The sequence below is a fragment of the Motiliproteus coralliicola genome (assembly GCF_003345655.1).
Taxonomy (GTDB): Bacteria; Pseudomonadota; Gammaproteobacteria; order Pseudomonadales; family Balneatricaceae; genus Motiliproteus; species Motiliproteus coralliicola.
This window is the reverse complement of record NZ_QQOH01000002.1, coordinates 517,303-842,155: the sequence shown is the minus strand read 5'-3', so window position 1 is coordinate 842,155 and position 324,853 is coordinate 517,303. Positions and strand designations below refer to the sequence as shown.

At 56.1% G+C, this 324,853-nt stretch carries 297 protein-coding genes, 7 tRNA genes and 1 pseudogene (1 of these 305 cut by a window edge); 110 read left to right on the top strand and 195 right to left on the bottom strand.

The features are described from left to right. Positions 1-476: 476 nt before the first annotated feature. The 8 genes from der to ndk form a co-directional block, all read right to left on the bottom strand. The gene (der, locus tag DV711_RS10750; RefSeq protein ID WP_114695651.1) at positions 477-1,901 is read right to left on the bottom strand and encodes a ribosome biogenesis GTPase Der; all 1,425 of its coding nucleotides are present in this window, start codon (positions 1,899-1,901) and stop codon (positions 477-479) included. A gap of 70 nt (positions 1,902-1,971) precedes the next feature. After that, complete coding sequence (gene bamB, locus DV711_RS10745) at positions 1,972-3,123, bottom strand: outer membrane protein assembly factor BamB (RefSeq protein WP_114695650.1); 1,152 nt, start codon at positions 3,121-3,123, stop codon at positions 1,972-1,974. Positions 3,124-3,125: 2 nt separating this feature from the next. Next, the gene (locus DV711_RS10740) at positions 3,126-3,782 is read right to left on the bottom strand and encodes a YfgM family protein (protein ID WP_114695649.1); all 657 of its coding nucleotides are present in this window, start codon (positions 3,780-3,782) and stop codon (positions 3,126-3,128) included. Between the two features lie 30 nt (positions 3,783-3,812). Beyond that, positions 3,813-5,051, bottom strand: a complete 1,239-nt coding sequence (gene hisS / locus DV711_RS10735; protein WP_243633795.1) for a histidine--tRNA ligase — start codon at positions 5,049-5,051, stop codon at positions 3,813-3,815. A 57-nt stretch (positions 5,052-5,108) separates the two neighbouring features. Continuing rightward, entirely contained in the window at positions 5,109-6,140 is a 1,032-nt protein-coding gene (locus DV711_RS10730) for a RodZ domain-containing protein (RefSeq protein ID WP_114695647.1), read from the bottom strand. Beyond that, positions 6,140-7,027, bottom strand: a complete 888-nt coding sequence (gene pilW / locus DV711_RS10725; RefSeq protein WP_114695646.1) for a type IV pilus biogenesis/stability protein PilW — start codon at positions 7,025-7,027, stop codon at positions 6,140-6,142. The genes DV711_RS10730 and pilW overlap by 1 nt, the downstream gene beginning before the upstream one ends. Beyond that, complete coding sequence (rlmN, locus tag DV711_RS10720) at positions 6,918-8,045, bottom strand: dual-specificity RNA methyltransferase RlmN (RefSeq protein WP_114695645.1); 1,128 nt, start codon at positions 8,043-8,045, stop codon at positions 6,918-6,920. Before rlmN ends, pilW begins: the two co-directional genes overlap by 110 nt. Before the next feature lie 60 nt (positions 8,046-8,105). Continuing rightward, positions 8,106-8,513 carry a nucleoside-diphosphate kinase gene (ndk, locus tag DV711_RS10715; RefSeq protein WP_114695644.1) on the bottom strand — a complete coding sequence of 136 codons (408 nt, stop codon included), beginning with the start codon at positions 8,511-8,513 and terminating at the stop codon, positions 8,106-8,108. Positions 8,514-8,696: 183 nt separating this feature from the next. On the opposite strand from ndk, the gene DV711_RS10710 reads away from it, so the two are divergent. Next, complete coding sequence (locus DV711_RS10710) at positions 8,697-9,032, top strand: hypothetical protein (protein WP_114695643.1); 336 nt, start codon at positions 8,697-8,699, stop codon at positions 9,030-9,032. Between the two features lie 84 nt (positions 9,033-9,116). Here DV711_RS10710 and DV711_RS10705 read toward each other — a convergent pair whose 3' ends face one another. From DV711_RS10705 to gyrA, 10 genes are all read right to left on the bottom strand, one after another. Then, positions 9,117-9,395, bottom strand: coding sequence for a ComEA family DNA-binding protein (locus DV711_RS10705; protein WP_207802602.1), 279 nt, complete (start codon positions 9,393-9,395; stop codon positions 9,117-9,119). 108 nt (positions 9,396-9,503) lie between these two features. Continuing rightward, positions 9,504-10,214 carry an orotidine-5'-phosphate decarboxylase gene (pyrF, locus tag DV711_RS10700; protein ID WP_114695641.1) on the bottom strand — a complete coding sequence of 237 codons (711 nt, stop codon included), beginning with the start codon at positions 10,212-10,214 and terminating at the stop codon, positions 9,504-9,506. Positions 10,215-10,250: 36 nt separating this feature from the next. Then, entirely contained in the window at positions 10,251-11,429 is a 1,179-nt protein-coding gene (gene lapB / locus DV711_RS10695) for a lipopolysaccharide assembly protein LapB (protein WP_114695640.1), read from the bottom strand. Between the two features lie 2 nt (positions 11,430-11,431). Further along, the gene (locus tag DV711_RS10690) at positions 11,432-11,737 is read right to left on the bottom strand and encodes a LapA family protein (RefSeq protein ID WP_114695639.1); all 306 of its coding nucleotides are present in this window, start codon (positions 11,735-11,737) and stop codon (positions 11,432-11,434) included. A gap of 25 nt (positions 11,738-11,762) precedes the next feature. Continuing rightward, positions 11,763-12,059 carry an integration host factor subunit beta gene (gene ihfB, locus DV711_RS10685; protein ID WP_114695638.1) on the bottom strand — a complete coding sequence of 99 codons (297 nt, stop codon included), beginning with the start codon at positions 12,057-12,059 and terminating at the stop codon, positions 11,763-11,765. A gap of 259 nt (positions 12,060-12,318) precedes the next feature. Beyond that, positions 12,319-13,014, bottom strand: a complete 696-nt coding sequence (gene cmk, locus DV711_RS10680; RefSeq protein ID WP_114695637.1) for a (d)CMP kinase — start codon at positions 13,012-13,014, stop codon at positions 12,319-12,321. Between the two features lie 2 nt (positions 13,015-13,016). Then, the gene (locus tag DV711_RS10675; RefSeq protein WP_114695636.1) at positions 13,017-15,224 is read right to left on the bottom strand and encodes a bifunctional prephenate dehydrogenase/3-phosphoshikimate 1-carboxyvinyltransferase; all 2,208 of its coding nucleotides are present in this window, start codon (positions 15,222-15,224) and stop codon (positions 13,017-13,019) included. Further along, entirely contained in the window at positions 15,221-16,324 is a 1,104-nt protein-coding gene (hisC, locus tag DV711_RS10670; RefSeq protein WP_114695635.1) for a histidinol-phosphate transaminase, read from the bottom strand. Before hisC ends, DV711_RS10675 begins: the two co-directional genes overlap by 4 nt. 64 nt (positions 16,325-16,388) lie before the next feature. After that, a complete protein-coding gene (pheA, locus tag DV711_RS10665; RefSeq protein ID WP_114695634.1) occupies positions 16,389-17,495 on the bottom strand; it encodes a prephenate dehydratase in 1,107 nt (368 codons plus the stop codon). Continuing rightward, positions 17,488-20,124, bottom strand: coding sequence for a DNA gyrase subunit A (gene gyrA, locus DV711_RS10660; RefSeq protein ID WP_114695633.1), 2,637 nt, complete (start codon positions 20,122-20,124; stop codon positions 17,488-17,490). The genes pheA and gyrA overlap by 8 nt, the downstream gene beginning before the upstream one ends. A gap of 256 nt (positions 20,125-20,380) precedes the next feature. On the opposite strand from gyrA, the gene ubiG reads away from it, so the two are divergent. From ubiG to DV711_RS10645, 3 genes are all read left to right on the top strand, one after another. Then, positions 20,381-21,106 (top strand): bifunctional 2-polyprenyl-6-hydroxyphenol methylase/3-demethylubiquinol 3-O-methyltransferase UbiG, encoded by a 726-nt coding sequence (ubiG, locus tag DV711_RS10655; RefSeq protein ID WP_114695632.1) that lies wholly within the window; start codon positions 20,381-20,383, stop codon positions 21,104-21,106. Continuing rightward, complete coding sequence (locus DV711_RS10650) at positions 21,103-21,768, top strand: HAD-IA family hydrolase (RefSeq protein ID WP_114695631.1); 666 nt, start codon at positions 21,103-21,105, stop codon at positions 21,766-21,768. Before ubiG ends, DV711_RS10650 begins: the two co-directional genes overlap by 4 nt. 74 nt (positions 21,769-21,842) lie before the next feature. Next, positions 21,843-22,586 (top strand): YciK family oxidoreductase, encoded by a 744-nt coding sequence (locus tag DV711_RS10645; protein ID WP_114695630.1) that lies wholly within the window; start codon positions 21,843-21,845, stop codon positions 22,584-22,586. A gap of 26 nt (positions 22,587-22,612) precedes the next feature. Here the strand turns inward: DV711_RS10645 and rluB are convergent, their stop codons facing one another. The 30 genes and pseudogenes from rluB to DV711_RS10500 form a co-directional block, all read right to left on the bottom strand. Next, the gene (gene rluB, locus DV711_RS10640) at positions 22,613-23,470 is read right to left on the bottom strand and encodes a 23S rRNA pseudouridine(2605) synthase RluB (RefSeq protein ID WP_114695629.1); all 858 of its coding nucleotides are present in this window, start codon (positions 23,468-23,470) and stop codon (positions 22,613-22,615) included. A 167-nt stretch (positions 23,471-23,637) separates the two neighbouring features. Further along, positions 23,638-24,039, bottom strand: a complete 402-nt coding sequence (locus DV711_RS10635; RefSeq protein WP_114695628.1) for an H-NS histone family protein — start codon at positions 24,037-24,039, stop codon at positions 23,638-23,640. A gap of 128 nt (positions 24,040-24,167) precedes the next feature. Then, on the bottom strand, positions 24,168-25,184 hold the full coding sequence (locus DV711_RS10630; protein ID WP_114695627.1) for an MraY family glycosyltransferase: 1,017 nt from the start codon (positions 25,182-25,184) through the stop codon (positions 24,168-24,170). 2 nt (positions 25,185-25,186) lie between these two features. After that, entirely contained in the window at positions 25,187-26,158 is a 972-nt protein-coding gene (locus DV711_RS10625; protein WP_114695714.1) for a UDP-glucose 4-epimerase family protein, read from the bottom strand. A gap of 8 nt (positions 26,159-26,166) precedes the next feature. Next, complete coding sequence (locus DV711_RS10620) at positions 26,167-27,387, bottom strand: glycosyltransferase family 4 protein (protein WP_114695626.1); 1,221 nt, start codon at positions 27,385-27,387, stop codon at positions 26,167-26,169. Between the two features lie 36 nt (positions 27,388-27,423). After that, positions 27,424-28,896, bottom strand: a complete 1,473-nt coding sequence (locus tag DV711_RS10615) for a heparinase II/III family protein (RefSeq protein WP_207802601.1) — start codon at positions 28,894-28,896, stop codon at positions 27,424-27,426. Between the two features lie 286 nt (positions 28,897-29,182). After that, positions 29,183-31,303, bottom strand: a complete 2,121-nt coding sequence (locus DV711_RS10610) for a bi-domain-containing oxidoreductase (protein ID WP_114695624.1) — start codon at positions 31,301-31,303, stop codon at positions 29,183-29,185. Between the two features lie 64 nt (positions 31,304-31,367). Then, a complete protein-coding gene (asnB, locus tag DV711_RS10605; protein ID WP_114695623.1) occupies positions 31,368-33,305 on the bottom strand; it encodes an asparagine synthase (glutamine-hydrolyzing) in 1,938 nt (645 codons plus the stop codon). Positions 33,306-33,338: 33 nt separating this feature from the next. Next, a complete protein-coding gene (locus DV711_RS10600) occupies positions 33,339-34,469 on the bottom strand; it encodes a glycosyltransferase family 4 protein (protein WP_165840077.1) in 1,131 nt (376 codons plus the stop codon). 34 nt (positions 34,470-34,503) lie between these two features. Next, positions 34,504-35,319, bottom strand: coding sequence for a class I SAM-dependent methyltransferase (locus tag DV711_RS10595; protein WP_207802600.1), 816 nt, complete (start codon positions 35,317-35,319; stop codon positions 34,504-34,506). 42 nt (positions 35,320-35,361) lie between these two features. Then, on the bottom strand, positions 35,362-37,203 hold the full coding sequence (gene asnB, locus DV711_RS10590) for an asparagine synthase (glutamine-hydrolyzing) (protein ID WP_114695620.1): 1,842 nt from the start codon (positions 37,201-37,203) through the stop codon (positions 35,362-35,364). Positions 37,204-37,240: 37 nt separating this feature from the next. After that, the gene (locus tag DV711_RS10585; protein ID WP_114695619.1) at positions 37,241-38,362 is read right to left on the bottom strand and encodes a glycosyltransferase family 4 protein; all 1,122 of its coding nucleotides are present in this window, start codon (positions 38,360-38,362) and stop codon (positions 37,241-37,243) included. Further along, the gene (locus DV711_RS10580) at positions 38,355-39,149 is read right to left on the bottom strand and encodes a CDP-alcohol phosphatidyltransferase family protein (protein WP_165840076.1); all 795 of its coding nucleotides are present in this window, start codon (positions 39,147-39,149) and stop codon (positions 38,355-38,357) included. The genes DV711_RS10585 and DV711_RS10580 overlap by 8 nt, the downstream gene beginning before the upstream one ends. A 4-nt stretch (positions 39,150-39,153) precedes the next feature. Beyond that, the gene (locus DV711_RS19340; RefSeq protein ID WP_133297441.1) at positions 39,154-40,506 is read right to left on the bottom strand and encodes a nucleoside/nucleotide kinase family protein; all 1,353 of its coding nucleotides are present in this window, start codon (positions 40,504-40,506) and stop codon (positions 39,154-39,156) included. Further along, a complete protein-coding gene (locus tag DV711_RS10575) occupies positions 40,503-41,576 on the bottom strand; it encodes a hypothetical protein (protein WP_114695617.1) in 1,074 nt (357 codons plus the stop codon). The genes DV711_RS19340 and DV711_RS10575 overlap by 4 nt, the downstream gene beginning before the upstream one ends. Then, positions 41,573-42,382, bottom strand: coding sequence for a class I SAM-dependent methyltransferase (locus DV711_RS10570; RefSeq protein ID WP_114695616.1), 810 nt, complete (start codon positions 42,380-42,382; stop codon positions 41,573-41,575). Before DV711_RS10570 ends, DV711_RS10575 begins: the two co-directional genes overlap by 4 nt. Before the next feature lie 7 nt (positions 42,383-42,389). Beyond that, a complete protein-coding gene (locus DV711_RS10565; protein ID WP_114695615.1) occupies positions 42,390-43,730 on the bottom strand; it encodes an MATE family efflux transporter in 1,341 nt (446 codons plus the stop codon). Continuing rightward, positions 43,727-44,713 carry a glucosamine inositolphosphorylceramide transferase family protein gene (locus DV711_RS10560; RefSeq protein ID WP_207802599.1) on the bottom strand — a complete coding sequence of 329 codons (987 nt, stop codon included), beginning with the start codon at positions 44,711-44,713 and terminating at the stop codon, positions 43,727-43,729. Before DV711_RS10560 ends, DV711_RS10565 begins: the two co-directional genes overlap by 4 nt. Beyond that, a complete protein-coding gene (locus DV711_RS10555; RefSeq protein WP_114695613.1) occupies positions 44,694-45,848 on the bottom strand; it encodes a phosphonoacetaldehyde reductase in 1,155 nt (384 codons plus the stop codon). Before DV711_RS10555 ends, DV711_RS10560 begins: the two co-directional genes overlap by 20 nt. Further along, positions 45,841-46,956, bottom strand: a complete 1,116-nt coding sequence (gene aepY, locus DV711_RS10550) for a phosphonopyruvate decarboxylase (protein WP_114695612.1) — start codon at positions 46,954-46,956, stop codon at positions 45,841-45,843. Before aepY ends, DV711_RS10555 begins: the two co-directional genes overlap by 8 nt. An 8-nt stretch (positions 46,957-46,964) precedes the next feature. After that, positions 46,965-48,269, bottom strand: coding sequence for a phosphoenolpyruvate mutase (gene aepX / locus DV711_RS10545; RefSeq protein WP_114695611.1), 1,305 nt, complete (start codon positions 48,267-48,269; stop codon positions 46,965-46,967). 23 nt (positions 48,270-48,292) lie between these two features. Continuing rightward, entirely contained in the window at positions 48,293-49,315 is a 1,023-nt protein-coding gene (locus tag DV711_RS10540) for an NAD-dependent epimerase (protein WP_114695610.1), read from the bottom strand. Positions 49,316-49,357: 42 nt separating this feature from the next. Continuing rightward, complete coding sequence (tviB, locus tag DV711_RS10535; RefSeq protein WP_114695609.1) at positions 49,358-50,632, bottom strand: Vi polysaccharide biosynthesis UDP-N-acetylglucosamine C-6 dehydrogenase TviB; 1,275 nt, start codon at positions 50,630-50,632, stop codon at positions 49,358-49,360. A 34-nt stretch (positions 50,633-50,666) separates the two neighbouring features. After that, positions 50,667-52,586, bottom strand: coding sequence for a polysaccharide biosynthesis protein (locus DV711_RS10530; RefSeq protein ID WP_114695608.1), 1,920 nt, complete (start codon positions 52,584-52,586; stop codon positions 50,667-50,669). Then, positions 52,583-53,932: a UDP-glucose dehydrogenase family protein gene (locus DV711_RS10525; protein ID WP_114695607.1), complete on the bottom strand. Its 1,350-nt coding sequence runs from the start codon at positions 53,930-53,932 to the stop codon at positions 52,583-52,585. The genes DV711_RS10530 and DV711_RS10525 overlap by 4 nt, the downstream gene beginning before the upstream one ends. A gap of 205 nt (positions 53,933-54,137) precedes the next feature. Further along, positions 54,138-54,233 (bottom strand): annotated as a pseudogene (locus DV711_RS19800) (hypothetical protein); the annotation flags it as partial. Positions 54,234-54,281: 48 nt separating this feature from the next. Beyond that, a complete protein-coding gene (wecB, locus tag DV711_RS10515; RefSeq protein ID WP_114695605.1) occupies positions 54,282-55,430 on the bottom strand; it encodes a non-hydrolyzing UDP-N-acetylglucosamine 2-epimerase in 1,149 nt (382 codons plus the stop codon). Between the two features lie 235 nt (positions 55,431-55,665). Then, positions 55,666-56,064: a hypothetical protein gene (locus tag DV711_RS10510; RefSeq protein WP_114695604.1), complete on the bottom strand. Its 399-nt coding sequence runs from the start codon at positions 56,062-56,064 to the stop codon at positions 55,666-55,668. 281 nt (positions 56,065-56,345) lie between these two features. Beyond that, positions 56,346-57,548: an enoyl-ACP reductase FabV gene (fabV, locus tag DV711_RS10505; protein WP_114695603.1), complete on the bottom strand. Its 1,203-nt coding sequence runs from the start codon at positions 57,546-57,548 to the stop codon at positions 56,346-56,348. Positions 57,549-57,662: 114 nt separating this feature from the next. Continuing rightward, positions 57,663-59,141 (bottom strand): cobyric acid synthase, encoded by a 1,479-nt coding sequence (locus DV711_RS10500; RefSeq protein ID WP_114695602.1) that lies wholly within the window; start codon positions 59,139-59,141, stop codon positions 57,663-57,665. Between the two features lie 112 nt (positions 59,142-59,253). On the opposite strand from DV711_RS10500, the gene cbiB reads away from it, so the two are divergent. Further along, positions 59,254-60,198: an adenosylcobinamide-phosphate synthase CbiB gene (gene cbiB, locus DV711_RS10495; protein WP_341537588.1), complete on the top strand. Its 945-nt coding sequence runs from the start codon at positions 59,254-59,256 to the stop codon at positions 60,196-60,198. A 24-nt stretch (positions 60,199-60,222) separates the two neighbouring features. Here cbiB and DV711_RS10490 read toward each other — a convergent pair whose 3' ends face one another. The 14 genes from DV711_RS10490 to zapE form a co-directional block, all read right to left on the bottom strand. Then, positions 60,223-63,351, bottom strand: coding sequence for an efflux RND transporter permease subunit (locus DV711_RS10490; protein ID WP_243633787.1), 3,129 nt, complete (start codon positions 63,349-63,351; stop codon positions 60,223-60,225). Positions 63,352-63,354: 3 nt separating this feature from the next. After that, on the bottom strand, positions 63,355-64,614 hold the full coding sequence (locus DV711_RS10485; protein WP_114695600.1) for an efflux RND transporter periplasmic adaptor subunit: 1,260 nt from the start codon (positions 64,612-64,614) through the stop codon (positions 63,355-63,357). Position 64,615: 1 nt separating this feature from the next. After that, complete coding sequence (locus DV711_RS10480; protein WP_165840075.1) at positions 64,616-66,016, bottom strand: efflux transporter outer membrane subunit; 1,401 nt, start codon at positions 66,014-66,016, stop codon at positions 64,616-64,618. 227 nt (positions 66,017-66,243) lie between these two features. Further along, complete coding sequence (locus tag DV711_RS10475) at positions 66,244-66,735, bottom strand: DUF1499 domain-containing protein (protein ID WP_243633786.1); 492 nt, start codon at positions 66,733-66,735, stop codon at positions 66,244-66,246. A 7-nt stretch (positions 66,736-66,742) separates the two neighbouring features. After that, positions 66,743-67,102, bottom strand: coding sequence for a TfoX/Sxy family protein (locus DV711_RS10470; RefSeq protein ID WP_114695711.1), 360 nt, complete (start codon positions 67,100-67,102; stop codon positions 66,743-66,745). Between the two features lie 193 nt (positions 67,103-67,295). Next, positions 67,296-67,703 carry a ClpXP protease specificity-enhancing factor gene (locus DV711_RS10465; protein ID WP_114695598.1) on the bottom strand — a complete coding sequence of 136 codons (408 nt, stop codon included), beginning with the start codon at positions 67,701-67,703 and terminating at the stop codon, positions 67,296-67,298. A 122-nt stretch (positions 67,704-67,825) separates the two neighbouring features. Next, entirely contained in the window at positions 67,826-68,449 is a 624-nt protein-coding gene (gene sspA, locus DV711_RS10460) for a stringent starvation protein SspA (protein WP_114695597.1), read from the bottom strand. A 111-nt stretch (positions 68,450-68,560) separates the two neighbouring features. Further along, the gene (locus DV711_RS10455; RefSeq protein WP_114695596.1) at positions 68,561-69,292 is read right to left on the bottom strand and encodes a cytochrome c1; all 732 of its coding nucleotides are present in this window, start codon (positions 69,290-69,292) and stop codon (positions 68,561-68,563) included. Then, a complete protein-coding gene (locus DV711_RS10450) occupies positions 69,292-70,551 on the bottom strand; it encodes a cytochrome b (RefSeq protein ID WP_114695595.1) in 1,260 nt (419 codons plus the stop codon). The genes DV711_RS10455 and DV711_RS10450 overlap by 1 nt, the downstream gene beginning before the upstream one ends. Next, positions 70,551-71,153, bottom strand: a complete 603-nt coding sequence (petA, locus tag DV711_RS10445; RefSeq protein ID WP_114695594.1) for a ubiquinol-cytochrome c reductase iron-sulfur subunit — start codon at positions 71,151-71,153, stop codon at positions 70,551-70,553. The genes DV711_RS10450 and petA overlap by 1 nt, the downstream gene beginning before the upstream one ends. 494 nt (positions 71,154-71,647) lie before the next feature. After that, positions 71,648-72,040, bottom strand: coding sequence for a 30S ribosomal protein S9 (gene rpsI / locus DV711_RS10440; RefSeq protein WP_114695593.1), 393 nt, complete (start codon positions 72,038-72,040; stop codon positions 71,648-71,650). A gap of 13 nt (positions 72,041-72,053) precedes the next feature. Beyond that, a complete protein-coding gene (gene rplM / locus DV711_RS10435; protein ID WP_114695592.1) occupies positions 72,054-72,482 on the bottom strand; it encodes a 50S ribosomal protein L13 in 429 nt (142 codons plus the stop codon). A gap of 263 nt (positions 72,483-72,745) precedes the next feature. Further along, complete coding sequence (locus DV711_RS10430; protein WP_114695591.1) at positions 72,746-73,297, bottom strand: bacteriohemerythrin; 552 nt, start codon at positions 73,295-73,297, stop codon at positions 72,746-72,748. A 170-nt stretch (positions 73,298-73,467) separates the two neighbouring features. Further along, positions 73,468-74,583, bottom strand: a complete 1,116-nt coding sequence (gene zapE, locus DV711_RS10425; protein ID WP_165840074.1) for a cell division protein ZapE — start codon at positions 74,581-74,583, stop codon at positions 73,468-73,470. 290 nt (positions 74,584-74,873) lie between these two features. Here zapE and DV711_RS10420 point away from each other — a divergent pair, with 290 nt between their 5' ends. The 3 genes from DV711_RS10420 (at position 74,874) to DV711_RS10410 (ending at position 77,190) form a co-directional block, all read left to right on the top strand. Next, on the top strand, positions 74,874-75,233 hold the full coding sequence (locus DV711_RS10420) for a CidA/LrgA family protein (protein ID WP_114695590.1): 360 nt from the start codon (positions 74,874-74,876) through the stop codon (positions 75,231-75,233). After that, positions 75,233-75,949: an LrgB family protein gene (locus DV711_RS10415; protein WP_114695589.1), complete on the top strand. Its 717-nt coding sequence runs from the start codon at positions 75,233-75,235 to the stop codon at positions 75,947-75,949. The genes DV711_RS10420 and DV711_RS10415 overlap by 1 nt, the downstream gene beginning before the upstream one ends. A gap of 218 nt (positions 75,950-76,167) precedes the next feature. Continuing rightward, positions 76,168-77,190 carry a GGDEF domain-containing protein gene (locus DV711_RS10410; protein ID WP_114695588.1) on the top strand — a complete coding sequence of 341 codons (1,023 nt, stop codon included), beginning with the start codon at positions 76,168-76,170 and terminating at the stop codon, positions 77,188-77,190. A 58-nt stretch (positions 77,191-77,248) separates the two neighbouring features. On the opposite strand, the gene DV711_RS19620 is transcribed toward DV711_RS10410, so the two are convergent. Together DV711_RS19620 and DV711_RS10400 are read right to left on the bottom strand one after the other, a co-directional pair. Next, positions 77,249-78,226 carry a PaaI family thioesterase gene (locus tag DV711_RS19620; RefSeq protein WP_243633785.1) on the bottom strand — a complete coding sequence of 326 codons (978 nt, stop codon included), beginning with the start codon at positions 78,224-78,226 and terminating at the stop codon, positions 77,249-77,251. 118 nt (positions 78,227-78,344) lie between these two features. Then, entirely contained in the window at positions 78,345-78,896 is a 552-nt protein-coding gene (locus DV711_RS10400; protein ID WP_114695587.1) for a HugZ family pyridoxamine 5'-phosphate oxidase, read from the bottom strand. A gap of 130 nt (positions 78,897-79,026) precedes the next feature. Between DV711_RS10400 and DV711_RS10395 the strand changes: the two genes are divergently transcribed. The 5 genes from DV711_RS10395 to DV711_RS10375 all read left to right on the top strand — a co-directional run bounded on the left by DV711_RS10395 (position 79,027) and on the right by DV711_RS10375 (position 85,484). Then, a complete protein-coding gene (locus DV711_RS10395; RefSeq protein WP_114695586.1) occupies positions 79,027-79,455 on the top strand; it encodes a hypothetical protein in 429 nt (142 codons plus the stop codon). A gap of 102 nt (positions 79,456-79,557) precedes the next feature. Continuing rightward, complete coding sequence (gene kdsA / locus DV711_RS10390; RefSeq protein ID WP_114695585.1) at positions 79,558-80,403, top strand: 3-deoxy-8-phosphooctulonate synthase; 846 nt, start codon at positions 79,558-79,560, stop codon at positions 80,401-80,403. A 77-nt stretch (positions 80,404-80,480) separates the two neighbouring features. Then, positions 80,481-82,535: an SUMF1/EgtB/PvdO family nonheme iron enzyme gene (locus DV711_RS10385; protein ID WP_114695584.1), complete on the top strand. Its 2,055-nt coding sequence runs from the start codon at positions 80,481-80,483 to the stop codon at positions 82,533-82,535. A 148-nt stretch (positions 82,536-82,683) separates the two neighbouring features. Further along, positions 82,684-83,664, top strand: a complete 981-nt coding sequence (locus DV711_RS10380) for a malate dehydrogenase (RefSeq protein ID WP_114695583.1) — start codon at positions 82,684-82,686, stop codon at positions 83,662-83,664. A 758-nt stretch (positions 83,665-84,422) separates the two neighbouring features. After that, positions 84,423-85,484, top strand: a complete 1,062-nt coding sequence (locus DV711_RS10375; RefSeq protein ID WP_165840073.1) for an ankyrin repeat domain-containing protein — start codon at positions 84,423-84,425, stop codon at positions 85,482-85,484. Positions 85,485-85,529: 45 nt separating this feature from the next. On the opposite strand, the gene DV711_RS10370 is transcribed toward DV711_RS10375, so the two are convergent. The 4 genes from DV711_RS10370 to pdxB all read right to left on the bottom strand — a co-directional run bounded on the left by DV711_RS10370 (position 85,530) and on the right by pdxB (position 89,266). After that, entirely contained in the window at positions 85,530-86,087 is a 558-nt protein-coding gene (locus tag DV711_RS10370) for a hypothetical protein (RefSeq protein WP_133297439.1), read from the bottom strand. Between the two features lie 14 nt (positions 86,088-86,101). Continuing rightward, a complete protein-coding gene (locus DV711_RS10365; protein ID WP_114695580.1) occupies positions 86,102-87,211 on the bottom strand; it encodes an ATP-NAD kinase family protein in 1,110 nt (369 codons plus the stop codon). A 25-nt stretch (positions 87,212-87,236) separates the two neighbouring features. Continuing rightward, the gene (locus DV711_RS10360; protein ID WP_114695579.1) at positions 87,237-88,001 is read right to left on the bottom strand and encodes a flagellar brake protein; all 765 of its coding nucleotides are present in this window, start codon (positions 87,999-88,001) and stop codon (positions 87,237-87,239) included. 77 nt (positions 88,002-88,078) lie between these two features. Next, positions 88,079-89,266 carry a 4-phosphoerythronate dehydrogenase PdxB gene (pdxB, locus tag DV711_RS10355; RefSeq protein ID WP_243633784.1) on the bottom strand — a complete coding sequence of 396 codons (1,188 nt, stop codon included), beginning with the start codon at positions 89,264-89,266 and terminating at the stop codon, positions 88,079-88,081. Positions 89,267-89,490: 224 nt separating this feature from the next. Between pdxB and trpB the strand changes: the two genes are divergently transcribed. Then, positions 89,491-90,693: a tryptophan synthase subunit beta gene (trpB, locus tag DV711_RS10350; protein WP_114695578.1), complete on the top strand. Its 1,203-nt coding sequence runs from the start codon at positions 89,491-89,493 to the stop codon at positions 90,691-90,693. A gap of 126 nt (positions 90,694-90,819) precedes the next feature. Here trpB and DV711_RS10345 read toward each other — a convergent pair whose 3' ends face one another. The 11 genes from DV711_RS10345 to DV711_RS10295 all read right to left on the bottom strand — a co-directional run bounded on the left by DV711_RS10345 (position 90,820) and on the right by DV711_RS10295 (position 101,953). Continuing rightward, positions 90,820-91,815: a lytic transglycosylase domain-containing protein gene (locus DV711_RS10345; RefSeq protein ID WP_207802598.1), complete on the bottom strand. Its 996-nt coding sequence runs from the start codon at positions 91,813-91,815 to the stop codon at positions 90,820-90,822. Positions 91,816-91,885: 70 nt separating this feature from the next. After that, entirely contained in the window at positions 91,886-92,941 is a 1,056-nt protein-coding gene (locus DV711_RS10340) for an AgmX/PglI C-terminal domain-containing protein (RefSeq protein WP_114695577.1), read from the bottom strand. A gap of 2 nt (positions 92,942-92,943) precedes the next feature. Next, entirely contained in the window at positions 92,944-93,474 is a 531-nt protein-coding gene (locus DV711_RS10335; RefSeq protein WP_114695576.1) for an ExbD/TolR family protein, read from the bottom strand. Then, a complete protein-coding gene (locus DV711_RS10330; RefSeq protein ID WP_114695575.1) occupies positions 93,474-93,986 on the bottom strand; it encodes a biopolymer transporter ExbD in 513 nt (170 codons plus the stop codon). Before DV711_RS10330 ends, DV711_RS10335 begins: the two co-directional genes overlap by 1 nt. A gap of 23 nt (positions 93,987-94,009) precedes the next feature. Continuing rightward, complete coding sequence (locus tag DV711_RS10325) at positions 94,010-94,663, bottom strand: MotA/TolQ/ExbB proton channel family protein (RefSeq protein WP_114695574.1); 654 nt, start codon at positions 94,661-94,663, stop codon at positions 94,010-94,012. Positions 94,664-94,793: 130 nt separating this feature from the next. Continuing rightward, a complete protein-coding gene (locus DV711_RS10320; protein WP_114695573.1) occupies positions 94,794-95,102 on the bottom strand; it encodes a hypothetical protein in 309 nt (102 codons plus the stop codon). Continuing rightward, positions 95,099-95,749 (bottom strand): tetratricopeptide repeat protein, encoded by a 651-nt coding sequence (locus DV711_RS10315; protein WP_165840072.1) that lies wholly within the window; start codon positions 95,747-95,749, stop codon positions 95,099-95,101. Before DV711_RS10315 ends, DV711_RS10320 begins: the two co-directional genes overlap by 4 nt. Beyond that, the gene (locus DV711_RS10310; RefSeq protein ID WP_165840071.1) at positions 95,721-98,603 is read right to left on the bottom strand and encodes a tetratricopeptide repeat protein; all 2,883 of its coding nucleotides are present in this window, start codon (positions 98,601-98,603) and stop codon (positions 95,721-95,723) included. The genes DV711_RS10315 and DV711_RS10310 overlap by 29 nt, the downstream gene beginning before the upstream one ends. Positions 98,604-98,619: 16 nt before the next feature. Further along, the gene (locus DV711_RS10305; RefSeq protein WP_133297437.1) at positions 98,620-100,623 is read right to left on the bottom strand and encodes a tetratricopeptide repeat protein; all 2,004 of its coding nucleotides are present in this window, start codon (positions 100,621-100,623) and stop codon (positions 98,620-98,622) included. A 5-nt stretch (positions 100,624-100,628) separates the two neighbouring features. Continuing rightward, complete coding sequence (locus tag DV711_RS10300) at positions 100,629-101,231, bottom strand: hypothetical protein (RefSeq protein WP_114695569.1); 603 nt, start codon at positions 101,229-101,231, stop codon at positions 100,629-100,631. Positions 101,232-101,758: 527 nt separating this feature from the next. Beyond that, positions 101,759-101,953: a hypothetical protein gene (locus tag DV711_RS10295; protein ID WP_114695568.1), complete on the bottom strand. Its 195-nt coding sequence runs from the start codon at positions 101,951-101,953 to the stop codon at positions 101,759-101,761. Between the two features lie 262 nt (positions 101,954-102,215). Between DV711_RS10295 and DV711_RS10290 the strand changes: the two genes are divergently transcribed. Together DV711_RS10290 and DV711_RS10285 are read left to right on the top strand one after the other, a co-directional pair. Beyond that, a complete protein-coding gene (locus DV711_RS10290) occupies positions 102,216-102,884 on the top strand; it encodes a class I SAM-dependent methyltransferase (RefSeq protein WP_114695567.1) in 669 nt (222 codons plus the stop codon). 24 nt (positions 102,885-102,908) lie between these two features. Beyond that, entirely contained in the window at positions 102,909-103,631 is a 723-nt protein-coding gene (locus DV711_RS10285) for an alanyl-tRNA editing protein (RefSeq protein WP_114695566.1), read from the top strand. A gap of 15 nt (positions 103,632-103,646) precedes the next feature. On the opposite strand, the gene DV711_RS10280 is transcribed toward DV711_RS10285, so the two are convergent. Next, positions 103,647-104,126, bottom strand: coding sequence for an Lrp/AsnC family transcriptional regulator (locus DV711_RS10280; protein ID WP_114695565.1), 480 nt, complete (start codon positions 104,124-104,126; stop codon positions 103,647-103,649). A gap of 207 nt (positions 104,127-104,333) precedes the next feature. On the opposite strand from DV711_RS10280, the gene aceE reads away from it, so the two are divergent. Beyond that, positions 104,334-107,021 (top strand): pyruvate dehydrogenase (acetyl-transferring), homodimeric type, encoded by a 2,688-nt coding sequence (aceE, locus tag DV711_RS10275; RefSeq protein WP_114695564.1) that lies wholly within the window; start codon positions 104,334-104,336, stop codon positions 107,019-107,021. 79 nt (positions 107,022-107,100) lie between these two features. On the opposite strand, the gene DV711_RS10270 is transcribed toward aceE, so the two are convergent. From DV711_RS10270 to ahpC, 3 genes are all read right to left on the bottom strand, one after another. After that, entirely contained in the window at positions 107,101-107,502 is a 402-nt protein-coding gene (locus DV711_RS10270; protein ID WP_114695563.1) for a CBS domain-containing protein, read from the bottom strand. Between the two features lie 80 nt (positions 107,503-107,582). After that, positions 107,583-109,205, bottom strand: a complete 1,623-nt coding sequence (gene ahpF, locus DV711_RS10265; RefSeq protein WP_114695562.1) for an alkyl hydroperoxide reductase subunit F — start codon at positions 109,203-109,205, stop codon at positions 107,583-107,585. 150 nt (positions 109,206-109,355) lie between these two features. Further along, positions 109,356-109,913 (bottom strand): alkyl hydroperoxide reductase subunit C, encoded by a 558-nt coding sequence (gene ahpC / locus DV711_RS10260; protein WP_481318821.1) that lies wholly within the window; start codon positions 109,911-109,913, stop codon positions 109,356-109,358. Between the two features lie 235 nt (positions 109,914-110,148). Here ahpC and DV711_RS10255 point away from each other — a divergent pair, with 235 nt between their 5' ends. Beyond that, positions 110,149-112,788, top strand: coding sequence for a tetratricopeptide repeat protein (locus DV711_RS10255; RefSeq protein WP_114695560.1), 2,640 nt, complete (start codon positions 110,149-110,151; stop codon positions 112,786-112,788). Between the two features lie 30 nt (positions 112,789-112,818). Here DV711_RS10255 and DV711_RS10250 read toward each other — a convergent pair whose 3' ends face one another. Next, positions 112,819-113,673: a LysR substrate-binding domain-containing protein gene (locus DV711_RS10250; RefSeq protein ID WP_114695559.1), complete on the bottom strand. Its 855-nt coding sequence runs from the start codon at positions 113,671-113,673 to the stop codon at positions 112,819-112,821. A 138-nt stretch (positions 113,674-113,811) separates the two neighbouring features. On the opposite strand from DV711_RS10250, the gene DV711_RS10245 reads away from it, so the two are divergent. From DV711_RS10245 to DV711_RS10225, 5 genes are all read left to right on the top strand, one after another. Beyond that, on the top strand, positions 113,812-115,053 hold the full coding sequence (locus DV711_RS10245) for a YbfB/YjiJ family MFS transporter (RefSeq protein WP_114695558.1): 1,242 nt from the start codon (positions 113,812-113,814) through the stop codon (positions 115,051-115,053). 209 nt (positions 115,054-115,262) lie between these two features. Further along, on the top strand, positions 115,263-115,688 hold the full coding sequence (gene hisI / locus DV711_RS10240; protein WP_114695557.1) for a phosphoribosyl-AMP cyclohydrolase: 426 nt from the start codon (positions 115,263-115,265) through the stop codon (positions 115,686-115,688). After that, complete coding sequence (locus tag DV711_RS10235) at positions 115,685-117,034, top strand: dihydroorotase (RefSeq protein WP_114695556.1); 1,350 nt, start codon at positions 115,685-115,687, stop codon at positions 117,032-117,034. Before hisI ends, DV711_RS10235 begins: the two co-directional genes overlap by 4 nt. A gap of 13 nt (positions 117,035-117,047) precedes the next feature. Next, on the top strand, positions 117,048-117,965 hold the full coding sequence (gene folE2 / locus DV711_RS10230) for a GTP cyclohydrolase FolE2 (protein WP_114695555.1): 918 nt from the start codon (positions 117,048-117,050) through the stop codon (positions 117,963-117,965). Between the two features lie 3 nt (positions 117,966-117,968). Then, the gene (locus DV711_RS10225) at positions 117,969-118,532 is read left to right on the top strand and encodes an LbetaH domain-containing protein (protein ID WP_114695554.1); all 564 of its coding nucleotides are present in this window, start codon (positions 117,969-117,971) and stop codon (positions 118,530-118,532) included. Positions 118,533-118,586: 54 nt separating this feature from the next. On the opposite strand, the gene DV711_RS10220 is transcribed toward DV711_RS10225, so the two are convergent. Continuing rightward, positions 118,587-119,492, bottom strand: a complete 906-nt coding sequence (locus DV711_RS10220; RefSeq protein WP_114695553.1) for a LysR family transcriptional regulator — start codon at positions 119,490-119,492, stop codon at positions 118,587-118,589. 176 nt (positions 119,493-119,668) lie between these two features. Here DV711_RS10220 and dld point away from each other — a divergent pair, with 176 nt between their 5' ends. Continuing rightward, on the top strand, positions 119,669-121,354 hold the full coding sequence (dld, locus tag DV711_RS10215; RefSeq protein WP_114695552.1) for a D-lactate dehydrogenase: 1,686 nt from the start codon (positions 119,669-119,671) through the stop codon (positions 121,352-121,354). Between the two features lie 117 nt (positions 121,355-121,471). Here the strand turns inward: dld and acnA are convergent, their stop codons facing one another. After that, entirely contained in the window at positions 121,472-124,189 is a 2,718-nt protein-coding gene (acnA, locus tag DV711_RS10210; protein ID WP_114695551.1) for an aconitate hydratase AcnA, read from the bottom strand. Positions 124,190-125,404: 1,215 nt separating this feature from the next. On the opposite strand from acnA, the gene DV711_RS10205 reads away from it, so the two are divergent. Both DV711_RS10205 and DV711_RS10200 read left to right on the top strand, forming a co-directional pair. After that, a complete protein-coding gene (locus tag DV711_RS10205; protein WP_114695550.1) occupies positions 125,405-128,200 on the top strand; it encodes a bifunctional aconitate hydratase 2/2-methylisocitrate dehydratase in 2,796 nt (931 codons plus the stop codon). 317 nt (positions 128,201-128,517) lie between these two features. Then, the gene (locus DV711_RS10200) at positions 128,518-129,261 is read left to right on the top strand and encodes a DUF1826 domain-containing protein (protein ID WP_243633782.1); all 744 of its coding nucleotides are present in this window, start codon (positions 128,518-128,520) and stop codon (positions 129,259-129,261) included. 24 nt (positions 129,262-129,285) lie between these two features. Here the strand turns inward: DV711_RS10200 and DV711_RS10195 are convergent, their stop codons facing one another. After that, complete coding sequence (locus DV711_RS10195; protein ID WP_165840070.1) at positions 129,286-130,185, bottom strand: LysR family transcriptional regulator; 900 nt, start codon at positions 130,183-130,185, stop codon at positions 129,286-129,288. Between the two features lie 108 nt (positions 130,186-130,293). Here DV711_RS10195 and DV711_RS10190 point away from each other — a divergent pair, with 108 nt between their 5' ends. Together DV711_RS10190 and DV711_RS10185 are read left to right on the top strand one after the other, a co-directional pair. Further along, on the top strand, positions 130,294-130,578 hold the full coding sequence (locus tag DV711_RS10190; protein WP_114695548.1) for a DUF2218 domain-containing protein: 285 nt from the start codon (positions 130,294-130,296) through the stop codon (positions 130,576-130,578). Between the two features lie 39 nt (positions 130,579-130,617). Beyond that, positions 130,618-131,481, top strand: coding sequence for an SDR family oxidoreductase (locus DV711_RS10185; protein ID WP_114695547.1), 864 nt, complete (start codon positions 130,618-130,620; stop codon positions 131,479-131,481). Between the two features lie 70 nt (positions 131,482-131,551). On the opposite strand, the gene DV711_RS10180 is transcribed toward DV711_RS10185, so the two are convergent. Next, on the bottom strand, positions 131,552-132,559 hold the full coding sequence (locus DV711_RS10180; protein ID WP_114695546.1) for a nucleoside recognition domain-containing protein: 1,008 nt from the start codon (positions 132,557-132,559) through the stop codon (positions 131,552-131,554). A 172-nt stretch (positions 132,560-132,731) separates the two neighbouring features. Between DV711_RS10180 and DV711_RS10175 the strand changes: the two genes are divergently transcribed. The 3 genes from DV711_RS10175 (at position 132,732) to DV711_RS10165 (ending at position 134,806) form a co-directional block, all read left to right on the top strand. After that, a complete protein-coding gene (locus DV711_RS10175; protein WP_114695545.1) occupies positions 132,732-133,196 on the top strand; it encodes an Lrp/AsnC family transcriptional regulator in 465 nt (154 codons plus the stop codon). 135 nt (positions 133,197-133,331) lie between these two features. Then, positions 133,332-133,868, top strand: a complete 537-nt coding sequence (locus DV711_RS19680) for a pilus assembly FimT family protein (protein ID WP_114695544.1) — start codon at positions 133,332-133,334, stop codon at positions 133,866-133,868. A 383-nt stretch (positions 133,869-134,251) separates the two neighbouring features. Then, positions 134,252-134,806 (top strand): PEP-CTERM sorting domain-containing protein, encoded by a 555-nt coding sequence (locus DV711_RS10165; protein ID WP_165840069.1) that lies wholly within the window; start codon positions 134,252-134,254, stop codon positions 134,804-134,806. A 515-nt stretch (positions 134,807-135,321) separates the two neighbouring features. Here DV711_RS10165 and DV711_RS10160 read toward each other — a convergent pair. From DV711_RS10160 to DV711_RS10125, 8 genes are all read right to left on the bottom strand, one after another. Then, complete coding sequence (locus tag DV711_RS10160; RefSeq protein ID WP_114695542.1) at positions 135,322-136,380, bottom strand: formate dehydrogenase subunit gamma; 1,059 nt, start codon at positions 136,378-136,380, stop codon at positions 135,322-135,324. A 186-nt stretch (positions 136,381-136,566) separates the two neighbouring features. Then, positions 136,567-137,166 carry a formate dehydrogenase FDH3 subunit beta gene (gene fdh3B / locus DV711_RS10155; RefSeq protein WP_114695541.1) on the bottom strand — a complete coding sequence of 200 codons (600 nt, stop codon included), beginning with the start codon at positions 137,164-137,166 and terminating at the stop codon, positions 136,567-136,569. 15 nt (positions 137,167-137,181) lie between these two features. Next, positions 137,182-140,070 carry a formate dehydrogenase subunit alpha gene (locus DV711_RS10150; RefSeq protein WP_114695540.1) on the bottom strand — a complete coding sequence of 963 codons (2,889 nt, stop codon included), beginning with the start codon at positions 140,068-140,070 and terminating at the stop codon, positions 137,182-137,184. A 55-nt stretch (positions 140,071-140,125) separates the two neighbouring features. Next, entirely contained in the window at positions 140,126-140,356 is a 231-nt protein-coding gene (locus tag DV711_RS10145) for a twin-arginine translocation signal domain-containing protein (protein WP_114695539.1), read from the bottom strand. A 108-nt stretch (positions 140,357-140,464) separates the two neighbouring features. Next, the gene (locus DV711_RS10140) at positions 140,465-141,112 is read right to left on the bottom strand and encodes a TorD/DmsD family molecular chaperone (RefSeq protein WP_207802597.1); all 648 of its coding nucleotides are present in this window, start codon (positions 141,110-141,112) and stop codon (positions 140,465-140,467) included. Beyond that, a complete protein-coding gene (locus DV711_RS10135) occupies positions 141,112-143,082 on the bottom strand; it encodes a 4Fe-4S binding protein (protein ID WP_114695538.1) in 1,971 nt (656 codons plus the stop codon). Before DV711_RS10135 ends, DV711_RS10140 begins: the two co-directional genes overlap by 1 nt. A 194-nt stretch (positions 143,083-143,276) precedes the next feature. Beyond that, the gene (locus DV711_RS10130; RefSeq protein WP_165840068.1) at positions 143,277-143,858 is read right to left on the bottom strand and encodes a DUF3306 domain-containing protein; all 582 of its coding nucleotides are present in this window, start codon (positions 143,856-143,858) and stop codon (positions 143,277-143,279) included. Beyond that, positions 143,851-144,465: a DUF3305 domain-containing protein gene (locus tag DV711_RS10125; protein ID WP_207802596.1), complete on the bottom strand. Its 615-nt coding sequence runs from the start codon at positions 144,463-144,465 to the stop codon at positions 143,851-143,853. The genes DV711_RS10130 and DV711_RS10125 overlap by 8 nt, the downstream gene beginning before the upstream one ends. 397 nt (positions 144,466-144,862) lie before the next feature. Between DV711_RS10125 and fdhD the strand changes: the two genes are divergently transcribed. Next, entirely contained in the window at positions 144,863-145,741 is an 879-nt protein-coding gene (fdhD, locus tag DV711_RS10120; RefSeq protein WP_114695536.1) for a formate dehydrogenase accessory sulfurtransferase FdhD, read from the top strand. Next, positions 145,738-146,676, top strand: a complete 939-nt coding sequence (locus tag DV711_RS10115; protein WP_207802595.1) for a helix-turn-helix transcriptional regulator — start codon at positions 145,738-145,740, stop codon at positions 146,674-146,676. Before fdhD ends, DV711_RS10115 begins: the two co-directional genes overlap by 4 nt. Here the strand turns inward: DV711_RS10115 and DV711_RS10110 are convergent. Then, a complete protein-coding gene (locus DV711_RS10110) occupies positions 146,642-147,598 on the bottom strand; it encodes a DMT family transporter (protein WP_114695535.1) in 957 nt (318 codons plus the stop codon). The two genes, DV711_RS10115 and DV711_RS10110, sit on opposite strands and share 35 nt — an antisense overlap. Positions 147,599-147,732: 134 nt before the next feature. Between DV711_RS10110 and DV711_RS10105 the strand changes: the two genes are divergently transcribed. Then, positions 147,733-148,638, top strand: coding sequence for a LysR family transcriptional regulator (locus DV711_RS10105; RefSeq protein ID WP_114695534.1), 906 nt, complete (start codon positions 147,733-147,735; stop codon positions 148,636-148,638). Positions 148,639-148,802: 164 nt separating this feature from the next. Next, positions 148,803-149,405, top strand: coding sequence for a nitroreductase family protein (locus DV711_RS10100; RefSeq protein ID WP_114695533.1), 603 nt, complete (start codon positions 148,803-148,805; stop codon positions 149,403-149,405). A gap of 79 nt (positions 149,406-149,484) precedes the next feature. Here DV711_RS10100 and DV711_RS10095 read toward each other — a convergent pair whose 3' ends face one another. The 4 genes from DV711_RS10095 to DV711_RS10080 all read right to left on the bottom strand — a co-directional run bounded on the left by DV711_RS10095 (position 149,485) and on the right by DV711_RS10080 (position 151,953). After that, entirely contained in the window at positions 149,485-149,823 is a 339-nt protein-coding gene (locus DV711_RS10095) for a DUF2956 domain-containing protein (RefSeq protein WP_114695532.1), read from the bottom strand. A 112-nt stretch (positions 149,824-149,935) separates the two neighbouring features. Further along, positions 149,936-150,562, bottom strand: a complete 627-nt coding sequence (locus DV711_RS10090; protein WP_114695531.1) for a class I SAM-dependent methyltransferase — start codon at positions 150,560-150,562, stop codon at positions 149,936-149,938. Between the two features lie 278 nt (positions 150,563-150,840). Continuing rightward, complete coding sequence (locus tag DV711_RS10085) at positions 150,841-151,371, bottom strand: cytochrome b (RefSeq protein WP_114695530.1); 531 nt, start codon at positions 151,369-151,371, stop codon at positions 150,841-150,843. A 15-nt stretch (positions 151,372-151,386) separates the two neighbouring features. Further along, complete coding sequence (locus tag DV711_RS10080) at positions 151,387-151,953, bottom strand: NADPH-dependent FMN reductase (protein ID WP_207802594.1); 567 nt, start codon at positions 151,951-151,953, stop codon at positions 151,387-151,389. Between the two features lie 155 nt (positions 151,954-152,108). Between DV711_RS10080 and DV711_RS10075 the strand changes: the two genes are divergently transcribed. The 3 genes from DV711_RS10075 (at position 152,109) to DV711_RS10065 (ending at position 155,553) form a co-directional block, all read left to right on the top strand. Then, positions 152,109-153,044 (top strand): LysR family transcriptional regulator, encoded by a 936-nt coding sequence (locus DV711_RS10075; RefSeq protein WP_114695701.1) that lies wholly within the window; start codon positions 152,109-152,111, stop codon positions 153,042-153,044. Beyond that, positions 153,041-153,697 (top strand): DsbA family protein, encoded by a 657-nt coding sequence (locus DV711_RS10070; RefSeq protein WP_114695529.1) that lies wholly within the window; start codon positions 153,041-153,043, stop codon positions 153,695-153,697. Before DV711_RS10075 ends, DV711_RS10070 begins: the two co-directional genes overlap by 4 nt. 695 nt (positions 153,698-154,392) lie before the next feature. Next, complete coding sequence (locus DV711_RS10065) at positions 154,393-155,553, top strand: hypothetical protein (RefSeq protein WP_114695528.1); 1,161 nt, start codon at positions 154,393-154,395, stop codon at positions 155,551-155,553. Between the two features lie 80 nt (positions 155,554-155,633). Here the strand turns inward: DV711_RS10065 and DV711_RS10060 are convergent, their stop codons facing one another. The 3 genes from DV711_RS10060 to DV711_RS10050 form a co-directional block, all read right to left on the bottom strand. Continuing rightward, positions 155,634-155,840 carry a 2-hydroxymuconate tautomerase family protein gene (locus DV711_RS10060; protein ID WP_114695527.1) on the bottom strand — a complete coding sequence of 69 codons (207 nt, stop codon included), beginning with the start codon at positions 155,838-155,840 and terminating at the stop codon, positions 155,634-155,636. Between the two features lie 197 nt (positions 155,841-156,037). Further along, the gene (locus DV711_RS10055) at positions 156,038-156,433 is read right to left on the bottom strand and encodes a nuclear transport factor 2 family protein (RefSeq protein ID WP_114695526.1); all 396 of its coding nucleotides are present in this window, start codon (positions 156,431-156,433) and stop codon (positions 156,038-156,040) included. An 88-nt stretch (positions 156,434-156,521) separates the two neighbouring features. After that, a complete protein-coding gene (locus DV711_RS10050; RefSeq protein ID WP_114695525.1) occupies positions 156,522-157,130 on the bottom strand; it encodes a glutathione S-transferase family protein in 609 nt (202 codons plus the stop codon). A gap of 204 nt (positions 157,131-157,334) precedes the next feature. Between DV711_RS10050 and DV711_RS10045 the strand changes: the two genes are divergently transcribed. Next, complete coding sequence (locus tag DV711_RS10045; RefSeq protein ID WP_114695524.1) at positions 157,335-158,216, top strand: LysR family transcriptional regulator; 882 nt, start codon at positions 157,335-157,337, stop codon at positions 158,214-158,216. Between the two features lie 150 nt (positions 158,217-158,366). Here DV711_RS10045 and tehB read toward each other — a convergent pair whose 3' ends face one another. The 5 genes from tehB to DV711_RS10020 form a co-directional block, all read right to left on the bottom strand. Further along, complete coding sequence (tehB, locus tag DV711_RS10040) at positions 158,367-158,933, bottom strand: tellurite resistance methyltransferase TehB (RefSeq protein ID WP_114695523.1); 567 nt, start codon at positions 158,931-158,933, stop codon at positions 158,367-158,369. Between the two features lie 222 nt (positions 158,934-159,155). Next, the gene (locus tag DV711_RS10035; RefSeq protein ID WP_114695700.1) at positions 159,156-159,392 is read right to left on the bottom strand and encodes an Imm32 family immunity protein; all 237 of its coding nucleotides are present in this window, start codon (positions 159,390-159,392) and stop codon (positions 159,156-159,158) included. 468 nt (positions 159,393-159,860) lie between these two features. Next, positions 159,861-161,492, bottom strand: a complete 1,632-nt coding sequence (locus DV711_RS10030; protein WP_114695522.1) for a TIGR04141 family sporadically distributed protein — start codon at positions 161,490-161,492, stop codon at positions 159,861-159,863. A gap of 96 nt (positions 161,493-161,588) precedes the next feature. Further along, a complete protein-coding gene (locus DV711_RS10025) occupies positions 161,589-162,170 on the bottom strand; it encodes a hypothetical protein (RefSeq protein WP_114695521.1) in 582 nt (193 codons plus the stop codon). A 71-nt stretch (positions 162,171-162,241) separates the two neighbouring features. Beyond that, positions 162,242-163,159 (bottom strand): hypothetical protein, encoded by a 918-nt coding sequence (locus tag DV711_RS10020; protein WP_114695520.1) that lies wholly within the window; start codon positions 163,157-163,159, stop codon positions 162,242-162,244. A gap of 84 nt (positions 163,160-163,243) precedes the next feature. Between DV711_RS10020 and DV711_RS19335 the strand changes: the two genes are divergently transcribed. Further along, entirely contained in the window at positions 163,244-163,474 is a 231-nt protein-coding gene (locus tag DV711_RS19335; RefSeq protein ID WP_133297436.1) for a hypothetical protein, read from the top strand. Between the two features lie 19 nt (positions 163,475-163,493). Here DV711_RS19335 and DV711_RS10015 read toward each other — a convergent pair whose 3' ends face one another. Beyond that, positions 163,494-164,783 carry a GGDEF domain-containing protein gene (locus DV711_RS10015; RefSeq protein ID WP_114695519.1) on the bottom strand — a complete coding sequence of 430 codons (1,290 nt, stop codon included), beginning with the start codon at positions 164,781-164,783 and terminating at the stop codon, positions 163,494-163,496. 254 nt (positions 164,784-165,037) lie between these two features. Next, the gene (gene hutC / locus DV711_RS10010; protein ID WP_114695518.1) at positions 165,038-165,739 is read right to left on the bottom strand and encodes a histidine utilization repressor; all 702 of its coding nucleotides are present in this window, start codon (positions 165,737-165,739) and stop codon (positions 165,038-165,040) included. Between the two features lie 216 nt (positions 165,740-165,955). Between hutC and hutI the strand changes: the two genes are divergently transcribed. From hutI to hutH, 4 genes are all read left to right on the top strand, one after another. Next, the gene (gene hutI / locus DV711_RS10005; protein WP_114695699.1) at positions 165,956-167,257 is read left to right on the top strand and encodes an imidazolonepropionase; all 1,302 of its coding nucleotides are present in this window, start codon (positions 165,956-165,958) and stop codon (positions 167,255-167,257) included. A 12-nt stretch (positions 167,258-167,269) separates the two neighbouring features. Beyond that, positions 167,270-168,271 carry a formimidoylglutamase gene (gene hutG / locus DV711_RS10000; RefSeq protein ID WP_114695517.1) on the top strand — a complete coding sequence of 334 codons (1,002 nt, stop codon included), beginning with the start codon at positions 167,270-167,272 and terminating at the stop codon, positions 168,269-168,271. 78 nt (positions 168,272-168,349) lie between these two features. Continuing rightward, positions 168,350-170,077, top strand: a complete 1,728-nt coding sequence (hutU, locus tag DV711_RS09995; RefSeq protein ID WP_114695516.1) for a urocanate hydratase — start codon at positions 168,350-168,352, stop codon at positions 170,075-170,077. Further along, a complete protein-coding gene (gene hutH, locus DV711_RS09990; protein ID WP_114695515.1) occupies positions 170,077-171,609 on the top strand; it encodes a histidine ammonia-lyase in 1,533 nt (510 codons plus the stop codon). Before hutU ends, hutH begins: the two co-directional genes overlap by 1 nt. Before the next feature lie 69 nt (positions 171,610-171,678). Here the strand turns inward: hutH and DV711_RS09985 are convergent, their stop codons facing one another. Beyond that, positions 171,679-172,152, bottom strand: a complete 474-nt coding sequence (locus DV711_RS09985) for a c-type cytochrome (protein ID WP_114695514.1) — start codon at positions 172,150-172,152, stop codon at positions 171,679-171,681. Positions 172,153-172,353: 201 nt separating this feature from the next. Between DV711_RS09985 and DV711_RS09980 the strand changes: the two genes are divergently transcribed. Together DV711_RS09980 and DV711_RS09975 are read left to right on the top strand one after the other, a co-directional pair. Further along, positions 172,354-172,986, top strand: coding sequence for a hypothetical protein (locus tag DV711_RS09980; protein ID WP_114695513.1), 633 nt, complete (start codon positions 172,354-172,356; stop codon positions 172,984-172,986). A 20-nt stretch (positions 172,987-173,006) separates the two neighbouring features. Beyond that, positions 173,007-174,011, top strand: a complete 1,005-nt coding sequence (locus DV711_RS09975; RefSeq protein ID WP_165840067.1) for an ImmA/IrrE family metallo-endopeptidase — start codon at positions 173,007-173,009, stop codon at positions 174,009-174,011. 68 nt (positions 174,012-174,079) lie between these two features. Here the strand turns inward: DV711_RS09975 and DV711_RS09970 are convergent, their stop codons facing one another. Beyond that, positions 174,080-176,005 (bottom strand): methyl-accepting chemotaxis protein, encoded by a 1,926-nt coding sequence (locus DV711_RS09970; protein ID WP_114695511.1) that lies wholly within the window; start codon positions 176,003-176,005, stop codon positions 174,080-174,082. A gap of 334 nt (positions 176,006-176,339) precedes the next feature. On the opposite strand from DV711_RS09970, the gene DV711_RS09965 reads away from it, so the two are divergent. The 6 genes from DV711_RS09965 (at position 176,340) to guaD (ending at position 184,640) form a co-directional block, all read left to right on the top strand. Beyond that, on the top strand, positions 176,340-177,614 hold the full coding sequence (locus DV711_RS09965) for a malic enzyme-like NAD(P)-binding protein (RefSeq protein WP_114695510.1): 1,275 nt from the start codon (positions 176,340-176,342) through the stop codon (positions 177,612-177,614). 108 nt (positions 177,615-177,722) lie between these two features. Beyond that, positions 177,723-178,163, top strand: coding sequence for a YtoQ family protein (locus DV711_RS09960; protein ID WP_114695698.1), 441 nt, complete (start codon positions 177,723-177,725; stop codon positions 178,161-178,163). 276 nt (positions 178,164-178,439) lie between these two features. Beyond that, positions 178,440-179,945: a xanthine dehydrogenase small subunit gene (gene xdhA / locus DV711_RS09955; RefSeq protein ID WP_114695509.1), complete on the top strand. Its 1,506-nt coding sequence runs from the start codon at positions 178,440-178,442 to the stop codon at positions 179,943-179,945. Next, entirely contained in the window at positions 179,938-182,388 is a 2,451-nt protein-coding gene (gene xdhB, locus DV711_RS09950; protein ID WP_114695508.1) for a xanthine dehydrogenase molybdopterin binding subunit, read from the top strand. The genes xdhA and xdhB overlap by 8 nt, the downstream gene beginning before the upstream one ends. Positions 182,389-182,427: 39 nt before the next feature. Then, positions 182,428-183,270 (top strand): xanthine dehydrogenase accessory protein XdhC, encoded by an 843-nt coding sequence (xdhC, locus tag DV711_RS09945; protein ID WP_114695507.1) that lies wholly within the window; start codon positions 182,428-182,430, stop codon positions 183,268-183,270. Between the two features lie 50 nt (positions 183,271-183,320). After that, the gene (gene guaD / locus DV711_RS09940) at positions 183,321-184,640 is read left to right on the top strand and encodes a guanine deaminase (RefSeq protein ID WP_114695506.1); all 1,320 of its coding nucleotides are present in this window, start codon (positions 183,321-183,323) and stop codon (positions 184,638-184,640) included. A gap of 6 nt (positions 184,641-184,646) precedes the next feature. Here the strand turns inward: guaD and DV711_RS09935 are convergent, their stop codons facing one another. Beyond that, positions 184,647-185,378, bottom strand: coding sequence for a GntR family transcriptional regulator (locus DV711_RS09935; RefSeq protein WP_114695505.1), 732 nt, complete (start codon positions 185,376-185,378; stop codon positions 184,647-184,649). A 335-nt stretch (positions 185,379-185,713) separates the two neighbouring features. Here DV711_RS09935 and DV711_RS09930 point away from each other — a divergent pair, with 335 nt between their 5' ends. Both DV711_RS09930 and DV711_RS09925 read left to right on the top strand, forming a co-directional pair. After that, a complete protein-coding gene (locus DV711_RS09930; RefSeq protein WP_114695504.1) occupies positions 185,714-187,063 on the top strand; it encodes an NCS2 family permease in 1,350 nt (449 codons plus the stop codon). A gap of 65 nt (positions 187,064-187,128) precedes the next feature. Next, positions 187,129-187,749 carry a LysE family translocator gene (locus DV711_RS09925; RefSeq protein WP_114695503.1) on the top strand — a complete coding sequence of 207 codons (621 nt, stop codon included), beginning with the start codon at positions 187,129-187,131 and terminating at the stop codon, positions 187,747-187,749. Between the two features lie 93 nt (positions 187,750-187,842). Here the strand turns inward: DV711_RS09925 and uraH are convergent, their stop codons facing one another. Beyond that, positions 187,843-188,199 carry a hydroxyisourate hydrolase gene (gene uraH / locus DV711_RS09920; RefSeq protein WP_114695502.1) on the bottom strand — a complete coding sequence of 119 codons (357 nt, stop codon included), beginning with the start codon at positions 188,197-188,199 and terminating at the stop codon, positions 187,843-187,845. Between the two features lie 315 nt (positions 188,200-188,514). Here uraH and puuE point away from each other — a divergent pair, with 315 nt between their 5' ends. From puuE to DV711_RS09885, 7 genes are all read left to right on the top strand, one after another. Next, a complete protein-coding gene (gene puuE, locus DV711_RS09915; protein ID WP_114695501.1) occupies positions 188,515-189,441 on the top strand; it encodes an allantoinase PuuE in 927 nt (308 codons plus the stop codon). 20 nt (positions 189,442-189,461) lie between these two features. After that, positions 189,462-189,995, top strand: coding sequence for a 2-oxo-4-hydroxy-4-carboxy-5-ureidoimidazoline decarboxylase (gene uraD / locus DV711_RS09910; protein ID WP_114695500.1), 534 nt, complete (start codon positions 189,462-189,464; stop codon positions 189,993-189,995). A gap of 46 nt (positions 189,996-190,041) precedes the next feature. Beyond that, a complete protein-coding gene (alc, locus tag DV711_RS09905; RefSeq protein ID WP_114695499.1) occupies positions 190,042-191,055 on the top strand; it encodes an allantoicase in 1,014 nt (337 codons plus the stop codon). 21 nt (positions 191,056-191,076) lie between these two features. Further along, complete coding sequence (locus DV711_RS09900; protein WP_114695498.1) at positions 191,077-191,598, top strand: ureidoglycolate lyase; 522 nt, start codon at positions 191,077-191,079, stop codon at positions 191,596-191,598. A gap of 86 nt (positions 191,599-191,684) precedes the next feature. Beyond that, positions 191,685-192,878: a urate hydroxylase PuuD gene (locus DV711_RS09895; protein ID WP_114695497.1), complete on the top strand. Its 1,194-nt coding sequence runs from the start codon at positions 191,685-191,687 to the stop codon at positions 192,876-192,878. A gap of 190 nt (positions 192,879-193,068) precedes the next feature. Next, positions 193,069-193,863, top strand: coding sequence for an outer membrane protein OmpK (locus tag DV711_RS09890; protein ID WP_207802592.1), 795 nt, complete (start codon positions 193,069-193,071; stop codon positions 193,861-193,863). 117 nt (positions 193,864-193,980) lie between these two features. Next, the gene (locus DV711_RS09885; protein WP_114695496.1) at positions 193,981-194,595 is read left to right on the top strand and encodes a TetR/AcrR family transcriptional regulator; all 615 of its coding nucleotides are present in this window, start codon (positions 193,981-193,983) and stop codon (positions 194,593-194,595) included. 155 nt (positions 194,596-194,750) lie between these two features. Here the strand turns inward: DV711_RS09885 and DV711_RS09880 are convergent, their stop codons facing one another. Further along, positions 194,751-195,188, bottom strand: a complete 438-nt coding sequence (locus tag DV711_RS09880; RefSeq protein WP_114695495.1) for a GlcG/HbpS family heme-binding protein — start codon at positions 195,186-195,188, stop codon at positions 194,751-194,753. Between the two features lie 192 nt (positions 195,189-195,380). Between DV711_RS09880 and DV711_RS19795 the strand changes: the two genes are divergently transcribed. The 8 genes from DV711_RS19795 (at position 195,381) to DV711_RS19475 (ending at position 202,808) form a co-directional block, all read left to right on the top strand. After that, positions 195,381-196,253 (top strand): HAD hydrolase-like protein, encoded by an 873-nt coding sequence (locus tag DV711_RS19795; RefSeq protein WP_114695494.1) that lies wholly within the window; start codon positions 195,381-195,383, stop codon positions 196,251-196,253. A gap of 56 nt (positions 196,254-196,309) precedes the next feature. After that, the gene (locus DV711_RS09870) at positions 196,310-197,011 is read left to right on the top strand and encodes a substrate-binding periplasmic protein (protein WP_165840065.1); all 702 of its coding nucleotides are present in this window, start codon (positions 196,310-196,312) and stop codon (positions 197,009-197,011) included. Positions 197,012-197,309: 298 nt separating this feature from the next. Then, a complete protein-coding gene (bhcA, locus tag DV711_RS09865; RefSeq protein ID WP_114695492.1) occupies positions 197,310-198,515 on the top strand; it encodes an L-aspartate--glyoxylate aminotransferase BhcA in 1,206 nt (401 codons plus the stop codon). 19 nt (positions 198,516-198,534) lie between these two features. After that, positions 198,535-199,509 (top strand): beta-hydroxyaspartate dehydratase BhcB, encoded by a 975-nt coding sequence (bhcB, locus tag DV711_RS09860; protein ID WP_114695491.1) that lies wholly within the window; start codon positions 198,535-198,537, stop codon positions 199,507-199,509. Positions 199,510-199,570: 61 nt separating this feature from the next. Next, positions 199,571-200,740 carry a 3-hydroxy-D-aspartate aldolase BhcC gene (gene bhcC, locus DV711_RS09855; RefSeq protein ID WP_114695490.1) on the top strand — a complete coding sequence of 390 codons (1,170 nt, stop codon included), beginning with the start codon at positions 199,571-199,573 and terminating at the stop codon, positions 200,738-200,740. Between the two features lie 86 nt (positions 200,741-200,826). Next, positions 200,827-201,846 carry an iminosuccinate reductase BhcD gene (gene bhcD, locus DV711_RS09850; protein ID WP_207802591.1) on the top strand — a complete coding sequence of 340 codons (1,020 nt, stop codon included), beginning with the start codon at positions 200,827-200,829 and terminating at the stop codon, positions 201,844-201,846. Positions 201,847-201,964: 118 nt separating this feature from the next. Next, entirely contained in the window at positions 201,965-202,603 is a 639-nt protein-coding gene (locus tag DV711_RS09845) for a helix-turn-helix domain-containing protein (RefSeq protein WP_114695489.1), read from the top strand. A gap of 37 nt (positions 202,604-202,640) precedes the next feature. Beyond that, complete coding sequence (locus DV711_RS19475) at positions 202,641-202,808, top strand: hypothetical protein (RefSeq protein WP_165840064.1); 168 nt, start codon at positions 202,641-202,643, stop codon at positions 202,806-202,808. Between the two features lie 770 nt (positions 202,809-203,578). Here DV711_RS19475 and DV711_RS09835 read toward each other — a convergent pair. From DV711_RS09835 to DV711_RS09825, 3 genes are all read right to left on the bottom strand, one after another. Continuing rightward, the gene (locus tag DV711_RS09835; protein ID WP_114695487.1) at positions 203,579-204,409 is read right to left on the bottom strand and encodes an HNH endonuclease; all 831 of its coding nucleotides are present in this window, start codon (positions 204,407-204,409) and stop codon (positions 203,579-203,581) included. Between the two features lie 100 nt (positions 204,410-204,509). Then, a complete protein-coding gene (locus DV711_RS09830; protein WP_114695486.1) occupies positions 204,510-204,830 on the bottom strand; it encodes a hypothetical protein in 321 nt (106 codons plus the stop codon). A gap of 570 nt (positions 204,831-205,400) precedes the next feature. Next, on the bottom strand, positions 205,401-206,315 hold the full coding sequence (locus tag DV711_RS09825; RefSeq protein WP_114695485.1) for a LysR substrate-binding domain-containing protein: 915 nt from the start codon (positions 206,313-206,315) through the stop codon (positions 205,401-205,403). A 153-nt stretch (positions 206,316-206,468) separates the two neighbouring features. Between DV711_RS09825 and DV711_RS09820 the strand changes: the two genes are divergently transcribed. From DV711_RS09820 to DV711_RS09810, 3 genes are all read left to right on the top strand, one after another. After that, positions 206,469-207,155, top strand: a complete 687-nt coding sequence (locus DV711_RS09820; RefSeq protein WP_114695484.1) for a pirin family protein — start codon at positions 206,469-206,471, stop codon at positions 207,153-207,155. Positions 207,156-207,184: 29 nt separating this feature from the next. Then, positions 207,185-208,192, top strand: a complete 1,008-nt coding sequence (locus tag DV711_RS09815) for a glutathione S-transferase family protein (protein WP_114695483.1) — start codon at positions 207,185-207,187, stop codon at positions 208,190-208,192. Between the two features lie 89 nt (positions 208,193-208,281). Further along, positions 208,282-209,193 carry a LysR substrate-binding domain-containing protein gene (locus tag DV711_RS09810; RefSeq protein WP_114695482.1) on the top strand — a complete coding sequence of 304 codons (912 nt, stop codon included), beginning with the start codon at positions 208,282-208,284 and terminating at the stop codon, positions 209,191-209,193. A 98-nt stretch (positions 209,194-209,291) separates the two neighbouring features. Here DV711_RS09810 and DV711_RS09805 read toward each other — a convergent pair whose 3' ends face one another. The 13 genes from DV711_RS09805 to DV711_RS09745 all read right to left on the bottom strand — a co-directional run bounded on the left by DV711_RS09805 (position 209,292) and on the right by DV711_RS09745 (position 222,885). After that, complete coding sequence (locus DV711_RS09805; RefSeq protein ID WP_114695481.1) at positions 209,292-210,296, bottom strand: TRAP transporter substrate-binding protein; 1,005 nt, start codon at positions 210,294-210,296, stop codon at positions 209,292-209,294. Between the two features lie 442 nt (positions 210,297-210,738). Next, positions 210,739-211,446: a cysteate racemase gene (cuyB, locus tag DV711_RS09800; protein ID WP_114695480.1), complete on the bottom strand. Its 708-nt coding sequence runs from the start codon at positions 211,444-211,446 to the stop codon at positions 210,739-210,741. Positions 211,447-211,451: 5 nt separating this feature from the next. Further along, positions 211,452-212,699 (bottom strand): DegT/DnrJ/EryC1/StrS family aminotransferase, encoded by a 1,248-nt coding sequence (locus DV711_RS09795; RefSeq protein ID WP_243633780.1) that lies wholly within the window; start codon positions 212,697-212,699, stop codon positions 211,452-211,454. Further along, positions 212,692-214,005 (bottom strand): histidinol dehydrogenase, encoded by a 1,314-nt coding sequence (gene hisD, locus DV711_RS09790; protein WP_114695479.1) that lies wholly within the window; start codon positions 214,003-214,005, stop codon positions 212,692-212,694. The genes DV711_RS09795 and hisD overlap by 8 nt, the downstream gene beginning before the upstream one ends. A 47-nt stretch (positions 214,006-214,052) precedes the next feature. Then, positions 214,053-215,066 carry a D-cysteate sulfo-lyase gene (cuyA, locus tag DV711_RS09785; RefSeq protein WP_114695478.1) on the bottom strand — a complete coding sequence of 338 codons (1,014 nt, stop codon included), beginning with the start codon at positions 215,064-215,066 and terminating at the stop codon, positions 214,053-214,055. Positions 215,067-215,422: 356 nt separating this feature from the next. After that, the gene (metA, locus tag DV711_RS09780) at positions 215,423-216,337 is read right to left on the bottom strand and encodes a homoserine O-acetyltransferase MetA (protein ID WP_114695477.1); all 915 of its coding nucleotides are present in this window, start codon (positions 216,335-216,337) and stop codon (positions 215,423-215,425) included. Between the two features lie 356 nt (positions 216,338-216,693). Continuing rightward, positions 216,694-216,781 (bottom strand) — tRNA-Ser (locus DV711_RS09775). Between the two features lie 240 nt (positions 216,782-217,021). Continuing rightward, positions 217,022-218,233 (bottom strand): cell division protein FtsZ, encoded by a 1,212-nt coding sequence (ftsZ, locus tag DV711_RS09770; protein WP_114695476.1) that lies wholly within the window; start codon positions 218,231-218,233, stop codon positions 217,022-217,024. A 114-nt stretch (positions 218,234-218,347) separates the two neighbouring features. After that, positions 218,348-219,610: a cell division protein FtsA gene (ftsA, locus tag DV711_RS09765; RefSeq protein WP_114695475.1), complete on the bottom strand. Its 1,263-nt coding sequence runs from the start codon at positions 219,608-219,610 to the stop codon at positions 218,348-218,350. Positions 219,611-219,890: 280 nt separating this feature from the next. Beyond that, positions 219,891-220,439 carry a cupin domain-containing protein gene (locus DV711_RS09760; RefSeq protein ID WP_243633779.1) on the bottom strand — a complete coding sequence of 183 codons (549 nt, stop codon included), beginning with the start codon at positions 220,437-220,439 and terminating at the stop codon, positions 219,891-219,893. A gap of 346 nt (positions 220,440-220,785) precedes the next feature. After that, positions 220,786-221,028, bottom strand: a complete 243-nt coding sequence (locus DV711_RS09755; protein WP_114695474.1) for a DUF3820 family protein — start codon at positions 221,026-221,028, stop codon at positions 220,786-220,788. 10 nt (positions 221,029-221,038) lie between these two features. Further along, on the bottom strand, positions 221,039-222,550 hold the full coding sequence (locus tag DV711_RS09750) for a DNA recombination protein RmuC (RefSeq protein ID WP_114695473.1): 1,512 nt from the start codon (positions 222,548-222,550) through the stop codon (positions 221,039-221,041). Continuing rightward, entirely contained in the window at positions 222,535-222,885 is a 351-nt protein-coding gene (locus DV711_RS09745; protein ID WP_114695472.1) for a hypothetical protein, read from the bottom strand. Before DV711_RS09745 ends, DV711_RS09750 begins: the two co-directional genes overlap by 16 nt. Before the next feature lie 206 nt (positions 222,886-223,091). Between DV711_RS09745 and DV711_RS09740 the strand changes: the two genes are divergently transcribed. Then, a complete protein-coding gene (locus tag DV711_RS09740; RefSeq protein ID WP_243633778.1) occupies positions 223,092-223,619 on the top strand; it encodes a disulfide bond formation protein B in 528 nt (175 codons plus the stop codon). Between the two features lie 199 nt (positions 223,620-223,818). Next, on the top strand, positions 223,819-224,667 hold the full coding sequence (locus DV711_RS09735; RefSeq protein ID WP_114695471.1) for a mechanosensitive ion channel family protein: 849 nt from the start codon (positions 223,819-223,821) through the stop codon (positions 224,665-224,667). Here the strand turns inward: DV711_RS09735 and DV711_RS09730 are convergent, their stop codons facing one another. The 8 genes from DV711_RS09730 to DV711_RS09695 all read right to left on the bottom strand — a co-directional run bounded on the left by DV711_RS09730 (position 224,668) and on the right by DV711_RS09695 (position 233,254). Further along, entirely contained in the window at positions 224,668-225,894 is a 1,227-nt protein-coding gene (locus DV711_RS09730) for a GGDEF domain-containing protein (protein WP_114695470.1), read from the bottom strand. A gap of 169 nt (positions 225,895-226,063) precedes the next feature. Beyond that, positions 226,064-228,856: a heavy metal translocating P-type ATPase gene (locus DV711_RS09725; protein ID WP_114695469.1), complete on the bottom strand. Its 2,793-nt coding sequence runs from the start codon at positions 228,854-228,856 to the stop codon at positions 226,064-226,066. Positions 228,857-228,988: 132 nt separating this feature from the next. Then, entirely contained in the window at positions 228,989-229,456 is a 468-nt protein-coding gene (locus tag DV711_RS09720) for a YiiD C-terminal domain-containing protein (RefSeq protein WP_114695468.1), read from the bottom strand. Positions 229,457-229,491: 35 nt separating this feature from the next. Beyond that, positions 229,492-230,055 carry a nitroreductase family protein gene (locus DV711_RS09715; RefSeq protein ID WP_114695467.1) on the bottom strand — a complete coding sequence of 188 codons (564 nt, stop codon included), beginning with the start codon at positions 230,053-230,055 and terminating at the stop codon, positions 229,492-229,494. Between the two features lie 57 nt (positions 230,056-230,112). Further along, positions 230,113-230,940, bottom strand: coding sequence for an NADPH-dependent 7-cyano-7-deazaguanine reductase QueF (gene queF / locus DV711_RS09710; RefSeq protein ID WP_114695466.1), 828 nt, complete (start codon positions 230,938-230,940; stop codon positions 230,113-230,115). Further along, positions 230,937-231,710: an ABC transporter permease gene (locus DV711_RS09705; RefSeq protein WP_114695465.1), complete on the bottom strand. Its 774-nt coding sequence runs from the start codon at positions 231,708-231,710 to the stop codon at positions 230,937-230,939. The genes queF and DV711_RS09705 overlap by 4 nt, the downstream gene beginning before the upstream one ends. Next, on the bottom strand, positions 231,710-232,633 hold the full coding sequence (locus DV711_RS09700) for an ABC transporter ATP-binding protein (protein ID WP_114695464.1): 924 nt from the start codon (positions 232,631-232,633) through the stop codon (positions 231,710-231,712). The genes DV711_RS09705 and DV711_RS09700 overlap by 1 nt, the downstream gene beginning before the upstream one ends. Positions 232,634-232,738: 105 nt before the next feature. Then, on the bottom strand, positions 232,739-233,254 hold the full coding sequence (locus DV711_RS09695) for a bacteriohemerythrin (protein WP_165840063.1): 516 nt from the start codon (positions 233,252-233,254) through the stop codon (positions 232,739-232,741). A gap of 80 nt (positions 233,255-233,334) precedes the next feature. Here DV711_RS09695 and DV711_RS09690 point away from each other — a divergent pair, with 80 nt between their 5' ends. Beyond that, positions 233,335-233,649: a PA2817 family protein gene (locus DV711_RS09690; protein ID WP_114695462.1), complete on the top strand. Its 315-nt coding sequence runs from the start codon at positions 233,335-233,337 to the stop codon at positions 233,647-233,649. 42 nt (positions 233,650-233,691) lie between these two features. Here the strand turns inward: DV711_RS09690 and DV711_RS09685 are convergent, their stop codons facing one another. The 5 genes from DV711_RS09685 to DV711_RS09665 form a co-directional block, all read right to left on the bottom strand. Beyond that, positions 233,692-237,966, bottom strand: coding sequence for a LamG domain-containing protein (locus DV711_RS09685; protein WP_165840062.1), 4,275 nt, complete (start codon positions 237,964-237,966; stop codon positions 233,692-233,694). Between the two features lie 246 nt (positions 237,967-238,212). Further along, positions 238,213-238,288 (bottom strand) — tRNA-Gly (locus DV711_RS09680). A 2-nt stretch (positions 238,289-238,290) separates the two neighbouring features. After that, positions 238,291-238,366: transfer RNA gene (locus DV711_RS09675), tRNA-Glu, on the bottom strand. Positions 238,367-238,381: 15 nt separating this feature from the next. Beyond that, positions 238,382-238,457: transfer RNA gene (locus tag DV711_RS09670), tRNA-Gly, on the bottom strand. Between the two features lie 2 nt (positions 238,458-238,459). Beyond that, positions 238,460-238,535, bottom strand: a tRNA-Glu gene (locus DV711_RS09665). Between the two features lie 368 nt (positions 238,536-238,903). Here DV711_RS09665 and DV711_RS09660 point away from each other — a divergent pair. Continuing rightward, complete coding sequence (locus DV711_RS09660; RefSeq protein ID WP_114695460.1) at positions 238,904-239,674, top strand: hypothetical protein; 771 nt, start codon at positions 238,904-238,906, stop codon at positions 239,672-239,674. A gap of 206 nt (positions 239,675-239,880) precedes the next feature. On the opposite strand, the gene DV711_RS09655 is transcribed toward DV711_RS09660, so the two are convergent. The 11 genes from DV711_RS09655 to DV711_RS09605 all read right to left on the bottom strand — a co-directional run bounded on the left by DV711_RS09655 (position 239,881) and on the right by DV711_RS09605 (position 248,909). Continuing rightward, positions 239,881-239,957: transfer RNA gene (locus tag DV711_RS09655), tRNA-Pro, on the bottom strand. A 74-nt stretch (positions 239,958-240,031) separates the two neighbouring features. Further along, positions 240,032-240,108 (bottom strand) — tRNA-Pro (locus tag DV711_RS09650). A gap of 265 nt (positions 240,109-240,373) precedes the next feature. Continuing rightward, positions 240,374-240,730 (bottom strand): MerR family transcriptional regulator, encoded by a 357-nt coding sequence (locus DV711_RS09645; protein WP_114695459.1) that lies wholly within the window; start codon positions 240,728-240,730, stop codon positions 240,374-240,376. Next, the gene (ihfA, locus tag DV711_RS09640) at positions 240,711-241,013 is read right to left on the bottom strand and encodes an integration host factor subunit alpha (RefSeq protein ID WP_114695458.1); all 303 of its coding nucleotides are present in this window, start codon (positions 241,011-241,013) and stop codon (positions 240,711-240,713) included. Before ihfA ends, DV711_RS09645 begins: the two co-directional genes overlap by 20 nt. 34 nt (positions 241,014-241,047) lie before the next feature. Continuing rightward, on the bottom strand, positions 241,048-243,426 hold the full coding sequence (pheT, locus tag DV711_RS09635) for a phenylalanine--tRNA ligase subunit beta (protein ID WP_114695457.1): 2,379 nt from the start codon (positions 243,424-243,426) through the stop codon (positions 241,048-241,050). A 77-nt stretch (positions 243,427-243,503) separates the two neighbouring features. Continuing rightward, the gene (gene pheS / locus DV711_RS09630) at positions 243,504-244,520 is read right to left on the bottom strand and encodes a phenylalanine--tRNA ligase subunit alpha (protein WP_114695456.1); all 1,017 of its coding nucleotides are present in this window, start codon (positions 244,518-244,520) and stop codon (positions 243,504-243,506) included. 219 nt (positions 244,521-244,739) lie between these two features. Beyond that, positions 244,740-245,096: a 50S ribosomal protein L20 gene (rplT, locus tag DV711_RS09625; protein ID WP_114695455.1), complete on the bottom strand. Its 357-nt coding sequence runs from the start codon at positions 245,094-245,096 to the stop codon at positions 244,740-244,742. A gap of 36 nt (positions 245,097-245,132) precedes the next feature. Beyond that, a complete protein-coding gene (rpmI, locus tag DV711_RS09620; RefSeq protein WP_114695454.1) occupies positions 245,133-245,327 on the bottom strand; it encodes a 50S ribosomal protein L35 in 195 nt (64 codons plus the stop codon). A gap of 134 nt (positions 245,328-245,461) precedes the next feature. Further along, positions 245,462-245,962 carry a translation initiation factor IF-3 gene (infC, locus tag DV711_RS09615; protein ID WP_207802613.1) on the bottom strand — a complete coding sequence of 167 codons (501 nt, stop codon included), beginning with the start codon at positions 245,960-245,962 and terminating at the stop codon, positions 245,462-245,464. 42 nt (positions 245,963-246,004) lie between these two features. Further along, complete coding sequence (gene thrS, locus DV711_RS09610; protein WP_114695452.1) at positions 246,005-247,930, bottom strand: threonine--tRNA ligase; 1,926 nt, start codon at positions 247,928-247,930, stop codon at positions 246,005-246,007. A gap of 196 nt (positions 247,931-248,126) precedes the next feature. Then, complete coding sequence (locus DV711_RS09605) at positions 248,127-248,909, bottom strand: FadR/GntR family transcriptional regulator (protein WP_114695451.1); 783 nt, start codon at positions 248,907-248,909, stop codon at positions 248,127-248,129. 151 nt (positions 248,910-249,060) lie between these two features. Here DV711_RS09605 and DV711_RS09600 point away from each other — a divergent pair, with 151 nt between their 5' ends. The 6 genes from DV711_RS09600 (at position 249,061) to DV711_RS09575 (ending at position 255,761) form a co-directional block, all read left to right on the top strand. Next, positions 249,061-249,876, top strand: coding sequence for a (Fe-S)-binding protein (locus DV711_RS09600; RefSeq protein ID WP_114695450.1), 816 nt, complete (start codon positions 249,061-249,063; stop codon positions 249,874-249,876). Between the two features lie 2 nt (positions 249,877-249,878). After that, on the top strand, positions 249,879-251,309 hold the full coding sequence (locus tag DV711_RS09595) for a LutB/LldF family L-lactate oxidation iron-sulfur protein (RefSeq protein WP_114695449.1): 1,431 nt from the start codon (positions 249,879-249,881) through the stop codon (positions 251,307-251,309). Continuing rightward, positions 251,306-251,980 (top strand): LutC/YkgG family protein, encoded by a 675-nt coding sequence (locus DV711_RS09590; RefSeq protein WP_114695448.1) that lies wholly within the window; start codon positions 251,306-251,308, stop codon positions 251,978-251,980. The genes DV711_RS09595 and DV711_RS09590 overlap by 4 nt, the downstream gene beginning before the upstream one ends. A gap of 88 nt (positions 251,981-252,068) precedes the next feature. Further along, complete coding sequence (locus DV711_RS09585) at positions 252,069-252,776, top strand: 16S rRNA (uracil(1498)-N(3))-methyltransferase (protein ID WP_114695447.1); 708 nt, start codon at positions 252,069-252,071, stop codon at positions 252,774-252,776. Between the two features lie 217 nt (positions 252,777-252,993). Beyond that, positions 252,994-254,016, top strand: a complete 1,023-nt coding sequence (locus DV711_RS09580; protein ID WP_114695446.1) for a Fe(3+) ABC transporter substrate-binding protein — start codon at positions 252,994-252,996, stop codon at positions 254,014-254,016. Between the two features lie 62 nt (positions 254,017-254,078). Next, positions 254,079-255,761, top strand: coding sequence for an ABC transporter permease (locus DV711_RS09575; protein ID WP_114695445.1), 1,683 nt, complete (start codon positions 254,079-254,081; stop codon positions 255,759-255,761). Between the two features lie 25 nt (positions 255,762-255,786). Here DV711_RS09575 and DV711_RS09570 read toward each other — a convergent pair whose 3' ends face one another. After that, positions 255,787-256,839, bottom strand: coding sequence for an ABC transporter ATP-binding protein (locus DV711_RS09570; protein ID WP_114695444.1), 1,053 nt, complete (start codon positions 256,837-256,839; stop codon positions 255,787-255,789). Positions 256,840-256,978: 139 nt separating this feature from the next. Continuing rightward, positions 256,979-257,536 (bottom strand): 1,6-anhydro-N-acetylmuramyl-L-alanine amidase AmpD, encoded by a 558-nt coding sequence (ampD, locus tag DV711_RS09565; protein WP_114695443.1) that lies wholly within the window; start codon positions 257,534-257,536, stop codon positions 256,979-256,981. Positions 257,537-257,694: 158 nt separating this feature from the next. Here ampD and nadC point away from each other — a divergent pair, with 158 nt between their 5' ends. Then, positions 257,695-258,537 (top strand): carboxylating nicotinate-nucleotide diphosphorylase, encoded by an 843-nt coding sequence (gene nadC, locus DV711_RS09560; RefSeq protein ID WP_114695442.1) that lies wholly within the window; start codon positions 257,695-257,697, stop codon positions 258,535-258,537. 73 nt (positions 258,538-258,610) lie between these two features. Here the strand turns inward: nadC and DV711_RS09555 are convergent, their stop codons facing one another. Continuing rightward, on the bottom strand, positions 258,611-258,985 hold the full coding sequence (locus DV711_RS09555; RefSeq protein ID WP_133297435.1) for a hypothetical protein: 375 nt from the start codon (positions 258,983-258,985) through the stop codon (positions 258,611-258,613). Between the two features lie 132 nt (positions 258,986-259,117). Further along, positions 259,118-259,546 (bottom strand): pilin, encoded by a 429-nt coding sequence (locus DV711_RS09550; protein ID WP_114695440.1) that lies wholly within the window; start codon positions 259,544-259,546, stop codon positions 259,118-259,120. A gap of 233 nt (positions 259,547-259,779) precedes the next feature. Here DV711_RS09550 and pilB point away from each other — a divergent pair, with 233 nt between their 5' ends. From pilB to yacG, 5 genes are all read left to right on the top strand, one after another. Further along, on the top strand, positions 259,780-261,501 hold the full coding sequence (gene pilB / locus DV711_RS09545) for a type IV-A pilus assembly ATPase PilB (protein WP_114695439.1): 1,722 nt from the start codon (positions 259,780-259,782) through the stop codon (positions 261,499-261,501). A gap of 107 nt (positions 261,502-261,608) precedes the next feature. Further along, complete coding sequence (locus tag DV711_RS09540; RefSeq protein WP_114695438.1) at positions 261,609-262,829, top strand: type II secretion system F family protein; 1,221 nt, start codon at positions 261,609-261,611, stop codon at positions 262,827-262,829. An 8-nt stretch (positions 262,830-262,837) separates the two neighbouring features. After that, positions 262,838-263,713: a prepilin peptidase gene (locus DV711_RS09535; protein ID WP_114695437.1), complete on the top strand. Its 876-nt coding sequence runs from the start codon at positions 262,838-262,840 to the stop codon at positions 263,711-263,713. A gap of 11 nt (positions 263,714-263,724) precedes the next feature. Beyond that, positions 263,725-264,342, top strand: a complete 618-nt coding sequence (gene coaE / locus DV711_RS09530; protein ID WP_114695436.1) for a dephospho-CoA kinase — start codon at positions 263,725-263,727, stop codon at positions 264,340-264,342. Positions 264,343-264,355: 13 nt separating this feature from the next. Further along, complete coding sequence (gene yacG, locus DV711_RS09525) at positions 264,356-264,583, top strand: DNA gyrase inhibitor YacG (RefSeq protein WP_114695435.1); 228 nt, start codon at positions 264,356-264,358, stop codon at positions 264,581-264,583. Positions 264,584-264,639: 56 nt separating this feature from the next. On the opposite strand, the gene DV711_RS09520 is transcribed toward yacG, so the two are convergent. The 19 genes from DV711_RS09520 to mraZ form a co-directional block, all read right to left on the bottom strand. After that, positions 264,640-265,590 (bottom strand): Nudix family hydrolase, encoded by a 951-nt coding sequence (locus DV711_RS09520; RefSeq protein WP_114695434.1) that lies wholly within the window; start codon positions 265,588-265,590, stop codon positions 264,640-264,642. 15 nt (positions 265,591-265,605) lie between these two features. After that, the gene (gene argJ / locus DV711_RS09515) at positions 265,606-266,820 is read right to left on the bottom strand and encodes a bifunctional glutamate N-acetyltransferase/amino-acid acetyltransferase ArgJ (RefSeq protein ID WP_114695433.1); all 1,215 of its coding nucleotides are present in this window, start codon (positions 266,818-266,820) and stop codon (positions 265,606-265,608) included. A gap of 88 nt (positions 266,821-266,908) precedes the next feature. Further along, complete coding sequence (secA, locus tag DV711_RS09510) at positions 266,909-269,647, bottom strand: preprotein translocase subunit SecA (RefSeq protein ID WP_114695432.1); 2,739 nt, start codon at positions 269,645-269,647, stop codon at positions 266,909-266,911. A 241-nt stretch (positions 269,648-269,888) separates the two neighbouring features. Then, positions 269,889-270,800 carry a UDP-3-O-acyl-N-acetylglucosamine deacetylase gene (lpxC, locus tag DV711_RS09505; RefSeq protein ID WP_114695431.1) on the bottom strand — a complete coding sequence of 304 codons (912 nt, stop codon included), beginning with the start codon at positions 270,798-270,800 and terminating at the stop codon, positions 269,889-269,891. 71 nt (positions 270,801-270,871) lie between these two features. Next, positions 270,872-272,053 (bottom strand): cell division protein FtsZ, encoded by a 1,182-nt coding sequence (gene ftsZ, locus DV711_RS09500; protein WP_114695430.1) that lies wholly within the window; start codon positions 272,051-272,053, stop codon positions 270,872-270,874. A gap of 102 nt (positions 272,054-272,155) precedes the next feature. Beyond that, positions 272,156-273,397 carry a cell division protein FtsA gene (ftsA, locus tag DV711_RS09495; RefSeq protein WP_424398989.1) on the bottom strand — a complete coding sequence of 414 codons (1,242 nt, stop codon included), beginning with the start codon at positions 273,395-273,397 and terminating at the stop codon, positions 272,156-272,158. A gap of 84 nt (positions 273,398-273,481) precedes the next feature. Then, positions 273,482-274,285, bottom strand: coding sequence for a cell division protein FtsQ/DivIB (locus tag DV711_RS09490; protein WP_114695428.1), 804 nt, complete (start codon positions 274,283-274,285; stop codon positions 273,482-273,484). Then, on the bottom strand, positions 274,285-275,238 hold the full coding sequence (locus tag DV711_RS09485) for a D-alanine--D-alanine ligase (protein WP_114695427.1): 954 nt from the start codon (positions 275,236-275,238) through the stop codon (positions 274,285-274,287). Before DV711_RS09485 ends, DV711_RS09490 begins: the two co-directional genes overlap by 1 nt. Next, positions 275,238-276,731 carry a UDP-N-acetylmuramate--L-alanine ligase gene (gene murC / locus DV711_RS09480; RefSeq protein ID WP_114695426.1) on the bottom strand — a complete coding sequence of 498 codons (1,494 nt, stop codon included), beginning with the start codon at positions 276,729-276,731 and terminating at the stop codon, positions 275,238-275,240. Before murC ends, DV711_RS09485 begins: the two co-directional genes overlap by 1 nt. Then, entirely contained in the window at positions 276,724-277,821 is a 1,098-nt protein-coding gene (murG, locus tag DV711_RS09475; RefSeq protein ID WP_114695425.1) for an undecaprenyldiphospho-muramoylpentapeptide beta-N-acetylglucosaminyltransferase, read from the bottom strand. The genes murC and murG overlap by 8 nt, the downstream gene beginning before the upstream one ends. Beyond that, on the bottom strand, positions 277,818-279,047 hold the full coding sequence (gene ftsW, locus DV711_RS09470; protein ID WP_114695424.1) for a putative lipid II flippase FtsW: 1,230 nt from the start codon (positions 279,045-279,047) through the stop codon (positions 277,818-277,820). The genes murG and ftsW overlap by 4 nt, the downstream gene beginning before the upstream one ends. Then, complete coding sequence (gene murD / locus DV711_RS09465) at positions 279,044-280,429, bottom strand: UDP-N-acetylmuramoyl-L-alanine--D-glutamate ligase (RefSeq protein WP_114695423.1); 1,386 nt, start codon at positions 280,427-280,429, stop codon at positions 279,044-279,046. Before murD ends, ftsW begins: the two co-directional genes overlap by 4 nt. Positions 280,430-280,489: 60 nt before the next feature. Further along, positions 280,490-281,572 (bottom strand): phospho-N-acetylmuramoyl-pentapeptide-transferase, encoded by a 1,083-nt coding sequence (gene mraY / locus DV711_RS09460; protein WP_114695422.1) that lies wholly within the window; start codon positions 281,570-281,572, stop codon positions 280,490-280,492. Between the two features lie 7 nt (positions 281,573-281,579). Beyond that, positions 281,580-282,974 carry a UDP-N-acetylmuramoyl-tripeptide--D-alanyl-D-alanine ligase gene (locus DV711_RS09455; protein ID WP_114695421.1) on the bottom strand — a complete coding sequence of 465 codons (1,395 nt, stop codon included), beginning with the start codon at positions 282,972-282,974 and terminating at the stop codon, positions 281,580-281,582. Continuing rightward, positions 282,964-284,466 carry a UDP-N-acetylmuramoyl-L-alanyl-D-glutamate--2,6-diaminopimelate ligase gene (locus DV711_RS09450; protein WP_114695420.1) on the bottom strand — a complete coding sequence of 501 codons (1,503 nt, stop codon included), beginning with the start codon at positions 284,464-284,466 and terminating at the stop codon, positions 282,964-282,966. The genes DV711_RS09455 and DV711_RS09450 overlap by 11 nt, the downstream gene beginning before the upstream one ends. After that, entirely contained in the window at positions 284,463-286,175 is a 1,713-nt protein-coding gene (locus tag DV711_RS09445) for a peptidoglycan D,D-transpeptidase FtsI family protein (RefSeq protein ID WP_114695419.1), read from the bottom strand. Before DV711_RS09445 ends, DV711_RS09450 begins: the two co-directional genes overlap by 4 nt. 9 nt (positions 286,176-286,184) lie before the next feature. Continuing rightward, on the bottom strand, positions 286,185-286,511 hold the full coding sequence (gene ftsL, locus DV711_RS09440; protein ID WP_114695418.1) for a cell division protein FtsL: 327 nt from the start codon (positions 286,509-286,511) through the stop codon (positions 286,185-286,187). Between the two features lie 2 nt (positions 286,512-286,513). Continuing rightward, complete coding sequence (rsmH, locus tag DV711_RS09435; protein WP_243633792.1) at positions 286,514-287,452, bottom strand: 16S rRNA (cytosine(1402)-N(4))-methyltransferase RsmH; 939 nt, start codon at positions 287,450-287,452, stop codon at positions 286,514-286,516. A 5-nt stretch (positions 287,453-287,457) separates the two neighbouring features. Beyond that, positions 287,458-287,913: a division/cell wall cluster transcriptional repressor MraZ gene (mraZ, locus tag DV711_RS09430; RefSeq protein ID WP_114695417.1), complete on the bottom strand. Its 456-nt coding sequence runs from the start codon at positions 287,911-287,913 to the stop codon at positions 287,458-287,460. 351 nt (positions 287,914-288,264) lie between these two features. Here mraZ and DV711_RS09425 point away from each other — a divergent pair, with 351 nt between their 5' ends. Together DV711_RS09425 and DV711_RS09420 are read left to right on the top strand one after the other, a co-directional pair. Continuing rightward, a complete protein-coding gene (locus DV711_RS09425; protein ID WP_114695416.1) occupies positions 288,265-289,437 on the top strand; it encodes a cupin domain-containing protein in 1,173 nt (390 codons plus the stop codon). 142 nt (positions 289,438-289,579) lie between these two features. After that, on the top strand, positions 289,580-291,220 hold the full coding sequence (locus DV711_RS09420; RefSeq protein ID WP_114695415.1) for a methyl-accepting chemotaxis protein: 1,641 nt from the start codon (positions 289,580-289,582) through the stop codon (positions 291,218-291,220). An 85-nt stretch (positions 291,221-291,305) separates the two neighbouring features. Here the strand turns inward: DV711_RS09420 and DV711_RS09415 are convergent, their stop codons facing one another. Beyond that, on the bottom strand, positions 291,306-291,518 hold the full coding sequence (locus DV711_RS09415; protein ID WP_114695414.1) for a hypothetical protein: 213 nt from the start codon (positions 291,516-291,518) through the stop codon (positions 291,306-291,308). A gap of 199 nt (positions 291,519-291,717) precedes the next feature. On the opposite strand from DV711_RS09415, the gene DV711_RS09410 reads away from it, so the two are divergent. Beyond that, complete coding sequence (locus DV711_RS09410; protein WP_114695413.1) at positions 291,718-292,059, top strand: hypothetical protein; 342 nt, start codon at positions 291,718-291,720, stop codon at positions 292,057-292,059. On the opposite strand, the gene DV711_RS09405 is transcribed toward DV711_RS09410, so the two are convergent. Beyond that, positions 292,046-293,209 (bottom strand): tRNA-queuosine alpha-mannosyltransferase domain-containing protein, encoded by a 1,164-nt coding sequence (locus DV711_RS09405; protein ID WP_165840061.1) that lies wholly within the window; start codon positions 293,207-293,209, stop codon positions 292,046-292,048. The genes DV711_RS09410 and DV711_RS09405 overlap by 14 nt on opposite strands. Positions 293,210-293,381: 172 nt before the next feature. On the opposite strand from DV711_RS09405, the gene DV711_RS09400 reads away from it, so the two are divergent. The 4 genes from DV711_RS09400 (at position 293,382) to DV711_RS09385 (ending at position 298,259) form a co-directional block, all read left to right on the top strand. Next, on the top strand, positions 293,382-293,729 hold the full coding sequence (locus DV711_RS09400) for a DUF3135 domain-containing protein (protein ID WP_114695411.1): 348 nt from the start codon (positions 293,382-293,384) through the stop codon (positions 293,727-293,729). 158 nt (positions 293,730-293,887) lie between these two features. Continuing rightward, positions 293,888-296,221, top strand: coding sequence for an efflux RND transporter permease subunit (locus tag DV711_RS09395; RefSeq protein ID WP_114695410.1), 2,334 nt, complete (start codon positions 293,888-293,890; stop codon positions 296,219-296,221). A 1-nt stretch (position 296,222) separates the two neighbouring features. Continuing rightward, a complete protein-coding gene (locus DV711_RS09390; protein WP_114695409.1) occupies positions 296,223-297,017 on the top strand; it encodes an outer membrane lipoprotein-sorting protein in 795 nt (264 codons plus the stop codon). After that, the gene (locus DV711_RS09385) at positions 297,018-298,259 is read left to right on the top strand and encodes a hypothetical protein (RefSeq protein ID WP_207802589.1); all 1,242 of its coding nucleotides are present in this window, start codon (positions 297,018-297,020) and stop codon (positions 298,257-298,259) included. A 67-nt stretch (positions 298,260-298,326) separates the two neighbouring features. Here DV711_RS09385 and DV711_RS09380 read toward each other — a convergent pair whose 3' ends face one another. After that, positions 298,327-298,983, bottom strand: a complete 657-nt coding sequence (locus DV711_RS09380) for a DUF2959 domain-containing protein (RefSeq protein ID WP_114695408.1) — start codon at positions 298,981-298,983, stop codon at positions 298,327-298,329. A 186-nt stretch (positions 298,984-299,169) separates the two neighbouring features. On the opposite strand from DV711_RS09380, the gene DV711_RS19470 reads away from it, so the two are divergent. Beyond that, positions 299,170-299,376: a hypothetical protein gene (locus DV711_RS19470; protein WP_165840029.1), complete on the top strand. Its 207-nt coding sequence runs from the start codon at positions 299,170-299,172 to the stop codon at positions 299,374-299,376. A 7-nt stretch (positions 299,377-299,383) separates the two neighbouring features. Next, positions 299,384-300,814: a tetratricopeptide repeat protein gene (locus tag DV711_RS09375; RefSeq protein ID WP_165840060.1), complete on the top strand. Its 1,431-nt coding sequence runs from the start codon at positions 299,384-299,386 to the stop codon at positions 300,812-300,814. 17 nt (positions 300,815-300,831) lie between these two features. On the opposite strand, the gene DV711_RS09370 is transcribed toward DV711_RS09375, so the two are convergent. Both DV711_RS09370 and DV711_RS09365 read right to left on the bottom strand, forming a co-directional pair. Beyond that, complete coding sequence (locus tag DV711_RS09370; protein ID WP_114695406.1) at positions 300,832-301,194, bottom strand: hypothetical protein; 363 nt, start codon at positions 301,192-301,194, stop codon at positions 300,832-300,834. Between the two features lie 52 nt (positions 301,195-301,246). Continuing rightward, the gene (locus DV711_RS09365) at positions 301,247-302,251 is read right to left on the bottom strand and encodes a DUF3179 domain-containing protein (RefSeq protein WP_243633777.1); all 1,005 of its coding nucleotides are present in this window, start codon (positions 302,249-302,251) and stop codon (positions 301,247-301,249) included. A gap of 140 nt (positions 302,252-302,391) precedes the next feature. On the opposite strand from DV711_RS09365, the gene DV711_RS09360 reads away from it, so the two are divergent. Then, positions 302,392-303,435 (top strand): DsbA family protein, encoded by a 1,044-nt coding sequence (locus tag DV711_RS09360; RefSeq protein ID WP_114695405.1) that lies wholly within the window; start codon positions 302,392-302,394, stop codon positions 303,433-303,435. 88 nt (positions 303,436-303,523) lie between these two features. On the opposite strand, the gene DV711_RS09355 is transcribed toward DV711_RS09360, so the two are convergent. Both DV711_RS09355 and DV711_RS09350 read right to left on the bottom strand, forming a co-directional pair. Continuing rightward, a complete protein-coding gene (locus tag DV711_RS09355; protein ID WP_165840059.1) occupies positions 303,524-304,912 on the bottom strand; it encodes a sensor histidine kinase in 1,389 nt (462 codons plus the stop codon). Continuing rightward, the gene (locus DV711_RS09350; protein ID WP_279386515.1) at positions 304,893-305,612 is read right to left on the bottom strand and encodes a winged helix-turn-helix domain-containing protein; all 720 of its coding nucleotides are present in this window, start codon (positions 305,610-305,612) and stop codon (positions 304,893-304,895) included. Before DV711_RS09350 ends, DV711_RS09355 begins: the two co-directional genes overlap by 20 nt. Before the next feature lie 105 nt (positions 305,613-305,717). Between DV711_RS09350 and DV711_RS09345 the strand changes: the two genes are divergently transcribed. Further along, positions 305,718-306,203, top strand: coding sequence for a GlcG/HbpS family heme-binding protein (locus DV711_RS09345; RefSeq protein ID WP_114695403.1), 486 nt, complete (start codon positions 305,718-305,720; stop codon positions 306,201-306,203). Between the two features lie 78 nt (positions 306,204-306,281). Here DV711_RS09345 and DV711_RS09340 read toward each other — a convergent pair whose 3' ends face one another. Both DV711_RS09340 and DV711_RS09335 read right to left on the bottom strand, forming a co-directional pair. After that, the gene (locus DV711_RS09340; RefSeq protein WP_114695402.1) at positions 306,282-306,776 is read right to left on the bottom strand and encodes a winged helix-turn-helix transcriptional regulator; all 495 of its coding nucleotides are present in this window, start codon (positions 306,774-306,776) and stop codon (positions 306,282-306,284) included. Positions 306,777-306,899: 123 nt separating this feature from the next. Continuing rightward, on the bottom strand, positions 306,900-307,712 hold the full coding sequence (locus DV711_RS09335) for a helix-turn-helix transcriptional regulator (protein WP_114695401.1): 813 nt from the start codon (positions 307,710-307,712) through the stop codon (positions 306,900-306,902). Positions 307,713-307,978: 266 nt separating this feature from the next. Here DV711_RS09335 and ansA point away from each other — a divergent pair, with 266 nt between their 5' ends. Beyond that, positions 307,979-309,019 (top strand): asparaginase, encoded by a 1,041-nt coding sequence (gene ansA / locus DV711_RS09330; protein WP_114695400.1) that lies wholly within the window; start codon positions 307,979-307,981, stop codon positions 309,017-309,019. Positions 309,020-309,097: 78 nt separating this feature from the next. Here ansA and DV711_RS09325 read toward each other — a convergent pair whose 3' ends face one another. Together DV711_RS09325 and DV711_RS09320 are read right to left on the bottom strand one after the other, a co-directional pair. Then, positions 309,098-309,541 carry a hypothetical protein gene (locus DV711_RS09325; RefSeq protein ID WP_114695399.1) on the bottom strand — a complete coding sequence of 148 codons (444 nt, stop codon included), beginning with the start codon at positions 309,539-309,541 and terminating at the stop codon, positions 309,098-309,100. A gap of 148 nt (positions 309,542-309,689) precedes the next feature. Beyond that, positions 309,690-310,697 (bottom strand): ChaN family lipoprotein, encoded by a 1,008-nt coding sequence (locus DV711_RS09320; protein ID WP_165840058.1) that lies wholly within the window; start codon positions 310,695-310,697, stop codon positions 309,690-309,692. A gap of 229 nt (positions 310,698-310,926) precedes the next feature. Here DV711_RS09320 and DV711_RS09315 point away from each other — a divergent pair, with 229 nt between their 5' ends. From DV711_RS09315 to DV711_RS09300, 4 genes are all read left to right on the top strand, one after another. Then, positions 310,927-311,415, top strand: a complete 489-nt coding sequence (locus DV711_RS09315; RefSeq protein WP_114695397.1) for a 2-thiouracil desulfurase family protein — start codon at positions 310,927-310,929, stop codon at positions 311,413-311,415. 167 nt (positions 311,416-311,582) lie between these two features. After that, positions 311,583-313,301: a proline--tRNA ligase gene (locus tag DV711_RS09310; RefSeq protein ID WP_114695396.1), complete on the top strand. Its 1,719-nt coding sequence runs from the start codon at positions 311,583-311,585 to the stop codon at positions 313,299-313,301. A gap of 105 nt (positions 313,302-313,406) precedes the next feature. Continuing rightward, entirely contained in the window at positions 313,407-314,129 is a 723-nt protein-coding gene (locus DV711_RS09305; protein ID WP_114695395.1) for an ABC transporter permease, read from the top strand. Positions 314,130-314,280: 151 nt separating this feature from the next. After that, positions 314,281-315,399, top strand: a complete 1,119-nt coding sequence (locus tag DV711_RS09300; RefSeq protein WP_114695394.1) for a beta-ketoacyl-ACP synthase III — start codon at positions 314,281-314,283, stop codon at positions 315,397-315,399. Between the two features lie 28 nt (positions 315,400-315,427). On the opposite strand, the gene DV711_RS09295 is transcribed toward DV711_RS09300, so the two are convergent. Further along, positions 315,428-316,057 (bottom strand): TetR/AcrR family transcriptional regulator, encoded by a 630-nt coding sequence (locus DV711_RS09295; RefSeq protein WP_114695393.1) that lies wholly within the window; start codon positions 316,055-316,057, stop codon positions 315,428-315,430. Positions 316,058-316,266: 209 nt separating this feature from the next. Between DV711_RS09295 and DV711_RS09290 the strand changes: the two genes are divergently transcribed. Both DV711_RS09290 and DV711_RS09285 read left to right on the top strand, forming a co-directional pair. Then, positions 316,267-317,058: a thioesterase family protein gene (locus DV711_RS09290; protein ID WP_114695392.1), complete on the top strand. Its 792-nt coding sequence runs from the start codon at positions 316,267-316,269 to the stop codon at positions 317,056-317,058. 249 nt (positions 317,059-317,307) lie between these two features. Then, positions 317,308-319,329, top strand: a complete 2,022-nt coding sequence (locus tag DV711_RS09285) for an oxidoreductase (protein ID WP_114695391.1) — start codon at positions 317,308-317,310, stop codon at positions 319,327-319,329. 252 nt (positions 319,330-319,581) lie between these two features. Here the strand turns inward: DV711_RS09285 and DV711_RS09280 are convergent, their stop codons facing one another. Next, entirely contained in the window at positions 319,582-320,238 is a 657-nt protein-coding gene (locus tag DV711_RS09280; RefSeq protein WP_133297434.1) for a hypothetical protein, read from the bottom strand. Positions 320,239-320,302: 64 nt separating this feature from the next. Beyond that, positions 320,303-320,719, bottom strand: coding sequence for a hypothetical protein (locus tag DV711_RS09275; RefSeq protein WP_114695389.1), 417 nt, complete (start codon positions 320,717-320,719; stop codon positions 320,303-320,305). A 489-nt stretch (positions 320,720-321,208) separates the two neighbouring features. On the opposite strand from DV711_RS09275, the gene DV711_RS09270 reads away from it, so the two are divergent. After that, positions 321,209-321,826, top strand: a complete 618-nt coding sequence (locus DV711_RS09270; protein ID WP_114695388.1) for a lytic transglycosylase domain-containing protein — start codon at positions 321,209-321,211, stop codon at positions 321,824-321,826. A 24-nt stretch (positions 321,827-321,850) separates the two neighbouring features. Here DV711_RS09270 and DV711_RS09265 read toward each other — a convergent pair whose 3' ends face one another. Then, entirely contained in the window at positions 321,851-322,126 is a 276-nt protein-coding gene (locus DV711_RS09265; RefSeq protein WP_114695387.1) for an acylphosphatase, read from the bottom strand. Positions 322,127-322,202: 76 nt separating this feature from the next. Beyond that, the gene (locus DV711_RS09260) at positions 322,203-323,489 is read right to left on the bottom strand and encodes a YihY family inner membrane protein (RefSeq protein ID WP_114695386.1); all 1,287 of its coding nucleotides are present in this window, start codon (positions 323,487-323,489) and stop codon (positions 322,203-322,205) included. A 96-nt stretch (positions 323,490-323,585) separates the two neighbouring features. On the opposite strand from DV711_RS09260, the gene arsC reads away from it, so the two are divergent. The 3 genes in view from arsC to DV711_RS09245 are tightly spaced (each overlapping or abutting the next) and all read left to right on the top strand, a layout consistent with a single transcriptional unit that may run on beyond the window. After that, the gene (arsC, locus tag DV711_RS09255) at positions 323,586-323,936 is read left to right on the top strand and encodes an arsenate reductase (glutaredoxin) (RefSeq protein ID WP_114695385.1); all 351 of its coding nucleotides are present in this window, start codon (positions 323,586-323,588) and stop codon (positions 323,934-323,936) included. Further along, on the top strand, positions 323,936-324,559 hold the full coding sequence (wrbA, locus tag DV711_RS09250) for an NAD(P)H:quinone oxidoreductase (RefSeq protein WP_114695384.1): 624 nt from the start codon (positions 323,936-323,938) through the stop codon (positions 324,557-324,559). Before arsC ends, wrbA begins: the two co-directional genes overlap by 1 nt. Continuing rightward, on the top strand, positions 324,559-324,853 hold the 5' portion of the coding sequence (locus DV711_RS09245) for a DUF2069 domain-containing protein (protein ID WP_114695383.1). 134 nt of this gene lie beyond the right edge of the window; the window shows 295 of its 429 coding nt (coding positions 1-295); its start codon is at positions 324,559-324,561; its stop codon lies off the right edge, out of view. The genes wrbA and DV711_RS09245 overlap by 1 nt, the downstream gene beginning before the upstream one ends.

Here is a 324,853-nt window from a genome sequence, read left to right as displayed (position 1 = left end):
AGTTGTTAGCCGAAGCCAACGAATTTTTGCTCAAAGTAAAACTGGAATAACTTAACTAAACGTAAGTACGTATAGTGTCGTATGAATTCACGAGTCACTTACTTTGATAAGTCTTTGTGATATTCCGAAGAATATCTGCTGTCCTATCCCAGCAAGTGCCCACACGAATTGCATGGTCGATTTGTTAAAGAGCGTTGCTTGGCGCCGTCCGGCTGCTCAAGCGAGGGTCGAAATTATACATCTCAAAACCCGTGAGTCAACGCTTATTTGCGATCTTTTTTCGTTGCGTTTTCCGAAAAAAAACATTCGAAAAACCGCTCGAAAAAAGGGCTCTCAGTAACACCGAAACATCACCTGGGAGGCCGACTCCGTTACCGCCTCAGCGACAACGTGGGGGCGCATTCTACAGACCTAAGAACTGCCGTCAACGACTTTTTAAAATTAATTTCAAAGTCGTTTTATCGCCCCAAATTCAGTTAGCTTTTTTTCTTCTTTTTCGACTTCTTTACGAACTGAGCCATACGCTCTTTCTTCTGAATCTGACGGCGTGTCAGTTCGTTCTTTTTACCTTCGAAGGGGTTCTTGCTCGACTTGAATTCGAACCTAACCGGAGTGCCTTTAATCTGCAGGTATTTGGTAAACCGGTTGATCAGGTAACGCTTGTACGCATCGGGCAACTGATCGGTCTGATTGCCATGAACGATAAACAACGGCGGGTTTGATCCCCCCTGGTGGGCGTATCGCAACTTAATTCGACGACCATGAACCAGCGGCGGTTGATGATCTGCCACCACATCTTCCAGCAACTTGGTCAGTTTACTGGTAGAAAACTTGGCCATCGCCGACCGGTAGGCCTCTTTCACCGAATCATAAAGGTTGCCGACGCCGGAGCCGTGTAATGCCGAGATAAAGTGGATATTGGCAAAATCCGCAAACACCAGGCGGCGGTCGATCTGCTTTTTCACATCCTCTTTATCATCTGGCCTCATACCGTCCCATTTGTTGATTGCGATAACCAACGCCCGTCCATCTTCCAGTGCAAAACCTAGCATATGCAGATCTTGTTCGGTCAGGCCTTCCTGGGCATCCATTACGGCGATAACAACATGAGCATCCTTGATCGCCTGCAAGGTCTTTACGATGGAGAACTTCTCCACGGCTTCCTTGATATTCTTGCGGCGGCGCACTCCGGCTGTATCGATCAGGGTATAGGGGACCTCTTCCTCACCCTCCTGCCGGGTATAGGGGATATAAATACTGTCCCGTGTAGTACCAGCCTGGTCGAACACCACCACCCGATCTTCGCCCAGCATCCGGTTGACCAAGGTAGACTTACCCACATTCGGCCGACCGATAACGGCGATTCGAATCCCTTTCTCATCCGCCTCTTCCGACAGCGCCTCTTCAGGCTCAGGGAACGCATCCAGCACCAGCTCGATCAGACTCTTCACACCACGACCATGGGATGCTGCAATTGGTAGCGGCTGGCTGAGACCCAACTCAAAGAAGTCGGCGATAGCCACGTCCGGATTTACCCCATCGGTTTTGTTGACCACCAGATGGTAGGGCTTATCGGTTAATCGAAGATGGTTGGCGATCATCTCATCGGCGGGATTTAACCCTGAACGCCCATCCACCAGAAAGATCACCGCATCGGCTTCATCGATGGCCAGCAGGGACTGCTCCGCCATGACATGGTCGATCCCCTCCTCATCACCGCTAATACCACCTGTATCGATCACCATGAAATCGCGCCCCAGCATCTTGCCCTGGCCATACTTACGGTCACGGGTTAACCCCGGATAGTCTGCCACCAGCGCATCACGGGAACGGGTCAACTGGTTAAACAGGGTCGATTTACCCACATTAGGGCGCCCGACCAGGGCGATCACAGGAACCATGTTCTTGTCCTAGATAAATAAAGAGAGGGCTTTAAGCCCCCTCAGATCAAATCGGTTACCGATCTAAAGATCAGTTCTTCTGGAGCTGTAGCGCCGAAAGTGTGCCGTCGTCACTAAGGGTATAGAGAACCCCTTCAACGCCTAATGGCGGTGACAACAACGCCGACGAATCTGCCCGGTGGCGTCCGACAAAGCGGCCATCAATTGGATCGAGCAGATGGATATAGCCTTCGTAGTCGCCAACGGCAACGAGGCCATCGAGAATCGTCGGCGAGCTGACCTGACGGAAGTATAGAGCCTCCTGCTTCCACAGCTCATCACCATTACGCTTACTGAAGGCGACCACCGTACCTTCGGCATCAACGGCAAATAGGTTCAACCCATTTTGAGCCAGCGAACGGAAGGTCGACAGCGGTGAGCTCCACAGACGGCGTCCCTCAGACTCACTGATCGCACTGATCCGCCCCTGATAGCTACCCGCAAAAATAAGCCCCTGATCTCGCAGCAACGAACCATCGATATCCACGATTCGCTCGAGCTCTGTTCGGCCTTCAGGAAGAGTTACCAGCGACTCCCATACCAGTTCACCGGTGGCCAGATCCAAGGCCGCCAATTTGCCACTGGAAAACCCCACATAGGCACGATTGGCTGTCAGCAACGGCGCAGAGTCGCCGCGCAATGTCAGCAGAGGCTCCTGGGCCGAATAGCTCCAGCGCAGCGCACCACTTTGGCTATCAAAGGCGGTGACCTGACCATCGATCGTTTGCACCAACGCCAGCCCTGCCGAGACCTGCACCGGGGCGGTTGCTTCGCTGTTCAGTTGCGCTCGCCAAGCTTCACTACCATCAAGCGCACTCAGCGCAACCAACTGGCCGTCGTAGGCACTGACCAATACACGGCCGTTACCGATACCGACACCACCACTGATCGGTAGCTCAAGTTCCTGCTTCCAAACCAGCTTGCCGCTGTCACGTTCCACCGCAACGACGGTTCCTTCATGGTCCACGGCAAAGATGCGGCTCGACAACAGCGCGGGCTGCAGTTGGTGGTATTTCTCACCCAGTCCGCTACCCACCTGGGTAGACCAGAGTTTCTTAAACTGGTACTCGGAGACGATCGACTCCAGCTCCGCCGGCTCGATCTCCTCTTCACTACTCCACAAACCGCAGCCACTAAGAAAAGCGACCAGCAGCAGGAGTCCAAGCGGGTTAAATCTGTTCATGGTTACTCACCTGCACCTGCAAGATCACCACTCTTCATCGCGATCAACGGACGAGCATTACTACTGTCGGCGGCTTGCGCCGACTGATATGCCTGACGCGCTTCGGCAGCACGACCCAGCGCGTTCAGCAGGTCACCTTTGAGCTCGAAGTAAGCAGCCTCAAAGCCTTTTTCCGGCGCTGATCCCAGCTGGGTCAGCGCGGCCTGGGCATCCCCTTCGGCCAACAACAATTGTGACATCCGCAACTTAGCCACCTGTGCAATAGGGGCCTCGGGCTTCTGCTCTACCAACCACTTCAGCTCGGCTTTGGCAGCGTCCAGCTTTCCTTGGTCCGCCTGGAGTTTGGCCAACCACAGCGCGGCATACTGGGCGTAGCCGGTGGACTGATAGTCCGATTTCAGCTGGTTTGCCATGTACTCGGCGCTTTTTCGATCCTCTTCAGAAAGAGTCTGGCCCGGCTGAACCAGCGCCTTCTCTACCATGGATTGGTACAGCACCGACGCGTTTTCAGCCGTTTGGCGCTGATGATCCTGCCATCCACGCCAACCGAATACGGCAATTACCGCAACCGCCACACCGATGACAGTAGAGCGACCATTCTCTTTCCACCAATTCTTGATCGCTTCGACCTGTTCCTCTTCGGTTCTCAGTTCAGCCACCCGGTGTCTCCTTAACTCGTTAACTCAGTGTTAGGCAGCGAATTCTTGCTGCAATTGTTCGATCAGGGTTTCTAATACCAACCCGTCAACAGGCTGGTCATTATTCCAGACCCGCAGCTGCGCTTCACCCTCAGATTCAGACAGCAGTACAACCCAAGGCGCTCCACTTTGACGCGCCTTGTTATTGATGTTCTTCAAGCCGCCGCAATGGGACATCAACCGCAATCCCGGCACAGCCGCTCTCAATTGCTCAGCCAGATGGATCAGCTTCGGCTGCATGCCCTTATGCTCGGCAGCCAGGTAGAGATCCAACGGACGACGAACCTGCTCGGGGACCAGCTCGAGAGTTTCCAGCAGCAATACCAGACGCTCCACGCCCATGGCGAAGCCGACACCCGGAGTTGGTCGACCACCAAGCTGTTTCACCAAGCCATCGTAACGACCGCCGGCACAAACAGTACCCTGCGCCCCCAGCCGATTGGTGACCCATTCAAAGACGGTCTTGCAGTAGTAATCCAGCCCGCGGACCAATCGCGGGTTGATTTCGTAGCTGACCCCAGCCAGATCCAACGCCTCACAAAGCTGTTCGAAATGGCGGCGAGAGTCCTCGTCTAGATAATCACTCAGCACCGGCGCATCAGCCAGAATCTGCTGGGTGGTTTCATCTTTGGAATCCAGCACCCGCAGCGGGTTGGACTCAACCCGACGCTGAGAGTCTTCGTCCAAGCGATCGAAATGCTGCTGCAGATAGGCGACCAACGCATCACGATACTCTGCGCGTGCTTCATTACTACCGAGCGAATTCAGTTGCAGATTCACATGCTCTGACAGGCCCAGTTGCTGCCATAGCCGAGCCGACATCAAAATCACCTCAGCATCAATATCGGCCCCAGCCATACCGAAGGTTTCGACCCCGATCTGGTGGAACTGACGGTAGCGCCCTTTCTGGGGCTTTTCGTAGCGGAACATCGGCCCCTTGTACCACAGCCGTCGAACCTGGTTGTAAAGCAACCCATTCTCTTCGCCTGCACGCACACAACCGGCGGTACCCTCAGGACGTAAGGTCAGACTTTCATCGTTACGGTCGTTAAAGGTGTACATCTCTTTTTCAACGATATCGGTTACTTCACCGATAGAGCGCTTAAAAAGCTCGGTTTTCTCAACGATCGGAAAGCGAATCTCGCTGTACGCGTACTGCCCCAGCACCTGCTCAACAGTACTTTCCAGATAACGCCAAACCGGAGTCTGATCCGGGAGAATATCGTTCATGCCACGGATGGCTTGAATTTTTGCCAAGGTAAAAATCCTAACTAAAAATGAAAATCTTTATTCGAGGGTCAAGCGGGCCACGCCCTTATTGCTGCTCTGTTCAACCGGCAACGGCAGCCCGCGGAACTCAGCCGTCTCGATCGAGGCACTCTGGCCCAGCAGCAGCTCGACAGGTAGGTTATCCAGTTTACGCTCCAGCACATTACCGGCCTGCATCAAACTGGCGAAGATGGTCTTGCCGTCAGCAGTTTTGATACTGACCCAGCACTCTGCATTAAATCGAACCAATAGCAATGGTTCCGAGCCCGCCTCACCGGCACTAGTAGCTGCCGTATCGGCAGGCTCGGTAGCCGAATCAGCTTGAGGTTCGGACCCTGTCTCCGAAGCCGAACCCTGAGACTGCTGTTCCATCTGACGTGCCAGGGCTGCGATCTCTTCATCGCTCAAGTAACGCGGCTCTTCCTCAGCGGCAGTCCCCTCCTCGACACCGTTCTCACCAACAGCAACCTCATCGCTGGAAGGATCAGCAGCTTGCAACGGCTCTGCGGGGCTTTCAGGCGCAGGCGCATCGACGCTTCCCCGGATCACCTGCGCTTCGTTGTCGGGTTGACTGGTGACCGCCTGCTCGGCGGCTGTACGATCAAGCATCGGCGCTTCGGTTTCAGCCCCCATCTGGGTTTGCCACCACCAGATACTGGTACCGATCAGTGCCAGCACGAAGATGATCACAGAGATCCGAAGCATCGGATCGCCCATCTGCGCCTGAGGTTTGACCCGGTTAATGCTGGTCACATTGCTTTGCGGCGCGCCACCGTGAAGGGCATTGAACTCTTCGACCAGTTGATCTGCATCGAGCCCCAGCAATTTGCTGTAGCCTCGCAGATACCCCCGTACAAAAGCCAAGCCCGGGAGTTTTTGTATATCTCCGTTTTCAAGCGCCTCAAGCTGCGTCTCGCTTAGCTTCAGCCGCTCTGACACATCCGCCAGACTTAGCTGCTGCTGTTCACGCGCTTGGCGTAGACGTTCACCCGGGTTAGGTTGGCCGAGCGATTCCTCGACCGAATCCTGAGAAGTGAGAGATTCAGCCACTACCGAGACTCCTTATAGCGCTGATATTCAACCGAATCGGGATACATATTCTTGAGCAACAGTGCATACGTGGCCGCCTTGGCCGGATCGCTGTTTTCGCGTGCCAACAAAATACCCAGATATAGGCTCTTGGCGCTGTGCTCGGTCTGGCGCAAACGGACCAGGGTCGAGAACTGCTCAAAGTACTGGTAAGACTGACCGTATTGCTGGCGCTCATACTCAATCGCACCCAACTCGATCAGCGCATTCGGTGAATTGGGATTCAATCGCAACACCTGGTGATAGGTCTGCTCTGCCTCGTCGATATCCCCGGCATAGGCATAACAGCTCGCCAGATTTTCCAGTGCACTAGTGCGCTGATCATAGAGCGGGGTATTGGCGGCTTTAGCCAGGTATTGACAGGCCTCGCTGTAGCGCTGTTCGGTCAGCAGAAAGATACCGTAATTGTTATTCACACTGGCATCGGAGGGTGAACTCTTCAGCGCCTGCCGGTAATAATCATCGGCTATCACGCTTTCACCCTGACGTTGAAAGACGTAGGCCATCAACATCAAGGAGTTAGCCGCCTTCGGATCGATATCCAACGCCTGTTTCAGGGGACGCTTGGCGTCTTCATACTGCTGCAAGCGAATGTATTCACGGGCGACGTTATTCCAGGCGTCTATCCGTTCGGGCATCGACTTTTGCTTGTAAGTGGAATTACTCTGGGTAGCACACCCTGACAGCACCAATACCGCGACCAATAGAGCGCCTGTTAGCTTCACGCAATTTCCTCGATTAAGACCCTTGAGCGGAGACTTCCTGTACAACCGGGATGTATTTTTCACTACGCCTTGTGCGGTCGTCAACCTGACCCACCAGTTGGCCGCAAGCTGCGTCGATATCATCACCACGGGTACTGCGAATCGTCGTTATGATCCGACCCTTGGTGGTGATCTCTTTGAAGCGCTCGACCGCCGCCGAACGTGAGCGACGATAACCCGAGTTAGGGAATGGGTTGAACGGTATCAGGTTCAGCTTGCAAGGGAACTCCCGCAGTAGATGAACCAACTCCCGCGCGTGCTCCGGCTGATCATTCACCCCATCGATCATGGTGTATTCGATCGTAATCACCCGCTTATCTGCACAATGGGACAGATACCGCTTGGTGGAAGCCAGAACCTCCTGAATCGGATAACGACGGTTTAACGGCACCAGTTCGTTGCGAAGCTCATCATTGGGGGCATGCAACGACAAGGCTAAAGAGACATCGGTGACTTCGCCAAGGCGGTCGATACCGGGAACCAAGCCGGCGGTACTCAGGGTCACGCGACGCTTGGAGAGCCCGTATGCATTGTCTTCCATCATCAAAGACATCGCATCGACCACCGGCTCAAAGTTCATCAACGGCTCACCCATACCCATCAGTACGACATTGGTGACCCGACGCTGATCCGACTTAAGCACCACCGGTCCGAACGATAGAATCGCCACCCGAAGCTGCCCGATAATCTCAGCTGCCGTCAAATTACGATTGAAGCCCTGCTTACCTGTGGAGCAGAAGCTGCAATCCAGCGAACAACCCACCTGGGAGGATACGCACAACGTGGCTCGATCCCCTTCTGGGATCAGTACCGTCTCGACCGAACTCCCCCCATCCAAACGCAACACCCATTTACGGGTGCCGTCCTTGGAGTAGTCGTGGTAGACCACTTCGGGCGCTCTAATCTCAGCCACCTCGGCCAGCTTGGTGCGCAAGGCCTTGCTGACGTTGGTCATCTCATCGAAGCTACCGACCCCGCCCTGGTGGATCCACTTGATCACCTGAGTGGCACGAAACTTCTTTTCGCCGATACTCTCGAAAAACTCTTCCATTTTGCTTTTCGACAGGCCCAGCAGATTTATCTTTTCAGCAGACTGACTCATATAACAACAGCTCAAAGGGGTAACAGGCGCGCAGAGCCTGGCTCTGCGCGCACAGCGGTATTAGCCGCCGAAGAAGTAGTTGACTTCACGCTCGGCTGAAGTCGGAGAGTCGGAACCGTGAACCGCATTGGCATCGATGGTGTCCGCAAAGTCAGCACGAATAGTGCCTTCAGCAGCTTCCTGCGGGTTAGTCGCGCCCATCAGCTCACGGTTTTTGGCGATGGCGTTTTCACCTTCCAAAACCTGAACAACCACCGGGCCAGAAGTCATGAACTTAACCAGGTCTTCAAAGAAAGGACGACCTTTGTGCTCGGCGTAGAAGCCCTCAGCCAGTTCACGGCTCAGGGTCAGCATCTTGGCTTCGACGATCTTCAGACCGTTGGTTTCAAAGCGGCTGATGATCTTACCGATAACGTTCTTAGCGACGGCGTCGGGCTTGATGATGGAAAGGGTACGTTCAATTGCCATGGATTTATCTCACCAATTGTTTGAGTAAAAAACGGTTAATTATAATTTGCTGCTTTAGTCGATAAAAGGGGCTGACCCTCTCATTAGCAACAAAAGTTACTGTTGCGATCACCAAAAGCGTCAGCTCTACGGCATTTTCGTGTCTAGACTGAAAGAGACATCGTTAGTACACAGGAGTTCAGCATGCCCAATAGCCCGATCAGTCAGATGCTTGAAGCCTGGGAAAAACACTTGGTAGAGCATCATCCGCAAGTCAGTTATGAAATCGACGTTTGCCGTGACGATGTGTTCAAGCTCGAAGCTTTGGCCGAGCTATACGGACTGCCCTTAGAGGACATCATCGCCAACCTGATCAGCAGCTCCCTGAAAGAAGTGGAGCAGAAGATGCCCTATAAAAAGGGTTCAAGGGTTATCCGGATTGAGGAGGGTGACCCGGTCTACGAAGACGTAGGGCAGACACCTCGCTACCTAGAGATCAAACGAAGACTGGAGCAACAAAGCCAGAAGCTGGCTGGATAATCTAACCGAGACACCACCCTCAGCACGACAAAAAACGGGGCCTTCAGCCCCGTTGCAATACTGACACAGCTTTAAGCCCGCACTCTATTTTGCCGCAGCTGGCAGTTCCACGGTCAAATGCTGGCGGTTTTTCTCCAGCAAAACAGTCCCGATCCCTTTGACTTCAACCAGCTGTTCAACCGAAGCAAAAGGACCGTTGTCCTGACGGTAGCGAACTATCTCCTGCGCTTTGGCCATTCCGATACCCTGCAACTGCTCAGCCAACTGCTCAGCAGTAGCACTATTCAGGTCCAAAGCGGCAGATGCGGGTAACGACAGCGCTAGCAGCAGCGCCAGCAGACAACACTTCAATCCTTGAAGCATAATCACTCTCCTTAGTGAGTATTGATGACGCATTTAAAGGCAGACATGCCTTTAAATGCCAAATCGCTGTCGAACGACAGCGACTGTCCTTCACTGGACGACCACAGTCTAGCCTAGCGGACGAATCTCCGCCAATGCCGACTCAAGCGCGGCTATCGGGTCCGCAGCCTGGGTTATCGGCCGCCCCATCACAAGGTAATCACTTCCGGCAGCAATCGCCTTTGCCGGTGTCATGATGCGCTGCTGATCACCCACATCCGCCCCCAAAGGCCGGATACCCGGCGTAACCAGCTTAAAGGATTCACCCAGCGCCCCTTTAAGCAGCCCAGCCTCCTGAGCCGAGCAGACGACACCATCCAGGCCACTCTGCTGAGTCAAGCGAGCCAAGTGTTCTACCTGCTCCAGCGGCTCGCGCTGAAGTCCGATCTGATGCAGATCCTGCGCCTGCATACTGGTCAGCACCGTCACGGCGATCAACAACGGTCGAGGGCCACTAATCTTCTCAAGCTCATTTCTGGCAGCCTCCATCATTTGCTGACCACCTGAGGCGTGCACATTGACCATCCAGACCCCCATCTCCGCAGCAGCCAGCACCGCCTTGGCCGTGGTATTGGGGATATCATGAAATTTCAGATCGAGAAAAACCTCAAAGCCTCTTGCCTGAAGCGCTTCAACAACTGCCGGCCCACTGCGGGTAAACAACTCCTTGCCCACCTTGACCCGACACAAAGCCGGATCCAAACGCGCAGCCATCTCCAGCGCCTGCTCCATGGACGGATAGTCCAGCGCAACAATGATGCTAGAACCTGATTGACTCATAACAACTCCAAAATAAAAAACCTAAACCGAGCTGAACTATTCGCCCTCGAGCCCTTGGATGGGACGAACCGAACCCCAGTGGCGACAACTCGGGCACAACCAATGCAACTCCCGTCCAGAGAAGCCGCACTGTCGACACCGGTAGACTGGGTTGGATTGCTGTAACTGACCGGTCAACCCCCTGAGAACCAATAAGCTGTCCCGAGCCTGATCCGGCACGTACGCCAACTGCAGATCGATCAATCGATTAAAACCTTTAACCGACGGTCTGCGCTTCAGCTGCTCGGCAATGTAAGTAGCCGCTTGATAATGCCCGTCTTCGGCCTGCTTCAGATCGGTAATGGCCAACAACGAAGTGGTCGCGGGTGACTGCTGATAACTCTGCTCCAGGGTCGACCTAAGCGCCTTGGGCTGATTCAAGTTCTGATAGCATTCAACCAACAACGGTACCGCTTCGGAAACAAACCCAGGATCCTGCTGTTCGACCTTGCGTAGACTACGAATGGCCGCCTTCCAGTTGCTCTGCAGCATCCTAGCTCGGGCCTGGATCAACAAAGCCCGAACACATCCCGGATCGTATTTTAGCGCCCGCACCAACCACTGCTGTGATTGATCAACCTGCTGCTGATTCAAATGCAACTGCGCCAGTTCACAACAATAATGCGCTTGTTGCTGATGAACATCTTCGTTATCGCGGCTCAGTAGCAGGCTTGTTTCCAGCGCCCTCTCCCAGTCGCTCTCTCGCTGGTACAGCTTGACCAACAACCTTAGGGCCTCATCGCGCATCTCTCCTGAGGCTCCGGAATCGATGATTTCCAATAGCAGCGATTCGGCTCGATCCTGCAAGCCGGCAGAAAAATAATCCTGCGCCAGAGCCAGCCGGGCCTGACAGGATTCTAGAGGGGTAAGATCCTCGAACGCCAGCACCTCCTGATGCAGCGAGATCGCTCGCTGTACCTCACCTCGACGCCGAAACAAGGTACCCAAGGCCAGACGCACGGGCACCGTACCACTGTCATGCTCGAGCGCCTTGATAAAGCTCTCGATAGCGGCATCCGTGTGATTATCAATTAGATGATTGAGGCCGGAGAAGTATTCGCTACCAAAGCTGGCCTGGTAGCGATCCAACCGATCCTTTGAGCGTTCCCGCCGGCCCAGCCACCAACCAATAGCAAGCGCCAGTACCAGCGGTATCAGCAGATAGTAATCAGCCATGACTAGCCGGGCTGATTCAGATGTACCGTCCGCAGCTTATCGAGTTCGCGCTCGTACTTGGTTGCCGAGCGACGCGCCTGACCCAGACGGGCCTTCAACGCCATCAGAGTGACTCCACCAACAATAAAGCTAACCACTACGCCCATGAAAAAGCTCAGCAGCAGCCAGCGCGCAATACTCGCTTCAGGGAACTGGAAGAAAACCAGATCCACAGCGATCTGTTGTTGGTTATTTACCGTTAGCAGCACACCGAGCAACAGCAACAGCAGCGCCGCAGCGGCGATAAGTATGGCTTTGATTACCCGCACAAGTTAAGCCTCTAGTTATTCCCCATCAGGGATATCGTTTCATGCTTTCGTTTACCTGCTCACGCAGATCCTTGCCGGGCTTGAAGTGAGGGACGTACTTGGCCCCCAACTCAACCGACTCACCTGTTTTCGGGTTACGACCTGTACGCGGAGCCCTAAAGTGCAACGAAAAACTACCAAATCCTCGAATCTCGATCCTCTCCCCCTGGGACAGGGACTCGGTCATATGATCGAGCATCGTCTTAACGGCCAGTTCTACATCTTTTACTGAGAGATGTTGATGCCTGTTTATCAGGCGTTCAATCAGTTCGGACTTTGTCATGGTCTTCCTCTAACAGAAAGCGGCTTTCTAATAACGCTTACTACCTGCTTAGACCCGGATCGGAAATTTTGACCAAAAAACCGGCCAACGTCCAACAGCTCTTAGTCTAAAGCAGGCCCTACTACCGTTATAACGCTCTCTTACTGTCAAACTGATCCAATTGATTTACAAAGGTTTAGTTTGACTATGCGTTAACAAACAAGAGTATAGACGCTGTTTGTGGTTTCAACCTGCTCCAGGGGAACAAAGTCGAAACTTATCAAGCCCTACCGATGCCCAACCGGTTTAACTGTTCAACAACCTGTTCCCGGACCTGCTCGATCGACAACTGGGTGCTGTCCAGCACGAGCGCATCTTCTGCCGGTTTTAAGGGTGCTACAGCCCGCCCCATATCCCGAGCATCCCGCGCCTTCACCTCTTCCAGAATGACCGGGAGACTAGCATCAAAGCCTTTTTCTATCAATTGCTTATAGCGACGCTGAGCCCTCTCTTCGGCACTAGCGGTGAGAAAAAACTTGGCTGCGGCACGCGGAAACACGACAGTTCCCATATCACGCCCATCGGCAACCAGGCCCGGTAAACTGGCAAAATCCCGCTGTCGCTGAAGCAAAGCGGTTCGGACCGCCGGAATCGCCGCAACCACCGACGCGGTAGCTCCGGCCTGCTCGGTACGGATCTGACGACTAACATCGTCGCCTTCCAGAATCACCTTGACCCCTTCTTCGGCATCACTGACCTCGAAGCGCAGATCCAGCGATTCCGCCGCTGCCGCCAATGCCGCCTCGTCATCCAGCGCAACTGAATGCTTCAGCGCCGCCTGACCCAGCACCCGGTAGAGCGCACCACTGTCGAGTAGCGCAAATCCCAACTCGGTGGCGATCAGCTTGGCCAGCGTACCCTTACCCGAGCCACTAGGCCCATCGATGGTAATAACGGGAACCTGCTGCTCGATCATGCTCAGCCTCCGATCCGCAGATTCAGACCGACCTGCTTGGCCAGCTCGACAAAGTTCGGGAAGGAGGTGGCTACATTGGCGCAGTCGTCGATCACAATCTCACCCTCGGCCCGCAGTCCAGCAACGGCAAACGCCATCGCTATCCGGTGATCACCGAGGCTGTTCACGCGACCGCCTTGCAGGCCGCCGCCCTGAATGATCGCCCCATCGGGGGTCCCTTCAACCTGAACCCCAAGGGCGCTCAAGCCGTCGACCATCGCCTGAATCCGATCACTCTCCTTGACCCGCAGCTCTTCAGCACCGGTCAAGATCGTGGTTCCTTCAGCACAGGCGGCCGCAATGAACAGCACCGGGAACTCGTCGATCGCCAGCGGCACCTGATCTTCCGGAATCTGAATCCCTTTCAACGGGGCGTAACGGATTCTGATATCAGCAACCGGCTCACCACCGACATCGCGCTCGTTGCTCAGGGTCAGGTCAGCGCCCATCTGGCGCAGAATGTTGATAACGCCGATCCGGGTCGGATTGATACCCACGTGCTCCAGTAGCAGGTCGGAACCCGGCGCGATCGAAGCGGCGACCATAAAGAACGCCGCTGATGAGATATCAGCCGGCACATCAATCTTGGCGGCGGTCATCTTGCCACCACCCTGGACTCGCGCAGTAGCTCCGTCACACTCAACCGGATAGCCAAAACCGGTCAGCATCCGCTCGGTATGGTCACGGGTTGGCGCCGGCTCGGTAGTCGACGTCTCGCCGTCACTGTACAGACCAGCCAGCAGCACGCAGGACTTAACCTGCGCACTGGCCATCGGCATCTGGTAGTCGATCCCTTTCAACGATTGTCCGCCAACGATCTTGATCGGCGGACAGCCTTCAGGACCAGTGACGATCCAGGCACCCATCTGCCGCAGCGGCTCAGCCACACGTTCCATTGGCCGTTTGCTCAGCGATTCATCACCGGTCAGCTCGGTGTCAAAATCCTGCCCCGCCAGCAATCCGGCAAACAGTCGCATCGCAGTTCCGGAGTTGCCCAGATATAGCGGCCCGGGCGGCTGCTTCAGCCCCTGCATGCCAACCCCGTGGATACGCACCCGCCCCTGGGTCGGGCCTTCGATCACCACGCCCATATCGCGGAACGCCTGCAAGGTTGCCAATGCGTCCTCACCTTCCAAGAACCCTTCCACATCGGTAACACCTTCAGCCAGCGCACCCAGCATGATGGATCGGTGAGACATCGACTTGTCGCCGGCCACTCGAATCTGACCCTGCACTTTTCCGCCGGGCTGTACTTTGAAAATCACGTTGTCGTTCATAGGTAAAGAGTATGCTGTTCCAGACAAAATTTTGGTGAAATGATCGCGGGCTGACTTAGCGCGGGTAAAGACACCCAGCATAGCCTCACCATCGGAGCGGGCCACCGCGTCGCGTAATTCGGCCAGCCCGTCGGTAAACTCGTCGAGCACCTTCAAGGTAGCGTCACGGTTGGCTAAGAAGATATCGTGCCACATGATCGGGTCACTGGCGGCAATACGGGTAAAGTCACGAAAGCCACCAGCGGCATAACGGAAGATATCGCGATTCTCTCGGTCGTTGGCCAGAGTATTTACCAGCGAGAACGCCAGTAGATGGGGAAGATGACTGGTCGCCGCCAACACCTCATCGTGCCGCGGCACATCCATATGGTGAACTTCGGCCCCCAAAGCTTCCCACAGTGAGTGAATCAGCTTCAGAGCATTGCGATCAGTCTGTGCCAGCGGGGTCAAAATCACCTTATGGCGTTCATACAGATCCGATTTGGCCGCCGTCACCCCACTTTTTTCAGAGCCGGCGATCGGATGACCAGGAACAAACAGGGGGGGAATTTCGCCAAAAACCTGTTCTGCCGCACGGACCACATTACCCTTGGCGCTACCGGCGTCGGTCAAGATCGTATCCGAGCGCAACCATGGACTGATCTGCGCCATCACCGACTCCATCACCTTGACCGGTACGGCCAGCATGATGACGTCTGCGCTGCGAACGGCCGCCTCTAGATCGGTGGCGGCCTCATCGATAATCCCTAACCGCAACCCCTTGTCCAAGGTATCCTGATTGCGGTTATAGCCGATAACCGTTCGACAGCAGCCTCGCTGCTTCAACCCCAGCGCGAAGGAGCCACCGATCAGGCCCAGGCCGATAACCAACAGCCTGTCTACCTGGGGATTCACGACTTCAGCACCTGGACCAAGGCATCCAGCAAGGCCTGGTTCTCGGTTTCCAAACCGATACTGATCCGCAGATGATTCGGCATCTCGTAGTTCGCCACCGGACGTACAATCACTCCCCGCTCAAGCAAGGACTGATAGATCGGCCCAGCCGGGCGCCCAAGGTCCAGCGAAATAAAGTTTCCTACCGACGGGATATACTCAAGCCCCAGCGCTTTGAACCCCTGCTCCAGCTGCGCCATGCCAAGGCGGTTAACCTCAACACTGCGAGCCAAATAATCGCTATCTTCCAGCACGGCGGCCGCAGCGGCCAACGCAAAGCTATTTACATTGAACGGCTGACGCACACGGTTGAGCAGATCCGCCACCTGTGGATTCGACAAGCCGTATCCAACCCGCAGCGAAGCCAAGCCATAGGCCTTGGAGAAGGTTCGAGTCACGATTAGGTTGGAATAGTCGCTAAGCAGCTCGACGCCGTTGGGGAACTCGGCTTCGTCAACATACTCAGTATAGGCTTCGTCCAACACCACCAACACCGTCGCCGGCACCTTGTCCAGAAACGCCCGCAACTGGGTTTCACTCAACCAGGTTCCGGTGGGATTGTTCGGGTTGGCGATAAAGATCAGTCGGGTCGCAGCGGTGATCGCTTCGGCCATCGCATCCAGGTCGTGCCCCCAGTTCTTCGCCGGTGTCACCACCGCCTTGGCCCCAACAGCCTGGGTTACGATGGGATAAACAGCGAACGCATGCTGAGAGAAAATCACTTCCGATTCGCGACTAAGAAAAGCCCGCGCGATCAGCTCCAACACATCGTTGGAGCCATTACCGAGGGTGATCTGATCCAGCTCGACGCCAAACTTATTCACCAGCGCCTGCTTGAGCACAAAACCGTTCCCGTCGGGATAACGGCAACCCTCATCGAATTCCGCCTGGATCGCCTGCTTGACCGAATCGCTCAGGCCCAGTGGATTTTCGTTGCTGGCCAATTTGACGATGTTGCTCAGCCCCAGCTCGCGCTCGAGCTCATCGACCGGCTTACCCGGGACGTAGGGATGCAGTTTTTGTACGCCGGCTGCGGCCAGCGCTAGATAATCGCAGCTCACGTTTGATTTCCTTCTTTAATTACTCGCTCAGTCGGTATGGTCTTTCTGGATCAGTACCGCCAGCTTAGAGCACCGCCTGCGGGTATGAGCCCAGCAGTTTCAGCTCCAGCGTATCGTCGGCCAGCTCTTTCATCACCGACTGGATCGGCTCATCGCTGAAGTGGCCTTCGCAATCCAGATAGAAGATATAGCCCCAGGTCGCGATTCCGGAGGGACGCGTTTCCAGCCGGGTCAGACTGATACCGTAACGATGGAATGGCTCCAGCAAGTGATAGAGCGCACCGGGCTTATTGCGGGCGGCGATCAACATCGAGGTTTTGTCTTTACCGCTCGGGCCACTCAGCTGATGACCGACTACCAGGAAGCGGGTGGTGTTGTCGGGCTGATCTTCGATCGTCTCGGCAACAATATTCAGGTTGTACAACTCGGCCGCCATATCACCGGCGATCGCTACCACATTGTCATCTTTCTCGTCGGCAGCACGGCGGGCTGCCTCGGCATTGGAGCTGACCGCAATCCGCTCAACCGCCGGGTAGCGGGCATCGAGCCAGCGACGACATTGAGCCAACGACTGCTGGTGGGAGTAGATCCGGGTAACGCCCTCAAGATCGACGCCCTCGGCGGCCAGCAGATGCTGATGGATACGCAGCTCGACCTCGCCACAGATCTTCAGATCCGACTGGCGGAACATATCCAGAGTGTGGTGAACCATCCCCTCGGTAGAGTTCTCAATCGGCACCACTCCATAGTGGGCAGCGCGGGATTCCACTTCGCGGAACACCTCATCGATCGAACCCAACGGGACGCTGATCACCGACGCCCCGAAGTGCTTCAGCGCGGCCTGCTGGGTAAAGGTGCCTTCCGGGCCGAGGAACGCGATATGCATCGGCTGCTCGAGCGCCAGGCAGGAGGACATCACCTGACGGAAGATTCGTGCAACCTCCTCATCGCCCAACGGCCCACCATTGCGCTCCATAATCCGACGCAGCACCTGGGCTTCCCGCTCAGGACGATAAAACACCGCATCGGCTTCGGTTTCCGAGTGCTCCTGCTTGGCATCAGCTACCCGTTGCGCACAACGGGCCCGCTCGCTGACCAGCTCCAGCACCTGCCGATCGATACTGTCGATCTCATCGCGAAGCTTGCCCAGCTCCTGTTCTAACTTAGTCATCGCTTTCACTCACAGCGTTGTCACCAGCCTCAGTCGCCCGATCCGCATCGGCCTCGAGCTGATCTGATTCAGCAGAGTCAAGAGCATCCGAGCCATCGTCTTCCGGCTCTTCAACCCGGGCGGTACCCACCAGTTTCTCATCGGCTGCCACTCGAATCAGGGTAACACCCTGAGTGTTGCGGCTCTGCACCGAAATCTCGTCGGTACGGGTACGGACCAGAGTGCCCTGGTCAGAGATCAGAATCACCTCATCTCCTTCGAACACCTGCTCGACTCCAACCAGATGACCGTTACGCTCGGACAGGGTCATCGCGATTACGCCCTTGCCGCCACGCCCTTTAGTCGGGAAATCATCGATCGGGGTCATCTTGCCGTAACCGTTAACACTGGCGGTCAAAATACGGCCACCTTCGGCCGGAATGATCAGCGCAATCACGCGATCTTCACCTTCAACCGTGATACCGCGCACGCCACGGGCCTGACGGCTCATCGGCCGGACCAGCTCCTCCTTGAAGCGAACCGCCTTGCCGGCATCGGAGAACAGCATCACTTCCTGGTCACCTTCGGTGATCGCCGCACCGATCAGGGTGTCGCCCTCATCCAGACCCAATGCAATCAGGCCGGAGCTACGGGGGCGGGAGAAGTTGATCAGCGGAGTCTTCTTGACCGTACCGCCCGCTGTCGCCATAAAGACGAAGCGGTCTTCGCTGTATTCATCGACCGGCAAGATGGTGGTGATCCGCTCACCCTCTTCCAACGGCAGAATATTCACGATTGGACGGCCTCGGGAGGTCCGACTGGCCGGCGGGATCTCGTAAACCTTAAGCCAATACACCTTGCCTCGGTTGGTAAAGCACAAAATGGTGTCGTGGGTGTTGGCAACCAGCAGGTGCTCGATGAAGTCTTCATCTTTAATCGCTGACGCCGACTTGCCCTTGCCACCACGCCGCTGGGCTTGGTAGGTATCCAACGGCTGGGTCTTGGCGTAACCACCGTGGGAGATAGTCACCACCATATCCTCTTCGGTGATCAGATCAGCGATGGTCAGATCCTGACGCGAGGCCATAATCTCGGTACGGCGCTCGTCACCGTACTCTTCAACGATCTTCTCAAGCTCTTCACGAATCACTTCCATCAGGCGCACGGTGCTGCCCAGGATCTCCAGCAGTTCGGCGATCTTTTCCAGCAGCTGCTTGTATTCGGCAATCAGCTTGTCCTGTTCCATTCCGGTCAGGCGGTGCAGCTTCAGATCCAGAATCGCCTGGGCCTGAGCCGGTGACAGGTGATAGTGACCATCAACAATCCCGAAGTGGCTCGGCAAATCATCCGGACGACAGGCATCGGAACCGGCGCGCTCCAGCATTTCGGTCACATTACCCGGCAGCCAAGGCGTCGCTATCAGCTTTTCTTTAGCTTCAGCCGAGGTGCTGGACTGCTTGATCAACTCGATAACCGGATCGATGTTGGCCAGCGCTACCGCTAGGCCTTCAAGGATGTGTCCACGCTCACGGGCCTTACGCAGCTCGAACAGGGTCCGGCGGGTCACTACTTCGCGACGATGGCGAACGAAGGCTTCAAGCAGTTCTTTCAGGTTCAGCGTCTTTGGCTGGCCATCGACCAGCGCCACCACGTTGATGCCGAACACGTTCTCCATCTGGGTGTGAGCGTAGAGGTTGTTGACCACCACCTCCGGCACTTCACCGCGACGCAGCTCGATCACGATCCGCATGCCGTCCTTGTCGGATTCGTCACGCAGCTCGGTAATGCCCTCGATCTTCTTGTCTTTGACCAGCTCGGCGATCTTCTCGATCAGGCGCGCCTTGTTGACCTGATACGGAATCTCGGTAACCACGATCGACGGCTTGCCATTCTTGGGATCCTCTTCGACGTGATACTTGGCCCGCATATAGATACGACCACGGCCGGTACGATAGGCCTGCAGGATACCGGCACGGCCGTTGATGATTCCAGCGGTCGGAAAATCCGGACCTGGGATGTATTCCATCAACTGATCCACATCCAGCTCAGGATTGTCGATCAATGCGATCGTACCGCGGACCACCTCACCCAAGTTATGGGGAGGGATATTGGTCGCCATACCCACCGCGATACCGGAGGAGCCGTTAACCAGCAGGTTCGGCACCCGGGTCGGCATCACCTCGGGGATCAGTTCGGTGCCGTCATAGTTGGGAACGTAATCGACGGTCTCTTTTTCCAGATCGGACAGGATCTCATGGGAGATCTTGGCCATCCGCACCTCGGTGTATCGCATCGCTGCGGCGGAATCGCCATCGATGGAACCGAAGTTGCCCTGGCCATCGACCAGCATGTAACGCATCGAGAACGGCTGCGCCATCCGGACGATGGTGTCGTAAACCGCTGAATCACCGTGTGGGTGGTATTTACCGATCACGTCACCGACCACACGGGCCGATTTCTTATAGGGCTTGTTCCAATCATTACCCAGCTCGTGCATCGCAAAAAGTACCCGGCGATGAACCGGCTTGAGGCCGTCGCGCACATCCGGCAGCGCTCGGCCGACGATGACGCTCATGGCGTAATCGAGGTAGGACTGTTTCAGTTCATCCTCGATATTGATCGGCTGGATCTCTTTGGCTAAATCACCCATATAACCCTGCAATTCCTCTGTTCAGCGACGCCGCTTTCGGCGGCGATGGTGACAAAACGCAAGCGTCTCAAAACCGGTCGGTCGGGACGCTGAAAAAACCGCAAAATCATATCACAAACCCAACCTCGGCGGGGCAGTAAATTAGCCTGCATTTTCAAGATCAAAGCTGTGCCGCCCTGCAGTCGGGTGGTAACATAGCCGCGACCTTCGGGTCGTCACCAATCAAGAGCCAACAGAGCAGAAATACGGACCCGCCATGAACACCGAGACGCCCAGCAGCAACCATAACGTCGACCAGGACGAAATCGCCAAATTCGAAGCCCTGGCCAGCCGCTGGTGGGACAAGCAGAGCGAGTTCAAACCGCTACACGACATCAACCCGCTGCGGGTCAACTTTGTCGACGAACGTGCTCCACTGGCGGAAAAAAAGGTACTGGATGTTGGCTGCGGCGGCGGCATACTGTCGGAATCGATGGCGATTCGCGGTGCCGATGTCAGCGGCATCGACATGGGCGAGACCCCGCTGAAAGTGGCCAAGCTCCACGGCCTGGAATCGGGCGTCAAGGTGAACTACCGTCAGATCACCGCCGAACAGCTGGCCGCCGAAGAGCCGGAAAGCTATGACGTCGTGACCTGCATGGAGATGCTCGAGCACGTTCCCGACCCCGCATCGGTGATTCGAGCCTGCGCCCAGCTCTGCAAGCCCGGCGGTCAAGTATTCTTCTCAACCCTGAACCGCAATCTGAAATCCTATCTGTTTGCCATCGTCGGCGCCGAGTATCTACTCAATCTGGTCCCGAAGGGCACACACGAACACGATAAATTTATCCGCCCAAGCGAGCTGGCCAATTGGTGCCGTCAGGCTGGACTTGAAATCGGCGAAACCAGCGGCATGACCTACAACCCGCTGACCCAGACCTATCGACTCGACCCCAATGATGTCGATGTCAATTACCTGCTGCAGACCCGCAAGCCGGCATGACCCCATTTCGCCCCGATGCGGTGCTGTTTGACCTGGATGGCACCCTGCTCGACAGCGCCCCCGACTTTTACCGGATTCTGAATCAGCTGCGCCACGAACAGCAGCTGGCATCGCTGGACTACGCTCAAGTACGCCAGCAGGTTTCCAATGGCGCAGCCGCCATGATTCAACAAGCATTTGGCGGCCTGCGAAACAGCAGCGAACTCGACCGGCTTCGGGAGCAGTTACTACAACACTACCAAGCCAACCCAGCCCAGGACTCGATCCTGTTTGACGGCATGACGGCGCTATTACAGACCCTGGAACAGGCGCAGATCCCCTGGGGAATCGTTACTAATAAGCCCGAGCGATTCTGCACCCCTATTTTGCAGCAGCTGTCACTGAACGATCGCTGCGGCGTGTTGATCTGCCCTGACCACGTCAGCTGCAGAAAGCCCGACCCTGAAGGACTCTACAAAGCCTGCTCAAAACTCAACAGCCGCCCCGAGCGCAGCCTCTATGTCGGTGACCATGTGCGAGATATTGAAGCAGGTCGAAATGCGGGTATGGCCACCGCAGGGGCACTCTACGGCTACCTGGACGAGACCGACCAACCAGAGCACTGGAATGCCGACCTGCTGATTGAGCACCCGGTCGAACTGATCAACTGGCTAAGACTCTAGGCCCCATCGACCTTTACCGGACTGCTAGACTTATAAGCCCGACAGGGACAAATCGACAGACAATGGAAACAAAGATGTTTGACTACCAAGCCCAGCCCAAATCCTTAGAGGGCCGCGTAATTTTGATCAGCGGTGCCGGTGACGGTATCGGTCGTGCCGCAGCGCTGAGCTATGCCGAACATGGTGCCACGGTGATTTTGGCCGGCAGAACCACCAAAAAACTCGAAGCGGTCTACGATGAGATCGAAAAGCAAGGCGGCCCCCAACCAGCGATCATCCCGATTAATCTGGATGGCGCTGCGCCGCACGACTATGACCAGCTCGCCGATACCATCGCTCAAGAGTTCGGCCGCCTGGACGGGCTGCTGAACAACGCCAGCATCCTGGGTGCCAGAACCCCTATTGAGAATTACGATCCAAGCATCTGGAACCAAGTCATGCAGATCAACGTTAACGCTCAGTTCTACCTGACCCAGGCGATGCTACCGCTACTGATGAAGTCAGATGACGCCTCCGTCGTCTTCACCAGCTCCGGGGTAGGCCGCAAAGGCAGAGCCTACTGGGGGGCGTACGCGGTTTCGAAATTTGCCACCGAAGGCTTGATGCAGACACTGGCGGACGAGCTGGAAGGGATCAGCAACATTCGAGTCAACGCCATCAACCCCGGCGCCACAAGAACCAACATGCGCGCCCACGCCTATCCCGCGGAAAATCCAAACGAGCTACCGACCCCGGAACAGATCATGCCGGCCTACCTGTACCTGATGGGACCCGACAGCAAGGAAACCAACGGAAAGTCGCTCGACGCACAAGGCTAACTCGGGCCAACAACTCTCCCAGGCAGTTATCGACGGGGGCCGCGTCGCCCCCGCTTGGGTTCGGCTGACTGCTGAGGCCTGGCCTTTCGCTGACGACGCTGATCAGCCTTGAGCTGCTCCAGCGTCTTCGGCGCCAGCTTCAAGCGAGGCAACTCCACCAGATCACAAAGATCGTTCAGCTCTTTCTGGCCCAGCTCAACCCATTGCCCAACCGCTACCTGCTTGGGCATAAAGATGCAGCCGTAGCGAACCCGCTTAAGTCGACTAACTTCGACATCCTGAGATTCCCACAAGCGGCGTACTTCACGGTTTCGCCCCTCCATCAGAGCAACGTGATACCACTGGTTACGGCCGGTGCCATCAAAATGCTGTACGTCGGTGAAGCGCGCCAAACCATCTTCCAGCAACACCCCTTCCTTGAGCCGCTTGATCATCTCATCGGTGACCTCGCCATGGATTCGAACAGCATATTCACGATCGACGCCACTGGACGGGTGCATCAATCGATTCGCCAGCTCACCATCGGTGGTGAACAGCAGCAAGCCGCTGGTGTTAATATCCAAGCGCCCCACTGAGATCCATCGACCGCCCTTCAACTTCGGCAACTTATCAAAAACCGTAGCGCGACCTTCCGGATCCTGCCGGGTGCATACCTCCCCCACCGGTTTGTTATAGAGAATCACGCGACACTGGGAATCTGCCTGCGGATTCAATTTCACGGCTCGCCCATCGACGCTGACACTCGCCTCCAGCGATACCCGATCTCCGAGGGAAGCCACCTTACCATCGACACTGACCCGCCCAGCCTCAATCCAGCGCTCCATCTCCCGACGCGAACCTATGCCGGCTCGGGCCAGTACTTTCTGAAGTTTTTCGTCGCTCATAGGATCGTTGCTCGCATATAAGGTGCAGAATGAAGGGGTAGAAAAGAGCGCGGCATCATACCAGCCCACCAAAGAGCTGCCAAACCCGACACCTCGAGTCTATAAGTGTACAACCGACAAAAAAAAGGTGCGCAGCGCGCACCTTTTTTGTTTAGAAACAGAAATCGTTAACCGATCAGGCAATCTTCCTTACTGCCACCATTATCGAAGAACTTTTGGAACACCTTAGGAGTGCGGCCACGACCAGTCCACTGATGAACATTACCTTCATCATCAGTAATCTGATATTTCGGCTTTACCGTACCCTTGGGTTTTGCAGCAGTTCCAGCTTCCAGCGCGCCAAGAAGATCGCTCAGATCCAAACCACTCTCAGCCATCTGCTTTTTAATCGCATCGATGCTGGCCTGCTTTTCAGCCAGCTTTTCTGCAACAGCGGCCTCTTCCTGCTTCCGCTCTTCAACAAGCTCCAACAGATTTTCTGAAAGCTTTTCCAATTCTGATACAGCCAGTTCTTTACATGCTTTACGCAGTGAAGTCTTACGTGTCAGAACATTAAGAACGTCAGTCATTATATAACCCCAGAAAGACTTAGATTTTCGAGCGCTCAAAATACTAATATTTTTATTTTGGCGCAAGCATTTGACAAATAATTAGCTTCAGATACAAGAATAGAGGTCAAATTGAAAAATATCAAAAACTATTCCTGAGTTTTGCCGAGCCCATATCGAAATACCAAATATACCAGCGGAAGCGAAGAAACAAGCACACAAAGAAAAGCCCATTGAGGCCAAATAACCGTCATAACCGCCCACGGATAAAGCCAGAATACATTAATACCAATGACAGAAAGCGTTACTTTCTTATGACTGCGCCACTGACGAGCCATTACCTGATACACATGCGAGCGATGCGCCTCATGCCAGCTCTGTCTTGAAGCCATACGCCATAGCAGCGTGCAGGTCGCATCAACCCAAAACACCCCCATCAAAATCATCCAGGTCCAAATATTCACACCGTCATTCAGTGCACTGACAATAGCGAATATCGCGATGACGAAACCCAAATACGCACTGCCAACATCGCCCATGAAAATCTTGGCCGGTGGCCAATTCCAAACTAGAAATGCGAAGCAGCAAACAGCCAGTAACGTTAACAGACCCGCTTCATCACTACGGCCACTTAGTAGCAAAACCAGCGCAGCGCCCAGTGCGACACAAACCGCCTGTGCCGAAGCTATGCCGTCAATTCCATCCATAAAGTTATAGAGGTTAATCGTCCAGACGATTAGCAGCGCATATACTCCGTAACCAACCCAACCCAAAGACACCTCCCCCCCCAGTACAGGTAAAGTTGGCAGCTTCTCCAGCATCGCCACACTCATCAAAGCCACAATCAGATGAGCACTAAATCGTGGCCAAACAGGCACATTAAAACAGTCGTCTAATAAGCCAACCAAGGCAATTAATCCACCTCCAATAAGAAGCAGCCAAGCCAAGGTCTGCAGCCCTCCACTCAGGGCATCATATTGATAAATTAATGCCAACGAAAAACTGAACCATATCGCTATGCCGCCCCCTCGGGGGGTCGGATGGACATGGGAACTACGCTCATTTGGAATATCAATCAGTAACAAGTTCGCTGCATAGCGCTTTAATGGCCAAACGATCATTAGCGCCAGCACGAATAGCAAAATAGCCAACAGATAAAAAGACAACTCTAAAGTTCCTTTTCCATACACTGCAAAGCCTGCTCCATCGAAACGGAAGGCTCCCACCCCAGCATTTTGGACGTCTTCTGGATATCGACTTCCAGATCACTGCATAACCGCCGCATAATCTGGCCTCGACCCAGAACTGCTGCGATAAACTCTAAGCAAGGCACAGGAATTCTCGGTAGCCAGATGGTGCGACCCAGACTTTTCGCAATACGCCGAATCAGGTTAGCAGTGGATATGGACTCGCCATCTGAAACAAGAAACACCTCATTGGCGGCTTTAGGGTGTGAAATACAGAGCTGGATCAGATCGACCAAGTTGAATACGTTGACCAGGCTTCGTCGGTTATCCGTTGCTCCAAAAGGCAGAGGGTAGCCCTGCTTGATCCAATTTCTCAGTGCCCAGAAATTAGCTGAAACACCTGGCCCATATACCAGAGGAGGTCGAATTACCACAACCTCCAACCCCGTGTTCTCAGCCACCGCAAATAGCGCCGACTCCGCTTCTGCCTTTGATATGCCGTATGCATCTTCAGGGGCTGGTATATCCGATGCAGTGTAAGGCTCCCCTGCCGTTTGTTCACCATTGACCTTGATGCTGCTTATGTAAATCAGACGTCTGACCCCATGCTGGGCAGCTCGCTCAGCCAGCCTCAACGTTGCCAAAGTATTGTCCCGACGAAAGCAAGCCAGCGGATCAGATGATGGATCAGCCAGCACATGCACCCTGGCTGCGGCATGAACTATGACATCGACACCATGAAAGACCTCTTCGCTCCAGGGTTCAGCCTCCCCAAGGTCTTTCATCTGCACCAACTTTAAGCCGGACATGGAGGAGTTAAACGGGGTTGAGAGATCACGTACACAAGCGACGACTTGATAGCCACTCTGACTTAACGATCTAACCAAATGCCTTCCGATAAAGCCCGAGGCTCCGGTCACCATGACTTGACTAGCCGCTGATTCGATTCCCATGCTCACGACTAAATCAGCTTCCCATCCGGTTCAGGCGAGCTTGATGCATCTAAGATTGCATCCACCCATTGCTCCATGATGCTACTTCGCCTGTAAATATTGCAAAATTCATCCCGACTGTAGTCCTGACCACCACCCTCTGTGGCTATCTCCTTCAAGCATTCCGCCGCTGTTGCGGTGTCGCAAGGATTGAAAACCCAACTCCCTGAAACATTTTGCTCAAGAAATTCTGCAGCATGCCCCCTAACGCCGGCCAAAATGGGTTTATGCAGAGCGGCATATTCGAAAATTTTCGATGGCAAAACCTTTTCAAACGCGGGTATGTCATTTAAATGCAAAAAGAGCACATCGGATCTGCGGTAATACTCCAACAATTCCGTGCGACTAACAGCCGGCTCTATCCGAACATTGCTGACTTCCAAGTTTTCACAGTGTTGCTGAAGTGCTTGCCGACGACCACCATCACCGACCACGACAAAGTGATATTCTGATCCTAAGGCTTTCGCCAGAGGAGGGATAATATGCTCAAGCCCTTGGCCTGCTCCAATATTTCCCGCATAAAGTACGGTTAGACCTGAAGAAGACTCTGCAAAGTCGTCATCGGTGGCCGTTTCGAACTTAGCCAAAAACTCTTCGTCGATACCATTGGTAAACTGATCATAGCGTTTGAGGGCATACTTGCTGCTGAAATAATCTACAAAACCCGCTGATATCAGATTGATTCTATCGGCACGTCGAATAGTGTAACTCTCCAACCGATCTAGAATAGGCAGCAATAGACGGAAAGCTTTCCTTTTAAAAAGATCATTGAGCGTATCAATAAAGATATCCCGCACATCCAAATAGAAGGGACAGCCAATTCTAGTGGCAATTCGCGCACCTAAAAATCCAGTCATCAAGCGAGATGTTGTAGCTATGACTAGATCGTAATGACGCCCTCTAAGGAACCGATTAGCCCCCAAATAGAAGGCGCCGAATGCCTTTGCCTGATCGAACATGCCGCTTTGATGAGGAGGTAGTTTCACGCGATGAATACTAACAATCCCGCGGATTTCATCCGCAGGAGCTTTAGTTGAGTAGCTCGCATACCGATTGGGTTGCGTGGTCAGAACATCTATCTGCGACCCCTTGGGTAAGCGTTTCTCTAGTTCCCGAACTAATGCCACTGTACGGAAAGATCCAGCTGACAAATCCGGCGGGTAGTAAAATGAAAGCAGCAAGATTTTCATAATGTTCTTAGTTTTCGCGGTTACAACAGTTCGAAATCAAGACTGCCACCTAAAGATTATCTCCGCCTGTCCATTATTATCTGCATCCACACACAAACACTGATTAGGTATAGATACTCCAAATTCTGGGTGGTACAGCCCTGATTCAAGATGAGGGCGTCCGCGTAAGACTTCTATCTCGACAACGATTTGATCGCATTCCTTGATAACTCCGAGGTTGCCATTCATCTCAACAATCCAGTCGGGGTGGAGATGATAACGCGCCTGCGCGCTATCCACATCGCCGTGAACAGTATCGGAAATCAATAAATCAGAAGCACTCAGTTGCCAACTACGCTGATGCTCCGGTTGTCCGGATAGATACATATAGCCGTTATGGGAACCCCGGACAGTTAACGCATCTACGGATTGTGAATTGGGAACATAAGCTAGCTCGAGTAGTTTTGGCTCCGCCCGACGCCCCACTCTAAAACCCGCCCAGACTTCCGATGAGTCTGAATTATCGACCAGCAGCGTATTATGGGCAGCTGTACCTCTCTGCCTCTCACGCTCCGAACCAATGCCATAGCAGGAAGTACCCGAGTTAACCAAAAGCCGACGCCCAAACAACGAGAGCTCAAAACTCAACGTATCTGCATGCCCATGAGCTGGAAGGTATGAGGGTCCTACAGGGGCAATATCCACCAACATAACGGCCGGCCCCAAAGTAGAGCGGAGATAACCGCTATCCTTCAGTAGAAGATATGGCGCCATAGCCGTTGGAACAATTTTGATATTCAGGCTCGCCGCATATTTTTCTAGAACCGCGATATCAGCAGCAACTTTTAATGCAGCATCATTAAAAAAACTAATCCTACCATCGGGATGAGTCATCACCCTCAGCCAACCGATCATCTTCGGTAGCAGTGCCACCCAGTTATTGACTGGCAAATCTTCCTCATAAATAGAAGACAAGTGGACAAGATCTAACAAATCTTCAATTACAATCGATTGATACATAGGACTCAGCTCAAAATGGCCGCCATCGGCTAGAATTTGTTCGTCAAGCTGTTCGCCCAAAATCCGCAAGCCTGTATTCAACCAGTGCTGAGCCTCTTCGCCCTCGAAAAAGACTCCGGCAAACACCAATGCCTTGGCGTTGGCCAGCAGATGATTTCCTAAAATGTGCCTTTCTAAACGGCCATGAAGCCAGCGCACCTGAATCGCCAGACTTTGCCTTTGCTGGAAGGACAGCGGGTTGCCAATCAAACTCCACTTTATCCAGTTAACGATCCGTAACGAAGTGGGGTAGGGTTCCCATCCTGTTCCTTGACCGGGTGGGTTGTCTTGGATCCAGTTCTCTAGCGTTAACTGATGCCACGCCTTTCTCTCGTTTGAGCCAACTGCATTAAGATCATCAAAGTAGTGCAAGTTGTAACGCCATAGCTTCGGCCAAGATGGCTGGTCCCAATCCGCATCTTGGATTTCATGGGTTACGTTTAGAAAAGTAAATTTCCCAGGAGAGATCATCGACGATCGACGCCAATAAACTGGAGCCCAAGCTCCTATCGGGCTTCTTAACTGGGGATGGGGACTGGTATCAATTCTCGGGCGGTACAGACGAAACCAGATTCGACCATAAATCTGAGCCGGTCGCAGATATCGCAGGGTACGGAGTAACCGCAAAATGTTCAAACAAAGGGCCCGCCATTAAATAATTGAAACAACTTTCTCATGTCCAGGGTGTAATGTGGATTATCAATGGCCTCGGTTACAATTAAGAAAAGCCATCCAATAGAAGATCATCATCACTCATTTATTGACTACGGAGCAGATCCGCAGCTTCAAGTGTTACCCTTGCCACCTCAAAAACCTCTTCAACGGGAATGGGCGCTGACTCACCATCATGGATCGACCTCAGGAAGGATTGGGCGCAAGGTGCTTGACCTTTATCTTGTTTCCATCGACTCATTCTAGAGAATCCCGGCCAACCAAAGCCCTTGAGTTTCCTGAAGTTGTCTAACTGTAATACACGACCGGCGACAAACACTTCTATCCGCTCCTTAGGGAAGCTTGAAGCACCGTTAGCCAAGTAATGGATCGTGCCGAAAGAGCCATCAGCAAAACCAAGAATGATGACCGCCTTATCTTCACTGACCGCTCCCTGCCCCCTTTCCATTCGCCTCGCCTGAACCGACACGATCTTAGCGCCAGCCAGGTACCTCATCAGATCGATAAAGTGGCAGGCTTCCCCGATGATTCGGCCCCCTCCTATCCCAGGGTCCTGGGTCCAGTGGTCAGCCGGAATCGCCCCCGCATTTACGGTCATTATGAAAGACTTAGGCTCACGGAGCGGTTCCAACAGCCCTTTCATTTTCTGCACCAAGGGGGCAAAGCGGCGATTGAAGCCCAACATCAGTTGCTGACCATCAGCATCCCGGTAAGCCTGCTCAACGATAGCAAGCTCTTCCCAATTGATAGCGAGGGGCTTTTCAACGAAAACGTGCTTGCCTGCTTCGAGGCACTCACGGACAATTTGGGCATGGGAATTGTGCCGAGTTACCACCACAACGGTGTTGATTTCAGGATCGGCCAGCATCCCTGCCACATCGGTAGAAGCGTTGGCAAAACCCGCTTTCTCACCGTTGAGCGCACCGCTGATTCCACTCTCGGTGACGAGGGTATGCAACTGGGCCCCGGCCCGCTGGAAGGCAGGGATCAACACCCGGGAGGCATAGTTTCCCGCACCGATAAAACCGACCACGGGTTTGGAAGCATCTATCTCCTTCGCCGATTGAAGGGGTATCAGCCGCGCATCGGTGTCTACCTCTTCAGAATACTGAAGCAGGATACCCAGCACGCTACGATCCTCGATCAGGGCCGCATAAGCTTCCGGCGCCTCGTCAAAAGCGAAACGATGGGTAATTAAGGGAGCGACATCTAGCCGCCCAGAGGCCATCATGTCCAGCACTGCCTCAAAGTTACGCTGCTCGGTCCAGCGCACGTACCCCAGCGGATAGTCCTGCCCCTGCTCCTCGTAGACCGGATCGTAACGCCCGGGTCCGTAGGAGCAGGAGACCTGAAAGCTCAGCTCTTTTTCGTAGAAATCTGCCCGGCTAAGTTCCAGGCCGGTAACGCCGACCAGTACGATGCGGCCACGTTTGCGGCACATCTGGGCGGCTTGAGACACTGGATCCGAGGATTTGGTCGAAGCGGTAATGATCACCCCGTCGATCCCCTGGTCACGACTAAACGCCAGCCCTGCCGCCACCGGATCCTCTCCGGCTGCTGGGTTGCAGGTTTCGGCGCCAAACTGCCTGGCCAGTTCCAGCCGCTGGCCATCAACATCGATCGCCAGCACACGGCAGCCCTGGGCTCGCAGCAACTGCACGGTCAGCAAGCCGATCAAGCCTGCTCCGGTCACAACGAAGGCCTCCCCCAAAGTGGGCTGGGCCAGGCGAATACCTTGCAAACCGATACTGGCCAGCACTGTAAAAGCGGCCGACTCATCGTCAACTTGGTCTGGAATTCGAGCGCAGAGGTTCTTCGGAACCACCACCAGATCTGCATGGGGGCCATTGGATATCACCCTGTCGCCGGAAGTAAAGCCGCTGACGCCCTCACCCAACGCCTCAACCCGGCCAACATTGCAATACCCCAGCGGCAAGGGTTGGTTGAGTTTACTGCGCACTGCATCCAGGGTTGTGGCCAGACCATCGGTCTTGACCTTATCGAGCACCATGCGGACTTTATCGGGCTGCTGGCGGGCCTTATCGATCAGGTTAGCCTTGCCGAACTCGACCAGCATTCGCTCGGTGCCCGCCGAGACCAGAGAGGTACGGGTACGAATCAACAATTTGCCTTTGGAGGCCTGAGGTGCCGGCGCCTCTACCAACTGTGTCTCCCCGGTACGAAGCTGTTGTAATAACTGTTTCATTTAATTCTCTGCTTTATCGAAAAGCGCTCCTTGTTCCGGCAAGCAAAGGCTAAAACCAAGCCAATTAAGCCACATCAGTCGAATCTTCAGAGGATCCGCCTGGGGCGATAAAAGCATTCCACCAAAGAACAAAATTATACAAGTACCATACTTGCGGCCCAGGCCTTTGTTCTAATAGTTCTTCAAAAAATTGGAAGTCGAAATAATCTGTTTTCTGGCAAAACACCCTCACATCGTCTTTTATCTGCTCCCCTAATCTGTCAAACAGCCATTCATAAACGGGAACAGCAAAGCCTTGTTTCTTACGGTGGATCAAATTGTCTGGAATCAACCCTGCAACAGCCAACTTAAGCACTCGTTTCAGCTGACCTCCTTCGGTCTTAACTTCCTCCGGTATGGACATGGCGAATTCAACAAATTCATGATCCAAGAATGGCACCCTCGCCTCCAGGCTCACTCCCATCGACATCTTGTCAACTCGCATCAGCAATAGCTCAGGCAACCTGAGATTGAGGTCTAAATAGGTCATCCAGTTGAGATCAGAACGGACCCTGGCGTGTCGCTCAAAGCGCTGGCGAATAGGCTCTATCACCTCCCAGGAGGTACGCCGTTGGAATTTATTCCTTAACCTAGGTGACAGCAGCTGCTGTTTTTCCTTTGCCGTGAAAGCTTCAGCGCCGCCCCAGAACACAGGCTGTCCGCTGACCGATCTACGCAGAGCCTCGTAGGCCAAATGACGGTCTGCTCCTAGCCATTCCAGACATTTCATCACTCCACGCTGCAGCCATCGGGTACCGGGAACATCCGCCCATTTTTGCAACGCCAGCTTAACCTTCCAACTACGGTACCCCCAATACAGCTCATCAGCACCTTCGCCAACATGGCAGACAGTGACACCGTTCTGGCGGGCTAACTGGGAAACAAAATAAACCGGGAAGCAGACCGGATCGGCAATCGGCTCATCCTGCAGATGCACCATGGTATCCAGAAAGTCCAATAAGTCTTGCTGGTTTAATAGGCGTTCATGATATTGGGCTCCGACTGAATCCGCAGCCTGTTTCGCATACACCAATTCATTTGTATAAGAGCGATATTTCCCTTCATAACCTATCGAGAAGGTTTTTATGGGGATATCACTACCCTCCGAAAACAAAGCCGCATTACTACTGGAGTCAATCCCCCCAGATAAGAAGACCCCCATCGGAACATCACTAACTTTGCGAATATTGACCGCTTGCCGCAGCTTTTGCAGTACCCGCTCAGCTAACCGCTGATCGTCGACCTCTTCAGCCTCAGGCACATTGTCCAATAACTCATAATAGCGATGATTATTTAAACGGCCGGCTTCAACATCCACTTCCAGGTAACAGCCCGCTTCAAGCTTGGATATCCCCTGGAACAAGGTCATTGGAGCAGGAGTGGTCAAAAAAGACAGGTAATGAAACAGGGCATCCTCATTTACCTTTCGTGGCTGCTCTGGGTCTTGCAGCAACGCCTTAATCTCAGAAGCGAAGGCCAGGCGCCCATTATGCTGGCTGAAATACAATGGCTTGACGCCAAATCTATCCCTTACGAGATACAGTCTCCGGCTTCGAGCGTCCCAAATCGCTATCGCAAACATGCCACGAAAGCGATGGATGCAATCGATACCCCAAGCCAGATAGGCATTGAGCAAGACTTCGGTATCAGAATGATCGGTACGCCAATCATCAACCCCCTCAGCCTTCAGCTGGTCTCGGAGGTCTGCATGGTTATAGATTTCACCATTGAAGCTAACAACCACCTCCTGGTTGGCAGAACTCATCGGTTGAGCGGCCGCATTGGACAGATCAATAACCGACAAACGCCGGTGACCTAACCCTACCCTAAGATCATCACTGAGCCAGGTTCCACCACCGTCCGGACCTCGGTGCATCATTGAATCACGCATCGACACGATCAATGCCTCGCTAACCCGAAAGCCTGACTCGCCAGAGACAACAACTCCCGCTATACCGCACACTAGTGCCGACCCTCCAGGCAACCCTGGCTGCTATCAACCGGCCTCATGTAGTTTCTCCAGCTGCGAGATATAGCATTCTGCCACCTGAGGCCAGCTCGGCATTGAAGCCACCCTCGCCCTACCACCAGTCCGGCAACGCTCAAGCCTTTCAGAATCAGAGAACAGCTGCTCGATTGTTGCGAGAATTGACTGAGGATCAACAGGGTCAAAGTAGGACGCGTTATCCGCGCAGACATCCCGGGCAAAATCACGATCTGACGTTAGGACAGGAACCCCATAGTACATCGCCTCAATATAGGTCCCTGAAAAAGACTCCAGCAACGTCGGCAAGATCATCCCATCGACAGCACGATATAAAGCAGGGACCCGCTGCATATTCACAGGCCCGATATTCACCACTATTTCATCTAACTGCTCAGCGGCCAATTGATTAAGCAACTGACGGCAAGCAGGCATCTCTTCAGCGCCTAGGGTCAACAAGATGCGAATCGATAACCGCTGCTCTCTGATCAGCCGTGCCAGCGGAAGGAAAACTTCAAGGTTCTTATGGGTATAGTAGCGGCTCAGACACAACAGGGTGCGCCCTTCGGTTAACCTTAAATAATCAAATTCAGAACCACATTGCCCTTCTACTCCAGCCTCTGAAGGCAGTGAAATCGCATTAGGAATTACCTCCAGCTGCTGAGATGGCAATCCAAACTGTTGCATTAAACGCCGTTTAGCGGTTTCTGTCTGCACTGCTACTTTCGACGCCCCGCCAATTGTATGGGAGACGTTTGCAATCATCAGATTTAGGATCAGCCGGTCTTTCCAGCCAATTTTTCCCCAGCTATGTCGATCAGGGTAAATGGCATAAGGCAGATGAAAAAGAACGAGCTGCGGCCCGTCAAAAGGCGTGGCTATATTGCCCATGCTAAAAAGTACGTCAGCCTCCAGTTCCCTGACCTTGGCCGGTATCCATATTTTATCGGCATAGGGGCGAAACCAGATGCGATTGAGCCAGGGCGGTACCGGGTGGATCCGCAAGTTTTCACTGGCCAGTGCTTCATAACCAGCCCCACTGGGCACCAAGGCGTCAATGGTGTGGTGTGAAGCCGCTCCTTCAGCACAGGCTCGCAAAAAGTTAAGTCCGACACTGCGCCCTCCTGCAGCACGCAGAGCCATCGCATTAACACAAATTCTCATCTGTCGATAGTAACTATCTGTTATAGAGGTTAATTCGGCTCATCATTGCCGCGTAATCTGACTCATTCAGATTACGCGAGGGCTGCCAATGGGAGGGTTTTCTGGCGATCAACAGCCAGCTATCCCGCCACCCTGGAAACAAACATGTGATCGCACGGAAAAAAGGTCTTGCCGGCGCAGGTAGTACTCTTAACATGTGGTGACAGCTACGCAGTTCTATCTTCTCCAATCCGAGGTAATCGCTAAGCAGGCTCAAATCGCCTTTAACATACTCGCGTATATGCCCACGCCAGGGCCCTTTATTCCAGTAGAACGAATCAAAGGCGGGAAGGTTGGTTTTTCCGGATAATACAGAAATGCGTTTCCTGAGATTGACGGCATTCGGCACCGTAATGAATAACAACCCGCCGTCCTTTACCAATGCCAGCAGGTCATTCAACAAATCCCTGGGCGAGTCATGCAAGTGCTCCAGTACATCATGGAGCATCACCATATCAAAACCACGGCACTCGGCGGAGCCAAGGATTGAGTAATCCATTACATACTCAATACCAATTTGTCTCGCAAAAGACAGGATCTTATCCCGGTTATCAGCCTCAAGATGCCAATCATCTGATAGATCGTCAAAAGCGGTACATTGATAGCCTAACCTTTGCAAGACCGCTGTTTTATCACAGGGCCCGGCCCCGAAATCCAAAATACGGCCTCCTGTGGGCAAGTACTTCCTAACGCTATTGGCAACATTGATATATGCCTCTTCAGACGCAGACATATATCCCCCGAAAGGAAAAACGGTTGCAAGCTGCTTAATTTCCTTATCAATTTCCATATCGTTCATCGTACTTTATTCACAATACAGTCTGCCATTGAGTCACCCAAACGCCTGCTTGCTGCTCCACTGTTGAAGATTATTTTTCCAGGAGACAAACGCAGCCAGCGCCCAGATAAAATTCCCTTTGGTAGAGCCTTTAATCAAAAAATCATCAACGAGTTCACAAATTTTGCCACGACTGAGCCACTCGTCATCTTCCCATTCATCCCGCAGCTGGTCTAAAAGCGGGAACATCGGCCCTCTTAGCCAATCATCTACTGGCACATTAAAGCCTTGCTTAGGTCTATCCCAAAGCTCATTCGGCAAATAGCGTTGCAATACATGCTTGAGCGGCGACTTGCCCATAAGATCCGGCACTGCGAACCTTGCCGAGAATTCAGCCAAGCGATGATCTAGCAAAGGTTCCCGGGCCTCAACTGACCATTGCATAGTGCTCAAGTCCGTCTTCGACAGCAACTGCTCAGGCAAATAAGAGCGAATATCTAACTCAGCCGCTCGCGTCGCGCCGAAGCTCGAGTTAAGTGTTCGAGAAAAGGGTTCCTGCGCTAAAGCTTGCCAGCTTTCACCCAACGGGCCGGAAACCATCGCCCTGAGATAACAGTATCTACTTTCGAAGTTCGGCTGCTGCAGGAACCCGCGTATCAATGCGTAGCGTTTAGCGGGTAAAAAACGCGCCAAAACGGCCATCGCTCTTGCTGCAAGAGGTCCTATTTGCTCCAGCCGTCGAAAACGCTCCATTACCTGATGCAATCGATAGCCTAGAAACAACTCATCGCCACCGTCACCGGTCAGGCAGACCTTAACCTGTTGCTCGCTCGCCAGCCGGGCGATGATAGATGTAGGCAGCATCGCAGGGTCGGTCAGTGGCTCATCCGAGAGTGGAAACACGCGTTCAGCCTCAGCCAACAATCCGCTGGGGCTCAATACCAACTCTTCATAGCGGCAGCCCAGGTGCCTTGCTATCTGCTTGGCGTAACGGCTCTCATCATAATCCGGATGATCAAAACCAAGCGTAAAGGCGGTGACCGGTTCTGATGATTGTTCCGCCATCAAGGCGGCAACCAAACTTGAATCTATCCCCCCTGATAAGAAAACCCCGACAGGAACATCGCTGGTCAACCTTAATCTCACCGAGTCATTAAGCAGCCGGTCAAGCTCATCAACACTGCTATCAGTCCAGGGGGTAGCCTTGGCTAAGCGTGTTGGCATGCGCCAGAAATTCTCAACATGGCAGTGACCATCGGCACGAAAAGTCAGGCAGCTGCCAGGAGCTACCTTTCGCACACCTTCGATCAAAGTATCCGAGCCACAGACCCACCCCATCTCGTAGAACTGCCCCAACGCCTGGCTATCCAATTGACAGTGCCCACGTAAAAGCTGTAACGGTTTGAGTCGACTGGCAAAGCTGAGCTGCTGGCTATCCCGGCTATAAAACAGGGGTTTTACCCCAAAGCGATCGCGCGCCAGTAGCAGCTCCTGCTTGTGCTGGTCAAAAAGCGCCAGAGCAAACATGCCTATAAAGCGACTAAAGCAGGACCTTCCCCAGTGCCGATAGGCATGCAAAATCACCTCGGTGTCGCTACTGCTGGAAAAAACGCAGCCTGAGCAAACCAGTTCTTCTCGCAGCTCTTGGTGGTTATAAATTTCACCATTAAAAACAAGAAGATTACCGTTTGCCAGATCCTTCATTGGCTGATGCCCACTCTGACTCAAGTCGATGATCGACAAGCGTCGATGAGCCATTGCCATGGAACCATTGAGGCACTGCTCGACTCCAGCGTCATCCGGCCCTCGATTGACCATCGCTTCGCGCGCATGAATCAATGCATCAAAGTTGACCGCTTCCCCGTCAAGACGCCATTGCCCGACAAGACCACACATCTACAAGCCCTCGACTAAAAGCAATACGTCCACGCGACTAGCCCCGGGATAAGAGGCGCTGATAGGTTTTAAGATAACGCGGCACCACCTCTTTCCAACTGAGTTCATTCAGATAACGTTGCTTCGCAGCAGCCCCCCAGCCATTTAACAATTGGCGATTTGTGGCCAGCCTTGCAACCACATCAACGGCCTCGGAATCTTCAGTAAAACAGTAGCCTGACACCTCATGAGCAATCGCCTCCGGTACTCCGCCTACCGAGGTTGATACCGCAGGCACCCCGAATAACGCAGCTTCCATTACCACACGAGGAAAACCTTCAGTTAACGTGGTCATCAACAGCAGGTCTATTTTTGGGTAAGTTTCTTCAAGGTTTTGCCATCCATGAAAAACCACCCGATCATGATAGGCGCTAGGAAATGAAGCCAGCAGCTGGCGTCGAATACTCTCATTCTGGTGGCCAAACAGATGAAAACGTAGAGATACTCCCCGCTGCAGTAGTCCAGCAATGATACGAAATGCCCTGGCTGGGTCTTTTAACGGGTCATCTAAGCGCCCGACAAAGCCAATATTCAACACCTCATCTGCGGGCCTTGGCTCGATTATCGCAACACTGTTTATCAGCCTTTCAGGTGCGAAATTAGGAATCATACTCAGCCGAGGCTTGATACTGCCGCCAGGGCGGTTCAGCGACCCAAGGGCTGCCTGTGATACAGCGATAACCTCGTCACATACTGACAGATAAAACCACTTTCGAAGGAGAATTTTCCAGCCAGTCCCCACCTCTACACGGAGATTCCAGATCAACTTCGTTCGACACAGCACACAAGGTAACAACCATAAAAGCAGCGTCTCATTGGTACAGTGAACGATATCGATACGTTCGCGACGCAGCAGGCCACAAGCGCGCCATAAATATCGGCAAATCCACAGCAGGTGACGCCCACCAGGGTACCCACGGCGGCCAAGTAGATGATGACGCGAAGCAAGCTGACGCTGCTTGTAGTAACGGTAGAATGGCGTGTCGCTCTGCAGTGCTACCGAGACCTCTATCGGGAGGGACTCGCGGCTTAAGTGTTCGACCAGGTCCAGAGTACTGACCTGAGAACCGCCGAAGGTTGCACTCGCTTCTGGAAAGAGAACTCGAAGAGGCTCAGACACGCCCTTTTAACGCCCCAATAAAGTCAGCCATTGAAGTGCCCACCCGATCCTGAAAAAACTCAGAATAGAATGACTTAGCCACCAGGGTATAACCCAATACTAAGATCAACACCCAGGCCCAGGCGACCACCTGATGTTCGCCAACCGACGCACCAACGATAAAGGCGACAAGAATAAGAGAAGCCCGAAAGAAGGTTTCAAACGGCACTCGCAGCAATCTCGACCAGAGCCCCATCTCCTTCCAAACCTTATCATCATAGCTTTGAGCTTCATCAACCTCGACGCTGTCCCATGATGCGCGGATGTTACGGTATATAACGCATTGCGCATACAAGCCGATGATTTTTTCAAGGTAGGCCATTGCGACACCTGCGGTAACAACCAATACCAAGGGCCAGCCCATCGTTTGGGCAACATAAAAAGACAGCCCTAGCATGATCGCCATGTCGTTGACGCCGCCAACAAAGTAGTCAAGGTAAGTGCCCCGCAGAGAACCTTTTCCGCTATAACGTGCTACTTCACCATCAACACAATCGAACAGGAAACCCAACCAGATCAACACAGCACCAGCAACGCCCCAACCGACTTGACCAAGCATCAGCAGGCCGCTGCCAGCGCAGCCCAGCAACATTCCCATTAAGGTCACCCAGTTTGGGCCTACCCCCAGGCGAACAAAAAACCAGGTAAAGTAGATCGAAAAGGGGCGTAATAAATACCATTCCATTAACGGATCAATTTTCTGCTTATAGGCAGGTTGGCAGACAGCTCTAAGCTCTTTGATGGTCAACGTATTAAGCCCCTTTCCAAACTTCAAAAATTTTTGCCAATGCCTGTTTCGCATTTTCATCCAGTGGTTGATCAGAACTCAGCTCTAAAACCTCAACCCCCTGCTTTGCAAGCTCTGCCCCAACTCGCCGGTATTCAGAAACATGATGCTCCGCTTGTTCAAGAGATATGCTTGGCTTACGCCGATGAATCGTTTCTGCGCTGGCGGTGGCAATAATAAGCAAGCCCGGCCGAGGGTAAAGCCGCCGATATAAAAAGTTATTAACTTTAAAAAACGGGCTTTGGTACTCTAAAAACTCATCGTAAACATAGCGATCAGTCAGAACAATGGTGCCACGTAAACGGTGAATCAAAGCGAGTCCATATTTTGCTAGATACTCAAGATACTGGTTAACAAGCAGAACAGCCAAGCCAACCTGCTTTATCACTCTACTCTTGGCAGCAGGCGGATGCGACTTACCTGGAATCACTTTAACTTCTGGTTGATCCGTTTTTCGAACATCCACCCCTCGTATTTTTCGCTCAAGCCAACGATGAAGCTTAGTTGTCGGTAAAAGCATGTTACGTGAGGCCCAATAAATGGAACGAATCTTAATCGGTAGGTTTTTATTTATCTCACGCTCTAGCGAGCTTTTTCCGGCGCCATCAATGCCGACCAAGCTAACAAGCGGACCACGACAGGTTACTATTTGAGGGGCACGTAACAGCAACGATGCCCACCATCTAAGCCTCGCCCCAAAAGAAACTTTCTCAAAAACTGTTCTAATCAGAGCATCTACACTGTGCGGAGGCACATTCGAGCCCTGTCGAAGGGAGCCTAATAACGCGTCGCAATCTCCAGACGAAATACCGTATCGACGCAAACAGCCATCAAGTTCTGAAAAGCCTTCATTAAGGGTAACCAGCTCGTCACGATAATGTTCTACAGATCGCCCTTTGAATAACACCGCCAGTAAAATAAAGAACAGCCGATCGGATGGCGACAGACACGCCACTCCTTCAGACAGTTCACCCCGCTGGCGCATTTGTTCGATTAGTCCCTGTGTTAAACGATAAGACCTGCCAAGATGAGAAAAATAGAGCTGCCAATGAGCATCAAGTAGGCATAGCCTTGCTATACGCTCTTCGTAGCTATGCAGCAAAACCTTATCAGCAGCACCTTTCTTCCACTCCTGAAAGAACCCCCCTCCAAGCTCGGAGGCCGAAAACGCCTGTGCAGTAGAGCACGGAGCAAATAAATCTAAATCCTTATCCGTTGTACCACCAAGAAATTCAGCAAGCCTTTCTTTAGTCGTCAGGACCAATACTCCAGGCTTTGACAAAAACCGCGCTGCAACTTGTTTGCGTAAAGGTGTCACTGAGTTCCTCCCAATAACCGCTTCAAACGGTCGACACCGTCACACCAATCCTTTGCGGTTTGCTCTAGGCAGCTATCCCAGCGGCCAGAGTTCATATACAGGCAATATTTTTCAACCAGAGCCAGTCGTAACGCCGTAATCAAAAAACTACGGTCAACCTCTCTGCCTAATAGCTGATAACTGAGGCGTTCTAGAAGTGTCCAGGGGGAGTTCGAAGGATAATCTATACCATGCACAGCGGGGTGTATCACGATATTCATAACGTCGTGTAGCTCACTACGCATGGAAGCGACTTCCCAATCAATCAGCCAAAACTGCTGGCGGTGATGAATAATATTCTCCGGTTTAAAGTCCCCGTGACTCAAACTCAGTACCACATTGTCTGCTTCCTTGCTCAAACTGCTGATGAGTTCGGAAAAGTATGGGTTGATACAAGCTTCGGGAAGCGTCTGTGCTAAGTTCTTAGCATAACTGCCTACGCTCACCTGTTGGTGATGAGCAGGCAGATTTCGACATTGGATTATCTGCAGCGCTGTCGAAAACCCTTCTTCCAACAACGAGGCCTCATTCCGGTAATCCAGCGGCCTGCCTGGCCTCAAATCTGAAGACACACGGACGCCGCCGCCCTCCAGATGATCGATTGTGTCATCGATATAATTAAGGCTTTCACAAAGGTAAGGAGCTAGAGGCTCCTTGTACAATTTCGAGACCCGCTTTCGAGCGAAGTCATACTCAATAATAGAATTACCGAAATAAACCAGGTCACCGTCCAACGCAATCCTAACCGTAGCAGGGGCGAACCACCTCGGAGCCCAGGAAACGGCTGCCAGCCACAGCTTCCATAGCCAGTAGTGCTGCCTCCCTGCACGGGAGAAATGCTCACATATGAAGCGACGACTTGAGCTGTCCAGGTGCTTTATCACCAGTCCCATCTGAGGGATAAAGACGCAATAATCTGGTTCACCTGTTTGCGCCAGCGGCCAATCAAGAGTTGCGCCAGCATCGTCTATTTTTCTTTTCCAGTAGTTGCTAAAGAGTGCGTTGGAATTAGGCTGGACTGTAACGATCACTTTTCGTCCCTGCTGCAAGCGGTTGAGGATCGTTGAGCGAGCAGCATGAAATGTGTGCTTCGCTGGTGCCCTGTCCGAAACGTTAACTTGGAAAAAACCAGCCAGAAAGGGTACAGAAGGTTTATGTAGGGTTTTCGCGAGCGCTGCGCCTCAATCAGCCAGCGGAGTAATGGATTAGGGTATTGAATGACTTCTTCAAGGATAAAGCCCTGAGCCACCAAAGCTTGCTGAATATTTTCCAGCCGATACAGCGGTGCCAACTTATCAATCGATACATCGCCGGTAAAGTAACCAAAATCCGATTGATAATGGCGATCCAGATAAGGCAATGACAGAATCAGATGGCCGCTAGGCTTCACCATCGAACATGCCTTTTTAAGGTATTCCATGCCATCTTCTGTGTAGTAGATGGCATCTAAGCAAACTACAAGATCAGCATCGGTACTGGCCTTATACTGATCAAAGCGGCAGCATTCAAACAACACTTTCCCGTCAGTAAAGTGCCGCGATTTCAGCTGAGCATGTGTTATCGCTGCGGCATCCCCATCAATTCCAAATACACTAGCGTTTACAAACCTTTTCTGGAGCCAAAAGGTGTACATTCCGTCACCACAGCCGAAATCGACAATGGAGTTGACCGACTCATTATCAAGTCGATCAACTAATGCCCTAAGGCTCCACAGCTTAACCGCAAAGCCAAAACCCAGATGCCCCAAAAACTTTCGCAGCATTCGCTTAAGCATCGCCTCTTCAAACAAGGCATCTTCTCGACCCAACCTAAGAAAATCGATCATCATTACTGCCATATAGTGATCACGCCAAAGTACTTACAAGAAGCAGCGTACAAGTCCCACAACAAACGGCGCTCACCCAAAGCCAGTGTTCCCCCCAAGCAGTTGCACCCCATTTCAAATAGATCTGCCAGGATTTAGCCAGTGCATGTAACACCCGGGTAAGACAAGTAGCCCAGACAGCGCCTAAAACACCGTAAGCGGGGATCAGCAGAAAATTCAGCCCAACATTGAAAGCGACCATCACGGCAACCAACTGAGCCTCACGAGACTGAGCTCCGCCAAGCTGAAGCATCCTTCCAGAGGTACCAAATAAAACATTGATGTATTCGCCTAGAAGCAATATCAGAAGTAACGATTCGGCCCGTATATAGGTCTCATCAAACAACGACAACAACGGCTTAGCGAAAACCACAAACAAGACAACGACGATGGAGGCGCCTAATGCTAGCAGTCGGTTACAGCGCTGATAGAAGCCAACAGCGTCTTCGACAGCGGCGGCGGCAAACGCGGATGAGAGTTTTGGGGTCAAATAGGCATCTACCAACAGCAGCATCAATGGTAGAGTCGCTGCGACAGTAAAAGCAACACTGTAATCAGCGACGTCACCGGCCCTCACCCAGCCAATCAACATCAATCGATCAACATTTCCCAACGCCACATAACAGAGCATCGACAGCAGCAGGGTAAAGCTATAGCGCCAAAATTCGCCCGGTGGGAGCTTGGCTGCCCAAGCATCCAACCAGCCATCAAGCTTCATTACCCACAGGCACCAAGCCGCCAAAAGCAAAACCACGACCCAGCTGAAGAATGCATAAAGGTTCAGCAGTGCATCTAGCGACTGCCCCTCTTTCCAGGCCAGTAAAGCCACACCAACCAGAAAAAGGCCATTAAAAAGAAGCTGTGAGGAGACCACGTAGGACGTTGACCTTCCAGAGGCCAGCAATAGATGACCAAATAGAAGAATCAGGGCTTGCGCAGGCAAGGTCCAAGCAACGATAAGCCAGTGTTTAGGTTGCAATTGAAAGTCGATAGCAAATCCCAGCTGCATCAATACTTGGTAGGTTCCGGCTATTATCACCGAGGCGGCCACCACTGCCGCAGGGGGGTAAAAGACCATTCCCCTTAAAGCTTGAGCATCTGTTTTTGTCGCCAACCTCGGATAGTACCCGACGACCCCTTTTGGCAGCCCAATCACCGCGACAATAGACAGCATTGAGGTCAACGACAGAAATACATTAAATAAACCGTAATCTGCATCTGAGAAAGTCCGTGCCAAAATGACTTTAGCTATTAACGCGGTTCCCTTGCCTAACGCGAGAGCAATAGCCGATACCAACGCCAGAGAGAGAGCCGTTCTCAACTACTTACCCTTGCTTGAATTCCTTTAGCCACCAAGCTTTCCCCATCATCAAGCGCTATATGCCATTTCTCACCATCAAAGCCATCGGTTGCGACCCAAGAAAAGTTCTCAGCATTGATCATGGCGATATGATGAGTACCCCATGACCTCCAAGCCACCTTCGAATCAGGGGTCATGAAAGCCTGGGGGGACTGAGAAACCCTGCCCCTTCCCTGCTTCAAGCCGCTCAGTTCGATTAGCGATAACGCCTCCCCGTAGAGTTTATTGTGGTACTGATGCTGGACAGGTAAAACCAAACGCCCGTCAACTTCAAGCGCCCCTCCACCAAGCCGCCAGGGCCGGGTGCGATACCAACGGTAAGGCAATATCCGGTTAGCCAGCCGGGTGAGGAGCGATCGGGAAAGCAAAGGGTTCGCAGCATGAGGCTCCCAAGAGATTAAATCCGTTGAGGTATAAAGCAGCAACTGACCTCCATGACTACCATCGGACACGAACAAATGCCAAGTCCCGTCTTCTCGCACCAATACCTTGTCAGATGGCAAGGGGGCGTCTTCCAATTTACCTTCGTGCAAAAGAGACCAGCCAAAAGGAAAGTGCCCCTTACTGGTTTCATAAATACGAAACAGCTTGGCGCTAGAATCGCCACCAAGATTAACATCAGGAATCAAAAGGATTCTGTCGTTATCAACGAACAGGAAAGGGAAAGAATACTCTGCTGAATCATTCGACCAAAGCTCGTCCAGATAGACCAATGCCTTTTTATCTAGACTCAGTTCGAATGCCCCCAGCGTCTTAAAGTAACAACCACTCTGTCTGTAACCTTCAACCTCGGCCAGAACATAAACATTTCCCTTGAGGGCGAGGGGAAATGGATCTGCAATAGTAACTACTGACTGATATCCAGCGAGACTGTCCAGATCAACTTGATACTTACCTTTAGGCCTGAATTCCAGGTCCAAATCTCTAACCATCCGATCCTTCATCAGACCATATCAATGCCAAAGCAGCTGGCGTTAACCGCAAAGGGTTATTCCCTAACCGCTCTACATTGACAGCTGATAGCACTTGAGTTGCAGCCAATTGCGAGCACACACCCAACTGATTGAGTGAAGTTTCCAGCCCCACCTTTTCCATCAGTCGATATAACTTACCACAAGCCTGCTCAGGCCCTTCGGCGCCAAGCAAGTAGCATAGGTCTTGTAAACGCTGGGCTACGCACTCTCTAGAAAGAGGGTCAGCGGGTTGAAACTGTTCAACCTGACTGTTGAGTATCAAGATTTTTCCTAGGCTCAGCGCGACCGCATGCCCATGCGGTATTCCATAATTGCTCGTTAACGGGTACGACAAAGCGTGAGCAGCAGTAGTCTTGGCAATATTTATTGCCCGGCCAGCCCAGTAGGCACCTTCCAGCATCCTTTCCCGATTCAGTTCACTAGGCTGGTTAACCGCTGATTCAAGCGATGACCACAGCAGTCTTATAGCTATCTTAGAGTAGCCTTGGCTCTCATCTGTTGCTCCAACTGCCCAATAGGCCTCTATTGCCTGCGACAACGCATCGAATCCACTGATCGCCGTCAACCTGGCTGATAGCCCCAAGGTGAGATTTGGATCAAGAATCACCTTATCTGGCAGTACATTGGGGTCGGCGAAAGAGTATTTCTGTTTTTGGTGATAAACAACTGCAAAATGAGTTGCTTCACTCCCGGTACCTGCAGTTGTTGGTACTGCCACCAGGCAGAGCCCCTGAGGCAAACTGCCATAAACATGGGATAGCAATGACTCTACAGGTCCTGGAATAACCAGAAGCGCTCGAATTAGCTTTGCCATGTCCAGCACACTTCCTCCGCCAATCGCAACTATCAAGTCGGGGGAAAAGTTACGAGCTTGCTCAGCCCCCTTGACTGCATCTTCAAGCCTAGGGTTCACAGCAAAGTCGCTAAAACGATCAAATATTATTCCCAAGTCGCCAAACAAAGAAGTGAGCGTCTGATGGGCGCCACAACTTCTAAAGGATGAGCGACCAGTCACCAACAGTACTCTGCGACTAGCCCGCTTAGTAATTATCCGGGATAGCTCTTCGGCTAAGCCCCCTTGCAGCACGTTTATTTCATCAGCCATCCAGAAATTCCATAAAGCTTTTTTTGTTTTGTTTGGGTGAAGATGTGGGACGCCCTAAGTCCGCTCTATGTCCAGCTGCGATTTGGATTTCTACAAAAAGGGCCTTTTGACGTGGCTGAGCCAACAGTGCTCTAAGCTGCGTTGGTGATGCTACTGACTCTGCTTGCTTGAAACCGACTGCCACGGCCAAAGCAGGCCAATTAACTCGGTCCGCTATCGTCGCTTGTCCGCCTACAGAGTCATGGCACCCATTATTTAGCAACACATGCAGGTAGTTTTCATTGGCCAACACAGCATTGCTAGCTATGCCTCCCAAATGCATTAGAGCTGCGCCATCGCCATCCAGGCAGCAAACCCTCTGCTCAGGTTTGAACATTGACACGGACAATGCAATCTGTGAGGCATGCCCCATCCCACCTACCGTTAGAAAGTCCTGTCCGGAGAGAACATCATGATGGCAACGATATTCATAGAGTTCGCGTGAAGCCATTCCTGTAGTAGCCACCACTGCGGTATCTCTTCCTAGCTGATGGACCACACACTGTATAGCCTCTTCACGGCTCATAAGATTAAAACTAGAGGCGGCAGATGCATCATCTAGCTCTGTGGTAAAACTCTCTTTCCTTACTAGCAGAGCGACCGGACAGCTGTTTTTTCGGGCTAACCGCAGCAACTGCTCTAGCTGTTTTTCAGCCAGCCCCTCTTCCAATACCTCAAAAGGGATTTCCATCGCATCCAGCAGGGCCTTCGTAACTCGGCCCTGCTTCTGGTGCTGAGGTTCATCTTTGATACCGGGCTCACCCCTCCAGCCAATAAGCAACAGCATTGGAATGCCATAAACTTCTGAATCGGCCAACGACAGTAGCGGGTTCACTGCGTTGCCCAATCCTGAATTTTGCATATAGACCAGCGGCAACCCAGAACTGGCCAAATGATGGCCAATGGCCAATCCTACAGCAGCCCCTTCGCTTACTGCAGTAACATGAGGTATCTGTTTCTGCGCACTGAGCTGCTGGCAGAGTGATTTGAGAAGTGAATCGGGAACACCTGTGGCAAAGCTGACCCCCTGCCGTATCAGTAACTCAATATAATGGCTTGTTTCAAGCATTGCTCCACCTAGTGAGTTCCTGGTATCAGCTCCAAAATATCATTAATAGGCATACAGTCGGTTTCAGCTTCGGCTGATCGCTGATTCGCTAAAATCGATTTGGCAACTTTGACCATTCCCGGATAGGCTGCCCGTAGCATATGATTGGCGTAGATGACCACATTCACACCAGCATCACTGAGCTGGGATTCAGTGATCTGATTGTAACTGGTAGGTACTACAACAAGTGGAACGTTGAAGCCCCATTTCCTGAAAGCCTTACAATAAGCCAATATCTCATCGGCATCTGGTTTTCGACTATGGATCATAATGGCATCGGCACCAGATTCTATATAGGCCCGGGTTCTGATCAACGCATCCTCCTGCCCCTTGTCTAGAATAAGGCTTTCGATACGCGCTACGATCATGAAGTCCTGAGTAATTTGAGCCAGCTTACCCGCTTTAATCTTGTCACAAAAAGATTCTATTGAGGCCTGCTGCTGCACGACATCGTTACCTAACAGGGAGTTTCTTTTCAATCCAATCTTATCTTCGATAATAACCGCCGATACCCCAAGGCGCTCTAGATTACGAACAGTAAAAGCGAAGTGCTCTGGCAAACCACCTGTGTCCGCATCGAATATCATCGGTTTGGTGGTTACCTCAAAAATCTCATTAACGGTCGCCAACCTAGCCGTCATATCAACAGCTTCAATATCTGGCTTTCCCTTGGCAGTTGAGTCGGTCAAGCTGCTTGACCACATGGCATCAAACTCTAGCAGCTTGTGCTCACAGTTAACCTGTGTACGTTCTACGATCAAGCCGGACAAACCATTATGAACCTCCATAACCCTGACAACGGATTTGGAATCAATCAACCTGCGTAGTCGTTTCATCCGAATATCGGGAGTAGTACCTATCTCCTTCAAGGCACCGTGCAGCTGGGTGGAAGAAATACCCTGGGTATAGGGGACTTCAACCAACTCACCGCCCCAACTTGATATCAGCTCTTCCACCCGTTGACGAGTTTTCGCCTGAACACCTACCTTCCAGTCATCACCGTGCACGACAAAATCCGGTTTTAATTGCTGCAGGTTTTTTGAGTAGTCGAGAGTAGCTTGAGGTATCACTTGAGCCACGCTACTGAAGTTCTCAATTACAGTTTTACGCTGCTCGTAAGTCAGGTATGGCAACCGTTTGTAGCTTGCTATGGCTGCATCTGTCAGCAGCCCCACTGTTACTTCACCTAAGGATGCAGCTACCTTTAAGATATTTATATGCCCAGGATGAACAAGGTCAGCACTCATCCCAACATAAACAGTCTTCTTTGACATTAGTACTTCTCGAGAGGTCGAATTTAAAGTTCACCTTCACCAGCTTGATAATGGCGCTGGTACCAATCGACGAAACGCCCCACACCATCTTCCACTGTCGTTTCGGGTTTATACTCAACCCAATCAACTAACGACTGTACATCGGCATAGGTATCGGGCACATCGCCCGGCTGCAGTGGAAGCAAGTTCATCTCAGCCTTCTTACCAAGGGCCGTTTCAATAGCTCCGATATAATCCAATAACTCAACCGGATTCTGGTTACCGATATTAAATACCCGCCAAGGAGCTTTACTGGTTGCCGGATCAGGCTTCATCCCCGTCCAATTAGGATCAGGTTCAGCAATTCGATCCAATGTACGAACGATCCCCTCGACAATATCATCGATATAGGTGAAATCACGGCGGTGCTTGCCGTAGTTGAAGACATTGATGGGCTCACCTGCCAGTATGGCTTTAGTGAACAGGAACAGAGCCATATCTGGACGCCCCCAAGGGCCATAAACAGTAAAAAAGCGCAGGCCTGTAGTCGGCAGGCCGAAAAGATGGCTGTAGGTATGGGCCATCAATTCATTAGATTTTTTTGATGCCGCATAAAGTGATAACGGGTGATCAATGTTGTCATGCTCGGAAAATGGCATCGATTCATTGGCGCCATAAACTGAGCTCGATGAGGCATAGACCAGGTTCTCCACTTGATGGTGGCGACAGCCTTCGAGGATATTCAGAAAGCCGACAATATTACTGTCGATATACGAACGAGGATTTTCAAGGCTGTAACGTACCCCCGCCTGAGCGGCCAGGTGAACAACTCGATCAAACCTTTCGTCGGCGAACAGCTTCTCCATACCGCTCTGATCGGCGACATCTATTTTGACAAATGAAAAGGCATCGTCACCAATCAGCCTATCCAAGCGGGCCTGCTTCAGACTGACATCGTAATAATCATTGAGGTTGTCCAGTCCAACGACTTGATCGCCGCGATCCAGTAAAACCCGGCTGACGTGGGAACCGATAAAGCCTGCGGCTCCGGTGACCAAAACTTTCATTCGACCTTCCTTTTCTCTGTGAATTTGGTAGACGACAGCAGATCAAAGTCGAGCGTCTACAGCCCCTGCTGGCAATAAATGTTTGATGTCAAAAAGAACCGAATCAGGCTTTCCTAAAGCTTGAATTGCTTCGACACCCAACTCTTGGAACTGCTGATGGGATACGGCCAGAATAACAGCATCATAACTGCCGTTATTCAAGCTTGAACTCAGCTCAATACCGTACTCCTGTCGCGCTTCCTCAGGATCAGCCCAAGGATCATAGACATCCACACTGGCATGATACTCACCCAACTCCTCGATCATATCGACAACCCGAGTGTTACGTAGGTCTGGACAGTTTTCTTTGAAGGTCAACCCCAATATCAGTACCCGGCTATCAACCACTTGGATCTTTTTCTGGGTCATCAGTTTGACCACGTGGGATACGACGTGAGCCCCCATACCATCATTGAGCCGGCGCCCCGCCAGAATAATCTCCGGATGATAGCCGATCGCCTGGGCCTTATGGGTCAGATAGTATGGATCGATGCTGATGCAGTGCCCGCCAACCAAGCCTGGTTTGAAGGGGAGGAAGTTCCACTTGGTTCCTGCAGCGGCCAAGACCTCACCGGTATCGATGCCCAGGCGATTGAAGATTATTGCCAACTCATTGACCAGCGCGATATTCAAATCCCGCTGAGTGTTCTCGATGACTTTGGCCGCCTCGGCAACTTTAAGGGAGCTGGCTCGATGGGTTCCGGCGGTAATGATTGAGCCATAGAGGGCATCGATCCGCTCGGCAGCTTCTTCGGTCGAACCTGAGGTCACCTTTAGGATAGTCTCCAGACGGTGGGTCTTGTCACCGGGATTGATCCGCTCTGGACTATAGCCCACGGTGAAGTCTTGGTTGAACGTAAGACCGGAAACCTGTTCCAGAATCGGAACGCACACCTCTTCAGTAGCGCCAGGATAAACTGTCGATTCGTAGATCACCGTATCGCCTGCACATAACATCGAGCCCACCGTCTCTGAGGCCTTGCGTAACGGGGTCAGATCCGGCTGTTTATGCACATCGATCGGTGTAGGAACCGTAACGATATAATGGTTACAGCTTTTTAGCGCTTCGACATCGCAACTGAACTCCAGCTGCGGCACCGATGCCAGCTCTTCCGGACTGACTTCAAGCGTATCGTCACGCCCATGACGCAATGCTTGGACCCGTTGCGGATTGATGTCAAAACCCAGGGTCGGGTATTGCCGAGCAAAGGCAACAGCCAGCGGAAGACCCACATACCCCAGACCGATAACGGCTATCCGTTGCTGATTTTGTTCCATAGCCTTTCTGTACGACCTCTCTTCCAATCCGTTTCTATTGTTCGTGCGCAGGGTGCACATGATCGAGCAAGTCCTGATTCTCACATTGAGGTTTGAACCCGTTAACCTGCTCAAACATCAGCTGACGCAGCCCCAAAACCTGCTGCTGTTCAACCAATTCCTGCACCCGCATCACCAGCCGATCAAGTTCAATTGCATCAGGTCCCGCTTCATTGGCCACCCAGATGCGCTCATGGTTACTGATACTGACATCATCCCCGATCAGTAACTCTTCATACAATTTCTCACCGGGTCTGAGACCAGTGTAGCGAATCTCAATCCCCAGCTCGCCCTCTGCCTGGACTCTGTAACCACTCAAGCGGATCATTCTACGAGCCAGATCATCAATTTTCACCGGTTCGCCCATATCCAGCACGTAAAGCTCGCCTCCCATCCCCATGGCTCCGGCCTGAATAACCAGTGACGCAGCTTCTGGAATGGTCATGAAATAGCGAGTAATCCGCCGGTCGGTAACCGTCAGCGGCCCACCTTGTTCAATCTGTTTCCTGAACAGCGGGATCACCGATCCAGAAGAGCCCAATACATTTCCGAAGCGAACTATCACAAAACGCGTACTCTGGTTCTTAGAGTGCTGCTGCAAGCCCTGCAGAACCATTTCCGCCAATCGTTTACTGGCCCCCATGATATTGGTGGGTCGGACCGCCTTATCGGTTGAAACCAGCACAAAGCGATTCACCCCAGCCGTCATCGCCGCATGGGCCAGTTCCCAGGTACCCAGCACATTATTACGAATTGCCGGGATCACATTCTGCTCGACGATGGGGACATGCTTGTAAGCTGCGGCGTGAAACACTACCTCTACGCCAAATTCCCGAAGCACACGTCCCATCCGCTCAGCATCCGTAACCGAGCCCAGAACCGGTACAAGCTCTACATCCAATCGATAATGCTTCTTGAGCTGCCGTAATTCCGCTTCGATCTGGTAAAGACCAAACTCATTCTGTTCCAGCAGTAATAAACGATCGGGGTGTTGCATCAGCAACTGACGGCATAGTTCCGAGCCGATAGACCCTCCGGCCCCCGATACCAACACCATTCGCCCTTTGACCGATTTCGCCAACAGCTCCGGGTCGGGCTCGACCGGCGCTCGCCCTAGCAAGTCCTCTAACTGTACTTCGTTCAATGAAGTCAGATCCGCTTTTCCAAGCACGATCTGACCCAACGACGGGATGGAGCGTACGATCACATCCACCTGTTCCAACCCCTGTAGAATGCGTCGGCGATCCGGAGCTGTCAGGCCTGGCATCGCCAACAGCACCTCCAACGATTCATACTCGCCAGACAACGTCTCGATCACATCGGCGCCTCCGAGTACCGGCAAATCGGCTATCTGCTGACCTTTTAGCGTCGGATTATCATCGATAAACCCCAACAGCCGAACATCAGAGCTTTGCGACAACGAGCTTGCCAATTGGTAACCCGCCTCACCGGCGCCGTAGATCAAGGCAAAATGATCCCCTTTCCGACGAAAGGTACCGGCAATAAACCAGCGAAACATCTGTCGACTGCCGCCAACCAGGATGCAGAGCACCATCCAGAAGATAAACGGCAAGGAGCGGGGCGAAAAAAGCTCCCAATGGAAAAAATTAGACAGGTAAAAGGGCAGCATCGACCAGGCGATCGCCACCAACGCATTGGCATAAGCAATCGTCGACATGGCACGATGTCCGATATACCGGATCACCGCTCGATACAGCCCCAAACGGATAAAAATCGGCACGGCAACCAGCGGGGCACAGACAAACAACCACCACTGCTTGCCGCCAGGAAGATAAAACTCCCCGAGCCGAAGTGAAAATGCTATCCACAGCGCCAGGACCACCAGAACGGTATCCATCAACGCGATCACTACCGCCTTCTGGTAGCGATGCAGGGAAAGCAGAGTCGAAATCATCCGCGCTTGAATCCACCCAGGCTCCGACCCCGCCCCATACCGTAATAGGTAAAGCCTTGATCAGACATCTGCTGCGGGTCGAACAGGTTTCGACCATCAAAGATCAGAGTCTCTGTTAAGCGCTGGTGTAACATATCAAAATCCGGTGTCCTGAAGCTGGACCACTCGGTGCAGATAACCAACCCGTCGGCCCCCTCAAGAGCCTCATCCTGAGAATCGCAGAGCGCCAGGTCCTCTCGATCACCGTAGATTCGACGGGTTTCCGCCATCGCTTCCGGATCATAAGCCCGGACTCGGGCACCGGCCTGCCACAACTTCTCCATCAGTACCCTGCTGGGTGCTTCGCGCATATCATCGGTATTGGGTTTAAACGCCAATCCCCAGAGCGCAAAGGTCCGTCCCTTCAGGTCGCCGTTAAAGTGATTACTAATCCGCTCAAACAACTTCGATTTTTGGCGCTGGTTTACCGCTTCCACAGCGCCAATCAGCTGCGCTTCATAGCCGACTTTCTGGGCCATCCGCTCTATCGCCTGAACGTCCTTGGGGAAGCAGGACCCTCCATAACCGCAGCCTGGGTAGATAAAGTGGTAACCAATGCGGGGATCCGAACCAATTCCCTGGCGCACCAATTCAATATCGGCGCCGAGGTGTTCGGCCAAGTTGGCCATCTCATTCATAAAGCTGATTTTAGTCGCCAGCATCGCGTTGGCGGCGTATTTGGTCATTTCAGCCGAGCGAGGATCCATAAATACCAGCTTGTCGCGCATCCGGTTAAACGGCGCATAGAGTTCGGTCATCTGCTTACGAACCCAGTCCGACTCGGTACCCACGATGATTCGGTCCGGCTTCATAAAGTCGGCAACCGCATTGCCCTCCTTCAAAAACTCCGGATTGGAAGCAACCTGATAGTCCAGCGCCATACCCCGTTGCTGAAGCGCTTCACCGATAGCATCACTCACCAAGTCGGCGGTACCCACCGGTACAGTCGACTTATTCAGTACGATCTTGGGTTGCTTCATCAGCTCACCAACCTGAGCAGCTACAGCCAGCACATAGCTCAGATCAGCGGAACCATCTTGATCCGGCGGTGTCCCCACCGCGATAAAGATGACCTCGGCATAATCCACCGCATCAGCAGCATCGGTAGTGAAGCGCAGCCGGCCGGCATCGACATTCTTACTGACCAACGACGACAAGCCCGGCTCATAGATCGGAATCTCACCACCATTGAGGCGGTCAATTTTCTCCTGATCGATATCCACACAGCAGACCCGATGGCCCGAATCCGCCAGGCAAGTACCGGTTACCAACCCAACATAGCCGGTACCAAAGATCGTTACATTCACTGATAAATTCCTAATCAATCATTTTGCCAGACTACTGGGCTGTCCTCGGTTAGCTCCCACAGCTAAAGGCTGCCAACACCCTACCAGCCAGTAATCGGTAACTTTAACTTAACCTGATGACAACTCTGTCCTGCGTACAGCGACGAATCACCAAAGCCCTCGGGTATCAACCACTACTTTGTTCGCTAGCTGAAAGCACTGGGACAACTCCAACGACATCGATGCCCCGTGAAGCCAGAACGGCCGCCGTAGGAAGGCCGATATACCCTAGCCCGATAACCGAAACTTTCTTAAACGCCATCACTCAATCCTTCCGTGTGTTGCGCAACATTTGCAAATAACCGATGCATCAATCGTCTTCATCAGCGGTCCAGTCCGCCGCTAAAACTGCGCGGATCCGCTCGCTGGCCTGCCCATCACCATAGGGGTTATGGGCCACACTCATCGCCTGATAAAGCGCCACATCATCCAGCAACTGGCTGACCCCTTCAACGATCCGCTCGCGGTCGGCTCCCACCAATCGTACTGTGCCGGCTTCCACCGCCTCCGGGCGCTCGGTGGTATCGCGCATCACCAGCACGGGTTTCCCTAACGAAGGTGCCTCCTCCTGAATCCCACCGGAATCGGTCAACAACAGATCGGCACGCTGCATCAAGTAAACAAACGGCAGGTAATCCTGCGGCTCTATCAAGTGGACCTTATCTGCCTGAGTCAGTATGCGCTTGACCGGCTCCTGCACATTCGGATTCAGGTGCACTGGATAGACAATCTGCAGATCATTTCGCCGAGACAACTCCAACAGCGCCTCGCAGATCTGTTCAAAACCTCCCCCAAAACTTTCGCGCCGATGGCCGGTAACCAGTAGCAATCGTCGTTGTGGGTCAAGAAAATCGAACTGCTGTGCAAAACGGGACGCCAGCGTCGGATCGGTGCCGATTTTGTCACGTACCCAGAGCAGGGCATCGATCACAGTATTACCGGTTACATGGATATGATCTTGCGGTACCGCTTCGTTAAGCAGATTCTGGCGAGCCTGCTCCGTCGGGGCAAAATGGTAGCGAGTCAGAGCGCCGGTAAGTTTGCGGTTCGCCTCCTCCGGCCAAGGAGAGTAGATATTGCCGGTACGCAGCCCTGCTTCGACATGGGCCACCTCAATCTGTTGGTAGAACGCTGCCAGGCTGGCAGCAAAGGTCGTGGTGGTGTCGCCATGAACCAACACCAACTCCGGCTTGAAATCCTTGAGGATAGGTTCGAGCTTATGAATCACCGCGCTGGTAATATCGGTCAGTGTTTGACCGGCTCGCATCAGGTTCAGGTCGTAGTCTGGCTCAATCTCAAACAGTGACAGGACCTGGTCCAGCATCTGCCGATGCTGCGCAGTCACGCAGACTCGAGCATCGAAGTTTTTCTGCCGTTGTAACGCCTTAACCACCGGCGCCATTTTGATCGCTTCCGGGCGAGTCCCGAACACCAGCAACAATCGTTTTGGAGCGCTCATTCCCTCGATTCCCTGACACAGAAAAGAGCGCATACTTTAGCAGCTGTCAGTGCCTGGATACACCGTTATTCAACCTCCGCTTAGCGCTCGGCCATCACAGTATGGTTCAAGTGAGGCGGGGGCACACTTTAAGAGTCGGGAGAGATCACTTGAGAGAGCAGCAACCCGGAAAGCACGGCCAACTCAATGCTATCCGGGCGAGCTTGGCGGTTACGACGAACGCGCTACCACAGAATCAGCCGTTACGCTCGGCCAGCGTGGAGATACACCAGGAGGTAAATGCCGCCTTATCTCGCGGGCTGGCACACTGCTGAGGATCCGGAGCACCTTCTAGCAAACGGTGTACGACCACTTCACCTTGCTGACAAAAGATGGAGTCCAACTCCTCTTCGCTCAGCGGAGCGACAAAATAATCCAGATCCAACGCCTCACCAGGAATCTGATCTCGATTAAACGAGCTCTGTTCAGACCCGTGCTGAAAGAGCTGTCCTTCGTGATATTCAACCCGGCACTGCCCCTCAATATCGGAAAAGCGGGGACGGTAGACTTCAATTGTACGGCCATGAATCTGCAGCCCGACCACTGTTGCAGCCTGCTGTTCTTGAGCATGTTGTAATGCTGCATGCAAGTTCATGAGCTAAACCCTCGTAGTTCTTATAGTTTTGTAGTTTGTTGTTTTTGGAAGCCCAACTACCTTAACAATCAACCCCAAAACAACCATTGGCGATTGGTCTAACTAACGCCAAACCCTGTGTATTCAGGGGCCTTCAGCCACATGAAAACGGCTCATGCTGCAGCGCCAAAATGAGCCACCTCTGTGTAGCTAAACTACAAAAAACCTCATCTAGCGCGCCCAAGAACGAAAAAAGCCCCGCCGGTCGCACCGGCGGGGCTTTCTAGCTAGCTCAGCTAATTTCAGAGCTGCTCGACATCAAACTCCGCAACCGGGCTGACATCGGCATCGTAGTCAACGCCTTCGATACCGAAGCCGAAAAGGCGCAGGAACTCGTCCTTGTAGCCGTCATAGTCGGTCAGATCGCGCAGATTTTCGGTCGTTACTTCGGCCCAGATATCACGACAAGCGTTCTGAACGTCATCACGAAGTTCCCAATCGTCCATCCGGATACGACCCGCCTCATCGGTCAGAGCCGCAGAGCCGTCCGCTTTGTAGAGCTGGGTGCTGAACAGGCGTTCGATCTGCTCCATGCAGCCTTCATGCAAGCCTTTGTCTTTCATGACCTTGAAGGCCATCGCGATGTACAGCGGCATTACGGGAATTGCCGAGCTAGCCTGGGTTACCACGCTCTTGAGCACGGCGATATTGGCCGAACCGCCCTGCTTGGCCAGTCGTGTATTGATCTCGGCGGCTGCACGATCCAGGTCTTTCTTAGCCTGACCCAATGCGCCTTCCCAGTAGATCGGCCAGGTCATATCGGTACCGATATAGCTGTAGGAGACCGACTTACAGCCAGGAGCCAGCACCCCAGCCTGATCCAGCGCGTCGATCCAGAGTTCCCAGTCCTGACCACCCATCACGGTCACCGTATCAGCGATCTCCTGCTCGGTAGCCGGCTCGACTTCGGTCTCGATAATCACGTCTTTATTGGTATCAACCGCGGAGGAGCGGTAGGTTTCACCGATTGGCTTCAGACAGGAGCGAACCAGTTCACCGGTATCAGGCAGCTTACGTACCGGCGAAGCCAGTGAATAGACCACCAGGTCTACCTGACCCATCTCCTCTTTGATCAGATCGACCGTTTTCTGCTTCGCTTCATGGGAGAAAGCATCACAGTTCAGACTCTTGGAGTACAGTCCGGCAGCTTTTGCCGCCTTATCGAATGCCGCTGAGTTGTACCAACCCGCAGTACCGGCCTTCTTTTCGGTGCCCGGCTTCTCGAAGAACACTCCGATGGTCGCCGCACCGGCACCAAAGGCTGCCTCGATCCGTGAACAGAGGCCGTAGCCGCTGGAAGAACCGATCACCAGCACACGCTTGGGTCCATTCTCGAGCTGACCCTTTGACTGGGTGTAAGCGATCTGTTGCTGAACATTGGCGTCACAGCCAACCGGATGGGTAGTGGTACAGATAAAACCGCGAATTTTGGGTTTGATGATCACGTGCGACTCACCTTGTTGATTTGCAAAATAGAGAGCAGAAGACGGATTATAACTGTTTGCGGCACTAAGTGGCGAGATCGATCTAGGCTGCCGCTAATACAGGCTTGATCCAACCTAGCGACCCAGAATCTTCTCAAGCTGCGCAAGATCGATCGCCTGCTCCAGCGCGTCGGCCAGCCGCTCAATTCCCTGTTGCTGCTCGGCGGCGATATCCAACGCCTTAGATTTCTTCAAACCGGCCCATTCCAGCAGCCCCTGTAGCGCAGCGGGATGATCAAACAGACCGTGAAGATAGGTTCCGATGATCTGATTATCGACCGAACAGACGCCGTCGGTTCGTGTAGCGCCTTCAGCATCCTTCAACGTCAACAACCCTTCCGACAGATCCGGCCCCTGGCTGACCCCGGCATGGATCTCGTAGCCACTAGCCCGATAACACTGTCCGTTCAACTGCAGCTCCCCCTCGACCCGGTGTAACTGCTTCTGTGCCTCCAGCTCGGTTTCAAATTCCAGCAACCCCAACCCTTGATAACTCTGAGCCGGCCCTTCCAACCCCTGCGGATCATCCAGCTGACGCCCCAGCATCTGAAAGCCGCCACAGATGCCGATCAGCTTACCGCCATAACGCAAATGGCGCTGGATCTCACTCTCCCAGCCCTGCTCGCGTAACCAGGTCAGATCCAGTCCGACGCTCTTGGAGCCGGGCAAGATAATCAGATCCGCCGCCGGAATCGCTTGGCCAGCTCGGACAAAACTGATTTCAACCTGCGGATGCAGCCGCAACGGATCGAAATCGGTGTGGTTGGAGATACGCGGCGGCACCGGCACCACCACTTTCAGGACCTGCTTCTCAGCATCCAGCTCGGAACTCCAGGCCAGCGCATCTTCGGCTTCCAGATAAAGCCCATGAAGATAGGGCAACACGGCCAGAACAGGCTTCCCGGTTCGCTGTTCCAACCAGTCGATACCGGACTGCAGCAATGACAGGTCACCACGGAAGCGGTTGATCACAAAACCTTCAACTCGGTCTTGCTCGGAAGGTGATAACAATTCCAGAGTACCGACCAGATGTGCGAACACGCCCCCTCGGTCGATATCCGCCACCAGAATGACCGGGCAATCCACCGCTTCGGCAAACCCCATATTGGCGATATCGCGGTCACGCAGATTGATCTCGGCCGGACTACCGGCCCCTTCGACGATCACGTATTCATACTGATCAAGCAATCGCTGGTGGGATTCCAGTACCGCCTTCATCGCCTCTGGCTTGAAGTCGTGATAGACCGTCGCCTTCATCTGTGCCACAGCCTGTCCCTGGATGATCACCTGGGCGCCGGTATCGCTGTTGGGCTTGAGCAACACCGGATTCATATCGGTATGCGGCTCCAACCCACAGGCTTTAGCCTGGGCAGCCTGCGCCCGACCGATTTCGCCGCCATCAATGGTGACCGCACTGTTAAGCGCCATATTTTGCGGTTTGAAGGGCGCGACTTTCAGTCCGCGACGAACCAACAAACGGCACAGCGCCGTGACCAGCGCAGACTTTCCGGCATCCGATGTGGTGCCCTGAACCATCAGGGTCGAGCGTTTCATACGAGTAGCAGGCTCCTGCAACAGGCTTGAACTGACCTAAACGGCCGTTATGATGAGCGCGCACTGTAGCAAAAAGCTAACCCCCTCTAAACACTGGAAACCGGATCGACTTTTGAACCACCTGTTTCTTGCCACCGCCATCCTTGGTGGCGCACTACTGCTGGATCTTCTTCTGGGAGAGCCTCGCCGTTTCCATCCGCTGATCGGCTTTGGCCGACTGGTCAATGGGGTCGAGCGCAAACTGAACGATTCGGCTCTCGTCCCTTGGGTTAGTCGGCTTCGGGGCTTGCTTGGAATTGCGCTGTTGGCATTACCCTTGCCACTGCTGCTGTTCTGGTTGCTACCCAAGCTGCCGTCAGGGCTAACCGTCGCCATCGAGCTGATCGGGCTGTACCTGTGTCTTGGCCGCCAGAGCCTGGCCCAACACGCCCGAAATATTGCCAAACCGCTATCGGTAGGTGATTTTGATCAAGCCCGCTTGCAAACCAGCTATATCGTCAGCCGCGATCCGGCCCGGCTCGACAGCCCCGGCATGAGCCGGGCCGCGATTGAGTCGGTACTGGAGAACGGCAACGATGCCTGCTTCGCCACCCTGTTCTGGTTTCTGATCGGCGGTTTGCCGCTGGCACTGCTGCATCGTCTGGCCAACACCCTGGATGCGATGTGGGGTTACCGTAACGCGCGTTATCGTGACTTCGGCTGGGCCGCCGCCCGTTTCGATGACCTGCTAGGCTGGCTACCGGCCCGGTTGACGGCACTGAGTTATGCCCTGTGTGGAAATTTTTCAGGAGGGATGCGCTGCTGGCGTCAGCAAGCCCCCCAACACGACAGCCCCAATGCCGGTCCCGTGATGGCAGCCGGGGCCGGAGCTCTGGGAATCAGACTGGGAGGGGCCGCCTGGTACGGCGATCAACTCAAACCGCGACCGGAATTCGGCTGTGACCAACCGGCCGACCCGGTCGGGATCGAGCGCAGCATCCTGCTGGTCAATCGTAGTTGCTGGCTCTGGATTGCTCTGCTGACAGTAACCTCTGTGCTGATCGCTTGGCTGGGCTAATCGAGGGCTGAGCCGGTTGCTTCGCTAGCCCTTGGCCTGTTCCCCTTGAGCGGTCAGGTCCGATGAAAGATAGTTTGATCCGACCAAACGACGGATATCCTCCAGCACCAGATAGTTAACCGGCACGATCAACAGCGTGATCAGGGTCGCAAACAGGATACCGAACCCTAAAGACACGGCCATCGGAATCAAGAATTGAGCCTGGGTGCTTTTCTCCATGATCAACGGCGTCAAGCCACAGAAGGTCGTCAATGACGTCAGCATCACCGCCCGGAAGCGAGCCGCACCGGCGCTCCTGACCGCTTCTTGCAATGGCATCCCTGCTCGCCGCATGCGGTTAACGTAATCCACCAGCACCAGCGAATCGTTGACCACCACCCCAGTCAGCGCCAGCATCCCCATCAGGCTCATGATCGTCAGCGGCATCACCATCAACCAGTGGCCCAGAACCGCCCCTACTAAACCGAATGGAATCACCGACATCACGATCAGCGGTTGGGCATAGGACTTGAACGGAATCGCCAGCAGCGCGAATACCACAAACAGCACCCCAGCTCCGCCCCAGATCAAGCCTTGGAAGGACTCGCGCTGCTCCTTGGCCTCACCTTCAAAGGTGTAACGTACCCCCGGATAGTCGAGCAGCAACTCATCGATAAAGACCTTCATATCGCGCTTGATCGCCTCGATATCGGCCAGCTCCTTATCCGCATCGGCCTTAACGCTACCCGTGCGCATTCGCTCAACCCGGTTGATCGATTCCGGACTGCGTCCCGGTGTCAGGGTCGCCACTTCGGTGAACGGAACCTCCACCCCATCACGGGTGCGGACCAGCAGCCGGTCAAGGGTTTCCAGCGATTCACGCTCGCTGACGGGATAACGGACCCAGACCTTAACCTCGTCCCGGCCCCGCAATAGCCGTTGAATCTCGAATCCGAAAAATGCCTGACGCACCTGGATCGCCAGATCGGTCAGATCCAGCCCCAACTGCTCCGCCGCCGGCTTCAACGCCAGCTGCAGCTCCTGCTTGCCCCCGAGCATAGTATCGGTGATATCAAACAGGTGCGGGTAGGTGGCCAGTTTGCTGCGCACCGCTTCCACCAACTCCTTAAGTTGATCCAGATCGTGGCCCTTGAAGCGGATATCGATCGGATCCCCACCCCGACCGATCTCGGCCCGGTAGGTCAAGGTTTCCGACCCGGTAATGGTTCCCACCTGCTTGCGCCAGGCCTGGACCAATTGAGAGCTGGTAACATCCAGGGTGCGCTCTTCCGGTGCCACAATTTCAAACTGCACTCGCCCCTTATGAGGGCCGCCGGTACCGCTGACCGACAGAATATGTTCGATCACACTCTCGCCGGTTTCCGGATCCCGGTACTCATTCTGTACCCACTGCGCCGCCTCGGTCAGCCGATCGACCTGGGCTTCGGTCACCGCAAACGGAGTGCCGGCCGGCATGGTCAGACTGGCGGTGGCGATCTCATGCTGGACCCTCGGGAAAAAGATAAACCGGGTCCAACCGCCAACAACCGTGGCGAAGACTATCAGCATAATCCCGAACATCGCCGCCCAGGCGATATAGCGGTGCTCCAATACCCAATTCAATACCGGGCTGTAAACCTTGGCGATAAAGCGTTCCAACCCCTTGGCGACACCCTGCTGGAAACGGCTGATCCAGCTGTCGTTGTTAACGGGTTTCATATGGCGCAGGTGGGCCGGCAGGATCAGCTTCGACTCCACTAGCGAAAACAGCAGCACCGGAATGACGATATAAGGGATTTGGGCGAAAATCTGGCCACGCTGCCCCTCCACCAGCATCAACGGCACGAACGCGGCCACCGTGGTCAGCACCCCGAAGGTCACCGGTACCGCCACCTCCTGGGTCCCTTCAATGGCCGAGCGCATCGCATCGCCGTTGCGGCAAAAATGGGTGTAGATATTCTCGCCGGTGACAATGGCATCATCGACCACGATCCCCAACACCAGAATAAAGGCGAACAGACTGATCATGTTCAGCGTCACCCCGATCTCCGGCATCATCAGGATCCCACCCATAAAACAGATCGGAATCCCGACACAGACCCAGAAAGCAACCTGGGGCCGCAGGAACAGCGCTAACAGTGCGATAACCAGCACCCCCCCCTGGATCGCACTCTTGTTCAGGGTCTGCAGGCGCGCCTTTACAATCTTGGAACGGTCACGCCAGTAGTTGATCGAGACCCCTTCGGGTAATCGCTCGCGCTGGGAGTCGATATAGCCCTTGACCTGATCGGCCAACACGATCGAGTTCTGATCACCGATCCGGTAAACGTCGATCGCCATGGCCGGCTGACCATCGAACCGCAGCTTGACCTGATCCTCTTCGAAGCCATCACGGATCCGGGCGATATCGCCCAGCTCGATACGGCTACCATCGATGCTCGAGACCACCACTATTTTCTCAAACTGATCGGCGGTATAGGCCTGGCCTTTGGTCCTCACCAGAATATCTGCGCCCTGGGTGCGGATATTACCCGCCGATAGGTCCAACGAGCCACGCCGCACAGTCTCGGCTACCTGGGCCAGCGTCAGGCCGTACTCGCGCAGTACCGCTTCGGGAAGCTCGATCGAGATTTCGTATTCACGCGGGCTATCGATTTTCACCTGGGTCACGCCCGGCAGGGCCGAGATATCATCCCGAACCCGCTCGGCCAACTGCCGCAGCTCCAGCTCGGAACGCTCGCCGTAGATCACCACGCTAAGCACCTCTCGGGTGGCCTGCACAAGTGTCACCGTGGGTCGCTCGGCGCCGTCAGGCAGGGTGTTGATCGCATCGACCCGGCTCTTGACGTCATCGAGCAGTACCCGCTCATCGTAGCCGGACTCGACTTCAACATGGATCGCCGCCGAACCCTCGGTGGAACGCGAGACCAGATCGGCAATCCCCTCCAGGTCCTGCACCGCTTCTTCGACCCGGATACTGATCCCCTCTTCCACTTCCACCGGTGAAGCTCCGGGATAGCTGACCCGAACAGTGATCAGGTCGAGTTCGATCTCGGGAAAAATCTCCAGCGGAATACGGTTGGCCAGCGAGTGCAGACCGGCACCGATAATCAGCACCATCAATAGATTGGCCGCGACCGGATTACGGGCGAACCAGGCGATCATGCCGTGCATGGGTTACTCCCGCTCCTTAGCCTGAGGATCGATAGTATCGACCGGGCTACTGGCGACCAGCGCCGCCGACTTTTCCGGCAACAATTCGCCGTCGATCCTAGGCTGTACCCGGACCCCAGACTGGGTCCCACCCAGCGGGGTCAAACTGAGCAACTCTCCCTGACTGAAGCCATCGGCCACCACCACCTCAGTTCGGTTCATCCACAGGGGCTCGATGCTACGCGGTTGCAGACGTCCCTGCTCGATCACCATGACTCGGTGATCCTGCGACATCGCCGCCCGCGGCAGTACAAAAACCGATTCAAGGCGCTGACCTTCGATCCTGGCTTCTACGAACTGACCGATTTTCAGCGGCGGGTTTCCCTGGGGCCCAAGGCTGTAGGGGTCTTCGACCTGCGCCACCACAAACAGTTGCCGCGAACGACTGTCGATCGCGCCCTCTACCCGGATAATCTGCCCCTGCCATTCGTAACGGTTACGCCCGATCTGGGTGCTCAGGATCACCTTGGGCAGTGCCGAACTGGTAAACTCGCCGCCGCGATACTGTTCCGGCAGATCGATAAATTCAAGCTGACGGTTGCTCAACGGCAAGCGGACTTCGACATAGTCGACCGCGAAGATCTCCCCTAAGGCGGTGCCACTGTTTACCACCTGGCCCAAATCTACCGACTTGGACAGTACCCGACCCGCATAGGGGGCTCGAATTCGGGTTCGCTCCAGATTGAGCTTGGCCGTCGATAGCTGTGCCTTGGCCGACGCGATCGCCGCCTTGGCCGCCGCCAACTGCGGCTTTCTCAATACCAGCTCAGAGGCCTTGCCCCGGCCCAGCCGCTGCCAGTCACGTACCGCCTGATCCGAGCGGGCTTGCTCCTCCTTGAGCTGTGCCTGTGCCTGGGCCAGCGCCGCTTCGGCGACCTCGACCGAGGCCAGGTAATCTCGCTCATCGATCTGCATCAGCAGGTCGCCGGTTTCAAAAAAGGCCCCCTCGCGGAACTGTTCCGACAAGGCCGTGACCGCACCGCCGACCTGGGCGACCAACTGGCTTTCGGTACGCGGTTTAACGGTGCCGTGGGATTCCAACTCGATCTGGTAGCTCTGCGGTTGCAGCCGGGTTGCATCCACTCTCTGTGCCTTCGGTGGCGGACTTGTTCGCGTAGCAGCCTCGGGCTTATGGGTCACGATATAGCGAGCCCCGGCAATGCTCAGGCCCAGCAGCAGCAGCGGCACGATCAGCTTGATCCAGAAACTGGTGCGCGTACTCATATCAGGGGGTTCCTTGAAGTGAAGTTAACTCGTTTTCAACGGCGAGCTCGACCTCGGCGGTCGATGTCTCAAAATCGCCGCCGAGCGCCAGGTAAAGATCGATTCGATTTTGCAGTTGTTGGTTCAGCGCCTGGGTGTAGCTGCTACGGGCTTCGAAGGCACTACGCTGGGCTTCGAGCAGGGTGATGTACTGCACCAGCCCGGCTCGATACTGTTCGGCAGCCAATTGCTCGGCCAGCTGGAATTCGACCACACTGATCTGTGATTGCTCGACGAACCGAGTTAACTGTCGCTCCTGCTGCAACGCCGTCTCCACCTCATCAAACGCCTTCAACACCGTATCGCGGTACAACGCTTCGCGTTGCTGAGCCTGAGCCAGCGCCTGCGCTTCCAACGCCTCCAGGCGTCCGCCGTCGAGCAGCGGTTGGCTCAAGCCGCCAAGCAGCGACCAGACCAGAGACTCTCCGCGTAACAACTGGTCGAGTTGATCGCTGCTTCGACCGTAACTGCCGGTCAGCGAAAAACTGGGAAAACGATCTTTGTGACGACGATCCAAACGCGCCCAGGAACTCTGCACCCTCAGCTCGGCGGCCCGGATATCGAAACGTCGCTGCAACAACTCTGAGGGTAACCCTGCCGGGATGGTTTCCGGCAACGGCGGCAGCTGCTGTGCCAATGCCTGGCGGTTAGCCGGGTAGCGTCCCAGCAGCAGCTCCAGCTGCCGCACCGAACTGCCAAGATTTTGCTGGCGGGTTGACAGACGACTCCGCTCGGCCGCCAGGTTAGCGCGGGCCAGATGGATATCCAGCGCAGCGACCAAACCGGCCTGGTAGCCCTCTTCCAAAACGTCCAAGCGATCGGCCAGCACCGACACCAGTTGCTGGCTCAACCCCACTTGCTGGCCGGCTTCGACGCTGTTGAACCAAGCTTTGGCGACGCCGGCGGCCAACGACAGGCGGGCCGAACGGTAATCCTGCAATAGGGCCTGACGGTCAATTTCTGCGGCGCGGGCACTGTCGGACAGTTTGTTCCACAGATCCAGCTCCCAGCCAAATGTCAGGGTCGCACTGAACTGACTACGATCATTCGACCCGGTACCGGAACGTCCTGCCTCCGCCCCGGCGCTGAGCGAAGGCTGACGCTCGGCACCGGCAATCCGGGCTTGAGCCTCCGCTTCAGCCAACAAGGCCCGAGTATTCTGTAACTGAGGATTTTGCTGCAGTGCTTGTTCGACCAGCTCGGCCAGCTTCGGCGCCTGCAACCGTTGGAGCCACCCCTGCGGCTGCCCCTCTAGCCGCTCAATCCGGGATAACCACTGTTCAGGTGGGTTCGGCGCCTGCAGCTCGCGATCTGGCAGCTCGACCCAACTCGAACAGCCCGCCAGCAGGCCAAGCAGCGCCACCGCCAAGCACTGCTGAAGAGGCTTGCGATGAGGGTTCGATATTCTATTCCTGAATGCTTGCACGCGGTTAGTCCACTCCCAACGACGGGTCCATGAAGCAGCGCTAATACTACTGCGTCCGTTTTACCGCTGCAGCTTTATTTACAACCATTTACGTAACACGAACGAGCCCTGTTCGGCGGCTCTACAGCCCTGTGAAAGCAACAAAACCACTCCCTGGGCTTCGATCAATCAGGCCGGGACAAGCCAGCGCGTAACGCCTCAACCCGACGGCGGTTAGCCCCGAGGTCGCTATAGCCCACCCGAGAAGCTGAGCGAATATGGATCAGACGCCGATCAGGGTCCAGTCGCAACTCCACATCATCAACAAATCCATACCAACGACTGTGGAACTCAAATCCCCGATAATCGGGCTGCTGCTTTAACGCCTTCCCACCCAGCCGCTCTAACTGCTGTGCCAGCTTGGCCAATGCCTGCTCCGCAGTTAATGCAGGAAAGAGCTTTGCAATGTCAAAAGCCTCGATCAGGTGCTGCGGGTCGGTACCGGGCTCACTGCTGACACAGTTGGGCCGGCTTCCACAGGGAGCCAAGCGCCCCTCCACCAAACCCGGCAACTTAGCCTGTTGGGATTGGCGAGCTTTGTAAAAGAAGCTGAGGTTCTGCAATACCAATAGCAGCAACGCCAGTATCAATATCGTATTGACCATCCGTTTCGACATATCTTGGTTAATCTGCTCGCGAGCGACGCTTCGCCGCTGCCGCTCTAATCGCCACCTCGTAAGCCTGGTTACCCCACAACCGCATCTGCGGTTGCTCTTCAATAACCGACTCCGGCGCCTGATAGTAGTTCAATGCACAGGGCTTACCGGCACGAAAATAACGAAACGGTTCCAACCCTTGCGCGTCATAGTCGACTCGAGTCCGATCATCGACTTTGAAATACAGATCCTGGCTATCAACCAAGGCGAACATCAGCCCATCCAAGAAGATGCCGTACCCGCCGAACATGCGCCGAGCCTCCACCGGCCCAAGCACCTGCATCAGATCCAGTAAATGAGCCACAAATTCATCGGTTACACGAGCCATCAGCTCCACCCCAATGCGCCTGTTCAGGCGATCCGTAACTAGGTTACTTCATAATAATTCTAGGTTATTTGCGCGCTGCGGTAGCCAGCCATCGCCACTGGCGTTATCGGACAATCTACCCCGACGCCGAGATCGAGATATAAAAACGGCCTGCTAATGCAGGCCGTGTTGATCTGTCAGAATCCCTACCCGGTTACTTCACCACTTTCAGTGACGGCCGGGAGCTTTTGGGTGTTTTGCTGTCGCTGGGCGGTGTTGGCGGCGAGCTAGGCGGCTCCGGTTGCGGTGCACCCGGCTCATGACCGAAGCTCATCCCCTGCCCCGTCTCTTTCGCGTAGATCGCCATCACCGCAACGACCGGAACATACACCTGCATCGGCACACCGCCGAAACGAGCACTAAAGCTGATCGCATCATTATCGATCAGCAGGTTCTGAACTGCCGTGACCGAAATATTCAGGACGATCTGCCCTTCACTGACATACTCCCTAGGCACATCCACCCCTTGGACACCGGCATCGACGACGATGTAAGGGGTGCTCTGGTTGTCCAGAATCCAATCGTTGAGTGCGCGGATAAGGTAGGGTCGGCTGGGGGTCATATTAGCGAGGCTCCTGTAACAATGAGCTTAGAATACACGGATGAGATCAGTAGCGTCAGTGGTAACTGTATAAAAAAAGGGGTGTTTCCACCCCTTTTTACGATTCCAGCTGTCGGAGCTGCTTAACGCATCTCACGCTCGGTTTCGGATAGACTCTGCTGGAAGGCTTCGCGCTCAAACAGGCGATCCATGTACTGCTCCAGCGGTTTGGCCTGTGCCGGCAGCTCGATACCCAGCATCGGCAGACGCCACAACAGCGGGGCCAGGCAGCAGTCAACCAGCGTGAACTCTTCGCTCATAAAGAACGGCTTCTCAGCAAAGATCGGTGCGATAGCCACCAGGCCGTCACGCAGCTCCACACGGGCATTGTCCACTTCGTCGGCATCGACGGAGTTGAGGATCACCTCGACCAGACGGCACCAATCCTTCTCGATCCGGTGCATGTACAAACGGCTCTCAGCACGAGCCACCGGATAAACCGGCAACAGCGGCGGATGCGGGAAGCGCTCGTCCAGGTACTCCATCATGATATTCGGCTCGTACAGAACCAGTTCACGGTCCACCAGAGTCGGCAGACTCTTGTACGGGTTGATATCAGCCAGCTCCTGAGGCGCGTTGTCCAGGTCAGTATCTTCGATATCGACCGCTACGCCCTTCTCCGCCAGTACGATGCGGACCCGATGGCTGTAGTGGTCAGCGCCATCAGAGAAAAAGGTCATCGAGGAACGTTTTGCCGTTACACCCATCTAGTTCACCTTGCCAAAAATTCACGATAGTAAAAACAGAAAAACGCGACCCACTCAATCAGCGGGCCGCGTGTGCTCGGAGGGCTGCTGCAAGCAGCAGCCGTTATCCGATCAGTGCTTCTCTCTCCAAGAGCCGCTCTTGACGTCGCGCCAGTATTCTTTCTTCAGCAGATATGCGAATACAAACAGGATCGCCAGGAAGATCAGCACTTTCATGCCAAGCTTGCCGCTGACCATCTTCGACGGCTCACCGATGTAGGACATGAAGTTGGTCAGGTCGTACATGGCTTTGTCGAACTCTTCCGGGGTCATGCTGCCCTGCTCGATCAGCTCGAACTCTTCACAGTTCTCGCCTTTACAGACCTGCACACCCTGCATGCCCTGCAGTACGTTAGGCATACCAACGTCCGGGAAGACCTTGTTGTTGACGCCCCACTGTTTGGACTCGTCAACGTAGAAGCTCTTCAGGTAGGTATATACCCAAGCATCACCACGCAGACGCGCTTCCAGGGTCAGATCGGGCGGCGGCGCACCGAACCAGTTGGCACCGTCTTCGGCACTCATGCCGATGGTCATGTGCTCACCGATCTTCTTGTCACCGACGATCAGGTTCTCTTCGACGTAGGCCTTGTCCATCTCCAGGTCATCAGCGGCACGCTCGTAACGCTGGTACTTGGCAGAGTGACAGCCCATGCAGTTTTCAACAAACAGCTTCATGCCGTTTTGCAGAGACTCTTTGTCATCCAGATTTGCTTCGAAGGGAAGCAGATCCACTTTTACGCCTGCCGCCATCGAGGTGACGGGCAGCAGCGCACATACAAATGCAATCAGTAGCTTTTTCATTAGCCTGTCACCCTTTCCGGTACCGGTTTGGTGGAGTCGATTTTGCTGTACCACGGCATCGCCAGGAAGAACACGAAGTACAGAGTGGTAGTGATCTGAGCAACCACAGTACGGCCCGGAGTGGACGGCAGTGCACCCAGAACACCCAGGATCACGAAGGATACTGCGAAGACCACCAGCATGATCTTGCAGATCATACCCTTGTAGCGAATCGACTTGACCGGGCTCTTGTCGAGCCAAGGCAGTACGAACAGGATCGCGATGGCAGCGCCCATCACAACAACACCCCAGAACTTCGCATCAACACCGAACAGCGGGTAGGTTACCGCACGCAGCATGGCGTAGAACGGTGTGAAGTACCAAACCGGGGCAATGTGATCCGGCGTCTTCAGCGCGTTAGCCGGCTCGAAGTTGGGCTTCTCGATGAAGTAGCCACCACCTTCGGGGAAGAAGAACACCACGATGCAGAACACGAACAGGAACACGACCACACCGACGATATCCTTAACGGAGTAGTACGGGTGGAACGGGATGCCGTCGACCGGAATACCTTTCTCGTCCTTGTTCTTCTTGATCTCGATACCGTCAGGGTTGTTGGAACCCACTTCGTGCAGCGCCAGGATATGCAGAACAACCAGAGCCAACAGCACGATCGGCAGTGCGATTACGTGTAGCGAGAAGAAGCGGTTCAGGGTGATGCCGGAGATCAGATAGTCACCACGGATCCACTGCTGCAGGTCTTCACCCACGTATGGGATCGCGCCGAACAGCGAGATGATAACCTGGGCACCCCAGTAAGACATCTGACCCCAAGGCAGCAGATAGCCCATGAAGGCTTCAGCCATCAGCGCCAGGTAGATCGCCATACCGAACAGCCAGATCAGCTCACGCGGGTTACGGTAGGAACCGTACATCAGGCCGCGGAACATGTGCAGGTAAACCACCACGAAGAATGCCGAAGCACCAGTGGAGTGCAGGTAACGCAGCAACCAACCGTACTCAACATCACGCATGATGTATTCGACCGAGGCAAAAGCGCCTTCAGCGGTCGGGGTGTAGCTCATGGTCAGCCAGATACCGGTAACGATCTGGTTTACCAGAACCAGCAGTGCCAGTGAGCCAAAGAAGTACCAGAAGTTAAAGTTCTTCGGGGCGTAGTATTTGCTCAGGTGGTCTTCCCACATCTGAGTGGCCGGGAAGCGGTCATCGACCCAGCGCATCAGGCCTTTTTCAGCCTTGCTTCGATTAGGATTTCCCATTATGCAGTCCCCTCAGGATCGATACCGATAACGATGACGTTGTCGCTCTCGTAGGAGTGCGGCGGGATCACCAGGTTGGTCGGGGCAGGTACGCCGGCGTATACGCGACCTGACAGGTCAAACTTGGAACCGTGACACGGGCAGAAGAAGCCACCCAACCAGTCAGCGCCACCCAGGTCTTCCGCACCAACTTCCGGGCGGTAGGTCGGCGAACAGCCAAGGTGAGTACAGATACCGGTCATCACCATGATCTCAGGCTTCAAAGAACGCTGAGCAGTCTTGGGGATGTAATCCGGCTGCTGCGGCTTCTCGGAATTCGGATCAGCGAGCGTATCGTTCAGTTTGTCCAGGTTCGCCAGCGACTCTTCGGTACGGCGGACGATCCAGACTGGCTTACCACGCCACTCTACGATCATCTGCTGACCCGGCTCCAGCTTGCTGATGTCGGCCTTCGCCGGAGCACCTGCTGCCTTCGCCTTCGCACTGGGATTCCAAGAAGCTACGAATGGCACCGCGGCCCCGACAGCACCCACCGCCCCTAATACGGACGTGGAGGCCAGCAGGAAACGACGGCGTCCATTGTTTTCGCCTTCATTACTCATCAAGGTCTCTCCCATTGATCAACCATTGTGCAGCGAAGCACTGCAGTCAGGCTGATTAGATTTCTAATCTGTTTTGTCGGTCACAAAATGGCCGGAATTTTAAAGAGATTGGCGCTTTCTGACAAGGTTAGCGTGGTCTTTTTTGCAGTGCGTTATACCAATGACCACTTCCTATCAACGACTTAACCAGAGCTGGTTAGCGGTTGATCGATCATCGACTCTGAGGCTGACGAATAAACCGATCAATGCCTGAGCGCAGTGACTAGATTGTTCCAAATAAACACCAACCCCAGCCGCAGCGCTTCAGAGCGCCCCCCCTTACAGCCATCACACCCTGTCAGCACAAAGCTCTCAGCAGATCTGCGACGAGCACACGCCTGCCTCTGAAGGCAACAGAATCACTCCATCACACCAAACCCCGAAAGCCTCATCAGCCACAAAAAAAAACGCCCGATCTGATGATCGGGCGTTTTCTGTAACCGTTGTCCGTGCGATTAACGCTTGGAGAACTGCGGCTTCTTACGGGCCTTACGCAGACCGACTTTCTTACGCTCAACTTCACGAGCGTCACGGGTAACGTAACCCGCCTTACGCAGAGCCGGACGCAGAGTCTCGTCGTACTCCATCAGTGCACGGGTAATGCCGTGACGGATTGCGCCAGCCTGACCGAAGCTACCACCACCGGCAACGGTGATGAACAGGTCAAACTTTTCAACGTTCTCGGTCAGTTCCAGCGGCTGCTTAACGATCATGCGAGCAACCTGACGACCGAAGTACTGCTCCAGAGAGCGGCCGTTAATTTCGATGTTACCAGTACCCGGCTTCAGGAAGACACGTGCAGTGGAGGTCTTACGACGACCGGTACCGTAGTATTGAGTAGTAGACATTTATCCGCCTTCCTTACAGTTTCAGTTCTTGAGGTTGCTGTGCTGCATGGGGATGCTCGCCGCCGGCGTAAACCTTCAGCTTGGAGAACATCGCACGACCCAGCGGGCCCTTGGGCAGCATACCCTTAACGGCGGACTCGATTACGCGCTGCGGCGCCTTATCGATCTGCTTCTCGAAAGAGATCGACTTCAGGCCACCGATGTAACCGGTGTGGTGGTGGTACATCTTGTCAGTGGCTTTCTTACCAGTGACGTGTACCTTCTCAGCGTTAACGACAACGATGTAGTCGCCGGTGTCAACGTGAGGAGTGTACTCGGGCTTGTGCTTGCCGCGCAGACGACGGGCGATCTCGGTGGCCAAACGACCCAGAGTCTTACCTTCTGCGTCAACAACAAACCACTCGCGCTTAACTTCAGCGGGCTTAGTGCTAACTGTATACATGAGTTTTGCCTTTTCTTCCCCGAACCTTAAAGATTCGGCGTTTCCTATAGTTATTGGTTGCCACACCGTAAACCACATTCTGACGATGGCTATCGGTCTGTTGTGACAACGTACTTACTGGTTAAAACCGCGGCGGGCAAAGCGGCCTGCCAAAAACGGACGGCGCATTATAGAGTAGTTGCCAAAAGAAGCAAACCCCGAAAACAATGCCGAAACGGCTTGTTAACGGGGTTAACGAACGAACAGCTGTTGCTGCAGAGCGATCAGCGCTGATTCAGGAACTGACCCAGATCTGCATCGGTCTTCTTGATGTGGTTGTTAAGCCAGTCGCGCAGATAGATTGCCAGCTCTTCGGCAGAGCTGGAGCCGTAATTGACCGCCACCTCGGCCACTTTATCGCGCATCTCCTGATGCTGACGCTTATGTTCAACACTGTCTGGATACTCGTGCGCGTCCATCTCTTTCTCTTCACGGGCGAAGTGCTCGTTGGTGTAATCAACCAGCTCTTTCAATGCCGCCTGCTCGAAGGCCTCACCTTTCTGATAGACCGCTGCGGTATAGAAGGCATCCAGCAATTCAAACAGCCGCTTGTGGTCATTGTCGATCTCGGCAATACCCACGCTCAGGCTGTCATCCCAACGGATCCGCTTGGATTCCGTTACTCGCTGCTGCAGGTAGGCGCAAGCGACAATCAGAATCACGCTGAACCAGGGCAGCGGATGTGCAAAGCCCATCAGCACAAAGCCGATCACAGCAAAAGTCACCAGCACAAGCATCGACAAGGCCAGCAGCGTGCTTTGCAGTTTCGGGGACATAGTCGGTTCTCCTAATCGCTCGAACAAAATTCAGACAGCCAAACAGCACCCGGTATCTCATAGGCATTACCAAGCACCACAGCCGAGTCTATCGCTTCCCAAATCGGAGGAATTTAATTTAAGTCAAAAACTGCCAGATATTAGGGCAACCGTCGAAAATCGACGACGGCCTAAGCTTTGTGCTCCCGCGACAGGTATTCGTGGGATTGCATCTCCAATAACCGGCTGGTGGTACGTTCAAACGGAAACTCCAGTTGGCCCCCGCCATAGATCTGCGCCAACGGCACCTCTGCCGACAGGATCAGCTTAACGCCGCAGTCGTAGAACTCATCAATCAGATTGATAAAACGACGTGCCTGGTCATCTTTATCACCCCCAAGCTGGGGCACATTGGAGATCAGCACCGCATGGTAGAGCTTGGCGATCTCAATGTAATCGTTCTGTGAGCGAGGTCCGTCGCAGAGCGCATCAAAGTCAAACCAGATCACATCTTCACAGCTTCGCCGGGAATGGATCGCCCGCCCGTTAATATCGATCAACAAGCCGTTAATCGCATCACGTACATCCGGTGCCAGGCTCTCGAAACTGCGATTGAGACTGGCGTCTGCTTCATCATCGAGCGGATAGTGGTACAACTCGGCCTGCTCTAACGCCCGCAGGCGGTAATCTACTCCTCCATCGACGTTGATCACATCGGTCCGCTCATTCAACAATGCGATGGCCGGCAGGAATCGAGCTCGCTGCAGGCCGTTCTCGTAGAGCAGATCAGGCACAATATTGGACGTCGCCACCAGGGCCACACCATGGCCGAACAGTTTCTCCATCAGCCCGCCAAGAATCATCGCATCGGTAATATCGGTGACGAAAAACTCATCGAAACAGATCACTTCGGCCTCGGAAGCAAACTTCCCAGCCACCAGATCCAACGGGTTCTTTTCCCCCTCAAGGGCGGTCAATTCCGAGTGAACACGCTGCATAAAGCGGTGAAAGTGTGTCCGCATCTTGGTCTGAAACGGCAGGCTGTCGTAAAACAGATCCATCAGGTAGGTCTTACCCCGACCAACACCACCCCAGAAGTAGAGTCCTTGAACCGGTGTTACATGAGACTTTTTGAAGCGCTGCCCCAGCCGCTGAATCAGCTTCGGTTTGGGCTGATTTCGCCGGGCCAGCAGATCATCGTACAGGCGCTGCAGATGCTTAACCGCCATCTCTTGGGCAGGGTCATACTGAAAATCGTCGCGTTCAAGATCCTGGCGGTAGCGCGCCAGCGGCGTCAGTGCGGTCATGGTTGCCTTACATGGTCGAAAAAATCGTCGGCCACTTTACCGATTGCCCCCAGCCTTGGCAATTCGCCCTTCGCTTAGCAAGCCAACAGGTTCGACACCATCGATATAGCTTAAAACTATATTCAAACAGCAGTTTTAAAACCGGCTACAGCCCCCGAGATACTTGAGCAGCTACGACTTTAGTTTAACGACAGTGTGATTCTCATCTCGATTGAATAATTTAGCTTGAATTGCACTTCGCCACTCTCTAGCATCGCTGCATTGGGTGTACACAAGGTGTTGTTTTTCTGATGATTCGAGGGTTCACACTGATCCTGCTGTTCTGGATTCTGGGGGAAAGCCTGCATTTTCTCAGCGGAATTCCGATCAGTGGTAATGTGCTGGGCATGCTATTGCTGTTTGGCTGGCTAATGATTCGACAGCAGGTCAGTCCCGAACTGGAGCGCAGTAGCCAGCTGCTGATCGCCCAACTCTCTCTATTACTGCTGCCCGGTGGCGTTGGTCTGTTCTTCCTTGGTGATCGTATGCAGGGCCAATGGCTGCCGGTACTAGCAGCAATCGTGATCGGCACCCTACTGTCGATGCTGTTTTGCGTCTGGTTAATGAAGCGATTGAGCCATAAGGTCGACACACCGAAAGAGGCCGGCTGATGGAGCAAATCTCGGGGCTGATTAACCATCTGAGCCAGACGCCACTGCTACCGGTTGCGTTGACCCTGATCGCCTTTCAACTGGGCGTGGAACTGTTTAATCGGCTCAAACACCCGGCCTGGCTGCCCCCCATTGTCTCCGGCGGACTGATTCTGGTGCTGATGCTGTGGCTGCTGCCGCTGGATTATCCTAGCTACTACGAAGGCGCCCGCTGGCTCAGTTTCCTGCTCGGGCCGGCTACGGTCGCACTGGCGATACCGCTGTTTCTCCAGTTTCATCATATTCGGGCGATGTTCAAACCGATCACCGCCACCCTGTTGATCGGCGCCCCCTTGGCCGCCGGACTGGCGATGCTAATCGCCTGGGGCCTGGGCGCAGATACCAAGATCTTGATCTCGCTTGCACCTAAATCGGTCACCGCTCCCATCGCCGTCAGCCTGGCTGACTTGCTTGGCGGTATAGGCTCGCTGGCCGTCGGCATCGTCGCCCTGACCGGCGTGGTCGGATCGCTGATGGCGGCCCCCATCTGCCGTTTACTGAAGTGCGACGATGAGCGAATTCTGGGATTTACCATGGGGCTGAACGGCCACGGTATCGCCACCGCCCGAGCCTTTGAGATCAGCCCGACCACAGGCGCTTTTTCCAGCCTGGCGATGGGCTTAACCGGTGCCTATACCGCACTATTTCTGCCCCTGCTGTTCGGACTAATCGACTAAATGCTAATTAACAAAAATGGAATAGGATCGTAACAAGTAAGCGACCAACAAACTCAAGGAAGGTACTGATTTACGGGAAGGAATCTGTCGACGGTTTTCAGTTGTACCGTTGAAATTAGGTAGCCACCAGGACGCTGTGTCCATGGCGCTACCAGTAACAAAGATACCGTTGAACCCAAACAAGGCCCATCAGGCCTTTCCGCGAGGACAAACCGGTCATGAGACCCAGCAACAACGTCAATGCTTTTGCCCTGCACGATCAGGTCGGCGACTTCTGCCGCGATCACAAGATCCAGCCGGTACCGCTCAACTACATGGTGTCGTTTGAACACCTCAGCGGTAACCACCCCGAACTGTCCGAGGAGCTGACCGACTATGTCAGCCTGGGGCATCAGCTGAACCACTCTTTTATTTTGCAGCTGCATCAGAACCACCTGGAACCCCAGTCCCAAGAGCTGATTGAGGGCACCCAACAGGTCCAGCAGATGATCGACAGCCTGCTGACCTCGGTTCGCGGCGGCAGCAGCAGCGTCGACGAGCTGACCCACAGCCTCGATGAAAGCATCGGCGAGCTGGAAAACAATCCCACGCTGGAAAAACTCGAACTGGTGGTTTCCAATCTGCTGCAGGCCTCGATGCAGGCCAAAAAGGATCAACAACAGCTGAATCAGCAATTGCAGCAGGCCGAAGCGAATGCCGAAAAGCTGCAACAACAACTGAACCAGACCCATAAACAGGCGATGACCGACCCCCTCACCGGCATGCTCAACCGTACCGGCATGAGCTACCACCTGGAGCGCTTACGCCAGCTCGACGATATCGCAATCTCGATGGTGGTGTTCGACATCGACCACTTCAAACGTTTCAACGACAACTACGGCCACCTTTTGGGCGATAAAGTGCTGCAACAGGTCGCCAATCAGATCAAACAGATGATCGGCAAAGAGGACCTCGCCATCCGTTACGGTGGAGAGGAAATGCTGGTGATCCTACCCCAGGCCAACCTGCCCCAGGCGGTGAAAATCGCCGAACGCATCCGTCAGCAGGTCGGCCAGGTCAAACTGGTCAACAAGCGCACCAAGCAGACGATCCCCAGCGTGACCCTGTCGGCCGGTGTTGCCCAGATGCACCCCAGTGAAGATTGGCAGGACTGGATGGAACGGGCCGACCAGGCGCTCTATAAAGCCAAAGACGCCGGCCGCAATCAGGTCATGGTGGCGCAGCAAGCCGGCGTGGCCTGAGCCACGGCCGATCTATAGCTCGCGCGCCAAACATAACCCTGGTGTTCAACCCCCAGAGTTAATCCACCAGAAAATGGGCCCTCGCAGTGGCGATCGGATTATGCCGATCCTGCTGCCAGGCGGTAATGGCAACATTAACCAGTTTGTTACCCTGCCTGACCACCGAACAGCTCACATAGGTATCCTCCAGCCGCCCGGCACGGACATAATCGATAGAAAAATCGACCACCCGCGGTATCCGGACCGACTCCATCGACATCAACAGATGCACCACGGCCGACATCTCCATAAAGCCGGCGATGGCACCACCATGCAGTGCCGGCAGAGTCGGATTACCAATATTGCTCTTGTTCGTGGGAAGGTGCAGTACCAGCTCACCCTCCTGGTAGAAGGCCTTCATGCCCAGCAGTTGCGCGTAAGGAAGCGTTGCGAGCAGCAGTTCAGGCTGTTGTTGTTGTTGAATCACAAAGATCGCATCGCGTAGTGAAGGCAGGCTTCCGATACGCTCGGGCTGCTTGGGGGGATTTGCCGGTGGAGTCAGCGTGGTCGACGCCGATGCCAGCAAGGGGTCCAGCCTGGCACTCATCACCCCGGCGACCTCGGCATCCATCCGGGTAAAGTTCGCCACACAGTGCGCAATGGGCTCAGTCACTCCCTCCTGATAGGCACTGCCACGGCAGAAGATCACGCTGGAGCTGACCCGGTAGGCTTCGGCCCGGGCGAGAATCGGAACCCCCGGTTTAGCCGGACGCATATAGTCCATTCTCAGGTCCATGGTCGGGCAGAGAGTCAGCTCGTCCAAAGCCGCGACCGCCGCCATACCACAGCAGGTATCCAGCAGCGCAGTTATGGGGCCGCTGTGGACAACCCCGGTCTCAGGATTGCCGATAATCCCCTCGCTGTAGGGTAATTCGGCGACCACTGCGGCATGTTCGACCTGCCTGATCCATAGCCCCAGCGCGTGGAAATGGTCGCCGGGATTAGCGCTGGTCATCATCTGGCACAACGCCCTGACTCTATCGAGATGGCTGCTCATTTAACCTCCTAAAGCACCAAGATCGCACAGTATACGCTTTCAACCCTGTCGTTCCGCACCCAGAAGATCGATCTTCGGCCAGCGCTTCGACTGGGTTCTAAACCCGAATCGTTAGGAATCACTGGGAATCGTTGTCGCCACCTTTGCCCAACTGTTCAGGACCGATCGGCGATGCCTGATAACCCACTGGATCGAGCTGGTAGGCCCGCCCGAAACCGGCGACATAACGCCCTTCCAGAGGGCACAACCGAAATAGACAGAAATCGGGTAACGTACGCAGCAGCCTGACCACTTCACCAAACTGCTGTTCCAGCTGTTCCAGCCGCGGTGCATAGTCCCCATCCTGCGGCTCGATCAACTCGGCACGACACGAAAAACTCAAGCGTTCACGGGCAAATAGATTGCGACACCCCTGCTCTTCGGCAATAAACATCGCACTGCATTGTGGGTGTTGTTTCAGGTTTTCGGTATGGCTGGCCAACTGGCTGATATAGATATAAAAATTACCCTGATCATCGCAACAGTAGGGGGCGTAACTGAGTTCGGGCAGGCTGCCGTTAAGGCTCGACAACAGCAGAGTCTGGTGGCGCTGACGCAGCAATAACGCGGCTTCGGAAACTTTCTGCAGATCCGGCTGCGGATCGGATGTTGGATCGGACGAGGTGCTCATTATTCACTCCGGAAACTGGCAATAAACTCACGATAACCAAGCCTGCGGGTTAAAAAAAGCTCAGAGAATATTAATCGTTGCCGATATAGCCCTTAGGGAACCTGTGATAAGCACTCCCAAGGAGGCTTCCGTGAAACCGCAGCCCACAACTCTGCAGCACATGCATCAGTTCGAACTCGAGCTAACCCCCATTACTGATCACCCCATCTCCACTCCCACTACGAATCCGAAGCGAGAACTGTTGTTTCAATGCGTTTGGCCCCGTGCTTTCGGCTTCAACCAGCACCTAAGAGTTCGCATTCCATCCATCACCGACTCGATCTGCGCCATTACCCGAGTACTGGCCTGCAACCATACCGAGCAGGGCTATCAGCTAACCCTGGCTTTTGATGATCAGAACCAGGCATTCCAACTGCGGATGCTGGAGCAGCTCTGCCATATCCGCCACTACCATGCCCAACTGCAGCGCGACGGCTCCGGCTTGAGCTTGAATGACGCCGCCAGAAACTGGATACAGCAGTTTGGCGATAGTTTCCCTTCCCCCCCGGCAAGCCGCTGAGCGGCAAGCCAGCAGCCTTCAACCTATCGCGCTGCCGTTTTCCTCCCTATAATCAGCCCCAACAGGCCCCCACCCTACACTGGAAGACTCAGAGGCCCCTGCATGACACAACAAACCGTTACCGTCGGTGAGATCGCCATCAATAACGAGCTGCCGTTCGTCCTCTTCGGCGGTATGAACGTACTCGAATCCGAGCAACTGGCGATGCAAATCGCCGAGCACTACGTCGAAGTGACCAGCCGCCTCGGAATCCCCTATGTATTCAAAGCGTCATTTGATAAAGCCAACCGCTCCTCCATCGATTCTTTCCGCGGTCCGGGACTGGATGAGGGGCTAAAGATCCTCGACAAGATCAAGCGCAGCTTTGATGTGCCGATCATCACCGATGTACATGAGCCGTCCCAGGCGGCGCCCACCGCCGAAGTCGCCGACATCATCCAGCTACCGGCGTTTTTGTCGCGCCAGACCGACCTGGTGGTGGCGATGGCCCAAACCGGCGCGGCCATCAATATCAAGAAGGCTCAATTCCTGGCTCCGCAGGAGATGGGACATATTTTGAAGAAGTGCCGTGAAGCCGGTAACGACCGGTTGATCCTATGCGAGCGCGGCAGCTGTTACGGCTACAACAACCTGGTGGTGGATATGCTGGGCTTCTCCATCATGAAAGAGTTCGGCGTGCCGTTGATGTTTGATGCCACCCATGCCCTGCAGATGCCGGGTGGTCGCAGCGACAGCGCCGACGGTCGTCGCGCCCTGGCCGCACAGCTGTCCCGGGCGGGCATGTCCCAGGGAATTGCCGGGCTGTTTCTGGAAGCCCATCCGGATCCCAGTCAGGCCAAGTGTGACGGCCCCTGCGCCCTACCGCTGGATAAGCTGGAACCCTATCTGCAACAGATGAAGGCGGTCGATGAGCTGGTTAAGTCGTTTGCACCTCTAATAACCGAATAACACCTACATAACGGTTTGGGCTATGCTTGTTCCTCCACCGGGTGAACTGAGATAACGGACTGTATCTGAAGGCGATTATGGCTCTGGATTTTTCGACTCTGCGCAAAAAGATGGTACTCGGACCCGATCACCATCAATTCCAGCTGATCAAACCGGTCAGCAACAGCCCGATCGGGCAGGTCTGGCACGCTTATGACCTGAGTACCGGTGAAGATGAAGATTCCCGTGACCGGGTTGCGCTGGAGATCGTCAATCCCAATCTGCTCAAAGATAAGCAGACACTGGAGCAGTTCAAATCCCAGGTCAGCCGCGCCAGCCGCTTGGACTTCAAGCACCTGGCCAAAATCCATGGTTACTTTCAAAGTCGCGAGGGCTGGTTGTTTGTGGCGATGGAGCCGATCTCAACCCGCAGTCTGGCCAGAATCCTGATCGAAGACGGCTATAAGCAGCTCAGTGCCGAGAAAGCCCGGGTTATCCTGTCCCAAGTGGCTGCTGCCGTTGACTACTGCGCCCGGCATAAAGTCAGCCATGGCGACCTGACCCCCTGGAATGTGATCATCACCCACGAAGTGGGGGTCAAGATGGTCAACGTCGCGTTCCGACAACCGCTACTCCATGCTCTGCAAAGCAGCGGGCACCGCGTACTGAACAGCGAATACCACGCTCCAGAAGCCTTCAGTTCGGCACCGTTACCGCTGAGCACCGATATTTTCTCCTTCGCCTGCCTGGTCTACCTGCTGTTCGCCGGTCGCGCCCCCTTCTCCCCCGAAGTGCCGCAGGCTGAGCGCAATCCCGAAGACTTGAGTCCACCGGCACTGTTCAATGATGAGCAGTGGCAGCTGCTGCTTACGGCGCTGAGTGAACAGCCTGGTGACCGTCCGGAATCGGCCCAGGAGCTACTAAAGCAACTGTTCCCACCCGGGGTGGCCCTGCCGGGCGATCCCCCCAAGACCAAGTCAGCAGGGCCCCGCGAGCAGAAAGCCAAACCTCGCCCCGAGAAAAAAGCCGCCAAGACGCTCGACTCTCGGGTCGAACCCAAACGCAAAGGGGGGATGTTGATCGGCTCCCTGCTGGGCGCCTCGATCGCGTTCGGCGCAGGGGTGGCATTGGGTTATATGCTGGCCGGTAATGAATTTCGAGGACACGAGCAGCAACTGGTCGACCAGTTGATCAAAGTCCAGAGCCTACTGGATCAACCACCAAGCATTGAAAGCAAAATCGCCCTGAGTCGCGAATTTGCTGTATTGCGGGAACTCTCCGGTGACCAGACCCTGCTGGCCCAGATCGGTGCCCGGGTCGACAACTACAGCGTGCGCCTGACCCGCGATGCAATCAACAACAGCCCCAACGACGCCGACGGCAACAACGATAGCGCCCTGGTCCGTCGTACCGGCGAAGTGTTCAAAGATGAGATTATCCCTGGGGTATTCGGACCCAACATGGTGATTGTGCCCAAAGGGCGCTTCCAGATGGGCGATCTCGACCGCAACGGTGACGACAATGAGCTGCCGGTTCACGAGGTCAGCATCAAGCGGAGTTTTGCCCTGTCCCAGAAGGAGATCACCTTCGGCGAATACGACCTGTTTGCCCTATCCACCGGCCGCCCGTTACCCAATGACGAAGGCTGGGGCCGAGGCAACCGCCCGGTCGTCAATATCAGCTGGAACGATGCCAACGCTTACGCCTACTGGATTCGTCAGCAAACCGGCCAACCCTACCGACTGCCGTCCGAAGCAGAGTGGGAGTATTCCGCCCGCGCCGGTAACTCCACCCGGTTCTGGTGGGGTAACGAAGTCGGGACCAATAATGCCGCCTGCGATGATTGCGGCAGCGGTTTCGACGGCCAACAAACGGCACCGACCGGCAGTTTCGCTCCCAACCCATTCGGTCTCTATGACATGAACGGTAACGTCTACGAGTGGGTTTCGGACTGCTACAACGAAAGCTACGACCAGGCTCCGACCGACGGTTCCAGCTGGGATGTGGGCCTGTGTAACTATCGGGTGATGCGCGGTGGCTCCTGGTACGACATCCCGCGGTTGATCCGCTCTGCCAGCCGCTACCGTCATCCGCCCAATGCCGTCCGTAACACCTGGGGTTTCAGGGTCGCATTGGACCTAGACAGCGACTGATTAACGCGCCCTATCCTTTGGTTCTGCTCCATTGGTTGTAATCCGGCCCGGTTCGATAGCTTGACCGGGCCGTTTCCTTTATAATCGCGCCACCTTTTGGCGCCGGCATCAAGACCGGCTTTACTCTTTTTGATGAAGGGGATTTTCCATGAAACAACCTGTACGCGTCGCAGTCACCGGTGCCGCCGGTCAGATCAGCTACTCTCTGCTGATTCGCATCGCTTCCGGCCAAATGCTGGGCAACGACCAGCCCGTCATTCTGCAACTGCTCGAGATCACTCCGGCACTGGATGCCCTGAAGGGTGTTGCCATGGAGCTCGAAGACTGTGCCTTCCCGCTGCTGCAGGGTATCGTCCAGACCGACGACGCCAACGTTGCTTTCAAAGACGCCGACTACGCACTGCTGGTTGGTGCTCGTCCGCGTGGACCGGGCATGGAGCGTAAGGACCTGCTGGAAGCCAACGCTGCGATCTTCTCCGTCCAGGGTAAGGCGCTGAACGATCACGCCAGCCGTGACGTTAAAGTTCTGGTTGTCGGCAACCCGGCCAACACCAACGCTCTGATCGCACAACAGAACGCTCCGGACCTGGATCCGGGTCAGTTCACCGCGATGACCCGTCTAGACCACAACCGTGCCGCTGCTCAGCTGGCCAACCAGACTGGCAAGCACGTCACCGACGTCAAGAAAGTCACCATCTGGGGTAACCACTCCGCGACTCAGTACCCGGACATCAGCAACACCACCGTTGACGGTCAAGCTGCTGAAGGCCTGGTTGAAGAGTCCTGGTACAAAGAGACCTTCATCCCTGACGTACAGCAGCGTGGCGCAGCGATCATCAAGGCCCGCGGTCTGTCCTCTGCCGCTTCTGCCGCCAACGCCGCCGTCGAGCACATGCGCGACTGGGCTCTGGGCACTCAAGAAGGCGATTGGGTTTCCATGGCAATCCCGTCTGACGGTAGCTACGGCGTAGCCGAAGGCATCATCTACTCTTTCCCGGTCACCTGTAAGGACGGTAAGTACGAAATCGTTCAGGGTCTGGAAATCAGCGACTTCAGCCGCGAGAAGATGTCTGCCACCGAGCAGGAACTGATGGAAGAGCGCGACGGCGTCAAGCATCTGTTCAACTAAGCTGAGTTACTGAGCCCGGCTATTATTGCCGGCTTAGTCAAAAAACCGCGGCCACGACCGCGGTTTTTTTTTGGATTATTTATTACTTAAATTCAAATACTTGAGCTCTATTTAAGGGACATAAAGTCTCTAAATATTACTGCTTGGTTATTCACTTCGGTCCTGCCTGACCTTATTATAAAGGGCTAATAAAGAGCCCAGCTGTAAACTCCGCCTAAATGACCATTCCACACCCGCTATACGCCAGCCTCTTCAGCTTTCGAGCTGTTGCCGTTACGTTGCTCCTCGGTGTCGGAATGCTGCCTGATACAGCCAAAGCAATCTCGGCCTGCAAAACCGAAGACGGTCGAACGGTCTATAGTCAGTCTTGCCTGGAAGAGATGCAGCGTAAGCGTGAGCAGGCAGAAAAAGCCACTAAACCAGCAGCGCTAACAGCAAAAGCAAAATCAGAGTCCAAACCAAGCGCAGCACCTTCTGGCCAAAATACGGAGCCTTCGGCGACGACTCCCTCGGCCGCTCAAGCGGTAGCACCTGCCACGGCTACAGCGCCCCTCTCGAACAGAGCTCTACCCCCGAATAAGCAGACTCGCCAGGCTGTCAGCACCAACTTGGTTACCCCTCCAGCGGCCACCAACAGCCGCCGGCTACAGGTAAAGCCTGCCACCACACCAACAGCTTCCAGCCAAGCGGCTCCCATTGCCAAACAGCCCAAAGATCCCAAGCACCCCCCCACTGACAAACGGGGCGTCTCTCAGCAAATGCCAGCGTCACAGCTAGCCAACAAGAAATCCGTTAAGCCGGCAATCAAGACAATGCCGTTGAAGCCGAGCAACAAGGCGCAACAGATCCCGACCAAGCTCAGCAACCAACCCCTGATGGCCCCGCTGGCAACGCAGTTGGCAACCCCCATGCAGACGGATCGGATGCCGACCGACAAGCGCGGCTGCAAATTCACCACCTTGGTGGAGCAGGTTCGGACAGGCACCAGCGATGCGCTGCTGGCCTGCGCCCCGTCCCAGGCACAACTAAACCAGCAGGATGTTCGTGCCGATGCAGAAGGCCGTACCCTGCTTCACTGGGCGGTCGACGCCAAGCAGTTAGATATGGTCCGCCATCTGCTTTTACAGGGTGCCGACAGCGACCTTCCGGCCCGTGCCGACAAGGGAGCAAGACCGATCCACCTGGCAGCCAAGAGTGGCCATAGCGATCTGATCAAGCTTCTGCTCGAACAGCCGCAAGCGCTAGAAGCAACCGACTACTTCAAGCGTACGCCGCTGTTCTGGGCCATTGAGGCAGGCCAATACGAAGCGGCACTGCAACTGCTGGCCGCCGGCGCCAACCCCAATGCCCAGGATCGAATTGGTAAAAGTGTACTGATGGCGGCGGTAAGCCGTAATATGCCGGCCTTGGTTGCCCAACTGCTTCGCAGCGGAGCCGACCCGTCGCTGACCAATTTCAAAGGTCAGACCATTATGCACCTAGCCGCCACCGACAGTCCGGCAACCATCGCATTGCTGTTGCAGCAGGGGATTTCGCTCGAAACGCTGAATCAGGAAGGTCAGACGCCGTTGCTCTACGCCGCCAGCCGCGATCCGAAACGTTATTGGAACACGATCCGGGCACTGGTCGATGCCGGCGCCAAGCTGGACGTTAGGGATCTCAACCAGCGCTCGTTGCTGGATTACAGCCTGGCCCACAACAACCTGAGGTTGTTTGACCTACTACTGGACCAGGGCCTGGACAGCGACAAGCTCCGCGTCGAACAGCTCAAAGGGAAACGTGTCTTTCTCCAGCGACTGCTGGATCGGGGCCTGCTGTAAGCGCCTTGTATCTGGCTAGCAACAAACTCGCGCTGATTAGCCCGCTCAGTACTTCACTTCCAGACCGAATTCAGCCCCTTCGACCGAGTCGCGGAAATCAGGTTCATCTTCCTTGGTGATCAGGCCACCGCTGAACGAAACACCATCGTCATCGGGCTTCACGTCGAGGGCCTGTTTGAAAACCGACTCTGGCTCCTGCGGTGACGGCAATAGCCCCGCCGGGATTTGCTCTGCGGTATCACTCTGCTCGCCGAGCCGTTCCTGTTCGGTCAGACTCAAATCCAGCGGTGTAGACGGAACGCTGGCAACCGAGGCCACTTCGCCGGTCAGAGGATTCACACTTAGCGGCTCTTCTGTATCGCTGCTGGGCTGGGGCTTAGCAGCGCTGGCCGTCACTTCGTCCTGAGTCGACAGCTCTTTGGCTTGCGCTGTGGGATTGGATTGCGCAGCAGGCTGCTTGGCCCCTTCAGTTGACTCAGGCCGTAGCGGCTGTGTTTTATCAGCCGACGGATCGGCGGTCTGAGATTCATCACCACAGCCACTCAACAATAGCGTCAGCAACAGGGTAACCGATCCGACTGTCCTGCCTAGGGCTCGATTCATCTTGCCAGCCATCATCAACCCTCGACTGGATACAACACCGCGTCGCGGTAACCGGTGATAACCCGGATCAGACCGGACCATTGCTGATCAAATTCGGGATCGCCGGAATCGACCACCAACGGACGCCCGTCGAGTTCCTTGAGTTTGGTCTTGGTGGCCACCACGACCAAGTTGTCGCGACCGACACGCTGCAGTAGTTCCCGGGACAGCTGTTGATTGCCGCGACCGATAATATGACCCTGACCACCGATAATCGTGACCACCACGCGGCACTCCTGCCCTTCGGTCAACTCCAACAGCTCGGCCGCGCTCAGATCCGAGCCGATCAGCTCACCGTCACGGACCAGATCGACCCCCAACAGGGTATTGGGCAGCCCCAGCTCCTCCATTACCGCTTGGACCGTGGTACCCGAGCCCATCACGTAACAGATGCCGTCTTCCATCGTTTCGACCAGATCAGCGGCGATATCTTCAAGCACCAGCTCTTCGACTTCTTTACCGCCACTCTTGGTCCGCTGGACAAAGCGCCCCTCTTCCGGCACCAGCAATTCACCGTAGTACCTTGCCCGAACGCTGCCCTCGCGAAACGCCTTCTCGTCGATGTCTCTTACTTCCTGCTCCCGCAGACTGACCAGCTCACCGCGAATCAGCATTGCAACCACCTCGCCGGCGGCCCGGGGGGTAATGGCATAGACTCCGGAATGAATCTTGACCCCGGCTGGAATTCCCAGCACCGGGATGGTCTCCGGCACGACGCCGTGCAGATCCCTGGCGGTGCCGTCGCCGCCGGCAAACAGAATCAAATCGACCTGGGCGTCCACCAGATCACGAACCGCGTTCTGAGTATCTTCGGCGCTGGTATGACCCGGTTCGATCTGCCCCAGTACGATCGGCTCGAAGCCGGCCTGCTCAGCAGCCAACTGCCCCATTTCGCCGGGGTAGGTATAGCAGCGCAGATCGAGCCCTTTCAGCGCGTCCAGCGCCAACAGTGCCCGCTCTCCAGCACGGGGGACAGCGCCCATCTCCAGCGCCTGCCGGGCCGTGTCGGCGCCATCGCTGCCTTTCAACGCGACACTGCCGCCCACTCCAGCCAACGGATTGATAATCAAACCTAACTTAAACATCTCGACCTACTGTAAATTCACAGCCTCACCCAAACGGGGCGACGCCGATGCCGGGGCCAAACTGCTCCAGCAATAATTGTTGATAGACAAAACCGGCCAGCACCAGCCGATTTTCTTCATCGACGGAAGCGAACTCAACGCCATGTAACATTCGATATCCATCGGACAGGCTGTCTTCGACCTCTTCCAGCGTTCGGATCCGACTCTCCAGCAACATCACCTGATCCATGCCATCCACCTGGACCCGCACCGTTAACAGCAGACCGTCACCGACCTCGCCGAGCTGATCCCCCGCTTCGATGCAGGCCCCTCGCAAGCTCAGATCACTGCAGAGCGCCTGTCGCGGCCAACCACCGCCAAACTGCCCGGGCTCGGCCTCATCCACCGACACAATCAGATCGGTAGCCACCCGGGGGAGTTCCCGTACTCGTGCGGCTTCGACCTGTTCCGGATAGCTTAGCCACAGCATTGGCTGCGGTTCATCGACGGCTTTCAGCACCCGAGCATTGACAACACAGGCACGATCCAACGCCACAAAGCGCAGCTGAACCCGAGTTCCCGATCTCAGTGGTTTGACCACATCATGCTGGACCGGCATCGACACCAACAGAAACTGATCCGGGTAGGCGCCCAGGTAACGGACCGAAAAACGCCCGCGCGGATTGGGACTGTCGAGCCGCAGGCGATCACCCACCCGCACCTGAAGCTGATCGAAACGCAACTGCTCCTTCACCGCCGATAGGGGCGTTTCCGGCTTGTCGTTTTGTAGGCTCAGGCTTCTTGAGGGCATAGGTGTTCGAATCTAGCCAAGGGATGGAAAAGGGTCAGAATACTGGTTTTGGTCGGAGGCTCCAACCGCTGCCACGCTTAGTCGTCGACCAGATTGAAGCCAAAGGCTTGCAGCTGTTGAGCCAGCGCCGAGCCGGCCTCCAGACCGCCGATCTGCAGGCTGCTGAATTCACGCCGCATCGGGTAATTACGTCGCAGCAGATCAAACCCTGCTGGCCGTTGATCCGGTTCTCCAGCAAGTACCTGCTGCAGCGCATGGTGATCCCGTCGAAGATCGTAAACCAGTCGTACCAACCGCGCCGCCAGATCGGGCTCGTTGGCCGCTGTCGCGTCGAGCTGTACCCGGCTCAAGGCCGGCGTTGGCAACAACGATTGCAGCTGACGGCTCGGCTCGATCCCAAGGAATCGACAGGCGCTGCGATAGATCATCTCGGTACCTCGGGTACGACCCTCGAGGCTGTAACCGGCAATATGGGGAGTTCCGAACTCGACCAAGGCGGCCAGCTCGGCATTAATCGACGGTTCCGGCTCCCACACATCCAGCACTACCTTCAGATCCTTTCTCCGCGGTAGGCAATCCAATAGCGCTTGATTATCGATCACGGCACCGCGGCCGGCATTGATCAACCAGGCGCCTTGGGGCAGCGCCGCTAACACTTGGTCATCAAACAGGTGATAGCTGGGATGGGCACCCTCGCGGGTCAGCGGGGTGTGCAGACAAAAGACCGAACAACGCTCAAGCAATGTTGGCAGGGAAACAAAACCCTGCTCTCCTCCATCGTCTTCCGACACCTCGCGCTCGGCACGGGGCGGATCGCAAAGCAGGCACTCGATGCCCAGGCTCTCCAGACGACGCTGCAGGCGTGAGCCCACATTGCCAACACCGACAATCCCGACCCGCTTATGAGTCAGCTCGGCTCCTTCTTGAGCGGCCAGATTGACCAGGGCGCTGACCACATAATCCACCACCGATTCGGCATTACAGCCCGGGGCGTTATCGAAAGCGATCCCTTGCTGTTGCAGCCAACCCAGATCGATATGATCGGTGCCGATGGTGGCGCTGGCGACGTAGCGGACCGGACTGCCGGCCAACAGTTGCTGGTTAACCTGGGTCACCGAGCGGACCAGTAGCAGATCCGCTTGAGCCAGTTGCTCGGCCTGCATCTGTCGCCCAGGCAAACGCTGAATCGGTCCCAAGTGGCCGAAGAATGCTTCAACCAGCGGAATATTCTCATCGGCAACGATGCGGATTTCAGAATCGCTCAACGGCAGCACCTACAAAATTGATCAGAAATTAACCAGTGCGACAGATCGCCGCAAAGGCCGACAGTGTAACCAATCCGACCAGCTCGACCAAAGTCGAACCGCCACGAATCTGTAATTGATACGAAACATATTGAAGCCCGGTTAGGCCCTGATAAGATGGCTCGAATATACGCCTAAGTATGCCGACAGCGACTTGGGCTCGTCATAATGCCAAGGAGTCTGTTATGAGTTCATTTGATTTTGCCCCGATGCCCAACGCCGAAGGCTTTTTCGGTAGCTACGGCGGTCAGATCATCCCCCCGGAGCTGAAAGCGATCATGGACGATATCGATCGCGCATACCGTGAGATCAAGGATACCGAGGCCTATCGCAGCGAATTGCTGGAACTCTACAAATACTACGTTGGCCGCCCCAGCCCGCTCTACTACGCCAAGCGCCTGACCGAACACTGCGGTGGCGCCAAGATCTTCCTCAAGCGCGAAGACCTGAATCACACCGGCGCCCACAAGATCAACCACTGCCTGGGCGAGGCCCTGCTGGCCAAGTACATGGGCAAGACCAAGGTACTGGCCGAAACCGGTGCCGGCCAGCACGGCGTTGCGCTGGCCACCGCCTGCTCACTGGTGGGGATCGAGTGCGAGATCCATATGGGGCAGGTCGATATCGAGAAAGAACACCCCAACGTCACCAAGATGAAGATCCTTGGCTGCAAGGTGGTTCCCGTGACCCGCGGCACCGCAACGCTGAAGGACGCCGTCGACAGTGCCTTCGAAGAGTACCTGAAAGACCCGGTCAACTTCTTCTACGCCATCGGCTCGGTGGTTGGGCCGCACCCGTTCCCGATGATGGTTCGCGACTTCCAGAGCATTATCGGCGAGGAGGCACGTGCTCAGTTCCTCGAACAGACCGGCGAGCTGCCGAACTACATCACCGCCTGTGTCGGTGGCGGTTCCAATGCCATGGGCCTGTTCACCGCCTTCCTGAATGACGAATCGGTCAACATCGTCGGCGTCGAGCCGGCCGGTAAGGGCCTGGATACTCAGGAACACTCCGCCACCCTGACTCTAGGTGCACCCAGCGAGCTGCATGGGATGAAATGCTACGTCCTGCAGACCGAGGACGGCGAGCCGATGCCGGTACACTCGATCGCTTCCGGTCTGGACTACCCGGGTGTCGGTCCGCAGCACAGCTACCTGAAAGATATCGAGCGGGTGGACTACACCAGCATCACCGATCAGGAATGCTTGGACGCCTTTATGACCCTGTCACGTAAAGAAGGCATTATCCCGGCGCTGGAAAGCTCCCATGCGGTTGCCTATGCGATGAAACTGGCCCCGACCCTGCCGGCCGATCAGACCATCCTGGTCAACCTGTCCGGTCGTGGTGACAAGGACGCCGACTACGTCGCCGACAAGCTGGGTCTGTAGAATAGAAGATAGCTTCCGTAATCGGTTGGTTATCAAGCGGCTGCATCTTGCAGCCGCTTTCTTTTGCTTCCGCACTTTTCTCGTTTTTTCTCAAAATACACACCAATATCACACGAGCGCTGAGGGCTATTGACGGTCTGTCGGTACAATGCGCGACGGGTTGACAACCCGCTCTACCGGAGGGTGGCTGTTCCGGCCATAAAATCGAAGTACTTTACGAATATACTGCCGGGTTTCGTGATAGGGAGGGACCCCGCGGTACTTCTCGACGGCACCTTCACCAGCATTATAGCCCGCCAGAGCCAGTCGCAGATCTGCAGGGAAATAGGCCAGCAACCAGCGAAGATAAGCCATACCACCATGCAGATTCTGGATCGGATGGGTGCTGTCACGAACTCCGAAACGAGCGGCGGTTTCCGGGATCAACTGCATCAGCCCCCAGGCGTTCTTATGGGAGCGGGCTCGTGGATTAAAGTTGGATTCGACCCGGATCATCGCCAGAACCAGATCCGGTTCCAGTCCGTATTGCGGCGCCAGGCGCCGAACCCAGGATTTGATCTGCCGGACACTGGGATCACCGGCCGCCGCCTCACCACCGATGCCCTCAGCCCAGGTGGTGATTGACTCGCCATAGATCGGGGAGTGATCTTCAACAGGCAGCACAGGGATCTCCACCAGAGCATATTCATCGAAGCGGCTGTCCCAGGTGCAGCGGGGGTCTCGGTCTCTGGGCGGATAGTTGAGAAAAGCCAGAAATCGTCGCGCCTCGGCGCTGCCTCCGGCGACAGCCACCCGCAACCAGGCCCCTGCAAGCCCCCGGTCCTGAGGCGATCCGACGCCGTTGGCGTACATCCAGGCCAGCCGAAGCTGGGCCGGAGTATGGCCAAGTCGTGCTGCGGCACAGTAAAGCTGCCGGGCCCGTCCGTAGTCATGATGACCCCAGCGGGCCTTTTCATAATCGGTAGCCATCTGCATCAGTTGTCCAGGGTCAGGATCTTGCAGCAGTCTGTTCCAGTCCAGTGCCGGTGGCTCTTCGGCCCGAACTTCCGAGGCCATCGGCAGCAGCGTCAACACCAGTAACTGCGTGATCAGCACCAGCAACGACGGCGTTCTCCGCGTCATAACTCCGCTCCATCGATAGCTACTGGTCCCTGATCGTCGGTTCATGCCGTTACCCGAGACCCGGCCCGGTTCAGACCGGGAAAAATTCAATCGGCACCCTGGTGGTCACCGTCGGCACTCCCGGTTTAGCACCGAAGTCGATCCGCTTTATCAACAGGATCAGCTTCTGCTCCAGGGATTCGGCCTTCAGCTCACTGTAAACAACCCGGCTACCGGTGACCTCACCGGCCGGGGCGATGGTAATGCTGACTACCACCTTCCCCCGCAGGCTAGGGTTTTTCCTCAGCTCACGGTTGTAGATCCGGTAGATCGCTCGCTTATGGCGGTTGAGTATCTCCTGAATCTCGTCTTCGCTCCGCGTTTTCCGCAGATCGCCGGTTGCAGGCCCGGCGGTCCCCTCGCCACTGCCGGTCACCAGACCGGGGCCTGTTCCCGCGATCAGCTCTTCCCTCAGCTCGGGCGCGCCGGTCAGTTGCTCCAGACTCGGTCCATCAGCGCCAAGACCGCCACTGCCTCGGGTGATGTCCGCCGTAGGTTGCGGTTTAGCCGCAGCGAGCTCGCCGACACCCTGACTATCCGTCCCCACCCGATCGGTAGCGATCTTCGGCGCCGACCGGCGTAGCTCAGCCAGGGAATCGCTGAGAGCCAGCACACCGTAGCGCTCAACCGTACTCCGGAGCGGCTCCTGACGAGGTGCCGCCACCTCAGCGCCTTTATCCTGCGCTCCGGGCGGCCGGGATTTAACCGACTTCGGTTTGGCAACAGGCTCCACCGGTGCCGGCGGCGGCGCAGCGGCAACAGCCGCTGGAGCGGGCTCTGAGGAGGTTGCAGCAGGGGGCTCAGATTCGGCCCGGACCGCGGATCGCGGAGCAGGAGTCGGAGCTCGGGCCCGACGAGGTGCAGCCTCGGTGCCGGTCGGTCGGGTAATGGTTTCGGCCAGGATATGGGCAATACGCAGCGGCTCCGACAGCTCGTCCCGATCAATCTGCGGCAACTCCAGCCGAGCAACAACCACACCGAGCAGCAGGAAGAGCAGCACCGAGGCGGCCAAGATCCGGCGGAAGCGACGCTCCTCTTCCGGAGATCCGACCCAGGGCAGTGCCGGCTGTAGAGATCCCGATATCATCGTTAACCCGAGTTCGTCGATCGCTGCAGCACCGACAGCGAAATATGCTCATAACCGGCCCGGCTGCTGGTCAGCATCACCTTTTTCAGCAGCCGGAACGGAATCGATTTATCCCCCATAATGGTCACCTCCCAGTCTACGCCACGGGTACCGCCGCTGATATCGCCACCGCTATCGTCATCGGCGGCCGCACTATCGGAACGCGCCCGCAGCAGGGCACTACGGAGCCCACTGATTTCGCTCTGCGGCGAGTTCAGGCTGGCCCCGGTATCCGCCACCGCTTCTCCCTGCACCAGAATATGCTGCCGGGTAACCGTGATCACCAATGTATCGCGAGGCGTCTGTCGGGCCAGTGATTCCGGCAGGCTGACCGCCTGCTGATCATCGACCGTGGTGAACTCCGAGAAATGAGCCAGGAAGAAAAACACCAGGATGGTGAACACATCCATCAACGCAACCAGGTTAAGCTGGAAACGCCCCCCGGATCGTCGCTGACGACGCTGAATCGAGCGTGCAGAAGGTCCCGGCGTCATTATTTTGCTCTCCCCCCGGACTTGTCAGCAGCCACTTCCCCCAGCGCCAGATTTGGGAACATCGGCTCCCGGATCAGCTCATCGGCGTCTCTGTACTGCCGGATTCTAACCGCATCCATCACCTGCACCAGAACATCGTAGGGAACCTGCGGCTCGAACAGCAGGGTTGCCTCGGTACTTGCAGGAAAGCGCTGCTTCAGATCCGCAGCCACTTCCGCCAGTTCTCGCCAGTCTTCCCCATCCTCGGTTCTTTTCACGATCAAGGGACGTTGCCGACCCTGATAATCCACAACCAGGGTGCCGCTGCGTACCACCACCTGCAGCTGCAGCGGATCGGAGGCCGGAGATACCTCCCTACCCTCAGTAGGCGTCTGCAGTTCAAGGATGGTGATGCCGGAAAAAACCGCAGAGATCAGCAGGAAGGGGATCAGAATCACCAGTAAGCTGAGAAAGGCGGTCACGTCCACCGTCGGCGTTTCCCGTCTGGTCCTGGCCTGCCGATACCTTCTCATCATGGGGTTCCTTCACCTACCCGTCACTTCGGCTCATCGGTTCCGGCGCCACCGCTATGTACAAGGTTAGAGACTTTGACCACCGCCATCTCCAGGCTGTCCAGCAGTTGATTAGTCTTGGTCTGCATATAGGCATGGGCCAGCAGCAGGGGGATGGCAACCATCAGGCCAAAGGCGGTGGTATTCATCGCCACCGAAATACTGGCCGACAGCAGGTCGGCCCTATTTGCCGGATCGATATCGGCAAGGACTGAAAATGCCTCGGTCAGTCCCATAATCGTCCCCAGCAGTCCCAGCAGGGTCGCGATATTGGCAAAAGTGGCCAGGTAGTGGGTCCGTTTTTCCAGTCGGGGAATATACTCCAGCATCCCTTCTTCCATGGCCATCTGCACCTCCCCGGCAGAGCCATCGCCTTTAGCCCGCTGCAGCCCGTACGCCAGGATTCGACTCATGGCTGAATCAGAGCGTAGCGTCAGCTCCCAGGCGTTCTCATAGCGCCCCTCTTCCAGCAGTGGCAATACCCGTTGCCAGACCTTACGGCTACGCACGGCGACAACGGTCAGATAGATATAGCGCTCGATAATGATGGCTATCCCCAGCGCCAGCACCAGAACGATCGGATACATAAACACGCCACCGGACTGAAAGAACCTGAGCACCGCGTATAGATTATCCATAACATAAACCTCAACAGTTGCTTGCCAGTCCGGCGTCCGGATTCAAGGAGCACCACATCGGAATGTATTATTAACTTGACGGACAACCAGGTTCCCTCCCTGGTTGTCCGTCGCCTTCCGCTAGCCTCGGCTAGTGGTCAGGGACCGTATCGACACTGTAGCCCTTCTGAATAAGCTCCAGCTCTTTACGAAACTGCTCCGGCTCCAGGGGTTCCGGTTTATCATCCAGACGATTCTCGAACGTAGCTCCATCCAGAGGAGCACCCAGTTGTTTCCATGGGGCAATATAGACTGTGCTAGGTAGCGCCCGGCTACCCCGGATGGAGAGGGGCTTCTGCTCCAGTTGCTCCTGTGGCTCCAGTTGCTCCTGTTCAGCGGCTGCAGCTTGCTTCGACAGCAGAACAGCGATCAGCAGCAGTATGGTCGCGGCGGATTTCATTGCAGGGCCTCCGTGGAACTCTGGTCATACTCCTGCCTCTGCAGGTCTTCGATCCAGAGTTCCACCTGCGGATCAGCGACTGCGGACAGGCGCTGATAGGCCCGGTAGTGACTTAATGCACAGCCGCGGTTTTGCAGATAGAGGTCGCACAGAATACCAAGATTCAGATGCGCCAGAGGATAACCCGGTTCCAATGTCAGTGCCTTTTGGTAGGCTTCCCGCGCCTGTTGGAACTGCCCACGCCGGCGAAGCAATATACCCAACTGATTGTAGGTGATGGATTTTCCCCCATCCAACGCAAGCGCCTGCCGCAATGCCTGTTCGGCCCTGCTATGTTCACCCAGTTGGAGATAGGCGATGCCGAGATTGAGCTGCACCCCCGGCACGGCCTGCCCTTCCCGGGCAATCGCTTCCAACCGCTTGGCGGCTTCGTGAAACTGTTTTGCTTTCATCCGGCTGAGCGCCTCATCAAAGGTTTTCTGCAGCCGCCCGTCGACAGCGGGAATCGCAGCAGTTGCCCCCTGTGTGCCGGTCTCGGCGAGTATGGGTTGCGGTGGAATCTGCGCGGCGGGCGCACATCCCCACAGCAGTCCGGCGACGATCCCACCGGCAACGAGGCTAGTCGAGTGCTTCCACGGTGGTTTCACTGCGCTCCTCTTTCGCATATCTGGCGGGCCATAGCTCTGCAAGCCGTTTCAGGCTCTGTTCAATCCATGCATCGTATTGTCCCCCGGAGATTCTGCTGACATTGGTCTGGTAATACGAAATGGCCTGCTCTTCAAAAGGCGCCGCCTGCTCTTCGAGCAACAGTTCATACTGCGCCAGCTCTTCATCGTTCAACCCCCGCGGCCGCTCGGAATTCAGCAGTTCATCTCCCAGTTCATGGTACATCCCGGCGATTCGGTAGGTGGCAGCCGTGGTGGTCCCCCCAACACCATAGTCGGTAACCGCCTCCAGCGCCTTCAACGCCCGCTTCATCGCCTGCAGTTTTTTCGTCAGCTGTTGCTGCAGCGGTTCGGTCAGCCGGATCCGCTCAAAAGCGCTGACCTGCTCCTCTGCCAGGCTCAGACTTGCCTGCGCCGCCACCGGGGCGGTGCTGTCGTCACCCCCAAATCGATCCGTTCGGATGATCTCCATCAGCCAGTGTTTGCGTCCCGGCTCATCGTCTGACGAGTGGGCCAGATCCGCCAGTTTCCGACGCACGGCAACCGCCTCGGCCACGGGCTTCGGAAAATCCCCGACATAGCGCTCGAGAGCAGCTTGCGCCTGTTCGATACGATCCAACTGCTGATAGAGTTCGGCTGCCCGCAGCAACGCCTGACGGCGCTCAACTGCAGGCCTCTGACCTCGCCCCAGTTCAAACCAAGCATCAGCAGCTTCGATCCGGCGACCGCCGCGGTCGTAGGCGAAGGCCAGCTTCGGTAACACCTGCTGCTGCAACGGGAGGCCGGGATGATCATCACGAAACTGCTGCAGCACCCGGATCGCCGGATCCCACCGCTCCAGTACCAACAGCGACGTTGCCCCATCATATTGTGCTCTGGGGTGAACAGATGATTCCGAACCGCCGTCGGCGGCAGCCCGGAGAAACAGTTCTGCCGCGCGCGGCTGATCGCCTTCATCCCGGGCCGCTTCCGCTTGGCGGTAGACAGCAAGTGCCATGACTTCGCGTAGCGCGGTTCGTCGAACATCGTCGGCTGCCGCCAGCCCTAGGGCCTGCCGATAGCCATGCTCCGCCCCGGGATAGTCCTGCTGCTGAAACCGGGCCCGGGCCAGCAAGGTCCAGGCAACCTGACGCAGCATTACCGGCACCCCCTGCTGTTGCAGCAGCGTTTCAGTGGCTTCGGCAACCTCCACCAGTCGACCGCGATCCAGCAGCTCGGAACCGGCCCGGCTGAACACAGCCACCGCATCCCGGTGCTCGGGCCAGGTCCGGACAAACCGTAGCTGACTCTCGGTAAAGCGCTCAAACCAGAGGGTCTGCGCTTCCCCCTCCAGCAGTTTCAGCTGCTGAGCGTAAGCCTTGAGGGCCGATCGACCCGCCTCGCTGCCACGGTCACTGTTACCTCGCTCATAGGCGACGCGCTGGTACTCCGTCACGGCGCGGGAATAGACACCGCGCTGGTATAGCAGCTCGGCCAGCTGAAAGTTCATCTCGACCGCCAGCTCGCTATCGACAGCGCTACCGGCTGTGCTACCAAAACCGGTCAGGTAGCGACGATAGCGTTGCTCCGCCATTTCAAACGCCTCGACCGATCCGGTTTTCAGCGCTTGTCGATGGGAATCACCGGCCAGTTCCACCAGCGACGTCTGCAACTGCGTGATCACCTCCGGAAACGACGACGGCTCATGTCGGCGCCAGAATTCCCGCTCCAGCCCGTAGCGCTCGACAAACTCGGCTCGGGTGATCAGGACGCTCTGCTGAGAACCCTCCCGCCGGTAAAGCCGGATCGCTTTCAGGTAGTGGCGGGGAGCGTCAGAATCCAGGGGTCGGTGCCGGGCCAGCGCAAGCCAGGTAGCGGCGGCATCGGTGGACAATCCTTTACGCTGATAGTGGTCGGCAAGATGTCGGTATACCTCCAACTCGTAGGGTCTGCTCCCCCGACGCTCGAAGAAGTCGGCGACGGCATCGATTCCGGCGAGCGAGGAAAAGCACAGGCTGACGGCCCGGAACAGATCATCAATCTGTTCCCGATCGGCCTTTGAGCGTTCTGAAAACAGCCGCTGCGGATCCGAATTCGGCGGTATCTTGCGGTCCAGCAGGGTGAAAAACGGCTCCAGCGCCTCGTCATAACGTTCCTGCCGCAGCAGGCTCCAGCCCAGCTTGTTCAGCCCCTGCTCATAGACGGCCACCCCTTCACCCAATTTCACCACGGCACCATAGGCCGCCTCCGCCCGGACAAAGTCCTGTTCGCCGAACAACAGCTCACCGAACCTGAACTGGGCATCGGCGTAGAGTCTGGTGTTGGCAGTCGGGTACTGACCGATCAGCCGCTGCAGAATCTCGATTGCCCTCAGCGGTCGCCCCTGGCCCTCATGGGCCTTTGCCAGTTGATAGAGCAGCTCTGCCGTAGCGGGATTCTGTGGCCGGATGGCCAGCAGCTGTTCATAGATGGTGATCGCCTCGCTGTATCGTTCATCGGCTGAGCGGGAGTCGGGAGTCGTTCGGTCCGTCAGGCCGGAACTGTCATCCGTCCACGCACTTTCCACCAGCAAGTCCGCAAGACGTCGTCGAATCTCCTGATACTCGGTAGTGGTCGGATAGTCCTGCAGAAAATCCCGGTAGGCTTTGATCGCCTTTTCCCGGGCATCTCCGCTCAGTGGCACTTCAGCATCGACGCCGGGTACTGCGCGAAGATCGGCAAGGGTCAGCGTGGCAGCAGGAGAAGCACCGGAATCCAGGCCCGGCTTCACCCCCGACTCGCCAAGGCAGCCCGCCATCAACCCGACAGATGACAGCAACAAGACGAGTCCGATCGGCGGTCGCTGCAACTTATTCATCCCATTATTCACCCCTTTATTCATCCCGGGCCGCATCATAGCTCTTGGCCAGTTCCAGCCGGGCCTGCTCAAGATTGGCTTCAAGCCGACGTCGGCGCCGTTCCAGTTCCGCCAATGCCAGCTTTCTGGCATAGCGTTCATAGGCATCGATCGCCGCGGTGATACGTCCCTGCAGTCCGGCGATCCGATCGCGCAACGCCGCCAGATAGCCTTCCAGTTCACCTCTTCGGCTTTCGCCCTTCTGGAATCGGCGAATCAACCGTCCTACCCGCTCTCCACCGGCGGCCAGTGCTCTGACCAGCTCTCTGAGTTTCTGCGGTTTCGATACCCGAACCTCTGTCTGGATCGGATCCGAGCCGGGTACCCGACGCGAGACCCTCTCAAGCTGTCGGGAACCTATGCCGTCGGGACTCAGCTCGTCCGGGTAGGCAAAATCCTCGTCTGATTTCGGTATCCGGATGATGCCGGCGATAGGGAAATCGGTCTGCTCGGCCCCCGGTATCTGAATAATTCCTGCCTCCGGCAGTCCGCTCCCGTCCGATTCGGGAAGGCCGCTGGAATCCGATTCCGGCAGCCCGGACCAGCCGTCCGGTAGCGGCAGGGTTTGGCGCTCCGGCGGAAGATCCAGCTCCGGTAACGAGGGTTTTTGCCGGGCCGAATACGGCTGTCCGCCATCGCGCCGCTCATGCTGCCAGTGGGAACCGGCCCCGTCCGGCTCCACCCCTTCCGGCCCGCTGTTCGGTACACTGCCTTCGCTGGGATTACCAGCTTCAGTGCCCGGTGCTGTGAAACCGGTTTCAGGGTCCGGAAGCGCCCGCTCGGCTTCAGGCTGCCGGGTAAGATCAGCCAGACGATCCAGGGTGTCCAGCCCCTGATTCAGACGATCCAGCATCGCCCGGAGATCGGTCTGCCCACGGGTCGTCTGTTGGAATTCCCGGCTAGCAAGCAACGGTCCCATATAGGGAGCACGGGTTATGTCGGCTGCCGACTCCCGACGCAATGAAACCATCGCCTGATTCACCCGCGTCAGTTCCCGGGAAAAGACATCGACGGCCTCTTCATAACTCCGTGCCGCCAGCTCCGGCGACTGCAGCTCCCGATGCAGGGACGGAACAGCCAGCAGCGACTCCTGCACCGCCGGATCTTCCGTCGCGCGACCGCGCAGTTCCATCCAAGGGGTCAGCGCGTCAGCGGACCGCCCCTGCTTCCGGGTAATCCAGCCGGTCGCCAACAGCGCCCGATTTGAAGAGGGGCCATGCAGGCGAACCTTACTCAGATGACTCAATGCCTGCTCCGGTTGCTCCAGACGCATTAATGTATAGGCCAGGGTCAGATTCGCTTTGTCTTTGAGAGAGAGCAGCTCCTCCTTGGTTGCCGACAGGCCGGCAACATGCAGCAACGCAGGCATTGCCTTTTCAAGTCGACCGGCTCTAACCAGAGCGACCCCGAGGTTATAATCGGCATAAGCGGACAGGGCTTCGGGCCCCTGCCATTGTTTCAGTGCCGACGCCGCACCGACATAGTCCCCCTGAGCCATCAGAACATGGGCGAGCAGCAGGCGGTGCTGCCCCCGGATATCCATGGGCAACTGACCGCGGATATTATCGAGCGCCTTTCCGGCCGCTGTCAGTTGACCTTGATGAAAAAACGCTTTGGCGAGTTCCAGCCACGCCCGGTTTCTAAGCTCATCCCCGACCCGCTCGTCCAGCAGGGTGTGGAACGTGGCTTCCGCTTCGTCCCGTAACCCCCAGGCCAGTTTTAATCGCGTCAGCACCACCACCGCATCTGCAGTAGTCAGCTTCAGTTGGCCCCGGTCATAGGCCAGTTGCAGACGGGTTATGGCGGAAAAATGATCCTCCTGCTGCTGATGAAACAGAGCCTCACCGTAGATCAGCTCGCGCAGCCGGTCAGCACTCCGGCCGGAATTGGAGTCCGCCGTCGAGGTCGATACCAGGCCGACGCTCAAGGCCATAATCAAAACGGTGATGCCGAAAATAGATACCGGGGGGGGCTTCATCATGGCGGCTACCACTCGAAAATTTCAAGCTGAGGATCCTTCCCGGCACTTGGACGAGCGATGCGCAGCTCGAGGTATTTGGGCCGCCCCACCTTGGCAATGGCTTTTTCCTGACTTCGCTCTACCCACCGGCCGTCCTGCCCTTGGCTGGTAACGGAAACCCTAATGCTGTGGTCACCGGTTTCAAGCGTGCCGATATAGGGCCGATGGACGCCTCCCAGGCCCAAGGCCCGGTTCTGGTTCCGGTCATAGTGGTGGCGGACGATCTCCCTGCCGTTCAGTTCGATCTGAATGCTACTCAGAACAACCGGCTCATCCTTCGGTACCGAAATGTAGATCACCAGCTGCTCGGCTTTGGGATACAACAGCTCTTCTTCAAGCTGAAGAAGCTCCCGGTTTATCTCCAGAACCTCCTTCTTGATCGCCCTGACTTCCTGATCCAGGGTGGAAAAATCCTTAGCAGCCTGCAGCGCTTCTCCGCGGGCCTGCGCAGACAGAAATATCATCACAAGGAAATACCACGGCGTTATGCCAAGCAATCCACCGACTTTCGACAGGCGAAGCTTGAAGGCAACCAGCGTCGACCGATCATCTTTGGCCACTCTAGCCATGACGATCCCTCCCGTGTAACAGAGAAAAATCAGTGTCAGACGGGCTACAGCCGCTCTTCTACCCCTGCACGGATACGCTCTAAGGATAGGTGACGGGCTGGTTGTTTTCTATTCAGAAGCCAGGCTTACAGAAAGATAACGGCCACTATCAGAGCGGGGTTAAGAAACACGCAAGTAAAGCGGATTTAGGCGAACACATAAGAGACATTATTATGTAGCTAGTAAAATTTAGTCAGCCTCGCTTTAGCCTGGGGATATCCTTGCGGGCAGCAGGTCTCGTTTTGCAAGGTAATCAGCCTTGATAACAATTTAAATGCAGGGAGAGCATTCCGATACAATAAGCATCGGACATTCTGACTATTTTGAGGCCCAGCCCTCCTTTCCGCCGGTCGTCAATACAAGAACAATCTCCAAATCCGTCGTTGTCATCGCGCACATACCAACTCCTTAACCACCAGATTGATATAAGCCTCGCATAAGCCGTTAAGTTTGATCTGAAATCAGGCCTCCAGAGCGTACTTTAGAGGTTAAAATAGGGTATCGGGAATCCGCTCCTCTGCCTTATCGTGTTCAGATTTAAATGCATCGATAATCAAACAATCGGTCTCACACTCCGGCAGCGAGTCCAACTCTACAACGGTTGCCAGAGCCTGTGGTTCCAATTGCGGATCTCCAACACCGACATGACTGAGGTCTTGTTCCAGCAGGACCTGTTCAAGCAAACACCGAATTGCTGTAATCGCTGCTGATTAGATTTGATCATCAGAAATTTTCCGGCCATAGCAGGGCAACGGCTCCATCGTTCAGACATCAACTCACGGATTTTTCTCGGATGAGCAGCGCTTAGACAGGAAGGCCGAAAACGGTCGGAAAATGATATTTCCCAATACAACAACTGCGCCTAGCGGCAAGCACAGTCTGGCCCTTGGCGACAAAGGAGCGTTTTGAAATACTGCTGAGCTTCATCAACCGGCGAGACCACTTATGACCCAGCTTTTCGACGACTGGCCTGATCCCTACGAGCAGTGGTTTCAAACCCCGATCGGGCAATTGGTGTATCAGACCGAACTGGCACTGATCCTGGATCAGGTTCAACCCCAAGCCGGGGAGAACGTTCTCGATGCCGGCTGCGGCAGCGGTATCTTCACCGCCCCGCTGATTGAACGAGGTGTACGAATCACCGGGGTGGACCTGTCGCTTCCGATGCTGTCACGAGCAACCGCCAGGCTACCCCAAGCCCGCTTTGCCGCCGCAGATATCGGCAAACTACCCTTTGCCGACAATACGTTCGATAAGTGCGTGTCGATCACCGCGCTGGAGTTTATCGAGGACGCTGAACAGGCCCTCGGCGAGCTGTTCCGGGTCACCCGTCCCGGCGGTAAGGTCGTGGTCGCTACCCTGAACAGCCTGAGCCCCTGGGCAGCCCGTCGGCACGACAACGCCAAGCAGGACAAGGACTCGGTCTTCAACCACGCCTGGTTTCGCAGTCCCGACGAGCTGCTGGCCCTGACTCCGATCAGCGGCGAAACCCATACGGCGGTTCACTTTGACAAGCACTGCGAACTAGCCGAGGCTAAAGCGATCGAACAGCAAGGTCTGCAGCAACAGCGCAACGACGGCGCCTTTCTGATCGGCAGCTGGATTAAGCCCTGAGGGCATCAACAGGAGCAGGGAAAGATGACTACAGCCCCGTTAACCCAAGAACTGTTTCGCGAAGACGGCTATCTACAACACTGCGAAGCGACGGTGGTTGAACACCGCGACGACGGGTTCGTCACCGATCAGACCGTGTTCTATCCGGTCGGCGGCGGCCAGCTCGGCGACAGCGGCCACCTGAAAAGGGCCGACGGTAGCGAAATTACCATCAGCAATACCCTCAAAGAACGCGATAGCGGCGCCATCGTGCACCAGACCGACGCCTCTGCGCTGCCGACGATTGGCGAACGGATCAGCTTACAGATTGACTGGGACCGGCGTTACCGGATCATGCGCCTGCACAGCTGCATGCATATGCTCTGTGCCGTGGTGCCGGCAGCCGTAACCGGCGGCGGCATACGCGATGACGGCAGCGCCCGGATCGATTTCAACCTGCCCGAACCACCCGACAAACTGGCGATCGAGGCTGACCTGAATCGACTGACCCAAGGCGATCACCCGATGTCGATCCACTGGATCAGCGATGAGGAGATGGAAGCGCGGCCCGAGCTAATCCGCACCATGAGTGTCAAACCGCCGATGGGCCACGGCCGGGTAAGACTGATCCAGTTCGACGGTGCCGATCTGCAGCCCTGCGGCGGCACCCACGTCGCCAACAGCGGCGAGATTGGTCCGGTCAGAATCAAGAAGATCGAGAACAAAGGCAAGCAGAACCGCCGCATCATCGTAATACTGGACGAGTAATCGGTAGAGACCACCTCAGCGGCTAAGATGCTCCAGATCATAAGCGGTCTTATGGACCGGTTGGCGCATGATGAAATTGCTGATGATCGAATTGACCCCTTCGATGGCGGCCAGTTTATCCAGTAACAGTTGCTGGTAATGGTCCAGATCCCGGGTGACCATCTTCAGCATGTAGTCCGACTGGCTGCCGGTGATCAGATAGCACTCCATCACCTCGGGTATCAACGCCACCGCTTCCTCAAACAGCTTGAGCCGGTCCTTGGTCTGTTTCTCCAATGAGATCTGCACCAGTATCGTCATCGGCAGACCAATTTTCTTCGGATCCAACACCACAATCTGTCGAGCGATCAGCCCACGACTCTCCAACTGCTTTACCCGCCGACCACAGGGGGTCGGCGAAAGCCCCACCGCGTCAGCCAGCTCCGCAATACTGATACGGGCATCCTGCTGCAACAGCTCCAGAATTCTTCTATCAATTCGATCCAGTTTTTCCATCAGTGTCACCCCCGGCTGGTTGAACCATTTTGCTGGACTCCTGAACGGGAATACTACCGCAACCCTTAGCGCCAAAATCTAATATCTAAAGATTTTTTAGCCGCAACATCCAACAACCATCAATTAAGCTAGCGATTTTAGCCTCTTGAGCTCCGATCGCAGTGATAACCTTTATAGCCACGACAACAACAAACCGGAGCCTCCTAGATGAACCCCTGCCATGCTGACACGGCCTACTCCGCCGAAGAACAGGAATTGGAAAACAGCGAGTGGATCGAAGCGCTCGACTACATCTTCCACGAGCAGGGAGAGGGTCGCAGCCGGGAGATGCTGCGACTACTGCAGAATCATCTGTTGAAAAAGGGGGTTAGCCTGGCCGAAGCGACCCTGAACACCCCCTATCGAAATACCATCGCACCACAGCAGCAGCCCGGCTATCCAGGCGATATCGCGCTGGAGCAGAAGATCGAGAACATCATTCGTTGGAACGCGATGGCGATGGTGCTGCAGGCTAACGCCAACGGTTCCGGTGTCGGCGGCCATATCGCCACCTACCAGTCCGCCGCCACCGCGCTGGAAGTGTGCTTCAATCACTGGTTCCAGAGCCGCAGCCCGGACTACGGCGGCGATATCCTGATGGTGCAAGCCCATGCGGCCCCCGGCTTATACGCCCGCGGCTACCTGGAAAACCGCATTACTGAACAGCAGCTGGTCAATTTCAGGCGTGAGCTGCAACCCGGTGGCGGCCTGCCCTCCTACCCTCACCCCCGGCGTCTACCGGACTTCTGGCAGCTGCCCAGCGCCTCGATGGGCCTCTCGACCCCCTCGGCGATCTACCAGGCCCGATTTATGAAGTACCTGGAAAACCGCGGTATCAAACCGGCTAACGGCGGTAAGGTCTGGTGCTTTATCGGTGACGGCGAATCGGACGAACCGGAAGTGCTCGGCACCATCAACATGGCGACCCGCGATAATCTCGACAACCTGGTGATGGTGATCAACTGCAACCTGCAACGGCTCGACGGCCCGGTCCGGGGCAACGGCAAGATCATCCAGGAGCTGGAGCGCAGCTACCGCGGTGCCGGTTGGGATGTGATCAAGGTGATCTGGGGCAGCGAGTGGGACGAACTGTTCTCCCGCGATCAGGACGGACTGCTGCAGGCGCGGATGGACCGCGCCGTGGACGGCGATTACCAGTTCTACACCGTCTCCGACGGCAAAACCGTGCGGGAACACTGGATCGACGGCGATCCGCGTCTGGCCGAGCTGATGAAGACCCTCAACGACGACGAGATCCGCCTGATCCGTCGTGGCGGTCATGATCGTAAGAAGCTCTACGCCGCCTTCGATCGGGCCTCCCGCAATACCGGCAAGCCCACGGTGATCCTGATGAAAACGGTCAAGGGCGAAGGCATGGGCTCCTCCGCCGAAGGCCAGAACACCGCTCATCAGCAAAAGCAGTTCAGCGCCGAAGATCGCATCGCCATTGGCCGCCGCTTCGGCATCCCGCTGTCCGATGAGCAACTGGCCCAGGCGGCCTTCTACAAGCCGGCCGAAGACAGTCCTGAAGCTCTCTACCTGCATCGGCAGCGGCAGCAGCTCAACGGTTACCTCCCCAGCCGTACCACTCAACAGCCGCGCCTGACCGCTCCGTCGCTGAGCCTGTTCCAACGGGCCATCGATGGAACCACGCGGGAGCAATCCACCACCATGGCCTTTGTGCGCATGTTGGCGTCGATGATGAAAGACAATGCGCTGGGCCGCTATATCGTGCCGATCGTTCCGGATGAGGCCCGTACCTTCGGGATGGAGTCGCTGTTCAATCAGTTCGGGATCTACTCCAGCGAGGGACAGAAATACAAGCCGGTGGATGCCAGCTCGCTGCTGCCCTACAAGGAGGCCAAAGACGGCCAGCTGCTGCAGGAGGGGATCTGCGAAGCCGGGGCGATGGCATCATTCCTGGCCGCTGGTACCGCCTACGCCAACTTCGGCGCGCCAATGATTCCGTTCTACACCTTCTATTCGATCTTCGGCTTCCAACGGGTCGGCGACATGATCTGGAGCTGCTCCGATGCGATGGCCAAAGGCTTCCTGCTCGGCGGCACCGCCGGTCGTACCACCCTGAACGGTGAAGGGCTGCAGCACCAGGACGGTCACTCCCATGTCATCGCCGCCACGGTACCGAACCTGCGCAGCTACGACCCCGCCTTCGCCTACGAACTGGCGGTGATCGTTCGTGACGGTATCGAACGGATGTACCAGAACGATGAGAACATCTTCTACTACCTGACGCTGTACAACGAGAACTACCCGATGCCGGCCATGCCCGCGGATGACGACAACATCAACATCGAGCAGGATATTCTCAACGGCCTGTACCGTTTCCAGGCCGACTCTAGCGAGGGTCACAAGGTCCACCTGTTCGGTAGTGGCAGCCTGATGCAGGAGGTGCTCAAAGCCGCCGAACTGTTGCGCGGTTTCGGCTGCAGCACCGATATCTGGAGCGTCACCAGCTACACCGAACTGCTGCGTCAGGCCGAGCAGAGCGAGCGCCTCAACCGACTCAATCCCGAGTCGCCGGTACAGAACCATATCGAGCGCCAGCTGGCCGATGAACAGGGGATCATCGTCGCCTGTAGTGACTACATGAAGATACTGCCCGACAGCATCGCCCGCTGGCTGCCATTGCCGCAGGTCAGCCTGGGTACCGACGGTTTCGGATTGAGCGAATCGCGGCCGGACCTGCGCGATCACTTTGAAGTGGATGCCCGCTATATCGCCTGGACCGCCCTGACCGAACTCTATCGCCAGGGAACCCTGACGCTCGACAGCCTGCAGCAAGCCCGGTCGCAGCTGCAGATCCCCACCAGCAAACTGGACCCGGCGTCGCTGTAATCAACAATCGGTCGGTATCCGTCGGAATCGGCTATGGTGATCGCTCGCTTGGGTGAATAGCCTCAGGTTGTCGATCAAGTTAATACGCCTGACAGCTATCCAGCGATTTAGACAGGCTGTGCACCAGCTGGCTGCGGGTCACGATGCCGACCACCTTCTGGTCCCGGGTAACCGGGTAGACCTTCGGGCGGTTGGTCTGCATCTGCTGACCCAGCTCCAACGTGGTCAACTGCTCCGATACCGACAGCGGATCGTCCCGCATCAGCTCGGCCACGGTGACGTGGGCATCGCAGTGATAGCTTTCGGCGATCAGCTTCTGCAGGCAATCCTGTTCAGACAGAAAGCCCACCAACTGTTGCTGCTCATCCACCACCGGCAGGCCACTCAAGCCGCTGTCGACGATGAGTTTGACCGCCTCGGACAGCCCCATATGGGGATGCAGCAAAGCACTGGTTTTCATGATCTCTTTGACTTGTAGCATGATCTTCCTCCCGTGGGTCTCCCCACTTTCGCCGTTTACCCATCGCCTGAAGGATCTCCACCAGGCGACGGGAACCGGTATCAGGCAGCGCTGGGCTGCGCTTCCTGTTCACTGTCCGCCGAGTCGTTCGGCTCATCTGAGCTAATCGGCTCACGAATCAGGTAATCAAAGGCGCTCAGGGCGGCGGTCGAGCCCGACCCCATCGCGATAATGATCTGTTTGTAGGGCACGCTGCTGACATCGCCGGCAGCGAATACACCCGGCATTGAGGTTTCGCCACGCTGGTTGATCTCGATCTCGCCGTGAGCAGTCAGATCGATACTGTCACCCAACCATTCGGTATTCGGCACCAGACCGATCTGAACGAAGATGCCCGCCAACGCCAGCTGGTGTTGCTCGTCGGTTTCACGGTCGACATAAGTCAACCCGGTCACCCGTTGGCCGTCGCCCAATACTTCGGTGGTCATCGCCGACGCGATGATGTCGATATTGCTCATCGAGCGCGCTTTGCGTTGCAGCACCTCATCGGCGCGCAGCGTGTCGGCAAACTCCAACACGGTAACGTGCTCGACGATGCCGGCCAGATCGATCGCCGCTTCGATACCGGAATTACCACCACCGATCACCGCCACCGACTTGCCCTTGAACAGCGGACCGTCGCAGTGGGGGCAGTAAGCCACGCCGCGGCCACGGTATTCGTGCTCGCCGGGAACATTCATCTCTCTCCAGCGCGCCCCGGTGGACAGCACCACCGAACGGCTCTTCAGCGTGGCACCGCTCTCCAGCGGCACTTCGATCAGGCCGTTACGCTGAATTCCTGCGGCCCGCTGTCCCTGCATCAGGTCGACATCGTAATCGAGCACATGCTGCTCCAGGTTCGCCACCAGCTTGGGGCCCTCGGTGGCGCTGACCGAGATAAAGTTTTCGATCGCCATGGTGTCGAGCACCTGGCCACCAAACCGATCGGCGACGATGCCGGTACGAATCCCTTTGCGAGCGGCATAGATCGCCGCTGCCGCGCCGGCCGGGCCACCACCGACTACCAGCAGGTCGTAGGGTTCTTTCTGATCTAACTCTGCAGCTTTCTTAGCGGCCGCTCCTGTATCAAGAGCGGTGTCCAACTTGTCGACCATCTCATTCAGCGTCATCCGGCCCTGGCCGAACAATTCACCATTCACATAGACCGACGGTACCGCCAGGATGTTGCGCGACTCTACTTCTTGCTTGAACAGCGCCCCATCGATCATCCGGTGCTGAATCTGAGGATTGATCAGCGCCATCAGGTTGAATGCCTGCACCACCTCCGGGCAGTTCTGGCACGACAGCGAGATATAGGTTTCGATCACCAAGGGGCGATCCAGTTGCTCAATTCGGTCCAGCAGCGCTTGCTCCTGCTTCGTCGGATGGCCGCCGGCCTGCAGCAACGCCAGCACCAGTGAGCTGAACTCATGCCCCATGGGCACCCCGGCAAACTCGACCCGGGGTTCTTCACCCTCACGGGCAATCGCCATAGCCGGCACCCGTCCCGACGGGGAGGCTTGCTGTCGGACGCTGATCAGCGCCGACAAGGACTCGATCTCTGTGGCCAGTTGATAAAGCTGCTGAGACTGCGGGCTGTCATCCAGCGCCAGCAGCAACTCGATCGGTGCGACCACCTTTTGAAGGTAACTTTCCAGCTGTAGTTTCAGTTGAGTATCCAGCATCTTTACGTCCTGCCTGTAAAACAGTTGTCTCCCACCCCTGCAATCTGAGCGTCCGGGGAGAGGTATAGAATCAAGTGTTGGGACCGGCATCATGCCGGCCCCGAGGTATCTGATCGGGCTGCGATCAGACCACCGTTTATAGATTGGTCGTTAAATCTTGCCGACCAGGTCCAATGACGGAGCCAGGGTCTCTTCACCCTCTTTCCACTTCGCCGGGCAGACCTCACCCGGATGCGCTGCCACGTACTGGGCCGCTTTGATCTTACGCACCAGCTCACCGGCATCACGGCCGATACCACCGGCGTTGATCTCGATGATCTGGATCTTGCCTTCTGGGTCGATCACGAAGGTACCGCGTTCGGCCAGACCCGCTTCTTCGATCATCACCTCGAAGTTGCGGGTGATCAGACCGGTCGGGTCGCCGACCATCGGGAAGTTGATCTTGCTGATGGTGTCGGAGGTGTCGTGCCAGGCCTTGTGGGTAAAGTGGGTATCGGTTGAAACCGAGTACACCTCGACGCCCATCTGCTGCAGTTCCGGGTAGTAGTCAGCCAGGTCACCCAGTTCGGTCGGGCAGACAAAGGTGAAGTCGGCCGGGTAGAAGAACACCACGGACCACTTACCCTTCAGGTCGGCATCGGAAACTTCGACAAAATTTCCCTGGTGAAAAGCTTGCGCATTGAACGGTTTGATTTCGGTGTTGATCAGCGAGTTAGACATTGGTTTCTCCCAGTACGGTTGCGTTATCGCAGATAAGTTGTAAACACAGGAGCAATGCTAAGACTCAACCAATCATCATTAAAATCTATTATTTAAATTACCCTGATAGCAGTTAGCTATTAACAATCATATCCGTTGCCTTGATCGGCCCTGCCCCCCTGACCTCCCGGCGCAACTGGGTTACCCTGCAGCCTCTATTGATCAGCGTAGGAGAAGGACCTTAATGCTCAATCGGATCAAACCCGTCGTCGTATCGCTGCTGCTGGCCGGCGCCAGTTTCTCGGCCCAGGCCAACGACGACCTCTACCAGAGCGCACTGGATTATCAGCGCCAGGGTGACGAACGCGCCGCCGTTATCGAACTGAAGAACCTGCTCAGCGAGCAGCCCGAGCATGCCCGGGGGCGCCTGTTGCTGGGTGAGCTGTATCTCAAGCGAGGTGACATTAAAGGTGCTGACAAAGAGCTACGCCGTGCCCGTCAGTTGAACGTCGATGCCCCCAGATTGCCTCTGTTACTGGCCCGAACCCAGTTACAGCAGGGTCAGGCGGACAGGGTCGAACAACAGCTGTCACCTTTAACCTTCGAGCAACCCGATCTGGAAGCGGAGCGGCTACTATTGCTGGGCCACAACTATCTGGCCCGCAAACAGCTGCAACAGGCCGAGCGCTCCTATCAAGCGGCAGAATCGCTGCACCCCAGCAGCGAGATCAATCTCAGCCTGGCTCGCTTGGCGCTGCTGCAGCAACAGCCGGATGCCGCGATCAAACGAGCTAAAGCCGAGCTGACCAATCCCGATTCGGCCCCCTCGGCGCAGCTGTTATTGGGTCAGATTCAATTACAACAGGGCGATCCAAGCGGTGCCCGGCAGTGGTTCGACCCCCTACTGGACAAACAGCCCAACAACCTGGCCGCGCAACTGGGCCGGACCCGCGCATTGCTGCAGCAGCGCGAACTTGAGCTGGCCCGACAGCAGGTCGACCAGTTATTAGCACTGGCCCCCGGACTGCCGGATGCCGAGCAGATCTCGGCGGCCCTGTATCTGCAAAATGGCGAGCTGGAGAAAGCCCGCGATATTCTCGACCCACTCAGCCAACGCTTTGATCGCCACCCGGAGGTTACCTATCTGGCCGGCTACACTCACCTCCAGTTGGGCAACCACTCACAGGCCGAAAACCTACTGTCGCGCAACCTCAATCGATATCCGCAACACCGGGCTACTCGCCTGGCGCTGGTGCGCTACTACATCACCCAACAGCGCTTCGCTCAGGCTCAATCCGCGTTGGAACCGTTGCTCGACGATGATCAGATTCCTTCCCCCGTCTACTCCTTGGCCGGTGCGCTGAACCTGCAACGCGGCGATACCGAAACCGCCACCGATTACTTCCGTCGGGCGATGCAGGAAGGCGATGCGGAGCGTGCCGGTCGGCCGCTGGCGATCTCGGAAATTCTCAGTGGCGAACTGGATGCCGGCATCAGTCGGCTGGAAAGCATCGCCGAGCAGGCAGGCCAAGCCGACCTACAGACCGACTCATTGCTTCTGCGTGCTTACCTCAGGGCCGATAAAACCGACAAAGCCCGGCAACTGCTGCAACAACGGATCGAAACGAGCCAGGATCGTGCCAGCTACCAACTGCTGGCTGCCATTATGGAGATCCAGCTCAACAACTTCCCGGCCGCCGAACAACGGCTTAACCAGCTGCGCCAGGAACAACCGCAGCATCTGGGTGCCCTGCTGGGACTGGCCCAACTGGCCCGTCTCCAACAACAGCCGGACCAAGCACAGAGCCTTTATCGACAGGCCAAGAACCTGGCTCCGGATGATCTGCGACCGGTAAAGGGGCTGGTCAGCCTGGCGCTGCAGCAGCGGCAGCTCGAACAGGCAGAAACCCTGACCGCCGACTTCTATCAACAACACCCGACCATCGAATCCGCCCAGCTCTATCTGGCACTGCTGAACCAGTTGCAGCGCCAAAACAAGTTCGACGAGCTGCTGCCATCGATCCGGAGCCGTTTCCCGGATAATCCGGGCTTCGCCCTGGTAGAGATCAAGAAACTGGTTGCCGACGGCAAACTCAACAGTGCCCGAACCCAGTTGGAGCAGTTGGTCGACGCCCAACCCCAATACCGCCCGGCCCAACTGAGCCTGCTGCAGCTGCTGCTGACACTCAAACAGCCGGAGGCGGTGCTGGCCCAGAGCGACCGCTTCAATGACCTGTTGAGCCAACATCCGTTGACGCTGATGTACCGCGGTGACGCCTACCATCTACTCAAGCGCCCCGAGCAGGCTATCCAGGCATTCCGTCAGGCTTATACCAATCGCCCCTCACCGGTGCTGGCAGCGAGGCTCTCTCGCGCCATCGCACCACAAGATCGCCAGGCAGCGATTGAGTTTCTCGATCGTCATCTACAGCGCTTCCCACGGGATCAGGGGGGGATGCTGTACCAGGCTGAGCTGCTGCAGCGGGAGCAGCCCGGCGATTCGGTTTCCACCTACGAACGGCTACTGACACTCAACCCGGAACATATCGTGGCGCTGAACAACCTAGCCTGGGTCTACCAGCAGATCGGCGATTCACGGGCACTGGAAATGGCCGAACGGGCCTACCGACTGGCCCCGGACCAACCGGCCATCGGCGATACCCTCGGTTGGATATTGCTGGAGCAGCAACCGCAGAAGGCTCTGCCGCTGCTGCAGCGGGCAGCCACGGCGCTGGATGATCCCACGGTGCAGTACCACTACGCCGCCGCGCTGGCCAAAACCGGAAACAAGCAGAAGGCGATCGAGGTGCTGGAGCCGTTGATGCGCAAACGTTTCGACGACAAGGCCAAAGCCCGCGAGTTACTCAGATCACTGCAGTCCTAAGCGGGAGGGACTACTAACCATCGGTATCGCTCAGGCCGCGTTGGCCTGGGCGGCTACCACCTGCTGCAGCGTTTCCAGCGCCCCCAGCGCGCTCCCCAGCCGGTGACGTACCATCATCGTCGGGACCCGCGCGATCGACGACTCGATCGGCTCAACCACCAACTCGTCGCTGTAGCGGCTCTGCTCCACCACCCAGCGCGGCATCAGGGTCGATCCCAGTCCGATACTGACGCAGCCGATAATGCCATCCAGTGTTCCCAGCTCCATCACCCGCCCCCCGGCAAAACCACTCTGGCGTTGCCAGGTCAGCGCCCGATCGCGGTAGACGCAGCCTTCACGAAACAGGATCAACGCCGGCTCTTCGGTGCGGATCCCCTTGCCGTGGACCAACACCAGCTCCTCGATCAGCACCTGGGTGGCCAGCAACTCGGGATGATCGACCGCGCCGCCGACAAAGGCACAATCGATCTTGTGGGCCAGCAACCGATCCAGCAAAGCTGCCGAGGTCTCACTCTCAATCCGGAGCTGCACCCCTGGATGCTTCTGGCGTAACTGTTTCAATGCCCCGGGCAACCGGAACGAGGCGAAGGTCTCCATGGTGCCGATCCGAAGCTCACCGGTCTGCTCGCCGACCTGTCGAACCGCCATCGAGGCCGCGTTCTCCAGCTGCAGCAACTGGCGCGCATGCTTGACCAGCTCTTTGCCGGACGGCGACAGTGCCAACCCACGCCCCTGGCGGTAGAACAACTCGGTATCAAGCTCCTGCTCCAGCCGCTTGATCCGACTGGTGACATTGGATTGCACTGTATGCAACGCTTTGGAGGCAGCCTGAACACCCCCTTCGTCAACCACGGCCAGAAAGGTTCTGAGCGCCTGCAGTTCCATATCCACTCCCGAATAATCTTTTTTAGAGAACAAACCTTTCTCTAATATTCATTTGTAGAGATAGATTGGATTATTTACTTTTAGATTCACCAACACAACAACTATCAAACAGCCAGGAACAGCTATGAAGGATCAGCGATGAAGAAACCGCTACCGAACGGACTCAACCCGCCGCCAGAGCGCCAACGTTATCGGGTTCTAGGCGCTGGTATCCTCAGCCTGTTGCTAACCCTGGGTATCGCCCGTTTCGCCTATACCCCGTTATTGCCGTTGATGCAGCAACAGGCCGGACTGGGACTGGCCGAGGGCGGCGGGCTGGCGGCGATCAACTACCTCGGCTATTTCTGTGGCGCCATCGTTGCCTCGCTGATCAGTGACCTGCAGCTCAAAGACAAGCTCTACCGTATCGGCCTGATCATGGCGGTGATCAGTACCGCGGCGATGGCACTGACCGACAACTTCTGGATCTGGGCCTTGTGGCGCTTTGTCGCCGGGGTCGCGGGAGTGTCCGGCATGTTGCTGGGCGCCGGTTTGATTCTGAACTGGCTGATGCGCCATAACCTTCGCCACGAGCTGGGTATTCATTTCAGCGGTGCCGGGCTGGGGGTGGCACTGAGCGCGCTGGTAGTCGAACTGTTCGCCCACTTTGTCGATTGGCGCGGCCAGTGGTGGCTGCTGAGCGGGCTGGCGCTGCTGCTGGCGATTCCGGCCTGGCGCTGGATGCCGAAACCCGAGCAGGACCCGCACGCCAACCAGGCGGCCCATATGCAGGACAATCCGCCCGGCAAGCTGTTTTTCAGCACCTTCATGCTGGCTTATTTCTGCGCGGGGGTCGGTTACGTGGTCAGCACCACCTTTATCTCCGCGATCGTCGAGGGGCTGCCCGGCATGGCCGGTCAGGGTGGCTGGGTGTTTATGGTGATCGGCCTGGCCGCCGCACCGGCCTGTATTCTGTGGGACTTTATCGCCCGCCGGTTGGGCTACATCTACTCGCTGACGCTGGCCAGCGGCCTGCAGATCCTCGGTATCCTGCTGCCGCTGCTGAAGCCGGATCTGACCGGCGCCATTCTCGGCTCGATCCTGTTCGGCGCCACCTTTATCGCTGTCGTCAGCCTGGTGCTGACCATGGCCGGGCGTTACTACCCGTCCCGTCCAGCCAAGATGATGGGCAAAATGACGCTGGCTTACGGCACCGCCCAAACCCTGGCGCCGGCAGTGATCGGCATCTTGGCCGAACAGAGCGGCAGCTACAATATCGGCCTCTATCTGGCCGCCGCCGTCATGGTACTGGGCACCCTGTTGATGCTGCTGCTGAAGCCACTCGAAGCCCGCCAACAGCGGCTAAAAACCGCCAATACCGCCAAGCCGGCGACCCACTGACGAAATCGCTTCACCGGCTGATCGCCGCATCTCATCCCGCGGTTCAGCCTCCAATTCGAATCTTCATCACGGACTAAGAAATTAGATATCTGAGTTAATTACTCAAATGTTATGTTATAACATGTCGGCTTTAATTAACCCTGACCAACCACGACCGACACGTCCTGGCATCAAGGTCACAATCCACATGCAATCAAGAGGTAGCGTTTATGACCAAGGCGTTTTTTCAGAGTATCGAAACCAACGCCCACAACCACAGCCTCCCACTGGCGGATGTACTGAGCCGGTTAGCTTTCAATGATCAAGGATTGATTCCCGTTATCGCGCAGGATGCCACCAGCAAGGAGGTGTTGATGCAGGCTTGGATGAACCGGGAAGCGTTGGATCGAACCCTTAAATCGGGGCGGATGGTGTATTGGTCGCGCAGCCGTCAATGCTATTGGGTAAAGGGCGAGAGCAGTGGCCATACCCAGGAGCTGGTGCGGATGTCACTCGATTGTGACGGTGACGTGATTCTGTGCCAGATCAACCAGATCGGTGCCGCCTGCCACACCGGCCGTCCTGCCTGTTTCTATCTGGACGTGGTGCCCGAGAAAGATCAGGTGGTCATCCAGGGAGATGCCTCCCTGCCATGAAAACCGCGCTGATTAACAACTCGACTCTTATCAAGAAGGCGACGCTGATCAACGAAGGCAGCGAGATCGTTGCCGACCTGCGTATCCGTGATCAGCGGATCGACCAGATCGCCGCTGAAATCCCCGCCCAGGCCAACGAGCAGGTGGTCGAGGCCGAAGGTCGTTGGTTACTGCCGGGGATGATCGATGACCAGGTCCACTTTCGTGAGCCCGGCCTGACCCACAAGGGCACCATCGCCAGCGAATCCCGCGCGGCGGTTGCCGGTGGTATCACCAGTTTTATGGAGATGCCCAACGTCAATCCAGCCACCACCACTCTCGACGCCCTGGACCAGAAGTATCAGATCGCGCAACGTCATTCGCTGGCCAACTATGCCTTCTATCTGGGCGCCACCCCCGACAATCTCGACCAGATTCAGCGTCTGGATCCGACCCGCCACTGCGGCGTCAAGGTCTTTATGGGCGCCTCCACCGGCAACCTGCTGGTTGAGGATCCGGTCGCACTGGAGGGGATCTTCCAGCACAGTCCGGTCTTGATCGTGACCCACTGTGAAAGCGGTCCGGTGATCCAGCACAATCTGGAGCGCTACCGTCACCAAGATAGGATGCCGACGATCTCAGATCACCCGATCATCCGCTCCGCCGAAGCCTGCTTCGCCTCATCCTCCTATGCGGTCGATCTGGCCAAGCGGTTCGGCAGCCAACTCCACGTGTTGCATATCACCACCGAGAAGGAACTCAGCCTGTTTGAACCCGGCCCAATCAGCGGCAAACAGATCACCGCCGAGGCCTGTGTTCATCATCTGTGGTTCTGCGATCAGGACTACGCGAGCAAGGGCAACCTGATCAAATGCAACCCGGCGATCAAATCGTCGACGGATCGGGACGCCCTGATCCAGGCGCTGCATAGCGGCCAGATCGACATCATCGCCACCGACCATGCTCCCCATACCTGGGAGGAGAAGCAGCAGGCGTTTATGCAGGCGCCGGCGGGGTTACCGCTGGTGGAGCAGGCCCTCCTGAGTCTGCTGGATCATGTCCATCACCAGCGCCTGAGCCTGACGCAGGTGGTCGTAAAAACCGCCCATAACCCGGCCCTGCGCTACGGTATCGTCGAGCGGGGATTCCTGCGTGAAGGCTATTTTGCCGATCTGGTGCTAGTCGATCCCGAAGGCGGCACCGAAACCCGTCATGGAACGAGCCGCTATCACTGCGGCTGGACACCCTTCGACGGCCACCGATTCCAATCCCGGATTCTCTCCACCTGGGTCAACGGTACCCGGGTCTTTGATGGCCAACAGCTGTGTACGGACGCCTCCGCATCAGCGCTCCAATTTTCTCACTAACGATTTAATTTTTATGCTCAATCCAAAGCCACTGCCGGATGTGGCATCCCAACATTCGGCTTCGCACTCCCTCGCCCTCCAATGGGTCGGGATGGAACAGATCGCCCTGCCGATCCGACTGGATCTGGCCGATAGCCATTCGCTAAATCTCAGCGCCAAGGCCGACCTCTATGTCAGCCTCGACCGGCCGGATGTGAAGGGCATCCATATGTCCCGTCTCTATCTGGAGATGAACCGTTTTCTGGCCAATCAATCGCTGACCCATGAATCACTGGCGCAGCTGCTGGCTCTGATGGTCGAATCCCAGCAGGGCATCAGCCAAAATGCGCGAATCACACTGAGTTTTGATCTGCTGCTGCAGCGCAACTCCCTCAAGAGTCAGCAGCAGGGTTATCAATCCTACCCGGCGGTGATCAATGCCGAGCGGATCAACGATCAGCTGAAGCTGGAGCTGGAACTGACTATCCCCTACTCCAGCACCTGCCCCTGCTCCGCCTCCCTGTCCCGGCAGCTCTACAGCGAAGCGGTCGACCGACAATTCTCCGGCACCTCCATCGACAAGCAGGCGTTGTTGCAGTGGATTCAATCCGAAGCTGGCTCCATCGCCACGCCCCATAGCCAGCGCTCCTACGCCTACCTGCAGCTGCAGCTGGCCGACGGTGCCTTTCCCGACTTCACCATCCTGATCGATCGGATCGAGGAAGCCCTCGGCACCCCGGTACAGACGGCAGTCAAGCGCAGCGACGAGCAGGACTTTGCCCGCCTGAACGCGGAGAACCTGATGTTCTGCGAAGACGCCGCCCGGCGGGTGAAAACCTGCCTCGAAAACCAGGCCCAGATCAGCGACTACTGGTTCAAGGTCGAGCACCAGGAGAGCCTGCACGCCCATAACGCCGTCGTTATCGATCAGAAATTCACAACAGAGAACTAAATCATGCTGCGCAAGAACCCCTCCGGCCTGAGTCCCCAGGTCTCAGAGAAAGCCTTTATCGACCCCACCGCTATCATCTGCGGCCATGTGATCATCGAAGAGAATGTCTTTGTCGGCCCCTACGCGGTGATCCGAGCCGACGAAGTGGACGCCGACGGCAACATGGAACCGATCATCATCCGACGCGATTCCAATATTCAGGATGGCGTGGTGATCCACTCAAAATCCGGCGCGGCGGTCACCATCGGTCAACGTACCTCCATCGCCCACCGCTCCATTATCCACGGCCCCTGCGAGGTCGGTGACGATGTGTTTGTCGGCTTCAACAGCGTCATCTTCCGCGCCCATATCAACGACGGCTGCGTGATTCGACACAACTGTGTGATCGATGGTCTGGATCTGCCGGCCAAGATGCATGTCCCGCCGATGATCCATATCGGGCCGGACTTTGACCTTAGCCAGATCGAGCAGGTACCGCCGGATTACTCCTCGTTCTCCGAGTCGGTGGTGGCCGCCAACCACTGGCTGGTCGAAGGCTATAAGAAACTTTCCAATGAGTTGAACTGAGGGATTCAGCTGGCGGACAAACAGGCCTGCTGTTTGTCCGGCCAGATTGTCGCCTCAATGCCGGAAAAGAGCCTCTTCTTCGGCATACATCGCCTCCAGCAGCTCGATAAAGGCGCGGGTTTTCGGTGGCAGGTAGCGGCTCTGGGGATAGAGTGCGTAGATACCGACCCGTCGATACAGCAGGCTTTCCATCACCGGCACCAGTTCGCCGCTGGCCCGCTCGTGACGCACCATATAGAGCGGCAGAAAAGCGATCCCCATCCCGTCCAACGCCGCTTCACAAAGCGCCAGCAGCGAGTTGGCCCGAAAGCGGCCGTTGACCCGAATCGAAGCCTCACCCTCCGGCGAGATACAGGGCCAATCCGCTTCACCGGTCTGTTGATGGCTGAACAGCAAACACTCGTGCTGGGTTAATTCCTCCAACGACTGGGGGGAACCATGTTGTTGTAGATAGCTTGGCGAGGCAAAGGCGTGCCAGCAGGAGGTCACCAGCCGTTTACAGATCAGACTCGAATCCTCCAGAGTGCCGGTTCGAATCGCCAGATCGAAGCCCTGCTCGATCAGATCATCGAAGCGATCCTGAATCACCATGTCGACCTCCACTTCCGGGTAGCGCGCCATAAACCGGCGAATCACTTTCGGTAGAAACAGCTGACCGGACACACCCGGCGCGCTAATTCGCAGCACCCCACTGGGTTCGGCGCGGTAGGCGCTTAGCTCTTCACTGGCCATTTCGACATTCTGCTCCAATGTTTGGCAGTGTCGATAAAGCAGTTCGCCGGCTTCGGTCAAATTGAGCTTGCGGGTACTGCGGCGTAACAGCTGAGTGCCGAGGTCCGACTCCAGTCGTGAGATATGCTTGCTGACAACCGAACTGGCCACACCCCGTTGAACGGCCGCTGCGCGGAAGGATTTCAGCCGCACCACCAAGGCAAATAACATCAAATCATCAACGCGCATCAAACAGCTTCCTAGCGGCCCAGTCGATTGGTAAAGATATAGAAACTATCAAGTTCCTTTGTTGCTGTTAATTTAGCATAGCGCTCTCTTTAAACTCCAAACTTATAAAAACCAACGACGAGAACCCTGGGCTTAGGGCCTCCAATTCTCGATGACGGAGTGCTGAGGAGATTTAAATGAACAACGAAGCTTTGATCGCCACGCTGACTGACATAGTCGGAACCAAGTACTGCATCACCGGCGATAAGAAATCAGAACGTTTCCGTAAAGGCTTCCGTTCGGGTGAGGGTCAGGCCCTCTGTGTGGTCAAACCTGGGACACTATTGGAACAATGGAAGATCCTGCAGGCCTGCGTCGCCGCAGATAAGATTGTGATCTTCCAAGCCGCCAATACCGGCCTCACCGAAGGGTCGACGCCGAAATCGAGCTATTCCCGCGACGTGGTTGTAATCAATACCATGCGTATGGATGCAATCCACTGCCTGCAAGGCGGCAATCAGGTACTGAGCTTCCCTGGCGCGACACTGTTTGCGCTGGAAAGGCTGCTGCGTCCACTCAAGCGCCTGCCTCATTCGGTCATCGGCTCCAGCAGCATCGGCGCATCAATTCTCGGTGGGGTCTGCAACAATTCCGGCGGTGCACTCTGCGAGCGTGGTCCGGCTTATACCGAGCTGGCGCTCTACGCCCAGGTTGGCGAAGACGGTAAGCTGCGCCTCGTCAACCACCTGGGCATTGAGCTGGGCGACACCCCTGAAGAGATCCTGATGCGCCTGGAGGCTGGCGATTACGACAAAGACAGCGCAGCACCTGCAGGCAAGAAGGCGTCCGATACCGATTACGATGCGATCCTGCGGGACGTCGAAAGCCCACTACCCTCTCGATACAATAATGACGACCGCCTTCTCCATGAGGTCTCCGGTTGCGCCGGAAAACTCGCCGTCTTTGCGATCCGCCTCGATACTTATCCGCAAAATGAGGAGGAGCGCACCTATTACATCGGCACCAACAACCCCGATGACATCACCGAACTGCGCCGGCGTATTCTGACCGAATTTGAAACCTTGCCGGTGTCTGCCGAATATGTGCACCGCGAGTGTTTCGATATTGCCGCCGAATACGGCAAAGACACGCTGGTGATGATCGACAAGCTGGGCACCGATCGGTTGCCTGCGGTGTTCGTGCTCAAAGGTGCAGTGGACGCGCGGTTGAACAAATTTTCGCTAACCCGAGGATTCACCGATAAATTCATGCAGTTTGCGATGCGTCTGTGGCCGCAGCACTTGCCTAAGTTCATGCGCGATTACCGCGACCGGTTCGAGCATCACCTGATCCTGAAAATGCATGATGGTGGCATTGCAGAAGCCGAGAAACTGCTGCCAGAACTCTTTGAAGGAAGAGACGACGCGGATTTCATGGCCTGCACGCCGCGTGAAGCGAAGATTGCCGGTCTGCATCGCTTCGCAGCGGCGGGAGCTGCGGTACGTTACGGCCACGTGCATGCCGATCAGGTTGAGGATATCTTGGCCCTGGATATTGCGCTGCCGCGCAATGATCTGAATTGGCGGGAGCAACTGCCCAAGGAAATCACCGACAAGCTGGTAGCGAAGGTCTACTACGGCCACATGATGTGCCACGTCTTCCACCATGACTACATCGTCAAGAAAGGCGTCGATGTCAAAGCGCTGAAGGCGGAGATGCTCAAGCTGCTGGATCAGCGGGGCATTGAATACCCGGCCGAGCACAATGTCGGCCATCTCTATGTCGCCAAAGAAGATCTCGCAACGCATTACAAAGACTGTGACCCGACCAACTCCTTCAATCCCGGTATCGGTAGAATGTCTCGGGAAAAGTACTACGCCTAAACCGTATGCACCATCGCCCACAAGACGAGCCGCTACCTCCACCTAGGAAATAGCGACTGCCATAAAAAAACCGCCGATAATCGGCGGTTTTTTGATTCTGACAAAGCAGAACCGGGGTTAGGTATTCGCGGCGATGATATCGCGAAGAACCATCGGCAAGATGCCTTTGTGACGGATTTGATCCAGCTCGGATGAAGTATCAACGCGCGACAACAGCTCAATTTGCTGTGACGAGCCATCCGCCCTGTTAATGGTCAATGCCACAGAACCCCTCGGTTCAAGAGTATCGATGCCCTTCAGGTCGAAGGTTTCAGTACCATCCAGATTCAGAGAAGCGCGTGTAATCCCTTCCGGCAACTGCAGCGGCAGAACACCCATACCCACCAGATTGGATTTGTGAATACGCTCAAAGCTCTCTGCAATGATCGCTTTAACACCCAGCAACGCAGGCCCTTTCGCCGCCCAGTCGCGTGACGATCCGGTGCCATACAACTTGCCGCCAAACACAACGGTAGACGTACCTTCGTTACGATAACGCTCAGCAGCATCGTAGATAGACATTTGCGCAGGTGCACTGCCAGACGAGTAATAGTTGGTTACCGCGCCCGTGGTGCCCGGCAGCAGCAGGTTTCTGGCTTTGACGTTGCCGAAAATACTGCGCAGCATCACGTGGTGGTTACCACGACGCGCACCGAGCGAGGTCATGTCGCTATCAGCAACACCTTGTGAGCTCAGGTATTCGCCAGGAGGTGAATCCGGACGGATACGACTGACCGGTGAAATGTGGTCGGTTGTGGTGTTGTCATCACACATCACCAGCATGCGCGCGCCAGCGATGTTGTTCAGTGAATCTTCTGGCGTTTCCAGTGAGAAACCATCGAAGAACGAGATCTCCTGGATGTAAGTGGAATCCGGCGCCCAGTCATAAACCGGGCCAGTCGGCGATTCCAGGTTCTGCCAGGTAGCCGGGCCATCCAAAGAGTTTTCATAGGTTTCGCGGAAGGCTTTCGGGTCCATGCACTCAAGCATTGTCTGACTGATTTCAGCATTGCTGGGCCAGATATCCTTAAGGTATACGTCGTTTCCGTTGGCGTCCTGACCCAGTGGCTGCGTAGTAACATCAATATTCACATTACCTGCCATCGCCATGGCAACGACCAGCGGCGGTGACATCAGGAAGTTGGTATCAACATCCGGGTGCACGCGACCTTCAAAGTTACGATTACCAGACAGAACCGACGCCGCAATAATATCGTGGTTTTGCAGTGCTTCTTCGATGCTTGGTGCCAGAGGGCCGGAGTTACCTACGCAGGTGGTACAACCGTAACCGGCAGTGTTAAAGCCCAGTGCATCCAGATGTTGTTGTAGTCCCGCTTTGGTCAGGAAGTCGGTAGCAACAGGTGACCCCGGGGCCAGAGAGGTTTTGACACCGGCCGGTACCTTCATACCCAGTTCATTGGCTTTCTTGGCCAGCAATCCCGCCGCAATCAGCAAGCCGGGGTTGGAGGTGTTGGTACAGGCGGTAATCGCCGCAATCACGATATCGCCGTCTTTTAGCTCACGTTCAGGCAGCGGCGCGAAAATACCCGCTTCGTCCGCCTTCATTGGCGTTACTTTGACGACTTCAGGGTTGCGCTCGCCTTCAGTGGCTGCTTTTTGGAAAACGTTACCAATCTCAGCTAGTGGTAATCTGTCCTGAGGTCTTTTCGGACCCGCCACAGAAGGCTCAACGGTGGATAGATCGAGTTTAAGCAGATCGGTATAACGTGGAAGCGCCTGTCCTGGCTTCCAGGCCATATTTTGCGCTTTGTAGTATTCGAGTGGCAGATCACCGTCCCTGCCGGTAGCTCTCATATAATCAGCAGAGATCTCATCAAATGGGAAAAAGCCCATGGTTGCGCCATATTCAGGCGACATGTTTGCAATGGTTGCACGGTCTGGTAGGGAAAGGTTGGCACAACCTTCACCAACGTATTCAACGAACTTCCCAACTACACCTGCTGGGTACTTACGCAGCATTTCTGTGATGGTAAGTACCAGGTCAGTTGCAGTCACGCCTTCTCTTAGTGCGCCTGTCAGCTCAACACCGACTACTTCAGGTGCCAGCATCTGCATAGGCTGACCAAGCATAGAAGCTCCGGCTTCAATGCCACCAACACCCCAGCCGACAATACCCAGGGCGTTAGCCATCGGTGTGTGGCTGTCCATACCGATCAGTGTATCCGGTGCCATCAGGCCGTTAATGTCGAGATAACCCTGCGCCAGATATTCCAGATTAACCTGGTGAACAATACCGGTCTGCGGGGGGATAATCCGGATGGTGTCAAATGCCTGTGCACCCCATTTCAAGAAGGCATAACGCTCTTTGTTTCGTTCCGCTTCCAGCTCACCATTGATTCGGAGAGACGCCGGGCTACCGGTGTTATCCATGGTCACAGTGTGGTCGATAACCAGATCGGCACGTACCAGCGGTTCGATAATGGCAGGGTCAAGACCCATCCGCTGAACCGCTGAACGCATAGCGGCAAAATCCACAATAGCGGGAGTACCACTCAGGTCGTGCATAATGACGCGACCTGCCGTGAAAGGAATTTCTATCGGCTTGGTACCCTGATGCTCTGTCCAGCTTCCAAGTGCTTGAACCTGCTCAGCGGTTACGCCGTTTTGGCCCACATTGCGGGCGATGCCTTCCAGGATAGGGCGAAGAGAAAAAGGTAATTCATCGAGCTTAATACCAAACAGCTCTGCAGTATCCGGAAGGCTATGGTAGCTATGTGCTGTTCCGGGGAGTGTTCTAACAGAACTGGATGGATCGAAATCGAGAAGACTTGTCATAGTTTTATACCTTTCGCATACGGGACATTTCTGAACCTACAACCTTTGAAGCACGAGACTCCGCTATTGGTCGGAGCTTCTGATGTCCTTGTCGATCGTAGTTTCAGCCGTCAAACAAACCGCCATTCCTTCGAGTGATTCTCTGATCGGTGTGCAACCACCCTCTAACAGTTCGGTGGTGCTGATCCATTGAAATAACCAGCAGAAAATATGTCTCTACTTAACGATGAAGTCGCGAAGAGCACCAAAAACTTATCGGGCGTCATTAACGCCATTTCCTGCAAGATAAATCATCACTCACCAAGATTGTCGACAATTTTAGCCACAAACCGTCTCAAAGCAACAAAATCAGGCATACTTTCGTCTGAATTACATACAATCTAAGACTATTTGCTAGTACAGAGCATGTCTGTGTTGACATCGTTGAAGCGAAGTTGAGCTAGTTTGTACAACGCAGAATATTTTTGGAGCGGCTTTGCTGGCCAACTACCGGATCAAGAATGAAACAAGCGAATTTAAAGGCATTTAGAGATTCTCTGGACCTCATCTACAGGCCAAAACAGCTGACTGCTAATTGATACCGAGCCCTGCAGCTCATAGCCGCTGTCCTTGGCATGGGATTGCATGAACATGAAGATGAGAAGACATTCATACGGGAGAAATAGCCAGGCCAAACGCGCTGATGCATGGGCTGCTAACTACTAGCCGATAAGACAAGAGGTTGACCGGGAGGCGCTGGGGAGTTTTTTAGGTCTTAGCGATGTACGAGCAGCAGTTAGACTTCTGTATTTTTTGTACAGCACGACTCTGCTCGGTATTGAGCTGAGGCGCCATATTGTCTAGAGACTGCCAAAAGGCAAGAATGATACTGGCTGTATAGCCGGTTGATTAAATCGCTGCAGGCACGAGAGTCAGTTAACCGGCCATATATTAAATTGACGACCAACCCGCCTTCGCCAAATTAAAAAACAAACACAGCTCTCTAAACGATTATTATTTTCAACAAGGAAATAACAACCCTACCACATCCTTATCAATCTGTATAGTTACAACCAATGTATACCCTCTGCAAACAATTGATTTTGTTGATATTTTTTTCACTTATATCGAGTATAAGCTTCATTCAAGTAGTTTTCATTGAGCTGTTTGTGACTTTTTTTTTATAATCCGCCGTTAAATCATAACCAGATTTAATAAAGTGAGACGTTGGACGCCATGAGCTACTATTCCGAGTACCTACAAGAGATTGAGGTTCGTAAAAACGACCTGGGTCTGAACCCAAAACCAATCGATAGCGCTGAATTGCTGTCTGAAATCATTGCCCAGATTAAAGACACGGGTAATGCAGAGCGCGAAGCTTCTCTAAACTTCTTCATCTACAACACTCTGCCTGGTACGACTCCTGCGGCTGGCGTTAAAGCAGCTTTCCTGAAAGACATCGCCCTGGGTAAAGAAGCTGTTGCAGAGATCTCTCCTGAATTCGCTCTTGAGCAACTGTCTCACATGAAAGGCGGTCCTTCTGTTGAAGCGCTGCTGGATATCGCACTGTCTGACGACGCACAAGCTGCTGCAGCTGGCGAAGTCCTGAAGTCTCAGGTTTTCCTGTACGACGCTGACACTGCTCGTCTGGCTGACGCTTACAAAGCGGGCAATGCCATCGCTAAAGACATTCTGGAAAGCTACTCCAAAGCAGAATTCTTCACCAAGCTGGACGATATCCCAGAGAAGATCAAAGTTATCACCTACATCGCCGCAGAGGGTGATATCTCCACTGACCTGCTTTCTCCGGGTAACCAGTCTCACTCCCGTGCAGACCGTGAACTGCACGGTAAGTGCATGATCTCTCCAGAAGCTCAGCAGGAAATCGCTGAGATGGGCAAAGCTAATCCAGACGCCAAAGTGATGCTGATCGCTGAAAAAGGCACCATGGGTGTAGGTTCTTCCCGTATGTCCGGCGTTAACAACGTGGCACTGTGGGCTGGTGAGAAAACTTCTCCATACATCCCATTCGTAAACAACAAGCCAGTTGTTGCGGGTACTAACGGTATCGCTCCGATCTTCCTGACCACTGTTGGTGTAACCGGCGGTATTGGTCTGGACCTGAAAAACTGGGTTAAGAAAACCGATGCAAACGGCGAAGTTGTTCGTGACGCAAACGGCGACCCGGTACTGGAAGAAGCTTACTCCGTTGCGACTGGTACGGTTCTGACCATCGATACCAAAGCTAAGAAGCTATACAACGGCGACGAAGAGCTGGCTGACATCTCAGATGCTTTCACTCCTCAAAAAGTGGAATTCATGAAAGCCGGTGGTTCTTACGCGGTTGTATTCGGTAAGAAACTGCAAACGTTCGCTGCTGAAACCCTGGGCGTTGAAGCTCCGGTTGTTTACGCCCCTTCTAAAGAGATCTCCAACGAAGGTCAGGGCCTGACTGCTGTTGAGAAGATCTTCAACCGCAATGCGGTAGGTGTAGCTTCTTCTACTCCTCTGCACACCGGTTCCGACGTTCGTGTAAAAGTGAACATCGTAGGTTCTCAGGACACTACCGGTCCTATGACCTGCCAAGAACTGGAAGCGATGGCCGCTTCTACTATCTCTACCAGCGTCGACGGTGCCTTCCAATCTGGTTGTCACACCGCGTCTGTTTGGGACAACAAAGCTAAGGCTAACACGCCTAAGCTGATGGCATTCATGAACGCGTTTGGCGTAATCACTGCTCGTGACCCGAAACACGTTTACCACTCAATGACTGACGTTATTCACAAGGTACTGAATGACATCACCGTTGACGACCGCGCCATCATCATCGGTGGTGACTCTCACACCCGTATGTCTAAAGGTGTCGCCTTCGGTGCTGACTCCGGTACCGTGGCTCTGGCACTGGCCACCGGTGAAGCGGCAATGCCGATCCCTGAGTCTGTCAAAGTAACCTTTAAAGGTGCTATGAAGCCTCACATGGACTTCCGTGACATCGTACACGCCACTCAAGCGCAGATGCTGAAGAAGTTCGCTGGTGAAAACGTCTTCCAAGGCCGTGTTATCGAAGTACAGATCGGTACGCTGCTGGCTGACCAAGCCTTCACCTTCACCGACTGGACTGCAGAGATGAAAGCGAAAGCCTCTATCTGTATCTCCACCGATGAGACCCTGATCAAGTCTCTGGAACTGGCTAAGTCCCGTATCCAGATCATGATCAACAAAGGCATGGAAAACGAAGCAGGCATGCTGCAAGGCCTGATCGAGCTGGCTGACAAGCGTATCGCCGAAGTGAAATCTGGCGAAGCGCCTGCTCTGGCTCCGGACGACAATGCACAGTACTACGCTGAGCTGGTTGTTGACCTGGACGCCATCGACGAGCCGATGATTGCTGACCCGGACGTAAACAACGAAGACGTCTCTAAGCGTTACACCCACGATGTGATCCGTCCGACCTCTTACTACAATGGCCGCCAGGTGGATCTGGGCTTCGTCGGCTCCTGTATGGTTCACAAAGGCGATATGCAGATCATCGCTGCTATGCTGCGTAACCTGGAGAAGAAAGGTCCTATCACCTTTAAAGCGCCTCTGGTTGTTGCGCCGCCGACCTACAACATCGTTGACGAGCTGAAAGCCGAAGGCGACTGGGAGCTGCTGGAGAAATACGCCGGCTTCGAATTCTCTGACGAGAATCCAAAAGAAGAAGCGCGTACCAAGTACGAAAACATTCTGTACCTGGAGCGTCCTGGCTGTAACCTGTGTATGGGTAACCAGGAAAAAGCCGAAGCGGGTGACACCGTGCTGGCGACTTCTACCCGCCTGTTCCAGGGCCGTGTGGTAGAAGACACTCCTGAGAAGAAAGGTGAGTCCCTGCTGGGCTCTACCCCGATGGTTGTCCTGTCCTGTATCCTGGGTCGCTTCCCGACTCTGGAAGAGTACAAAGACGCCGTTGACGGTATCAACCTGACCTCTTTCGCTCCGCCTAGCGAAGACTTGAGCGTAGCTCCTCAGGCTATCCCGGCTGCACGTATCTAATCACTGAAAACGTGACTAACAAAAAGCCCTGATCATTCAGGGCTTTTTTTTGCTTGCAGCTTGGGAGAGCCTGCAAACCCATACGGTTTCTCGAACCACTCCATCCTGAATGGAGCGAATGCCAGCTCCCCGAAGATCACCAAGACTAACCTTACCTTTCAATACCAGGCTTGCGCCCCTACCCACTGCTTCAAACCGCTTATCAGTAATAACGCACGAATAATGATGCAGTGATCACGACATCGAACAGCACTCAATACAACTAATATCATTAATTATGTTATATCATTACATTTTTAATAAAAGAGGTGGTGAGTGTGCAGACGGCCGAGCAAATCAAGCTAGATCCAGCGACTTCAATCGATTCCAGCAATGATTCCGAAACAACGCTGTATAGTCCTGATAGAAGCCCCACGCAGGTTAACCCAGAAACTCACCCCAATTCGGCAATTGGTGATTCGATCGAGATCCTGACCAAGATCTATGACGACCCAATCAATCTGGTGGTACTACAGCGTCCACTGGAGTCTCAGGTTCAGCACTACTGCCGACAACTGATCGCAGCCAAACCCAACTTCTCTATGCGGGCCGTGTTTCGTCCGGAAACCTCCCAGCAATCGTTGGCAGAGTCGTTTCCGGAGCTGGAAGGCAAGTCGGCCTTTATCAAAGACCTGGCATTGCTGATGGAGCTCTACAGCTGCCTGTTCGATCTGGAAGAGGTTGGTCTGCGGATTCAGCTGCTGGATCGCGCCATGTGTCCCCGCTTCCACACCGACAAGCTCGGCTGCCGCCTGGTCACCACCTATCTCGGCCCGGGCACCGAGTGGCTCCACAACAACGTATTGGATCGCAGCAAGCTCGGAGCCGGTAACCAGGGACTCAGCGACGACAAGTCGGGGCTGTACTCTGCGGATGCCGAGATCGAGCAGGTCGCTGAAGGCGATATCGTGCTACTCAAAGGCGACGGTTGGATCGGTAACGAGGGTCACGGCGCCGTCCACCGCTCTCCCGCCGTCAGCCAGGGCGACAAACGGATCGTCGTAACGATGGACTTCGGCTAAGCCGACAGCAGCCGATCTGAGTTATCACCCCAGCGACGAACACTGTTGCACGATCTGCTCGCGCAACCAGCTATGCTCCGGGTTTTGGTGATCCTTCTGATGCCAGATCAGATACATCGTCAGGCTTTCGCTGACATAAGGAAACGGCGCACAGGCAAAACCCTGTAGCGCCGTTTGGGACAGCAATGAGGGCGCCACCGCCAGTAGATCGGTGCCCTTCAGAAAGGTGGCCAAACCGGAGAAGTTCGCCACCCGCAGGTTGACCCGATTATCCAGATCGAACCGGTTCGTCTCCAGCTGTCGAGTCACTGCCTGCCCCTGCAGGAAAGTCAGACTGATATAGCGGGCCCGATCGAAATCTTCCGCGCTGCTGGGTGCTTCGCGCTGGTCTGGGTCGTAGAAACAGACACTGCGATCCTGATACAGCCGCCGCATCATCAGATCGGCATGATCGGGCACCATCGGCGAGATGATCAGATCCACCTTGCCGTTTCTTAACTCCTCGGCCCGCGGCTTCTCCGCCGGCAGGATCGTCAAATTGAACTCCCCAACCTGCTCGCTGACCGTCCGGTACAACGGTGCCAGGACGATATCGCGCTGGAAATCATTGGCGCCGATACGGTAGTTCAATACCGCTCCATGGGGATCGAACTGCGCCGGGCGCACCACCTGCTGTAGCTGAAGCAGCAACGCCCGGGCCTCATCTTCCAGCTGTTCGGCGCGTCGAGTCGGGGTGATCCCACGGCCGGAACGGATAAACAGCGGATCCTTGAAGATCGTCCGCAGCCGGTCCAACTGGTGGCTGACGGCCGACTGGGTGATACCCAGCCGTTCCGCCGCTGCCGTCACCGAGCCGGTTTCCATCACCGTGACGAACAACGTCAACGCCCGCCCATCCAACGACAAATAATCGATATTACTCATGAGTACTATGAGCACCACCCTGTTTTTACTCATACAACGATAGCGCATAGTGGACATCACCAACACCCCACTACCCCTTCAATCAAGAGCCAGCAAGCAGGAGCCACCATGCAGCTATCCTTAACCACCGAGTACCGCATCGACAGCGCAGAGTCCTACCTACGCCGCCTGTGCCGCCACTTCAGCCACAAGGTTCTGGTTACCCTCGAAGAGGGCAGCGGGCGGGTCGAGTTTCCGTTCGGCAGTTGCCAACTGAACGCCAGCGACAGCCAGTTGGCCATGGAGGCTACCGCGCTATCTGAGCCACAACTGCAGAAAACCATCGAGGTGATCGTCAACCACCTGCAGCGCTTTACCAAAGATGAGGCTGTCGGCCAGCTGCAGTGGCAATAAGCCCCCGACAAACAACCGATGTATTGCAGGAGTGAGAACATGAAAATCGCGATCACCGCCGCCAACGGTCAGCTTGGCCGGGCCATCATCCGGGCCTGCCAAGCCCTACAACGAGAGCAAGGCTCAAACCTAGAGCTGATCGGCCTGGCCCGGAGCCCGGACAAGGCCCTGGATCTGGGGATTGAAGTGCGTCCCGGCAGTTATGACGAGCCGCAACAGCTGCGCCGGTCGCTGCAAGGCGTCGACTGCCTGCTACTGGTCAGCGGCATGGATGCGCCGGAGCAACGGATTCAGCAGCACCGCAATGTGATCGAAGCGGCCAAGTCCGCCGGAGTGAAAAAGATCGTCTACACCAGCGTCCAGGGCGCCGAGACGAGCACCAGTTTTTCACCGATCATCCAGAGCAACCGTCAGACCGAGCAGGATGTCAGAGAATCTGGGCTGGAGTGGGTCATCGGCCGAAACGGGATCTATATCGAGCCGGATATCGACTACCTCGACAGCTACAAACAGCTGGGAGCAATCCGAAACAGCGCCGCCGAAGGCCGCTGCGGCTACACCACCCGCGCCGAGCTGGGCTATGCCTACGCCCGGCTGCTGATCGAACCCAGCCACAACGGTCAGACCTACAACCTGCATGGCGAAGCGCTATGCCAGCAGCAGCTTGTCGACTATCTGAACCAAACCTTCGACACCGGGCTAACTTACGAGCCGATGAGCGACGAAGCCTTCGAGGCGGACCGACAGCAGGAGTTGGGGGAGTTTGTCGGCAGCATCATTGCCGGCATCTACCAGGGCATCCGGCTGGGCAAGTCCGACAACCCATCCCAGTTCGAGCAGGCCGCCGGTCGGCCCCACCTCAGCTGGGATAGCTACTTTGCCGCACTGGCCGCACCGAAGTAACCACCACAAAAAAGCCCCCATGGCATCGGGTGCCAAGGGGGCGCTAACTCTAGATCGGACAGGCTAGTCGTTAAACGCTGGCCTTTGGCTGCTCCTCACGGATCGAATAGAACAGGAACCGTTCCTGGAAGCTATCGCTGGTGCGGTAGATCAGGCGGGTCATCACCGCGACAAAAACCAGACTGAACACCAACCGGGCCCAGAGTACCCCGGACAGGTCGGCGCCGAGCAGCAGTACCAGCAGGGTGTCTTCGATCAGGCTGTGGCACAGACTCAGCAGGCACAGGGCCGAGAACACATCCCGGCGACTGATCCGGCCGCTCTGGGCCTCGCGGATCAGCAGCCCGCCGCCGAACGCCAACCCCAACGTTATGCCGATAATGGTCAGCGAGGTCGCCTTGGGGCAGATCCCCAGCAAGCGCAGTACCGGTTGCAGCAGCCAGATCATCAGCCGCTCGATATGCAACCAGCGCAGCAACCGCAGCAGTGTGATCAGGGCGCTGATGATCACCACGATCATCGCCAGACTCTGAACCTGGGCGATCAGCCAACCCTGCCAACTGGTGTCCACCGGCGGCGGCGTCCAGGTCAGCTCCACCGGTTGCTGCAACCAACCGCCCCAGCTGTAGAACTGGTGCAGCAAGATGCCGAACAGCAGTGCACCACCAAGCCGGATTCCCAACGCCACCGCCAGCCGCATCCCGGCTTTCTGGGCGATCCGAACCTCCACCGGCAGCGCGTGGGCGATCAGCATCATGCCGCAGAGCACGGTCACCTGGGCCACCGTCAGCGATTCCTCCGGCGCCATCTGGTAAAACACCAGCATCCCGGCGTACATATTACTGAGCAGGTTGGCGGTCCAGACTAGCCCCATCGACTCCGGCAGCCCCACTAGACTCATCATCGGTTCCAGCAGTTTGCTCAGATAGGGGATCGCCCCCAACTCTTCGAGAATCTTGACGATGATGATGATCGGAATCATCAGCTTGAACAGCGTCGCGCTGACATCATAGATCTCCTTCACCAGGCTCGGCACGGTGTCATGGATAAAGCCATGAAGGGTCAATTTGGTGGACATCGGATAGCCTCGACAACAGCGGGTTCAATAGAAACTGAAGGCTGTTAGTCTAGCCACTCCGTTTGTTCTATGATTTCTTTATTTCCCAGATAACATTTACTAAATTATTCATTTTTCCTTTTAAGGAAAGATATGAAAATAATTAACCTAAATTTTAGAAATTATATTAATCATGGATTTTGACCGTATCGATCGCCGCATTCTGGATCAGCTCCAGCGCGACAACCGCATCAGCAATCAGGACCTGGCCGAGCGGGTCGGACTGTCGCCACCGGCCTGTCTGCGTCGAGTCAGAAAATTACGCCAGAGTGGTGTGATCCTCAGCGATGTCGCCCTGCTCGACCCCATCAAGCTGGGCCAACTGTTCAATATCATCGTCGAGGTGGAGATGCTGCGGGATCAGTTGGACGTCTACGACGCCTTCGTTCGCAAGATGCAAGCCGCCCCCGAAGTCAGCCAGTGCTATCAGGTGACCGGCGAGATCGACTTTATCCTAGTGGTCCAGGTGCCCGATATGCAGGCCTACGAGGCCTTCTCCCGTCGTGATCTGTCCAGCGACCCGCTGCTGAGTAAATTCCGCTCGCGAATCTCGCTGCGGCGGGAGAAGTTCGACACCACCGTGGCGATCGCTACCTGACCACCGAACAGCTATATTCCATTTAATTTATGTAACAGAGGATATCAAAAACTGTTTCTTTTTTAGTCGGGCGGGGTATGCTACTGGCTTGATAAATCAGTAAAAAATGCTGATCCGACAGCCAACCTTTCGACGATGAAGCCACAACCCCGACCTCAAGCCGGTTTTACCCTGATCGAACTGATCGTGGTGATCGCCCTGCTGGGCATACTCGCCGCGGTGGCCCTGCCCCGCTTTGCCGATCTGGACCGCGAAACCCATATCGCCAGCCACGAAGCGACGGCCGCAGCCTTTGCCACCGCGGTGAATCTGGCCCGGTCCAAATGGGTGTCGTTGGGGGCTCCCACGGAGATGGAGGGACGCAACGATGTCCAACTGCACGGCAGCGGCACCGACGGTCAGATCGACTTCAATGCCCAGGGCTGGCCAGCCCAGAGCTATGCCGGCTCGGATGTGGTGATCAACGCCGACAGCGCGGCGGACTGTGAAGATATCTGGCCAGTGCTACTCAACAGCAGCCTTACCGCCTCCCGCAACGACACAACCACCGATTACGGCGTCACCCGTGAAGTGAATGATGTCTGCATCTATACCTATCGGGCGCTTGATGGGTTGTCGTTTCGGTATGAGACGCTGACTGGGGAAGTAGTAGTGACTAACCAGACTGACTGAGAACACACCACCTCTTCAGGTCATAGGTTCATGATATTCGATATTTCTCGCCCGAAACCAATGTCTCATCCATCACAGAAAGCTCCGATCAAGCTTCTCGTTACAGCAAAAGCCAAAATGCGGATCTGACCGCTGATCTATGCGGTCGGCTACAAGACAAGGCGGTACGAAGAAAGCTACCTCACCTCTTCCCCTCACCAATTTCTCCACTCTCTATCAATAGATACGATCGGCCCCCATGGGTACAACCTAGTGTCGAAAATCTTTACAGAAGGTTCATTGATAAAAAACAAATCATTTTATATCAACGAGTTAGAACAAGGCATGTTTTTTGCTTTAAGCGAGCCATCAAATTAATCATCTTCATGAAATGGATATCTAACATGAAAAAAATATTAGGCTTGCTAGCACTGTTGTTCGTGGCGAACCCAGCGAACGCAATCTTACTTGATTTTGAAGATAGCGCGGATCTAGGCGTAACCCTTGGCGGCGATATGACATGGAATAGCGTTGGTGGTGGCCATTTGTACAACGAAAGTTTCAATAATGACGACTACATTATTTTCTCCACTGAAACCTATGTGAATAGCTTCGAGATGAACGCTATGCCTTGGGAAAACTACGGAGGAGGAACTATTGGTCTGATCGATATTGCGGGTTTAAACAATGCCAACCAAACCGTTTGGTCAGCCACTGTTGATTTGAGGAACTACACGGATTGGAATAATTGGTACACGGTGACTGTTGAATCTGCCAACATCATGACTCTCGCCTTCATGGCACCGGGTCTAGCTCCTCACAACAACGGCTTCTGGCCAAGTGTTGATAACTTGGTCATCAACGAGCAATCCCAAGAGATTCCAGTTCCATCAACTATTGCTCTGTTCTTCTTAGGTCTAGCTGGGTTAGGTTTCGCTAGAAAAAAGAAAGTTGTATAAAGCCTAACTACTCGCTTTAGCTCAATAGCCTCGAGAGATCGAGGCTATTCCAAATACAAATATCCAACCACCCTTCAGTCAGCTAGTTGTGGTTTAAATCTGTTATTCGGGCTATTGGACCTTAACAACAGAATGTTAACCTAGTTTCTTCCCCCCCATTTCTGCTGTTTCCAGAAAAAAACACATAGGATACCCAGCTCTGACTCACGGCGGGTTAACGCTTTCCCGTTCACCATTACAGAGAAAAAAAGCGCAGCCCATCGGGCTGCGCAAAAGGTGAGATCCACGGATCTACAGGGTCTTAAGCTGCGGAACGATAGGAGCCTCTATCATTCCACCTAACGTCCTCCGCCAAAGACTCCGGCCTAACTGTCTCAGCACCTCAGTGCGTCGTTGAAAGCGTGCTCAAAATGCTCATTTACACGAGTAAACTGCGCTTTTTCGCCCTCTCTCGCCTAACCCTGAGGCACTGACCCTAGTTATGCCGAAGCCTTTCCAAATTGGCAATCGGTCGGTTAGTCGTTGGCCTTGTCCTCTGAGGCGTCGGTCTTGATCTGTTCATACCAGAGGTCGTGATGCTGTTTGGCCCAGGTTTCGTCGACCTGACCAGTGGTCATCCCCTCCAGCGCCCCTTCGGTGCCGACGCTACCAATATAGGCGTGGGCGGTGGCACCGCAGATCAGCACCAGCGCCGAGACGGCATGGAACAGGTTGGCGAGCTGGAAGTCATCGCGGTTGTCGAAGTAGGCCGGGAAGTCGAGTACCAGCCCCGATAGCATCAGCACCACCCCACCCAAGAACAGCACCCAGAACCACAGTTTCTCGCCGCCGTTCATATAGCCGGCATGAGGGTGTTTACCCTTGATCATGCCACCGCCCTGCAGGAACCACTGGATATCGGTGATAGTCGGCAGGTTGTTAGCCAGCCATTTCACCAGCATGATCACCAGCAAGATCGCGAACAGCACCCCCAGGTAGTTGTGCAGCAATTTGCCCAGCGACATATAGCTACCGAACGCGCCCTTGCCCATCAGCTCAGGCAGGAAATGGCGACCATAGAGGATGCTGAGACCGGTGATGGTCAGCACGATAAACAGTCCCGCCACGGTCCAGTGCAGGTAGCGGTCGACCCTCTTCCAGCGCTCCACCGTCCGCCCACTGCGGGGCGAATCCAGCTTGTTGGCACCAAACAGCAGGTAGACCAACACCAGGCCGACCAGCGTCACCCCCAGCGCCCAGGCACCGTAGGTTTTGATGGTATCGTTACGCAGCAGGCGCCAGTCTTCACCACTTCGGTTGATCAGCACCCCGGCTTCATCATGTCGGTGGGTTGAATAACCACTCTCGCCACGGGTGACCTGACGCCAGTAATCAGCGCCTCGATTACCCGCGGAAGTGCCGGTTACCGCCCCGGCCATCGCGCTAGCGCTATTGGCCGTGTTGGCCGCTTGAGCCGCCTGCACCGCGCTGGTTATCCCCAATAACCAGACAACCAGCACGGAGAACAGCACCGCCATCAGGCTGTGGTTAAGCCAACCGGGCATCGCCTGCATCGGTTGATGTTTCAGATTCATAATGACCTCTGACTGCGCGCCCAACTTCTCCCCAAAATCAGGCACATTTTAACTGGTCAGTAGAAACGCGTGACCGGGTTCCCGTCCTTCAGAGACTCCACCGGCCTAAACCAATGGTGGCACCTCCCTGTGCCGCTCTAATCACCCGGCAGCCGCCGCAGCCAGGCGATAGAACCCGGTGTTGGATCAGCGCTTTCTACCGGCGGCGTTATAGGCCAGGTTCTGGCCCCAGGCGCCCTTGTTGGACCCCCGCGCGATAATCCGTTCGCGGTAGATATCAGAGACGTCATTGGCGTCACCGGCCAGCAGCGCCTTGGTCGAGCACATCTCGGCGCACAGCGGCAGCTTGCCTTCGGCGATCCGGTTACGACCGTACTTCTCGCGCTCGGCAACGGAGTGATCTTCCTCCGGACCACCGGCACAGAAGGTACATTTGTCCATCTTGCCGCGATCGCCGAATGCCCCTTCCTGCGGGAACTGTGGCGCGCCAAACGGACAGGCGAACAGGCAGTAGCCGCAGCCGATACAGGCGTCCTTGTCATGCAGCACGATGCCGTCGTCGGTCTGGTAGAAGCAGTCGACCGGACAGACCGCCATACAGGGCGCGTCGGTACAGTGCATACAGGCCACCGACAGACTGACCTCGTTGGGCTCGCCGTCGTTAATGGTTACCACGCGGCGGCGGTTTACACCCCACTCCACCTCGTGCTCGTTTTTACAGGCGGTGACACAGCCGTTGCACTCGATACAGCGCTCGGAGTCACACAGAAACTTCATTCTTGCCATGGTGTTGATCTCCTCTTAGGCCACGCTGATCTTGCACATCGAGACTTTCGATTCCTGCATCTGGGTCACCGAGTCATAGCCGTAGGTCATGACGGTGTTGGCAGATTCACCCAGTACATAGGGATCGGAACCTTCGGGATACTTACTGCGCAGATCCTTGCCCTGATACTCACCGGCGAAGTGGAACGGGATAAAAGCCACGCCCGGTTTGACCCGCTTGGTCACCAGCGCCTTGACCTTGATCTTCGAGCCCTCAGGGGTATGCACCCAGACCTGACCACCGTCGCGGACGCCATTGTTATTGGCATCGACCGGGTTCAGCTCGACGAACATCTCCTGCTGCAGTTCGGCCAGCCAGGGATTCGAACGGGTCTCTTCACCGCCCCCCTCGTACTCGACCAGACGGCCGGAGGTCAGGATGATCGGATACTCCTGGGAGAAATCCTGGGCCTGAATCGAGCTGTACTGGGTCGGCAGACGGTAGTGGGACTTGCGATCCTCGTAGGTCGGGTAGTCGGCCACCAGGTCGCGACGGGTGGAGTACAGCGGCTCACGGTGCAGCGGCACCCGATCCGGGAAGGTCCAGACCACCGAGCGGGCCTTGGCGTTGCCGAACGGCGCACAACCGTGGGCGATGGCGACCCGCTGAATACCGCCGGACAGGTCGGTCTTCCAGTTCTTGCCTTCGGCCAGGGCCTTCTCTTCGTCGGTCAGGTCGTCCCACCAGCCCAGCTTCTTCAACAGCTTGTCGTTGAACTCGGGGTGACCGTCCTTAAGCTCGTTGCCCTTCGGATAGGAGCCTTCGGCCAGCAGGTTCTTGCCTTCGAACTCGACCCCGAAACGGGCCCGGAAATTCAGCCCGCCCTTGGCCACCGGCTTGCTGGTGTCGTACAGGATATGGGTGCCCGGGTGTTTCATCTCCGGGGTACCCCAACATGGCCACGGCAGCCCGTAGGTTTCGCCGTGGGCCGGACCACCGGCTGCTTCCAGGGTGGTGTAGTCGAAGGTGTGCCAGTTCTGCTGGTGCGCCTTCATCCGCTCCGGGCTCTGACCGGTGTAACCAATAGTCCACATGCCGCGGTTGAATTCGCGGGTGATATCCTCGATCAGCGGCTCCTCACCGTTAACCTGGATGTTCTTGAACAGCTGATCGGCAAAGCCCAGCTTCTTGGCCAGCTTGTACATGATCACGTGGTCGGGACGGGAGTCGAACAGCGGCTTGATCACCTCGTCACGCCACTGCAGCGAGCGGTTGGAGGCCGTCACCGAGCCGTAGGTCTCGAACTGGGTGGTGGCTGGCAGCAGGTAGATGCCGTCCTTGCGATCGGGCAGCACTGCGGAGGCGGTCGGATAGGGGTCGACAATGACCATCATATCCAGCTTCTCCATCGCCTTTTTCATGTCGGCACCCCGGGTCTGGGAGTTCGGTGCGTGGCCCCAGAACACCATCGCCCGCAGGTTGTCCTTCTGGGCGATATTGGCCTTGTCCTCCAAGACACCGTCGACCCAGCGAGAAACCGGGATGCCCTTGGTGTTCATCGGTTTGGCCGGTTTGCCCTTGGCTTTCTCGTAGCTGTCCTGGTCGAAGCGGGACGCGACCCAGTCGTAATCCAGGCCCCAGACCTTGGACCAGTGCTTCCAGGCACCGCCGGACAGGCCGTAGTAACCCGGCAGGGTATGGGACAGCACACCGAAGTCGGTGGCACCCTGGACGTTGTCGTGGCCGCGGAAGATATTGGCGCCACCGCCGCTGGTGCCGATATTGCCGAGCGCCAGCATCAGCGCGCAGTAGGCACGGGTATTGTTGTTACCGGTGGTGTGCTGGGTACCGCCCATACACCAGATCACGGTACCCGGCTTGTTGGTGGCCAGAGTCTTGGCCGCGGTACGCATCTGCTCTTCGGACAGGCCAGTGACCCGCTCGACTTCGGCCGGGTTCCACTTCTTGACCTCTTCCTTGACCTCGTCCATGCCGAACACACGCTGGTCGATATACTGCTTATCTTCCCAGCCGTTCTCGAACACATGCCACAGCAGGCCCCAGATCATCGCCACGTCGCTACCCGGACGCAGCGGCAGGTGCTGGTCCCCCTTGGCGGCGGTACGGGAGAAACGCGGATCGGCCACAATCAGCTTGGCCTTGTTGCGCTCCTTGGCGTACAGCAGGTGCTGCATCGCGATCGGGTGCGCCTCGGCCGGGTTGGAACCGATCAGAATCGCCGACTGGGAGTTGTGGATATCGTTGAAGCTGTTGGTCATCGCCCCGTAGCCCCAGGTGTTGGCTACACCGGCTACCGTGGTGGAGTGACAGATCCGGGCCTGGTGGTCGACGTTGTTGGTGCCCCAGAGCGCGGCAAACTTACGGAACAGGTAGGCCTGCTCGTTGTTGTGCTTGGCCGAGCCGAGCCAGTAGACCGAATCCGGACCGGATTCGTCGCGGATCTTCTGCATGCCGTCGCCGATCTCGTTGACGGCGTCTTCCCAGGATAGTTTCTGCCACTTACCGTCGACCAGCTTCATCGGATATTTCAGGCGACGCTCGCCGTGGCCGTGCTCACGTAGCGCGGCACCCTTGGCGCAGTGGGCACCACGGTTGAACGGGTGATCGAAGGCCGGCTCCTGACCGGTCCAGACCCCTTTCTCGACCTCGGCGTATACCCCGCAGCCCACCGAACAGTGAGTGCAGATAGTGCGTTTGACCTCGGGCTTACCGGGGCCTGCGGAGGCCGGTGCGCTGGTGGCCTTGGCCTTGCGCATCATCGGCGGTGCCAGCATACCAGCGGCCGCGATACCCCCGGCGGCGATACCGCTGCGTCCGAGGAAGCTACGGCGGCTCAGGCCGGTCTGGCTCTGTTCTTTATCAGAACTGCTGTCGGACGTGGATTGTTTGGGCGTTAGTCTCATGGTTGTTCCTCGCCTACTCCTGATTTTTGTTGTGCCTGTCCAGGCCGGATCTCATTCAGATCCGGGCGCTGTCGTAATAGGCGCGAACATGGTCGGTTTTCTCGTAACCCTGGCTCTTCTTGGGCTGCTCGGGCTGATCGCTGTTGATATCCACAGCCTCGGCGGCGGCTTCACCGGCCACCGTTGCCACGGCAACGGCACCACCGGCGGCACCCAGGGTTTTGATGAACTGACGACGGGAGTTGTCAGCCTCCGGTTTTGCGACATCCGCTTTGGTTCTACTCATCCCCTTCTCCTTGCTCTTTTTTATCGGTTTTCTTGTTTCGTTTTTCTTACTTCAGTTTTTCAATAAGTAGCGCTTCGTGTTCACGGGATTCGTCGCATTCGAAAGTCGTCAGCGACGGCTGAACAACAACGCTTCCTGTTCGAAAAACAGCTCGGCAAATCGACCCACCGCGCTGTAGAAATGAGCGGTCTGGCTATGCTGCAGATCCTGGCTGAATCGACGCCACCAGGTGGCCAGATGGCGCTCGAAAAACTGCTGCGCCGGGCCCTGGTCACCACCGTTCTGATCCGGGCTGACCAACATCGCCATCACCTGGCAGAGCGCGGCGATATGATCCTCCGGCTCGCGCACCTCGGGATCGCGCTCGATCCCCAGCGCATCCAGATCGTTGCGCAGCTCCACCAGCGGCTTCTCCATCAGGAAGCCGGTCAGGTACCAGGAGCCGTAAGGCAGCAGCTCACCGCGGCCGATGCCGATAAACAGTTGGTGGTATTCGTCGCTAACCTGGTCCGGATCGGCGCGACCAGCGGCCATCTGCAATACGCTCCAGGCCTCGCGCATCGACGACTGCGGATCGTCGATCAGCTCGATCGACTGCAGCCAGCTCAGCAGTTCTTCGGTGGGTGCCTGGGCCAGCAGCGAGCCCAGCAGGGCGTAGGCATCGACGCGGAACAGATCCAGCGGTGAGAGCTCGTTGCCAGCAGGGCTGTCTTGAATTTGGACGGTTTCGATGGCACTGGTCGCGATATCGTTCATCAGTGCACCTCCAGGCTATCGATGCTTGAAACGTTGCCTTCATTTTTGTCACGGCCATTCAGCGGCTGATCGTTGTCCGCCTTGCCCGTCTCAACGGTCAAATTGAGCTCGTCGTCATGCTGCTCGCGCCCCTTGGCGTACTCGAACAGATCGCCTCCCGGGTCCTTCTGCACCATGTCGATCACGCGACAGTCTTGGCACATCTCCAGCCGTTTCAGTCCGGCCTCGTCGAACATGCTGTGACCGGCCAGTTTCTTGATCATCAGACTGACCACGCTCTGGGTCGCGAACGGCTTGTTGCAGCGGATACAGTGGAACGGCTGCTCCTCCTTCAGCACCCGAGGCCGGGTGCGAGTTTCGGGCTCGAGCAGGTAGCGCGGTTGCAGGTTCAGCACCGATTCCGGGCAGGCCTGGGTGCAGAGGCCACACTGAACACAGGCATCCTCGTTGAAGCTCAGGCGGGGCGTATCACTGGCGCTGGTCAGCGCCTTGGCCGGACAGATCGTTACGCAGGACATACAGAGTGTGCAGTCCTGCTCGACCAACTCCAGATTGCCGAACGGCGCACCGTTGGCCAGGGTGACGCTCTGGGTTACCTCAGCCTGTTGGTCGAGCTGCTGTTGGTATAGATGACTCATCGCCGACGAGATTTGTTGCCGCTTGTCGGCCTGCAGATCGATCTGGGCCATCGGCTCGATCGAGGTGTCGGTGCCGGTGGCTGTCTGACCGGCTTCGCTGAGCAGCTGCTCGGGGGACAGACAGCGAACCTGGGCAGACAACGACAGTCCTTCCAGCAATCGGTTGGCAGTATCCAACTCGCCGGCCAGCGCGCTTTGGGTCGCCTCCGGCAACGGTTTACTGGCCAACAGGGTCACCGACTGAGCCCCTAGCGCGATTGCCGACAGCCACAGTTCCAGCCCGGCGCTGGCGACCTCTTCCAGCTGCAGCGGCAGGTAGTGGCCAGGCAGCTGTTCCAGCAGCTTGGACAGGCCGCTCGGCTGTCCGCTTTCGGCAAGCGCCGCATCGTGCAGCAGCAGTTGCGGCCCGGTACCACCCTGCTCCCGGTACTGGCGCATCAGCCGCTGTAGGCTGTCGAGCACCAGCGCCGGTCGCGGGAAGCCGTAGCGGATCGCCGAGGTCGGACAGACGGTGGCGCAGGCGCCGACGCCGTGACAAAGATGGGCATCGATCTGAACCCGACCGTCGATCACCGAGATCGCATCGGCGGCGCAGACATCCAGACAGCGGTTGCAGCCGTTCAAGTTGCTAGCGGTGAGGGCACAGGCTTCCGGGTTGACCTGGAAATATCGGGGTTTGTCGAAGCTGCCGCTCAGTTGCGGCAGTTCGGCCAGCGCCTGCTGATAGCCGGTGTCATCAGAAACATGAAAATACCCGGCCGGTTTCAGCTCCACCGGCAGTGAGGATTCGGCACTCAGATCCAGCACCAGATCGAACTGCTCCGTGCCGATCGCCAGTGTGGCCAGATTCTGGGCCGTGCCGTCCACATCGACCAGTACGGCGAACTGGCCCAGATAGCCGCTGATCGAGGTCAGCGCCAAACGATAGAGGTAGAGATCCGGTGCCAGCTCGGCCGCCTGCTCCATCTCGATGGTGATGCGCTGGGGCATCGCTTCGGTCACCAAGGCGGTAATCGAAGCGCCCCCTTCTGCTTTGCTCTCACCACGGCTCAGCACATCGGCTGCCATGCGGATTCGGTGTTCCGCCCCCAGGATCAGCAGCCGTCCCTTCGAACTGAACTCGACACCCGGCGCGGCCAGGTTGATCGCCGGACTGACCATAGCCATCGCCCGCGACCGGGCCTGCCGGTTGCGTTGCTGCTGGTCTGCGTCGATACCCTCGCTCATTGCCTGGGTCATTAATGGGGTGCTCTTATCCTCTGCCTTCGAAGTCGAAGGCTGCGCCGAGTCGGTCATGGCCGCCGGTCGTTTATCGTTATGATTCACACTCATCGCACTGTGATCTCTGTTTATCGGTGCAACCGCTGCACCAGTTTTTATTGGAAAATACCCACCTGTTTACCAAGGTGATCCAAGCCAGAACCGGATTGGTCAGATCCGGCGGGGCAAAATGTCCCTACGGCTTTCAAGGCTTAGTCAAAACGTCCTTTTGTCCGGTGATGGACTTGTCGGGTTACTCGCATTCGCTACTCCTCGCATTCTCCTAGCTCCTCCTCATCGTCAGCCCCGCAGTCCTGGCCAGAATCGTTTAGATCCGACTCAGGCTCGGCCTCTGACGCCATCGTGGAAGGAGCAGTGCTCGCTTCTGAATCCCCATCGACAAGCGCAGCCTCGAAGTCCTGTTTCTGCTTCTCGGCCCACTGTTTCATCTGATAGGTGACGGTGTCGCCCAGAGGGATAAAGGTGCTGTAGTCCTCGTCGTACTCGTTTAGGCCATCGCGGATATTGAATTCGGGCAGGTGGAACAGCTTTCGCAACGCCTGACGGCGCAGCTTCTCCGACACCCCTTCGGACAGGAAACCGCTGAAATCGGAGCTCTCGTCGAGGCTCTCTAGCGAAGGCATATCGGCATCGGTGAGAGGTGGCTGCTCGACTCCAATAGCCTGTTCGTCATTGTCTACTTCAGCCACATCGGCGACGTTAGAAGAAGCCAACTCAGTGGTGCTTTGCTCAGGCTCTACCTGAGTTTGAGACTGGGGCTGCTGTTTTAAGCGTGACCAGCGACCCAGAAAGCCTTCGTCGGTGCTGTCCTTGGTATGTTCAGCCACGAGCACCTCCCGTAGAACCTGCCCCCTGACTTTTCCCAGCACCCTTGCGGCGACCATGGTGACGGCGCTTGCTCTTACCCAGTTCCATCTCCGGCTCACCGTGACGGCCGATAAAGCCTTCGATCCAGCACTGCACCGCCTCGGGCATCGGGATCGAATAGACATCCTCTTCACCACCATCCATATAAGAGGAGGCGACATCCTGGCTGGCGGTGAGCAGATAGGGCTGCATCAACTCGTCCTCTTCGGCGCAGACGATAAACAGCCGGGGGTCGTGGGAGCTGATATTGAAGCGATAGGCGGCACGCTCGTCGCGGAACAGCTCCAGCGACAGGCCGTGCCAGCAGTAATCGGTGCTGGCGGGTTGATCGCCGGGTTGCTCTTCAAAACCCAGCTGATCGCGAACCTGCTGGCGATCACTCAGACAGCGAAGTGCCGACCAGTCGTCGACCTCCCAGAGCCCCCGTTCGATGGTGCGCTTTCGCAACACCACCTGCATCGGCCAGACATCGCCCGCCTGATCGCTGCCCCGACCAGATCCGACTAGATCAGAATCGCTGTTATGAGATTGGATGGCTGCCGTTTCGGCTACGGGTGTTTCCGGCATCTGCGTTTAAGCCCCCTGCTCGCTTATCGCTGTTCTTATTCGCAGCCGGGTAATCCCCGGCGCGGGTTTCGGGGAGCCAACGCAATAAATGTTCCATCGCTCGCAAAGCCACCAGCCATGGGCTGCCTGAGAGCAGGCCCGACTTATCCAAGTGGGCAAAAAGAAAATAATCCCCAATTCGGGGACAAAAAGACCCAGCGAGACCGCAAGGCTGCGGACATTTTGTCCCGCTGAGAGGAGCGGCGATTCGGGTAAAGCTCGGTCCAAGCTCGGTAAAAGCCCGCTTCAGCCCGACAAACCCTCACCTGTTCCGGCTCAGGCATAGAACTTGCTCAACCCCGTTATGGGCCAGTCAGAGCCACACCACCATCGAGCCGCCAGGAGTCCGCAAACCGCTATGAACAGTTACCAACCGCTAATGAGTCAGGCCGGTTTTCTCAACACCCATCAGGTCGAAGCCTGGGACGAACAGGGCAACCGGCGCGAGCTGTCGATCGCCGGCGAGTCACCGCTGACGATCTACCTCGACAAGAAGGAGGTGGTGACCCTGATGACCCTGGGCAGCCGACCGGAACTGCTGACGCTGGGCTATCTGCGCAATCAGGGTTTTATCGACTCGATCGAGCAGGTCAAAGCGATCCAGGTGGATTGGGAGGTGGAAGCGGTAGCGGTAGTCACCCACGAGGGGGTCGAAGGACTGGAGCAGAAACTGCAGCACCGCACCATCACCACCGGTTGCGGACAGGGCACCGTGTTTGGCGGGCTGATGGAGAAGATCGACCAGATTCAACTACCCGATGTCCGGCTGCCGCAATCGCAGATCTACGGCCTACTCGACAGCCTGCGGCAACAGAACGAGATCTATAAACAAGCCGGTGCCGTACACGGCTGCGCGCTCTGTCAGGGCACCGAGGTACTGAGTTTTGTCGAAGATGTGGGCCGTCACAACGCCGTCGACACCTTGGCCGGCGAGATGCTGCTTCAACGTCGTCAGGGCGACGACAAGATCTTCTACACCACCGGCCGGTTGACCTCGGAGATGGTGATCAAGGTGGCACAGATGGGGATTCCGATTCTGCTATCACGCTCCGGGGTGACCCGGATGGGGATGGAGCTGGCCCGTCAGGTAGGTCTGACTCTGATCGGTCGTGCCAAGGGCAAATCCTTCCTGGTGTTCAACGGCCAGCAGCGGATCGATTACGACCAGAAGCCGGAGCCGATGCCCCACTCCCAAAAAAGAGGCCAAAAGCGCGGCAGCAAGGAGGCCAGCCCATGAGTACCACCCTGACCCGCGTGCCGCCTAGCGACAGTGTCGGCCAGCAACCGCCCCGGTTTATGAACATCCGTCAGGTGTCGGACTACCTGCATCTGAACGAGAAGAAGATCTACACCCTGGCCAGCGAAGGCCAGATTCCGGCCACCAAGGTCACCGGCAAATGGCTGTTCCCGAGGGACCTGGTGGACCAGTGGCTGATCGAATCCAGCCACGGCGGCGTGCTGCTGGACCGACTGATCATCGCCGGCAGCGACGATCCGCTGCTGCACCGGGCCGTCAGCCAGGTGGCACGAAAAATCCAGACCAGCGCCATCGTCAGCTACTCCAGTACCGGCACCCGGCTGGGGCTGTCCCAACTGGCACGGCAGCGAGCCGATGTCTGTGCGATCCACTGGGGTCCGGCCGAAGAGAGCCACATGCGCCACCCGGCCCTGCTCAGTCGCCACCGCCAGCACAGCAAATGGGTGCTGGTGCACGCCTTCAAACGCGAGATCGGCGTGATCGTCACCCCCGACACCCGACTGAAATGGCAGACTATTCCGGAGCTGTTCGGCGCCGGACTGAGCTGGTCGTTACGCCAGGACGGCACCGGTTCGAGCCGATTTATGGAGGAAGCCCTGAGTCACTGCGGCATGAAGCTGGAGCAGCTCAATCAGGTCGAACAGGGCCTGACCGAACGGGAGATCGCCTCCCAGATCGCCATGGGGATTGCCGAAGCCGGACCGGGCGCACGCAGCACCGCGGCCGAGTTCGGGCTCGACTTCGTCTCGATGGGTTGGGAGTGTTTCGATCTGGCGCTGTATCGCGGGGTGTTCTTCCGCCACCTGTTCCGGGAGCTGATGCAGCAACTGGAAAGCCCGGAAAGCCTGCAGCAGGCGCAACTGCTGGGAGGCTATGACTTCAGCGAGACCGGCAAGCTAGTGTGGTCGTCTTGACCGACTTGTTGGGATTGCCAGCAGCTATCCCCTCTCGCTGGACCAGCAGCATGGCCAAGATCACCAGCAGGATGCCCGGCAACAGGATCCATTCGAACACTTCGCTACCGCGAACCAGCTCGATCAACATCACAAACAGCGGCGTCAGGAATCCGTAAGACGCCACCTGGGTCGGGCCGAGTGCGACGGTGCCGAACTGCAGCAGAAAAAAAGTCACCAGAGTGGTGAACAGCGCCAGATACAACACCCCGAGGTAAACCCCGCCCCGAACCTGCCCCCAGGCGATCTCATCCAACGCCGGTAGCGACAGCAGCAGCAACCAGACACTGCCGATCGAAATCACCCAGAAGGTCATCACCTCCATCGGCTCGCCGGAATAGAACTTCTTGATCAGCGGGTTGTAGGCGCCCATGAACAAGCAGCCCAGCAGGAACAGCCAATCTCCGCGGTTGAAATCGAACCCGAGCAAGGCCTCGAGATCCCCGCGAAAGACGATCCATATCGCCCCCAGCGTCCCCGCCAGCAACCCCATCGCGCGGCGGCCGGGGGTGGCCTCGCGGTGAATCAACCACAGGAACACCGCGGTAATGGCCGGCACCATGGTATAGATGGCCCCGGTATTGAGGGCACTGGTGTGACGAAGCGCGGCAAACATGCACCAAAAAAACACCACCAGCGGAATGCTGAGTACCGCGTACTGCAGCAACTTACCGCGGCTGGGCAGACGCCGACCATGTTTCAGCAACACATAAGGCAGGAACAGAATCGCCGCCAACACAAAACGGATCAGCATCATCACTTCCGGCGGCATGCCGTCCGTAATCGCCGCCCCCACCGGAAACGAACTGGCCACCAACACCACCATCAGCAACATCAGGCCATGAACATAGATCACCGGATAACCGCGAGCGGTGGGTTGCATCGTATCTCTCCTGTAATCGGTTTAACTACTCGATAGCGACAGAATAATTTGTATCGGCAAGAACGATAATCTACTGTTTCGAGAACTCTTTGTTGAGCCATAGTTAACAGTAAAATGAGCTACGGTCGAAAACGATGAATCAATTTGGCGCAATTCCAGTCTTTGTCGCGGTGGTGGAGTGCGGGGGCTTTTCTCCAGCCGCCCGGTTTCTGGGCATCTCAAAGTCAGCAGTCAGCAAACGCATCACCCAGCTCGAAGAGCAACTAGGGGTCAAACTACTGCACCGGACCACCCGCAAGCTCAGCCTCACCGAAGCCGGCGAGCACTATCTGGAGCACGCCCTGAAAGCCAACAACGCGGCTCGGGATGCCGAGGACGCGGTCGCCCAACTCCAGGGTGAGCCCCAGGGCCGGCTGCGGATCAACTCGCCAATGTCCTTTGGCCGCTTGCATATGGCGCCGATGATTCCGGAATTTCTGAAGCGCTATCCCAAAATCAGCATCGACCTGGTGATGGATGACAAGGTGGTCGACCTGGTCAGCAGCGGGTTTGATATTGCGATACGATCCGGCGAGCTGGCCGACTCCACCCTGATTGCCCGCCGACTGGCTCCGCTGAACAGTGTCCTCTGTGCCTCACCGGACTATCTGGAACAGCACGGACACCCCGAGTCCTTGGACGACCTGCTACAGCACAACTGCCTGTCGTTCAGTTACTCCGACGATGTCAAAGAGTGGACCTTTATCAAGGCGGGCAGTCGTCACCAGGTGCTGGTATCCGGCAACTACCAGGTCAACAACAGTGAAGCGCTTCGTGATGCGGTGTTGCAAGGGCTGGGGATCGCCCGACTGCCGACCTTTGTGGCGGGGCCGGATATCAAGGCGGGCCGGATTATCCCGCTGTTTAGCGATTACCAGATGCCGGCTCAGGTCATCAATGCGGTGCTGATCGAACGCCAGTATATGCCGGCCAAGGTCCGCGCCTTCCTCGATTTCTCAATCGACTACTTCGGTGGCGATATCCCCTACTGGGATCGTTAGAACCTCAACGCTGTTCAGCCAGCCAACTCTATTTGTTCACTTTGGCTCAACACTGTATTTCAAATTTCCTGGATTATCACAAATAGCACAACAATCTAAGCTTTTCTCGACCTCGCCGCCTAATCAATGCAAGCGGCTAACGAACCAAGCTTCAGGGAGTTGTTATGAATCTATTCACCGCCATCGAACAGCGCCGCGCCGTCAAACACTACGATCCTGAGGGATCGGTCAGTGAAGCGGCTTTCAACCAGATCATGAATGCGGTTCTGCTGTCACCCACGTCGTACAACATCCAACACTGGCGCTTTATCCGGGTCACCGACCCAGAGATCCGCGAGCAGATTCAAGCCGCCGCCTGGGGGCAAGCTCAGGTTACCGAGGCGGCCGAACTGATTATCCTGTGCGCCGATACCCAGGCCTGGCGTCGTGATCCGCAACGCTACTGGGCCAACACGCCAGCCGAGACTCAGGCGGTGATGCTGCCGATGTTGGAAGCCTTCTATGCAGGCAAGGATCAGCTGCAACGGGACGAGGCGATGCGATCCTGCGGCATCGCGGCCCAGACCCTGATGCTGTCGGCCAAAGCCCTGGGCTACGATACCTGCCCGATGATCGGCTTCGACAACGAGCAACTCGCTGAGATTATCCATCTGCCGGAGGGGCACCTGATCGGAATGATGATCACCCTGGGCCCAGCCGCCCGCGCCGCCAACCCGCGCGCAGGACAACTGCCGCTTGACGAGCTGCTACGGGAAAACCGTTTTTGAGAGCAAGTACTTACATTGCCGCTACCCAGCGAACGTGCCTGCCAAGCAGGCACGATAGGTTGCGGAAATCGATGAAGAATCAGGCGCTAGCGCTAAGCACCAGATAGGCGGCAAAGCCGATCCAACTGACCACCAACAACCCCCAGGCCAGCTTGCTTTGTTGGACGATGACTTCGGGGGCGGGGGTGACGACCTCGGTGGTTGTCGCCGAGGCCTGGGTCTGCTGCAGTTTACGCTTCTGCTTATCCAGCGCCCGGGCCTTCTCCTTGTGGCGCTTCTTGTACTCTTCGATCCCCTTCTGGATCCCCTGGGCGATCAGCTTGGTCTGCTCTTTGGTCTGTCCGGGGCGCTGGGTGGCTTTAGCGACCTGCATCGCTTCTTCGACCACCTGATCCGAGACTTTGTGTTTCTTTGCCATTCTGACTCCTTAATTTGGCGGCATTATCTCACGCTTGGAAGGCCAGCGACCAAGTCTATCGATGCCCTTGATTGATCGGCTTCAGAGGCTCCTCAGATATATCGGTTTGGCGTCAGTTTTTCCGGGCGATGATGAATACATCAATACCCTGTACCCCATGATGCCACTGACTCTGAATCGTAAATCCCGCCGCTGTGATCTCCTGCGCCCACTGCTGCTCCGTCATCACGAACACGTCCGGCATCAACCCGAGTCGCTTGCCGATGGGCGCGATAAAGCGGATGAACCGGAAGTAGGAATTTCCCAGGCAGCCCGTGCTGCTGATAAAGGTCCCGCCAGGTTTGAGGATTCGGGCTACTTCATCAAGCACCGCCCGGCGATCCGGTATCAGATGAATCACGTTTAATCCCAGCACGGCGTCCAAACTTGCGGTCTCGGCCTTAAACTCACTTAGGGTTGCGCGACTGAAGGTAATATTCTCAACCGCGGCGTTTTTCGCCTTCTCACGACCGATCGCCAGCATCGCCTCGGAGATATCCAGCGCATCGATATGCCGAACGTGTGGCGCATGGTGGATGGCGGTTGTACCTGTCCCACAACCGAATTCCAGAATATCCATGTCGGCCGAGAGATAACGCTGCGATTCGGACAGTTTTCGCTGATACACCGCTTCATCGGGTACCGGTTTCTTGGCGTATTTCTCGGCCACCCCATCCCAGAATTTATCGGACTGATTCACACAAGCTCCTTCTACACTCACCACCTGACGCCGCCAGAAACACCTCACGTAAAGTCCAGCTAACGTGTCAGATTCAAACGACTCAGGGATCGATAATGCAGCAACCGACAGAATCACGCCAGGCAGGCTCCATCTAGCTAAACCAATCGAGTCCCCCCAATCGGCGAAAGACTGAAAGCGGTTTCTTAGCGGCGAAGATCTGGCACAAAAAAAGCGGCTCCGAATGAAGCCGCCTTTAATCGTTTAGAACAGTCGTTAACCGAGCGTTTTGCTGAAACTCAGACCATCCGCCCCAGCACGTCGTTCTCGGGCGCATCCAGCCAGCGGTGCTTGATCACGCCGGCGATATGGAAACCCAACGCGCCAATCATCACCCAGCCACCGATCTCATGAATCAGGTGAAACACCCCACTCCAGTACTCGCTCTTTTCGGTGATATCCGGCACGGTGATCAGGCCGAACAGCTCAATCCCATGGGAGTATTCATAGAACGAGCTCATCAGGTAGCCCGATACCGCCATCGCCACCATGCTCAGGTAGAGCAATGCGTGCATCGCGTGGCTTAGCTTCTGCTCCCAGCTGGCCAGCCCATCGGGCAAGGCCGGAATCTGGCTACGCAGCCGGGTTGCCACCCGCACCAGGATCAGCATCAGTACGATAAAGCCGAACGCCTTATGGGCCGGGTAGAGGTCATACTTATCCGGCGCATCGTCAGGAATACCGGTCATGTATAAGCCCACCGCCAGCAGTCCGATAATCATCGCCGCCATCGACCAGTGCAGCAGTCGCATCGACAAAGAGTATTTCATCCCCAGCAGCCTCCGTTACGCCAACTTCTGAGCCATCTGGGCGATCTGCGCCCCCAGACCTTTAACCCGCTCGGCGGTCTCCGCATCGCTCAACTGACCCTGCTCATCAAAGGCCTGGTAAGCCGAAGGCACAGCGACCTGATTGGGGCTGACAGTAACACCGAGGTTAAACAGCACGTCGCGGGCATGGACCAGGCCACGGATGCCACCCAGGCCACCGGGTGAAGTCGCCATGATACCGGCCACCTTGTCGGCAAATGCCGGACCGATATCGGTTTGTGCGGAGGGGCGAGACAACCAGTCAATCGCATTTTTCAGCACCCCGGAGATCGATCCGTTATATTCCGGGCTGGCCAGCAGGATGCCCTGGCTCTCGGCGAACTGCTGCTTCAGATCGTTGACGATCGCCGGAACACCTTCGGCTTCCAGATCTTCAGAGAACAGCGGCATCGGGTAGTCGGCCAGGTTGATCACGCGGACCTCGACGCCCTGCTCACGGGCACCTTCGGCGGCGATCTCCACCAGTTGCTGATTGAAAGAGTTGGCCCGCAGGCTGCCGGACAAAGCGATTAACTGGGTCATATTGATCTCCAAGCTGTTGTTTGGGTCTTATGCAACAGGATGTTGCTGAAGTTGGAGCCAGTATCACCAATTCAAATTTGAAGAAAAACAACCTCTGTGCAACTCTTATGTGCATATACGCACAGAACAAAATTCCAATGGCAAAAAGTAAACCGATGACTGAACAGAAAACCGATTGGAACGATATTCACGTCGCCTTCCAGGTGGCCAACCACGGCACCCTCAGTGCGGCCGCCGAGGCATTGGGGGTGCATCACAGCACCGTGCTCCGCCGAGTCAACGCACTGGAAAAGCGGCTTGGCACCCGGCTGTTCCACCGCCATCCTCGGGGTTACACACCGACAGAAGCGGGAATGCTGCTGACCCAGGTGGCGGAAAACACCCAGGCCGGCTTTGACCGTCTGTTGGGCAAGCTGCAAGGCACTGATACCCAGCTCAGCGGCACCTTAGTGGTCACCACGGTTAACAGCATGATCTCGAACCTGATGCCGATGCTGGCCGAGTTCCAGCAGCTCTATCCACAGGTCCGGCTCGAATACGCCGCCGATAGCCGGATTATGAAGCTCGAATACGGCGAGGCCCACGTCAGTATTCGCCCCGGCACCCGGCCCACCGATCCGGACTATGTGGTGCAACGTCTGGCCGAAGGCGCCGCCAGCATCTATGCCGATGACGCCTATATCGCCCAGCACGGGCTAATGGAGAGCCTCGATGATATTGAAGGCCATCGTTTTATCCGCACCGTCGCACCCTACAGCATGATTGCGTTTATGGAATGGATGAATAAGACCGTGCCGGATTCGCAGATTAGCCTGCGGGTCAACGACCTGATGGGGTTTATTCCGGCGATCCGGGCCGGCTTCGGCGCCGCCCCGCTCCCCTGCTGGATGGCCTCGACCGATCCGAGCCTGAAACCATTAATCACCCCGCCGCCAGAGTGGACCGGGCCGATGTGGCTGGTAACCCATGTCGATCTGCACCGATCCAGCAAGGTTCAGGCCTTTACCCAATTCCTGAAGCAGCGAATCCAGCAAGAACAATCTAGGCTGATGGGGCTGCCACCCAGCCAGTCACAAAAGGACACCCCATGAGTACGCTCTCCAACTCCGGTCCCGTCGCAACGCTGTATTACATTCACGACCCGATGTGTAGCTGGTGCTGGGCGTTTGCGCCGGGCTGGCAGCAGATCCGCAGTCAGCTACCGGAGTCGGTCAAACTGATCAAACTGCTGGGTGGCCTGGCACCGGATTCGGACCAACCGATGGCGCCGCCGATGCAGCAGTACCTGCAGCAGACCTGGCAGCGGATTCAGCAGCAGGTACCGGGCACCGAATTCAATTTCGAGTTCTGGCACCAGTGCCAACCCCGCCGCTCCACCTACCCAGCCTGCCGCGCCGTGATCGCCGCCCAACGGCAGAACCCGGACGACCCTGAACTCGATGAGCGGATGACCCGAGCGATTCAACAGGCCTACTACCTCAACGCTCGTAACCCCTCCGACGACGCCACCCTGATCGCCTGTGCCGACAGCCTGGGGCTGGATACCGAGCGCTTCGCCGCCGACCTGAATAGCCGACAAACCCAGGCGATGCTGGAACAGCAGATCCGCCAATCGGTCGAGCTGGGGGTGCAAGGCTTTCCCAGTCTGGTGTTGATCAAAGAGGGTCGCCGAATCCCGATCCCGATTGATTACCGCAACCCGGCCATCAGTTTGGATGCCATTACCCAGATGATAACGGTATAAATGGTTATTACTTTCGCTTGAAAGGCGAGCCCTGAAACCGCGGGCTCACCCTTCAAGCGCCTCGTCTATCAGCCAAGGGCCTGGCCACTCCATCGACCGTGCCGTTTCCTCAGGATTCTCCACTGTCCGTCCCCAATCCCTCCTGATCATTCACCCCCCGATAAGATTTTTTCAAAAACTGCCTACTTAACGACCAATAAGGCACGGTTATTGCGATACCCCAGAATGGCCGTCGAACCCTTCGACTCACCAGGCGGCCCAAGGAGATGCGATGACCTGACCCCCCTGCTCCGTCCGGAGCCCTCAGTAAACCAACCTATAGACGCCAGCGACCGGAGTATTCCGGGGTCTGCGGATGCGCCGTGCCGGCCAGATCCGCCCCCGCCAACCCCGGTGTGTTCAACCATGGGCTTTAACCGCCCGGTGGGGTTTTCGTGCGGCCAACGCCCTCCGATTCGACCTGTCACCGGACAGAACCCAAGCGGCAAAGCGGCTGACGTCAATCGGCAACCACAGGCAGGACCTTGCCGCCGTGATTTTGATCCGGCCGGGCAGGTTTTCTTGCGTCCTGACGCTGGGCCCGGATGGCCCAACGCAGGCCCCGTAATGCCCGCCTAAGGCGCCTGAATAGCTTGGATCAGCGCAACGGGTGCTGAGTCAGTTATGCAGGACTCTTAGAGTAGAAGGAATTAAAGATGATCATACAAAACAGTGAAATCCACTTAAGTGCAGAGCACCAACGCTCTGAAATCACCGAACGCAGCCTCTCCGGACCAGGCTTTGCCCTGGCCATGCTCGACGCTGAAATGTCGTTCAGCCAGAGCCGCTTCAGCGCCCAACTCGCTCAAGGGCAGCTGGGCAGTGCCCTAACGCCCGCCGGCGCAGCAGGTTCGGCCGAACCAGCCAGCCATCCGTTCCGGTTGCTGCCCACCGTCTTCCCCGGCCGCTTCAGCGCCTCCCCCACCCAGGCCAGCAGCGAAGACCTGCAAAGCAGCCTGATGCAGAGTCGGATCCGTTTTTTCCAGGCACTGATCGATGCCCTGACCGGCCGCAGTCATCAAATCGAGGACCCGGAGGCTGAAGCAGAATCCTCTGATCCCTTGCTAGGTGAAGCATCTGGAGAATACGGCAGCCTGCCAACCAGCGAAGCGGCGACCAGCCCGATTCCCGGCCAGCCGGTGCTGAACCCGTTAGTCCTGGAGATCGACGTGCGGGTCAGCCAGTACCATAAGGAGACCGAGACCACCAACTTCAACGCCTGCGGCATGGTGCAGACCTGTGACGGTCAGAGCATCGAGCTAAACCTGAACCTGGAGATGAGTCGCAGCTATGAGTCGATCAGCGAGTTCGAAACCAAGCAACAGGTGGTGTTCAAGGATCCGCTGGTGGTCAACTTCAACGGCACCGCAGCGGAGCTGAGCGACGAGAGATACCAGTTCGATCTGGATGTCGACGGTGAGCTGGACTGGATTCACTTCACCGATATCAACAGCGGCCTGCTGGCACTGGACAAGAACGAGGACGGCCAGATCAATGACGGCTCCGAGCTGTTCGGCGCCATCAGCGGCGATGGTTTTGCCGACCTGCGCCAGTACGACCTAGACCAGAATGGCTGGATCGATGAAGCCGACGCGGTGTTCGACGACCTGAAGATCTGGACCCGCCAGGATGAGCAGGATCAGCTGACCTCACTACTGGATCGCAATATCGGTGCGATCTACCTAGGGGCGACCGAAACCCCGTTCGAGCTCAAGGATGAGGCCAACAACCTGCAGGGACGGGTACGCCAGAGCGGCGTCTATCTGAACGAGGATGGCGGGGTTGGCACCGTGCAGCAGATCGATATGGTGGTTTAAGGTGTTTCTGTCGGCGGACAAATAGCGTGGTTTGCTATTTGTCCGCCATCGATGACAGAGCCCGGCCTCTAAACTGACTATCAGGTATCCGCTAACTGGCGAAGCTTCGTCACCTGATCGAAACCAATCCCCCAATTATCGGTACTCACCTCATCAATCACCACAAAAGTGGTCGCCGGGTTTTTATCCAACACATCCACCAGTAATTGCGTAGTACCAGCAATGAGTGCCTGTTTCTGTTCTTGAGTCACGTTCTCATCGGTGACTTTAATATTCACGTAAGGCATAACTTATTATCTCGTAAAGAAGAGTTATCTTGCTTAAGCCGTTTTAAGCCAAGAAGACTTTCTGTTTGCTCTGAGTATTATCTTTCCTAAACACGCCTCCGGGTTAGAGCCGCTGACTAAGCTGCATTCATTGACAATGAATGCGAGCACTGCAGACAGTTCCAGTTTCTTTACCCGTTTATTAAACCGCAGCCTTCTCATACCGAGCCTTCCCGCAGGTCGGTATACATCTTATTGACGATCAACCAGCGCCCGTTCTCTTTCAGCAGCCCCAGAAAGTCGAAGTAAAAGTGATCGAACAGCGGACATTCCAGCTTCACCATCGCCTGATCCTGAATGATTTCGATCGACAGGAGCTTAAAGTCATAGGGGCGCCCCTGCTGAGCCGGTACCGGACGGTTGGCAACCGCCTCTAACCATTGATCTAGGCTCCGTCTCAATCCAGGGGCTTTGAGATACGCATCCGGGTGGAAGATAGCTCTGAGCTTCTCGACTTCACCCTGGTGCAAACCGTCAAAATAATCCCGAACAAGAGCCATCACTGACTCAAACTCGTTGGCACCGAAGTCTCCGGTTTGTGGCTTAGTTTCCATGCATGTTTTCCTCTGCTTTGAATAGCCGCGTGCGGATTGAGAACAGCCAACAGCGACTGTTCGTCAACACCCGCAATTCACTATCGCGTTAAGCCGCGGACTGTTGCTGTTCAGCCGCAACCGCTCGCTGGAAGCTCGGCATCGCCTGGACCGCATCGACCATATTCTGCGTCTTAGGGCCCAACGGGATATCGACGGGAAAGCTAGCCCCCCAGCGGGAATACACCGTCAGCATGATGTCGGCGGCAGAGGGATGATCACCGCCAAGGTAATTCTTGGTCGCCAGTTGTTGCTCCACCACCTGCCACAGGCCGTTTATTGCCTCCGCTGCCGCGGCAAAAGCGGCTTCTTTGGCCCGCTCATCGGCAAGGTGCTGGGCGATAAAAAATAACCGACCGTAAGCCGGATGCATCGTGGCATTGGCAAACATGATGTCCTGAATGGCTTGCTCCCGGGCCGGTCCAGAAGCAGGCAGCATGGAATTGGGATGCTTGTCGAGCAGGTACAACATCACCGCCGCTCCTTCGCGCAGTGTATGGCCGTTATCGACCAAGACCGGAACCATGCCGGTGGGGTTGATAGCGCTGAAGTCACTGACCTGCTGCTTGTCGATAATCTCGACCGACTGATCCAGCTGGTGCAGAACAACTTGAGTCGCCAGGGAGCAGGCGCCGGGTAGGTAATAAAGTTGGTACATTGTTTTGCCCTCAATATGGCTTTTGTTCGCAATGGGTTAGCTGTTGCGATCGCCGTTTGAAACGCTGACTAACGGCGACGTCAAAAAGCTTAGGGCTTTTGTTTATAGGCATATATATTCACAATCAGAACCCTATGTTTCCAAATAGGAAACAATGTAAGATTTGTCTCTGCTGCTTGATCCCGCTGAAGGAATACATTGCCAATGGATAAACTGCGCGCGATTCAACTCTTTGTCCGCCTAGCAGAACTGGGCAGCTTTACCCGCGTCGCGGAGCAAACCCATGCCTCAAAATCCATGATCAGCAAAGAGATCAGTCGGCTGGAAGAATCACTGGGAACTCGCCTACTGCACCGCTCCACCCGCAACCTTCAACTGACCCATGCCGGGCAAGAATATTTGCAGCGGGCACGGGAGATACTGGAGAAGCTGGATGAAGCGGATAACGCGGTGCAGGACTTGCAGCAACAGCCCCGTGGCAAACTGAAAATCAACGCACCGATGGCGCTGGGAATCACCGACCTATCGGCATTGTTTACCGACTTTATGCGCGCCTATCCGGAGATTGAGCTGGATATCCATTTAGGCGACGAAACCGTCGATCTGGTGGAACAGGGCTTTGACTTGGGCTTTCGTGCATCCAGTCGCCCCATTGATTCGAACTATGTCGGACGCCCGTTGATCCGCTTTAACTACCGTATTTGCGCAGCCCCTGAATATTTGGATAACCATCCCGCCATTAACCAGCCGCAAGATCTGAGCGATCACAACTGCTTTGTGTACAGCTACTTCAAGGGACAAAATGTCTGGCCCATCGACGAGGGGGTCGCCATCCAGGGACGGTTACGGGTTAACAGTACGGTTTTTATGATGGCAGCGATCAAAGGCGGGCTGGGTGTCGGCTTTATTCCCGACTTTGTCTGCCGAGAGGCGCTGGAAAAAGGAGAGGTTGTGGAAGTCCTGGCGGATTCGAGCAAACCCGATCTAACGCTCTACGCACTCTACCCCGCTCGGCACTTTGTCCCTTCGAAGCTTGTCCAATGCATCGACTTTCTGGAGACCTGGTTTTCCAATCAACCGCGATAAAACGCTTTACCGATAGCACCAGCACCAGCGGCAATCGGCAATCGGCAAACCAAGGGAACCTCTTTGCTAAGGTCGACGGTCATTAGCTACAGCGCCTAAAGCTGGAGCGCTTCAGGCGCTTATCAAAGCGGCAGAGACTGTTTCCGGTTCCTAGCTAGGCTTTCGCGCCAACAGGGTCGCAAACATCAGCTGCGCACCATTGTGCATGGTACCCAGCTCTTCGTTGTACTTGACCAGTTCCCAGCCCTCGTAGGCCTCGCCCAACTCCCCTTCCCCCAGGGTGAACCGGAACGGAACCGGGCACGGATACTCGTCGGTGCTCATCGCGCAAACGATCAGGTTATAACCACCGGGCAGCGTGCGCGCCTGCATATCGGCGATCACCGCACCGACACGCGCCGGATCGAGGAACATCAGCGTAACGGTGCAGGCGATAAACCCGTAATCCGAGTCCAGATCAGCCTCATTGAGGTCGTAAACCTGCGCCTGAATGTTAGTCAGACCCTCCGCATTTGCAATCTGCTGCAGCATATGGATGGCGTTGGGGTTGTTATCGACGGCAGTGATATTAAAGCCCAGCTGGCTCAGGTGGATGCTGTTTCGGCCATTGGAACAGCCCATATCCAAGGCATCGCAAGGCTCAATGATTTTGCCCGCTTCAACCACTTCACTATGGGTCGCACTCAGGCCGTAGCGGCTATGTAGGTCAACTGTCATGATAACCCCTGTCTGTATCTTAAATGAGGGGACGTATGTTACTACGGCTGGGGTGCCGGAAGTCGGCGATAAGGGGCGTCAGAAGTCGGCAATTCGGCCCCCTTTGATGGATATCAAGTTTGATGGTCAAGGATGAGACCAACGAGCTGCAGAGGTCCATTCACAAGAGAAGTGAGAGATGGGAGGCGAAAATAGCCTAGTCATCTTGACCGAAGGCCATAGTTATTTGTTTTCATTCACAACCTGAATGTCAGGCTCACCATCTGCCCAGCCTGGCCATTCATCCATAAGATGAAGGTGGCCGAAGTCACTACCCATTGCTTGAAGTTCATCAGCAGCTTCTTCAAGAAATTTAGCGATCGCCCTTAACGTTTTAGGATTAGTTGAGAACGCAATATCGCTCAATTCCAGAAGCCCTTCGATATCTGTATCAGCTTTTTTGTATCCAAATATCTTCATTGTTTCCCCTGACATATAACGCCGCCGTACCGAGACGAAGCAGCTTAGCAGCTGAGCTCCGTACCCAAAGCAGTTGGGCTGACCGTTGACGTCCATAGTCACTAGTTATACGTTTGAACTTGCTTCCAATTCCTTTTCGAAACTCTCTATGCAGGCTATCACGTTGGGGTGTTTGCGAACCCAAAGCTCTCCTAGATATTGGGTTACGCTCAGTCCGTTCAGTACACGCCCAACTTCTCCACACTTTGCTGCTGTAAGAAGGTCATGACCTCTATCCATGACGTCCAAGCTGAATTCAGCAACTGAGCCGAATTACTTATTCCATTCCTTTTGGATCGCAGAAATTAACTTACCTGCAGAGCGCTCCAAGGGTGACTTACTAGTTGGCATGTGATGTATAACGCCTGCTTAATAGGCGCGAGCTTGCGAGCGTCCTGATTGACGCTATTGTTAGCTGCGAAACTCTAATCATGCTAGTTTCTTCTCTTTTTCTGGCTTTCCTTTTTTCTTTATCTCAAGGACTGGATCGACGTCAATAGCCGAAACTGAAACACTATAATTCAGTGTTTTTAGTGTCTTGAGAGCATTCTTTAGAGTAACTTTTGAGAAAAAAGGCAATTCCTTTGGAACTTTCTTATTCGTTGCGATAGCGTAAACGATTCTATAAGAGCTTGGGTCAGGCCTACTGTCAGTGCAATCAAGCTTAGTCGAATTGGGGAGCTTTTCATTTAGCCGCTTTCTAAATCCAGAGTCACTAATAAAAGCTTCAGAAGCCACAAAGCCTTGGGAAAAAAGGTGGCTCAAAGTAGACGAGCTTCTGTAGTATTTGACATGTATAAATTCAGATGAGTCCTTAATAAGGTCGCAAAACTCTAGTTTGTCGTATGGCCCACCTATCTTTACAAATTTCTTATCCATGAGTTCAATATTATCATGCTCTTTGGTCACGAACTCATTGTATTCTTCTTCACGATCATGAGCATATGTTGGAAGTTTAAAATCATAAGAATCAAAACCTTCTAGATACTTATCAACACTATCTACAAAGTCTGTATTAACAATGTACCATTGGCCATTTCTAAGGATATAGTGCTCTTTATCACTGGTCACTTCCGCATATAAGCATCGGTATGCCGACCACTTTTTTATTGAGGTGTATTCATTGTCGTTAATATGAATGGTCTGGGATTTAAGATTATCTGAAGTCAATGATACATCTTTTTCTTTGAAATACTGAACCAAGTCATTTATTTTCAGGACAACATGCCTGGGCGTTTTTTGATATAGATCGAACGAATAACCAACTTGTGACTCCCAATCAATAATTTCAGGTTCACCAAGCCACATATTCTTAAAATCATTCTTGGCTAAGACATCGTCTAGCTCTAAGTCCAATACTTCCTGAAGCTCTTTGTCCTTTACTCTTTGTATATTCTCAACCCACTCAAAGTCTTTTGGTAGAGCTGCTTCGTATCTGGACAAGGACTCTAATAGTATATCTTTCAATCCGTTTAAATTGATGTCTAATACTAGGGTTAACGCATCTCGCCCTGTTACATGTGACCCAAATATAGGGACTTTTGATGCGCCTGTAACTGCATATAGCATGTCCATCTCAGAATCAACATCAAGGTCAAATACTCCTAAGTCTATTGAGCTTTGAGTTCTTGAGTTTAATGGGTTGTGATCATAGCTAGCTTTATCGAGACTTCTTAATTTGTCTGGATCAACCGAATTTAGCGTTACTCTTAGACCGAAGTCCCTTTCAATAGATTCATTTTTAAGAAGGTGGAACCCAGTCCCAAAAGTTAATACAAAGAGGCTTTCATTAAGTTTTACTACAAATGCAGCACCTACAGCCTTCCTGCCCCCAAATATATCATCTGGAAGGTCCTGGTGTTCGGTAAAGAGCTTTGTCCATGGAGGTGGCGGCTTGGGAGGCTCTTTTTTAACATAGAGTGTTGCCTCTACCCCTGAAATATCCATCTCGATAGGAGGTTTCGAATTCTCGAGGTTAATTACCTTAGCAACATCGCTCCCTACTCCAGGTTTTGCGAGATAAATGGATAATTTCTCTTTCCTTGTTTTTGGCTTTCTCATCCTAATCCTTCAGCAGAGTGAGTTCTTATGGTCAGCTAACAGCTAACGCTTAAAGCAGTCGCGCAGTATGCATCGGATGCCTTTTCTTGTTATAAATTACCTTGCACCTCTATACACAACTTCGCCTTCATTAATGCCAAGGTCTACACGCATTGAATTTAGCATAGCGTCAGCTTTTTCTCTCATTTCAATCCATGTTGCCTGCTTGCCTTCATAAACCAGAGGTATAAAGAAATCGATCATATCATTGTATTTATCTAGAACTTCCTGGCATGAAACAAGCGAAATATAACCATAAGCCTTAATTCGATTTAGTGCGAAAGAATGCTCAATTTCTGAGCTGATAGATGATTGTTTCGTAGCTGCAACAGCTTCCAATTCTCTGAGAATTTCTGAAACGATATGGATAACATCTTTATAGATAGCGAGCTTATCAAAGTGGCGGGTTAACTCTTTTTGCTTGAGAGTATCTATTTGTGCCTTCAAGTCTTCTAAGGCTTCCTCATTCTTAGCCTTTATTCGCTGAAGACTTTCTTCATGCTTTGCTCTTTCATTTTGCAGCATCCTTTTGGCCCATAAGCCACCTAGCCAATGAGAAAAAGCACCAAGTAATAAGGCGCCTCCACCTAGCGAAGCTATAATTGCTGCTGATATTTTAAATATTTCTTCAATGTTCATAGTGGTTTATAACGCCGCGCTCTGCGGAAAAATTGAAGCGCAGCGGAAATTTTTCCGACAGCAGCGCCTTGTTAGCTAGCCTTCCGCTCAGACATATACCACTTAATAATTTCTTGTGCTTTTATAAAGCTCTTTCCATGCCACTGCTCATAGTTTTCGGCTATCGGATATTTATGATCTATATCAGTCAAGTCATCCCACCAAGGGTCTTCTGAGAAACCCGCATCAGTATATTTCCCAGGAAATGTTTCTCCACAAAGTAAAGAGTTGAACTCATCTTTACTGAGAGTCAATCCCCAACAACTTGTATGCAAACTTTTTTTGTCGCGAAGTTCTTTAATTAAATTGTAGAAACTATAGAGCTGTCTTTGTCCACCAGCCCCTACCACATCGCTGATGTGCCATGTTCTACTAAGGATCAGGTATTTCCACTTTGATACTTTCAGTAAGATAAAAGCAGGAGCTGTATCAGTGTTTTCTTTTACAAAATAGATGCTTTCGGGATTAACTTCTTCAATAAGAGATAGATAATCCATAGGATCGCTTTTTGATGGCATATCACTTGAATACGGAGAACCTTTTCCTTCAATAAGCCATTCTTTGCACACGCCAAATGTCTTACAAAAATCTTCTATGAAAGAAAAGGATGGCTCAGTTCTGCCTGTAAATACATTTTCAAGTTCGCTAATTTTGTGAAGCTTCATTAATTGAGCCAGCTGAGGAATAGTGAATTGTGAATAATTCCTCCCTTCGTTCATTAACTCTAGAGTAGTCCGAAACCGTTTTGCCACTTTTTCTACTTCGGTCAACTCTATAGGTGAAACACCCTGCAAACTTTCAACTTCCTTTATATCCACCTGCTGATTCTGGATTGCGTCCGGCTCGGCTAATGATTTACGTTTAAAAAAAAATGAAAGGATAAGTGTAACTACAGCTACTCCAGCACCAGAAAATAGCCAATCTTTGTTTTCCATTATGTAATTCAGCATCTGAACTCCTTTAGATAGCTAACATTTTAATAGTCGGACCTTGCAAGGTACCTCTACCTTGCAAGCTTGGTCTACCTTCCAAGGATGAAGAACAGAACCATTTATCGACGCGGCAACAAATATCAGGCTCAGGTCGCCCGGCTGGCCAATGCGCGGACCGCCAAAGAAAGAAAACGTCTGAAAAAAGCTGTCCCTGCTAATCGTTACGATCTCCCTGATCTTAGATTCGTGATGGTGAAGAACGGTGTTGATCTAAATTCCCGTACTCACCAGCAGGAATATAACTCGGCGATTGTTGAATGTCCCTCTCACTGACATCTGGGCTTGACGGTAGTCAAGCAAAGGTCACATCTCCCTTACCCTGCTTTTTAACCCGATACATGGAGCGATCCGCGGCCTTAATCAGCATTTCCATATTGCGGCCCTGCTCCGGGTAGAACGCGATACCGACGCTGGCGCCGATCTGGGCTTGCTCGTTGGACTCTTTCAGCGCGAACGGCAGGCTGATTCTTTCAATGATTTTGCGCGCCACCACTTCGACGCTTTCCGGCGAGGTGATATCGGTGATCATCGCGATAAATTCATCGCCGCCCACCCGCGCCACGTGGTCGCTGTCGCGCAGGCACGTTTCCAGGCGTAGGGCCACCTCCTTAAGCACCGCATCACCGGCGTCATGGCCCCAGGTGTCGTTGACGACTTTAAAGCCGTCCAGGTCGATAAACATCACCGCCAGTTGCTGGCCGTGGCGTTCGGCCTGGGCGATCAGCGATTGCGAGCGGGCTTCCAGCAGGCGCAGGCTGGGCAGGCCGGTCAGGGCGTCGTAGTGGGCCAAGCGGTGCAGCTCGTCCTTGGCTTCGTGGGCTGCGTCGAGGGCTTGGTGGAGCGGGGTCACGTCGTATTCGGCCACCATAAACAGCCAGTCGCCATTGAGTGGATGGCGGGTCATGCGGATATCGAGGGTGTGTTTGCGCAGGCCCGCATCGGTTTTCATGTTGTAGGTCCAACGCCCGCCCTGATCATCCAGGGCCTGTTGCATGCAGGCTTCGCCCTCGTCCAAGTTGGCAAATCGCGCCGTAAACAGGTTTACACCTTCCGGCAACTGCTCGGCATTGAGGGATTTGTAGGCCTGGGTCGCGGCTGGGTTTTCGACCACTGGAGTGCCTTCCAGGGTAAAGCTGGTGACCAGCACCGAGGTGTAGCGCATCGCTTCGGCCAGCAGCAGATTCTCAGGCGACTCGCCCAGATTCACCTCTTCATTGATGTAGGCGATGATGGCGCGGTGGCGCTCCGGACCAACCAGCACGGCGCGGTGCATCATATGCAGCGTCTTGGGCTTGCCGTTGGGGTAAGTCGTCCAGGGGTCGATGGTCAGGCCGTTCTTGGCGGCCAGGTCGAAGGTCTGCACGGTGCGGTCCCGCGCGCCTTGGGAATCACCGGACAGGTCCTTGTTGATCAGATCGTCGAGGCAATCGAGTTTCCAGAAATCCAGCGCCGGTTGATTGCCCCACCACCAACCATGACGGTCGATATCGAACACCCACACCACATTGGGTATCAGCTCGTAGAGCGCCAATTCTGAGTGGTCCTTAATATGGACCAGATGACTGTAATCTGCGCTTGCCATAAATCCGTTATCGACAGACTTCCTACAGAAACAAAGGCCCGTCGCTGGCGACGGACTAAGGGAGTGATTAGATGCAGGTTAATTCAACACGTCATGCCACCCAACCCCTGCCTGACAACATCCAATAAAAGTCTGACGAATGTCAAAAATTCGGGGCTTTTAGTTCCATATTTTTGGCAGGGATCAGCTCAGCCGGGACTCAAAACGGTCTCAAAGCGCTCTCTACGCTGTCTCAACGTTGTCGAATATTGGTTTCAACCGCGTGAGCTGAGGCGGTAGCGGCTGCCGGGATGGATCAGCCGGGCACAGCTGACCAGCTTCTGATCCGACCAGGTCCGCCGATCAACCCTTAGGCAGGGTTCGGTGGTGTCGATCTCCAGCAGTTTGGAGGTCTCGGTGTCCGGCAGAATCGCCTCGACGATATGCTCCATCTCCGACAGCGGGTAGAGCTCGCTGAGGTATTGGCTCGGAGTTTTATCCTCGAAGCGCTGCTGCAGGTAGTCCGGTGCGATCTCGGGCCGCACAAAGCGCTCTTCGAGCTGGATCGGAATGCCGTTCTCGCGGTGCACGATCAACGAGTGGAACGCCTGCTGGCCTTCGCGAACCCCCAATCGAAGCGCCGTCGGCGCATCCACGGCCACGGCCTCGAGTCGGTGCAGTTCGCTGCTGTGGACATGGCGCCGATCGCGGATCTCATCGGCGATATTGCGGATCTCCAACAACGGAGATTCAGCCCGCACTTCGGCGACAAAGGTCCCCAAGCCCTGGTGACGGACCAAGTAGCCTTCGGCCACCAGCTCGGCGATCGCCTTGTTGGCGGTCATCCGGCTGACGCCGAAGCGCTCGGCCAGCGCCATCTCGGTGGGGATCTGCTGATCGGCGACGAACTCGCGGTTGCGGATCGCCTCCTCCAGATAAGATCGGATCGCTTTGTAACGGGGTTGAACCCTGGGCATCGACTCGCACTCCTGTGCCTGACTGGCGGCTATTATGCCTGAGCTCGGGAATCTGTACACAAATCCTGACGTTAGATGATCGGCAGCAGGCGTCACGATCCCCCGCAGGATTCACTCACAGCTCCCCTATACTGAGAGCAAGGGATACTTTACCCAAAACAATTGTATATATTTGTATATACATTTAAAACAAACTGCGAAATAATCGGCGCCATGATGCAGTCAATCAACAACACTCAAACCTCTCGCCCGCACACCCACGGTCGCTTGATCATCAACGCCCGGGTGGCCAGTCTGGACCCGACCCATACGCAACCCTATGGGATGCTGGACAACCACGCGGTGCTGATCGGTGACGATAAGATCATGTGGGTTGGCCCGAGCAGCGAGGTGAACCCTAAGCAGTTCGAAGGCAACCTGATCGACGCTGCCGGTCGACTACTCACCCCCGGCCTGATCGACAGCCACACCCACCTGATCTACGGCGGCAACCGCGCCCAGGAGTTCGAAGCCCGCCAGCAGGGCCAGAGTTACGAACAGATCGCCCGCGCCGGCGGCGGCATTCTCAGCACCGTCCGCGCCACCCGCGAGTTATATCAGAGCGGCTTGATCGAGCAGGCCCTGCCCCGGCTGACGGCGCTGTGCCGCGAAGGCGTCACCACAGTTGAGATCAAATCCGGTTACGGCCTGACTTTGGACGATGAGCTGAAGATGCTGCGCGCCGCTCGCCAGCTGGAACAGCTGTTACCGGTACGCATCCGCACCACCCTACTGGCCGCCCATGCGGTGCCGCCGGAGTACCGGGATAACGCCGACGGCTATATCGACATGATCTGCCAGCAGCTGATGCCGAAAGTGGTGGAAGAAGGTCTGGCCGATGCGGTGGACGTGTTCTGCGAATCCATCGCCTTCAGCCCGGCCCAATGCCGTCGAGTGTTCGAAGCGGCTAAACAACATGGACTCGGCATCAAGGGTCATACCGAGCAGCTGTCGAATCTGGGCGGTTCGGCTCTGGCGGCCGAGTTCGGCGCCTGGTCGGTGGACCACCTGGAGTACCTGGACGACGACGGTATCAAAGCGATGCGATCGGCCGGAACCGTGGCCTGCCTGCTGCCCGGCGCGTTCTATTTCCTCAAAGAAACCCAAATGCCACCGATCGAGGCGCTGCGCCAGGCCGGTGTGCCGATGGCACTGGCCAGCGACTGCAACCCCGGCAGCTCACCGCTGGCTTCGCTGCGACTGATGATGAACCAGGGTTGCGTGCTGTTCGGCCTGACCCCGGAAGAAGCCCTGACCGGCGTCACCCGCCACGCCGCCAAGGCGTTGGGGCTGAGCCGCCAGGTCGGGATGATCCGTCCGGGGCAGCAGGCCGACCTGCTGTTGTGGGATCTCGATCACCCGGCCCAGCTGGCCTACGAGTTCGGTCCAGACCGGCTGGCACTGCGGATCTTCAACGGCCAACCGGCATCGATCCACCATGCTCAGCACTCGCTGAGCTCGCTGGCATCGCACGGATAAGGGGGGCTGACCATGTCTGATCAAAACCTATCGAGTGCAACATTAACCAGCCAAAGTTACAGCCAGGCTAATCCGGCGCTATGGCAGGGCCGGATCGACAGCCACGAAACCGGCCCGGCACCGCGCTGGCATCAGCAGGTGCAACCGTCGACACTGGACGCGATGGCCGATGCCGATCCCGGCGTTGCGCTGCTAGGAATCTGCACCGACGAAGGCGTACGACGCAATCAGGGACGTGTCGGTGCGGTCAACGGTCCCGACACGGTTCGGGTGGCGCTGGCTAACCTGGCCTGGCAACTGCAGACGCCGCTGTACGACTGCGGCAACCTGCACTGTCTCGATGATCAGCTCGAACAGCTGTCGCAACAGCAGGCCGCGGCCGTCGAGCTGCTGCTGCAACAGGCCCACCTGCCGGTGCTGATAGGCGGTGGCCACGAGATCGCTTACGGCAGCTACCTGGGGCTGGCCCGCTATGCGGCCGACCAGCACCAAGGCCCCGTCGGCATCCTCAACTTTGATGCCCACTTCGACCTGCGACACGACCAGCAGCCCAGCTCCGGCACCCCATTCCTGCAGGCCGCCGAGTGGTGTCAGGCGCATCAAAAGCCGTTCCATTACGCCTGCCTGGGTATCAGCGACTGCGCCAACACCCAAGCCCTGTTCCAGCGCGCCGACCAACTCGGGGTCCGCTACCTGCGTGACGACCAGATCAACGGCTGGCAGCTGCAACCGGCACTGGAGCTCTTAGAGCAGTTTATCGAGCCACTAGACGCGCTCTACCTGACCATCGACCTGGATGTGCTGCCAGCCTCGGTGATGCCCGGCGTCAGCGCCCCGGCCCCCCGTGGGCTGCCGCTGGAGCTGCTCGAAACCCTGATCGATCACGCCCGGCGCCTGGCCGGACCTAAGCTGCGATTGATCGACCTGGCCGAGTTCAACCCCCGTTTCGATGTCGATGGCCACAGTGCCCGGGTTGCATCCCGACTGATCCATCGACTGCTGCGACCGCTATAACGGCGTCGCACGATCTCAACACCAAACCCCAAACACCCTTACCACCCAAACAAGAACGACAAGATAGAAGAGAATGCTATGAACCAGATCGTCCAACCCTGCTCTTCAACAAACAGCGATCCCCGTCTCGATCCCAGCCGCGAGATCCGCGCGCCCCACGGCTCCACCCTGCGTTGCAAGAGCTGGCTGACCGAAGCGGCGATGCGAATGCTGATGAACAACCTCGACCCGGAGGTGGCCGAACACCCCCAGGCGCTGGTGGTCTACGGCGGCATCGGCCGTGCGGCCCGTGATTGGCAATGCTTCGACAAGATCATCGAGGTGCTGCAGCGTCTGGAAGACGACGAATCGCTGCTGGTTCAATCCGGCAAGCCGGTCGGCGTGTTCAAGACCCACCCGGACGCGCCGCGGGTGCTGATCGCCAACTCCAACCTGGTTCCCCACTGGGGCAACTGGGAGCACTTCAACGAACTCGATCGCAAAGGCCTGATGATGTACGGCCAGATGACCGCCGGTTCCTGGGTTTATATCGGCTCCCAGGGCATCGTCCAGGGCACCTACGAAACCTTCGTCGCCGTGGCCAAACAGCACTTTGACGGCAAAGCGGCCGGTCGCTGGATTCTGACCGGTGGCCTGGGCGGCATGGGCGGTGCTCAGCCGCTGGCCGCCACCATGGCGGGCTTCTCGATGCTGGCGGTTGAGGTGGACGAAACCCGGATCGACTTCCGCCTGCGCTCGGGCTACCTCGACTTTAAAGCCACCACGCTGGATCAGGCGCTGGCGATGATTGACCAGGCCAAGACCGACGGCAAAGCGATCTCGGTCGGTCTGCTGGCCAACGCCGCCGACATCTTCCCGCAGCTGGTCGAGCGCGGCATCACCCCCGATGTCACCACCGACCAGACCAGCGCCCACGATCCGTTGAACGGCTACCTGCCCCAAGGCTGGAGCCTGGAGCAGGCCGCCCAGCAGCGTAAGCTCGACGAAGCGGGTGTGGTCAAAGCCGCCAAGCAGTCGATGGCGGTTCAGGTCGCAGCGATGCTGACCCTGCAACAGCGCGGTTCCGCCACGCTGGATTACGGCAACAACATCCGCCAGATGGCGTTCGAGGAAGGGATCGAAAACGCCTTCGACTTCCCCGGCTTTGTTCCGGCCTATATCCGGCCGCTGTTCTGCGAAGGGATCGGCCCGTTCCGCTGGGTTGCGCTGTCCGGCGATCCAGAAGATATCTACAAGACCGACGCCAAGGTGAAGGAGCTGATCCCGGACGATCCGCACCTGCACAACTGGCTCGACATGGCCCGCGAGCGGATTCAGTTCCAGGGGCTGCCGGCGCGTATCTGCTGGGTCGGCCTGAAGGATCGTGCCCGTCTGGCTCAGGCCTTCAACCAGATGGTTGCCGACGGTGAGCTTAAGGCGCCGATCGTGATCGGCCGTGACCACCTCGATTCCGGCTCGGTGGCCAGCCCCAACCGCGAAACCGAATCGATGCTCGACGGCAGCGACGCGGTATCCGACTGGCCGCTGCTCAATGCGCTGCTCAATACCGCCGGTGGCGCCACCTGGGTCAGCCTGCACCACGGTGGTGGGGTCGGCATGGGCTTTAGCCAGCACGCCGGCGTGGTGATCGTCGCCGACGGCACCGACGCGGCCGCCAAGCGTCTGGGACGGGTGCTCTGGAACGATCCAGGTACCGGCGTGATGCGCCATGCCGACGCCGGTTACGACATCGCCAAGGATTGCGCCCGCGAGCAGGGGCTGGACCTGCCGATGCTGTCCGATACCGCTGACAAGGAGGCCAACTGATGTACGAGTTGACCCTCAACCCCGGCCGACTGGATCTGGCCACGCTACGTCAGATCAACCTGAACCCGGTCAAGCTGAGCCTGGCCGAAGAGGCCCGCGCGGCCATCGAAGCCTCGGTCGAAACCGTCGATGCGGTGATCCGTGACGGCCGTACCGTCTACGGCATCAACACCGGCTTCGGTCTGCTGGCCAACACCCGGATCGACAACGCCGAGCTGGAACTGCTGCAACGCTCCATCGTGCTGTCCCACGCCGCCGGTACCGGGGCGATGATGGAAGACTCCAGCGTCCGCCTGCTGATGGTGCTGAAAATCAACTCGCTGGCGCGCGGCTTCTCCGGCATCCGCCTGAGCGTGATCGAAGCGCTGATCCAACTGCTGAACGCCGAGGTCTACCCCTGCGTACCGCAGAAAGGTTCGGTCGGCGCATCAGGCGACCTGGCACCGCTGGCCCATATGAGCACCGTATTGCTCGGCGAAGGCGAAGTGACCTACAAGGGCGAGCGTCTGTCCGGCGCCGAGGGTCTGAAGATCGCCGGCCTCGATCCGATCACGCTGGGCCCGAAAGAGGGATTGGCGCTGCTGAACGGCACCCAGGCCAGCACCGCGTTTGCGCTGCAGGGGCTGTTCGCCGCCGAAGATCGGTTTGCCACCGCGGTGATCTGCGGCGGCCTGAGCGTCGAAGCGGCGCTGGGTAGCCGCAAGCCGTTCGATGCCCGGATTCACGAAGCCCGTGGTCATCAATGTCAGATTGATGTGGCGGCCGCTTACCGTTCGCTGCTGGACCACAGCGAGATCGAAGATTCGCACCGCAACTGTGAATCGGTGCAGGATCCCTATTCGCTGCGCTGCCAGCCCCAGGTTATGGGTGCCTGCCTGGAGCAGATCCGTAACGCCGCCCGCACCCTGCTGACCGAAGCCAACGCAGTGTCGGACAACCCGCTGGTGTTTACCGATATCGGTGACATTCTGTCCGGGGGTAACTTCCATGCCGAGCCGGTGGCGATGGCGGCCGACAACTTGGCGCTGGCGCTGGCCGAGATCGGCTCGCTGTCGGAACGTCGGATGGCGCTGCTGATCGACTCCAACCTCAGCAAGCTGCCGCCGTTTCTGGTGGAAAACGGCGGGCTGAACTCGGGCTTTATGATCGCCCAGGTGACTTCGGCAGCGCTGACCAGCGAGAACAAGTCGCTGGCCCATCCGGGCTCGGTCGACAGTCTGCCGACCTCGGCCAACCAGGAGGACCATGTATCGATGGCCACCTACGCGGCCCGTCGGTTGACCGACATGGCCGACAACGTGGGCGGAATTCTGGCGGTGGAGTTGCTGGCTGCGTGCCAGGGGATCGACTTCCGCGCCCCGCTGCACAGCTCCGAAGCGCTGGAGCAGGCCAAGGGCCTGCTGCGTGAAGCGGTGCCCTTCTACGATCAAGATCGCTACTTCGCCCCCGATATCGAGGCCGCCAAGCAGCTGATCTGTCAGGGCATCTACAACCGCTTTATGCCGACCGAGCTGCTGCCCAGCATCGGCTGATAGAGGCTTATCTAGTTCGACTCAACCCGCTTGTCGCTGCCTGAATGGTTGCCTGAATTGCTACCTGAATTAAGGCAACGCGGGCGGGTTATCGTTGAATTGACGCAAGTACAGCAATAGATCAGCGCGCTGCTTGTCCTTGCGGATACCTCGGAAGTTCATGATCCGACCGGGTACCGCGCGATCGGTCCGAGTCAGATAATAGTTGATGGTGGCATAGTCCCAGCTGTGGCCGGAGTTGATCATCGCCTCGGAATACTCGAACTCCTTAATGCTACCGGCCTTGCGCCCAAACAGGTTCCACAACAGCGGCCCCTTGTTGTGAATCCCATCCTTGGCGACATCGTGGCAATTGGCGCATTTACGCTCGAAGAAGTCCGCCCCGGCTTCCACATCCCCCTCTCGCAACAGCTGCTTAAACTCTTCGCTCAACTCGGGCTGAAAGTTGGCCAGCGATTCCGACGGATCAAATTTGGCCGCCTGGGCCTGGCTGCTCATACCCGCAACCGATAACACGATCGCGGCTACCATTGCTCTGTTCATCGGGTTCCCCTCAAGTTCATCTATCCTTACGCTCAGTATGTGCCAGTCTAGCCGAGAGTGGCTTAACCGTGACGAAACAACACGATGGTTAACCGCTCGGGCAGACTTAACAAACAAGTAAACCCAGTCAGGCCGAAGATCTCAAGCCGTAGCGGCCAATAACTCAAGGCAAAAAGTACCGATACGCTAAAGGCTTAGATTATGGACGATACCATCGTTACTCTGCGGATGATCGAGCGGATCACCGTGGTGCTGATCGCCGGGGTCTCGATCTTCTTCGGCTACCGACTGTTCTTTCATCTGCCGTTTGAGCGCAGTCACGAAGGTCAGCTGGAGCTGCCCGGGGTCAAGATCGTGCTATCACGGGTCGGCCCCGGGATCTTCTTTGCCGCCTTCGGCTCGCTGGTGCTTTACTACTCGCTGACCACGCCGATCAAAGTCAGCCTGCCCACCGCAAACACGACCCCAGTTAACAGCACTGAGTCGGCAACCGCCCAGGCCAACACCCCCGTCCCAGTGGCCAGCTTTACCGGTATCAGCGGCTCAAATGCTGAGACAGGAGCGGGACAAGCAACACCGCAGCAACGCAACCGCGCCCTGACCAGCATCGAAGCCCTGAATTGCGCTCAACAGCTGCTTCCTGCCGATCTCGATCCGATCCAGCAGGACCAACTGGCACTGGCCCTGATCGATGCCAAACGGGCCTTGCTGCTGTCGGTCTGGAACGAGGACGATTGGGGGCCAACCGAGTTGCTGGGCAACGCCGGCCCGACGCCTGAAGCGCCCTTCCAGCTTCGCAGCCTGTTCAACGCCACCGCCGCTGAATGCCAATGAGCGGGTTAAAGAAAGTGCCAATGAGCGGGGTCAAGAATCGGCTGACCTTGATCCTGGTGGCCATGTTACTGGCGCTGCAGGTCCAGGCCCGCGACTACCGCACCCTCTACTCTGCCGAGGAGCTGCAGCGCGCCAACGGGATCTACTCGGCCAATATCGAGGCGGTGCTGTTTGAGGATATCGCCCAGTACCTGCTCGGCGGTGAGCTGGAAACCCTGCAGCGGGTGACCCTGCTGCAACCGCCGGATCGCTGGAAGGATCCGTTTGAGTTCTCTGCCAGTGCCGACGCTGGACTGATGCTGATCCCCACGCTGTCGGTCAAATTTCTGGATGACCTGGCCATCGCCATCGCCTGGTTTGAGCGATTCGGCTGCAACAAAGAGTCATTGTTCGACTATGTCGCCGCGCTGGATTTCAGCGATCGTAAACTCCCCGCGCCACTGCCGGCATTGAAGGTGCCCAACCAGGCCTACAAGCTGGATGACTATGTCGACGACGTATCGCAGAAGATTCTGAAGTCGGCGCTGGCGTTTATCCTGTTGCACGAGCTGGGGCATCTACACCACCGACATCGCGGCTATGATCAGATCAGCGCCAAGCAGGCCCAGGCCCAGGAAGCCGAGGCCGATCAATTCGCCATGCGGGTGTTGCGACGGATGCGTCTGCCGCCGCTGGGAGCCACGGTCTGGTTCTCCGCCGTCAGTATGCGCGACCCGCTGGTGCCCGGATCACCGCGTCAGACCCACCCGCTGACCTCAAACCGCTTGCAGGCGATCGCCGCCCAACTGCGGACCCGCCCCGGCGACTTTATCGAACCGGCCAACCGCGGCAAGCTGACCCCGGAAGGTATCATCGCTGCCGCCGATGAGATCGAACGGATCGGCAACTTCCTGGCCGACCCGGACTTCCGCTCCTTCCTACGCGAACGCGGCCGTCGCGCGACGCCGGAGCTACTCAGTGGCGCCTGCACTCCGGAACAGCATAACCAGCAGTGGCTGGAGCGGTTTAAGGATCTAGCACAATAACCGCCGCCCAGGTTCCGAGACCCAATCTCCTACCTTACCGGGTGACAAAGTGCTCGAATGCATTACCGTTACCCGTTTTCACTCAACTTGAAATGCGACACCAACTCCATCAGTAACCGAGCCTGATTACGTAAATCTTCACAGTCTCGGCTCACTTGATCAGAGTAGTTGGCGTTGGTCTTGGCAATGTCTGCAATACTTGTAACCGCGACATTTACTTCTTCAACAGCCGTACTTTGCTGTTCGGTTGCAGCCGCTATTTGTAGGTTCATATCGCTCATCTGCTTGACCGAGTTCGATATCAACGAGAGCCGCTGCCCCGACTCAAGCGCTTCTTGCTGCGTTTGCCCAGCCGCGCTGACCCCATCCTGCATCGCTGAAACCGCTTCTTTTGCGCTCAACTGCAGCTTGTCGATGATGCGCTCAATCTCTTCTGTCGACTGATGGCTACGCTGTGCCAATGTCCTGACTTCATCGGCAACGACGGCAAAACCGCGCCCTTGCTCTCCTGCACGGGCAGCCTCAATGGCTGCATTTAGCGCCAGCAGGTTGGTTTGTTCCGAGATACTCCGAATCACCTCCAGTACCGTGCCGATCGAAGCCGTATCCGCAGCCAAGCGTTCAATCACCGTCGCGGTCGATTGGATCTGTTGCTCCATGCCTTCCACCTGCTTTACAGCCGTCTGCGCCGCTTTCAGTCCTTGTTGAGAATCCTGCTCGACAGCGCTGGATCGTTGCGACGCTTGAGTAGCGTTACCGGCGATCTCCTGGACGGTGTGCCCCATCTCCAGGATAGCCGTAGCGACTTGAGCCGTCTGATGCTGCTGCTCTGTCACATCGGTATTGATATTGGTGATCTGTGAATCGATCGATGCGATCGACTTGGATAACGATACGCTGACCTTTCTGACCTGCAGCAAAACGCCGTCCAGCGAGTCAACAAACCGGTCATAACCGCCGGCTAACCTGCCCACTTCGTCGCGCTGACTAATGTTCAAACGGTGGGTCAGATCGCCGTCACCTTGAGAAATTTCTTCAAGCATCGCCGCCACCTGGTTTAGCGGCCGCATCATTTTGTTGATCATCCCGGTAGTGATCAACACAAAGCCCAGCGTGATTGCCGCACCCACGGATGCCAGCAGTACGGTCGCTTTGTCGATGGCCCCGTAGACATCCTGCGCAGGGATCTCGGCAACCACGAACCAGTTCAGTTGATTCAAGTATTTAACGGCTACCAGGTTATCGCCGTGCTCGTCGTTAATCCGTTGAACGGCTGTCTCATCTGGATGGCTATTTTCGGAGAAGTCGATGCCTAATCGCTGACTGAGCGAACGCCCCAGCATCGCTTTATCACGGTGCAGTTTTACTGTTCCCGAGGCATCGGCAAGCATCACTCCACCGTGCTCACCAATCCTGAATTGCCTGATCATGTCGGCCATCTCGCTGAACGCCAGCCCTATGCCGGCAACCGCTACAACCCGACCTTCTGAACGCACGGCATAATTGATAAACAGCGTTGTTTGCGAGCTTACCTCGTCTATATCCAGAGAGAGTTCATAGTCTTGATTACTCGCTACAAATCCATAAAACCAGTCATCACGAGGGTTTGCTTTCGATAGCGTTTTAAAGACGCCTTGATCGGTATAGTAGCTCCCGCTATCAACCGAGATATAAAACGCGGTGATCGCTTGGAATTCCTGCTTAATCGCCGCCAGAAACTGGGACAGGTCCGCAACCTGCCGGGGTGGTTCTGACGAGCGCAGGAACTCGATATAACGAGGATGGGTGGCGATACTTCGCGCCACTGTAATGGGCCCGACCAGGCTCTTTTCTATCCCTCTGGAAACCGACTCCAGCACGGCGGGCAACTCGACCGTATTAAGCCGTTTCTCAATCGCCGAACTCGCTACCTGACTCGCCATGATCGTCACTACTGTCACCGCCAATATCAACGCGACACTGGTAGTCAGAAGTAGTTTTTGTTTTACCGTCATTAACTAGCCCTCAGCAGAAACAGAGTTATTTATTAAGCTGTTACAGGTTTCTCAAACCGGTTAACGAAGCCGCAAATAATCACCGCCGCTAACGACGATCAGCGCTCATTGGCTTGCGCCCCTTCCCGTCTTTTTAGCCGAAACGCCCTAACCCCCGAACGCGACCCGACCAGTAGTCCGTCAGAGTTTTTGGCCTGCCACCAAGCATCAGGGACAGCCACTCCTTCAGCACCCGGTCATCCCTGATGGATTTACAGGCTCAAAATACTATGTATACAATTACTACCAGACCTGGATACAAACAACAACCTAACACAGTGTAAATGAGCAGCCTATGAACAAGCCCTTATCGCAGAGAGCGCTGGATTATCATTCACAGCCTCGCCCCGGAAAGATCAGTATCGAGCTCACAACCCCGGCCAATACCGCCAACGACTTAGCGCTGGCATACAGCCCGGGAGTGGCCGAACCGGTGAAAGCGATCCACGAGTCGCCTGAAAACGCTTATCGATACACCGCTAAAGGCAACCTGGTTGCGGTGATCAGTGATGGCTCGGCGATTCTGGGCTTAGGCAACCTGGGGGCTCTGGCCAGCAAGCCGGTAATGGAAGGTAAGGCCCTGTTATTTAAGAAGTTCGCCGGTGTCGACTCTATCGACATTGAAGTGGATGCCGAGAGCCCGCAGGCCTTTATCGACACGGTCGCGCGTATCGCCAACACCTTTGGGGGGATCAACCTCGAAGACATCAAAGCCCCGGAATGCTTTGAAATTGAACGCCAGCTGATCTCCCGCTGCGATATCCCTGTATTCCATGACGATCAACACGGCACCGCTATCGTGACCGCTGCCGGGATGCTGAACGCACTGGAGATCGCGGGTAAAGATATTCACGAAGCCAAAGTGGTTTGTTTAGGAGCCGGAGCCGCCGCAACGGCGTGCATGCGCTTGCTGATCAATTCCGGTGTTCGACGCCACAACATCTACATGGTTGACCGCCGCGGGGTCATCCATGACGGCCGTGGCGATCTAACCCCAGAAAAGGCGATCTTTGCCGCTATCGGCACCGATAAACGCACCCTGGCCGATGCCCTGGAAGGTGCCGATGTTTTCCTGGGGTTGGCCGGCCCCGACATGGTTAGCCCGGAGATGTTGAGTTCTATGGCGCCGCAACCCGTCGTTTTTGCCTGCGCCAACCCCGACCCGGAAATCAAACCGGAGATTGCCCATGCCACCCGCTCTGACCTGATCATGGCCACAGGCCGTTCCGACTACCCGAACCAGGTTAATAACGTGCTCTGCTTCCCCTACATCTTCCGCGGCGCGCTGGATGTCAGAGCCCGCTATATCAATGAAGAGATGAAGATGGCAGCGGTTCGGGCCATTGCCGATCTGGCCCAAGAGCCGGTTCCCCAAACGGTCAAGGACGCCTATGGCATCGACGAGATCAGTTACGGACCGGACTACATCATCCCCAAACCCAACGACCCTCGCCTGCTAGGCGTGGTGGCCGATGCGGTGGCCAAAGCCGCTGTGGAAAGCGGCGCCGCTTCCAAAGACTACCCCGGTCACTACCCGCTCAGCAGTATCGACGCACTCGAATACATCTGACCAGGCAGCCGTAACCATCGGCGCATGTCTAGCGCTTTAGGCCTTGGCGGGCATTCTCGCCCATCAAGGCTTATGGCACCTCATACCAACGATAAACAGGAGATTTCCGTGAGTTATACGGTCTACCTTTCGGGCGAAATACACAGCCAATGGCGAGAAGAGATCAAGCAGGGCATCCAGGTACTCGGGCTGGATATCCTGGTGCTCTCACCGGTGACGGATCACGATGCCAGTGACGCGGCAGGCGATGTTCTAGGCGAAGAAGCAGACAACTTCTGGCGTGATCATAAGTCATCCAAGGTCAATCTGATTCGTACCCAGCACATGATCGACCGGGCCGACCTGGCCGTCATCCGCTTCGGCGATAAATACCGCCAATGGAACGCGGCCTTTGACGCCGGCTACTGCGCAGCCCTGAGAACACCCTATATCACGCTGCATAGCGACGAGCTGATTCACCCTCTGAAAGAGGTCGACGCCTCGGCCATGGCCTGGGCTCAGACCACGGATCAGGTCATTTCCCTGCTCCAGTACATTCTTCAGGATTAACCCTTCACCGGCTTCGGCGAAGCCGCCCAGCTCGCTTTAGCTGCGGCTAACGCCACTCCCCCTCTGATCGCCAGTCTTTGCCCTGACTCTCCCCGCGAAGGCCTAGACTGGCATTAAGCCCATAGCAAATGTTTGCCATAGAACCGTTGTCGCTATGAACGCGTGACAACTCATTTGCAAGACGGCTGAAATATCTTCTTGACTTGAAAGTCAGCTTTTTGCTTAAATCAATGTATACGATTTTCGATCTATAAAAAGTACAAAAGGAGATCCGCGATGATTAAGTTCCTGCTCAATCGCGAGCTGCGGGTAGAAGAGTCCATCGACCCGAACATGACCGTGCTTCAATACCTGCGAACCGAAGCTGGTAAAACAGGTACCAAAGAAGGCTGTGCGTCAGGGGACTGTGGTGCCTGCACCGTCGTCGTAGGAGAGCTGGATGGCGAGGATATCCGCTATAAGAGCATCAACTCCTGCCTGACCTTTCTGTCCGCATTGCACGGCAAGCAGCTAATCACGGTTGAAGACCTCAAAGAGGGGAGCCAGCTTCACCCGGCCCAACAAGCCCTCGTCGATCAACACGGCTCTCAATGCGGTTTTTGCACCCCCGGCTTCGTCATGTCGATGTTTGCCCTGGGCAAAAACATCGCCGACCCCAACAAGGCGCAGATCGAAGAAGCCCTAGCCGGAAACCTGTGTCGCTGTACCGGCTACCGCCCGATCGTCGATGCGGCCGAGTCGATGTACCAGAACACCCGGCAAGATCAGTTCGACCGTGATCATGCCCAAACCGTTGCCCGCCTACGCGCGCTGCAGATCGAAGAGCAGCCGCAACTGAACGATGGCAGCAAGCAGGCTCACAACCCGCGTTCCATCGCGGAGCTGGCCGAGCTTCTGAGCCAGAATCCCGACGCCCGTCTGGTCGCCGGGGGTACCGACCTGGCACTGGAAGTGACCCAGTTCCACCGCGAGCTGGAGACCCTGATCTATGTCGGTGATATCGCCGAGATGAAACAGGTCACCGTGCACGATGACCGCATTGAGCTGGGCGCAGCAGCCCCGCTGACCGACTGTTATAAAGCACTGGCAAACGATTTCCCCGATTTCGGCAATCTGCTACACCGCTTTGCCTCGCTGCAGATCCGTAACCAAGGCACCCTGGGCGGCAATATCGGCAACGCATCCCCTATCGGTGATTCCCCTCCAGCGCTGATCGCCCTCAATGCCGAAGTGGTATTACGCCAGGGCAATGGCAGCCGAACCATCAAGCTCGAAGATTACTTTATCGACTACAAGGTCACCGCCCAGCAGCCGGGTGAGTTTATCGAGAAAGTGGTGGTACCCCGTGTCGCCAGCAACGAAGCCTTCCGTAGCTACAAAATTTCCAAGCGGATCGACGATGATATCTCGGCCGTATTGGGTTGCTTCAACCTCACCATCAAAGATGGCGTTATCCACAACGCCCGGGTCGCCTTCGGTGGCATGGCCGCAATCCCGAAACGGGCGCAGCATTGCGAAGCCGCACTGACCGGCCAGGCGTGGAACGCAGCAACCATCAAGCAAGCCAAACAGGCACTGGCGAACGATTTCGCCCCGATCTCCGATTTCAGAGCGTCCAAAGAGTATCGGATGCTAACCGCCACCAACATGCTGACCCGCTACTTCGTCGAACTGGATGAACCGGCCACCGACAGCCGCGTATTCAGCGATTCAGTTGTCCAAAGCTATATCCCGGAGCCTCGCTCAGTAACCACTCAGACAGGGGGCAGCGCACATGTCTAATCACCACAGCAACAAACTCACCCCAGAACAGATGCTGAGCCAGGCCAAGCAGGAACTGCAAACCGGCGTCGGCCGTAGCGTCAAACACGACAGCGCTGTTAAGCAGGTCTGCGGCGAAGCGGTTTATATCGATGACCGGCTGGAGTTTCCCAACCAGCTGCATGTCTATGCCCGCCTGTCCGAGCACGCCCATGCCAAGATCACCAAACTGGATGTCAGCCCCTGTTACGACTTCCCCGGTGTGGCTATCACCATCACCGCCAAAGACGTACCCGGCCTGCTGGATATCGGCGCGATCATGCCCGGCGATCCACTACTGGCCGACGGCAAAGTCGAGTTTTACGGCCAGCCGGTACTGGCCGTAGCCGCCAACGACCATGAAACCGCCCGCAAAGCGGCCATGGCCGCGATCGTTGAATACGAGGAGCTGGACGCGGTGCTGTCCGTCGAGCAGGCGCTTGAGCAAGAGCACTATATCGACCAGCCGCACCAGCATGTCCGCGGCGATTCACAGAGCGCCCTGGCGAACGCCAAGCACAGCATCCAGGGTAGTGTTCATATCGGCGGTCAGGAGCACTTTTACCTGGAGACCCAGATCTCATCGGTGATCCCCACCGAAGACGGCGGCATGATCGTCTACACCTCGACCCAGAACCCGACCGAGGTACAAAAACTGGTCGCCGAGGTGCTGGACGTTCCGTTCAACAAGATCCAGATCGACATGCGTCGCATGGGCGGCGGTTTCGGTGGTAAAGAAACGCAGGCCGCGGCACCGGCCTGTATGGCCGCGGTGGTCGCCAAATTGACCGGCCGCCCCACCAAAATGCGCCTGCCCCGCATGGAAGACATGATGATGACCGGTAAGCGTCATCCGTTCTTCAACCAATACCATGTCGGTTTTGACGATAACGGCCGCATTACCGGCTGCGAAATGAAGCTGGCCGGCAACTGCGGCTACTCTCCAGACCTGTCCAACTCGATTATCGACCGGGCCATGTTCCACTCTGACAACAGCTACTACCTGGGCGATGCCACCATCACCGGTTACCGCTGCAAAACCAACACCGCGTCGAACACCGCTTACCGTGGTTTTGGTGGCCCCCAAGGGCTGATCATGCCGGAGATTATTCTCGACGATATCGCCCGCCAGCTGGGTAAAGACCCGCTGGAAGTGCGCAAGCACAATCTTTACAACGGCATGAACGGGGTTAACGGTTTCGGTCAGCCATTGAGCGATGCCGATCAGGGCCGCGACACCACCCATTACTACCAGCAGGTCGAGGATAACCAGCTGCCGGAGATGATCGCCGAGCTGGAAGCCAGCAGCGACTACCATGCCCGCCGTGAAGCGATCCGGGCTTACAACGCAACCAGCCCGATCCTGAAGAAAGGCCTGGCGATGACCCCGGTTAAATTCGGCATCTCGTTTACGGCAACCTTCCTCAACCAGGCCGGCGCCCTGATTCATATCTATACCGACGGCAGCATCCATTTGAATCACGGTGGCACCGAAATGGGTCAGGGCCTCAACACCAAGGTGGCGCAGATCGTCGCCGAGGAGTTCCAGGTCGATTTCGACAACATCCAGATCACCGCGACTAATACCGACAAGGTACCCAATACCTCGCCAACCGCCGCGTCTTCGGGAGCCGACCTCAATGGTAAAGCGGCGCAGAACGCCGCCCAGACCATCAAACAGCGCCTGGTTGTATTTGCCGCCCACCATTTCAATGTCACCGAAGAGGACGTGCGTTTTGCCAACAACCATGTCCTGATCCGTGATGAAGTGCTGCCGTTTGCCGAGTTTATCCAGCTGGCCTACTTCCACCAGATCTCGCTGTCGAGCACCGGCTTCTACCGCACCCCGAAGATCTACTACGACCGCGACAATGCCCGTGGCCGACCTTTCTACTACTTCGCTTACGGCTTGTCCTGCTCAGAAGTGGTGGTCGACACCCTGACCGGCGAATACAAGATTCTACGAACCGATATCCTCCATGACGTCGGCGCTTCGCTGAACCCGGCTATCGATATTGGCCAGATCGAAGGGGCCTACGTCCAGGGTGCCGGCTGGCTAACCTCCGAAGAGCTGGTCTGGAACGACCAAGGTCGTTTGATGACCTCAGGACCTGCCAGTTACAAGATCCCGGCCGTGGCCGATATGCCGGTCGATTTCCGGGTCAAACTGGTCGAAAACCGCAAGAACAGAGAGGACACCGTATTCCACTCCAAGGCCGTGGGCGAACCGCCTTTCATGCTGGGTATCTCGGTGTTCTGCGCGATCAAGGATGCCATCGCCAGCCTGGCGGACTACCGCGTCAGCCCCAGAATCGACGCACCGGCCACCCCAGAGCGGGTGCTCTGGGCGGTCGAGGCGATCAAGCAGCACAGCGCCGAAACCACTCGTGCTACGGCAGAACCTGCAGAGTTGGAAACGGTTTAACAACCGCTTAGGCAAGCAGAGAATCACAGGAGCGATCTTATGAGCACCAACTGGATCAACGCCCTGGCTCAGATTGAAGCCGAAGGCACCCCCGCGGTGATGATCACCGTAGTCGACGAGAAAGGCTCTACTCCACGCAACGCCGGCGCCAAGATGGTCGTCACCCAAGAGCAGTTGTTCGACACCATCGGCGGCGGCCACCTGGAGTACAAGTCGATCAAGATCGCCCGCCAGATGCTCGAAGAGGCACAGACCAACAAACAGCAGCAGCCAAGACTGGAACGTTTCTCGCTGGGTGCCAGCCTTGGCCAGTGCTGCGGTGGTGCCACCACCTTGCTGTTTGAACCGCTGGGGACCAATACCACCCAGATCGCCCTGTTCGGGGCTGGCCATGTGGGACGCGCCCTGGTGGCTATTCTCGCTACCTTGCCCTGCCGGGTACGCTGGATAGATTCCCGCGAGGAGGAATTTCCCGAGCAGATCCCAGAGGGAGTCGAAAAAGTCGTCAACGAGTTTCCGGTCGACGAAGTCGACAACATGCCCGCGGGCAGTTACTTCATCGTCATGACCCATAATCACCAGCTCGACCAGGAGCTGACGGAAGCGATTCTCGACCGTGACGATTTCGACTACTACGGCCTGATCGGATCCAAAACCAAGCGCAAGAAATTCGAACACCGGCTAAAAGCCAAAGGTTACAGCGATCAACAACTGAACCGGATGATCTGCCCGATGGGTGTCAGCGATGTCAAAGGCAAACTCCCCGCCGAAATAGCGGTGTCGATCGCCGGCGAAGTGATCGCCAACTATAACGCGGGCTTTGGCAGTCAGACAGACCAGACGCCCGTACAAACACAGGTGGTCGATCGTCTGGCGATCTGATCACCCCACCCTTGATACCCTATTACTGCAAGCCGTAGAGAACCTGAGCCATGTCAGCAACAGATGCTACCTCAACAGTGCACGCGCACCGCTCCGCCCTGATCCACAGCCTGGGCGACCCTGCCAAACTCGGCATCGAAAACTCCTACCAGTATTTTGATGATGGTCTGCTGGTTATCGAGGATGGCCGCATTGCCGCCGTCGGAGAGGCCGAAAAGCTGCTGCCAGGCCTTCCCGCTGCTGCTCAGGTAACCGAGCATAAAGACAGTCTGCTGTGCCCCGGTTTCATCGATACCCACATCCATTACCCGCAGACCGGCATGATCGCCGCTTACGGAGAGCAGCTGCTAGATTGGCTCAACAACTACACTTTTCCGACCGAACAACACTTTCAGGATAAAGAGCACGCCGCCGGTGTCGCCGACATATTCCTGACCGAGCTGCTGCGCAACGGCACCACCACTGCGCTGGTATTCGGCACCGTTCATCCGGAATCGGTCGATGCTTTTTTCGAAGCGGCCGAGCAGCGTGATCTGCGAATGATCGCCGGTAAGGTGATGATGGACCGCAACGCCCCGGACTACCTGACCGATACTCCCGAATCCAGCTACAAGGAGAGCAAGGCTCTGATCGAGCGCTGGCACGGCAAGGGCCGTCTGCACTACGCCGTCACCCCAAGATTTGCCCCCACCAGCACCGGGGAACAACTAGCGGTAGCCGGACAGCTGCTGGGCGAATACCCCGATCTCTACATGCACACCCACCTGTCCGAAAACAAAAAAGAGATCGAATGGGTAAAAGAACTGTTCCCCGAGCGAAGCGGCTACCTGGATGTGTATGACCACTACGAGCTACTGGGCGAGCGCTCGGTGCTGGCTCACGGAGTTCACCTGTCCGACTGCGAGTGCGAACGTTTGGCGGAAACCGACTCGGCTATTGCCTTCTGCCCGACTTCCAACCTGTTCCTGGGTAGCGGTCTGTTCAATCTGCCGAAGATGGAAGCGCATAACATCAAGGTGGGACTGGGTACCGATGTCGGAGCCGGCACCAGCTTCTCCATCCTGCAGACCCTTAACGAGGCCTACAAGTTGATGCAACTGCAGCAGGAGAAGCTGAACCCGTTTAAATCACTCTACCTGGCCACGCTGGGCGGTGCCCAGGCACTGAAACTGGACGATAAAATCGGCAACTTTAGCATCGGTAAAGAAGCCGACTTCGTGGTGCTCGATTACAACGCCACGCCGCTGATGAGCTATCGCATGGCCCAGGCCAAAGAGCTGGAGGAGAGACTGTTCGTTTTGATGACGCTGGGCGATGACCGTACCATCAGCGAAACCTTCGCAATGGGGCGCTCAGTCCATCAACGTTAATGACCGCTAGCTTTTGTTGCCCAGCACATTGGAAAAGACTTCACGAAGGTTGTCTGAAGCAGGCTCTTCATCCAAGTTCAGTTTGTCTTCGATATGATCAAGGTGGTGCATCATCAGACTCACCGCCTTGTCTTTATCCTTGCGCTCAATCGCATCAATCAGCTCAAAATGCTCGTCGTAAGAGCAGTGAGACTGATTGCTCAGTTCAAACTGAGCAATAATCAGTGAGCACTGAGAAACCAGGCTACGCTGGAAGCTTAACAGTGGAGGATTGTTCGCCATCTCGGCCATTTTCAGATGGAACTCACCGGACAGCCGGATCCCCGCCCCTTTGTCGCCTTGGACAAAGCACTGCTGCTCTTCCTGTACCTGTTTGCGCAGCAATCTGAGTTGCTCAGGGGTCGAATGCTCTATTACCAGCTCGGTTACCGCCTTCTCTACGATCCTGCGAGCATAGACAATCTGCTTGGCTTCCTCAGTGGTCGGACTTGCTACCACCGCCCCCCGATTAGGACGAAGGACAACCACCTGTTCATGGCCTAACCGTGATAGCGCTCGGCGAATAATGGTTCGGCTAACGCCAAAAATCTCGCCCAGTGACTCCTCATTCAGCTTGGTACCCGGGGCGAGCCGTTGCTCCAGAATGGCATCAAAGATATGAGCATACACCTGCTCATCCTGGGTCAGTTTTACTTTACGGCCGCTTTCGGTAGTGGACAGTGCCTTTTGACTCGTCATCGTCTAATCAAACCTTATTGCTGCAAATTCTAGGTGGAATAGCGCCCATTATTGTACACACTAAAGAATATTATTGGCATCGCCAAAATCGCAGTCCTTTGAGCCAACTTCCAGCTTTTTACCAGATCAAACCACCCATTCTTTCAATCTTTCTATTTATATTTGTCATATATACCGATTTCTTGACTCTCAGGTTGACTTTTATTGTATACAAACGATACTAGTTTTAAGCACAATTTCAGGATAGTGCCTCGTTTCCAGGGATTGAAACACAACACGGTATAGGGTCCCCAATAAAAATAACGCCCTCCCAAACTCACTCAAGGAGCAAAGTTGTGGAAAGCATTCAACAAGAACAATCAGCAATACCCAACAGTACCCAGTCCAATCGAGGGCTACTCGACCAATTCTTCAAGCTCAGAGAGCATAAGACCAGTGTAAAGACCGAGCTTATCGCCGGCCTGACAACCTTCGTGACGATGGGCTATATCATCTTCGTCAATCCCAGCATCATGGCGGATGCCGGGATTGACCATGGTGCCGCCTTTGTCGCCACCTGTATCGGTGCCGCCCTGGCCTGTTTCCTGATGGGCCTGTACGCCAACTGGCCGGTAGGCCTGGCTCCAGGCATGGGCCTGAACGCCTTCTTCACCTACACCGTGGTCGGCGAAATGGGCTACAGCTGGGAGGTCGCACTGGGTGCCGTGTTTATATCCGGCGTGATCTTTACCATTCTCAGTATTTGGAAGATTCGTGAGTGGCTGCTCAACAGTATTCCGATGAGCATGCGCTACGCCATGACCGCAGGGGTCGGGCTATTCCTGGGTCTGATCGGCCTTAAAACCGCCGGTGTCGTGGTCGACAACCAGGCCACCCTGCTATCGATGGGTACCTTTACCGACCCGGCGGTTATGCTGTCTGCCGTCTGCTTCTGGATGATTATCGCCCTGACCTATCACAATGTGTTCGGCGCCGTGATCATCAGCATTCTGGTGGTTACCTTTGCCGGCTGGGGCCTGGGCCTGGTGGAATACAACGGCATTATGTCGATGCCGCCAAGCATCGCTCCAACCCTGATGGCCCTGGATATTAGCGGCGCCTTCGAGGTCGGCATGATCAGCGTTATCCTCGCCTTCCTGTTCGTCAACATGTTCGATACCGCCGGCACCCTGATGGGCGTCGCCACCCGCGCCAAGCTGATCCGCGAAGATGGCTACATCGAAAACATGAGCAAAGCCCTCAAGGCAGACAGTAGCTCCAGCGTATTCGGCACCCTGTTCGGCTGCCCGCCGGTTACCAGCTATGTAGAAAGTGCCTCAGGCGTTGCTGCCGGTGGTCGTACCGGCCTGACCGCAGTGACCGTCGGCATCCTGTTCCTGTGCGCAATGTTCCTGGCGCCGCTGGCCGGAATGATTCCAGCCTACGCCACCGGCGGTGCCCTGGTTTATGTCGCGATGCTGATGATGACCGGCTTGAAAGAGATCGACTGGGATGATGTCACCAACACCATCCCTGCCATTATCACCGTGGTGATGATGCCGCTGACCTTCTCGATCGCCAACGGTATCGCCATGGGCTTTGTGACCTACACCGCACTGAAGCTCTGCTGCGGCAAGCATAAGGATGTCTCGCTGAGCATCTACGTGCTGACGGTGATCTTCATGGCGAAGTTCATGTTCCTGTAAAAGGCAGTACTTCGATAAACTACAGCCCCCGCACTGGGGGCTTTTTCATGCCTGAAGGATTCTCAATGACAATCGAAACCTGGCTGCTGTTCTGTTCCGCATCGCTGCTGGTCATCCTGATTCCCGGCCCATTGTCCCTGCTGATGATCAGCAACAGCCTCAACTACGGGATTATCAAGTCAGCCCCTGCCTTTATCGGCGGCACCAGCGCTTCGCTGATCCTGTTAACCGCCTCGGCCACCGGCCTGGGGGCTCTGCTACTGGCCTCGGAAAACCTGTTTACCCTGATCCGCTATATCGGTGCGCTCTACCTTATCTACCTCGGCTACCAGGCCTGGCGTGCTGCACGCTCGCATGTCGCCGCCGACCTGGGCGCCCAACAAGCCGCCGTCGGCTTCAAAGCGATGTTCTGGCGCGCCTTCAGCCTCGGCATCAGCAACCCCAAGGACATTCTGTTTTTCGTCGCCTTCCTACCGCAATTTATCGATCCGCAGCAGTCGATGACGACCCAGCTGCTGATCGTGGCCGCCAGCTGGTGCGTTATCGATCTGGCCTGCAAGCTGTTTTACGGCAACTGCGCCCGCCTGATGGCCCCAGTACTGAAACAGGCAAAGAATATGCAGCTGTTTAATCGCCTTTGTGCCGGGCTATTTGCCAGCGCCGGCGCGGCTGCATTACTCAGGTAGGCCGGACCGACACTAAGGAATCTACAAACAGGCATAAAAAAACCGCCTAAGCACAAGCTTGGCGGTTTTATCAGCTTCAATGGACTTCGCGGGTCAGCTGCCCCGATAGGTCGAATAGCTGTAGGGCGAAATCAGTAGCGGCACATGGTAATGCTCATCCTCATCGGCTAAGCCAAATCTCAACACCACCTGATCCAGAAACGCCGGCGTAGGCAACTCCACACCTCTGTTGCGGTAGTAATCCCCAGCATTGAAGATCAGTTCATATACGCCTGCCTGGAAATCCTCACCTGCCAACAACGGCTGATCACAACGACCATCGTCATTGGTTTTCACTTCGTTCAACAGCGTCCGCTGTTCCCCGTCGATTCGATACAGCGATACGAGAATATCGTGCCCGGGGCAACCATGGGCAGAGTCGAGAACGTGGGTTGTTAAATAACCATGCATATAGATTCGTGCCTGAGGCACCCTCCTGATTGGTAGCAACAGCCCTGTGCACCGTCGGAATCACCGGCTGGCCGGCCTTTCTTTGTATACATAAAGCTATTGCCATCTTACTGAAAGACAGCTCGCCGATGCAAAGCAGCAGCGATGATAAGGCTAAACATCCTTAATCCTGGTTACCAAGAATAACATTCCTGACTCTTGAGACAAGTTTTTCTTTACATATCGCACTATTGATTGTATACAATACACATGGCCGCAAAGATCTCTGATCCGGCACATTACAGTTAGCTAGAACCAACTCTAAGGAACAGACCCGTGAGCAACGATTATCCAAGAAACCTGATCGGCTACGGTGCCCAGCCCCCTCACCCGCACTGGCCTGGTGATGCCCGTATCGCTATCTCATTCGTATTGAACTACGAAGAAGGTGGAGAGCGTAACATCCTGCATGGTGACGATGAGTCCGAAGCATTCCTGTCAGAAATGCCTGCCGCGCAACCTCTGAACGGCGTTCGCAACATGAGTATGGAGTCCTGCTACGAATACGGTAGTCGTGCGGGGGTCTGGCGTCTGCTGCGGTTATTCGAAAAGCATCAAATCCCGCTGACCATCTTCGCCGTCGCTATGGCGGTAGAGCGCCACCCGGAAGTAGCCCGGGCCATGGCCAAAGCTGGCCACGAAATCTGCAGCCACGGCTACCGCTGGATCGATTACCAGTACACCGATGAAACCACAGAGCGCGACCATCTGAATAAAGCGATCGAGATCATCGAGCAGGTTACCGGGCACAAACCCCAGGGCTGGTATACCGGCCGCAATAGCCCAAACACCCGCCGTCTGGTGATGGAAGAAGGGAGTTTTCTCTACGATTCCGATGCCTACGACGACGATCTACCCTACTGGGTCGACAACAATGGCAAAGGCCACCTGGTCATCCCCTACACCCTGGATACCAACGATATGCGCTTTGCCACCCCCCAGGGTTTCAACAGTGGCGAGCAGTTCTACCAATACCTCAAAGACAGCTTCGACGTGCTCTATGCCGAAGGTGCGGAGGCTCCCAAAATGCTGTCCATCGGGTTGCATTGCCGGTTAGTCGGCAGACCTGCCCGCATTGCCGCATTGCAACGCTTTATCGAGTACGTCAAAAGCCACGAAAAGGTCTGGTTCTGCCGCCGTATCGATATCGCCAACCACTGGTACGAACACCACCCCTATTCAGCTGCTGATTATCAGCAGTAATCGTTAACGGAATTCAGACCATGAATGCACAAGCACAGTCCAAGACATTTCAACAGTTCATCCCCAGCATGATGGGCCGAGCGGACTTTATCAGCACCTTTGCCGATATCTATGAACACTCTGCGTGGGTAGCTGAGCAGGCCTGGGAACGCGGCCTGAGTCCGGTACATGATCAGGTTGACGGCTTGCACCAGTTGATGGCGGATATCCTGCTCAGCAGCAGCCGCCAGGCACAGCTCGATCTAATCAACGCTCACCCGGATCTGGCGGGTAAAGCCGCCATCGCCGGCGAGCTGACCGAAGCCTCGACCTCAGAGCAGGCAGGAGCCGGCATCCATGAATGTAGTGCCGAAGAGTTCCAGCGTTTTACCCAGCTTAACGACGCTTATAAATCCAAATTTGGCTTTCCGTTTATCAAAGCGGTTAAGGGCAGCAATCGCTTCCAGATTTTGGAAGCCTTTGAAGAGCGCATCCATAACACCCCGGATGAAGAGTTTGAACGAGCGCTGATCGAGATCAACAAGATCGCCCTGTTCCGACTCGAAGCGATGTAACCCGAATAGCCAATCCATCGACAATAAGAACCACTGAGATTACGACATGAATAGTGACCACCAATACGATTTCCAAAAGCAAGTAAACCTGGCCGACGCTCGCCTGGGCACCCAGTCCATCTTCGTTACCGATGACTGGTTTGCCGCTGTCGACCGAATGCTGCAACCGGAGCCGCCAGTGTGGAAAGAAGGCGTGTTTGATGACAATGGCAAATGGATGGATGGTTGGGAGTCACGCCGCAAGCGCTTTGAAGGTTACGACTACTGCATCCTGCGTCTGGGCGTGCCCGGGACAATCCAGGGCATCGATATCGACACCGCATACTTTACCGGCAACTTCCCGCCATCCGCGTCACTGGAAGCCTGTTTCTGCGCCGAAGGAGACCCGAACGAAGATACGCGTTGGGTCGAAGTATTACCGGCCGTCGCCCTCCAAGGCGATAGCCAGCACTTGCACCCTATCGATGATCCCGCCATCAACAACCAGCCATTTACCCACCTGCGCTTTAACATCTATCCCGATGGTGGCGTCGCACGACTACGGGTCTACGGCACTCCTTATCGGGACTGGTCCAACCAGAACGGCGACGAGCAGATCGACCTGGCCGCCGCGCTCAACGGTGGACGCGCCCTCGCCTGCAACGATCAGCACTTCGGCAACATGAGTAACATTATCAACCCTGGACGCGGCGTGAATATGGGTGATGGCTGGGAGACGGCTCGACGCCGCACCCCAGGTAACGACTGGGTCATAGTCGCTCTGGGCCACCCCGGCGAGATCGAACGCATTGTCGTCGATACCCTGCACTTTAAAGGCAACTACCCGGACCGTTGCAGTATTCAGGCAGCCTACGTCCATGGCGGTACGGATGCTCAGATCGAGACCCAGAGCCTCTACTGGCAGGAACTGCTACCAGCCCAGAAGTTGGAGATGCATCAGGAACACGAATTCGTCGACCAGATCAAACAGCTAGGTCCGATCACCCACGTGCGCCTGAACATTTTCCCTGATGGTGGTATCAGTCGTCTGCGCCTGTTCGGCAAAGCAGTCAGCAACTAAGACATCGACAAGGAATCTATCGTGCTGCTACTACGCCCCGAACCTCTGACCCAAGAAGCGTTTGCGCCCTACGGTGATGTTATCGAGACTGCTGAGCGTGATTTTTTCATGATCAACAATGGCTCGACCCAGCGCTACCACCAGTTAGCCGACGTCCAGCTTGGGCAACCAGAAGATCGCGCGATCATCAGCATCTTCCGCGCCCAGGCATTGCCGCTACCACTGGAGATCCAGATGGTAGAGCGTCACCCACAGGGATCGCAGGCGTTTATCCCGCTGAAAGGTAACCCGTTCCTGATCGTGGTTGCCGCCGCTGGCGACAACCCTGAACCGGACCAACTGCGTGCCTTTATCAGCAACGGCCAGCAGGGTGTTAACTACCATCGGGGCGTCTGGCATCACCCGGTTCTGTGTTGCGTCGAAGAAGACGACTTCCTGGTCGTCGACCGCGCAGGCGAAGGTAACAATTGCGATGAGCATTTCTTCAATCTGAAAGAGCCGATCGTGCTTGACCCTGGTGCCCCAATTCCAAGTCAACGCTAGGCATCGATCACAATAACAATAAAGACTGACCCCTGACGGCGAATAAACAGCGCTAAGCCCGGTCAGAAAGTAATAAGGAGTTAACCATGGATCCGCATATCACCGAATGGCTTAACCTAGTCATCCGCTGGGGTCATATGATCACCGGCATCGCCTGGATCGGCGCATCCTTCTATTTTGTCTGGTTGGAAAACCACCTGGACCGCCGTAATCCGCGCGAAGGCCTGTCTGGCGATCTTTGGGCCATCCATGGCGGCGGTATCTACCACCTGGAAAAATATAAGCTGGCCCCGCCGAAGATGCCGGAAAAACTGCACTGGTTTAAATGGGAGGCTTATGCCACCTTCCTCAGCGGTATCGCCCTGCTCATCGTGGTGTACTACCTCAACGCCGAGCTCTACCTGGTCGCCCCGGGCTCCGAGCTGAGCGCGGGTAGCGCCATCGCCATCGGCGTCGGTTCCCTGATTGCCGGCTGGCTGGTCTACGACCTGCTCTGTGACTCCCCCCTGGGTAAGCAACCCGCCCTATTAGGCCTGGTGCTGTTTGTTCTGCTGGTAGCGGCCTCCTATGGTCTGGCCCAGGTATTCAGCGGTCGCGGCGCCTTTATTCATATCGGTGCCATCATCGGCACCATCATGGTCGGTAATGTATTCCGCGTCATCATGCCGGCGCAGCGTGCGCTGGTAGCGGCGATCGAAGCCGGCCGAGAGCCCGATCCGACTCTACCCGCCAAGGGCCTGCTACGTTCGCGCCATAACAACTACTTCACTCTGCCGGTGCTGTTTATCATGATCAGCAACCACTTCCCCAGCACCTATGGCAGCGACTACAACTGGGCGATCCTGGCCGGTCTGGCGGTATTGAGTGTACTTGTACGCCACTACTTCAACACCCGTCATGAAAGCCAGAAATACGCCTGGACTCTGCCTGCCGCAGCCTTCGGCATGATCACTCTGGCCTTCGTGGTCGCCCCGCAACAACCTGCCAACCTACCGCAAAGCCAAGGTCACGCAGAGCCGGTTGCCTTCAACGCCGTTGAACAGGTGATCAACCAGCGCTGCACCGGCTGCCATTCCTCCAGCCCCAGCAACCCGGCGTTCAGCAGCGCTCCAGGTGGGGTGATGCTGGATGCACCGAATCAGATCCAGCAACAAGCGGCTCGTATTCACGCCCAGTCGGTCGCCACCCAAGCCATGCCGTTGGGAAATATCACCGGCATGACCCAGCAGGAACGAGACCTGCTGGGCCTATGGATCGCCCAAGGCGCTCCTATCAACTAACACCCCTCATCGGCCAAGGGCCTCCTCGCTCCGAGGAGGCCTGAACGACCCTAGCCACAACACCCAACACAGCCACTGCGTCTAATGCAGCGGTGTGCGGCTGCCTGTGCAACACACAGGACAGAGCCTGGTAAGCAAGCAATAACAACCACTCAAAACTGCAATAACAATAAACTAGGAGAAACCTACGGTGTCCAAAACGACCCTCAAGCATACCCTCGTACCGGCCCTGGGCCTGGCAGCGGCCCTGGCAACCACCGGCCTTAACGCCGCTGACTGGAGCACCACCGAGCTGCAGCTTCAGCGCGGTGACCTGGATGTACCCAGTTTTGCCGGCGGCGGCAGCGAACAAACCACCATCCTGACCCTGCAACACGCCAGCGGTTGGAAGTACGGTGACACCTTCTTTTTTGTCGACGCCTCCAAAACCAGCGACAACAGTGACCTGTACGCAGAACTGTACCCACACTTCAGCTTCGGCAAGATCAGTGGCAAAGACCTGAGCGTCGGCCCGATCCGTGATTTTGGTCTGGTCACCGGGCTTAACTTTGCTGCCGACGCCAACGTTCTCAAGTACCTGCCGGGCGTGCGCCTGTCCCTGGACCTGCCGGGGTTCGCCTTTGCCAATCTGGATGTCACGGCCTATATCGATGATAGCGACGGCGTTGCCAGCGGTGGTGCACCGGCTGAAGACGACAGTTACATGGTCGACTTCAGCTGGGCTTACCCATTCAAGATCGGTTCCACCAGTTGGAGCGTTGAAGGTCACGCCGAATATATCGGCTCACGGGATAACGAATTCGGCGACAAGGTCAGCCACCACATTCTGGCTCAGCCACAGCTACGACTCGACCTGGGTGAGCAACTGTTTGACAGAGCCGGACAGCTGTTTGTCGGTATCGAATACCAGTACTGGAACAACAAGTTGGGCGATTCGAAAACCGACGAATCGGTAGTCCAGGCCCTGCTGGTCTGGCGTCTGTAAAGGCCCCTGCCATCCAGCCCGGCCGACAGCCAGTTGTCGGCCGGGCTGATATCTTGGCCTCGTCAAATACCGGTGCTACCATGCCGCCACCGATAACTTCTCCAGGTAGCAAACAGTATGGCCAGGATTCGCGAACGCAATAATGAACTGATTATTGAGGCGGCCAGCAAGGTCTTTGCCGAATGCGGATTCGCTGCAACCAAGACCGTTGATATCGCCAAACTGGCCGGGGTGCCCAAACCCAACGTCTACTACTACTTCAAGAGCAAGGAGAACCTCTACCGCAGCGTTCTTGAAAGCATCACCCAGCCGTTGCTGCAGGCCAGCGAACCATTGCTGAACAATGACGATCCGGTGGTCGCCTTCAAGGCCTACATCCGGGCCAAGTTACAGATCTCCAAGCAACACCCGCACGCCTCCAAGGTATTCGCCAGCGAAATCATGCACGGTGCCCCGCACCTGCCCGAGGACATCAAACAGCAGCTAATGGAGCAGACCCGCACCAGCACCGCGCGTATCCAGTCCTGGATCGACCAGGGACTGATGGCCAAGGTTGACCCGCAGCACCTGCTGTTCTCACTCTGGGCCTCGACCCAAACCTATGCCGATTTTGACTGGCAGATCACCGCGGTAACGGGTCGGGACGAGCTGACCGACAGCGATTTCGAAACCGCAGCATCATTGATCGAACAGCTGGTTCTCAAGGGCTGCGAAGTACGTTCGCCGGCCTGAATCTCAGACCCTGCTTCGGGCGTCGATATAAACTCAAGGCAGGTTAATCTGGGCGTGACAGGCACGTCACACCCGGTGGGATAGGCAACAGCCCGGAGCCAGGGCCGCCTTCAGAGCGGCCGGCCACCGAACTACTTCGGGCATCAGGGTCCCGTTCAGGCAGCGCCTACGTCTGCTACCAGGCCAGCTGCTTGAACACCACTGACCGCGCACAATTCATCAATATCCGACGTATCACCACTGATACCGACAGCACCCACCACTGTGTCATCCTGATCACGGATCAGCACCCCGCCCGGCACCGGAATCAGGTTGCCGTTGGCCAGCGTATTCAACGCGGAGACAAACGCGGGGCGCTGCTTGGCATCGGAGGCCAGCGAACGGGACGACTTCCCCATGGCAACCGCTCCCCAGGCTTTGGCGATCGCGATATCGGGGCGCATCATACTGGAGCCATCCTGGCGCTGTAACGAGATCAGCCTGCCGCCCTGGTCCAGAATCGCAACGGTCAAAGGTTCGGATTTCAGTGTCTCGCTCTTTAGAAAAGCCCCTTGAGTGATAGCAATCGAGCGGTCCAAGTTTAATGAAGCCATAGTCAAAACTCCTGAAAGCAAAAGAATAATTATTAATATTGTTGAAACATCTCTAGCCGATAGAGCCTGGACGAACCACGCAGGCCCAACCCGGAACAAACAAGAATCGGCGTCCAAAATACGTAGCCGCAAGCCTCTGGTTTCAGGCTAGGGCCCCTGATCTCTGGTCGCTTTTCGGCATGTCGTTTAACGATGAATTACGAAACAAACACGCTGGATCAGTACGCCGCCCAATGGTGGAAAAAAGCTTTTTCAAGATTGAGGCGGGATTCATTGATTACTAGAATTAGCACTTTCTTGACTAGCGGGTCAAGTTATGATTACAATTTTTTACGACTTTGTATACAACACGAGCGCTCGACTTTGGCTACTGAAAAAAGAACACAACTGTTTTTCGACCTCGATGGCACCCTGGTCGACTCACAGCCAGGTATTGAGTTATCGATCAGGCACACCCTCGATCAACTAGGGGTGGAACAGCCTTGCGAGCAACGGTTACGCGATTGCTTTGGTCCCCCATTGAGGATCAGCTTCGCGTCACTGCTAGATACCCAACACCAACCGGTTATCGAGCAAGCCGTCACCCTGTTTCGCCAGCATTACCTGCAACAGGGCATCCACCACTACCGCATCTATCCGGGCATTAGCGCACTGCTGCAACAACTGGCCGACTCCTGTGATCAATCTCTGGCCGTACTCACCGCCAAGCCGCAAGCACAGGCCGAATGGATACTCACCGACGCAGGGCTTGCCCCCTACTTCCAACAGGTCTTTGGCAGCACAGACCAAGGTGTTCGCAGCTGTAAAAGCCGCCATCTTGGACACCTGATAGCGCAGCAGCAGCTAACCCCCTCACACTGCTGGATGATTGGTGATCGAGCCTGTGATATCGAAGCAGCCAAGGCGAACGCCACCCGATCGGTAGCGGTTAGCTGGGGTTATGCCAGTGACCAGGAGTTGGGTAACAGTGATTACTGCCACCTGATAGACAGCCCTGGTCAACTTCTAGCGATCATAGAGGCGGGGCGGCCCAGCCCTCCCCTAGGCAGATGCGACCAACGCTAGCGTTCCCAACGCCTACCCGAATTACACGATTACGCCTGGCTTTCGTCTGCGGGCTCTTGCTCGCCGGCCAGCTCAACCTCTCAACCCTGCGCGCCGAAACGATCAGGGTCGGGTTTTACAACGCGCCTCCGCTGATGATTCAAGCCAAACACCAAGGCATCTATCACGATCTGTTGCAAAAGATCGCCCAAATAACCGGAGACACCTTCAAGATCGAGTACTACTCGACCGCCAGACTGCAAAGGCAATTTGAAGAGGGCAAGATCGACCTGGAACCCGGCGTGAATCCCCAATGGCGGCAGGCGTCACTCCACCCCGGAATCTACAGTATTCCATTTGCAGCCTTGGAACAGGTCGTACTGTTCCGCCCCGGTACCGCATTTAGCATTCTCGGACCAAACAGTCTGAAAGGCCGGTCGGTCGGCACCATACGCGGTTATACCTATCCCGGCTTCACGACCAGCCTCAGGCAGGGGGAGATTGAGCGCATTGATGTAACCGATGAGCCCCAGTTACTGCGCCTGCTCGACAGCGGTCGAATAAACCAGGTTTTTGTCGACCGCGTCGTACAACGCTACTGGGCTCAACAGCATCCCAGATTTTATCGATACCCGACCAGCCGCACGCTCAATCGAGTCGACGTTATGCTCCGCCTGCGTCCTTCTCTGACCCACGCCCTCCCCCGCATCAACCAAGCCATCAGCCTGCTGCAAAGCCAAGGCGTCATCAGCCAACTGTTTGCCCACTACCTCCGCTGATCTCCCCCTCCTGCGCCGAAACACCATCAATCCGACACCTTTTCACAGCATCGTACACAATAATTTCGCTCAAAAATCGTGCAAACAAGCCAATAACAAGCAGCAAACAGTTGATTATCAATATGTTTCTACTGAGACAGGCGATAATTTATTTTTACTTGACCCCAAGGTCAGGTTATGAATAAACTCACCTATAGATTTTTGTACACAATATAAACGCAAAAGAAGTACAAAGACTTGTCAGACTTTCACCGAGGAACGTCAACCTGTCACTTCTTCACTAACGGAGTAGCATCCCATGTCGAATCAAAATCCGGTCTTTATTCCTGGCCCGACCAACATCCCCGATCGCTTACTCAATGCGATGCATATGCAAACCCGCGACCACCGCGCCCCGGATTTTGTAGAGACCTTCGCGCCGGTTCTCAACGACTGTAAACGCGTCTTCGGCACCGAAACCGGCCAGGTCATCACGTTCCCGTCTAGCGGCACTGGCGGTTGGGAAGCGGCGGTAACCAACACCCTTTCACCGGGCGACAAGGTTCTGATTGCCCGCTACGGCATGTTCTCCCATCGCTGGATCGACCTGTGTCAGCGCCACGGCCTGGATGTACAGGTCATCGAATGCCCTTGGGGAGACGGTGCGCCAGCGGACCAGTTTGAAACGGCGCTCAAGGCCGACACCGAGCAACAGATCAAAGCCGTCCTGGTTACCCACAACGAAACCGCAACCGGTGTTCGCAGTGATATCGGTGCCGTTCGTAAAGCCATGGATAATGCCGGCCACCCGGCGATGCTATTTGTCGATTGCGTCAGCTCGCTGGCCTCGATGCCGTTCGACATGGATGGCTGGGGAGTCGACATCGCCGTATCCGGCTCACAAAAAGGCTTCATGCTGGCAACCGGGATGGCGATTCTGGGCGTTAGCCAGAAGGCCCTGGCAGCCATGGAAACGGCCACCCTGCCGCGGACCTTCTTTGACTTCCGCGACATGATGGCGGCTAACGCCAATGGCGGATTCCCCTACACCCCGCCACTGCAGCTGATCTACGGCTTGAAAGAGAGCCTGTCGATGCTGTTCGAGGAAGGCCTGGACAATGTTTACGCCCGTCACCACCGCCTGGCTGAAGGCGTTCGCCAGGCTGTCGCCGCCTGGGGTTTGCGCCTGTGCGCCAACTCGCCGGAACTGGCCTCCGATACCGTTAGCGCGATCTACGTTCCTGAAGGGTTCGACAGCAATGAACTGACCGATCACGCCTTCAATAAATACGGCGTCTCCTACGGCATCGGTCTGGGCGAGATGAACGGTAAAGCCTTCCGTATCGGCCACCTGGGTGATCTGACTGACGTTATGGTGCTGTCGGGTCTGGCTACCATCGAGATGGCGATGGCCGATCTCAACTATCCGATTGAACTGGGTAGCGGTGTACGGGCAGCGCAGGAGTTCTTCCGCCGGACCGCCGCCGGTCAAGCCATCGACACCCCCGCTCAATCAGCCGCTTAATCAGGCCAGGATCGCAATCATGAACGAGTCAGATAACAACTTGAATATACCGACCTACGACGATGTCCTGGCGGCCCATGAACGGATAAAACCCTACATCCACCAAACGCCGGTACTGACCTCGCGTTTTCTTAACGAACTGACCGGAGCCGAGCTGTTCTTTAAATGCGAAAACTTTCAAAAGGCCGGTGCCTTCAAAGTACGCGGGGCCTGTAATGCAGTCTTCGGGTTGGATGAAAAGACCGCCCAGATTGGGGTTGCCACCCACTCCTCCGGTAACCACGCACTCTCGTTGTCCTACGCAGCAGGCCAACGAGGCATTCCCGTCACGGTGGTAATGCCTCGCACCGCGCCGCAGGCCAAGAAAGACGCGGTAATAGGCTACGGAGGCAGCATCGTCGAATGCGAGCCCTCAACCAGCTCACGCGAAGCCACCTTTGCCGAAGTGGTGGCCGAGTCCGGGGCCGAGTTCGTTCACCCTTACAACGACCCACGGGTTATCGCCGGCCAAGGCACCTGCTCCAAGGAGCTGGTCAGCCAGGTCGATAACCTGGATGCGGTCGTGGCACCGATCGGTGGTGGTGGGATGATCTCCGGCACCTGCCTGACGCTGTCCAATATCGCGCCACAAATCAAGATCTACGCCGCGGAACCCCTCAACGCCGACGATGCGGCCCGCTCGTTCAAGGCCGGCCACATCATCGCCGACGACGCACCCGACACCGTTGCCGATGGCCTCAAGGTTCCCCTTAAGGATCTGACCTGGCACTTCGTCAGCAACCACGTCACCGACATTCTGACCGCCACCGAGGAGGAAATTGTCGATGCCATGAAGCTGATCTGGAAGCGGATGAAGATTGTCATGGAGCCCAGCAGCGCGGTTCCTCTAGCGACCATCCTGAAAAACCCCGAGCTGTTCAAAGGCAAGCGAGTCGGGATCATCATCACCGGCGGCAATGTCGACCTGGATGCTCTGCCCTGGATGAACAACTGAATCGACCGCGTGGTTTTACCCCCTGACCCACGTGCTGAATAACCCTGTTTGGAGAATAACAATGAACGCGAAAACCGATCTGGAAAACCAAAATCTAGAGGTTGGTTACGACATTCCCGCGGCGATCGGCATGGATGAAGCCGATATTCAAACCCCTTGTCTGGTGCTCGACCTGGATGCGCTGGAGCGCAACATCAAGAAGATGGGCGATTACGCCAAGGCTCACGGCATGCGCCACCGAGTTCACGGCAAGATGCATAAATCAGTCGATGTCGCCAAGTTGCAAGAGCGCCTCGGCGGTTCAATCGGCGTCTGCTGCCAGAAAGTTTCCGAAGCCGAGGTATTTGTTCGCGGCGGAATCAAAGATGTGCTGGTATCGAACCAGGTACGCGACCCACTGAAACTCGAGCGCCTGGCCAAACTCCCCAAGCTGGGCTCCCGGATTATCGTCTGCGTTGACGAACTCGCCAATGTCGCCGAGCTGTCAGCTGCCGCCCAGCAACAGGGTACCGAACTTGAGTGTTTTGTCGAAATTGACTGCGGCGCCGGCCGTTGCGGCGTCAACAGCACCGCCGATGTGGTGACGATTGCCCAGGCGATCGACGCCGCCGCCAACCTCAAATTCACCGGTATCCAGGCCTACCAGGGCGCCATGCAGCACTTGGACAGCTATGAAGAGCGCCAGGCCAAACTGGATATCGCCATCGCCATGGTTAAAGAGGCGGCCGATGCCCTGACCGAGGTCGGCCTTAAGCCGGAACTGGTATCCGGCGGCGGCACCGGTTCCTACTACTTTGAAAGTAACTCAGGGGTCTACAACGAACTTCAGTGCGGATCCTACGCCTTTATGGACGCCGATTACGGTCGCATCCTGGACAAGGACGGCAAGCGTATCGACCAAGGCGAATGGGAAAACGCCTTGTTCATCCTGACCACCGTCATGAGTCACACCAAGACCGATAAAGCGATCTGCGATGCCGGCTTGAAGGCCCAGTCGGTCGATAGCGGCCTGCCGTTCATCTTCGGCCGTGACGACGTCGAGTACATCAAATGCTCCGACGAACACGGTGTTATCTCCGATCCTCAGGGGGCTTTGAAGATCAACGATAAGCTCAAGCTGGTACCCGGGCACTGCGACCCGACCTGCAACGTTCACGACTGGTATGTCGGTGTGCGCAACGGCAAAGTCGAGTCTTTGTGGCCCGTCTCCGCACGCGGAAAAGCGTTCTAAGCCCAGCGTCTTTCTGTTTCTCCCCCCAGCCCTCGCCGGCCTTAATCGGTCGCTTGGGCTGGCCTTCTTATTAAGAGGAGCTCTTAATGGGTACCCATATGACACCCACCCTAAGCAACGGCATCGCTGCCAAGCAAGGTATCGCCATCGTCTCAGAAGCCGTCTGCGAAGCCGTCGTTGGCCGCGCTGACGCCTTTAGCGCCATCGAAAATGTCTTTGCCGCCATGGCCAGTGGCGATGCCTACAACTTCCCGGTGGTACGTGAAGCGATTGGTCATGCCAATGCACTGTACGGGTTCAAATCCGGCTTCGACCGGGCCGGTATGGCACTGGGGCTGAAGTCTGGAGGCTACTGGCCTGATAACACCAGCCGCGGACTAACCAACCATCAATCGACCGTCATGCTGTTCGACCCGGATACCGGCCAGGCCAAGGCCATCGTCGGCGGCAACTACCTGACCGCAGTACGCACGGCGGCCTCATCAGCCGTATCGATTGCCCACCTGGCACGCCCTGATGCCAAGGTACTGGGAATGGTAGGCGCCGGCCACCAGTCAACGTTCCAATTACGAGCCGCCGTTGAACAGCGGCAATTTGAGCGCGTTATCGCCTGGAACCCTCACCCGGAGTACCTACCCAAGCTGGAAGCGGTTTGTAATGAGCTAGGACTCCCATTTGAAGCGGTAGATCGCCAACAACTGGGAGCCCAAGCCGATGTGATCATCACCATCACCTCGGCGTTCGAGCCCCTGCTAATGCGTGACTGGATCAAGCCCGGCACCCACATCGCCTGCATGGGCACCGACACCAAGGGCAAACAGGAAGTCGACCCTGAACTACTGGCCGCCGCCACCGTCTTCACCGACGAAGTTGCCCAGTCGATCAGCATCGGAGAAGCCCAGCATGCCGTGGCCGAAAGCAAGCTCACAGCGGAACAGATCACGCCGATAGGGCAAGTAATCAACGCGGCTCATCCCGGTCGTACATCGGATGACGAGATCACCCTGTTCGATGGTACCGGCGTCGGTCTGCAGGACTTAGCGGTCGCCTCGACAGCGGCAAAGCTTGCTATCGAAAAAGATCAGGCCAGCTGGATTCAGCTATAACCCAGCCCTCGGCACAGCCCTGCGCTCTTTCACCGAGCAACGGGCTGTGTATTTCCTCCATCAACACACCGCAACCGACAGCCCTCATTTGATCATTCACTAAATCCGCGGGGATGCTATGAACGCGCACAGTTTAGAAGCCACATCCAACCTGGTCGCCACCCATCAGCGAAAGCATCCTGATTACCTGGCGACCATCGAGAGTGAGCGGCTGGGCCCACAAATAAAGCGCATCAGACAAGTAAAAAACCTCACCCTCAAAGCGCTAAGCCAGAAAAGCGGCCTTTCGGAGTCGACGCTTTCCAAAATTGAAAACAACCGCCTGTCCCCAAGCTTCCAGCTATTACAGACCTTGCTACAAGCGTTGGAAGTCACTTGGTCGCAGCTCACATCCTCGTTGAAGCCCGACTTACAGTTGAGCCGACGGTCCTTAACAAGAAAAGCCGAAGGGCCGCTTCATCAAACCCCATCGTACGCACATCGCCTACTGGCACATGAGATCAAACAGAAGAAATTGTTACCCTTCACCAGCACCATCCACGCCCGCTCAATCGATTCCTTCAAAGACTGGGTCAGGCACGATGGTGAAGAGTTCTTACTGGTTCTCAGCGGTGCCGTCGAATTGCATTGTGAGCACTATGAACCGGTCAGACTGGAGGCTGGAGACAGCAGTTATTTCGATAGCTCCATGGGACACGCGCTGGTCAGCGTTAGTGAAGATGACGCCGAAGTTCTCTGGGTGGCTTCATTAAACTAATCCATGGGGCCAACACTGCATATATTGTATTGGTCAGGTGAAACTGGCCACGTCGCTGTTCGATGATGTCGTCGTGCTGGATTTCTGCGACCGTACACTACCCGCACCACGGCCGGCGTCCACCCTGGAGTTGCTGGCCGGAGCCTGTACCCCTGAGCAACACAACCAACAGTGGTCGGGGCGGCTTAAGGATTTGGCCCAATAACCACCATACTGGTTAGTGAGGCTTAATAGATTGATAGAAGGCCATAGTCACTTGCTATGTGCTGAAACATCTTTCATTGAGGTTTATGGATCCTGTCGAATAAAATCTCTAAGCAGCCAATAGCTGATAGCGAATTTTATTAATATTACTGCAACAAACTCGATAGGGTTTTCTTCATTTGTTATATATCTTGACGAATGACTAGGCCCAATCCCTAAGGTCTCTCCTGTGGCAAGTGATGTTAATGCCACTACCAACATAAAGACTCCAATAATTAATGAAACAGTATTCTTAGGCATTGCTACTAAGGCACATAACGTTAATGTAAGCTAGCTTCGGAGTGCCCGAGCAGGGAACAAAAGAATGTGATTTTGGCAATCCGTTCAACACTCTTGCTATAAGCTTTATTACACATCATTTTATAATCCCCATAAAATTCAGGATCGTTGCTAATAGCGTAATTAGGATTAAGAATCCAAGACCTAGAATTTCACGACTACTTAAAGATCTGTTGATGAAGTTTTCAATAACCGGCGTGAATGGCCAAAACAAAATCGAAGCTGCGAGCTGCTTTCGCTTCCCAGAAGCGTCATCTGTCAGGCAAAGGATAATCCCAATTAAATACACTGCTAGTAATACAACTATCGTGCCTGTGTAGATTACTTTCACTTCCATATGATTATGGCTTGTAACGCCACCGTAACGGGTCGAAGCTGCGTAGCAGCGAAGATCCTAGCCCTTCGAAGCAGGGCTGAACGTTGACGGCTTTGTTACAAGGCATTTTTCTCTGCCTCTACTGCGATTTTTTTAAGTTCATTATTAAAGATGACAGCATCTTTAGCGAAATGTGCACGCCTATGGCAGTTGGGGCACAGTGCTACTACGTTTTCGGGATGATCAGGCCCGCCATCAGCAAGACGATGCACATGATGGCACTCAAGGAACGGACCGCTGTTAGTTTGAAACGGAGCGCCGGAACCACAGCCCTCACAGAGGCCTTTCGAGCGTGCTACTACATATAACTTTAAAGCTTGGGAGCGGTAGTAGGCGGTTTCGCGCTTTGCTTTTGAACTTGCGCCTATTGGGCTACTGGTCAGCGCAGCCCGTCTCAGTTCTTTTAGGCTTTTATTTTTTAGGCCTTTAACGTTCTTTGAACCGTAGCTGGCCGAAGGCTCTGAAACCTGGTTGGCTGTATCAACCGAGTTTATATCTAGATGAAATACAAAAACGTTTCTGTCATTACCTTCTCTATCGGGACGAGTTTCTTCGTGGTAGCCCAAGCACTCCGCGGTGCCTATGTATCGGACAAATGCTTTCTTCGTATATTCAAATACATGAATCGTTTTTTTATTTTTGGAATGTTCAAGAATGGCCTTGTTTCCAGAAGCCATTTTCATGTCGCCGACTTGGCCTTCGCCGGTATACCAAAAAATACCGTCCTCACGGTATTCGTCTTTGTATCCGTGTTGCTCACCTGCATCAGACGTAAAGACAAAAACAACTGGGAAATTCTTTGGTGTTGAAATTCCACCTTGAGCCTGGCCACCGTAAGGGCCATGTATCTCTGTCTTTCGTTTGTATTCCTTACCTATTTCAAACACGGGACATCCTTATTCCTTGTAACGCCAATGTAAACGGGCACCGAAGCCCCAGCATAGGGAACAAAAAGCACAGCTTTTTGTGCTCCGTTTGACACTCTTGTTAGTTGTAACCTTTGGCACGCTCAAAGCCAACCTGTTGAATAATTAAGTCTACTTGAGGGCCATACGTTTGCACCCACTCAACACGCCTAGCTCCTTGGAGTGTCTCATCTCTATATGGAATGTTCTCAGCCTCAAATGCAGCTTTTAATAGTTCAAAGTGCTGTTGGTCGAAAACTATAGTGCTTTCAAAAACATTGCTTCTTAATTGTTGTCCGTACCTAGCCTTTCGGATTAGCCCAAGAACTGCAGCTTTGTCGTTTTGCATGAAATTAACCATGCCGTCTTTACCAATCTCATATGGAATGGATAATTCAGACATACCATCCAACACAAATTGGTGCTCTTGGAGATTTGATATTTTGAACCCTCCACCTCTCAAGCCAGGAGGTAGCCCCTGTTCATTTCTAGTACACGAAATGACTAAAACAGAAATCAATATGAGTAGAATTATTCGATGCATAGGAGACAACTAACAGTTTGGTTATGAAGACGGTGTCCTCATAATAATTATTAGCGGGACCTCCATCTATCACGCCGCCAGCTTTGCTCTTAGTATCGCAACTACTCGTTTAACAAATGCTTTTTATCTAGGGTTACAATTGACCGGTGACAAAGCTGGACGCCAGTCCATGCTTCTGACTCTTGGAAATATTGGCTCGTCGAAACTAGAGCCTCAGGGTGGATCGCGCCCATGTCATCCGTCTCCATTGTTGCAGTCCTTTGCCGAATAGTTGAGCGTTCGGCGCGACGGTGAGCGGTCGATTGGCTTACCGATACTTGAGTCAGTCTTTCATAATCTCCCATCAAAGAAAACACCCCTATTCCGAGAAAGGGTTTATCCCATTGGCCTAGGAATCTGACTCAGTAACCCCCAGGCAGTTTTTCCAGCTCAGCTCAGCAGCAGGCCCTGCTGCAGATCGACCCGGGCTGCTTTGAGCTGTTTGATAAACCAGTGCAGGCCCTTGCCTTTGTTGCTCTTACGCCAGGCGAGATACATGGTTTGCGGAGAGCGTGGTTGCTCCAGCTCCAACACTTTGAGCCTGCCCTGCTGCAACGGCTGCTGAATCCGGTGTCGTGGCAGGTAGCCCACCCCCATGCCCAGACACTGGGCTTCGATCTTATCGGCGATCGACGGCAGGACCACCCGGGAGCGACCGTCCAGCAGCCCGGTGGATTTCACCGGTAGCGAACGGGAGCTGTCGGCCACCACCAGGGTGGGATAGGCCTGCACGGTCGCCAGCGACAGCGGTTGCGGCATGGAGGCCAGGGGATGATCGCTGGCCACCACGAAGTCGAACGCGACCTGTCCCAAGGCCTGGGTTGCGAACCCCTGGCCCGGCGGCTCCTCCTCGACGCCGATCACCAGATCGCAGCGCTCCGAATCCAGCGCATCCCAGCTGCCGGCCAGCACCTCCTCCATCAACCGGACTTCGGTGCGTGGTTGCAAGCGTTGAAACGCTTCAACCAATGGGTAGATCGCCTCGCAACCGAACACGCTATCCACCGCGATGCGCAACTCTACCTCCCAGCCCCCGGCGGCCTGCTTGGCCAGTGCGGTCAGCTCCTCGGTGGCCAGCAGAATCCGACGCCCCTGCTCCAGCACCAGGCGTCCCACCGGGGTCAGCTCCGCCTTACGTCGTCGACGATCGAACAGCTCCAGTTCGAGGTCCTCCTCCAGCTTGCTGATGGTGTAAGAGAGCGCCGAAGGGACCCGATGCAGTTCATCGGCAGCAGCGGCAAAGCTGCCCCGTCGATCGATCGCGTCCAGGGCTCGCAAGGCGTCCAGCGTAATCGGTGAATACATAATTCAAATTATTTGATCCTTTAGATCAAAACTCTCCGTTATTTTTTCCTGCTTCCTTTATTTATAGTTTTTCTATCGATCAAGCAAACTGAATAACGAATTAATGGCGGCCTGCTTATCGAAGCTGATACCGCCGACAGGGAGATAAACCCGATGCTGACTCTACGACCCTCACTCGAACGCGGCCACGCCAACCACGGCTGGTTGGACTCGCGCCACAGCTTTTCCTTTGCCGAGTACTACGACCCTGCGCATATGGGGGTCTCAAGCCTGCGGGTGATCAACGAGGACTGGATCGATCCCGGCGCCGGTTTCGAACCCCACCCGCACCGGGATATGGAGATCATCACTTATGTGATGCAGGGCCAGATCGAGCACCGCGATACCATGGGCTCCCACAGTGTGCTGCGGGCCGGCGAGGTCCAGGCGATGAGTGCCGGCAGCGGGATTCTGCACAGCGAGTTCAACCCGTCTGACACCAAGCAGTTGCACCTGCTGCAGATCTGGATTCAGCCGAACCAGCGCGGCGTCACGCCACGCTACGACCAGAAAGATTTTTCCGACAGCCAGGGCATCACCCTGCTGGTCTCCCCCGATGGCCGTGACGGCTCGCTGCCGATCCACCAGCAGGCCAGCCTTTACCAGATCAAACTGGATAACGAGACGGCGCAGTTCAACGCCGAGCCGGATCGTACCTATTACCTGCAGCTCGCGCGGGGCACGCTGGCAGTCAACAATGTGCCGATGGAAGCCGGGGACGGCGCCACCCTCAGCGGCGAAACACAGCTCAGCCTGACAGCAGACCAGCAGGCCGAGGCCTTGCTGTTCGAGCTGCCGTAAATTCGGTTAGACCACTCAAGGAGAACAGCATGGGACTTCTTATCGACGGCCAGTGGCATGACCGCTGGTACGACACCGACGCCAACGACGGTCGCTTCGTCCGTTCCGAATCCCAGTTCCGCAACTGGATCACTGCGGATGGCAGCGCCGGCATCAGTGGCGAAGGCGGCTTCAAGGCCGAGCCGGGGCGCTACCACCTGTATGTGTCGCTGGCCTGCCCCTGGGCTCACCGCACCCTGATCTTCCGCGCCCTGAAAGGCCTGGAGTCGATGATCAGCGTCTCGGCCGTTAACCCGCTGATGGCCGAACAGGGCTGGACCTTCGCACCGGAGCCCGGCCCCAGCGCCGAGCTGGTTGGTGATCCGCTGATGCAGGCTGATTACCTGCACCAGGTCTATACCCAGGCCGATCCCCATTACTCAGGCCGGGTGACCGTGCCGGTGCTGTGGGACAAGCAGCGCCAAACCATCGTCAACAACGAATCGGCCGAAATCATCCGGATGCTCAACAGCGCCTTCGATCATCTCGGTGCCAAGCCGGGCGACTACTACCCCTCGTACCCCGAGTCGCTGCGCACCGAGATCGATACGGTCAACGCGCTGGTCTACGACCGGATCAACAACGGCGTCTACAAGGCCGGTTTCGCCACCACCCAGCAGGCCTACGAGCAGGCCGTGGTGCCGCTGTTCGACTGTCTGGATCAGCTGGAACAGCGACTGGCCCAGCAGCGCTACCTCTGTGGCAGTCAGATTACCGAAGCCGACTGGCGTCTGTTCACCACCCTGGTGCGGTTCGATCCGGTCTACCACGGCCACTTCAAATGCAACCTGAAGCAGCTCGCCGACTATCCCAACCTCAGCGGCTATCTGCGCGAGCTGTACCAGTGGCCGGGCATGGCCCAGACCGTGGATATGGCCCATATCAAGGATCACTACTACCGCAGCCACACCAGCATCAACCCCACCGGCATCGTACCGACCGGGCCTGTGCTGGCGCTGGATCAGCCCCACGGGCGCGAGCGTCTGAGCGCCAAATAACTCGGGCTTCTATGCCCTTGCCAGACCGCCCTTCGCTCACCGGTTACTTTTCGGCATACCCATGGTAATGTCTTGAAAACGGAGGGGTTATGGAACTCAAATGGCTGGAAGACTTTCTGGCGTTGGCCAAACACGGCAGCTTTTCCAAGGCCGCGGCAGCACGCTTTGTGACCCAGCCGGCCTTTAGCCGCCGGATACGTTCGCTGGAAAACTGGCTGGGGGTCAGCCTGGTCGACCGGACCCGCTACCCCACCAGTTTCACCGAGGCCGGGTTGGAGTTTCTGGAGCAGGCCGAAAGCCTGCGTACCCAGATCTACGGTTGCCGTGATCAGCTGAAATCCATGGCCAGCGATCAGGATGCGATGGTGATGATGTCCCAGCATTCGCTGGCGGTGTCCTTTCTGCCCAACTGGCTGCAAAGCATCGAGCCGTTGACCGGCGATGCGCTGGTCAAGGTGAACGCGGGTAATCTGCACGACTCGCTGGAGTCTTTCCTGGCCGGAACCGGCGATTTTTTACTCTGTTTCTCGTCCCCGGATATCTTCAATCAGCTCGAGCGGGAGGATATCGAGTGCATCCAGGTGGGCACGGATCGCCTGGTCCCCGTCACCGCCGTCAAAGCCGATGGCGAGCCGGTGTTTTCGGTCTCTCAGCAAGCCCCCCTGCGACTGCTGTCCTACCCCAAAGAATCCTTCTTCGGCCGCCTGATCCTGCGCGAATGCATGCCCCAGCTCGAGGGTCAGCTGGAGACTCAGAAGGTGTGTGAGAACGCGCTGGCGGAAGGCCTCAAGGCCTTGGTGGAGAAAGGGTTCGGCATTGCCTGGCTACCGCGCTGCCTGGTGGAGAAAGAGCTGAGTCAGGGCAGTATGGCGATCCTCGATGCACCCATGGCCTCGGTTGATCTGACCATCAAACTATACCGTTTCAAGGGGACCCATTCGGCCATCGCCAACACCTTCTGGCACTATCTGGCCGAGCTCTATAACCCGGGTTATTCCTAAGCATCCTATCGAAGCCATCGCCAAGACGAAAAAACCCCGCCATAAAGGCGGGGAATCGTATGACATCCCTTTAACGGAACAACAGCGTCGAGCTGCGGTTAGACTTCGTCGCGCCCCAGCGCCCGAAGCAGCTCATTCACTTTCTCTTTACCGCCGATCTGGTCGTAGAACTTGGGCCATACCGCTTGCTGCGCGCGCTTAGCCCACTCGGCTTCGTCTTCCAGCGCATCGATCTGCATGTCGTACTGCTCGATCAGCTCCTTCTTGATCATCGCCTCTTTGCCCTGCAGCCAATCCAGGCTGTAGGCGGTGGCTTCTTTACCCGCGTCCAGAAGCGCCTGCTGCACTTCCGGCTTCTGCTCCTGGAACAGCGATTCTGAAATGATCAGCGGCTCCAGCAGGAACAGGTAGTGGATATCGGTCAGGTACTTCTGCACTTCACCGAACTTCATCGAATAGATCGCGGCATACGGGGTATCCTGGCCATCAACAACCTTCTGCTGCAGGGCAGTGAACGTCTCGGACCAGGCCATCGGAGTCGGGTTGATGCCCCAGGACTTGTAGGTATCGATCATGATCTCGTTCTTCGGCACCCGGACCACCAGCCCTTCAAGATCATCGAGTTTCTTGACCGGACGCTTGGAGTTGGTGAAAACGCGGTAACCGGAGTAGGTCCAGGCCAACACGCGAACGTTGGCATTCTCGATCGCATCCTTGACCAGTTGCTCACCAATGGGACCCTCGACGACGGTCTGGGCCTGGCCGATATTTTCGAACACGTAGGGCAGCGACAGGATACCCATCGACGGCGAGAACGGAGACAGGTTGTTGCTGGCAATGATCGACAGGTCGAGGGTACCCATCGCCGCTTCGTTAACGGTGGTCTGCTCGGACCCCAACTGGCCGTTTACAAACAGCTTGGCATCGAACTTACCGCCGGTTTTCTGCGACAGCAGTTCGCTGAACTTAAGCCCCAGCGCTTCCTGGGCGCTGCCGCCACCATCGCCGACCGCCATATTCCAGGTCGTCGCCGCGTAACTACCGGCTGACAGCAGCAGCCCCGCGGTTAGTGAGATGGCTTTTGCAAACTTAGTACTCTTCATGGTTATCACCTTTATTGTATTTGTAATGAGATCTTGCGATTCAGAGTTACAGCTGTGAGCTAAGGAACCTGCGAATAAGTCCTTGCGAGCTTCTGGCTTACAGCTTGATTCGCAATCAAGGCGTCGCTTTGCCGTAATGTCCAGACCTTGCAAAAAGCGGCAACACGGAGTGCGGATCATGCTGTAAGCCCCTTTGGGCAAGGCCTGAAAAGTGCAACTCCGTTGTTGTAACCTTTGCTAAGGGCTACGGCCATTACCTGCAGATTACGCCTAGGATTTGCACTTTTCAGGCGCTTGCAGAAGCCGCAGAGACTTGCTCGCAGGTTCCCTAATTCAAAGGATTCGTCTTCCCCCTTCTAAATCTGTTCTGAGTGTTTGTAAGGTCGATCGATGCCCTCCCAAGCAAGGTCAGGATCGAATTTAAATGACTCTGTGAATGACGCTAACTGGTGTCTAACGCGCTGCGTACGATCGCTTTGGCCAGCAATTCGGACGCGTCATAAACCGGCAATGGGGTTTGCAGCTGCTCGCCAATCACCGACAGTTCGGTGCAGGCAACCACCAGGCACTGCGCGCCTTGCTGGGCTAGCTCCTCGGCCGCCCGGTTATAGGCTTCCAGTTGCTGTGCCGTCTGCTGCTTGGCCTTCACGGCTCGGATCAGCTCCATCACCGCCGGCTGTTGGCTGGGATAGAGAATCTTTACCCGCAGCGCTTCGAACCAGGGCTCATACAGATGGATCCGCTGCAGTGCGCTCGAGGCCAGCAACCCTACCCGCTCCAACGCCGGTTGCTGCTCCTTGGCCGCATTGGCGGTCAGCTCGATCAGGTTCAGCACCGGAATCTCCACCGACGCAGCAACCTCCGGGTAGTAGTGGTGGGCGGTATTGCAGGGAATCACCAGGAAGTCGGCGCCCTGCCGCTCCAACCCCTGGGCCATCTCGATCAGACAGGGAGCAGGGCTCTCACCGTCACCGTCGATCAACGCTTTGATTCGCGACGGCACCTTGGGGTTGTTGTCCACCAGCATGCGGATATGATCGGCATCGTCGCTGGCCGGGGTCAGCTCGATCACCCGCCGCATCAGATCGACCGTCGCTTCGGGACCCATCCCACCGATAATCCCGACGGTTTTTGGCTTCTGGTTCGGCATCGGAGTCACGGCTGAGACTCCTCGGCGACCTCAGCAGCAACCTCAACGATAATCTCGGCAATCAGGGTGCAATCCTGTTCGCTGAACGTCAGCGGGATGCGCATATCCAAAAGCGTCGAGAGAATCTGCTCGGTTTTGGGCAGCTGCGGCATCTCCTGGATATAGCGCCAGCTGTCATAGCGGCTGGTGTAATCGCGGGGGACGGCGTCTCCGAACCATTTCAAAACAACGCCCCGTTCAGCACAACGCTCGACTACGGCCTGAATCTGTTCAACGTTGAACTGCGGCAGTGAGAATTGGATCGAGCTGCCGACAAAGTGCTCCGCCTCGGGCCGTGCGGGGATACTGACCGAAGCGCAGTCAGCCAGCGTTTGCTCAATCAGCCGATAGCGCTGATTCCAACGCTCGCACTGGCTGTCCAGGTCGGCGATCTGCGGCCGCAGGATGGCGGCCCGTAAGTTGTCCATCCGACCGCTGTAGTTCGGTGTTTGGTAGCGGATCTGCTCGAAGGTTTCTGGAGGCGGGGCGCTAAAGTGGCGCTCGAACAACATGTAGGAGCCCGAGTGCATAATCGCCCGCGCCATCACCTCGGGATGTCGCGTGGTCAGAAACCCGCCCTCACCCGAGTTGATGTGCTTATAGGTCTGGGCACTGAAACAGGCCACATCGCCGAAGGTGCCGCTCTTGCGACCGTTCCAGCTTGCCCCCATGGTATGGGCGCAGTCTTCGATCAGGAACAGTCCGAAGCGCTCGCAGATCGCCATGATCCGGTCCATGTCGGCCAGATGGCCGCGCATATGGGACAGCATCAGGTACTTGGCACCCGATGCATCGGCCTTCGATTCCAAATCGTCCAGGTCGATACAGTAGTCGTCGGCCACATCCACCAACACCGGCACCGCGCCGCTGTTATGGATCGCCCCAGGTACCGGCGCCAAGGTAAAGGCGTTACAGAGCACCTTATCCCCGGCTTGAACCCCCGCCGCCCGCATCGCCACGTGCAGCGCATAGCCCCCCGAGGAACAGGCCAGGCAGTAAGGAACCCCCTGATAGTCGGCGAACTCCAGCTCCAACAGGTCGGTCTCGCTTTTCTCATCCGGCAGGGTGTTATAGCGGTGCAGTCGCCCCGAGCGCATCACCTCGATGGCGGCAGCGATCCCCTGTTCCGGGATGCTCTCCTGCTGGGTAAAAGACTTCTCGAACACTTTCACGCGGCGCTCCTTATTCAACAACTCAGCCATAGCTTCAGTCATAACGCTTTTGATCGTAAACGGGGAAATCCCACTGTTGATCCGGGAAGAATTTACGCAGACGCCAATCGCAGGCTCGCGCATGACCTTCCATGCCTTCGGTCCGGGAGATGCGAGAACCGGCTCCGCTGAAGGCCAGGTTCGCTTCTTCGCTCAGCTCCTGATAGGTCAGCACCTTCATGAACTTCTGCACATTGAGGCCACCGCTGTAGCGTGCGGCTTTTTTGGTCGGCAGGATGTGGTTAGTACCGGAGCACTTATCCCCTTGGGAGACGGTACTGCCTTCACCCAGGAACAGTGAGCCGTAGTTGTTGAGATTCTCCTTCCACCACTCCAGATCCTCGGCCAGCACCTGTAGATGCTCGCAGGCATAGGCATCGCTGATCTGAACCAGCTCCTGTCGATCCTTACCCAGCACGATCACGCCATGGTCGCGCCAAGCCGCTTCGCAGACATCGGCATTGGGCATATCCGCAATCACCTGCGGCATGATCTCCCGTACTTTTTCGCCCAGCTCACGGCAATCGGTGAAGAGCCATACCGGAGAGTTGGGACCATGCTCGGCTTGCGACACCAGATCCACGGCGATGGTCATCGGATCGGCGGTCTTATCGGCGATGATGGCTGACTCGGTGGGGCCGGCAAACACATCAATGCCCACCGAACCAAACAGCATCCGCTTGGCTTCGGCGACATAGGCATTGCCGGGGCCGACCAGAATATCTGCCGGCTTACCGGTGAACAGGCCATTGGCCATGGTTGCCACCGCGTGGACCCCGCCCATCTCCAGAATTACATCGGCGCCAGCCACATGCATCGCGTAGGCGACCGCCGGATTAATGCTGCTACCGCGCGGCGGCGAACAGGCCACGATAAAAGGCACCCCGGCCGCTTTCGCCGTTGCCACACTCATCAGGGCCGACGCGGCATGAGCGTAGCGCCCCCCCGGCACATAGCAACCGGCGCACTGGACCGGAATGATCCGCTGCCCCAAGCGCACGCCGGGCTCGGTTTCGATCTCAAAACCTACCAGGCTGTCGCGTTGGGCCTCGGCAAAGCGCTTAATCTGGCGATGGGCAAAATCGATATCATCTTTGACGCTCTGGGGCACCTCGGCGATCAGCGCCTGACGCTTCTCATCGCTGAGAATAAAATCCCCCTGCCAACTATCGAACTGCTGAGCGAAGGCGCGGACGGCGGCTTCACCCTCCTCCTGAATACGCTGCAACATCGCTTTCACGGTCGTCTGGATCTTTTCATCTTCGTCGGCAACGACCGAGGCAGAAACCGCCTGCTTCAAATATTCCATGGAATACCTCTTATTATTCTTACTGTCAGGCCCGGTTTTGAATGATGTTAGGCGTCGTAATCGGCGAACCCAAATGCCTCACGGTAGCCGAACAACGCCTGGCTGCCGCCGGTGTGCAGGAACACGATGTTCTCATCCTTGTCGAAGTGGCCCTTGCGGATCAGGTCGATCAGACCCGCCGCCCCTTTGGCGGAATAAACCGGATCCAACAGGATCGATTCGTGGCGGGCAAACAGCTCGATCGCTTCCATCGCGCTGTCGGTCGGAATGCCGTAACCGTCGCCGACATAGTCACAGTTGGCAACCACATCTTCACGCTTGACCACCCCGGCAATGCCCAAGTGCTCGGCAGTATGTTCGGCCAACCGGAATACATTGGCCTCCTGAGTTTCGCGGGGAACCCGAACACCGATACCCAATACCGGTATCTGGCTGTTGGTCGCCGCCAGCCCCGTCACCAGGCCCGCCTGGGTACCGGCACTACCGGTGGCATGGACCACCCGGTCGATCTTCAGGCCGCGATCGTTAGCCTGGGTCAACAGCTCCATCGCCGCGTTGACATAACCCAGCGCCCCCACCGGGTTGGAGCCGCCGCCAGGGATAATGTAGGGCTTCTTACCCTCGGCGCGTAGCTTTTCGGCCAGCGTTTCCATCGCCGCATTCATATCGGTGGCAGCGGGAAACTTGCTCAGCGATGCACCAAACAGCTGGTCCAGCAGCACGTTGCCGTTGTAGTTGTAATCCACATCCTTACTGCCGGTACGATCCTCCAGCAGGATATGGCACGCCATTCCCATCTTGGTCGCGATGGCAGCGGTCTGACGGGCATGGTTGGACTGGGTCGCCCCCTGGGTAATGATCGTATCCGCCCCCTGCGCCACCGCATCGCCCATCAGGAATTCGAGCTTACGGGTCTTGTTACCGCCACCGGCCAAGCCAGTGCAGTCATCGCGCTTGATCCATAACGTTGGGCCACCCAAGTGCTTGCTTAAGCTTTCCATGGGTTCGAGCGGCGTGGCTAGGTGGGCAAAGTGGAGGCGGGGAAAACGGGACAAATGCATCGGAGTTACCTTTGTTTATTATTGTGGTCTCAAGCCAAAATTGAGCATGTAACCATCATAAAAGCAGCTAACTTCCGATGACCAATGCCGTTTTTGACACAACCGGTTACTTTTCGGCATAGATCTTTTTAACACTAATAAATCAACGTATTAACCTGGCTTATCCAATCCAAGATGATCGGTACAGTCATGGTTTGAGAGCACAGACCGGACATCAGTTGAGGTTAGGAATCCATCGCGCGGCTACCGGGCGAACAGCCGTGGCGGCCCCTGCATTCCAGCGAAGTCTTTTTTGAGCCCCCAGAACGAAAAAAGGAGGCGAGGCCTCCTTTTGTATTGATCTCAGATCTAAAGATCTATTCCGCCCCAAGCTCGTAGGGGGTTATCTGGTAAACGTAGTAATTCAGCCAGTTAGCGAACAGAAGATTGGCATGGCTACGCCATTTGTTTCTCGGTTTCGCTTCAGGATCATCGTCGGGAAAATAGTTGAGCGGAACCGCAGGATCCAGGCCTGCGTCCTTATCGCGCCAATACTCCTGCGCCAGCGTCTCCGCATCATATTCCGGGTGACCGGTTACATAAACCTGACGCCGGTCACTGCTGGCCATCAGATAAGCCCCGGCTTCCTCTGAACTGGCGAGCAAGTGCAGGTCGGTATGGTTATTGATGAAGCTCACCGGAAAAGCCGCGTTACGGGACTGAGGTACCAGAAACTGATCATCAAAACCGCGGATCAACGGATCGTGCTGCACCAGAATCTGATGGCCATAGACGCCCGACAGCTTTTGCTGCCGAGTCTGTTTGGGCAGATCAAAGAGCACCTTTAAAGCGGCCTGCACCGCCCAGCAGAGAAACATCGTCGAGGTCACATGATCACGTGTCCAGTGGATGACCTCCTCCACCCTGTCCCAGTAGACGATATCTTCGAAATCCGTCAGCCCCAGCGGCGCCCCGGTAATGATCATCCCGTCATAATAGTTATCTTTAATCTGCTCGAAGCTGCGATAGAAACTGTTCAGGTGTTTGGCCGGGGTGTTCTTGCTCTCCCGTTGATCGATACGCAGTAATTCAATATCGATCTGCAAGGGGGTATTCGACAGCAGCCTGATCAGCTGGTTTTCTGTTTCTATCTTCTTGGGCATCAAGTTCAGGATGATCAGCTTGATCGGACGAATATCCTGGTGCATGGCCCGGGTTTCGGTCATGACAAAAATATTCTCTGACCCAAGCACATCCACAGCAGGTAACAGGTCCGGAATTTTTATCGGCATAATTATCCATCCGTAAAGAGATCAACTTCAGAGCCATACGACAGCTTATAGCAACCAGCCCAAGCAAGTCATGTACAGGACATAGTTGACTAAAAAGTTGATCGAATAGCTGAACTGCTTGATTCACCAATTCAAGCCTTGATGGCTATCCTCAGGCGGATTTCCAGCCGCTGATCTAGCGAAACTAATCTGACAATCGCGGCTTTTTTAGGAGGGATAGGAGAACTCGTACCGCTTGAGGATCCACAACGGACGACTCGCCAGTGCCGAAATCAAAGCACGCAAATGCACCGCAGCTTGAACAGCCTAGCGACTTAACAGGAAGTTGGGTTTAAGCAATAAAGAGAAAAAAGAAGTGGCGGTGAGGGAGGGATTCGAACCCTCGATGCCTTTCGACATACACACTTTCCAGGCGTGCTCCTTCGACCACTCGGACACCTCACCGTTTTGTTGTTTACGTTCATCGCAGCGGATGTTTAGCGTCGCCGTAAACTTCGACGTTGCCCTCGGTTTCGAGGAGCGCGTAATTTAAATGAATGACCTGAAAAAGGCAAACCCAAAGCAGCGATTCGGCAGGTTTTTTTGCAACTTTTTCAGCAGCATCTTTGTTACCGAGGCTATTTGGATAAAAAAAGCCCAGGAGCTGGGAAGAAGGTAGCCCCCGGGCTCGAAAAACCTACCGAATCAATCGGCTTGGCGACGTAGGAAGGCTGGGATATCCAGGTATTCCAGATCGTCGTCGGTACCGGTTTTACCCAGCTCCATTTGAGTGGGCATCGGCTTGGATTGCGGTTGTGCTTGCGGCTTTTCTGCCACGTTGCGGGACACACGACCCTTTTCACGATTAACCGTCGGCAGCTCCAGCTGGTTAAAATCCAGAGTGCCATCACTCTTGGTTGTCTTGGCCTTGTTGGATACGACCTGCATCGGAGTCGCTTCACGATTACCCAGGCCGGTCGCTACCACAGTAACCCGCAGCTCTTCGGTCATCTCCGGATCGATTACTGTACCGACTACCACGGTCGCATTGTCGGAGGCGAACTCTTCGATGGTGTCGCCCACCTCGCTGAACTCACCCAGGCTCAGGTCCAGACCCGCGGTGATATTGACCAGAATGCCGCGCGCGCCCTGGAGGTTGATATCTTCCAGCAACGGGCAGCGGATCGCCGCTTCGGCCGCTTCGCGGGCACGATCTGCACCAGTGGCAAAGCCGGTGCCCATCATCGCCATGCCCATCTCCGACATCACGGTCTTCACGTCGGCAAAGTCGACGTTGATCATGCCAGGACGGATAATCAGATCGGCAATTCCCTGTACGGCACCCTGCAGTACACCATTGGCTTCTTTGAAGGCGTCGGTCAGCTTGGCGCTGGGGCCCATCACCTTCAGCAGCTTTTCATTCGGAATGGTGATCAGCGAGTCGACGCTCTCAGCCAGCGCCTTCAGTCCCTCGTCGGCCACACCCATACGGCGGCGACCTTCAAACGGGAACGGCTTGGTCACCACGGCAACGGTCAGAATGCCCAGTTCTTTGGCAATCTCCGCCACGATCGGCGCGCCACCGGTTCCGGTACCGCCGCCCATGCCGGCGGTGATAAACACCATATCCGCGCCATGCAACATTTCGGCAATCCGCTCACGGTCTTCGATCGCCGCCTGACGACCGATCTCCGGATTAGCACCGGCACCCAGCCCTTTGGTCAGCTCTCCGCCGATATGCAGCACGCTGGCTTCGGTCAGGTTCTGTAGCGCCTGGGCATCGGTGTTGGCGCAGATAAAATCGACGCCTTCAATTTCGCTGGTCAGCATATGCTGAACCGCATTACCACCGCCGCCGCCAACACCGATCACTTTAATCACGGCGTTCTGCGGTACGTGATCTACCAGTTCAAACATTGTCTTCTCCCCTTAAACCTATTTCTTAACTTGTGTAATACGCTCTGGCCTTTCCTGGCCTTATAGTTATTTCTTTTCACACCTCATGCGGGTGTTTGGTGCGACTTGCAGCCGCTAAAAATTGTTCTGAAACCAGCCCTTCATCCGACTGATCACATTGCGCCGGTTGGCCAATTGCGGGTCAATACCCGGCAGGCGGCGCCCATCCATCGCCGAACCACCGTTAGCCGGCAGCTCTTTCTCGGCATACTGCAGCAGACCCACGCCGGTGGCGTAGATCGAGCTATGCAGAATATCTTCCAATCCAACCACGCCCTGCGGCTTGGCCAGTCGAACCGGCATATGGAAAATCTCCTCGGCCAGTTCTACCGCGCCTTCCATCCGCGCGGTGCCGCCGGTCAGCACGATACCGGCCGCAACCAGGTCTTCGAAACCGCTGCGACGCAGTTCGGCCTGAACCAGTGAGAACAGCTCGTCGTAACGAGGCTCGACCACTTCGGCCAGGGCCTGGCAGCTCAGATCCCGCGGCGGGCGATCACCGATGCTCGGCACCTTGACCACTTGGTCGGCACTGGCCAGTTGTGCCAGTGCACAGGCGTATTTGATCTTCAGGTCTTCGGCGTGCGGGGTCGGGGTCCGCAATGCCATGGCGATATCGCTGGTGACCTGATCGCCGGCGATCGGGATCACCGCGGTATGGCGAATAGCACCGCCAGTGAAGATCGCGATGTCAGTGGTGCCGCCGCCGATATCGACCATGCAGACGCCGAGTTCTTTTTCGTCCTCGGTCAGCACCGCGTAGCTTGAGGCAACCTGCTCGAGCACCATGTTGTCGACTTCCAGGCCGCAACGCTGGACGCACTTGTCGATATTCTGGGCCGCGTTGACCGCGCCGGTGACCAGGTGGACCTTGGCTTCGAGGCGGATACCGGACATCCCCAGCGGTTCCTTGATCCCCTCTTCGTTATCGATCACGTATTCCTGCGGCAGGATATGGAGGATCTTCTGATCCGCCGGAATCGCGACAGCGCGAGCCGCGTCGATAACCCGGTCCAGGTCCTGCTCGACCACTTCACCGTCGCGGATCGCGACAATACCGTGGGAGTTCATCGAACTGATATGGCTACCGGCGATACCTACCGTGACCGAGTGGATCTTGCAGCCGGCCATCAGCTCGGCCTCTTCCACGGCCCGTTGGATCGAATGCACGGTCGACTCGATATTGACCACCACCCCTTTCTTCAGACCCCGGGATGGGTGCGAACCGATACCGACCACTTCGATCGTGCCATCCGGGCCCACTTCTCCCACCAGCGCCACCACCTTGGAGGTGCCGATATCGAGGGCGACGATCATCGATTTGTCTAGTTCCAGCATGGACAGTCTTGAATCTGGTAATCAGTTAAGTCGGGCTAAATAAGTCACGCTAGCTAAGTCAAATGCAATTATCTTTCCAACTTTAACTGGCGGCGCGCTATTTTATAAACCTTTATTAAACCGTCAATCTTTATCGGCGGTTTATTTCATTATTATTCCTATCGGCAACACTTTGCCGCCCTTAACCCTAAGGCGGAATTTTTTTTCATCCCATTTGCCGGATCAGCATAAATAAAAAAGGCGCCTTAAGGCGCCTTGTTTAAAAAACAACCAGAAACTGTTATAGCGACGGCGGGTTGTTTGCACTGACGATTACGCAATCCACATCGCCAATATTACGGAAACGGTGTGGGAGATTACTGTCGAAGAAATAACCATCACCCGGAGAAAGTACTTTTATTTCCCCATCCACGGTGAGTTCAATTTCACCCTGAACAATAACGCCACCTTCTTGACCGTCATGGGTCAACATTTCCGATCCGGTATCGGAATTCGGCGGGTAAGTTTCGTGTAAAAGAGACAGGGTACGATTCGGGTGGTTATGGCCGACCAGGCAGAGACTGATTTCACCGTGGCCTAAATCGGGCATTTCTCCTGCCGGGTAAAAGACCTGCTTTTTCTCCGGAACGTCCAGGGAGAAAAATTCCTGTAATTGCATCGGCAGGCCATCGAGGACTTTCTTTAATGAACTAACCGATGGGCTGACCCGGTTTTGCTCAATCAATGAGATCGTACTGTTGGTAACACCCGCTCGTTTAGCCAACTCACGCTGGGATAGCTTTTTTTGGGTACGAACCTCTTTTAAACGGGCACCTACATCAATACTCATCGCTTGTTCCTATACACCCTTGGGTGCTCAGCTTCGAATGGCCTACATCCGGACCACCCTTTTGTTATCTGTCAATGATTATACACAGCTATGGTGCTGAAACCAGCGAGCTTCGGCTGCTTCCACCCGCCAGCTGTTCAGAAAATTTGAAACACCAGCGCTACCGAGTAACTGCTCTGGGCATCAGCAACAAGAGATCAGAGATACCATTCCTCCAATTCCAGGGCCAGCACAGAGGCGTGGCATATTAGTTTCGACTGTTCGGATTACAGTCCTAAAACCATCAACGCTTACTGCCTATCGTTAATTTGGAGTGACGAAACGATACTGTTGTGCCTTTTTAGGTTTAGCGATGCGGTTTCAAATCTTCTGCACAAGCCCTGACCAGTGATTCCAGACCGTTCACTTTAATCTCGTGCAGCAGGCTCAGCTGCATTCCTAAATGCCCTTGAGGGAATCCTTTTTGCGCAAACCAGACCACATAGGGTTCCGGCAAATCGATCAACAGGATGCCTTTATACTTTCCAAAAGGCATCCGTTGAACGGCCAATTCGAGCAGGATTTCCGGATCACCGATAACCGATTCCAAGCCAATAACCTCAGGGCTTAATCAAGGTTAAATCGTTATCTTCAACAGCATCAGAACCGGAACCGGCCAAGCCGGGTTTAATTTCCGATTCGCTGCCTTCAACCAAGGATTCGGGCAAATCTTTCTTGGCACGCACACCCAATTTTTTCAACGCGGTGGCTCGATTGACCAGATTCCCCTTACCGGTGGACAGACGCCCCATCGCAGTTTCATACGAGCGCCGGCTTTGATCGATATATTTACCCACATCCTCCATCGCCGCGACAAAACCGACAAACTTGTCATAGAGTTCACCACCACGCTTGGCGATCTCCTGGGCGTTGGCATTTTGCTTCTCATACCGCCAGATATTATTAATGGTACGAAGTGTCACTAATAGAGTTGACGGGCTGACCAGGAGAATATTGCGTTCGAACGCTTCACCGAATAACGAGCGATCCTGCTCAATGGCAGTGAGAAAAGCCGCTTCCACGGGAATAAACAGCAACACGAAGTCGAGGGAGCGAACCCCCTTCAGGGATTCATAGCCTTTCTCGCTCAGCCCCTTGATATGCCGCTTGACCGACAGCAAGTGTTCACGCAACGCTGCCTCACGCTCGGATTCATCATCGCTGGAGCAGTAGCGCTCATAGGCGATCAGCGAGACCTTGGAGTCGACGACGATATCCTTACGGTCCGGCAGGTGAATGACGACATCGGGTTGCAGTCGGCGACCCTCTTCATTTTGGGTGCTTAACTGTAGTTCATACTCGTAGCCCCGGCGCAGCCCGGACTCCTCTAACACCCGCTCCAGCACCAGCTCTCCCCAGTTGCCCTGGGTTTTGTTCTCACCCTTGAGCGCGTTGGTCAGGTTTATTGCGTCTTCGCTCATCTGCAGGTTGAGCTGCTTGAGCTGATTAATCTGTTCCGCCAGCCCCTGACGATCCCTTGCCTCTTTGTCGTAGACATCGTCGACTCGGCGACGGAAATCGCCCAGTTGCTCACGTAGCGGCTGCAGCAGATGCTGGATCTTCTCCTGCTGCTGGGAGCCGAATTTGCGACTGTTGTCTTCAAAGATCTGCTGCCCCAGCGCACGGAACTGCTGCACCATTTTTTCGCCGGATTGCTCCAGCATCGCCAGCTTATCCACATGATGACGCTGCTCGGCTTCAAGCTGTGCCTGCAGTTCGCCCAGCCGGGTCTGTTGCTGGAGATGTTCCTGACGCAGGGATTGCAACTGCTGATCCCGTTGACTCAGTTCTGACTCCAGCCGCTGTAGCCCTTGAGCCCGCTCGCGGCTACCCGACAGCTCCACCTGCAGCGCGGTATTCTGCTCCGACATCTGTCGCAGTTGTTCAGCCTGCTCAGCGAACTGCTGCTCGGCCTGCTGCAGCTCCCGTTGCTGTTTCACCTGCTGACTTAACAGACGCGAGCGCTGGGGCAGATAGCCCAGCAACCACCCCAACAGCAGTAAAATCACCACCAGGCCCGCCAGCATTCCAGGCGGTGACTGCTCGATCCAAGCGCTTACCAGTGCAGCCATAGAAGCACCGGACTGGCCAGGGACAAAGCTCCGCTGAACATAAAGCTCTTCGACAAACCAAACAGCCGCTCAATGACCATCAGGTGGATAACCGGGAAAGTCAGGACCAGGCAGAGAACCGGGATCCACCACTCCAATCGGGTAAAGCCGTACCAAAGCGCTGCGATCAACACCAGACCAAAGAGATTGCCTAGCATCACAACCCGCTGCAGTTTAGCCTCCTCGCGCACCCACGCCGGACGCTCCTCTTCGGGCATCTTCATCAGCTTGCTGGCAGCGATGGCGGCACTCATCGGAAAAACACCACAGAGCAGAAAAACAATGATCGGTTCCAACAGAACTCTCCTGCAAAAATTCACTCAAAGGCCATTGTACGGCATTAGCGATCATCGCCCCAGCATCGAAACAAGATGAAAATAACTCAATTTCAAGGTGATCGGCCCGCTACGGATTGACGCCGATGAGTATTTGATTTATCAAGGGATTCGCCGCATTAGTTGAAAGATGACAGTAGCTGTTTGCGACCGGACGGAATGAAGCATTGACCTATATTGATGACAGTAGCCTAAGCCGCTATCGGGGACTGAATTTCCTTGGGCTGATCAGCTGTATCAGCGCACTCGCTTTTGCCGTTATCTATCTACAACAACGACTGGGACTCGAACCCTGTCCACTCTGCATGGCGTCCCGCCTGATGGTCGTCGCTCTGGCGGCAACCTTTCTGTTGGCCTGGTTACACAACCCTCGCCAACTTGGCCAACGCTTCTATGCCCTGCTGGGGATCCTGCTCAGCCTCTCAGGCATCGGCCTCAACCTTCGTCATATCTGGTTGCAAAGCCTACCCGGCGATCAAGTCCCAGAGTGCGGCCCCGGACTCAACTACCTATTGGAAAACTTCCCGCTACAACAGGCCTTCTCGATCATCCTGTCGGGGTCCGGCGAGTGCGCCGAGGTACAGTGGACCCTGTTCGGGCTGAGCCTGCCGCAGCAAACACTGCTGCTGTTCCTGTTCCTGCTGTCCCTTCAAGTCACCCAGTTCCGTAAGAAAAAGCGCAGCTATTTCAACTAAGAAATTGGTAACACAGTCCTAAACCAGGCTCCGCCATCACTCGTCCTGATCGGCTCGCCGAGGCGCCCCTGCTTCCAAATTGAAAAAAGTCAGTTACTGATCTGGATTGATACCGGATCCCGCCGCTATATTGGCTACACTTACCGGCGCTGCTGTAAAAGGCAGTGCTTATACCTATCTTTATTAAGGGTTTTAGACCATGGAACAAATAAGCCTCGAAAATATGGAGAAATACTCCGACCTAATTGTTGAGTATGGGGCCCTCTACGGCAGCCAACTGATTTTGGCCATTTTGACGCTGCTCATCGGCCTTTGGATCATCGGTGCAATCGTCCGAGGCTTTGATAAGGCGCTGAAAGCCGCCAAGGTGGAAGAGACCCTGGCGATCTTCCTGGAAAAGCTGGCCGGCACCATTCTCAAGGTACTGCTGCTGATCAGTGTTGCCGGGATGGTCGGTATCGAAACCACCTCCTTTATCGCCATCTTCGGTGCCGCCGGTCTAGCCATCGGCCTGGCTCTTCAGGGCAGCCTGGCCAACTTCGCCGGTGGAGTCCTGATCCTGCTGTTCAAGCCCTACAAGGTCGGCGACTTTATCGAAGCCCAGGGTCAAACTGGCATTGTTAAGGAGATTCAGATCTTCAACACCATCCTGCATACCGGCGATCGTAAGACCATCATTATTCCCAACGGCCCGATCAGCAACGGCACCATCACCAACTACTCCCTCAGCCCGATCCGTCGGGTCGACATGGTGTTCGGTATCGGTTACGACGACGATCTGAAACAGGCCAAATCGATTCTGGAGCAGTTGGTGGCCGAAGATGATCGGATTCTGAAGGATCATGACAATCAGGTACTGCTATCGGAGCTGGCCGATAGCTCGGTCAATTTCACCGTACGGATGTTCGTCAACTCCGCCGACTACTGGGGCGTCTTCTTCGATATGAATGAGAAGGTCAAGCTGACTTTCGATGCCCAGGGCATCTCAATCCCCTACCCGCAGCAGGATGTTCACCTGCAGCTGCCGGAGGGCTTCCAGGCTGGCTGATCAGCGCCAGCCAATAGCCGTGCGTAGTTTACGCGCGGCTTTTTTTGGCTTAGACGCGGGCAACAACTGGTCGTATTGAGCGGCTTCGAAGGTACTATCGACAGCCACATAGCGGTCTCGCCCCTCCTGCTTGGCACGGTAAAGCGCCGCATCGACGCTACTGAGGGACGCCTCCACCGTGTTGTTAATGTCCAACCGACCAACCCCGATACTTAGACTGAAGCCAATCTTGGTCTGATCCGGGAGTTCGATTGACGTGCCGCGACAGGCGTTGAGGATCCGTTCGGCCAGCAGTACGGCATCGCCAGTACGGGCCTCCGGCAGTACCACCAGAAACTCCTCCCCACCAAAGCGAGCCACATAGTCCGAGCTGCGCACCTGGGTCTGCAGAATATTGGAAAATACCTTCAACACCTTATCGCCCACCTGGTGGCCGAAGCGGTCGTTGATCTGCTTAAAATGGTCCAGATCCATCATCAACAGCGCCACCGGCCGTCCGTTGCGAAGCAGCAGACGACGGATATGCACCAATTGATTCATCAAGGTTCGGCGGTTGAGCAAACCGGTCAGCGGGTCGGTGGTAGCTTCCTCAAACAGTTGGATCTTCATCTGCAGCTGAGAAATCTGAGTCCAGAGCGCCACCCCCATCAGCAGGCACATCAACCACATGTTGGCGAAGCCGCCAAAACTCCACAAACTCCCCTGCAACATCGGCCCAAGCGATAGCAGGGTAATGCTGAGCAGCGCCAGCCGCACTCCCTCAAACAGGGTCAACGGAAACACCGAATGCATGACGATAATCAGAAACGGTAGGAAGCTGTAGCAGATCAGGTAGTCACTCGGCGGAACCGAGGCAAGGATCATCAGGCTGGCCAGGTGAAACACCGCCGGCATGACCATCAGTGCAAACAGCCGATTATGGGCCTGTCTGAGGCTGACATCCTGATCAGGAACTCCCGACAACATCAGCAGCATCAGCGAGAAGAACAGCCGAACCACCGCCATCAGCTGAAACTGTGCCGAGTCCAGCAATAGATAGTCGATGGGAATCCATAGCGGGGTCAGAATGGCGAACAGCAGCGCCAGCATCCTAACCCGGCTGTTGATATAGAGGGCACGGCTATCGCTGAACCCGAATGCGTGACCGCGCTGGGATAACAACGATTGCAACCTTTCCCGGTCGATGGACGCTCCGAGATATTGCTGGATATGCTGAAAAATTTGCATCGGGTGACTACTGACTCAAAAAATCACAGACGCAGAGATAATGAACAGCCGATCCCTCGACTCACCACAACTCTCCATGGCGAGCATTATACCGGGGTACAAAAAATCAACAATTATCACATTGTGATTAAGGACAATCTTTGACCACTTTTCCGGATTTGAGCGCTAATTAACTGCGCTGAACCCGAAATAACCGTAACCGATTGGCGTTGGTCACCACGGTCACCGATGACAGCGACATCGCCAACCCGGCTACCACCGGATTCAACAACATACCAGTCAGCGGGAACAGCAACCCGGCAGCGATCGGAATCCCGATACTGTTGTAGATAAAGGCGCCCCAGAGGTTCTGACGGATATTGGTCAGGGTCGCCCGACTCAACTCCACCGCATCGGCTAGCCCGTCGAGCGAATCGTGCATCAAGGCCACATCGGCACTCTCGATCGCCACATCGGTGCCGCTGCCGATGGCAAAGCTGACATCGGCCAGCGACAGCGCCGGCGCATCGTTGATACCGTCTCCAACCATCGCCACCACTTCGCCACGCTGCTGCAACTGAGCCACATAATCGAGCTTGTGCTGCGGCAACAGCTCGGCCTGGAATTCGTCGATCCCCAGCTGCTGACTCACCGCTTCGGCCGAGGCTGAATTGTCCCCGGTCAGCATCACCAACTTAACCCCCTGCCGGTGCAGACGTTGCAGTGCCGGTGCGGCATCCTCACGTAGCGGATCGGTAATGGCGACCATCGCCAGCAACTGTCCCTGATAGGCCAGGTAGACCTGGGTCCAGGCCTGCTGCTGCCAACGCTGCTCCACCCCTGCCATGGGGGACAGATCAATGCCCTGCTGCTGCATCAGCCGACGATTGCCGAGCAGTACGGATTCACCAGCCTCGGTCCTGGCTCGAACCCCCAAACCATCAAGGGTCTCAAAGCCCTGCACATCCAGCGGCTCCACTCCCTGGCTGTCGCAGTAGCGATTCAGTGCCGCCGCCAACGGGTGCTGAGAGTTTTTCTCCAGGCCATGGATAAGGTTCAGTACCTGGCGGGACTCGGCGCTCTCGGCCAGCTCAAGCTCAACCACATCAGGTCGACCCTGGGTCAGGGTACCGGTCTTATCCAGCACCAGGGTGGTGATCTCACTGGCCCGCTGCAGCGCATCGCCGTTGCGGATCAGTACTCCCAGCTCGGCCGCCTTACCGATGCCGATCATGGTCGAGATCGGCGTCGCCAGCCCCAATGCACAGGGACAGGCGATGATCAGAACCGTAACCGAGCTGACCAACATATACACCGCCTTCGGCTCCGGCCCTAACAACCACCAGAGCATGGCACTAGCCAGAGCGATCAGGATCACCACCGGCACAAACACGGAGGCGACCCGATCCGCCATCCTGCTGATCGGCGGCTTGGAATTCTGGGCCTGTTGGACCATCGAGATAATTCCGGCCAATACGGTATCGCGCCCGACCCGGGTGGCCCGGTACAACAGCGCCCCCTGGGTATTCATCGTTCCTGCCGCCACGGCATCGCCGGCTGTTTTGGCCACCGGCAGCGGTTCACCGGTCAGCATCGACTCATCGAGCAGCGCGTCGCCCTGCTCAACCTCACCATCGACCGCCACGGTTTCGCCGGTACGCAAACGGATCAGATCGCCCGGCTGCACCAGTTCCACCGCCAACTCCTGCTCGATACCGTCACGCAGCACCCGGGCACGCTTGGGCTGCAGGTCCAACAGGCCGCGAATCGCCTGTTGAGTCTGCCCCCGGGCCCGCAATTCAAGCACCTGACCCAGGTTGACCAAACCGATTATCAGCGCCGACGCTTCGAAATAAAGCCCCCGTGATTGTGCTGGCAGCAGCTCGGGCCAGAGCACTACCAGCATCGAGTAGAGCCAGGCCGAACCGGTTCCCAACGCGATCAGGCTGTCCATGTTGGCACCGCGGTTACGCAGAGTTTTCCAGGCTCCGGTAAAGAAATGACCGCCACAGAAGCCCATTACCAGCAGGGTCAGCAGCCCAACCAGGCCCCAACCCAGCTGTTGAGTTGGGGTCTCGACCGCCATCCCGAAGGCCATTCCCCAGGCCATCATCGGTAGCCCCAACCCCAGGGCCAACAGGCTGTTGCGGCGCTTCTCTTTCATCTCCTGCTGACGCTGCTGCTGTTGCTGCCGCTCCAACTGCTCGGGATCCTGAATCGCTTCGGCGCCATAACCGGCCTCGATCACGGCATCGATCAGTGCCGCATCGGTAACCGACCCCATTACTTGGGCGGTGCGGTTGGCGAAATTGATCTCTGCCCGATCCACCCCCGGAACGGCATCCAACGCTTTCTGAACACTGCTGACGCAGGCGGCGCAGGTCAGTCCGCTCAACGCCAGCTGGATCGACGGCTCACTGCCGTCACGGACCGAAGCAGTTAACGAGGCAGGTGCTTCAATTGGAATCGAAGGGGAAGGAATAGCCGATGGAGACTCAACACTCGTAGTCGGCACCAGTTTGTCTTGGCCAGCAGAGTCACAACTCGCCAATGGTGTCAGCTCGGACGGTTCAAGCACCTGGGCCGGATACCCCAGCGCACGGATGAGCTCCAGCACCTCCGCTTCGGCCAGCTTACTGCTGACCTCTGCCTGTAGACTGTCCAGATCCACTTGGATATCGCCATCGCTGTCACGTTGCTGGATCTGTTGGCGGATCTTGTTGACGCAGCCATTGCAACTCACACCTTCGAGCTGAAGAAGGATGCGGTTACTGGTCTTAGATTGTAGCTCGCTGGCTGGATAGCCCAGTTGAGCGATGGTGTCGATCACCTCGGTGAGCGCCAGGCGGCTGTTGACCTGCGCCTGCAGGGTTTCCAGATCGACCTGGATGTCGCCGTCACTGTCGAGCTGCTGGATCTGCCGGCGGATTTTGTTGACGCAGCTATTGCAGCTGACGCCTTCGAGTTGAAGCTGGTAGGCCATGGAGCACCCTGTGGTTCTGTCTATGGTTCTGCCTGTGATGCCTAACTGTAAACCCTAAAGTAAACTTCAGGGTCAACCAGTTTCTTTCATCTGCCCTCAGGGTGTTTGGGCAGTCACAGGAAAAACAGCCAATCAGCGCCAGTCCTTTTTGCGCAACGCCACATAAGAACCGCTGAAACGGAAACAGCAGTTACCGGCCTCGATCACCTCAACCTCCAGATCACAGCGGGCTTTACCCCGCTCTCTTAAACGCTCAACAAAGGCCTGGAGTTGCTCTGAATCAGGCATCCGGGTCTGGAGCCGGAAGTCGCGGGTGACCGGCAGTATGTACTCAAGCCGGCTGTCACGGATTACCACATCGTAGGGCTGCTGTTCAGATTGCAGCAGTAAGGTAATTGCCCCCCAACCGCACAGGTTGGCGCCAGCACTGAGCGCGCCGGCAAACGCCGTGCCCTTATCATTATGGTTGGCATCCAATGCCAGCTCGAAGGCCAGGTCACGACCATCGTAGTCGATACCGGCAAATCCCATATGGTTCGTCAGCGGAATCTGCTGGTGGATAAACTGCTGGAACTGTTCGATCTGAGCCTTGGTGTCCATTTTCGACAAGTCTCCTTGAGTGGGGAAATCAGCACTTATGCGCCCGGCCAGCCCTGAACATAATCGGCCGGATCCAACGGACAGAGTGTCTTCATCTTTTCCGGCTGCGATCCCAGGTAGACAAAGCCGATGATCTGCTCGTCCTCGGCCAAACCCAAGCCTTCCATCACCTGAGTGTTGTAGGCCATATCGCCAGTCCGCCACATTCCGCCAACCCCTTGGGCGAACGCGGCCAACAACAGATTTTGGGTCGCGGCACCCGCGGCGATCTGCTGCTCCACTTCCGGCACTTTCGGATGCGGCTGGATTTTGGCGATCGCCACCACCAGCATCGGTGCCCGCAGCGGCATATTGCGCAGCTTGTTCTGCTTCGCCTCACTCATCTCCGGTTCGTCGGCCAGACCGGCCGCCAGAAATAGTTCGCCCAGTTTGGCACGGTCATTACCGGCGACGGTCAGAAATCGCCAGGGTCGCAGGGCACCATGATCCGGAGCCCGCACCGCGGCCTGAAACATGTTCTGCAGCTGCTCCTCGGTAGGAGGCTGGTCGCCCAGCATCGGCGACGAGACCCGGTTATGCAGCAGTTCCAAGGCATCCATTGTGATTCTCCGTCTTGTTGTTGTCTGAGTCTGCTTACAAGCTCTATCGATCGAGCGTTATTGGCGCAGCAGGCGGATATTATCCGGGGTGAACGCTTCGGTGCTGCGATAGGGATTGATATCCAGACCGCCCCGGCGGACATAGCGGGCATAAACGCTCAGCTGTTCCGGCTGGCAGCGCTGGTAGATATCCAGAAAGATCTGTTCGACGCACTGCTCGTGAAAATCGCCGTGCTCACGATAGGAGATCAGGTACTTGAGCAGCCCTTCACGATCGATCGGCTGACCCCGGTATTCGATCTGAATACTGGCCCAATCCGGTTGCCCGGTGACCGGACAATTGGACTTGAGCAGATGGCTGTAGAGCTGCTCATCCACCGGGTCCCCTTCGGCGCTGCTCAATAGTTGCGGCGCCGGCTGGTAGTGCTCGACCTCGATATCCAGCTGATCCAACGACTCTCCTTTAAGGGGCTCGATGATCCCGGCCGCATCCAGGGTCTGGATCGCCACCGAGACAGTACCGCCGAAGGCCCGGCTCAGGTCTTCAACCAGATGCTGCTGCACCTGCTCGACCGAGTCAAAACGGGTCAGATTAAAGGAGTTGAGGTAGAGCTTGAACGACTTCGACTCGACGATATGGCTCGAATCGCAGGGAATGCGGAACTCGGCGATTGCTACCTGGGGTTTGCCCTTAGGATCCAGCCACGACAGCTCGTAGGCATTCCACAGATCGAAACCCCGGAACGGCGGTTTGTCGTAGCCCAGTTTCTGCCAGTTATTGGCCCGCTCGATTGAAAACAGCTGGGTTGGATCGTAGTGGCAAACATACTGGGTATCCTGGCCCAACGGTGCCTGCTTGATCGCTTCGTGATTATCGGAACTCAATGACGGATCCCCTTGCCCGTTTTCAACAGATGCAGCGCAAAGCTGTAGAGCGCCACAATGAAGACCAGAATGATGCCAAAGGCAAAGCTCAGGTCAATATCGCTGACACCCAGTATCCCGTAGCGGAAGGTGTTGACCATGTACAGAATCGGGTTGGCCATCGACACCCCCTGCCAGAACTCAGGCAACAGCTGGATCGAATAGAAGACTCCGCCCAGATAGGTCAGCGGTGTCAGCACGAATGTCGGTACGATCGCCACATCGTCGAAGCTGTTGGCGAAGATCGCATTGATAAAGCCTCCCAGGGCAAAGAGCACGGCGGTCAAGAATACCACCGCCACGACCACAAACAGGTTGTGCACCTGCAGATCGGTGAAAAACAGCGACAGCAGGGTCACGATCAAGCCGACCCCCAACCCCCGGGCGACCCCACCGAGGACATAGCCGATCAGAATGATCGAAGCCGGCACCGGTGACACCATGATCTCTTCGACATGGCGCTGGAATTTGGCGCTATAGAACGACGACACCACATTACCGTAGGAGTTGGTAATCACCGACATCATGATCAGCCCCGGCACGATGAACTCCATGTAATCATAGCCGTCCATCTCACCGATCCGGGAACCGATCAGGTTACCGAAGATGATGAAATAGAGCGTCATCGTGATCGCCGGCGGCAGCAGGGTCTGGGCCCAGATCCGTAGAAAGCGGCGAATCTCGCGGCTGACGATGGTCATCAGCGCGATGCTATTGTCTTGAATTCGCATTATGACTCCAGGTTCTTTTCCACCAGCCGGACAAACAACTCTTCGAGCCGGTTGGTCTTGTTTCGCATACTCGCCACCTGGATATCCTGCTGCTGCAGTTGCGCGAAGAGCTCATTGAGCCCCTGCGACTTATCCACTTCGACCAACAGGGTGTGGTCACCTTCCAGTTCGATCGAATAGCCCTCCAGACGCGGCAGCTGTTGCAGCGGTTGGGCCAGATCCAGCACGAAGGTCTCACGATTGAGCTGGCTCAGCAGCTCGCGCTTCGAGGTGTTGGCCCGAATTTCGCCACGATCGATGATGGCGATATTGCGGCACAGGCTTTCGGCCTCTTCGAGATAGTGGGTGGTCAGGATGATGGTGGTACCCGCTTCATTGAGCCGCTGCAGGAACTCCCACATCGAGCGACGTAGCTCGATATCGACCCCGGCGGTCGGCTCATCCAGAATCAACAGCTTGGGGTTGTGGATCAGCGCCCGGGCGATCATCAACCGACGCTTCATCCCACCGGACAGCATCCGGGCCGTGGTATGGCGCTTATCCCAGAGGCCCAACGCCTGTAGATAATGGTCAGCCGAGTCGTTGGCTTCGCCGCGGGACATGCCGTAATACCCGGCCTGGGTAACGACGATATCGCGCACCTGCTCAAACTGATTGAAGTTGAACTCCTGGGGCACGACGCCCATCGACTTCTTGGCCGCCACGGAATCGGTATCAAGGTTATGGCCAAACACCAATACGCTACCGGCTGTTTTATTGACCAGAGTGGAGACGATTCCTAACGTGGTCGACTTGCCGGCACCGTTGGGGCCAAGCAGGGCAAAAAAGTCGCCCTGTTGGACTTCGAGATCGATCCCTTTCAGGGCCTCGAAGCCGTTATCGTAGGTTTTTCTCAACCCCCTGATGGACAGGGCCTGGGTCATAGTGATTTCCTGAAAAGGTGAGACCAGAAATAGACCCGTCCTATGTTGGGCCACCGAAGTCCGTTTTCAACGGCAAGGCCCGGTTTTTAAGCCGTCCGATGACGATCAGAGGAAGTTTTTCGGCAACCGCTGCAGGTACTTTTTCATCTGCATGTCGGTCTTCAGCACATGATCCAACACCCAGCCTCGTAACAGGCCCACGACCTGCTCCTGCACCTGGGGATCAAGATTCAGCGAGTCACTCTCGGCAGGTTCTGGCTCGGCCGCTCCGGATCCCGGCTCGCCGTAGTTATCGATCTTGGCGGTCTCCTGTTCCAGAATCACCTCCAGATCCTCTTCAGCACTGATGGGCTCGCTCTCCAACACCCGCTGCCGAAGGGCCGCCATCTGCTCCAGGATCCGCTGGTGCTCCATCTTGTGCTCGATATAGCCGGGGTACTTCATCTTCAGCTGGGTCTTCTCTTCCTGGCGGAAGTGACTCAGGGTGTACTCTTCCAACTGCTCGAACAGCTGCTTCAGGATTGCTCGGTTGTTATCCAGTTTCAGCGCCAGCTCAACACCGTTGATCAGACAGAACAGGTATTTGTGCTCGTCATCAATAATCAGATTGCCAACTGACATCGCATCTTGCCAAACCACTGGCATAATAGACCCCCTACTTCACTACGGGCTTACACCCCATTCGATACGAGTTGCCGACCATGAGCCAAACCCCTGCGATCCGCACCCAACTTCTACAGCTGTTTCAACAAAGCGTCCAGGCGCTCAAGGCCACCGGCAGCGACGAAGCGGTTGAGATCATCGAGCAGCGCTTCGAACAGGTTTTTGACGCCATCGATCAGGAGCAGGAATACAAACACCTGGCGCAGGACGTACTGTCCAGCCTGATCACGATGCACCCCAACCTGACCCCAATGATTCCCCGTCAGCTGTTGTGGCAACTGGGCGGCAGCTGCCTGCACTTTCTCAGCGACGAGGAGATCGATCAATTCAGCCGGGAAGAGGAGCTGCACTAAACCCTAGCCTATCTCCCTTTTCAGCCCAATCGGTTAAAGGTATTACTGGCTGAAATTCTCCTGCCAGAAGATCATCCGGTCGTTACCGCGGTAGCGACCGAAAGTGGCCTGCCCCCGCGGATCGGTATCGCCGCCCCCGAACCAATCAAACTCCAACCAAGACGGGGCGGCGTAAATCAGATCAACCTGTCCTTCATTACCGACACCCGGTGCAGACAATACTAACGGTGCTGAACTCGGGCTTTGTCCAGCAACGACTTCCGTTTCAGTATTGGGCGAGGTAACCGAGGTATCACCGGCTTCAAGATTGTCAGAGCCGTAATTACTGTGATCCAGGCTCGTCGATGTATTGATATAGGTGGTGCAACTATCATCGGTATTGAGGATGAAGTTGATACCGTCAAAATACTCCAACTGCAACGGTACCTCGAGATCTTCGGTTTCCGGTCCGAAGGTATTCCCCACCAATAGCCGACCATAGCGAATTCGGGTACTCCCCAGCAGACCGTGATCGAAGAATGTGTCACCGCTGACATCCAGATCAAAACTGTTGAGTTGGGCATCCTCATCATTTGGCGCCGTACCGACTGATAGAGCGGCAAACGGCCCATCGGGCAATGAATCCCGATCGATACGAAGGTTCAGATCAATCGCAGCCGTTCCGGCACCAGTATGATCGAGAGCTGGCCAGACGATACTGGCGCTATCCAGCGTCAGCCGACTACTGAGATCGGTAGTCCCATCGACAGCCCCCAGGTTCAGTTCTCCACTGGTATCGAGCTTGGCGAAGTTGCCAGCATAGTTCCTGGTGATTACACCGCTACTGTTTTCGGCGCTAAGACTGTACTGAACGCCGAAAGGCTCACCCATATAGGTAAAGCTGGAACTGCTGCAGCTAGCCAGGTCCGTCCGGTTGGTCAGGGTCGCAGCGCTAAGGCGGAAGTGAGACGGATAGAAACGTCCAACATAAGGCAGCGTTCCGGTTACGGCACCCGCCCCCAGATAGCTGCCATCGGTCACGTTGGCCGTCAGACTGATGATCCCGACTTCGCTCCATGACAGGTTGGACTTGGTGCTGGCACCGGCACTAAAGCCGCTGAAGGTGCCATTACTCAAAGCCGGATTCGTCCCATTGGTCGGTAGAACCAGCCCCTGAGTCAGGGTCACGGTCTCGGCCGTACTCTCCTGTCCAAAATTAGCCGTCACACCGTTATCCGACAGATCGGCGCCGCTATCAGGCACCCCATCGCTGTCGCTGTCATCGCCCGAAGCCCAGAGCACCGCCGTCACCGTGGCGGCGAAGGCTTCTCCGGCCGCTTTAAAGGGATCCCCTGCCGCACTGATGGCAGCCGGGTTACCCGGCACGTCGATATGGAAACCAAACGGACGCACCACAAATTCATTGGAACTGCCCGACAGGGTAACCTGCGGATCCTCGCCGCTGGCGGCTAGAGTTTTGCTGGCATGCAGCTGGATCAGGCCGGCATCGCTGTAGTCGAAAGTAAAACTGGCTTGGCCATTACTGCCGAAGTTCAGGCTGACATTACTGTAATTAGTCACCCCCGTTGCCGGATTAGCCCGCAACGTGGTGCTGTCGTTCAGGGTCAGCTTGTTATCACCCTGGCAGGTCGCTGGATTACGGCACTGATAGGCCATCTGGACGATCTGGGTATTGGTAAGGCGGGCCTCGCAGGCACCGGTATCGGTATTGGTCTGTACTGCCCTGATCTCGATCGTCTGGTTGCCAGGGGCCAGATTGCTCTCCTTGCCGGCAATCTGGTTACCGATGTTGTTGGCCACACCCGCGCCGTAGAAGCGGAACCCAGCATCGCTGAAAGCCAGTTTAGGATCTTCGGTGCCATCGCCGTCCTTATCAGTGGCACTATTATTATCGACCAAGTCAATATCCATATGGGGAGCCGTTGTCACGGCTGGATGGGCTAACGCCAGCACCACAGCACTCTCACCACTGCCCCAGCTATAGCTGGCAATACCATCCCCGGCGGTACCGTTGGCCAGGCTACCGTTACCGGTAATCAGGCTCCAGTCGCCGATGCCAGTGCCGGTATTGAGCGTCAGACTGACGCTGTTGCCGGGCTCAACGGTCCCTTCGCTGGAATCATGGGCGGTAATGGTGATCGATTCGGCCTCACAGGTGACGCCCTGCCCACTATGACTGATGGCGTAGTGGTCAACATCTGATGCGCTGCAAGGTTCCTGCGTAGTAATGGTGACGAACTCGAAACTGATTATTTCGTTACTACCACCGTAACAGCAGCTACCGCTATTAATGTTTCCACTAATGCGAATGGATATCTGCATATTGTTGGTGAATGAGATCGAAGAGAAAGAAGACAGACTGATCGAATTTGAATGGCTCCCCCCCCCAAGGCCGGTAATGGTATCGATCGTAGTCCAGGAACTACCGCCATCATCGGATATCTCTACCAGCACACTATCATCCGAATCGACGGCGTCGGTTAGGCTATAGCTGTATGACACAACCGCTTCAGAGGCATCTGCAAGAGAAAAGCCCCGGGCAACACCGGGCCGACTTGAAGACTCCGAAGGAGTGTAATTTTGTAGATGTAACTTGCCACCGCTAATACTCACATAGCCTGCAGCAGCCCCTGTGGAAGCCGTGTCATGTTCGGTCCAACCTCCCGACCAGTTCACCGAGCCTGAACTATTAGTGAAGGAAGCCGCAGAAAAATCATCACTATAGGTAACGCTGCAACTACCACTCGGGCAGTCTCGCTCCGTTCCGTCCCAATTATCGCCAGCTAGAGTATTGTTGTAGATACTGGTGATCTGCGAAGCAGAAACAGCTTCGTTAAAGATCAACAACTCATCCACCAATCCTCGCCAATCTTGTCCCAAGTCGAAACCACCACCTACTGAATCTTGCTCCTGACCTAGAATCAGACCACCGCTATCGATGTTCAATGCTGAGGTAGACCCGCTAGTACACCCCTGCAGACTGGCATCACGATAGATACAGTTTTGGCTACCGCTACGAGTCCATACCAGGTGGTGCCACTGGTTATCAGCGATATTGCCGATGCTAATCGATGACGGATCAACACCTTTCAACCAGGGTTCGAAAGAGGTAGCGCTCGGAAACCACATAATCAACTCGTTGGCCTGGGAGCTGTTGGCACCGGATATCAATGCCTGGCTACCGCTGTTAGACGTTTTAATCCAGGCCGAAATCGTAAAGTCAGTGGCGCCATTCAATGCTCCGGAGCCAAGGGAAATGTAGTCACTGGTCCCAGCAGCCGACAGATCCGCTGCGTTGCAAAGCAGACCACTGGCCGTGTCTGCGCTGTTTGCAACGCCATGATTGCTGCCTTCACTATCAACCACCTCATCGGAGGTTCCATTCCAGCTGGTTTCATCCAACCGCCACTCGGCCAATAAGGTACTGCAGGGGTCATAGGATATTTCGATATCGTCGGCATAAAACCCCACAATCGCATTTGAACCCGACGCTAGAAAACGGATCTGGGTATTGCTGGCGATATATGACGACAGATCAACGCTTTCAGCGGTGGCGGAAGAATTGGTAGACGAAACGGTATAGGTGCGGAGCGTGGTCCAACTGCTGCCGCCATTGGCGGACACCTGCAAACTGACGGTCTCCGAATTTTGGATAACGCCGGTACGGTAGTTGAAGGTCAGAGTCGCAGTGGTCGCTCCACTCAGATCAACCTCTCGGCTGGCACCGACATTTGAAAAAGACTGCGCTGGCTCGCTGGAGATAACCCCCAGACGCAGGCAGTTTCCGGAGCTGCAGCTGTCATTCCTAACCCGGACGAAGCCAGCACTGGCCCCATCACTCTCACCAATCTCCTGCCAATCGCCGGACCAATTCCGAGAACCATCATTTTGGGAAAACGAAACCGAATCAAAGTTATCCGCCACAGTTTCCGCACTACAGGTCGTCCCGGTGGAGACTGTAATCGCATTGGTCAAGGTAAACAGGTTGGAACCGCTACCGCCGCAGCTATCGTTGTGGGAAGCCCAAAAGTAAGCATTATAGGTACCGGGAGTACTGGGCGCGGTGATGGTGAAACTTTCGGTATGGGTTCCGGTAAACGTGTTATCGGCATGGTTGTTACAGGTATAGCTGCCACTGGAGCTTGTTCCGATCAGCCAGTCGGTCGATTCCCAGTCATTATTGCTGCCATTACCGTCGGTGGTGACGTTCAAGGTTACGGTGATACTGGCTCCCGGTGCAACGGTGGCACTACTGCCACCATTGACAGTTGCGGAGTTGATCGTCCGTCCGGCCTGCGCGGAGGCAGCCAACAACATCAGCAACCCCAACTGTAGGATCACTGTAAGCAGGCGGTTTGATCGACCAGTGTTTATTACACGCATACGCAGGCAACGTCCGGAAAGCTAAGTGTCGACTGGTGGTCCGGCAGGATTAGCTAGCGATCAGTATCCGCACCTGCTTCGGATAGGGCAAGAATACTACATTGCCAACAAAGACATAGCCTTAGCAACAAGTCTGTTGATACAGGTCGTTGAAGAAATGACAGATAGAAGAAGAGAGATTGGAGCGGGAAACCGGGTTCGAACCGGCGACCTCAACCTTGGCAAGGTTGCGCTCTACCAACTGAGCTATTCCCGCGATGGCGTCCCATAGGGGGTTCGAACCCCTGTTACCGCCGTGAAAGGGCGGTGTCCTAGGCCACTAGACGAATGGGACGCAGCCTTGAGGATTTGGAGCGGGAAACCGGGTTCGAACCGGCGACCTCAACCTTGGCAAGGTTGCGCTCTACCAACTGAGCTATTCCCGCGATGGCGTCCCATAGGGGGTTCGAACCCCTGTTACCGCCGTGAAAGGGCGGTGTCCTAGGCCACTAGACGAATGGGACGTCGCGTTTCCTTTGAATCCTCATCAAAGGAGGCGCGTATAATAGGGACTTAAAAAAAAACCGTCAAGCGAGCAAAGGCACTTTTTTTCAGAAAATTTAACACTGTATATAGGAGCCGCTAGCGACTCTCCCAGATCGAATAAAAATCACCCAGCACCGATCACTTTCTACTCAAACCTGCCTTGTAAACCCACGACTATCGCCGAAACTATCGGGGTCGATTCAGATCAACCATTCAAGCAATCGCCCCTGCCGCCGATAGAGCGCAGTAACCGGGTTGAAAGCCATTGCCGTCATAAGGGCTTCAAGCTATCTTGGTAGCTGGAAAAACCTAGGGTGTTAGATGTCCCCTGACCACCGGAGAGCTTATGAGTCCTGCCACCATCGTCACGCTGATTATCGTGGGTATCGTCGTGATGGTGGGCGCCGCGTTTGTGGCCCAATCGATGGAGAACGCCCGCAAGGCCCGCGCACTGAAAATCAAGGTAATCAATGAGCGAATCCGCCGGATCAGCTCAATGCTCAGCGACATCCCCCACAACTATATGACCGCCGACCTGCGTCAATTTATGCTGACGCTGCTCAAGCGCAACTGCCACGAAATCCTCGAACTGGATCCCCGCCACTCCAGCGCAGGCGCCCTATCGAAAAAGATCGACGAGCTGCAAAAGCAGGAGTTCAAGAGCGCCCTGGACACCCTCAAGCCGCCGTTCAGCGACCCGATAAGCGGACAGGGACTACGCGCCCGGATCAAGGACCTGGTCAACACCATCGTGGCGATGAGCAAAGAGGGCAGCCTCGATAAGGCCGCTGCGGTGAAGTACTCCAATCAGGGCAAAATGATGTTTGAACTGATCAGTGTCGATATCGCCCTGATCAGCGCCCGCAACGCCGAGCAGAACAAAAAGACCAAGGTGGCTGCAGTTCACTACAGTAACTGCTTGAAGAAACTCAAGCGCATCAACACCAAGAACCTGTTCAACAAACGGATCCAGCACCTCACCAACAAGCTCAAGCAGCTAAAACAGCAGATCGCCGAAGCCGAAGCTGCCGCCAAGCCGCAAACCAGCGAGCAGGATGAGTGGAGTAAGTTCGAAGAGCAGCAGAACGACTGGAAGATTAAACAGGATTACGAGTAACAGCCTGCAAACGACCACTAACCGGCACTGATCAAAGCCCGTCTCAACAACATCGAAGACTAATCGTCGGGACGGCAGGATTTGACCCTTTCTCCCCATGCCATCTTCAGGCAAAAAGCCGCTACCAGACTGCGCTATGCCCCAACTATAAGGCATTACCTGCTGATTTCGAGGAAGGTACCGAAGTAAATCTATCGACCGGATAATGGTCGGGACGGCAGGATTTGAACCTGCGACCCCTTGCACCCCATGCAAGTGCGCTACCAGACTGCGCTACGCCCCGACTACAAGAAATTGCCCGCTAACTTCCAGGAAGGTACCGAACGGTACGGGAAGCGAATTCGATCGACCGGATAATGGTCGGGACGGCAGGATTTGAACCTGCGACCCCTTGCACCCCATGCAAGTGCGCTACCAGACTGCGCTACGCCCCGAATTCAGGCAATTACAGCTGCCTTGCGACAGCGAGAGCGAATACTACCCCATCCCCCAACTCAGTGGAAGAGCCGGTTTGGAAAATTCAAACGGGGTCTGCTGGTACTTCTGGCGTCGTGTCTGTTGTCTCTGACAAAGTGCCAATCGAGGCGAGAGGATCATCGTTTGGTTATTCCAAATAAGCAACGAAAAACGACGAGGGGCGGTTTTTCAGAGACAACCCGAAGGGGGCTGCAGGCATGGTGCAAGAAGTGCTGGCAGGCCCTAGACCGATTTGAGGGTAACGAGCAGCTGCTCAAGTTCGGAAATTGTCTGTCGAATCAACTGCTGGGAGCGCTGATTATCGTCATCGGCCTGCTCGCCATCGAGCCATTGACGGGCGCCGGCTATGGTGAACCCCTGCTCATAAAGCAGATGGCAGAGCTGACGCACCAGCAACACATCCTGTCGCTGATAATAACGCCGGTTGCCACGCCGCTTGACCGGCTGCAGCTGCTCGAACTCCTGCTCCCAATAGCGCAATACGTGAGGCTTTAGCCCACACAAAGACGCTACTTCACCGATAGTGAAGTAGCGCTTGTCTGGAATGGGGGGAGCCGGCTCAGTCTTCTGAGTCGGCATAGGTTTCGACTTTTTCTTTCAGCTTCTGCCCGGGACGAAAGGTCACTACGCGACGTGCGGTGATCGGCACTTCCTCGCCGGTTTTTGGATTCCGTCCCGGACGCTCACGCTTGTCACGCAGGTCGAAATTACCAAAGCCCGAGAGCTTGACCTGTTCGTTTTCCGACAGACAGGTACGGATCTCATCGAAGAACGATTCGACCATCTCTTTGGCTTCGCGCTTGTTCAAACCGATCTCGTCGAACAAGCGCTCGGACATCTCAGCTTTGGTCAAAGAGCTCATAGAGCCTCCTGTGCGAAAAAAGCCCTTTGCGTCGTTAGCTTCTCAGCACTGCACCCAACTGTTGTTCGGCGGCAGTCACCACGGCATCAAAGAACTGGTTGACTTGCTCGTCATTAAGCGTGTGCGATGGATGCTGCCAGGTCAAGCTGAGAGCCAAACTTTTTTTACCGTTTTCAATACCTTCGCCGCTATAGACATCAAACAGGGTGACATCCTTGAGCCACTCACCGGCTTTTTCGCGGGTCAGCTGAAGCACCTTGGCAACCGCCACTTGCTGATCTACCACCAGCGCCATATCGCGGCTGGTACCCGGATACTTGGACAGCTCGCTAAAGGCCGGCAGACGGTCAACCATCACCGCATCCAGCGCCAGTTCAAACAGGAACACCGGGCCGTTGAGCCCCAGCTCTTTGCACAGACTAGGGTGCAGCGCACCGACGTAACCCACCAGTTCGCCATCGCGCTTGATCGCAGCGGTCTGCCCCGGGTGCAGCGCCTGATGCTCGGCGGCTTCAAATTCGAACGCATTGGCATCACCATTGACCGCCAACAGCGCTTCCAGATCGCCCTTCACATCGAAGAAGTCGACGACACGCTTATGACCGGTCCAGCCTTCCGGATTGCAGGTACCGAAGAGCGCGCCAGCAATCACGTCATCCTGGATCAAGCCATCGTCACCCGGTACAAAGCGCTGACCGGTCTCGAACAGACGGATCCGGCTTTGCTGGCGGTGCTGGTTGTGCTGCATCGCCTTGATCAGGCCCGGCCACAGCGTGGTTCGCATCACCGCCATATCGGCAGAGATCGGGTTGGCCAGCGCCACCGGCTGATGCTCGGAATCAAACTTGGCCAACAAGCCCGGCTCAACAAAGCTGTAGGTGATCGCTTCCTGGTAACCGCGAGCCACCAGCAGGCGACGCAGATCCGGCAAGCCTTTTTGTGCTTCCGGCTGCGGGGTCAACTTCAGGGTTGCGTGGTTGGTACGAACCGGCATCCGGTTGTAACCATAGATACGGGCCAGCTCTTCCAGCAGGTCCTCTTCCAGCGACACGTCGAAACGATAGGCCGGTACATCGACCTGCCAAGCGCTATCGCCGTCGGCACTGACACCCATGCCCAGGCGAGTCAGGATCTCTTCGACTTCGTCAGCCTCGATGTCCAGCGACAGCAGCTTCTTGATCCGCTCGGCGCGAAGCTTGACGGTACGAGACGCCGGCAAGTGCTGCTCCAGCGCAACCTCGGTGATCGGACCGGCTTCACCACCAACGATCTCCAGCAGCAGAGCAGTAGCACGCTCACTGGCCTTGACCTGCAGTTCGGGGTCAACACCACGCTCGAAACGGTGCGATGCATCGGTGTGCAGACCGTAGGAGCGCGCCTTACCGGCAATCGCCAGCGGGTTGAAGTAGGCACATTCAAGGAAGATGTCACGGCTCTGTTCGGCAACACCGGAGCCTTCGCCACCCATGATCCCCGCCAAGCCAAGCGGACCTTGATGGTCGGCGATCAACAGGGTTTCATTGTTCAATTCGCACTCCTGCCCATCGAGCAGGGTGAGTTTTTCACCGGATTCGGCCATCCGCACCCGGATACCGCCGTTCAGGGTCGCCAGGTCGTAGGCGTGCATCGGCTGACCCAGCTCCAGCATCACGTAGTTGGTGATGTCGACTACCGGATCGATGCTACGGATACCGCTACGGCGCAGCTTCTCAACCATCCAGACCGGCGTGGTCGCGGTCGGGTCGATCCCCTTGATCACACGGCCGACAAAACGGGCACAACCCTCTCCAGCTTCGATCTCGATCGGGAAGGTATCGTCAATAGTGGCCGCAACCGGCTCAACCGCAACTTCGGTCACCGGTGCTTTATTCAGCACACCCACTTCACGGGCCAGACCAGCAATGCTCAAACAGTCACCACGGTTGGGAGTCAGATCGACCTCGATGATCTGGTCATCCAGATCGAAGAACTCACGCAGGTCCTGCCCCGGCTGCGCCTGCAGCGGCAGTTCCATGATACCGTCGTTGTCTTCGTTGATACCCAGCTCCTCACCGGAGCAGAGCATGCCGAAAGACTCGACCTGGCGCAGCTTGGCCTTCTTGATCTTGAAGTTGCCCGGCAATACCGCACCAACCTTGGCGAAGGCCACCCGCAGGCCAGCACGGGCGTTGGGGGCACCACAAACCACCTGGAAGGTCTCGTTGCCGTCGCTGACACGACAAACCTGCAGCTTGTCGGCATTGGGGTGCTGCTCGGCGGCTTCAATCTCACCGATCACGACACCGCTGAACTCGGCAGCTGCCGGCTCGACGCCGTCAACCTCAAGACCAGCCATGGTGATCTGCGCTACCAGCGCGTCTGTCTCGATGGCGGGGTTTACCCACTCCCGCAACCACTTTTCACTGAATTTCATCGCCTGATTCCGTCTATTCTGTTGCCGCGGCCGTCCGGTTCACGCAGGGACAGCCCGCTGGTTAATCCTGATTCGATTTACTTGAACTGCTGCAGGAAACGCAGATCGTTCTCGAAGAACAAGCGCAGGTCATTGACGCCGTAGCGCAGCATCGCCAAGCGCTCAACACCCATGCCAAAGGCAAAACCGCTGTAGGTTTCGGTGTCGACGTTGCAGGATTCAAACACCTTCGGGTGGACCATGCCGCAACCCATTACCTCGAGCCAGCCGGTGTGGCTACAAACACGACAACCTTCGCCGTTACACATTACACAGGCGATATCGACCTCAGCAGAGGGCTCGGTGAACGGGAAATACGAGGGACGGAAACGTACCGCCAGATCCTCTTCAAAGAACTCACGCAGAAACTCTTCGACGGTTCCTTTCAGGTCGGCAAAGCTGACGTCGGTATCAACCAGCAGACCTTCCACTTGGTGGAACATCGGAGTGTGGGTCAAGTCGGAGTCGCAACGGTAAACCCGTCCCGGACAGATAACCCGGATCGGCGGTTCCTGCTGCTCCATGGTGCGGATCTGTACCGGTGACGTATGAGTCCGCAACAGCGTATGGGCGTCGAAATAGAAGGTATCGTGCATCGCCCGCGCCGGGTGGTGCGCCGGGATATTCAGCGCTTCGAAGTTATGGAAGTCATCTTCGATTTCCGGACCCTGTTCAACGCCGTAGCCGACCCCAGCGAAGAAGCGTTCGATCCGCTCCATGGTGCGAGTTACCGGATGCAAACCGCCACTTTGCTGGCCGCGTCCAGGCAGCGTCACATCGATGGTTTCCGAAGCCAGCTTGGCATTCAGCGCTTCGGCTTCCATCGCCGCCTTGCGAGCATTGATCTGCTCGGACAGCTGCTGTTTGGCTTCATTGATCTTGGCGCCCGCCTGCGGCCGCTCTTCGGCACTGAGCTTACCCAGCCCTTTAAGCAGCTGGGTCAGTTCGCCCTTTTTGCCCAGAAACTGCACCCGCACCTGATCCAGTTGCTGTGCATCGGTGGCGTTCTCTACGGCCTCTTTACCCTGGGCCAACAGGCTATCTAGGTTTTCCATCTTCGGTTCCGACTACCGTGGGCATTGCATGCCCCATTGTGGTTGCACCCAGCACGACGACGCGGGGCACAACCTGAATCTGTTGTTGCTCACTCTGCTTTTGCAGGTGACGTAACTTTGTGTCTCTTAAAACAAAAACAGGGGAAGGATTTTCACCCTTCCCCTATTCAAAACAGTGACTAACAAGTCACTGAGCGATTCAATGCTGATCGCTGTTGATTAGGCCAGGGCACCCTTGGCTTTTTCAACGATCGCACTAAAGGCCTCTTTCTCGTGTACGGCCAGGTCAGCCAGAACCTTACGGTCGATCTCGATAGAAGCTTTCTTGAGACCGGCGATCAGGCGGCTGTAGGACAGACCGTTGATACGTGCTGCGGCGTTGATACGGGCAATCCACAGAGCACGGAACTGACGCTTGCGCTGACGACGGTCGCGGTAAGCGTACTGACCTGCTTTGATAACTGCCTGTTTGGCAACACGAAATACACGGCTACGGGCACCGTAGTAACCTTTAGCCTGCTTGAGAATTTTCTTGTGACGACGACGAGCGATAACACCACGTTTTACGCGAGCCATAATTCCTTCCTTCTAACTAACTTATCAATAACCAGATTAAGACTGGCGCAACATGCGCTTAACCAGAGCGACGTCAGAAGCGTGAACTTCTGAAGTGCCACGCAGGTGGCGCTTACGCTTGGTGCTCTTCTTGGTCAGGATGTGGCTAGTGTGGGAAGACTTCCGCTTGAAGCCGTTAGCGGTCGCTTTAAAACGCTTAGCTGCACCGCTGCACTTTTTCATTTTAGGCATAACAAAAAACTCCACGCATTCGTTAATTTCTATATAACCCCAGACCCTTCAACCCCGTTTCGGTCAGACCGAAACGGCAAAAGCCCGCTACGTCACTGCGAACAGCGACGATGCGGACTTGCTATGAAGACGGGTTACTTCTTCTTTTTCGGGGCGATGACCATGATCATCTGACGGCCTTCCATCTTCGGATGTTGTTCAACGGTACCCAGCTCTTCGAGGTCGGCTTCGACCCGCTTCAATAGCTGCATACCCAACTCCTGGTGGGCCATCTCACGACCACGGAAACGCAAAGACACTTTGGCCTTATCTCCCGCTTCTAGGAAACGTACCAGGTTGCGTAGTTTTACCTGATAATCCCCCTCTTCAGTTCCTGGACGGAACTTCATCTCTTTGATCTGAGTCTGCTTCTGCTTCTTTTTCTGAGCCGCTTTCTGCTTCTTCAGTTCAAAAACATGCTTGCCGTAGTCCATCAATTTACAGACTGGCGGCTGCGCATCGGGCGCGATCAGTACAAGATCCAGTGATGCTGTTTGTGCCTGCTGGAGCGCTTCTTCCAGGGTAACAATCCCCAGCTGCTCACTTTCGGCGCCTACCAGGCGAACTTCACGGGCCTCAATCGCTTCATTGATGATGGCCTTCTTGCTCGCGCCCTTGCTGCTTCCTCTTTTAATCTTTTAGCTCTCCGCTACAGCCCGACCTTTACGTGCGACATCCTGTTCCAGTGTCTGGACAAACTCTTCGATGCTCATCGAACCGAGATCTTCTCCGGTTCTCAAACGTACGGTCACGCTCTTAGATTCGACTTCCTTATCGCCCACGACGAGCTGATAAGGAACCTTCTGAATTGTGTGCTCGCGGATTTTAAAGCCGATCTTTTCGTTTCTCAAGTCCGCTTGGGCTCTAAATCCACGATCTTCTAGGGTTTTCTCGATTTCTTTACAGAATTCGGCCTGATTGTCGGTGATATTTAGAATTACCGCTTGAGTCGGCGCCAACCAGGTCGGCATCGCACCGGCAAAGTTTTCAATCAGTATCCCGATAAAGCGCTCAAACGATCCCAGAATCGCACGGTGCAACATCACCGGCGTTTCACGCTCGCCTGCCTCATTAACGAACTGTGCATCCAGACGGCCCGGCATCGAGAAGTCGACCTGAACGGTGCCGCATTGCCATACCCGGCCCAGACAATCCTTCAGCGAGAACTCGATCTTAGGGCCGTAGAAGGCCCCTTCGCCCGGCAACAGTTCCCATTCAAGACCGGCATTGTTCAACGCATCGGTCAGCGCCTGCTCTGCCTTGTCCCAAACCTCATCGCTACCGACTCGTTTTTCAGGACGAGTAGAGAGCTTGTACTGGATCTCGGTGAAGCCGAAGTCATCGTATACCTTGTGCAGGAAGTCGATAAACTGCGCTACTTCTTCCTGGATGGCATCTTCAGCACAGAAGATATGCGCATCGTCCTGAACAAAGCCACGAACCCGCATGATGCCGTGTAGCGCGCCGGACGGCTCATTACGGTGACAACAACCAAACTCAGCTAAACGCAACGGCAGATCACGGTAGGAGCGCAGCCCCTGGTTAAACACCTGCACGTGGCCCGGACAGTTCATCGGCTTGATGGCGTAATCGCGGCTTTCAGAGCTGGTGGTAAACATCTCTTCGGAGAACTTGTCCCAGTGGCCAGACTTCTCCCACAGCGTGCGCTCGATTACCTGTGGAGTTTTCACTTCCTGATAGCCGTTCAAACGCAGCTGCTTACGCATGTAGCTTTCGATCTGCTGGTAAATGGTCCAACCGTTCGGATGCCAGAAAATCATCCCCGGCGCTTCTTCCTGCAGGTGGAACAGGTCCAACTGTTTGCCCAGCTTACGGTGATCGCGCTTCTCGGCTTCTTCCAGACGGAACAGGTAGGCCTTAAGAGCCTTCTTATCACCCCAGGCGGTGCCGTAGATCCGCTGCAGCATTTCGTTGTTGGAGTCACCACGCCAGTAGGCGCCCGCCACCTTCATCAACTTGAACGCTTTGATGTGACCGGTTGACGGTACGTGAGGACCACGACACAGATCGATAAAGTCACCTTGCGAATAGAACGACAGATCTTCCGCATCGGGAACCGCCTTGAGCAGCTCAACCTTGTACGCCTCACCCATCTCGTCGAACATCTTGGTGGCTTCGTCGCGACTCATCAGCGAACGAGTGACCGGCAGATTCTGCTTGGCCAGCTCAGCCATTTTCTTCTCGATCTTGGTCAGATCTTCCGGCGTAAACGGGCGCTCGTAGGCAAAGTCATAGTAGAAGCCATCTTCGATTACCGGACCGATGGTCACTTGCGCACCAGGAAACAGCGCTTGAACTGCCATTGCCATCAAGTGAGCACAAGAGTGACGAATCACTTCCAAACCATCGTCGTCACGAGCGGTGATGATCGATAGCTCCGCATCGGCTTCAATCACATAGCTGGTGTCGACCATGTCACCGTTTACCCGACCGGCTAACGCAGCCTTGGCCAGGCCCGCACCAATGGAGGCGGCGACATCGTGAACAGAAACGGCTTGATCAAATTGACGGGTACTTCCGTCAGGAAGGGTGATTACAGGCATGTTAAATCCTTTCCAGTGGTGACCCCTACCAAAGGCCACATGAATTGATGTTTTTAGAAACAGTTTTCCATAAAGGCAGACGCCCGGATGAACTCTTACGATGGACCGGGCGCAAACAAGCGCAGCATTCTAGCAGCCACGAAATGGGTTAAACAGTCTATCCGGACAATTTCTCAGCCATCCGGCAGATACCAAGTTACGAAAGCAACAGCCCGCGGGTATAGGCGATATGTTCCCGCGCCGCTTGCCGGGCAGCATCGGCATCCCGATCCATAATCGCTTGAAATATATGTCGATGCTGGGCGCCGATATGCTCCGGATAGCGCCCTTTCTTCTTGAAAGTCTGCGACAGCACGCCATAGATCGCATTGAAGTAACGGGTATAGAGCAGCTGACTCAACGACAGCACCAGCAGGTGGTGACTCTGCTCGGCAATCCGCATATGAAAGCCCAGATCCACCTTGGCTTGACGTAGCGTGTTAGCACCCGCATTACTTTGCCCCATCCGGGCATATTCCTGCGCCAGCGCCTCCAACTCCTCATCGCTGGCTCGGGTAGCACAGTAATAGGCAGCCTCCCCTTCCAGCATTTCACGCATCTCCAGCACCTGCTGCTGCAACGCCAAGCCCGGTTCGGAGATAGCTTCGTTATCGTCCTGGAAGTAGGGCTCCAACAGGTTTAAGCAACGGCTTCCTCCTCCATGATGGGTTTGCACCAATCCAGCACCGCGCAGCTCGCTGATCGCCTCTCGGACCGTGGCTCGGGACGCCTGAAAACGCTGCCCCAGAACCCGCTCAGACTCCAACTTGGCCCCCGGGCGAATATCTCCCTCGATGATCGCTTGTTTGAGACCCTCAGCCAGCTGCTTGGCCCGTCCCGGCAGCCGCTCCTTAACCACCCTGGGCGACGACCCTGTTCGAGACTGCCGTTCTGCTCGAGACCGTTCCACTCGGAGCGGGCTATACTGCTGATCACTCATACGCTTGCCATCCCGTTTCGCGACTCCTGCTGGCCAAATTCACTTGGTCAGACCAGTTGCAGCAATTAGTTTAGCGCCTAAACAATGACAGGATAAAGTAGCCTCAACTAATAACGAGGGCACAAGCCCCAGTGACCGTCGGATAAACACCATGACTGCAACCCCAAACTCTCCCACAGGCCGCGCGCCGCAAGTGGGTCTGTTCGTCACCTGCCTGGTTGATATGTTCCGCCCCAGCGTAGGCTTTGCCACCGTTAAGCTGCTTGAAATGGCCGGCTGCCGGGTCGAAGTTCCTGATACCCAAACCTGCTGTGGTCAACCAACCTACAACTCCGGCGATCGCCGCTCTACCGCCGAAATCGCCCGCGGGGTCATCGACAGCTTCGACGGTTACGAGTATGTCGTCGGCCCTTCCGGTTCCTGCATCGGCATGCTGCACGAATACCCACAGCTGTTTGATAAGACTGATCCCTATCACAGCCGTGCTCTCGACCTGGCCGCACGCGCTTTCGAGATCACCTCGTTCCTGACCGATGTGATTGGTGCCGATCTGAGCCTGGAAAGTTACTCCAAGAAAGTGACCTACCATGACTCCTGTGCCGGTCTGCGGGAACTGGGTATTAAAAAGCAGCCACGCCATCTGCTGGGCAAGGTTGACGGCGTCGAGATCGAAGAGATGGAAGAGGCCGAAACCTGCTGTGGCTTTGGTGGCACCTTCTGCATCAAATACCCGGATATCTCCAACCGCATGGTCGGCAACAAGACCAAGAACGCGACTGCCACCAAGGCCGATGTCCTGCTCGGCGGCGACCTGGGTTGCCTGCTGAACATGGCCGGCAAGCTCAAGCGCGAAGGCGAAAAGCTTGAGGTACGCCACGTGGTCGAAGTACTGGCCGGCATGACCGACACCCCGGCCATCGGCCAGAGTGTTGAAGAGTTCAACTACGAACTGGCGCAGGAGGCTTAAGCATGGAGATTAAAACCCCCGAATTTAAAGCCAGCTCCCGCATCGCACTGGAAGATGTATCGCTGCAGAAAGCCCTTGGAAACCTGCGTGACGGTTTCCCGCAAAAGCGCGCCGCCGCCGTGGCTCGAATGCCCGAGTTCGAAACGTTGCGCGACCAAGCCCGCGACCTGAAAAATCACACCATCGAACATCTGGATTACTATCTGGAGCAGTTTGAAACCAACGTGACCAAACATGGCGGCCAGGTTCACTGGGCCCGTGACGGCCAACAGGCTCGTGAAGCGATTCTAAAGATCTGCCAGAGCGCTGACGCCAAGACCGTCACCAAGGGTAAGTCGATGGTATCTGAAGAGATCGCCTTGAACGACTACCTGGAGGAGAACGGCGTTCAACCGGTCGAGACAGACCTGGGCGAATACATCCTGCAGCTGCGCGAGGATCACCCCAGCCACATCATCGCCCCGGCAATTCACCTGAATCTCGACGATGTCAGCGATATCTTCTCGAAGAAGCATGGCACCGAGCGCACCGACGACCCAGCCGCTCTGATGCAGGAAGCCCGCGAAATGCTGCGCAAGCAGTTCGTCGGTGCCGATGTGGGCATCACCGGCGCTAATTTCTGTGTCGCCGAAACCGGCAGCACCATCATCGTCACCAACGAGGGCAACGGCGACCTGACCCAGACCCTGCCGAAGGTTCACGTGGTCATCACCACCATCGACAAGGTGGTACCGACGCTGGAGGATATGACCCTCTACCTGCGCCTGCTGGCTCGCTCCGCAACCGGCCAGGAGTTCACGGTCTACAACACCCTGTCCACCGGCCCGCGCCGCGAAGAGGACCAAGACGGTCCAGACGAATTCCACGTGGTACTGCTCGACAACGGTCGCAGCGAGATGGTCGGTACCGATTTCCAGGACATGCTGCGCTGCATCCGCTGCTCCGCCTGTATGAACCACTGCCCGGTGTACGGCTCCGTCGGTGGACACGCCTACGGCTGGGTCTACCCCGGCCCGATGGGTTCGGTGTTGACCCCCAAATTGATCGGCATCGACAAGGCCGGCCACCTACCCAACGCCTCCACCTTCTGCGGCACCTGCGAATCGGTCTGCCCGGTGCGTATTCCTTTGCCGAAGATGATGCGCCACTGGCGCGAGCGGGAGTTTGAAAAACACCTGTCGCCCACCGGCTTTCGCTTCGGTCTGGGCGTCTGGTCTCAGTTCGCTCGCCGGCCCAAGCTTTACCGCTGGCTAGCGAAGCTCAGCTCACTATCGCTGAAAACCCTATCCGGTAAGAAGGGCCGACTGAAGTCCTTGCCACTGAAGAACGGCTGGACCGCCTGGCGCGATCTTCCCGCCCCCCAGGGCGGTACCTTTATGGATCAATGGAAAAAAGAACAGGGCAACAAGCAGCATAAAGGAGGCCAGCAATGAGCCAGAACGCACGCGATCAGATTCTTGGCAATATCCGCCGTGGCCTCGGTCGGGGTGAGCTGAGCCAGCAAGCCCAGACCCAACTGCGCGAACGAATTGGCCAACATCCCCGGCATACGATTCCGGCCCGCGGCCAGCTTGATGCCGAAGGCCAGGTAGCCCTATTCCGCTCGATGGCCGAAGAAGCGGCCGCCGAGCTGATCGATATCGATTCACTGGAAAAGCTACCCATCGCCGTTGCCGACTTCCTGCAGCAAAACCAGCTCAAGCAGCTGCTTCGCGGCAGTGATGCTGCGCTGGAAGCGCTGGACTGGGGTCCGCTGGAAGGTATTAAGGTGGAGTCGCGCCCAGTCCAGGCTGGTGACCCGATCAGCCTGACTCTGAGCTTCGCCGGTATCGCCGAAACCGGCACCCTGATGCTGCATTCGGGCCCCAACAGCCCAACCACGATGAACTTCCTGACCGACATTCATCTGGTGGCGCTGCGCCAAAGCCAGATCGTCGGATTCTACGAACAGGCGTGGCAGCAACTGCGTGAGACCGTGGGAGAGAACTGGCCAAGAACGGTCAACATGATCACCGGTCCATCCCGCAGCGCCGATATCGAGCAACGTCTGCAGATGGGTGCCCACGGCCCCAAACGTTTGGTCATCTTTATGATCAACGACTGACATTGCCGAGCCCGCACAGCGGGCTCTTCTCCCCATCCCTTACCGCGGGACTAGACCTGCCGCCCGGTTAGGTCTAGCATCGCGGCCCATGAATCTGCTACTACTCCAACCCGAAGATTTTCTCGACAGCGCTCGGGCCCGTATCAATGACCGTCGTCTTCAGCACGTACTGAGCGTCCATCGCGCCCAAGTCGGCGACAGTCTCAAGGTTGGTCTGATCGACGGCCTGATTGGGCAGGGCAGAATCATCCAACTAAGCAGTTCACAGCTGGAACTGGACGTTCAGCTCGATCAATCGCCACCACCTCAATTGCCGCTAACCCTGCTGCTAGCATTACCTCGCCCCAAAATGCTAAAGCGGATCTTCCAGAGTTGCGCCACCCTCGGTGTGCAGGAGCTGATCCTGATCAACAGCTATCGGGTCGAGAAAAGTTATTGGCAAACCCCGTTCCTCACTGAAGAAAAGATCCGTGAACACCTGATTCTTGGGCTGGAGCAAGGCATGGCGACCCAGCTGCCCAAAGTGCAGCTGCGCAAACGCTTCAAACCCTTTGTCGAGGATGAACTGCCCTCAATCTGCCAAGGCAAGACAAACTTGGTAGCCCATCCCTACCATGCCCAGCCCTGCCCGCGCGGACTGACACAGCCGACTGTGTTGGCCATCGGCCCGGAGGGCGGCTTTATCCCCTACGAGATCGATAAACTGGCCGATAGCGGTTTTCAGGCGATCGACCTGGGCCAGCGGATTTTGCGGGTTGAAGCCGCTATCGTCGCCGCTTGTGCCCGGTTGTTCTAATCGCTTCTCAAAGCCGGCTCTACCTTTGCGCTTCTCTCTTCCAACCGGGCAAGCTTGTTTCTACCGCGAACAGCCAACCTCTGCACTCAGAATTGATCTTTCTCATAGGCAGCATCAAACCAACACTAAAGTTATTGAAAATAAGATTGACTTTTATTTCCAGTGTAACGAGAATTCTTCGCATTACATTTCCGTTTAATTAGTGAGTCTTAATACAATGAAGAAACTTGCTGCTCTAGCCATCCTTCCCATCGCTGCTGCTGCCATGCCGACCCAGGCCGCTGAAGAAGTCAACATCTACTCCTTCCGCCAGGCGTTCCTGATCAAGCCGATGCTGGAAGCCTTCACCGCCGAGACTGGCATCAAGACCAACGTGGTTTTTGCCAAGAAAGGCCTGGTCGAGCGCCTGAAAAACGAAGGCAAAAACAGCAAGGCTGACCTGCTGCTGACCGCCGATACCGGCAACCTGATCCACGCCGTTAACCAAGGCCTGGCCCAGCCGGTCCAGAGCGAAGTTCTGGATGCCAACATCCCGGAACAGTACCGTGATCCGAACGACAACTGGTACGCACTGACCGCCCGTTCACGCATCGTTTACGCCTCCAAGGATCGCGTTAAGCCGGGCGAGCTGAAGAGCTACGAAGATCTGGCTGATCCGAAGTGGAAAGGTCGCATCTGCACCCGCAGCGGCAAGCACTCCTACAACCTGTCTCTGTTCGGCTCCATGATCGCCCACCACGGTGAAGCAGAAGCCGAGAAATGGCTGGCCGGCGTGAAAGACAACCTGGCCCGTAAGCCGCAAGGTAACGACCGTGCCCAGGTTAAGGCTGTGTACGAAGGCGTCTGCGACCTGGCGATCGGCAACACCTACTACTTCGGTAAGATGCTGCACAACAAAAAGAACCCGGAGCAGGTCGACTGGGCCAACTCCGTCAACCTGGTATTCCCGAACCAGGATGACCGCGGCGCGCACATGAACATCACCGGTGCAGCCGTCACCAAGTACGCCCCGAACCGTGACAACGCCATTAAACTGATGGAGTTCCTCAGCAGCACTCAGGGTCAGGAAATGTACGCTCAGGTTAACTACGAGTTCCCGGTCAAGCCCGGCACCCCGCTGTCCGGTCTGGTCAAAGAGCACATGAGCGATTTCAAAGCTGACAAGCTGAGCCTGTCTACTGTCGCAGAAAATCGTACCAAGGCAGCCAAACTGGTTGATAAGGTACAGTACGATCACTGATAATCTCTGATCGTTTCTGGAGGGCGGCCAGGTGCCGCCCTTTTTTAGTTTTTGGCCTTTGAATGACCAGTACAATCGAATCGATTACCCCCTCCCAACCCCAGCGAAGCTCCAACAAGGGCCTGCGTTGGCTTTTCGGTTCACTACTCATTGCAGTCCTGGTCTGCTTACCGGTTGCCTCCATCTTCTGGATCTCGCTTTTCCCGGAAGAGAATATCTGGAGCCACCTGGCCGATACCGTTCTACCCCATTACATTGAAACCACCCTACTATTGCTGGCGGGCGTCGGCGGTTTGTCGATTGTTATCGGTGTCAGTACTGCCTGGTTGGTGACCATGTGCCGCTTCCCCGGCAGCCGACTGTTTGAATGGGCGCTACTGCTGCCCTTTGCGATCCCTGCCTACGTGATCGCCTACGTCTATACCGATCTGCTTGAGTACGCCGGCCCGGTACAGATGGCGCTACGGGATTGGTTCGATTGGCGCAATGCTCGGGATTACTGGTTCCCGGATATCCGTACCCTTGGCGGCGCTATCTTGATGCTGTCGCTGGTGCTCTATCCCTATGTCTACATGATGGCTCGCGCCGCCTTCCTGGAGCAGTCCGCCAACATCCAGGCCGCCAGCCGCACCCTGGGCTGCAATGCCTGGCAGAGTTTCTTCCGGGTATCCTTGCCGATCGCACGCCCCGGTATTGCTGTAGGCCTTTCACTGGTATCGATGGAAACCCTGAACGATTTCGGCACGGTGGATTACTTTGCGGTAAAAAGCCTGAGCGCGGGGATCTACGACACCTGGCTGAACATGGGTAATCTGGGCGGCGCGGCCCAGATCGCCAGCATGATGCTGATCTTTGTCGTGATTCTTATCAGCATCGAACGGATCAGCCGCTCCCGACAGAAGCAGTTCAGCGGCGCCGATCGTTATGGCAACCTCGATACCTATCAATTGAGCGGCTGGCGCGCAGCCGGCGCCCTGCTAATCTGCGGACTGCCTTTTGTCGCAGGCTTCCTGCTGCCAATCCTGCTGCTGGCTCGCTACGCGGTGATCTACTTTGACGAGTCCTGGACTGAAGACTTCCTGACGATCGCCACCAACAGCTTTGTGCTGTCGGCACTGGCGGCGCTGCTGTGCTGCCTGATCGGGCTATTGCTGGCTTATAGCTCAAGGCTACACGGCAACAGCAAACTGATGAAAACCGGCATTCGGGCCTCCGGCCTTGGGTATGCCATGCCGGGCGCAGTGCTGGCAATCGGGGTCATCATCCCATTCGCTGCTTTTGATAACGGACTGGATAGCTTTATGCGCGAACAGTTCGACATCTCCACCGGGTTGCTGCTCAGTGGTACTGCCTTCGCCATCCTGTTCGCCTACGTGGTGAGATTTCTCGCGGTCGCCGCCGGCTCGATTGAGTCCAGCCTGATCAAGGTCACCCCGACCATGGACATGGCCTCACGCTCACTGGGGCTCAACAGCATGCAAACGCTGTTACGCGTCCACCTGCCGCTGATTCGTGGAGGGATTCTAACCGGCGCACTGGTTGTCTTTGTCGACTGCATGAAGGAGTTACCGGCCACGCTGATCCTGCGGCCGTTTAACTTCGATACCCTGGCAACCCAGGTCTATCAATACGCATCGGATGAGATGATCGAGCAGTCGGCGCTGAGCGCGCTGCTTATTGTACTGGTGGGATTGATTCCAGTAATCCTGCTGAGCCGCTCGATCACCGCCTCAAGGCGCTGCTGATCCTGGCGACCAGCCTTGCTGTTGCTTATACCGCGGTTCGAAACGCCACCAGATTGTCGGTCTCGACCCGCAGCCCTACCTGCTCTCCCAACCGATAGTCGTGATCCGCACTGACGAAGGAAGACTCGACCAGGCGTCCATTGGGAAGCCGCAAGGTATAAAGGGTCGATGTCCCTAGAAACTCACGCTTGACCACCTCACCCTGAACCGAGCAATCAACACAGCCGGGCACGATCTCATGGGGTCGCAAGAACACATCCAGCTCCACGCCCTGGTGCCACTGCGTCGCTTTACCCTTGACCAGACCGATATCGGTTTCAACCAAGCCACCTTCCAAGGCTCGACCTCGAACAAAGGTGCCTTCGCCGACAAAACCAGCCACCTTGAGGTTGGCCGGATGGTGGTACACCTCGAACGGTGAACCCCACTGCTGCAGATAGCCGTCTGCAAGAATTCCCAGCTTGTCACTCACGGTGAACGCTTCGTCCTGATCGTGAGTCACCATGATCGCTGATATCCCCTCCTCTTTAAGGATATCACGCACCTCAACCGATAACTGACGACGCAGCTCGGTATCCAGGTTTGAGAAAGGCTCATCCATCAATAACAGCTTCGGCTTCGGCGCCAACGCCCGAGCCAGGGCCACTCGCTGCTGCTGGCCGCCGGAGAGTTCATGGGGATAACGGTCAGCCATACCCTTGAGCTCAACCAGCTTAAGTAGATGTTCGATGGTGTGATGACGCTCATTTCGACCTAGCTGACGCAAGCCGAAGGCGATGTTGTCACGCACGCTCAAATGCGGAAACAATGCATAATCCTGGAACACCATGCCGATATTGCGCTGCTCCGGCGGCACGTTGGATTCCGGCGTAGAGATAATGCAGCCGCTCAAATTGAGATGACCATTGTAGATCGGATTGAAGCCGGCAATCGCACGCAGCACCGTCGTCTTACCGCAACCGCTGGGGCCGAGCAGGCAGGTGACTTCACCCTGCTCAACCGCAAAACTCAGCTGCTTGACCACCACCTGTTGCTGGTAACGGCACTCGATCTGCTCAACCGCCAGTAATGACGCCATGACTTCTCCGGTTACATCGGCCCCGAAGCTAAAAAGCCGGATCCGTGTGAAAGGCAAAACATAAAGATAGAGTGCAATGATAATTGCTAATCATTCTTGCTAGCAATCATCAACCGCATCTAGCTTGATAAGAATCAGCTCAGACATCGATTAAAGAGTGAAAGCGCGACCAATCGAACGATGCGCCCGGATCGGTTTTCCGGCCTGGAGCGATATCGCTATGGCCGACGATCTTCTCTTTTGACAAATCGGGGTAGCTGGCCAGAAGCAGCTTGATCAACTCTGCCAATCGCTGATACTGAGCATCGGTATAGGGCGTATCATCGGTGCCTTCTAATTCGATCCCGATAGAGAAATCATTGCAGGCCTCACGCCCCTGATAGCAGGACACTCCCGCATGCCAGGCCCGGCGATCAAAGGGAACAAACTGTGTGATGGTGCCATCGCGCTCGATCAAAACATGGGCGGAAACTTCCAGCCCTTCGATCTCGGCAAAAAACGGATCGCCCTTAGGATCCAGACAGTTGGTGAACAACTCCTGCACATGGCCGCCGCCAAACTGCCCCGGCGGTAGGCTGATATTATGAATCACCAACAGGTCGACCGGTGCGCCGGGGCGTTCATTTTGGTTCGGAGAGGGGCAGTGCGATACCGGCTGCAGCCAGTGATCTGCGATAGTCAGTTTCTTAGTAGCCATCGACGTCGCGCCCAATCCGCAAATGAAGGCCAGTATAACCTCTGCCGCCTCGACGGTAATCTGTTAAAATCTCAGACAATTCACGACGCAACGACCCGGCAGTGATCACCTGCCATAACTCGCTGCGTACCGACCGACATTTTGAACGAGTTAGTACCATGTCTGCACCGGAACACCTGAAAGTCGATCTGGAAATCACCGTTAAACGCGCCCTGGAAGAGGATATCGGTAGTGGTGATATCACTGCAGCTCTAATCCCGGCCAACCAGATGGCCAAGGCCGAGGTGATCAGTCGTGACGAAGCCACCATCTGTGGCCGCGACTGGGTCAACGAAGTTTTTCGTCAGGTCGACCCGACCATCAAACTGCATTGGCACGTCAACGACGGCAACCGGGTTGCACCTAACCAGCCCCTGTTCAGCGCTGAGGGTCCAGCCCGCTCGCTGCTGACCGCCGAGCGCTGCGCGCTGAACTTCCTTCAGACTCTCTCCGGCACCGCCAGCCGCAGCCACGACTACGCCGAGAGTGTACGCACCACCGAAGTCAAACTACTGGATACCCGCAAGACCCTACCGGGTCTGCGCAATGCTCAGAAATACGCCGTCTCCTGCGGCGGCTGTTACAATCACCGAATTGGCCTCTACGACGCCTTCCTGATCAAAGAAAACCATATCGCCGCCTGTGGCGGCATCGCCAATGTGATCGCCCAGGCACGCCGCAACGAACCCGGCAAACAGGTTGAAATTGAGGTGGAGAATTTGGAAGAGTTTCAGCAGGCACTTCAAGCCGGTGCCGACATCATCATGCTGGACAACTTCTCTCTGGCCGAAATGCGCCTAGCCGTCGAACAGGCCGCCGGTAAAGCCAAACTCGAAGCCTCCGGCGGCATCACCAGCGAAACCCTGCTCAGCTATGCCGAAACCGGCGTCGACTATATCTCCATCGGCACCCTGACCAAGGATTGTGACTCGGTGGATCTGTCGATGCGGTTTATCGACTAACGCCCACTCATCTATAACTTCTTCAAAAAAGGCGACATCTTGTCGCCTTTTTAATCAACCTGTAATTATCCGGTTATTTCACCCGGCAGCGTGCATAACCGATCACATCCCAATCCTCACCACCGCTTTTCTGTAACTTCAACACATCAACCACATCAATCGCCACACCCCTGGCACCGGTCGCATCAAACTTCTCGCATAAAGAGCGAGCAAAAGCATTACGATCGGCAATCTGCTCTTTAATTATGCCAATAGAGAGATTGCTGTGATTCCAAACATGGGACTTGATGGCAGCTTCGGAAAGAATCAATTGGTCGAGCTCAGCTTTCTGCGCCTGAGTTAATTCAGGCTTTTGGATTTCGACTAAATAAACCAAGGTACCAACCACTACACAAAGCAAAAAGAAAATGGTGGTTTTTGTTTGCTTGGATAGTTGACGAAGGTTCACTATTACTCGCCCTGAAAAATAAATAATCTGAATAGGTGATTAGCGCACATCCTAGCAACTTCGCATAGAGCTAAAAATGCCTTAGCAAAAAAAACCGACCAAACGGCCGGTTTTTTAACTCTAAGCTATCCGTTAACGTTCCGGACAGCGATCCGTGGCAATACCCGTACAGGCAATCTCCCAACTAATAGTTCCATTAGTTGTTGACGGTGTCATAGTGATTACATCAGCGGCTGCATTACTAGAATCAATCTCTACATCCAGTGTACCTTGAATACCAGAGGAAGCCGTCAGAGCCATAGATATAGTCCCTACGTTGGAGCCGTCCAAGTCAGCACTCCAACCAGGGATAGATGCTGCGACAGTCGGTAACGAACCATTAGTATGGTAATATTCCTGAATGCCTAGTTTAATGCCCCCCATGACGACAGGCACCTCAGAGAGTTTCGATCGAATGGTATAGTTTTGATACGCTGGCAACGCGATAGCGGCCAGAATACCGATGATCGCCACCACGATCATCAATTCAATCAGGGTAAAACCTGTTTGTTGCTTTTTCATAGCATCGTCTCCTAAACGTTTGATACCCACCCACTCCTGGGCAAAGTGTCCAGATCTTAGCGGCCGCTATTGGCGCTCACAAGTCGTTATCGGTTAAATGTCGGCTTTTTTTAGCCATTCCCTGTTATTTGGGTAGTTTCGAGTATAGGGAGCGTTTTCCGGCAAGTACATAAGTGCTATGGTTTAACGCGTGACTCTTTGACTTAACTCAATACTTCCAAATTTGACTAGATATGGGCGTACAACCTATCCAACCGCTGACCGGCCTGGCGCGTCGTTTGGTCAATGACAGCATCCTGTCCTCTGAGAATGCTACTCAAGCACTGAATGCGGCTAACCAGCAAAATATCTCTTTTATCAGCTACGCCGTGCAAGAACGGCTCGTTAGTGCCTATAAAGCCGCCACGGCAGCAGCCGATGAGTTTGGCGCCCCATTACTGGATCTGGATCAGTTCGATATCAGCTCCATTCCCCAAGACCTGGTTCCAGAAGAGCTGATCCGTAAACACCAGGCTCTGCCGCTAATCAAACGCGATAATCGTATCTATGTCGCGGTTGCAGATCCAACCAATATTCAAGGCTTGGATCAGATCAAATTCAGTACCGGTATCAAAACCGAAGCGATTGTTGTCGAAGAAGACAAACTGACCGAGTTTATCGATCAGTTTATGGAGCAGCATTCAAGCACTGAACTGGATGGTCTGGACGATGCCGACCTGGAAAACCTCGAACTTGATGAGATCAAAGAACACGGTGTTGATGAAGGTGACGATACCGACGATGGTGCTGGTGATGCCCCGATCGTCCGTTTCGTCAACAAGATTCTGCTCGACGCGATCAAATCTGGCTCTTCGGATATCCACTTTGAGCCCTACGAAAAATCTTACCGTATTCGCTTCCGTACCGACGGCATTCTGCGCGAAGTCGCCAAACCACCGGTTAATCTGACTCCCCGACTCGCGGCCCGCCTTAAGGTTATGTCGCAGATGGATATTTCTGAGCGCCGCATCCCTCAGGATGGCCGGATCAAAATGAAGATATCCAAAACCAAATCGATCGATTTCCGGGTCAACACCCTTCCTACTCTATGGGGGGAAAAGATCGTGCTGCGTATTCTGGATGCGTCCAGTGCCCAGATGGGGATCGATGCGCTGGGCTATGAACCGGAGCAAAAAGACCGCTACCTGAAGACGCTGGAACAGCCCCAGGGGATGATTCTGGTGACCGGCCCCACCGGTAGTGGTAAGACGGTTTCTCTTTATACCGGCCTAAATATTCTCAACACCGACGAGCGTAATATTTCCACCGCCGAGGATCCGGTGGAAATCAACCTGGAAGGCATCAACCAGGTTCATGTAAACCCTAAGGTCGGACTAACGTTTGCTTCGGCATTGCGATCATTCCTACGTCAGGATCCCGATGTGGTGATGGTCGGTGAGATCCGTGACCTTGAGACCGCCGAGATTGCAATCAAGGCTGCCCAGACTGGCCATATGGTGCTCTCGACCCTGCATACCAACAGTGCGCCTGAAACTCTGACCCGCCTGCGTAACATGGGGGTCCCTGCCTTTAACATCGCTACTTCAGTATCACTCGTTATTGCTCAGCGACTTGGCCGACGGCTTTGCAGCAGCTGCAAGCAGCCAGTAGAGATCCCAGAACCTGCCTTACGAGAAGAGGGATTCAGCCAGTCTCAGATTGATGCGGGAATCACAGTGTACAGCCCCGTAGGCTGCAATAGTTGCGTCGGCGGCTATAAAGGTCGGGTTGGTATCTACGAAGTGATGCCAATGACGTCGGAAATTTCTGCACTGATTATGAATGACGGCAACTCGTTGGAAATTGCCGAACTGGCAGCCAGTCAGGGGACAAACAACCTCAGAGCCTCAGGACTCTTAAAAGTCATTCAGGGGGTTACCAGCCTCGAAGAGGTCAACCGAGTGACCAAGGTTTAATTAGCAAAAGCTTGATCCAGCGCTATAGCGCAGGCCCAAGACTCTGGTACATTTTCTATTATCTTTGAACGCATATCAGACCGAACTCGACGGAGCAGGAACTAAGCATGGCGGCTAAAGAGGCAAAACTTGTCACCTTCGCCTGGGAAGGCAAGGATAAGAGCGGCAACAAGAGTAAAGGCAAGATCGAATCAGAATCTATCGCCTTCGCCAAGGCTCAGCTTCGTAAACAAGGGATTATTCCATCTAAAGTAACCAAGCAACGAGCGTCAATGTTCAGCAGCTCGGGTAAAAAAACTACCCCGTTGGATATCGCCGTGTTTACTCGCCAACTGGCTACAATGATGAAAGCCGGGGTACCGATGGTCCAAGCCTTCGATATTGTCGCCGGCGGGGTCGAAAAAGATAGTCTGAAAAAGATGATCATCGACATCAAAAACGATGTCTCAAGTGGCTCCAACCTGGCCGCGTCACTGCGTAAATTCCCGATCTTCTTTGATGATCTGTTCTGCAACCTAGTCCATGCCGGTGAGCAGTCCGGTGCATTGGAGACTATGCTCGACCGGATCGCTACCTACAAAGAGAAAACCGAAGAGCTCAAAGCCAAGATAAAGAAAGCGATGACCTACCCGATCGCGGTTATTATCGTCGGGATTATCGTATCGGCAATCCTATTGATTAAGGTAGTTCCTCAATTCGAGTCAATCTTTAAGGGTTTTGGTGCGGACCTACCTGCCTTCACAAAATTCGTTATCACCCTGTCCGAATATGCCCAAGCTTACTGGTTTATCGCTTTGGGAGTTATCGTTGCTAGTGGCTTCTTGATTCGCGCGACTCATCGTAAATCAGAAGGTTTCAGAGATGGCGTCGACAAGTTCAGTCTTAAGCTTCCTGTTATCGGCCAAATTCTGCATAAAGCCGCCATCGCGCGCTTTGCTAGAACACTGGCAACCACCTTCGCCGCCGGTGTGCCTCTGGTCAACGCGTTGGAATCCGCCGCCGGCGCCTCGGGCAACGTGATCTATCGGACAGCCATCCTACAGGTCAAGAACGGCGTTTCTACCGGCCAATCACTTCAGAATGCCACCCGCATGACCGGCGTATTTCCGAATATGGCCGTACAGATGATCGCCATCGGTGAAGAAGCCGGCTCGCTGGATGAGATGCTCGATAAGGTTGCCTCATTCTATGAGAATGAGGTCGATAACGCCGTTGACAGCCTGACCAGTCTGATGGAGCCCTTTATCATGGCGGTGCTGGGTGTGCTGGTTGGCGGTTTGGTTATCGCCATGTACCTACCAATCTTTAAGCTGGGTGCGGTGGTCTAATTCGCGACATGGCCATTATTGAAGTATTAATCGCTTATCCAGGCCTATTGATCGGCTTTGCTCTAATTCTGGGGCTACTCGTCGGTAGTTTTTTGAATGTAGTGATCTACCGCTTGCCGGTAATGATGGAGCGAGAGTGGCAGCAACAGTGTCAAGAGCTGTTGGCCGAGCAGCAGGGCTCTGAGCCCCAATCAGAATCGGTATTCAACCTGGCGATTCCCCGCTCCAGCTGCCCCAAATGCGGCCACCAGATCACGGCGCTGGAGAATATTCCGGTTTTAAGTTACCTTTGGCTCAAGGGGCGCTGCTCCGGCTGCCAAACACCGATTTCGGCTCGCTATCCTCTAGTGGAATTGGCGACCGGTTTAATCTCAGCATTGATCGCCTATCAGTTCGGTGCAACAGAACTTCTTGCTCCTCTGCTGTTAATGAGCTGGGTGTTGATCGCACTGACAATGATCGACTTTGATCACCAGTTATTACCTGATTCCCTGACCCTCCCATTGCTCTGGCTCGGTTTAATCGTCAATGCCTTTGGACTGATCACCGATCTACATAGCGCCCTATGGGGAGCCGTTGCGGGTTATCTATCTCTTTGGAGTATTTATTGGGCCTTCAAACTGCTAACCGGCAAGGAAGGTATGGGCTACGGCGACTTTAAACTTCTGGCCGCTCTTGGCGCCTGGATGGGTTGGCAGATGCTGCCACTGATCGTTGTTCTCTCTTCATTGGTTGGCGCCATTATCGGTATTACTCTGACCATCGTGAAAGGTCGTGATCACCAGCAGCCGATGCCATTCGGCCCCTTCCTGGCTATTGCCGGTGGTATCGCCTTGCTGTGGGGCCCCCTCCTGGTCAGCCAATACCTACAAATGTTGGGTTAAGGCGTCCTGGCATGAGTCGCTATATCGTAGGCCTGACCGGCGGCATCGGCAGTGGTAAAACCACCGTGGCCAATCTTTTCGGTGCCAAAGGCATCGACCTGGTCGATGCGGATATTGTGGCTCGTGAAATCGTCGAACCCGGACAGCCCGCACTTGAGGCTATCGCCGAGCGCTTTGGTACCGATATTCTCGCCAACGATGGCAGTCTGAGGCGAGCGCAGCTTCGGCAGATTGTGTTCACCGATCCGCAACAGCGAATCTGGCTTGAGCAACTCACCCACCCGTTAATCCGCCGGCGTATCCTCGACCAGCTCAACCAAGCCCAATCAAGCTATGCCATGTTGGTATCACCACTTCTGCTTGAGACAAATCAACGGCAGCTGTGCAACCATATTCTGGTGGTTGATCTGCCCGAATCGCTGCAGCTGGAACGCACAGCTAGGCGAGACAACAACAGCCTGGAGCAGGTCAAGGCGATCATGAAGGCCCAAACCAGTCGTGCCAATCGATTGAAGCAAGCCGATAGCCGGATCGACAATTCACAACAGCCCGATTCACTCAACAAGCAGGTTGACGACCTGCACCAGCAATTTCTATCGTTAGCTACTGCACACAACGAAACCCGTTAAACCGAGACCCTACATGCCCGTTATCAACTGCCCCCACTGCCAAAAACCGGTCGAGTGGGACAGCAACAATCCTCACCGTCCTTTCTGTTCAGAGCGTTGTCGTCTGATCGACCTGGGAGCATGGGCCAACGAGGAATACCAGATCAGCAAGCCCAGCGGAACGGAGTTGGAGATGGATCCGGAAGATGCAGAAGAGTTGCTTCACCAGCTTGAACAGGCTGCAAAACCGCCTGTGCACTGACATCTAAGCCAGTTATCCATCAGCACCAAGGATCTGAGTAAAAGCTCACAGCTGGGTTAAACCGCCCGATGGATAAAGGCGCCGATTCCAGCCACACCTTGCCCGCCATGACTTAACACCTGGGGCAAATGCCCTCGTGAAAGCCCGCCCAACCCGTACACGGGTATTTGCATCGGAGCCACCAGGGACTCGAAGGCGGTCCACCCCAGCGGTTGCGCATCAGGGTGTGTTTCGGTTGCACAAACCGGAGAAAGCAGCGCGTAATCGAGCCCCAGCTGTTGGGCTAAGCGCAGTTGTTGGGCGTTGTGACAAGATGCACCAAACCACTTGTTCTGCAGCACTGGAAGACCGGTAGCTTGAAGCTCTTCCAATAAGCGACTATTCAGATGAACCCCATCAGCCTCGACCTCGGCGAGCATCGATGGGTGTCGATTCAGCAGTAATCGAGCGCCCCGTCGGTGACAGACTGGCAGTACCTGATCTGCCAACTCCAGATACGCCCCATCGTCGAGATGATTGGCCCGCAGCTGAACCAAGCCAACACCCGTATCCAAGGCCGAAGCGAGGCGCTGGAGCAGAATTTCAGTGGGCAATTCGGGAGTGATCAGGTAAAGCTGGGGTAACTGCAAAGCCGCGATGATCGGTCGGTTAGCAGCAGGGAAGGCAGCAGGCTCCAGCCCATCAATATCCAACCGGTAGAGTTGCTGCCCCTCACGTCCTTCCGGCTTGCCGTCGAAGGCGGTAACACGCCAAACATCCAGCAATACCCGTTTGTCCGGGTAGTCGTAGGGGATTCGAATCAGCGGCTCAAATTGCTTGGGGATAATCCCCAGCTCCTCTTCGAGCTCGCGGATCAAGGCCTGCTGCGGCGTTTCATCCGACTCCAGCTTGCCACCGGGAAATTCAAGCAGGCCCCCTTGGTGCAGGTGTGCAGGACGACGGCTGATCAATAATCGGCCATCATCCAGATAGATCGCTGCTGCAGCGACATGCACAACCTTGGTCACAAATAGGCTCGTCGATCAGCTGCGGTAGTCGGCATTGATCGTGACGTAGTCTTTCGACAGGTCAGTGGTCCAGACCGTTTCGCTGACCTCACCGCGTGCCAGCTCGACCCGTATCAGGATATCTTCCTGATTCATCACAGCCTGCCCCTGCTCTTCAGTATAGTCCGCCGCACGGCCACCATTCTCGACAATGCACACATCGCCCAGGAAGATTTTCAGTGCTTCCAGGTCCAACTGCTCGACTCCAGCATAACCAACCGCCGCCAGAATACGCCCCCAGTTGGGATCGGAGGCAAACAACGCCGTCTTGACCAGCGGCGAATGCGCAATGGCGTAAGCGACTTTCAACGCCTCGGCGCTATCCAGTGCACCGTTGACTTCGATACTGACAAATTTGGTTGCACCTTCACCGTCTCGGACGATGGCCTGGGCCAGCTCCCGCAGGACAGACTCAACGGCCTCGGCGAACTGATCCCACTCAGGATGACCCGGCGCACAGGCGACACCGGACGCACCGGTGGCCACCAGCATGCAGGAATCATTGGTGGAGGTATCGCCATCGATAGTGACTCGGTTGAAGGTGCGCTCGGCAACCTCGGACAACAGAGCTTGCAGATCCGCCTGCTCGACCTTCGCATCGGTGGCGACATACGCCAGCATGGTCGCCATATTCGGGCGGATCATCCCCGCCCCTTTGGAGATGCCGCTGATGCAGACTGCCTGACCATTCAGCTCCAGGGAACAGCTAGCGCCCTTTGGACGGGTATCGGTGGTCAGAATACCGCTGGCGGCATCTTCCCAGCCATTTTCCGACAGCGCTTCCACGGCAGCGGGCAGCGCCGCATAAATTCTCTCGACCGGTAGTTTTTCACCGATCACACCGGTGGAGAACGGCAGCACCTGCTCTGGCTTCATTCCGACCAACTCGGCCAGCTTGGCGCAACAACCACTGGCGTCAGCCATACCTTCGGCGCCGGTGCCCGCATTGGCATTGCCGGTGTTGGTCAGCAGATAACGCGGCTGCCCCGCAGCCAGGTGCTTCTTGGACAGCGTGACCGGCGCGGCGCAGAACGCATTACGGGTAAAGACACCGGCAACGCTAGCGGTTTCCGACAGTTCCATCACCACCAGGTCCAAGCGTCCCGGGGTTTTGATACCGGCACTGGCAGTACCGAGGCGAAAACCGCTGATCGGTTCAAAAGTTGGAAGGGTGGCAGGTCCTACGGCCATGGTCTGACTCCTTAAAATAAAAGGGATTCGACTGCCTGGCAGCCGAACCCCGTAATCGATAAACCGCTAAATTGTGTGATGTGGCGAATTAGCTTAGCTTGCCGCAGCACTGCTTATACTTCTTACCGGATCCGCACGGACAGGGCTCGTTGCGGCCAACCTTGCGATCTTCGCGAACAAACGGCTGGCTGGGCTCCGCGCCTTCAGAAGGCTGCTCTTGCTCCTCGCCGCCCATCGCGTTGGCTTGCGCATGTTGGAACTCCATCTGTTGACGCTCCATCGCTTCGCGACGTTGGCGCTCGATCTCTTCAACCTCTTCGGGCTGACGCACCTGAACGTGACAGATGATCCGAACCACATCCTGCTTGATATTGGCCAGTAACTCCTGGAACAGCTCGAAGGACTCGCGCTTGTACTCCTGCTTAGGATTCTTCTGCGCGTAACCCCGTAGGTGGATACCCTGACGCAGGTGATCCATGGTAGCCAGATGCTCTTTCCAGAGCGTATCGAGAACCTGCAGCATGACCTGTTTCTCGAACAGACGCATCGACTCGGTACCGACGACCTCTTCTTTCTCGGCGTAGGCGTCCAAGACCGATTTCAGGATCTTGTCGCGCAGGGTTTCTTCGTGCAGTTTGTCGTCGTCGTCCAACCACTGCTGCAGCGGCAGTTCCAGGTTCAGGTCGGCCTGGATCTGTTTCTCGAGACCCGGCACATCCCACTGCTCTTCCAGACTTTGCGGCGGGATAAAGTCGCTGATCAGGTCGTTGACCACCTCCTCACGAATCGCAGCGATGGTCTCGGAAACATCGTCGGTGCTCATCAGCTCGTTACGCTGATCATAGATCGCCCGACGCTGATCGTTGGCGACATCATCGTATTCCAGCAACTGCTTACGAATATCGAAGTTGCGGCCTTCAACCTTGCGCTGGGCCTTTTCGATCGCGTTTGAGACCATCTTGTGCTCGATCGCCTCGCCCTTCTCCATACCCAGGGCCTGCATAAAGTTGCGAACTCGCTCCGAGGCGAAGATCCGCATCAGGTTGTCATCCAGCGACAGGTAGAAGCGGGAAGAACCTGGGTCACCCTGACGACCGGAACGCCCCCGCAGCTGGTTGTCGATCCGGCGAGATTCATGGCGCTCGGTACCGATGATGTGCAGACCACCGGCTTCAATGACCAGCTCGTGACGCTTCTTCCAATCCTGCTTAACGGCTTCGATCTGGGCTTCACTGGGATTGTCCAGTTCGGCCACTTCGGCTTCCCACTTACCACCCAGCACGATGTCGGTACCCCGACCGGCCATGTTGGTAGCAATGGTTACGGCACCCGGACGCCCGGCTTCTGCCACCACATGGGCTTCACTTTCGTGCTGTTTGGCGTTTAGTACGTTGTGCTTGATCTTCTCCTGGGTCAGCAGTTTGGAGATCACTTCTGACATCTCGATCGACGCGGTACCCACCAAGACCGGTTGCTGGCGCTCCAGGCAATCACGCACATCGGTGATGATGGCGTCGAACTTCTCCGGCATGGTCAGGTAGATCAGGTCGTTATGGTCGGCCCGCTGAACCGGGCGGTTGGTCGGGATAACCACCACATCGAGACCGTAGATCTGATTCAATTCGAACGCTTCGGTATCGGCAGTACCGGTCATGCCGGACAGCTTGTCGTAGATACGGAAGTAGTTCTGGAAAGTGGTCGAGGCCAAAGTCTGACTCTCGTTCTGAATCGCCACCCCTTCTTTGGCTTCCACCGCCTGGTGCAAGCCTTCAGACCAGCGCCGTCCCGGCATGGTACGACCGGTATGCTCGTCAACGATAACGATCTGCCCACCCTGGACGATGTAGTCGACATCTTTGGTGTAGATCGCGTGGGCACGCAGGCCGGAATTAATGTGGTGCAGCAGGTTCAGGTTCTTGGGCGCATAGAGGGATTCGTCTTCGGCCAGCAGCCCCATCTCCATCAACAGCCCTTCCACGAACTGGTGACCCTCTTCGGTCAGTTCGACGGTACGCTGCTTCTCATCAATGCGGAAATGACCCGCCGGCTCTTCCACACCTTCCTGGGGTTCAAACTCGGGCTGGCGCTCCAGCTTGGGAATCAGCAGGTTGATCTTCTGGTACAGCTCCGAGCTGTCTTCGGCCGGACCGGAAATAATCAGCGGCGTACGCGCTTCATCGATCAGGATCGAGTCCACTTCATCGACGATGGCGTACTGAAGCGAACGCTGTACCTTATCTTCGGTACTGAACGCCATGTTGTCACGCAGGTAATCGAAGCCGAATTCGTTGTTGGTACCGTAGGTGATATCGGCTTGGTAAGCCTGCTGTTTCTCTTCCGGGCTTTGGCCGGAATAGATCACCCCAACACTCAGACCTAGCGCGTTATACAGCTTGCCCATCCACTCGGCATCACGGCGAGCCAGATAATCGTTGACAGTGACTACGTGCATGCCTTGGGCAGGAATCGCATTCAGGTAGGCGGCCAGCGTCGCTACCAGGGTTTTACCCTCACCGGTACGCATCTCCGCTACGCGACCTTCGTGCAGGGTCAGACCACCGATCAACTGGACGTCGAAGTGACGCATCCCCAGTACCCGCTTGGAGGCCTCACGACAAACGGCGAAAGCCTCGGGAAGCAGCTTATCGAGGCTCTCGCCCTGTTCAAAACGCTCACGGAATTCAGTGGTTTTTTCGGTCAGCTGCTGATCACTCAGCTCGGCGATCTGCTCCTCAAACGCATTGATCGACTTGACCAGCTTACCCATGCGTTTCAGTTCGCGATCGTTTTTACTTCCAAAGATTTTCTTGAACAGGGATGCGACCATAATCAGTGTCTTAATTTCGGCAAATTGTCTGGCCCTTGGCATCAAGCCACGGACACGGAAAATAAATAAATTGGGGCATGATACCGAGATTTCAATACAGGGTCGAAGGATTTAAGAAACCGATAGTTAAGGCTCGCTTAGCCGCGCCTAAAACCTCCATTGACGACCACTCAGAAACGCAAAAGCCGGACTGGGTCACCCCACTCCGGCTTCTGTCTGGTATCAACTGAACAGCGACAAATCAGCCGGTCAAAACCGGTTTCATGTAGGAGATCGGTGCGCTGTCGTTATCCTCGAAAGTCACCACCTCCCAGGCATCCTGCTGACCCAGGAGTTCACGCAGCAGCATGTTGTTCATATAGTGGCCGGACTTGAAGCCTTTGAATTCGCCGATCAGGCTCTTGCCCAGCAGGTAGAGATCACCAACCGCATCCAGCACTTTGTGCTTCACAAATTCGTCGTTATAGCGCAGTCCGTCTTCGTTGAGGACGCGGTAATCGTCGACCACGATCGCGTTATCCATGCTGCCACCCAGTGCCAGGTTGTTGGCACGCAGGTATTCAATATCACGCATAAAACCGAAGGTGCGGGCCCGACTGACCTCTTTGACGAAGGAGCTGCTGGAGAAGTCCAGCGCGCACTCTTTGTTGCGACCTTCAAAGACCGGATGATCGAACTCGATCGTGAAGCCCACTTTGAAGCCCTCATAGGGTTCAAAGCTCGCTTTCTTGCCTTCGTGTTCGATCGATACCTTGCGCTTGATGCGGATAAACTGCTTGGCGGATTCCTGTTCCCGGATTCCGGCCGACTGAATCAAGAACACAAACGGCGCCGCGCTGCCGTCCATGATCGGCACTTCTTCGGCACTGAGTTCAACATAGGCGTTATCGATACCCAGTCCCGCCATCGCCGACATCAGGTGCTCTACGGTAGAAACTCGAACCCCATCGTTGAACAGATTGGTGGACATGGTCGTGTCACCAACGGATTCGGCCCAAGCCTTGATCTCCACCACAGGATCCAGATCGACGCGCCGGAAAACAATCCCGGTATCTACCGGAGCCGGTTTTAAAGTCATATAGACTTTTTGACCGGTATGCAGGCCGACGCCGGTGGCCTTGATGGCGTTTTTGAGGGTTCTCTGTTTGATCATGAAAAGCAGCTAAATCCGTTAAAAAAATTAATCGCGCACTATACCAAAGTCGTGGAATTCTTTACAGCCACTCAGTCCGCCTGACGCCTTAGAAAAGTCGGTATATCCAACAGCTCCGGCTCGTCATCGGTCCCAGTTTTGGGCATCGGTATCTCTTCCTGTTCCGGCTCTGACAACACTTGTGCCACTGCAGTTCCCTGGCGGCGACGAACAATGGCAGGAATTTCCATCGCTTCGAAATTCAGGCTGCCGTCACGGTGGCGCTGTAATGGAGCATTGCTGTTCTGAGCAGGCTGGCGCTTGCCCAATCCGGTCGCAACCACGGTCACGCGCAACTCATCGGTCATCTCAGGATCGATCACGGTACCGACCACTACAGTCGCTTCTTCAGAGGCGATCTCGTGGATCACTTCACCAACCTCGTTGAACTCACCCAAGGCCAGATCCAAGCCGGCGGTGATATTGACCAGGATGCCCTGGGCACCCTGCAGATCGATATCCTCCAACAGCGGACAACGAATCGCGGCTTCGGCGGCTTCGCGGGCCCGGTCTTCGCCGGTGGCGAAACCAGTTCCCATCATCGCCATACCCATCTCCGACATCACCGTCTTCACGTCGGCAAAGTCGACGTTGATCATGCCGTCGCGGGTGATCAGTTCGGCAATACCCTGCACCGCGCCCTGCAATACACCGTTGGCTTCCTTGAAGGCATCGGTCAGCTTGGCGCTGGGCCCCATCACCTTCAGCAGCTTTTCGTTGGGTACCGTGATCAACGAGTCGACACTTTCGGCCAGCGCTTTGAGGCCGTCGTTGGCAACCGTCATTCGCTTACGCCCCTCGAACGGGAAGGGTTTGGTTACCACCGCCACGGTCAAGATACCCAGCTCACGCGCCACCTCGGCCACCACCGGTGCAGCACCGGTGCCGGTACCGCCGCCCATGCCAGCGGTGATAAACACCATATCGGCGCCTTCGAGCATCTGCGCGATGCGCTCCCGGTCTTCGATCGCTGCCTGGCGACCGATCTGCGGATTGGCACCCGCTCCCAGCCCTTTGGTCAGTTCGTTACCCAACTGAACCACACTGGCCTGCGCCATATCCTGCAACGCTTGAGCATCGGTATTGGCACAGATGAAATCGACCCCTTCGATCTCGCTGCCCAGCATATGGCGGACCGCATTACCGCCACCGCCACCGATGCCGATCACCTTGATTACCGCCCCCGGTGGTGTCTGATCTACCAATTCAAACATCTCCCTCTCCCCTGGGAATACCCCAACTCTGAATCTGTCTCACACTGTCTGTCATGCTGCATTACGGCTATCGAGCGCCCGACCCACAAGCCGCCGCAGCGCCTAAAAATTGTCTTTAAACCAACCCTTCATCCGATCCAGCATCCCCGGGAATGTTGAGCCAGGCGAAGGTACCCGTAATCCCCGTCGTGCTTCCATCACCGAACCACCGTTAGCCGGCAGCTCTTTCTCGGCATACTGCAGCAAGCCCACGCCGGTGGCGTAAATTGAGCTGTGCAGAATATCTTCCAATCCAACCACGCCCTGCGGTTTGGCCAGTCGAACCGGCATATGGAAAATTTCCTCGGCCAGCTCTACCGCGCCTTCCATCCGCGCGGTGCCGCCGGTCAGTACGATGCCGGCTGCAACCAGATCTTCGAAACCGCTGCGACGCAGCTCGGCCTGAACCAGTGAGAACAGCTCGTCGTAACGGGGCTCGACCACTTCGGCCAGGGCCTGGCAGCTCAGATCCCGCGGCGGGCGATCGCCGATGCTCGGAACTTTGACCACCTGGTCGGCACTGGCCAGTTGCGCCAATGCACAGGCGTATTTGATCTTCAGGTCTTCAGCGTGCGGCGTCGGTGTCCGCAATGCCATGGCGATATCGCTGGTGACCTGATCGCCGGCGATCGGGATCACCGCGGTATGGCGGATCGCGCCACCAGTGAAGATCGCGATGTCGGTGGTGCCGCCACCGATATCGACCATGCAGACGCCGAGCTCTTTTTCGTCCTCGGTCAGCACCGCGTAGCTCGAGGCGACCTGTTCGAGCACCATGTTGTCGACTTCCAGGCCGCAACGCTGGACGCACTTTTCAATATTCTGGGCCGCGTTGACCGCACCGGTAACCAGGTGAACCTTGGCTTCGAGGCGGATACCGGACATCCCCAGCGGTTCCTTGATCCCCTCTTCGTTATCAATCACGTATTCCTGCGGCAGGATATGGAGGATCTTCTGATCCGCCGGAATCGCTACCGCACGAGCCGCGTCGATCACCCGATCCAGATCCTGCTCAACCACTTCGCCATCGCGGATCGCGACGATGCCGTGGGAGTTCATCGAACTGATATGACTGCCGGCGATACCGACCGTAACCGAATGGATCTTGCAGCCGGCCATTAGCTCGGCTTCTTCCACTGCCCGTTGGATCGAATGCACGGTCGACTCGATATTGACCACCACCCCTTTCTTCAGACCCCGGGATGGGTGCGAACCGATACCGACCACTTCGATCGTGCCGTCCGGGCCCACTTCTCCCACCAGCGCCACCACCTTGGAGGTGCCGATATCGAGGGCGACGATCATGTTATTGTGCTGTTCCAACATCTGTTCCTATCTGCTCGTTTAACTCGCTACTGGCTGTTTTGCCCGATCTGCTACCACTGCCTTTTACTTTTTCTTCGCCGGGGTTGCCGGTGTCGGCGGTTCAGTCCAGGTCACCGCCAAACCGTTGGTGTATCGAACATCCACCTGTTTGATACGCTCGGCGTAACGACCAAGTAGATCACCGTAGACCTGCTTAAAACGCTGTAATTTCTCAATCACTTGGCCCCGTCCGACCACCAATCGGATCCCATTCTTGAGGGTCAACGTCCAGGCTCCACGAGGCTCCATCTCCAAGCCGTCCAGTTCCAACCCCAGCGGTTGCAGCATCCGGCTGAAATGGTGGAACTGAGCCATCAACCCCAGCGATCGGTGCTCCGGCCCCATCAACTGCGGCAGCTCTTTAAACCGCTGCTGTTGCTGACGAGCAAAATCCCCAGCCGGACTGAAGATATGCCCCTCTTCGTTGACCAAACCTTCGTTTCCCCAGCGCGCAATAGGCCTTTGTTCACGCACCACCACTTCCAATTGATCCGGCCAACTACGCTTGAGCTGCACCGAATGCACCCAGGCCAATTGCTCCAGACTTTGCTGGAATCGCTGTAGATCCAGCGTTGCATAGCTATCCGCCGGTAGCCCCCACAACTGTTGCTGCAGCTGATCGGAAGACAGCTGCTTGAACTGCCCCGTGGATCGATCACTGGCGATCTGGATCTGCCCCAGGGGCCGCTCGATCCAGCCGTAGAGCTGCTGTCCGGCCAACACCAACACCACTAACCACAAAGGCAGCTGTAGCCATAACCAAATCCGATACGGATCCAGCCAGCCTCGAGCCGAGACAGGGGTCGGTTCGACGGCAGCCGCGTTCATTACTCAGCGGTCTCCAGAATCTTCACCACCAGCTGCGAGAAGCTCAGCCCAGCCTGTCCTGCGGCCATCGGCACCAACGAGTGATCGGTCATCCCCGGCACCGTATTGACCTCCAGCAGCCAGAAGCCGCCCTCTGTATCCTGCATCAGATCGACCCGTCCCCAGCCTTGGCAGCCCACAGCCGCGAAGGCCGCTTCCGACAACGCTCGAATCTGCGCATCCTGCTGCTCACTCAAGCCGGTTTCAAAGTGATAGTGGGTATCATCGGCCAAGTATTTGGCTTCGTAGTCGTAGAACTGGTTCGGAGTTTCCAGCCGGATCACCGGCAACGCCTCGCCGTTGAGTACCGCCACGGTAAACTCGGCCCCCTCGATCAGGCGCTCGGCAAACACGCAACGGTCCAGCTCCCGCGCCTTGCGGTAAGCCCGTTCCAGCTGCTCAACGGTATCGGCTCGGGTGATCCCGATACTGGAACCCTCATGATCGGGCTTGACCATCGCCGGTAACGGCAACTGCTTTGCCAGTTCGGCCCAGTTCGAATCGTCGTCAAGCATCTTATGGGACGGTGTCGGCAGACCCTGGCTCAGCCACAGTTGTTTACAGCGTACCTTGTCCATTCCCAATGCCGAGGCCATCACACCACTGCCGGTATAGGGCTTGCCCATGATCTCCAACGCACCCTGGATAGTTCCATCTTCACCTTCGGGGCCATGCAGGGCGATAAAGGCACGGTCAAAAGGTTGTGCCTGTAGCTGCTGCATCGGAGACAGGTCGCCCTGCTCGCCGTACAGATCGATACCGAAAGCATCGACGCCCGCTTCCAACAGCCCGTTCAAGACCGCCGCGCCACTCTTGAGCGATACAGCCCGCTCCGACGAGCGACCGCCGTAAAGCACCACAACCCGCCCAAAGCTACCCGGATCACGCTGACTGGGTTGGATCTGAATGCTCATCACTGCTCCTCCTGCGGCGGGGTTAAGGGTTGTAACTGTCGTTGGGCCAGATCAGCCGATACCACGCCCACGTCACCGGCGCCCTGGGTCAGCAGCAGATCGCCCGGTTCCAGAATGTTCTGCAGCAGACTGGCCACGTCCTCGCCACGCTCGACAAACACCGGATCGACCTGGCCTCGTGCTCGAATGCTTCGACACAGGCTACGACCATCGGCACCTGGGATCGGCTCCTCACCGGCGGGGTAGATATCCATCAGCAACAGCCGGTCGGTCTCCGACAACACCTGGACAAAATCTTCATAGAGATCGCGGGTACGGCTATACCGATGGGGCTGATACATCATCACCAACCGCTTATCGGGCCAGCCCTTGCGAATCGCCGCAATGGTGGCGGCCACCTCTCGCGGGTGGTGGCCGTAGTCGTCCACCATCATTACTTCCCCACCCGGTTTGCCTGCAGCAGCGATCGGGAAATGGCCCTGAATCTGGAAACGTCGACCAACCCCTTCAAAGCCGGACAGGCCCTGCTGGATCGCCTCGTCGGCAACGCCTTCGTCGGTAGCTACAGCGATACAGGCCAGCGCGTTAAGCACATTGTGCATCCCCGGCATATTCAGGCTGATCTGCAGCGGTGCCAGCCCATCCGGACGTAGTGCGGTAAAGCGGGTGGTCATCCCATCCTGCTCGATATCGATAGCGCGGTAATCGGCTTCCTCGTTGAGGCCGTAGGTCAACACCGGACGACTGATCTCCGGCATGATTTCGCAAACCACCGGATCGTCGGTACAGAGCACCGCCAGCCCGTAAAACGGCAGGTTGTGGAGAAACTCGACGAAGGTCCGTTTCACCTGGTTGAAGTCGCCACCGTAGGTATCCATATGATCGGCATCGATATTGGTCACGATCGAGACCATCGGCTGAAGATGCAGGAAGGAGGCATCACTCTCATCCGCCTCGGCCACCAGGTAGCGGCTCTCGCCCATTCGCGCATTGGTGCCGGCCGAAGTCAGTTTGCCACCGATCACGAAGGTCGGATCCAAACCACCTCGGGCCAACACCGACGCCATCAAACTGGTGGTGGTAGTCTTACCGTGGGTTCCGGCCACCGCGATGCCATGACGGTAGCGCATCAGTTCAGCCAGCATCTCGGCGCGACGCACCACCGGAATCCGGTTCGCTCGGGCAGCCATCACTTCCGGGTTTTCTTCGCCGACGGCACTGGATACAACCACCACATCTACCCCATCGACATTTTCCTGGCGATGACCGATCTGGATCTGGGCACCCAGCCCGTTCAAACGCTGGGTCGTCGCCGAAACCCGAATATCCGAGCCTTGGACCTGGTAGCCCTGATTCAACAGCACCTCGGCAATCCCGCACATACCGACCCCGCCGATACCGACGAAATGGATCCGGCGGATACGACGCATCTCCGGCAGTTCGTATGAAAGACGACCGGCCCGTTTGCTCTGCTGCTCGTTCTGTTTAGCCATTAAGGGCATGCTCCTGACATTGCTGGGCGACCACGCTGGTTGCTTCCGGGGTCGCCAGGGCGCGGGCCCGCTGGGCCATCGCCGCTAATTCTTCTCGATTGTTCCATTGCTGCAGCAACTGCTGCAGACGCTCTCTATCCAGTTGGGGTTGCGGCACCAACAGCGCCGCCTGTTGCTCGCTCAAAAACCGCGCATTGGCGGTCTGGTGATCATCCACCGCGAATGGAAACGGCACCAGTACCGACGCAACACCGGCGATCGCCAACTCGCTGACCGTCAAGGCACCGGCGCGACAGATCACCAGATCGGCCCAGCCATAGGCCGACTGCATATCGTCGATAAAGGGCACTACCCGAGTCTGCTCGTTCAACTCGATGCCCGCCTCGGCGTAAGCATTAAGGGTGTCTTGCAGATTGTTGGCCCCGGTCTGATGCCATAGTTGTGGTCGCTGCGATTCGGGCAACTCAGCCAGAGTCTCGACCACACAACGGTTGATCGCCTGAGCCCCAAGACTGCCGCCAACCACCAGCAAGCGAAGCGGTCCCTGACGCTCGCCATACCGCTGCGCCGGTTCGGGGAGCGAGCCGATCGTACTACGTACCGGATTGCCGGTCGCCAATGCCTGGGCACGCCCTTCGAACGCACCGGGGAAGGCCTCCATCACCCGGTCGGCCAACCGGGCCAACAGACGGTTGGTCAACCCCGGAATCGCATTCTGTTCGTGAATCAGCAACGGCTTACCCAGCATCCAGGCAGCCACACCACCCGGGCCGCTGGCAAAACCACCCATACCCAGCACCGCCACGGGTTGGATCTGACGTACCACCTGCCAGGCCTGCCACAACGCACGGAGCAGCTTGAACGGGGCCATCAACAAACTCAGCTTGCCTTTACCTCGTAGTCCGGTGACCGAAATACTGTGCAGTTTGATTCCGGCTTCGGGCACCAAGCGATTCTCGATGCCCTTTTGGCTGCCCAGCCATTCAATCTGGTAACCCTGCTGCTGCAGATACTCGGCGGTGGCTAGGGCCGGGAATACATGGCCACCGGTACCACCTGCCATCAACAAAACCGTTCCGCGAGCACTCATGATCCTGCCCCCGCCGCTTTGCTGCGCTTACTGGTACCGGCCGCTTTTTTCGAGCCTGTCGAGTTCTGTTGCCGGTAGCGCTCCAGTTGAATCCGGCACAGAATCGCCAGCATCACCAAACAGACCAGCAGACTGGAACCGCCATAACTGACCAGCGGCAACGTCAGCCCCTTGGTCGGCAGCACCCCGGCGTTCACGCCGATATTGATCAGTGCCTGGCCGGCAAACATGATTCCGATCCCATAGGCCACATAGCCGTGGTAACGCATCCCCTGCTCTTCGGCCCGGCGACCGATATAGAACACCCGGATAATCATCAACGCGTAAAGCAGGATCACCACCAGCGCTCCGACCAGCCCCAACTCTTCGGCCAGCACCGAGAACACGAAATCGGTATGGGCTTCGGGCAGGTAGAACAGCTTCTGGACGCTGTTGCCCAGCCCCAAGCCGAACCACTCACCGCGCCCAAACGCGATCTGAGCCTGGGCCAGTTGATAGCCGGCGCCGAAGGGGTCGGCAAACGGGTCCATAAACGAAGTCACTCGCTCCCAGCGATAGGGTGAGGAGACCACCATTACCACCGCTGCCGCAATGGCACCCATGACCACTAGCAGAAACTGCCACAGCACCATGCCGGACAGGAAAATCATTCCCAGCACAGTACCGCCCATCACCACCACGGCACCAAAATCCGGTTCCAGCAGCAACAAACAGATAAACAGGCTCAACACCGCCATCGGTTTTACAAAGCCACTCCACTGAGTCCGAACCTCATCCAGCCGGCGTACCAGATAGCCCCCCATGTAGAGCACCATAAACAGCTTGGCCAACTCGGACGCCTGCAGATTCAACGGTCCCATTCGAATCCAGCGGGTGGAGCCGTTAACTTCACGGCCGATCCCCGGTACCAGCACCACCACCAGCAATGCAAAACCCACCAACAGCCACCAGTGACCGGTTCGCTGCCAGAAATCCATCGGCACCAACAGCGTAACTATCGCCGCCACCAACGCCACCACAATAAATACACCGTGTTTAAAGGCGTGATAGAACGGCGAACCGTAATTCTCGTTGGATACTTCCATCGAGGCCGAGGTAATCATCAAAAAACCGATCAACAACAGGCTGATCGAGCTGATCAGCAGCAACGGATCATAGGGTCGCCCACCGGTCGATAGTGTCGGCAACCGCCAGTTGAGTGTGGGTAGACTCAGCGCCAGTCTCATGCCCCACCTCCGGCTACCGAGTTCAATGCCCGAACGGCTTCGACAAAGCAATCGCCACGATGCTCAAAGCCTTTGAACATGTCGAAGCTGGCACAGGCCGGTGACAGCAGTACCAGATCACCCGGTTTTGCCAAACCTTGGGCCAAGCCTACCGCCTCTTCAAGGCTCGCAGCCCTGACCCGATTCAACTCAGAACCCAGGTCCGATTCGATTCGCGGACCATCACGACCGATCAGCACCGCAGCGCGGCCAAAGCGGGTCATCGGCCCGGCCAAGCCATCAAACTCGGCTCCTTTGCCATCGCCACCGGCGATCAGCACGATCTTGGCTCCCGGCTCAAGCTCAGGTCCCAACCCTTCGATGGCCGCCAACGTGGCGCCAACATTGGTTCCCTTGGAGTCGTTGTAGTAGCTGACCCTGTCCAGCTCGCGAACCCATTGGCAACGGTGAGGCAGGCCTTCAAACTCTTTAACTGCCTCGAGCATCGGCTCCATCGGCAGCCCTATCGCCTCACCCAACGCCAGCGCTGCCAGTGCGTTGGCCTGGTTATGGGCGCCACGCAGTTTCATCTGATCGCAAGCCAGCAGTAGTGTCGGACCTTTCGCCAGCCAGGTACGGCCCTCGTGTTTAACCAGGCCAAACTGTTTCAGATCCGGTGCCCCAAGTCGGAAAGCAGTCTGGGGGACACCATCGGGCAGCAACGGCAGAGTCAGGTGATCATCAAAGTTGTAGATTCCATGCTGACAACCGAGGTAGATCCGCTGTTTGGCCGCGTGGTAGGAGGCCAGATCCGCGTAGCGGTCCATGTGGTCCGGACTGACATTCAGCACCGTGGCGGCCGCCGCACGAAGGTGCTCGGTGGTTTCGAGCTGAAAGCTCGACAGTTCCAGCACATAAAGCTGCGCGCCCTGGTCTTCCAACAGATCCAGTACCGGAACCCCCAAATTGCCGCCGACCCCGGCCTTGATCCCAGCCCGCTCGGCCATCAGCCCCACCAGCGTGGTGACCGAACTCTTGGCATTGGAGCCGGTGATCGCCACGATCGGGGTGTCGTCGTGCTGAACCTGCTGACAGAACAGATCGATATCGCCCAACACGTCGACACCGGCCTGCTCCGCCGCTAGGATCGCCGGCTCATTGCGCGACACGCCTGGACTGACGATCAAGCGTCCGGCACGGCTGAGCCAATCGCTGTCCAGCTCGCCGCAACGCACCTCGACTTGAGGAAACGCCTGCTTGAAGGCGTCAAGATTCGGCGGCAGCTCGCGAGTATCGGCAATCGCAAAGGGAGTCCCTTTCGCCGCAAGATAACGGGCACAGGACAACCCGGTCTTTCCCAGACCGATCACAATGCTGAAGTTGTCGCTGCCGATCAGTTGCATAGTCTTGCTGTCTCGCTTGCTCTCTAACGTTGTTACTTGTTTATTCGAACCGGTCACCGCCTAGCGAAGCTTCAGCGACGCCAGCCCGATCAGCACCAGGATAACGGTGATGATCCAGAATCGAACGATGACCCGGGGCTCGGGCCAGCCTTTGAGCTCAAAGTGATGATGAATCGGCGCCATCCGGAAGATCCGACGTCCGGTCAGCTTGAACGAGCCCACCTGTAGGATTACCGATACCGTTTCCATCACGAACACACCGCCCATGATCACCAGCACCAACTCCTGGCGTACGATCACCGCGACGACACCCAACGCCGCACCCAGCGCCAGCGCGCCGACATCGCCCATAAAGACCTGGGCCGGATAGGTGTTGAACCACAGGAATCCCAACCCGGCACCGACCATGGCGCCGCAGAACACAATCAGCTCACCGGACCCGGCTACATAAGGAATCTGCAGATACTCGGCGAATTTGACGTGGCCGGACAGGTAGCAGAATACCGCCAGTGCTCCTGCCACCAGTACGGTCGGCATGATCGCCAGACCATCCAGACCATCGGTCAGGTTGACCGCGTTGGAGCTACCGACAATGACGAAATAGGTCAGCACCACGAAGCCAATTCCCAGCTCGATCGCGTAGTCCTTCATGTAAGGGACCAGCAGATCGACCTCAACCGGACTCTCGGCGGTAAAGTACAGCACCAGTGCCGCACCCAAGCCACCAACCGACTGCCAGAAGTATTTCCAGCGTGCCGGCAGGCCACGGGAGTTTTTCTCCACCACCTTGCGGTAATCATCGACCCAGCCGACCGCGCCGAACAGTAGCGTCACAACCAGCGTAATCCAGACGTAACGATTGGACAGATCACTCCACAGCAGCGTGCTGACGGCAATCGCGATCAGAATCAGCGCCCCACCCATAGTCGGCGTACCCGCCTTGCTGAGGTGAGACTCCGGGCCATCATCTCGAACCGACTGGCCGATCTGATACTGCTGCAGCTTGCGAATCATCAACGGGCCAAACAGAACCGAGATCAGCAACGCCGTCAAAACCCCCAGAATCGCCCGCATCGTCAGGTACTGGAATACCGAAAAGCCGCTGATATAGTTCGATAAAAAATCAGCCAGAATCAACAACATCGGTCAGTTACCCCTCGTTTCCAGCAGCAGCCGTCAGACCCACGACCACCTGCTCCATGGCCGCACTACGCGACCCTTTAATCAATACGCTGGTTTGGCTATCCAGCATCGGGCGCAGCTGCTGCAGCAGCGCCTGCTTATCCTCGAACGCCTGTGCCTGTGCCTCAGCGCCCGCCGCGGCCAGAGACTTGGTGAACGCCTCGACCGTATGGCGTGAGAGCTGTCCGGCGGTATAGACCGCATCCAGTTGTTGTTCCGCTGCAAACCGACCGATTTCGGCATGTAGCTCCGCCGCGTTAGGGCCTAGCTCACCCATATCCCCCAACACCAGACAGCGGGTTCCCGGCAACGACGCCAACACCCGAATGGCCGCTTTGACCGAATCCGGATTGGCGTTGTAACTATCATCGATGATCCGCGAGCCGTTGAGGCCGGGCTTAGGCGCCAGCCGTCCCGCTACGCCGGTGTAGCTTTCCAAACCACGGCGGATGGGTTCCAGCTCAAAACCCAACGCATTGGCAGCAGAGGCTGCGGCCAGTGCGTTGGCGACCATATGCCGTCCCATCACCTGCAGCTTGATCTGGCTCTGGCCATCATGGGTATTCAGGACGAAGCGATAGCAACCGTCCTCATCGGTGTCCAGGTGATTGGCGAACAGGTCGGCCATCGGCGAGCTGAGGCTGAATGTACGCAATTTTCGCCCTTCCAGTCGCTCCAGCCAATAACCGGCATTGGCATCATCCAGATTGACGACCCCAACTCCGTCCGGCTGTAAGCCGTCAAAAATTTCCCCCTTGGCTTCGACCACGCCCTGTAGCGACCCAAATCCTTCCAGGTGAGCACCGCCGGCGTTATTCAATATCGCCACATCGGGACGAGCCAGATCGGTGGTGTAGGCGATCTCACCGCGACCGCTGGCACCCAGCTCAACCACCGCGTATTGATGCTCGGGCTGCAGCGACAGCAGCGTCAGCGGCGCACCGATATCGTTATTCAGATTGCCACGGGTGGCCAACACCGGCCCACGCTGTTCACAAATCCGGGCCAGCATCTCCTTAACACTGGTTTTACCGCTACTGCCGGTAATCGCCACCAGCGGCCCTTCAAACGCCTGGCGGTGCAACCGCGCCAGCTGTCCCAACGCAATCCGGGTATCCTTTACCAGCAACTGCGGTAACTCGACCGGCTGCAGTTCGGACACGATCGCCGCCACCGCACCGGCTTGCTGGGCCGACGCGACAAAGCGGTTTCCGTCGAAATTGGGACCACTCAGAGCGATAAACAGATCGCCGGCCTTCAGGCTGCGCGAATCGGTGCTGACCCCTTGAATAAGGGCCTCACCCTGGCAGTCCAACGCGGCCAGCGGCTGCTGCAGGTCGCTGAGTTTCCAATTACAAAGCATCGGCCATCCCCAGAATCTGTTTCACGGTTTCAATATCGCTATAGCGATGGCGCACGCCATTAATCTCCTGATAATCCTCATGCCCTTTGCCGGCAACCAAAATTACATCCTCAGGTGCGGCTTCTTCGATAGCTCGGGCAATCGCGGTAGGACGATCCACTTCAGTGCGAACCGAACCCGGTTTCTGGATACCGCCCATTACCTCATCAATGATCGCCTGAGGCGCTTCACTGCGAGGGTTGTCACTGGTCACCATCAGATGGTCGGCCTGCTTTTCTGCGGCGGCAGCCATCTGCGGACGCTTGCCTCGATCACGATCACCACCACATCCAAACACGCACCAGAGCCGGCCCTGAGCGTGCTCTCGCAACGAGCTCAAGGCTTTATCCAAGGCGTCGGGAGTATGGGCATAATCGACCACGACCAGCGGTTGGTCCGGCTGATCAAAAGCCTGCATCCTGCCTTCGACACCATCAAGTTGATTCAGTGCCGCAACCGCTGTCTGAATCTCAATTCCGGCCCCCAGCAGCACGCCTAGTGCTGCCAGCAGGTTGTCCAGATTGAAGCGCCCCAGCAACGGACTGTCGATAACAGCCTCACCCCAAGGACTGTCTATCTGTGCACGGATCCCACCACGGTGTAATTGGCAGTTCAGTACCTGTAACGGCAATGCCCGCGCCTGTAACGCCGAACCCAGAGGCTGTTCACCGTAAGCCAGCACGTCCACCTCGGACGGAATCCGTTCAATCAGCGCGCGACCGAAGGGATCATCACTGTTGATGACCGCATGACGGATCGGATACTCCAACAGCAAACGGGCCTTGGCTTCACCGTAAGCCTCCATGCTGCCGTGATAATCCAAGTGATCCCGACTCAGATTGGTGAAAACCGCCTGTTCGAAGGCCACACCGCTAACCCGCCCCTGCTCCAAGGCATGGGATGAAACCTCCATCGCCACCGCGCCGGCCTGCTGCTGCACCAAATCTGCCAGCAAACGCTGCAGCTGTACCGCATCGGGCGTGGTATGGGTGGCGGGTTCCAGCGAGCCCAAAAAACCATTCCCGGTGGTACCGATCACGGCTGCACGCTGACCAAACCGCTCCAGTGCCGCCGCGACAAAATGGCTGCAGGAGGTTTTACCGTTGGTCCCGGTAATTCCGATCATGTGCAGCTTTCGACTGGGGTTACCGAAAAACCGAGCGGCCAGCTCGCCCTGTTTCGCCGTCAGACTATCAACCCGAATCACCGGCACCGACAGTGCGGTCAGAGCCTCGTCATCTTCGGTCAACACCGCTACGGCTCCGGCAGCAACGGCGGCCTCGGCAAAACGATTGCCGTCAACGCTCAAACCACGGCATGCCAGAAACAGATCGCCGCCTTGGATTCGGCGGCTGTCATTTTCAATTCCAGTGATCGGCTGTTCTGCCACCTCGGGTGGCAGCACCAGATCAGGCAAGAGTTGCTGGAGCGTCAGAGAACAGGAGCTATTCATGGGCTGCTCCAGGCTAACTGCTGTTCCAACGGCATCGGTAACTTATCCGGTGCCACATTCATCAATCGCAAGGTGCCGGCCATAATCCGGGAGAAGACCGGTGCCGCTACCTCGCCACCATAGTACTCCTGCCCCTTGGGTTCATCGACTACCACCACCGCGACAAAGCGCGGATTCTCGACTGGCGCCAGGCCGGCAAAGACCGCGACATATTGATCCTCTTCATAACCGTTGCGACCGACCTTATGAACCGTTCCCGTTTTACCGGCTACCCGGAATGCCGGTACCTGGGCACGCCGCCCGGTGCCACCCTTGAGGGTTACTTGCTCCATCATCTCCAGCACTTGCCGCGCAACTTTCTCGGGCATGATCCGTTCGGAGTTGATGCCCTCGTCCTCGTTGACCTTCAATAGCGACAGATCCGGCTTAACCCCCTCACCGCCAAAGGCAAGATAGGCCTGGGCCAGCTGCAACGGAGTAACCGACAAACCGTAGCCGTAAGACATCGCCGCCCGCTCTACCACCCGCTTTTCCGGCACGAACGGCAGCGACCCAACCCGCTCTCCGGGGAAGCCGGTACCGGTATCACGCCCAAGACCGGCGTTGTACATCATGTTGCGCACGGCGCCCGGTTCGATACTCAGTGCCAACTTGGTAGCGCCGACATTACTGGACTTACTGATAATCCGCCCCAGGTCCAGCACCCCGTAGTTTCGATGATCCCGAATGGTCCGGTTCCTGACCCGGATATAACCGGGCGAGGTATTGATCTTGCTGTTGGCACTGTATTTACCACTGGACATCGCCGCGGCTACGGTCAGCGCCTTCATCGGCGAGCCCGGCTCGAAGGTATCGGTCATTGCCCGATTGCGCACATGGGATGCCTTCAGATCACTACGATCATTGGGGTTGTATGAGGGCTGATTCACCATCGCCAGCACTTCGCCGGTCTGCACATCGAGCACCACCGCCGAGCCGGAACGCGCCCGGTGCTGTTGCACCGCCGCCTTCAATTCGCGATAGGCCAGATACTGGAGTCGCAGGTCGATACTCAGCTGCAGATCCTGTCCGGGCTTGGCTTCTTTAAGTGCCTGGATCTCCTTGATGGTCCGGCCCAGGCGGTCTTTTAGCACCCGCTTTTTGCCTTTTTCACCACGCAGCCAGTTCTCGTAGGCCAGCTCCATCCCCTCCTGGCCCTGACCGTCTACATTGGTGAAGCCCACCAGATGGGTTGCCACTTCGGCCGCCGGGTAGTAACGCTTGTATTCGCTCTGACTGAACACGCCATCAAGACCCAGCGCCAACACATTTTCCGCATCGGCGGGTGCCATATGACGGCGCAGATAGACAAACTTTTTCCCGGCGCTCCGATCGATGATCCGCTCCAGACGGCTGACCGAAAGTTCAAGCGAGCGAGCTAGGGCTTTTATTTGCGCTTCATTGGCCGAGAACAGTCGAGGGTCAAACCACAGACTTTGCACCGGCGCGCTAACTGCCAGCGGTTCACCATTTCGATCGAGGATCATGCCCCGGTGAGCCGGTATCGGAACCACCCGAAGACTACGGGCGTCACCCTGGCCCTTAAGGAAGTCGTCCTCGAACAGATGCAGATGTACGATCCGCGCCGCAATCACCAACGCCAACACCGACAGCATCAGCAGCACCAGCCGGAAACGCCAGCGGTAAGGCAAGATCACCGGTTCACTCATCCCGACCTCCTAACGTACGACCACGATCTCTTCGGGTGAAGGCACATACATACCCAGTTGTTTGGTCACAGCCCGCTCGACACGCCCATGGGCGGCCAACGCACTCTGCTCCAATAACAACTGCCCCCACTCCACCTCCAATTCATTTCGTTGTTGAAACAACTGTTGCTGCTGGTTAAACGCCTGGCGATACAAAAAGGCGCTGTAGATCACCGCCAGCGAGCTCACCACCACAGACGCAGCCAACATCACCAGCAATACCGATCTCGCCGAAACGCTCAGTTCCGTCAGTGCGCTTCTTAGCTGCCCGGCACCATCGACTATCCGTTTGACCATCTTCAGGCCAACTTTTCTGCAACCCGCATTACCGCACTGCGGGCACGCACATTTTCAGCCACCTCAGGCGCACTGGCTTTTCGCGCCTTACCGATCGCCTTCAAGCGCTGGTTTAATTGCGCATAAGGAACCGGCAGACCCGGAGGCGCTTCATCCCCTCGGACATGTTTGCGTATAAACCGTTTAACGATCCGATCCTCTAGCGAATGGAAGCTGATCACGACCAGCCTCCCCCCCACTCGCAGCCCCTCCAGCGCCTGCTCCAGGCAGGCGGTCAGATCGTCAAGCTCTCGGTTTATATGGATTCGAATGCCCTGAAACGCCCGGGTCGCCGGGTTTTTACCTTTTTCCCAGCGGGGATTAGCCGCTGCAACAATATCTGCCAGTCGCTTAGTGGTCTCTATGGGTTGCTTTTGCCGCTCTTCGACGATGGCCTTCGCCATCCGTCGCGAAAATCGCTCTTCGCCGTAGAGATAGATCACATCAGCAATCTCTTTCTCTTCAGCACGGGCGATCCACTCGGCAGCACTCTCGCCCACACTGGTATTCATCCGCATATCCAGTGGTCCATCACGCAAGAAGCTGAAGCCCCGCTGCGGATCATCAAGCTGAGGCGACGACACGCCCAAGTCCAGCAATAACCCATCAAGCTTGCCGTGCAAGCCGCGTCGCTTTAGCTCATCGCCCAACTCAGCAAAAGACCCATGCACGATCTCGAAACGCGAATCTTCGGCAGACAGCTGCCGCGCCACCTCGATCGCCTGCGGATCCTTGTCGAACCCCAGCAACTGTGCACCAGCTTCAAGCTGTGACAGGATCAACCGGGAATGCCCGCCACGACCAAAGGTCCCGTCGGCATAACAACCGGACGGATTGGAGATCAGCAGCTCGACCGCCTCGTCGAGAAGCACCGTCTTATGTTTAAATTCTTCACCCACAATCACACCTACAGCGACAGGGTCTTTAAATCGTTGGGCACCAAACCCGCCCCTTCTGACACATCAAGATATGCATCACGGGTCTGGTGCCATAACCGCTCACTCCAAATCTCAAACTTATTGCCCTGCCCAAGCAGCACTATGCGACGCTCGATCTCTGCAAAGTCGCGAAGAGGCGCTGGCAGCAATAGACGGCCACTGCCATCCATATCCACCTCGGAGGCATGACCAATCACCAGGCGCTTCAAACGCCGGGTGGCCGGATCAAAGCTGGGTACCGAATTCAGCTTCTGCTGCACGATCTCCCACTCGGGCAGGGTGTGCAGCGTCAGACACTGATCAAACGGATCAACGGTGACGAACATCTTGCCGTCACAGCGATCCGCGATGCGCTCACGGTAGCGGGTTGGCATTGCCATCCGCCCCTTCGCATCCAGATTGATCTCGCTGACACCGCTGAACATGGTTGGTTATAACCTCGGAATAAATTCCACTTTTACCCACATTTTCCCACTATAGCACACTAAGCAATCAGAAATACCACTTTTACCCACTTAGCACCACCCCTCTTTGCTGCACCGCAACTGGACATGAACGGGACAAATACAAAGCTGTCACCAGCCACTAAAAAAACAAATAAATCTTTTTACATTCAAGCGCTTGTGAAAACGCTGCAGATCCTTCACCAGCTAAGTCACATGAACAAAATCCCGCTTGGCAAGAACCGACGGCACGCTGATCGACGGCGGTTTCCTCCCACCAACAAGTCAGCGATAATGCGCCCTTTTCCCACCCGTACTCGGAAACCGCTCCTGATGACCGCTACCGCCCCGCTCCAACATCTTGGTGAAATCGACGTCGAAACTTTTCTGCGCGACTATTGGCAACAAAAGCCCTGCCTGTTCCGTGCTGCTTTCAAAGACTTTGTCGAAGTCATCAGTCCCGATGAGTTGGCCGGCATGGCCTGTGATGAAGAGGTAGAGTCACGATTGCTGATCACCGACCCGAACAGCGGTCAATTTGAGCTTCGCCACGGCCCCTTTGATGAATCCCAGTTTTCAGAGTTACCCGCCAGTCACTGGAGCCTGCTCGTACAAGGTGTCGATCACTGGATTCCCGAAGCTGCCGACCTGGTGGAGCAGTTTCGCTTTATCCCCAGCTGGCGACTGGACGATCTGATGATCAGCTACTCCACCCCCGAGGGCGGAGTCGGTCCCCATTATGACAACTACGACGTGTTCATCATTCAGGCTCAAGGCCGTCGGCGCTGGGAAATAGGAGGCCGCTACACCGAGCAGCAGGCCGAATTTCTGCCCGATCAGCCGATACGAATCCTAAAGCACTGGCACCCGGAACAAAGCTGGGAGCTGGAACCGGGCGATATGATCTATATTCCGCCCCGCGTTGGCCACAACGGCGTTTCCCTAAGCGATGACTGTGTAAATTACTCGGTCGGCTATCGCGCGCCCCACGCCCACGAACTGCTGCGTCATCTGGCCGGTTTTTGCGAGCACCACAGCGCCGATGAGCTGCGTTTCAGCGACTCAACCCTGGGCATCCGTAGCAACCCCGGCGAAATAACCGATGCCGACCTGCGGCAAGTTCGCCAGCTGCTGCTGCCGATACTGGAAGACCAACAGCAACTTCGGCGCTGGTGGGGCGAACTGGTCACCGAGCCTAAAGATCCTCAGCTCGACCACAGTGCCGAACCGATATCTGCCGACGAACTTGGAACAGCCCTCGCGCAACCCGGCCAGGTCAGGCGCAGCGAAGGGATCCGCTTCGCCTTCAGCTGCGATACCAATCACTGCTACCTGTTTGTCGACGGCGAGCAACACCGGCTAGGCACCAATGAGCTGGCACTGGTGAAATTGCTGTGCAATCAGAACTCTTACGACAACTCACAGCTGGCTGAACAGCTCCAACAACCTGCCGCCGCTGAGTTGATAGCGCTGTTGTTTGAGCGTGGACAGCTCTATTTGGACTAGTGCTCCGACTAGATAACGGGATTTTGATCATGATCACGGTCAAAATATCAATATAAAAACTACGGAATAGCCCTTCCCCCCTTCCTTTATCAGGTAGAGCTACTTAGTATCTCAGAACGTTTTAAGGGAGTAGGAGTCTCAAATGGGTTCATCAAGCATGGGCAGGCAGCAAGGTGCCGGAATCGGACTGAAGATCGATATCACACTGGCGGCCATTTTTATTTCGCTGCTGGTGTTCTCGTCCATCTACCAATACATCAACCAACAAAAGATGGTTGAGGAGATGGTGCTGGATCAAGCCCGTGTCCAGTCGGAGAGTTTTTTCGACAATATCAACACACTGATGCTGACCGGCCAGATGAGCCGTCAGGATATCGCCCGCGATAAAACGATGAGCCACGAAACCGTGCTCGACGCCCGTGTGTTACGCGCGGACAGTATTAAAACCATCTACGGGCCGGGCCAGGCTACCGCCCAGCCGACCGACGAGTTCGACCGCCTGGCTCTTAAAGGTCAAGCGCAACAGCATATCGCCAACACCCCTGAGGGTCGGGTGCTTACCCTGGTAACGCCGCTGGAGTCGTCCGATAACTTTAAGGGCAGCGGCACCAACTGCATGACCTGCCACCCCTCCAGCAAAGGCGACATTCTGGGAGCGGTGAGAATCGACTATTCCCTGGCAGCCTTTGATCAGCACGTCACCAATCAGCTCTGGACCAACATAGTACTCAGCAGCCTGTTGCTGCTGGTGGGCTGGATTGTAGTGAGGGTAATCCTTCGCCGGATGGTGATCGTACCGCTGGGCAAGGTCAGCCAGACTATTCACGCGATCGAGCAGAGTGCAAATCTGGACCTGAAGATCGATCTGAATCGCAGTGACGAGTTGGGTACGGTCGCCAACAGTTTCAATGGCATGATGGACAAGTTTCGCACCATCATCATCCACCTCAACCAGCTGACCGAACAGCTAAGCCAACAGTCAAACAGTTTCCGGGATACCGCCCAAAACAGCCTGACATCAATTCAGCAGCTAAATAGCGAGACCGAACAGGTTGCCACCGCGATGACCGAGATGGATCAGACCGCTCAGGGTGTGTCCGACAACGTCAACGAGGCCGCCAAAGCCACCGAAGCAGTCGAGCAACAAACAATCCAAGGACAGAAGACCGTCGCAACGGCCATTCAAGGTATTGAGTCACTGGCATCAGAACTACAAACCGCCGACGGTATCGCTACCCAGCTGCATGAAAGCTCCGATGCCATCGTTAAGGTTGTCGATGTGATCGCCGGTATCGCCGAACAGACCAACCTGTTGGCTCTGAACGCCGCCATCGAAGCGGCCCGGGCCGGTGAGCAGGGAAGAGGCTTTGCAGTGGTGGCCGATGAAGTGCGTGCCCTGGCCACACGCACCGGTCAATCAACCAACGAAATTCGTTCGATGATCGAGCAACTGCAACAACAGACCCAGCGCACCAGCGCTGTCGTCGCTCAAAGCAGCGAGTGGGCCCAGAGTAGCGTTAGCCAGAGCCAAGAAACCGGTGCCGTGCTCACCGAAGTTTCCAATGCTGTCAGCAATGTCGCGACCCTGAACACCCAAAACGCCACCTCAGCTGAGCAACAGCAGATGGTAGCGGGCGAGATCAACAAGAATGTACTGGCCATCAATGACATCGCCGGCCAGGCACAGGACAACGCCCAGCTAATGGCCGATGCCAGCGATGAGTTGGGACGACTGACCGAACAACTTAACAGCATGATTGAGCAGTTTCAGGTCAACGACTAGCCCTACTACAGCTGAGTGACCAATAAAAAGCCCGCACCGGTATTCCGGCGCGGGCTTTTTTGTGAGCGGGTAAACGAGGAAAAGGTTATTCGTAAACGTGATAACAGCAACGATAAAGTTCGGGATCCGGCTTCGACGCCAGGCTATCGATCTGCTGATGCAGCCTTTCGATATTGACCCCTTCCGCTTTCAGTTCCGACTCGATACGCAGTAGCCGCTGCTTCTGTGCTCGGGAGTTTCCGTAAAGCGACAGGATTAGTTCAGCATCATGTTGTAGCAGATCACTTTGTTGACTCATCAGGAAGACCCTCCTCAGGGCTTGATACCACATGAAAAAAGTTCTCCCAGCAAGTATAGCCAAGCCCACCAAAACGCAACCTGGAAATGAAAAATACTGTTCCAAATCAACAACCGGCCTCCAATCTCGAGCCTCAACTTGACGCTTGCCGATGGCAGGCCCTAGATTCAAACCAGAACACAACCATGGAGAAGGTCCGATGCGCGCCCTACCCTTATCCGCTACAACGGCCACCCTGGCAGCGCTGCTGTTGACGCTGTCGAGCGGTCCAGCTCAGGCCCACTTCTTTGCCGAAGCTCACGATTGCGAGGCACCGGAGAAGCCGCTGGAATTTATTACCGAACTGGACCAGCAAGAGTTTCAACAGCTGGTGGACGCCTATCGCGGCTGTCTACAGAGCTTCGTCGACAAGCAGAATGCGGCGATGGAAAAGCACCGTAGTGCCGGCCAACGAGCCGCCGACAGCTGGGACCGCTACCAACAGCAGGTTCTCGGAATCAATCCAGCAGACGAGACGGCCGAACCCTCTACGACTCAGTAACCCGGCGTCCTTTGTCAACCTGCTCTAGCGTCTGCTCGAAGCATCGACGGTACGCGGCGGCCTGCTCCCGCCACTGCAACCAGGTTACCGATGGTGCTTTGGCGCTGCCCTCAGCCAGCCGCTGCCACTGGGTTTGGATCAGATCGGCCGCGTGCTGCGCTTCTTGCTCAATCGATTCCAGGTCGCTGGCATAAAGATATTTGGACGGCACCAGCTCCGGGTAAGCCAGCCGATCCGGCAGCACTGGTAGCGCACCGGCCTCAATCGCTTCCAGAACCGCCACCCCCTGGAATTCGTGGATCGATGTCGAGATGACCAACTGTGCCCAATCCAGCCAGCCTTGATAGTCGGCTCGAGATTCGGCATAACCGAACTGCGCCAGGCGATGCCCGAACTGTTGCTCAATCTGGGTAAAGGGTTCGGGGATTTGGCGAAACTGCTCCCCGAGTATCGCGATCTGAAAATCGATCCCGCGGACTTCCAACAACTGCATCAGCGCCAGCAACCGCTCGGGGCCTTTATCGTACTCCCACCGAGCCGCCCAAAGCAGTCGCAGAGGAGCGGATGCCGGTTTACTGCCGAGGCCAGAACCCGGCGCTAAAGTTTCCGACTTTGCCTTATCCGTTCGATGCTCCCGCAACGGCACAGGCAGCACCTCGATACGCCCCTGGAGCAGCTGATCAAGGGTCCGGGGGCGATGATCGGGCAGGCGTGCAAGCAGCTCCCTCGCCCCGGCGAGAAAGCTATCCCGGTTGAACGCCGAGTTAAACAGCACCCGATCCGCCGCCAACGCCGCGTAGATATTCACCATCTGCGCTTCAACCCCGGGGTGCTGTGCGGAGCTTTTCGGATAGGCGAACTGATTTTCATGGACATAGAGCAGCGTCGGCGTCCGAGCCAGACTTGGCACCAACCCCTTGAGCGTGGCCAGGTCCACCATAGAGGTCACGATCAGCAGATCATAGGGTTGCTGCAACAGGTCACGCTGCTCCGCCAACCATGAAAGCGGCGCCCCCCGGATCCGCCAGCTGAAATAGCGGGCCGGCAGTGTCAGCAAGCGCCAGTCATGTTCCGGCAACGCCTCCATCATACCCTCACACCAGTAGCGGTGACTGGCCGCATGGTAAGCGCTAAGCAGCAAAATTCTCACACCGGTCTCCCTATCCCACTGTCTCTGCGGCCAGCTTTCACCCCCTAAGACACCTGTAAGCAAGCGCTACAGATCCCCAATCCCCGCCTGAAACAGTGCACAAAAAAGCGGCTAAACTATAGGCGAGAGGTGCTATGCACAAGGAATCTCACCATCAAAAAGGATTATTAGGATGGAACAACTACCTAAATTCGATGATCTGATGGCACTTGCCGACGCCGATCCCGAAGCTTTCGACAACCTCCGTCAACGCGCGTGCCAACAGTATATCCAGACCGTCCCCCGGGCGCATCGACACAAGTTACGCGCCGTCCAGCACCGGGTTGAAGTCACTTTACAGCGGGCTAAAAGCCCGATGGCCGGGGTGATTCAGCTATCGGGAATGATGCATGACAGCCTCCACCAGCTGTCGACCAAGTTGGATCTGATCAACCCTCACCACCCCGACCCTGCCGCAGAAGACGACGCCCCTGGCGGCGAACTGATCCAGTTTCAAGAGTGGAAGAACAAACACCACTAATCCTATAAATCCTCTCCACCCCGGCCCGTGATAGACAGTCGAGACAATGAGCTAAACTGATCCCGATGTGCAAAGATCGCCACTGAACTTGAATCGAGATGGCGCGGGATGCTTAGATGCCCGCTTCGGCCTACTGCTCATGCCAATGGATGCTCGTCATGGATGCGTTTTATCGACAACTTCTTCGCTTCCGCCTGCTGGTGGTACTGGTCGCTATCGGTCTGGTGCTAGCTGCCGCTTTCGGGGCCCAGAAACTGGTATTCAAAAGCGACTATCGAGTCTTTTTTGGTAAAGAAAATCCGCAGCTGAAAAATTTCGAGCGGATGCAGAAAACCTTTGCCAAGAGTGACAACGCCCTCTTCATACTGGCCCCCCAAGATGGAAATGTCTTCAGCCCTGAAGTCATAGAGGCGATGGCCTGGCTGACAGAGCAAAGCTGGCAACTGCCCTATTCCACCCGGGTCGACTCGATCACCAACTTCCAGCATACCTATGCCGAAGAGGACGACATGATCGTCGAGGATCTGGTGTTCGATCCCGAGGCGCTCGATGATGCCGAGGTGCAGCGTATCCGCCAGATCGCCCTCAACGAGCCCCTGATCGTCAACCGTCTACTGTCGCCGGATGCCAGAGTCGCTGCGGTCAATGTCAATGTTCAACTGCCGGGTATCAACCTGGTGGAAGAGGTTCCGGAAGTCGTCGTTGGCGTTCGTGCCCTTCGTGATCAACTGGTGGAGCGCTACCCACAGATCGACGTCTACCTCAGTGGCATGGTGATGATGAACAACACCTTCGCTGAAGCCTCCCTCAACGACAGCGCCACCTTGGTGCCCTTGATGTTCCTGGCGGTCATTCTGCTGATCGGTATCCTGGTACGCACCATCGGCGGTCTGGTGGCGACCCTGGTGATCATCATCACCAGTATCGCCGGAGCCATGGGTCTAGCTGGATGGTATGGACTCTTCTTGACCGGCCCGTCCGCTTCAGCCCCAACTATCATCTTGACGTTAGCGGTGGCGGATTGCGTCCATATCCTGACCACCTTCTACCACGAGATGCGCTCTGGGGTGGAACAGCGACAAGCCCTGATCAACAGCCTCAAGATCAACACCCAACCGGTGATCCTGACCAGCGTCACCACCGCGATCGGCTTTTTAACCATGAACTTTTCCGACTCGCCGCCCTTTGCCGACCTGGGCAACATCGTTGCCGTCGGCGTCATGCTGGCCTGTGTTCTGGCGTTAACGCTGTTCCCGGCGATGCTGGCATTGATGCCGCTAAAGGCCACCGCCCGTCCGGAGAACCACAATACCGCCATGGACCGGATCGCCTGTTTCGTTATCTGTCGTCGTAAGCCGCTGTTGTGGGTTTCCGTTACGCTGGTTCTGATCACTATCGCCCAGATCCCCCGTAACGAGCTGAACGATGACTTCGTCAAATACTTCGATCAATCGGTGGAGTTTCGCCAGGCGGCCGACTTCAGCGATCAGCACCTGACCGGTATGGGGATCTTGGAAATAGAGTTGAGTAGCGGCGAGAGCAGCGGCATCAACAACCCAACCTATCTGCAACAAGCGGAAGATCTAGCCAACTGGCTGCGGCAACAGCCTGAAGTGGTCCATGTAAATAGCCTGACCGACATCATGAAGCGCCTGAACCGCAACATGCACGGTGATGATCCCTCCTATCACCGACTGCCCGACAACCGCGAGCTGGCGGCCCAGTACCTGCTGCTATACGAAATGTCGCTGCCCTACGGACTGGACCTGAACAATCAGATCAACGTCGACAAATCTGCTATCCGGCTGATCGCAACCTGCCGCAACCTGACCAGCAAGCAGAATATCGATCTGGAGCGCCGTACCAAGCAGTGGCTGGCTGAGAATACCCCGGAACTGAAGAGCACTATCGCCAGTCCATCGCTGATGTTCGCCCATATCGGTAAGCGCAATATCAAAAGCATGCTCAGCGGCACCCTGACCGCACTGGTATTGATCTCGGTGCTGCTGGGATGTGCGTTGCGCTCCCTCAAGTTCGGCCTGATCAGCCTGGCTCCCAACCTGATTCCAGCCGGCCTGGCCTTCGGCCTCTGGGGCATGTGGGTCGGCGAAGTGGGTCTGGCTCTATCGGTAGTCACCGGCATGACGCTGGGGATCATCGTCGATGATACCGTCCACTTTCTGAGCAAATACCTGCACGCTCGCCGAGAGCGCAACGACAGCACCCAACAAGCGATCGTCTATGCGTTCCACAGTGTCGGCAAGGCTCTGTGGATTACCACCCTGGTGTTGTCGGTGGGCTTCCTGATCCTGTCGATGTCTACCTTCAAGGTAAATGCCGATATGGGACTGTTGACCGCCATCACCATTGTAATAGCGCTGGTGGTCGATTTTATTCTGTTACCGATCTTGATATTGCTGTTCGACAAGGAGTCGAGCCCAACCAGCAGTGATAACCCGGCCGACTCGGCCATACCCCGCCAGGAGATCTAAGATGTTGCGTTTACTCCCTTCACTGAGCCTGCTGTTGCTGCCGCTTATATCGCTACCAACACAGGCCGACGACGACCCTGCCGTAGCGCGCGGCCACGAGATCGTCACCGAAGCCGATAACCGGGATAAGGGTTGGATCAATACCGAATCAACAATGAAGATGGAGCTGAGCAACGCCCACGGCGACGTCAGCGTGCGTCAACTGCGGACCAAGGCGCTTGAGGTCGAGGGCGACGGTGACAAGGGCCTTACCATCTTCGACCAACCTCTGGACGTCAAAGGGACCGCTTTCCTGACCTTCTCTCACGCCCTGGAACCGGATGATCAGTGGATCTACCTGCCGGCCCTGAAGCGGGTCAAGCGAATCTCGTCACGGAACAAATCCGGTCCCTTTATGGGCAGCGAATTCGCCTACGAGGACATGGCCTCATTCGAGGTCGAAAAGTACGACTATCGCTATCTGCGCGATGAGATGCTCGACGGCATCGATTGCTTCGTGGTCGAAAGCTACCCCAGAGACAAAAACTCCGGCTACACCCGGCTCGTGACCTGGTTCGACAAGGCCGAATACAGGGCCCAAAAAATCAACTATTTCGACCGCAAGAATGCGGCCCTGAAAACCCTGCGTTTTAGCGAATTCAAGCACTATCTGGATCAGTACTGGCGCCCCCACCGCATGCATATGGTCAATCACCAGACCGGCAAAAGCACCGTCCTGACCTTCGACGAGATCCGTTTTCAGACCGGTCTGAGCGACAGGGACTTCAACAAAAACAGCCTCAAGCGAGCCAAGTAGATGAGCACCCTCCCATTGTCCCCGAAAACACTGACCCGCTTGCTGGCCACATCGGCGCTGATTGCCACCAGCGCCCCGGTGATGGCACAGGACATGACCCAACTGAGCGGTTCGTTCGAACTGGAGCTGCGTAGCTTCTTCGAAAACCCGCTGGATCCACGCCAACACAACAACACCCTATCGATCGCCGCTACACCGGAGTACTACCACAGCTGGAACGATGAACAAGATGCCCTGACCATCACCCCCTTTATCCGAATCGATCAGCACGATGCTGAGCGAACCCATGCCGACCTGCGCGAGTTCAACTGGCTCCATGTCGCTGACAACTGGCAACTGCGCAGCGGTATCGGCAAGGTGTTCTGGGGCAGCACCGAATCCCAACATCTGGTCGATATCATCAACCAGACCGATAGCCTGGAAGGGGTCGACGGTGAAGATAAGCTGGGCCAGCCGATGCTGCACTACAGCTATCTGCTCGACGCCGGCGACATCAGTTTTTTCTGGCTTCCTTATTTCCGCGAGCGAACCTTCGCCGGCGTTGAAGGCCGCCCCCGCACCGCCCTGCCGGTGGATACCGATCGAGCCCAGTACGAATCCGGGGCCGAGCAGTGGCATCAGGACTTCGCCCTGCGCTGGAGTTACTCCTTCGACGCTGTCGATCTAGGGCTGGCACACTTCCACGGCACCAATCGCGAACCGACCCTGCTGCCCAATACCGGCAATCCGGCGACGGCCACCTCGCTGATCCCCAGGTACGAGATCATCGATCAGACCAGCCTGGATCTGACCAGCGCCCTGGGTGACTGGCTATGGAAGCTAGAGGCGATCCATAACAGCGGCCTGGATGCCGGCGACTATAACGCTGCTGTTGGTGGCTTCGAGTACACCTACGTCGGCTGGCTCGACTCTGATGCCGACCTGGGCCTGCTGATGGAGTATCACTACGACAGCCGCGATCAGCGCTCCACCCGGCCATTCCAGGACGATATCTTCGCTGGCCTACGGATCACCCTGAATGATTTTCAATCGACCGAGTTTCTGGCCGGGCTGATTTACGATCGTGACAACCATGCCCGCATGGGCTTTGTCGAAGCCAGTCGCCGCCTGGGCAGCCAGTTCAAGCTCAGTGCCGAAGCCCGCCTATTCGATAACCTGTCCTCGACGGATCCGCTCTACGGCCTTCGTGACGACAGTTTCGTACAGCTGACCCTGGAGTATTTCTTCTCCGAACAGCTATAAAAACGAGCCTGACAAGCACAAAAAAGCCGGGATAGTTCCCGGCTTTTTTAGCATGCTGAAATCGGTGTTATTCGAGGCCCTGAATAAAATCCTTGGCCTGAGCGATCGAACGGTCCATCTCCCGAACCAGGCCTTTGACATCGGAGTCAAAGCGGCCGACCTCCCCTTTCAGCGCACTGATCTTCTCGGCATTGAGGTTATGCTTCAGGAACAATACCTGATCCTTGAACACCGCCAACACCGGCTTAACCTTGGCTTCGGAGCGCTTCAGTGACTTCAGGTATTGCTGATAACGGCTCTTGGTAGTGCGCAGCTTACGGGCGCTGGAATCACGCAGGGTCTTGCTGCTGTATTGACCCAGCTCCTGTTGCCACTCGTCGAACAGCGCGTCGGCAACGGACTCGATCGCATCGACACGGTCGCTCAGCTCTTCCGCTTTGGCGGCACTGTCCTCGTAGGCGTCATTGAGTGTCTCATAGCGCTCCTCCAACTCGGTACTCTGCAGTTGCAGTAGGGCGTTGAACGCCTGATAAGCCGACTGGAACTCCTCTTTGACCTCTTCCTGGGTTTCCGCGGCCGCTTCTACCCGATCAACCAGAATATCTCGCTTGGCATACCCGACCTTCTCCATCGCCCCGTAATAGGCGCTTTGGCAGGCACTCAAGCCACCGGCAGCCAACAGAATCAACAACAATCGGAAGTAATAATTGGGGGAAAATCGCATCGGGGGCTCCTGCCGTCTGGTCATAGCGCAAAATCCAAGCCGCCAAGCCTAACCGATCACCGGAGCTGCCTCAACGATCCCGCAAGTCAGGAAGCGATTCAGTCGTTCCGTTTTCCGGCGGGCTTTGCATTCATCGCCCACTGAGCCAAAATAATACCCTTATCAACGCTGCCAATGATTGTTGCTATGAAGTCGTATCAGTTTTTCACCGCCGAAGGCCGTGGCGGAACCATGCTCTGTGATGATGAAACCCTGGCGGATGCCGTTGCCGAGCTGCAGCAACGCTTCAAACAGGTTGTTAAGGTTCAGTACGGCAAAGAGGTCTGGGAAGCCCCCGCCACCGCCACCGGCTCAGAACCCTCCCAGGACAGTTCCGAGTCAGCCCCAACCTGATCCCATCATGGCTGCCAACCCGTCTTCCGGCGAACTGCTGAACCGTGCTCTGAACCAGCTTCAGCACGGTAAAGTCGATCAAGCCAAGGCGCTGTGCAAAAAATGCCTGCACCGGGAGCCGGATAATTTCAACGCCCTGCACCTGTACGGCGTGCTTTGTCTGAAACAATCGGACTTCGAATGTGCGGTCGACTATCTCGAGCAGGCTTGTAAAAGAGACAACCTGACTCGCGCCCACGCCCAGGCTTTCAACAACCTGTCGGTCGCCCAACTCAATCTCGGTCACCCTGAAGCGGCCCTAGACAGCGTCGAGACCGCCATCACCCTGGCCGGAAAGCAGCTGGCTTTTCTCGCCAACCGAGCCAATGTCTACGAACTGCAGAGCAACTGGCCGGCGATGGAACAGGATCTACGCGATGCCCTGCAGCTGGATCCGGACGATGAGTACCTGCTCAGCGGACTGGCGCTGGCGCTACGTCAACAACAACGCCCGGCTGATGCGCTGAGGCTGCTACAACCGATCCTCAACCACGCCAGCCCATGCCACGAACTCTGCTGGGAAGGGTTATTATTGATCGGACTGCAGCAGGGCCAACAGGAACTGTTACAACAGAGCGCAGCGATGGCTTACCGGCTTCAACGGGATCCAGCCCACTGGCTTGACCAGGTTGCCGATTATCTGTGCGAGCAACAACATAGCCAGCTTGCCCTGCCGCTGTATCAGCAAGCCGCAACGCTGGGACATAACGGACCGGAGCTGGAGCACAAGATGGCGGCCCTGAAGGGTGACACGCCCGACAAAGCCCCGGATCGTTATGTCGAACAGCTGTATCAGACCCATGCGGCACAGTTTGAGCGTCGACTGCTGGGCAAACTCGGCTACCGCGCCCCTTGGCAGTTGGTGGAGCAACTACAGCAACTGGGCTACCAAGATTTCAGGGCCGTGCTGGACCTGGGCTGCGGCAGCGGCCTGGGCGGTCGGCAACTGCGCAATGCCTTTGAGATCGAACAGCTGACGGGGGTCGACCTGGCCTCCAAGATGCTGGACTTGGCCAAGGCGAAGGGTTGCTATGATCAACTGGAGTGCGCCGAACTAGGACATTACCTCGGCCATCAACAGACAGAGTTTGACCTGATCTGTGCTCTGGATGTTTTGATCTATCAAGGCAAGCTGGAGGCTCTGTTTTCGCTGTTGGCAGCACGACTAGCGCAAGGCGGCTTGTTCGCCTTCAGTACCGAGCTGACGGACAGCTCGGTTTCCAATGACTACCTATTAAGCCCATCGGGCCGGTACCAACACAGCCGAGCCTATATCGAACGCCTGTGTTCCGCCCCTCAATGGAAACCATTGCGACTGGTTGAAATTAACCTTCGTCAGGAGGCAGGAAAACAGACCCCGGGGCTGCTGGTGGTTGTGGAAAAATCACTTAAGAGGTAATCACAACGGCGGTGGTCTCAGCGCTGTTGTAACTTATCCAATCGGGCGCTCAGCTTACGATTCAGTTTCACCTGCACGGCCAGAGTCGCCGTCAAGGCAATCGCCACCAGGCTGACCAGAAACAGCATCCCAAGGGAGGTATCCAGTACCGATATCCAGCTCTGCTGAGCATAGCTGCACTGTTCAGATAAGGAAATCACCAGCCCACGAATACTGCTCAGACTTTCGAGCTGCGCCACGACCGAGTTGATTTCGGAAGAGGTACGGCCCACTTCCTCCAGACCGCTGCGAAGCACCATCGCCGCCACCAGCGCCAGCACCGTTACCACACCTGCAATCCAGCACAACAGCACCGGTCCCTCTACACGTTTTGTTGCCATCGACTCTCGGTATCCTAAAAACGGGGATCACCGATCATTATCGCCTGATTTATCAATTTGTTGAATCGGCACGCCAGATATCGGTATCGGGGTGGAAGCCGTACCAGGCAAACCAGAAGCTGTTGATCACCGGTAGTTCCCGCTGCTGCTGATCAAACACCTGGCCCGATCGACTCTGAATATCGTACTCAATCCGAAGTTTCTGTCCGCCCAGCTCATCGATCAAGGGTGATTCATCATCCCGCTTGGCCAGTTCGACAAACGGATAGGCTTTATAAGCGTTACCCACTTGCACACCCAGCACCCGCTCTTTGGGGTGGTAGCGTTGGCTGAGAAATTCGACTGGAAAATAGAGCCGTCCATTGCGCTCGTAATCTCCGTAAGGGCTGCGCTGATAGTCCCGTCGAAAACCGGTATCGGTCGACAGCAAGCGAGTCTCCGGGTGCTGTTGCCGCCATCGTTGCCAACTGGTCAATGTCGAAGGAAGCAGGGTCAGACGCTGCCCCTTGCGCGCTCCGGTGACCGCTTCACCGGTTATTTGCGACCAGAGCGATTCGGACTGACGATCATAGAGCAACAGGTCACTGTTATAGAGCAGCCCGGAAACACCGAACTCCACCGGTGCGCCGTCCAGCCGCGCATCAAACACGATGGCCGTGCCACACAGAGGACAGTAGGAGATCAATACCGGTTGATCGCCGAAGCGATCGTTAACCAGCTCGTGCCAGTTCAGAATCGAGATCGGATACGCCCGACTTTCTCCCGCCAAGCTCAACCCGATCACCGGACTTTCCGGCTGCAGAAAATCATCCTGGTCGGCATCGACAAATCGGGGTCGATCGATCGAGGGGATCCCGTCGCGCGGCGGCCCCCCTGATAAGATCTGCTCCTCGGGTATCAGACTCCCCTCAAGTTCAAACCCGTTCAGAGAAGCTGCCGTCGTTACCGTGCTAGCCAGGCAAAACAGCCAACCCAGCATCCAGCGCCACCGGCTCAGCTTGCGACCGATCTCAATGAAGCCACTGTGTTCAGATACTGCAAACAGTCGAGTTTCCACGGTTGTCACCCCTCAGGCCCTAACAGGATTTAGACGACCCGGTGGGCGGGCTGTTACATTAGCGATCAATCCCCGACTGAACCGTCACAGCAACCGATGGGGATAGGTTGGGATAAAGCTAATTAACGGTGGGTATCTGCATGAGTGGCACCAGCAACAGCCGCAAGGGCTCCTTAGGCCTAAACATCGCGTTCGGATTGGCACTGCTGGGCGCGGCAATCTTCTTTATGCAGCCGCAACAGTCGACCGCCCCCGGTGACCCGGCCGTGTTGAAGCTTGGTGGGGAAACCCTCAGTCGCAGTGAGCTACCAGCTAAACTACGTCAGGCACTGGAGCGGGTCGAACTGAGCGCTTACCGACAGCGTCAACAGATCCTGCAGGCAGCCGCCGTCGACCTCTATGTGGCCCGCGTGGCCGAAGATAACCAGGAATCGATCGAGCAGGTTAGACAGCGTCTGCTACCCCGCCCCCAGATCAGCGAGCAGGAGATCCAGGCGTTCTACCAGGGCAACCGAGAGCGCCTTGGCGCCAGTCTGGAGCAAACCCGTGACGAGATCGGCCGCTACCTGTTCCGTCGGAAGGTCCAGCAGCAACACCTACAGCTGATTGACAAACTGGTACGGCTGGAAGAGCTGCAGCTGTTGATCGAAGCGCCGACCACCGAAGCAATAGCGTTCGATCTGGCCGGATTCCCGTCCCAGGGACCGGACGATGCCAAGGTAACCCTGGTCGAGTTCGCCGATTATCAGTGCCCCCACTGTAAGCGCGCCCACGAGATTCTGAAGGCACTACTGCCTCAGTATCTGGACCGGGTGCGTTACGTTTATCTCGACTTCCCGATCAACCGCAGCGGGATCTCTCGAAAGATCGCCGAGGGGGCGGTCTGCGCCGATCGACAACAACACTACTGGGAATATCAGGACAAAGCCTTTGAGCAACAGACGCAACTGACCGAAGCTTCGGTAACCGCAATCGCCGAACAACTGCAGCTCAATCTGCCTGAATTCAACCGCTGCCTGGCGGACGAAGCCACCGCGGCCCAGGTAAAGCGTGCCGAAGCGCAGGCCATCCAGGCAGGACTGAGCGGAACCCCAAGCTTCTTTATCAATGGCCACGTACTGGAGCCGCGACAGAATCTGGCCGACGAACTCAGAGCTCAACTGAACCAGGCCCTTGAGGGCTGATTCGGCAAACCAACAGACGCCGGTTATCGATTCGGGGACTGCGTCCCGCTGCCACTAGTGGAGACCGGCACACCCAATCTCAAACTGACTAGGCCCCCTTGGGCAATATCACCGTCAGGGTACAGCCTTTACCCAAGGCGCTGTTCATCTGAATCGATCCGCGGTGCGCCTCAACGATAGCCCGAACCAGACTAAGTCCCAGCCCCATTCCGGGTTCACTGCGGCTCGAGTCCCCGCGATAGAGGCGATCGAAGACCCGCTCTTGCTCGGCGGGATCGATACCTATCCCCCGGTCCGCGATCTCGATCATCGCCTGTGAGCCGCCGTCCTCCCAGCGAATGTTAACCACACCACCGGGTTGGCTGTATTTGATCGCATTGTCGATCAGGTTGCCGAACACCTGGTGCAATCGAACCTTGTCAGCTTGTAACGTCAGCGCATCATTTGACTGTAGCTGCAGCCGGATATCGCGATCTTCGGCGGTATAGCGATACAGCTCCACACAGTCGGAGATCAGCTCGCTCAGGTCGACCGGCTCAACATGGAGCTTGAGAATACCGCTCTGCGCTTCAGAGATATCCATCAATGTCTTGAGCATATTCTCGATGCGCGCACTCTCTTCGGCACAATCGAGCAGAGCCTCTCGCAGTAAGACTTCATCGGATTGCGCCACCGCTGCCTCAATGCTCAAGCGCATCCGGGCCAACGGCGTCCGCAAGTCATGGGCCACGGCATCAAGCGAGTGCTGCATGCCGACGATCAACCGTTCGATCTGGGACAGCATGGCGTTGAACAGCTGGGCCAGCTCACCTAGCTCCGAGCGGGGATTGCGCACCTGGACCCGAGCCTCCAGGTCACTGGTACTGAGGCTACGTACCGTTTCGATCAGATCATTAACCTGCCGCAGGGCGCGCCAATTCATGTAGTAGGTCAGCAGCAATCCAAAAACAAACAGCGGCAGCATCACCAGCAGCATGATGGTGCGAGTTTCCGTCAACGCCTGAGTCCTGCTGGCCGTGGATTTGCCGATCCGTAGACGCAAACCGTCCGAGAGCGAGATCTGGCCAACCATAAGGTCAATCTCGCTCTCGGGTAACCGAGCTTCGAGCCAATCTCCATCCTGCAAGGCTTGCAACGCTGGAGACTGCTGCGTTGGCCACTGTTGCGGCTGTACCCGCAGCAATACAGTACCGGCGGCATCGGTCAGCTCCAGCCACATCGCCGTTCGCTGGAAATAGGGGCTGTCCCGCTCGACCACGACTTCAAACTTATGCAGCCCCGCCGACTGCTCCAGGCGTTGATAGCTTTCCAGAAAGGAGTTGATCAGCTGCTGGTCTTTCTGCTGTTGCGCCTTCGAGATCAGCGCATCGACGGTCACAAACAGCACCAGCGCCGACAGAAAAAACAGCAGCGTAAACTTCAGGGTCAGATCAAGGGCGGTGTTTCGATGCAATCGCTTAAGCAAGCTTGAGGACATAGCCCACCCCACGCAAGGTATGCAGCAGCTTGACGTCGAAATCCTTATCAATCTTGGCCCGCAGCCGGCAGACCAGCACATCGACCACGTTGGTCTGAGGGTCGAAACTGAACTCCCAGACATGCTCGAGAATCATGGTCTTCGATAACACCCGACCCGGATTTCGGAGCAGATACTCCAGCAGTTTGAACTCACGGGGCTGCAGCAAGATGGTTTCGCCGGCCCGGGAAACCGTCTTTCGTAACGGATCTAAACAGAGATCGTGAAAGCGCAGCTCCGCGTGAAGTCCCGCCTCCGATAGCGGTTTCGCCCGCCTTAATAACGCTTGCGCCCGTGCCTGCAGCTCGCTGAATGAAAATGGTTTGGTGAGGTAGTCATCACTGCCGGTCTCCAAGCCACGCACCCGATCCTCGACGGAGCGCTTGGCACTGAGGATGATCATCGGAACCACGGCGCCGCTGCCACGTAACTCTTCGATCACGGATAGCCCGTCCCTGCCCGGCAGCATCACATCGACGATGATCAGGTCGTAACTCCCCTCGATCGCCATGGCCAAGCCATCATCGCCATTGGTGACGGTATCGACGCAGTCTCCGCACTCGCTGAAGCCCTTGGCCACGTAGCCGGCAATTTTCTCATCATCTTCGATCATCAAAATCTTCATGCTGATTAAGTTACCACCGCGAATCGGCTCTGACATCAACCGATGCCCAACATTACAACGCTGTAATGTGCCGGAAAGGTTGTGGAAATCCGGCCTTCGATAATCTGTCGTCACACCTAACGACCTGCAAAGGACAACAACATGAACAAGATCCGTACACTACTGGCTGCCGCCGCCCTCACCAGCCCCCTGTCCGTTCAAGCCGCCGAGCTGCCGACCCAAAGCTACCTGCCGCTGAGCACCGCTCAGCAACTGGCCAACGAAGCCTTGGCTGCCTGCGCCAAAGACGGCTACAACGTCAGTGTTGCGGTGGTCGATGCATCCGGCGTGACCCGTACCCTGATCCGTGCCGATAAAGCCGGTCCCCATACGCTGGAGAGCAGCCGCAAGAAAGCCTTCACGTCTGCCAGCATGGGCCGTCCGACGGCTGATTTTGCCGCGCTGATCGAGAAGAAGCCGATGGTCGCCGGCCTGCGGGATATGGACCCCAATATTTTGATTCTGGGTGGTGGTCTACCGCTGAAGCTGAACGGCGAGAAACTGGGTGGAATCGGTGTGGGCGGTGCCCCAGGCGGACACCTGGATCAGGCCTGCGCCCAGGCTGCTATCGATAAGGTCTTGAAATAAAAAGATAGGTCCATCCTGAGGCTGGCTGGATCTAATCCTTCGCCAACCTCAGACAATAAGTAAGGAAGCCTCTCGAACCTAGTCGCCGGACTTCATCTCAGGCACATTAATCGAGGAGGTTTCCTTCACCTCTTCCATCACGATATAGCTTCGTGATTTGTCCACATTCGGCAGGCTGATCAACAGCTCACCCAACAGCTCGCGGTAGGCCGACATCTCGCTGATCCTGGCCTTGATCAGGTAGTCAAACTCACCGGAAACCAGATGACACTCCATCACCTGAGGAATTTTCAGGACCTCACGCTTGAAGTCTTCGAAGATGGTGTTGGAGCGGTAGGTCAGGCTGATCTCGACAAACACCAGCAACCCGGCTTCCAGCGCACGCGGATCCAGATTGGCCGAGTAACCCCGGATGATCCCGTCCTTCTCAAGTCGGCGAACTCGCTCCAGGCAAGGCGTGGTACTCAAACCGACCTCGGCGGCCAGATCCACATAGGACATGCGTCCGTTGTTTTGGAGCTGACGTAGGATATTACGGTCGATACGATCAAGTTTACGGGGTTTAGCTGCCACCTGGGCTGGTCCTCAATTTATAACACAACAACAACACAATCGTCGGATTGCCTTGGCAAGGACAGCAAGTTTAGTAACTAAGATCGCCAAATACCAGAAAAACAACTCCTGACGAGTTGCCGTTTAGACTGGCGCGGCCAGGAACAGGTTATCGCTGCCGTTGCTGCGATTGTCGATCAGGTCCTTCAGGCTCTGGTCAAACATCGGTGAGTCGGCCGGGTAAAGCCCACACATCCGCAACGCCTTACGCAGGTCAACCTGCTGTCCCAGGTAGTCATAGGCCACCCGTACACAGGCCGGATCACGCTGGGCGCTATCAGAAACCCCCAGGCGCAAACCCGACAGCCGGCTGATGCGGCTTTTGTAGGTCGGATATAGAATGGTCTGGGTCACCTCGTTGCCGGTCAGGGATTCGTAATCGACCATAAAGATCCGCTCGCTGAGAAAGAACGCACAGCCAAGGTAGCGAGCATGGAAGGTTCGCCCTCCTCCTGGTGGCTTGAGGCGCTCGATCCGCCGATACACCACCTCGCCCTGAACCCGGGTCAATTCGACCAGATTGCGCAGGATGTTGCCCGGAAACGCCATCGAGTAATAGATCTCGAAGTAATAGCCCAGATATTGATCAAAGCGACCCTGACCATGAGTCTGTAACTGCTCGATATGGCGATTGAACTGACGTTGCTGCGGTTGGTTGGTGGTGTTGGGGCGAACCTGGATAATCTGGGAAAATTGATTGTGGGGCAGGAAGATCTCATATTCCTCGACCCCGAAAAAATCACAGATTCGACGCAGGATATATTTTGACGGTGTGCTGGTGCCGTTGAGGTACTTGTTAAATTGAGACCGATTGATCGGGACCAACCGACAGACTTCGGCGATCGACTTGTAATAACTGCACAAAAGGCGCAGATTCTTGCAGAAATTATCCCCCATGGCCGTTCGCTCCCCTGACAGTCATCGGTTAATCAGCAACGTATCAGGCCGTAACCCCCATGCACGATGCTTCAGCCCCCGTGGCCACTGCTGCTGCGCTGCAAAAGCATCCCCATTGGATGCTAGAATAGCAACAGCTAGCGCCACACCGTAACAGATAGAGGAATTGTTAGCATCTATCCTGTCTGTGATATTGCAGGTCTTATGGCTCGTAGCCCCAAATCCATCAGCCCCGCGTTCGCGCATCAATCAAGCTTTAACTATCGATGAACAAACGAATCTATATTCTCTATACCGGCGGAACAATCGGAATGCAGCGCTCAGAGCAGGGCTATGTACCGATGCCGGGACTGGCGGACCTCATTGCCCAGAAGATGCCGATACATTTGTCGGCCAACATGCCCGACTATGAGCTCGAAGAACTCGATCACCTGATCGACAGCACCAATGCGACCCCGGCCGATTGGCGCACCATCGCCAGCCGCATCCGCGACAACTACGATCAGTACGACGGGTTTGTGGTGCTTCACGGTACCGACACGCTGGCCTATACCGCCTCAGCCTTGTCATTTATGCTGCAGGACCTGACCAAACCGGTGATCGTCACCGGCTCCCAGATCCCGCTTTGCGAGCTGCGCAACGACGCCCAGGACAACCTGATCACCACCCTGGTGTTGGCGCGTAACTACCCGATTCCAGAAGTGCTGCTCTACTTTAACGGTCGACTGCTGCGGGGTAACCGAGCTACCAAGGTCAAAGCCAGTGGCTTCGATGCCTTCGACAGCCCCAATTTCCCGTGGCTGGGCCAAGTCGGCATCCATATCGAAATCAAGCAGCACCTGACCCGGCCCTGCGCCGACAAACCAAGGTTCGAGCTGCCTAGCTACGGTAAGCAGCGGATCATCACCCTGAAGCTGTTCCCCGGTATCGACGCCCAATTCCTGCGCCACCTGTTAAACCAGCCGTTAGACGGTCTGATTCTGGAATCATTCGGTGTCGGTAATGCCCCGGACCGTGAGACTGAATTTCTGCAGTTGCTGCAGCAGGCCAATGACCAGGGCGTGGTTATCGTCAACCGTTCCCAGTGCATCCAGGGAAGGGTCGATCACAGCAGTTACGCTACCGGACTGGCACTGGCGCAGACCGGCGTGATCAGCGGTTACGACATGACTCTCGAAGCCGCCTTCTGCAAGCTTCACCACCTATTGGCCAGCGGTCTGGATCAGGATCAGGTCCGCCAGCAGATGCAGGTCAGTCTCTGTGGCGAGCTGACCCCGGCCAAGCCCAAGAGCGATAGCCAGAGCTGAGCGCGACGATAGCCAAACGTCGCCATTCTGGCTAATTTGAGATCAAGGGGTGAATAGACCCATACGCTGATATTGGATTCAACTGACCAGTTGCCGATCCACCAGCAGCTCAGGGCCGAGTTCGGAAAGCGGGGGTTGGGAGTGCGCATGCAATAACCAGGAAAGCCCCTGGTCGTAGCTGCCGAAGCACTCGATATTCAAGCCGTTGGCTTTGCAGGTCATCACTCCCAAGCCCAGGTCAAAATCGGTCTCGCGACAGACGTAGGCGACCTGGCGACCGCGAAACCATTCCGAAAAACAGAGTGACAACTCAAACACATCCTGCGGTTTGAGTTGGGCGCTTCCGCGAAAACTGGAGCGGTCCTCCAGTAGTAGCCGACCGATATTATGTTCCAGGCAACAGCTGGCGATATCCAGAAACGCCAGCCGTATCGACGTTGGGCAGACCCGCCCCGTCATCAAGGCGTGCAGCATCTCCCCCCGACGACTGATTTCGATCCGTGCAGCAACGATCGCATCCATAACGACTCCTGAGAAATCACCGCTTCCATTCCGGTCACTCGATACCGGATTTGGTAGCAGCAGTTTTCTATGGGTTCGATTTACCCTAGTACAGGTATCGGGCTTTTGCTTTCGTCGCTACGATCAGGATACCTACGATGGTTGTCGGTTAAGCGCCGTTCAACTCGGCACAAATATCTCGGTAATCCTGGCGTTGGGTAAACCAGAGCAGATCGTGCCGCACCCCGAGCGCCTGCTCCGGATCATCGGCATCGAACAGGTAGTCACTCAGTGGGCTGGGTTCGATACTGATCTGCTGCAGGCCGATATTGAGTTGATTCAACTCGGGGCGAAGCTTCGCCACCTGGTTGACCAGGCCAAGGTTATGCTCGGTATGACCGGCACCGACGATCATCACCACCGGACCGGCATGGCTATCGTCGGCCATCGCCACCACCGAGGCAGCCATCCGATAATTACGCTCACGCCAGGTGCGGTACAGGCGGGTTAACAACGGCTCCTCCCCCCAGCCACAATGGCCATCGGTGAAGCGGCGGTACATAAAATCCCGGTAGACTCCCTGTTCCAATGCTTCTCCCTGCAGCTGCTGCCGCTCAACCGCGGTCAACTGCTCCATATCGGTCCGGCTCAAACGCAGTTTGATACTCGGCGCCAGGTCCGCTCCAAAGATCTCCAGTTGGTGCTCTCGAGCCAGTTCGATCAGCCGAAAGTAAAAATTCCATTCCTGATCCGGACGCTTTTCCCAATCCAGCTGACGACGCAGACGCTGCTCCGGTGTCAGTTTTGAGCCCGGTCCCAGCGACATCAGTGAAGCCTGGCCGCTGACGTACTGGCTCAGATAGCCGCTCTGGCCGATATCGAAAAATTCGAATCCCAGCACCGGTTGCAGACCGCGGCCAATCAAATCCTGCAGGATCTGCAGCTGAATCCGATGATGCTCGGCGTTGTCATGCCGCTCACCCAGATAAACCACATCCGCCTTGGCTGCACGCGCTAGCAATTGCGGGTAGCCCAGCGGTTGCTGAGTACCCGCATCGATGATCTGACCGATCAAGGGATCCTGGCGAGGCTCTGTGGTGGCAGTACCGCCACCCAGCAGACTACAACCGCTTAGCATGGTGACCGACAGGGCGACCCATCCGAACTGTTTCAGCATTCCAAACCTCATCATTCCAAGCCGTTAATAATTAACGCCTTAATATCCTTTGACTATCCAGGGTTGTCTACTCCCCGAAGGGAAGATAGTGGACAACCCAACTCCGGCAGTTTGTCGGCGCCATACTCGACGGCTCCGATAATCGTTACTATAGAATCAGGATCGGCGCAGTGGTTCGGTAAACGCAACCCTGCCCGGCCGTGGATCAACCGCCAAAGAGTTTACCGCCATGGACCGAATTCTGGTCAGTCGCTGCCTGCTGGGAGAGCCGGTACGCTACGATGCCAGCCCCAAATCCCTGGATCACCCGCTGTTGGATCGCTGGCGCGACGAGCAGCGGCTGGTACCGATTTGCCCGGAGATGGCCGGCGGCTTACCCTGCCCTCGCCCCCCAGCCGAAGTTGACCAAGGGCGCGGCGACCGGGTAATCAAAGGTGATGCCCGAGTTCTCTGCCATGACGGCAGCGATGTCACCGACGCCTTTGTTGCCGGTGCCAAAATCGCGCTGGCGCAGTGTCGTCAGCAGCAGATCCGCTTTGCGCTGCTCAAGGCCCGAAGCCCCTCCTGCGGCAACCAGGATGGCTACGACGGCAGTTTCAGCGGCACCCTGGCCGAACAAGGGGTCGGCGTCACCGCCGCACTGCTGATCAGCCAGGGCATCCGGGTGTTCGACGAAACCCAACTGGAACAGCTGGCCGAAGCACTCGATCGGGACTGAGCGGCTTGTAAGCCTGCAAACAAGCCCTTGCGAACATCCGGCTTCCAGCTTGATTCGCAATCAAGGCATCGCTTTGCAGGTTCCCTTGAAGCACCGTGTTCTGCTCCGTAAAATGGCCCCCTTTATCTTTTACGATTCCGTCTTCTCAATTCAGCCGAGCCCATACCATGCGCGCCAGCCAATACCTGATTGCCACCCTTAAAGAAACTCCGTCTGACGCCCAAGTGGTCAGCCACCAGCTGATGCTCCGCGCCGGCATGATTCGCAAGATCGCCGCCGGCCTCTACACCTGGCTGCCGATGGGCCTGCGTACCCTGCGCAAGGTCGAGCGGATCGTCCGTGAAGAGATGGATCGCTCCGGCGCTCAGGAAGTGCTGATGCCGGCGGCCCAACCGGCCGAGCTGTGGCAGGAATCCGGTCGCTGGGAGCAGTACGGCCCTGAACTGCTGCGGGTTAAAGACCGCCACCAGCGCGACTTCTGCATCGGCCCGACCCACGAAGAGGTGATCACCGATCTGATTCGCAACGAGTTGAGCAGCTACAAGCAGCTGCCGGCCAACTTCTACCAGATCCAGACCAAGTTCCGGGATGAGATCCGCCCCCGCTTTGGCGTGATGCGCTCCCGTGAGTTCATCATGAAGGACGCCTACTCGTTCCACACCGACGGCGAGTCGCTGCAGCAGACCTACGAGGTGATGCACGCGACCTACACCCGGATCTTCGAGCGCCTGGGGCTGGACTTCCGTCCGGTACAGGCCGACTCCGGCTCCATCGGTGGTGACTCCTCCCACGAATTCCACGTATTGGCCGAATCCGGAGAAGACGCCATCGCCTTCTCCGACAGCTCCGATTACGCCGCCAACATCGAAAAAGCCGAAGCCCTGGCTCCGGCTGGCGAGCGCCCGGCAGCGACTGCCGAGATGGAGCTGGTCGACACCCCCAACGCCAAGACCATCGCCGAACTGGTCGAACAGCACGGGCTGCCGATCGAGAAGACCATCAAGACCCTGATCGTCAAAGCCAGCGAAGAGATCGACGCCGACTATGTCGCGTTGCTGGTTCGCGGCGATCACGAACTCAACGAGATCAAAGCCGAGCATCTGCCGCAGGTAGCCGAACCGCTGGAGTTCGCCGATGAATCCCAGATTCGTGCCGCCATCGGCGCCGGCCCCGGTTCCTTGAGCCCGGTCAATCTGCCGATGCCGGTGATCGCCGACCGCACCGTCGCCAAGATGGCCGACTTCGGCGCCGGCGCCAACATCGATGACAAGCACTACTTCAACATCAACTGGGGTCGTGATTGCGCCGAGCCGGAAGTGGCCGATCTGCGCAACATCGTCGAAGGTGACCCGAGCCCGGACGGCAACGGCAAGCTGGTGATCAAGCGCGGCATCGAAGTGGGCCATATCTTCCAGCTCGGCACCAAATACTCCGACGCGATGGATGCCAAGGTGCTGGACTCCAACGGCAAGTCGGTTGTCATGTCGATGGGTTGTTACGGTATCGGGGTAACCCGGGTCGTTGCGGCCGCGATCGAGCAGAACAACGACGACTCCGGCATCATCTGGCCCGACGCGATCGCACCGTTCCAGGTCGCTCTGATTCCGATGAATCCGGACAAGTCCGAGGCGGTACGCGAGACCACCGAACAGCTCTACACCGAACTGCAGGCCGCCGGCATCGATGTACTGATGGATGACCGTAAAGAGCGTCCCGGGGTTAAGTTCGCCGACATGGAACTGATCGGCATCCCCCACCGGGTCGTGATCAGCGATCGTGGTCTGGGTAACGGCACCCTGGAATACAAGGGCCGCCGCGACACCGACCGCCAGGATATCGCCACCGATCAGTTGGCCGAGATGCTGAAGCAAAAGATCCTCGGTTAAATCACCGAGGCAGACATCAAAAACGGGGCTTATTTGCCCCGTTTTTTTTCCATCGCATCTCGGAACCCCTAGGATATAAAACGACACTGGCTTGGGTAACACGCGATGACTTTAGCCCCGATCGAACTGGAACAGCTGGCGATCGCCTTTATACCGGCGCTGCTGGTGGTGGTGCTGATGTGGCGCTGGCAGCTGAATTACCGCAAAGCCCTCTACGGCATGGCCCGGATGCTGACCCAGCTGCTGCTGATCGGCTATGTACTGATCTATATCTTCCAGGCCGATTCCAGTCCGATCGTGATGGCCGTGCTGGCGGTGATGCTGATCGCCTCCAGCTGGATCGCGTTGGGATCGATCGAAACCCGGCGCAGTTCGATGCTCGGAGCCAGCTTCACCGCGGTGCTGCTGGGGGCCGGCTCGATGCTGCTGCTGATCAGCCAGGGTGTGCTGCAGCTCGATCCCTGGTATGAACCGCGCTACCTGATACCGCTGGCCGGGATGCTGTTCGCCCATGCGATGAACAATGTCAGCCTGGCGGCTGAGCGCTACTTCGCCGAGCTGGCCAACGGCAACAGCAATGAAGACGCGGCCAGGATCGCTTTCCAGGCCGCGCTGATTCCGGTGGTCAACTCACTGTTTGCCGTCGGCCTGGTCTCACTCCCGGGGATGATGACCGGCCAGATCCTTTCCGGCGTCTCCCCCTTCATCGCCGCCCGCTATCAGATCATGGTGATGTGCATGCTGTTCGGCTCGTCAGGGCTAACCACGGCGATGTTTCTGTACCTGATCCGCCGCCGCCAAAGTCTTTCTAGAATATCAGGGGGCTAACCCTCTCAATAAGCCTCTCAATTAGTGGCTTTTTCGCCCACCCTGATTGAGCGATCCTGTCATAGGCCCAACCAACCCTTGGGCGTAGACTTGATCGATTTTGAACACTCAAAGCGCGACGCTGCGGCGCACGACGATGGACAGGTGAAAGATGAACATAGTGATCAGCGGTACCGGCCTTTACACCCCTCCCGACAGCATCAGCAACGACGAACTGGTAACGGCATTCAACCAGTACGTCGACCTCTACAATAACCAGCACGCCGAGGCGATCGCTGCCGGTGACAGAACCGCGCTGGAGTATTCGAGCAGCGAATTTATCGTCAAAGCCTCCGGTATTCAGAGTCGTTATGTGGTCGATAAAGCGGGGGTTCTGGATCCGACCTTTATGCGCCCCAGAATACCGGAACGCCCGGACGAGCAACCGTCGCTGCTGGCCGAGATGGCCGTTAACGCCGCTCGCCAGGCGCTGGACAACGCCGCCTGCAGTGCCGAAGAGATCGACCTGGTGATTGTCGCCTGCTCCAATCTGCAGCGGGCCTACCCGGCTATCGCGATCGAGGTACAACAGCTGCTGGGCTGTGCTGGTTACGGCTACGATATGAATGTCGCCTGCTCGTCGGCCACCTTCGGTATCGGCGCAGCTGCCGATGCGATCCGTTCCGGCACCGCCCGTCGGGCGCTGGTGGTCAACCCGGAGATTACTTCGGCCCACCTGGATTTCCGCGACCGTGACTGTCACTTCATCTTCGGCGATGTGGCCACCGCGCTGGTGATCGAAGCCGAACAGGATTGCCGCGCTGAGCAGGCATTCCGTATTCTGGGGACCAAGTTCGAGACCCGCTTCTCCAACAACATTCGGAATAACTTCGGTTTTCTGAACAACTCCAACCCCGAGACCCGGGACAGCCGCGATAAGCTGTTTATGCAGAACGGTCGGAAGGTGTTCAAGGAGCTGCTGCCGATGGTGACGCAGGTGATTGGAAATCACCTGGAGCAACAACAACTTCAGGCCTCGGACTTCAAGCGCTTCTGGCTACATCAGGCCAACCTGACCATGAATCTGTTCGCGGCGAAGAAGCTGCTGGGACGCGATCCGGAAAGCCACGAGTTGCCGATCGTACTGGACCGCTACGCAAACACCAGCTCGGCCGGATCGGTGATCGCCTTCCATCTGCACAGCGCGGATCTCCAGTCAGGGGATCGGGGGATTCTCAGCTCGTTCGGCGCCGGTTACTCGGTCGGCAGCGTGCTGCTGCAAAAGTGCTGAACCCTGTCGGCCAGAAAGCGACATCCGGTTAAACCGTCTTTGCGCTGGCCCCCAACTGCTGGCGCAATAGCTGGACCAACGTATCGCTGACGGCATCGACGCTGCTGGCATCGGCATAGATGCCATCGATCGCCAAGCGACAGAGACCGTGGAGCGAACTCCAGGCCACCTGGGCGTAGCGTAGCGGTTCGCAGCCCGATGGAATGGTCCCATCCAGCTGCCATTGCTCAACCAGCTCGATAAAACGCCGGAAGGCGGCGTGTCCCTCTTCGATCAGATGCTGGCTTGGCTCGCCGCTCTTCCAGATGCTCTGGCCGAACATCAGGTTATAAACCTCCGGCTGCCCCATCGCGAAGGACAGATAGAAGCGTACGAAAGCCTCCAGTTTGGCGCCGGCATCGAGCTGGTCATTGGCAGCGATCGAGTCCACTTCGGTGGTGAATTTGCGAAATCCACTGATCGCCAGCTCGGACAGCAACGCCTGCTTATCGCGAAAGTGGTGGTAGGGCGCGGTACGGGAAACGCCAACCCGGTCGGCCAATTTGCGCATGCTCAAACCGTCGACGCCGGCTTCGGCAATAATCGCCGTCGCGGCTTTGAGCAAACAGGCGTGCAGATCACCGTGGTGGTAGTTGCTTCTGGTGTCGGTCGACTTCATCGCCGGTCCGCACCTCGGCACGATCCTGTCTGGTTTTGCTCGATTACCAATTCATTGTCCTCGTCGTTGTCCTGCCTGAATCCAAGCGCCTCAATCTTGACGGCACTAAAATTAACATGAAGAATCCAACATACGCCTCCGTATTGAGAGTTCAAACTAATCCGGCCTGCGACTATCGCTCTCACGCCATCCGGTAACAGGACAACAGCATGCTCAAAACTGAATACAACGCGTTCTTCCATCAGGAGGGAGATTGGTTTGTCGGTAACGATCCGGCCCGCGGCCCCTGGAGCATCGATGCCTGCCACGCCGGCCCGCCGACGGGCTTGATCGTCCGGGCGCTGGAATTACGGGTGACCGACAAGCAACTGGTTCGCTTGACCGTTAACCTACTCCGCCCGATCACGATGAATGGCTTCCAGATTGAAACCGAGATCATCCGTGATGGTCGTTCGGTCTGTACCGCCTCGGCGCTGCTCAAGGATCGTGACGGTCGTATCTGCGCCAGCGCCCAGAGTCTGCATATACGCCACGGCAAAGATATCGCCCTGCCCACAACCGAAGTCCTTGGGCCCTGCTTTGAAGATGCCCGTCCGGGCGAATTCCCGGTCCGTGAGCACCATCACGACCTGCCCTTTTTCGCCGACGGTATCGAGGTGGCCTACCCACCCGGTCAGGACGATAGCCCCGGCCCAACTACCCTGTGGATGCGAACCCTGCCGCTGTTGGAAGGCGAAGTTCCGTCACCATTCCAGCGACTCTGCCCGCTGGCCGATTGCGGCAACGGCATCTCCCGCAACTGCGAGCTGGCCGAGGCGCGGTTTATGAATCCGGATGTCACCATCGCGATCCACCGCCTACCCGAATCAGAATGGCTCGCCTCCGAAGCGGTGTCCCACTGGCCCCCCGGCGGCATCGGCACCGCGGTCGCCACGCTGTTCGATCAAAAAGGTGCGATTGGTACCGCTATCCAAACCCTGCTGGTCGAGCCCCACCAGTAATCTCGACTTTGCAGTCATTTCAGCATGCTCGACTCCAATCGGGCCGAGCATGCCAAGCTCTATACCTCCACCAATCTTGACAGCGTCTATTTTTGCTTATATTTTAACCCAATCTTGACAGTGTCAAATTTGAATGACAGCCATACTATTCTGACTCACAGAGGCCAGACCAACAGAGTCCAGACCAGAATCTGAGCGTCAGAAAGCACAACAACTAAAACGATCTGTGACCCTCTACGGAGACCGACGATGACCGCATCCGCCTACCCCAATCTACTGGCCCCGCTCGACCTGGGATTCACCACCCTGAAAAACCGCGTACTGATGGGCTCGATGCACACCGGCCTGGAAGAGCGTAAAAACGGTTTCGACAAGATGGCCGCGTTCTACGCCGAACGTGCCCGTGGCGGCGTCGGCCTGATCGTCACCGGAGGAATCGGCCCCAGCATGAACGCCGCAGTATTCCCCGGCGCGGCACTGATGGCCAGCGAGCAGGATGTCGCCAATCACCGTAAGATCACCGACGCCGTGCATGCCGAAGACGGCAAGATCTGTATGCAGATCCTCCACGCCGGCCGCTATGCCTATAACCCCAAGCTGATCGCACCCTCGGCGATCCAGGCACCGATCAACCCATTCACCCCCCACGAACTGACCGAAGAGGAGATCGAAGCCGAGATCGAAAGTTTCGCCCGCTGCGCCGAACTGGCCCGCGAGGCCGGTTACGATGGCGTCGAGGTGATGGGTTCCGAGGGCTACTTTATCAACCAGTTCATCGTCACTCGCACCAACCAGCGTCACGACAACTGGGGTGGCGAGTACGACAACCGGATCCGTTTCGCCACCGAAACCGTCAAGCGGATTCGCGAGCGCGTCGGTACAGACTTCATCATCATCTACCGGCTATCGATGCTGGATCTGGTCGAGAATGGCAGCAACTACGACGAAGTGGTTGAACTGGGCCAGGCGATCGAACAAGCCGGCGCCAGCATCATCAACTCCGGCATCGGCTGGCACGAGGCCCGGATTCCGACCATCGCCACCAAGGTTCCCCGTGCCGCCTTCACCTGGGTCACGGCCAAGGTACGCCAGGCTCTGTCGATTCCGGTGGTGACCTCCAACCGGATCAATACCCCGGAAGTCGGCGAAGAGGTACTGGCCCGAGGCGATGCCGATATGGTGTCGATGGCGCGTCCGTTCCTGGCCGATCCCGAGTTCGTCAACAAGGCCGCCGAAAATCGCAGCGACGAGATCAACACCTGTATCGGTTGTAACCAGGCCTGTCTGGATCATGTATTCCAAGGCAAGCCGGCCAGCTGTCTGGTCAACCCCCGCGCCTGCAACGAGACCGAACTGAACCTGATCGCCACCGACTCGCCCAAGAAGCTGGCGGTGATCGGTGCCGGGCCCGCCGGTCTGGCGTTCGCCACCAGCGCCGCCGAACGCGGCCACCAGGTAACCCTGTTCGATGCCGCCGACCAGATCGGTGGCCAGTTCAACATCGCCAAGCAGATCCCGGGCAAAGAGGAGTTCTACGAAACCCTGCGTTACTTCGCTCGTCAGATCGAGCTGACCGGCGTCGAGCTGCGCCTGGGTACCCGTGTCGATGCCGACGAACTCAACAACAGCGACTTTGATCAGATCATCATCGCCACCGGAATCTCCCCGCGCACCCCGGCAATCGATGGCGTCGAGCATCCGAAAGTGCTCAGCTACCTGGATGTGATCAACGGTGCCGAGGTCGGTCAGCGGGTTGCCGTGATCGGTGCCGGCGGCATCGGCTTCGATGTCTCCGAATACCTCAGCCACGCCGGTCCCAAACCGAGCCAGAATATCGAGCTGTTTATGAAGGAGTGGGGGGTCGACCTCGAACTGGCCGCCCGTGGGGGTATCGAAGGGATCGAGCCGCAATTCGCCCCGTCGCCGCGGCAGATCTTCCTGCTGCAGCGTAAGAGCAGCAAGGTCGGCGCCAATCTGGGCAAGACCACCGGCTGGGCTCACCGCGCAGGCCTGCTCAAGCGGGGCGTGCAGATGCTGCCAGGCTGCGAATACCACAAGATCGACGATGCCGGCCTGCACCTGAGCGTCGGCGGCGAAGAACAGCTACTGGAAGTGGACAACATCATCCTCTGCGCCGGCCAGGAACCGCTGCGCGAGCTGACCGAAGGCCTTAACAAACCGTTCGAGCTGATTGGCGGTGCCGATGTCGCCGCCGAACTGGACGCCAAACGCGCGATCGATCAGGGCACCCGACTGGCGGCACAGATCTGATAAAGCCTAGCTAACGCCCAGTAGGCCAGTTGAGGAAAGATGCCGCCGTCTCCTCAACTGGCTTAGGAAGTCTTCGTAAAACTCTACTGGAACAAGTTTTAACAGGACAAACTCAAGACTAAACCACACCGGAGCTCCTAAGCTCATTACAGCTGCTGTGCCATGAGCTAACAGGTGGTTTTAGAACAGCAAAAAGCATCCGCTGATACAGCCAGACAAGTATTTTTAATAGGCAACAGGGATTCCCCTGACCTACCCTCCTTGAAACCAAAACCAAAGAGGTACAGGGGCAACGGCAAGCACCAGCAGCATGAGGTAGGTAGGGTAAGAGACCAAATGGCTCATGCCAACAATTAGTCCGATACCTCCACCGCCCCCAATTACTGCGTTACCGGGCAAGTTCAACAGCACAGCAATGGTCAAGAAACGGTGCTTAACCAGAATAGGCGCAATACGTGACGGCGCTTTTTCATTCAGCAGTTTCATTCGGGCATGAGCATCCAAAGGCGCCAGCCGCTGGATTAGGTTACTGGCACGACTGAAATGGAACCAAGAAAGAAATCGACACAGAACCAGGGGAGATAACAACCGCCCCATTGAAAAGCTGATGGAAAGAGACAGCAGGGTGCAAAGATACACCAAGAGCGCACCTTTGCCGCCGAGTAAGAGCATTAGCCCTAGCCCCACCTCAATGCCCGGCATAAACGGGATCGCCATCAACAACACATATAGCAGAGCCATTGACAGAACCGCCCCCTGCAGCAGGGATTCGTGACGGGGAAATATTTGAAAGTCTATTTGACGGGCAAGCCAGGCAGCGCCGAAATTGATGAGCAGAACCACACCAACGAAGAGGAGAAGCTTCAAAAAACGCACCATGCGTGTTGGTGTTTGGCTGGAATCGGGCAAAACGTTCCACCTTTGACAAAGCTACAGCTAAGTTGGAGTAGTGCAGAAAACAACTCCTGCATACTCACTCCTTGAGAACACCTTTGAACCAATATTCCCGTCGGGTATTCCAAAACCAACGCTCTTTAGTCCAAATGAATATCACATCAGCGCTTTTACCCTCGATGGTACCCTTCCAAGCGATCTGCCCATGAGTCGGGCTGGTGGTAATAGCTTCGAAATGAATTTGATCTCCTGTTACCCGGGCACTGTATTGGCTGCTGCTGAAGTTATAAGGTACGCAGGATGAGGAGGTAAACAGGCCATCTTCGAAAATGAGCGCTTCCTCTTCGTCTGATTCCGCTTCACGCCCCTTTTCACCATTGCTTCCCACAAAGGTCATACCATCCAGCAAGCGTGAAGGCTCCCCCGCCCCGGCAGGGACGACGGTAAATAACCAAACAAGAACTATATACAGCGAAATAACTGGACGGATAGGCATTGCAACACCCCTTTCCAACACGATGCCACTTCGGGGTATCTGAGTATCGCAAATTATAGCAAACAGGCAGCGTCTCATTCGTAAGTCTGCCGTTGGCCAAAGCTCAAGATCTATTAATCAGCCCCGTTCAAAATCCCTGTAATGATCTTGAGGTCCGCCCTATGCTCTCAGAGGCAACAGAGATATCCCGCACCAATCTAAATTCTCTAAAGTGTACGCTTCGTATTGATAGCTACTTCTATACTGCCGCGTGTAAATAACCGCGTGATCAATCCTAGAGAGCACTGCACTGACAGGGTATGGTGATGCCCAGGCATGTCCGGATTAAACTCGCTAAATCCAATCACCCCTCATCTTTCTGACTTCCATCAAACCAACTCCTGATCGGCGGCTCCTGCACTGGCGATCCCCCCGCAGCGGTCATAGAATGGGGCCTTTCTAGTCTCCCTGCTATCCCACAAATAGCAGGCACCAAGCCAAGATTTTGCCATGCCGACAATTGCCGACAGGATCCATCTTCGCTTCCACCCGATTGCACTGCTGCAGTTGGCGGTGCTGTGTCTATTGCTGCTGGGGCTGACATGGCCTAGTTATGCCACTACCCGGAGCCAGGCACCGGTTGATCAGGAACTGCGTAGCTGGCTGGTCGAGGCGGTCAATCAGGCCGACAGTTTTGAGGATCGTTTCGATGCCGAGGTCTGGTTGGTGGATATGTCGGCTCGGATCAGTCGGTACGTCAAAGATGATCAGGAGCGGCTGCATATTCTGCGTTCCGCCCACCGTGAAGCCAAACGGGCCGGGTTGCCGATCGATCTGGTGATGGGGGTCATTCACACCGAGAGTCTGTTCCAGCGTTTTGCAATCTCGGTGGTGGGTGCCCAAGGGCTGATGCAGGTGATGCCGTTCTGGAAGAACGAGATCGGTCGCCCGGAGGATAATCTAACCGATATCGACACCAACCTGCGCTACGGCTGTACCATCCTGAGCTACTATCTGGAACGCTCCAAGGGCAACCTGAGCGAAGCGCTGGCGCGCTACAACGGCAGCTACGGCAAGATGAAGTACCCAAATAAGGTCTACGCGGCCCAGAACCGCTATCTGGATTAGGCCCTCTCCAATTTAACTCGCCAGCTAGCGAACCTCGAAACCGTCGAAGCTCTCCGGTTCGTCGATCAATGTCACTTCCACATCCGCCACCCGGGCCAGCTCCGGTCCGACGCTGAGCCAGGCTTCGAGCTGGCGCACCGCATTGGGTTCGCCCACCAACACCGCCTCAACCCGACCGTCCGGAAGGTTGCAGACCCAGCCGGATACATTGTGGTACTCCGCCTGCTCGCGGGTAGCCTGCCGAAACCAGACCCCCTGAACCCGACCGGTAATCCAACAGTGCAGCCCTAACCTTTCCATACGACCTCCCGTTAACTGCTGGGACTGATGATTAAATACATCCGCGCTGAGATGGATGAAACCTCAGCGTGGCGTACTATTTAGCCGCGGTACGCAGCTTGCTATCGATCTCTTTAACCGTTTCCCGCTGTTGTCCGAATAACTGCGCCAAGTTGGTGCCCAACTGCTCAACCCGGAAATCGGTGACATGGTCCAGGGATAGACGCAGCTGATCGGACCAGTGTTGCGGGTCGTCGCAATAAGCTTGGCTAAGCGCATCCGGTAACGGCCAAAGCAGTTTGCTCTGAAACTGCTCCAGCGTCAGGGTATGCAGATCCCGGCACAACAGGTATTGGCCTTTGTGATTAACGCTGACCATGCCGGCCCGTTTCAACTCTTCCAGATAGCGCGACAACAGCAGTACCGAGAGTCCGGGCAAGCGTCGCGCCAGCTGGGATTCGTACAGGCCATGACCGAGCTGTTGCGCCCGCCACAGCTGCTCCATCATCGCCAGCCCCCAATACAACGGCGGCGCATCGATCCCCCGGCGACTGGAATCGTAAGTACTCAGGCAACGAACGAACTGCGCCCCCAGCAGCACGATGATCCAGGAGATATAGATCCACAGCAGAAACAGCGGCACGGCGGCAAAGGCCCCGTAGACCAACTGGTAGGACGGAGACAGCGACACGAACATCGCAAAGCCCCGCTTGGCCGCCTCAAACAGCAGCGCGCTGAGCAGCCCGCCCACCATGGCATGCCGTAACCGCACGGTGCAGTTGGGTACCGCGGCATAGAGCAACGTGAAGGCGGCACCGCTAAGCAACAAGGGCAGCAGTGCCAGCAGGCGCTCCCTGCCGCCGATCACATCGGTGGCATCGGAGACCAGCGGCAGCGAGGTGACATAGGAGGTCAGGCCCAGACCCAGGCCCAGCAGCACCGGACCCAGGCTCAGTACCGCCCAATAGATCAAGAAGCTCGGCAGCCCCCGCCGTGGCTCGCGTACCTGCCAGATGCGGTTGAAGGTCTTCTCGATCGATTTGAGCATCATAAAGGCGGTGATGACCAGAAACAGGATACCGATCCCGGTGAGGGAACGGGCCTGACCGGCAAACCCCGACAGGTACTCTTTCACCGCCGCGCCGGTGCTGGGGACGAAATTATCGAAGATCATGCTCTCCAACTGCGGCCCCAATCCCTGAAAGCTGGGTACCGAAGCCAGCATCGCGTAGGTCACCGTCATCATCGGCACCACCGCGAACAGGGTGGTGTAGGTCATCGCCGCCGCATTGAGAATCCCCTGGTTGGCAATAAACTGCTGAAACAGATGCCGAAGGAATCCCAGACTGGTGCTCGAGCCGATCGCAGAAGTGAGGTTTTTCATCAAAGGACCTTAAACCTTAGTTTTCGTAACTTGTTAGCGCTGATTCTACGGTTAGAATAGCCCGATTGATAACCGTTTAGACACCGGAACCCTGCTATGAGCACAATCACCCTCTACCACAACCCGCGCTGTTCAAAATCCCGCCAGGCCCTGCAGCTGCTGCAGGAGAAAGGGGTCGAACCCCAGATCCGCCTGTATCTAGAGGATAGCCCCAGCCGCGAAGAGCTGGTCACCCTGCTGGGACAACTTGGCATCGAGCCCCGGGCACTGTTGCGCAAGGGCGAGCAGGAATACAAGGACAACAACCTCAAGGACACCGAGCTGAGCGATGATGCCCTGATCGATGCAATGGTTCAGTTTCCGCGTCTGATCGAGCGCCCGATCGCCATCGCCGCCGATAAGGCCGTGGTAGGTCGTCCGCCTGAAAACGTGCTGGACCTGGTCTGATGACCGAACCACGTCCTTACGTTCTGATCCTCTACTATAGCCGTCACGGAGCCACGGCCAAGATGGCCCAGTATATGGCCCGAGGCGTCGAGGAAGCGGGGATCGAGGCCCGGCTGCGCACCGTGCCTGCGGTTTCGCCCGATACCGAGGCCAGCCTGGATTCGATTCCGGCCGAGGGCGCGCTCTATTGTAGCGACTCGGATCTGCGCCACTGCGCCGGCCTGCTGCTGGGTTCACCGACCCGGTTCGGCAACATGGCAGCACCGCTGAAGTACTTTATCGACGGTACCAGCGGACTCTGGACCAACGGCGCCCTGATCAACAAGCCGGCCGGGGTGTTCAGCTCCAGCGCCAGCATGCATGGTGGTCAGGAAACCACACTGCTGAGCATGATGCTGCCGCTGATGCATCACGGCATGCTGATCTGCGGCCTGCCCTACTCCGAGCCCGGCCTGAACCAGACCGACGGTGGCGGCACCCCTTACGGCGCCACCCATGTGGCCGGTGAAGACGGTAACCGCGAACTCAGTGAGATCGAACTGCAACTGTGCCGCGCCCAGGGTAAACGGCTGGCCCGTCTCGCCCTGACCCTGGCCGCTAACTCCGATGGGAAGACTGTCTGATGCCGATGATCAAAAACAAGCTCTCCATCGAGCAGCTGCAACAGCGGGTCCACTACAGTGGCCTGGCCACACGTCTCTCTCTGCTGGGGCTGATCGGTCTGCTCAGCGCCTGGATGCTGTGGATCTCACCCCCGGCGCTGGCCAACCCGATCACCATCTGGCTGGTGTTAACCCTGCCGCTGGTCGGCTTTGTTCCGGCGATCTTCGGTGGACGGGCTCGCCCCCATATCTGGCTCTGCTTCGTGATTCTGGTCTATTTCTGCAGCGGCGTGATCCACGCCATGACCGATAAAT

Bases quoted from the DNA above. Each gene is read 5' to 3' on its own strand.
- der (WP_114695651.1), bottom strand. From the start codon at position 1,901: ATGGTTCCTGTGATCGCCCTGGTCGGGCGCCCTAATGTGGGTAAATCG.
- bamB (WP_114695650.1), bottom strand. From the start codon at position 3,123: ATGAACAGATTTAACCCGCTTGGACTCCTGCTGCTGGTCGCTTTTCTT.
- hisS (WP_243633795.1), bottom strand. From the start codon at position 5,051: ATGAACGATATTCTCCCGGATCAGACTCCGGTTTGGCGTTATCTGGAA.
- pilW (WP_114695646.1), bottom strand. From the start codon at position 7,027: ATGATATCGACGCAGCTTGCGGCCAACTGGTGGGTCAGGTTGACGACC.
- rlmN (WP_114695645.1), bottom strand. From the start codon at position 8,045: ATGAGTCAGTCTGCTGAAAAGATAAATCTGCTGGGCCTGTCGAAAAGC.
- ndk (WP_114695644.1), bottom strand. From the start codon at position 8,513: ATGGCAATTGAACGTACCCTTTCCATCATCAAGCCCGACGCCGTCGCT.
- DV711_RS10710 (WP_114695643.1), top strand. From the start codon at position 8,697: ATGCCCAATAGCCCGATCAGTCAGATGCTTGAAGCCTGGGAAAAACAC.
- DV711_RS10705 (WP_207802602.1), bottom strand. From the start codon at position 9,395: ATGCTTCAAGGATTGAAGTGTTGTCTGCTGGCGCTGCTGCTAGCGCTG.
- pyrF (WP_114695641.1), bottom strand. From the start codon at position 10,214: ATGAGTCAATCAGGTTCTAGCATCATTGTTGCGCTGGACTATCCGTCC.
- lapB (WP_114695640.1), bottom strand. From the start codon at position 11,429: ATGGCTGATTACTATCTGCTGATACCGCTGGTACTGGCGCTTGCTATT.
- ihfB (WP_114695638.1), bottom strand. From the start codon at position 12,059: ATGACAAAGTCCGAACTGATTGAACGCCTGATAAACAGGCATCAACAT.
- cmk (WP_114695637.1), bottom strand. From the start codon at position 13,014: ATGATCGAGCAGCAGGTTCCCGTTATTACCATCGATGGGCCTAGTGGC.
- pheA (WP_114695634.1), bottom strand. From the start codon at position 17,495: ATGACTAAGTTAGAACAGGAGCTGGGCAAGCTTCGCGATGAGATCGAC.
- gyrA (WP_114695633.1), bottom strand. From the start codon at position 20,124: ATGGGTGATTTAGCCAAAGAGATCCAGCCGATCAATATCGAGGATGAA.
- ubiG (WP_114695632.1), top strand. From the start codon at position 20,381: ATGAACACCGAGACGCCCAGCAGCAACCATAACGTCGACCAGGACGAA.
- DV711_RS10650 (WP_114695631.1), top strand. From the start codon at position 21,103: ATGACCCCATTTCGCCCCGATGCGGTGCTGTTTGACCTGGATGGCACC.
- DV711_RS10645 (WP_114695630.1), top strand. From the start codon at position 21,843: ATGTTTGACTACCAAGCCCAGCCCAAATCCTTAGAGGGCCGCGTAATT.
- rluB (WP_114695629.1), bottom strand. From the start codon at position 23,470: ATGAGCGACGAAAAACTTCAGAAAGTACTGGCCCGAGCCGGCATAGGT.
- DV711_RS10635 (WP_114695628.1), bottom strand. From the start codon at position 24,039: ATGACTGACGTTCTTAATGTTCTGACACGTAAGACTTCACTGCGTAAA.
- DV711_RS10625 (WP_114695714.1), bottom strand. From the start codon at position 26,158: ATGGGAATCGAATCAGCGGCTAGTCAAGTCATGGTGACCGGAGCCTCG.
- DV711_RS10620 (WP_114695626.1), bottom strand. From the start codon at position 27,387: ATGAAAATCTTGCTGCTTTCATTTTACTACCCGCCGGATTTGTCAGCT.
- DV711_RS10615 (WP_207802601.1), bottom strand. From the start codon at position 28,896: ATGATCTCTCCTGGGAAATTTACTTTTCTAAACGTAACCCATGAAATC.
- DV711_RS10610 (WP_114695624.1), bottom strand. From the start codon at position 31,303: ATGAAACAGTTATTACAACAGCTTCGTACCGGGGAGACACAGTTGGTA.
- DV711_RS10600 (WP_165840077.1), bottom strand. From the start codon at position 34,469: ATGGCTCTGCGTGCTGCAGGAGGGCGCAGTGTCGGACTTAACTTTTTG.
- DV711_RS10595 (WP_207802600.1), bottom strand. From the start codon at position 35,319: ATGGAAATTGATAAGGAAATTAAGCAGCTTGCAACCGTTTTTCCTTTC.
- asnB (WP_114695620.1), bottom strand. From the start codon at position 37,203: ATGTGTGGTCTTGTCGGGCAATGGCGTCTTGACGGGGAAGCGGTCAAC.
- DV711_RS10570 (WP_114695616.1), bottom strand. From the start codon at position 42,382: ATGGCAGTAATGATGATCGATTTTCTTAGGTTGGGTCGAGAAGATGCC.
- DV711_RS10560 (WP_207802599.1), bottom strand. From the start codon at position 44,713: ATGAAGGATCGGATGGTTAGAGATTTGGACCTGGAATTCAGGCCTAAA.
- DV711_RS10555 (WP_114695613.1), bottom strand. From the start codon at position 45,848: ATGGCTGATGAAATAAACGTGCTGCAAGGGGGCTTAGCCGAAGAGCTA.
- aepY (WP_114695612.1), bottom strand. From the start codon at position 46,956: ATGCTTGAAACAAGCCATTATATTGAGTTACTGATACGGCAGGGGGTC.
- aepX (WP_114695611.1), bottom strand. From the start codon at position 48,269: ATGTCAAAGAAGACTGTTTATGTTGGGATGAGTGCTGACCTTGTTCAT.
- DV711_RS10540 (WP_114695610.1), bottom strand. From the start codon at position 49,315: ATGAAAGTTTTGGTCACCGGAGCCGCAGGCTTTATCGGTTCCCACGTC.
- tviB (WP_114695609.1), bottom strand. From the start codon at position 50,632: ATGGAACAAAATCAGCAACGGATAGCCGTTATCGGTCTGGGGTATGTG.
- DV711_RS10530 (WP_114695608.1), bottom strand. From the start codon at position 52,586: ATGATTTCGACTCTGCTTTCCCTGCATCGCTACCAGAAGGCGGTAGTG.
- wecB (WP_114695605.1), bottom strand. From the start codon at position 55,430: ATGAGCGCTCCAAAACGATTGTTGCTGGTGTTCGGGACTCGCCCGGAA.
- DV711_RS10510 (WP_114695604.1), bottom strand. From the start codon at position 56,064: ATGAACTTGCATGCAGCATTACAACATGCTCAAGAACAGCAGGCTGCA.
- DV711_RS10500 (WP_114695602.1), bottom strand. From the start codon at position 59,141: ATGAAACGCTCGACCCTGATGGTTCAGGGCACCACATCGGATGCCGGA.
- DV711_RS10490 (WP_243633787.1), bottom strand. From the start codon at position 63,351: ATGCACGGCATGATCGCCTGGTTCGCCCGTAATCCGGTCGCGGCCAAT.
- DV711_RS10485 (WP_114695600.1), bottom strand. From the start codon at position 64,614: ATGAGTACGCGCACCAGTTTCTGGATCAAGCTGATCGTGCCGCTGCTG.
- DV711_RS10475 (WP_243633786.1), bottom strand. From the start codon at position 66,735: ATGTCGAAACGGATGGTCAATACGATATTGATACTGGCGTTGCTGCTA.
- DV711_RS10470 (WP_114695711.1), bottom strand. From the start codon at position 67,102: ATGGCTCGTGTAACCGATGAATTTGTGGCTCATTTACTGGATCTGATG.
- DV711_RS10465 (WP_114695598.1), bottom strand. From the start codon at position 67,703: ATGACCCCCAGCCGACCCTACCTTATCCGCGCACTCAACGATTGGATT.
- sspA (WP_114695597.1), bottom strand. From the start codon at position 68,449: ATGGGTGTAACGGCAAAACGTTCCTCGATGACCTTTTTCTCTGATGGC.
- DV711_RS10455 (WP_114695596.1), bottom strand. From the start codon at position 69,292: ATGAAAAAGCTACTGATTGCATTTGTATGTGCGCTGCTGCCCGTCACC.
- DV711_RS10450 (WP_114695595.1), bottom strand. From the start codon at position 70,551: ATGGGAAATCCTAATCGAAGCAAGGCTGAAAAAGGCCTGATGCGCTGG.
- petA (WP_114695594.1), bottom strand. From the start codon at position 71,153: ATGAGTAATGAAGGCGAAAACAATGGACGCCGTCGTTTCCTGCTGGCC.
- rpsI (WP_114695593.1), bottom strand. From the start codon at position 72,040: ATGTCTACTACTCAATACTACGGTACCGGTCGTCGTAAGACCTCCACT.
- rplM (WP_114695592.1), bottom strand. From the start codon at position 72,482: ATGTATACAGTTAGCACTAAGCCCGCTGAAGTTAAGCGCGAGTGGTTT.
- DV711_RS10430 (WP_114695591.1), bottom strand. From the start codon at position 73,297: ATGTCCCCGAAACTGCAAAGCACGCTGCTGGCCTTGTCGATGCTTGTG.
- zapE (WP_165840074.1), bottom strand. From the start codon at position 74,583: ATGACCGCACTGACGCCGCTGGCGCGCTACCGCCAGGATCTTGAACGC.
- DV711_RS10420 (WP_114695590.1), top strand. From the start codon at position 74,874: ATGATTCGAGGGTTCACACTGATCCTGCTGTTCTGGATTCTGGGGGAA.
- DV711_RS10415 (WP_114695589.1), top strand. From the start codon at position 75,233: ATGGAGCAAATCTCGGGGCTGATTAACCATCTGAGCCAGACGCCACTG.
- DV711_RS10410 (WP_114695588.1), top strand. From the start codon at position 76,168: ATGAGACCCAGCAACAACGTCAATGCTTTTGCCCTGCACGATCAGGTC.
- DV711_RS19620 (WP_243633785.1), bottom strand. From the start codon at position 78,226: ATGAGCAGCCATCTCGATAGAGTCAGGGCGTTGTGCCAGATGATGACC.
- DV711_RS10400 (WP_114695587.1), bottom strand. From the start codon at position 78,896: ATGAGCACCTCGTCCGATCCAACATCCGATCCGCAGCCGGATCTGCAG.
- kdsA (WP_114695585.1), top strand. From the start codon at position 79,558: ATGACACAACAAACCGTTACCGTCGGTGAGATCGCCATCAATAACGAG.
- DV711_RS10385 (WP_114695584.1), top strand. From the start codon at position 80,481: ATGGCTCTGGATTTTTCGACTCTGCGCAAAAAGATGGTACTCGGACCC.
- DV711_RS10380 (WP_114695583.1), top strand. From the start codon at position 82,684: ATGAAACAACCTGTACGCGTCGCAGTCACCGGTGCCGCCGGTCAGATC.
- DV711_RS10375 (WP_165840073.1), top strand. From the start codon at position 84,423: ATGCCAGCGTCACAGCTAGCCAACAAGAAATCCGTTAAGCCGGCAATC.
- DV711_RS10370 (WP_133297439.1), bottom strand. From the start codon at position 86,087: ATGAATCGAGCCCTAGGCAGGACAGTCGGATCGGTTACCCTGTTGCTG.
- DV711_RS10365 (WP_114695580.1), bottom strand. From the start codon at position 87,211: ATGTTTAAGTTAGGTTTGATTATCAATCCGTTGGCTGGAGTGGGCGGC.
- DV711_RS10360 (WP_114695579.1), bottom strand. From the start codon at position 88,001: ATGCCCTCAAGAAGCCTGAGCCTACAAAACGACAAGCCGGAAACGCCC.
- trpB (WP_114695578.1), top strand. From the start codon at position 89,491: ATGAGTTCATTTGATTTTGCCCCGATGCCCAACGCCGAAGGCTTTTTC.
- DV711_RS10345 (WP_207802598.1), bottom strand. From the start codon at position 91,815: ATGACGCGGAGAACGCCGTCGTTGCTGGTGCTGATCACGCAGTTACTG.
- DV711_RS10340 (WP_114695577.1), bottom strand. From the start codon at position 92,941: ATGATATCGGGATCTCTACAGCCGGCACTGCCCTGGGTCGGATCTCCG.
- DV711_RS10335 (WP_114695576.1), bottom strand. From the start codon at position 93,474: ATGACGCCGGGACCTTCTGCACGCTCGATTCAGCGTCGTCAGCGACGA.
- DV711_RS10330 (WP_114695575.1), bottom strand. From the start codon at position 93,986: ATGAGAAGGTATCGGCAGGCCAGGACCAGACGGGAAACGCCGACGGTG.
- DV711_RS10325 (WP_114695574.1), bottom strand. From the start codon at position 94,663: ATGGATAATCTATACGCGGTGCTCAGGTTCTTTCAGTCCGGTGGCGTG.
- DV711_RS10320 (WP_114695573.1), bottom strand. From the start codon at position 95,102: ATGAAATCCGCCGCGACCATACTGCTGCTGATCGCTGTTCTGCTGTCG.
- DV711_RS10310 (WP_165840071.1), bottom strand. From the start codon at position 98,603: ATGAATAAGTTGCAGCGACCGCCGATCGGACTCGTCTTGTTGCTGTCA.
- DV711_RS10305 (WP_133297437.1), bottom strand. From the start codon at position 100,623: ATGATGAAGCCCCCCCCGGTATCTATTTTCGGCATCACCGTTTTGATT.
- DV711_RS10300 (WP_114695569.1), bottom strand. From the start codon at position 101,231: ATGGCTAGAGTGGCCAAAGATGATCGGTCGACGCTGGTTGCCTTCAAG.
- DV711_RS10290 (WP_114695567.1), top strand. From the start codon at position 102,216: ATGACCCAGCTTTTCGACGACTGGCCTGATCCCTACGAGCAGTGGTTT.
- DV711_RS10285 (WP_114695566.1), top strand. From the start codon at position 102,909: ATGACTACAGCCCCGTTAACCCAAGAACTGTTTCGCGAAGACGGCTAT.
- DV711_RS10280 (WP_114695565.1), bottom strand. From the start codon at position 104,126: ATGGAAAAACTGGATCGAATTGATAGAAGAATTCTGGAGCTGTTGCAG.
- aceE (WP_114695564.1), top strand. From the start codon at position 104,334: ATGAACCCCTGCCATGCTGACACGGCCTACTCCGCCGAAGAACAGGAA.
- DV711_RS10270 (WP_114695563.1), bottom strand. From the start codon at position 107,502: ATGCTACAAGTCAAAGAGATCATGAAAACCAGTGCTTTGCTGCATCCC.
- ahpF (WP_114695562.1), bottom strand. From the start codon at position 109,205: ATGCTGGATACTCAACTGAAACTACAGCTGGAAAGTTACCTTCAAAAG.
- DV711_RS10255 (WP_114695560.1), top strand. From the start codon at position 110,149: ATGCTCAATCGGATCAAACCCGTCGTCGTATCGCTGCTGCTGGCCGGC.
- DV711_RS10250 (WP_114695559.1), bottom strand. From the start codon at position 113,673: ATGGAACTGCAGGCGCTCAGAACCTTTCTGGCCGTGGTTGACGAAGGG.
- DV711_RS10245 (WP_114695558.1), top strand. From the start codon at position 113,812: ATGAAGAAACCGCTACCGAACGGACTCAACCCGCCGCCAGAGCGCCAA.
- hisI (WP_114695557.1), top strand. From the start codon at position 115,263: ATGACCAAGGCGTTTTTTCAGAGTATCGAAACCAACGCCCACAACCAC.
- DV711_RS10235 (WP_114695556.1), top strand. From the start codon at position 115,685: ATGAAAACCGCGCTGATTAACAACTCGACTCTTATCAAGAAGGCGACG.
- folE2 (WP_114695555.1), top strand. From the start codon at position 117,048: ATGCTCAATCCAAAGCCACTGCCGGATGTGGCATCCCAACATTCGGCT.
- DV711_RS10225 (WP_114695554.1), top strand. From the start codon at position 117,969: ATGCTGCGCAAGAACCCCTCCGGCCTGAGTCCCCAGGTCTCAGAGAAA.
- DV711_RS10220 (WP_114695553.1), bottom strand. From the start codon at position 119,492: ATGCGCGTTGATGATTTGATGTTATTTGCCTTGGTGGTGCGGCTGAAA.
- dld (WP_114695552.1), top strand. From the start codon at position 119,669: ATGAACAACGAAGCTTTGATCGCCACGCTGACTGACATAGTCGGAACC.
- acnA (WP_114695551.1), bottom strand. From the start codon at position 124,189: ATGACAAGTCTTCTCGATTTCGATCCATCCAGTTCTGTTAGAACACTC.
- DV711_RS10205 (WP_114695550.1), top strand. From the start codon at position 125,405: ATGAGCTACTATTCCGAGTACCTACAAGAGATTGAGGTTCGTAAAAAC.
- DV711_RS10195 (WP_165840070.1), bottom strand. From the start codon at position 130,185: ATGAGTAATATCGATTATTTGTCGTTGGATGGGCGGGCGTTGACGTTG.
- DV711_RS10190 (WP_114695548.1), top strand. From the start codon at position 130,294: ATGCAGCTATCCTTAACCACCGAGTACCGCATCGACAGCGCAGAGTCC.
- DV711_RS10185 (WP_114695547.1), top strand. From the start codon at position 130,618: ATGAAAATCGCGATCACCGCCGCCAACGGTCAGCTTGGCCGGGCCATC.
- DV711_RS10180 (WP_114695546.1), bottom strand. From the start codon at position 132,559: ATGTCCACCAAATTGACCCTTCATGGCTTTATCCATGACACCGTGCCG.
- DV711_RS10175 (WP_114695545.1), top strand. From the start codon at position 132,732: ATGGATTTTGACCGTATCGATCGCCGCATTCTGGATCAGCTCCAGCGC.
- DV711_RS19680 (WP_114695544.1), top strand. From the start codon at position 133,332: ATGAAGCCACAACCCCGACCTCAAGCCGGTTTTACCCTGATCGAACTG.
- DV711_RS10165 (WP_165840069.1), top strand. From the start codon at position 134,252: ATGAAAAAAATATTAGGCTTGCTAGCACTGTTGTTCGTGGCGAACCCA.
- DV711_RS10160 (WP_114695542.1), bottom strand. From the start codon at position 136,380: ATGAATCTGAAACATCAACCGATGCAGGCGATGCCCGGTTGGCTTAAC.
- fdh3B (WP_114695541.1), bottom strand. From the start codon at position 137,166: ATGGCAAGAATGAAGTTTCTGTGTGACTCCGAGCGCTGTATCGAGTGC.
- DV711_RS10150 (WP_114695540.1), bottom strand. From the start codon at position 140,070: ATGAGACTAACGCCCAAACAATCCACGTCCGACAGCAGTTCTGATAAA.
- DV711_RS10145 (WP_114695539.1), bottom strand. From the start codon at position 140,356: ATGAGTAGAACCAAAGCGGATGTCGCAAAACCGGAGGCTGACAACTCC.
- DV711_RS10140 (WP_207802597.1), bottom strand. From the start codon at position 141,112: ATGAACGATATCGCGACCAGTGCCATCGAAACCGTCCAAATTCAAGAC.
- DV711_RS10135 (WP_114695538.1), bottom strand. From the start codon at position 143,082: ATGAGTGTGAATCATAACGATAAACGACCGGCGGCCATGACCGACTCG.
- DV711_RS10125 (WP_207802596.1), bottom strand. From the start codon at position 144,465: ATGCCGGAAACACCCGTAGCCGAAACGGCAGCCATCCAATCTCATAAC.
- fdhD (WP_114695536.1), top strand. From the start codon at position 144,863: ATGAACAGTTACCAACCGCTAATGAGTCAGGCCGGTTTTCTCAACACC.
- DV711_RS10115 (WP_207802595.1), top strand. From the start codon at position 145,738: ATGAGTACCACCCTGACCCGCGTGCCGCCTAGCGACAGTGTCGGCCAG.
- DV711_RS10110 (WP_114695535.1), bottom strand. From the start codon at position 147,598: ATGCAACCCACCGCTCGCGGTTATCCGGTGATCTATGTTCATGGCCTG.
- DV711_RS10105 (WP_114695534.1), top strand. From the start codon at position 147,733: ATGAATCAATTTGGCGCAATTCCAGTCTTTGTCGCGGTGGTGGAGTGC.
- DV711_RS10100 (WP_114695533.1), top strand. From the start codon at position 148,803: ATGAATCTATTCACCGCCATCGAACAGCGCCGCGCCGTCAAACACTAC.
- DV711_RS10095 (WP_114695532.1), bottom strand. From the start codon at position 149,823: ATGGCAAAGAAACACAAAGTCTCGGATCAGGTGGTCGAAGAAGCGATG.
- DV711_RS10085 (WP_114695530.1), bottom strand. From the start codon at position 151,371: ATGAAATACTCTTTGTCGATGCGACTGCTGCACTGGTCGATGGCGGCG.
- DV711_RS10080 (WP_207802594.1), bottom strand. From the start codon at position 151,953: ATGACCCAGTTAATCGCTTTGTCCGGCAGCCTGCGGGCCAACTCTTTC.
- DV711_RS10075 (WP_114695701.1), top strand. From the start codon at position 152,109: ATGACTGAACAGAAAACCGATTGGAACGATATTCACGTCGCCTTCCAG.
- DV711_RS10070 (WP_114695529.1), top strand. From the start codon at position 153,041: ATGAGTACGCTCTCCAACTCCGGTCCCGTCGCAACGCTGTATTACATT.
- DV711_RS10065 (WP_114695528.1), top strand. From the start codon at position 154,393: ATGATCATACAAAACAGTGAAATCCACTTAAGTGCAGAGCACCAACGC.
- DV711_RS10060 (WP_114695527.1), bottom strand. From the start codon at position 155,840: ATGCCTTACGTGAATATTAAAGTCACCGATGAGAACGTGACTCAAGAA.
- DV711_RS10055 (WP_114695526.1), bottom strand. From the start codon at position 156,433: ATGGAAACTAAGCCACAAACCGGAGACTTCGGTGCCAACGAGTTTGAG.
- DV711_RS10050 (WP_114695525.1), bottom strand. From the start codon at position 157,130: ATGTACCAACTTTATTACCTACCCGGCGCCTGCTCCCTGGCGACTCAA.
- DV711_RS10045 (WP_114695524.1), top strand. From the start codon at position 157,335: ATGGATAAACTGCGCGCGATTCAACTCTTTGTCCGCCTAGCAGAACTG.
- tehB (WP_114695523.1), bottom strand. From the start codon at position 158,933: ATGACAGTTGACCTACATAGCCGCTACGGCCTGAGTGCGACCCATAGT.
- DV711_RS10035 (WP_114695700.1), bottom strand. From the start codon at position 159,392: ATGAAGATATTTGGATACAAAAAAGCTGATACAGATATCGAAGGGCTT.
- DV711_RS10030 (WP_114695522.1), bottom strand. From the start codon at position 161,492: ATGAGAAAGCCAAAAACAAGGAAAGAGAAATTATCCATTTATCTCGCA.
- DV711_RS10025 (WP_114695521.1), bottom strand. From the start codon at position 162,170: ATGAACATTGAAGAAATATTTAAAATATCAGCAGCAATTATAGCTTCG.
- DV711_RS10020 (WP_114695520.1), bottom strand. From the start codon at position 163,159: ATGCTGAATTACATAATGGAAAACAAAGATTGGCTATTTTCTGGTGCT.
- DV711_RS19335 (WP_133297436.1), top strand. From the start codon at position 163,244: ATGAAGAACAGAACCATTTATCGACGCGGCAACAAATATCAGGCTCAG.
- DV711_RS10015 (WP_114695519.1), bottom strand. From the start codon at position 164,783: ATGGCAAGCGCAGATTACAGTCATCTGGTCCATATTAAGGACCACTCA.
- hutC (WP_114695518.1), bottom strand. From the start codon at position 165,739: ATGCCCAGGGTTCAACCCCGTTACAAAGCGATCCGATCTTATCTGGAG.
- hutI (WP_114695699.1), top strand. From the start codon at position 165,956: ATGCAGTCAATCAACAACACTCAAACCTCTCGCCCGCACACCCACGGT.
- hutG (WP_114695517.1), top strand. From the start codon at position 167,270: ATGTCTGATCAAAACCTATCGAGTGCAACATTAACCAGCCAAAGTTAC.
- hutU (WP_114695516.1), top strand. From the start codon at position 168,350: ATGAACCAGATCGTCCAACCCTGCTCTTCAACAAACAGCGATCCCCGT.
- hutH (WP_114695515.1), top strand. From the start codon at position 170,077: ATGTACGAGTTGACCCTCAACCCCGGCCGACTGGATCTGGCCACGCTA.
- DV711_RS09985 (WP_114695514.1), bottom strand. From the start codon at position 172,152: ATGAACAGAGCAATGGTAGCCGCGATCGTGTTATCGGTTGCGGGTATG.
- DV711_RS09980 (WP_114695513.1), top strand. From the start codon at position 172,354: ATGGACGATACCATCGTTACTCTGCGGATGATCGAGCGGATCACCGTG.
- DV711_RS09975 (WP_165840067.1), top strand. From the start codon at position 173,007: ATGAGCGGGGTCAAGAATCGGCTGACCTTGATCCTGGTGGCCATGTTA.
- DV711_RS09970 (WP_114695511.1), bottom strand. From the start codon at position 176,005: ATGACGGTAAAACAAAAACTACTTCTGACTACCAGTGTCGCGTTGATA.
- DV711_RS09965 (WP_114695510.1), top strand. From the start codon at position 176,340: ATGAACAAGCCCTTATCGCAGAGAGCGCTGGATTATCATTCACAGCCT.
- xdhA (WP_114695509.1), top strand. From the start codon at position 178,440: ATGATTAAGTTCCTGCTCAATCGCGAGCTGCGGGTAGAAGAGTCCATC.
- xdhB (WP_114695508.1), top strand. From the start codon at position 179,938: ATGTCTAATCACCACAGCAACAAACTCACCCCAGAACAGATGCTGAGC.
- xdhC (WP_114695507.1), top strand. From the start codon at position 182,428: ATGAGCACCAACTGGATCAACGCCCTGGCTCAGATTGAAGCCGAAGGC.
- guaD (WP_114695506.1), top strand. From the start codon at position 183,321: ATGTCAGCAACAGATGCTACCTCAACAGTGCACGCGCACCGCTCCGCC.
- DV711_RS09935 (WP_114695505.1), bottom strand. From the start codon at position 185,378: ATGACGAGTCAAAAGGCACTGTCCACTACCGAAAGCGGCCGTAAAGTA.
- DV711_RS09925 (WP_114695503.1), top strand. From the start codon at position 187,129: ATGACAATCGAAACCTGGCTGCTGTTCTGTTCCGCATCGCTGCTGGTC.
- uraH (WP_114695502.1), bottom strand. From the start codon at position 188,199: ATGCATGGTTATTTAACAACCCACGTTCTCGACTCTGCCCATGGTTGC.
- uraD (WP_114695500.1), top strand. From the start codon at position 189,462: ATGAATGCACAAGCACAGTCCAAGACATTTCAACAGTTCATCCCCAGC.
- alc (WP_114695499.1), top strand. From the start codon at position 190,042: ATGAATAGTGACCACCAATACGATTTCCAAAAGCAAGTAAACCTGGCC.
- DV711_RS09895 (WP_114695497.1), top strand. From the start codon at position 191,685: ATGGATCCGCATATCACCGAATGGCTTAACCTAGTCATCCGCTGGGGT.
- DV711_RS09885 (WP_114695496.1), top strand. From the start codon at position 193,981: ATGGCCAGGATTCGCGAACGCAATAATGAACTGATTATTGAGGCGGCC.
- DV711_RS09880 (WP_114695495.1), bottom strand. From the start codon at position 195,188: ATGGCTTCATTAAACTTGGACCGCTCGATTGCTATCACTCAAGGGGCT.
- DV711_RS19795 (WP_114695494.1), top strand. From the start codon at position 195,381: ATGAATTACGAAACAAACACGCTGGATCAGTACGCCGCCCAATGGTGG.
- bhcA (WP_114695492.1), top strand. From the start codon at position 197,310: ATGTCGAATCAAAATCCGGTCTTTATTCCTGGCCCGACCAACATCCCC.
- bhcB (WP_114695491.1), top strand. From the start codon at position 198,535: ATGAACGAGTCAGATAACAACTTGAATATACCGACCTACGACGATGTC.
- bhcC (WP_114695490.1), top strand. From the start codon at position 199,571: ATGAACGCGAAAACCGATCTGGAAAACCAAAATCTAGAGGTTGGTTAC.
- bhcD (WP_207802591.1), top strand. From the start codon at position 200,827: ATGGGTACCCATATGACACCCACCCTAAGCAACGGCATCGCTGCCAAG.
- DV711_RS09845 (WP_114695489.1), top strand. From the start codon at position 201,965: ATGAACGCGCACAGTTTAGAAGCCACATCCAACCTGGTCGCCACCCAT.
- DV711_RS09830 (WP_114695486.1), bottom strand. From the start codon at position 204,830: ATGTCTGAATTATCCATTCCATATGAGATTGGTAAAGACGGCATGGTT.
- DV711_RS09825 (WP_114695485.1), bottom strand. From the start codon at position 206,315: ATGTATTCACCGATTACGCTGGACGCCTTGCGAGCCCTGGACGCGATC.
- DV711_RS09820 (WP_114695484.1), top strand. From the start codon at position 206,469: ATGCTGACTCTACGACCCTCACTCGAACGCGGCCACGCCAACCACGGC.
- DV711_RS09815 (WP_114695483.1), top strand. From the start codon at position 207,185: ATGGGACTTCTTATCGACGGCCAGTGGCATGACCGCTGGTACGACACC.
- DV711_RS09810 (WP_114695482.1), top strand. From the start codon at position 208,282: ATGGAACTCAAATGGCTGGAAGACTTTCTGGCGTTGGCCAAACACGGC.
- DV711_RS09805 (WP_114695481.1), bottom strand. From the start codon at position 210,296: ATGAAGAGTACTAAGTTTGCAAAAGCCATCTCACTAACCGCGGGGCTG.
- cuyB (WP_114695480.1), bottom strand. From the start codon at position 211,446: ATGCCGAACCAGAAGCCAAAAACCGTCGGGATTATCGGTGGGATGGGT.
- DV711_RS09795 (WP_243633780.1), bottom strand. From the start codon at position 212,699: ATGACTGAAGCTATGGCTGAGTTGTTGAATAAGGAGCGCCGCGTGAAA.
- hisD (WP_114695479.1), bottom strand. From the start codon at position 214,005: ATGGAATATTTGAAGCAGGCGGTTTCTGCCTCGGTCGTTGCCGACGAA.
- cuyA (WP_114695478.1), bottom strand. From the start codon at position 215,066: ATGCATTTGTCCCGTTTTCCCCGCCTCCACTTTGCCCACCTAGCCACG.
- metA (WP_114695477.1), bottom strand. From the start codon at position 216,337: ATGCCGATAAAAATTCCGGACCTGTTACCTGCTGTGGATGTGCTTGGG.
- ftsZ (WP_114695476.1), bottom strand. From the start codon at position 218,233: ATGTTTGAACTGGTAGATCACGTACCGCAGAACGCCGTGATTAAAGTG.
- ftsA (WP_114695475.1), bottom strand. From the start codon at position 219,610: ATGCTGGAACTAGACAAATCGATGATCGTCGCCCTCGATATCGGCACC.
- DV711_RS09760 (WP_243633779.1), bottom strand. From the start codon at position 220,439: ATGAGTATTGATGTAGGTGCCCGTTTAAAAGAGGTTCGTACCCAAAAA.
- DV711_RS09750 (WP_114695473.1), bottom strand. From the start codon at position 222,550: ATGGCTGCACTGGTAAGCGCTTGGATCGAGCAGTCACCGCCTGGAATG.
- DV711_RS09735 (WP_114695471.1), top strand. From the start codon at position 223,819: ATGGAACAAATAAGCCTCGAAAATATGGAGAAATACTCCGACCTAATT.
- DV711_RS09730 (WP_114695470.1), bottom strand. From the start codon at position 225,894: ATGCAAATTTTTCAGCATATCCAGCAATATCTCGGAGCGTCCATCGAC.
- DV711_RS09725 (WP_114695469.1), bottom strand. From the start codon at position 228,856: ATGGCCTACCAGCTTCAACTCGAAGGCGTCAGCTGCAATAGCTGCGTC.
- DV711_RS09720 (WP_114695468.1), bottom strand. From the start codon at position 229,456: ATGGACACCAAGGCTCAGATCGAACAGTTCCAGCAGTTTATCCACCAG.
- DV711_RS09715 (WP_114695467.1), bottom strand. From the start codon at position 230,055: ATGGATGCCTTGGAACTGCTGCATAACCGGGTCTCGTCGCCGATGCTG.
- DV711_RS09705 (WP_114695465.1), bottom strand. From the start codon at position 231,710: ATGCGAATTCAAGACAATAGCATCGCGCTGATGACCATCGTCAGCCGC.
- DV711_RS09700 (WP_114695464.1), bottom strand. From the start codon at position 232,633: ATGACCCAGGCCCTGTCCATCAGGGGGTTGAGAAAAACCTACGATAAC.
- DV711_RS09695 (WP_165840063.1), bottom strand. From the start codon at position 233,254: ATGTCAGTTGGCAATCTGATTATTGATGACGAGCACAAATACCTGTTC.
- DV711_RS09690 (WP_114695462.1), top strand. From the start codon at position 233,335: ATGAGCCAAACCCCTGCGATCCGCACCCAACTTCTACAGCTGTTTCAA.
- DV711_RS09685 (WP_165840062.1), bottom strand. From the start codon at position 237,966: ATGTTGTTGGCTGCCTCCGCGCAGGCCGGACGGACGATCAACTCCGCA.
- DV711_RS09660 (WP_114695460.1), top strand. From the start codon at position 238,904: ATGAGTCCTGCCACCATCGTCACGCTGATTATCGTGGGTATCGTCGTG.
- DV711_RS09645 (WP_114695459.1), bottom strand. From the start codon at position 240,730: ATGCCGACTCAGAAGACTGAGCCGGCTCCCCCCATTCCAGACAAGCGC.
- ihfA (WP_114695458.1), bottom strand. From the start codon at position 241,013: ATGAGCTCTTTGACCAAAGCTGAGATGTCCGAGCGCTTGTTCGACGAG.
- pheT (WP_114695457.1), bottom strand. From the start codon at position 243,426: ATGAAATTCAGTGAAAAGTGGTTGCGGGAGTGGGTAAACCCCGCCATC.
- pheS (WP_114695456.1), bottom strand. From the start codon at position 244,520: ATGGAAAACCTAGATAGCCTGTTGGCCCAGGGTAAAGAGGCCGTAGAG.
- rplT (WP_114695455.1), bottom strand. From the start codon at position 245,096: ATGGCTCGCGTAAAACGTGGTGTTATCGCTCGTCGTCGTCACAAGAAA.
- rpmI (WP_114695454.1), bottom strand. From the start codon at position 245,327: ATGCCTAAAATGAAAAAGTGCAGCGGTGCAGCTAAGCGTTTTAAAGCG.
- thrS (WP_114695452.1), bottom strand. From the start codon at position 247,930: ATGCCTGTAATCACCCTTCCTGACGGAAGTACCCGTCAATTTGATCAA.
- DV711_RS09605 (WP_114695451.1), bottom strand. From the start codon at position 248,909: ATGAGTGATCAGCAGTATAGCCCGCTCCGAGTGGAACGGTCTCGAGCA.
- DV711_RS09600 (WP_114695450.1), top strand. From the start codon at position 249,061: ATGACTGCAACCCCAAACTCTCCCACAGGCCGCGCGCCGCAAGTGGGT.
- DV711_RS09595 (WP_114695449.1), top strand. From the start codon at position 249,879: ATGGAGATTAAAACCCCCGAATTTAAAGCCAGCTCCCGCATCGCACTG.
- DV711_RS09590 (WP_114695448.1), top strand. From the start codon at position 251,306: ATGAGCCAGAACGCACGCGATCAGATTCTTGGCAATATCCGCCGTGGC.
- DV711_RS09585 (WP_114695447.1), top strand. From the start codon at position 252,069: ATGAATCTGCTACTACTCCAACCCGAAGATTTTCTCGACAGCGCTCGG.
- DV711_RS09580 (WP_114695446.1), top strand. From the start codon at position 252,994: ATGAAGAAACTTGCTGCTCTAGCCATCCTTCCCATCGCTGCTGCTGCC.
- DV711_RS09575 (WP_114695445.1), top strand. From the start codon at position 254,079: ATGACCAGTACAATCGAATCGATTACCCCCTCCCAACCCCAGCGAAGC.
- DV711_RS09570 (WP_114695444.1), bottom strand. From the start codon at position 256,839: ATGGCGTCATTACTGGCGGTTGAGCAGATCGAGTGCCGTTACCAGCAA.
- ampD (WP_114695443.1), bottom strand. From the start codon at position 257,536: ATGGCTACTAAGAAACTGACTATCGCAGATCACTGGCTGCAGCCGGTA.
- nadC (WP_114695442.1), top strand. From the start codon at position 257,695: ATGTCTGCACCGGAACACCTGAAAGTCGATCTGGAAATCACCGTTAAA.
- DV711_RS09550 (WP_114695440.1), bottom strand. From the start codon at position 259,546: ATGAAAAAGCAACAAACAGGTTTTACCCTGATTGAATTGATGATCGTG.
- pilB (WP_114695439.1), top strand. From the start codon at position 259,780: ATGGGCGTACAACCTATCCAACCGCTGACCGGCCTGGCGCGTCGTTTG.
- DV711_RS09540 (WP_114695438.1), top strand. From the start codon at position 261,609: ATGGCGGCTAAAGAGGCAAAACTTGTCACCTTCGCCTGGGAAGGCAAG.
- DV711_RS09535 (WP_114695437.1), top strand. From the start codon at position 262,838: ATGGCCATTATTGAAGTATTAATCGCTTATCCAGGCCTATTGATCGGC.
- coaE (WP_114695436.1), top strand. From the start codon at position 263,725: ATGAGTCGCTATATCGTAGGCCTGACCGGCGGCATCGGCAGTGGTAAA.
- yacG (WP_114695435.1), top strand. From the start codon at position 264,356: ATGCCCGTTATCAACTGCCCCCACTGCCAAAAACCGGTCGAGTGGGAC.
- argJ (WP_114695433.1), bottom strand. From the start codon at position 266,820: ATGGCCGTAGGACCTGCCACCCTTCCAACTTTTGAACCGATCAGCGGT.
- secA (WP_114695432.1), bottom strand. From the start codon at position 269,647: ATGGTCGCATCCCTGTTCAAGAAAATCTTTGGAAGTAAAAACGATCGC.
- lpxC (WP_114695431.1), bottom strand. From the start codon at position 270,800: ATGATCAAACAGAGAACCCTCAAAAACGCCATCAAGGCCACCGGCGTC.
- ftsZ (WP_114695430.1), bottom strand. From the start codon at position 272,053: ATGTTTGAATTGGTAGATCAGACACCACCGGGGGCGGTAATCAAGGTG.
- ftsA (WP_424398989.1), bottom strand. From the start codon at position 273,397: ATGATCGTCGCCCTCGATATCGGCACCTCCAAGGTGGTGGCGCTGGTG.
- DV711_RS09490 (WP_114695428.1), bottom strand. From the start codon at position 274,285: ATGAACGCGGCTGCCGTCGAACCGACCCCTGTCTCGGCTCGAGGCTGG.
- DV711_RS09485 (WP_114695427.1), bottom strand. From the start codon at position 275,238: ATGAGCATTCAGATCCAACCCAGTCAGCGTGATCCGGGTAGCTTTGGG.
- murC (WP_114695426.1), bottom strand. From the start codon at position 276,731: ATGGCTAAACAGAACGAGCAGCAGAGCAAACGGGCCGGTCGTCTTTCA.
- murG (WP_114695425.1), bottom strand. From the start codon at position 277,821: ATGAGTGCTCGCGGAACGGTTTTGTTGATGGCAGGTGGTACCGGTGGC.
- ftsW (WP_114695424.1), bottom strand. From the start codon at position 279,047: ATGAGACTGGCGCTGAGTCTACCCACACTCAACTGGCGGTTGCCGACA.
- murD (WP_114695423.1), bottom strand. From the start codon at position 280,429: ATGCAACTGATCGGCAGCGACAACTTCAGCATTGTGATCGGTCTGGGA.
- mraY (WP_114695422.1), bottom strand. From the start codon at position 281,572: ATGTTGTTGATTCTGGCTGATTTTTTATCGAACTATATCAGCGGCTTT.
- DV711_RS09455 (WP_114695421.1), bottom strand. From the start codon at position 282,974: ATGCTTTGTAATTGGAAACTCAGCGACCTGCAGCAGCCGCTGGCCGCG.
- DV711_RS09450 (WP_114695420.1), bottom strand. From the start codon at position 284,466: ATGAATAGCTCCTGTTCTCTGACGCTCCAGCAACTCTTGCCTGATCTG.
- DV711_RS09445 (WP_114695419.1), bottom strand. From the start codon at position 286,175: ATGAGTGAACCGGTGATCTTGCCTTACCGCTGGCGTTTCCGGCTGGTG.
- ftsL (WP_114695418.1), bottom strand. From the start codon at position 286,511: ATGGTCAAACGGATAGTCGATGGTGCCGGGCAGCTAAGAAGCGCACTG.
- mraZ (WP_114695417.1), bottom strand. From the start codon at position 287,913: ATGTTCAGCGGTGTCAGCGAGATCAATCTGGATGCGAAGGGGCGGATG.
- DV711_RS09425 (WP_114695416.1), top strand. From the start codon at position 288,265: ATGACCGCTACCGCCCCGCTCCAACATCTTGGTGAAATCGACGTCGAA.
- DV711_RS09420 (WP_114695415.1), top strand. From the start codon at position 289,580: ATGGGTTCATCAAGCATGGGCAGGCAGCAAGGTGCCGGAATCGGACTG.
- DV711_RS09415 (WP_114695414.1), bottom strand. From the start codon at position 291,518: ATGAGTCAACAAAGTGATCTGCTACAACATGATGCTGAACTAATCCTG.
- DV711_RS09410 (WP_114695413.1), top strand. From the start codon at position 291,718: ATGCGCGCCCTACCCTTATCCGCTACAACGGCCACCCTGGCAGCGCTG.
- DV711_RS09400 (WP_114695411.1), top strand. From the start codon at position 293,382: ATGGAACAACTACCTAAATTCGATGATCTGATGGCACTTGCCGACGCC.
- DV711_RS09395 (WP_114695410.1), top strand. From the start codon at position 293,888: ATGGATGCGTTTTATCGACAACTTCTTCGCTTCCGCCTGCTGGTGGTA.
- DV711_RS09390 (WP_114695409.1), top strand. From the start codon at position 296,223: ATGTTGCGTTTACTCCCTTCACTGAGCCTGCTGTTGCTGCCGCTTATA.
- DV711_RS09385 (WP_207802589.1), top strand. From the start codon at position 297,018: ATGAGCACCCTCCCATTGTCCCCGAAAACACTGACCCGCTTGCTGGCC.
- DV711_RS09380 (WP_114695408.1), bottom strand. From the start codon at position 298,983: ATGCGATTTTCCCCCAATTATTACTTCCGATTGTTGTTGATTCTGTTG.
- DV711_RS19470 (WP_165840029.1), top strand. From the start codon at position 299,170: ATGAAGTCGTATCAGTTTTTCACCGCCGAAGGCCGTGGCGGAACCATG.
- DV711_RS09375 (WP_165840060.1), top strand. From the start codon at position 299,384: ATGGCTGCCAACCCGTCTTCCGGCGAACTGCTGAACCGTGCTCTGAAC.
- DV711_RS09370 (WP_114695406.1), bottom strand. From the start codon at position 301,194: ATGGCAACAAAACGTGTAGAGGGACCGGTGCTGTTGTGCTGGATTGCA.
- DV711_RS09360 (WP_114695405.1), top strand. From the start codon at position 302,392: ATGAGTGGCACCAGCAACAGCCGCAAGGGCTCCTTAGGCCTAAACATC.
- DV711_RS09355 (WP_165840059.1), bottom strand. From the start codon at position 304,912: ATGTCCTCAAGCTTGCTTAAGCGATTGCATCGAAACACCGCCCTTGAT.
- DV711_RS09350 (WP_279386515.1), bottom strand. From the start codon at position 305,612: ATGTCAGAGCCGATTCGCGGTGGTAACTTAATCAGCATGAAGATTTTG.
- DV711_RS09345 (WP_114695403.1), top strand. From the start codon at position 305,718: ATGAACAAGATCCGTACACTACTGGCTGCCGCCGCCCTCACCAGCCCC.
- DV711_RS09335 (WP_114695401.1), bottom strand. From the start codon at position 307,712: ATGGGGGATAATTTCTGCAAGAATCTGCGCCTTTTGTGCAGTTATTAC.
- ansA (WP_114695400.1), top strand. From the start codon at position 307,979: ATGAACAAACGAATCTATATTCTCTATACCGGCGGAACAATCGGAATG.
- DV711_RS09325 (WP_114695399.1), bottom strand. From the start codon at position 309,541: ATGGATGCGATCGTTGCTGCACGGATCGAAATCAGTCGTCGGGGGGAG.
- DV711_RS09320 (WP_165840058.1), bottom strand. From the start codon at position 310,697: ATGCTGAAACAGTTCGGATGGGTCGCCCTGTCGGTCACCATGCTAAGC.
- DV711_RS09315 (WP_114695397.1), top strand. From the start codon at position 310,927: ATGGACCGAATTCTGGTCAGTCGCTGCCTGCTGGGAGAGCCGGTACGC.
- DV711_RS09310 (WP_114695396.1), top strand. From the start codon at position 311,583: ATGCGCGCCAGCCAATACCTGATTGCCACCCTTAAAGAAACTCCGTCT.
- DV711_RS09305 (WP_114695395.1), top strand. From the start codon at position 313,407: ATGACTTTAGCCCCGATCGAACTGGAACAGCTGGCGATCGCCTTTATA.
- DV711_RS09300 (WP_114695394.1), top strand. From the start codon at position 314,281: ATGAACATAGTGATCAGCGGTACCGGCCTTTACACCCCTCCCGACAGC.
- DV711_RS09295 (WP_114695393.1), bottom strand. From the start codon at position 316,057: ATGAAGTCGACCGACACCAGAAGCAACTACCACCACGGTGATCTGCAC.
- DV711_RS09290 (WP_114695392.1), top strand. From the start codon at position 316,267: ATGCTCAAAACTGAATACAACGCGTTCTTCCATCAGGAGGGAGATTGG.
- DV711_RS09285 (WP_114695391.1), top strand. From the start codon at position 317,308: ATGACCGCATCCGCCTACCCCAATCTACTGGCCCCGCTCGACCTGGGA.
- DV711_RS09275 (WP_114695389.1), bottom strand. From the start codon at position 320,719: ATGCCTATCCGTCCAGTTATTTCGCTGTATATAGTTCTTGTTTGGTTA.
- DV711_RS09270 (WP_114695388.1), top strand. From the start codon at position 321,209: ATGCCGACAATTGCCGACAGGATCCATCTTCGCTTCCACCCGATTGCA.
- DV711_RS09265 (WP_114695387.1), bottom strand. From the start codon at position 322,126: ATGGAAAGGTTAGGGCTGCACTGTTGGATTACCGGTCGGGTTCAGGGG.
- DV711_RS09260 (WP_114695386.1), bottom strand. From the start codon at position 323,489: ATGAAAAACCTCACTTCTGCGATCGGCTCGAGCACCAGTCTGGGATTC.
- arsC (WP_114695385.1), top strand. From the start codon at position 323,586: ATGAGCACAATCACCCTCTACCACAACCCGCGCTGTTCAAAATCCCGC.
- wrbA (WP_114695384.1), top strand. From the start codon at position 323,936: ATGACCGAACCACGTCCTTACGTTCTGATCCTCTACTATAGCCGTCAC.